Source organism: Atopomonas sediminilitoris (assembly GCF_022601735.1).
GTDB lineage: Bacteria > Pseudomonadota > Gammaproteobacteria > Pseudomonadales > Pseudomonadaceae > Atopomonas > Atopomonas sediminilitoris.
The window spans coordinates 1-445,304 of sequence record NZ_JAKUMM010000003.1 but is presented as its reverse complement, the minus strand read 5'-3'; the positions used below and the strand labels follow the sequence as shown (position 1 = coordinate 445,304).

411 protein-coding genes, 4 tRNA genes and 1 pseudogene are annotated in these 445,304 nt (G+C 56.9%); 239 read left to right on the top strand and 177 right to left on the bottom strand.

The window, feature by feature from the left end:
- The 7 genes from MKI83_RS06685 to lysS all read left to right on the top strand — a co-directional run.
- The coding region (locus MKI83_RS06685; RefSeq protein WP_241584244.1) for a hypothetical protein at positions 1-206 on the top strand (206 nt) is incomplete at its 5' end.
- On the top strand, positions 172-1,176 hold the full coding sequence (locus MKI83_RS06680) for a class 1 fructose-bisphosphatase (RefSeq protein WP_241584242.1): 1,005 nt from the start codon (positions 172-174) through the stop codon (positions 1,174-1,176). The genes MKI83_RS06685 and MKI83_RS06680, both read left to right, overlap by 35 nt.
- Before the next feature lie 79 nt (positions 1,177-1,255).
- Entirely contained in the window at positions 1,256-1,798 is a 543-nt protein-coding gene (locus MKI83_RS06675) for a YaeQ family protein (protein ID WP_241584240.1), read from the top strand.
- Positions 1,798-3,504, top strand: a complete 1,707-nt coding sequence (recJ, locus tag MKI83_RS06670; protein ID WP_241584237.1) for a single-stranded-DNA-specific exonuclease RecJ — start codon at positions 1,798-1,800, stop codon at positions 3,502-3,504. The genes MKI83_RS06675 and recJ overlap by 1 nt, the downstream gene beginning before the upstream one ends.
- 53 nt (positions 3,505-3,557) lie before the next feature.
- Positions 3,558-4,337 carry a hypothetical protein gene (locus MKI83_RS06665; RefSeq protein WP_241584235.1) on the top strand — a complete coding sequence of 260 codons (780 nt, stop codon included), beginning with the start codon at positions 3,558-3,560 and terminating at the stop codon, positions 4,335-4,337.
- A 93-nt stretch (positions 4,338-4,430) separates the two neighbouring features.
- Positions 4,431-5,526 (top strand): peptide chain release factor 2 gene (prfB, locus tag MKI83_RS06660; RefSeq protein WP_241584233.1). Its coding sequence is split into 2 segments (ribosomal slippage): positions 4,431-4,502 and positions 4,504-5,526, totalling 1,095 coding nucleotides; the frame shifts between segments, so codons are not numbered across the junction.
- 37 nt (positions 5,527-5,563) lie between these two features.
- Entirely contained in the window at positions 5,564-7,063 is a 1,500-nt protein-coding gene (gene lysS / locus MKI83_RS06655; RefSeq protein WP_241584230.1) for a lysine--tRNA ligase, read from the top strand.
- A 60-nt stretch (positions 7,064-7,123) separates the two neighbouring features.
- Here the strand turns inward: lysS and folE are convergent, their stop codons facing one another.
- The 3 genes from folE to MKI83_RS06640 all read right to left on the bottom strand — a co-directional run bounded on the left by folE (position 7,124) and on the right by MKI83_RS06640 (position 8,679).
- Positions 7,124-7,669, bottom strand: a complete 546-nt coding sequence (folE, locus tag MKI83_RS06650) for a GTP cyclohydrolase I FolE (protein WP_241584226.1) — start codon at positions 7,667-7,669, stop codon at positions 7,124-7,126.
- 104 nt (positions 7,670-7,773) lie between these two features.
- Positions 7,774-8,343 carry a Smr/MutS family protein gene (locus tag MKI83_RS06645; protein ID WP_241584224.1) on the bottom strand — a complete coding sequence of 190 codons (570 nt, stop codon included), beginning with the start codon at positions 8,341-8,343 and terminating at the stop codon, positions 7,774-7,776.
- Between the two features lie 42 nt (positions 8,344-8,385).
- On the bottom strand, positions 8,386-8,679 hold the full coding sequence (locus MKI83_RS06640; protein ID WP_241584223.1) for a hypothetical protein: 294 nt from the start codon (positions 8,677-8,679) through the stop codon (positions 8,386-8,388).
- Positions 8,680-8,847: 168 nt separating this feature from the next.
- Here MKI83_RS06640 and MKI83_RS06635 point away from each other — a divergent pair, with 168 nt between their 5' ends.
- Entirely contained in the window at positions 8,848-9,510 is a 663-nt protein-coding gene (locus MKI83_RS06635; protein ID WP_241584221.1) for an O-methyltransferase, read from the top strand.
- Here the strand turns inward: MKI83_RS06635 and MKI83_RS06630 are convergent.
- From MKI83_RS06630 to MKI83_RS06620, 3 genes are read right to left on the bottom strand one after another with little or no spacing between them, the layout of a single operon-like run.
- A complete protein-coding gene (locus MKI83_RS06630) occupies positions 9,507-11,981 on the bottom strand; it encodes a two-component system response regulator (protein ID WP_241584220.1) in 2,475 nt (824 codons plus the stop codon). The two genes, MKI83_RS06635 and MKI83_RS06630, sit on opposite strands and share 4 nt — an antisense overlap.
- Before the next feature lie 8 nt (positions 11,982-11,989).
- Entirely contained in the window at positions 11,990-12,415 is a 426-nt protein-coding gene (locus MKI83_RS06625) for a response regulator (RefSeq protein ID WP_241584218.1), read from the bottom strand.
- Entirely contained in the window at positions 12,381-15,623 is a 3,243-nt protein-coding gene (locus MKI83_RS06620; RefSeq protein WP_241584216.1) for a transporter substrate-binding domain-containing protein, read from the bottom strand. The genes MKI83_RS06625 and MKI83_RS06620 overlap by 35 nt, the downstream gene beginning before the upstream one ends.
- A gap of 166 nt (positions 15,624-15,789) precedes the next feature.
- Between MKI83_RS06620 and MKI83_RS06615 the strand changes: the two genes are divergently transcribed.
- The 21 genes from MKI83_RS06615 to pelG all read left to right on the top strand — a co-directional run bounded on the left by MKI83_RS06615 (position 15,790) and on the right by pelG (position 44,420).
- Entirely contained in the window at positions 15,790-16,677 is an 888-nt protein-coding gene (locus MKI83_RS06615) for an NAD(+) kinase (RefSeq protein WP_241584213.1), read from the top strand.
- A 5-nt stretch (positions 16,678-16,682) separates the two neighbouring features.
- Positions 16,683-17,660, top strand: coding sequence for a metallophosphoesterase (locus tag MKI83_RS06610; RefSeq protein WP_241584284.1), 978 nt, complete (start codon positions 16,683-16,685; stop codon positions 17,658-17,660).
- Positions 17,657-18,538 (top strand): rhomboid family intramembrane serine protease, encoded by an 882-nt coding sequence (locus MKI83_RS06605; RefSeq protein ID WP_241584212.1) that lies wholly within the window; start codon positions 17,657-17,659, stop codon positions 18,536-18,538. The genes MKI83_RS06610 and MKI83_RS06605 overlap by 4 nt, the downstream gene beginning before the upstream one ends.
- A gap of 16 nt (positions 18,539-18,554) precedes the next feature.
- Entirely contained in the window at positions 18,555-18,827 is a 273-nt protein-coding gene (locus MKI83_RS06600; protein WP_241584209.1) for a YeaC family protein, read from the top strand.
- The gene (locus tag MKI83_RS06595) at positions 18,827-19,660 is read left to right on the top strand and encodes a DUF2797 domain-containing protein (protein WP_241584207.1); all 834 of its coding nucleotides are present in this window, start codon (positions 18,827-18,829) and stop codon (positions 19,658-19,660) included. Before MKI83_RS06600 ends, MKI83_RS06595 begins: the two co-directional genes overlap by 1 nt.
- Before the next feature lie 42 nt (positions 19,661-19,702).
- Positions 19,703-22,360, top strand: a complete 2,658-nt coding sequence (pepN, locus tag MKI83_RS06590) for an aminopeptidase N (protein ID WP_241584204.1) — start codon at positions 19,703-19,705, stop codon at positions 22,358-22,360.
- A 115-nt stretch (positions 22,361-22,475) separates the two neighbouring features.
- On the top strand, positions 22,476-22,775 hold the full coding sequence (locus MKI83_RS06585) for a hypothetical protein (protein WP_241584202.1): 300 nt from the start codon (positions 22,476-22,478) through the stop codon (positions 22,773-22,775).
- 124 nt (positions 22,776-22,899) lie between these two features.
- Positions 22,900-24,882 (top strand): DUF1302 domain-containing protein, encoded by a 1,983-nt coding sequence (locus MKI83_RS06580; protein WP_241584200.1) that lies wholly within the window; start codon positions 22,900-22,902, stop codon positions 24,880-24,882.
- 62 nt (positions 24,883-24,944) lie between these two features.
- A complete protein-coding gene (locus MKI83_RS06575) occupies positions 24,945-26,315 on the top strand; it encodes a DUF1329 domain-containing protein (RefSeq protein ID WP_241584199.1) in 1,371 nt (456 codons plus the stop codon).
- A 184-nt stretch (positions 26,316-26,499) separates the two neighbouring features.
- On the top strand, positions 26,500-27,561 hold the full coding sequence (locus tag MKI83_RS06570; RefSeq protein WP_241584197.1) for a WD40/YVTN/BNR-like repeat-containing protein: 1,062 nt from the start codon (positions 26,500-26,502) through the stop codon (positions 27,559-27,561).
- Positions 27,562-27,582: 21 nt separating this feature from the next.
- The gene (locus tag MKI83_RS06565; protein WP_241584195.1) at positions 27,583-29,934 is read left to right on the top strand and encodes an efflux RND transporter permease subunit; all 2,352 of its coding nucleotides are present in this window, start codon (positions 27,583-27,585) and stop codon (positions 29,932-29,934) included.
- A 185-nt stretch (positions 29,935-30,119) separates the two neighbouring features.
- Positions 30,120-30,632 carry a CinA family protein gene (locus tag MKI83_RS06560; RefSeq protein ID WP_241584192.1) on the top strand — a complete coding sequence of 171 codons (513 nt, stop codon included), beginning with the start codon at positions 30,120-30,122 and terminating at the stop codon, positions 30,630-30,632.
- 87 nt (positions 30,633-30,719) lie between these two features.
- Positions 30,720-31,757 (top strand): recombinase RecA, encoded by a 1,038-nt coding sequence (gene recA / locus MKI83_RS06555; RefSeq protein WP_241584189.1) that lies wholly within the window; start codon positions 30,720-30,722, stop codon positions 31,755-31,757.
- A gap of 35 nt (positions 31,758-31,792) precedes the next feature.
- Complete coding sequence (locus tag MKI83_RS06550; RefSeq protein WP_241584187.1) at positions 31,793-32,227, top strand: regulatory protein RecX; 435 nt, start codon at positions 31,793-31,795, stop codon at positions 32,225-32,227.
- 80 nt (positions 32,228-32,307) lie between these two features.
- On the top strand, positions 32,308-35,052 hold the full coding sequence (locus MKI83_RS06545; protein WP_241584185.1) for an endo alpha-1,4 polygalactosaminidase: 2,745 nt from the start codon (positions 32,308-32,310) through the stop codon (positions 35,050-35,052).
- Positions 35,030-38,650, top strand: a complete 3,621-nt coding sequence (locus MKI83_RS06540) for a tetratricopeptide repeat protein (protein WP_241584182.1) — start codon at positions 35,030-35,032, stop codon at positions 38,648-38,650. The genes MKI83_RS06545 and MKI83_RS06540 overlap by 23 nt, the downstream gene beginning before the upstream one ends.
- Positions 38,651-38,685: 35 nt before the next feature.
- Positions 38,686-39,204: a penicillin-binding protein activator LpoB gene (locus MKI83_RS06535; RefSeq protein ID WP_241584180.1), complete on the top strand. Its 519-nt coding sequence runs from the start codon at positions 38,686-38,688 to the stop codon at positions 39,202-39,204.
- 6 nt (positions 39,205-39,210) lie between these two features.
- Complete coding sequence (locus tag MKI83_RS06530; RefSeq protein ID WP_241584178.1) at positions 39,211-40,566, top strand: PelD GGDEF domain-containing protein; 1,356 nt, start codon at positions 39,211-39,213, stop codon at positions 40,564-40,566.
- Positions 40,541-41,533, top strand: a complete 993-nt coding sequence (locus MKI83_RS06525) for a tetratricopeptide repeat protein (protein WP_241584176.1) — start codon at positions 40,541-40,543, stop codon at positions 41,531-41,533. The genes MKI83_RS06530 and MKI83_RS06525 overlap by 26 nt, the downstream gene beginning before the upstream one ends.
- Positions 41,527-43,050, top strand: coding sequence for a GT4 family glycosyltransferase PelF (gene pelF / locus MKI83_RS06520; RefSeq protein ID WP_241584174.1), 1,524 nt, complete (start codon positions 41,527-41,529; stop codon positions 43,048-43,050). Before MKI83_RS06525 ends, pelF begins: the two co-directional genes overlap by 7 nt.
- On the top strand, positions 43,050-44,420 hold the full coding sequence (gene pelG / locus MKI83_RS06515; RefSeq protein ID WP_241584171.1) for an exopolysaccharide Pel transporter PelG: 1,371 nt from the start codon (positions 43,050-43,052) through the stop codon (positions 44,418-44,420). Before pelF ends, pelG begins: the two co-directional genes overlap by 1 nt.
- A 55-nt stretch (positions 44,421-44,475) precedes the next feature.
- On the opposite strand, the gene MKI83_RS06510 is transcribed toward pelG, so the two are convergent.
- Positions 44,476-44,967, bottom strand: coding sequence for a SprT family zinc-dependent metalloprotease (locus MKI83_RS06510; RefSeq protein WP_241584281.1), 492 nt, complete (start codon positions 44,965-44,967; stop codon positions 44,476-44,478).
- Between the two features lie 136 nt (positions 44,968-45,103).
- Here MKI83_RS06510 and MKI83_RS06505 point away from each other — a divergent pair, with 136 nt between their 5' ends.
- From MKI83_RS06505 to MKI83_RS06475, 7 genes are all read left to right on the top strand, one after another.
- Positions 45,104-46,582, top strand: coding sequence for a flavin-containing monooxygenase (locus MKI83_RS06505; protein ID WP_241584168.1), 1,479 nt, complete (start codon positions 45,104-45,106; stop codon positions 46,580-46,582).
- The gene (locus tag MKI83_RS06500; RefSeq protein WP_241584166.1) at positions 46,563-47,516 is read left to right on the top strand and encodes an alpha/beta hydrolase; all 954 of its coding nucleotides are present in this window, start codon (positions 46,563-46,565) and stop codon (positions 47,514-47,516) included. Before MKI83_RS06505 ends, MKI83_RS06500 begins: the two co-directional genes overlap by 20 nt.
- A gap of 60 nt (positions 47,517-47,576) precedes the next feature.
- Complete coding sequence (locus MKI83_RS06495) at positions 47,577-48,320, top strand: type 1 glutamine amidotransferase (RefSeq protein ID WP_241584164.1); 744 nt, start codon at positions 47,577-47,579, stop codon at positions 48,318-48,320.
- A gap of 274 nt (positions 48,321-48,594) precedes the next feature.
- Positions 48,595-49,485, top strand: a complete 891-nt coding sequence (locus MKI83_RS06490) for an esterase/lipase family protein (RefSeq protein WP_241584162.1) — start codon at positions 48,595-48,597, stop codon at positions 49,483-49,485.
- 142 nt (positions 49,486-49,627) lie between these two features.
- Positions 49,628-50,557 (top strand): lipase family alpha/beta hydrolase, encoded by a 930-nt coding sequence (locus MKI83_RS06485; RefSeq protein ID WP_241584160.1) that lies wholly within the window; start codon positions 49,628-49,630, stop codon positions 50,555-50,557.
- Between the two features lie 91 nt (positions 50,558-50,648).
- Positions 50,649-51,740 carry a lipase secretion chaperone gene (locus MKI83_RS06480; protein WP_241584158.1) on the top strand — a complete coding sequence of 364 codons (1,092 nt, stop codon included), beginning with the start codon at positions 50,649-50,651 and terminating at the stop codon, positions 51,738-51,740.
- Positions 51,741-51,764: 24 nt separating this feature from the next.
- The gene (locus MKI83_RS06475; RefSeq protein WP_241584156.1) at positions 51,765-53,552 is read left to right on the top strand and encodes a hybrid sensor histidine kinase/response regulator; all 1,788 of its coding nucleotides are present in this window, start codon (positions 51,765-51,767) and stop codon (positions 53,550-53,552) included.
- Between the two features lie 12 nt (positions 53,553-53,564).
- Here MKI83_RS06475 and MKI83_RS06470 read toward each other — a convergent pair whose 3' ends face one another.
- From MKI83_RS06470 to MKI83_RS06460, 3 genes are all read right to left on the bottom strand, one after another.
- Positions 53,565-54,185: a response regulator gene (locus tag MKI83_RS06470; protein ID WP_241584155.1), complete on the bottom strand. Its 621-nt coding sequence runs from the start codon at positions 54,183-54,185 to the stop codon at positions 53,565-53,567.
- Between the two features lie 112 nt (positions 54,186-54,297).
- Entirely contained in the window at positions 54,298-54,774 is a 477-nt protein-coding gene (locus MKI83_RS06465; RefSeq protein ID WP_241584153.1) for a hypothetical protein, read from the bottom strand.
- 442 nt (positions 54,775-55,216) lie between these two features.
- Positions 55,217-56,065: a sulfurtransferase gene (locus MKI83_RS06460; RefSeq protein WP_241584151.1), complete on the bottom strand. Its 849-nt coding sequence runs from the start codon at positions 56,063-56,065 to the stop codon at positions 55,217-55,219.
- Between the two features lie 97 nt (positions 56,066-56,162).
- Here MKI83_RS06460 and MKI83_RS06455 point away from each other — a divergent pair, with 97 nt between their 5' ends.
- Positions 56,163-56,900, top strand: coding sequence for a lysophospholipid acyltransferase family protein (locus tag MKI83_RS06455; RefSeq protein WP_241584149.1), 738 nt, complete (start codon positions 56,163-56,165; stop codon positions 56,898-56,900).
- Positions 56,901-56,923: 23 nt separating this feature from the next.
- Here the strand turns inward: MKI83_RS06455 and MKI83_RS06450 are convergent, their stop codons facing one another.
- Positions 56,924-57,985 (bottom strand): SMP-30/gluconolactonase/LRE family protein, encoded by a 1,062-nt coding sequence (locus MKI83_RS06450; protein WP_370867360.1) that lies wholly within the window; start codon positions 57,983-57,985, stop codon positions 56,924-56,926.
- A gap of 212 nt (positions 57,986-58,197) precedes the next feature.
- On the opposite strand from MKI83_RS06450, the gene rnd reads away from it, so the two are divergent.
- Both rnd and MKI83_RS06440 read left to right on the top strand, forming a co-directional pair.
- Positions 58,198-59,328, top strand: a complete 1,131-nt coding sequence (gene rnd / locus MKI83_RS06445) for a ribonuclease D (RefSeq protein ID WP_241584147.1) — start codon at positions 58,198-58,200, stop codon at positions 59,326-59,328.
- Positions 59,325-59,624: a YcgL domain-containing protein gene (locus MKI83_RS06440; protein WP_241584146.1), complete on the top strand. Its 300-nt coding sequence runs from the start codon at positions 59,325-59,327 to the stop codon at positions 59,622-59,624. Before rnd ends, MKI83_RS06440 begins: the two co-directional genes overlap by 4 nt.
- Before the next feature lie 88 nt (positions 59,625-59,712).
- On the opposite strand, the gene MKI83_RS06435 is transcribed toward MKI83_RS06440, so the two are convergent.
- A complete protein-coding gene (locus MKI83_RS06435; protein ID WP_241584144.1) occupies positions 59,713-61,821 on the bottom strand; it encodes a TonB-dependent copper receptor in 2,109 nt (702 codons plus the stop codon).
- Between the two features lie 151 nt (positions 61,822-61,972).
- Here MKI83_RS06435 and MKI83_RS06430 point away from each other — a divergent pair, with 151 nt between their 5' ends.
- Both MKI83_RS06430 and MKI83_RS06425 read left to right on the top strand, forming a co-directional pair.
- Positions 61,973-62,422 (top strand): YcgN family cysteine cluster protein, encoded by a 450-nt coding sequence (locus tag MKI83_RS06430; RefSeq protein WP_241584142.1) that lies wholly within the window; start codon positions 61,973-61,975, stop codon positions 62,420-62,422.
- Positions 62,423-62,431: 9 nt separating this feature from the next.
- A complete protein-coding gene (locus tag MKI83_RS06425; protein WP_241584141.1) occupies positions 62,432-62,692 on the top strand; it encodes a SemiSWEET transporter in 261 nt (86 codons plus the stop codon).
- A 33-nt stretch (positions 62,693-62,725) separates the two neighbouring features.
- Here the strand turns inward: MKI83_RS06425 and MKI83_RS06420 are convergent, their stop codons facing one another.
- Positions 62,726-63,064: a YajD family HNH nuclease gene (locus tag MKI83_RS06420; protein ID WP_241584138.1), complete on the bottom strand. Its 339-nt coding sequence runs from the start codon at positions 63,062-63,064 to the stop codon at positions 62,726-62,728.
- Positions 63,061-65,121, bottom strand: a complete 2,061-nt coding sequence (locus MKI83_RS06415; RefSeq protein ID WP_241584136.1) for a S9 family peptidase — start codon at positions 65,119-65,121, stop codon at positions 63,061-63,063. Before MKI83_RS06415 ends, MKI83_RS06420 begins: the two co-directional genes overlap by 4 nt.
- Before the next feature lie 61 nt (positions 65,122-65,182).
- Between MKI83_RS06415 and MKI83_RS06410 the strand changes: the two genes are divergently transcribed.
- Positions 65,183-65,755, top strand: coding sequence for an MFS transporter (locus tag MKI83_RS06410; protein WP_241584134.1), 573 nt, complete (start codon positions 65,183-65,185; stop codon positions 65,753-65,755).
- A gap of 50 nt (positions 65,756-65,805) precedes the next feature.
- On the opposite strand, the gene cadR is transcribed toward MKI83_RS06410, so the two are convergent.
- Positions 65,806-66,243: a Cd(II)/Pb(II)-responsive transcriptional regulator gene (cadR, locus tag MKI83_RS06405; RefSeq protein WP_241584127.1), complete on the bottom strand. Its 438-nt coding sequence runs from the start codon at positions 66,241-66,243 to the stop codon at positions 65,806-65,808.
- A 146-nt stretch (positions 66,244-66,389) separates the two neighbouring features.
- Here cadR and MKI83_RS06400 point away from each other — a divergent pair, with 146 nt between their 5' ends.
- Positions 66,390-67,010, top strand: coding sequence for a cation efflux transmembrane domain-containing protein (locus MKI83_RS06400; protein ID WP_241584126.1), 621 nt, complete (start codon positions 66,390-66,392; stop codon positions 67,008-67,010).
- A gap of 21 nt (positions 67,011-67,031) precedes the next feature.
- On the opposite strand, the gene MKI83_RS06395 is transcribed toward MKI83_RS06400, so the two are convergent.
- Positions 67,032-68,096 (bottom strand): GGDEF domain-containing protein, encoded by a 1,065-nt coding sequence (locus MKI83_RS06395; RefSeq protein WP_241584125.1) that lies wholly within the window; start codon positions 68,094-68,096, stop codon positions 67,032-67,034.
- Positions 68,089-69,099, bottom strand: a complete 1,011-nt coding sequence (locus MKI83_RS06390) for a patatin-like phospholipase family protein (protein ID WP_241584124.1) — start codon at positions 69,097-69,099, stop codon at positions 68,089-68,091. Before MKI83_RS06390 ends, MKI83_RS06395 begins: the two co-directional genes overlap by 8 nt.
- A gap of 116 nt (positions 69,100-69,215) precedes the next feature.
- On the opposite strand from MKI83_RS06390, the gene selD reads away from it, so the two are divergent.
- Genes selD through MKI83_RS06375 form a run of 3 tightly spaced genes read left to right on the top strand, consistent with a single transcriptional unit; the run spans position 69,216 to position 71,633 of the window.
- A complete protein-coding gene (selD, locus tag MKI83_RS06385; protein WP_241584123.1) occupies positions 69,216-70,256 on the top strand; it encodes a selenide, water dikinase SelD in 1,041 nt (346 codons plus the stop codon).
- Positions 70,256-71,356, top strand: coding sequence for a tRNA 2-selenouridine(34) synthase MnmH (mnmH, locus tag MKI83_RS06380; protein ID WP_241584122.1), 1,101 nt, complete (start codon positions 70,256-70,258; stop codon positions 71,354-71,356). Before selD ends, mnmH begins: the two co-directional genes overlap by 1 nt.
- 4 nt (positions 71,357-71,360) lie before the next feature.
- Positions 71,361-71,633, top strand: coding sequence for a hypothetical protein (locus MKI83_RS06375; RefSeq protein WP_241584121.1), 273 nt, complete (start codon positions 71,361-71,363; stop codon positions 71,631-71,633).
- A gap of 98 nt (positions 71,634-71,731) precedes the next feature.
- Here the strand turns inward: MKI83_RS06375 and MKI83_RS06370 are convergent, their stop codons facing one another.
- The gene (locus tag MKI83_RS06370) at positions 71,732-73,210 is read right to left on the bottom strand and encodes an MltF family protein (RefSeq protein ID WP_241584120.1); all 1,479 of its coding nucleotides are present in this window, start codon (positions 73,208-73,210) and stop codon (positions 71,732-71,734) included.
- An 84-nt stretch (positions 73,211-73,294) separates the two neighbouring features.
- Between MKI83_RS06370 and MKI83_RS06365 the strand changes: the two genes are divergently transcribed.
- The 5 genes from MKI83_RS06365 to MKI83_RS06345 all read left to right on the top strand — a co-directional run bounded on the left by MKI83_RS06365 (position 73,295) and on the right by MKI83_RS06345 (position 77,297).
- Positions 73,295-74,053 (top strand): SDR family oxidoreductase, encoded by a 759-nt coding sequence (locus MKI83_RS06365; protein WP_241584119.1) that lies wholly within the window; start codon positions 73,295-73,297, stop codon positions 74,051-74,053.
- Between the two features lie 215 nt (positions 74,054-74,268).
- Positions 74,269-74,826, top strand: coding sequence for a hypothetical protein (locus MKI83_RS06360; protein WP_241584118.1), 558 nt, complete (start codon positions 74,269-74,271; stop codon positions 74,824-74,826).
- Between the two features lie 8 nt (positions 74,827-74,834).
- Complete coding sequence (locus MKI83_RS06355; protein WP_241584117.1) at positions 74,835-76,127, top strand: flavohemoglobin expression-modulating QEGLA motif protein; 1,293 nt, start codon at positions 74,835-74,837, stop codon at positions 76,125-76,127.
- A gap of 64 nt (positions 76,128-76,191) precedes the next feature.
- Positions 76,192-76,944: a TIGR00266 family protein gene (locus MKI83_RS06350; protein WP_241584115.1), complete on the top strand. Its 753-nt coding sequence runs from the start codon at positions 76,192-76,194 to the stop codon at positions 76,942-76,944.
- Positions 76,945-76,958: 14 nt separating this feature from the next.
- Positions 76,959-77,297 carry a PA3694 family proteiin gene (locus MKI83_RS06345; RefSeq protein ID WP_241584113.1) on the top strand — a complete coding sequence of 113 codons (339 nt, stop codon included), beginning with the start codon at positions 76,959-76,961 and terminating at the stop codon, positions 77,295-77,297.
- A gap of 52 nt (positions 77,298-77,349) precedes the next feature.
- Here the strand turns inward: MKI83_RS06345 and MKI83_RS06340 are convergent, their stop codons facing one another.
- Positions 77,350-77,694, bottom strand: a complete 345-nt coding sequence (locus tag MKI83_RS06340) for a pilin assembly protein (RefSeq protein ID WP_241584111.1) — start codon at positions 77,692-77,694, stop codon at positions 77,350-77,352.
- A gap of 194 nt (positions 77,695-77,888) precedes the next feature.
- Between MKI83_RS06340 and ppc the strand changes: the two genes are divergently transcribed.
- The 4 genes from ppc (at position 77,889) to MKI83_RS06320 (ending at position 82,563) form a co-directional block, all read left to right on the top strand.
- Positions 77,889-80,525: a phosphoenolpyruvate carboxylase gene (ppc, locus tag MKI83_RS06335; protein WP_241584109.1), complete on the top strand. Its 2,637-nt coding sequence runs from the start codon at positions 77,889-77,891 to the stop codon at positions 80,523-80,525.
- 221 nt (positions 80,526-80,746) lie between these two features.
- Complete coding sequence (adk, locus tag MKI83_RS06330; RefSeq protein ID WP_241584107.1) at positions 80,747-81,394, top strand: adenylate kinase; 648 nt, start codon at positions 80,747-80,749, stop codon at positions 81,392-81,394.
- Positions 81,395-81,481: 87 nt separating this feature from the next.
- The gene (gene tsaB / locus MKI83_RS06325; protein WP_241584106.1) at positions 81,482-82,162 is read left to right on the top strand and encodes a tRNA (adenosine(37)-N6)-threonylcarbamoyltransferase complex dimerization subunit type 1 TsaB; all 681 of its coding nucleotides are present in this window, start codon (positions 81,482-81,484) and stop codon (positions 82,160-82,162) included.
- Positions 82,163-82,233: 71 nt separating this feature from the next.
- Positions 82,234-82,563: a hypothetical protein gene (locus tag MKI83_RS06320; RefSeq protein ID WP_241584104.1), complete on the top strand. Its 330-nt coding sequence runs from the start codon at positions 82,234-82,236 to the stop codon at positions 82,561-82,563.
- Between the two features lie 13 nt (positions 82,564-82,576).
- Here the strand turns inward: MKI83_RS06320 and MKI83_RS06315 are convergent, their stop codons facing one another.
- Positions 82,577-83,356 carry an SPM autocatalytic domain-containing protein gene (locus MKI83_RS06315; protein WP_241584102.1) on the bottom strand — a complete coding sequence of 260 codons (780 nt, stop codon included), beginning with the start codon at positions 83,354-83,356 and terminating at the stop codon, positions 82,577-82,579.
- Positions 83,357-83,452: 96 nt separating this feature from the next.
- Here MKI83_RS06315 and MKI83_RS06310 point away from each other — a divergent pair, with 96 nt between their 5' ends.
- Both MKI83_RS06310 and MKI83_RS06305 read left to right on the top strand, forming a co-directional pair.
- The gene (locus MKI83_RS06310) at positions 83,453-84,253 is read left to right on the top strand and encodes a class I SAM-dependent methyltransferase (RefSeq protein ID WP_241584100.1); all 801 of its coding nucleotides are present in this window, start codon (positions 83,453-83,455) and stop codon (positions 84,251-84,253) included.
- Between the two features lie 80 nt (positions 84,254-84,333).
- Positions 84,334-85,401, top strand: a complete 1,068-nt coding sequence (locus tag MKI83_RS06305) for a GGDEF domain-containing protein (RefSeq protein WP_241584098.1) — start codon at positions 84,334-84,336, stop codon at positions 85,399-85,401.
- 14 nt (positions 85,402-85,415) lie between these two features.
- Here MKI83_RS06305 and MKI83_RS06300 read toward each other — a convergent pair whose 3' ends face one another.
- Together MKI83_RS06300 and argF are read right to left on the bottom strand one after the other, a co-directional pair.
- Positions 85,416-86,522 carry an ABC transporter ATP-binding protein gene (locus tag MKI83_RS06300; RefSeq protein WP_241584095.1) on the bottom strand — a complete coding sequence of 369 codons (1,107 nt, stop codon included), beginning with the start codon at positions 86,520-86,522 and terminating at the stop codon, positions 85,416-85,418.
- Entirely contained in the window at positions 86,519-87,436 is a 918-nt protein-coding gene (gene argF, locus MKI83_RS06295; RefSeq protein ID WP_241584093.1) for an ornithine carbamoyltransferase, read from the bottom strand. The genes MKI83_RS06300 and argF overlap by 4 nt, the downstream gene beginning before the upstream one ends.
- Positions 87,437-87,699: 263 nt before the next feature.
- Here argF and MKI83_RS06290 point away from each other — a divergent pair, with 263 nt between their 5' ends.
- The gene (locus tag MKI83_RS06290; protein WP_241584092.1) at positions 87,700-89,790 is read left to right on the top strand and encodes a molybdopterin oxidoreductase family protein; all 2,091 of its coding nucleotides are present in this window, start codon (positions 87,700-87,702) and stop codon (positions 89,788-89,790) included.
- A gap of 184 nt (positions 89,791-89,974) precedes the next feature.
- Here the strand turns inward: MKI83_RS06290 and MKI83_RS06285 are convergent, their stop codons facing one another.
- From MKI83_RS06285 to dapA, 7 genes are all read right to left on the bottom strand, one after another.
- The gene (locus MKI83_RS06285) at positions 89,975-90,403 is read right to left on the bottom strand and encodes a hypothetical protein (RefSeq protein ID WP_241584090.1); all 429 of its coding nucleotides are present in this window, start codon (positions 90,401-90,403) and stop codon (positions 89,975-89,977) included.
- A 77-nt stretch (positions 90,404-90,480) separates the two neighbouring features.
- Positions 90,481-90,744 carry a hypothetical protein gene (locus MKI83_RS06280; RefSeq protein WP_241584088.1) on the bottom strand — a complete coding sequence of 88 codons (264 nt, stop codon included), beginning with the start codon at positions 90,742-90,744 and terminating at the stop codon, positions 90,481-90,483.
- 50 nt (positions 90,745-90,794) lie between these two features.
- Positions 90,795-91,337 (bottom strand): hypothetical protein, encoded by a 543-nt coding sequence (locus tag MKI83_RS06275; protein WP_241584086.1) that lies wholly within the window; start codon positions 91,335-91,337, stop codon positions 90,795-90,797.
- A 496-nt stretch (positions 91,338-91,833) separates the two neighbouring features.
- Positions 91,834-91,923, bottom strand: a tRNA-Ser gene (locus MKI83_RS06270).
- 68 nt (positions 91,924-91,991) lie between these two features.
- Positions 91,992-92,702 carry a phosphoribosylaminoimidazolesuccinocarboxamide synthase gene (purC, locus tag MKI83_RS06265; RefSeq protein WP_241584084.1) on the bottom strand — a complete coding sequence of 237 codons (711 nt, stop codon included), beginning with the start codon at positions 92,700-92,702 and terminating at the stop codon, positions 91,992-91,994.
- 105 nt (positions 92,703-92,807) lie between these two features.
- A complete protein-coding gene (gene bamC, locus MKI83_RS06260) occupies positions 92,808-93,896 on the bottom strand; it encodes an NlpB/DapX family lipoprotein (RefSeq protein WP_241584082.1) in 1,089 nt (362 codons plus the stop codon).
- 22 nt (positions 93,897-93,918) lie between these two features.
- Complete coding sequence (dapA, locus tag MKI83_RS06255; protein WP_241584081.1) at positions 93,919-94,800, bottom strand: 4-hydroxy-tetrahydrodipicolinate synthase; 882 nt, start codon at positions 94,798-94,800, stop codon at positions 93,919-93,921.
- Positions 94,801-94,958: 158 nt separating this feature from the next.
- On the opposite strand from dapA, the gene MKI83_RS06250 reads away from it, so the two are divergent.
- The 4 genes from MKI83_RS06250 to efp are packed head-to-tail and all read left to right on the top strand — an operon-like array spanning position 94,959 to position 97,755.
- Positions 94,959-95,516, top strand: a complete 558-nt coding sequence (locus MKI83_RS06250) for a glycine cleavage system transcriptional repressor (RefSeq protein WP_241584079.1) — start codon at positions 94,959-94,961, stop codon at positions 95,514-95,516.
- Between the two features lie 17 nt (positions 95,517-95,533).
- On the top strand, positions 95,534-96,007 hold the full coding sequence (locus MKI83_RS06245; RefSeq protein WP_241584077.1) for a peroxiredoxin: 474 nt from the start codon (positions 95,534-95,536) through the stop codon (positions 96,005-96,007).
- Positions 96,007-97,149 (top strand): elongation factor P maturation arginine rhamnosyltransferase EarP, encoded by a 1,143-nt coding sequence (earP, locus tag MKI83_RS06240; protein ID WP_241584075.1) that lies wholly within the window; start codon positions 96,007-96,009, stop codon positions 97,147-97,149. The genes MKI83_RS06245 and earP overlap by 1 nt, the downstream gene beginning before the upstream one ends.
- A gap of 39 nt (positions 97,150-97,188) precedes the next feature.
- Entirely contained in the window at positions 97,189-97,755 is a 567-nt protein-coding gene (gene efp / locus MKI83_RS06235) for an elongation factor P (RefSeq protein WP_241584073.1), read from the top strand.
- A gap of 128 nt (positions 97,756-97,883) precedes the next feature.
- Here efp and glpD read toward each other — a convergent pair whose 3' ends face one another.
- The gene (gene glpD / locus MKI83_RS06230; protein ID WP_241584071.1) at positions 97,884-99,413 is read right to left on the bottom strand and encodes a glycerol-3-phosphate dehydrogenase; all 1,530 of its coding nucleotides are present in this window, start codon (positions 99,411-99,413) and stop codon (positions 97,884-97,886) included.
- Between the two features lie 339 nt (positions 99,414-99,752).
- Positions 99,753-100,508, bottom strand: coding sequence for a DeoR/GlpR family DNA-binding transcription regulator (locus tag MKI83_RS06225; protein WP_241584070.1), 756 nt, complete (start codon positions 100,506-100,508; stop codon positions 99,753-99,755).
- An 83-nt stretch (positions 100,509-100,591) separates the two neighbouring features.
- Here MKI83_RS06225 and ybaK point away from each other — a divergent pair, with 83 nt between their 5' ends.
- Positions 100,592-101,062: a Cys-tRNA(Pro) deacylase gene (ybaK, locus tag MKI83_RS06220; RefSeq protein ID WP_241584069.1), complete on the top strand. Its 471-nt coding sequence runs from the start codon at positions 100,592-100,594 to the stop codon at positions 101,060-101,062.
- Positions 101,063-101,116: 54 nt separating this feature from the next.
- A complete protein-coding gene (gene glpK / locus MKI83_RS06215) occupies positions 101,117-102,604 on the top strand; it encodes a glycerol kinase GlpK (protein ID WP_241584068.1) in 1,488 nt (495 codons plus the stop codon).
- Positions 102,605-102,719: 115 nt separating this feature from the next.
- On the opposite strand, the gene MKI83_RS06210 is transcribed toward glpK, so the two are convergent.
- Together MKI83_RS06210 and MKI83_RS06205 are read right to left on the bottom strand one after the other, a co-directional pair.
- Complete coding sequence (locus MKI83_RS06210) at positions 102,720-103,568, bottom strand: type IV pili methyl-accepting chemotaxis transducer N-terminal domain-containing protein (RefSeq protein WP_241584067.1); 849 nt, start codon at positions 103,566-103,568, stop codon at positions 102,720-102,722.
- Between the two features lie 91 nt (positions 103,569-103,659).
- A complete protein-coding gene (locus MKI83_RS06205; protein WP_241584066.1) occupies positions 103,660-104,898 on the bottom strand; it encodes an alginate export family protein in 1,239 nt (412 codons plus the stop codon).
- 305 nt (positions 104,899-105,203) lie between these two features.
- On the opposite strand from MKI83_RS06205, the gene MKI83_RS06200 reads away from it, so the two are divergent.
- The gene (locus tag MKI83_RS06200; RefSeq protein WP_241584065.1) at positions 105,204-106,007 is read left to right on the top strand and encodes a PhzF family phenazine biosynthesis protein; all 804 of its coding nucleotides are present in this window, start codon (positions 105,204-105,206) and stop codon (positions 106,005-106,007) included.
- A gap of 56 nt (positions 106,008-106,063) precedes the next feature.
- Here the strand turns inward: MKI83_RS06200 and MKI83_RS06195 are convergent, their stop codons facing one another.
- Both MKI83_RS06195 and plsB read right to left on the bottom strand, forming a co-directional pair.
- Positions 106,064-106,768, bottom strand: coding sequence for a DUF4197 domain-containing protein (locus MKI83_RS06195; protein ID WP_370867359.1), 705 nt, complete (start codon positions 106,766-106,768; stop codon positions 106,064-106,066).
- 53 nt (positions 106,769-106,821) lie between these two features.
- Positions 106,822-109,305, bottom strand: a complete 2,484-nt coding sequence (gene plsB, locus MKI83_RS06190) for a glycerol-3-phosphate 1-O-acyltransferase PlsB (RefSeq protein WP_241584064.1) — start codon at positions 109,303-109,305, stop codon at positions 106,822-106,824.
- 274 nt (positions 109,306-109,579) lie between these two features.
- On the opposite strand from plsB, the gene MKI83_RS06185 reads away from it, so the two are divergent.
- The 5 genes from MKI83_RS06185 (at position 109,580) to MKI83_RS06165 (ending at position 114,625) form a co-directional block, all read left to right on the top strand.
- Positions 109,580-110,503, top strand: a complete 924-nt coding sequence (locus tag MKI83_RS06185) for an ABC transporter ATP-binding protein (RefSeq protein WP_241584062.1) — start codon at positions 109,580-109,582, stop codon at positions 110,501-110,503.
- Positions 110,500-111,234 carry an ABC transporter permease subunit gene (locus MKI83_RS06180; RefSeq protein WP_241584060.1) on the top strand — a complete coding sequence of 245 codons (735 nt, stop codon included), beginning with the start codon at positions 110,500-110,502 and terminating at the stop codon, positions 111,232-111,234. Before MKI83_RS06185 ends, MKI83_RS06180 begins: the two co-directional genes overlap by 4 nt.
- Before the next feature lie 12 nt (positions 111,235-111,246).
- Positions 111,247-113,082: a GldG family protein gene (locus MKI83_RS06175; protein WP_241584058.1), complete on the top strand. Its 1,836-nt coding sequence runs from the start codon at positions 111,247-111,249 to the stop codon at positions 113,080-113,082.
- 10 nt (positions 113,083-113,092) lie between these two features.
- Positions 113,093-114,082, top strand: a complete 990-nt coding sequence (locus MKI83_RS06170; RefSeq protein ID WP_241584056.1) for a DUF4340 domain-containing protein — start codon at positions 113,093-113,095, stop codon at positions 114,080-114,082.
- 333 nt (positions 114,083-114,415) lie between these two features.
- The gene (locus MKI83_RS06165; protein WP_241584054.1) at positions 114,416-114,625 is read left to right on the top strand and encodes a cold-shock protein; all 210 of its coding nucleotides are present in this window, start codon (positions 114,416-114,418) and stop codon (positions 114,623-114,625) included.
- A gap of 69 nt (positions 114,626-114,694) precedes the next feature.
- Here the strand turns inward: MKI83_RS06165 and MKI83_RS06160 are convergent, their stop codons facing one another.
- Genes MKI83_RS06160 through dapE form a run of 3 tightly spaced genes read right to left on the bottom strand, consistent with a single transcriptional unit; the run spans position 114,695 to position 117,032 of the window.
- Positions 114,695-115,066, bottom strand: coding sequence for a hypothetical protein (locus tag MKI83_RS06160; protein ID WP_241584052.1), 372 nt, complete (start codon positions 115,064-115,066; stop codon positions 114,695-114,697).
- Positions 115,067-115,071: 5 nt separating this feature from the next.
- Positions 115,072-115,884, bottom strand: coding sequence for a putative RNA methyltransferase (locus MKI83_RS06155; RefSeq protein ID WP_241584050.1), 813 nt, complete (start codon positions 115,882-115,884; stop codon positions 115,072-115,074).
- Positions 115,884-117,032 (bottom strand): succinyl-diaminopimelate desuccinylase, encoded by a 1,149-nt coding sequence (gene dapE, locus MKI83_RS06150; RefSeq protein WP_241584049.1) that lies wholly within the window; start codon positions 117,030-117,032, stop codon positions 115,884-115,886. The genes MKI83_RS06155 and dapE overlap by 1 nt, the downstream gene beginning before the upstream one ends.
- Before the next feature lie 101 nt (positions 117,033-117,133).
- On the opposite strand from dapE, the gene tcdA reads away from it, so the two are divergent.
- A complete protein-coding gene (gene tcdA, locus MKI83_RS06145) occupies positions 117,134-117,970 on the top strand; it encodes a tRNA cyclic N6-threonylcarbamoyladenosine(37) synthase TcdA (protein ID WP_241584048.1) in 837 nt (278 codons plus the stop codon).
- Positions 117,971-118,149: 179 nt separating this feature from the next.
- Entirely contained in the window at positions 118,150-118,359 is a 210-nt protein-coding gene (locus tag MKI83_RS06140) for a cold-shock protein (protein ID WP_241584047.1), read from the top strand.
- Positions 118,360-118,449: 90 nt separating this feature from the next.
- Here the strand turns inward: MKI83_RS06140 and MKI83_RS06135 are convergent, their stop codons facing one another.
- The 17 genes from MKI83_RS06135 to MKI83_RS06055 form a co-directional block, all read right to left on the bottom strand.
- Entirely contained in the window at positions 118,450-119,649 is a 1,200-nt protein-coding gene (locus tag MKI83_RS06135) for a CaiB/BaiF CoA transferase family protein (RefSeq protein WP_241584046.1), read from the bottom strand.
- 8 nt (positions 119,650-119,657) lie between these two features.
- A complete protein-coding gene (locus tag MKI83_RS06130; RefSeq protein ID WP_241584045.1) occupies positions 119,658-119,954 on the bottom strand; it encodes a DUF2845 domain-containing protein in 297 nt (98 codons plus the stop codon).
- Positions 119,951-122,812 carry a DUF748 domain-containing protein gene (locus MKI83_RS06125; RefSeq protein ID WP_241584044.1) on the bottom strand — a complete coding sequence of 954 codons (2,862 nt, stop codon included), beginning with the start codon at positions 122,810-122,812 and terminating at the stop codon, positions 119,951-119,953. Before MKI83_RS06125 ends, MKI83_RS06130 begins: the two co-directional genes overlap by 4 nt.
- The gene (locus MKI83_RS06120; protein ID WP_241584043.1) at positions 122,809-125,499 is read right to left on the bottom strand and encodes a DUF2339 domain-containing protein; all 2,691 of its coding nucleotides are present in this window, start codon (positions 125,497-125,499) and stop codon (positions 122,809-122,811) included. The genes MKI83_RS06125 and MKI83_RS06120 overlap by 4 nt, the downstream gene beginning before the upstream one ends.
- A gap of 118 nt (positions 125,500-125,617) precedes the next feature.
- Entirely contained in the window at positions 125,618-126,796 is a 1,179-nt protein-coding gene (locus MKI83_RS06115) for an acetyl-CoA C-acetyltransferase (protein WP_241584042.1), read from the bottom strand.
- Positions 126,797-126,874: 78 nt separating this feature from the next.
- Positions 126,875-128,809 (bottom strand): acetate--CoA ligase, encoded by a 1,935-nt coding sequence (gene acs / locus MKI83_RS06110; RefSeq protein WP_241584040.1) that lies wholly within the window; start codon positions 128,807-128,809, stop codon positions 126,875-126,877.
- A 155-nt stretch (positions 128,810-128,964) separates the two neighbouring features.
- Positions 128,965-130,620 (bottom strand): glucose-6-phosphate isomerase, encoded by a 1,656-nt coding sequence (gene pgi / locus MKI83_RS06105; protein ID WP_241584038.1) that lies wholly within the window; start codon positions 130,618-130,620, stop codon positions 128,965-128,967.
- Positions 130,621-130,753: 133 nt separating this feature from the next.
- On the bottom strand, positions 130,754-131,602 hold the full coding sequence (gene panC, locus MKI83_RS06100; RefSeq protein WP_241584037.1) for a pantoate--beta-alanine ligase: 849 nt from the start codon (positions 131,600-131,602) through the stop codon (positions 130,754-130,756).
- Positions 131,599-132,399 (bottom strand): 3-methyl-2-oxobutanoate hydroxymethyltransferase, encoded by an 801-nt coding sequence (panB, locus tag MKI83_RS06095; RefSeq protein ID WP_241584036.1) that lies wholly within the window; start codon positions 132,397-132,399, stop codon positions 131,599-131,601. Before panB ends, panC begins: the two co-directional genes overlap by 4 nt.
- Before the next feature lie 116 nt (positions 132,400-132,515).
- Positions 132,516-132,998, bottom strand: coding sequence for a 2-amino-4-hydroxy-6-hydroxymethyldihydropteridine diphosphokinase (folK, locus tag MKI83_RS06090; RefSeq protein ID WP_241584035.1), 483 nt, complete (start codon positions 132,996-132,998; stop codon positions 132,516-132,518).
- Positions 132,998-134,365, bottom strand: a complete 1,368-nt coding sequence (pcnB, locus tag MKI83_RS06085) for a polynucleotide adenylyltransferase PcnB (protein ID WP_241584034.1) — start codon at positions 134,363-134,365, stop codon at positions 132,998-133,000. Before pcnB ends, folK begins: the two co-directional genes overlap by 1 nt.
- A 675-nt stretch (positions 134,366-135,040) precedes the next feature.
- Positions 135,041-135,616, bottom strand: a complete 576-nt coding sequence (locus MKI83_RS06080) for an ANTAR domain-containing response regulator (RefSeq protein WP_241584033.1) — start codon at positions 135,614-135,616, stop codon at positions 135,041-135,043.
- A gap of 96 nt (positions 135,617-135,712) precedes the next feature.
- Entirely contained in the window at positions 135,713-136,948 is a 1,236-nt protein-coding gene (locus MKI83_RS06075) for a CmpA/NrtA family ABC transporter substrate-binding protein (RefSeq protein WP_241584032.1), read from the bottom strand.
- 160 nt (positions 136,949-137,108) lie between these two features.
- Positions 137,109-137,999: a protease HtpX gene (htpX, locus tag MKI83_RS06070; protein WP_241584031.1), complete on the bottom strand. Its 891-nt coding sequence runs from the start codon at positions 137,997-137,999 to the stop codon at positions 137,109-137,111.
- 87 nt (positions 138,000-138,086) lie between these two features.
- On the bottom strand, positions 138,087-138,539 hold the full coding sequence (locus tag MKI83_RS06065; RefSeq protein ID WP_241584029.1) for a hypothetical protein: 453 nt from the start codon (positions 138,537-138,539) through the stop codon (positions 138,087-138,089).
- Between the two features lie 3 nt (positions 138,540-138,542).
- Positions 138,543-139,289 (bottom strand): SDR family NAD(P)-dependent oxidoreductase, encoded by a 747-nt coding sequence (locus MKI83_RS06060; protein ID WP_241584027.1) that lies wholly within the window; start codon positions 139,287-139,289, stop codon positions 138,543-138,545.
- A gap of 14 nt (positions 139,290-139,303) precedes the next feature.
- Complete coding sequence (locus tag MKI83_RS06055) at positions 139,304-140,518, bottom strand: pyridoxal phosphate-dependent aminotransferase (protein WP_241584025.1); 1,215 nt, start codon at positions 140,516-140,518, stop codon at positions 139,304-139,306.
- Positions 140,519-140,664: 146 nt separating this feature from the next.
- On the opposite strand from MKI83_RS06055, the gene msrB reads away from it, so the two are divergent.
- The 3 genes from msrB to MKI83_RS06040 all read left to right on the top strand — a co-directional run bounded on the left by msrB (position 140,665) and on the right by MKI83_RS06040 (position 142,133).
- A complete protein-coding gene (msrB, locus tag MKI83_RS06050) occupies positions 140,665-141,066 on the top strand; it encodes a peptide-methionine (R)-S-oxide reductase MsrB (RefSeq protein ID WP_241584023.1) in 402 nt (133 codons plus the stop codon).
- Between the two features lie 126 nt (positions 141,067-141,192).
- Positions 141,193-141,678 (top strand): glutathione peroxidase, encoded by a 486-nt coding sequence (locus tag MKI83_RS06045; protein WP_241584022.1) that lies wholly within the window; start codon positions 141,193-141,195, stop codon positions 141,676-141,678.
- A 53-nt stretch (positions 141,679-141,731) separates the two neighbouring features.
- Positions 141,732-142,133, top strand: coding sequence for a MarR family winged helix-turn-helix transcriptional regulator (locus MKI83_RS06040; RefSeq protein ID WP_241584272.1), 402 nt, complete (start codon positions 141,732-141,734; stop codon positions 142,131-142,133).
- Positions 142,134-142,225: 92 nt separating this feature from the next.
- Here the strand turns inward: MKI83_RS06040 and MKI83_RS06035 are convergent, their stop codons facing one another.
- Complete coding sequence (locus tag MKI83_RS06035) at positions 142,226-144,535, bottom strand: hybrid sensor histidine kinase/response regulator (RefSeq protein ID WP_241584021.1); 2,310 nt, start codon at positions 144,533-144,535, stop codon at positions 142,226-142,228.
- A gap of 371 nt (positions 144,536-144,906) precedes the next feature.
- Between MKI83_RS06035 and MKI83_RS06030 the strand changes: the two genes are divergently transcribed.
- Positions 144,907-145,338, top strand: a complete 432-nt coding sequence (locus MKI83_RS06030) for a hypothetical protein (RefSeq protein ID WP_241584020.1) — start codon at positions 144,907-144,909, stop codon at positions 145,336-145,338.
- A gap of 22 nt (positions 145,339-145,360) precedes the next feature.
- Here the strand turns inward: MKI83_RS06030 and MKI83_RS06025 are convergent, their stop codons facing one another.
- Positions 145,361-146,380 carry a DUF2804 domain-containing protein gene (locus tag MKI83_RS06025; protein WP_241584019.1) on the bottom strand — a complete coding sequence of 340 codons (1,020 nt, stop codon included), beginning with the start codon at positions 146,378-146,380 and terminating at the stop codon, positions 145,361-145,363.
- A 145-nt stretch (positions 146,381-146,525) separates the two neighbouring features.
- Here MKI83_RS06025 and MKI83_RS06020 point away from each other — a divergent pair, with 145 nt between their 5' ends.
- The 6 genes from MKI83_RS06020 to MKI83_RS05995 all read left to right on the top strand — a co-directional run bounded on the left by MKI83_RS06020 (position 146,526) and on the right by MKI83_RS05995 (position 150,540).
- Positions 146,526-147,023: a DUF2059 domain-containing protein gene (locus tag MKI83_RS06020; protein ID WP_241584018.1), complete on the top strand. Its 498-nt coding sequence runs from the start codon at positions 146,526-146,528 to the stop codon at positions 147,021-147,023.
- Complete coding sequence (locus MKI83_RS06015) at positions 147,020-147,325, top strand: BolA family protein (RefSeq protein WP_241584017.1); 306 nt, start codon at positions 147,020-147,022, stop codon at positions 147,323-147,325. Before MKI83_RS06020 ends, MKI83_RS06015 begins: the two co-directional genes overlap by 4 nt.
- A 3-nt stretch (positions 147,326-147,328) precedes the next feature.
- Positions 147,329-147,955: a DsbA family protein gene (locus MKI83_RS06010; RefSeq protein WP_241584015.1), complete on the top strand. Its 627-nt coding sequence runs from the start codon at positions 147,329-147,331 to the stop codon at positions 147,953-147,955.
- The gene (locus MKI83_RS06005; protein ID WP_241584014.1) at positions 147,952-149,745 is read left to right on the top strand and encodes an ABC transporter ATP-binding protein; all 1,794 of its coding nucleotides are present in this window, start codon (positions 147,952-147,954) and stop codon (positions 149,743-149,745) included. The genes MKI83_RS06010 and MKI83_RS06005 overlap by 4 nt, the downstream gene beginning before the upstream one ends.
- An 11-nt stretch (positions 149,746-149,756) precedes the next feature.
- Positions 149,757-150,074 (top strand): DUF6122 family protein, encoded by a 318-nt coding sequence (locus tag MKI83_RS06000; protein WP_241584013.1) that lies wholly within the window; start codon positions 149,757-149,759, stop codon positions 150,072-150,074.
- 130 nt (positions 150,075-150,204) lie between these two features.
- The gene (locus MKI83_RS05995) at positions 150,205-150,540 is read left to right on the top strand and encodes a tryptophan synthase subunit beta (protein WP_241584012.1); all 336 of its coding nucleotides are present in this window, start codon (positions 150,205-150,207) and stop codon (positions 150,538-150,540) included.
- On the opposite strand, the gene MKI83_RS05990 is transcribed toward MKI83_RS05995, so the two are convergent.
- Genes MKI83_RS05990 through MKI83_RS05980 form a run of 3 tightly spaced genes read right to left on the bottom strand, consistent with a single transcriptional unit; the run spans position 150,537 to position 155,458 of the window.
- Complete coding sequence (locus MKI83_RS05990) at positions 150,537-151,889, bottom strand: HlyD family type I secretion periplasmic adaptor subunit (protein ID WP_241584011.1); 1,353 nt, start codon at positions 151,887-151,889, stop codon at positions 150,537-150,539. The two genes, MKI83_RS05995 and MKI83_RS05990, sit on opposite strands and share 4 nt — an antisense overlap.
- A complete protein-coding gene (locus tag MKI83_RS05985; protein ID WP_241584010.1) occupies positions 151,889-154,084 on the bottom strand; it encodes a type I secretion system permease/ATPase in 2,196 nt (731 codons plus the stop codon). Before MKI83_RS05985 ends, MKI83_RS05990 begins: the two co-directional genes overlap by 1 nt.
- A gap of 15 nt (positions 154,085-154,099) precedes the next feature.
- Positions 154,100-155,458, bottom strand: coding sequence for a TolC family outer membrane protein (locus MKI83_RS05980; protein WP_241584009.1), 1,359 nt, complete (start codon positions 155,456-155,458; stop codon positions 154,100-154,102).
- Between the two features lie 497 nt (positions 155,459-155,955).
- On the opposite strand from MKI83_RS05980, the gene MKI83_RS05975 reads away from it, so the two are divergent.
- The gene (locus MKI83_RS05975) at positions 155,956-168,408 is read left to right on the top strand and encodes a retention module-containing protein (RefSeq protein WP_241584008.1); all 12,453 of its coding nucleotides are present in this window, start codon (positions 155,956-155,958) and stop codon (positions 168,406-168,408) included.
- A 110-nt stretch (positions 168,409-168,518) separates the two neighbouring features.
- Positions 168,519-169,430: a 1,4-dihydroxy-2-naphthoate octaprenyltransferase gene (gene menA, locus MKI83_RS05970; protein ID WP_241584006.1), complete on the top strand. Its 912-nt coding sequence runs from the start codon at positions 168,519-168,521 to the stop codon at positions 169,428-169,430.
- Here menA and MKI83_RS05965 read toward each other — a convergent pair.
- From MKI83_RS05965 to MKI83_RS05950, 4 genes are all read right to left on the bottom strand, one after another.
- On the bottom strand, positions 169,427-171,376 hold the full coding sequence (locus MKI83_RS05965) for a bifunctional diguanylate cyclase/phosphodiesterase (protein ID WP_241584004.1): 1,950 nt from the start codon (positions 171,374-171,376) through the stop codon (positions 169,427-169,429). The two genes, menA and MKI83_RS05965, sit on opposite strands and share 4 nt — an antisense overlap.
- Before the next feature lie 14 nt (positions 171,377-171,390).
- On the bottom strand, positions 171,391-172,101 hold the full coding sequence (locus MKI83_RS05960; RefSeq protein WP_370867358.1) for a transglutaminase-like cysteine peptidase: 711 nt from the start codon (positions 172,099-172,101) through the stop codon (positions 171,391-171,393).
- 114 nt (positions 172,102-172,215) lie between these two features.
- Entirely contained in the window at positions 172,216-172,614 is a 399-nt protein-coding gene (locus MKI83_RS05955; RefSeq protein ID WP_241584002.1) for a YbaN family protein, read from the bottom strand.
- A gap of 11 nt (positions 172,615-172,625) precedes the next feature.
- Positions 172,626-173,210, bottom strand: a complete 585-nt coding sequence (locus MKI83_RS05950; protein ID WP_241584000.1) for a UPF0149 family protein — start codon at positions 173,208-173,210, stop codon at positions 172,626-172,628.
- Between the two features lie 127 nt (positions 173,211-173,337).
- Between MKI83_RS05950 and recQ the strand changes: the two genes are divergently transcribed.
- The 4 genes from recQ to MKI83_RS05930 all read left to right on the top strand — a co-directional run bounded on the left by recQ (position 173,338) and on the right by MKI83_RS05930 (position 179,031).
- A complete protein-coding gene (gene recQ / locus MKI83_RS05945) occupies positions 173,338-175,467 on the top strand; it encodes a DNA helicase RecQ (RefSeq protein ID WP_241583998.1) in 2,130 nt (709 codons plus the stop codon).
- Between the two features lie 102 nt (positions 175,468-175,569).
- Entirely contained in the window at positions 175,570-176,763 is a 1,194-nt protein-coding gene (locus MKI83_RS05940) for a GGDEF domain-containing protein (protein WP_241583996.1), read from the top strand.
- A 3-nt stretch (positions 176,764-176,766) separates the two neighbouring features.
- Positions 176,767-177,930, top strand: coding sequence for a GGDEF domain-containing protein (locus MKI83_RS05935; RefSeq protein ID WP_241583994.1), 1,164 nt, complete (start codon positions 176,767-176,769; stop codon positions 177,928-177,930).
- An 84-nt stretch (positions 177,931-178,014) separates the two neighbouring features.
- Positions 178,015-179,031 carry a DUF2804 domain-containing protein gene (locus MKI83_RS05930; RefSeq protein ID WP_241583992.1) on the top strand — a complete coding sequence of 339 codons (1,017 nt, stop codon included), beginning with the start codon at positions 178,015-178,017 and terminating at the stop codon, positions 179,029-179,031.
- Between the two features lie 58 nt (positions 179,032-179,089).
- On the opposite strand, the gene MKI83_RS05925 is transcribed toward MKI83_RS05930, so the two are convergent.
- Complete coding sequence (locus MKI83_RS05925; RefSeq protein WP_241583990.1) at positions 179,090-181,270, bottom strand: patatin-like phospholipase family protein; 2,181 nt, start codon at positions 181,268-181,270, stop codon at positions 179,090-179,092.
- 112 nt (positions 181,271-181,382) lie between these two features.
- On the opposite strand from MKI83_RS05925, the gene MKI83_RS05920 reads away from it, so the two are divergent.
- Positions 181,383-181,661 carry an Rdx family protein gene (locus tag MKI83_RS05920; RefSeq protein WP_241583989.1) on the top strand — a complete coding sequence of 93 codons (279 nt, stop codon included), beginning with the start codon at positions 181,383-181,385 and terminating at the stop codon, positions 181,659-181,661.
- Positions 181,662-181,674: 13 nt separating this feature from the next.
- On the opposite strand, the gene MKI83_RS05915 is transcribed toward MKI83_RS05920, so the two are convergent.
- Positions 181,675-182,517, bottom strand: coding sequence for a DMT family transporter (locus tag MKI83_RS05915; protein WP_241584266.1), 843 nt, complete (start codon positions 182,515-182,517; stop codon positions 181,675-181,677).
- A 133-nt stretch (positions 182,518-182,650) separates the two neighbouring features.
- Here MKI83_RS05915 and MKI83_RS05910 point away from each other — a divergent pair, with 133 nt between their 5' ends.
- Entirely contained in the window at positions 182,651-183,469 is an 819-nt protein-coding gene (locus tag MKI83_RS05910) for a UDP-2,3-diacylglucosamine diphosphatase (protein WP_241583988.1), read from the top strand.
- A 17-nt stretch (positions 183,470-183,486) separates the two neighbouring features.
- Here MKI83_RS05910 and MKI83_RS05905 read toward each other — a convergent pair whose 3' ends face one another.
- The 3 genes from MKI83_RS05905 to MKI83_RS05895 form a co-directional block, all read right to left on the bottom strand.
- On the bottom strand, positions 183,487-184,878 hold the full coding sequence (locus MKI83_RS05905; protein ID WP_241583987.1) for an adenylate/guanylate cyclase domain-containing protein: 1,392 nt from the start codon (positions 184,876-184,878) through the stop codon (positions 183,487-183,489).
- A 114-nt stretch (positions 184,879-184,992) separates the two neighbouring features.
- Entirely contained in the window at positions 184,993-188,673 is a 3,681-nt protein-coding gene (locus MKI83_RS05900; protein WP_241583986.1) for an EAL domain-containing protein, read from the bottom strand.
- A gap of 69 nt (positions 188,674-188,742) precedes the next feature.
- On the bottom strand, positions 188,743-189,642 hold the full coding sequence (locus tag MKI83_RS05895) for a LysR family transcriptional regulator (protein ID WP_241584264.1): 900 nt from the start codon (positions 189,640-189,642) through the stop codon (positions 188,743-188,745).
- Positions 189,643-189,847: 205 nt separating this feature from the next.
- Here MKI83_RS05895 and leuC point away from each other — a divergent pair, with 205 nt between their 5' ends.
- From leuC to MKI83_RS05810, 17 genes are all read left to right on the top strand, one after another.
- Positions 189,848-191,272: a 3-isopropylmalate dehydratase large subunit gene (gene leuC / locus MKI83_RS05890; protein ID WP_241583985.1), complete on the top strand. Its 1,425-nt coding sequence runs from the start codon at positions 189,848-189,850 to the stop codon at positions 191,270-191,272.
- A 10-nt stretch (positions 191,273-191,282) separates the two neighbouring features.
- Positions 191,283-191,930 carry a 3-isopropylmalate dehydratase small subunit gene (gene leuD / locus MKI83_RS05885; RefSeq protein WP_241583984.1) on the top strand — a complete coding sequence of 216 codons (648 nt, stop codon included), beginning with the start codon at positions 191,283-191,285 and terminating at the stop codon, positions 191,928-191,930.
- Positions 191,931-192,009: 79 nt separating this feature from the next.
- The gene (gene leuB / locus MKI83_RS05880) at positions 192,010-193,092 is read left to right on the top strand and encodes a 3-isopropylmalate dehydrogenase (RefSeq protein ID WP_241583983.1); all 1,083 of its coding nucleotides are present in this window, start codon (positions 192,010-192,012) and stop codon (positions 193,090-193,092) included.
- Positions 193,093-193,146: 54 nt separating this feature from the next.
- Positions 193,147-194,259 (top strand): aspartate-semialdehyde dehydrogenase, encoded by a 1,113-nt coding sequence (gene asd / locus MKI83_RS05875; RefSeq protein WP_241583981.1) that lies wholly within the window; start codon positions 193,147-193,149, stop codon positions 194,257-194,259.
- A gap of 63 nt (positions 194,260-194,322) precedes the next feature.
- Complete coding sequence (locus MKI83_RS05870) at positions 194,323-195,315, top strand: Asd/ArgC dimerization domain-containing protein (RefSeq protein ID WP_241583980.1); 993 nt, start codon at positions 194,323-194,325, stop codon at positions 195,313-195,315.
- 156 nt (positions 195,316-195,471) lie between these two features.
- Positions 195,472-198,474 (top strand): motility hub landmark protein FimV, encoded by a 3,003-nt coding sequence (locus MKI83_RS05865; protein ID WP_241583979.1) that lies wholly within the window; start codon positions 195,472-195,474, stop codon positions 198,472-198,474.
- 119 nt (positions 198,475-198,593) lie between these two features.
- Positions 198,594-199,460 (top strand): tRNA pseudouridine(38-40) synthase TruA, encoded by an 867-nt coding sequence (gene truA / locus MKI83_RS05860; RefSeq protein ID WP_241583978.1) that lies wholly within the window; start codon positions 198,594-198,596, stop codon positions 199,458-199,460.
- Between the two features lie 71 nt (positions 199,461-199,531).
- Positions 199,532-200,170: a phosphoribosylanthranilate isomerase gene (locus MKI83_RS05855; protein WP_241583977.1), complete on the top strand. Its 639-nt coding sequence runs from the start codon at positions 199,532-199,534 to the stop codon at positions 200,168-200,170.
- 164 nt (positions 200,171-200,334) lie between these two features.
- Complete coding sequence (accD, locus tag MKI83_RS05850) at positions 200,335-201,204, top strand: acetyl-CoA carboxylase, carboxyltransferase subunit beta (RefSeq protein ID WP_241583976.1); 870 nt, start codon at positions 200,335-200,337, stop codon at positions 201,202-201,204.
- Positions 201,204-202,514 (top strand): bifunctional tetrahydrofolate synthase/dihydrofolate synthase, encoded by a 1,311-nt coding sequence (folC, locus tag MKI83_RS05845; protein WP_241583975.1) that lies wholly within the window; start codon positions 201,204-201,206, stop codon positions 202,512-202,514. The genes accD and folC overlap by 1 nt, the downstream gene beginning before the upstream one ends.
- Positions 202,515-202,517: 3 nt before the next feature.
- Positions 202,518-203,102 carry an SPOR domain-containing protein gene (locus MKI83_RS05840; RefSeq protein ID WP_241583974.1) on the top strand — a complete coding sequence of 195 codons (585 nt, stop codon included), beginning with the start codon at positions 202,518-202,520 and terminating at the stop codon, positions 203,100-203,102.
- 76 nt (positions 203,103-203,178) lie between these two features.
- Positions 203,179-203,700 (top strand): CvpA family protein, encoded by a 522-nt coding sequence (locus MKI83_RS05835; protein WP_241583972.1) that lies wholly within the window; start codon positions 203,179-203,181, stop codon positions 203,698-203,700.
- A 114-nt stretch (positions 203,701-203,814) separates the two neighbouring features.
- Positions 203,815-205,323: an amidophosphoribosyltransferase gene (gene purF, locus MKI83_RS05830; RefSeq protein ID WP_241583971.1), complete on the top strand. Its 1,509-nt coding sequence runs from the start codon at positions 203,815-203,817 to the stop codon at positions 205,321-205,323.
- A gap of 9 nt (positions 205,324-205,332) precedes the next feature.
- Positions 205,333-206,544 carry an O-succinylhomoserine sulfhydrylase gene (locus MKI83_RS05825; RefSeq protein ID WP_241583970.1) on the top strand — a complete coding sequence of 404 codons (1,212 nt, stop codon included), beginning with the start codon at positions 205,333-205,335 and terminating at the stop codon, positions 206,542-206,544.
- Positions 206,545-206,716: 172 nt separating this feature from the next.
- Positions 206,717-209,359 carry a winged helix-turn-helix domain-containing protein gene (locus tag MKI83_RS05820; RefSeq protein WP_241583969.1) on the top strand — a complete coding sequence of 881 codons (2,643 nt, stop codon included), beginning with the start codon at positions 206,717-206,719 and terminating at the stop codon, positions 209,357-209,359.
- Positions 209,360-209,547: 188 nt separating this feature from the next.
- Positions 209,548-212,292, top strand: a complete 2,745-nt coding sequence (locus MKI83_RS05815; protein WP_241583968.1) for a peroxidase family protein — start codon at positions 209,548-209,550, stop codon at positions 212,290-212,292.
- Between the two features lie 100 nt (positions 212,293-212,392).
- Positions 212,393-215,275: an HD domain-containing phosphohydrolase gene (locus MKI83_RS05810; RefSeq protein WP_241583967.1), complete on the top strand. Its 2,883-nt coding sequence runs from the start codon at positions 212,393-212,395 to the stop codon at positions 215,273-215,275.
- 19 nt (positions 215,276-215,294) lie between these two features.
- Here the strand turns inward: MKI83_RS05810 and MKI83_RS05805 are convergent, their stop codons facing one another.
- Genes MKI83_RS05805 through MKI83_RS05795 form a run of 3 tightly spaced genes read right to left on the bottom strand, consistent with a single transcriptional unit; the run spans position 215,295 to position 218,338 of the window.
- On the bottom strand, positions 215,295-215,708 hold the full coding sequence (locus tag MKI83_RS05805; protein ID WP_241583966.1) for an MAPEG family protein: 414 nt from the start codon (positions 215,706-215,708) through the stop codon (positions 215,295-215,297).
- A 24-nt stretch (positions 215,709-215,732) separates the two neighbouring features.
- The gene (gene gspD, locus MKI83_RS05800; protein WP_241583965.1) at positions 215,733-217,700 is read right to left on the bottom strand and encodes a type II secretion system secretin GspD; all 1,968 of its coding nucleotides are present in this window, start codon (positions 217,698-217,700) and stop codon (positions 215,733-215,735) included.
- Positions 217,697-218,338 (bottom strand): type II secretion system protein N, encoded by a 642-nt coding sequence (locus tag MKI83_RS05795; RefSeq protein ID WP_241583964.1) that lies wholly within the window; start codon positions 218,336-218,338, stop codon positions 217,697-217,699. Before MKI83_RS05795 ends, gspD begins: the two co-directional genes overlap by 4 nt.
- 226 nt (positions 218,339-218,564) lie before the next feature.
- On the opposite strand from MKI83_RS05795, the gene gspE reads away from it, so the two are divergent.
- The 10 genes from gspE to grxD all read left to right on the top strand — a co-directional run bounded on the left by gspE (position 218,565) and on the right by grxD (position 226,418).
- Positions 218,565-220,064, top strand: coding sequence for a type II secretion system ATPase GspE (gene gspE, locus MKI83_RS05790; RefSeq protein ID WP_241583963.1), 1,500 nt, complete (start codon positions 218,565-218,567; stop codon positions 220,062-220,064).
- Between the two features lie 6 nt (positions 220,065-220,070).
- Positions 220,071-221,285, top strand: coding sequence for a GspF family T2SS innner membrane protein variant XcpS (xcpS, locus tag MKI83_RS05785; protein ID WP_241583962.1), 1,215 nt, complete (start codon positions 220,071-220,073; stop codon positions 221,283-221,285).
- 3 nt (positions 221,286-221,288) lie between these two features.
- Complete coding sequence (gene gspG / locus MKI83_RS05780; RefSeq protein WP_241583961.1) at positions 221,289-221,714, top strand: type II secretion system major pseudopilin GspG; 426 nt, start codon at positions 221,289-221,291, stop codon at positions 221,712-221,714.
- A gap of 15 nt (positions 221,715-221,729) precedes the next feature.
- Positions 221,730-222,242, top strand: a complete 513-nt coding sequence (gspH, locus tag MKI83_RS05775) for a type II secretion system minor pseudopilin GspH (protein WP_241583960.1) — start codon at positions 221,730-221,732, stop codon at positions 222,240-222,242.
- Positions 222,239-222,622, top strand: a complete 384-nt coding sequence (gene gspI, locus MKI83_RS05770; protein WP_241583959.1) for a type II secretion system minor pseudopilin GspI — start codon at positions 222,239-222,241, stop codon at positions 222,620-222,622. Before gspH ends, gspI begins: the two co-directional genes overlap by 4 nt.
- Positions 222,622-223,332 carry a type II secretion system minor pseudopilin GspJ gene (gene gspJ, locus MKI83_RS05765; protein ID WP_241583957.1) on the top strand — a complete coding sequence of 237 codons (711 nt, stop codon included), beginning with the start codon at positions 222,622-222,624 and terminating at the stop codon, positions 223,330-223,332. The genes gspI and gspJ overlap by 1 nt, the downstream gene beginning before the upstream one ends.
- Positions 223,329-224,300, top strand: coding sequence for a type II secretion system minor pseudopilin GspK (gene gspK, locus MKI83_RS05760; RefSeq protein ID WP_241583956.1), 972 nt, complete (start codon positions 223,329-223,331; stop codon positions 224,298-224,300). The genes gspJ and gspK overlap by 4 nt, the downstream gene beginning before the upstream one ends.
- Positions 224,301-224,303: 3 nt before the next feature.
- Positions 224,304-225,467, top strand: coding sequence for a type II secretion system protein GspL (gspL, locus tag MKI83_RS05755; protein ID WP_241583955.1), 1,164 nt, complete (start codon positions 224,304-224,306; stop codon positions 225,465-225,467).
- Positions 225,464-225,958, top strand: a complete 495-nt coding sequence (locus MKI83_RS05750) for a type II secretion system protein M (protein WP_241583954.1) — start codon at positions 225,464-225,466, stop codon at positions 225,956-225,958. The genes gspL and MKI83_RS05750 overlap by 4 nt, the downstream gene beginning before the upstream one ends.
- A gap of 139 nt (positions 225,959-226,097) precedes the next feature.
- Complete coding sequence (gene grxD, locus MKI83_RS05745) at positions 226,098-226,418, top strand: Grx4 family monothiol glutaredoxin (RefSeq protein WP_241583953.1); 321 nt, start codon at positions 226,098-226,100, stop codon at positions 226,416-226,418.
- Between the two features lie 59 nt (positions 226,419-226,477).
- On the opposite strand, the gene nhaA is transcribed toward grxD, so the two are convergent.
- Positions 226,478-227,662, bottom strand: a complete 1,185-nt coding sequence (gene nhaA, locus MKI83_RS05740) for a Na+/H+ antiporter NhaA (RefSeq protein ID WP_241583952.1) — start codon at positions 227,660-227,662, stop codon at positions 226,478-226,480.
- Positions 227,663-227,845: 183 nt separating this feature from the next.
- On the opposite strand from nhaA, the gene MKI83_RS05735 reads away from it, so the two are divergent.
- Complete coding sequence (locus MKI83_RS05735) at positions 227,846-228,958, top strand: PLP-dependent cysteine synthase family protein (RefSeq protein ID WP_241583951.1); 1,113 nt, start codon at positions 227,846-227,848, stop codon at positions 228,956-228,958.
- Here MKI83_RS05735 and MKI83_RS05730 read toward each other — a convergent pair.
- The 5 genes from MKI83_RS05730 to MKI83_RS05710 all read right to left on the bottom strand — a co-directional run bounded on the left by MKI83_RS05730 (position 228,933) and on the right by MKI83_RS05710 (position 233,459).
- A complete protein-coding gene (locus MKI83_RS05730; RefSeq protein ID WP_241583950.1) occupies positions 228,933-230,243 on the bottom strand; it encodes a Na+/H+ antiporter NhaC family protein in 1,311 nt (436 codons plus the stop codon). The two genes, MKI83_RS05735 and MKI83_RS05730, sit on opposite strands and share 26 nt — an antisense overlap.
- A gap of 229 nt (positions 230,244-230,472) precedes the next feature.
- Positions 230,473-231,477, bottom strand: a complete 1,005-nt coding sequence (gene gap, locus MKI83_RS05725; RefSeq protein ID WP_241583948.1) for a type I glyceraldehyde-3-phosphate dehydrogenase — start codon at positions 231,475-231,477, stop codon at positions 230,473-230,475.
- Between the two features lie 198 nt (positions 231,478-231,675).
- Positions 231,676-232,398: a COG3650 family protein gene (locus MKI83_RS05720; protein WP_241583946.1), complete on the bottom strand. Its 723-nt coding sequence runs from the start codon at positions 232,396-232,398 to the stop codon at positions 231,676-231,678.
- 75 nt (positions 232,399-232,473) lie between these two features.
- Positions 232,474-232,992 (bottom strand): ATP-dependent zinc protease family protein, encoded by a 519-nt coding sequence (locus MKI83_RS05715; RefSeq protein WP_241583944.1) that lies wholly within the window; start codon positions 232,990-232,992, stop codon positions 232,474-232,476.
- A 32-nt stretch (positions 232,993-233,024) separates the two neighbouring features.
- The gene (locus tag MKI83_RS05710) at positions 233,025-233,459 is read right to left on the bottom strand and encodes a LexA family protein (protein WP_241583942.1); all 435 of its coding nucleotides are present in this window, start codon (positions 233,457-233,459) and stop codon (positions 233,025-233,027) included.
- 180 nt (positions 233,460-233,639) lie between these two features.
- Here MKI83_RS05710 and MKI83_RS05705 point away from each other — a divergent pair, with 180 nt between their 5' ends.
- The 3 genes from MKI83_RS05705 to MKI83_RS05695 are packed head-to-tail and all read left to right on the top strand — an operon-like array spanning position 233,640 to position 237,244.
- A complete protein-coding gene (locus tag MKI83_RS05705; RefSeq protein ID WP_241583941.1) occupies positions 233,640-234,341 on the top strand; it encodes a paraquat-inducible protein A in 702 nt (233 codons plus the stop codon).
- The gene (locus MKI83_RS05700; RefSeq protein WP_241583940.1) at positions 234,325-234,957 is read left to right on the top strand and encodes a paraquat-inducible protein A; all 633 of its coding nucleotides are present in this window, start codon (positions 234,325-234,327) and stop codon (positions 234,955-234,957) included. The genes MKI83_RS05705 and MKI83_RS05700 overlap by 17 nt, the downstream gene beginning before the upstream one ends.
- Positions 234,950-237,244, top strand: coding sequence for a PqiB family protein (locus MKI83_RS05695; RefSeq protein ID WP_241583939.1), 2,295 nt, complete (start codon positions 234,950-234,952; stop codon positions 237,242-237,244). Before MKI83_RS05700 ends, MKI83_RS05695 begins: the two co-directional genes overlap by 8 nt.
- A 310-nt stretch (positions 237,245-237,554) precedes the next feature.
- On the opposite strand, the gene MKI83_RS05690 is transcribed toward MKI83_RS05695, so the two are convergent.
- The gene (locus MKI83_RS05690) at positions 237,555-237,986 is read right to left on the bottom strand and encodes a hypothetical protein (RefSeq protein WP_241583938.1); all 432 of its coding nucleotides are present in this window, start codon (positions 237,984-237,986) and stop codon (positions 237,555-237,557) included.
- Between the two features lie 280 nt (positions 237,987-238,266).
- Here MKI83_RS05690 and arfB point away from each other — a divergent pair, with 280 nt between their 5' ends.
- On the top strand, positions 238,267-238,680 hold the full coding sequence (gene arfB, locus MKI83_RS05685) for an alternative ribosome rescue aminoacyl-tRNA hydrolase ArfB (protein ID WP_241583937.1): 414 nt from the start codon (positions 238,267-238,269) through the stop codon (positions 238,678-238,680).
- A gap of 59 nt (positions 238,681-238,739) precedes the next feature.
- On the opposite strand, the gene MKI83_RS05680 is transcribed toward arfB, so the two are convergent.
- The 4 genes from MKI83_RS05680 to MKI83_RS05665 are packed head-to-tail and all read right to left on the bottom strand — an operon-like array spanning position 238,740 to position 242,986.
- Entirely contained in the window at positions 238,740-239,873 is a 1,134-nt protein-coding gene (locus tag MKI83_RS05680; RefSeq protein WP_241583936.1) for an ABC transporter ATP-binding protein, read from the bottom strand.
- A gap of 11 nt (positions 239,874-239,884) precedes the next feature.
- Positions 239,885-240,769: a carbohydrate ABC transporter permease gene (locus tag MKI83_RS05675; RefSeq protein WP_241583935.1), complete on the bottom strand. Its 885-nt coding sequence runs from the start codon at positions 240,767-240,769 to the stop codon at positions 239,885-239,887.
- Positions 240,762-241,679 (bottom strand): carbohydrate ABC transporter permease, encoded by a 918-nt coding sequence (locus MKI83_RS05670; protein WP_241583932.1) that lies wholly within the window; start codon positions 241,677-241,679, stop codon positions 240,762-240,764. Before MKI83_RS05670 ends, MKI83_RS05675 begins: the two co-directional genes overlap by 8 nt.
- Before the next feature lie 53 nt (positions 241,680-241,732).
- A complete protein-coding gene (locus MKI83_RS05665; RefSeq protein ID WP_370867364.1) occupies positions 241,733-242,986 on the bottom strand; it encodes an ABC transporter substrate-binding protein in 1,254 nt (417 codons plus the stop codon).
- A 284-nt stretch (positions 242,987-243,270) separates the two neighbouring features.
- Here MKI83_RS05665 and MKI83_RS05660 point away from each other — a divergent pair, with 284 nt between their 5' ends.
- On the top strand, positions 243,271-243,606 hold the full coding sequence (locus MKI83_RS05660; protein ID WP_241583929.1) for a hypothetical protein: 336 nt from the start codon (positions 243,271-243,273) through the stop codon (positions 243,604-243,606).
- A gap of 113 nt (positions 243,607-243,719) precedes the next feature.
- Here the strand turns inward: MKI83_RS05660 and MKI83_RS05655 are convergent, their stop codons facing one another.
- The 4 genes from MKI83_RS05655 to upp form a co-directional block, all read right to left on the bottom strand.
- Complete coding sequence (locus tag MKI83_RS05655; RefSeq protein ID WP_241583928.1) at positions 243,720-245,156, bottom strand: ATP-binding protein; 1,437 nt, start codon at positions 245,154-245,156, stop codon at positions 243,720-243,722.
- Entirely contained in the window at positions 245,143-245,859 is a 717-nt protein-coding gene (locus MKI83_RS05650) for a response regulator (RefSeq protein ID WP_241583927.1), read from the bottom strand. Before MKI83_RS05650 ends, MKI83_RS05655 begins: the two co-directional genes overlap by 14 nt.
- A gap of 99 nt (positions 245,860-245,958) precedes the next feature.
- Positions 245,959-247,224 carry a uracil-xanthine permease family protein gene (locus tag MKI83_RS05645; RefSeq protein WP_241583926.1) on the bottom strand — a complete coding sequence of 422 codons (1,266 nt, stop codon included), beginning with the start codon at positions 247,222-247,224 and terminating at the stop codon, positions 245,959-245,961.
- Positions 247,221-247,865: a uracil phosphoribosyltransferase gene (upp, locus tag MKI83_RS05640; protein WP_241583925.1), complete on the bottom strand. Its 645-nt coding sequence runs from the start codon at positions 247,863-247,865 to the stop codon at positions 247,221-247,223. Before upp ends, MKI83_RS05645 begins: the two co-directional genes overlap by 4 nt.
- A 187-nt stretch (positions 247,866-248,052) precedes the next feature.
- On the opposite strand from upp, the gene MKI83_RS05635 reads away from it, so the two are divergent.
- From MKI83_RS05635 to MKI83_RS05625, 3 genes are all read left to right on the top strand, one after another.
- Positions 248,053-248,610 carry a hypoxanthine-guanine phosphoribosyltransferase gene (locus MKI83_RS05635; RefSeq protein ID WP_241583924.1) on the top strand — a complete coding sequence of 186 codons (558 nt, stop codon included), beginning with the start codon at positions 248,053-248,055 and terminating at the stop codon, positions 248,608-248,610.
- A 40-nt stretch (positions 248,611-248,650) separates the two neighbouring features.
- Complete coding sequence (locus MKI83_RS05630; protein ID WP_241583923.1) at positions 248,651-249,130, top strand: hypothetical protein; 480 nt, start codon at positions 248,651-248,653, stop codon at positions 249,128-249,130.
- 94 nt (positions 249,131-249,224) lie between these two features.
- The gene (locus MKI83_RS05625; RefSeq protein WP_241583921.1) at positions 249,225-249,515 is read left to right on the top strand and encodes a PA4642 family protein; all 291 of its coding nucleotides are present in this window, start codon (positions 249,225-249,227) and stop codon (positions 249,513-249,515) included.
- Positions 249,516-249,574: 59 nt separating this feature from the next.
- Here MKI83_RS05625 and bfr read toward each other — a convergent pair whose 3' ends face one another.
- Positions 249,575-250,045, bottom strand: a complete 471-nt coding sequence (gene bfr / locus MKI83_RS05620; RefSeq protein ID WP_241583919.1) for a bacterioferritin — start codon at positions 250,043-250,045, stop codon at positions 249,575-249,577.
- Between the two features lie 280 nt (positions 250,046-250,325).
- Between bfr and MKI83_RS05615 the strand changes: the two genes are divergently transcribed.
- A complete protein-coding gene (locus MKI83_RS05615) occupies positions 250,326-251,069 on the top strand; it encodes a tRNA-uridine aminocarboxypropyltransferase (protein ID WP_370867357.1) in 744 nt (247 codons plus the stop codon).
- On the opposite strand, the gene MKI83_RS05610 is transcribed toward MKI83_RS05615, so the two are convergent.
- The gene (locus MKI83_RS05610; protein WP_241583917.1) at positions 251,035-251,952 is read right to left on the bottom strand and encodes a DMT family transporter; all 918 of its coding nucleotides are present in this window, start codon (positions 251,950-251,952) and stop codon (positions 251,035-251,037) included. The genes MKI83_RS05615 and MKI83_RS05610 overlap by 35 nt on opposite strands.
- Positions 251,953-252,068: 116 nt before the next feature.
- Between MKI83_RS05610 and erdR the strand changes: the two genes are divergently transcribed.
- Positions 252,069-252,716: a response regulator transcription factor ErdR gene (gene erdR / locus MKI83_RS05605; RefSeq protein WP_241583916.1), complete on the top strand. Its 648-nt coding sequence runs from the start codon at positions 252,069-252,071 to the stop codon at positions 252,714-252,716.
- 20 nt (positions 252,717-252,736) lie between these two features.
- Here erdR and MKI83_RS05600 read toward each other — a convergent pair whose 3' ends face one another.
- Together MKI83_RS05600 and yejK are read right to left on the bottom strand one after the other, a co-directional pair.
- Positions 252,737-253,606 (bottom strand): DUF4344 domain-containing metallopeptidase, encoded by an 870-nt coding sequence (locus tag MKI83_RS05600; RefSeq protein WP_241583915.1) that lies wholly within the window; start codon positions 253,604-253,606, stop codon positions 252,737-252,739.
- 63 nt (positions 253,607-253,669) lie between these two features.
- Positions 253,670-254,671: a nucleoid-associated protein YejK gene (gene yejK / locus MKI83_RS05595; RefSeq protein ID WP_241583914.1), complete on the bottom strand. Its 1,002-nt coding sequence runs from the start codon at positions 254,669-254,671 to the stop codon at positions 253,670-253,672.
- Positions 254,672-254,800: 129 nt separating this feature from the next.
- Here yejK and MKI83_RS05590 point away from each other — a divergent pair, with 129 nt between their 5' ends.
- The gene (locus tag MKI83_RS05590; RefSeq protein ID WP_241583913.1) at positions 254,801-256,429 is read left to right on the top strand and encodes a GGDEF domain-containing protein; all 1,629 of its coding nucleotides are present in this window, start codon (positions 254,801-254,803) and stop codon (positions 256,427-256,429) included.
- Positions 256,430-256,446: 17 nt separating this feature from the next.
- Here MKI83_RS05590 and nhaD (MKI83_RS05585) read toward each other — a convergent pair whose 3' ends face one another.
- From nhaD (MKI83_RS05585) to MKI83_RS05560, 6 genes are all read right to left on the bottom strand, one after another.
- Positions 256,447-257,817: a sodium:proton antiporter NhaD gene (gene nhaD / locus MKI83_RS05585; RefSeq protein WP_241583912.1), complete on the bottom strand. Its 1,371-nt coding sequence runs from the start codon at positions 257,815-257,817 to the stop codon at positions 256,447-256,449.
- Between the two features lie 116 nt (positions 257,818-257,933).
- Entirely contained in the window at positions 257,934-258,401 is a 468-nt protein-coding gene (locus MKI83_RS05580) for an Rv1443c family protein (RefSeq protein WP_241583911.1), read from the bottom strand.
- A gap of 86 nt (positions 258,402-258,487) precedes the next feature.
- On the bottom strand, positions 258,488-261,319 hold the full coding sequence (locus tag MKI83_RS05575; protein ID WP_241583910.1) for a valine--tRNA ligase: 2,832 nt from the start codon (positions 261,317-261,319) through the stop codon (positions 258,488-258,490).
- A gap of 114 nt (positions 261,320-261,433) precedes the next feature.
- Positions 261,434-262,060 (bottom strand): DNA polymerase III subunit chi, encoded by a 627-nt coding sequence (locus tag MKI83_RS05570; protein WP_241583909.1) that lies wholly within the window; start codon positions 262,058-262,060, stop codon positions 261,434-261,436.
- A 9-nt stretch (positions 262,061-262,069) separates the two neighbouring features.
- Positions 262,070-262,489 carry a DNA polymerase III subunit chi gene (locus MKI83_RS05565; RefSeq protein ID WP_241583908.1) on the bottom strand — a complete coding sequence of 140 codons (420 nt, stop codon included), beginning with the start codon at positions 262,487-262,489 and terminating at the stop codon, positions 262,070-262,072.
- A complete protein-coding gene (locus MKI83_RS05560) occupies positions 262,486-263,988 on the bottom strand; it encodes a leucyl aminopeptidase (protein ID WP_241583907.1) in 1,503 nt (500 codons plus the stop codon). The genes MKI83_RS05565 and MKI83_RS05560 overlap by 4 nt, the downstream gene beginning before the upstream one ends.
- A 146-nt stretch (positions 263,989-264,134) precedes the next feature.
- On the opposite strand from MKI83_RS05560, the gene lptF reads away from it, so the two are divergent.
- Together lptF and lptG are read left to right on the top strand one after the other, a co-directional pair.
- Positions 264,135-265,241 carry an LPS export ABC transporter permease LptF gene (gene lptF, locus MKI83_RS05555; protein WP_241583906.1) on the top strand — a complete coding sequence of 369 codons (1,107 nt, stop codon included), beginning with the start codon at positions 264,135-264,137 and terminating at the stop codon, positions 265,239-265,241.
- Positions 265,234-266,298, top strand: coding sequence for an LPS export ABC transporter permease LptG (gene lptG, locus MKI83_RS05550; RefSeq protein WP_241583905.1), 1,065 nt, complete (start codon positions 265,234-265,236; stop codon positions 266,296-266,298). The genes lptF and lptG overlap by 8 nt, the downstream gene beginning before the upstream one ends.
- Before the next feature lie 63 nt (positions 266,299-266,361).
- On the opposite strand, the gene MKI83_RS05545 is transcribed toward lptG, so the two are convergent.
- The 11 genes from MKI83_RS05545 to MKI83_RS05495 all read right to left on the bottom strand — a co-directional run bounded on the left by MKI83_RS05545 (position 266,362) and on the right by MKI83_RS05495 (position 274,606).
- The gene (locus MKI83_RS05545) at positions 266,362-266,859 is read right to left on the bottom strand and encodes an RDD family protein (protein WP_241583904.1); all 498 of its coding nucleotides are present in this window, start codon (positions 266,857-266,859) and stop codon (positions 266,362-266,364) included.
- Positions 266,860-268,403: 1,544 nt separating this feature from the next.
- The gene (locus MKI83_RS05540; protein ID WP_241583903.1) at positions 268,404-269,846 is read right to left on the bottom strand and encodes a DUF3987 domain-containing protein; all 1,443 of its coding nucleotides are present in this window, start codon (positions 269,844-269,846) and stop codon (positions 268,404-268,406) included.
- Positions 269,843-270,739 carry a toprim domain-containing protein gene (locus tag MKI83_RS05535; RefSeq protein ID WP_241583902.1) on the bottom strand — a complete coding sequence of 299 codons (897 nt, stop codon included), beginning with the start codon at positions 270,737-270,739 and terminating at the stop codon, positions 269,843-269,845. Before MKI83_RS05535 ends, MKI83_RS05540 begins: the two co-directional genes overlap by 4 nt.
- Positions 270,736-270,921, bottom strand: a complete 186-nt coding sequence (locus tag MKI83_RS05530) for a hypothetical protein (protein WP_241583901.1) — start codon at positions 270,919-270,921, stop codon at positions 270,736-270,738. The genes MKI83_RS05535 and MKI83_RS05530 overlap by 4 nt, the downstream gene beginning before the upstream one ends.
- Positions 270,922-270,923: 2 nt before the next feature.
- Complete coding sequence (locus MKI83_RS05525; protein WP_241583900.1) at positions 270,924-271,202, bottom strand: hypothetical protein; 279 nt, start codon at positions 271,200-271,202, stop codon at positions 270,924-270,926.
- The gene (locus MKI83_RS05520) at positions 271,199-271,357 is read right to left on the bottom strand and encodes a hypothetical protein (RefSeq protein ID WP_241583899.1); all 159 of its coding nucleotides are present in this window, start codon (positions 271,355-271,357) and stop codon (positions 271,199-271,201) included. The genes MKI83_RS05525 and MKI83_RS05520 overlap by 4 nt, the downstream gene beginning before the upstream one ends.
- A gap of 278 nt (positions 271,358-271,635) precedes the next feature.
- Entirely contained in the window at positions 271,636-271,992 is a 357-nt protein-coding gene (locus MKI83_RS05515; RefSeq protein WP_241583898.1) for a hypothetical protein, read from the bottom strand.
- On the bottom strand, positions 271,993-272,220 hold the full coding sequence (locus MKI83_RS05510; RefSeq protein ID WP_241583897.1) for a helix-turn-helix transcriptional regulator: 228 nt from the start codon (positions 272,218-272,220) through the stop codon (positions 271,993-271,995).
- Between the two features lie 92 nt (positions 272,221-272,312).
- A complete protein-coding gene (locus tag MKI83_RS05505) occupies positions 272,313-272,930 on the bottom strand; it encodes a hypothetical protein (protein ID WP_241583895.1) in 618 nt (205 codons plus the stop codon).
- A gap of 105 nt (positions 272,931-273,035) precedes the next feature.
- Entirely contained in the window at positions 273,036-274,358 is a 1,323-nt protein-coding gene (locus MKI83_RS05500) for a tyrosine-type recombinase/integrase (RefSeq protein ID WP_241583893.1), read from the bottom strand.
- 161 nt (positions 274,359-274,519) lie between these two features.
- Positions 274,520-274,606, bottom strand: a tRNA-Leu gene (locus MKI83_RS05495).
- Positions 274,607-274,766: 160 nt separating this feature from the next.
- Between MKI83_RS05495 and queA the strand changes: the two genes are divergently transcribed.
- From queA to MKI83_RS05465, 6 genes are all read left to right on the top strand, one after another.
- Complete coding sequence (gene queA / locus MKI83_RS05490; RefSeq protein ID WP_241583892.1) at positions 274,767-275,831, top strand: tRNA preQ1(34) S-adenosylmethionine ribosyltransferase-isomerase QueA; 1,065 nt, start codon at positions 274,767-274,769, stop codon at positions 275,829-275,831.
- A gap of 5 nt (positions 275,832-275,836) precedes the next feature.
- Positions 275,837-276,955, top strand: a complete 1,119-nt coding sequence (gene tgt, locus MKI83_RS05485) for a tRNA guanosine(34) transglycosylase Tgt (RefSeq protein ID WP_241584260.1) — start codon at positions 275,837-275,839, stop codon at positions 276,953-276,955.
- 43 nt (positions 276,956-276,998) lie between these two features.
- Positions 276,999-277,337: a preprotein translocase subunit YajC gene (yajC, locus tag MKI83_RS05480; RefSeq protein ID WP_241583891.1), complete on the top strand. Its 339-nt coding sequence runs from the start codon at positions 276,999-277,001 to the stop codon at positions 277,335-277,337.
- Positions 277,338-277,433: 96 nt separating this feature from the next.
- A complete protein-coding gene (secD, locus tag MKI83_RS05475) occupies positions 277,434-279,296 on the top strand; it encodes a protein translocase subunit SecD (protein ID WP_241583890.1) in 1,863 nt (620 codons plus the stop codon).
- A gap of 10 nt (positions 279,297-279,306) precedes the next feature.
- Complete coding sequence (secF, locus tag MKI83_RS05470; protein ID WP_241583889.1) at positions 279,307-280,218, top strand: protein translocase subunit SecF; 912 nt, start codon at positions 279,307-279,309, stop codon at positions 280,216-280,218.
- A 57-nt stretch (positions 280,219-280,275) separates the two neighbouring features.
- Entirely contained in the window at positions 280,276-280,563 is a 288-nt protein-coding gene (locus MKI83_RS05465) for an antibiotic biosynthesis monooxygenase family protein (RefSeq protein ID WP_241583888.1), read from the top strand.
- Between the two features lie 17 nt (positions 280,564-280,580).
- Here the strand turns inward: MKI83_RS05465 and MKI83_RS05460 are convergent, their stop codons facing one another.
- The 4 genes from MKI83_RS05460 to MKI83_RS05445 all read right to left on the bottom strand — a co-directional run bounded on the left by MKI83_RS05460 (position 280,581) and on the right by MKI83_RS05445 (position 285,640).
- Positions 280,581-281,672, bottom strand: a complete 1,092-nt coding sequence (locus MKI83_RS05460) for a DUF1513 domain-containing protein (protein WP_241583887.1) — start codon at positions 281,670-281,672, stop codon at positions 280,581-280,583.
- Positions 281,672-282,721, bottom strand: coding sequence for an imelysin family protein (locus MKI83_RS05455; RefSeq protein WP_241583886.1), 1,050 nt, complete (start codon positions 282,719-282,721; stop codon positions 281,672-281,674). Before MKI83_RS05455 ends, MKI83_RS05460 begins: the two co-directional genes overlap by 1 nt.
- Positions 282,722-282,749: 28 nt before the next feature.
- The gene (locus MKI83_RS05450; RefSeq protein ID WP_370867363.1) at positions 282,750-284,123 is read right to left on the bottom strand and encodes a di-heme oxidoreductase family protein; all 1,374 of its coding nucleotides are present in this window, start codon (positions 284,121-284,123) and stop codon (positions 282,750-282,752) included.
- 176 nt (positions 284,124-284,299) lie between these two features.
- A complete protein-coding gene (locus tag MKI83_RS05445; RefSeq protein WP_241583885.1) occupies positions 284,300-285,640 on the bottom strand; it encodes an imelysin family protein in 1,341 nt (446 codons plus the stop codon).
- 155 nt (positions 285,641-285,795) lie between these two features.
- Between MKI83_RS05445 and MKI83_RS05440 the strand changes: the two genes are divergently transcribed.
- Both MKI83_RS05440 and MKI83_RS05435 read left to right on the top strand, forming a co-directional pair.
- Positions 285,796-286,368 (top strand): LemA family protein, encoded by a 573-nt coding sequence (locus MKI83_RS05440; protein WP_241583883.1) that lies wholly within the window; start codon positions 285,796-285,798, stop codon positions 286,366-286,368.
- Positions 286,369-286,374: 6 nt separating this feature from the next.
- Positions 286,375-287,280: a GIDE domain-containing protein gene (locus tag MKI83_RS05435; RefSeq protein ID WP_241583882.1), complete on the top strand. Its 906-nt coding sequence runs from the start codon at positions 286,375-286,377 to the stop codon at positions 287,278-287,280.
- Positions 287,281-287,561: 281 nt separating this feature from the next.
- On the opposite strand, the gene MKI83_RS05430 is transcribed toward MKI83_RS05435, so the two are convergent.
- The 3 genes from MKI83_RS05430 to MKI83_RS05420 all read right to left on the bottom strand — a co-directional run bounded on the left by MKI83_RS05430 (position 287,562) and on the right by MKI83_RS05420 (position 291,147).
- Positions 287,562-289,625, bottom strand: coding sequence for a putative bifunctional diguanylate cyclase/phosphodiesterase (locus tag MKI83_RS05430; protein WP_241583881.1), 2,064 nt, complete (start codon positions 289,623-289,625; stop codon positions 287,562-287,564).
- A 154-nt stretch (positions 289,626-289,779) separates the two neighbouring features.
- On the bottom strand, positions 289,780-290,361 hold the full coding sequence (gene sodB / locus MKI83_RS05425) for a superoxide dismutase [Fe] (protein WP_241583880.1): 582 nt from the start codon (positions 290,359-290,361) through the stop codon (positions 289,780-289,782).
- Between the two features lie 168 nt (positions 290,362-290,529).
- On the bottom strand, positions 290,530-291,147 hold the full coding sequence (locus MKI83_RS05420) for a LysE/ArgO family amino acid transporter (RefSeq protein WP_241583879.1): 618 nt from the start codon (positions 291,145-291,147) through the stop codon (positions 290,530-290,532).
- A gap of 106 nt (positions 291,148-291,253) precedes the next feature.
- Between MKI83_RS05420 and MKI83_RS05415 the strand changes: the two genes are divergently transcribed.
- Both MKI83_RS05415 and MKI83_RS05410 read left to right on the top strand, forming a co-directional pair.
- Positions 291,254-292,153 carry a LysR family transcriptional regulator ArgP gene (locus tag MKI83_RS05415; protein ID WP_241583878.1) on the top strand — a complete coding sequence of 300 codons (900 nt, stop codon included), beginning with the start codon at positions 291,254-291,256 and terminating at the stop codon, positions 292,151-292,153.
- A 117-nt stretch (positions 292,154-292,270) separates the two neighbouring features.
- Positions 292,271-293,260, top strand: a complete 990-nt coding sequence (locus MKI83_RS05410) for an NAD-dependent epimerase/dehydratase family protein (RefSeq protein ID WP_241583877.1) — start codon at positions 292,271-292,273, stop codon at positions 293,258-293,260.
- Here the strand turns inward: MKI83_RS05410 and MKI83_RS05405 are convergent.
- Positions 293,251-293,601: a hypothetical protein gene (locus MKI83_RS05405; RefSeq protein ID WP_241583876.1), complete on the bottom strand. Its 351-nt coding sequence runs from the start codon at positions 293,599-293,601 to the stop codon at positions 293,251-293,253. The two genes, MKI83_RS05410 and MKI83_RS05405, sit on opposite strands and share 10 nt — an antisense overlap.
- Positions 293,602-293,937: 336 nt before the next feature.
- On the opposite strand from MKI83_RS05405, the gene MKI83_RS05400 reads away from it, so the two are divergent.
- Complete coding sequence (locus MKI83_RS05400) at positions 293,938-294,771, top strand: ATPase (protein WP_241583875.1); 834 nt, start codon at positions 293,938-293,940, stop codon at positions 294,769-294,771.
- Positions 294,772-294,847: 76 nt separating this feature from the next.
- Here the strand turns inward: MKI83_RS05400 and MKI83_RS05395 are convergent, their stop codons facing one another.
- Together MKI83_RS05395 and MKI83_RS05390 are read right to left on the bottom strand one after the other, a co-directional pair.
- On the bottom strand, positions 294,848-295,027 hold the full coding sequence (locus MKI83_RS05395; protein ID WP_370867354.1) for a rubredoxin: 180 nt from the start codon (positions 295,025-295,027) through the stop codon (positions 294,848-294,850).
- A complete protein-coding gene (locus MKI83_RS05390) occupies positions 295,024-296,220 on the bottom strand; it encodes an alkane 1-monooxygenase (protein WP_241583873.1) in 1,197 nt (398 codons plus the stop codon). The genes MKI83_RS05395 and MKI83_RS05390 overlap by 4 nt, the downstream gene beginning before the upstream one ends.
- A gap of 127 nt (positions 296,221-296,347) precedes the next feature.
- Here MKI83_RS05390 and MKI83_RS05385 point away from each other — a divergent pair, with 127 nt between their 5' ends.
- On the top strand, positions 296,348-297,370 hold the full coding sequence (locus MKI83_RS05385; protein ID WP_241583871.1) for an AraC family transcriptional regulator: 1,023 nt from the start codon (positions 296,348-296,350) through the stop codon (positions 297,368-297,370).
- Here the strand turns inward: MKI83_RS05385 and MKI83_RS05380 are convergent.
- Both MKI83_RS05380 and MKI83_RS05375 read right to left on the bottom strand, forming a co-directional pair.
- A complete protein-coding gene (locus MKI83_RS05380; protein ID WP_241583869.1) occupies positions 297,303-298,163 on the bottom strand; it encodes a lysophospholipid acyltransferase family protein in 861 nt (286 codons plus the stop codon). The two genes, MKI83_RS05385 and MKI83_RS05380, sit on opposite strands and share 68 nt — an antisense overlap.
- Positions 298,163-298,921, bottom strand: coding sequence for a GNAT family N-acetyltransferase (locus tag MKI83_RS05375; RefSeq protein ID WP_241583867.1), 759 nt, complete (start codon positions 298,919-298,921; stop codon positions 298,163-298,165). Before MKI83_RS05375 ends, MKI83_RS05380 begins: the two co-directional genes overlap by 1 nt.
- A 122-nt stretch (positions 298,922-299,043) precedes the next feature.
- On the opposite strand from MKI83_RS05375, the gene MKI83_RS05370 reads away from it, so the two are divergent.
- From MKI83_RS05370 to MKI83_RS05345, 6 genes are all read left to right on the top strand, one after another.
- Entirely contained in the window at positions 299,044-299,940 is an 897-nt protein-coding gene (locus MKI83_RS05370) for an acyl-CoA dehydrogenase family protein (protein WP_241583866.1), read from the top strand.
- 101 nt (positions 299,941-300,041) lie between these two features.
- Positions 300,042-301,139 (top strand): serine hydrolase domain-containing protein, encoded by a 1,098-nt coding sequence (locus MKI83_RS05365; RefSeq protein ID WP_241583865.1) that lies wholly within the window; start codon positions 300,042-300,044, stop codon positions 301,137-301,139.
- Positions 301,140-301,149: 10 nt separating this feature from the next.
- Entirely contained in the window at positions 301,150-301,473 is a 324-nt protein-coding gene (locus MKI83_RS05360) for an amidase (protein ID WP_241583864.1), read from the top strand.
- Between the two features lie 25 nt (positions 301,474-301,498).
- Positions 301,499-302,074 (top strand): YceI family protein, encoded by a 576-nt coding sequence (locus MKI83_RS05355; protein WP_241583863.1) that lies wholly within the window; start codon positions 301,499-301,501, stop codon positions 302,072-302,074.
- Between the two features lies 1 nt (position 302,075).
- Entirely contained in the window at positions 302,076-303,227 is a 1,152-nt protein-coding gene (locus MKI83_RS05350; protein ID WP_245399665.1) for a phospholipase D-like domain-containing protein, read from the top strand.
- 91 nt (positions 303,228-303,318) lie between these two features.
- Positions 303,319-303,924 carry a DUF2846 domain-containing protein gene (locus tag MKI83_RS05345; RefSeq protein WP_241583862.1) on the top strand — a complete coding sequence of 202 codons (606 nt, stop codon included), beginning with the start codon at positions 303,319-303,321 and terminating at the stop codon, positions 303,922-303,924.
- Positions 303,925-303,998: 74 nt separating this feature from the next.
- Here the strand turns inward: MKI83_RS05345 and MKI83_RS05340 are convergent, their stop codons facing one another.
- A complete protein-coding gene (locus tag MKI83_RS05340; RefSeq protein ID WP_241583861.1) occupies positions 303,999-305,522 on the bottom strand; it encodes a fumarate hydratase in 1,524 nt (507 codons plus the stop codon).
- A gap of 226 nt (positions 305,523-305,748) precedes the next feature.
- Between MKI83_RS05340 and MKI83_RS05335 the strand changes: the two genes are divergently transcribed.
- The 3 genes from MKI83_RS05335 to MKI83_RS05325 all read left to right on the top strand — a co-directional run bounded on the left by MKI83_RS05335 (position 305,749) and on the right by MKI83_RS05325 (position 308,646).
- Entirely contained in the window at positions 305,749-306,885 is a 1,137-nt protein-coding gene (locus MKI83_RS05335) for a GGDEF domain-containing protein (RefSeq protein WP_370867353.1), read from the top strand.
- Positions 306,872-307,810: a 2Fe-2S iron-sulfur cluster-binding protein gene (locus tag MKI83_RS05330; protein WP_241583858.1), complete on the top strand. Its 939-nt coding sequence runs from the start codon at positions 306,872-306,874 to the stop codon at positions 307,808-307,810. Before MKI83_RS05335 ends, MKI83_RS05330 begins: the two co-directional genes overlap by 14 nt.
- 62 nt (positions 307,811-307,872) lie before the next feature.
- Entirely contained in the window at positions 307,873-308,646 is a 774-nt protein-coding gene (locus MKI83_RS05325) for an enoyl-CoA hydratase (protein WP_241583856.1), read from the top strand.
- Here the strand turns inward: MKI83_RS05325 and MKI83_RS05320 are convergent.
- Both MKI83_RS05320 and MKI83_RS05315 read right to left on the bottom strand, forming a co-directional pair.
- Entirely contained in the window at positions 308,643-309,575 is a 933-nt protein-coding gene (locus MKI83_RS05320) for a universal stress protein (protein ID WP_241583854.1), read from the bottom strand. The two genes, MKI83_RS05325 and MKI83_RS05320, sit on opposite strands and share 4 nt — an antisense overlap.
- A gap of 81 nt (positions 309,576-309,656) precedes the next feature.
- Complete coding sequence (locus tag MKI83_RS05315) at positions 309,657-310,451, bottom strand: tetratricopeptide repeat protein (RefSeq protein WP_241583852.1); 795 nt, start codon at positions 310,449-310,451, stop codon at positions 309,657-309,659.
- 114 nt (positions 310,452-310,565) lie between these two features.
- Here MKI83_RS05315 and MKI83_RS05310 point away from each other — a divergent pair, with 114 nt between their 5' ends.
- The 3 genes from MKI83_RS05310 (at position 310,566) to MKI83_RS05300 (ending at position 311,822) form a co-directional block, all read left to right on the top strand.
- Positions 310,566-310,949: a tetratricopeptide repeat protein gene (locus MKI83_RS05310; RefSeq protein WP_241583851.1), complete on the top strand. Its 384-nt coding sequence runs from the start codon at positions 310,566-310,568 to the stop codon at positions 310,947-310,949.
- On the top strand, positions 310,950-311,396 hold the full coding sequence (locus tag MKI83_RS05305; protein WP_241583850.1) for a DUF4124 domain-containing protein: 447 nt from the start codon (positions 310,950-310,952) through the stop codon (positions 311,394-311,396).
- A 63-nt stretch (positions 311,397-311,459) separates the two neighbouring features.
- Positions 311,460-311,822 (top strand): PilZ domain-containing protein, encoded by a 363-nt coding sequence (locus MKI83_RS05300; protein WP_241583849.1) that lies wholly within the window; start codon positions 311,460-311,462, stop codon positions 311,820-311,822.
- 50 nt (positions 311,823-311,872) lie between these two features.
- Here the strand turns inward: MKI83_RS05300 and MKI83_RS05295 are convergent, their stop codons facing one another.
- From MKI83_RS05295 to MKI83_RS05270, 6 genes are read right to left on the bottom strand one after another with little or no spacing between them, the layout of a single operon-like run.
- Positions 311,873-313,204 (bottom strand): DUF58 domain-containing protein, encoded by a 1,332-nt coding sequence (locus MKI83_RS05295; RefSeq protein WP_241583848.1) that lies wholly within the window; start codon positions 313,202-313,204, stop codon positions 311,873-311,875.
- On the bottom strand, positions 313,201-314,199 hold the full coding sequence (locus MKI83_RS05290; RefSeq protein ID WP_241583847.1) for an AAA family ATPase: 999 nt from the start codon (positions 314,197-314,199) through the stop codon (positions 313,201-313,203). The genes MKI83_RS05295 and MKI83_RS05290 overlap by 4 nt, the downstream gene beginning before the upstream one ends.
- Positions 314,196-315,542, bottom strand: a complete 1,347-nt coding sequence (locus tag MKI83_RS05285; protein WP_241583846.1) for a DUF4350 domain-containing protein — start codon at positions 315,540-315,542, stop codon at positions 314,196-314,198. Before MKI83_RS05285 ends, MKI83_RS05290 begins: the two co-directional genes overlap by 4 nt.
- Positions 315,539-317,131 carry a DUF4129 domain-containing protein gene (locus tag MKI83_RS05280; RefSeq protein WP_241583845.1) on the bottom strand — a complete coding sequence of 531 codons (1,593 nt, stop codon included), beginning with the start codon at positions 317,129-317,131 and terminating at the stop codon, positions 315,539-315,541. Before MKI83_RS05280 ends, MKI83_RS05285 begins: the two co-directional genes overlap by 4 nt.
- Positions 317,118-318,092, bottom strand: coding sequence for a stage II sporulation protein M (locus MKI83_RS05275; RefSeq protein WP_241583844.1), 975 nt, complete (start codon positions 318,090-318,092; stop codon positions 317,118-317,120). The genes MKI83_RS05280 and MKI83_RS05275 overlap by 14 nt, the downstream gene beginning before the upstream one ends.
- Complete coding sequence (locus MKI83_RS05270; RefSeq protein ID WP_241583843.1) at positions 318,089-318,784, bottom strand: RDD family protein; 696 nt, start codon at positions 318,782-318,784, stop codon at positions 318,089-318,091. Before MKI83_RS05270 ends, MKI83_RS05275 begins: the two co-directional genes overlap by 4 nt.
- Before the next feature lie 174 nt (positions 318,785-318,958).
- On the opposite strand from MKI83_RS05270, the gene sbcB reads away from it, so the two are divergent.
- Positions 318,959-320,383: an exodeoxyribonuclease I gene (gene sbcB / locus MKI83_RS05265; protein ID WP_241583842.1), complete on the top strand. Its 1,425-nt coding sequence runs from the start codon at positions 318,959-318,961 to the stop codon at positions 320,381-320,383.
- Between the two features lie 119 nt (positions 320,384-320,502).
- On the opposite strand, the gene MKI83_RS05260 is transcribed toward sbcB, so the two are convergent.
- A complete protein-coding gene (locus MKI83_RS05260) occupies positions 320,503-320,871 on the bottom strand; it encodes a histone-like nucleoid-structuring protein, MvaT/MvaU family (RefSeq protein ID WP_241583841.1) in 369 nt (122 codons plus the stop codon).
- A 229-nt stretch (positions 320,872-321,100) separates the two neighbouring features.
- Here MKI83_RS05260 and purU point away from each other — a divergent pair, with 229 nt between their 5' ends.
- Both purU and MKI83_RS05250 read left to right on the top strand, forming a co-directional pair.
- Positions 321,101-321,952 carry a formyltetrahydrofolate deformylase gene (purU, locus tag MKI83_RS05255; RefSeq protein WP_241583840.1) on the top strand — a complete coding sequence of 284 codons (852 nt, stop codon included), beginning with the start codon at positions 321,101-321,103 and terminating at the stop codon, positions 321,950-321,952.
- A 68-nt stretch (positions 321,953-322,020) separates the two neighbouring features.
- Positions 322,021-322,470: a CBS domain-containing protein gene (locus tag MKI83_RS05250; RefSeq protein ID WP_241583839.1), complete on the top strand. Its 450-nt coding sequence runs from the start codon at positions 322,021-322,023 to the stop codon at positions 322,468-322,470.
- A gap of 156 nt (positions 322,471-322,626) precedes the next feature.
- On the opposite strand, the gene MKI83_RS05240 is transcribed toward MKI83_RS05250, so the two are convergent.
- On the bottom strand, positions 322,627-323,316 hold the full coding sequence (locus MKI83_RS05240) for a hypothetical protein (RefSeq protein ID WP_241583837.1): 690 nt from the start codon (positions 323,314-323,316) through the stop codon (positions 322,627-322,629).
- 172 nt (positions 323,317-323,488) lie between these two features.
- On the opposite strand from MKI83_RS05240, the gene MKI83_RS05235 reads away from it, so the two are divergent.
- A complete protein-coding gene (locus MKI83_RS05235) occupies positions 323,489-324,973 on the top strand; it encodes a helicase HerA-like domain-containing protein (RefSeq protein ID WP_241583836.1) in 1,485 nt (494 codons plus the stop codon).
- 4 nt (positions 324,974-324,977) lie between these two features.
- Here the strand turns inward: MKI83_RS05235 and MKI83_RS05230 are convergent, their stop codons facing one another.
- The 4 genes from MKI83_RS05230 to MKI83_RS05215 are packed head-to-tail and all read right to left on the bottom strand — an operon-like array spanning position 324,978 to position 332,850.
- The gene (locus MKI83_RS05230; protein ID WP_241583835.1) at positions 324,978-329,711 is read right to left on the bottom strand and encodes an EAL domain-containing protein; all 4,734 of its coding nucleotides are present in this window, start codon (positions 329,709-329,711) and stop codon (positions 324,978-324,980) included.
- A complete protein-coding gene (locus MKI83_RS05225) occupies positions 329,712-330,263 on the bottom strand; it encodes a response regulator (protein ID WP_241583834.1) in 552 nt (183 codons plus the stop codon).
- Complete coding sequence (nosR, locus tag MKI83_RS05220; protein ID WP_241583833.1) at positions 330,260-331,609, bottom strand: response regulator c-di-GMP phosphodiesterase, NosR family; 1,350 nt, start codon at positions 331,607-331,609, stop codon at positions 330,260-330,262. Before nosR ends, MKI83_RS05225 begins: the two co-directional genes overlap by 4 nt.
- Positions 331,606-332,850 carry an ATP-binding protein gene (locus MKI83_RS05215; protein ID WP_241583832.1) on the bottom strand — a complete coding sequence of 415 codons (1,245 nt, stop codon included), beginning with the start codon at positions 332,848-332,850 and terminating at the stop codon, positions 331,606-331,608. The genes nosR and MKI83_RS05215 overlap by 4 nt, the downstream gene beginning before the upstream one ends.
- Positions 332,851-332,926: 76 nt before the next feature.
- Between MKI83_RS05215 and MKI83_RS05210 the strand changes: the two genes are divergently transcribed.
- Positions 332,927-333,604 (top strand): DUF6901 family protein, encoded by a 678-nt coding sequence (locus tag MKI83_RS05210; protein ID WP_241583831.1) that lies wholly within the window; start codon positions 332,927-332,929, stop codon positions 333,602-333,604.
- Between the two features lie 65 nt (positions 333,605-333,669).
- Here MKI83_RS05210 and rimO read toward each other — a convergent pair whose 3' ends face one another.
- Positions 333,670-335,004, bottom strand: a complete 1,335-nt coding sequence (rimO, locus tag MKI83_RS05205; RefSeq protein WP_241583830.1) for a 30S ribosomal protein S12 methylthiotransferase RimO — start codon at positions 335,002-335,004, stop codon at positions 333,670-333,672.
- 13 nt (positions 335,005-335,017) lie between these two features.
- Between rimO and MKI83_RS05200 the strand changes: the two genes are divergently transcribed.
- A complete protein-coding gene (locus MKI83_RS05200; RefSeq protein WP_241583829.1) occupies positions 335,018-336,634 on the top strand; it encodes a recombinase family protein in 1,617 nt (538 codons plus the stop codon).
- Positions 336,635-336,666: 32 nt separating this feature from the next.
- Here the strand turns inward: MKI83_RS05200 and MKI83_RS05195 are convergent, their stop codons facing one another.
- From MKI83_RS05195 to MKI83_RS05155, 9 genes are all read right to left on the bottom strand, one after another.
- On the bottom strand, positions 336,667-336,936 hold the full coding sequence (locus MKI83_RS05195) for a hypothetical protein (RefSeq protein ID WP_241583828.1): 270 nt from the start codon (positions 336,934-336,936) through the stop codon (positions 336,667-336,669).
- A gap of 37 nt (positions 336,937-336,973) precedes the next feature.
- The gene (locus MKI83_RS05190; protein ID WP_241583827.1) at positions 336,974-337,180 is read right to left on the bottom strand and encodes a hypothetical protein; all 207 of its coding nucleotides are present in this window, start codon (positions 337,178-337,180) and stop codon (positions 336,974-336,976) included.
- Positions 337,177-337,629: a hypothetical protein gene (locus MKI83_RS05185; RefSeq protein ID WP_241583826.1), complete on the bottom strand. Its 453-nt coding sequence runs from the start codon at positions 337,627-337,629 to the stop codon at positions 337,177-337,179. The genes MKI83_RS05190 and MKI83_RS05185 overlap by 4 nt, the downstream gene beginning before the upstream one ends.
- A 25-nt stretch (positions 337,630-337,654) precedes the next feature.
- Positions 337,655-337,906: a pyocin activator PrtN family protein gene (locus MKI83_RS05180; protein ID WP_241583825.1), complete on the bottom strand. Its 252-nt coding sequence runs from the start codon at positions 337,904-337,906 to the stop codon at positions 337,655-337,657.
- Entirely contained in the window at positions 337,903-338,175 is a 273-nt protein-coding gene (locus MKI83_RS05175) for a phage antirepressor KilAC domain-containing protein (RefSeq protein ID WP_241583824.1), read from the bottom strand. Before MKI83_RS05175 ends, MKI83_RS05180 begins: the two co-directional genes overlap by 4 nt.
- Positions 338,176-338,185: 10 nt before the next feature.
- On the bottom strand, positions 338,186-338,749 hold the full coding sequence (locus MKI83_RS05170) for a deoxynucleotide monophosphate kinase family protein (protein WP_241583823.1): 564 nt from the start codon (positions 338,747-338,749) through the stop codon (positions 338,186-338,188).
- A 302-nt stretch (positions 338,750-339,051) separates the two neighbouring features.
- Positions 339,052-339,684, bottom strand: a complete 633-nt coding sequence (locus tag MKI83_RS05165; protein WP_241583822.1) for a BRCT domain-containing protein — start codon at positions 339,682-339,684, stop codon at positions 339,052-339,054.
- Entirely contained in the window at positions 339,638-340,081 is a 444-nt protein-coding gene (locus MKI83_RS05160) for a hypothetical protein (protein WP_241583821.1), read from the bottom strand. The genes MKI83_RS05165 and MKI83_RS05160 overlap by 47 nt, the downstream gene beginning before the upstream one ends.
- Positions 340,081-340,764 carry an XRE family transcriptional regulator gene (locus MKI83_RS05155; protein WP_241583820.1) on the bottom strand — a complete coding sequence of 228 codons (684 nt, stop codon included), beginning with the start codon at positions 340,762-340,764 and terminating at the stop codon, positions 340,081-340,083. Before MKI83_RS05155 ends, MKI83_RS05160 begins: the two co-directional genes overlap by 1 nt.
- 102 nt (positions 340,765-340,866) lie before the next feature.
- Between MKI83_RS05155 and MKI83_RS05150 the strand changes: the two genes are divergently transcribed.
- From MKI83_RS05150 to MKI83_RS05045, 22 genes and pseudogenes are all read left to right on the top strand, one after another.
- The gene (locus tag MKI83_RS05150; RefSeq protein ID WP_241583819.1) at positions 340,867-341,094 is read left to right on the top strand and encodes a helix-turn-helix transcriptional regulator; all 228 of its coding nucleotides are present in this window, start codon (positions 340,867-340,869) and stop codon (positions 341,092-341,094) included.
- A 266-nt stretch (positions 341,095-341,360) separates the two neighbouring features.
- On the top strand, positions 341,361-341,837 hold the full coding sequence (locus MKI83_RS05145) for a hypothetical protein (protein WP_241583818.1): 477 nt from the start codon (positions 341,361-341,363) through the stop codon (positions 341,835-341,837).
- A complete protein-coding gene (locus MKI83_RS05140) occupies positions 341,830-342,036 on the top strand; it encodes a TraR/DksA C4-type zinc finger protein (protein ID WP_241583817.1) in 207 nt (68 codons plus the stop codon). The genes MKI83_RS05145 and MKI83_RS05140 overlap by 8 nt, the downstream gene beginning before the upstream one ends.
- Positions 342,029-343,066: a PriCT-2 domain-containing protein gene (locus MKI83_RS05135; RefSeq protein WP_241583816.1), complete on the top strand. Its 1,038-nt coding sequence runs from the start codon at positions 342,029-342,031 to the stop codon at positions 343,064-343,066. The genes MKI83_RS05140 and MKI83_RS05135 overlap by 8 nt, the downstream gene beginning before the upstream one ends.
- A gap of 86 nt (positions 343,067-343,152) precedes the next feature.
- Positions 343,153-344,748 (top strand): annotated as a pseudogene (locus MKI83_RS05130) (DUF5906 domain-containing protein); the annotation flags it as partial.
- Between the two features lie 331 nt (positions 344,749-345,079).
- Positions 345,080-345,550 carry a hypothetical protein gene (locus tag MKI83_RS05125; protein ID WP_241583815.1) on the top strand — a complete coding sequence of 157 codons (471 nt, stop codon included), beginning with the start codon at positions 345,080-345,082 and terminating at the stop codon, positions 345,548-345,550.
- 188 nt (positions 345,551-345,738) lie between these two features.
- Entirely contained in the window at positions 345,739-346,953 is a 1,215-nt protein-coding gene (locus MKI83_RS05120) for a DNA cytosine methyltransferase (protein ID WP_272493013.1), read from the top strand.
- Entirely contained in the window at positions 346,950-347,600 is a 651-nt protein-coding gene (locus MKI83_RS05115) for an Eco29kI family restriction endonuclease (protein WP_241583813.1), read from the top strand. Before MKI83_RS05120 ends, MKI83_RS05115 begins: the two co-directional genes overlap by 4 nt.
- Before the next feature lie 444 nt (positions 347,601-348,044).
- Entirely contained in the window at positions 348,045-348,371 is a 327-nt protein-coding gene (locus tag MKI83_RS05110; protein WP_241583812.1) for a phage holin family protein, read from the top strand.
- A complete protein-coding gene (locus MKI83_RS05105) occupies positions 348,364-349,104 on the top strand; it encodes a hypothetical protein (RefSeq protein ID WP_241583811.1) in 741 nt (246 codons plus the stop codon). Before MKI83_RS05110 ends, MKI83_RS05105 begins: the two co-directional genes overlap by 8 nt.
- Positions 349,105-349,208: 104 nt before the next feature.
- Complete coding sequence (locus tag MKI83_RS05100; protein WP_241583810.1) at positions 349,209-349,736, top strand: terminase small subunit; 528 nt, start codon at positions 349,209-349,211, stop codon at positions 349,734-349,736.
- Positions 349,663-351,669, top strand: a complete 2,007-nt coding sequence (locus tag MKI83_RS05095; RefSeq protein ID WP_370867351.1) for a phage terminase large subunit family protein — start codon at positions 349,663-349,665, stop codon at positions 351,667-351,669. The genes MKI83_RS05100 and MKI83_RS05095 overlap by 74 nt, the downstream gene beginning before the upstream one ends.
- An 8-nt stretch (positions 351,670-351,677) precedes the next feature.
- On the top strand, positions 351,678-351,893 hold the full coding sequence (locus MKI83_RS05090) for a hypothetical protein (protein ID WP_241583809.1): 216 nt from the start codon (positions 351,678-351,680) through the stop codon (positions 351,891-351,893).
- 2 nt (positions 351,894-351,895) lie between these two features.
- Complete coding sequence (locus MKI83_RS05085) at positions 351,896-353,521, top strand: phage portal protein (protein ID WP_241583808.1); 1,626 nt, start codon at positions 351,896-351,898, stop codon at positions 353,519-353,521.
- Positions 353,522-353,524: 3 nt separating this feature from the next.
- Entirely contained in the window at positions 353,525-354,736 is a 1,212-nt protein-coding gene (locus MKI83_RS05080) for a S49 family peptidase (RefSeq protein WP_241583806.1), read from the top strand.
- A 12-nt stretch (positions 354,737-354,748) separates the two neighbouring features.
- Positions 354,749-355,099 (top strand): head decoration protein, encoded by a 351-nt coding sequence (locus tag MKI83_RS05075; protein WP_241583805.1) that lies wholly within the window; start codon positions 354,749-354,751, stop codon positions 355,097-355,099.
- A 12-nt stretch (positions 355,100-355,111) separates the two neighbouring features.
- The gene (locus MKI83_RS05070) at positions 355,112-356,143 is read left to right on the top strand and encodes a major capsid protein (protein ID WP_241583803.1); all 1,032 of its coding nucleotides are present in this window, start codon (positions 355,112-355,114) and stop codon (positions 356,141-356,143) included.
- 1 nt (position 356,144) lies between these two features.
- Positions 356,145-356,336, top strand: a complete 192-nt coding sequence (locus MKI83_RS05065) for a hypothetical protein (RefSeq protein ID WP_241583801.1) — start codon at positions 356,145-356,147, stop codon at positions 356,334-356,336.
- Complete coding sequence (locus tag MKI83_RS05060; protein ID WP_241583799.1) at positions 356,336-356,656, top strand: hypothetical protein; 321 nt, start codon at positions 356,336-356,338, stop codon at positions 356,654-356,656. Before MKI83_RS05065 ends, MKI83_RS05060 begins: the two co-directional genes overlap by 1 nt.
- Positions 356,653-357,117 carry a hypothetical protein gene (locus MKI83_RS05055; RefSeq protein WP_241583797.1) on the top strand — a complete coding sequence of 155 codons (465 nt, stop codon included), beginning with the start codon at positions 356,653-356,655 and terminating at the stop codon, positions 357,115-357,117. Before MKI83_RS05060 ends, MKI83_RS05055 begins: the two co-directional genes overlap by 4 nt.
- A gap of 2 nt (positions 357,118-357,119) precedes the next feature.
- Complete coding sequence (locus MKI83_RS05050) at positions 357,120-357,296, top strand: DUF7210 family protein (RefSeq protein WP_241583796.1); 177 nt, start codon at positions 357,120-357,122, stop codon at positions 357,294-357,296.
- On the top strand, positions 357,289-358,026 hold the full coding sequence (locus MKI83_RS05045) for a phage tail tube protein (RefSeq protein WP_241583795.1): 738 nt from the start codon (positions 357,289-357,291) through the stop codon (positions 358,024-358,026). The genes MKI83_RS05050 and MKI83_RS05045 overlap by 8 nt, the downstream gene beginning before the upstream one ends.
- Positions 358,027-358,045: 19 nt before the next feature.
- Here the strand turns inward: MKI83_RS05045 and MKI83_RS05040 are convergent, their stop codons facing one another.
- On the bottom strand, positions 358,046-358,747 hold the full coding sequence (locus tag MKI83_RS05040) for a BRCT domain-containing protein (RefSeq protein WP_241583794.1): 702 nt from the start codon (positions 358,745-358,747) through the stop codon (positions 358,046-358,048).
- A 144-nt stretch (positions 358,748-358,891) separates the two neighbouring features.
- Here MKI83_RS05040 and MKI83_RS05035 point away from each other — a divergent pair, with 144 nt between their 5' ends.
- The 12 genes from MKI83_RS05035 (at position 358,892) to MKI83_RS04980 (ending at position 370,405) form a co-directional block, all read left to right on the top strand.
- Positions 358,892-359,185 carry a phage tail assembly protein gene (locus tag MKI83_RS05035; protein WP_241583793.1) on the top strand — a complete coding sequence of 98 codons (294 nt, stop codon included), beginning with the start codon at positions 358,892-358,894 and terminating at the stop codon, positions 359,183-359,185.
- A gap of 101 nt (positions 359,186-359,286) precedes the next feature.
- Entirely contained in the window at positions 359,287-361,830 is a 2,544-nt protein-coding gene (locus MKI83_RS05030; protein WP_241583792.1) for a tape measure protein, read from the top strand.
- Positions 361,827-362,330: a hypothetical protein gene (locus MKI83_RS05025; RefSeq protein WP_241583791.1), complete on the top strand. Its 504-nt coding sequence runs from the start codon at positions 361,827-361,829 to the stop codon at positions 362,328-362,330. The genes MKI83_RS05030 and MKI83_RS05025 overlap by 4 nt, the downstream gene beginning before the upstream one ends.
- Positions 362,327-364,006, top strand: a complete 1,680-nt coding sequence (locus MKI83_RS05020; protein ID WP_241583790.1) for a hypothetical protein — start codon at positions 362,327-362,329, stop codon at positions 364,004-364,006. Before MKI83_RS05025 ends, MKI83_RS05020 begins: the two co-directional genes overlap by 4 nt.
- On the top strand, positions 364,003-364,329 hold the full coding sequence (locus MKI83_RS05015) for a hypothetical protein (protein ID WP_241583789.1): 327 nt from the start codon (positions 364,003-364,005) through the stop codon (positions 364,327-364,329). Before MKI83_RS05020 ends, MKI83_RS05015 begins: the two co-directional genes overlap by 4 nt.
- A complete protein-coding gene (locus MKI83_RS05010; RefSeq protein ID WP_241583787.1) occupies positions 364,307-365,713 on the top strand; it encodes a hypothetical protein in 1,407 nt (468 codons plus the stop codon). Before MKI83_RS05015 ends, MKI83_RS05010 begins: the two co-directional genes overlap by 23 nt.
- A 14-nt stretch (positions 365,714-365,727) precedes the next feature.
- Positions 365,728-367,248, top strand: a complete 1,521-nt coding sequence (locus MKI83_RS05005) for a hypothetical protein (RefSeq protein ID WP_241583785.1) — start codon at positions 365,728-365,730, stop codon at positions 367,246-367,248.
- Between the two features lie 16 nt (positions 367,249-367,264).
- Positions 367,265-367,750, top strand: coding sequence for a hypothetical protein (locus MKI83_RS05000; RefSeq protein WP_241583783.1), 486 nt, complete (start codon positions 367,265-367,267; stop codon positions 367,748-367,750).
- Positions 367,729-368,223, top strand: coding sequence for a DUF2514 family protein (locus tag MKI83_RS04995; protein WP_241583781.1), 495 nt, complete (start codon positions 367,729-367,731; stop codon positions 368,221-368,223). The genes MKI83_RS05000 and MKI83_RS04995 overlap by 22 nt, the downstream gene beginning before the upstream one ends.
- A 173-nt stretch (positions 368,224-368,396) precedes the next feature.
- Positions 368,397-369,200 carry a DNA adenine methylase gene (locus MKI83_RS04990; RefSeq protein WP_241583779.1) on the top strand — a complete coding sequence of 268 codons (804 nt, stop codon included), beginning with the start codon at positions 368,397-368,399 and terminating at the stop codon, positions 369,198-369,200.
- 340 nt (positions 369,201-369,540) lie between these two features.
- Entirely contained in the window at positions 369,541-369,687 is a 147-nt protein-coding gene (locus MKI83_RS04985) for a hypothetical protein (protein ID WP_241583777.1), read from the top strand.
- A 46-nt stretch (positions 369,688-369,733) separates the two neighbouring features.
- A complete protein-coding gene (locus tag MKI83_RS04980; RefSeq protein WP_241583776.1) occupies positions 369,734-370,405 on the top strand; it encodes a helix-turn-helix domain-containing protein in 672 nt (223 codons plus the stop codon).
- 516 nt (positions 370,406-370,921) lie between these two features.
- On the opposite strand, the gene MKI83_RS04975 is transcribed toward MKI83_RS04980, so the two are convergent.
- Entirely contained in the window at positions 370,922-373,519 is a 2,598-nt protein-coding gene (locus tag MKI83_RS04975) for an AAA family ATPase (protein ID WP_241583775.1), read from the bottom strand.
- 464 nt (positions 373,520-373,983) lie between these two features.
- Positions 373,984-374,916: a 23S rRNA (adenine(1618)-N(6))-methyltransferase RlmF gene (rlmF, locus tag MKI83_RS04970; protein WP_241583774.1), complete on the bottom strand. Its 933-nt coding sequence runs from the start codon at positions 374,914-374,916 to the stop codon at positions 373,984-373,986.
- Between the two features lie 10 nt (positions 374,917-374,926).
- On the opposite strand from rlmF, the gene MKI83_RS04965 reads away from it, so the two are divergent.
- The gene (locus MKI83_RS04965; protein ID WP_241583773.1) at positions 374,927-375,091 is read left to right on the top strand and encodes a hypothetical protein; all 165 of its coding nucleotides are present in this window, start codon (positions 374,927-374,929) and stop codon (positions 375,089-375,091) included.
- Here the strand turns inward: MKI83_RS04965 and MKI83_RS04960 are convergent.
- From MKI83_RS04960 to MKI83_RS04920, 9 genes are all read right to left on the bottom strand, one after another.
- Complete coding sequence (locus tag MKI83_RS04960; RefSeq protein WP_241583772.1) at positions 375,088-375,873, bottom strand: 4'-phosphopantetheinyl transferase family protein; 786 nt, start codon at positions 375,871-375,873, stop codon at positions 375,088-375,090. The two genes, MKI83_RS04965 and MKI83_RS04960, sit on opposite strands and share 4 nt — an antisense overlap.
- Before the next feature lie 41 nt (positions 375,874-375,914).
- Positions 375,915-377,099 carry an NnrS family protein gene (locus MKI83_RS04955; protein WP_241583771.1) on the bottom strand — a complete coding sequence of 395 codons (1,185 nt, stop codon included), beginning with the start codon at positions 377,097-377,099 and terminating at the stop codon, positions 375,915-375,917.
- Between the two features lie 172 nt (positions 377,100-377,271).
- Positions 377,272-377,345 (bottom strand) — tRNA-Gly (locus tag MKI83_RS04950).
- A 124-nt stretch (positions 377,346-377,469) separates the two neighbouring features.
- On the bottom strand, positions 377,470-378,126 hold the full coding sequence (locus tag MKI83_RS04945) for a potassium channel family protein (RefSeq protein WP_241583770.1): 657 nt from the start codon (positions 378,124-378,126) through the stop codon (positions 377,470-377,472).
- Between the two features lie 57 nt (positions 378,127-378,183).
- Positions 378,184-379,086, bottom strand: a complete 903-nt coding sequence (mmsB, locus tag MKI83_RS04940; protein ID WP_241583769.1) for a 3-hydroxyisobutyrate dehydrogenase — start codon at positions 379,084-379,086, stop codon at positions 378,184-378,186.
- A gap of 50 nt (positions 379,087-379,136) precedes the next feature.
- Positions 379,137-380,246, bottom strand: coding sequence for an enoyl-CoA hydratase/isomerase DspII (gene dspII, locus MKI83_RS04935; protein WP_241583768.1), 1,110 nt, complete (start codon positions 380,244-380,246; stop codon positions 379,137-379,139).
- Between the two features lie 9 nt (positions 380,247-380,255).
- A complete protein-coding gene (locus MKI83_RS04930; RefSeq protein WP_241583767.1) occupies positions 380,256-381,074 on the bottom strand; it encodes an enoyl-CoA hydratase in 819 nt (272 codons plus the stop codon).
- A 15-nt stretch (positions 381,075-381,089) separates the two neighbouring features.
- Positions 381,090-382,253: an acyl-CoA dehydrogenase family protein gene (locus tag MKI83_RS04925; protein WP_241583766.1), complete on the bottom strand. Its 1,164-nt coding sequence runs from the start codon at positions 382,251-382,253 to the stop codon at positions 381,090-381,092.
- A 129-nt stretch (positions 382,254-382,382) separates the two neighbouring features.
- Entirely contained in the window at positions 382,383-383,876 is a 1,494-nt protein-coding gene (locus MKI83_RS04920; protein ID WP_241583765.1) for a CoA-acylating methylmalonate-semialdehyde dehydrogenase, read from the bottom strand.
- Positions 383,877-383,987: 111 nt separating this feature from the next.
- Here MKI83_RS04920 and MKI83_RS04915 point away from each other — a divergent pair, with 111 nt between their 5' ends.
- Positions 383,988-384,869, top strand: a complete 882-nt coding sequence (locus MKI83_RS04915) for an AraC family transcriptional regulator (protein WP_241583764.1) — start codon at positions 383,988-383,990, stop codon at positions 384,867-384,869.
- Here the strand turns inward: MKI83_RS04915 and MKI83_RS04910 are convergent.
- The gene (locus MKI83_RS04910; protein ID WP_241583763.1) at positions 384,866-385,759 is read right to left on the bottom strand and encodes an HDOD domain-containing protein; all 894 of its coding nucleotides are present in this window, start codon (positions 385,757-385,759) and stop codon (positions 384,866-384,868) included. The genes MKI83_RS04915 and MKI83_RS04910 overlap by 4 nt on opposite strands.
- Before the next feature lie 89 nt (positions 385,760-385,848).
- Between MKI83_RS04910 and ung the strand changes: the two genes are divergently transcribed.
- Positions 385,849-386,535, top strand: coding sequence for a uracil-DNA glycosylase (gene ung, locus MKI83_RS04905; RefSeq protein WP_241584253.1), 687 nt, complete (start codon positions 385,849-385,851; stop codon positions 386,533-386,535).
- On the opposite strand, the gene MKI83_RS04900 is transcribed toward ung, so the two are convergent.
- From MKI83_RS04900 to ygfZ, 3 genes are read right to left on the bottom strand one after another with little or no spacing between them, the layout of a single operon-like run.
- Positions 386,513-387,295: a substrate-binding periplasmic protein gene (locus tag MKI83_RS04900; RefSeq protein ID WP_241583758.1), complete on the bottom strand. Its 783-nt coding sequence runs from the start codon at positions 387,293-387,295 to the stop codon at positions 386,513-386,515. The genes ung and MKI83_RS04900 overlap by 23 nt on opposite strands.
- 2 nt (positions 387,296-387,297) lie before the next feature.
- Positions 387,298-388,134 carry an HDOD domain-containing protein gene (locus tag MKI83_RS04895; RefSeq protein ID WP_241583757.1) on the bottom strand — a complete coding sequence of 279 codons (837 nt, stop codon included), beginning with the start codon at positions 388,132-388,134 and terminating at the stop codon, positions 387,298-387,300.
- 51 nt (positions 388,135-388,185) lie between these two features.
- On the bottom strand, positions 388,186-389,124 hold the full coding sequence (gene ygfZ / locus MKI83_RS04890) for a CAF17-like 4Fe-4S cluster assembly/insertion protein YgfZ (protein ID WP_241583756.1): 939 nt from the start codon (positions 389,122-389,124) through the stop codon (positions 388,186-388,188).
- Positions 389,125-389,298: 174 nt separating this feature from the next.
- On the opposite strand from ygfZ, the gene MKI83_RS04885 reads away from it, so the two are divergent.
- Both MKI83_RS04885 and MKI83_RS04880 read left to right on the top strand, forming a co-directional pair.
- Complete coding sequence (locus MKI83_RS04885) at positions 389,299-389,553, top strand: FAD assembly factor SdhE (protein WP_241583754.1); 255 nt, start codon at positions 389,299-389,301, stop codon at positions 389,551-389,553.
- Positions 389,554-389,575: 22 nt separating this feature from the next.
- Positions 389,576-389,995, top strand: coding sequence for a protein YgfX (locus MKI83_RS04880; protein WP_241583752.1), 420 nt, complete (start codon positions 389,576-389,578; stop codon positions 389,993-389,995).
- Here MKI83_RS04880 and nadB read toward each other — a convergent pair.
- Entirely contained in the window at positions 389,955-391,574 is a 1,620-nt protein-coding gene (gene nadB, locus MKI83_RS04875) for an L-aspartate oxidase (RefSeq protein WP_241583749.1), read from the bottom strand. The genes MKI83_RS04880 and nadB overlap by 41 nt on opposite strands.
- 260 nt (positions 391,575-391,834) lie before the next feature.
- Here nadB and rpoE point away from each other — a divergent pair, with 260 nt between their 5' ends.
- The 12 genes from rpoE (at position 391,835) to pdxJ (ending at position 402,239) form a co-directional block, all read left to right on the top strand.
- The gene (rpoE, locus tag MKI83_RS04870) at positions 391,835-392,416 is read left to right on the top strand and encodes an RNA polymerase sigma factor RpoE (protein ID WP_241583747.1); all 582 of its coding nucleotides are present in this window, start codon (positions 391,835-391,837) and stop codon (positions 392,414-392,416) included.
- A gap of 29 nt (positions 392,417-392,445) precedes the next feature.
- The gene (locus MKI83_RS04865) at positions 392,446-393,036 is read left to right on the top strand and encodes a sigma-E factor negative regulatory protein (RefSeq protein ID WP_241583746.1); all 591 of its coding nucleotides are present in this window, start codon (positions 392,446-392,448) and stop codon (positions 393,034-393,036) included.
- Between the two features lie 45 nt (positions 393,037-393,081).
- A complete protein-coding gene (locus MKI83_RS04860) occupies positions 393,082-394,017 on the top strand; it encodes a MucB/RseB C-terminal domain-containing protein (protein WP_241583745.1) in 936 nt (311 codons plus the stop codon).
- Positions 394,010-394,459 (top strand): SoxR reducing system RseC family protein, encoded by a 450-nt coding sequence (locus tag MKI83_RS04855; RefSeq protein ID WP_241583744.1) that lies wholly within the window; start codon positions 394,010-394,012, stop codon positions 394,457-394,459. Before MKI83_RS04860 ends, MKI83_RS04855 begins: the two co-directional genes overlap by 8 nt.
- Positions 394,460-394,601: 142 nt before the next feature.
- A complete protein-coding gene (locus MKI83_RS04850; protein ID WP_241584250.1) occupies positions 394,602-396,005 on the top strand; it encodes a DegQ family serine endoprotease in 1,404 nt (467 codons plus the stop codon).
- A 140-nt stretch (positions 396,006-396,145) separates the two neighbouring features.
- Positions 396,146-397,945 (top strand): translation elongation factor 4, encoded by a 1,800-nt coding sequence (gene lepA, locus MKI83_RS04845; protein WP_241583743.1) that lies wholly within the window; start codon positions 396,146-396,148, stop codon positions 397,943-397,945.
- Between the two features lie 8 nt (positions 397,946-397,953).
- Positions 397,954-398,799, top strand: coding sequence for a signal peptidase I (gene lepB / locus MKI83_RS04840; RefSeq protein ID WP_241584248.1), 846 nt, complete (start codon positions 397,954-397,956; stop codon positions 398,797-398,799).
- Between the two features lie 26 nt (positions 398,800-398,825).
- A complete protein-coding gene (locus tag MKI83_RS04835; RefSeq protein WP_241583742.1) occupies positions 398,826-399,206 on the top strand; it encodes a DUF4845 domain-containing protein in 381 nt (126 codons plus the stop codon).
- Positions 399,203-399,895 carry a ribonuclease III gene (gene rnc, locus MKI83_RS04830; RefSeq protein WP_241583741.1) on the top strand — a complete coding sequence of 231 codons (693 nt, stop codon included), beginning with the start codon at positions 399,203-399,205 and terminating at the stop codon, positions 399,893-399,895. Before MKI83_RS04835 ends, rnc begins: the two co-directional genes overlap by 4 nt.
- Before the next feature lie 7 nt (positions 399,896-399,902).
- Complete coding sequence (gene era / locus MKI83_RS04825) at positions 399,903-400,805, top strand: GTPase Era (RefSeq protein ID WP_241583740.1); 903 nt, start codon at positions 399,903-399,905, stop codon at positions 400,803-400,805.
- Positions 400,806-400,808: 3 nt separating this feature from the next.
- A complete protein-coding gene (gene recO, locus MKI83_RS04820; protein ID WP_241583739.1) occupies positions 400,809-401,489 on the top strand; it encodes a DNA repair protein RecO in 681 nt (226 codons plus the stop codon).
- 9 nt (positions 401,490-401,498) lie between these two features.
- Positions 401,499-402,239: a pyridoxine 5'-phosphate synthase gene (gene pdxJ / locus MKI83_RS04815; RefSeq protein WP_241583738.1), complete on the top strand. Its 741-nt coding sequence runs from the start codon at positions 401,499-401,501 to the stop codon at positions 402,237-402,239.
- A 50-nt stretch (positions 402,240-402,289) separates the two neighbouring features.
- On the opposite strand, the gene cmoB is transcribed toward pdxJ, so the two are convergent.
- The 3 genes from cmoB to MKI83_RS04800 all read right to left on the bottom strand — a co-directional run bounded on the left by cmoB (position 402,290) and on the right by MKI83_RS04800 (position 404,693).
- On the bottom strand, positions 402,290-403,249 hold the full coding sequence (cmoB, locus tag MKI83_RS04810) for a tRNA 5-methoxyuridine(34)/uridine 5-oxyacetic acid(34) synthase CmoB (protein WP_241583737.1): 960 nt from the start codon (positions 403,247-403,249) through the stop codon (positions 402,290-402,292).
- The gene (cmoA, locus tag MKI83_RS04805) at positions 403,246-403,986 is read right to left on the bottom strand and encodes a carboxy-S-adenosyl-L-methionine synthase CmoA (protein ID WP_241583736.1); all 741 of its coding nucleotides are present in this window, start codon (positions 403,984-403,986) and stop codon (positions 403,246-403,248) included. The genes cmoB and cmoA overlap by 4 nt, the downstream gene beginning before the upstream one ends.
- Positions 403,987-404,123: 137 nt before the next feature.
- The gene (locus MKI83_RS04800) at positions 404,124-404,693 is read right to left on the bottom strand and encodes a hypothetical protein (RefSeq protein WP_241583735.1); all 570 of its coding nucleotides are present in this window, start codon (positions 404,691-404,693) and stop codon (positions 404,124-404,126) included.
- A 256-nt stretch (positions 404,694-404,949) separates the two neighbouring features.
- On the opposite strand from MKI83_RS04800, the gene MKI83_RS04795 reads away from it, so the two are divergent.
- Positions 404,950-405,711 (top strand): helix-turn-helix domain-containing protein, encoded by a 762-nt coding sequence (locus tag MKI83_RS04795; RefSeq protein ID WP_241583734.1) that lies wholly within the window; start codon positions 404,950-404,952, stop codon positions 405,709-405,711.
- Positions 405,712-405,746: 35 nt separating this feature from the next.
- On the opposite strand, the gene MKI83_RS04790 is transcribed toward MKI83_RS04795, so the two are convergent.
- Positions 405,747-406,673: a LysR family transcriptional regulator gene (locus MKI83_RS04790; protein ID WP_241583733.1), complete on the bottom strand. Its 927-nt coding sequence runs from the start codon at positions 406,671-406,673 to the stop codon at positions 405,747-405,749.
- A gap of 101 nt (positions 406,674-406,774) precedes the next feature.
- Here MKI83_RS04790 and fpr point away from each other — a divergent pair, with 101 nt between their 5' ends.
- On the top strand, positions 406,775-407,551 hold the full coding sequence (gene fpr / locus MKI83_RS04785; RefSeq protein ID WP_241583732.1) for a ferredoxin-NADP reductase: 777 nt from the start codon (positions 406,775-406,777) through the stop codon (positions 407,549-407,551).
- Between the two features lie 128 nt (positions 407,552-407,679).
- On the opposite strand, the gene MKI83_RS04780 is transcribed toward fpr, so the two are convergent.
- Positions 407,680-409,026: an OprD family porin gene (locus MKI83_RS04780; protein ID WP_241583731.1), complete on the bottom strand. Its 1,347-nt coding sequence runs from the start codon at positions 409,024-409,026 to the stop codon at positions 407,680-407,682.
- 370 nt (positions 409,027-409,396) lie between these two features.
- On the opposite strand from MKI83_RS04780, the gene MKI83_RS04775 reads away from it, so the two are divergent.
- Together MKI83_RS04775 and MKI83_RS04770 are read left to right on the top strand one after the other, a co-directional pair.
- On the top strand, positions 409,397-409,831 hold the full coding sequence (locus MKI83_RS04775) for an HIT family protein (protein WP_241583730.1): 435 nt from the start codon (positions 409,397-409,399) through the stop codon (positions 409,829-409,831).
- Complete coding sequence (locus MKI83_RS04770) at positions 409,828-410,040, top strand: SlyX family protein (protein WP_241583729.1); 213 nt, start codon at positions 409,828-409,830, stop codon at positions 410,038-410,040. Before MKI83_RS04775 ends, MKI83_RS04770 begins: the two co-directional genes overlap by 4 nt.
- 67 nt (positions 410,041-410,107) lie before the next feature.
- Here the strand turns inward: MKI83_RS04770 and MKI83_RS16910 are convergent, their stop codons facing one another.
- The 3 genes from MKI83_RS16910 to MKI83_RS04755 form a co-directional block, all read right to left on the bottom strand.
- Positions 410,108-410,701: a cold-shock protein gene (locus MKI83_RS16910; RefSeq protein WP_272493011.1), complete on the bottom strand. Its 594-nt coding sequence runs from the start codon at positions 410,699-410,701 to the stop codon at positions 410,108-410,110.
- A gap of 94 nt (positions 410,702-410,795) precedes the next feature.
- Positions 410,796-411,866 carry a GGDEF domain-containing protein gene (locus tag MKI83_RS04760; protein ID WP_241583728.1) on the bottom strand — a complete coding sequence of 357 codons (1,071 nt, stop codon included), beginning with the start codon at positions 411,864-411,866 and terminating at the stop codon, positions 410,796-410,798.
- Positions 411,867-411,944: 78 nt separating this feature from the next.
- Complete coding sequence (locus MKI83_RS04755) at positions 411,945-413,063, bottom strand: HD domain-containing phosphohydrolase (RefSeq protein WP_241583726.1); 1,119 nt, start codon at positions 413,061-413,063, stop codon at positions 411,945-411,947.
- Positions 413,064-413,436: 373 nt separating this feature from the next.
- Between MKI83_RS04755 and aspS the strand changes: the two genes are divergently transcribed.
- Both aspS and MKI83_RS04745 read left to right on the top strand, forming a co-directional pair.
- Complete coding sequence (gene aspS, locus MKI83_RS04750) at positions 413,437-415,212, top strand: aspartate--tRNA ligase (RefSeq protein WP_241583724.1); 1,776 nt, start codon at positions 413,437-413,439, stop codon at positions 415,210-415,212.
- Positions 415,213-415,300: 88 nt separating this feature from the next.
- The gene (locus MKI83_RS04745; RefSeq protein WP_241583723.1) at positions 415,301-416,047 is read left to right on the top strand and encodes a YebC/PmpR family DNA-binding transcriptional regulator; all 747 of its coding nucleotides are present in this window, start codon (positions 415,301-415,303) and stop codon (positions 416,045-416,047) included.
- Between the two features lie 82 nt (positions 416,048-416,129).
- Here MKI83_RS04745 and MKI83_RS04740 read toward each other — a convergent pair whose 3' ends face one another.
- Together MKI83_RS04740 and MKI83_RS04735 are read right to left on the bottom strand one after the other, a co-directional pair.
- Positions 416,130-416,444, bottom strand: coding sequence for an SCP2 sterol-binding domain-containing protein (locus MKI83_RS04740; RefSeq protein WP_241583721.1), 315 nt, complete (start codon positions 416,442-416,444; stop codon positions 416,130-416,132).
- 61 nt (positions 416,445-416,505) lie between these two features.
- Positions 416,506-417,216 carry a histidine phosphatase family protein gene (locus MKI83_RS04735; RefSeq protein ID WP_241583719.1) on the bottom strand — a complete coding sequence of 237 codons (711 nt, stop codon included), beginning with the start codon at positions 417,214-417,216 and terminating at the stop codon, positions 416,506-416,508.
- Between the two features lie 211 nt (positions 417,217-417,427).
- On the opposite strand from MKI83_RS04735, the gene sohB reads away from it, so the two are divergent.
- Both sohB and MKI83_RS04725 read left to right on the top strand, forming a co-directional pair.
- On the top strand, positions 417,428-418,462 hold the full coding sequence (gene sohB, locus MKI83_RS04730) for a protease SohB (protein WP_241583718.1): 1,035 nt from the start codon (positions 417,428-417,430) through the stop codon (positions 418,460-418,462).
- Between the two features lie 10 nt (positions 418,463-418,472).
- On the top strand, positions 418,473-419,462 hold the full coding sequence (locus tag MKI83_RS04725) for a YhdH/YhfP family quinone oxidoreductase (protein WP_241583717.1): 990 nt from the start codon (positions 418,473-418,475) through the stop codon (positions 419,460-419,462).
- 100 nt (positions 419,463-419,562) lie between these two features.
- On the opposite strand, the gene MKI83_RS04720 is transcribed toward MKI83_RS04725, so the two are convergent.
- On the bottom strand, positions 419,563-420,300 hold the full coding sequence (locus tag MKI83_RS04720) for a phosphoadenylyl-sulfate reductase (RefSeq protein WP_241583716.1): 738 nt from the start codon (positions 420,298-420,300) through the stop codon (positions 419,563-419,565).
- A 232-nt stretch (positions 420,301-420,532) separates the two neighbouring features.
- Here MKI83_RS04720 and thrH point away from each other — a divergent pair, with 232 nt between their 5' ends.
- Positions 420,533-421,150: a bifunctional phosphoserine phosphatase/homoserine phosphotransferase ThrH gene (gene thrH / locus MKI83_RS04715; RefSeq protein WP_241583715.1), complete on the top strand. Its 618-nt coding sequence runs from the start codon at positions 420,533-420,535 to the stop codon at positions 421,148-421,150.
- 74 nt (positions 421,151-421,224) lie between these two features.
- On the opposite strand, the gene pabB is transcribed toward thrH, so the two are convergent.
- Positions 421,225-422,562 (bottom strand): aminodeoxychorismate synthase component I, encoded by a 1,338-nt coding sequence (gene pabB, locus MKI83_RS04710; protein ID WP_241583714.1) that lies wholly within the window; start codon positions 422,560-422,562, stop codon positions 421,225-421,227.
- Between the two features lie 140 nt (positions 422,563-422,702).
- On the opposite strand from pabB, the gene MKI83_RS04705 reads away from it, so the two are divergent.
- From MKI83_RS04705 to MKI83_RS04675, 7 genes are all read left to right on the top strand, one after another.
- The gene (locus MKI83_RS04705; protein ID WP_241583713.1) at positions 422,703-425,423 is read left to right on the top strand and encodes a winged helix-turn-helix domain-containing protein; all 2,721 of its coding nucleotides are present in this window, start codon (positions 422,703-422,705) and stop codon (positions 425,421-425,423) included.
- Positions 425,424-425,454: 31 nt separating this feature from the next.
- On the top strand, positions 425,455-428,148 hold the full coding sequence (locus MKI83_RS04700; protein ID WP_241583711.1) for a winged helix-turn-helix domain-containing protein: 2,694 nt from the start codon (positions 425,455-425,457) through the stop codon (positions 428,146-428,148).
- Positions 428,149-428,361: 213 nt separating this feature from the next.
- Positions 428,362-428,793 (top strand): DUF6160 family protein, encoded by a 432-nt coding sequence (locus tag MKI83_RS04695; protein ID WP_241583709.1) that lies wholly within the window; start codon positions 428,362-428,364, stop codon positions 428,791-428,793.
- 68 nt (positions 428,794-428,861) lie between these two features.
- On the top strand, positions 428,862-429,620 hold the full coding sequence (locus MKI83_RS04690) for a C39 family peptidase (RefSeq protein ID WP_241583707.1): 759 nt from the start codon (positions 428,862-428,864) through the stop codon (positions 429,618-429,620).
- Between the two features lie 38 nt (positions 429,621-429,658).
- The gene (locus MKI83_RS04685) at positions 429,659-430,663 is read left to right on the top strand and encodes a transporter (protein ID WP_241583705.1); all 1,005 of its coding nucleotides are present in this window, start codon (positions 429,659-429,661) and stop codon (positions 430,661-430,663) included.
- Positions 430,664-430,671: 8 nt separating this feature from the next.
- Positions 430,672-432,264 carry an outer membrane protein transport protein gene (locus MKI83_RS04680; protein ID WP_370867350.1) on the top strand — a complete coding sequence of 531 codons (1,593 nt, stop codon included), beginning with the start codon at positions 430,672-430,674 and terminating at the stop codon, positions 432,262-432,264.
- A 7-nt stretch (positions 432,265-432,271) separates the two neighbouring features.
- Positions 432,272-433,435: a MalM family protein gene (locus MKI83_RS04675; protein WP_241583704.1), complete on the top strand. Its 1,164-nt coding sequence runs from the start codon at positions 432,272-432,274 to the stop codon at positions 433,433-433,435.
- Positions 433,436-433,524: 89 nt separating this feature from the next.
- On the opposite strand, the gene MKI83_RS04670 is transcribed toward MKI83_RS04675, so the two are convergent.
- Positions 433,525-434,124, bottom strand: coding sequence for a Yip1 family protein (locus MKI83_RS04670; protein WP_241583703.1), 600 nt, complete (start codon positions 434,122-434,124; stop codon positions 433,525-433,527).
- Between the two features lie 155 nt (positions 434,125-434,279).
- Positions 434,280-434,873 (bottom strand): DNA-J related domain-containing protein, encoded by a 594-nt coding sequence (locus MKI83_RS04665; protein WP_241583702.1) that lies wholly within the window; start codon positions 434,871-434,873, stop codon positions 434,280-434,282.
- Positions 434,874-434,978: 105 nt separating this feature from the next.
- Between MKI83_RS04665 and MKI83_RS04660 the strand changes: the two genes are divergently transcribed.
- From MKI83_RS04660 to MKI83_RS04635, 6 genes are all read left to right on the top strand, one after another.
- The gene (locus MKI83_RS04660) at positions 434,979-435,785 is read left to right on the top strand and encodes a DUF547 domain-containing protein (protein WP_241583701.1); all 807 of its coding nucleotides are present in this window, start codon (positions 434,979-434,981) and stop codon (positions 435,783-435,785) included.
- A gap of 74 nt (positions 435,786-435,859) precedes the next feature.
- Complete coding sequence (ttcA, locus tag MKI83_RS04655; RefSeq protein WP_241583700.1) at positions 435,860-436,684, top strand: tRNA 2-thiocytidine(32) synthetase TtcA; 825 nt, start codon at positions 435,860-435,862, stop codon at positions 436,682-436,684.
- A gap of 42 nt (positions 436,685-436,726) precedes the next feature.
- Positions 436,727-437,398, top strand: a complete 672-nt coding sequence (locus tag MKI83_RS04650; protein WP_241583699.1) for a DNA-3-methyladenine glycosylase I — start codon at positions 436,727-436,729, stop codon at positions 437,396-437,398.
- A 10-nt stretch (positions 437,399-437,408) separates the two neighbouring features.
- Positions 437,409-438,176, top strand: a complete 768-nt coding sequence (locus tag MKI83_RS04645; protein ID WP_241583698.1) for an NAD-dependent protein deacylase — start codon at positions 437,409-437,411, stop codon at positions 438,174-438,176.
- A gap of 71 nt (positions 438,177-438,247) precedes the next feature.
- Positions 438,248-438,817 carry a C40 family peptidase gene (locus MKI83_RS04640; protein ID WP_241583696.1) on the top strand — a complete coding sequence of 190 codons (570 nt, stop codon included), beginning with the start codon at positions 438,248-438,250 and terminating at the stop codon, positions 438,815-438,817.
- A gap of 125 nt (positions 438,818-438,942) precedes the next feature.
- Positions 438,943-439,443 (top strand): C40 family peptidase, encoded by a 501-nt coding sequence (locus MKI83_RS04635; RefSeq protein ID WP_241583695.1) that lies wholly within the window; start codon positions 438,943-438,945, stop codon positions 439,441-439,443.
- Between the two features lie 62 nt (positions 439,444-439,505).
- On the opposite strand, the gene nhaD (MKI83_RS04630) is transcribed toward MKI83_RS04635, so the two are convergent.
- Positions 439,506-440,795 carry a sodium:proton antiporter NhaD gene (gene nhaD, locus MKI83_RS04630; protein WP_241583694.1) on the bottom strand — a complete coding sequence of 430 codons (1,290 nt, stop codon included), beginning with the start codon at positions 440,793-440,795 and terminating at the stop codon, positions 439,506-439,508.
- Between the two features lie 191 nt (positions 440,796-440,986).
- Here nhaD (MKI83_RS04630) and prmB point away from each other — a divergent pair, with 191 nt between their 5' ends.
- From prmB to MKI83_RS04605, 5 genes are all read left to right on the top strand, one after another.
- On the top strand, positions 440,987-441,901 hold the full coding sequence (gene prmB, locus MKI83_RS04625; protein WP_241583693.1) for a 50S ribosomal protein L3 N(5)-glutamine methyltransferase: 915 nt from the start codon (positions 440,987-440,989) through the stop codon (positions 441,899-441,901).
- A gap of 105 nt (positions 441,902-442,006) precedes the next feature.
- Positions 442,007-443,098 (top strand): chorismate synthase, encoded by a 1,092-nt coding sequence (gene aroC / locus MKI83_RS04620; protein WP_241583692.1) that lies wholly within the window; start codon positions 442,007-442,009, stop codon positions 443,096-443,098.
- Between the two features lie 90 nt (positions 443,099-443,188).
- Positions 443,189-444,358: an MFS transporter gene (locus MKI83_RS04615; RefSeq protein ID WP_241583691.1), complete on the top strand. Its 1,170-nt coding sequence runs from the start codon at positions 443,189-443,191 to the stop codon at positions 444,356-444,358.
- Positions 444,355-444,894, top strand: coding sequence for a cupin domain-containing protein (locus MKI83_RS04610; RefSeq protein ID WP_241583690.1), 540 nt, complete (start codon positions 444,355-444,357; stop codon positions 444,892-444,894). Before MKI83_RS04615 ends, MKI83_RS04610 begins: the two co-directional genes overlap by 4 nt.
- A 105-nt stretch (positions 444,895-444,999) precedes the next feature.
- Positions 445,000-445,090 (top strand) — tRNA-Ser (locus MKI83_RS04605).
- Positions 445,091-445,304: the final 214 nt, after the last annotated feature.

Genomic DNA, 445,304 nt, shown 5'->3' with positions numbered 1-445,304 from the left:
CTCCCCATGTGAGAGTAGGTCATCGTCAAGCACCTATCCCAAAACCCCTGAGCCAATGGCTCGGGGGTTTTGCTTTGCAGCAAAGAAAACCCAAACAAGGCCTAAATGCGTTAAGGCGGCAGGCTGTGTTTCGCGGTAAAATTGCCGGCGAATTTATCTGGAGTCTTTTCCATGTCACGTATCACCCTGAGCCGTTACTTGATTGAGCAAACACGCAACCAAGAAACGCCAGCCGATTTGCGCTTTCTTATTGAAGTGGTTGCGCGGGCCTGTAAGGCGATCAGTCATGCCGTATCAAAAGGCGCACTGGGTGGTGTTTTAGGCAATGCAGGCACCGACAATGTGCAGGGTGAAGCGCAAAAGAAACTCGATGTGATTTCCAACGAGATTTTGTTGGAAGCAAACGAGTGGGGCGGCCATTTAGCTGCGATGGCCTCTGAAGAGATGGAAGATGCTTATCAGATTCCCGGTGAGTTCCCCAAAGGCAAGTATCTGCTGTTGTTTGATCCGCTAGATGGCTCTTCCAACATTGATGTAAACGTTTCAGTGGGGACCATCTTCTCGGTGCTGCGCTGCCCTGAAGGCGTCACGCTGCCGTGTGAAAAAGCATTTTTACAGCCGGGTGTTGAGCAAGTGGCTGCGGGCTATGCGATCTACGGGCCGCAGACCATGTTGATGCTGACCTTAGGCCATGGGGTTAAAGGTTTCACATTGGATCGCGAAGTCGGCTCTTTTGTGTTGACCCACGATAATGTCCATGTGCCAGAGACGACCCAAGAGTTCGCGATCAATGCGTCTAACCAGCGCCACTGGGAAGAACCTGTACAGCGTTATGTGAGCGAGATGCTGGCGGGCGAAACAGGCCCGCTGGAAAAAAATTACAACATGCGTTGGATTGCCTCTATGGTCGCGGATGTTCATCGCATTCTGACCCGTGGCGGTATCTTCATGTACCCGCGTGATGCTCGCGAGCCAGAGAAGCCCGGCAAATTGCGCTTGATGTATGAAGCGAACCCGATGTCTTTCATTATTGAGCAGGCTGGCGGTGCCGCCACCAATGGTGTGCAGCGGATCATGGAGTTACAACCCTCATCACTGCACGAGCGTGTTGCGGTGTTCTTGGGTTCGAAAGAAGAAGTGGAGCGCGCCACGCGCTATCACCGCGAAGCTCAATAAAAATTTCGCATGTTTAACAAGGGCCGTTTAGCGGCCCTTGTTGTTTGCTGCCGCTGATGCGCAGCCTAAGGAGAACTCCATGGCTTTGCAGGCCACAACATATAAAGCCGAACTCAATATCAGCGACATGGACCGTGGCGTTTATGCCACGCTGCGCATGACAGTGGCTCGTCACCCTTCGGAAACAGAAGAGCGTTTGGCCGTTCGGTTATTGGCCTATGCCCTGTGGTACGACGAGGCTTTGGCTTTTGGTCGCGGCTTATCTGATGTGGATGAGCCAGCGCTATGGAGCAAGCATTTGGATGGTCGCGTGGCCCACTGGATAGAGGTTGGCCAGCCTGATGCTGATCGCCTGACCTGGTGTAGTCGCCGTTCAGAGCGTGTGAGCTTGATGACGTACGGCAACATTAAGCAGTGGACGCCCAAAGTTGTCGGCAATATTGGCGGGCTAAACAATGTGGATATTGTTGCCTTGCCGCAAGAGCCACTGGCTGAGCTCAGCACTGGTTTGCCGCGTACGATCAGTTGGGGCGTGATGATCAGCGATGGGGTGTTGTTTGTTTCCGATGAGCGCGGACAAATCGAGCTACCGATGGAGTGGCTTAAAGGCGAACACCGCTAATGCTGATTGAGGCCCGCTCAGTACCCGCGCAAGTGCCCATGCTGGCGGATACGCCGCTGTTGTCGCGCATCTATGCCGCCCGTGGCGTGACGAACGCGACTGAGCTAGCTCGTGGATTAAAGAGCCTGCTGCCGTGGCAAGGCTTGAAGGGCATGCCGCAAGCACTGCCTTTATTAGCGCAAGCGCTTGCCGAACAGTGGTCGATCTTAGTCGTGGGGGACTTCGATGCCGATGGCGCCACTGCCAGCGCGGTCGCGCTGTTGGGGCTGCGGATGTTGGGTGCCCAGCGGGTGGATTACTTGGTGCCCAACCGCTTTGAGTACGGTTACGGCTTAACCCCTGAAATCGTCGCGGTGGCGGCCAAGCGTAAGCCACAGTTGTTGCTCACCGTAGATAACGGCATTTCGAGTGTTGAAGGGGTTGCCGCCGCCAAAGCACTGGGCATGCGCGTACTGATTACCGATCACCATCTGCCTGGTGCGACTCTGCCGGATGCTGACGCCATCGTGAACCCTAATCAGCCGGGTTGTGACTTTGCTAGCAAGGCCTTGGCTGGGGTTGGGGTGATGTTTTATGTGCTGCTGGGCTTACGGGCGCACTTGCGTGAACAAGGCGCTTTTGCTGAGCGACCTGAGCCTAACTTGGCAGAGCTACTCGACTTAGTCGCCTTAGGTAGCGTGGCGGATGTGGTGCCACTGGATGCCAATAACCGCATCTTGGTTTATCAGGGATTGGCGCGTATTCGCGCGGGTCATTGCCGTCCCGGTATTCGCGCCTTGCTGGAGGTGGCCAGTAAGTTTGTTGAGCGCGTGAGCTCGACTGACTTGGGCTTCATCTTAGGGCCACGCTTGAATGCCGCTGGGCGCTTGGATGATATGGCCTATGGCATTGAGTGTTTGCTCTGTGATGACGCCGAGCAGGCTCGTGAGATGGCGGTGGAGCTGGATCAGCTCAATAACGATCGCAAACAGATTGAGCAGGGCATGCAGCGCGAAGCTTTGGCTCAGTTGAAGCAACTGGACGAGGCGAATCTACCGTTTGGCTTGTGTGTGTATGAGCCTGATTGGCATCAAGGTGTGATCGGGATTCTCGCCTCGCGTCTTAAGGAGCGTTATCACCGCCCGACTATCGCCTTTGCCGATGCCGGCGACGGCCTGCTTAAGGGTTCGGCGCGTTCTATTGCCGGTCTGCACGTGCGTGATGCCTTGGATGCGGTGGCGGCGCGTAACCCTGCATTGATCAGTAAGTTTGGTGGCCACGCCATGGCGGCGGGCTTGTCGTTGCCGTCGGAGCACTTCGCCGCGTTTGCGGCGGCGTTTGATGCCGAGGTGCGGCGTCAGTTATCCGCAGAAGATTTAACCGGGCGGATACTCAGTGATGGAGTGTTGTCTGCTGATGAAATGGTGATGCCGGTAGCACAGTCTTTGCGTGCGGCAGGGCCGTGGGGGCAAGCCTTCCCTGAGCCGGTGTTTCATGGCGTGTTCAAATTGCTCGATCAACGCTTATTAAAAGACAAACACCTCAAGCTGCAATTGCAGAGTGAGTGCGGGCGTGTGCAGGTGGATGGCATCGCCTTTAATGTCGAACGCTCAGAATGGCCGAATCCAACACGGCAGTGGGCACGCTTGGTGTATAAGCTTGAAGTGAATGAGTTTCGCGGTCGCGAGTCAGTTCAGTTGCTTATCACCCATCTTGAGGCGTGTTGAGTCTTTCGCTGACGGCTCTACACTGCGCCGTTTCCTCAAGGAGTGATGTGTCTATGGCTAACAACAGTAAGCGTGTTTTCGTGGCTGCGTTTGTGGTGCTGATGTCTTGCATGAGCGGCGCGTACGCTGCGCTAACGCCTGAACAAACACAGCAACAAAATGCGCAAGTCGTGGCGCTTTCGGCGGCCACGCAGGTGTTTGTTCATCGTGGTGAAGGGCGCGAGCAGGCGAAAGTCGCTCAGGCTGACACCGATTTGCAGCAGCTGCGCAGCAACTTGCAGGGCTTGCCCGCAGCGCATGCGGCGCCGGCGCAACAAGCCTTGAGCGCGTATGAGCAGCAAGTGCGTGATGCGTTGGCCTATGACCCCAGCTCGCCAGACTTGCCGTGGGACTTCAATCTGAATTTCAGCAACGCATTGGCCGCCTTATTACAGGGGTTACAGCAGAGCGGTGCGGTGGTGCAGCAGAATCCAGCGTTATCGCCTGAGCAAGCTCTGTTGTGGGATTTGCCAACACGCTTTCAGTATTTGGCGGCGCGCTACACGGCCAGAGCCTACGTCGGTGACTTGGAACCCTTGAGTGAAGACACGGCGAGCTTCTTGGCGCAGGACTTGGACCAGCAAACCAAAGCCTTGGACCAAGATTTAACGGCTTTAGCCAATGCCTTAGCTGCCCGTCCTGAGGCCACGCAACGTGTGCGTGATATGCAAATGCGCTGGCGTTTTATCCATGGCCGTTTGCTTAATTATGACGAAGACATGGCGCCATTAATGGTTGAGCGCAGTTGCGCCGAAATTGTCAGTCAACTGCAGGCCTTGCAACAAAGCCTGTAAGCGGTAAACGGTGCGTTTGGCATTCGTCAGCGCACCGTTTCTTGAGGTAACATAAGTGCCTTTTTTGTTCACCGCTTTTAAGAGGCGCCGTCCGTGGAAATCAATCCCATCCAGAACGCCATCAAAGACCTGAAGGATCGTACCGAGACCATCAGGGGGTATCTTTGACTACGATCACAAGCGTGATCGTCTGACCGAGGTCGAGCGCGAGCTAGAAGATCCGGAAATCTGGAATAACCCCGAAAACGCTCAGAATCTAGGGCGTGAACGCGCTCAGCTGGCTTTGATTATTGAAACGCTGGACGAGTTGCTCGGCGGTTTAGCCGACTGCACCGACTTGCTGGAAATGGCTGCCGAAGAAGAAGACGAAGCCGCTGTCGCTGACGTCGAGACTGAAGTTAATCGTCTGCGCGTGTCCCTTGAGAAGCTCGAGTTCCGCCGTATGTTCAGCGGCGAGATGGACCCGAACAACTGCTATCTCGATATTCAGTCAGGCTCCGGCGGTACCGAGGCGCAAGATTGGGCCAACATTTTGCTGCGTATGTACCTGCGCTGGGCCGCGCAACACGGCTTCGATACGGAAATCGTTGAACTCTCAGAAGGTGAAGTGGCGGGTATCAAGAGCGCCACCGTGCACGTGCGTGGTGAATACGCCTTTGGCTGGTTGCGTACCGAGATCGGTGTGCATCGCTTGGTGCGTAAAAGCCCATTTGACTCGGGTAATCGCCGGCATACGTCCTTTTCTGCGGTGTTTGCCTCGCCTGAAATCGACGACAACATCGATATCGACATCAATCCGGCTGACCTGCGCACGGACACTTACCGCTCCTCCGGTGCCGGTGGTCAGCACGTTAACACCACCGATTCGGCTGTGCGTATTACCCACGTACCCACCGGCGTGGTGGCGTCGTGCCAGACTGAGCGTTCGCAGCACCAAAACCGTGATCGTGCTATGAAGATGCTGCGCGCCAAGTTGTACGAGCTGGAAATGCAAAAGCGCAGCGCTGCCGCGCAAGCCTTGGAAGACACCAAGTCGGACATCGGCTGGGGCCACCAAATTCGTTCGTACGTACTGGACGCCTCACGGATTAAAGACCTGCGCACAGGCATCGAAACCAGTAACTGCGATGCAGTGCTGGACGGCGACCTCGACCAATTTATTGAAGCTAGCCTCAAGCAAGGCCTATAAGCCTGTTTGCCGCCCGTTTTACAGTGGAATCAATGACATGAGCGATCAACACCTCGACCCTAGCGAATTGCAGCACGAAGAAAACAAGCTGATTGCCCAGCGTAAAGAAAAGCTCGCCGCCGTGCGGGCGCAGGGCAATGCCTTCCCCAATGATTTTCGTCGTGACAGCTACTGCGCCGATCTGCAGAAAACCTATGCGCAGCACAGTAAAGAAGCGCTAGAGGCAGCGGCTATTCCGGTTAAGGTGGCTGGGCGTTTGGTGCTCAATCGTGGCGCCTTCATGGTGATTCAAGACATGAGCGGGCGCATTCAGGTGTACGTCAACCGCAAAACCTTGCCGGCCGAAACGCTGGAAGCGGTGAAAACGTGGGACTTGGGCGACATCATCGCCGCTGAAGGCACCTTGGCGCGCTCGGGTAAGGGTGATCTGTACGTCGAAATGACCAACGTACGCTTGCTGACCAAATCGCTGCGGCCGTTGCCGGACAAGTTCCACGGCCTGACCGATACCGAACAGCGCTATCGTCAGCGTTATGTTGACCTGATCATGAACGAAGAAGTACGCGATACCTTCCGCGTTCGTTCGCAAGTGATCGCGCACATTCGCCGCTTCTTGGCCGAGCGTGGCTTCTTGGAAGTGGAAACGCCGATGCTGCAAGCCATTCCGGGCGGCGCGGCGGCAAAGCCGTTTGAAACGCACCACAATGCGCTTGATATGGACATGTTCCTGCGGATTGCGCCGGAGCTGTACCTCAAGCGCTTGGTGGTGGGCGGCTTTGAGAAGGTGTTCGAGATCAACCGCAACTTCCGTAACGAAGGCGTGTCAACGCGGCACAATCCAGAATTCACCATGTTGGAGTTCTATCAGGCTTACGCCGACTACGAAGACAACATGGACCTGACCGAAGCGCTATTCCGCGAGTTGGCGCAAGCCGTACTGGGCAGCACCGATGTGCCTTACGGCGACAAGGTGTTCCATTTTGGTGAGCCGTTTGTGCGCTTGTCCGTGTTCGACTCGATTCTCAAGTACAACCCAGAGATCAGCGCTGCTGACCTGAATGACCTTGAAGCCGCGCGCGTACTGGCGAAAAAAGCCGGCGCCAAACTGCTGGGTCATGAAGGGTTGGGCAAGCTGCAAGTGATGATTTTTGAAGAGTTGGTCGAGCATAAGCTGGAACAACCGACCTTCATCACCGAATACCCGTTTGAAGTGTCGCCGCTGGCCCGTCGCAACGACGACAACCCGAATGTCACCGACCGCTTCGAGCTGTTCATTGGTGGCCGTGAAATCGCCAACGCTTATTCGGAGTTGAACGACGCCGAAGACCAAGCCGAACGCTTCCTGGCGCAAGTGGCTGATAAAGACGCCGGCGATGACGAGGCCATGCACTTTGACGCTGACTTTGTTCGCGCCTTGGAATACGGCATGCCACCCACCGCCGGAGAAGGGATCGGCATTGATCGTTTGGTGATGCTGCTGACCAACTCGCCGTCGATCCGTGATGTGATTTTGTTCCCGCACATGCGGCCGGAATAACCTTCCGCGCACAAAAAAGGCCTGTGGCGAAAGCGACAGGCCTTTTTTGTTGCAGATGCTTTACTGAATCAGGCTTAAAAACTCGCTGCGGGTGGCGGCGTTATCGCGCAATTCGCCGAGCATCACGGAGCTGACCATCGAGGAGTTTTGCTTTTCGACGCCGCGCATCATCATGCACATGTGCTGAGCTTCGATCACCACGCCGACCCCCAAAGCGCCGGTCACTTGTTGAATGCCTTCGGCGATTTGGCGGGTGAGGTTTTCTTGAATTTGCAGGCGGCGGCCGAACATGTCGACGATGCGGGCGACTTTAGACAGCCCCAGCACCTTGCCATTGGGCAAGTAACCGACATGCACCTTGCCGATAAAGGGCAGCAGGTGGTGTTCGCACAGTGAGTACAGCTCGATGTTTTTTACCAGCACCAGCTCGCTGTTGTCCGAGCTGAACAGGGCGCTGCCCACCACTTCTTCCAGCGTTTGCTCATAACCGCGACACAAATACTGCATGGCTTTGGCGGCACGTTTGGGCGTATCAAGCAGGCCTTCGCGCTGTGGATCTTCGCCAAGCAGACTCAGAATGGCGGTGTAATGTTGGTCCAGTGACATAAGCAATCTTCTATGGCTAAGGCTTAAAACAGCGGCAGAGTAGGCGGCGAAGCGAGCAGTGGCAAGGCGCACGGCGCCAAATAAGGCGGCAGGTGAGACACGGTCTAGTCGTCGCGGCCTTCCATCATGTGGCGCTTAAGCAGTACGTACAAGGCGCCAGTGCCGCCATGTTTGGGCTGGCAAGACACAAAGCCGAGTACCAACGGGTGTTGGCGTAGCCACGTATTAACGTGGCTTTTGAGCATGGGTTTGCGCCCATCCATTCGCGCCGCTTTGCCGTGCGTCACACGGACGCAGCGTACTTCCAGCTTGCTGGCTTCGGCGAAAAAGTCCCACAGGGTTTCGCGGGCTTTTTCCACGCTCATGCCGTGCAGGTCAATGCTGCCCTCAAAGGGGATTTGCCCACTTTTAAGACGCTTGAGTTGGCTGTCTTGTACGCCATCACGCGCCCAATACAGCTCGTCTTCGGCACCGACATCAATAATGAATAAGTCGGATAGGCCGTCGACGCGCGTTTGCTGGCTACGCTGGGTCGCACTGGCTTGGCGAACTTTCAGGGTGGCTAGGTCGCTGGCGGCTTTGCCGACATCGGCGCGGTCGTGGCTGATGCGCTTAACGCCTTTGACCGATTGACGGAAAAGGTCGAAATCGTCGCTGTTGTCTGTGTCGTGCATGGTGGCCTCCGGCGGCTATTGTAACCAGCCAGTGGGCTTGGGTCAGCGGCGTAAATGCTTAGCCAACACCAGAGCAGGGCAATCGCGCAGCTTTTTTACTGCCATGCGCTGCAACCAATAGCCGAGTAGTAATGGCGTTAGACTGAAGGCCGATAGCGAGCCAGCAGGCGCCAGCGGCTCAGCGAGGCTTGGCGGATTGAGCAGCCACAGGGCGTCGATGGCTAATAAACAAACACTGGCGATCATCAAACAATGGCCGAGGGCTTGCAGAATACGCCACGGCCAGCGCCGAGGTGGGCGAAAGTCGAGGCGTTTAAGGGCAGTTGAGGTGGACATGGGTATTGCCAGCGCATAAGGCAATCCCTGCGTGATGAGCCGAGCCTGCCTGGCCACGGACGGAAATCGTTGTCTACTGTGTTAAGACTGCGATAAACGTGAGTGGGTGTCTGTGACTTGCGCGTCAGTTTTGGACGCGACTTGGGCGCAGCGAACAAGGAGAAGACCATGAGTAACCGTACCCTGAACTTGGATGACAGCCTGTATCACTACCTGTGCGCGGTTTCCCTGCGTGAAACCCCGTGGCAGCGCCAGTTACGCGATGAAACGGCGTCTTTGACCATGGCGCGGATGCAGATTGCTCCCGAACAGGGGCAGTTCATGGCGCTGTTACTCAAGCTGATCGGCGCTAAGCGGGTGATCGAAGTGGGCACCTTCACCGGCTACAGCGCGCTGTGTATGGCCGAGGCGGTGGGGCCAGACGGTTATTTGTTGTGTTGCGATGTGTCGGCCAAGTGGACCGCGGTGGCGCAGCGTTACTGGCAAGCCGCTGGGCTGCGCGAGCGCATTGAGCTGTGTCTGGCACCGGCCGAAGAGACCTTGATGGCACGGCTGAAAGCCGGCGAGGCGGGCCAGTACGACGCCATGTTTATCGACGCGGATAAGACCTCTTACGCCGAATATGTTGAGCTTGGCTTAAGCCTTGTTCGCCCCGGCGGGGTGATCATGCTGGATAACACGTTGTGGAGTGGCCGTGTGCTCGAGGCTGACAGTGCCGATGCCGACACACGCGCCTTGCAGTCGCTGAATAAAGCGCTGCATGCTGATGCCCGTATCGACCTGTCACTGCTGCCGGTGGGCGACGGTTTAACCTTGTGCCGTAAGCGTTAAACCTTAAGTGGCTGTAAAAAACGTTGGGCAAACTGCTCGGCGGGGATGGGGGGGCTTAACCAATACCCCTGAAACAGCTGGGCGCCCAAGTCGAGCAGTTGTCGCGCTTGGCTTTCGTTCTCAACCCCCTCGGCCAGGACGTGCAGATCAAGGCTGCGTGCCATGGCGATAATGGCGCGCACAATGCTGGCGTCGCGCGGGCTGTCCTGCAGTTGGGTGATAAAGCTGCGGTCGATTTTCAGCTTATCGAGCGGTAAGCGGCTTAAGTAAGCGAGGGACGAGTAGCCGGTGCCGAAGTCGTCTACAGCAATGCGTACGCCTAAGTCGCGCAGTCCTTGTAAGACGGTCAAGGTTTGTTCGCTGTGCTCAAGCAACCCCGATTCGGTGACTTCTAACTCCAAGTAGTGCGCGGCTAAACCTGTGCTTTGTAGGGTGTATTGCACGTGTTCAAGAATCGGGGCCAAACGTAGCTGGCAGGTCGATAAGTTGACCGCCATCGTGGTCAAGCTAAAACCTTGATCTAACCAAGCGCGGGTTTGGCGGCAGGCGGTGTCGAGCACCCACTGACCGACTTCGGTGATCAGGCCGCTCTCTTCCAATACGGGGATGAAGTCGCTCGGGCCTAGGGCCTCTCCTTGTGCGGGTTGCCAGCGCAGCAAGGCTTCGGCGCCGATGACATGGTTGTCCCCGAGTTGCGCGAGAGGTTGGTAGTGCAGGTGGAATTCATCGTTGGCCAGTGCGCGGCGTAAGCGATTCTCCAGCTCTAGGCGTTTGCGCGCGTGTTGCGTATCGCGCTCGTGGTAGAAGCAAATGTGCTGCTGGCCCTGCTGTTTGGCCTTGTGCATGGCGGCGTCGGCTTGAATGAGTAGTTCTTCGGCGCTGCTTATCTCGCTGTGGCTGAGGCTGACACCAATGCACGCGTGGATGTATTGCGAGCCACTGCCTAACTCAAACGGTGCATGGCAGCAGGCCAGCAAAGCATTGGCGCGCTGAGCCGCATGCTCGGTACTGCTGTTGGGCACTAGCAATAAAAACTCATCGGAGCCTAAGCGCGCCAAGGTTTCGCTGTCGGTGATGATGCGGGAAAAACGCTGCGCCATAAGGCGCAACAATTGATCGCCACTGGCTTGGCCTAGGCTGTCATTGATGCGGCTGAAGTTGTTCAAGTCTAAGTGCAGAATGGCGATGGTGCTGTTGTGTTGATCAAGCTTAAACAGTTGCTCAAGCCGACTAACCAATAGCAGTCGATTGGCTAAGCCGGTCAATTGGTCGTGATGACTTAAGTACTGCAGTTGCGATTCGGCTTGGTGCAACTGACTGAGATCGGTATAAACAGCCACGTAGTGGCGCGGCAGGCCGTGGGTGTCGTTAATGCGGCTGAGGCTGAGGCGCATTAAATGCACTTCACCTTGCTTGTTCTTATTCCAGATCTCGCCCTCCCAGAAGCCTTGATCCATCAGTCCATACCACATGTTTTGATAGAACTCTGGGCCATGCAGGCCAGAGCGAAAAACGTTTGCCACTTGGCCGATGAGCTCGTGTTCTTGATAGCCCGTTACGCGACACAGTGCTGGATTGACGCTGATGATCCGGCGGCGTAAATCCGCAATCAGTATGCCGTTGTGGCTGCTTCTGAAAACGGCAGCCTGTAAATGAAGTGTTTGCTCGGCTTCAATGTGGGCGATTTGTTTTTGCTCAAAAAGGTGTTCGCGTTGAGCTTTCTCTAATATTGCGGGCAGTTCAAATAAGTATGCGGCATGCTTTACTACGTAATCGCTGACGCCGATTCGTAGGGCTTGTGCGGCGACTTCTTCGGTGCCTTGGCCGGTGATCAGAATGATGGGCAGGTGGTTCAGGTTTTGTTGATGCAGGCGTTGGATCAGCTCGATGGCATTGTCGCCCGGCAGGCGGTAGTCAATCAGCAGGACATCTGGGGCAGGGTCTTGGCTTAGGCGTTGTTCGCAGTCGGGTGCGTTGCGGCAAATCTCTAACTCTATGTGCGGCGCATGGCGGCGTAGGTGGCGATAAGTGAGGTCGATGTCATGCGCGTCATGCTCGACGTACAGCACATTTAAACCCCGCTGAAACACCGAGGCTTCCCCTTGTCGGCGCTCACAGGCTTGCTCCAGCAGTTCGGGTAAGCGTTCTAGGTAGTTGCCGCGCTTGGCGATGTAGTCGTCGGCGCCGGCTTTAAGGGCGCGTACGGCGGATTCTTCATCACCTTGGCCGGTGAGCATTACGATGGTTTGATTGGAGGCTTGCGCACGGCTTTCCAGCAGTAAGTCCAAGCCGCTGCCATCGGGCAAATGCAGGTCGAGCAATAACACATCACTGCGCTGGCAGCGCTGGTCGCTGCGTGCTGCGCTTAAGCTGTGGCCAATGTGCACGTGCCATTCAGGGCGCGCGCGCTGAATAAAGCGGCGCATTAAGTCGCCATCGGTGGGTGAGTCTTCCAGCAGGTATAGGTGCATGCGGTTGCTCACTGGATAAGTTGGTTGCGCTGACCCCAAAAACTGCTGAGTTCAGCAATCATTTGGCTGAACTCAATAAAGTTAATGGGCTTGACCAAATAGGCACTGGCGCCAGATTGATAGGCCTGGCTGATGTCGTGGTGTTCTTGGGATGAGCTTAGAACAACCACCGGCGTATGGGTGGTGAGAGGGTTTTTGCGCAGCTCTTCTAATAGCTCTAGACCGTTTTCGCCGCACAGATTGATATCGAGCAGAATCAGCGCCGGCAACGTTTTGTTGCTTTGCCACGTATTGAACTGCTGGCGCGCTTGCTCGCAGTTGCGGGCAATGTGCAGCGGATTAGCGATGTTCTGCCGAGCAAATGCGCGCTGGGTTAAGTCGATATCCAGCGGATTGTCTTCAATCAGCAAGATGCTGCGGTTGATCGCGGTCATAGCGCGGAATCCTCACATAAAAACTGCTGCCCAAGCCGGGTTTGCTGTCAGCCCATACCTGCGCATTAAGGCGTTGGGCGGCTTTGCGGACGATGGCCAAGCCGATGCCGGTGCCTGGGTATTCTGTTTGGCTGTGTAAGCGCTGAAAAATATCGAAAATGCGCGTTTGGTACTTCATCTCAAACCCTACGCCGTTGTCGTGAACGCGCAAGGTGCAATATTGACTATCCAGCCGGGCGCTGACTTCAATCACGGGGGGGAGTTCCGGATGCCGGAACTTGATCGCGTTGTCGATCAGGTTGCCCAAGATTTGCTGTAAGCAGCGGGCGTCGCTTTGCAGTGTGATGTCATGCAGCTGCAATGACACTTCGGCGTTGAGCTCATCGAGCTGCTGGCGGTGCAAGTCAATGATGGTTTGGCACAGGTGCTCAAGGTGGACCGGTTCGCTTTGCAGTGCCTGTCGTTCGGTGCGCGAATAGTCCAAGAGATTATCGATCAGCGTGGCCATTTGGCCGGCGCTCTGACTGATGGTAATGAGGAAGTGCTGGCCTTCGGGATTCAGGGATGCGTTGTGATCTTCCAGCAGCAGCTGGCTATAACCCTGAATGGCGCGCAGCGGGGCTTTTAAGTCGTGCGACACCGAGTAGCTGAAGCTGCGAAGCTCTTGGTTGACCTGCTCTAACTCGGCGGTGCGTTGCGCCACGCGGTTTTCGAGGGTGGTGTTGAGTAGGCGGATCTTTTCTTCGGCTTTTTTAAGCTCAGAAATCTCGCGGGAAATACCGAACACGCCGCGCACTTGGCCATCCACAATCAGCGGTCCTTTGGTGGTTAAAAAGGCGCGCCGGCCGTTGGCCGTTTGTACTTGTTCCTCGTAGGTGCAAGCGTGCTGCAACTGCATGAAGCGCTGATCGTCTTCGCGGTATTGCTCAGCTAAGTCAGCGGGAAATAGATCACTGTCGAGTTTGCCGATCAGTTGTTCAGGGCTTAAGTTGACCAGCTCGCACAGGGCGCGGTTGGCAACTAAATAGTGGCCTTGCTCGTCTTTGACGAAGATGCAGTCAATCGAGCCTTCGATCAGTGCGTCCATCTGTTGGTGAAGACGGTTGTACTCGGCTTGTTGACAGCGCATTTCATGTAGGTCGTGCAAGGTGGCGACCACTTTCGTGTGGGCGTTTTGCCCTTCGCGTTCAGCACAGACCCCAACCCAGTGGGACTGGTTATTAATCAATAAACGGTACTCGCCGTCCATCTCATGGCCATTGAGGCAGGCTTGCCAGTCCAGCTCAAAGCGGCGGCGGTCTTCGGGATGCAGGTGTTCGCACAGGCGTTCGAAGGTCAGTGGGTTGGCGTGCGGCCAATTTAAGATGCGCGCGGCTTCTTCTGAAATATCCAGCGCGGGGTTGTCGGTCTGCCATACCCAGCTCCCCACGCCGGCTACAGTTTGGGCGCGGCGTAGCAAGCGTTCATTGTTACGCAGCGCTTGTTGCGCCAACTCGCGCTGTTCGACTTCAAGGATCATCAGCTCAAGGGTTTTTTCCCGCCCTTCGAGGAGCATTTGTTGCGCTTCGCGTTGCTGGGCTAGCTTGGTTTTTAGCCGGTAGTTCCATGTCACGATCAGGGTATAGCCCAGTGCCGCGAGTAAGAAGGCGGCAAGCGCCCAGCTCAATACTCGGTTGGGGTCGAGGCCGTATTGGGTAGGCGGCATCAGCCAGGTATTGCGCAGGCTTACGTGGTCGCTCTCGCTGGTGTTGCGCAGCATCAGGTCAATCAAGGCTTGTTGTTGTGGCCAATCGCTACGCACTAGCATGCGTAGACGTAAGTCGTTGGGCAGTGTTGCGGTGACTTTGAGCTGCTCGTAGCGCGCTTGTTGCAGCAGTGGCAGGGCAATGGCAGCGGGTAACACGGCAAGGTCGCTGTCGTTGTCGAGCAGGCTGTCGAGCACGCCTTGAGCATTGTTGTGCGCAACGGTGCTGCTCTGGCTGTTGCTGGCCAGCCATAAACTGGTAAAACTCTCGCGGATAACGGCGATGCGCTGGTTGTCCAGTTGGCCAGCGCCTGCCGGATTGGGGCGGGTGGCGATCACCAGGAGTGGTGAGCTTAAGTAATCTTGACTGCTGCGAAGGTCTTCTGGGGTGCTTTGTTTATACCAAGCGCTGATCAGGTCGATGCTGCCGCTGCGTAGCATGGCCAGCAGGGCTTCTTGGCTGTCGGCCTCATGGAACTCAAAGGTTTGCCCAGTGAATTGCTTGAGCTTACCGAGGTAGGCGCTGGCGAGACCGCCGTGCTGCCGATCGCTGGAGAAGGTTTCGTACGGCGCTGAGCCGCTAAGCACGCCAACGCGAACGGTTGGGTGTTGGTCGAGCCACTGTTGTTGGGCGGCGCTAATCCCGGCGGGAATTTGCGCCAGTTGCTCGTAGTTAACTGGCAGCCACTTATCCAGCAGCGCCTGCATTTGCTTGCGGTCGAGGCTGGCTAAGGTGCGGTCCATCAGCTGCGCCAGTACGGGCCAGTCTTTGCGAATGGCTAGGCGTTGTCCGTTGTGTTGCATGTCGAAGCCGGCATTGACTTCAAGGTTGCTCAAGCCGTGTTGGTGAATCAGGTGGTTGCTGACGCCGAGCACACCCACAAAGGCGTCGACTTTGCCGGTAGAAACAGCGGTGAGGCCCTGCAACATGGTGTCAACCATTAGGGGCTTAACCTTGGGGTAGCGCGCCATGACCTCTGCGCTGGCGTTGTAACCCGTGACCAGTGCGATGGAGGTTTGCTCGAATTCGCTGGCGCTATCAATGCGCGGATGCTCGATGCGGGTCACGGTGACAAGCGGGCTTTTGATATAGATGCGGGTGAAGTTGAGGTACGCCTCGCGCTCGGGGCGTAAAGCGGTGGTGGTGATGAGGTCGAGTTCGCGCCGTTGTGCGGCTTGCAAAATCTCCGGCCAGCTAAGGTTGGGCACGACCTCAAAGATCAGGCCGGTACGCTCACTCACCAGCGCCATGATGTCAGCTGATAGGCCGCGGTACTGGCCGTCGTTATCAATAAAAGCATACGGCGCGTAGGCGGGGTCTACACCAATGCGGATCACCGGATGCTGGCGCACAAACGCTTGCTCTTCGGCGCTCAGCACCAGGCTGGCTGCCATGCTGGGGCCGCTTAGGCTAAGCGCAAAAATAGCAATCAGCAGTACAAGGTGATGGCGCAAAGGTGACATGGCGTCCTTTTCCGTTAGGCGGTCATTCGCCGCCTTTGCACAGGGGCTATGTAAGGCGGCTATTAACAGTGTGGCTGGTTTTTCAATTTTTGCTGCCTGTGCTGGTTTGCCCCATGCGTGGTGCCTGACGGATAATTCCCGCCTCATTCAGCGACGGAAGCGCCCCATGGAGCAGTTTCGTAACATCGGCATCATCGGCCGCCTTGGCAGTTCTCAAGTGATTGAAACGGTGCGTCGGCTGCGCAAGTTCTTGGGCGGCCGTGGTTTGGCGGTGATTCTGGATGAGCCTATCGCTGAGTTGTTACCGGGGCATGGCTTGCAGGTGTGCTCAAAAAAAATGATGGGCGAAATTTGCGATCTGGTGATTGTGGTCGGTGGCGACGGCAGTCTGCTGGGGGCGGCGCGAGCGTTGGCGCGTTACAAGGTGCCGGTGTTGGGGGTTAATCGCGGCAGCTTAGGCTTTCTGACCGATATCCGCCCTGATGAGCTGGAGCAAAAGGTCGCCGAAGTGCTGGATGGGCAGTACACCGTCGAGAGCCGTTTTTTGCTGGAGTGCGTGGTGCGTCGCGGTGAAACCCCGATCGCGCAGGCGGATGCCTTGAACGACATCATCCTGCATCCGGGTAAGTCGACGCGCATGATCGAATTTGAAATGTTTATCGATGGCCAGTTTGTGTGCAGCCAAAAAGCCGATGGTTTGATCGTCGCGACGCCTACGGGCTCGACCGCCTACGCCTTGTCGGCAGGTGGGCCGATCATGCACCCCAAGCTTGACGCGATCGTGGTGGTGCCAATGTACCCGCACACCTTGTCCAGCCGCCCGATGGTGGTGGATGGCAACAGCGAGCTGAAAGTCGTGGTGTCGCAGGATATGAACATCTATCCGCAGGTCTCTTGCGACGGGCAAAACCATGTCACCTGTGCGCCGGGTGACACCCTGACGATTTATAAAAAATCGCAAAAACTGCGCTTGATCCACCCGCTTGACCATAACTTTTATGAAGTGTGCCGTACCAAATTAGGTTGGGGCAGCCGTTTGGGAGGGCATGACTAGTGCGTATTGCGCCGGCCAGTGAGCTGCTGGGGTATGACCTGATTGGGGATATCCACGGTTGCGCACGCACGCTAGAAAGACTGCTGAGTCAATTAGGCTACGGTCTGCAAGATGGCGTATGGCAACACCCCACAAGACGGGCGATTTTTCTCGGTGATTTGCTAGATCGCGGCCCGCGTATTCGTGAAGTAGTGCGCTTGGTGCGCGGCATGGTCGATGCCGGTTTCGCCTTGTGCATCATGGGTAACCATGAATACAACGCCTTGGGTTGGTACACCCATGCCTTGCCGGGCTCTGGTCGGCAGTTTGTGCGGGAGCACAATGCGCGCCACGAGCGGATTATTCGTGAAACGCTCGATCAGTACGCGGACTACCCGCAAGAGTGGGCCGATGACTTGGCGTGGTTACAGAAGCTGCCGTTGTTTATCGATGGCGGCAATTTTCGTGTAGTGCACGCTTGCTGGGACGCGACGTTGATTGAGCCGCTGCGCCAGCTGTACCCGGACGGGCGCATCGATGAGCACTTTTTGCAGGCTTCGTGCGAACGCGCCAGCTTTGCCCGACAAACCTTAGATCGACTGTTGCGTGGCACCGACATGGCCTTGCCGCACGGTATGACCTTGACCGGCAGCGATGGCTTTACCCGCGCCTTTTTCCGCACCAAATTCTGGGAAGAAAACCCGCAAACCTACGGCGATATTGTGTTTCAGCCCGATGGCTTGCCTGACGATGTCGCCCAGTTGCCGCTTAGCGCCCAGCAGCGCGCGGGCCTGCTGACGTACGGGGCTACTGAGCCGCCGTTGTTTGTCGGGCACTACTGGCAAAGCGGCAAGCCCGCGCCGATCCGCCCGAACTTGGCGTGTTTGGATTACAGCGCGGTCAAATACGGCCAGCTGGTGGCCTACCGTTTCGACGGCGAACGGCATTTGCACCGCGATAAGTTCGTCGCGATTGCCGTGCCGCGTCCTGAGGATGCCGCGTGAAGCCTGTAATCGCCCTGCGTTGCCCGCTAGATGAAGACCTGTCCGTCTTTGTCGCCCAATTACAGCGTGCCGGCGTGCCGTGTCGGGTGGCTGAAGAGTCGGGCGAGCAAGTGTTGTGGGTGCCGCCAGCGATTGCCGAAGGCGTGCAGCAGCTGTATCAGCAAGGCCCCGCTGCGTGGGCTGCGGTAGCAGCGCAAGTCAGCGCTCCCGGGTCACACTCGCCGAGTGAACAAGCGCCGGCATTGCTGCAGCGCCTGCGCGTGTGCTGGCTCAGCGCGACAGTGCTGGCGCTGTCATGCGTGGTGGCGTTGGTCAGCGGGCTTGGCCAGCGCTTAGAGGTAGTGGCTTGGCTTAGCCTGCAAGCCTTTAGTGTGCACGGTGAGTATTTGCAGGTACAAAGCTTGGCCGACACCTTGGCCAGCGGGCAGTGGTGGCGCGTGGTTACGCCAGCGCTGCTGCATTTCAGCGTGCTGCATATCGTGTTCAACAGTTTGTGGCTGTGGGAGCTAGGGCAGCGCATTGAGCTGCGCCAAGGGCGGCTTTTGTATGGGCTCTTGTTGCTGATCACGGCGCTGGCGGCCAACCTTGCCCAGTATGCGTTCAACGCGTCGCCCCTGTTTGGTGGGTTGTCGGGTGTGGTCTATGGCCTGCTGGGCTTTTGTTGGCTGTATCAGTGGCGCTTGCCGTGCGCGCACTATGCGTTACCTAAAGCCTTGGTCGGCTTGATGCTTGGCTGGTTGCTGGTGTGTGCCAGCGGCGTGTTGGAGCAGTTTGATCTGTACGTTGCCAATGCCGCGCATGTGGGTGGCTTATTGGCTGGCTGCGCGCTGGGCTTGCTTGTGGCTGAGTGGGATAAACGCCGTTTGGCGTCACATTAATGAGGTAGAAGGTCGTATGTCGTCGTTTCATGAGTTGCTGCAAAGCATCACGCCTGAGATTTATCAAAGTCTGAAAACCGCCGTAGAAATTGGCAAATGGGCCGATGGGCGCAAGCTCAGCGTTGAGCAAAAAGAGCTGTGCTTACAAGCCATGATCGCTTGGGAGAAAGACCACCTGCCGGAAGATCAGCACACCGGTTACATGGAGCAAGCGTGCAAGTCGCAAGGCAAACATGAGCACGAGCATGCCGAGCCGATTAAAATTCTTGGCTCGGATACCCTGCACTGATGGCCACACAAGCCCAAGGTGCGCTGCGCAAAATGGCCGTCACCTTGGATGAGCGCGGTGCGGCGCAGTATCAGCTATGTCTTGATGAGGCGCGGATCGCGCTGAACCCGCTGCTCGGTCAGCCGATTGCCTTGAGCTTTCAGCAGCAAATCCACTGCACTCATTGCGGCCGCTTGACCAAAAAAAGCTTCAGCCAAGGCTATTGTTATCCCTGCTTTAAAAAGCTGGCCCAGTGCGACACCTGCATCATGAGCCCCGAGCGCTGTCACTACGATGCCGGCACCTGCCGCGAGCCCAGTTGGGGCGAGCAGTTCTGCATGACCGAGCACGTGGTGTACTTGGCCAACTCCACCGGCTTTAAGGTCGGCATTACCCGTGGCACGCAAATGCCCACGCGCTGGCTCGATCAAGGTGCGCGGCAAGCGTTGCCGATGTTGCGGGTGAGCACTCGCCAGCAATCAGGCTTAGTGGAAGACGCCATTCGTGCCCATGTCACCGATCGCACCAACTGGCGCGCCTTACTAAAAGGCGACACCCCGTTACTGGATTTGCCCGCTGAGCGCGATCGCCTGCTGGCCTTGTGCCAAGATCAGCTCCACACGCTGCAAGCGCGCTTTGGTTTGCAGGCTATTCAGCCAGTGACAGATCTAGCCCCGCTTGAGATTAACTACCCCGTTAGCGCTTACCCCACCAAGGTGGTCAGCCTAGACTTGGATAAAACCCCCGAGATCAGTGGCACCTTACTGGGCATCAAAGGCCAGTATTTGATCCTCGATAGTGGGGTGATCAATGTGCGCAAATACACCGCTTACCAAGTGGCGTTTAGCGCTTGACCGTATTCGCTCGGCCCGCGTCGAGCACAAGGAGTTTGTTGCATGCGCACTGAAACGCCCGTGGCTGTCCAGCTCAAGGACTACCAAGCCCCTGACTACTTTATCGAGCGCACGCTGCTTGATTTCGACCTGTACGACGACCACAGCACCGTGCGGGCTGAACTCACCATTGCGCGCAACACCGACAAAGGCAGCGACTTGCCGCCGTTGCGGCTCGACGGCCAGCAGCTAGAACTTGTCAGCATCACCTTAGATGGCCAAGCCCTAGCGGCCGACGCCTATCAGCTGACCGACAGTCACCTGATTTTGCAGCCGCTTAGCGCAAATTTTGTCGTGCACACTGAAGTGCGCATCCACCCCGAAAACAACACCGCGTTGGAGGGGTTGTACCGCTCCGGCAAGATGTTCTGCACCCAGTGTGAGGCCGAAGGCTTCCGCAAAATCACCTACTACCTCGACCGCCCCGATGTGATGAGCGCCTTCACCACCACCGTGCGCGCCGACAAGCAGCGCTTCCCGGTGCTGCTGTCCAACGGCAACCCGCTGGCGCAAGGCGAAGAGGGCACGCGGCACTGGGCAACCTGGGAAGACCCGTTCAAAAAGCCGGCGTATTTGTTTGCCTTAGTGGCCGGTGATCTGTGGTGCGTGGAAGACAGCTTCACCACCATGAGTGGGCGTGACGTGGCGCTGCGTATTTATGTCGAGCCTGAGAACCTCGGCAAAGTGCAGCACGCCATGGATAGCTTGAAGAAGTCGATGCGTTGGGACGAAGAGGTCTACGGCCGCGAATACGATCTGGATATCTTCATGATCGTCGCCGTGAGTGACTTCAACATGGGCGCGATGGAAAACAAAGGGCTCAATATCTTTAACTCCAGCTGCGTACTGGCCAGCCCCGACACTGCCACCGATGCCGCGCACCAGCGGGTTGAGGCGGTCGTGGCGCACGAGTACTTCCACAACTGGTCCGGCAACCGCGTAACGTGTCGCGACTGGTTCCAGTTGTCGCTCAAAGAAGGCTTTACCGTATTTCGTGATGCCGAGTTCAGTGCCGACATGAACTCGCGCACGGTCAAGCGTATCGAAGACGTAGCCTTCTTGCGCACCAACCAGTTTGCTGAAGACGCCGGCCCCATGGCGCACCCGATTCGGCCCGATGCCTATATCGAGATCTCCAACTTCTACACCTTAACCGTGTACGAGAAAGGTGCCGAAGTGGTGCGCATGCTGCGCACCTTGCTGGGCGAGGCTAACTTCCGTAAGGGTTCGGACCTGTACTTTGCGCGTCACGACGGCCAAGCCGTCACCTGCGATGACTTTGTGCAAGCCATGCAAGACGCCAGCGGGACCGATCTAGGCCAATTCAAGCGTTGGTACAGTCAGGCCGGCACGCCGCGCTTGACGGTCAGCAGCTACTTTGACAAAGCCGCCGGCGAATACACCCTGACATTCCAGCAAAGCTGCCCGGCCACCCCCGGTCAGAGCGACAAACTGCCGTTCGTGATTCCGGTCGAGTTAGCGCTGCTGGCCGCTGACGGCAGCCATTTGCCGCTGCAGTTAAAAGAAGAAGACAACGCGCAAGGCTGCGAGCGCGTACTGGCCGTGACCGAAGCCGAACAGCAGTTCACCTTTGTCGGTATCGCGAACGAGCCGTTACCTTCGTTGCTGCGCAGCTTCTCGGCGCCGGTCAAACTGCGCTACGACTACTCGCGTGAGCAACTGCTGGCGCTTATGCGTTACGACAGCGACGGCTTTAATCGCTGGGAAGCCGGTCAGCAACTGCAGTTAGAAATCCTCAATCAGTTAATTGCTGATGTTCAGGCCGGTCGCGAACTGCGCGGCGATGTGCAACTGGCCGAAGTGTTCGCCGGCTTGCTGGCCGATACGTCACTCGATGCCGCCATGCTGGCAGAAATGCTCACCTTGCCCAGCGAAGCCTTGTTGGCTGAGCTGGCCGACGTCGCGGATGTGCACGCTATTCATCAGGCGCGCGAGTTTTTGCGTCAGTCGCTGGCGCAGGCACTGCATCAGCCTATGTGGCAGCGTTACCAAGCCTTGCGCGCAGTGCATAGCGAGCAGGCGTACGCCGCCAGTGCCGAGCAAATTGCCGGCCGCAGCCTGCAAGGCAAGCTGCTGGCCTACTTAATGCTCAGCGAGCACGGTGATGTTCGCAGTGCGTGCGTGGCTCAATTTGAGCAAGCCAATAACATGACCGAGCGTTTGCAGGCGCTGGCTTGCTTGGTTAACTCACCGTTTGTGGCAGAAAAACAGCAGGCCTTAGCCAGCTTCGCCGCCGCCTACGCGGATGATGCCCTGGTGATGGATCAGTGGTTCAGTGTGCAAGCGGGCAGCAGCTGTCCCGGCACCTTGGCGCAGGTGCAAGCGCTGATGCAGCACCCCGCGTTTAGCCTGAAAAACCCCAACAAAGTGCGGGCCTTGGTTGGTGTGTTCTGTGCGCAAAATGCCGTGCAGTTTCATGCCGAAGACGGCGCTGGTTACCGCTTCTTGGCTGATCAAGTCATCACCCTAAATGCACTCAACCCGCAAATCGCCTCACGCTTGCTCACACCGCTCACCCGTTGGCGCAAGTACGCGCCCGACCGCCAAGCGCAAATGCGCAACGAGCTGGAGCGCATTGTTGCCAGCGGCGAGCTGTCAGCCGATGTGTATGAGGTGGTCAGCAAAAGCCTCGCCAGCTAACAGGTGCTGGTTAACTCAGTGTCTCCCGATGAGATGCACGGTTTTGTAGGTTAACTACAAAGGCTGAGTGACTCGCCAAGTGGCGGCGCGTCATAGCAGGTGGTGGAAAAACAATGTGTTACGCAAGCCTTCTGCGGTAACACATGTTGTTACCTTTGGTGATAAGCCCTGGGCTATTTATACGCTCAGGGCTTTTTTGTACCTGTCAGTATGGTTTTTTGCTGTTTCGGTGGCGAGCCAAGCTGTCAAGGGCTGCTCTGGCGCGGCTAGAAACTTTTTAAACAAATGTTTCAAAAAAAACGCGAAAACGAAAAAGAATCATCGGTCACAAAGTGACGCTACTGTGCTTGCGCTGGGTGGCTGGCGAATGCGCTTCGGTTTTTTGGTGCTGGCACTGAAATTGCTTTCTATCTGACCGTCCTGCTGAAAGCGCGCCGTAGAGCGCGTGGACGCAATAACAAGACTGCTCACAGTCAAGAGACATTTTCTTGGGCCCAGTGCCTGACTTATTCAGATCAATCCACGGAGTTAATGACGCAATGGAAATCTTCGCTCGCTCACCACTGCGCTTCGCCCCGGCCAAGGCCGGCTACGCGCTGGCAGGCCTCCTGCCGCTGATGGTCGCCGCTCAGGCCCAAGCCGTTGAATTCAGCTTTGCCGATGACGAAGTCACTGGCTCTATCGATACCACCGTTTCCTACGGCACCCTGTGGCGTGTACAGGGTCAAGATCGTTCAAATAACGATATCAACGTCAATGATGGCAATCGCAATTTTGATACTGGTCTAGTGTCGCAAGTATTCAAAATCACCTCCGATGCCGAAGTGCGTTACGGTGACTACGGCGCGTTTGTGCGTGGTACGGCGTTCTATGACACAGAAATTATGGACAGTCGCAGTGACTATTACACCGCTCCCGGTGCGCCGTCTCAGCCGAGCCAGAGCTACCCGAACGACAACCGCTTCACCAGCGAAACCCGCGATAAGGCAGGCCACAACGCCGAAATCCTCGATGCCTACGTGTATGGCTACTGGGATGTGTTCGACATGCCGTTGTCGGCGCGCTTGGGTAAGCAAGTGTTTAACTGGGGTGAGGGTGTTTTCTACCGCGGTGGTGTAAACACCACTAACCCTGTGGATGCGGCTAAGTTCCGCCTGCCGGGTGCGGAAATCAAAGAAGTGCTGATTCCGCTGGAGGCCTTCCAGTTTAACTTAGGCCTCACCGACAACCTGTCGATGGAAGCCTTCTATCAGTGGAACTGGAAAGAAACCGCCATTGACCCAGTCGGTACGTTTTTCTCTGAAACCGACCTGTTTGCCGATGGTGGTAATACTGCATACTACAACTATGCGGGTACTTCTTTGGCTGCTGCTATTCCCACCTACTCGGCATTGAGCAATCCGTTGGCTCCACAGAATGCAACTTTGCGAGCGGCAGGTTTATATGGCGATGGTGCTAATTTTGTTTATTCAGATAACACTACAATCAAAGTTGCAGATGTTACGTCTGACCTGAATGCTAAAGATGATGGCCAGTTTGGTTTTGCTTTCCGTTATATCGCTGAAGAGCTTAACTCTACGGAGTTTGGTGCCTACTTTGTGAATTACCACTCAAAAGAACCATCGATCTATGCAGATCTTAATGGTTATCAAGGCGTGGATTTGGCAGTTGCTGCGTCAGTTCTGGGTGGTGTAAATGCTACAGGCTTGGCGAATGCTGGCGGCTTGGCAACGGTTGATGCTCTCGGGCATATGCAAGCTAAGCGCGAATTTGCCGAAGATATCCGTATGTACGGTATGAGCTTTAATACCACTGTTGGTGATACTTCGGTGTTTGGTGAGTTGGCTTACCGTCCTAACTTGCCCGTTGGTATCTCCGCTACCAACGATTTGTTGGGTGATTTGACTGCGCAAGCAGCCAAGCTGGTTAATACCAATGCCGCACTGGCAGGTTTCGGTCTTTATGGTCCGATTCAAATTGCTGGCAATAGCATTACCCTTAACGACTCGGTCAGCAACTACACACGTGTAGAGGCATTCAATAGCTCCCTTGGCGCTATTCACAACTTCGGTCCGGTAATGAGCTTCGATTCCTTCTTCGGTGTTGCCGAGTTGGCTTCTGAGCACTTGCGTGGCGACAGTCTGCAGTACACCGCCAACGATGGTTCGACTCGCTACTACGCAGGTCGTCCGAACGGTGCCTATCGTTCTGGCTACGACCGTGACGACCAAGTCAACAAGAACGCCTACGGCTACACCTTGCTGGTTAACGGTACTTGGAACGACGTCTACGCGGGCGTAAACCTGTCTCCGTTCGCTGTTTACAAGAACGACTTCGAAGGTAACTCGCACCAGACCGGCAATTTCATCGAAGGTCGCGAGGCTTACACCTTGGGTATGCGTGCTAGCTACCTGAACGCCCTCGAAGCCGAATTGGCTTACACAGAGTTTTTCGGTGGTGGTCAAAACAACGCCAGTCGTGATCGCGACAACATCGGTCTGAACGTTAAGTACTCCTTCTAATAACCATAAAAAGCCGAGCGCCGGGTGGCGCTCGGCGCATGCATCCTCACGGAGACGATTACATGTTGAAGAAACGCTCCCTGATCAGCGCTGCTATCGCGCTGACCCTAGCGTCCTCGGGTGCTCTGGCTGCAGTGTCGGCGCAGGAAGCCGCCAAGCTGGGCGATACCCTGACCCCGTTCGGCGCTGAAAAAGCCGGCAACGCGGCAGGCACTATCCCTGCGTGGACTGGTGGTCTGACCCAGGCGCCTGCTGGCTACAAAGGTTCGGGCCAGCACCATCCGGACCCGTTCGCCGCTGACAAGCCGCTGTTCACCATCACCAAAGCCAATCTGGATCAGTACAAAGCTAACTTGACCGCCGGTCAGATCGCCTTGTTCAATGCTTATCCGCAAACCTTCCAGATGCCTGTGTATGAGTCACGCCGCTCCGGCTCCGCGCCGCAGTGGGTGTACGACAACACCATCAAGAACGCCACCAGCGCTAAGTTGTTGGACGGCGGTAACGGTTTCTCTGATGCCTACGGCGGCATCCCGTTTGCTATCCCGCAAAACGGTGTAGAAGCCCTGTGGAACCACATCACGCGTTACCGCGGTACTTACATTGTGCGCCGCGCCTCAGAAGTGGCTGTGCAGCGTAATGGCTCGTACAGTTTGGTGACGTCGCAGCAAGAAGCGCTGTTCCGTTATTACAACAAGAACGGCAGCTACGCAGACCTGAACAACCTGTTGTTCTACTACCTGTCCTTCACCAAAACGCCTGCGCGCTTGGCCGGTGGTGCAGTACTGGTTCACGAAATGCTCGACCAAGTGAAAGATCCGCGCCAAGCGTGGGGCTATAACTCTGGTCAACGTCGCGTGCGTCGCGCGCCTAACTTGGCGTATGACACCCCCATCGCAGCAGCCGATGGCCTGCGTACCGCCGATGACACCGATATGTACAACGGCGCACCTGATCGCTACGACTGGAAACTGGTAGGCAAGAAGGAAATCTACATTCCTTACAACAACTACCGCGTATCTAGCCCTAGCGTGAAGTACGACGATCTGCTGCAAGTGGGTCACCTGAACCCGCAGCACACCCGTTACGAACTGCACCGCGTATGGGAAGTGGAAGGCACTCTGAAGAAGGGCGCCCGTCACATCTACTCCAAGCGTAACCTGTTCCTCGACGAGGATAGCTGGGGCGCTGCTGTGGTAGACCAGTACGATGGTCGTGGTGAGCTGTGGCGTGTATCGCTGGCTTACATGAAGAACTTCTATGAGCTGCCCACTACTTGGACTGCTCTGGATGTGTTCCACGACTTGCAAGCTCGTCGTTACCACGTACAAAACTTGGATAACGAAGAATCTTCCACCATCGACTTTAGCCAAGCGGTGCCAGACGATTCTTACTTCAAGCCGTCTGCTCTGCGTCGTCGCGGTACTCGTTAATCGTGATGCACAAAAAGCCGCTGTCGTCTGACAGCGGCTTTTTGTTTTTTACTGATGCAGAACCGAACAGTCAGTAATGCGTAACAAAAGATTACCGGCATTGGATTGTCGGGCGTGACCAAGCTGGCTAGGATAGTCATTCTTTTAGGCTTAGCCGTTTACCATAAGAACAAGGGGGAGCTGTATGTTTGAGCCCAATGCACGGCGCTCGACAGCCTGCGATGCCGCAGCGCATCGTTTGTCTCTGCGCATGCCTGCGCTGCTGAAGCCGTTAGCCTTAAGCCTGTCGCTTGGCTTGGTGTCTGCTCAGGCGGTCGCCGCTGATAAAATTAAAACGTATGACTCAATCGCCTCCAGCCGTGCTGTAGAAAGCCTCTTGGTGGATGTTTCCGCAGCAGGCGGTAATTTGGTTGCCGTCGGCGAGCGTGGTCATGTCTTGATCTCGCGCGACAAAGGCCAAAGCTGGAAGCAGGTAGTAGTGCCAACGCGTCAGCTGTTGACCTCCCTGTTTTTTGTTGATGAAAAGAACGGCTGGGCCGTGGGCCATGACGCCGTGATCCTTGCCACCACCGATGGTGGCGCTACTTGGGTTAAGCAGTTCGAAGAGCCCGAGCGCGAAGCTCCTTTGTTAGATATCTGGTTCCGTGATAGCCAAGTCGGTTATGCCGTCGGTGCTTATGGCGCTTTGCTGACCACCAGCAATGGCGGTAAGACATGGCAGGATGTCAGCGATCGTCTGGATAACGAAGACGGTTATCACCTCAATGCCATCGGTGAAGTTAAAGGCTCTGGCCTGCTGGCCGTTGGTGAGTTGGGCAATATGTTCCGCTCGCTGGATTACGGCATGACCTGGGAAATCGTTGAAAGTCCCTATGAAGGGTCTTTGTTCGGCGTGCTTAGCGGCTCAGCCGTTGGCGAGGCCGTGGTCTATGGTCTGCGTGGGCATATCTTTTACACCGCAGATTTCGGCACGACTTGGACTGAAGTGCAGGCCAAAAATGAAGATGGCGTGATTGAGTACGGTTTGTCCGACGGTGCTCGTTTGGCCGATGGTTCGCTGTTGATTGTTGGTCACGGTGGCACTGTGCTGCGCAGCCGCGATGGCGGTAAGAGCTTCAGTGTGTTCAATCGCCCTGATCGTATTTCTCTCGCAGGTGTGGCACCAGCGGCCGATGGTCAGCTGGTTCTGGTTGGTCAAGGTGGCGTCCACATGACCGACGGTACAGGCGCAAGCCTGGAAGACTAACGACACGCCAGGAGTTTATGGATGAGTAAGCATTACAACGAAGGCGCATCGTTCCTTGAGCGCTTGGTCTTTAATAACCGCCCTGCAGTGATTCTGTTGTGTGTGGTGATTTCAGCGTTTTTGTTTTTTCAGGCGGCTAACGTTAAGCCGCAAACCAGTTTTGAAAAAATGATTCCGCTGCAGCATTCGTTCATTCAGAACATGCTGGAACATCGCAACGACTTAGCCAACTTAGGTAACTCAATTCGTATTTCGGTTGAGGCCAAAGACGGCGATATCTTCACCAAAGAATATATGGAAACCCTGCGTCTGATTAACGACGAAGTCTTCTATATCGGCGGTGTAGATCGCTCCGGCTTAAAGTCGCTGTGGAGCCCCAGCGTACGCTGGACCGAAGTGACCGAGGAAGGCTTCGCCGGTGGCGAAGTGATCCCGCAGACCTACGACGGCTCTGCAGAGTCGCTCGATGAGTTGCGTAATAACGTACTCAAGTCAGGCCAGATTGGTCGTTTGGTAGCGAACAACTTTAAATCCAGCATCATCGATGTGCCACTTCTGGAGTCATATCCGAATCCAGAGAATCAAGGCGAGTTGCTGAACTTGGACTATCAAAAGTTCTCGCATGAGATCGAAGAGAAAGTCCGCGATAAGTTCCAAGCGCAGAACCCTAACGTCAAAGTGCATGTGATTGGTTTCGCCAAGAAAGTGGGCGACTTGATCGACGGCATCATGCAGGTGGTGATGTTCTTCGGTTTGGCCTTCGGTATCACCTTGGTGATGCTGTACTTCTTCACCCACTGTATTCGCAGCACCTTGGCGGTGTTGCTGACGACAACCATTGCTGTGGTCTGGCAGTTGGGCTTATTGCATACCTTCGGCTTTGGCTTGGACCCGTACTCAATTCTGGTGCCGTTCCTAGTATTCGCTATCGGTATTTCGCATGGCGTACAGAAGATCAACGGTATTGCACTGGAGGCTGGTAAAGCAGAAAACGCGTTAGTTGCTGCACGCTTAACCTTCCGTCAATTGTTTATGCCGGGTTTGATTGCGCTGCTGTCTGATGCGGTCGGCTTCGTTACTTTGCTGTTGATTGATATCGGCGTTATCCGTGAGTTGGCCATCGGTGCCTCCATGGGTGTGGCGGTGATTATTCTGACCAACTTGATTCTCTTGCCGGTGACGATTTCCTACATCGGTGTGAGCCAGAAGTCAGTTAAGCGCAGCCGCGAGCAAGCTAACAAAGAAAGCCGCATGTGGCGCACTATTTCTAATTTTGCCCACCCTGTAGTGGCTCCCATTTCGGTAACCGTAGCGCTGGTCGCTGTTGTGGGTGGTCTGTGGTACGGCCAAAACTTGAAGATCGGTGACTTGGATCCGGGCGCGCCTGAGCTGCACCCTGACTCGCGTTACAACCTCGATAACGACTTCATTATCAGCAACTACTCAACCAGCTCGGATGTGTTGGTGGTGATGGTCAAGACGGGGCCGGAAGGCTGCTCGACCTACGACACCCAGTATGCAATCGATCAGCTGATGTGGAAGCTCGATAACACCGAAGGTGTTCAGTCCACTATTTCGCTGGTGACTGTCGCTAAGCAAGTGATCAAGGGGATGAACGAGGGCAACCTGAAATGGGAAAGCCTGTCGCGTAACCAGGACATCTTGAATAATGCCATCAGCCGCGGGACTGAACTGTACAACGGCGACTGCTCGTTGGCTCCGGTGCTGGTGTTCCTGAATGATCACAAGGCTGACACCCTGATTCGCGCTGTGGATGCGGTTGAAGAGTTCTCTGCTGAGTACAGCACGGAAGACCGTCAGTTCTTGCTGGCCGCAGGTAACGCGGGTATTGAAGCAGCGACCAACGAAGTGATTGACGCTTCTGAGGAAACCATGTTGATGGCGGTCTACGCGGCCGTGAGCTTCATGTGCTTGCTGACTTTCCGCTCAATCGCGGCGACTCTGTGCGTCATCTTGCCGCTGGTATTAACTTCAATCCTCGGTAACGCGTTGATGGCGTACTTGGGCATTGGCGTTAAGGTGGCAACTCTGCCAGTGATTGCGCTCGGTGTGGGTATCGGTGTGGACTACGGTATTTACATCTACAGCCGCTTAGAAACCTTCTTGCGCAAGGGTTTGACCCTGCAGGATGCTTACTACGAAACCTTGCGCAGCACCGGTAAAGCGGTACTGTTCACAGGCTTGTGCTTGGCGATTGCGGTAGCGACTTGGATCTTCTCTGCGATTAAGTTCCAGGCCGACATGGGCTTGATGCTGACCTTCATGTTCCTGTGGAACATGGTAGGCGCAATTTGGTTGCTGCCAGCCTTGGCACGCTTCCTGATCAAGCCTGAAAAGCTGCGCCAGAGTTAAGCATTGTTAAGACAAAAAGCCGGCCTTGTGCCGGCTTTTTGCTTTTTAGCTAGGTGGTTTTGCTACTGTCGATGCGGTGCTGTAGTTGCCTTAATCAATTGGTCTGCTAGCAAGTGTGCGGTTGGTTGCGCGATAGACGCCCAATAGCAATGATGTTGGCTAAAGCAAAGCAAGGTGAAACCTAGATGGTCAGTGAATGGGATGAAATAACGGCTCTGGCAGCGCAATTGGGCGAGGTGCTAGTCCGTAATGGCCAAACGGTGACGACAGCAGAGTCATGTACTGGGGGTGGAGTCGCCGAAGCCATTACGCGCATCGCAGGCAGCTCGGCTTGGTTTCAGGCGGGCTTTGTCACTTATTCCAATGCACAAAAAACAACAATGTTAGATGTGCCTGCCTCACTCATTGATCAATATGGCGCAGTCAGTGAGCCGGTTGTGGAGGCAATGGCGGCCGGGGCTAACAAAGCGGTAGGGGCGGACTGGGCCGTGGCAGTGAGCGGCGTAGCAGGCCCAGGAGGTGGAAGTGCCAATAAGCCAGTTGGTACGGTGTGGATGGCGTGGAGCGGTCCGCAAACCAGCAAAACGCAGTGCTGCCACTTCATGGGCGATCGTCATGCGATAAGGCAGCAAGCGGTCAAATGTGCATTGGCGCAGCTTATTCAATTGGCACAGCAGGAAAATTCATCACTGGGGTAGGCGATCGATTTGCATTGTGGAATAATGCTGTCTACATATACAGTACTTAGCCGCGACGGCGAGCCAAACAGAGACTGAGGAAACATAATGGACGACAACAAAAAGCGCGCACTCTCGGCAGCACTTAGCCAAATCGAACGTCAATTCGGTAAAGGGGCCGTCATGCGCATGGGCGACCATGAGCGTCAGTCGATTCCTGCGGTTTCAACCGGTTCTTTGGGGCTAGATATTGCCCTTGGCATCGGCGGCTTGCCAAAAGGGCGAATCGTTGAGATTTATGGTCCAGAGTCTTCAGGTAAAACAACGCTAACACTGTCGGTCATTGCCCAAGCGCAAAAGCAGGGCGCTACTTGTGCGTTCGTCGATGCTGAGCATGCATTGGATCCTGAGTATGCGGAAAAGCTGGGCGTAAACGTTGACGACCTGCTGGTCTCGCAGCCCGATACCGGCGAACAAGCGCTAGAAATTACCGATATGCTGGTTCGGTCCAACGCGGTTGACGTCATTATCGTCGACTCGGTCGCGGCTTTGGTGCCAAAGGCCGAAATCGAAGGGGAAATGGGGGATCAGCATGTTGGTTTGCAAGCGCGCCTGATGAGCCAAGCGCTACGTAAGATCACCGGCAATATTAAAAATGCCAACTGCTTGGTCATTTTCATTAACCAGATCCGCATGAAAATCGGCGTTATGTTCGGTAGCCCAGAGACAACTACCGGCGGTAATGCACTTAAGTTCTACTCGTCAGTGCGTCTAGATATTCGCCGCACCGGCGCTGTAAAAGAAGGTGACGAGGTAACCGGCAGTGAAACGCGCGTGAAGGTTGTGAAAAACAAGGTTGCGCCACCGTTTCGTCAGGCCGAGTTTCAGATTATGTACGGTAAGGGCATCAATCTCGGCGGTGAAATCATTGATCTTGGTGTACAGATCGGTGCCGTTGAGAAGTCGGGCGCTTGGTACAGTTATCAAGGCAGCAAAATTGGTCAAGGCAAGGCTAATGCCTGTAAGTATCTAGAAGATAATCCAGAAATCTCCGCTGCGATTGAAAAGCAAGTGCGTGATCAGTTGCTGGGCAAGCCTGGCAAAGTAGTCGATGTTGATGAGCCAGCGGCTGAGGCTGAGCTCTGATTAAGTCGCAAGCCACCATAAGTGAGGCGGGGCAGGTGCGCCGTCTCGCAATGGATTTATTAGCACGCCGAGAGTACGGCAGAGTTGAATTGCAACGAAAGCTCCAGCGGCGCGGTGTCCAAGATACTGCGCTGCTTGTGCGTGTGCTTGATGCGCTAGAGCAGGACGGGTTGCTCGATCAGCAGCGCTTCTTAGAAATGTACATTCGAGCACGAGTTAATGCGGGTTTTGGTCCGCTTCGCATTGCCGCAGAGTTAATGCAAAAGGGTGTACCGCGTGGCGAGGTGGATGTTTCGTTACAAGTATTTTCTGCTGAGTGGCGAAGTGCTATTGTCCAGGCTCGAAACAAGAAGTTCGGGTCCTCTTGCGTAAGTGGTCGTGATGAGTTGGCTCGGCAGTTCCGGTTTCTTGCTTACCGGGGTTTTCCTAGTGATTTAATCCAGCAGATACTCTTTTCATCTGCTGACTAGCTTAGGACCTTCTTGAAGCTTACTGTGTGATACATAGCTACCTTCGTGAGCTGTGAGTAATTACTGATAAGTGGATTAGAGTGCGTCTATTTTTTCTATTGCTGAGTTTTTTATTCGCCATCGCTGCGCAGGCTAGCCCCAGTGTGGCTTTTTTTTATGGCCCGACCCCACCGTATGAAGAGCTGACTCAGTTTGACTGGGTAGTGCTGCAGCCCAATCACGCCTCGCAAGAAGGACTTGCCCAGCTTCGTGAGCAGGGCTCCAAGCCTATTGGATACATTTCAGTCGGCGAAATCGCTAGCGTTGATCCCGCGGCTGAAAAGCTCTCTCAAGTCTTTTTGAATGTTAATGCGACATGGAATAGTCATGTCGTAGATCTCACACATCCACTGTGGCGTGAGCATGTGTTGTCACAAGCTAAAAACTTGGCTAAGCAGGGTTTCCAGGGATTGTTTTTCGATACGTTGGACAGCTTCAACTTGCTGCCAGTCGATGAGAGAGAAGCTCAGCTGCAAGGCCTTGCGTCATTGCTTCGTGACTTAAAAGGGCAAAATCCAGAGTTGGTATTGATCTTTAACCGCGGTTTTGAAGTTTTATCGGCGCTTGGATATTTGCCAGATGCTGTGGCAGTTGAATCGCTCTATGCCGGTTGGGATGCCGGTGTAAGTGAGTATCGCCCAGTTAATGAAAGTGATCGAGAGTGGTTGCGTCAGCAGCTTGAGCCTCTTAGGGAAAAATCGGTACCAGTGATTGCGCTCGAATACTTGCCGGTCACAGCAACTAGCGCTCGTACCGAACTGGCTAAAAAGTTAAAAAATGAGGGCTATATCTCTTGGATTAGCACGCCGCACTTAGACTCCTTAGGACGTGGTGAGGTTGAGGTCGTCCCGCGACGGATTGCAGTCGTCTATGACGAGCGTGAAGGTGTTCTAGCTTACAACCAAGCGCACACATTGTTAGGTGGGTTGCTGGAGTACCTGGGGTATCGTGTTGATTATTTGGAAGTAAGTTCTGATCTGAACTCTGCGCCGCTGCGTGGGATATACGCAGGCGTCGTCTTGTGGATGACAAATGGTACTCCAGTAAATGCTACTCAGTTCCAAGCTTGGCTCGTGCAACGTATTAAAGAGAAGGTCCCATTGGCTATTCTAGGCGGAATGCCAATTGAGAGTGCCGAGCTGCTAAATTCTTTAGGGTTGAAGGTGTATGAGCGAGCTGTGCAGAAGCCGCTGAACATAAAATTTATTGACAATGCTGCATTCGGGTTTGAAGGCCCTTTGAAGCTGCATGGCCGTGGTCTGCAGTTATTCACGTCTACCGGGACTAACCAGCCACTGCTTACCCTAAGTGCTGCTGATGGTGAGCAGTTTATGCAGGCAGGAGTTGGCACTTGGGGTGGTTTCGCGTTGCAACCGTATGTTTTGGAGCAAGGTGGAGAGCATAAACAACGCTGGACATTGAATCCTTTTGGATTTTTAAGTCAAGCTCTGCGCCTAGAGCATATGCCTGTTGCTGATTTCACCACGGAAAATGGTCGGCGTATAGCGACAGTACACCTTGATGGAGATGGTTTTTTGTCTCGCGCTGAAGTGCCTGGTAGCCCTTATGCGGGGCAATATGTGCTTGATCAATTTATCAAGGGTTATCCAGGGCTCTTACAAAGTGTATCGATTATTGAGGGTGAAATTGGCCCCAAGGGACAATTTCCTCATTTGGCTCGTGAGCTAGAGCCAATAGCAAGAGAGATTTTCTTGCAAAAAACAGTTGAAGTGGCTAGTCACTCATTTAGTCACCCATTTTATTGGCGGCCAGAAGTAGCAAGTAAACGAGAAAAATTTCAAGCAAGTTATGGGTATCATATGCCGATACCTGGCTATAAGCTGGATTACTCTCGAGAGATATTGGGATCTGTAGATTATATTAACAAGCAATTAACCAGCAGCGCTAAACCGGTAAAGGTTATGTTTTGGACCGGAGATGCGCTGCCGAATGAAGAAACGCTTCGGTTAACCTATGCGGCAGGTTTGAGTAATGTTAATGGTGCTGTGACCAAGCTGACTAAAGCTTATCCCTCGTTAACGGGGCTCTATCCAATGATTAGGCCGGTTAATGGTGTGCTGCAGTTTTATGCGCCGATAATGAATGAAAATGTCTACACCAACTTGTGGACTGGGCCATACTATGGTTTTCGTGAGCTCATTGAGACATTTGAACTTACCAATAATCCGCGCCGCTTAAGGCCGCTAAGCCTTTATTATCATTTCTATGCTGGTACAGAATTGGCCTCGATTCGGGTGATGCATGAGCTGTACCGCTACATTGAAGACCAGCGGCCCATCTCGCTGTGGATGAGCGATTATTTGCAGCGTATGGAAGGCTTTTACCGGATGTCACTGTCTAAGACCCTTGATGGTGCTTATCGGTTTAAAAATCTTCGCGGGCTTAGAACCGTGAGGGTTAATCCTGCATTAGGGTGGCCAGATATGGTTCGTTCGAAAAATGTGGCTGGCGCCTACGAAGATGCTTCAGGCCGCTATGTGCATTTAAGTTCTGACTCGGCAACCTTGTTTATGCGAGGGGCGCAGTCCTCGGAAGTGAGCTTGCTTCAGGCCAATATCCCGCTGACTCAGTGGCAGCGAGTTAGCAAAAACTCAATCAGAATCGGTTTTTCCGGCGAGTTTCCTTTGGTATTTAGCATCAAATCTGCGGCGGCTTGTACTCTAGAGGCAGCTGGCCAGCGTTATATCGGGCAGCGAGTCGGGTCTAGTACTGCCTTTAGCCTGCCTGTGACTAGAGTGCACGATGCCAAGCTCAACTGTCACTGAGCGTCCACGGCTTTTTAGTCTGGGCGGGCTTTTGCTGGTCAGCGTGGTTGTGCTGGTTGCATTGCTCTTTGCATTTCCCCGTCAAGATGTTTTACAGCCGCATGATGGCGATACGGTCGACGGCGTTTCATTGATGTATGCCGAGCTGATGCTGCGCAGCTCGCCTGACCCTTTGTTACGCGTGCAGTTGATCGAGCAGCTGCTGGTGATTGATGACCTTGTGCGTGCCCGCGAGCACTTATTGCAACTGCCAAGTAAAGACCCAGCCACTGCATATTTATGGCTTGAGTTAGCGGTAAAAGAAGTGATGGCTGAGCCTGAGAAATTGGACTTAAGCCTTAAGCGTCAGCTTCTCAATCAGATGCAGGCGTTATTGCCGTCGACCTTGTCGACACGACATCAAGAAAAGTTGGCGTCGCTTGCTTTGGCTATAGGATTTCCTGGCGTGGCAGCGCAGTTATATGAGCAGCTTGCAGAAGGTGATTCGTTACAACGTCGTCATTGGTTGACGCAGGCAGCACGCTGGTTTCGTGCAAGTGGCGATGAGGCTGCCGCGGCTGAGATATATCAACGTTTGTTAAGCCATAGTGACGATGCCGGTGAACGCCAAGCTTATCGTTTAGATGTGTTTCTAAGTTTGGTTGCCGCTGGGAAAGGCCCGAAAGCGCTGCGTTGGCTAGACACTGAGCTTGTCAATTTGATGGCAAATGAGCTCGATATAGAGTTATTGCAGGCGGGTTTGCGTGAGGCACAAGCCAATAGTGATTTTGCTCGCGCGCGGCTTTATCTACAACGCTGGCATGCGCTGCAACCGGATGATGAGCAATGGTTAGCGCGTGCTTTTGCACTCAATTTGGCGGCAGGCTTCATCAATGATGCATGGTCACTCGGCCTGCAGTTAATGCAGCAGCAAGAAGTGGTCGATGAGCCATTATTAAGGCAGATGGCTCAATTGGGGGAGTGGGTTGGCAAACCTTATGAAGCCTTGCCCCTGTGGATCGACTTGGCAAAGCGGTCAGGTCAAGCAGCCGATTACGATCATGCCTGGCGTTTAGCAGCGGCTACATTTTCTTATGATGTGGCCAGTGACTTGTTGATCGAACTGGCTCGTTTGCAGCGTTTAAATGATGAAGAGTTAAGTGCACTTGTATTCGTCAACGAAGAGCGTGGTGAGCCAGAGGTGGCTCATATTTGGTTGCAAGGGTATCTCTTGCGTTACCCACAAGAGCGTACTGCTTGGCTCAAGCTGATCCAGCTGAATGAAAACATGCAGCAGTTATCATTAGAGGCCGTTGCTTTTAGTGATATGAGCCGACACGTTGCGTTAACTGTGCACGAGTATTGGCGTTGGGCTGATTTACATTGGCGAATGTTTGATGCTGAGCAGGCCTGGGCAGTTTTGCTCAAGCTCGATTCGCAACCTAATTTATTGTCACTCGCCGATGATGGTTTTAGAAAACAATACTGGCTGCTGCGCGCGGAATTAGCTTGGGTTCTTGAATACGATGATGCTGCTGAGTCGGCTTTTGAGCAGTTACTGGCATTAAATGGAAAGTTGACGCGTGATCATGAGGAGCGCTTGCTTGAGTTGTACCGCGTGCGAAATCCTAAAAAAGCGTTGGCCTTGGCGCTCAAAGCTTGGCGCGAACGTGGCGATTTAAGGCTGCTGCTGGTTGCGTTGCAGCTGGCAGAGCAGCTTGCTGATTGGGTTTTGTTGGCGGAGCTGGTTGAAGAAATTCACGAAAAAAATATCGCGGATAGTTTTGCTGGGGAGCCTCTGTTTTGGATGATCCAAGGTCGCTTGGCTGAGCAGACGGGTGACCTTTCGCGTGCTCAGGCTTTGTACTTGAGCATGGTTTCGCGCTTTCCGGGGAATCCGTTAGTACAAGAGCGTTATTTGTGGTTTTTGCTGGATAATCAGTTGCGCGACTCTTTGCCCAGTTTGCTAAGAAAATGGCAGAACAGTGCGCGCACAGAACAGCGTCTGTGGCTGCCATTTGCTGCTGGCTATAGCTTGATTGGTCAATATCGAGACTCGCTGAACTGGTATCAATTACATATACAATCGCGCCCAGATGACCTGTTAGGTTTGTCTGCTTATGCAGATACTTTAGAACTCGCGGGTTGGTCTGATAGTGCGTGGCGTATTCGGCAGCACTTAATGGCTAAGTGGAAGGTCTATCGCCTGCAGGTCGATGAGCTTTTGCCTGAAGAATTTAATACCTATTTACGCTTAGTTAATAGCTTGCTCGGCCCTGCTGCTTCGCGAAGGGTTGCTGAAATTGAGGCACAGCAGGGTCAGCGCTATCAAGGCATGTTATTGGCGTATTGGTTTGAACAGTGGCTTGATCAGCTCTCTAGGCTTAATGAGGCAGGGCAGCTTGAGCCTTGGTTGCAGTGGGCCGAGCAGCGCAACATAAAGCAACCTAGCTTTATTCGCCTGCAATCGGCTTTACGCCGCAAGAACAAAGCCCAACTCTGGGCGTTATTGCAGGGCAATGAGCTACGTGACGATGAGAAAGCAGAAATTGCGCTGCAGTTAGGTTATGACATGCGGGCAGTGGCGCTCGCCTCAAGTGCTTTGAGTGATGAGGGGCCAGCCAGTCGCCAAGCTACTTTGCGCTCTCAGGCTCAGGCTGTATTAGATCGTCATCCGCAGGGTGTTCAAGTTGCGTTTGGTGAGCGTGACTTTGGCGGCCTCACGCTGGATGGCCCGCGATTAACCATCGCACGTGGTCAAGGCGAAGGGTATTGGCGTCTAGATCAGCAAAGCGGTAGCTATCACGGCGATGCTTTGGACTCTGCACAGATGGGTAACGAGCAGCACTGGCGAGGCTTCTATGAGTACCCTTTGAAGGACGGTCATTGGTTGGCCGGGTTCGATAGTAGCTGGCGGGCTGACAGTGATAGAGCAGGGCTTTTTGCTGAGCGGCAGTGGCGGTATGCCGAGGAAGACCAAGTTACGCTGGGTGTGAATTGGCGGGTTACCACCGACGAGACCGGTCTGCTCTACGCCCTCGGTTATAAAGAGGGGCTCTTTGCCAACGGGTCGATTAATGTCTCTGCGCGTGATCAGTTAAGTTGGCGTGGTGCTTACAATCAGTTTTATTTGCGTGACGGTGACAAGCTAGGGCATGGCTGGCAAGGTGGCGCTGAGTGGGCGCACACCGTGCTGTATAAAGAGCCGCATTGGATTCTTCGCACCGGCCTATCTTGGCAAGAAAACCAACGTCAGGATCAACTTCCCGATGATCTTTTGGCCGCTAATGGTGGTGTGTTGCGTTTAGACGAGCCGACACCCGCGGATCTTCTACCCGCTCGTTTTGGAGAGATCTATGTCGGTAGCTTGTTTAAACGGGGCATCCCCGGACACCTTAATCGCTACATGCCGCAGTTTACTTGGCTGGTCGATACCCAAGTTGGCTACCAATGGCCTGAGCGCTCAATCGCTTACAACGTCAATGTGGGGCTGGGGGTCGAAGTGTTAGGTGATGATGAATTGGCGCTGATGTATGGCTATAGCTCGGCACCAAGTGGTGGTGGCGGCGAGGCCGGCGGGCAGTGGCAGTTAACTTACAGTACTCGGTTTGGGCGTTAGCTCTGACTTTGCAGTGTTTCTTGAGGAGAGTTTCGATGGGCATGATGCGTTTTATTACTCTGGCAAGCCTGCTTTTTGTCTCGGCATGCTCAATACATAGTCAGCATGATGCGCCGACGTTAAGTCGCGAAGGGCGCTGGGCTTTGTTGCCTGTTGTTAACTACGCGCAAGCGCCGCTAGCCGGTGAGCGCGCCGAGCAAATACTGCTCAGCATTTTGGCCAGTGAAGGGCTAACCCCAACGCGATATCCGCTGACAACCAGTGCCGATGAGTTACCGCAGCTGGATGACCGTGCGCGCCTGCAGACAGCCCAGCAGTGGGCGAGTAAACAGTCGTTCACCTACGCCATTACCGGTAGCGTTGATGAGTGGCAATACAAAAATGGCTTAGATGGTGAACCTGCTGTGGGTATTACCTTGCAAGTGATTGAACCTGCGACTGGGCGAGTGTTGTGGAGTACCAGCGCAGCCAGAGCAGGCTGGTCGCGGGAGTCTTTGGCCGGCGCTGCGCAAAAAGTGATCACTGATTTAGTCGATGAATTACCGCTGGACTAATCACTAATGCAAGATTATTTGCGCATTGCGCCCCGTCAAATCGGTAATGCCGCCTGGGTTGAAACCCTGGCTTTGACGGTGATCGTGGTTGCTTTGGGTTATTGGTCTGAGCCAACCGATCCGTTGCATGCGTTTACTGGTTTTCCGTGGTCATTGTTTGCGCCGGTTTTGTTAGGTCTGCGCTATGGCTTTGTCCAAGGGCTGATTAGTGCGCTGATGTTGCTGGCGGTGCTGCTTGGGATGCACCGTTTTGAATTAGGTGCTTACGCCAACGTGCCGGCGGCGTATGTGGTGGGGTTGTTTGCCTGTGCAATGTTGGTCGGAGAGTTCCGTGACTTGTGGGATCGGCGCCTTGAAGGGCTTCAGCGGGCCAACGAATATCGTCAGTTAAGGCTCGATGAGTTCACTCGTGCGCATCATATTTTGCGTATTTCACATGATCGGCTTGAGCAGAAAATTGCCGGCAATGACCAGAGCTTGCGTAGTGCGTTGCTTGCCATGCGCCAACGATTGAATGAAGTACAGGGTCAAGATGGTTTGTCTGCAATGGCCGAAAGCATGCTCGATGTTTTGGCGCACTATGGACCTTTGCGTGTCGCCGCGTTATATCGCGTTAGCGAAATGCAATTGGTGGATCAGCCCTTGGCTTCATTAGGGGAGCTGAGTGCTGCGGATTTGCGCCAAGACCCCATGGTGGGCTTGATGTTAGAGCGCCGAGAGCTGATTAGCATTCGGCCGGATATGATCGATGCGGGGAGTCGTTTAGAGCACAGCACACTCTTGGCGTGCTTACCTTTGATCGATACCAATGGTGAGTTGCATGCAATGGTCGCCATTGAAAACATGCCGTTCTTTGCTTTTCATGAACGTAACCTTAATTTGCTCGCAATCTTAGGTGGTCACTTAGCGGATATTTTGAGCAGCCGTGAGCAAGAGGCGCTGCATATTGATGTGGCTGCGGCACGCTTTAATCGTTATTTGTCGCGCTCTATCACCGATGCGCGCCAATATGAAGTGCCCGCTACGTTAGTTGCATTCGAAATGCTAGACCCTGCATGGTTTGCGGCTTTACAGCAACTGATGCAATCGACACAGCGGGGGCTCGATGTCTTGCGGACTTGCACCAATACAAAACAATCACAAGTAGTGTTGGCGTTATTACCGCTCACCGCAGAGGATGGCGCAGAAGGTTACCTGCAACGCATTCGCTTAAGTGTTCAAGAGCAATTTGGACGAACGCCAGAAGAAGTGGGATTGGCCTTGCATCGCATTGCAATCACTAGCCGTGTTCGTCAGTCGTCAATTGAAAGATTCTTATTAAGCGAGTGTGCATTAGATGAGCACGAAGTGGCTATTCATTAATGCATTTTGGCTAGAGTCAGCCAGTTGGCTGAGCTTGTCGCCCGGATTGGAGCTTTGGCAGGCGTTTACGGCTTTTCTATTCAGCCACGGGCTCGCCTCTTTATGTTTGAGCATTGGTCTTTGGCAAGTGTTGCCTAAGCACTACAAGCAGCCTTTGCCTTGGAGCCCACTGTTTATTTTTTCTTTGGCGTTTTTTATCCCAGCTATTGGAGTCATAGGCGTTTCGCTGGCGGTTTTTCCGGCACTGTATTTCCCACGGAAAAAACTGGCGCAAATTTGGGCGGCGACGCCGATACCCGAATTACCCTTTCGGCCGTCAGCGCCTGATGCTAAACAAGGCTTCAGTGCTGGCGGTTTGCACGATGTATTGCGTCACGCGATCAACCCGAATAAGCGCCTTTCCGCAATTTTGTCGACGCGGCGTATGTCCAGCCGTGATGCGATCCCTATTTTGAAACTGGCACTTAAAGATCCAGTGGATGATGTGCGCTTGCTTGCTTATTCGATGCTGGACTCGCAAGAAACTGCGATCAATTTAAAAATTAAAACGACTCTCGGGTTGCTGGAGACCTCTGGCGAAAAGCAAATTCCCTCGTTGCAAGCCAGCTTGGGGCAGCATTATTGGGAGCTGGCTTATCTCGGGCTGGCTCAAGGCAGTGTGTTAGACCATGTGCTGGCCAGCGCACGTCAGCACGTGGAGCGGGCTATCGAGTTGCGTCATGAGGCGAGTGATCAGTTTTTGTTGGGGCGAATTAATCTGCTTCAGGGACGACTTGAAGAGGCTCGCGATGCTTTTTCTCGCGCTTCCGAGGAAGGGTTTGAGCCCGCTCAGTTAGCGCCATACTTGGCAGAAACGGCCTTTATGCAGCGCAACTTTGCCGGCATTGCTAGCGCCCTTAAGCTTATTCCCGAGGAGGAACGCCACCGCCTTCCATTCTCGCCCTTAACCCGGTATTGGCAATGTTAATTAAGCCTTTGAACGATGAACCTGTTGCAGATGTGTGTTTGCTTCTCGAGGGAACTTATCCGTATGTGCGTGGTGGCGTTTCCAGTTGGGTTCATCAGATCATCAACGGATTACCTGAGGTAACTTTTGCTGTCATTTTCTTAGGTGGCAGCCCGCGCTTTTACGAAAAACAGCAGTACCAAATGCCCACCAATGTTGTGCATTTCGAATGTCACTTTTTGGAAACCTCATGGGAGCAAGGCGAGGCTCAAGCAAGGCCCGGTAATCGCAAGGCTATGGAGAAAGTGCGCGAATTACACACGCATTTCCATACCCCAGATAAACAGATTCCCGATGAGCTGGCCGGTGAGGTAATGCGCATGTTGGGCGAGGGCGACGGCCTGTCGCGCGACGACTTTTTATACAGCCGCGCATCGTGGGATGCGATCACGGATGGTTATGAGAAGTACTGCACGGACCCTTCGTTTGTTAATTATTTTTGGACCTTGCGCTCTATGCATGCGCCCGTGTTTCTGTTGGCAGAAGTGGCGCGCAATGCGCCGCCGTGCCGTCTTATTCACTCGGTTTCAACCGGTTATGCAGGGATGTTAGGGGCTTTTTTACAGCGTCGCTGGCACCGGCCGTTTTTTGTCAGTGAGCATGGTATTTACACCAAAGAGCGCAAGATTGATTTGGCGCAGGCGAGCTGGATTGCCGATAACCCGGATGAGACGGGTGAGGGGCTGAATGCGGATGTAGGATACATTCGGCGGATGTGGATTAGCTTTTTTGAGCAGTTAGGCAGGCTCACGTACAACGCGGCCGACCCGATTGTTTCCTTGTATGGCGGTAATCGTGAGCGGCAAATCAGTGACGGTGCGCTAGAGCAGCGCTGTCGTGTGATTCCCAACGGTATCAGTTTGAATGCGTATGCCGATGCCTTGGGTAAACGCCCCGAGGGTATTCCTAAGGTTGTGGGGTTAATTGGTCGCGTAGTGCCGATTAAGGACATTAAAACCTTCATTCGCGCGATGCGTGGCGTGATCACCACCATGCCCGAGGCGGAAGGCTGGATTGTTGGGCCGGACGAGGAAGACCCAGCCTATGCCGCTGAATGCCGGAGCTTGGTGGCCAGTTTAGGCTTGGTGGATAAGGTTAAATTTCTCGGCTTTCAGAAGATTCCAGAAATCATGCCGCAGCTTGGGGTGATGGTGCTGACGTCAATCTCTGAGGCGCAACCTTTGGTGATTCTAGAGGCATATGCCGCCGGCGTGCCCTGCGTGGCAACCGATGTGGGCTCGTGCCGCGAGCTGATCGAAGGCGGCCCTGAGGATGACCGTAAGCTAGGCAGCGCCGGCGAAGCCGTAGCCATTGCAGACCCACAAGCCAGTGCCCGCGCGATTCTTGCTCTCTTAGGTGATCAAGAGCGCTGGAAGCAAGCACAAGCCGCGGGCTTGGCGCGGGTCACGACGTTTTACACCGAAGAGCTGATGTTTCAACGCTATCGTGATCTTTACCAACAGGCCAAGGAGGCCTAATGGCTGGCATTGGCTTTGAGCTGCGAAAAATATTATCGCGCGACTCGTACACCGCCACGCTGAAAGCGTATTTATATGCAGGCCTGATCAGCTCGGGGCCATGGGTGTTGTCCATTATCAGCGTCATGCTGATCGGCATATTAAGTCTTGGTGTGGTGGTGCCGGAGCTACTGATTCGGCAGTTTTTGGTCAGTGTTACTTATTTAATGGCTTTTTCACTGGTGCTGACCGGTGGGCTGCAGCTGTTTTTTACGCGATTTATTTCTGATCGTCTGTTCGAAAATAATGCCGAGATGATTTTGCCTAATCTATTGGGCGTGTTGACGTTAGTGACCTTGGTCTCTGGCATCAGCGGCGCACTGTTGATGGGTTTTTTATTTAATGAGCCTTTTGTTTACCGTGTGTTGATGGTGGCCAACTTCGTTGTGCTGTGCAACTTGTGGTTGGTGATTATCTTCTTGTCCGGCATGAAGGCCTATAACCGTATTTTGTTGGTGATGGCGCTGGGTTATGCGCTGATGGTTTTTTGTGCCTTATTGCTGCGGCCCTACAAGGTGAATGGCTTGATGCTGGCACTGCTGGTGGGGCACTCAAGCTTGTTGTTCATGTACCTGTACGACATTCTTCGTGAATATCCGGCCAAAACGCTGGTGGCCTTTGATTTTTGTAAGCGCAGGCTGGTGTTCCCGAGCTTGCTGTTTACTGGGTTTGCTTATAACGCGGGTGTGTGGGTTGATAAGTTTTTATTTTGGTACAACCCGGTTACCTCTGATGCGGTGATTGGCCCGCTGCGTACGTCATTGCTGTATGACTTGCCTATTTTTCTGGCCTATTTGTCGGTTATTCCAGGTATGGCTGTTTTTCTTGTGCGCATTGAAACGGATTTTGCGGAAACTTATGAAAAACTCTATTCCGCTATACGTGGCGGTGAAACGTTAAAGCATATTTTCTTTTTGAAAGACCAAATGGTGCTGGCGATTCGGCAGGGCATTTTTGAGATTTTTAAAGTGCAGGGGATTACGGTCGTTCTGTTGTTTTTGTGGGCGCCGAGTTTGCTTGAGTTTCTTGGGATCTCGAAGCATTACTTGCCTTTGTTTTATGTGGATCTTATTGGTGTCAGTATTCAAGTCTTGTTCATGGCGTTGTTGAACGTATTTTTCTATTTGGATAAGCGCGACTTGGTGGCGCAGCTTACAGGCCTGTTCTTAGTGCTTAACGCGCTATTGACCTTGTTGAGTCAGTACTTGGGGCCTAGCTGGTTTGGCTATGGCTTCTGTGTCTCGCTTTTTGTCGTGGTGATGCTGGGCTTGTATCAGCTCACCAAAACGCTTGAGAACTTAGAGTACGAAACCTTCATGCTCGGCCGCTAATCGCTCTTGCTGTGCGCAGGGGTTCTCTTAAGCGACCTACGCCGTGCCTCTATGTTTACTGTTGTCGTGTCTCACCACTAAAAATCAGCTTCTGCTTGCAGCGCCGGCATAAGTAGCCGGCGCCGCGGCGTACACGTTGGTGTCGTTGTCCAGTAAAAGGCATAGGTTCTGCGCAGCCGCATTGGTACAGGTAGTGCGTGCGCGGAGTGCGGGTGATCGCATAGTGGTGACAGCGCGTTGCAGGCCGTTTAAACACCTCACGCATGATGCTTTGCCACTCGGGCCCATGCGGTTGTATGCGTAAGCCATACAGTTGGTGGGCAATCATGTGTGCCACTTCATGCGCGACGGTTTGCGCTAAAAAATCGTGCTGATTGGCTTGGTACAACACCCAGTTAAAACGCAGTTTATTCTCGGTAAGGTGCGCCACGCCGGCTTTTTGCCCGCGTAGTTTGATGCTGATTTCTGGGCGAGCAAAGCGGCGTTGAAAGTGCTGCTCTGCGCGTTGGTAACAAGCTTCGACGTGTTGTTTTAGAGCTTCTGGCATGGCGGCGCTGTTGTATTCATTGGCAAAGCCGACGGCCTGACTTGGCAGAAGTCGACGAGTCATTGGCTATATTTTCCTTTGGCGTATACAAGTGTATACGTTAGTCTCTGTCCATCTTACCGTGATGGAGTGGGTCATGACGTCAACTTCTTCGCTGCCAAGTCAGGTTGATGTGCTGATTATCGGTGCAGGCTTTGGCGGTATCGGCTTAGGTGTTCGCTTGTTGCAAACAGGTCGTACTGATTTTGCGATTGTCGAGAAAGCAGCCGAGGTTGGTGGTTGCTGGCGGGATAACACCTATCCCGGGGCGGCGTGTGATGTGCCCTCGCACCTGTATTCTTTTTCCTTTGCGCCGAATACCGCGTGGAGTCGTCGCTACGCGCCGCAAGCTGAAATACATGCCTATATCAAAGCCTGTGTAACGCGCTTTTCTTTGAGCTCGCATATCCATACCGGCTGTGAGGTGGCATCGGCTATTTACGATGAGGGCAAGCAGCGTTGGCAGGTGGTGATGCTAGACGGCAGCACCGTCTCTGCGCGGGTGTTGGTGAGCGCGTGTGGCCAGCTTAATCGACCGGCGTGGCCGACCATTACTGGCGCGGAGCACTTTGCTGGTGTGGCGTTTCATTCCGCGCAGTGGCGGCATGATGTTGATTTGCGCGGTAAGCGCGTTGCGGTGATTGGTGCAGGGGCGAGTGCCATCCAATTTGTGCCGCAGCTTGTGCAGCAGGCAGCCCATGTGACGGTATTTCAGCGCACGGCGCCCTATGTGATTGCCAAACCTGATATCGCCTACACGCAAGCTCAGCAGCAGCGTTGGCAGCGGTGGCCGTGGTGGCAGCGCTTATCACGCAAGGTGCAGTACTTGGCCCACGAATCGCGGGCGCTGGCCTTTGTGAAGTGGCCATGGCTGATGAAATTCATGCGTTTTCAGTTTACTCAGCATCTACAGCGCCAGGTGGCTGATGCAGATTTGCGGGCCAAGCTAACACCGGACTACCCCTTAGGCTGTAAGCGGATTTTAATCTCCAATGATTACTACCCGGCTTTAACGCGCAGTAATGCCGCGTTGGAAACCTTGCCGATTAGTCAGATCACCCCGCACGGCGTACAAACGGCTGACGGCCGCGAGCATGTGGCGGATGTGTTGATCTACGGTACAGGTTTTGCCGCGACGGAATTTCTTGCGCCGATGCAGATCCGTGGCCGTGCTGGGCTGGAGTTAACTCAGGCTTGGCGTGGTGGCGCGGAGGCATTTAAAGGCCTGACGGTGGCGGGTTTTCCTAACTTTTTCTTGCTCTATGGTCCTAATACCAATCTTGGGCATAGCTCCATCATTTATATGCTGGAGAGTCAGTTCAACTATGTGCTTAGCGCGTTGGAGCAAATGCAGCGTCTAGGGATTAGCACGCTGGAGGTCAAAGCGGCTCCGCAGGCGCAGTTTAATCAAGCTTTGACCGCGGCCTTGCAAGGCACCGTGTGGGCGCAAGGTTGCAGCAGTTGGTACATCAACGAATCCGGTAAGCAGACCAATAACTGGCCCGGTTTTACCTTTAGTTATCGCCGACAAACACGTCGTTTGGAGCTGAATGATTATGAATGCACCTTTGCTTGAGTTGCCGGCGGTCGATCAATTACCTCGGTCGCAGCGGCTGTTGCGCGCGGGCTTTCGTGGTCTGTTGACGCTGGCGTTTCGCAGTGTGATTCGTCCGCCTATGCCGGTGGCATGGCAGCGCTTTTGGCTGCGCGCATTAACCTTAACCTCGCAGGTGCCGCGTAGCGTTTCGATACGTGCAACAACGCTTGGCGGGGTGCCGGCCGAGCAGCTGTCTTTAGCGCAGACTAATCCTTGTGCCGTGCTGTATTTGCACGGTGGTGCTTTTTGTATTGGTTCCGCGCGCACCCATCGCAGTATCACGGCTAACTTGGCCCGCTTAAGTGGTGCCACGGTGTACGCCTTGGATTACCGCTTAGCTCCAGAACATCCATACCCGGCCGGCTTGGACGACGCAGTAGCGGCCTACCAAGCCTTGTTGGCGCAGGGGTTTAAGCCTGAACAGTTGGCCATTGCTGGTGATTCGGCGGGCGGCAACTTGGCCTTGACGTGTGCGCTGCGTTTGCAACGACAGGGCTTGCCCCAGCCAGCTGCGTTGCTGACCTTGTCGCCGCTGACGGATGCCTCGCGCCAGCAGTTACATCAACCGCCGGCCGGTGACCCCTTGCTCAATGTGCGTTGGGTTGCGCAAGCCAGCGCCGATTATTGTGCGCCAGCGCAGCTGAATGATCCTTTGGTGTCGCCGGTATTTGCGGGGGCCGAGCAGTTGGCGGCTTTACCGCCGGTCATGATTCAAGTGGGGGAGGATGAAATTCTCCTCAACGATAGCTTACGCATGCATCAAGCTTTGCTCGCCGCAGGTAATGAGGTGGTGCTGGAGCGCTACGCGGATTATTGGCATGTGTTTCAAGCGCAAGCCGGTGTACTGCTCGCCGCGGATATCGCCCTGCAGCGCTTGGCCAATTTTCTCAAGCAGCATTGGCGCGACGCCTGACCTGTACAAGTCGCCCTGAGCTCTGGCAGCCTGAAGGAGGTTAGGTTGCGGAGGTTTACGATGGGCAAGGCTGAGCAGTATGCGCCGGTTGATGTGGTCATTCTGACGCATGTTGAGTTTTGTTCGCCCGGGCACTTAGAGGCGGTGCTGCAGCGCGAGGGAGTTAGTTTCCGCATTGTGCGCGTTCATCTTGGCGAACTGGCGCACCTAGACTTTAGCGAACCCAAAGCGGTAGCGGTGATGGGCGGGCCGATGAGCGTGAATGATCCGTTGCCGTGGTTGGCCGATGAAGTGGCTGCGCTGCAGTTTTGGATCGAGCGCGGCACGCCAATCATTGGCCACTGTTTGGGTGGTCAGCTACTCGCGCAAGCACTGGGTGCTGCGGTACAGCGCATGCCGCACACGGAGATTGGTTGGCATCCAGTGACACGTCACCCACATGCTCAAAACAGTCCTTGGCTGGCCCATGTGGCGGATGAGTTTGTGGTTTACCAATGGCACAGCGACACCTTCGATATCCCCGCCGGCGCCACGCCGTTGATGGCCAGCGCACATTGCGCCAATCAAGGCTTTGCCTACGGTGAGCATGTGCTGGCGTTGCAGGGGCATCCGGAAATGACCGAATCCTTGTTTGCCCGCTGGACGCGCGATTGGGCTGATTTGATCGATCCCTCGCAGCCCTCCCAGCAAAGCGTCGAGCAACAGCATCACGGGCTAGCGAGCAAATTGGCCGCGCTGAATCATGTGGCTGAGGGGTTTTATCAGCGCTGGTTGGCGTTGGCTTTTGCGCGTTGCTCGGCCTAGTGCGCGTTAACTAAACGCGGCTCTTGGCATGGTTGTCACTTTGCGTAGCAGTTGTGTTGCCTCGTGCGCGGCGCAAATTGTGCGTTTGTTCGTTAAAAAATGTTTTTCACCCATCCGGGCGATAGGTTGCTTGCAGTAAGCGTTCTATGTTGGTCGTGGGTGCCTTGAGCCAAGAGTGTCTTAAGGCCTGCCGTACCCACAACAAAAACAAGAACATTGGAGGCAACCTCATATGCGACATCTGTTGGCCGCGGGTCTTACCGCAATGACACTCATGGCAGCACCTTTGGTGCAAGCCGGTACCTACACTCAAACCAAATACCCAATCGTGCTGGTGCACGGGGTGACCGGTTTTGATTCGGTAGGTGGGCTGATTGGTTATTTCCATACGGTGCCTTGGAATCTTGAGCGTGATGGCGCTCGCGTCCATGTGGCCAGTGTTTCAGCGCTGAATGATAGCGAGCAGCGCGGTGCGGTATTGGCGCAGCAAATCGTGTCTTGGGCGCAAGCCGGTGGCGGTAAAGTCAACCTGATCGGTCACAGCCAAGGCTCGCCGACATCGCGTGTAGCAGCGTCGCTGCGGCCTGATTTGGTGGCTTCGGTCACCTCAGTCAACGGTGTTAACAAAGGCTCGCGCGTGGCGGATGTGATTCGTGGCGCGGTGCCAGCAGGCAGCTGGATCGAAGGCGGCGCGGCGGCGATCGCCAATGCTGTGGGCGGCTTCATTAACGTGCTTTCAGGTGCCCAGCATCAGCAAAGCGGTTTGGCAGCGCTGAAAACCCTGACCAGTTCGGGCACCGCAGCGCTGAACAGCCGTCACCCTTGGGGCGTGAATAGCAGCAGCTACTGCGCGAAGTCGAGCGAAGTGCAAAACGTGCGCGGCCATAGCATTCGCTATTACTCATGGACTGGCGATAACAGCGGCACCAACATCCTCGACGTGAGCGATCCGTTCCTCAATATCACCGGCCTAGTGTTCTGGGGTAAGGAGAAGAGCGATGGTTTGGTGGGCGTGTGTTCGACTTACTTGGGACAAGTGCTGGGTGACAGCTATCACCTTAACCATGCCGATGCGGTGAACCATTTGCTGGGGCTGCGTGGCTGGACTGATCCGGTGAGCTTGTACCGTCAACACGCTAACCGTTTGAAGGGTAAGGGCCTGTAAACGGTTGGGCCAACCTTTGTTGGGTGAGGGGCGGGCATCCCCCGTCCGGGTGATGTGGTGCTGACTGGGGCTGCCTAGACTCGGGGCAGGCTTTAGGCAGTGCCGCACACCCCTATAATCACAACAATGGGAAGCCTCACACATGCGTTTACTCACCTGCGTTACCTTGGTCTTAACCGGCCTGCTGAGCCTGAGCACCGCTCAGGCCGGCACCTATACCCAAACTAAGTATCCGATTGTGCTGGTGCATGGCATCGCCGGCTTTGACTCCATCGGTGGCTTGGTTAATTACTTCTATACCGTGCCGTGGAACCTCGAGCGTGATGGGGCTCGCGTGCATGTCGCCAGCGTGGCGTCATTCAATAACAGCTATCAGCGTGGCGCTGAACTGGCCAAGCAGATCGCGCCGTGGGCGCAGGCTGGTGGCGGTAAGGTCAATATCATCGGTCATAGCCAAGGCTCGCCTACGGCGCGGATTGCCATGGCGCTGCGGCCGGAATTGGTCGCCTCAATCACCTCGGTGGATGGGGTTAACCATGGCTCGAAAGTGGCCGACGTGGTGCTAGGTATTGCGCCTGCCGGTAGCTTGTCGCAAAGCGCGATGAATGCCTTGGTCAGCGCGGTGGGCAAAATCATCAATGGTTTGTCTGGGGCCGATCATCCGCAAAGCTTTACCGAGTCCTTGCGCAGTTTGTCCAGCCCTGAGAGCGCCGCGATCAACGCGCGTCATCCTTGGGGCGTGGGCAACTACGCGCAGTGCGGCACGGGGTCAGAGGTGGAATCGGTGCTGGGGCATTCGGTGCAATTCTTTTCATGGACAGGGCGCTCGCGCTTTACCAATCCGTTTGATCCGTTGGACTATTTCTTTGCCACGGCTGGCAGTGTGTTCGGTCGCGAGTCGAGCGATGCCATGGTCGGGACGTGCTCCACGAAGCTCGGCAAGGTGATCGGCACGGATTACGCGATGAATCATGGGGATGCCATCAACCACTTGTTAGGTTTGCGTGGCTGGACCAGTCCCGTCAGCTTGTATCGCCAACATGCTAATCGCTTAAAAAGTCGAGGGTTATAAACGTCCCTCGTCTACTCACGGCGCAGACAGTTGATGGTCTGCGCCGTGGTTTTTTAACTAAGGCTTTTTCTCAGGAGAGTGAACAGAGCTTATGAGTACCCCAACAGTACAGCGCGCATTGTGGTTCGGTGGTTTGGCCGTGGCGGCGATCACGGTCGCCGGCATGCTGTATTGGCAATGGCCAGAAGCTTCTAAGCCATTGGCAGTGCACACGCCTGCGCCACTCGCGCCGCTAGACAAGCCGTCAGCGCCGCAAGCGATTGCCCCTGAACGTAAGCAAATGACGGCCACCCCCGCCCAACAAGGCCCGTTAGTGGCCGGTATGGCGGATACCGAAGTGGACGGTGAGCTGTTGCTGGACGCCAATGGCAATCTGCAAATGCAGTTGGGTGTGCGCGATTACATTGATTATTTTCTCAGTGCAGCGGACGAGGCCGGCATCGATGCCGCCGTCGCTGCCATGATGGCTGACGCCAAACAACGCCTGCAGGAGCCCGCGCTCAGCCAGTTTGTGAATGTGCTCGGCGATTATTTGGCCTACAAAGAAGCCAGCATTGCCTTGCTCAGTCAGCCGTTGACGGCGGCGCAGCAAAACAACCCGCAAGACCAGTTGGGGGCGTTAAAACAGGGCCTGCAAGCGCTAGATAACTTGCGCCGTGAACATTTTAGCCCTGCCGCAGTGGAAGGGTTTTTCGGTGCTGAGGAAGCGTACTCGCGGTACACCTTAGGCGTGATGGCGCTGCAGCAGCGCGAGGACTTGTCTGACGCCGATAAGCAGCTGCGTGAAGAGGCCTTGCGCGCCGCCTTACCTGCGGCCATGCAGGCCAGTCAGAGCAAACAAATGCAAGCCTTGGCCGTTGAGGAACAAGCTCGCAGCTTGATGGCGAGCAAGACGGATGAAGGCCAAGTGCGCGCGTTTTTAAGCCAGCATTATGAGCCCAAGGTGGTTGAGGCTATGCTGCAAGAGCAGCGCGCCGAACAAGCGTGGGATGGTCAGTATCAGCAGTATCGCCAAGAGCTGGCACGGTTGCGCGCGGCGGGTATGGCCGAGCAAGATCAAGTTCAGGCTCAGCAGAAGTTACGCCAACAGTGGTTTTCAGAAGAGCAGTGGCACAAGGTTGAAACCTATGATGCATTCAATGATCCCACCGACGAGCCGGACGCGTCTTCGCCCGCCTCATAACATCTCTGCGCCGCAGGTCGCGCCGTGTTAACGCAAGGGGCGTTGGCCCTGCAAGAACGGGCTTTGTTGGCACAGCAGCAGCGCGGCCACATTGCCCTGCGTTTTCAGGGCGCCTTAGAGTCCGCGTTTGATCACTACCACCTGACCCGCGTGCGTCGCCAGCTACCTTGGGTGGCCGGCAGCGCGGTGGTGTTTGTGCTGGCGTACGCCTTGCTCGATTTCTTCATGACGCCTTTGGGCTGGATGACCTTGCCGCTGCGCATCGCGGCTTTTGTCGGCCTTCTACTGTGCTATCCGCTAATGATCAGCGAGCGGGTGGGGACGGCATGGTCGTGGGCCGCCTATGGTGCGGCTTATCTGATCTCCGGTTTATCGATCATCGCCGTGATCTATCTCAACATCAGTCAGGGGGTGAATCTGCCCTACGACGGTATGTTTTTGCTGTTCTGCTACGGCTACTTTTTGCTCGGTATGCCGTGGCGTTTGACCGTGAGCTTGTCTTGGTTGCAGCTGGCGGTTTTCCTTATCTTGGGCCGATTCTTTGACGTGCCGGCCGATGTCTTGGCTTACCAAGGTTTGTTTTTGGGCTGCGTTAATTTGATCGGCAGTTTTGGTAGCTACTTGTTGGAGCACAGCTTGCGCAGCAGTTGGTTAAACCTGCGCTTGTTGGAGTTAGCCCGCGAGCAGGCAGAAACCGAAAACGCGCGCAAACTGCGCTTGTTAGCCGCCGCTAGCCATGACTTGCGTCAGCCGCTGAATGCCATGGGCTTGTACGCCGAACATTTAAGCGAGCTGCACCCAGATGCCACCACGCAAAAAATCAGTCAGCGTCTGCGCGAGTCGGTCGGCCAGTTGGGGCGCATGCTGCAATCACTGCTGGATTTCACGCGGCTCACCTTGCCGGGGCAGCTGAGCGTGCAGCGCGCCGCACTTGAAGTGCGGCCCTTTCTCGCACGCTTGCTGCATGAACACCAAGACGAAGCCGGCAGTACGGTGCTGCGCCTTGATTGCCCTGAAAACCTGTGGGTGCTGACGGACGCGGCGTTGTTCGAGCGGCTGCTACGTAACTTGCTGAGCAACGCCTTGCGTCACGCCGATGCCCGTTTGCTGTTGTTGTCTGCGCACGTGGCGGCGGAAGATCAAATTGAAATACGCGTGCGTGATGATGGCCGCGGGCTTAGCGTTGATGAGCAAGCGCAAGTGTTTGAGGAGTTCCGCCAACTCAATAATCCCGGACGTTTAGCCGAGCGTGGGTTGGGCTTGGGGCTGGCCATCGTGCAGCAATTGGCGCAGTTATTGGCTCATCCGTTACAACTTGACTCGGCGCCCGGCAGTGGCAGCTGTTTTCGTTTGTGGTTGCCAGCACTGGCCGCACCCGCGCACGAGGTGGCCGTGGCGCAGACGCCTAGCGGCCTGCAAGGCTGTGTCTTGCTGATTGAGGATGATGAGGCAGGGCGTGAGGCGCTGGTGGGTTTATTGTCGCGTTGGGGGTGTCAGGTGCTCCCATGCACGGACTTAATCAGCGCGCAGCAGGCTTTGCAAAATCATCCGGTGGACATGCTGCTAAGCGACTTTCGTTTGGGCTTGGCGCTGGATGGCTTGCAAGTGTTGGAGCAGTTGCGCGAACAAGTGGGGCAAATGCTACCGGCCTTGTTGATTACCGCCGAGGTAACGCCCGCGCTGTCTGAGCGTGCCGCCCATGCTCATGTGGCCTTGTTGGCCAAGCCGGTGATGCCGGCGCGTTTGCGCCAAGCGATTGCGCGCGGTTTGCACGCGCGCCAAGGCATGACGACGCCATCCCTGGAGGTGTAAAGCGAGAGAGGTTTAAAGCCAGCCGCGATCGCGAGCCGCATTCACGCAGGCGGTGCGGTTGTGTACGTCTAGCAGTTGGAACAAGGCCTTGAGATGGGTCTTGATGGTGTCTTCAGAGATATTCAGCTGGCGACTGATCAGCTTATTCGGCATGCCTTCGGCCAACAGTTGCAGGATTTCTAATTGTCGCGGAGTAGGGCCGTTACTGGCCGGCAGCGGCTTTGGCGTGGGTAAGCTTTCGCCCAGCAATAGGCGGGTGATTTGCTCACGCAGTACCGCGCCGTCAGCGCTCTTAGAGATAAAACCCAGTGCGCCGGCTTTGAGCGCTTGTTGCATGTCTAACCCTGAGTCGCTGGCGCTGAGCATAGCGACAGGGCTGGCGATTGACTGCGCCTGCAAGCTGCGCAGCAAGCTCAAGCCCGACTCGTCTGGCAGGTTCACATCTAACAGCACTAAGTCGTAATCATGCTGCGCCAGTTTTTCGCGCGCCTGTTGCGCGCTGGTGACGGTGTCAATCAGGGTGTTTGCTGTCAGCTCGCGCAGGGCAAAGGCTAAGCCGTCGAGGTAAATCCTGTGATCATCCACCAGCAGTAGCGAAAGCTCCGCCGGCAGCGCGGTATGCACTGAGGTCATAGTGAGGTACTTATTTCTTGTTGTTGTAGTGCCTCCAGTGTAACGGCTACACCGGTTCAGGTCAGCCGCTTTACGACAACAAGTCTGACATGGGGCCTTGCTCTAGAGCTGTTTAGGCCGCGTGGTCGGTTAACGGCAGGCCGGCCATGGCGCGCATGAACTGACGAGGTTCGCCCTCGGGGGCAAACACCTTGCGCCAAGTATTGGCCAAGCTGATTAAGTCGGCATTGAGTGACGGCACGCGCGCGGCAAATACCACATGCATCCACGCGATGGCACAGGCATAGCGCAAGTTCACGCACAGTTCTAAATCGGGGTTTTCTAAAAAGGCGTGCTGGCTGGCGAGGCCGCGAATGCGGCTGGCTAGATCAGGGTCGTGGGCGAGAAACTCATCCCACAGTTTGCGATGCTGCTCGCTGGACACTTGCCACAAGCCAAAACACTGAAAGCGCCCCGGATGCTCGCCGAGGTGCGATAAACAGGCGGCCGAGCCTAACAGCAAGGCCTCGGCGCTGCTGGAGCACACGTCGAGGTATTTTAAGGTGGGGCGAATGACTTCACGTAACAGGACTTCAGCAGAAACTCCCATAGCTCCTCCAAGAGCGCCGGCGGGGTCAGTGTGCTGGCAGCATGTTTTTATCGTGCCCCGCCGGGAGCGTGGTTACACGCTCAAATTAACGTTAAGTCATACAATGTGATTGTAACAGGCTGTTTTTAAATTGATTTTTCCTTTTGGTTTATTTCTATATAGCCAAACTGAATATCATTAAAGGTGTGCTGAGCTAATTGGCGAACACACTAAGCACTAGGCGCACGGAGCGCCGCCAGCGAGAGACGCCGCCTAGTGGGCGAGGTTGCGCGCACGGCAGAACACCGCGATTGGGCGGTGCTGCGATTGGATAGTGCTGTGATTGGGCGGTGCCGTGATTAGATAGTGCCGTGATTGGATAGTGCTGTGACTGGATAGTGCCGTAATAAGACGGGTGTCGCCTTAGGCCCAATCACAGTAGAGCATCCGCGCGGGCAGCCGTTTAGTCACCGCGCGCCACTGGCCGCTGTGAGTCGCAAATCCACTCGCTCCAAGAACCGGCGTATAAGCGCGGTAGCGCAAGGCCAGCCAAGGCAAAGGCGGCAATGTTGTGGCAGGCGGTGACACCTGAGCCGCAGTAGCAGACGCAGGCCGACGTATCACCGGCTAAGGGCTCTAGGCGCTGGCGCAAGGTGGCGGCGGGTAACCAATAACCGTCGCTGTCGAGGTTGTCGGTAAAGGGGAGGCACTGCGCATGCGGGATGTGCCCGGCCACGGGGTCGAGCGGTTCGACATCGCCGCGAAAGCGCGGTAATGCACGGGCGTCTAGCAAGGTAGGGCGTTGTTCGCTATGCAGTGCCTGCTGCAGCGTATCAGCGCTGACTAACCAATCCTTGTGTGCGTGGCCGATAAATTGACCGCGTCCTTGTTCGGGCAGCGCGTGACTCAGGGCAAGCCCTGCCTTTTGCCATGCGGCAAGGCCGCCGTTAAGTAGATACAGCTGGGTTTTGCCTTGCCAAGCCAGCAACCACCATAAACGACTGGCAAAGGCGCCGTTGCCATCGTCATACAGTACGACATGGCTATCAGTCTCAAGGTTTAAGCGTTGAAACAGGGCGTCAAGCTGGGCTTGGGTGGGGAGCGGGTGGCGTCCGGTTTTTCCGGCGATAACAGGGCTAGAAAGGTCACGATCCAAGTGGGCGTAATGGCTGCCGGGGATGTGGCCTTGTTGATAGGCTTGGGCGCCGCGCTCTGGGGCTTCTAAGCTGAAGCGGCAATCGACAATGACCCACTGTGGATCATCCAAGTGGCTAACCAACTGGGCGGCGCTTAGCAGTTGCAGCAAAGGCATCGGTGCAATTCCTGTGTCGTGGGCGGCGTAGGGAACATCCTAATCCCATTGTGGGTCTGAGGGGCAGGCCTGTGGCGAGTGTTCAAGGAGCGCAGTAATGGTGCGAAGTGCCGGTTGGTGGATGCGGCAGTGGGTCAAGTTGGCCACAGTGGGGTACACCTTGTGGTGTTGCGCGCGGGTGATTGTGCTGAGTTGGTTTGGGCCGGTTAGTCAGCGTACCGCTGACAGCGCCATGCACGGTTGGGCCGAGGTGGTGATCAAGTTGGTGGGTATCCGCTGGCAGCGCTTTGGTGAGGTGCCCAACTTCAACGATGGCCGCCGTTACATGCTGATGTGCAATCACTCCAGTCATTACGATATTCCCATGACCTTGGTGGCCGTGCCCGGTTCAGTGCGCATGCTGGCCAAGCAAGAGCTGTACAAAATTCCCTTTTTTGGTCGCGCTATTCGCGCCTGCAATAACCCCGCGTTGGACCGCGACAATCGTCAGCAGGCCAAGCGTGATCTGGATAAAGCCAAGGCGTTGATGGAGCAGGGCATCGTGCTGTGGATGGCGCCGGAGGGCACGCGCTCCCCGAATGGGCAGTTGCAGCCGCTTAAACGTGGCGGCTTTATGCTTGCCGCGCAAACCGAGGCCATTGTGGTGCCGGTGGTGATTAAGGGCGTGCACAAAGTACTGCCGGCGGGCAGCCATGCGCTGAACTTAGGTCAAGAAGTCGAAGTGCATATTGGCCAGCCGCTGGATAGCCGCGATTACCCCGGACGGGCTTATCGTGAGCTGATGGGGCAGGTCGAGCAGCAAATGCAGGCGTTACTGGCCGACAACGCGAATTAACACTCGCGCTGCCGGCGAACCGATTAGGGCTTGGGCAGCTTGCCGATGCGGTCGTTATCGAGACTGCCGAAATACAGGTAGTCGCCGACTGGCTTAACCGAGGTGATCATGCGCAGGTGCGTGCCGGAGGTATCGTGCAGGCTGTGAATGATCTCGCCTTGCTCGTTGAGGGCGATGGCTAAACCGTATTTTTGCGCCTTAGGCCAAAAGGCGCGCGGCAGCTTGGCCAGTTGTTCTTTAAGCCAGGGATGCTGATGCAAAAAGTCGGCATCGGCTTTGCGTGGTGTCGGTAACGCAACCCAGAAGGTGCCAGCACGGTCGCCTTGCAGGTTATCCGGCATGCCCGGCAGGTTGTCGATAAACACCTCGCTCTCGCCGGCACGTTCACCCTTTAGCCAATAGCGGGTGATGCGGTAGCGGTAGGTTTCGTTGACCAGCACAAAGTCTTCGTTTTGCGATAAGGCCACACCGTTGGCGAAGTACAGGCCGTCGAGCAAGACGCTGGTGCTGTTTGTTGCAGGATCGAACATCAACAGACGGCCATGCGGACGGGCTTCGAGCAAGTCCAGTAGGTAGTCTGGCTGGTTGAATTTGCTCGAGGCATCGGAAAAGTAAATCTTGCCGTCGCTGGCGATATCTAGATCGTCGGTGAACGCAAAGGCGAGGCCGTCGGCCTCTTGGCTGAGCACGCTGATCTCACCTTGCGGACTGATTTTCAGTAAGCCCTTCCACGCGTCCGCCACGATTAGGTGGCCGTCTGCGGCAAAGTCCATGCCCAATGGGCGGCCTCCGGTGTTGACCCAATCGGTTGCTTGGCCTTGGTCGTCCAAACGGATGATGCGGCCATCTTCGAGTCCTGCATAAACGCGGCCTTGGCTATCGACAGCGGTGTCTTCGGGGCCGTGTATTTGCCCCAGCGCTAAGAGCTCAGCTTTCATCAGGGTGTCGTTGGGTTCCATCACGCCTGTCATCGCTGGCGCCACGGGGGCTTGCCAGTAGGCCGCGTTGATGGGAGAGGGAGTCAGCGTGAGGTAGCCGGCGGGAATTAAAAGCAGCAAACCGAGGTAAGCAAGCGCGCGCAGCATAGGGGCATCCTTGAGGTTTAAGCGGTATTGAATTGTTGTTATAGCGCGGGCTCAAGGTTAAGCAGCCATCGCGCTGCGGGCAAGTCTTGTGCCGCGCAGTCTGTATAATCGCCGCTTTTTGCGTGCGCGTAGGGCTTGGATAGACAATGCTTAGCACACGCGGCGTTGCCATTTAGGCGGTTGCGCTGACTGACAACCTCAAGGAGAACACCGTGGCGACCACGGATATTCGCTGGATCACCGACGATCAAGCTTTAAACGCAGCGTGCGCGCATTGGCACACACTGCCGGTGCTGGCGCTGGACACTGAATTTATGCGCACCGAAACCTTTTACCCCGAGGCTGGGCTGATTCAGCTGAGCGATGGTAAAACGGTTTGGCTGCTTGACCCGTTACCGATCAGCGCCTGGCAGCCGTTTGCGGCGTGGCTAGAAAGCGCCGACACCCTGAAAGTGCTGCATTCGTGCAGTGAAGACTTAGAAGTCTTAATGCGCCTGTGCAATGCCCTGCCAGAGCCTTTATTTGATACGCAATTAGCCGCAGCATTTTTAGGCTTAGGCCACTCCATGGGCTATGCCCGCTTAGTGCACGGTGTGCTGGGGCTCGAGCTGCCCAAAGGGGAAACCCGTTCGGACTGGTTGCAGCGCCCGCTAAGCCCGACGCAAATCAGCTATGCCGCCGAAGATACCCTGCATTTATTTGAACTGTACGAGGCCCTAGAACAACAGCTGTCCGCGCAAAAGCGCGCGTGGTTGATGAGCGATGGCGCGGATTTGTTGGCCAATGCCCGCGAGCACAAAGACCCGCGTGTGGCTTATCAAGACGCCAAATTGGCGTGGAAGCTGCGCCCGCAGCAATTAGCGGTACTGCGTGAGCTGTGTCATTGGCGCGAAACCGAAGCCCGCCGGCGGAATCAGGCGCGTAATCGCTTGCTGCGCGAGCGCTCGCTGTGGCCGTTGGCGCGTTTTCAGCCGGACAACTTGGTGGCCTTGGCACGGGTAGAAGATATGCATCCGCGCACCGTGCGCCAGGATGGCGAAACCCTGCTCAAAATTATTGCAGATGCTCAAGCGCTGCCGCAGGAACAGTGGCCGCCAAGCTTGGAAGCGCCGATGGGGCCGGAGGTGACTGGGTTGTTAAAACGCTTGCGCGCCATTGGCAAAGCCGAGGCGGAGGCCCAAGGCATGGCGCCTGAAATCATGCTGCGTAAAAGGGCGGTAGAAGGCCTGTTGCGCAGTGGTTATAAAACCGGTCATTACACGTTGCCCGCTGACTTTGGCGGCTGGCGTAAAGAGTTACTTGGCGAGCGCTTGCTGGCCGAGCTTGAAGGTGAAGTGGTATGAGTGAAAAACGCATTATTTCGATTTATAAATCGCGCAAAAAGAACGAGATGTACCTCTACGTGGACAAGCGCGGCGGCCTCGAGAAAGTGCCGGAGGCGTTGCTCAAAGCCTTTGGCGGCACGCAACACGTGCTCGATATGCTGCTGACGCCGGAGCGCAAGTTGGCGCGTGAAGACAGCACGGTGGTGCTGGATAACATCGCCAAGCAGGGCTTTCACCTACAAATGCCGCCTGCTGAAGACGAGTACATCGAACACCTGCCCGAAGAGCTGCTGCGGATGAACGATCCGCTGTAAGGCGGTGACTGGTTGTGTAACAACACGCGCCGCAGTCAGCGGCGCGGTTGTTGGTTTGTCGTATCGCGTTAGCGCGTTTTGCGCTGCTTTAGAACTGCCACTGGGTTTTTAACCACACGCTACGGCCTGGCTCGTTGACGCGCACCGCTTGCGGATTAAACGGGTCCACATTGGCGCGACTGACGTGATAGGCATAGGTGCGGTCGAACAGGTTGTCGACACCGGTGGCGACGGTGAGGTCTTTGCTCAAGGCATAGCTGGCGCTCAGGTCAAGGGTGATCCAGCCCGAGCTTTCACCGGCATCTTGTGCGCTGCCGGTTTGCGTGTCGTCGTCGACGCGCGTCTGCCGTGCCGCAAAACGACTGACCGCCTGAAGCGTGAGCGCTGCCTGCTGCCAGCTAGCACCAACATTGCCCTCCAGTGGCGCGATTTGCGCCAGCGGGCGATCGGTGTCGAGATTGCGCCCGTAGGTGTAAGCCAAACCGGCGTCGAGCTTCCACGCGCCGAGTTGTTGCCACACGCTGCCCTCAACGCCGGTCAGCATCGCGTCGACATTGCGGTATATGGTCAGGCTGGTGTTGTTGACCAGAACGCCGTCTTGCCCGCGCGCGCGGTCGCGCAAAATGTAATCGCTGACACGGTCGTAAAACGCGCTCACGCGATAACCGCTGCGGCCGCTATTGTCGAGTCCGAGTTCAAACTGGTTGTGGCGTTCAGATTTCAGGTTGGGGTTGCCGACCCAGCTTTCCATGCCGTTCATCACCATGCCGGGCATCGCACTGTTGGGTAGGCGCGTGATGTACAGCTCGGTGGCATCCGGCTGGCGCACGGTTGAGCTTAGGTTGCCGTACACGCGGTGGGCGTCGAGCTGTTGCTCCAAACGCAAGAAGCCGCCGAGGTCCCACGTGCTGCTGCGCTTGCTGTCATCGCCGTATACCGCACGGTAGACGTTATCCGGTGTGCGATCCGCCATGCCGATACGCAGGGCACGGTCGCCATCATGGGCGCTGGCGCTAAAGTGCTCAGCGCGCAAGCCGGCTTTAAATGTGCGTTGCTGGGCTAGGCGCTGCTCCCACTCGGCAAACAGGCCAGTTTGCTCAAGCTCGGCGTCGGGCCATGTCAGGTATTGCAAGGTGCTCGGGTCGCTGGGCGTCATCGCGGTCATGCCGCTGAACGAGTCGGCCTGCTTGCGGGTGTTTTCGTGGTCAAGGCCTAAGGTCAGCTTGCCGCGTTCAAGGTGGCTGATGCCGGATAAGCGCCCGCCCCAGACATCAGCACTGGAGGTGGTGAGCATCTTCATGCTGGCGGGTGTGCGCAGTGAGTAGTTGTCCATCGCATGATTGGCGCGGCTTTGATACAGCTCGCCGTTGACCTGATGGAACCAGCCTTGATGCAACTGCACGCTGCCGCGTAAGCGCAGAATGTCGGCGTCCGCTTGCGGTGCATCCATACCGGCGCCTGCGTACTTGATGTCTTCGCCGCGCACGGCCTCGCCACTGAGTTCAAGCCATATATCTTCGTTGGGGGTTAAGCCCAAGGCGGCATAGCCGGTGGTGTAATCGGCGGCCGAGCGCACGCGGTTGCCGTCGCCGTCGTGATAGTCGCCTAGCTCATCATGGCTGCCTTGTAGACGCAGATAGCCTTGTTGGCCGCCGGCGGCTAAGTCTGCCCAAGTCTGCTTGTTGACGCCGTTGTTGCTGTAGCTGGCGCCGAGCTTGCCCTGTACGTCGGCTTGGTTAAAGTGCGGCCGGCTGCGCTCATAGAGCAGTTGCGCGCCACTGGCACCGCTGTAGGCTACGCTGCTGCCGCCGTCGATGACGGTCAGTTGGTCATACAAATTGGGGCTGGCGTAGCTGGTGGCCGGGTCCATGCGATTGGGGCAGGCGTTTTGCACGCTGCTGCCGTCTAAGCGGGTGCTTAGGCGTTGCTGGCTTTGGCCGCGCACGACGGGGTCTAAGCCATGCCCGCCCATGCGGCTAAACGACACCTCAGGGCGGCTGCGCAGCCAGGCGGCGGCGTCGCTGATCGGTGCTGCGGCTTTGGCGCTTGGGCGTGCGTTGCTGGGGCTGGCTTTGTATTGAATGACCAGGGGGGCGCTGCCGTCGACGGTGCGGGTCTGCTCATCTTGGGCGTGTGCGCTTAGCCACGGTGAGGTAGCCAGCAGGCAGGCGCTGACGAGTGCTTTGCGTCGGAACATTTTTTAATCCCATTAGTTATAACCTTATCCATTTTCGATAAACCTTGCCCTAGGGGAATGTGACCGGTTGTCGCATGCACGCGGAGTGGGCAGTTGGCGAGTGGGCTGCGCGCCGGTAGACTGCCGCGTTTTCTAGCCGTGGGTGGATGTGATGGCAGCCAAGGTCGAACCTTTCTGGAAACGTAAACCGCTCGCCCAGCTGGATCAGGATGAGTGGGAGTCCTTGTGTGACGGCTGCGGCTTGTGCTGCCTGCAAAAGCTGGAAGACGAAGAAGACGGTGGCGTGTACTACACCCGCATCGCCTGCAAGTTGTTGGATACCACCAGTTGCCGCTGCACCGACTACGCCAATCGCCGTGCCCACGTGCCGGACTGCATCCAGCTGACTGCCGCCGAGGCCGATCAATTCAAGTGGCTACCGCCAACCTGCGCCTATCGCTTGGTGGCTGAAGGTAAAGACTTGCTGCCATGGCATCATCTGATCTGCGGCGATCCAGAAGCGGTGCACGGGGCGCGCATTTCGCAAAGCGGGCGTATGCTCAGCGAAACCCAAGTGGCTGAAGACGACTGGGAAGACTATCTGATTTTTCGCGCAGGCTAAGGACGCAGCATGGCTTTGGAATGGATTGGCTACCTTGCCGCGGTGCTGACCACCGCGGCGTTCTTACCGCAAACCGTATTGACCATCCGCACGCGTGATACCCAAGGCTTGTCGTTGGGGATGTACAGCTTGTTCACCACGGGCGTGGCCTGTTGGCTGGTGTATGGCGTTGTGCGCGGCGACTGGGCGCTGATCTTGGCCAACGGCATTACCTTGCTGCTGGCGGCGACCATCTTGTCACTCAAACTATTGAGCTTGCGCCGCGCTTAAATCAGCGCACCTTGGGCGCAGAACAAACGGCGCTTACTCACCTTTACCCATCAACTTGGCTAAGTCAGCAAAGGCCTTGTGCGTGGTTTTCGCCGCGCCGCCTTTGCCGGCATCACTGGTTGCGTAGTGGGCATCGACTTGGCGCTGGTGCTCGTTGTCGTGACAGAACAAACACAATAACTCCCAGTTAGAGCCGTCTTCTGGGTTGTTGTCGTGGTTGTGGTCGCGGTGATGCACGGTCAACTCACGCAAGCGCTTACCGATAAATTCACGTCCGCAACGCCCACAAATGTGTGGGTACATTTTTAGCGCTTTTTCGCGGTAGCCACTTTCGCGGGCTTGATAGCTGTGTGAGTGCGGGTTGTTGCTCATGCGCTGGGCTCCTGCGCGGGGGTGGGCTCAAGCTTTAGGGTATGCAGGATAAACGCATATTCCAAGGCCACTTCTTTGAGGGCCTGATAGCGCCCGCTTTGCCCGCCGTGACCGGCGCCAAAGTCGGTCTTCAGGTACAGCGGCGCGTCACCTTGTTGGGCGACGCGCAGTTTGGCCAGCCATTTGGCGGCCTCCCAGTACTGCACGCGGGTGTCGTGGTAGCCGGCGGTAATCCATAAGGCCGGGTAAGGCTGTGGGTGGACGTTTTCATAGGGCGCATAGCTGGCTAAGCGGGCGGCTACCTCGCCCTCGGCAGGGTTGCCCCATTCTTCGTATTCGGTCACGGTCAGCGGCAGCTCAGGCCGGCGCATGGTGTTGAGCACATCGACGAAGGGGACATCGGCAATCGCTGCGGCAAACAGCTCGGGCCGTTGGTTGATCACGTTGCCAATCAGCAGGCCGCCGGCGCTGCCACCGGCGATCACCAGCTGCTGAGGCTGGGTGAGTTGTTGGCGGATCAAGTGTTCGGCGCAGGCAATAAAGTCACTAAAGCTATTGGCTTTATGCGCGAGCTTGCCCGCGCGATACCAAGCTTCACCGCCTTCGCCACCGCCACGGACATGCGCCACGGCAAAGACAAACCCACGCTCTAACAGACTTAAGCGCGCATGCGAGAACCAAGGGTCGAGGCATTCGCCGTAGGCGCCGTAACCGTACAAATACAGTGGCGCAGGTGCTTGGAGCGTGTCTGGCTTGGCGATCAAGCTGATGGGGATGCGCGTGCCGTCTGCGGCGGTGGCCCACTCGCGCCATACGCGGTAGTCCTCTGGGGCAAAGCCGCCTTCGACCGGCGTTTGCTTGAGTACGCTTTGCTCATCGGTGCGCAAGTCTAAGGCGCGTACTTGTGCCGGGCGGTTGAGCGACTGGTAATGCAGGCGTGCGACTGGGCTGTGGTACTCCAGCACATCCAACACATCCAGCGTGCCTAAGGCATCGGGCAGCTCGACACGCACGGGCGCGTGCGCAGGACGGTGGACTTCCAATAGCGTCAGCGCCGCTACACGCAAGCTCAGAATGGCCGCCTGTTGCGTCAGGGTGAAGCCTTCGAGCATGACCTCGGGATTGTGTGCGATCACGCACTGCCACGGCTGCGACGCGCTGCGGGTGCTGTCGCTGACATACAGCGCGAAGTTGATGCCCGCTTGGTTGCTGCGGATCACCCAACCGGCTTGCCCGCACCAGTGGCCGTGATCGGCGTAGTACTCGTGCTCAGCCTGCCGCGGGGCGAGGCATTGCCATGTCGCCTGCGGCGTGTGTGCGGGCAGATGCCAGCATTCGCTACTGGTTTTGCTGGCGGCAGTGAGGATTAGAAAGGTCTCGTCGCTACTGCGTGCAAGGTTGAGGAAAAAACGCTCGTCGGCTTCGTGGTGTACGCAGTGATGTGTGCCGTCGGCGTCGATACGCTGCAAAAAGGCCGGGCGATGGCTGGCATCCAAGCGCAGGGCAAACAGCGTCTGGTTGTCCGCCGCCCAAGCCAAGCTGCCGTCGGCATCGGCTAGCTCGATTTCGCGAGTGGTGTTAGCGCTTAAGTCGCGCACAAACAGGCGGTACACCTCATCGCCTTGGCAGTCGAGGCTATAAGCCAGCTGCTGGTGGTCGGGGCTGATTTGGTAATCGCCGAGGGTTAAATAACCGTCCTCACCCAGCTCATCGGCCAATTGATTAAGGTCGAGCAGCAAGGTCTGGCTGTGGCTGTCGACCTCAAGGCTGTCGCCTTGGCGCAGGCAACGATACAAGCGCGGGTGTTCGTCGCCGGCGCGGGTGCGTTGGTAGTAAAGGTAGTTGCCGCGTGGGATGGGCAGCGACAAATCGGTTTCGCGAATACGCCCGCGAATTTCCTCAAACAGTTGCTGTTGCAGGGCTTCGGTGCCGCTGAGGGCATGCTGCCAATAGGCGTTTTCAGCGTTGAGGTAGGCCAAAACGGCGGGGGTGTCGCGCTCTTCCAGCCAAGCGTACGGATCAGCGGTATTGGCGCGGTGGGCGATCGGGGCGAGCATCGACGACTCCAGCAATAAAAGCGGCTATCATAGGCGGCCCTGCATCTGCTGACCACGCCGCATGATTGATCCTGAACTCGACTATTTACTCGCTTGGAGCGCCTACGGCCTTGCTGCTTTTGTCGGCCTGATGGTGTGGTTCAAAATGACCGCATGGATTAGCTGGCGCTACGTGCGTGAGCCGCTGCGTTTGTTGGTTGCGGTGCTGCTATTTGTGCCGTCGCAAGTCACGGTGGATGCGATCTATGCGCCCTCGATTGCGATGCTGGCGCTGGATCTGCTGTTTAAGAGCAATGCCAACCTGTGGGTGGCGGTGGCCGATTTGTCGATGTTTGGCGGAATCGCCTTTGTCGTCTATTTCGTCTTGGCTTTGATACGGTTTGTTTGGGAGCTTGTGCGTGGCAAGCCCGAATCCAAAGTGGCTAAAGCAGCGAAAGCCCCGAAAGCCGGCAAAAAAGCCAAAACCAAAGCCACCATGCATGAGCCAACGGCGCAGTCCGCGAGTAAAAAGACTAACAGCCCGTTTAAAGCCAAGCCTTCGCGGGCGCGATATGCCAACGACCCACTGCTGGATGAAGCCATCCGCATTGATAGCAATGGCGAGCGCCGTTTGCGCATGGAGCCGAAGCTCTAACCTCGCGCGTGTTCGAAAAAAAACCACCCTCGCGGTGGTTTTTTATTGCCTCAATGACTGCCCGGAACGTGGCTGCTAGCAGGCTGCTTTTGACTGGTGTCTTCGGCCAGTTCTTGCAAGATCGCGCAGTCGGCGCTGCGCCCCGCCTGCGGACACTGTGCGCGCAGGTGCAGCAGGTCGCGCTGCAAGTGTTGTAACAGCGCGATGCGCTCGGCGATGTGCTCAAGGTGTTGATCGATCACCTGATTAACGCTGCTGCAGGTTTGCTCGGGCGCGCTGCGGCTGGCGAGCAAGGTGCGGATTTCCTCGTGGGTCATATCCAGTGCACGGCAATTGCGGATAAAGCGCAGCTGCTCGATATGTTGCGCTGGGTACTGGCGATAGTTGCCGGCGCTGCGTGGCGCTTGCGGCAATAAGCCGGCCTTTTCGTAATAACGAATGGTTTCTACGCTGCAGCCGGTTTGCTGGGCGAGTTCGCCTATCTTCATCAGTAAGCCTCGGTGAAATGAACGGTAGTTAGGGCTTGACCCTGTAGTGGCTTCAGGCTTTGAAATAGATGGGCATTGTTAATCAAGCTCGGTGAATGCCTCAAGGGAGGCCTTTGCTGAATCAAGGTCTGTTTAGGAGTAATGCGATGTCCGCGCAATGTTGTTGTGCCCCGTCAGAGGCGAAAACGCAGGCGTTTCGCCGTGCGTTATGGATTGCTTTGGCGGTTAACTTGGCCATGTTTTTGGTTGAAATCGTCGGCGGGGTGGCGGCGGGTTCGTTGGCGCTGCTGGCCGATGCGTTAGATTTTTTGGGCGATAGCGCCAACTATGCGATTTCGCTCTTGGTGTTGGGCCTGTTGCCAGTGTGGCACGCCCGTGCGGCGATGATTAAGGGGGTGAGCATGGCGGCTTTCGGGGTGTTTGTGCTCGCGCTGGCGCTGTGGCGGGTGTGGAACGGCACGCCGCCAGAACCCATCACTATGGGCGTGGTGGGGGCCATGGCGCTGGTGGCTAACGTGCTGGTGGCGTGGCTGTTGTATGCCTTTCGTGAAGGCAACGCCAACATGCGCTCGGTGTGGCTGTGTTCGCGCAACGATGCACTGGGCAATATCGCGGTGATGGTGGCGGCGTTGGGAGTGTTTGGCACCGGCAGTCATCTGCCCGATGTGCTGGTGGCCCTAGTGATGGCCTCGCTGGCCTTGACCGCCAGTGTGCAGGTAATCGCCCAAGCGCGGCGTGAGCTGCACGAAATCGCCGCCAGCGCCTGATGTGGGGCGAACGAGTCAGGGCTACTGACGGTGTTTACTGGCTTTGCGCTGTTGCTTGTTGCGGTACAGCGCTTGGTCGGCCGCTTGCAGCAAGTCTTGGGCGCTGGCTTGCGGCATTTGATCGCTGGCCGCAGCGCCGACGCTAATGGCAATCGGCAAATTGAGCTGCTCGCGTTGTAGCGGGTTGAGCACCAATTGTTGTTGCAGGCGCGCCGCCAGTTGCGTGGCGCTTTCTTGCGTTTCGTGCGGCAGTAGCACCACAAACTCATCACCGGCAAAGCGAAACAGCAAATCGCTTTGCCGCAGCGCTACTTCGAGCTGGCGCGCGAGATGAATCAGCAGCTTGTCGCCGGTGGCATGGCCGTGCTGATCGTTCACCTGCTTAAAATCATCACAGTCGATAAACAGCACCGCCATGGGCTGGGCGTGGCGTTGTTGCAGGCTGAGCAGGCGCGGCAAGGTTTCATCCAGCTCGCGGCGATTGCGCAGGCCCGTCAGTGCATCGCGGGTGGCATAAAAGGCCAGCTGTTGACGGACCAAACCGTTACTCAGATAGAGCGAGCTTTTCACCCCCAGTTGATCGAGGAAAAAGGTGTCTTGATTGGGATTAAACCGTGCGGCATCGGCACTGGCTTGCAGCAATGCGCCGCAGCGTTTGCCTTCAATGGTCAAAGGGATGATCGCCATTGAGCGCGGCTTTTGCTGGCGGTACTCACTGGGTAGCAAGCTGTGATACAGGCCAAGATCTTGGTTGAGCAAGCGTGCGCCTTCGCGCTGCGGCAGCCACTGGCTGAGTTGCTCGGCATTTTGCAGGGTTAGGCGTTGGCGCAGCAGGGTGGAGCGTTGAAAGCTTTTGAGTAGCGGCACCAAGGCCGGGGTTTTCTCCAGCACAAACCACACCATGGGCACATCAAACAGCTGCTGAATCAGTTGCAGTAGCCGCTCGCAAATATCTTCCGAGGCTTGGCTGGAGAGCAGCTGTACCTCAAGACGAAACAGTTTGCGCATGATCGCTTCATTGGCGCGTGCGTTGGCCAGCAGGGTGTCTAACAGTTCGGCGGGTATCGGGGTGGGAGCGTCAGCCATGCTGCTTCTCAAAATCATCCAAGCGGTCGCGCGCAATTTGCCGGCCAAGGGCAATCAACTCTGGGCCTTTATCAAAATCATAGAAGCGACACACCCGCTTGGGGATATTTATTAACAAATCAGGCGGGTAGCCGGCGATTTTGTACTGCGTGAGTGCCCCTTGCATGGTTTCAAAGCAGTGGTTGACCACCTCCAACAGGTTGCCGGGGGCGACCTGGCGGGTTTCGGCGGCAGTGTTGGCAGATACCGCTTTGCCGCTGCTGGCGGCGTGCTCGCTACTGACGGCCTCGTTAAAGGGCAGCTCGGCGCGTAGGTCGGCAATCAGGCTTTCCATGTCGCTGTGCCCATTGCGCTCGGCCCAACGTTGCCCAAGATCGCCCAAGCGGCCTAGCAGCTTGTTCATTTTGTGCTTCAGCGGTGCTGGGCGCTCGATATGCGGCAGCGGGTAGCGCTGATGATTGTTGCCGGCGAGGTTGACCGCAATCACCACGTCGCAATGGCTAGACACCACCGGCACGATAGGCAGCGGGTTGAGCAGGCCGCCATCGACCAACAAGCGATTGCCCTGCAATACCGGTGTTAGCAAGCTGGGGATGGCCGCCGAGGCGCGCATGGCTTTATGCAGGCAGCCTTCTTGAAACCACACCTCTTGCTGCGCGGTAAGGTCGGTAGCGACCGCGGTGAAGGGGATCGGCAAGTCTTCGATGTTGATCTCACCCAACATCTGCTGGATCAAACCAAACACCTTGCGCCCCTGCATGGCGCCAAGGCCTAAGTTGACGTCCATCAAGCGCAGCACTTGGAAGGTGTCCAGCGTGTTAATCCACGCTTTGTACTCGGCCAGTTTGCCGGCGGCATAGACACCGCCGACGATCGCGCCGATAGAGCAGCCGGCCACGCACTGAATGTCATAACCCCGCGCTTCTAACTCTTCGATCACGCCAATGTGTGCGTGCCCGCGCGCGCCGCCTGACCCTAATACCAAGGCTACTGTTGGCTTCATCGGGAATCCTTTTGCCTATTTGCGCTAAGCCTAAGGCATTGCCGGGGCATCTTGCCACGCTTGCGGCGCGGGGCTTTGTTACAATCGCCGGCCTTGTCATTAGCTTGAGAACCGCCATGAGCGAGCCGATTCGTCTGACCCAATACAGCCACGGCGCCGGTTGCGGCTGCAAGATTTCGCCCAAAGTGTTGGATGTCATCTTGTCAGGCAGCGGCGCGCAGCACCTCGACCCCAAGCTGTGGGTGGGCAATTCCTCGCGGGATGATGCCGCGGTGTATGCGCTGGATGAGACGCGCGGCGTGGTGTCGACCACCGACTTCTTTATGCCGATCGTTGATGACCCGTTTGATTTCGGACGCATCGCCGCCACCAATGCCATCAGTGATATTTACGCCATGGGCGGCACGCCCTTGATGGCGATTGCGATTTTGGGCTGGCCGGTCAACGTGCTGCCGCCAGAGGTGGCGCGTGAAGTGATCGCCGGTGGGCGACAAGCCTGTGAGGATGCCGGTATTCCTCTGGCCGGTGGTCACTCCATTGATGCGCCCGAACCGATCTTTGGCTTAGCCGTGACGGGGGTGGTGGATAAAACCGAACTCAAGCGCAACGACACGGCCAGCGCCGGTTGTCGTTTGTACCTGACCAAGCCGCTGGGCATAGGCATCCTCACCACGGCGGAGAAAAAGGGCAAGTTGCGTGCAGAGGACGTAGGGCACGCTCGCGATTGGATGTGCACGCTGAACAAACCCGGTGCGGTGTTCGCCAAATTGGCCGGCGTTAAGGCGATGACCGATGTCACCGGCTTTGGTTTGCTTGGCCATCTGGTGGAAATGGCCGAAGGCGCGGGGCTAACCGCCGAGCTTAACTACGCCGCAGTGCCGTACTTGCCAAGCGTGCCGTATTACCTTGAACAAGGTTGTGTACCGGGCGGCACGCTGCGTAACTACGACAGTTACGGTCACAAAGTGGGTGCGATCAGCGCGGCGCAGCAGCAATTATTGTGCGATCCGCAAACCAGCGGCGGGTTGTTGGTGGCCGTTAGCGAAGAAGGCGAGACGGCGTTTCTCCGTGTGGCCGCCGAGCTTGGCTTGAACTTAACGCCCATCGGCCAGATGCGCGCCCGCACAGCCGGCGAAGCTTGGGTTGAGGTGCTGTGATGCGCGCGAATACGCAAGATTTTCGCCAGTTGTTTTTGCACGATGTGCCAATGATGGATACCCGCGCGCCGGTAGAGTTCAGCAAAGGGGCGTTTCCACGCGCGCTGAACTTGCCGTTGATGAGTGATATCGAGCGGCAAAAAGTGGGCACCTGCTACAAACAATATGGCCAGCAGGCGGCGATTGAATTGGGGCACCGCTTAGTCAGCGGCGTCAGCAAAGACGAGCGCATGCAGCAATGGTTGGCTTTTGCTCAAGCGAATCCTGAGGGGTATTTGTACTGTTTTCGTGGCGGCTTACGCTCGCAAACCGTGCAGCAATGGCTGCGGGATGCGGGGGTGAACTACCCGCGTGTGATCGGCGGCTACAAGGCCATGCGCACCTTTTTATTGGAAACCACCGAAAGCGCGGTGCGCGAGTGCCAGTTCACTGTGGTGGGCGGCTTAACCGGCACTGGCAAAACCGAAGTGATTGCGGCGCTGGGTAATAGCCTTGATTTAGAAGGCCATGCCCACCACCGTGGCTCGAGCTTTGGCAAGCACGCCACACCACAGCCGGCGCAAATCGACTTTGAAAATAGCTTGGCCATCGATGTGCTGAAAAAGCGCGCCGCCGGTGTGCAGCACTTTGTCTTGGAAGACGAGGGCCGTATTGTCGGCAGTTGCTCTTTGCCGCTGTCGCTGCACACGGCGATGAAGGACTACCCCTTGGTATGGCTTGAAGACAGCCTGGCAAACCGCATCGAACGTATTCTTAAAGATTATGTGGTCGACATGGCTGCCGAGTTCGTGGCTCTGCACGGTGATCCAGAATTGGCCTTCAACGCATTTCGTGAACGCCTAAGCGATAGTTTGCAGCGAATTGTGAAACGCTTAGGCGGCGAGCGCTTCCAACGCTTTAACACCATCATGCAACAGGCCTTAGACGAACAGGGCCAAAGCGGCGTTGTGGACACCCATCGTGGTTGGATCAGTGGCTTGCTCACCGAGTACTACGACCCGATGTATGCCTATCAACGCGAGGCGAAAAGCGCGCGGGTAGTGTTTGCCGGCGAACAGGCCGAAGTGATCGACTATTTGCGTAGCAATACAGCGGAGTAAACCTATGTACAAAGCCATGATGATCAGCGTGCTGGTATTAGCCGGTTGCGCCGCGAATTCGGCAGGGCGCTCAAGCTGCGCCGCTGAGCTAGACAGCGCCTGGCGCGAACTCGACTTGGCCAAAGCCGAAGGCTTTGCCGGCACGGTGAGCTACTCCAAAGCGCTGGCGCTACTGACGGGGGCCAAAACCCAGCAGCAATTCGAAGCGTATAAAGGCTGCATCAGTAAGGCGCAAAAAGCCCGCTACTACATTCGCGAATCGCGGGCTGGGCGTTAAGAGACGATGATTTAATGGCCGCACAACGCCATTGTTGCGTTGTGCGGCCATTGTGTTGCTCGTTTGCCGACTAAATCAGCGCCGCTTTAGCACTGAGGCTATTGCGCTTTTAGCTCTTCACGCAGCTCGCGTCGCGTACCGGTGCTTTCTACGGCGAGGGTATAGGCGATGTAGTAAGCATAAATGTTGGCCACGTAGTTCACCGTTTCGCGGCCAACTTTTTCGGCAACTACCCGCTCAACATTGTTATGCCACACATTCGGGTCTAGACCGCGTTTTGCGGCTAGCTTGCGTAGCCGTTGAATACGGTTGGGGCCTGCGTTATAGCCAGCAAAACTGAATAAGTGCCGGTTTAATGAGTCAATCGCAGGGTCATTGAAGTACTGCTCAGCAATATGGCGCACATATTTCACCCCGGCATGAATATTGGCCTCCAGATTGCGAATATCACCCACGCCCATGGCTTTGCCGGTGCTGGGTAATAACTGCATGATGCCAATCGCGCCTGCGTGGCTGCGGGCCGACTGATTGAGGCGCGACTCTTGATAGGCCTGCGCCATCATCAATAAGTAATCCGCATCGTATTGGCTGCTGTACTGACGAAAGAGCTCAATGGTGCGGTCGAAGCGTTGGCGTGCTTCTTGGCTTTGGGTGTTATTGATGTAGCCGGTCCTTTTTAGATATTTGATGATGCGCCAATTGCGGTCTTTGTTTTTTCGCGTTTGCGTGGCGACAAAGGCATTGATCTCGGCCTGCAAAAGCGGGCTGTTTTGGCGCAGCATCCAGGCAATTTGCCCATCTTCACGCAGGCGAACGTCCGTCCGTACGTTGAGCTTCGGCAGGACTTTCTGCCACAGATCAGCCTTGTGCTGATCAACCACTAAGTTATCCACCAAGCCACTGGCGGCCAGCTGCATCAGGTCCTCATCTTCTAGCGCATTGGGGGCAAGCTTTAACTGGACGGAGTCAAGGCCCTGCTCCTCGAAGCGTTGGTTGAGCAGCAGCAGGCTGTCGTAATAGCTACTGGTTTGGCGTACATACACGGTTTGACCGGCCAGCTGCTCTAGCTGGGTGATGGGCTTGGCGTTCGGGCCTTGAACTAAGACTTCGGCAATGTTGCTAACGAAGGGGTCAGCAAAGTCGGCTTTCTCTAAGCGGCGGTCGGTAATGGTTAAGTTGGCGCTGGCGATATCGCCACGGCCCTCGATAAGCGCAGGTATTAAATCGTCACGATGCACGGGGATATAGATGAACTTGATGGGGAGCCGGCCTGTGCGGTGCTTCTTGTTCAGCTGTTCAGCGAACGCCTGCATGGTTTCGTAGGCTAGACCCAGCTGTTGGCCTTTATCGATAAAGTAAAAGGTGCGGCTGTACACCACCAGGACACGAATCTGCCGGCGCGCAAGCATTTCAGGGAAGTCGCCCAGCAACGTTTCATCGGGCGTATCTAGGGCCAGCGTGTTGCTCCCGGTGTCGTCGGCTTTGGCCGGCGGCATTAGCACAAGGAGTACGAGGGCAACCAAGCTTGTGAATAACCAACGATAATGACGCCTAAGATCGGTATAGGTGTTTTGCATGGCGGCTCGTCCGTTTGATCAATAGTACTGTTGTTTGTTGTTGGCCCTGCTTAGGCTGAACTTTTATTGCTCGGGAGTAAACGCATGTCAGCACAGTTTGAAGGGCGCGTGGCGCTGGTTACCGGCGGCGCCAATGGTATTGGTCGCGCCACTGCGTTGGCATTTGCCGAGCACGGTGCCAGTGTTGTGGTCAGCGATGTGGATAGCGCAGGCGGTGAACAAACCGTGGCGCTGATTCGTGGTCAGGGCGGCAAGGCCGAGTTTGTGGCCTGCGATGTGACGCAAAGCGAGCAGGTTGCCAGTCTGCATCAGGCCGTGCTGGATCATTACGGACAGCTGGACTTCGCCTTCAACAACGCCGGCATTGAGATCGAAAAAGGCAAGCTCGAGTTCGGCAGCGAAAGCGAATATGACGCCATCATGGGCGTTAACGTAAAAGGTGTGTGGCTGTGTCTGCGCGCGCAATTGCCGCTGATGAGCGAGCGCGGTGGGGTGATTATCAATACGGCCTCCGTCGCCGGTTTAGGCGCCGCACCGAAGATGAGCATTTACAGCGCCAGTAAGCATGCGGTGATTGGCTTAACCAAATCGGCGGCGATTGAATACGCCAAGAAGAAAATCCGCGTTAACGCGATTTGTCCGGCGGTGATCGATACCGACATGTTCCGCCGTGCCTACGAGAGCGATCCGAAGAAAGCTGAGTTTGCCGCCGCTATGCACCCGGTGGGTCGCGTGGGGCAAGTGGAAGAAGTCGCCTCGGCGGTGATTTATCTGTGCAGCGACACGGCCGCCTTTACCACCGGCGTGGCCTTGCCAATCGATGGCGGTGCGACCTCGATTTAATAGCAATACCTTTTGAGTCAAAGCCCGCCAGGTTAAGCCTGTTTGCGGGCTTTTTTCTGCAAGTTTCTGGCTTTCCTTATTCCTTAACGGCATAGTCGTAGCGTGCTAATCAGCACATTACGGGTTGTTGTTTGACTGGCAAAGTAAGCGCCGCGTGCCATGCTTAGAGATAGCGTCAGGCGCGGTCTGGCGGTCTTCACCACAAGGAGAGTTGCATGAAACCCTGGCGTTTACTGATTCTCGGCATGGCCTTGGCACTGCAGGGGTGCCTTGTGAGCTTCCAAGAACCACTGCCGCAAGCCGAGCGGGCTCCCGTGCATTTGTTGGGTGTGTGGACGCGAGTGGATGACTGGGGCGACAAGCTGTTTCTTGATTTGCGTCGCGTCGGTAATAACCAGTATCGCGCACTCGCCTATGTAGGCTCACCGAAAAACACACAAACGCGCGAGCAATACAATTTCATCGTTAGCCACCGTGGTAGCCGTTGGTATTTATCCGCCGGCTTGCCTAAAACGTTGGGCGGTAATTTTGTGTTGGCGGGTTTTGAGCTGAATAAAAAAGACGAGTTGGTGATCTTTAATCTGGATGTCGATCGCCTTCTGCAAGAATTGGAAATGGGCAATTTGTCGGGCGAGCTGGTGGAAACACCGCACGGTGACGGGGCCCTGATTACCGCTGAGTGGGACAAGGTATTTGCCTACCTCGATGACCCCGCCAACGCCGATGTATTTATCGAAGTGGCGCGCTATGAGCGCGTCAGTAGCGCCGAGTAGGAGTCAGCGTGGCTAAGAAAAAACTAACGGACTACCAACAAACCGTTCGCGACTTGTCTGATCGGATCGTCGACGCGCAGTCACCTATTCGCGTGCTAGATGCGATTAAGTGGGATGAAAGCGTCAAGGCCGATTTCTTCAAGCACAAGGCCAAAGAACTGCCAAAAGTCGATAAGGCCTATTACACCGGCACCGCGCTGTCGTTCGATAGCGACGATAAAAAGCTTGAGTTTCAGGGGATTGAACGCGATATCACCCGCCAGTTGGGCCAGTTCAACCCCGTCGGGCAGATCATGCGGCGTATGTGTCGTGAGTACCGCATGGTGATCCGTATGCTTGAGGCGCGCGGCACGCCGGATATGGGCTTGATCTCGCAAGAGTTATACGGCTCAGCTTCGGATGCATTCCATGCCGGCGACCCGACCTTGTCGGACTTGGGCATGATGCTGTCAGACGCCTTGCAGAACATTTCAGACCGCAGCGATTTGATCGAGGAGCCTAAAGAACTCAACGCCAAGCAAGCGGTAAAAATGCTGCAAGAACGCTTGAATAAGAGCTTCGGTGAAACCGAGGGCACCATTCGCGTGTTTGAATCTGACGGTATCTTGGCCGACGCTGCAGCCGGCGCCGATTACATCAAGATTCGCAGTGATGCGATGTTTAACGAGCGCGACATTCGAGTGCTTGAGGTGCACGAAGGCTTGGTGCACGTTGGCACCACGCTCAACGGGCAAAGTCAGCCGATTTGTACCTTCTTGGCTAAGGGGCCACCATCCTCAACCATCACCCAAGAAGGTTTGGCGATTTTGATGGAGGTGTTCTCGTTTGCCTCGTACCCCTCGCGTTTGCGCAAGCTGACCAACCGCACACGCGCCATCCATATGGCCGAAGAGGGTGGCAACTTCCTCGATATTTACCGCTTCTATCTCGAAGAGGGCTATAACGAGGACGACTCCTTCACCAACGCCAGTCGCGTGTTCAGGGGCTCGACCCCCAATGGCCAGCCGTTCACCAAAGACTTGTCGTACACCAAGGGTTTTATCATGGTGTACAACTACATTCAGTTTGCCGTGCGTAAGGGCAAGCTCGACCGTATCCCGCTGCTGTTCTGCGGTAAAACCACCCTTGAAGACATGCGTACTTTAGGGCAGTTGGTGGAAGAGGGTATGGTCGTGCCACCTAAGGTGTTGCCGCCGCAGATGCGCGATCTCAACGCCTTGTCGGCGTGGATGTGTTTTTCCAACTTCCTCAATCACTTGAGTTTGGATCGCATCGAAGCTGACTACGCCAATATTCTGTAATTGTTTGTCGCTAAAAACCCGCGCAGGTTAAGCCTGTGCGGGTTTTTTCACGAAGGAGGTATTGATGCCAGCGCATCGTTTGGATTACCAGATTCACGGCGCGTCGCTCCAAGCGCTTGAGGTGCAACTAGATCCGGATGAGGCGGTGATCGCCGAGGCGGGCTCGATGATCTTCATGCAGGAGGATATTCGCTTCGATACCCGCCTTGGCGACGGTAGCGAATCGGGCGTGCTGGGCAAGTTGTGGGGGGTGGGCAAGCGCTTGTTCACCGGCGAATCGCTGTTTCTGACCCACTTCAGTAATGAGGGCAAACACAAGCGCAGCGTGGGGTTTGCTGCGCCTTATCCGGGTTCAATTGAAGCGATTGCTCTGCCGGATGTGGGCGGTGCGCTGATCTGCCAGAAAGACAGTTTTCTCGCCGCCGCTTACGGTACCTCGGTGGGGATCAGCTTTAGTAAGCGCTTGGGCGCGGGGTTGTTTGGCGGTGAGGGCTTTATTTTGCAGAAGCTCGAAGGCGATGGTTTGGCCTTTATTCACGCCGGTGGCACGTTGATTCGCCGAGAGTTAAACGATGAAACCTTGCGCTTAGACACCGGCTGTTTGGTTGCCTTTAGCGCTGGTCTGGATTACAGCATTGCGCTCAGTGGCGGCTTGAAAAGCTTGCTGTTTGGTGGCGAAGGCTTACTCTTGGCCACCTTAAAAGGCACCGGCACGGTGTGGATTCAAAGTTTGCCGTTTGCCCGTCTTGCCGACCGCCTTGCGGTGGCGATGGCAGGGCGTGGGCCGCAAGGCGAGACGCGCGCGGGTGGCGATTGATTGGAGTGTGACTGATGAGTGTAGAAAACCCTTTGCCGTACATTTTGACTGCCATCGGCAGTGTGGTGGTGTCTGTGGTGGCGTTGAGTCATTACGGCTATTTGCATGAGGCCAAACCCGAAGATGCCCTGTTGTTGGCCGAGTACACCATGCTGAAAACCGTCGAAGGGGAGGATTACTCAGTCAGCCTGAAGCCTGCCGAACAGGTGGCGCAGTGTATCGATGGCGTGATGGTGTTATTTGATACCAAGCAGCCAGGCTTAAGCGGTGTGCTGGTGGATGACCGTAAGCGCGCCGTACGCTGCGCCATGGGCAGCGCCGCGAGTGGCCAGCCGCCAGCACCGGCGCAGTAATGCGGCAGCTCGCCGCTTAAAGCCTTCATAACCCCGCCGCGCAGGGCAAGTCTCAGTGCGGCGGCGCTTTATTGGCTGCAATCATCTCGGCCAAATGCTTGCGCGATAAGGCTAAGTAGCGCGGTGTTTGGCCGATATCTTCATACAGCGGGTCGCCTAATTCGTCTGTGGCGACCACCTTGCTGCCCTGTACATAGGGAAAGCTGCCTTCAAGCTCATCCAGTGCGGCGCTGACTAAGTCACCCAGTAGGTCTTGCAGCTGCCGCTTGGGGTACATCTCCCCCAAAGCAGCCAAGCGTGCCGCGTCTTCTAACGTTAGCGGGATAGCATATTCGCGACGGGTGAGGCGCCCTTTGTCGTGCGCCTCCCATTGCTCGACCAGTTCGCGAATTTTCATCGGGGATCTCCTTGCTTTGCCAAGCGTTATCGAGGGTTATTTGTGCTGGCTCAACACACGGTGCCGCGCGGGCCGCTACTGTTTAGCCTAGTCTGCTGTGGTGAGTGAGCAGCGCTAATGTCGCAGCCTTGTAAGCCCGCGTCGCCCGCTGCAAGCTAATGTTGTGTTTGCCCAGTCATGCAAAGGAAGCCGTCATGTTTGAGATAGATGCCCATCTTCGCGATAACGTTCGTCAGCTTGGCGAGTTGCTTGGCGAGGTGATCAGCAGTCACCTTGGCGAAGACATGTTGGCGCGTATTGAGCGGATTCGCTTGGGCGCTAAGTCGGCGCGCCAAGGCTCCAATGAAGGGGCCAAAGTGCTGCAGCAAGCGCTGGCCGAGCTGGATGACGAGCAAGTGGTGCAAGTGGCGCGTGCGTTTAATCAGTTTCTTAATCTGGCCAATATTTCCGAGCAATACCAACGCATGCGCCGCCTGCAAGACGGCGAACCCAGTCGCTTTGAAGATCGCGTGCTGAGCGAGTTGCTGGCGCGCTTGCAAGCTGAAGGGCATCAAGGTGCTGATTTGGCGCGGCAGTTAGCCGCGCTGGAGGTGGAGTTGGTGTTAACCGCGCACCCCACTGAAGTCAGTCGCCGGACTTTAATCCAAAAATACGATGCGATTTCTGCGCAGCTGGCCTGGCGTGATCACAGTGATTTAACCGTCGCCGAACAAGCGCGTTGCCGCACCCGCTTGGCACGGTTGATTGCCAGCGCTTGGCATACTGATGAAATCCGCCATGCCCGACCAACGCCGGTGGATGAGGCTAAGTGGGGCTTTGCCGTGATCGAAAACTCGCTGTGGCAAGCAATCCCCAACTATTTGCGCAAGGTTGATCATGCGCTGCAGTCCGCCACAGGCGAGCGCTTACCTTTGTTGGCTTCACCGGTGCGGTTTGCCTCATGGATGGGCGGTGACCGGGATGGTAATCCTAATGTCACCGCCAGCGTGACGCGTGAGGTGCTGATGCTGGCCCGCTGGATGGCCGCTGACTTGTATCTGCGTGATGTGGACGATTTGGCCGCCGAGTTATCAATGGTTGCCGCCACGCCGGCATTGCTGGTGCAAGCCGGCGACAGCCGCGAGCCGTATCGTGCCGTGCTTAAGCAATTGCGTGAGCGCTTGCGCGTTACTCGGCAGTGGGCACATGACGCCCTCAGTGGCGATGTCGAACCGCCTGCACCCGTGCTGCACGATAACGCCGAGCTGATTGCGCCCTTGCAGTTGTGCTACGACTCGCTGCACGCCAGTGGCTTGGGCTTGATTGCCGACGGCGCGCTGACTGACACCTTGCGCCGTGCGGCAACCTTTGGCCTGTTTTTGGCGCGCTTAGATTTGCGTCAAGAATCAACGCGCCATACCCAAGCCTTGAGTGAAATTACCCAAGCGTTAGGCCTGGGTGACTACAGCCAGTGGCGCGAAGCGAAACGGCAATCTTTCTTGCTTAAAGAGCTGGAAAACCCACGGCCACTGGTACCGCTCAATTTTGCCGCCAGTGCCGACACCGCCGAGGTGCTAGCGACCTGCAAGGTGGCCGCGCAAGCACCACAAGGGGCGCTGGGTTCCTACGTGATTTCTATGGCCGGCGCGCCCTCGGATGTGTTGGCGGTTTTGCTGCTGCTCAAAGAAGCAGGTCTGCAGCGGCCTATGCGCGTGGTGCCCTTGTTCGAAACCTTGGATGACTTGGAGTTTGCCGGCAAGTGCATCAATACCTTGCTCGGGCTTGAAGGCTACCGACATTATTTGGCCGGCCCGCAAGAGGTGATGATTGGCTATTCGGACTCCTCCAAAGATGCGGGCACCTTGGCCGCGACATGGGCGCAGTACCGTGCGCAAGAGCGCTTGGTGCAAGTGTGCCGCAACCATGAAGTCGAGCTGATTTTGTTCCACGGCCGTGGCGGTACCGTGGGGCGCGGCGGTGGTCCGGCGCACGCGGCGATTTTGTCGCAGCCGCCGGGTTCGGTGGCGGGGCGCTTCCGGGTCACCGAGCAGGGCGAGATGATTCGTTTCAAGTTCGGCTTGCCCGAATTGGCGGTACAGAGCTTAGAAATGTATGTCGCGGCGGTATTGGAGGCGACCTTGGCGCCGCCGCAACAACCCAAGGCCGCTTGGCGTAAGTTGATGGATAACTTGGCCGAGCAAGGGGTAGCCGGCTATCGCGAGGTGGTGCGCGGTACGCCAACGTTTGTTGAGTACTTCCGCCAGGCCACGCCTGAACAAGAGCTGGGTCGCCTGCCGCTGGGCAGTCGACCGGCCAAGCGCCGTGCCGGAGGGATTGAGTCGCTGCGCGCCATTCCGTGGATATTTGCTTGGACGCAAACGCGCCTGATGCTGCCGTCGTGGCTAGGCTGGGAGTCAGCCTTGGAGCAAGCCTTGGTCGATGGTCACGGTAAAACCTTGCAGGCGATGCGCGCGCAATGGCCGTTTTTCCGCACGCGTATCGACATGCTGGAAATGGTTTTGGCCAAGGCAGACGCCTCGATTGCCCGTTTGTACGACGAACGGCTGGTAGCCGACGAGCACAAAGCTTTGGGAGAATCCCTGCGCCAACGCCTAGCCAGAATGCAGCAAGTGATATTGACGCTGACGGGGCAAAGCGAGCTGTTAGAGGGTGCGCCTGATATTCGTGCCGCGCTGAGTGTGCGCGATAGCTACCTCGATCCGCTGCACTTATTGCAAGCCGAGCTGCTGGCACGCTCGCGCGAGCAAGCGGGCGAGCTGGATAGCCCCGTAGAGCGTGCGCTGCTGGTGACTGTCGCGGGTATTGCCGCGGGGTTGCGTAATACCGGCTAAAGCTGACTGACTTGCTGGGTTGTTTTGCATTTGTGACTAAGACAAGATGCTTGGTCACAAATGCCGTATTTTGGGGCTCGCCTGCCCAATGCTTGTGCAGAACGGGGCTGCTGTGTATCTTGTCCGGCCTTTTTGCGTTTTGTGACTGCGTACCGAATTTCTGGGAGCCTGCCTTGTGCCGGCGGGCTCCTTAGTCTTTAGCACACTTGAGGAGCACACCCATGCGCGTAATCTTGCTGGGAGCACCGGGCGCCGGTAAAGGTACCCAAGCCCGTTTTATCACCGAGAAGTTCGGTATTCCGCAGATCTCCACCGGCGATATGCTGCGTGCCGCTGTTAAAGCGGGTAGCCCATTGGGCTTGCAGGTTAAAGACATCATGGCCTCTGGCGGGTTGGTTTCGGATGATTTGATCATCGCCTTAATCAAAGACCGCCTGACCCAAGCTGACTGCGCTCAAGGCTGCTTGTTTGATGGCTTCCCGCGCACTATTCCGCAAGCCGAAGCGCTGAAAGAAGCCGGCGTGGCCATTGATCACGTATTGGAAATTGCCGTTGCCGACGAAGAAATCGTCCAGCGCATCTCCGGTCGTCGTGTGCACGAAGCCTCTGGCCGTGTTTATCACGTCACCTACAATCCGCCGAAAGTGGAAGGTAAAGATGACGAAACTGGCGAAGATTTGCTGCAACGTCCGGATGACAGTGAAGAAACCGTGCGCAAGCGTTTGACCGTGTACCACGAACAAACCAAGCCACTGGTCGACTTTTACGCGCAACAAGAAGCGGCCAACGGCACGCCGAAGTGCTCAAAAGTAGAAGGTGTCGGCTCGGTTGAAGCGATCACTGCCAAGGTACTTGCCGCGCTGAGTTAAGCGACGCGGGATGTATCATGCAACGGCTCGCTTGGCGGGCCGTTGTTGTTTTACCGTTCACCGTTTATTGCCCTATAGAGACCTGCTATGACGACCGTGTTGGCCTTGGATACTGCAACAGAAGCCTGCTCTGTGGCGTTGTGGCATCAAGGGCAAAGCCTCAGTAATTACGCTGTGATTCCGCGTTTGCATGCGCAAGAGTTGCTGCCGATGATCAAGGCGCTGCTGGCTGAAGCGCAGCTGCCGATGAGCGCGATTGATGCGCTGGCTTTTGGCCGCGGCCCCGGAGCTTTTACGGGGGTGCGTATTGCCACGGGCATGGTGCAGGGCTTGGCGTTAGCGTTGGATCGGCCGGTGTTGGCTGTGTCGAATTTGGCCATGCTGGCGCAGCGCGCCTGGCGTGAGCAGGGGGCGCAACAAGTCGCCACCGCCATTGATGCACGCATGGATGAAGTCTACTGGGGCTGTTATCAGCTGCAGGATGAGGTCATGCAGCTGGTCGGTAGCGAAGCGGTTTTGGCGCCGGAGTCGGTGGCTTTGCCTGAACGCTGGCGTGAGGCTGAGTGTTTTGGTGCCGGCACGGGCTGGGGCTATGCCGAGCGATTAGCGGTTAAGCCGTCTGCCTGTGATGCCGCCTTATTGCCGCATGCTGAAGATTTACTGCGTTTAGCTTTGCACGGTTGGGCTAATGGCGAGGCGGTGGATGCCGCAGACGCGCAGCCGGTGTACCTGCGCGACAAGGTCGCGACCCCCAAAAAACAACCTTAGGCGACTGGCGGTATTTGTCAGTCGGCATGCTTCTAGCTAGATTGCTAAAGCAGTGTGGATTTATTGACGCTATGAGAATTGACGGTTTTGCTTCGGCGTATGGCCAGCCACGTCCTGCTCCGCGCAGTGGGCAGGGCACCGGTGCGTCCGAACAAGAGCGGGCGTTACCCTTACCACCGCCTTCGGCGCCCACTCAGCAGGGCGACGCAGAGCAATTAAAGCGCCGCGTTGAGGCCCTGTCGCAAGCGGACGCTAAATTGCCGGCTACCCTGCGTGATGCCACCTTGCAGCGTCCGATTAGTAACCGCGCGCAGCAAGCCTTGGCCAGTTACAGCACTACCGAGCAATACGCTAACGACAGCGACGCCACCAGCCTAGCAGGGCTGGACTTGTACGCTTAAGGCGCAGGCGTTATTAGCCTTGGGTGGCCAGTAACACATCCGCGGCTTGCCCACGTCGCCCGTCCTGCCAAGTGAATTCGCCCAACTGCGCAAGCCGATCGTAGGTGTTGATGGCTTGTGTGCTGGCGCTGAAACCTAGGCTAATGGAACGAATCCCTTGCTCGGCTAAGCCGCTGATGCGTTGACGGCCTTGCTCGTCAAACTGCACCAACAGCAGATTGCTGTAGACACGGTCATTGGCGTCTATTTGTCCGTCGGCGTTGTCATCGTATTTGGCCAGTTCGGCAAAGCCATGCGCCGCGCCATTTTGGTCGCCAAACAACTCGCGACCATTGTCGATGCGGCCATTGTTGTTGCGGTCCAGCGCCAATAGCGCATCGTCAGCGTTGCTTAAGCTGACGGCTTCGCTGTGGCCATCCGCGTCTAAGTCAAAACGCACCGCTTGCGCCAAGCCACGGGTGCTAAAGCCGTTGCCGGCGAGATCCAGTACGAGCGGGTCTTTAACTTTGGGTTCGGCGTTAACGCTTAGGTTAAGTTCGCTGCTGCGTTGCGCTTCTAGGGCACTCAAGGTGCGCGCTTGTGCCGCTTGCCAGTCGATGTCAGACAAAGGCTCGGCAGGCTGCGCGCCACGCTCTGTCAGTGGCTCGGTGGTGGCAGAGCTGGCAGAGGTTGGCGCTGGCGTTGGCGTGTCCTCAATGTTTAAGGTGCGCTTGAGGATTTGAAAGTGCAGCGACTGTTGCTTGCTGGCTTGCAAGCTGTGTTCAAGGTCATTGCTGTGGGTCACGCTATGCATTGTTGCTCCCGATGCGACAGGGCGTAGCGCCTCTGGCAAAATGCCGCATCTTTGTTGCTGTCGGCCGTTATGGCCAAGTGTTGAGTACCGTTGGTCATGTCAGAACCTCAAATACACGTGCGCTTGGCGGTGCAGGCTGAGTCCGCGGCGTTTACTACGCAGGCTTCATCGCTGGCGCAGCAGTTGAATTTGCCGCAGGTGGCGGCAGACAGTGCCGCTGACGAGTGGGACCTGCTGCTGCAGGTCGGCTCGTTTGGCTTGCGCCTGCAAGAGCTTGGCAAAGGCGCACCGGGGCCGGTGTGGGTGGACTTTGCTGGCGGGGCCAACGCACATCGGCGTCAGTTTGGTGGCGGTGCAGGGCAGATGGTCGCCAAGGCGGTGGGGGTTAAAGGCGGCGTGCGACCTACGGTGTTGGACGCTACAGCAGGGCTTGGTCGGGATGCTTTTGTGTTGGCCAGTCTTGGTTGCGTGGTGACGCTGATTGAGCGTGTGCCGTTGGTGGCCGCTTTATTGGCCGACGGCTTAGCACGCGCCACAGCAGACCCTGATGCGGCGCCCATTGTGCGCAACATGAGCTTGTTGCACGGTGATGCGATTGCCTTGATGCGGGATTGGCAAGGCGAGGCGCCACAAGTGATCCACCTTGATCCGATGTTTCCGCATCGGGATAAGAGCGCGTTGGTGAAAAAAGAAATGCGCTTGTTCCGCCCGCTGGTTGGCGATGACGATGATGCGCACGATCTGCTGGCGGCGGCCTTGGCCTTGGCCACGCACCGTGTGGTGGTTAAGCGGCCACGCAAGGCGCCTGCTGTGGCTGGTATTGCGCCTGCACAAGTGCTGGCAGGGCAAAGCAGCCGATACGATATTTACCCACTCAAAAGCTTGAGCAAGTTGTAGCGTGCTGAGCGATCGTGCTCGACCGCGCAGCGGTTAAGGTTTAAACGACTATGCTGCAAAGGTGTCCTCAAGGAGTCTGCATGCTGACACCTTTTCAAGCTCAGCGTCTGCGTTTGCAGCGCATCTTGTTGGCCAGTGCCGGGTTGGCATTCTTCGTTGCGCTCACGTGGCTGGCTTATGCGTTTGATCATTTAAGCTTTTCGCTGGCCGGCATGTTAGGACTCACAGGCTTTGTTGCACTGAGTTGCTTGAGTTTTATTGTCTTGGTGCGCACTCAGATTAACCTACGCTTCGCCGACCCCAGCATGACCCAAGCGCAAATGCTCTTGGCCATTGTCACGATGCTGATGACGGCGGCTTTTGCGGATGACTTTCATTTTTTACTCTTGGCCGCATCCTCGATGGTCTTGCTGTTTGGTGTGTTCAAGCTCGATGGTCGCGGCTTTATTCAGCTCGGCTCGGTGTTGTTAGCCGGTTTTGCCTTACTCAGTGGTTGGCGTTTGGTTGAGTTGGAAGGTGACGCGCTGAGTGCCGAGATAGAGCAGGGCATCGCCTTTGTCATGCTGGTGATTTGGTTAACCTTGATGGGGTCTGAGATCAGCCGTGTGCGCCATGGTCTGCAAACACAAGTGCGTGAGTTAACCCACGCGCTCAACTTGGCGCAGCAGCAAGTCATAACCGATGATCTGACGGGCTTGTATAACCGCCGCCAAGCTCATCGTTATTTAGATCAGCAACAAGCCATGATGGCGCGCGGTGGCCATGGAATTGTTCTGGCGCTGCTGGATATTCAACAGCTAAGCCGCGTTAACGCAGAGTACGGCAGTGAGGTGGGTGACCAAGTGCTGATGACCTTGGCCAAACTGCTGCGAGGCGTACTGCGCGACGTGGATTTTGTCGCGCGTCTAGGTGGTGATGAGTTTCTGATGGTGCTCAATTACACCGATCGCAATGGCGCAGAGGTGGTCGCCGAGCGCTTGGCTGCCAAAATTGCGGCCTATTGCTTCACCGGTTTGCAAGTGCAGGTGCGTGTGCGCATTGGTCTTGCCCAAGCGCAGCGGGGCGAAACATGGGAAGAAACCTTAAAACGCAGCGGTGATGCCTTGCAGGTAGCCCGTGACAAGCAGGTGCCGGTCGCTTACGCCTGACACCAGCGATGAGCCTAGAGCAGCCCTTCGTTAAGCTTGTTACTTTCGCTGAGGCTGACCTTAGCGGCCACGCTGCCACTGGCGGTAAACACCACGAGGTGATCGGCGGCTACGCGAATGCCCACTTCGCTCCCCAGAGGGTGGTCGGCATGGCTGGGGAACAGCGACTCCAGCTGGGTGCCGGTGGGCAGCTGTAGGCGATACAAGGTGGCCGCGCCTAAAAACGTCTTACCGGTAATGCGTGCTTTAAGCGGGCTGTCGACATCGGGGATCAAGTCATCGGGGCGTAGCAGAACGTCTACCGCGCTGCCGCTGGGCCAGGTATAGGCACGATTGCCGCGAATAACACCGAGTTCGGTTTGCACTGTATCGGGGCTCAGTAATTGGCCGCGAATAAAATAGCCTTGGCCGATAAAGCTGGCGACAAACGGTGTGCAGGGTTCGTGATACAGGTTAAAGGGGGTATCCCACTGCTCAAGGTGGCCGTGATTGAACACGCCGACTTGGTCGCTCACCGAGAAGGCTTCTTCTTGATCGTGGGTGACCAAGATGGCGCTGGTGCCACGCAGCTTGAGAATCTCACGCACCTCGCGACTGAGCCGTCGCCGCAACTCGCCATCGAGGTTAGAGAAGGGCTCATCCATCAGCAGTAGCTGTGGTTGCGGGGCCAATGCCCGGGCCAGCGCTACGCGTTGCTGCTGGCCGCCTGATAGTTCATGCGGAAAGCGTTTGGCGACTGAGGTTAAGTGCACCAGCTCCAGCAGTTCGTCGGTGATTTTGCGGGCATCACTGTGCTCGCGAACACCAAAGGCCACGTTGTCGGCCACGTTTAAATGCGGAAACAAAGCATAGTCTTGAAACACCATGCCGATGCGGCGTTTCTCTGGGGCTAGGGTGAAGCCGGGCTTCGACAGTACTTGCTCGCCGAGCAGGATCTTGCCGGCGCTGATCGTTTCAAAGCCTGCAATCGCCCGTAAGGTGGTGGTCTTGCCGCAGCCGGAGGGGCCGAGCAGGCAGCCAATTTCGCCTTGATTAAGGTGCAGACTCAGGCCGCGAACAACGGCTTGCTTAGCGTAGCCGCAAGACAGTGCTTGCAAGCTCAAAAGGGGCGCGCCACTCATGCGGGGTAGGCGTGTTCGACCAGCATTTCCAGCAACGCTTTTTGCGCGTGCAGGCGGTTTTCCGCTTGGTCCCACACCACAGCGCGAGGGTCGTCCATCATTTCTACGCTGACTTCTTCACCGCGATGCGCCGGCAAACAATGCATAAACAGCGCACTGCTATCGGCTGCATCCATCATCTTGGGGCTTACTTGGAAGCCTTTAAATTTGGCGATGCGCGCTTCGGCTTCATCTTCCTGGCCCATTGAGGCCCACACATCGGTGCTGACAAGGTGTGCGCCTTCTACCGCTTCACGCGGGTCATGAGTAATGGTGACGCGGCCCTTGGCTTGCTGCAGGTAAAACGCATTGGGCTCAAAGCCCTCAGGGCAGGCGACGCGCAATTGGAAGTCGAACTGCTCAGCGGCTTGGGCGAAGGTGTTGCACATGTTGTTGCCATCGCCAACCCAAGCCACGGTTTTGCCTTGAATGCTGCCGCGGTGCTCGTGAAAGGTCTGCATGTCAGCCAGCAGCTGGCAGGGGTGCAGGTCGTCAGACAAGCCATTAATCACCGGCACTTGGCTGTGCGCGGCAAAGTTCTTCAGCGTGGCATGCGCGAAGGTGCGAATCATCACAGCATCGAGCATGCGCGAAATCACCCGCGCGCTGTCGGGTAAGGGTTCACCGCGGCCCAACTGCGTGTCGCGCGGCGATAAGAAAATCGCTTGGCCGCCCAGTTGAATCATCCCAGCCTCAAAGGACAGGCGGGTACGGGTTGAGGACTTCTCAAAAATCATCCCCAGCACACGGTTTTTCAGCGGCTCATACAGCACCCCGCGCTGGCGTAGCTCTTTCAACTCGCTGGCGCGGCGAATCAGGCTGCGCAGCTCATCGGGAGTCATGTCCATTAGGGAAAGAAAATGCCGTACGTTCATCACATCACTACCTAACCAGCGACGAGGGCGGACTGAGGGCAGTCGGCCCAAGCGGCGCTTGGGTTCGTTGGGGGAAAAGACCGATGGTATAAGCAAACCTAAAGTCCCTGCAAATCAGCGTGTTATTGCCACGGTTAATGCAGCGCCATCGCCGGCAGTCGGTTTGCTTGGCGGGGCTAAGGCGAACACCTAGAGTGGGGGCATAAGAAGTAAGGCCATAAAAAGGCTTTATCGCCCAATAAGCACAATAAGAGGCAGCCCTGATGACTCAGCGTCAAACACACTTTCGTGCATGCAACCTGTGCGAGGCGATTTGTGGCCTCGCGATTGAAACCGATGGCGAGCAGATCGTCAGTATTCGTGGTGATAAACAAGACCCGTTCAGTCGCGGGCATATCTGCCCTAAAGCGGTAGCCTTGCAGGATTTGCAGGAAGACCCCGATCGTTTGCGTCAGCCGCTGCGCAAGGTGGATGGTCAGTGGCAGAGCATCAGTTGGGACGAGGCCTTTGCTTACGCGGCCGAGCGTTTACACAGTATTGCCAGCGTGCATGGCGGAAACAGTGTCGCGGTGTATGCCGGCAATCCCAGCGTGCACAACTACGGCCTGATGACCCACGCCAGCTACTTCTACAAGCAACTACAAACGCGCAGCCGCTATTCGGCGACCTCGGTTGACCAATTGCCTCATCACTTAGTCAGCCACCTGATGTACGGCCACCAAATGCTGATTCCGGTGCCGGATATTGATCGTTGCGACTTTATGCTGGTGCTGGGCGGCAACCCGTTGGCCTCCAATGGCAGCATCATGACGGTGCCCGATGTGGAGAAGCGCCTTAAAGCGGTGAAGTCGCGCGGTCGCCTAGTGGTGGTGGACCCGCGCCGCAGTGAAACCGCCGAGTTAGCCGATCAACATGTGTTTATTCGTCCCGGTGAAGATGCCGCCTTTTTGCTGGTGTTTTTGCGCACCTTGCTCGATGAGTCGTTAACCACGCCCAGCGCCGTGCCATTTGCTGAGTTGTCCGCTGTTAAAGCGGCGTTGGCCCCGTTTGATCTGGCCGCGCAGGCGCAGCGTTGTGGCGTGGCTCTAGACACGATTCAGACGCTGGCGCGCGAGTTTGCCGCGACGCCGCGTGCGGCATGCTATGGCCGCATGGGGGTGTCCACTCAGGTGTTTGGCAGCCTCAGTCAATGGCTGATCCAGTTGATTAACTTGGTGGCCGGTAAGCTCGATGCCGAAGGTGGCATGATGTTTAGCGAGCCTGCGATGGACTTACTGCACAGCATGAGCCCCGGCAACTTTGCCCGTTGGCACAGCCGTGTGTCGCAGCTGCCGGAGTTCGCCGGTGAGTTGCCAGTGGCGGCGCTGGCTGAAGAAATGCTCACGCCGGGGGAGGGGCAGATTCGGGCGCTGATTACTCAAGCGGGCAATCCTGTGCTCTCTACCCCCAATGGCCGCCAGTTAGATCGTGCGCTGGAAGGCTTAGAGTTCATGCTCAGCATCGACTTTTATCTCAACGAAACCACGCGCCATGCCGACTTGATCCTGCCGCCCACCTCGGCGCTCGAGCATGATCACTACGACATGAGCTTTAACATGCTCGCGGTGCGTAACGTCACCCGTTACAACGCGCCGGTCTTTGCCAAGCCGGCCGGCAGTCTACATGACTGGGAAATCTTCATGGGGCTGGCCAAGGCTTACGCTGAACGCGCAGGTCACAAAGCGCCGACCGCGATTGAGCCGGCGCAGATGGTCGATATGGCGATCCGCATGGGTGCCTATGGTGATAAGAGCTCGCACAAACTGACGTTAAAGGCATTGCAAGAGCAGCCGCACGGCATTGACCTTGGCCCGCTCAAGCCTTGTCTGGCGGCGCGCTTACAAACGAGCAATAAGCAGGTAGAAACCGCGCCAGCGTTACTGCTGCAAGAGTTGCAGCGCTTTGCGCACAGCAAAGCACCTGAGGGCTTGTTGCTGATTGGTCGCCGGCATGTGCGCAGCAATAACTCGTGGATGCACAACTACCACCGCTTGATCAAAGGTAAACCGCGCCACCAGCTGCTGATGCACCCTGACGACCTCGCCCCACGTGGCCTGGTCGATGGTCAGCGCGTACGTGTCAGCACGCGTGTAGGCGCTGTCGATGTGGTGGTGCAGGCCAGCGATGAAGTCATGCCCGGCGTGGTCAGCTTGCCCCACGGTTTTGGCCATCAACGCGAGGGCGTCCGCATGAGCAAAGCCAGCGAACTCGTGGGCGTGAGCGCCAATGACCTCACCGATGAACAGTTAATCGATCGCCTCTCCGGCAATACCGCACTTAACGGCGTGCCGGTAGAAGTGCAGGCGTGTGCCTAGGGATTAACGCGGACTCTTTGCGGCTAGAAGCCTCTGAAGCTTAAGCGCTTCAGAGGCTTCAATAGGCGGCGATGGCAACTGCCAGGTGAATACCATCTCCATATACTCTTAGCGATCCAGTCCATGGCAAACTGCTTGTTGTATGTGACCAGCCCGTAGCAGTCCCTTGTTACGCGATGTTAGATCAAACTAACTTTGTTCCCAAGCGGTAGTCATTTGGTGACAACCTTTTTTGATTATGAAACCGGTTCTTATATTCTGTCACATTCCATTGCCATGCTTCTTGTAAAGAATAGTTCTTGTCGTACAGTAGCCAGATTAAAATATCCCAATCGTAGTTTTTTGCCTTTGGTACAAGCGTAACTTTGCTACCGGGTTTGCCGCTTGGTCTGTTGGCTTTAATTTGGTAGCGGATGTTGTTGAAGGTAAAGTCTTGGCCTTTAGATACTGCAGTTTGATTTTGCATGTATTCTGAATATTCAGTTTCTGACATTCCAATAATTATCGCAGCATCAAACTCTGATATTGCTGTTGTGATTTGCGGCGCCACACCAAATTTTTCTTGCCACTCTAGGGCAACTCTAGTCAGTTTGTTTCTCAACGTGTCACTCATTTCCTACGCCTCACGATTAAGCGAAGGGACGGGCTTTAGGTCGTCGCAGCGAACGAAGTGAGCAGCTTGTATGTGTTTTAACTCCATTTGCCTTTGCCGTCTTCTGGGCCAATTAGCGAGTTGATGCCATCAGCCAAAATTGTTTTTTTTGCCTCTATAAGCGCGGCGGAATCATTTTGGAATGTGTCGTCCCAAACTGTTGAGTTGTTGAATTCATCGACCACTTCGAGAACCCATGCAGTTTCACCTTCAAGGCGGTAAATTTCGACGCTAACAGTCCGGCCACCGCTCGAAATTCGTTGTGATAATGGTGAGGTCTCTAGTGTCGGTTCATCGTTCATATTGATTTCTGCGATTGTTGACGATTGACAATTTTAAATACCCATAGCGATCAAGGTGAAGGGCGCGAGCCGCTTTGCGGCGAAGCATCCTTCTCGATCAAAGTGTTAGCCGCGAATTTTTCGGTAGGCTTGATGAACTCACGAACGGTCACAAGTGTTCTTTTGACAAGAAAGGCTTTTGCGGAAAGATAAAAGAACCGTAAGGCAAAACCGGCGAACAGGATTGCTATAAGGAATGCGATTAGGTCTGCACTCGAAGGGGTGGCAACGACATCGTAGGCTCTGACTGGAAACATGATGGAGAAATAGAGGTTCACTAAGGCGATGCCAAACAGTTTGCCGGGGCTATCGCAAGCCAGAGATCCATCAGCGCAGTTAACACAGCCCAAGAAACTGTCAGAGCTCCAATTGTTCGGTATTTCTAGAAGTGCGATCACTGTCATACCTTGCTCGACTTTCGGGCTTCCGGGAACGGTGACATCGAAATGTCGTTTGCGATTTGACTCGAACCCGAAACTGGTCTGAGTGAGGAGGCCTGTGCCGCTCGGTGCGGCAGGAAGCAAGCGCTCAAAGGTCGTCTTCTGGAGCAGCATAGCGAGTTGCGCCTAAGCTAACAGGCCGCTAAAAGCGCAGCTTTTGGCGGTCCAGCGAACGAAGTGAGCGGCGTTGAGCGCATTGTTAGGATGTGAATTTGTACAGGCCACACCCAAACGAAAAGGCGATTCACACCGAAGCGGACGATGCCCTAAGTAGTTATTCGCGACTCGATTCATGCTGTCAAAACCGTTCATTGCTTAGCGCAAATAATCCGCCGGCGAACCTGCAGACGGCACCGCGTGGTCAGAACAAAATACCAAAGTTAACGGTAAAGCAACGCGCAGAAAAGTGGCGTGTAGCTGCGTTGTGGCTGAGTGCTATATGACCACGACTCAATCTGTAGCTCTAAGGGGCATCAAGAGCGACTCTATGTCGCGTACATTCGTTACGTCAATGCAGGGGGATTCTCCCATGATTACGCCAAATTAGCCTGTGCAAAGAAAAAGGGCCTAGTAGTGGTTTCTACTAAGCCCTTGATCTTTAAGCTAAATATGGCGGAGAGATAGGGATTTGAACCCTAGGTACGGTTTCCCGTACAACGGATTTCGAATCCGTCCCGTTCGGCCACTCCGGCACCTCTCCGTGGGCGCGCATCATAACAGCTCTGGCGGGGTGTGACACCCTGCCAGGCTGATGATTTTAAAGCTTTTTTACAGCACTACGCCGATGCGCTTGGCGACTTCTTCGTAGGACTCGATAACATCGCCAAGGCCTTGGCGGAAGCGGTCTTTATCCATCTTCTTGCGGGTTTCTTTGTCCCACAGACGGCAGCCGTCGGGTGAGAACTCATCGCCGAGGACGATGTCGCCGTGGAATACGCCAAATTCGAGCTTGAAGTCGACCAGTAGCAGGCCGGCGGCGTCGAACAGCTGGCTCAATACTTGGTTGACCTTTAACGACAGCTCTTTCATGCGCGCCAATTGCTCTGGGGTAGCCCAGCCGAAGGCTTGCACGTGCGATTCGTTGATGAAGGGGTCGCCTAGAGCGTCGTCTTTGAGGAATAGCTCGAAGGTTGAGGGCTTCAGCTCAAGGCCTTCTTCCAAGCCTAGACGGCGCACCAAGGAGCCCGCGGCGAAGTTACGTACCACGCACTCAACGGGGATCATTTTCAGCTTTTTGACCAAGCACTCGTTGTCAGAGAGCAGGGCGTCGAACTGGGTCGGTACGCCGGCTTCTTCAAGCTTTTGCATGATGAAAGCGTTGAATTTGTTGTTAACCATGCCCTTGCGGTCTAGCTGTTCGACTTTTTTGCCGTCAAAAGCAGAGGTGTCGTTACGGAACAGCAATACCAAGCGGTCGGCATCATCGGTGGTGTACACGGACTTGGCTTTGCCGCGGTACAGCTCGTCACGTTTTTCCATGGGGGGTCTCCACAGGGCGGTTAATGGGCAAGGGCCAGACGCTGATAGTCTAGCCCTTGCTTTTACTGGTTAAAGTGGCGCGCGACCTGTGGCGCGCCACGGGGTTTAATACAGGTATTCTTGGATGCGTTGCAGCACTTCACGCGAGACGTCGACCGGCGCGGCGGTTTCGATGCTCTTTTCCAGGTTGATCTGGATTCGCTCGCCGTACTGCGTCAAGCGCAGTTGGTAGCGCTCGCCTGGGGTGTTCTCGTCGTATTTTTCATCGGAGGAGAACATGCCGCTGAACCAGCCTTTTTTCTCTTCGGCTTTCTTGCGGGAGCCTTCGGCAATGTTGATGTAGTAAATGCCTTGCGTGCGGTTGAGGTCGTCGACGCGGATGTCGGCTTCTTCCAAGGCACGACCAACGCTGGACCACGCGCGGTTGAAGTCGCTATCAAGGTTCAGCAAAGGCATGCCGTTGCCGTCTTCGCTGTAGTTGACGCGACCAGGGCTGTCGAAGAATTGACCGCTAGGCTGCTGATTGCCGGCCAACAGCGACACGGAGCCGCCGCGCTCTTCATTGCGCGCCAGGGCTAGCATCAGCTCATCTAGCAGGGCGCCTTCAAGGCTGGCGCTGCTGGGAGCTGCGGTGACGTGGATTTCGCTGGTGTTGCGCTGCACGCCGGGCTCAATGCGCACGGCAAGGTGCTGGGTCGGCGAGAGGTTTTGTACGCGGCTTTGCAGGCGGCTTTGCAGTGCGCTGTTCAGCTGGCTTAGTTCAACCCAGCTGGCGTCAAGCTCGCCGGTTTGTGGGCGTTCGCGGGTTAGGTTGAAGCCGTTGTCATCAAAGAATTGACGTGTGGCGGGCCACAGCTCGCTCGGCAAGCGTTGGGCAATCACCCAGCGGCGCTCGCCTTGCTTTTGCAGGCTGAACTCACTGCTGTTTTCTTTGATGCGCATGGCGGTGGGGCGCGGTACTTCGTATTCGCCGGGCTTGGTGGTCGGCAGCGAGACGTTGCTGGGGATGGCCAGCAGCGGATCGAGCGGGCGTGTTTCTTGGCCGGCCGGTACTTGCATCGGTGCGACCACGCGGTCTTTTAGGTAGTCATCGCTACGATCGCGGAAATAGCCTTTCTCACCGTAGATCCAGCCGCAGCCGGAAGCGCCGGCGATGGCAAGGGTGAGTACTGACAGCTTGGCAAGGTGTTTCATTGATTCCCCCAAATCCTTTTTATTAGGCGATGACGCCGGTTTGACGCAGCGCTTGGCGCACCGGTTCTTGGCAGCGCGGGCTGAGCCAGGTCAGCGGCAAACGAATCCCTTCCTGAATCAAGCCCATTTCGTGCAGTGCGAACTTGGCTGGGATCGGATTGGCTTCGATAAATAGATTTTTATGCAGCGGCATCATTTGATCGTTGAGTGCGCGGGCCTTATCGGCATCGCCGGCTAATGCCGCGGCGCACATTTCGCTCATCAAACGCGGTGTGATGTTGGCGGTGACGGAAATATTGCCTTTGCCACCCATCAGGATCAGCTCGACCGCGGTTGGATCATCGCCAGAGTAGACGGCGAAATCTTTGGGCAGGCGCTCGAGCATTTCTTTGCCGCGCTCCAGATTGCCGGTGGCATCTTTGATGGCGACGATATTGCTGATCTTGGCCAGGCGCTCGACGGTCTCAGGCAGCATGTCGCAGGCGGTGCGGCCTGGCACGTTGTAGAGAATCTGCGGAATGGCGACCGCTTCGGCGATGGCGCGGTGGTGCAGGTACAAGCCCTCTTGCGTGGGCTTGTTGTAATACGGGGTGACCAAGAGGGCGGCGTCTGCGCCAACTTCTTTGGCCGCTTGGGTCCACTCGATGGCCTCACGGGTGCAGTTGGCACCGGTGCCGGCGATCACGGGGATGCGTCCAGCCACTTGCTGCACGATGCGGCGAATCACATCGATGTGCTCGCTGTCGAAGTCCAGCGTGGCGGATTCGCCTGTGGTGCCAACAGCGACGATGGCGTTGGTGCCTTCCTGCAGGTGGAAGTCCACCAGTTTGTGCAGGGCGTCCAAATCCAGACGACCTTGTGCATCCATGGGTGTGACCAGCGCCACCATACTGCCGCAAATCATGCGAACCACTCCTGCGGGGTGTATAAACGAAAGGCGTAATGGTACTGGCCAACAAAGGCTGCCGACAAGCGCGGACTGGGCGTGGTGTGTTTCCTAGGCCTATGCTTTTGGGTACCCTTGCCCACCGTTTTTCGATGTCTTGAGCGAATCTGCCCCCTATGAGCCAAGAAACACCCCGCGAGCAACAGCTGTTAATCACCGTCCTAGGGGATGATCCTCGCAGCATGGCCAGCGAATTGTGCCGCTTATGTTTAGAGGCGCGCTGCTCGATTAGCGCCTCGCGCTTGAGCCGCCATTCGCAAGCCGGTGCCTTGGTGGTGCAGGCCTCCGGCAGCTGGGATGCCTTGGCGCGCCTTGAGGGCAGCCTCGCGCCGCTGGGTAAGCGTTTGGGTTGGCAGGTCAGTGTGTTACGCACGCCGGTCAATAGCCCGCGCAGCACAGGCTTGCCCTATGTGGTGTACGCCAATGCGGCGTACCGCGCCGATATCCTCAATGAGTTGTGCCAGTTTTTTGCGGTGCACAACATTGAGCTGGAAGCGATGACCTGCGACACCTACCAAGCGCCGCACAGTGCCACCTTGCTGATGACGGCCACGCTGACGGTGAACTTGCCGCAAGGCATTCAGATCAGCTGGCTGCGTGAGCAATTTTTGGATTTTGCTGATTCGCTTAACTTGGATGCGATTATCGAGCCGTGGCGCCCGACCCACGGTTAAACCGTTAAGGAGGCCACATGAGCGTAACACTCGACCACGTTGTTCCTGCTTTTACCGCTGAAGCGACCAGTGCGCAGTCCGTGGATAGCGCCGCGCTGCACGGTAAGCAGGTAGTGATTTATTTTTATCCCAAAGACAACACCCCAGGCTGCACCACGCAAGGCCAAGACTTTCGTGACCACAGTGAGGCTTTTGCTGCGGCCAATACGCTGATTTTTGGCGTGTCGAAAGACAGCTTGCGTACGCATGAGAATTTTAAAGCCAAGCATACTTTTCCTTTCGAGTTGATCAGTGACCCTGAAGAAACGCTGTGCCGCGTGTTTGATGTGATCAAGCTGAAAAAACTGTACGGCCGTGAATACGAAGGCATTGAGCGCAGCACCTTTTTGCTCGATGCCAAGGGCGTACTGCGCCATGAGTGGCGCAAAGTCAAAGTCAAAGGCCATGTCGAAGAGGTGTTAGCGGCCGCACAGGCGCTTGCACAAGCGTGATGAGTGCGCCGGCCAGCGCGCGCTGGGATATTTTTTGCGCGGTGGTGGATAACTACGGCGATATCGGCGTGACGTGGCGTTTGGCGCGTCAGTTAGTGGTGGAGCATGGGCAGCAGGTGCGCTTGTGGGTCGATGATTTGGCCGCGTTGGCGCACCTGTTGCCTGCGGCCGATGCTTCGCTGGCGGTGCAGTCGCTTGGTGGGGTGCTGGTCTGTCGTTGGGATGCGCAGGTCGAGCAAGTGCAGCCGGCTGATGTGGTGATTGAGGCTTTCGCCTGCAATCTACCCGAGAGCTATTGCGCCACTATGCGGCAAGCTGCGACGACACAAGGGCAGCGTGCGCCACTGTGGCTAAATCTGGAATACCTCAGTGCCGAGGCGTGGGTAGCCGACTGCCACGGCTTGGCATCGCCGCAGCAGGGCTTATCTAAGTATTTTTTCTTTCCAGGCTTCACACCGGCTACTGGCGGCCTGTTGCGCGAGGCCAGTGTGTTGCCCGAGCAAGCGGCTTTCGAGCGGCAGGCGTTTTTACAAACGCTGGGCGTGCCTTGGTGTGCAGACGCTTGTTACGTGTCTTTATTTGCTTATGCCGGTGCGCCGTTGGCGTCATTGCTGCAAGCGTGGCAAGTCTCACCGCAAGCGGTGGTCGCGTTGCTGCCGGCCGGTCGCTTGTTGGCGCCGGCCGCACAGGCGCTCGGCTTGGCGAGTTTGTCTGTCGGGGATGTTGTGCAGCGCGGTGCGCTGACGTTGGTGGTGCTGCCGTTTTTGCCGCAGGACAGCTACGACCAGCTGCTGTGGAGTTGTGATTTCAACGCGGTGCGAGGCGAGGACTCTTTTGTGCGAGCGCAATGGGCTCCAGCGCCGTTGCTGTGGCACATCTACCCGCAAGAAGAAGACGCGCACCTCGACAAATTAGAGGCTTTTTTGGCCTGGTATCTTGAGTCGGCGGATGTAAACACGCGGGCATGCTTGCTGGCCGCTCATCGCCAATGGAATGCCCATGCCGATATGCGTGATAATTGGCCTGAGCTGCTTAAGTGCTTGCCGGCATTGAAAAAAAACCACTTGGCGTGGCGCGAGCGGTTGCTTGCGCAAGAGGATCTTGCGTTAAAGTTGGTGCAATTTTACGCCGCTTGGTTATAGTGCCCGGCTTTCCACCTTTTTATTGATCGGAAACACCGTATGAAAACCGCACAAGAGTTCCGTGCTGGCCAAGTGGCCTTGATCGATGGCAGCCCATGGGTAATCCAGAAGGCTGAATTTAACAAGTCTGGCCGTAACTCGGCTGTTGTTAAAATGAAACTGAAGAGCCTGCTCGATGGCCGCGCCACTGAGACGGTCTACAAGGCTGACGACAAGCTGGAGCCGGTAATCCTTGAGCGTAAGGACGTGACCTACTCCTACTTTGCTGATCCGATGTTTGTATTCATGGATCCTGAGTTCAACCAGTACGAAGTCGAAAAAGAAGACTTGGGTGACGTGGCGAACTTTATCGAAGACGGCATGCAAGACGTCTGCGAAGCCGTGTTCTACAACGATGCGGTGATCTCCATCGAGCTGCCGACCACCATCGTGCGTAAAGTGGCTTATACCGAGCCGGCTGCGCGTGGCGATACTTCTGGCAAGGTGATGAAGCTGGCTAAGCTGTCTAGCGGCTTCGAGCTGCAGGTTGCTGCGTTCATCGAGAACGACGAGTTGATCGAAATCGACACCCGCACCAACGAGTACAAGGGTCGCGCCAAGGGCTAAAGTCCTCGCGTCGCTATCCACTGAACCCCGACCTTGTGTCGGGGTTTGTGTTTTTAGCAGGTTTAAAAATAAAAAAATCCCGCCGGTGGTAAGCCGGCGGGAGCAGAAAGAGCCTGACGAGTGACCAATCAGGCCGCGTTGGAGTGGGTATTGGCTTGTTCCAAGTAATGCACCAGTGCCAGTTGCTGCGGGCGTGTCATGGATAGACCCAGCTTGGTGCGTCGCCACAGGATGTCTTCAGCGCTGACGGCCCATTCGGCCTGGCGCAAGTAGTCCACTTCGCGGGTGTACAGCCCCGCACCGATGTGCTGCCCCAAATCGTCGAGGCTGTTGGCGCCGTCGAGCCATTGCCAAGCCCGACTGCCGTAGGTGGTTGCCCAGCGGTGGGCAAGGCTGGGTGTCAGCCACGGGAAGCGCTGTTGCAGTTGCTGGCTGAGGGCTTCGGCGTTGCTCATGTCTTCGCCGCCGGGTAGCGGGGCGTCGGCGGTCCAGTCGCTGCGCTGATGGGGGAAGAAGCGTTGCAGCTGGCTCATGGCGCTTTCCGCCAAACGCCGGTAAGTGGTGAGCTTGCCGCCAAACACCGATAGCAGCGGGGCTTCACCGGGATTGGCTTGCAATGACAAGGTGTAGTCGCGGGTGATGGCTGACGGCTCGTCTGATTCGTCGTCACACAGTGGCCGCACGCCGGCAAAGGTTGTTAGCACATCTTCGCGTGACAGCTGTTGTTTGAAGTGCGCGTTGGTGATCTGCAGCAAGTAGCTGATTTCATCTTCACTGATAGCCACTTCAGCAGGGTTGCCACGGTATTCCACATCGGTGGTGCCGATCATGCTGAAGCGATCAAGATAAGGAATAACGAAGACAATGCGCTGGTCTTCGTTCTGCATGATGTAGGCCTTCTCGGTGCCTTCAAGGCGCGGCACGATGATGTGGCTGCCCTTGATCAGGCGGATGCCGTACGGCGAGCGCTGTTGCAAATCTTCGCCAATAAAGCGCGCTACCCAAGGGCCGGCGGCGTTGACCAAGGCGCGGGCAAAAACACGTTGGCTTTGGCCGTTTTCACTATTGAGCGTGGCTTTCCACAGGCCTTTCTCACGCTTGGCGCCGGTGCAGCGAGTACGGGTGCGAATATCGGCGCCCAGTTCGCGTGCTTGCATGGCGTTGAGGACGACCAAGCGGGCGTCATCGACCCAGCAGTCGGAGTATTCAAACGCCCGGGTCATCTCAGGCTTAAGCGGGTTGTCACTGTTTAAGCGCAAGCCATTGGAGCCGCCCAGTTGTTTGCGCTTGCCCAGATGGTCGTACAGGAACAAGCCTGCACGAATCATCCACGCCGGCCTTAGATGCGGGCGGTGCGGCAGGATAAAGCGCATTGGCTTGACGATGTGGGGGGCTTTGGCGAGCAGCACTTCACGCTCGGCCAACGCTTCGCGTACTAAGCGAAACTCGTAGTGCTCCAAGTAACGCAGACCGCCGTGGATCAGCTTGCTGCTGGCCGAGGAGGTGTGTTGTGCCAGGTCATGTTGTTCGCACAACAGAACCTTCAAGCCTCGGCCGGCGGCATCGGCAGCAATCCCGACACCATTGATGCCGCCGCCAACAACCAACAGGTCATAGATAGGGGTTTCATCGCTAGGGAGTGGGGCTTGATTGGCCATGCTGGGCTCGTCCTGGCTATTTATAATAAAAAGGTGAGGTTGTTTTCGTTTGCGAAAATATACTAGCGCAAAAGATACAAAAAAGAACACCTGTTGTGACTTTTCTTTGCTTTGGGCGATAAGTGGTGGCATTTGATGCGTGAGGCGAGCGGCGGAGCGCTGAAGGCGTAGTGCTGCTAGAGGCGAACACAAAGTGGGAAAGCGGCGGAGAAGGGTTGGGAAAGTTGCGAGCAAGGTGCGAGCAAGCTGCGAGAAAGCTACGGGCGACTGGCTGAAGAGAGGCTGAAGAGAGGCGCGCGCTCAGCGATCTGAGCGTGCGCGCCGCCGCTGATGTGGCGGTTAAACCAAGTGCAGGGGGATTTTGTGCTGCTTGAGCAGTTGGCTGATGGTTTTGCTGGGTTGGGCGTCGGTGTACAAGGCATCAACAATGTTCAGCGCACCAAGACGCACCACGGCGTTGCGGCCAAACTTGCTGGAGTCGGCGGCGAGTAAGACCTGCCGCGCGTTATCAATAATGGCTTGCGATACGCGCACTTCTTGGTAGTCAAAGTCCAGCAGGCTGCCATCATCATCAATGCCGCTAATGCCGACCAGGGCAAAGTCAGCTCGAAACTGACGGATAAAATCTTCGGTGGGCTGACCGACGACACCGCCGTCAGCGCGCACGGTGCCCCCTGCGACAAGTACCTCAAAGTCACTGTTGCCGCTTAACAGGCTGGCGACATGCAGGTTGTTGGTGATCACTTTCAGCCCTTTGTGATTGAGCAGGGCGCGGGCGATGGCTTCGGTGGTGGTGCCGATATTGATAAACAACGAGGCATGATTAGGGATTTCGGCGGCAATGGCTTCGGCAATGCGGCGCTTTTCTTCCCGCATTTGTGTGGCGCGCATGGCGTAAGCGGTGTTTTGCGTGCTCGAGTCGCTGGCTGCGCCGCCGTGAAAGCGCCGCAGCAGGCCTTTTTCCGCCAGTTGGTTAATGTCGCGGCGAATGGTTTGCGGAGTCACAGCAAAGGCTTGCACCAGCTCGTCGATACTGACGTAGCCGCGATCACGAACTTGTTCAAGAATGTCGCGTTGGCGTGGGGCGAGGTGCATAGGGTCTCCGCATCAGGTCTTGCCCAGGGGCGGGCGGGTCAGTAAGCTGCCTGCGATTTTCGCAAACGAACATGGGGGCGTCCATGACACCGGCCCTAAAGCTACTTGAGAAACAGCGTATTGCCCACCGGGCTCTGCCGTATGCGCATGATCCTAATGCGCCCTCTTACGGATTAGAAGCGGCGCAAAAACTTAATCTACCGGTTGAGCAGGTGTTTAAGACCTTGCTCGCCGAAGCCGATGGTGAGCTGTTAGTGGCGGTGGTGCCGGTTAGCGGGAGCTTGGACTTAAAAGCCTTGGCTCACGCGGCCGGTGCAAAAAAAGTCCAAATGGCCAATCCGCAGCAGGCAGAGAAGGTAACCGGTTATCGTGTTGGTGGCATCAGTCCATTGGGGCAGAAAAAACGTCTGCGCACCTTCATCGATAGCAGCGCGCAAGCCATGACGCAGATGTACGTCAGCGCAGGCAAGCGTGGGCTTGATGTGGAGCTAGCCCCACAAGCGTTACAGCAGTTATGCCAAGCAAGCTGGGCGGCGATTGGCCGCAACGATTAATCTTAGCTGTGTATACGCCAGCCAAAACAACAACAAACTTCACCGGAGAGCGGTATGGGTCATTATCTGTTAGCCATCGATCAGGGCACGACATCCAGTCGCGCCATTGTGTTCAGTCCACAAGGTTTGCCAGTGGCGCGGGCACAACAAGAGTTCAAGCAGTACTTCCCGCAAGACGGTTGGGTTGAGCACGATGGCGAAGATATTTGGCTAACTACTCTCAAAGTGTGTCGCGAGGCCATCGCTAGCGCCGGCATTGCCGCCAGCGATGTGGCCGCGATTGGCATCACCAACCAGCGTGAAACCACCGTGGTGTGGGATGCCGCCAACGGCAAGCTGATTCATCCGGCGATTGTTTGGCAAGACCGCCGCACGGCCGATTACTGCGCTGAGCTGAAAGCCGCCGGTCATGAAGCGGCGGTGAGCGATAAGACTGGCCTGTTGATCGACCCATATTTTTCCGCCACCAAGCTGCGCTGGATTCTGAATAACGTGCCGGGTGCGCGAACGCGTGCCGAGCAAGGCGAGCTGCGCTTTGGCACCATCGACAGCTTCCTGCTGTGGCGTTTAACCGGCGGTAAATCGCACAAGACCGACGCCACCAATGCTTCACGCACCTTGCTGTTCAACATCCACCAGCAGTGCTGGGATGAGGATTTGCTCAAATTGTTTGAGATCCCTGCCAGCTTGCTGCCGCAGGTAGAAGATTGCGCGGCGGATTTTGGGGTCTGCCAAGCGGACATGCTCGGTGCCGAGATTCCGGTGTTGGGTATGGCTGGCGATCAGCAAGCTGCATTGCTGGGGCAAGCTTGTTTTGCCCCGGGCATGGTTAAAAGCACCTACGGCACCGGCTGCTTTATGGTGATGAATACCGGCGCTGAGCCGATTCGCTCGCAAAATCGCCTGTTGACCACCGTGGGGTATCGCCTAAACGGGCAAGTGACCTACGCCGTGGAAGGCAGCATTTTTGTCGCCGGTGCGGCGGTGCAGTGGCTGCGCGATGGCATTCAGCTGATCAGTCATGCGCGTGATACCGAAGCCTTGGCTGAGGCCACCGGTGAAGGTTGTGGTGTGTATTTGGTGCCGGCCTTCACCGGCTTAGGAGCACCGTATTGGGACCCGAAAGCGCGTGGCGCCATTTTTGGTCTGACCCGTGATACCGGCATCAAAGAGATTGTCACCGCAGGCTTACAGTCGGTGTGCTACCAAACCCGCGATTTGCTGGAGGCGATGAACGCCGATGGCGGCACCGCCCCCAGCGCCTTGCGCGTGGATGGCGGTATGGTGGAGAACAACTGGGTCATGCAATTCTTGACCGATATTTTGGGCGTGACGGTACAGCGGCCGACGGTGACAGAAACCACCGCGTTGGGGGTGGCGTACTTGGCCGGTTTGCAGGCCGGCATTTACCAGAGCCTTGAGCAAATCAGTACGCAATGGCACTGCCAGCGCAGCTTTACCCCACAACTGGCAGACTCCCGCCGCGATACCTTGTACGCCGGCTGGCAAGATGCGGTACGTCGTGTGCGTAGCGACCATTAACCGCTAGCCCATAGCCCGCAACCCATAGCCGGCAGCCTATAGACAACAACAGGTAGTCAGCAACAGATAGCCAGCGCCCAAGAGCCCGCTTTTATGCGGGCTCTTGGCAAGGGGCTTAGGTCCCGCTGGCCATTGCGTGTTCATACAGGCCAGTGATCTCATGCATTTTCTTTAGCAGCTGCTCGCTGGTGGTAAAAATCACCACGGGCACGTAGCGCTGCTCGTCTGAAAGGCGAAAGCCGGCTTGAGAGAAGCGCCACTGCATGGCGACTTTGTGCAGCTTTGCGTTGATTTGCGGGGTGTTTTCATGGGCCGCTTGCAGTTGGCTCAGGGCCTTATCGAATTCGCTCACCGCTTGTTGAAACTGCACGCGCAGTGGGTCGTCATTCAGTCGCCAGCTGAGGGCCAGATACAGCTTGGCAATGCGTTGGCTCAGCATGCGTTGGCGGCCCGATATATTGATCAGCACGGCGCTGTGACTGTTGGCGTGCTGTTCGATCAGACCGACCACGTGTTCGCACGCACTTAACAATTCATCACTGCGCCCGAGCAAGCTGAGCGCGTGTTTTTTGCTCGGGGTTTGTAAGGCCTGCTCACGGTACGGATGCCAAATGGTGCGCACTTGGTTAAGCGCGTGCTGTATCTCTGCGCTGGGGGCGTAGCTATCGAGCTGCTCAAGATTGCTGTCGAACAGTGCGAGCGCATCGTCGAGTTGCGTTTGCGCCACCTCAGGGCGAACGTCTTGGCCCAGCATCAAATAGGCTTTGGCAATGCGCTGGCTCAGCATGCGCTGCAAACCAGAGACGTTGACCGCCTCGGCATCATTAAGCTGTGCCTGTGCGCTCGGTGAACACAGTAACAGCGGGCACATTAAGCCAACGCCCAGTAGCCAATGGCAGAGGGTGGCCATTGGGTGTGTGCGGCGAGTGGGGCTGGGACTGGAGCTGGGGCTGGGACAGTTCATGGCGGCTCCTTGCCAGACAAGCTAATCGGTCAGGTTGTTTGTCCAAGGGCTGCCCTGCACCGCTTCAGACAGTGCAGGGCAGGGTTGGCGCTTAGAGGGTGTATTGCAGTTGTAGCCACAGCTTTTGCGTGTCTACGCCAAAATCATCGGCATCGTAGTGGGCGTACTTCACCAAGGCGCTCATGCCTTTGACCCAAGGCACTGCGTGGCCGTAGGCAATATCGAACTCTTCACCGTAATGGCTAGAGCCCGTCTCGGCACGAAAGTCGTGGTACCACGCCTGCAGGTTGCCACCCAATAGCGGCATGCTGCCGCCAAAGTAAGCGTCTTTAACCCCGGCTTGCGGTGTGGCTAAGAACACGTCTGCCCAGCCTTGAAACATATGTTTGGTTGCCAGCGGGGTTTGAAACGCGCCTTGGCTGCTGTCCTTGTCCCCTTCGAGTACTTCGTAACCGCCTTTGAGGGTGAGATTGTTCAACGCCTTAAAGCTGTAAGCCCCTTCGAGCAGGTAATAGTCGGCGTCGATATCTTTGGGGTTGCCGGCGTATTCGCTTTGGCTGGCGTATTCGGCGGTATAGCTGAAGTCAGCCAGCGTGCCGGTTAGGCGCAAGCCGCTGGTGGCGCTGGATTGCGTTTTGTTGGCCAGATTGTCTAGCCCTAACAGGTAACGGTAACCGGTGACCGTTAACGCGGGGGCGACCACGTATTGCGCGTTGATCAAGTGACTGTGGCCTTCAATATTGGCGGGGTTGCCGACAAAACCATGTTGGCCGTCGGGGCCAAAAATGGTGTTGACCTGATCGATGTAGCCGTAGGTTAGGGTGAGTCCGTCGATGGGCTTAATCTGCGCCAGGGCGCCGTCATAGGTTTGCTCGTTTTGCCGCCAAGCCACACCGCCGACAAAGCGTTGATTGTCGAGATTGATCCGCTGACGGCCTGCCGCTGCATAACCCTGCGCAAAGTCATAACGCACTAAGGCCTGATTGATTTCGCTGCCATCAGGGTCGGCGACCACGGAATACTGGCCTTGCTGGTTGCGGGTGTCGTTGTAGCTTTGATCGCCAATGCGGCTAACGTTGTCTGCTTCGACCAAGGTTGACAGGCCGTACCATTGCCCCGATTGCAGCGTGATGCGGGTGCGTAAGGTTTGCGCGTTGGCATTGTTCAGGGCGTTATCTTGGTCGACGTGTTCATAGCGGTAGCGTGCGTCGAGGCCAACTTTACCTTCGCTCCAGAGCTGACTCAGGCTCTGGGCGTGGGCATTGGCGCTGAGCGCCGCACTTAAAGCAGAGAGGGTAAAAACAGCAGTCGCGAGTGTGCGATGTGACATGGCGTGTCTCCTTGCGGATGGTTATAAAACCGTGGCCTGCGCACCGAGCCTCAAGGGCTCGTGCAGACGAAAAAGGTGGCAGACACGCCGTTGTGCTGACCGTGCTGTGGGTTTTGCAGAGGCTGTGCCAATGTGGCGTTTTGCCCCGTTTTTTGCGGGTTTTAGCGTTAGATCGGCAGGTATTGGTGATTGTTCGTGAGTGACTGTGCGCCTGTTTTGCGCGTGGTCTGTAACTGTGCGTTAACTTTTGGTGCAGTTAAGGTGGTTGGGCGCAGGCTAGCGCTTAGTACTTTAAGGAGAACAACGTGGCACTGAATTTTTATCAAGTGGATGCTTTTACTGATCAGCCGTTTGCCGGCAACCCGGCGATGGTTTATCGCCTCAGTCACTGGTTGCCAGACGCGCAGATGCAGGCCATTGCGGCCGAGCACAACTTGGCGGAAACCGTGTTCGTTGGCCCTGACAGTAGCGGCGACTCGCCAAGCGGCCTGCGCATACGCTGGTTCACCCCTGCGATTGAGGTCGACCTGTGCGGGCATGCCACGTTGGCGGCGGCCAAGATATTAAGCGACGTCTACGGGCTTGAATTGCCGCTGCACTTTGCCAGCCTGTCGGGTGAGCTGCGGGTGCAGCGCGACGGACAAGGGCGCTTGCAACTGGACTTCCCCGTGCAGCCTTGTGCACCGTTGGCGGTGAGCGCTGAGATGCGCCAAGCGCTGGGTGTCCCCGTGTTAGAGGCGGTGGCGGGGCTTAATCTGCTGCTGCGCGTAGAAAGCGAAGCCGCGTTAAGGGCCTGCACGCCTGATTTGCGGGCGATTAAGCAATGGCCCTATCAAGGCGTGATCGTGACGGCAGAAGGTAAAGCGTGTGACTTTGTCTCGCGCTACTTTGCCCCGCAAGCGGGGATTGATGAAGACCCCGTCACCGGTTCGGCGCATTGTGCGCTGATGCCGTTTTGGGTGGAACGCTTAGGTAAAACCACGCTGACAGCGCAGCAGCTGTCGCGCCGTGGCGGCGATTTATGCTGTGAGCTGGTCAATGGTCGCGTGCTGATTGCCGGTGAGGCGCAGATTGTCGCCAAGGGTGAGCTGCTGGTGACACTGGCTTAACGCAGGCGCTTAGGCGTAAAAGCGGGGAGCTGGCGGATGCGGGCTCCCCGTGAGGCTTACAGCAGTTCGAAGACTTTTTTCGCCAAGCTGCCTGCGGCTTCGGCAGGGTTTTGACGAATCTTTTGCTCTTCGGCGCCGATCAGGGTGAACAAACCATCCAGCGCTTGTTCGGTGACATAGCTTTCTAAGTTAGCGCTTTGGGCGTCAATCACGCCAAAGCTGGCCGCTTGACCGGCAAAGGTGTTGTATTGCTGGGCGAGGCCGACTTGATCCGTGGCTTGCTTAACAATGGGCAAAAAGCGGCTGCGCAGTTGCTCGCGGCTAGAGCGGTTGAGGTATTCAGTGCCGGCGGTGTTGCCGCCGGTGAGAATGCCCTTGGCGTCGCTAACGCTCATGTTTTTTACCGCATCAATCAGTAATTGACGGGCTTGCGGTACGGCGGCCTCGGCAGCACGGTTCATGCTCAGCTCCAAGGCCGATACTTCGCTGCCCATGCCGAAGGTTTTCATCATCTTGGCGGCCTTGCCTAAATCGCTCGGCAGCTCGATGCGCACCTCAGGGTTGCCCATAAAGCCATCGGTTTTGCCGAGGCTGTCCACGGCCATTTCTGCGCCTTGGGTCAGTGCCGAGCGCAGTGCGCTGGTAGCGTCGCCTTGGCTGAGGTCACTCAGGCTTAAGGCCATCACCGAAACGCTGAAACTGGCAGCCGCCAGCAGGGTGGTTAGGCGCGGTAACCAGCGGGTGGGGAGTGACAGTGACATGGCGATCTCCTTGCAAAAGTGAAAGGCCGTTAGCGGCCGTCCTTCGAGTGTAGTCAAGCCGCAGGGGCCGCTGCGTGCGCTTGTTTGTTGGCTACTTGGCGAATCGATAAGCGCAGCTCCGCCGGCAGCACCCGTTTGGCGGCGCTTTCCACGGTGAGGCTGAGCTCATCATGGAAGGCCAACAAGCCATCGTCACCGGCGCGCACTACGCCTTGGGCGATCAGCGTGGCGATAAAGTGGCGGAACAATGACTTATCAAAAAACTCCGGCGCATTCAGGCCATGCAAGATAGATAAGCGCTGTGCCATCACGGTACACAGGGTTTCTAGCCCGGCAGCATCGAGGGTGTTTTGCCCGTGATTAACCAGTAAGGCAATGGCCATGTAGAAGCGCTGCAACGTCTGGCTGATGGCGCGAGACAACAGGTTGAGCAAGACATACTCGCGGCTACTGGCTTCTGGCGCTTGCAGCTGTTGGTCTTGCTGCAGGATCAGGCCTTGCTCGATTAAGGCGTCGAGCCATTGATCGATCACCGCATCCAGCTCATCCAATGACCAGCGAATAAATAGCTCGGCCTGCAAGAAGGGGTACAGCGCGCGCGTTAGGCGCTGAACTTCGGCGCGGCTGATGCTTTGCCCGCTTTGGAAAAAACTGGCCAGCAGCGCCGGCAAGGCGAGGGCATGCAGGATGTTGTTGCGGTAGTAGGTCAGCTGCACGGCGTTTTGCTCGTCGAGCAACAAGATATCGCCGAGCGCATCTTTTTGCCGCTCGATCAAATCCAGCCCCTCAACGTGGCTGATCAGCGCTTGGCCATCACCGGCTGGCAGGCTGGTGTGCGCCGAGTAACTCTGGCGGCGCAGCAGTCCTAAGTACAGATCCAGCAGCTGGCACAGCGAGGTTTCATCCAGCGCATGACGTGGCGTGGAGAGCAGCGCCAAGGCGACTAAGTTGACCGGATTGATCGCCGCTGCCGCGTTGATGCGCTGGGCAATGGTGCTGCCCAGTTGGTTGGTGGCGCTGTTTAGCCAGTCAGGGCGGAATTGTTCGCCATGGTCCTCATCGCGCCAACCTGGGCGCTGTTGGTCAAGGAACTCGCCCAAGTGAATCGGCTGGCCAAAGTTGACCGAAACACGGCCAAAGCGCTGCTTGAGCGCGCCGAGCACGCGGAAAATATCGAACACCGATTCTTTTTTCTTGCTCGCGCCGCGCAGCTCGCCCAAGTAGGTGCGGCCCTCCAGTACGCGTTCATAGCCGATGTACACCGGCACAAACACAATTGGCTTGCGTGATGAGCGCAAAAAGCTGCGCAGGGTAATGGCTAGCATGCCGGGGCGTGGCAGCAAGGTGCGGCCGGTGCGCGAGCGGCCACCTTCGACAAAGAACTCCACCGGGAAGCCGCGGCCGTACAGGGTGTGCAGGTATTCGTTGAAGATGGCGGTGTACAGGCGGTTGTCTTTAAAGCTGCGGCGCATAAAGAACGCCCCGCCGCGGCGCAGCAAGCTGCCGACCACCGGCATATTGAGGTTGATGCCGGCGGCAATGTGCGGTGGATTGAGGCCGCGGGTAAACAGCAAGTACGACAACAGCAGGTAATCGATGTGGCTGCGGTGGCAGGGCACGTAAATGATTTCGCTGCCTTGCGCGACTTGTTGCACTTCATCGAGGTTGTGTACGTCGATGCCGTCGTAAATCTTGTTCCAGAACCACTTCAGCACCACTTCTAAGAAGCGGATGGCGATGTAGGAGTAATCCGAAGCCACCTCGTTGGCGTAGCTGAGGGCGCGCTTTTCGGCTTTTTCGACGCTGATTTTTTCGCGGCTGGCTTCCTCGTTAATCACCTGACGGACCAGCGGTGAGTACAGCAGCCCCTTCACCAAGTTGCGACGGTGCGACAAGTCAGGGCCGATCACCGAGGTTTTGATGTTGTGAAAGTGCACGCGCAGCAGACGATGGGCCATGCGCACAGTGCGCTCGCGGTCTTTTTCGTGGGCGAGTAATTCGCTCACCCGCAGCGGGGTAGAGAACTGCACGCGGGTTTTACGGCCGAGAATAAAGATCGCCAACAGCTTGCGTAAGCGGCCGGTCACCGCCCAGCTGTCGGCAAAGATGAGTTTCCACGCGCTGGATTCGCTGCGTGGTGATTGCCCCCAAAATACGGTGACGGGGACGATTTGTGCGTCGCTGACCTGACCTTGCGCCACCGCATCGATCACGCGCTGCAGGCGCGGCGGCATATTGGGTTTGCGCTTGCGGCCAAACCAGCCAGGGCCTTGATCCAGCGTGAAGTAGCTGTGCGGCTCGCTGTCTTTGCCCAATGCCAGCGGCAAGATCGGCCGGGGTAGCTCGGCTTTGGCGCATTCAGCATCCATGACCGCTAAATCCGCCACTGCGGTCTGCTGCAGGACATAAATGATGGGCAGCGTGGGGTCGAGTTTTAAATCAAAGGCGCTTTGGTGGATGGTTTCTGAACGAACCCAAAGAAATAACCAGCGGCGTAAAGCACCAAAGGCAAGGCGGCGAAAGGGGGTACGGGTCATGGGAGTACAAATACCTGACGTCGGGGCTGCACAGCAGCCAGATAAAAGCGGACTTGTCGCTTGAGTGCGCGTAGTGTGCCGTAACTTGGGTGTGGCGGCAAAATCCGCTTACATTTTTGCTTTTGCCGCTAAGCGCCTGAAATTACAGGGCTTGGCGCAACTTTTTAGCGCCTTAACGGTCTTGAATTGCCGGTGCGGTGTTCCTTAGAGTACCGCAGCACAGATCCGACAGACGTGTTGTCCAGTCGGGCGCTCCATTGGGAAGTGGAAGGTCATGATAGAAATTCAACAACTGACAAAACGCTTTGCCGCGCACACCGCCGTAGATGCCTTGTCTTTCAAGGTTGCCGCCGGTGAAGTGCTCGGTTTTCTCGGGCCCAACGGGGCCGGTAAATCCACCACCATGAAGATGCTGACGGGCTTTTTAACCCCAAGCTCAGGCACCGCCAGTATTTGTGGTCACGATATTCAGCGCGACACCTTGGCCGCGCAGCGCCTGATTGGCTATCTGCCAGAAGGCGCGCCTTGCTATGGCGATATGACCGTCACGGGCTTTTTAAGCTTTATTGCCGAAGTGCGTGGTTTAAAGGGCGCCCTCAAGCGCCAAGCCGTGCAAACAGCGGTTGAGAAAGTGCAGTTAGAGGCGGTGTTAGAGCAGCGCATCGAGACCCTGTCGAAAGGCTTTAAACGCCGCGTGGGCTTGGCGCAGGCCATTTTGCACGACCCTAAAGTGCTGATTCTGGATGAGCCCACCGATGGCTTAGACCCGAATCAAAAGCATCAAGTGCGCAAGCTGATTCAAAGCTTGGCCAAAGACAAAATCGTTATTGTCTCCACCCATATCCTTGAAGAAGTCAGCGCGGTGTGTACCCGTGCGCTGATCATCGCCCAAGGTCGCGTGGTGGCAGATGGCACGCCGTACGAGCTGGAGCGTCAGTCCAAGTATCACCAAGCGGTGAGTTTGGTGCTGGAAAAACCCGTGGACAGCGCCGCACTCAACGCGCTACCCGGTGTAGCCGGGGTGGAAGTGAGTGCCGATGGCTTGCAATTAAGTGTGTTGGCTAAGGCCGATGCCGTGATTTTTCCCGCAGTGAATGCCTTGCTCGCCGAGCAACAGTGGCCGGTAGCGGAAATTAATGTGGAACGTGGACGCTTGGATGAAGTGTTCCGCCGTCTGACCGTGGGGGATGCGGCATGATGGGCTTGTCAGTAGTGTTTAAACGCGAGTTGGCGAGCTACTTCGCCACGCCTTTGGCGTACGTGTTTTTGGTGATCTTCTTAGTGTTGGCTGGGGTGTTCACCTTTTATCTGGGTGGTTTTTTTGAACGTGGCCAAGCGGATTTGCAGCCGTTCTTTAACTTTCACCCGTGGCTGTATTTGTTTTTGATTCCGGCCATTGGCATGCGTTTATGGTCGGAGGAGCGCAAAAGCGGCACCATCGAGCTGTTGATGACCTTGCCGATCAGCCGCAGCGCCAGTGTGCTGGGCAAGTTTCTAGCCGCGTGGGTGTTTGCCGGTTTGGCATTGTTGCTGACCTTCCCGATGGTGATCACCGTGAATTACCTCGGCGACCCCGATAACGGCGCAATTGTGACCGGCTACTTGGGCAGCTGGCTGCTGGCCGGCGGTTATTTGGCGATTGCTTCGTGCATGTCGGCACTGACCCGCAACCAAGTGATCGCCTTTATCTTGGCGGTGAGCACGTGCTTCTTGTTCGTGGTGAGCGGCTTTCCATTGGTGCTGGATGCCTTTAATGGCTGGGCGCCGCAGGGCTTGCTGGATGCGGTGGCATCCCTGTCGTTCCTGATCCGTTTTCAGGCTATCAGTCAGGGGGTGATCGATCTGCGCGATCTGCTGTATTTCCTCTCCCTGATCGCCGTGTGGCTAGCTGCGACGGCGGTCGTGGTTGATCTGAAGAAAGCTGACTAAGGAGCCTGCGCCATGAAGCGAGTGATTTTTTCCGGCACGGGCCTGTTGTTGTTGGCCATTGCCTTTGTTGTGTTTAACAGCTTTTCGAGCCTCACCCTAAGCGGTGCTCGGCTAGATTTGACCGAACAAAAACTGTTCACCATTTCCGACGGTACCCGCGAGATTCTGGCGAGCCTCGATGAGCCGGTGAATCTGCATTTTTTCTACTCCAACAAGGCGGCTAAAGACTTAGTGTCGCTGCGCAATTACGCCAGCCGCGTCGAAGAGCTGTTGCGCGCCTATGAACGCGCCGCCGATGGCAAGTTGCGCTTAAGCGTGGTGGACCCAGAACCGTTCTCCGAGGCGGAAGACAAGGCGGCGTCCTTTGGCCTGCAAGGCGTGCCGCTGAATGCCAACGGTGACACCTTGTACTTTGGTCTGGCCGGCACCAACGCGCTGGATGACGTGCAAACCATTCCGTTTTTCCCGCTCGATCAAGAAGAGTTTTTGGAATACCAACTCAGTCAGTTAATTCAGGGTCTGGCCAAGCCAGAAAAACCCTCGGTGGGGCTGATTTCGAGCCTGCCGGTTAACGGCGGTTACGACATGATGAGCCGCCAGCCCACGCAGCCGTGGATGGTGTTGGAAGAAATGCGTCAGCTGTTTGAGATTAAAAGCCTCAAGGCCGGCGTTGATCAGATTCCGCAAGAGATCGGCGTGTTGCTGTTGATTCATCCCAAGCAATTGCCCGATGCAACCTTGTACGCAATCGATCAATTTGTTCTGCGCGGCGGCAAGTTGCTGGTGTTTGTTGACCCGTTCGCCGAGGGTGAGCAAGCCAATGACTTCACCGATGCGATGAGTAACGACAAGGCCTCGGACTTAGCCGCGCTGTTTAAGGCGTGGGGTGTGGCTTATGACTCAAGCAAGGTGCTGGCTGACGCCCGTTACGCCATGAGCGTGAACTTAGGCCAAGGTCAGCAGCCGGTGCGTCATGTGGGCTGGGTGAACCTCGACAGTGACAGCTTAGATGCGGACGACGTGGTCAGTGCCGGCTTAGATAATTTGGCCTTTGCGACCTCAGGCTTTGTCGGTGCCGCTGAAGGTGCCACCACGCAGCTGACGCCTTTGGTGCAAAGCTCTGACATGGCGATGCCGATGGCCAGCAATCGTTTTGCCGTGCTGCGTAACCCTGAAGAGCTATTTCGCGAGATGGAACCCACGGGCGAGCGTTATGCGCTGGCGGCTCGGGTGACTGGGCCGGCTAAAACCGCCTTCCCTGAGGGGATCGAAGGGCAAAAAGATGGCTTAAAGCAGGCGGATAACATCAACCTGATCGTGGTAGCCGACACGGACATGCTCAGCGACCGCATGTGGGTGCAGGTGCAAGAGTTCTTCGGTCAGCGCGTACCGCAGCCGTTTGCCTCTAACGCCAACTTCGTGATCAATGCGCTGGACAACTTGTCGGGCAGTGAGGCGCTGATCAGCGTGCGTTCGCGGGGTCGCTTTAGTCGTCCGTTCACGGTGGTCGAGAGCTTGCAGCGTCAGGCTGAAACCCGTCTGCAAGACAAAGAGCAGGTATTGCAGCAGCGCTTGAGCGAAACCGAGCAGAAGCTCGCTTCGCTGCAACAAAGCGATGACCCGAGCAAGGTGTTTGAGCTATCGCCGGAGCAACAAGCGACGGTGCAGCAGTTCCTCAATGAAAAAATCCAGCTGCGCAAAGAGCTGCGCGAGGTGCGTTTTCAGTTGAATGCTGAAATCGAACAGTTAGCCGGCACCTTGAAGTTCATCAACATTGGCTTAATTCCGTTGATTTTGACGGTGTTGGTGTTGCTGGCCTTGTTGCTGCGCCGCCGTCGTCACGCTTAAGGAGGGCACGATGGGACATCGAAACCTGTGGTTTTTACTGGCAGCAACGGCGTTGATGTTGTTGGCGATTTTTTCCCTGCGCCAAGAAGACAACGCCAATAGTGGCAGTGAGGTGCTGTTTTCAGACCTTAAGTTGCGCGCGCCAAGTCTGAATCGCATCACCGTTAACCGTGGTGAAGCACCGAAAATTGAGCTGCGTTTGCGTCAGGGGCAGTGGCTCATGACCAGCGAGAATGGCTATCCGGCCGATACCTTGCCGGTCACTGAATTGCTGCGCAATTTGGGCGAAGCCAAGCGCATTGAAGCGAAAACCAGCAATCCTGAGTATCACGCACGCTTGGGCTTGGCCGATCCGGACAGCGCCGAGGGCGCAGCGACTTTGTTGACGTTGAAGTTCATCAAGGGCGCGGCACTCAAGCTGTTGGTCGGTAATGCCGGTCAAAGCGGTGGTCAGTTAGTGCGCTTGCCGGGCGACAAGCAAGTGTGGCTGTTGGATAAGCCGTTGTTGTTGCCCAGCAGTGACATGGACTGGCTGAACAATGAAATCCTCAGCATGCCGCTGCAGGCGATCAAGTCGCTGCACATCGAGCACGCTAAGGGTGAATCGGTGACGGTGGCTCGTGATAACGCGCAGCAAATTAACTTTCGTGTTGCCGAGCTGGGCGAGGCCTCGTTGAATCATGCGGCGGTTAACAGCATGGTCAATGTCTTCACTGTGCTGGGCTTTGCCGAAGTGGCGCCTGCTGAGCAACTCACTTTTGCCAGTAAGCCCTTGCTGCAATTCACCCTCGACAGTTTTGTTGGCGATCAAGTGCAAGGGGCGATTTACGCGCAAGGCGAGTCGCATTGGTTGCGTTTAAGCAAGCGTGCGCCCGCGGCCGAAGGCTCGACGCTTAAATTGACCGCGCCTGAGGGCTGGTTGTTCCGTTTGCAGCCTTACCAAGCACAAGCGTTGAACAAAACGGCTGAGCAGCTCAAGCAAGCTCCCGTTACGCAATAACCGTTGCGACTAAAACGCCAAGTCGGCCACGCCGCTTGGCGTTTTTTTATGTGTGTTGGCCGCTGATGCGGTCTTGCGAGGCGTCTTTTTGGCCAAGCGATGCAAGAAATAGGCTGACTTTTCTAACAAATGGGCAAAAACACTTTTCAGTCATCTTCGCGTGGGTATACTCGGGACAGGCCGCGTTAGGAACACCTTTGCCTATCCCGCCTCCCAAGTCATCTGACCGGGAAGCCAATAAGCATAATAAAAAGCGTGTTTTCTGTTGGTCCCACCCTGTTGAGTTTGGTGCTCAAGCAGGACATCACATTGAAAGACTTGGAGAGAGTGGTAATGGCTGATCGTGAGATCGGAACCGTCAAATGGTTCAACGATACTAAAGGCTTTGGTTTTATTTCCCGTGCTGCCGGTCCGGACGTTTTCGTTCACTTCCGTGCTATTCGCGGCGAAGGTCACCGTAGCCTGGTAGAAGGGCAAAAGGTGGAGTTCACTGTGGCTCAGGGTCAGAAAGGCCTGCAAGCTGAAGACGTTGCTGCGCTCTAAGTCTTCTGCATAAAAAGACCCGCACCAATGAGTGCGGGTTTTTTTTGCTGCGCAAAAAGCTGGCTTAGCTTAGATGCGCCACACAATGGGGTTAACGCTGCCGTCTTTGACCTCTAACCAGTCATCGGCAGTGGCTTCGCCATCGGCCTCTTGCCAGCTGCCTGGTACGCAGCGCACGGCGATACCCAGTGCGTGATGGGCGGCTTGTGCGCAGGTGATATCGTCAGGCCATGGCGTGGCATCGCTTTGTAGCCATAGGCTGTGCCAGCGGCCAACGGCTTTCTCGGTCCATACCGCAGGGATACGGTCAGCCAGTAGGAATTGTCGCGTTTGACCTTTGTGCTGCACCTCACCGCTGCTGCCAATGGCTTGGCTTAGCCAAGCATGTACCGCGTCGAAGTCGGCTTCTTTGATGTAAATCTCGATGTCCGGCTGGCTCATGCTGCTCACTCTGACAGGCGTTGCACAATATCGTAGCGCGCAGCGACTTGCACCACGAGGGTTTGCTCGATCACCGCTTGGCGTTTTTCTTCGCTGGCGCGCCAGCCGTGTGGGGTCATGGCGAGCAAGTCGGCGCGATCAGCTGGGTTTTCTAGGGTGAAGTTAAAGCTCACGGTGCCGGTGTCCACGACATCCCAGTTATTGGGCAAGTTGGTCAAGTGCTTGGCGTCGTCGTAGGGGCGCACTTGGTCGTAGATTTTTTCGCGCAATTCCATCAGGTGTGCGCTGGCCGGGCCTAAGCGTAACAAGTGACCGCCGGGCTTTAACAGGCGCGCGGCCTCTGGGTAGTCCAGTGGGCTGAACACGCTCAGCAGCACGTCACAACTGGCGCTGGGCATGGGCACACGCGCCATGCTCGCCACCATCCAAGTCAGATCTGGGGCTAAACGGCAGGCACGCTTTACCGCATCGCGCGAGATATCCAAGGCATGACCGTCACTGCTGGGCAGTGCTTGAGCGACTTCGGCGGTGTAGTAACCCTCGCCGCAGCCGATGTCCAACCACGTGGCGGGGGCTAATTGCTGTGCGCGTTCAACTAAGCCTGCGGCCAGTGGGGCGTAATGCCCTGCAGCCAAGAAGCGCCGCCGCGCCTCGACCATTTGCGGGTTGTCGCCGGGGGCGCGGCTGTTTTTGTGCTGCACCGGCAGCAGGTTGTAATAGCCTTGGCGGGCGCGGTCAAAGCGATGGCCGTGAGTGCAGGCCAAACCTTGTTCGCTGAGCGCGAGCGCTTGCTGGCAAAGAGGGCAGGTTAGCTGCATCAGGCGAGCAACTTGACGAGGGTTTGATAGTAAATTTCCGTCAGCTGGTCGAGGTCGCTGGCGAGAACTCGCTCGTTCACTTGGTGAATGGTGGCGTTGAGCGGGCCGACTTCGACGACTTGGGTGCCGAGGGTGGCGATAAAGCGCCCATCTGAGGTGCCGCCAGAGGTCGATGGTGTGGTCTCGCGGCCTGTCACGGCCAGAATGCTGTGGCTGACGGCGGCCAATAATTCACCGGGCTCGGTGAGGAAGGGCAGGCCGGAGAGGTTCCAGTCGATATGCCAGTCCAAATCGTGCTTATCCAGCACGGCTTGCATGCGCTGCTGCAGGCTTTCGACGCTGGACTCAGTACAGAAGCGGAAATTAAACAAACAGTCCAGCTCGCCCGGGATCACATTGGTGGCACCCGTGCCGCTGTTGATGTTGGAGATTTGAAAGCTGGTCGGCGGGAAGAAGTCGTTGCCTTGATCCCATTCAATACCGGCCAGCTCGGCTAAGGCCGCCGCGGCTAAGTGAATAGGGTTTTTGGCTAGATGCGGATAGGCCACGTGACCTTGCACACCGCGCACGGTGAGCTTGCCGTTGAGCGAGCCGCGACGACCGTTTTTGACGATATCGCCTAGCTTGGTGGTGCTCGATGGCTCGCCAACAATGCACCAGTCCAGTCGTTCTTTGCGTGCGCCTAGGCGCTCAACCACCGCGCGGGTGCCGTGCAGAGCAGGGCCTTCTTCATCGCTGGTGATTAAAAATGCGATGGCGCCTTTATGCTGGGGGTGATCGGCGACGAAGCGCTCGACCGCGATGATCATCGACGCCAGGCTGCCTTTCATGTCGGCCGCGCCACGTCCGCAAAGCATGCCTTGATCATCAATCAAGGGTTCAAACGGCGGGTATTGCCACGCGCCGAGTGGGCCGGTGGGAACGACGTCGGTATGGCCGGCAAAACACAGCACTGGGCCATCTTCACCACGGCCGCTGCGTTTAGCCCAAAAGTTGTCGACCTCTTCTATACGCATGGGCTCTAAGGCGAAGCCGCAGGCTTGCAGGCGCTGCATCATCAAGTCTTGGCAGCCGATATCTTCTGGTGTCACCGAGGCGCGGCGAATCAGGTCAAAGGCAAGTTCCAAGGTGGGTGAAAGGGCAGTCATGCAAACTCCAAGGCAATACGACGGGTTGGGCGGGGCGAATACTAACAGATTGCCTATAATGCGCGGCCAAGTCTGGTACGGCGCAGAGTCGTGGAGGTGGTATGACGCAAGATGATCCGCGGTTCGGCGGCATAGCCCGCTTATATGGCCAAGAAGGGTTAGCACGCTTGCAGGCCAGCCATGTGGCTGTGGTGGGCATTGGCGGTGTCGGTAGCTGGGCGGCAGAGGCGTTAGCGCGCTCCGGGGTTGGCGTGATCAGTGTGTTTGATCTGGACGATATTTGTGTCACCAATACCAATCGGCAGATACATACGCTGGCCGGCACGGTCGGTGAGATGAAGGTCGATGCCATGGCAGCGCGCATTCAGGCGATTAACCCAGCCTGCGTGGTGCACGCGGTGGCGGACTTTGTCACGCGCGATAGCTTGGCTCAACATCTGCACGATGACTTGGATTTTGTGATTGATTGCATCGACAGCGTGCAGTCTAAGGTGGCGCTGATTAACTGGTGCAAGCGGCGCAAGATTCCCGTGATCACGACCGGCGGCGCCGGCGGGCAGGTTGATCCGACGCAAATCCAAGTGGCTGATCTGAACAAGACGTTTAATGACCCGCTAGCCGCTAAAGTGCGCTCCTTGCTGCGGCGCGATCATCAGTACTCACGCAACACGGCGCGTAATTGGGGGGTGCCGTGCGTGTTCTCCAGTGAGCAGCTGCGCTACCCCAAGCCGGATGGGTCGGTCTGCCAGCAGAAAACCTTTGTTGGTGAAGGTGTGCGCTTGGACTGCGCCGGCGGCTTTGGTGCGGTGACGATGGTGACGGCCACGTTTGGTTTTGTTGCCGTCGCCAAAGTGGTGGACAAGTTGGTGGCTGGCAAAGCCTTGCGACCGAGCTTGCGCCAGACGATCAAGCTGCCTGAAGCCCCCGGAAATATTTGAAGTGATGAGAGGGTCTATTTCTTTTTCGATGTATGTGTATAATCGGCCAGCTGCTATGCAAGTGTCGCTTCGTTCCAACTTGATGTACTGATTCAGTTCTTTCATCTCCTCGGCGCGGTTTACAAGCGCAGCTTAACCCTCTGCCATCTGGCAGTTTTATATTTTCTTAGGAGATTAAAATGTCTGAAGTTCAAAAAGGTACTGTTAAGTGGTTCAACGACGAGAAAGGTTACGGTTTCATTACTCCTGAAAACGGTCCTGACCTGTTCGTACACTTCCGTTCGATCGAAAGCGATGGCTTCAAGAGCCTGGCTGAAGGTCAAGCTGTATCTTTCGTAGCTGTGCAAGGCCAGAAAGGCATGCAAGCTGACAAGGTTAAAGTACTGTAATTTTTTACGGTCTTAAGCTTTGAAAAAAGCCCCGACGTGTCGGGGCTTTTTTGTGCCTGTTAGTTTTTCGCGAGCGCTTGGAGCCGGTGGTCAAATGGCGCCGTCTGTTTTTAGCTGAGCAATTTGTTCGGTGCTGTAGCCGAGCTTTTGCAAAATCGATTGATTGTCTGCGCCTAGAGCCGGCCCCACATGCTCGCTACTGCCGGGTGTGGCCGAGAGTTTGGGGATGATGCCGGGCATTTTGAAGCTTTTGCCGTCCGGTAGTTGGCCGTCAATAAACATGTTACGGGCCAAGAACTGCGGGTCTTTGATCATGTCTTCGATGCTGTAAATCGCGCTGGCGGGGACTTCGGCGGCTTCGAGTGTGGCCAAGACATCGGCTTGGCTATTACGCGCGACCCAGTCATCAATCAGGCCATATAACTCGGCGCGCCGTGCGTCGCGGCCGGCGTTATCGGCCAAGCTGGGATCGTTGGCGAGGTCATCGCGGCCCATGGCACGGGCAAAGCGTTGAAAGATGGCATCGCCATTGGCGCTGATTTGTACGTGCTTACCGTCGGCGCTGGTGTGCACCGAGGAGGGCGTAATGCCGGGCATGATGTTGCCGGTGCGTTCGCGAATAAAGCCGAACACGTCGAACTCCGGCACCATGGACTCCATCATACCAAACACCGCTTCATACAAGGCCACGTCGACCACCTGGCCGACGCCTGCGTTAACTTCGCGGTGACGCAGCGCCATCAACGCCCCACAAACGCCCCACAGTGCGGCGATTGAGTCGCCGATGGAAATGCCGGTGCGCACCGGCGGGCGATCATCGAAGCCGGTGATGTAGCGCAGCCCACCCAAGGATTCGCCCACCGCGCCAAAGCCTGGCTGATCTTTCATGGGGCCGGTTTGGCCGAAACCGCTCATGCGTAGCATGACGAGCTTAGGGTTGAGCGCGTGTAACGCGTCCCAGCCAAAGCCGAGCTTTTCCAGCACGCCGGGGCGAAAGTTCTCTACCAGCAAATCTGCATCGGCCAACAGCTCACGCAAAATGCGTTTACCGTCAGGGTGTTTCAGGTTAAGCGTCAGCGATTGTTTGTTGCGTGCCTGTACAAACCACCACAGTGAGGTGCCTTCATAGAGCTTGCGCCATTTACGCAGCGGGTCCCCGCCGTCGGGTGACTCGACCTTGATCACTTCGGCGCCAAATTCGCCGAGGATACGGGTCGCAAAGGGGCCGGCGATTAAACTGCCCAGTTCAATCACCTTGATCCCCGCAAGGGGTTTGGCGGTGTCGCTCATGACAATCCTTATTGTTTGCGGCGTGATTCGATGCGGCTAAGGCGCGTGCCTTCGAAGGTGAGGATGTAATACACGCCGCTGCGTGGGCCGTAGACCCATTCTTCAATTTTAAATTCGCGGCGTTGGTCGTAGGTTAAGGTGTAACCGACGATGTCGCGTTGACGCGGTTCGCCGCAGCGCTCCAGCACTTCAAAGGCTAAATCGCCTTCATTCACTAGCTTGCTGCCGCAGCGCATGGCGTGGGCACTTTGGCTAAAGGCCAAGGCAGCAAGGGTTAGGCTGATCAGTAAGCTAAAGCGTTTCATTGCACCTCCAGATGCAGGGGAGACGTGACGCTGTTGTTTTCGCCTGCCGCGACCACGCGGGCGTCGAGCAGAAACAGGCGCTCTGGGGCGAGCTGCTGTTTTTCGACGAGAAAATCTTTGATCGCGCTGCTGCGGGCTTGTGCAAGTTTGCGCAGTAACACTTCGCTGTTTTGCCAAAAAGCAATTAAGGCTTGTTCTGCCTGTTGCGCTTGTGCGGCTTGATCCTGTTGAGCCCAGTCAGCTGGCGGATGGCCAATGCGTTCGCGATAGATACTGCTGAGCAGCGCGGGGCGGAAGTCGTCCGGCACGGTGACCGCCAGCCGACTGTCGGGCACGTCTTCGCCACGGCGCTGCAGGATGCGGTAATAACCGCGTTTTAGTTCGCGCTCTAGGCGTTTTTGCGCCTCTGGAAGGCTATCGGGATCGCGTGCGGCTACACCTTCGATTTCCAATCGCAGCACGGGTTTTTGTTGCAGGGCTTCGGCTAACTGGCTGAGACTTTTCTGCGCGCTGGCATTCAGCTCGGCCGAGCCTGCGCTAAAGCTGACTTCGCCTAGGTTGACGTCTTCGCCTGGGATTAATCCGCCAAGCAGCTTGAATGGGCTGGCGGCCGCTTTGGCGATCAAGTTGCCGATGGCTTTAAACACCAAAGGCGCCACGCGAAACTCGGGATCATTTAAATCGCCGGTCAGCGGAATATCCAAATCGATATTGCCGTCGGTATCGGTCATCAAGGCTAAGCCTAGGCGAACCGGTAGTTTGACGGCGTCGGGGCTATCAACCTGTTCGCCGAGTTGCAGTTTCTCTAGCAAGATTTTGTTGCTGGCTTGCAGGCGGCCATTCTCAATTTTGTAGCCCAAGTCCAAACTCATGCGCCCTTTGCGAATGCTGTAGCCGGCAAATTTGCCGGAGTAGGGGGTGAGCGTGGTGAGTTCGACTTTGTTAAAGCTCAGCAGCATATCCAGCTTATTGAGGGGGTCGAACGGAGTCAGGTTGCCGCGGACCACTACCGGGGCATAACGGTCGACCTTGCCTTTGATGTCGATCTTGGCGGGGGCTGGGTTGGTGCTGTTAATGCCACTGATTTGGCCATTAAGTTGCTCAATGCCAGCGTCAAACTCAGGGGTTAAGGAGAAGTCGGCAAAGTTGGCGCTGCCGTCTTCTACGCGGATGCTCTGCAGGTTGATAGCCAAGGGGTTGGGGTTTTCTGGTGCAGGCTTGGTGGCCGCTTGCGGCACCAGCAACTGACTCACATTGGTGCTGCGATCTTCATTGACGATAAAACGTGCGAAGGGCTTACGCAGCACCACTTCGGCGATGTTGAGGTGCTGGTTAAGCGCAAAGTCGATACCGTTAACATCGACCGCTTGCCAGCGCACTAAGTCGCGACCTTTAAGGGCGTCAAGGGTGTGCAATTGCTCAATCGTTAAGCGTCCGGTGGCGTTTAGCGCGAGTGCCTGCTCTTGTTTGGCGCTGACTTTGAAGTCGCCACCTAGCCAACCGCTGCGCAGCTCCACGCGTACAAAGGGTTCAAGGTAGTGTTGCAGCTGGCGCAAATCCAAGCGCTCGGCTTGTGCGCTGAGCTCAACCTGTAACGGCATGGGCTGCAGGCTGCCGTTAACGCTGAGTTGACCTTGTTTGCCAAGCCCTGTGCTCAAGGTAATGGGTAGGGGCGCGGGTTTGCTGCTGTGGTAATCCTTCAGGGTTAATTGCAGCGGGCCGACGCTATGTTGCACTGCTTCGTTGGGGACTTCATCACGCAGCGCCAAGCGGTAATCGCTCAAGGTCAGCTGTTGCAGGCTGATCTGCCACGGCTCGCTGGTCGTTTGCGCGTCGGCTGCATCAGTGGCGCCGCTGTCTTGTGTGATTAAGCTTTGCCAGTCAAGACGGCCGTCTTTGAAGCGCTTGGCGTTGATGCTGAGCCCTTGGCTGTTGATCTGGCCGAGATTAACGCGACGCTGTTGCAGGTCAAACGCTGCCCCTTTAATGCTGAGGCTGGCCAGTTGAGCGTGGGTGTCGGCCTGTTTAGGGATGTTGACCGCTAGTTTGCTGAGTTGGCCATCAAGATTGCTCAGGCTCAGCGCGAGGGTGTGCTGTAAATCCACCGTGTAGTCGGCGGCAATGTCGAGGGTGCCGGCGCTTAAGGCTAAAGCCAAATTGCCTTGTGCATAAGGCCACCACACAGGCAAAGGAATATTGCTCAGGCTCAGGCGGCCGCGACTTTGCAGCGGCAGGATGCTGATTTGCCCCTGCCAAGCAAGGGTGGCGCCATTTGGCCCCGTGCCGTTGAGTTGCAGCTCGGCTTGTTCGTCGGGGAGGGTGCTGAGGTTGTGCAGCTCGATATTCAGCGGTGTCAGATTGAAGGCCACCTCAGGCTGTGGGCGCTGATCGCGGTAACTGACGCGTTCGCCCTGCAGGTGCAAATGCTTAATGCGCAGCGGGAACGGTTCGCTGCTTGCCTCATCACTGCTGGCCGGTAGATTCAGCGCTTGCAGCAGGTTGAAATGGCCTTGTTGGTCGAACTCGGCGTGATGGCGAATCCCGCGCAGCTGCACGTTATCCAAGGCCAGCGCCCCGGCCCACAGGCTGCTCCAGCTGACATCGACCTTTAATTGGCTAAAGCCGGTGAGCGGGTCTTGCTTAGGGCCAAGCCACAGCTCTTTGATTTCCAGCTCAAGGGTGAAGGGGTTAAAGCCCACGCGCTCTAGACTGCTGGGCACCTTAACCCACTGAGCCAGTTGGGCTTTGCCAAGGTGCAATACGGCCGCTGGAATCACTAAGAAACCGAGTAAACACCAAAAGGCGAGGCCATACAGCGGCCAGCGAATCCAGCGTGGGGTTAAGGCGGTGGTCTTCATGCTGCTTCCTTGTGCCTTGTATTGCTTGCGTCATCTGCCGGTGGCAGGGGTGCAATGTAGCCGATCACTAGCAACAATGCGCCGACGGCGATAAAACTAATGATGCGTGCTAGCGTGCCGCTTTGGCCTAGATCGACCGCAAATAATTTAAGCACGGCAGCCCCCAATAAGGCTGCGCCGGCAAACCAATAGACGCGTGAGGTGCGCCAGCGTGACAGGCTCATGCTGGCCGCGCCGCACAGTGTCCACAGAATCGCTAACAAGGTTTGCAATGAGTCGCTGGCCCATAGCGCGCCAATCTGCCACGGCAGATCCCAAATCAGTGCGGCGCTGCGTACGGCGCTGAGATTGAGCAGCACAAAGCCTGCGAGCAATGCCAGGCGGTTGGCGTCTTGGCCGAATCGACTGCGTGCCAGATGCCACAACACACCCAGCGCAACCAACTGGCTGATATCGAGCAAGTTAAGCAGCGGGGTGAGGCTGATATGCATGCCCTGCGGGTCACTCGGGCATAGCAGTAACCACAGGATGATGCTGATGAGTGCACTGATGCTGGGTAGCTGCCGTTGATAAGCGGGTTGGCCGGCTGCCCACGTTGCGCGAGGCAGTGCCATGCTCAAGGCGCTGAACAGGATGAGCTGGATGCCGAGCCGCTCGCTTAGCGCAAGGTTAAGTAGCTCCATGCGCTGATCAACACACAGCGCGAGCAATAGCATCAGCCAGACGCCGTTAAGAGTATGCCGGAGCGCCAGTGTGCGGCTGCTGAGCTCGGCTTGGGGTGTCTGTGAGAACACCACGACACTGTGCAGCACAGCGGCGCTGGCCCACAGCAAAAAGCCATATCCGCCCAGTAACGACGCCTGAGCGCTGTAGCCGACGACCAACAGGGCTAGCAGTACGCTGGCCGCGTTGTGTGTATGACCGAGCATTGGCCAGCGCAGCAGCCATTCTGCGCCACGCGCCAACAACACGCTGGCGATGATCACGCACAGCATGAGTTGCCAGCGAACAAGGTCGTGATACAGGGCTTCGATGTGCCATGCCCAGCTTGCCAGCCAAGCCGCCAGCCCCAGTGCCAGCAAGATCGGCTGCAGTTGACGCCATGCCAGTCGGCCCAGTTGTAAGCCGTGCGCGTGGCGCTGCAACCACAGCGCGCAGCAGATCAAGGCTGCGCTCAGAATTAGCGCGCAATAAAACTGGCTATTACCCCAGTCAGCGGCCTGTGAGGGCATCTCCGCTAGGCTCAGCCACGCGCCCAGTTGCAGCAGCAAACTCATCACAATCGACCAGTGTCTTTGCTGCAAAAGGGCAAAGCGCAGCAGCAAGGCGCCTTCTAGGGCCCAGCTGATGGCGGTCCAGTCGCCGGGCAAGGCCAGCGGAATGCTCATGCTGAGCAACACCAAGGCAATTCCTAACAATGCTTCTTTGAGCAGTGTCGGGGCGCGTTGGCGTAGGAGTACAAACAAGCCTGCGTAGAGCAGGCCGCTGAGCAAACAGCTGACGGCCAGCCAGCTTTGTTGATCCCACAGCAAGAGGTATTGCAGGCCGGTGAAGGCCAGTGGTGTGCCAAATAACAAGCTGTTGTCGAGCCAAGGCTTGTGCTGGCTTTGCAGCGGAAAGCGCACGCTGATCATCAGGTACAAGGCAAAGAACAGCAGCAAGAAGGGCTCGGTGCTGGCCAGCAACGCCGGTTGATATTGGTTAACCCCCCACAGCACGCCGATAACAAAGGTGAAGGCAAAGCCGAGCAGGTTGAGTTCGCGCCAGTGTTTGTGCCACGCAATAAATGCCAGCGCCAGATTGAGCAGCGCGTAGTAGGCGAACAAGTGCACGTGACTGCCTTGACCGGTGCTGGCCAGAATTGGCGCTAAAAAACCACCCGCGAGGGCGAAACTGGCCAAGCCACGCGCATCTTGGCGCAGGGCTAATGCCGCGCTGAGTGCTGCCAGTAAGGTGAGCAAGATGAAGGCGCTGCTGGCCTCTAAGATCGGGTAAAGACGAAAAGCGGCAAAGACTGTCATGTACAGCAAGCCCAGTGCGCCGCCTTGTAAAAGCAGGGCGTACAGGCGTTGTTGCTGACGCAAATACCAGCCCAAACCCAGCAAGGCGAGGCCTGCGGCGGCAACGCCGCTTAAGCGCCCAGTGATGGACAGCTGCACATGTTCGCTGGCATAGCGCAGTAAAAAGCCAACGCCGAAAAACAACACCACCAGACCGACTTTAACCGCCGGGTTGCCGCCGATAAGCCACTGCCAAGCGACGAGTAAACCGCGTTCAATCCAGTCGCTAGATTCGTCTGTGCTGGTGCGCGCTGCTGGGGCTGGTTGAGCGTTCGGGGCTGTGGCGCGAGGGCGGGGCGCGGGCTGGGTGCTTGTCTGGGGGGCGGCTTGGGCGCTTAACTCCTCCGGTAGGCTCCAGTCGAGGTTATCTTCGGGGGCTTGCGGAGCAGCGGCCGCTGGCGCCGGGCGCTCAGTGGTAGACGAGGTAGGCGTGGCAGAAGACGCGCTTGTTAGGGTGTGGATTTGCTCGCGTAGCTCCTGCAGCGCGTGTTCCTGCTGAAACTGTCGGCCCAGCACATAGCCCAGCAGAGCCAATACCGGCGTGGCGACGAGGGCCGCGCTGGAAAATGCGCTCAACAACAGACCGAATAACGTCAGCAGTCCGGCCAACAGCAGTGGATTACGCATGCATCATCCTTAAGTCATGGCAGGGCAGATAGAACCGATAGAACAGATAGAACAACGGCGGCTAACCCTGAGTTTAGCCGCCGTGTTTAGGCTACCAAGAGGCGCTTGGCCTATCAGTTTAGCGCGCCAAGGTTAACGCGACGCCTTGGCCGCCACCGATACACAAGGTGGCGAGGGCTTTTTTCGCGTCGCGGCGCTGCATTTCGTGCAGCAACGTCACCAAGATACGGCAACCGCTGGCACCGATGGGGTGGCCGATGGCGATGGCGCCGCCATTAACGTTGACCTTGTTGGTATCCCAGCCCATTTCTTGGTTAACGCTGATAGCTTGCGCGGCAAAGGCTTCGTTGGCTTCGATCAGATCGAGGTCATCAATGCTCCAACCGGCCTTGGCCAGTGCGCGCTGGCTGGCACACACGGGGCCAATACCCATGATGGCCGGGTCGACGCCGGCGTTGGCGTAGCTAGCAATCTTGGCCAGTACCGGCAGGCCGAGTTCGGCGGCTTTGCTGGCGCTCATCAGCAACACGGCCGCGGCGCCGTCGTTGAGGGTAGAGGCGTTGCCGGCGGTGACGCTGCCGTCCTTTTTAAACGCAGGGCGCAGCTTGGCTAGACTGTCGGCCGTGGTGCCGGGGCGGATTTGCTCGTCTTGATTAAACAGCACGGGCTCGCCTTTGCGCTGCGGAATGCTCACCGCGGCAATTTCATCAGCAAAGCGGCCGGCTTGCTGCGCAGCTTCGGCTTTTTGCTGTGAGGCAGCGGCGAAAGCGTCTTGCGCCTCGCGGCTAATGGCGTACTTGGCCACCAGATTTTCTGCGGTGATGCCCATGTGGTAATCGTTAAACGCATCCCACAAGCCATCTTTAATCATGCTGTCGGTGAGCTCCGCATGGCCCATGCGCAAACCGGTGCGGGCTTTGGGCAGCACGTAGGGCGACAGGCTCATGTTTTCTTGGCCGCCGGCAATGATGATCTCGGCATCGCCGCAACGAATGGCTTGTGCGCCCAGATGCAGGGCTTTAAGGCCCGAGCCGCAGACTTTGTTGATGGTCATGGCGGGCACCGTGTGCGGCAAGCCGGCGGCAATCACCGCTTGGCGCGCGGGGTTTTGGCCGCTGCCAGCGGTGAGCACTTGGCCCAGCAACACTTCATCAATGCTCTCGGCGGCAACGCCGGTGTCTGCGAGTAATTTGCGGATCACCACGGCACCCAGCTCATGGGCGGGAATGGCGGACAAGCTGCCCTGAAAACTGCCGACGGCGGTGCGGCAGGCGGCGACGATGACGACCTCTTGCATGATGGGTGTTCTCTAAAGACCAAAGAAAAGGGCCCTAAGGATAAGGGCCCAGACAGCGACCGGCCAGTCTGTGAGGTGTTAGCGGTTGTGGCGCTGCTCAATCAGGCTGTTCACCACGCCTTCATCGGCGAGCGTTGAGGTGTCACCTAGGTTATCCAGCTCATTGCAGGCAATTTTGCGCAGGATGCGGCGCATGATTTTGCCGGAGCGAGTTTTCGGCAACGCGGGCGCCCACTGCAGTAAGTCGGGTTTAGCGAAACTACCGATTTCTTTGCTGACAAACTGACGTAGCTCGTCTTCTAGTTCGGCACTGGCGCTGACACCGGCCATGGGCGTGATGTAGGCGTAGATGCCTTGGCCTTTGACATCGTGTGGATAACCGACCACGGCGGCCTCGGCGATGGCATCGTGCAGCACCAACGCGCTCTCGACCTCGGCGGTGCCGATGCGATGGCCTGAGACATTCAGCACATCATCGACACGGCCGGTGATCCAAAAGTCGCCGTCCTCATCGCGGCGCGCGCCGTCGCCGGTAAAGTAGTAGCCGGGATAGGCGCTGAAGTACGTGTCGATCAAGCGTTGATGATCACCGTACACGCTGCGGATTTGGCTCGGCCAACTGGCTTTAATCGCCAGTACACCTGCGCCTGCGCCTTCGATCTCTTGCCCTTGGTCATCCAATAACACCGGCTGCACGCCAAAGAAGGGGCGGGTAGCGGAACCGGGTTTGAGTTCGGTGACGCCCGCTAGCGGGGTGATCATGATGCTGCCAGTTTCGGTCTGCCACCAGGTATCGACAATCGGGCAACGGCTATCGCCGACCACGTGGTAGTACCACTCCCATGCTTCTGGATTGATCGGTTCGCCCACCGAGCCTAACAAACGCAGGCTAGTACGTTGAGTTCGTTTGACGGGGCCTTCACCGTCGCGCATTAAGGCGCGGATAGCCGTGGGTGCGGTGTAAAAGATGTTGACCTGATGCTTATCGATGACCTGCCAAAACCGCGAAGTGTCGGGGTAGTTGGGCACGCCCTCAAACATCAAGCTGGTGGCACCATTGGCCAATGGGCCGTAGACGATATAGCTGTGGCCGGTGATCCAGCCGACGTCGGCGGTGCACCAATAGACTTCACCGTCTTTGTAATCAAACACGTATTTAAAGCTGAGACTGGCCCCCAGGAGATAGCCTGCGGTGGTGTGTAGCACGCCTTTGGGTTTGCCGGTCGAGCCTGAGGTGTAGAGGATAAACAGCGGGTCTTCGCTGTCCATCGGTTCGGCAGGGCAGTCGAGCGGCATGGCGCGTACCGCTTCGTGGTACCAAATGTCGCGCCCGTCTTGCCAGTTGATCTCACCTTCGGTGCGCTGCACCACCACTGTGGTGTGCACATTGGGGCAGGCGGTGAGTGCTTGGTCGACATTGTTTTTTAGCGGGATGCGCTTGGCGCCGCGTAGGCCTTCATCGGCGGTGATCACGCAGGTGCAATCGCTATCGAGAATCCGGTCGCGCAGCGCATCGGGTGAGAAACCACCAAACACCACCGAGTGAATCGCGCCGATGCGTGCGCAGGCGAGCATGGCGTAGCTGGCCTCGGGGATCATCGGCATATAGATACACACGCGATCACCTTTGCCTACGCCCCGCGCTTTGAGCGCATTGGCTAAGCGGCAGACTTTTTGGTGCAGTTGGCGATAGGTGATGTGCGCTGATTCGTGTGGGTCATCGCCTTCCCAGATGATGGCGACTTGATCGGCACGCGTGGCGAGGTGGCGATCAATGCAGTTGTGAGTAACGTTGAGCTTGCCACCAATAAACCATGCCGCTTGGCCTTGATGAAAATCACTTTCGCTGAGCGTATGCCAAGGCGCTAACCAGTCCAGCGTGGCGGCTTGCTCGCGCCAGAAGCTATCTGGATCCTGAATCGAGCGTTGATACAGCGCGTGGTACTGCTCGTGGTTAAGCAGCGCTTGGGCGCGGGTGGCGTCGCTGACAGGATGACGTTCGATGGCAAACATGGTGAGCACTCCCTGTTGTTGTTATGGGGGGATTAGCCGTCTGAGCATAACCAAGCATTTGCTTGGTTAGAAGGGTGCTGGCGTTAAAAGTCTTGGCTTGAGCGTAGTGCCCATACAGCAAAACGCCCTGGGGTGAGCAGGGCGTTGGCTGGGGCTTAACCGCGATGACGACCGCGGAAGTAGTCGATCAGACCCTGAGTGGACGCGTCTTCAGCACGACTGTCATCACTGCCGGTGAGGCGTTGGTAGACGTGCTTGCCGAGCTCTTTACCCAGCTCAACGCCCCATTGGTCGAAGGGGTTGATGTCCCAAATGACGCTTTGCACAAACACCTTGTGTTCATACAGCGCCACCAGTGCGCCAAGGCGTCGGGGTGATACGCGTTCCATCACCAGTGTGTTGGACGGGCGGTTGCCAGGGATAACCTTGTGCGGTGCGAGCGCTTCTATGCTGGCGTCATCCAGTCCTTGGCCGGCGAGCTCGGCGCGCGCTTCGTCGAGCGATTTGCCGCGCATCAACGCTTGGCTCTGTGACAAGCAGTTGGCGTACAGCCACTGGTGATGGTCGGCCAGCGGGTTATGACTGCTAACCGGCACAATGAAGTCGGCCGGAATCAGCGGGCTGCCTTGGTGCAATAACTGGTGATAAGCGTGTTGGCCGTTACAGCCCACGCCGCCCCAAATCACGGGGCCGGTATTACTGGCCGTAGGCTGGCCGCCACGGCGAACGGTTTTGCCGTTGGACTCCATGTCCAACTGTTGCAGGTGGCGGGTGAAATTCCGCAGGTGGTGGTCGTAAGGCAGGATGGCGTGGCTTTGCGCATTCCAGAAGTTGATGTACCAAACACCTAACAAGCCCATGATCACCGGCATGTTCTCGGCCAGTGGGGCGCTGGCGAAGTGTTGATCCATGCAATACGCGCCGGAGAGCAGCTCTTTAAAGTTGGACATGCCGATGCTCAGCGCGATGGGCAAGCCGATGGCCGACCACAACGAATAGCGCCCGCCAACCCAATCCCACATGGGGAAGATGTTTTCTTCGGCAATACCAAACTCAAGCGCCGCCTGGGTGTTGCTTGAGACGGCAATAAAGTGGCGGTGCAGCAGCTTAGCGTCGCCACCTTTGGCGAAATACCAATCCCGCGCGGCTTGCGCGTTCTTCAGTGTTTCTAAAGTGCCAAAGGACTTGGACGAAACGATAAATAACGTGGTGGCGGCATTTAAGCGGCTGCTGACTTCGCGAAACTCGCTGCCGTCGATATTGGCGAGGTAGTGGCAGCGGACGCCGTGCTGAGCAAAGGGGAGCAGCGCTTCAGACACCAATTGCGGGCCGAGAAAAGAGCCGCCAATGCCGATATTCACCACGTCGGTGATCGGTGCTTCGCTATAGCCACGCCATAGGCCGTTGTGAATTTTACTGACCAGTTCACTCATGCGATGCAACACCGCATGTACGTGCGGCACGATATCGTCGCCGTCGAGGATTAGCTTGTCGCCTAAGGGGCGACGTAAAGCGGTATGCAGGGCGGGGCGACCTTCGGAGTTATTCAGTGGCGCGCCTGATAGCAATGCATGGATAGCGTCGGGCAGCTGGCAAGCCTCCGCCAGTGCGACCAATTTGCTTAAGGTGTTAGCGGTTAACAGGTTTTTCGAGTAATCGAGAAATAAACCGCAGGCGCTTAACGAGAAATGCTCAAAGCGTTGCAGATCATCAGTGAAGGCTTGGCGCAGAGAGAAGTTGGCCAAGGCTTGGCGTTCTTCAACGAGGGATTGCCATGCGGGTGATTCGAGGGCGTAAGGTGCTGCGGGCATAGCTCAAAAGTCTCCATGACACGGCAGAGCAAAATAAAGACGCCTCGAATAATCATGCGCAAGGGGACGGAGGCTGTCGAACGAGGGCTAAGCATACAAAAAAGCCCGACAGTGCGGGCTTTTTGTTGTTGTTTTACAAGTTGACCGGCAGGTTATCCAGTAAGCGCGGTTTGCCAAGGTAGGCGGCGGCTAAAATAATCAGCTCTTGGTCGCCGGGGTTGGCAGGCTTTAGGCTTTCGGCGTGGCGAATTTCGAGGTAATCCACTTTAAAGCCGCTGCGCGTCAGGCGCGCTTTGGCGTTTTTGATCAAGCGGGCAAAGTCTTGCTCGCCGGCGCGTAGCGCCTCACCCATTTCTTGCAGGGTGGCCTGCAAGCGTGGGGCGATGTCGCGCTCTGCAGCGCTTAGATAGCCGTTGCGCGAAGACAGCGCTAAACCATCTTCCGCGCGTACCGTCGGTGCGCCAAGAATTTGCACGGGCAAGTTCAAGTCGCGGGCTAACTTGCGGATAACGGCCAGTTGCTGGAAGTCTTTCTCGCCAAAGATGGCTAGGTCAGGCTGCACCATGTTGAACAGCTTGGTCACAACGGTGGCTACGCCACTGAAATGCCCAGGACGACTGGCGCCACACAAGCCTTCAGAGACGCCACTGACCTGCACTTGTGTCTGTAAGGCCATGCCGTCGGGGTACATTTCTTCGACGGTGGGAGCAAACAGCAGGTGGCAGCCGGCTTCGTGAAGTTTTTCCTGATCGTCAAGCAAGGTGCGCGGATAGCTGTCGAGGTCTTCGTTGGCGCCAAATTGCAGCGGATTGACGAAGATGCTGGCCACCACAAACTCGGCACGCTGGCCGGCGGTTTCGACCAGTGACACATGGCCTGCATGCAAATTGCCCATGGTGGGCACAAACGCAATGCGCTTGCCTTCACCGCGCGCGCGGTTCACGGCGGCACGCAGCTCGCGTAGGGTTTTAACGGTAATCATGCGGAGAAGCCGTGTTCAGGGCCGGGGAAGCTGCCGTCTTTTACCGCGCGAACGTAAGCTGCGATAGCGTCGGTAATGCTGTTTTGTCCGAGCAAAAAGTTTTTTACAAACTTGGGTGAGCGTCCCGATAGGGATAAGCCCAGCAGATCATGCATGACCAGCACTTGCGCATCGGTAGAGCCACCGGCGCCAATGCCAATTACGGGAATTTTTACCGATTGGGTGATTTCTGCGGCTAACTCGCTGGGTACGCACTCCAGCAGCAGGCAGGCGGCGCCTGCTTGCTCTAAGGCGATAGCGTCAGCGCGCAATTGACGGGCTTGATGCTCTTGTCGGCCTTGCACTTTATAGCCGCCCAGTACGTTGACCGTTTGCGGGGTGAGGCCTAAATGCGCGCACACCGGTACGCCACGCTCGGTAAGACGAGTGACCGTGTCGCACAGCCAGTGCCCCCCTTCGAGTTTGACCATATGTGCGCCTGCTTGCATCAGCTGGCCTGAACTAGCGAGGGCTTGTTCTACGGTGGCGTAGGCCATAAAAGGCAGATCAGTCATGATCAGCGCGCCACGGTTGCCGCGTTTAACGCAGCGTGTGTGGTAGGTCATGTCATCCACGCTGACGGGTAAGGTGCTGTCGTGACCTTGCAGCACCATGCCCAGCGAATCGCCGACCAAAATCACTTCAATGCCGGCTTCGCAAGCCGCATCCGTGAAGGTGGCGTCGTAACTGGTGACAACGGCGAATTTTTCACCACTCTGCTTGAGTTTTTGCAGTGTGGTCAGGGTGACTTCAGGCATATCTCTTCCCTAGGCAACCGGGCAGGCCGGGGCAAAGGGTGACTATAGTCCTGATGCCTGCCCGGCAAGTCAATCGGCGAGTGTTACGAATTGGTGCGCATGGTAACACTGCGCATTCAGTCTAGGCGTTCCAAGCCGGCAAACGGGCACGCGGCGAGCAAGGTTTGCAAGCGGGTCTGGTTGGGCAAAATCAGCTCTGGTGCCAAATCGGCCAGCGGATACAACACGAAGGCGCGAGCGTGCATGTGATAGTGCGGTACCTGCAGGCGTGGATGATCAATCTGCTGCTGATCGTAAAGCAAAATATCCAGATCGAGCGTGCGCGGTCCCCAGCGTTGATCTTTGCGCTCGCGCCCTTGTTCAAGCTCGATGCGTTGTAAGACGTCGAGCAATTCAAGAGGTGCAAGGGTGGTCGCTAACTCGGCTACAGCATTGAGATAGCGGGGTTGATCCGCTGGGCCGAGTGGGTCGCTGGCATACAGTGGTGAGCAGCGTACTTGGCTGATGCCGTCAGTCGCGGTGAGCGCGCTTAATGCGTTGTGTAATTGCTGACGGGGCTCGGCGAGATTACTGCCAAGGCCGATGAATACACGAGCCATTACGCTTGCGCTTTAGGCTTGCGCGGCCCGCGACGACGGCCGCCACGGCGACGTTTGTTGGCGTCACCTTGGGAGCTGTTGCTGAGGTCGCGAATCATCTCGCGGCGCTGGCTGTCGCTGGCGTCTTGATAGTCGGTCCACCATGCGCCCAATTGCTCGGTGGGCTCTCCCGCGTGTTCGCGCAGCAATAAAAAGTCGTAGCTGGCGCGAAAGCGTGGGTTTTCCAACAAGGTGTCAGCGCGTTTGCCGGCGCGACGGGGTAGGCGTTCTTGCAGCTCCCAAATATCGCGCATCGGGAAGCTAAAACGTTTAGGAATAGCAGTGCGTTGGCATTGCTGCTGGGTGATTTCTTGCGCTGCCTGCTGCAAGGCTTGTAGGGCAGGAGCGCCTTTGCCTTGTAACTCTGCATCGCGCTTGCGCACCGCAGGCCACAGTAAGGCGGCAAACAAGAACGCTGGCGTCACCGGTTTGCCTTGGGCAATGCGCTCATCGGTGTTGGCCAAGGCTTGGCGAATCAGCGGTAAAGCGGTTGCGTCATGAGCCAGAGCTTTGGCCGTTTGCGGGAACAGTGGCGCAAACAGGTTATAGCTCTGCATTAACTCAAAGGTTTTAAGGGCATAGCCGCCCATAAACAGCTTGAGGACTTCATCAAACAAACGCGCCGAGGGGATGTCGTCCAGCAAGCGCGCCAGCGCCTTAATCGGTGTGGCGGTGTGGCGTTCAATCTCGAAATCTAGTTTGGCCGCAAAGCGCACCGCACGCAGCATGCGCACCGGGTCTTCTTGGTAGCGTTGTTCGGGGTTGCCAATTAGGCGCACTAGGCGGTTATGGATGTCGTGCAGGCCGCGGGCGTGATCCAGAATGCGCTCGCCTTCTATATCGAAGTACAGCGCATTGATGGTGAAGTCACGGCGGATGGCGTCTTGATCAAGACTGCCGTACACGTTGTCGCGCAGCAGGCGGCCGCTGGCGGCGGTTTGTGAGCGTGCGCTGTTGTCTTCGTCGTCATGGCTGGCGCGGAAGGTGGCTACCTCGATCACGTCGCGGCCAAAGACGACGTGCACAAGCTTAAAGCGGCGGCCAATCAAGCGTGCATTGCGAAACACGCCGCGTGCTTGTTCAGGCGTAGCGCTGGTGGCAACGTCAAAATCTTTGGGCTCAATGCCGAGCAATAAGTCGCGCACGCAGCCGCCCACAGGATAAGCCTCGAAGCCAGCCTTACGTAGGCGCTCGACCACTGTGATGGCATTGCGAGAAATTTGCTGTAAACGCACCGGATGTTGGCGTGGGCCGAAGAACTCCGGGTGTTGGCGATGGCTTTGACGACCAAAGCGCACAGGGATTTTTTTCAGCAGCTTTTTAAGCATGGAAACGCTGATCCAGCCAGTAGAAGAACGATAGGGGAGGTGCCATGAATCGGCGACACATAAAGGCCGGATGGTGCATGAAGCGGGGGATTAAGTCAAAGCAACAGGGGAGAACGAGCTCCCCATGCCATGAAGGTGTGTGCTTTATGATTATTTTTCTTATGGGCATTTGTTGTTATTTTTACCCAGCGCCGCATTGCTGCGGGGTGATGCCAAAAGGGCGATCACGAACATAAACGGATTGCTTTGGAAGCTAGGGAGGACGCATGTCCTGTCTGTCGGTCGACTGCTTAAGGCAGTTTTTATTGTTTTCGACAGTCGATCGACTCCGCGATCGCAATTTCTCCAAAAAAATCAGCTTACGTGGCTTCCTCTGTTGTTTTTGTTGTTTGAGGTAGGCGCAATATCGTTTTTGTTATTGGGCAAGCTTTTTATTGTTGTTGTGCCAGAGATAAAGCAGATGCCGTGCCAGTTTTTATAAAGTCTGTTAAATCAATGTGTTGGCGGTTTTGTGTGGTGCTGCTGGTCGGGGTTGGGTAGGTGTTTCGTTACCTATGCTCCCGAATATTTGTTACGAAATATGATTGGGTAACAGCTTGATGGGTGGTTACCAACGACAACGCGGCTTTATATCGCCGCGTTGTCGTTGCAAGTCTGAGAGTAGCTGAGGCCGGCTTACTGCAGCATCTTGTCCATTGCGATGATTTGCTCCGCAACCTGAATCAGCTTTTGTTGTTTGCTCATCGCTTGACGGCGCATCAGAGTGTAGGCGTCGTCTTCGTTGCAGTCTTTCATGCGCATAAGAATGCCTTTGGCCTGCTCGATGCGTTTGCGCTCGTCCAGTTGTTGTTCGCGGGCCAGCAGTTGTTGGCGCAAAGCTTGGTCGCTTTCGAAGCGAGCGATGGCGACATCGAGAATCGGCTTGATGCGTTGGGCATTGATGCCTTCGACAATATAAGCGCTGACGCCGGACTGGATCGCTTGGCGCATGGTGCGCGGGTCTTGGTCGTCGGTGAACATGACGATGGGGCGCGGCTGGTCGCGGCTTAGCAGGCAGACTTGCTCCATCACGTCGCGGGTGGGGGAGTCAGTGTCAAACAGCACGACATCGGGACGCAGTTGTTCGACGCGTTGCGGTAAGTCTAGCGCCGAGACACTTTCGTCGATCACGTCAAAGCCGGCTTCCTCTAGCGCTACTTTGAGGCGGCCGACTTTTTTCGGGGTGTCGTTGATCAGCATGATGCGCAGCATGGTTTCAAATTCCCAATAAAAGCGAACAGGCCGGCGTACAGCGGGCGCTGGGGGAGTATGGAGCCATGAAGTAGAAGGCAGTGCAAGGGTGTTGCATCAGTGTGCCTCGATGCCAATGGCGAAGCTTTGGGCGTAGTGTTCAGGGTTTTGCCCATCCCATATCTGACCGTCGCACAGGGTTGATTGACGTTGCGCGCTGTGGGGCAGTGATAGACCTACTTGTGTGGCGACCTGCTGGAATAAATCGAGGCGTTGCACGTCGCTGACGATCTGCTGGTAATCCGGTGTTGCGGTCAGTAGGCCCCAGCGGCGGAATTGACTGAGAAACCAGCTGGCATCGGACAAATAAGGCACGTTGACGTGACCGTCGGCAAAAAAGCGCAGCGCGTGGGCGTCTTGCCAAGCATGTCCTTGTCCGTCTTCGTAGCGGCCAAGAAAGCGCGGGGTGATCGCGCTGGTTGATGCGCCAACATAATCTTGCCCGCTGATCAGCGCGGCGGTGTCTTCACGATTGTCTTGGTTGAGCTCAATAAAGCGGCTGGCTTCCAGCACCGCTCGCATCAGGGCGCGGGTGGTGTTGGGGTATGCGGCGACAAATTCGGCGCGCGCGCTGAGTACTTTTTCAGGGTGATCGGGCCATATTTGTTGGCTGGTGATCAGGGTGAACCCTGCTTGCTCTGCAATGGCATGAGCGCCCCACGGTTCCCCGGCACAGAAACCGTCGATGTCGCCGCGGGCGAGGTAGTCCACCATTTGCGCCGGTGGAATCACCACCGACTCAACATCCCGTCGGGGGTCGATGCCTAGGCTGCCTAAGTAGAAGTTGAGCCACAGGGCATGCGTGCCGGTGGGGAAGGTTTGTGCCAGGCGTAGTGGAGGGTGCTGGCGAATATACGCAGCCAAGCTCGCGCCATCATGCACGCCGGCGTCTAACAGCCGCTTAGACAGAGTAATCGCTTGCCCGTTGTGGTTGAGATTCATCAAAACTGCCATCGGGGTGGCACTGCCGCCGCTAAGGCCAAGGTGCATGGCGTAAACCAGTCCGTAGAGGTTTTGTGCGGCGTCTAGTTCGCCGGTGGCCAGTTTGTCACGCAGTGTTGACCAAGAGGGTTGGCGGTGTAGTTCAAGAGTCAGGCCTTGGGCTTGGGCAAAACCTTGAGTGGCAGCGACGATCAGCGGTGCGCTGTCGGTCAGCGCCATGAAGCCTAGATTGACCAGTGGGATCTCCGGCGCATCACTGCCGGCAACCCAGGCAGTCTGGCTTTGCACTGTTTTGGTGCTTTGGTTGTTCTCGCTGGCGGACGTTGATGCAGTGGTGTCGTCATCATGCATGGTGGGGTCCCTTGTACAGCCGGCAGAGCCTGACTGTGGCTGACAGTGATTAAAGCGTTAATCGGAGTTTGCAAGGGGTGTGCCACGCATGGGGGGGCGGATTTTCGCTGGTCTAAAACGACACAAGGCAGCCGAAGCTGCCTTGTGTTTTAACACGCGATTAGCGTACGCGGCGTTGCAGTGCTTCGATGCGCTGCTCCAGCGGCGGGTGGGTCATCAGTAGGCCTGCCAAGCCGTTTTTTAACCCGCCATTGATGCCAAAGGCGGTCAGGTTATCGGGCATGTCCACCGCGATGCCTGATTCCACTTGCAGGCGGCGCAGGGCGCCAATCATGGCTTGGGTGCCAGCTAGGTCGGCGCCGGCTTCGTCGGCGCGGAATTCACGTTGACGCGAGAACCACATCACGACGATGGACGCCAGAATGCCTAGAACCAGCTCGGCGACGATGGTGGCGACGTAGTAGGCAATGCCGACGCCTTCTTCGTTTTTAAAGATCACCTTGTCAACAAAGTTGCCGAAGATGCGCGCGAAGAACATGACGAAGGTGTTCACCACGCCCTGAATCAAACTCAGGGTCACCATGTCGCCGTTGGCAACGTGGCCAATCTCGTGTGCCAGTACGGCGCGCACTTCATCAGGGGAGAAGCGCTCCAGCAAACCTTGGCTGACGGCAACAAGTGCGTCGTTCTTATTCCAGCCAGTAGCAAAGGCGTTGGCCGCTTGGGCTGGGAAGATACCCACCTCAGGCATCTTGATGCCGGCTTCGCGTGCGAGGCTTGCCACGGTGTCGAGCAGCCATTGCTCGCTGCGGGTTTGTGGGCGATCAATGATTTGTGTGCCGGTTGAGCGCTTGGCCATCCACTTAGAGATGAACAGCGACACGAACGAGCCACCAAAACCAAATACAGCACAGAACACCAGTAACGCTTTGAGGTTAAGGTCCACGCCATTGGCGGCCATGATGCCGTCAAAGCCCAGCAGGCTTAGGGTGACGCTGGCAACCAACAAGATGGCTAAGTTGGTAACGAGGAACAACACAATGCGCATCATGGCGCTTATCTCCTAGAAATGGCTCGGGTAGTCATACTGTTGGGGGGCGAGGCGTATTTTTCCAGCGCCAAGCTGTGAACAAATGTTTCAGGCTTGTGTGCTGAGGACTTGTGCGCTGGGGGTTTCAAACAAAAGGCGCGCCAGGCGTGAGATTTTTTCGCTGTGGCCTTGCTGTAACGCGTCATTGAGCTGATGCGCTAAGGTGCCTTTGATGCGGCGCACGCTAGGCGGTAGATCGGGTTGCTCAATGGCATGTGGGACTTGTCGGGACAGGCGTAAGAAGGCTTTTTCCGTCAGCACCACTTGCTCCAGTGCTTCGTAGCGGATGGTGGCGCTAAAGCGGAGATAGCCTTCTTCGCTCAGCCAGACCATGGCGCCTAAGCAGTTCAGGTGACGCTTGCTGGGTAAGCCAAATTCATCGGGCTCTTCGCGGCCAATTAAGTCTTCAACATACAAGGCCATTTTGCGCGGAAAGGTGCCGTACAGCTGTAACAAGGCAGCGGCGCAATCGCGGTAAAAGTCGTCGATGTTTAAGTCCATGGCTTATCCCAATTTGGCCAATAAGGACGTCGGTAAAAAAGGCCCTAGTCGGCCCAGTAAGGCCCACGGCCAGCTGGGTACATAGGCTTGTTGGCGCTTTTTGATGATGTGGCCGGCGATCAACTGGGCGCCACGTTCGACGTCAATTAAAAATGGGCGTTGCGCGGCGTCTTGGTTGAGCGGGGTGTCAATAAAGCCTGGCAGTAAGGTGGTGGTGCGAATGGCGGTGCTTTTTAACTCAGCATCGAGGCTGCGCATGTAGCTCACCAGGCCAGCCTTGCTGGCGGAGTAGGCGCAGGTGGCCGGTAAATCGAGCTTGCCGGCCACTGATGCCACGGCCACCAGATGCCCGTGACCTTGCTGGCGGAATAGTGCGCAGGCGGCATCTAAACAGGCGATGGCGCCGAGCAGGTTGGTTTCTAGGGTGCGCTGAGCTTTGTCGAAGTGACCGCGGCCGGCGCGCCCCGAGAGGGCGATGCCGGCGTTGGCGATCAAGCCATCTAAACCGCCGAGGGCTTCGCTGGCTTGTTGAACAGCCTGCTGACAAGCGGCGTAGTCGCAGACATCCAGCGGCAGCACGCTAAAGCGCTGGGCCGGGAAGCGTGCGCTAAGCTCGCTGGCCAAGAGCTTTAAGCTGTCTTCACGTCGTGCCGCCAGCGCCAGATCAAAGCCTGCGGCCGCCAGCTCGCGAGCCAGTGCTTGGCCAATGCCGGAGCTGGCACCGGTGAGTAAATAACGACGTGCTGACATAGCCACTCCTTGGTTTATTCCTGCTTATAACCGCGCACAAAGTTGCCGATTCGACGAATTGCCGCATCCAGATCGTCCACGCGCGGCAGGGTGACCACGCGGAAATGGTCGGTCCATGGCCAGTTAAAGGCGGTGCCTTGCACGATCAGCAGCTTTTCTGACAGCAACAGATCGAGGACGAACTTCTCGTCGTTGTGAATCGGGCAGATCTTGGGGTCAATCTTGGGGAAGGCATACAGCGCGCCCATGGGTTTGACGCAGCTGATGCCGGGAATGTCGTTGAGCAACTGGTAGGCGCGGTCGCGTTGCTCCAGCAAGCGGCCGCCGGGCAATACCATGTCGTTGATGCTTTGGTAGCCGCCGAGTGCCGTTTGAATCGCGTGTTGGCTTGGCACGTTGGCACACAAGCGCATCGAGGCCAGCATTTCCAGACCTTCGATATAGCTGGTGGCACGGTGCTTGGGGCCTGACAGAATCAGCCAGCCGGAGCGGAAACCAGCGACGCGATAGCTTTTCGACAAGCCGTTAAACGTTAGGCACAGCACGTCCGGTGCTAGCGAGGCTGTGGAGATGTGCACGGCATCGTCGTAGAGGATTTTGTCGTAGATCTCGTCCGAGAACAGGATCAGGTTGTGCTGGCGGGCGATTTCCACCAACCCTTCCAACACTTCCTTGGGGTAAACCGCACCCGTGGGGTTGTTGGGGTTGATCAGCACCAAGGCCTTGGTGTTGCTGGTGATCTTGCTGCGGATATCATCAAGATCGGGGTACCACAAGGCTTGCTCGTCGCACAGGTAGTGCACGGGCTTGCCGCCGGAAAGGCTCACCGCCGCCGTCCACAGGGGATAATCCGGGGCCGGGATTAGGACTTCGTCGCCATTGTTCAGGAGTGCTTGCATCGACATGACGATCAGTTCTGATGCGCCGTTGCCGAGGTAAATGTCCTCAATGCCAACGCCGTCGATGCCTTTTTGCTGGCAGTACTGCATCACCGCTTTACGCGCGCTGAATAAGCCCTTGGAGTCGCAATAACCCTGTGCGGTGGGTAGATTGCGAATCACATCCTGAAGGATTTCTTCGGGGGCTTCGAAGCCGAATGGCGCGGGGTTGCCGATATTCAGCTTGAGGATGCGATGGCCTTCCTCCTCCAGACGCTTAGCGTGCTTGAGTACTGGGCCACGAATGTCGTAACAGACGTTGGCGAGCTTATTCGACTTGCTGACCTGCATGATGGGTTCCTGAGCGGTGCGCAGAGTGCGGCTTGGCAGACGCAAGGCTTGCTGCCAGACTGCAATGAACCCCGCATCATACGTGGGGGCAATGGTAGGGAAAAGGTACAGATCGCGCTTTTTCCCAGCGAGGAGTGTTAAAGCCAATGGTCGATAAGCTGGATAAGAGCAATGAGGCTTGGCAGGCAGAGCTAGACGAGCAGCGTTTTGCTGTATGCCGCTTAAAAGCCACGGAGCGGCCGTTTACCGGCGCGTACTGCGACACCAAAACACCCGGGGTGTACCAATGCTTTTGCTGTGCGCACCCTTTGTTTGATTCGCAGAGTAAGTTTGATTCGGGCTGCGGCTGGCCAAGCTTTTTCGCGCCGATCAATGAGCAGGCTTTGGCCACGGCCGAAGACTTGTCCCATGGCATGCAGCGTGTCGAAGTGCTGTGCGCGCGCTGCGACGCTCATCTAGGGCATGTTTTTCCCGACGGCCCAGCACCGACAGGCTTGCGGTATTGCATTAATTCGGTCTGTTTGCAGCTGATTCCGCGCGACGCTTAACAAACACGCTTGTGGTCGGCGGGCAGGGTCTTGGTCGTTACTGTGTAAAATTAGATTGTATGCAATTTAATTGCTCGCTATCTTGTTGCTCGTTGCTGGTCACTAACCCATTTTAAGGAGTCACTCATGAGCCAAGCATTGTTGGATATCCCCTGTACCACCATCAAAGGCGAGCAAACGCCGCTGAAAGATTTCTCAGCCAAGGCGTATTTGGTGGTTAACACGGCCAGTAAGTGTGGTTTCACGCCGCAGTACAAAGGCCTAGAGGCGCTGTGGGAAAAGTACAAAGACCAAGGCTTGGTGGTGCTGGGCTTTCCATGTAATCAGTTCGGCAAGCAAGAGCCGGGTGATGAAGGGCAAATCAGCGAGTTTTGTGAGCTGAATTTTGGCGTGACCTTTCCGCTGTTCAAAAAAGTCGACGTCAATGGCCCAGAGGCGCATCCACTGTTTGTGGCCTTAAAGAAGCAAGCGCCGGGCTTGTTGGGTAGCCAAGGCGTGAAGTGGAATTTCACCAAGTTCTTGGTCAGTGGCGATGGCACTGCGGTGAAGCGTTTTGCTCCAGTGGCTAAGCCAGAAGATTTAGAAGGCGAAATTGAGGCTCTGCTTAAGTGAAACAGGTCGACGAACAGGAAGCGCTGCTGCAGTTGGATAACCAGCTGTGCTTCATGTTGTACGCCTGTTCGCGGGCGGTGACCAAAGCCTATCGCCCTAAGCTTGAAACGCTGGGCCTGACCTACCCGCAGTACTTGGTCATGCTGGTGCTGTGGGAGTGGCAGCGCCAGCCGCCTGAGCAGGCGAGCGTCAAAGCCTTGGGCGAGCGCTTGTTGTTGGACTCCGGCACTTTGACGCCGCTGTTAAAACGTTTAGAGCAACTGGGATTGGTCGAGCGTCGGCGCGCTGTGCACGATGAGCGCGAGCGCGTGCTGGCCTTGACCGAAGCCGGCATGCAGCTTAAGCAGCAAGCTGCCAGCGTGCCGCAAACCTTGCTGTGTGAAAGCGGTGTACCGGCTGAGGAAATTAGCCGTTTACGTCAAGAACTCGCGCAGTTGCTCGCACGCGTGTGTTGACAGGGCTCGCCGGCGCGACGATCTCGATGCTTGAATGGTTGGGGTCTTAGCGCTAGCGCAGCTGACCAGTGACTGCTGTTGTGGCGTTGCCGTTACAGGCCGCTGGCTTGGGTGCGTGCTTGTAGCCAGTAGTGAATGATCTTCTGCAAGTCTTCGCGCTGGAAGGGCTTGGACAGATAGTCATTCATGCCGGCGTCTTTACACTTCTGCCGGTCCTCGGCCAGTGCGTTGGCGGTAAGCGCAATCACGGGTAAATCATTCCAGCGGCCATCGGCGCGCAGTCGTCGAGTGGCTTCGTAGCCATCCAGTACCGGCATGTTGCAATCCATCAGCACTAAATCCACGCGCTCTTGCGGTAGCCGCTCGAGCGCTTGCTGGCCATCTTGGGCCAGCGCCACGGTACAACCTAGGCTAGCCAGCATGCCTTTGGCGACCAGCTGGTTGACGGGGTTGTCTTCTACCAGCAAGACATGTGCGCCTAAACGATTACTGGGCAGGCTTTGCGCGCGCGGAAGCTCGCTTTGCTGGCCGAGTAGCGAGGCAATGGTGTTGCCTAGAGGGTGGCGGGCGACGGGCTGGTGTAATTGTTGGAATGGCTGTAGCGCTTGTGCTTGTTCGTTGCTTAAAAAAGCATGGTAGGGGCTGATATACAGCAGCGGCACGTCCGGAAAACGCTGGCGCAAGCGCGGCAATTCAGCCGCCTGATTACAGATCAATAGGTCGCAGCGGCTGGCCTCGGCGTTGACCAGTGATAAGCCCCAGCGCAGAAGGTAATCGCGCAGTACACGGCTGGTGAGGTTGGTGTCGTTGAGCACCAAGGCCACGTGGCCGTGCAGCTCAAAGGCGGGCTCTGCGGCACTTAAAGGCGTCAGCGGTAGGCGGACATGGAAGACGCTGCCGCGTCCTTCATGCGAGGTCACGGTCATTTCGCCTTGCATGGCATCACACAGTCGACGGGTCAGGGCAAGGCCAAGCCCCGTGCCGCCAAATTCACGGGTGATGCCTTGGCTGGCTTGGGTGAAGGGCTGAAAGATGCGGTTGAGTGCCGCCTCGTTCATGCCGATTCCGGTGTCTTTGACGGTTAACAGTAAGGCTTGCTCTTGCCAGTCGAGCTTGGCTTTGACGCTGCCTTCGCGAGTGAACTTCAAGGCGTTGCTGAGCAAGTTGCTGATGATTTGCCTAACCCGTGTTGGGTCGCCGCGTAGCGATTGCGGCACGCTTGGGCTAACGGCCACGCACAGTTCTACGTTTTGTCCTGCGTTTTGAGCCAGCAGCTGAGCGGTGTCTTCCAGCAGTTGAGCGGGGTTGAAGGCAATGCTTTCCAGCTCAAGGCGGCCGGCTTCGTATTTAGATAGATCAAGAATGTCGTTCAGTAGCTCTAACAGCACCTTGCCGGAGTTTTGCGCGATACCCAGTTGTTGGCGTTGTTCGCTGGGGATGGGCCCGTCGAGCGCTAAGGTCAGTAGGCCCAGCATGCCATTTAATGGGGTGCGAATCTCATGGCTCATGCTGGCGAGAAAGTCGCTGCGTGCTTGCGCCATGGCCAGCGCTTGTTGACGTGCTTGCTCGAGTTCTTGGTTGGAGGTACTCAGCTGCAGGTTGGCCGCTTTGAGCTCGGTGGTGCGCGCAGCGACGATGTTTTCCAGTTCGTTGAGGTATTGGCGCAGGCGGTCTTCGGCGTCGCGGCGCTGGCCGACTTCAACGTCGATACTGCGCAGGTGTTCATTGGTGACGTTGATCAGCGCGCCGATTTCGTCACGCTCATGCCCATGTGGGCAGCGGATGGGCTCACGGTTGAGGGTGTCGCCGTCTCGTCGGCTCATGCTTTCAATGATGCTGACCAAAGGCTTGGTTAGCATCACGTAAAACAGCACCAACAAGATCAATGAGAGCCCAAGGCTGCGCACGAAACCGGTGACTAAGGTAATCCCTGCGCGTTGTAAGAAGTCATTACCAAAGGCAAAGGTGTCCACCACCACGCGCAAACGGCCAAGGGTTTCATCGGGTAAGTGCTCGACACTCAGAGGTTTTTCAAACACCCGCGCTTGGCCGTACAGCGCATCGCTGATACGCCGCCATTGGCTTTCTTGCATGGGGCGGCTGGCTTGACCAAGGGCAGTGCCGTTGTTGTCGATAATCTCTGCGTGGATGATGCCGGGGGAGCGCAGCAGGCCGCGCACGAGCTCTTGCGCGAGCTCTGCGTCGATGTTGTAGGCCACGCGTGCGGCGGGTTGGTAGCTGGTTTCCAGCAGGGCGTTGATCTTGTCATCAATCGCCGCGTCCTCGTTGCTGTAATCCAGCACTACTTGGATCAAGCTGAGTAGGGTGCCCAGCAAGAAGCCCACCAAGACGGTGAGGCTGGCTTGCTTGAATGAAAGACGGTCGGTGAACTTGATCTGCATCCGTGTTCAGTCGGTCCAAAAGGGTAAAAGGGGTGTGCCGGCTCAGACGTTAAAAATAGTTTAGGCGACAGTGGGTTAATCCACCTGTTTGGCGAGATGATTTGTTGTGTGTTTAGCGGGAAGAATAGCGGCAAGCGCTCAAGAACGGTAGTTTTGGGGCGTTTACTGTGTTTGTGGTCGTAGGCGTTAGCGTACAATGCGGTGTTTGCCAGTGCGTGGTGATATGGCTGTGTGCTGGTTGCTGACTGAGTTTTAGGTTGGGCTGTGCCGCACAGCTTGAAGGTTGCAGCCTTGGCGTGCGCTGGCTTGCGTGGTAGAAGGCGATGACAAAGGTAGAGGCGGCAACGATTGCCTTCCACAGGGAGTAAGTTTTGCACGGCGAATCAATTGTTTACGGCAGCATACGCGACTGGCCAGAGGGCAGTAGCGAGGCGCGCCTGCTGCGCCAGCAGCATAACGTGCAGGTGTTGCAAACATTGGATGGTGAAGCCGGCTGGCCGTTTTTTGCGCGCAGCATGTTTGGTGTAGGGCAGGCGCAAGGTGATGCGTTGTACCAAACACAGGTGATCAGCTTTGGCGCCAGTTATCAGGCCGTCGAGTACGAGTGGTCACTGTGGGTGCAAAAATTTGAGGGTTTGCTGCGCCAGCTGTACTGGGCTAATGCGATCGTGCACTTGGAAACCGAGCTGAACGGCCGACACACCTTTCGCTGGGAGTCTGATGAGGGCTTCCATACACCCGAAGATAGTTCGTTAAATTTGCGTTGCGAATGGGAGCATGAAGGCGCGATGCGCTTTCGCTAAGTCTTTACGCAGCCAAACAGCCTCACCAGCGCGCGGCATTTTTGCCAATCCAGCCCATCAAGCTATCCACCTTTACGCGTTGTCCTTCATTGCCAATCAGCATGCCGTCAAAGCGGCCATAGGCGAGGTGGCGGTGCATTTTCAGAAAGCCGACGTTTTCTTCGCTGCGTTGCTCTTGCAGACGAGTAAAGTGCAACTGAATACGCCCCGCATCATCGCGCAGGTGCCAGTAACCGGGGCGCTGGCTGTCTTGCTCAAAGTGGATGTCGGCATCGATTTTATTCAGCACGCTACCAATCCACAGGGCGTTTTCACTCAATCCGCTGCCTTCGGTCCAGCCTTGGCCAAAGTTGCCGGCAATGCCGCCGGGGCCGGCAAATGCCGCGCGAATCCATTGGCTGTGGTAGGGCCAGATGCCACGGCCAAAATCGAGCGCGACGAAGCTATCTTGAGCTTGCGCATGAAAGTGTTGGCTGCCAAGGCTGAGTTCGCCATGGACGGGCAAACCGATTTTGCGACTGGCGCAGTGAAAATGCATAGGGCCCAGCGGAGCAACCAAGTTGATGGACTCTAAGTGGCGGGGATGCTCAACCACGAAGCGCCCACTCAAGGGGCTGTCGACCAAATCCGTAGAGCGCACGATCAGCTCAAGCTGTTCCGGGCTTTCATTGGCTTCTAGGTAAAAGTCGGCGTGCTTAAAGACGATGGACTCATGCGGCGTGTCTGGTAGGTGGATGTCCTGCGCTAAAAAGCGTCGCACGGTGCGAATGACCTGGCGGCCGTTGTGCAGGTCAATAAAGTGCAGATTGGCGTAGCCGGTGTAATCCAAGTCGGCGATGGTGATGGCCAGCATCCAGTCTGGGGTTAATAGCCGCCAATCATTCCAGCGTTTACGTCGGAATAAACGTTTCGGTAGGGCGCAGTGAGTCGTGGGGTGACGACTCCAGCCAATGGCGGCGGGGTTTAAGCGGCCGTTGGCTAAGCACAGTGGCACTGCTTGTGAGCGTTCAACGCTGCTCGGCGCTGAAGTGAAGCTGTTCATGGCACATTCCGTGTGTAGTGGCCGCACGAGGTTACATCCTGTTAGGGTCTTGGCAAGTTTAGCGCAAGCTGGCGTTCTAGTGACGCTTGTTGCTGCACTGGGGCTCAGGGCGCAAAATGCTCGCCTTTTCTTGGGAGATTACACAATGCGCCATCTGCAAGCCTGTCTACTGTTTCTTACTTTAAGCATGGGTGCCATGGCCCAAGCGGCCAGCTCACATGAACAGCAGGCTGAGACGTTTTTAAAGTTGGTTAAGGCCGACCGCTTAGTGGTGCCGGTGTACGCGCAAGTGCAGCAAATGTTTGTGCAAGGTTTTGCGCAAAATGGCGGCACTGAAGCCGATGCGGCGGTGCTTGAGCATTTTCAGGCACGCGCTAATGGCGAACTCGATAAGTACGTTGCTTGGCCGCAAATCAAGCCGGCGCTGGTCGCGCTGTATACCCAATCCTTCAGTGAGGCGGAACTCAAAGAGTTGATTGCGTTCTATCAGTCGCCGCTAGGGGTTAAGGTGCTTAATCAGATGCCGGCCTTAACCCAGCAGTCTGCCGAGTTGACCCAGGCGCGGATTGAAAAAGCCGTGCCGGCCATCAATGCGATGATGGATGAGATGAGTGCCAAGCTAAAAGCCAAGGATAAGTCGTGAATAAACAACACAGCCTAGAGCAAGCGCTAAACGCATTGCAGCCGCAACACCTTGAGGTGTTGGATGAAAGCCACATGCACAGCCGTGGCCAAGAAACCCATTACAAGGCGGTGATTGTCAGTGAGCAGTTCAATGGCTTAAACCGTGTTAAACGCCATCAGCAGGTGTACGCGGTTTTGGGCGACTTGATGCAGCAAGTGCACGCTTTGGCGCTGCATACCTATACCGCCGATGAGTGGCAGCAGCAGAGTGCCGCGCCTGACTCCCCGCGCTGCCAGGGCGGCAGCAAGCACGACCATTAACGTATGGCCCGCCTAATCTATGTCATGGACCCCATGTGCTCATGGTGCTGGGGGTTTTCACCGGTGGCGGCGCGTTTGGCTGAGCAAGCCGCTGCCAGTGGCGTGTCGAGCGAGTGGCGCGTTGGTGGTTTACGCCGCGGTGGCGCCGCGCTAGATCCTGCTAAGCGAGCTTATATCTTGGAGCACTGGCAAGCGGTGGCGCAGACCAGCGGCCAGCCGTTTCGCCGCGAAGAGGCCATGCCCAGCGGCTTTGTCTACGATACGGAGCCGGCTTGTCGCGCGCTGGTGGCGGTGCGTCAGTTAGCGCCTGAATTAGTGCCTGCCGCAGCGCATAACATCCAGCAGGCTTTTTACGCGCAAGGCCAAGACGTGACGCGTGCCAACGTGTTGGCGGCTTGTGTGGAAGCGGCCGGTGTGCCAGCGATTGAGTTTGTCGACGTGTTTGACAGCACAACGTGCCGAGCTGCCACCGAAGCCGATTTTGCGTGGGTCGAGCGTTTAGGTATTTCAGGCTTTCCAACGGTTTTGCTGGAACACAACGATCAGCTAGCGCTGCTAACCAATGGTTATCGAGCCTTTGATGAGCTGAGCCCGTTGTTAGCGCGCTGGTTGCAGCAGCTTGCGACATGAGTGATGCGATAACCACACAGATTCGCTGGGCAGATATCCGCGCGTTAGCGTTCAAACACCGTAAGGCATTGATCAAGGCTCACCTGTTGGCGCTGTTGGTCACCCTGTGCAGCGTGCCGTTGCCGCTGTTGTTGCCCTTGCTGGTGGATGAGGTGCTGTTGCAGCAAGGTCGCAGTGCCTTGGATGTGCTGGATCATGTTCTGCCCGCCGAGGCCCAAGTGGCGGCCGGTTACATTGGCGCCATGCTGCTGATTACGCTGCTTTTGCGCGCGCTTAACTTGTTATTCAGCGTGCTGCAGGCGCGCCTGTTTGCGCGCTTAGCCAAAGATGTGGTGTACCGCCTGCGCTTGCGTTTGCTGGCGCGCCTTGAGCGCATTGCACTGGCAGAGTACGAAACACTCGGCGGCGGCACCGTCAGCAGTCACCTGGTGACCGATCTGGCGACGCTCGATACCTTTATCGGGCAAAGCATTAGTCGGTTTTTGGTTTCGTTGCTGATGATCATCGGCACGGCGGGCATCTTATTGTGGATGCACTGGCAGCTGGCGTTGCTGATTTTGTGTTTTAACCCCTTGGTGATTCTGCTCACGGTCAAATTGGGTAAGCAGGTCAAAGAGTTAAAGCGCCGCGAAAACGAAGGTACCTCACACTTTACCCAAGCGCTGACCGAAACCCTTGAAGCCATTCAAGAGGTGCGTGCGGGCAATCGCCAAGCCACCTTCATGGGACGCTTGCGTGAACGCGCGCGCGAAGTACGTGATTTTGCCGTGGCGGCAGAATGGAAAAGCGACGCGGCAGGGCGCGCCAGCGGGGTGATCTTCCAGCTGGGTATTGATGTGTTCCGCGCCGCGGCGATGTTGACGGTGCTGCTGTCGGATTTATCCATCGGGCAGATGCTCGCGGTGTTCAGTTATTTGTGGTTCATGATTGGCCCCGTGGAGCAGTTGCTCAGCATTCAATATGCGTATTACGCCGCCGATGCCGCGCGTGGTCGTTTGAATGACTTGCTCGCCCGCGCCGACGAGCCGGATTACCCCGCGTTGCATAACCCCTTTGCTGCGCCAGGTGGCGTGAGTGTGGAGGTCGCAGGGCTAAGCTTTGCCTATCAACAAGACCCTGTGTTGCAAGATTTAAACCTCAGCATTGCGCCGGGGGAAAAGGTGGCGCTGGTGGGTGCCAGCGGCGGGGGCAAAAGTACGCTCGTGCAATTGCTGCTGGGCTTGTACACCCCGCAATCGGGGCAAATTGCTTATGGTGGCGTGCCGCTTGAGCAGATTGGCTTGCCTTGCGTGCGCGAGCACGTGGCGGTGGTGTTGCAGCATCCGGCGTTGTTTAACGACACCCTGCGCGCCAACTTAACCTTAGGGCGTGAGCGCAGCGATGAGGCGTGTTGGCAAGCGCTGGAAATGGCGCAGCTAGCCCCTACCGTACGCGCGATGGCGCAAGGTTTGGACAGTGTGGTGGGGCGCCAAGGGGTGCGTTTATCGGGCGGACAACGCCAGCGCTTGGCGGTAGCACGGATGATTTTGGCCAATCCGCGCATCGTGATTTTAGATGAGGCGACCTCAGCGCTGGATGCCGCGACTGAGCATGCCCTGCACCAAGCCTTGCGGCCTTTCTTGCAGGGACGCACGACCTTGATCGTGGCTCATCGCTTGTCAGCGGTGAAGCAAGCTGATCGCGTCTTGGTGTTTGACGGCGGCCGCATTGCCGAACAAGGCGGGCATCGCGAATTGCTGGCTGGTGATGGGCTCTACGCGCGCTTATACGGGCAATTACAACGCTTATGAGTGTGGCGGCGATGCTTCACTTGGTTTTGCATGTTCTGGTGCCGGCGGCATTGGCACGCTGGGTGTGGGCCAAGCAATTTTGGCCGGCGTTGTGGGTAATGTTGGCGACCATGCTGGTGGATTTGGATCACCTATTGGCTGACCCCATCTTTGCCCCTGATCGCTGCAGTTTGGGCTTTCATCCCTTGCACAGCAGCCCTTGGCTTTGGCTCTACCCACTGTTGTTACTGCTGCCAAAGCCTTTGTGGCTGCGTTGGTGTGGCGCGGGCTTGATCATTCATATGCTGCTCGATGGCAGCGACTGCTGGCGCATGCTGCAAGGCTGGTAGCCATCTGGCTGGCATGTTGTGCGCAATGCGCAGGCATTTGCAGCTATGGTTAAAGGCGTACCTGTTTGAGGGGCTTGCCCTGAATCGGTGACAGGTGCGTTGGCCAAGGATCGTCAGGCAGGAGCTTGCCATGCTGTTTATTCAACGCGATGCCCAACAACAGATTTGCCACGTGAGCGCTAGCCCAAGCTACGCCGAGCAAGAGTGCTTGCCAGAAGATGACCCGCAAGTGCTGGCTTGGCTGCGCGATAACGCCAAACACAGTCTGCGTTTGCTGCAAGATTCCGATTTGGATCTGGTGCGGGTGTTGGAAGATGTGGTCGATGTGCTGATCAACAAAGGCCATATTCGCTACACCGACTTGCCTGAAGCCGCCCGCAACAAACTCAGCGAGCGGGCCAAAAACCGCGCCACCGTCAATGGCTTGAATCGTTTGCTGAGTGATGACGATGGCGGACTGATTTAGCGCTCGCGCATGGCTTCCGAGCGCGCTTTAAGCACAGGTTTTAACAGGTAATCCAGCACGCTTTTTTCGCCGGTGATGATGTCAACGCTGGCGACCATGCCGGGAATAATCAACAGCGGGTTGTCTTCGCGGCCTAAGTGATTGCGTTCGGTGCGTAGGCGAATCAGATAGAAACTGTTGCCTTCTTGGTCGGTGATGGTATCGGCGCTGATGTGTTCAAGGTGAGCTTTGAGCCCGCCGTAAATGGTGTAGTCGTAGGCGGTAAACTTCACCATCGCATTTTGCCCCGGGTGCAGAAAGGCGATGTCTTGCGGGCGGATTTGCGCCTCGACCAGCAGCTTGTCATCCAGCGGCACGATTTCGAGCAAATCGCTGCCGGGCTGCACCACGCCGCCAATGGTGTTGACCAGTAACTGCTTAACAATGCCGCGCACTGGCGAGGTCACCGTGGTGCGGCTAACGCGGTCGTCAATGGCGCTCATGCTGGCGGTGGTTTTCGACAGCTCAGTGCGGGCTTCATTCAGCTCACGCAGGGCGTCGGTGCGAAAGCTTAGGCGGCTGTCCTCAATCCGTCGTTCAATTTCTTCAATCGCAGATTGAGCGCGCGGAATCGCCAAGCGTGCAGCATCAAGCTGGCCTTGGCTGTCGACTAGGCTGCGGCGCAGGCGCAGGATTTCCACTTCACTCATGGCTCCGCTTTTTACCAGTGGCGCTGACATGTTCAGCTCGCGTTGCAGCAGGCCAACGCTGGAGCGGTACTGCTTACTTTTGGCCTCAAATTCGGCCAGCTCTTGTTGCTTTTGGCGTTTTTGCTCCTCAAGGATGCGCACCTCACCTTGTAAGCGTGCTTGGCGAGATTGATACAGCGCCAGTTCGTCGGCGGCAATCCGTGGGAACGCGTCAAACTCATCGGTAAACGTCAAATCAACACCGTTCACTTCGGCCCGCAAGCGGGTCACGGTGGCGAGCAGCGCCATGCGGTCGCCTTCGGTTTCATATTGATTGGATACGTAGCGAGTGGCATCCAGACGCAATAGGGTTTGCCCCGCGTCGACCACTTGGCCTTCGCGGACAAAAATCTCCGCCACGATACCGCCTTCAAGGTTTTGGATTTTTTGGATCTTGCTGGAGGGTATAGCCTTGCCTTCACCCCGAGTGATCTCTTCCAGCTTGGCAAAGTAGGCCCAGCTGATGCCGCCGATCAGCAGGGCGAGCAAAGTCCACAGCAGTAAACGGGCGGCGATGGGGGCTTGCTCCTCCAGCGCGACATCGACCTCATTGGCGTAGGCTTGTTCCTCCGGCGCACTGAACAGCCGGCTTAAGCGACCAAAGCCTAAAGACAGGGCCATCAGTGCTCACCACTGCGCTTGTGGATCGGGTTGATTTTGCCGCTCTTGAGCGCTTCGATGACCAATTCTTTGGGGCCGTCGGCCACGATATGGCCGTTGTCCATCACCACCAGTCGATCAACCAAGCTCAGCAGCGAGGTGCGGTGGGTGATCAACACCATGGTTTTGTTGTGCACGATGGGCAGCAGGCGCTGGCGCAGATGCTCTTCGCTGGTGTTGTCCATCGAGCTGGTGGGTTCATCCAGGATCAACAGCTTGGGGTCGAGCAGCAGGGAGCGGGCGATGGCCACGGCTTGGCGTTGACCGCCGCTGAGTAGCGCGCCGCGCTCGCCAACAGCGCGATTAAAGCCTTCGGGGTGCTGGCGGGCAAAGTCGCTGACGCCGCACAGGTCGGCAACTTCCAGCATGCGCGCGTCGCTGACATAGCGGGCGCCAAAGGTCAGGTTGTCGCGCAAGCTTCCGGAGAACAGCTGCACGTCTTGCGCAACGTAGCCTAAGTGGTGGCGTAAGTCGGCGATGTCGAGCTGGCGGATGTCGATGTTGTCGAGCAGTACCGCACCTTTGTCCGGCTGATAAAAACCAACCAACAAGCGCCCGAGGGTGCTTTTACCTGAGCCGCTGCGGCCGATGATGCCGACGCGCTCGCCAGGTTTGAGGTGCAGTTGAATGTTTTGCAGTGAAGGGTGTTGCTGGCCGGGGTACGTGAAGTCGAGGTGTTGTGCTTCTAGTTCGCCTTTTAAGGCGATGCCTTCCAGCGGGCGCTGATTGGCTTGGCGCTCTTGTGGTAGCTGCATCAAGGTGTCGGTGTAGTCTTTGGTCACGCGGGCTTGTTGGTAGCGCGAGAAGATCCCGGCGATTTGCCCCAGCGGTGCAAGCACGCGGCTGTTGAGCATGTAGCAGGCAACCAGCGCACCGACGCTCATGTTGCCGTCGATGATCTGATACACCCCGGCAATGATGATGCTGATGCCTGCCAGTTGCTGGGTAAACAGGGTGCTGTTGATGGCTAGGGTGGCAAGAAAGTGGCTGCGTAAATCCAGTTTGGCCAGCGTGCCGAGGGTTTGCTCCCACTGATGCTGGCGCTCACTCTCGCCGCCGAGGGTCTTGAGGGCATCCAGCGCGCTTAAGGTTTCAATCAGCAGCGCTTGGCGTTCGGCACCTAAGGTAAGGCTGCGCTTGACCACGTCTTTGAGCTGTAAGTGAATGATGATGCCGATCAGGATGGTCAGCGGGAACGCCAGTAACGGCACCCAGACCAAGGTGCCGCCCAACAAGAAAATTACGCCGAGCATCAAAAACACGAAGGGTAGATCGATCAGGCTGGCGAGGGTCAGCGAGGTTAGAAAATCGCGCAGGCCTTGAAAGTCATGAATGTGCTGGGCAAACGCGCCGACCGAGGCGGGCCGCGCTTTCAGTGCCATGCCGGTGATGCGCTCAAAGATGCTGGCTGAGAGCACGAGGTCGGTTTTTTTACCGGCCAAGTCAAGAAAGTAACCGCGCAAAATGCGCAGCAATAACTCAAAACCACACGCTAGCCCTAAGCCCAGTGCCAGTACCCATAAGGTTGATAACGCTTGGTTGGGCACTACGCGATCGTAAACCTGCATCACAAACAGCGGCACGGTGAGGCCCAGCAGGTTGACCAGCAAACTGGCGAGCAGGGCATCGACGTACAGGCCGCGTGACAGCTTGAGCGCGTCTTGTAGCCAAGCTTCGACCCTTGGCAGTAGCGCCATCCGCTCGGGGGCGTGCTCGTGAACGGGGCGAATGAACACCGCTTGGCCGCTGTAGGCTTTGTGCAGTTGTTCGCGGGTCACCGTTTGCTCGCCGCCGTCGGCTTCGGCCGGCAAAATGCGCGCATGCTCTTGGTCGATCCACTCCAGCAGCACGCAACAACTGCCACTGTTAAACATCAAGATCACGGGCAGGTTGATGTCGTTGATGTGCGTGAGTTTGCGCTCAAGCACCCGCACCTTTAAGTGGGCGCGGTCGGCAGCGCGGGGGAGTAGCTCTAAGGTTAGGCGCTGCTCGGGGAGCGGCAGGCCGGCGGTGAGGCTTGCTCTGCTGGCTGGCCGCTCGTAATGGCGGCACAGCAGCAGCAGTGCATCAAGCAGAGGGTTGTCATGCGCATGCCGCTGATCCTTTTTCTGCGGTTCGGCGGCGCCTGCTGAAGCGGTGTGCGCTTGATAAGCCATAAGGTGCTGAGTCCGTTAGCGAATCTCCGGAAGGCTGGCTTGGCTTTTTACATCGGTCAGCGAGGTGGCCTCGGCTGGCAGCACGATTTGTCGTGATTTCAGCAGCTCACCGGTGGTGCTGAGCAGTCGATGTTGCGCAAACCGCTCATCAAATTGTAGTTCGGTGTAGCGGCGACGCGCGGTAAATAGCTCGTTTTCGCTATCGAGCAGATCCAGCAAGGTACGCTGGCCGACGCTGAACTGTTGCTGATAGGCCGAGCGAACTTTGTCACTGGACTGGGCGTAATCCTTGGCTTGGGGGAGCTGTTGGCGCACGTTGTTGAGGGCGTTCCAGGTCAGCCCCAGTTCTTCATTGATCAGGCGCAGGGCGTTGTTGCGCACTTCCATGGCTTCATTCATTTGATACGCGGTGGACTGCTTGCGCGCCTTATCGCGTCCGCCGTTGTAGAGGTTGTAATTCATCAGCACTTGCGCGCGCCATTCGTTGTTGTGGCCTTCAATGCCGTCAAAGTTATCGCCGGTGCCTTGCGCCAGTTCTAAGTCAAAGCGCGGATAGAAGGGGGATTTGGCGGCCTCATATTGCTTCTCGGTGGCGTCCACATCGGCTTGGGCTGACTTTAAATACGGGTTGTTCATTTGTGCCCGCTTGCGTGCATCGGTCAGCGTGCTGGGTACTGTGGCGGCAAGCTCTGTGGGGGCCTCAAGCAGGTCAGGCATCTTGCCGATCACGCTAACGAAATTGGTCTCGGCGTCAGCCAAGTTGACTTGCTCGGTGTAGAGGTTGTTCTGCGCCAAGGCTAAACGTGCCTCGGACTGATCACGGTCGGCGGTGCTGCCAACGCCGCGTTCAGAGCGCAAGCTGATTTGATCGTGGATGCGTTGGTGGCTGCGCAGGTTTTCCTCTGCCCAGCTGACTTGCTGGCGGCGTTTCATCACGTCGAGGTACACCTCCACCGCGCGCAGGCCGATGGACTGCGCTAAGCCCTGCATTAAGTAAGCCCGTGAGTTGACGGTGGCTTCATTGCGGCCGACTTCATTTTTGGTGGCAAAGCCATCAAACAGCATCTGCCGTAAACGCAGTTCGGCGCTGCTGCGGGTGTAGGTAACCCCGTGATCACCGGTGGCACGCACGCCGGGGCTGTCAGTGTTTTCACGGCCGTAAGCGCCAATTAAGTCGATAACGGGGTAGTAGCCGCCTTTGGCGACATTGAGCTCTTCATCGGCGCTGAGGCGGCTTTGCTGAGCGGCGCGCACCTCTGGGTGGTAATCAATGGCTGACTGAATGGCTTCGGTCAGACTCATGGCTTGGCTTGTAGAACTACTGAGGGCTAAGACCAGTGCCCCGCTGAGCAGTGAAAGGGCTGGCGTGCGCATGGTGATTTCTCCGTATTTAGTCCTTTAATGCCGCCAATCGGTTGACGTTTTCTTGTCGGTGGGTCGGTTGCGGCTTGTAACTACCTATTCAAGTTCAACTTTTACTGGCTCTTTAGAACGATTGGCTACAAAGCATATGAGCAATGGTTCTTATGTGAATCGTGATATGGCGCACACTATTTAGTCTGTAATGCCCGTTTTTGCTGCAATTTGCTTTGCGCAGCACGGGGTTACTGAGGTGGAGAGCGTTACCGATGACTTGATGTCAAATTTCCAGCGATATCATGCTGATATTGAACGCAAGGCACGCTAACGAACTCCCTAATGAACAGGGTCGGGAGGTTATGGTGCGTAGGATTTGCCGCCGTTACATCGAATAAGGTGGTGAAAGACGTCAGTGGTAACTCGACGTAGAGCATCTGTCCCTCCCAGAGAAATGCAGTGTCGTAGGCCTTCAAAGGCAGGCGGCTGTGAGCATGCGGATGGAGGGTTAGGAAATGGCCACGCAAGTTGGTGTCGTCAGCCAAGTAATCGGCGAAGTCTACGTACAGGCCAGCGATGGATCGCGTCGTCTTCTCAGTGAAGGCGATCGGGTTTATCTCAATGAACAAATCATCACCGCTGACTCTGGAGCGGTGCGGGTTGCCTTGTCTAACGGTGGCGAAGCCACGTTAGGGCGCGGTGACAGCGTTACCTTAGATAGCGGCTTGCTGAACTTGGCCCGAGGCGGCGGTGAGTCAACCGCGCCAGCGGCTACCCCCACAGATAGCGCCGCCGTGCAAAGCGATGTTGAGGCCTTACAAGCGGCCATCGCCGCCGGCGCCGACCCGACCGCCTTGGCTGAAGCCACTGCCGCAGGCCCAACCGCCGCTGGTGCACCGGGTGCGCCGGGTGGTGCTGGGAGCGGGCATAGCTTTGTATTGTTGGATGCCACAGGTGATCGTGTTGATCCGCAGATTGGCTACCCAACAGGCCCCATTGGCTTTGCCATCGATACGCTTGATGCAGACCCTGACCCAGATAACAGCATCCCTAGCGTTTCAACGCCGGATCTTAATCTTGATGGCGATGTGGTGGATGAGTCCGCGCTGAGCAATGGCACAGGTGGAGGCACCCTGACCACCTCCGGGGCGTTTGTGATCGATACCGGCCGTGAAACGCTGGCCCTGTTGGAAGTGCAAGACGCGGGCGGTAATTGGGTTGCCATCACCGCGCCCGGCACAGTGGTTAACGGTGTGTATGGCGAGCTGTCGGTTAACCCTGACGGCAGCTGGATCTACACCCTCACCAGCAACAGTATTTTGCACAGCGATAACAGCACCACCGATGGTGATGGTGATCGTGGGGCGGCTGACCAAGTGTTTGACCCGTTCCAAGTGCGGGTCACCGATGGCAGCGGCGATGTGTCGCCAGAAGCCACGCTAACGATTGCGGTGAACGACGACGGCCCACTGCCGGTTGAGAATGAAGAAGGCGGCATTAACGAAGCGGTGTTTGAAGATGCCCTGATGCAGCCGGGCGCGCCGCACGAAGGAAACGATGATGCCTTCCAGCAGGCCAGCGTGTCAGGCTCTGCCGGTGCGCTGTTTAGCTTGGTTAACTTTGGGGCTGACGGCCCCGGAAGCTTCAGCCTGCTCACCGATGTGAGCGAGTTGGAGTCGCAGGGCCTGACTTCGGCAGGGCAAGCGCTGAGTTACAGCGTGGTGGGCGATACCTTAACGGCCTCCGTTAGCGGTACCGATGCCGGCAGTTATGACGTGTTCAGCCTGACCGTGGGTGCTGATGGCAGCTACAGCTTTACCTTGCTCGGCCCGTTAGATCACCCCACACAAGACGGCAATGACGGCGAATGGCTGCCGGGTTTTGGCATCGACTTCTCCAGCATCCTCAATGCCACCGATGGTGATGGCGATAGCCTGCCGGATGGATTCTTGGCGGGCAGCTTTACCATCAACGTACAAGATGACGTGCCCACCTTAGCTGGCGGCGAAGAGCAAGGCCCCAGCGATGATCAGCAGTTCAGTGATCTTGATTCGGTGACCCTGCGTCCGCAGGTTTCGGGTGTGGTGCATGAAGATGCTCTGAGCTCGAGCAGCCCCATGACCGCGCCGTTTGAAGGCAATAACGAAGACAGCGATGGCCTGGGCGAAGATCTCGACCCTGCGCAAACGGTGACCGCTGTCGGTACGGCTGGCGCATTGCATGTGCTGGTGAACTTCGGCGCTGATGGCCCCGGTGACTTCAGCCTCAGTCAAAACGTGCAAAGCCTGCTGGCGCAAACGCTTAGCTCCGGTGGCCAAGCGTTGAGCTACCGCTTTGATGGCGACACCTTGGTGGGCTATGTCGGCGCGGAACAGGGCGATGACGCGCTCGATAGCGTGCGGTTGTTGGTGGCCGAGCCTGCAGGCTATGACGTGTTCACCCTGAGCGTGGGCGCTGACGGCAGCTACACCTTTACCTTGCTTGCCCAGCTTGATCACCCACAAGCCAATGGCGATGACAGTGAGCAGCTACCGGTATACGGCATTGATTTCTCCGGGCTGTTACAAGCCACCGACGGTGACGGTGACCCGCTGCTGGGCGGTTTCCCCGCCGGCAGTTTCAGCATTCAAGTTGAAGATGATGTGCCAGTGGTCGGGCTTAACCCCGAGGCTGCACAGCCAGATCTGACGGTGGATGAAAGCCCGCTGCCCAGTGCCGGTGACGGCGTGGCCAGCCAAACCCTGAGCGCGGACTTTGTGCAAGGGCTGTTCACTAGCCCAAGCTTCGGTGCTGACGGCCCCGCCGCTGACTCAGAAGAGCGAGGCGCGGTGCGTTATTCCCTCAACTTGACGGGTGAGGATGTCGAATCCGGCCTGTACGCCATTGATCCAAATGATCATTCGACCAGTGATGTTGATGGGGATGGCTACGGTCAAGGTGAGGCCATCGTGCTGAATCAGTCTGCAAACACCATCACTGGTTCGGCAGGCGAGGTGAATTACTTCAGTATTGCGATTGACCCCAACAGTGGCGAAGTTACCTTCACGCTGCTGAACAATATTTGGCACGCCAACAGCAGTGATCCCGATGATGTGCAAGCACTGGTGCTGAGTGATCCAAGCGTCTTGCAGTTGGTACAAACCGCCACCGACGGCGATGGTGACAGCGCCAGTGTCGCAGTGACGTTAGGCAATGGCGTGTTTAAGTTTGAAGACGACGGCCCGCTGCCAGTTGAGAATGAAGAAGGCGGCATTAACGAAGCGGTGTTTGAAGATGCCCTGATGCAGCCGGGCGCGCCGCACGAAGGAAACGATGATGCCTTCCAGCAGGCCAGCGTGTCAGGCTCTGCCGGTGCGCTGTTTAGCTTGGTTAACTTTGGGGCTGACGGCCCCGGAAGCTTCAGCCTGCTCACCGATGTGAGCGAGTTGGAGTCGCAGGGCCTGACTTCGGCAGGGCAAGCGCTGAGTTACAGCGTGGTGGGCGATACCTTAACGGCCTCCGTTAGCGGTACCGATGCCGGCAGTTATGACGTGTTCAGCCTGACCGTGGGTGCTGATGGCAGCTACAGCTTTACCTTGCTCGGCCCGTTAGATCACCCCACACAAGACGGCAATGACGGCGAATGGCTGCCGGGTTTTGGCATCGACTTCTCCAGCATCCTCAATGCCACCGATGGTGATGGCGATAGCCTGCCGGATGGATTCTTGGCGGGCAGCTTTACCATCAACGTACAAGATGACGTGCCCACCTTAGCTGGCGGCGAAGAGCAAGGCCCCAGCGATGATCAGCAGTTCAGTGATCTTGATTCGGTGACCCTGCGTCCGCAGGTTTCGGGTGTGGTGCATGAAGATGCTCTGAGCTCGAGCAGCCCCATGACCGCGCCGTTTGAAGGCAATAACGAAGACAGCGATGGCCTGGGCGAAGATCTCGACCCTGCGCAAACGGTGACCGCTGTCGGTACGGCTGGCGCATTGCATGTGCTGGTGAACTTCGGCGCTGATGGCCCCGGTGACTTCAGCCTCAGTCAAAACGTGCAAAGCCTGCTGGCGCAAACGCTTAGCTCCGGTGGCCAAGCGTTGAGCTACCGCTTTGATGGCGACACCTTGGTGGGCTATGTCGGCGCGGAACAGGGCGATGACGCGCTCGATAGCGTGCGGTTGTTGGTGGCCGAGCCTGCAGGCTATGACGTGTTCACCCTGAGCGTGGGCGCTGACGGCAGCTACACCTTTACCTTGCTTGCCCAGCTTGATCACCCACAAGCCAATGGCGATGACAGTGAGCAGCTACCGGTATACGGCATTGATTTCTCCGGGCTGTTACAAGCCACCGACGGTGACGGTGACCCGCTGCTGGGCGGTTTCCCCGCCGGCAGTTTCAGCATTCAAGTTGAAGATGATGTGCCAGTGGTCGGGCTTAACCCCGAGGCTGCACAGCCAGATCTGACGGTGGATGAAAGCCCGCTGCCCAGTGCCGGTGACGGCGTGGCCAGCCAAACCCTGAGCGCGGACTTTGTGCAAGGGCTGTTCACTAGCCCAAGCTTCGGTGCTGACGGCCCCGCCGCTGACTCAGAAGAGCGAGGCGCGGTGCGTTATTCCCTCAACTTGACGGGTGAGGATGTCGAATCCGGCCTGTACGCCATTGATCCAAATGATCATTCGACCAGTGATGTTGATGGGGATGGCTACGGTCAAGGTGAGGCCATCGTGCTGAATCAGTCTGCAAACACCATCACTGGTTCGGCAGGCGAGGTGAATTACTTCAGTATTGCGATTGACCCCAACAGTGGCGAAGTTACCTTCACGCTGCTGAACAATATTTGGCACGCCAACAGCAGTGATCCCGATGATGTGCAAGCACTGGTGCTGAGTGATCCAAGCGTCTTGCAGTTGGTACAAACCGCCACCGACGGCGATGGTGACAGCGATAGTGTCGCAGTGACGTTAGGCAATGGCGTGTTTAAGTTTGAAGACGACGGCCCGCATGCCAATTTGTTCCTCAAGCCTTTCGGGCTGGGGAGCACCACCCATGATGAGTCGGCTGGGGCGCAGAACATCCTCACCTCATTTTTCCGTCCACAAGATTGGGATAACGACACCTTTGGTGCGTTACCTGCCTTCGCTGATGTGGCTAATCCCGGCACGGATCTGGACCCCGCCGGATTTGCTTATAACGTGTTCCCTGTCGTGCTAAGCATTGGCTCCAGTTTTGGGGCTGACAACGAAGGGGCCATGCGTGAGCTGACCCTGCAAATTGATGCCGGTAATGGCACGGACTCTGGTCTTAAAACCACAGCGGGCGACAGCATTAATTTGTTTGTCGAGGGAGACCTGCTTGTTGGTCGCGTCAGTGGTGGCGACTACGACGGTGAGGCGGCGTTTGCCGTGGCTATTGGCCAAAATGGCCACCTGAGCATGGTGCAGTACATTTCTCTGCAGCACCCCAATACCAGCAGCCACGATGAGCCCGTGAGCTTGTCGGGTAAGGTCAGTGCGCTGCTGACCATTACCGACGGTGATGGCGATGTCGATACCGCTAGCGTGCAGATTGGTCACGCGATTCGCTTTGAAGACGATGGCCCCACCGCCGACATTGCGCTGACCCAAGAAGGCGGTGCGGTGACCCATGATGAAACCTTCTGGGTGCAACGCAGTGATGACGATGTGTTTCGTCCATTGCCGGAGTTTGCCGGTGTGGTTAATGCCGGTAGCGATATCGTGTTTTCGCGTTTTGCCAAAAGTGCCGCCGCGCTGGTGACCAGTGCTGGTAGCAGTTATGGCGCAGACGATGAGGGTGCCACCACTGTGCTGAGTTTGAGCATTGTCGGTGGTGATGGTGTTGATTCGGGGCTTAAAACCACCGCCGGTGACAGCATCAAACTGTACGCCGAAGGTGATCTGATTGTCGGTCGCGTCGACGGTGGCAATTACGATGGGCAAGCCGCATTTGCGGTGGCGATCAGTGAAAGCGGCCACATCAGCATGGCGCAGTACATTTCACTGCATCATCCAGACACCACCCGTGATGACGAGCCTGTCAGCCTAGCGGGCAAGCTTAACGCCGTGGTTACTGTGACCGATGGCGATGACGATACCGCCACCGATAGCGTGGCGATTGGCCAAGCAGTGCGCTTTGAAGACGACGGCCCCAGTGCTTACATCCACAAAACCGGCCATAGCGTTAACATCGATGAGAGCGCCGGCTTACAAGGCGATGACGTGGCTAATCTGGCCAGCGTGTTTGCCAGTGTGACTAATGTATCCAGCGATATGCTGGCCTACGCGCAGGAAAACTCGCCGGTGGTGCATGCGCACGTCAGCACGGGCGAAGATGAAGAGGGCGCTAGCTGGAGCTACGGCCTTAAGGTGGTGGGCGATGGCTCGACCACGCTGCAAACCACTGATGGCGATGCCATCAAGCTGACAGAAGAAGGCGGCTTAGTCGTGGGCCGCACCGCCAGCGGTGAGGCGGTGTTTGCCGTGCATATTGATGACAATGGCAAGCTCAGCGTGGCTCAGTACGAGTCTCTCAAACACCCCAACCCCAATAACCATGATGAAGAGGTCAATTTGGGGCAGTGGCTGCAAGCCACCGTAACCGTCACCGATGGTGATGGCGATAAAACAACGGATACCGTCACCATCGGTCATCAGGTGCGTTTTGATGACGATGGCCCGTCTGCCGGCAATACCTATGCGGCTGATGAGCTCGATGATGAAGGGCTCAGTGGCGGCATCAGTGGCGGCGACGGCGATGTGGCCGGCCAAGCCACGACCGTGAGCGGCACTCTGAACTTTGCCGCCGGTGCTGATGGCCTCAAGTCGATTGAGTTGTCAGGCCCAACCCAGTTAGGGCAAGAAACCGTCACCTCGCTGTGGGATAGCGGCAGCAATACGCTGACCATTAGCTCGGCGGCGCGCGGCACCATCATGACCGTAGCGCTCACTAACCCGGCCACCGGCGCCTACTTAGTCACCTTGGTTAAGCCAGTGCTGCATGACGAAGGTAATGCCGAAAATGATGCTCATGTTCATGTTGGCTATAAAGTCACCGATGGGGATGACGACCATGCGCACGGCACCCTGCACATCAATGTGGATGACGACACCCCCACCGTCAGCGCCAGTGATTTGGATAGCAACGCGTATGTAACTTACTTAGGCACCAATGCGGGCTTCCACAACAGCTATGGCTACTACATCAAGGCGGCAGATGGCACACCCCTAGAGGGCAAGATCCTGTGGGCTGATGTCAAAGACCAAAGCGCGGGTGATACCGCAAGCTTAAATGGCCTTGATCCAAACGAAGTGGGCTTCTTCATCATCCCCGATGGTGGCCGCAATCATGGCAGCTTGGCGAATGACACAGCGGTGACGTTCCAGTTCGTCGCGGGCAAGTGGCAAGCGGTGGCTGGTGGTGTGCCTTTGGTCGGTGAGGACGGCGCACATGTGCTGTTTAGTGACGCCAACCTCAACCCTGGCGGCTCACACCTGCAAGACACCGCCGCCCCGGGCAATCAGAACTGGGAGGATTTAACCAACCGCTCTGATTACGACTTTAACGATGTCTCCACCAATGTGACCTGGGGCCTGCCATTGCAGGTGGATGAAACCTATTTCGACGTTGATGCCAGCGCTGACTTCAGCGGTGCGTTTACCGTGCAGTCCGGTGCCGATGGCCTGCGAAGCATGAGCTACAGCCTAGCGGTAGCGGCGGCTGGAACCGACTCTGGCTTGGTGGATACCGCCAGCGGTGAGTCGATCTACCTGTATATGGATGGCAATGACATCGTCGGTCGCGTCGGCAGCGGCGGTACGGCTGATGCTGGCGGTGCGGTTGCTTGGCGTGTCAGTGTTGATAGTTCAGGCAGCGTGACGCTAGATCAGATAAGCGCCATCGTGCACCCCACTGGTGATCCGGACGAGCTGACTACTTTGGCCAGCGGCCTGATCAAGTTAGGCGGCACTGCGGTAGATAACGACGGCGACGGCGATACAGCATGGCTGGATTTGGGCGCCGCGCTGGGCTTTAAAGATGATGGCCCAACGGTTACCAGTAATGGGGTCGTGCGGCTGGATGATGATGCCCTCGGCGGTAACCCGGGCGGCACTGGCGATGGCCCTGATGGGGTTAATACCACCGGCACGTTAAACCACGACTTTGGTGAAGACGGTGCTGGCAGCCTGCAATGGCTGGATAGCGGTGCACCGGCAGGGTTTACCTATGAGGTGGCCGGCAATGACTTGCTGGTTAAACAGGGCGGTGAAACCGTCCTGACCTTGAGCCTAAACCCCAGCACAGGGGAGTACAGCGTCACGCAAAATGCGGCGATAGACCACCGTGCCGGCGGCAATGAAAACGATCAAAGCTTTAATGTCAGTTACCTAGTGACCGACAAAGACGGCGATCAAATCAATGGCCGTTTAAGCATCAATGTTGATGACGACACCCCTGTGGCCAAAGATAACCATGCCTGCATGGATGAGACCCACCTAGGCCCGGTTAGCCTGACCTTAGTGTTGGATACTTCGGGCAGCATGCAGTGGGCAATCAGCGACGGTAATGGCGGCACCACCTCGCGTTTAGCCATCGCTCAGGATGCTTTGACGAATCTGATCAATAGCTATGTCGGCCTGGGTGTGGACCTGCACATCCGCGTGATCGACTTTGATGGCAACGCCGAACTGTTGATTGAAACCAGCAACCCTGCCGATGCCATCACGGCCATTGGGGATGTGCTGCTAAATGGCGGCTCGACTCGCTACGAGCCGCCGCTGAACATGGCGCAAACCGAGTTGCAGGGTGATTTGCTCAACCCTGCGCTGGCGGGTTATCAGCACAAGGTCTACTTCCTCTCGGATGGTCAGCCCAACAGCGGTGCCGAGGCGCCTGCAGGCTGGCAAGCCTTTGTCGATAGCCAAGGCATTGATGTGGTGGCCGTGGGTGTCGAGATCAGCGGTGGCACGGCTGAACTAGATAAAGTCGGCAACAGTGGCGACACCACCTTGTTGGTTAATGACGCGCTTGATCTGTCAGCAGAGTTGCAAAGTACTTTGCCGCAACCGGTGACCGGCAATCTGCTCACGGATGCACCCGCCGATATGCCCGGTGCCGATGCACCGCTAACACTGGTGCAATTGAGCTACGACCAAGACCCCAGCGCGGCCGTGGATATGGTCACCGTGGCCATTACGCAGGGTGATTGGGTCACACTGACCACGCCTTTGGGCGGCACCTTGCGTGTCCACAGCGATGGCTCGTACCAATACATGGCGCCCAGTGATGTACCGGCCAATACCGAGGAGGTGTTCACCTATCGGGTAGTCGATAGCGATGGCGATAGCTCGGAAGCTGAGTTGCACTTGTGTGTCGATAATGTCGACCGCCCAGTGTATGTGCGTGGCTTGGATGCCGACGGTGCAGAGCACAGCGTGAATGAAAACGACCTGCCGCTAGGCTCGGATAACAGCAAAGAGTCCACCGAAGTGAGCGGTCAGTTTGCAGTCTCTGCGCCTGATGGCTTACAGCACTTGGCCATTAATGGTGTCGATGTTGTGGTGGCCGGCGTGGTGGTTGCCGTGTTGCCGAGCATCCCCAGTGCGCAAGGCGCCCTGAGCATCACCGCGGTCGATCTGTCGACCGGTATTGTTAGCTACACCTACGCGCTGCAAAGCGCTGGTGATCATCCGGCAGGCAACGGCACTAATAGCCAGCTTGAGCAGTTCACCGTCACCGCGACGGATAGCGATGGTGACAGTGACTCTGCGGTACTGGATATCAACATCATCGATGATGTGCCTACCGCACGTAACAACAGCGCATCCATGGCTGCCGATGACGATACCCAAAGCGGTAACGTGCTGAACAACGACACCCAAGGGGCCGACCAGCCTGCCAGCGTCGCCTTTACTAGCACCACCGGCACGTATGGCAGCTTGACCAGTACCGATGCCGGTGGCGGCTGGACGTACGATCTCAACAACGCCTCAGCGGCGGTGCAGATGCTGGGTGAAGGTGAAAGCCTGCAAGAACACTTTGACTACACCCTGACTGATCACGATGGCGATAGCGATACGGCAACCTTGAGTATCACCGTTCATGGGGTGGATGATCCGGTTGAGTTTTTTGACCTTACGCCCAAGGCCAATGGTGGCGATACCGTGGTGGATGAGGCCGACTTGCCCACAGGCTCCAACGCGGTAGGTGGCTTAGAAAGCAACACCGGCGACTTCCGTATTGCCGCCCCAGACGGCATTGCCAAACTGACGGTAGAAGGCACCGATATCAGCTTGGCGGCCCTGCAAAATAGCGGCAGCACACCGATTCAGATCATCACCGATTTGGGTAATCACCTCACCATCACCGGCTACTTGGGTGATGCGCAAGGGGGTACCGTGAGCTATCGCTACGACCTGCTGGATAACGAAACACACAGCGCAGGGGCAGGTCGCAACAGTCTGTATGACGACATCGACCTGACACTCACCGATGACGATGCGCTTAATCCGGATAGCCAGTCGGCTACCTTGAGTGTGCGAATTATCGATGACATCCCCGAGCCGCAGGACGTCAAGCACACCGTCAGTGAGCCGAGTGCGCTCAACACAAACCTGCTGGTGGTGCTGGATATGTCCGGCAGTATGGATAACGACCCCAATGTGGCTGTGTTTAGTTCACGCCTAGCCGTGGCCAAAGCGGCTATTAACCAGTTGGTTGATGCCTACGATGGCTTGGGCGATGTGATGGTGCGTTTGGTGACCTTCAACAGCGGCGCAGACTCAACACCTAGCAACTCGGCAGAAGCTTGGCTGAGCGCCAGTGATGCCAAAGCCCTTATCACCGCGTTTGCCGATAACGCAGGCAGTGGTTTGACTAACTACGATGCGGCCTTGTTGACCGCGCAATCAGCGTTTGCCGCACCCGGTAAGATCGCCGGTGCGCAGAACGTGGCTTACTTCTTGTCAGACGGCAAGCCCACGTCGTCGAGCACTTGGCCCGGCGTGGCGGGCTCTGGCGGCAACGGTATTAACGGTGCTGAAGAGACTGCATGGGAGACCTTCTTAACTGATAACGACATTAAGTCTTACGCCCTAGGCATGGGCAATGGTGCGACACAGAGCAATCTGGATCCGGTGGCGTTTAATGGTATCAACGGTTCAGAGATGAACGGCCTGGTGGTGACTGACCTAGCTCAGCTCGCCAGTACCTTGACCGGCACCGTGTCCAGCAGTGTGCTTGACGGTAACCTGTTTACCGATGGCGTACTGCCTAACGGCTTTGGTGCCGATGGCCCTGCGGCGCTGCCGGTGGTTTCGGTCGAGCATAACGGTGTGCTCTACAACACCAGCTCGCCAGCCTACGACGCCGGCACCACAACCCTTACCGTGGCCACTGCCGCAGGCGGCATGTTTACGGTTAACTTCACTACCGGTGCTTATAGCTACAGCGCGCCGAGCAATGTCGATAGCCTGACTGACGAAACCTTTACCTACACCGTGATGGATGCCGACGGCGATACGGCTTCGGCCGATTGGGTAGTGTGCGTGAAGGATGCTGTGCCGATTGCCTATGACAACAAGGCCTATGTCGAGCAGTCAGGTACGTCTACCTCGGGTGATTTCGAACTGGGTTTGGCCGGTTGGCAAACCATCGGCCACGTTCAGGACAACGGCTATAACAGCAGCTTGGTTATTTCTGGCACGCGGTCGGCGCTAATTCGTACCGACGGTGACGAGGTCAGTGCGGCTGATGTGGCTACCTTCCTAGGCGTCGATGTGGCTGCACTCAGTGCCGCGCTAAACAGCTATAACAGTCACAGCAGTGATGTGGTTGTTGAGGGTGCTGCAATTAAAACGCAGATACACGCCCAAGGTGGTGATGAGCTGAGCTTTAAATGGAATTTTGTCACCAGTGAAGGGCGCAGCCAGGCTGAGGATGACGCAGGGTTTGTGCTGATCAGTAATGGCTCGCAGCAGATTATCCATGTGCTCAGCTCTGCAGATGACAATCTCAATGGTGCCAGCGGTACCGGCTACAGTCGCCAAAATGGCGTGCAGACCCACAGCATTACGCTGCCCTCGGGTTGGGTGGCTGGCTTAATCACAGTGGCCTTCGCGGCGTTGGATGACCTAACGTCGAGTGGTGGTAGTGACTCCAAAAGCGCTTTGACCATTGATGATGTCAGCCTTAACGGTCAGATCATTGGCCCCAATATGGTCAGCGGCAATGTGCTGTTGGATGCCAACAATGACCCGCTAAGTCTTGATCCTTACGGTGCCACCGACCAGCTGTTGGATGGTGCACGTCTGTACAAGGTCGCTCACGGCAGTCATGGCGAGGAGCTCATGGATGCCGATGGCGTAAGCTTCACCACCGACCTTGGTGCTCTGTTTAGCTTGGGTGCTGACGGCGCTTGGAGCTACACCGCGCCCAGTGGCGTCACGGGCATTGCCCAAGAGGTATTTACCTACACCGTGATCGATCAAAACGGCGATATGGACAGCGCGACCTTAACGGTGGCTATTGCCGAGAATGGTGCTCTTATGCCGCAAACGCTGGTTGGCTCCAGTGGTATCGATTCCCTCATCGGCGACGCTAATGATGATTTGCTCATTGGTGCTGGCGGTGACGACACCCTAACCGGCGGAGCCGGTGGAGATAGCTTTATCTGGCAAGCGGGTGATACCGGTACAACGCTGGTCACTGATTTTAGTGCGGCACAAGGCGATGCCTTGGACTTCGCCGACTTCCTCGTCGGTGAGACAACAGGCACCTTGGATAGCTACCTCAACTTCACCTTTGGGGTTAATACCGTGGTGCACGCCAGCAGCACCGGTGACTTAGCCGGCAATGAGGATCAGACCGTGACACTGCAAAACGTCGATCTGTCTTCGCTGTATGCCAGTAATGACATCAACACCGTACTGCAAGGCATGCTGGATGACGGCACGCTGCGGGTTGATACTGTGTAAGCGGATCAAGGCTCACGCGCCGCCTTCGGGCGGCGTTTTTTTGGGCTTCGATTGGGCTGGGTCAATGCAAAGCGCTGCGCTTGGCGGCAGATTGTGCGTAGGGAGGGGCTATGCACAAACGGGTAACACCACTTAACGCTTGGTTACAGGCGGCGCGCTTACGCACATTGCCGTTGGCGCTGGCGTGCGTGTTGTTGGGCGCTGGCTTGGCGTGGGGGCAGGGGTACTTCAACGCGGCGCTGGCGGTTTTAACCTTGACGACCACCCTGTTGCTGCAAGTGTTGGCGAACTTGGCCAATGACTACGGTGACACCTTGCACGGTGCGGATAACGCTTTGCGGGTGGGCCCGCTGCGGGCGGTACAGCAAGGCTGGTTGACGCCTAAGGGCATGGCTTTGGGCATCGTGCTTTGCGCTTTGCTCACATTACTCAGTGGTGCAGGCTTGTTGCTGATGGCTTGGCCGCGCGTGCTGCAAGGCGGCTTAGCGTTATGGGTGTTGGCGGGGGTGTCCGCACCTGTGCTGGCCTTGGGCTACACCTTGGGGCCAAAGCCCTATGGCTACGTCGGTTTGGGGGATGTGGCGGTCTTCGTCTGTTTTGGCTTACTGGGCACCCTAGGTGCGTTTGCCCTACAAACGCCGGTTGAACAGCCGTGGCCGTGGCCTGCGGCAGCCGCGTTGGGGTGTTTGTGTGTTGGCGTGTTGAACCTGAATAACCTGCGCGATATCGACAGTGATCGACAAGCCGGTAAGCGTACTGTGGTGGTGCAATGCGGCGAGACGGCCGCAAAGCGTTATCAAGTGGGGCTTATTGTCGCGGCGCAGGCTTTGTGGCTGTTGCAAGTGGGCCTGCTGGGCAGCGCTTGGGCCTTGTTGGTGTTTTTGCCGCTGCCGATTTTGCTGAAACAGTTGCTGCGCGTACAACACTTGCACGGCGCGGCGTTGAACGCCGAGCTGCCCCACTTGGCACGCCTAACGCTGAGCCAAGTGGGGCTGTTGGTCACTGGGGTGGCGCTTGCTTAAGGGGCGTCAGGTTGTGGTTTGCCAAAGTAGCGACCGGTAGCGCCTTGAATGTTGAGCTGCCGCAGAACGGCCAGCTCGCCTTGGGTTTCGACCATTTCGGCAATCAAGGTCAAATCAATGCTGCGGGCGGCGCGCTGCATGGCCTCAAGAAACAGGTGACGATCCGGTTCTTGGTCAATGCCATGTATGTAGCTGCCATCGATTTTGAGGTAAGCCAAGCCCATGTGGGTGAGGTTGCCGATCAAACTAAAGCGCCCGCCAAAGTGCTGAATGCCCAACCCTACGCCCAAGCGGCGCAGTTGCCGAGCCAGTTGCACCAGCATGTCGGTAGGCGGTAGATGGCGCTCGTCCATCTCTAAGATTAAGCGGTTACGGGCCTCGGGGTGCTGCGCCAAGGTGGCCAGCAATTGTCGGCGTGCGGGCTCTTGCTGGGCGGTGGCGGGGGATAAGCTCATCGCCAGTTGGCCCGCGTGTAGGCTAAGGTGCTGCAACACTTTTTCCAGTACTTGCCGGTCGAGCTCAGCGCCTAGGCCTAAACGTTCTATCCACGGCAAAAAACGTCCGGCGTTGAGTGGTTCGCTGTCGCCGTGATCATCCAATCTGGCGAGCACTTTCTCGTGCAGTACTTGGCTGGTGTCGGCGCAGCTGACCACCGGCTGGAAGAACAGCTGGATCAGCTCATGTTGCAGTGCCTTTTCAAGGCGCGTGCGCCAATACGCTTGGCCGCGGTCACTGCTCAGGCTTTGCTCGCCGATCAACGCCCATGGTTGATCGCTGCGGCTTTGCGCCAGTTGCAGGGCTTGGTCGCTGCGCTGTAACACCGTGGCAGGTGTTTCACCGGGCTGCATGGCGGCTAGGCCGAGCCACGCAACGGGTGTGCAGTCGGACAAACCCTGTTCGCGCAGCACTTCGAGTAATCCGCTGAGTTTGGCTGCCAGTTGCTCGGCGTCGTCGCCGGCTAAACCGGGTGCCAATAACGCCAACTCGCCGGCACGGCTGCGCGCGCATTGCCAGCCAGGGTGATCTTGCCCTTTGCCGTGTTCTAAGAGGATGTTGGCCAAGGTCTGGATCAACTGGTCCACCGGCTTACCACCGAGGCGCTGATTGAGGCCGGCTAAGTCATTTAAATGCAGGAGCACAAGAAAGCCCCCCGCTTTGTGCTCGTCAGGGTTGAGCAGGGCATTGAGCTGCATATCAAACCAGCGGCGGTTGCTCAGGCCGGTGAGCTCGTCTTGGTAGGCTTGGCGGCGTAAGGCTTCGCTGCGTGCGGCTTCTTCTTCAAACAAGCTTTTGAGCTTGCTGACCATCAGGTTCATGGCCTGCACCACGCGCTGCAACTCAGGCGGGCTGGGCAGTTGTGGCGCGACTAAGTACTCGCGGCGAGTGATGGCGCGCGCTTGTTTGACCATGTAATCCAGCGGGCGTAATTGCAGGCGCAGCAGCCAGCCGCCGATTAAAGCGCTGAGCAGCGCGCACAAGCTCAACCAGCCCAAGCTGCCGAGAGCGCTATGCCAGAGTTTATTCAGGGCAAATTGCGGGTGGCTGACCACATGGATGGTGGCGGCTTGCTCCCAGCCGCGCATCAACAGGGCGTCACCGCCTTGGGGCTTGAGGTCGACCAATTGCACAAACCAGTCCGGCGCTTGAATGCGGCTGTCACTGAGGTCGCGGCTGACCAACACCGCGTTGTCGGGCAGGCTGCGGATTTCGATTTGCGCAAAGTAGCCGCTGTCGAAGATGGCGTTGACCATCACCTCGAGCATCGCGGGGTCATCCACGTGCGGGGTGAGGGATAAGCCCAGCGCTGTGGCGGCGTCTTGCGCGTGTGAGCGTAGTTGCTCGACTTGCTGGTCGCGCGAGTTTTCCAGCCCAACGATAAAACTGCCGCTAAAAGCCACCAACAGAAATACACAGATGGCCAAGAACAGTTGTTTAAGCAGTGACATGCTTCCTCCTACCCCTATTCGGGGGGAAATCCTTCGCGTTGCATCTTGTCTTGCAAGTCTTGCCAGCGCGCGAGTTTCTTACTGTCGCCGGTACGCCGTCCGCCAGCTGGGCCAGGCAGCCAAACGCCTTCGGCGTTAAAGGCATACACCGGCAATAAATCGCGGCGGGCGGAGGCGGGGCGAATACTGGGAATCAGGTTGTCGAGCACTAAGGGCTCGCGTGCGCCGTCGGCGTAATAGGTCAGCACCATGTGCGCTTGATTTAGCTCTAAGGCTTTTACGTAGGTGATGCGCAGACGTTCGCTGGGCACGCCGAGTTGGCGCAAGGTGAAGTATTTGGCCAGCGAATAGTCTTCACAGTCGGCTTCACCGCGCAGCAGACTTTCCACGGGGCTGGCCCAGTAATCGACTTGGCCCCAAATTTGGCTGTCGTTAGCAAACAGCAGGTAGTCGTTAAAGAAGCGATTGACGGCGTCGAGTTTGGCGTCTTCGCTGAGCGCTTGGCTGCGCTCAATAAAGCTTTGCCAGGCTTCTAAACGGCGCAGGCCGGCGGCGCTGTGGTTGGGGTATAGGCTTTGCGCTTGGCGCAAGATCAGGCTGAAATCCCATGGCGCGCTGGCGGGCTTAGCCACTAATAAGGCGGCTGCCAATAGCCAAGCCGCCAGCGTGGCGGGTAAGTGCCAACTGAGCGGTCGCAAGCGCATCGACAGGGCAATGCCTGGCATGGGCGATCCAAGCGTGATGAACGAATACCCCAGAGTGTAGAGGTTTTGTGCGGGTTTTCCTGTTCAAGCAGCGGCTAAGCTAGGCCGGCGATACAGCGCGAACAGTGGCGGTGGTTAGCGGTCGCGGGTTTTCTGTTTGAGCACAAAGTAACTGCCGCACAGCCCGCCCAGCAGCATAAATAGCCACAGACTTGGACGTGGCACCAGCAAGGCTGACAGCGCAATGCAGCCCCAAATCAGCGTCAGTGCGTAAATTTTGGCTTTGCGCGGCATGCCGCTGCCATCGAGATAGTCGCGCACCCAAGGGCCAAGCTGTGGGTGTTGTACTAGCCAGCGATACACGCGCTCGGAGCTGCGCACAAAGCAGGCGGCGGCCAGCAATAAAAATGGGGTGGTGGGTAAGCCGGGCAGGGCGATGCCGATGACGCCTAGCACCACGCACAACCAGCCACAGGCAAACAGCACCCCGCGCAACCAAGGTTGCTGAAATTCGCGGGGGCTGTGCGGGGGCATGTTAGCGGCGCTTAGTGGCGCGGCTTGAGCAGGGCGGGTTTTTCTTCGGGCGCTTGGGTGAGCAAGAACAAGGTGGTCAGAACCTCAGGAATCTGTCCGACCATGTCGTCGACCAAGTCATCGTCATCGACGATTTCGGCAAACTCTTCCTGCTCATCAAACAAGCCCGAGCCGACCATGATGGGGAGCAACAGCTCGCTGACTTCTTCCTCGGCTTGTTCAAACCACGCTTCTTCGCGCAGGAACACGCCTTCCATAAAGCCGATGCACCAGCCGCGCAGATCGCTTTCGTCGGGCTCTTCACCCAAGTCGAGGTCGCAGGGCAATTCCATGTCTTCATCGCTGGCCAGTTGGCGAGTGATTTGCTGCTTGAGGTTGCGCAACGCCTCTTCAATATCGTTTTTCTGCTGCGCATCTTGGTAATGCGGATCTTCAGCAAACAAGGCGTTTAGCCACTCTTGCTCGGGTACTTCGTCGCTCGAAATCGCCAAGGCAGTTAGAAAGCCGTGGGTGGCCATAAAATCTAGCGCTTCTTCGTGCAAATCGTCGGCATCGAGGAAGGCTTGCAGGCGGGCCTGCTGGTCGGCAAATGACATGGGAGCGTGCTCATCAAGAGGGAATCGAGTCGATTGTAGACGAGAGGCCGCCTGTGCCCAAGCGGCTGACATATAATGCCCGCCGATTCTGTCTACGGGCAGCCAGTCAGCAGCACGGGGGAAGGGCATGCGCCAAGCAGCCCAAGCATTACTCAAGCAGATTTTTGGCTACGATGCGTTTCGTGGCCGCCAAGCCGAAATTATTGAGCAAGTCGCCGAGGGCGGCGACGCCTTGGTGCTCATGCCCACTGGCGGCGGCAAGTCATTGTGCTTTCAAATTCCTGGTTTGCTGCGCGACGGTTTGTGTGTGGTGGTGTCGCCGCTGATTGCCTTGATGGAAGATCAGGTCGCGACCCTGGATGAGCTCGGTGTAGCAGCGGCGGCGCTGAATTCGCTGCAAAGTGCCGATGAGCAGCGCGAGATCGCGCAGCGCGTGCGTACAGGCGAGCTGAAAATGCTCTACCTGGCCCCCGAGCGACTGGTGCAGCCGCGCATGCTGGCGTTTTTAGAAACTCTACCGCTGGCTTTGTTCGCCATTGATGAGGCGCATTGCGTCTCGCAGTGGGGGCACGATTTTCGCCCCGAATATCTGCAATTGGGCCGGTTGGCCGAGTTGTTTCCGCAGGTGCCGCGCATCGCCCTGACTGCCACGGCAGATCAGCGCACGCGTGATGAGATTCGCCAGCGCCTGCACTTGCAGCACGCGGCGGAGTTCGTCGCCAGTTTCGATCGCCCGAATATTTTTTACCGCATCGTGCCCAAAGATCAGCCACGTAAGCAGTTGCTGGGCTTTTTGGCTGAGCGCAAAGGCGATGCGGGCATTGTGTATTGCCTATCGCGCAAAAAAGTTGAGGAAGTCGCGGCCTACTTGAGCGAGCAAGGTTATCCCGCCTTGCCCTACCACGCCGGGCTGGCTAACGAGCTGCGCTCCTATCATCAAAAGCGCTTTCTCAACGAAGAAGGCTTGATCATGGTCGCCACCATTGCCTTCGGTATGGGCATCGATAAGCCCAATGTGCGCTTTGTGGCGCATTTGGATTTGCCCAAGTCGCTGGAAGCCTATTACCAAGAAACCGGCCGTGCCGGTCGTGACGGGCTGCCCTCGGATGCGTGGATGGCTTACGGCCTGCAAGACATGCTGTTTTTAAAGCAGATGCTGCAAAACGGTGAGGGTGACGAGCGGCACAAGCGTATTGAGCGTCATAAGCTCGATGCCATGCTGGCCTTGTGTGAAGAAACCCGCTGCCGTCGCCAAGCCCTGTTGGAGTACTTTGGCGAGCACCTCGCAGAGCCTTGTGGGCATTGCGATATTTGTATCGATGGCGTGCAAACCTGGGACGCCACCGAGTCGGCGCGCTTGGCGCTGTCGTGTATCTATCGCAGTGGTCAGCGTTATGGCGTTGGCCAGCAAGTGGATATCTTGCTCGGCAAACAAACCGACAAGGTGCAAAGCCTTGGGCATCAGCACTTGTCGGTGTTTGGTCAAGGTCAGCAGCACAGCGAGCAAGAGTGGCGCACCATCTTTCGTCAGCTGGTGGCGCGCGGCTTGGCCGATGTCGATTTGGATGCCTACGGTGGTCTGCGTTTAACCGAGGCTTGTCGGCCGTTGCTACGGGGGGAGGCCACGCTGCAATTGCGCCGTGAGCAGCATCAGCCGGCACGTAGCGCGGCGCGCGGTAGCGCCGCCCGCGATTTGGTTCGCAGTGATGAGCGGGATCTGTGGGAGGCGCTGCGCACTTTGCGTAAGCAGCTCGCACAGGAGCACAGCGTGCCGCCGTATGTGATCTTCCCTGACGCTACCTTGCTCGATATGTTGCGCCAACAGCCCACCAGCTTGAGCCAAATGGCCCAGGTTAGCGGCGTTGGGGCTCGCAAGTTAGAACGCTACGGCGAGGCCTTTTTGGCCGTCTTGCAAGGGAGTGCGCCGGTGTCGGCCGCGCGCCCTGAGGATTTGCGCCATGAACTGGCTAGCTTGGCTCGCGCCGGTATGACGCCCACACAAATGGCCGCACAACTGAGTTTGAGCGAGAAGAGTGTGTACGCTTATCTGGCCGAGCTGATCAGTGCAGGGCATTTGTCACTAGAGGAAGCCCTTGATTTGCCCGACGACGTGCTGGGCGAAGTGCAAGATGCTTTCTTAGATACCGACGGCGATTTGCCAGGCGTGGCGCAAGTGCGCGAGCGCTTAACGCGCAAAGTGCCTGACGGCGTGCTGCATTGCGTACGCAGTGCGTTGGCGGCGGAGCTGCTGGATTAACGCAACGCGCGTTGCTGATAAAAAACAGACGGTTAACGCGGAAAAATTGGCGCCAAACGCTGCTTTGTGCTGAATTTATACAAGCCCACAGCAGGAATGGCGATGCTAACGCGCTATCACGAATTACTGAGTGACATCCCCGACAACCCGTTTGCACAGCAACTGCAAGCGGGCTTTCCCTTGCTGCGCTTTCAACCTCGCTTAGAAAAACTCTACTGCCAATATTTAGCCGTCGCCGCAATTCGTCAGCGGCGCATTGCGATTTTGCTCGCGCTGGTGATCTGGGGCATGTTTGTGCTCTCAGATTTTTGGCGCTTACGTTCTGTGCTGGTGATGGAGGTCTGGCCGCAAGAGTTGTATTGGCTGCTGTATGGTCGTTGGATCGTGTTTGCAGGCTTGGCATCTTGTGTGCCGGTGTTGTTACTGCCGCGCTGGGAGCGCTTCTCGTTGGCGCTAACGCCAGCGGTGATCATCGGCGGGGCGTGGTCGGTGGTGGTGATCAATCTCCTTTATGGTGAGTTGGGCTTTAGCTACTCGCTCAGCGGCTTGATCTTGATGGTGATTGCGATCTTTTTCCCCTTGGGGATGACCTTTCATCGTTCCTTGCTGATGGCTTTTGTCTTGGTCGTAGGCGCCCATGTGCTGGGAGTGCTGGTGGCGGGTAAGGCGTTTTTACCGTCTTTTCAGGTCAACAGCTTCTATTTGATTCTCGCGGTTTTGGTCTGCGCTTGTGGGCGATACCTGCAAGATCACACCCAGCGCGAGCAGTTTCTCAATCGGCACCTGCTGAATTATCTCGCCGAGCGCGACAGCTTGACCGGCTTGCATAATCGTCGCAGCTTAGAGTTCATGGCGCGTGAGTGGCTGCAGCAGGTGAGTGGTCAGTCGATAGCGGTGGGCTTTTGTTTGTTCGATGTCGATCACTTCAAGGCGTATAACGACAGTTGTGGCCACGAAGCCGGCGACCAAGTCCTGAAGTTGGTGGCGCAAGCCTTAAATGACGGCACCCGCCGCCCACAAGATATTGCTGCACGTATCGGCGGTGAAGAATTTGCCGTGATCGTGCACGACACCAACAAGAACGAGTTATTTAATCTGGCCGAGCAGTTGCGAGTTCGCGTCGAGGCGTTGTCGCTGCGCCATCCAGGCTTGCCCGGCAAGCAGGTGGTGACATTAAGTGCTGGGGTGGCTGTCAGCAGCCGCGATGATAATTTCACCAGTCTTTATCAACGTGCCGATGCCGCCTTGTACGCGGCTAAGCACGCTGGCCGTAACCGTGTGGAGCAAAGCGAATAAACGATGGAAATTGTTAGCCGCCGCCAAACGCATGATGACTCGGCCTATGCGCGACAAAAGACCCAAGGTTTTCGTCGCTTACGCTTTGAGCCCAAGCTTGAGGACGAGTTTCGTGAGCAGCAGGGTTACAGCAACTTAGGTTTGCTGCGCATCAGTATTGTGTTTGGTGTGGCGCTTTGGCTGCTGTTTTGTGTGGTCGATATTTTAATTGCGCCCAGTGACTTACTCGGTCTGTTTATGGCGGTGCGGGCGGTGGTGTTGGTGCCGTTGCTGTTGTTTGCTGCGTTGTTGTGGCGTGGCATGCCGCTGTATTTGATCTCCCCGTTGACCATGTTGTGCATCGTGGTGGTGGGCTTGGGCGCCGCAGCGGTGGTGGGCCTGGGGCACAGCCGTGATCTGAGCTTTCCCTATGAAGGCTTACTGTTGGTTTCCATGGCAGGGTTCTTTTTGGTCGGCCTGCGCCTTGCTGAAGCCGTACTGTGCGCCGTCATGATCTTGCTGGGTTTTATTGCCATTGAGCTGTGGGCAGGCGTGCCACGTTTGCAGCTGCTCACCAATGCGCTGTTCTTGCTGTGCGGCAACCTGATCGGTGCGGTGGGCGGTTACATGCTGGAGTTCAAAACCCGCGAGCAGTTTTTAACCGTACGGCTTAATCGCGAGTTGGCTGAGCAAGACGGTTTAACCGGATTGAGTAATCGCCGTAGTTTTGATCAGCACCTGAGCACCTTATGGCAGCAGGCGGAGCGCGATGAGCGCGGTTTGAGCGTTTTGCTGTGCGATGTTGATCACTTTAAGGCGTTTAATGATCACTACGGTCATGCCGCCGGCGATCTGGCGTTGCAGCGTATCGCTGAAGTACTCCAGAGCACCGCAAGAAGACCGTTGGATATGGCCGCGCGTGTCGGTGGCGAAGAGTTTGCCGTGTTGCTCTACGACAGCGAACCCGCTGACGCCCAGCGCCACGCGCTGCAACTGGTGGAGCAGGTGCGACATTTGGCGATTTCTCATGCGGCGTCTTCTACGCGTGCCGTGGTGACCTTGTCGGTGGGCGTGGCCAGTCGCCTGCACGATCATCCGCAAGAGAATGAACAAGCGTTGTTAGCGCAAGCCGATCGGGCCTTGTATCGGGCCAAAGAGGGTGGCCGCGATCAGGTTCAGCGGATTTGACCGTAAGCGCAAAGCCCTGGCCGCTTCGGCCAAGTTGAACCGCTGTTGCCTGTGGTAGGTTGCTGAAAAGAACAGGGCCTTACCATGACCACACCGCTGATTACCGCAGGGCGCCCCGCATTTGGGCTGCTGCCGACGCCACCGAGTCGGGTTAACTTCTTAGATTACGATTACCGCTCTCCCATGGGTAAGCCGCGCGCCGCGTGGCGTAAAAAGTGGGCTTTCCATCAATTCCAGTACTTTGGCGTGATCAGCGAGACGCTTATCGGCGGTTGTGCTTTGGCAGATTTGCGCTGGGCGACGGTCGGCTTTTTTTACCTGTATCACCCACAAACCGGCCAGCAAATTGAAAAGCGCATCAAGCTGCCACTGGGCATGGCCAGTCGCTTTTCTAAGGTGCCCGATAACGGCGTGTGTGAAATCGCCGTCGGCGGTGTGCGCATGCGCTTAGAAAACAGCGCCGAAGGGCGGCGTAAGCGCCTGCTGGTCGAGCTGGCCGACGGTACCCGCATGGATGCCTGGTTTTCTGAGCAGGATGCTGATTTCGAGCCGATGTGCATCTGCACGCGCGCTGCCGTCAATGGCTGGGTCTATGCGCAAAAGGTCGCGGGTGTGCGCTGTGAAGGGCAGGTCAGCTCACCCTTGGGCGATTTTGATCTGGCGGCTATCGGGGCTTATGCCCACCACGATTGGTCGGCCGGATTTATGCGCCGTGAAACGTGGTGGAACTGGGCCTGTACTTCGGGCGTGGCTGACGGCGTGGCGGTGGGTTTTAACCTCTCCTGTGGCGTCAATGAAACCAGCGTCACGGAAAACTGTTATTGGCTAGACGGCAAGCTGCACAAAGTGGACGGCTGCTTTTTTGATTTTGACCAAGACCAGCCGCTTAAACCGTGGCGCGTGTTTTCGCAGGATGGCCAAGTAGAGCTGACCTTTACCCCAGAAGGGCTACATGGCGAACAGATGAATGCCTTAATCGTGGCCAGCCGGTTTAAACAAATCTTTGGCCGATTCGAGGGCGTGTTGCGTCCAGCGGGGCAAGCACCGGTGACGCTGACGAATTTTTGGGGCTTTGTCGAAGACCAATACGCCAAGTGGTAGCGCTGGGGTTGATGAGCCACACGGGGGGATCACCCGCCCGTGTGGCGTGAATTACGACTTAGAAGGGGCGGCCGAGCGACATGTACAGCGCACGCTCGTCTTCGTCATTCGCGCCAAGGCCGAGTACTAGCGGGCCAAAGGGTGTGACATAGCCCATAAAGACACTGCCGGCTTGGATATAGCCAGAGTCCCCTAACTGTCCGTTGTACCAAGCGCGACCCACTTCTAAAGAACCGCCGAAATACAGCGGAAAATCCAGCGGTAAGAAACTGCGCTCGCTCATGCGGCGATACACCACCGCGCGCGCCAAGCTGATGTTTTGGGCGCTAAGGGCATCCGGTTGGTAGCCGGACAACTCCGTCAGGCCGCCGAGTTGGAAGTTTGATTGCGCGGCTGGGCGATCATCCAGTGCGCGGCCGTACTTGCCGCCGAGCAATAACGTGCTGCGCTCGCTTAAGGCAAAGGGCACGTTGGTGCTGATTAGCCACTGCCGGTAGCGTTCGTCAGCGCCAAGGCTTGGGTCATATTGGCGTATGTGCAGGGCCAGCTCTTGCCCGCTGGTGGGGAAGTCCACTTGGTCCACGCTGTCGTACGAGTAACGCAGGTCATAAAAACCCTGCTCAAAGTCGAAGTTGGGAAAATCATCGCGCCCCACGCGCACGCGCGCATCGCCCCATTCTTGACCCACGCCAAAGCGTATCTCACCGTTATTGCCGATTTGCCGGCCCAGATTGATGCCCGTGGCGTAGGTGCTGACCTTGTACTCGGCGATAGGCTCAAGGTCGTCGAGGATGTCGATGTTTTGCCGCTCAAGGTGCAGGTAAGGCGCGACAAAATAGCGTGAGCCGTAATCCAGCGGTTGATACAGCTCGCTGTACAGCTCTTGTTCGTCGCCCAAGCGCACACGGGTTAGCCACTCACCACCGAGCTCATTAATGCCGTTGATCCGAAAGCTTGCGCCAATGGTGTAGCTGCTGCCGCCATTAAAATCATCGGCCAAGCTGATGCCGGGGTTGAGGTAGTTAATGCCGCTACGGCGTGCATGTGCTTCCAGGACTAGCTCGTTGCCTTGCGGGGTGTTGTCGACCCGGTATTGCAGGCGGTCAAAGTATTCGAGGCCGTATAAGGTCGCCAGATCGCTTTGTAGATGCGCCAAGTTCAGCGGCTCACCGAGTGGCTGACGAAGATGCTGGCGGATCACTTGGTCGCTGATCGCTGAATTGTTTTCGATGCGAATGCTGTCGATGCGCGGGCGGCGTTCGTTGCGCGTGATCACAGGTAACGCCTCACCGTGGGCGAAGCGCGAGGCTAACGTATGGCTTGCAGCCTGCGCGGCCAAATAGCCGGCGCGCATGGCAAAGCGTGCTTGGCTGAAGTCGACGGAGGCCATGCCGTTAAGCTCGGGCACCAGCAGCAAGTCCCTCTCGCTATGTAAGGTGGCAATTTGCGCCTGAGCGTTTTTGCGTGTCATCAAGGTGATGGACTGATTCATCACGTCGAGCACGGTATCAAGCTCGGCGGCACTGGCCAGCGGGGTGCCGATGTCGACCGCGATGACTTGATCGACATCCATGGCGCGGGCTACATCGATGGGCACGTTATTGACCATGCCGCCGTCTACGAGCAGTTGGCCGTTAAGCTGCAGCGGACTAAAAGCGGCGGGAATCGACATGCTGGCGCGTATGGCGATCGCCAGATTGCCGTGGTCGAACACCACCATGTCGCCGCTGGCAATATTGGTGGCCACCGCGCGGAAGGGGATGGGCAGGCGGTCAAATGACTGGTTGTTCGGTATGTGCAGCAGCAAGCTCTGCAGGACAAGGTCAAGGTTTTGTCCTTGGATCACCCCTAGCGGCAGGCCCAAGGTGCCATCGGCACGAAACGGAAAGCGCAGCTTGCTGAGAAAGTCGCGATCGTCTTGTTTGCGCCGGTACGGCACGCTGCGGCGCGGCGGTTGGTCTGAGAGAACCTCGCCCCAGTTGAGTTCGATGGCAAGCGTTTCTAGCTCATCAGCACTGTAGCCGGCAGCATAGAGACCGCCCACCACGGCACCCATGCTGGTGCCGGCAATCGCGTGAATGCGCACGCCTTGTTCTTCGAGGGCTTTAAGCACACCGATATGCGCCAAGCCCCGTGCCGCGCCACCCGATAGCACCAAGCCCACGCGGTGTTCGCGCGCTTGCGCGGGCAACACGCTGAGTGCAGTGAGAAAAATTAACAAAATGACACGGCACAACATGGATAATCCTCAAAAAACGGGGGCTGCGCGCAGCCAATTCTCTTGGCCCTGCCAGCGGCGGCCATTATAGAGAGCTGCGCCGCGCTTGTCGGGTCTGTATTGGGAGCGCTGTATGAGCGATAAACCGTGTGTGCGGATTACTTACTGTTGTCAGTGTCAGTGGTTGCTGCGCTCGGCTTGGCTGGCGCAAGAGCTGCTCAGCACCTTTGCCGATGACTTGGGTGAGGTGGCGCTGGTGCCGGCGCGGGGCGGCGTCTTCACCATCACCTGTAATGAGCAGTTGATTTGGGAGCGTAAGGCCGACGGTGGCTTCCCAGAGGCTAAGGTACTCAAACAACGCGTGCGCGATGTCATCGCCCCAGAGCGTGATCTGGGGCACAACGAGCGTTAAATAGCCTGGCTGCTCAGTGAGCCGGTGTGCGCTGGCTACTTAGCGTAATCGCCAGCAAGATCAGTCCTGCGCCGGCGAGCATGCTCAGGCTGGGCACTTCGCTGAATAGCCACCAAGCAAACACAATGGCGTACACCGGTTCTAGGGCGAAAATCAGGGCGGCGTCGCGAGCTTTCAGCACCCGCACGCTGGCCACCAACATACTGTGCGGAAAGGCGGTGCACAGCAAACCTAGGGCGATCATGCACAGCCAGCCTTGGCGGCTGACTTGATCAAGCTCGGGCACGGCCCAAGCGGCAAGTAGCAGCACGATAAACAGGTTTTGCCACCACGCTGCTTGAATAGGGCTTAGTTGTGCCGGGGTTTTGCGGTTGCACAGGCTTAACAAGGCAAAGGTCAGCCCAGAGAAAACGCCCCATAACAGACCGACGGTGCTATCCGCTTGCAGAGAAAAGTCCGGCGTGACTAACAACAGCCCTGCGCTCACCAGCAACAGCACCCACCACTCGCGCGGCACGATGCGCTCACGAAACAGCACGCTTTCCAGCAATAAGGTGAAGGCTGGAAAGCTGGCAAAGCCCAAGGTGGCTAAGCCAACGCCTGCGACCTCGACAGCCTGAAAGAAGCTCAGCCAGTGCAGGCCCAGTAACGCGCCGCACAACAGCGGTATAGCAAGGTGACGCCAATGCGTCGGCCACGGGTTGCGTGTCAAAGGCAGCAAGCTCAGTAAGGCAACCAAGGCGCGACCAAACACAATCAGCACAGGGCCGACTAAGGCCAGTTTGCCGAAGATGCCCGCTAATCCGAAGGTGATGGCCCCAATATGTAAGCCGATCAGGGCTTGTCGGCGAGTCAGTTGCAGCATCGAAAGGGGCTCGTTGGGCGAGGTTTTAGTGAGACTGGCTGCGACTGTCACGCAAGGGTCGCGCAATGGTCATGTGGGGGTCATCTGCCGGCCTAAGTATGGCAAAAAACAGCGGAGAGCCACCATGACCAGTGCCGAACAGTTTCCTGCACAGGGCAAGCAACGGGTTAAAACGCTATGGATATCGGATGTGCACTTGGGGACGCGTGGGTGCAAGGCCGAGTATCTGGCTAACTTTCTGAAAACCTATCAGCCGGATCGCCTGTATTTGGTCGGCGATATCATCGATGGCTGGAAGTTGCGCAGCGGCGTGTACTGGCCGCAGGCACATACCAACGTCATTCGACGCATTCTGACCTTAAGCAAGCGCGGCACTGAGGTGGTGTACATCACCGGCAATCATGACGAGTTTCTGCGCCGCTACGGGGCGTTGATGCTGGGTAACATTCAACTGTTAGATGAGTGTGAGCACATCACGGCGGATGGGCGCAAATTGCTGGTGGTGCATGGCGATCAATTCGATGTGATCACCCGCTATCACCGCTGGTTGGCGTTCTTGGGCGACTCGGCGTACGAGTTTACGTTGGTGCTCAATCGTTGGCTTAATCACTGGCGCGAGCGCTGGGGCTACGGCTACTGGTCGTTGTCGGCCTACCTAAAGCACAAGGTCAAAGGCGCGGTGAACTTTATCAGCGACTTTGAGCAAGCGATTGCCCACGAGTGTGCCAAGCGCGGTTTTGATGGGGTGGTGTGCGGTCACATTCATCACGCTGAAATACGCAGCATTGATGGCGTGGAGTACCACAATTGCGGTGACTGGGTGGAGTCTTGCAGTGCGCTGATCGAACACTGGGACGGTCACATCGAGCTGTTTAAGCTGCAAGCCGCGCAGCAGCATGTTGGTGCCGCAGCAATTAAAACGCCTGCGCCGGTGACGCGTTAAGCCGCTTGTTGTGCGGCTTAGACAATCACCTTGTCACGCAGTTTTTCGGCGGCTTGGCGCAGGGCTTCCATGACTTTGGCTTTGTCGTAGTTTTGGATGCTGGTCATGTCCAAATACATCGAGAAGCCCGGCAGCTCATGCTCCACATAGCTGGAGCTGGCGCCGAGATCGCGGCGGAAATCCACCACTTGGTAGATTTGCACTGGCCGTGAAAAGCCTTTGACGTTGATCTGGCCTTTATCGCGGCACATGACCACGTCTTTGATCATTGAATAGGTTTCGTGCGAGACCAAAATCTCGCCGGAGTCGGCGTTGCTTTCTAGGCGGCTGGCCAAATTCACTTCGCGGCCAATGATGGTGTAATCCATCCGGCTTTCGGCACCAAAGTTACCCACGGTGCAGTAACCGGTGTTGATGCCCATGCGGATTTCCAACGGCTTGGTGATGCCTTGGGCGCGCCATTGTTGACGCAGCACTTTCATGTGTTTGCGCATGGCGATGGCCATAGAAACTGCGGCAACGGCATCTTTCTTCGCGCCTTGGGTGCTGGGGTCGCCAAAAAACACCATCACCGCATCGCCGATAAACTTATCGATAGTGCCGCCGTACTTGAGGGCGATCTTCGACATGTCGTTGAGGTAGTTGTTGAGCAAGTCGGTGAGGGCTTCGGCCTCCATTTCTTCAGACAGCTCGGTGAAGCCTTTAATGTCGGAGAAAAAGACTGTTAGCTTTTTGCGTTGGGTTTCCAGCTTGGCGCTCTTTTTGCCGGAGAAGATCGACTCCCACACTTGTGGCGACAGGTATTTGGCCAAGCTATTGGCTTGGCGGGCCGCTTTTTCTTGTTCGCGCTTCATTTCTTCGCGCACTTGAGTCAAGCGCTCGCTTTGCTGATGCACAAAATTGGCGGTGATGCTGACGTAAATAATGGTGCCGGTGGCACTGACCACGGCGACCACAATGGGGGTGGCCGGCAAAATGTTCAGTGGCGTGAGCAGGGTGGCGACTAGGCCGCCGCACACAAACACCAGCAGGGCTAAGCCTAAGTAACGTAAGCCGCCGGAAACCAGCGAGCTGAACGACAGCATCATCAACAACATAAACAGCGGCATTACCGACAAGCCAAAGAAAATAGCCGCGCCGCCGGCATGGAAGGCATCCAGAAACAGCAAGATTTGTTCGCGCTGCTCGGTATGGCTGTAACGAAAACGCAGTGAGGCGTGGTGGGCAATGTGCGGGTAGATCAGCGCGTAAGGCACCATCCACAACAAGTCATAGCTGAAGTACAGCGCATACATGCCCGAAGCGAGAGTCGCCGCTGCAGCGAGGTAGGCCAAAATGCGTGAATAGTACTCGCGCGTTTGCAGGGTGGTTGCTGTTACAGCAGGGCGCGCACTTGAGGCTGCACTCATGGAGCGATGATTCCTTGTTACAACACAGACAGAAAGATGCACAACATACAGGCAAAAATCGCGCCTGACACCTTGCGTGGCGTATTCGCCGGCCTAGCGGAGGCCCTTGGCCGATTAATGGCGTGGCTCACGTTGCCGCAGGGGGTGGTGTTGGCTTAACCAGGCGCCAAAGTCTGCCTCGCTCAGTGGGCGGCTGTACAGATAGCCCTGCGCGCGCTGGCAAGCATTGTCCAGCAGGAAACTCTGCTGCGCGTCCATCTCCACGCCTTCGGCAATCAGCTGTAAGTTAAGGCTGTGTCCCATGGCGATGATGGCTTGAATAATGCCGGCGTCGTTGGCGTCTTGGGTGCAGTCGCGCACGAAGGATTGATCGATCTTTAACACGTCTACCGGCATGCGCTTGAGGTAGGTGAGCGATGAGTAGCCGGTGCCAAAGTCGTCGATGGCAAAGCCTACGCCGTGACGCTTGAGCTGCTGCATTTTGGCCACGGTGTCGTCGAAATCGCTGATGACGATGCCTTCGGTGATTTCTAGCTTTAACAGGCGGCCATCAATGCCGCTGGTGGCCAGCGCGTATTCAACGTTTTCGACAAATTGCGCTTGGCGAAATTGCCGAGGGCTAATGTTGACCGCCAGGGTGAATTTCTCGGGATCAACAAGGTTGTTGGCCAATAAGCGGGCTAAACATTGGCAGGCTTCGAGGACTACCCAGTTGCCGACGTCGATGATCAAGCCGGTTTCTTCGAGTATTTCGATAAAGTCAGCCGGTGATTGAGCGCCGCGCTCAGGGTGCTGCCAGCGCAGCAAGGCTTCGGCGCCGGTGACCGCCAGGCTGGGCAAGGTCACTTGTGGTTGATAGTGCAGTTGAAATTGCCCGGTGCTTAAAGCGCTGCGCAGCTCGTTATGCAGTTGCAGGCGCTTGTTGGCTGCTTGTTGCAGACTGCGTTTAAAGATTTGTGCGGTGTTGCGCCCAGCGCCTTTGGCTTTGTACAGCGCAAGGTCTGCGTGCATCAGCAGGCTGTCGGCCGTTTTGCCGTGATCTGGGATGAGGGCAATGCCAATGCTGGGGGTGATCTGCAGGTTGTGGCCTTGCACATTCATGGGTTCAGCAATGACGCGGCGAATTTTTTCGGCAATTTGTGTCACATGTTGGCGTACTTCTTCACGGCTGCCGTCTAAGCCGAACAGCAACACCACGAACTCATCACCGCCTAAGCGGGCAATGGTGTCTTCACCGCGCACGTGTTGACTCAGGCGCAAGGCGACTTCTTTTAGTACGTCATCACCACAGGCGTGGCCTAGCGAGTCGTTGATGTTTTTGAAGTGGTCTAAATCCATAAACAACAGCGCGCCAAAAAGTTTTTGCCGCTCAAGGATGAGTAGCTGTTGTTGTAAGCGATCGAGCAAGAGTGCGCGGTTGGGCAGGTTGGTTAACGCATCGTGATAGGCCAAATGCTGGATGCGTTCTTCGGCTTTTTTCTGCCGGCTGATGTCGCGGGCGGTGAGTAACAGGCAGTGCTTGTTTTCCAGCTCAATCGGTATGACCGAGACCAGCACTTGCAAGAGGCTGCCATCGCAATGGCGGCCGTGCATTTCAAAGCCCTGTACTTGGCCATCGCGGCGCAGTAGCTCGATCATTTGCCCGCGTTCTTCGGGGTAGGCCCAGATATTGACGTCGAAAGCGGTGCGCCCGATGACTTGCGCGGAGGTTAAGCCGGTTAAGCGGGTAAAGCCTTCGTTAACTTCGATATAACGGCCGGTGTCGATCTCGGTGATGGTGATGGCGTCTGGGCTGGAGTGGAACGCGAGCGAGAACTTGGTGCGCTCAGCGCGTAATGCTTGCTCAGCCTGGTGTATGTGAGAAATGTCATGAAAGTTGGTGAGGATGCACGTATCGCCGTCGATATTGAGAAAGCGCGACGACACTTCGTAGTGCAGGGTATGGCCGTCGTAATGGCGAAATTCGCACGGGTGATTTTGTAGTGAACCGTGCGCGCGTAGATCGTCAAAGGCGCGCTCGTGCGCTTGTGGGTCGCGCCAAAACTCGATTTGCGGCACGGTGCTGTTCAGTAGCTGCGTGCGCTCGTAACCGAATGTCTCGCAGAAGCTTTGGTTGACGTCGATGAACCGGCGGTCACTCACGCGCGTCAGTGAGACGGGCACGGGCGAGCCTTGAAACAAACTGGCGAAGCGCTCTTCCGAGGCTTTTAAGCGCTGTTGATTGAGGGTGCTTTGGGTGATGTCACGCATCACGCCAATCAGCTGCTTGGGTGCGCCGTCAGCGGTGCGATCCAGTTCGGCGGTGCTTTCTAAGTAGTGACACTCGCCGTTGCTAAAGATGACCCTAAAGCTGACTTGGTAATGGTTGACCCGGCCTTTAAACAGCTTATCGAAGGCCTCGGTAATCAGGTTGCGATCGGCGGGGTGAATAACCTGCAGGTACTCATCGAGGCGGCCTTGATATTCCGTCTGCGCAAACCCGTGCAGAGCGCAGGTTTGTGCGTTGGCGCGAATGATGCCTTGGGCAATGTCACACTCCCACGTGCCCAATTTGGCTGCCTGTAAGGCTAGGTTGAGTTGCTCGCGGCTGTGCTCAAGGGCTTGCTGCTGCTGGTTAAGCTTGGTGACGTCGAGAATGCTTAAACAAAGGCAGTCTTTGCCTTGTAGTTGTAAGCGATCCCCGTTGAGTAAGTAATCGCCGATACTGCCGTCGCGGTGGCGAAAGCGGACGGGGTAATCGCGTAGGCGCTGCTCGCGCAGCAGGTGGTCGATGACCTTCTGCCGATCATCAGGGTGCGGCCACAGTCCTAGCTCAAACGAGGTATGGCCTTTGGCTTCATGTGAGCTGTAGCCCAAGCGGCGGATAAAGTTAACGTTGACCTCAAGAAAGCGGCCTGTGGTGAACTCGCTGATCGAGCAGGCGTTGGGTGAGCCATGAAAGGCGCTAATAAACTTTTTTTCGCTGTTTTTGAGCGCGGCTTGGGTTTCGTGTAGATGGGTTAAATCCAAGAAGCTGACAAAAACCTGCTGCGACTCCATGAGCTCAAGGGTTTGCGCATGCAGTAAGCCGTGAATGGCTTGGCCGCTTTGGTTATTTAACGCGACTTCTTCACTGATGATGGCTTGGTTGTTGAGGCGCAGCAGTAGCTCGTCCGGCAGCCAGTTCAGTTGTTCAATGGGGCTGCCGAGGGCTTGCTCTAACGGCCAATCAAACAGCTCGGCAAAGCGCTGGTTAGCTTGCACGATATGGCGGCTGTGCCGATCAAACACCAGCAAGGCTTCTGGGCTTGCATTAAATAGCGCGGCAATGCGTTGTTCGGCGCTGTCTAAACGGTGTTGTTTGAGTTGCCGTTGGCTGATGTCGCGCACTAAACCAATCATTTGCGCGTGGCCGAGCTGGTCTAGCTCCAGATGGCCGCTGAATTCAATCCAGCGCGGCAGGCTGTTTTGCTCAGTGCACAGGCGATGGCGCAAACGGTGCAGGCCGGTCAGCGTGCTGCTCCAGCGCGTGAGCGTTTGCTCGACAGTGTCACGGTCGTCGGGGTGCACCAGTTGTAAATAGCTCGGCACATCTCGCGGCAGGGCATAAGGCTCGATGCCCAGCAGTTGGTGCACGCCGTCAGACCAAAAGATTTGCTGGTCGTGCATGTCCCAGTGCCACAGGCCGATATTTTGCGTGCTTAAGGCGCGCATCAGCTGCGCGTAATCAAACGGCTGCGCAACTGCCAGCGGGGTGGCAGATATCGTGGGTAGCTTGGGTAAGTTCGGAAACTTAGGGGGCCGGGGTGCGGGCATGCGCTGCTCAGTAAGCTTGGGTAATGACGCTATCGTCCATGAAGGGTAAAAACTGAAGATGATTTGACGTTAGTCGCTGTGGGTTGAGTCTGGCAAGCCGTTTCCATGCTGTTGTAAACATTCAATAAAGGCTTTTGCTGCGTTAGACAGTGTGCGCTCGCGGTGGCAAATAAAGCCCAGCTCACGTGCCAGCTGCGTGTTGCGTACGGCCAGTGCGCAAACCTGATCGTCCAGCAAGCTGCTTGGCAGCACACTCCACGCCAGCCCGATTGACACCAACATCTTGATGGTTTCTAAATAATTGGTGCTCATGGCGATGTGCGGCTGTAAGCCATAACGCTGAAATAGCTCGCGGGTGATCTGGTGGGTAAAGGTGTTGCCGGCGGGGAAGACCGCTGGATGCTCGGCCACATCTTTGAGCGTCGGGTTGCTGATGCGCGTGAGGGGGTGGTCAAGACCGGCAAAAAACGCCAGCGGATCGTGCCAGATGCGTTCGCTGTGGATGTTGTCGCGCGGTTGTGGCGCCAGGGTGATGACGCCCAGCTCGACTTGGCCTTGCAGCACGTCGGTGTAAGCGACTTCTGAGTCCACAAAGCGAATATCCAACGCCACCTCGGGGTGCTCACGCGTGAACTGCCGTAACACCGGTGGCAAGCGATGCAGGCCAATGTGATGGCTGGTGGCGAGGCTCAAACGCCCGCTGATGGTGCCGCTGAGGTTGGCCAGTGCACGGCGGCTGTCTGCGAGTTCGGCCAGTATGCGGTAAGCCCGTGGCAACAAAGCGCGGCCGGCTTCGGTCAAGCTAATGTCACGACCTAGGCGATCGAACAGGCGGACGGCTAATTGCTGCTCCAAGTTAGCCAAGCGTTTGCTCACCGCCGGCTGGGTAAGAAATAAACGCTCGGCAGCGGCGGAAAAGCTGCCGGTTTCTGCGATGGCGATAAAAGCATTGAGGTTGGCTAAATCCATCGACAAGCGCGCTCCAGCGGCTTAGAGAGTTGGGTGCAAGGCGAGACTTTAGTATTCCATGATGGAATGATCAAAATAAAAAATATGAATTTGTTTTATTGGATGTTGCCTCGTAGCATTCTCTACAGCGCCACAAGCGCCGAAGGAGCTACCGCTATTGCGCGAAGCCTCCGCCACTATAAAGACTGATGAGGAAACCAACCCCATGGCCGGCAAGACCCTCTACGACAAGCTCTGGGATATGCACGAGGTTAAGCGACGCGATGACGGCTCGTCCTTGATCTATATCGATCGGCAAATCCTCCACGAAGTGACCTCGCCACAAGCATTTGAAGGTCTGCGTTTGGCAGGGCGTAAGCCGTGGCGTATCGACGCCAATATTGCAACGCCTGACCATAACGTGCCGACCACGAAGGCGGAGCGTCAGGGTGGTTTAGAAGCCATCGTCGATGAAGTGTCGCGCCTGCAAGTGCAGACGCTGGATGAGAACTGCGACGATTTCGGCATTTTAGAATTCAAAATGAATGATGCCCGCCAAGGCATTGTGCATGTGGTTGGCCCCGAGCAGGGCGCAACGTTGCCGGGCATGACGGTTGTCTGCGGCGATTCGCACACCTCGACCCACGGCGCTTTTGGCGCGCTGGCGCACGGTATTGGTACCTCCGAGGTCGAGCATGTGCTGGCGACGCAGTGCTTGGTCGCGAAAAAAATGAAAAACCTCAAGGTCGCTGTTGAAGGCACCTTGCCGGCAGGCGTGACCGCCAAAGACATCGTGCTGGCCATTATTGGCAAGATCGGCACTGCCGGTGGCAATGGCCACGCGCTGGAATTTGCCGGTAGCGCCATTCGGGCTTTGTCGATGGAAGGCCGCATGACCCTGTGCAACATGGCGATTGAAGCCGGTGCGCGCGTGGGCTTGGTGGCCGTGGATGAAAAAACGGTTGCCTACGTTGACGGGCGCCCCTTTGCGCCTAAGGGTGGCGATTGGTTGCAGGCCGTGGCGCAGTGGCAGGACTTGGTTTCCGACGATGATGCGCAGTTCGATAAGGTTGTTGAACTTAAAGCCGAGGACATCAAGCCGCAGGTCAGCTGGGGCACCTCGCCTGAAATGGTCTTGGCGGTCGACGCCAACGTGCCGGACCCCGCCAAAGAGGCTGATCCGGTCAAGCGTGGCTCCATCGAGCGCGCGCTGAAGTACATGGGTTTGAGTGCTAATCAGCCGATTACCACGATCAAGCTGGACCGCGTATTTATTGGCTCGTGCACTAACTCGCGTATCGAGGATTTGCGCGCAGCTGCCGAGGTGGCTAAGGGTCGCAAAGTGGCGGCGACGGTTAAGCAAGCACTGGTGGTGCCTGGCTCTGGCTTGGTTAAGGCGCAGGCTGAGGCGGAAGGTTTGGATAAAGTATTTGTCGAGGCAGGCTTTGAGTGGCGCGAGCCCGGCTGCTCGATGTGCTTGGCCATGAACCCCGATCGTTTAGAGAGCGGCGAGCACTGCGCGTCTACCTCCAACCGTAACTTCGAAGGCCGCCAAGGCGCCGGTGGGCGTACCCATTTGGTCAGCCCGGCGATGGCTGCGGCGGCTGCGGTGAGTGGTCACTTTGTTGATGTACGTGAATTGCTGAATTAAGGAGCCGAGCATGAAACCTTTTGTCCGTCATACCGGCTTGGTCTGCCCGTTGGATCGTGCCAACGTCGATACCGACCAGATCATTCCTAAGCAGTTCTTGAAGTCGATCAAGCGCAGCGGATTTGGTCCGAACCTGTTCGATGAGTGGCGTTATTTGGATGTGGGGCAGCCAAATCAAGATTGTTCACAGCGCCCGCTGAATACAGAGTTCGTCCTTAATTTTCCGCGTTATCAGGGTGCCAGTGTGTTGCTGGCGCGTGAAAACTTCGGCTGCGGCTCCTCGCGTGAGCATGCGCCGTGGGCGCTGGAAGAGTACGGCTTTCGTGTGGTGATCGCGCCAAGTTTTGCTGACATCTTCTTCAATAACAGCTTTAAAAATGGCCTGTTGCCGATCGTGCTGCAAGAAGCAGAGGTCGATCAGTTGTTCCAACAATGCGAAGCCAGTGAAGGCAATCAGTTAACGGTCGATCTTGAGGCGCAAACCGTGACCTGTGCCGATGGCAGCGTGTTTGGTTTTGAAGTGGATGCCTTTCGTAAGCACTGCTTGCTCAATGGCTTGGACGATATCGGCCTGACTTTGCAGGACGCCGAGGCGATCAAAGATTTTGAGCTTAAGCATCAGCAAACAAGCCCTTGGCTGTTTGGTGCCATTAAGTAATGTTCTGCGCGGCCGCTGCGTGTGGCCGCGTTCGTTTTTATGAGCGCTGTGCGCGCTCCCGCGACAACAGAGATAGACAATGAGCAAACAGATTCTGATTCTGCCCGGTGACGGTATCGGCCCAGAAATCATGGCCGAGGCGGTCAAGGTATTGAACTTGGCGAATGACAAGTTTCAGCTGGATTTTGAACTGATCCACGACGTGATTGGTGGTGCGGCGATCGATCAGCACGGCGTACCGCTGGCCGACGAAACATTGGCCAAAGCACAAGCGGCCGACGCAGTGCTGCTAGGTGCCGTGGGCGGCCCCAAGTGGGACAAAATCGAGCGCGATATTCGTCCAGAACGTGGCTTGCTGAAGATTCGTGCGCAGCTCGGGTTGTTCGGTAATTTGCGCCCAGCGATTCTCTACCCGCAGCTGGCCGAAGCCTCAAGCCTTAAGCCTGAAGTGGTGGCGGGTCTGGATATCCTGATCGTGCGCGAATTGACCGGCGGCATTTACTTCGGTCAGCCGCGCGAGCAACGTGTGCTCGAGAATGGCGAGCGCCAAGCCTATGACACCTTGCCTTACAGCGAGAGCGAGATCCGCCGTATTGCGCGTGTTGGTTTCGATATGGCGATGGTGCGTAACAAAAAGCTGTGCTCGGTGGATAAGGCTAATGTATTGGCTTCTAGCCAGTTGTGGCGCGAAGTGGTTGAAGAAGTAGCTAAGGATTATCCGGACGTCGAGCTCAGCCACATGTACGTCGATAACGCGGCCATGCAGCTGGTGCGCGCCCCGAAGCAGTTTGACGTGATGGTCACCGACAACATGTTCGGCGATATTTTGTCCGATGAGGCGTCGATGTTGACTGGCTCAATCGGTATGCTGCCGTCGGCTTCGCTGGATGCCAACAACAAGGGTATGTACGAGCCTTGCCACGGCAGCGCGCCGGATATCGCAGGGCAGGGAATTGCCAATCCGTTGGCTACCATCTTGTCGGTATCAATGATGCTGCGTTACACCTTCAACCAAGCGTCGGCGGCGGATGCCATCGAGCAAGCGGTGAGTAAGGTGTTGGATCAAGGCCTGCGTACCGGCGATATTTTCTCGTCCGATTGCACTAAGGTCGGTACGGCCGCCATGGGTGATGCAGTAGTCGCCGCGTTGGCAAGCCTGTAGTCTTAAGCGTTTTCTGGCCGGCGGCAGTCGGCCTTCTTTGTAAGGTGTAGTGACATGAAACGAGTTGGTCTTATCGGTTGGCGTGGCATGGTGGGTTCCGTGCTCATGCAACGCATGCTTGAAGAGAAAGACTTCGATCTGATCGAGCCAGTGTTTTTCTCAACCTCCAACGCCGGTGGCGAGGCCCCTGCGGTGGGTAAAAGCGTGGCAGCGCTGAAAGATGCCTTTAACCTCGATGAGCTAAAAGCCATGGAGGTGATCGTTACCTGTCAGGGCGGCGACTACACCAATGAGATTTACCCCAAGCTGCGTGAAGCAGGTTGGAAAGGTTACTGGATTGATGCGGCTTCCGCGCTGCGCATGGAAGACAATGCCGTGATCGTGTTGGATCCGGTCAACCGTAAGGTGATCGATCAGGCGCTGGTTGATGGCGTAAAAGACTTTGTCGGCGGTAACTGCACCGTCAGCCTGATGTTGATGGCCTTGGGTGGTCTGTTTGAAACCGGCATGGTCGAGTGGATGAGCGCCATGACGTATCAGGCGGCCTCGGGTGCTGGCGCGCAAAACATGCGCGAGCTGATCAAGCAGATGGGCGCCGTACACAACGCTGTGGCTGACGATTTGGCCAATCCAGCCAGCGCGATTTTGGATATTGACCGCAAGGTGGCTGAAGCTCTTCGTGGTGAGAGCTTCCCGGTTGATAACTTTGGAGTGCCACTGGCCGGCAGCTTGATCCCGTGGATTGATAAAGAACTGCCCAATGGACAAAGCCGCGAAGAATGGAAAGGCCAGGCCGAAACCAACAAGATTCTCGGCCTGCGTAAGCAGCCGATCATGATTGATGGTCTGTGCGTGCGTATTGGTGCGATGCGCTGCCATAGTCAGGCGCTGACCATTAAGCTGAATAAAGATGTGCCCATGGCCGATATCGAAGGCCTGATTAGCCAGCACAACCCTTGGGTGAAGCTGGTGCCTAATAATCGCGATATCAGTATGCGTGAGCTGACGCCGGCAGCCGTCACCGGTAAGTTGGATGTTCCGGTCGGACGTCTGCGCAAGTTGAATATGGGCTCGCAATATCTAGGGGCGTTCACCGTAGGTGATCAGCTGTTGTGGGGTGCCGCTGAACCGCTGCGCCGCATGTTGCGCATTCTGCTGGAGCATTGAGTGCGCTTGAGTTAACGGCGAAGGCTGGGTAGATTCCCGGCCTTTGTTGTTTTGGGGTAAATGATGGCGAACAAAATTGCCTTAGTTGGCGCAACCAGTTTGGTCGGCGAAGCCGTGCTTGAAGCGCTGCAAGCACAGCAGATTGCTTTTGAACAATTGATCACGCTGGATGACGGGGTGGATGAAACCTCGGTGGCGCGCTACGGCGAGCGCAATTTGCGTGTGCGAGATTTGGTCGCGGCCAACTTGGCCGATGTGGCGCTGGTGCTGTTGGCTGCCGAACAAGCTTTGGCGCCGGCCTTGATGCAGATTCTTAGCGAAGCCAATTTACCCGTGCTGGACTTAACCGGCTGCTGGGACGGCGAATACAGTGCACAAGGTGTGGTCGATGTGGCGGCACGCGGCGCCGGTGTGTATCGCCAGCAACACAGTGTTACCAACCTGCTGCTGCCGGTATTGTCACCGCTGGTTGCTGCCTATGGCTGCACCCAGTTGCATGTGCATGCGTTGCTGGCTGTGTCTGAAGTAGGGCAAGCCGGTGTGCGTGAGTTGGCTGCGCAAACCACCAGCCTACTCAATGCGCGTGGTGCCGATCCCAAGCGTTTGGGCAAACAGTTGGCGTTTAATGTTCATCCGGGCTTTGCCGGTTTGAGTGCGAATCAGCCGTTGGCGCTAGAAAGCAGCGTGCGCAATGAGTTACGCGCTCAGCCTCAACTGGCCAATGTGCCGCTGAGTGTGCGCTTAATGTTGGCACCGGTATTTTTTGGGCACGGCATTAATGTGTTGCTGCAGTCAGAGCAAGTGCTTGATATTGAAGAAGTAAAAGCCCTGTTGCAGCAGCAGGCTGGGGTGCTTGTCGTCGATGAGAATGAAGACGGCTGGCCCACGGCAGTCACTGAGTCCGCCGGCCAAGACGATTTATTCGTTGGGCGTATTGAGGGTGTTTCAGGAAGTGATAGACACCTCAATTTTTGGATTGTCTCGGATAATGTTAGGCGTGGTGTGGCATATGACGCTGTGCAACAGACTTTGACTTTGATAAAACACCTTCTATAAAAGATACTTACTTCGTAATGTGAAGAAGTATTCTAGGTTTGGAGGCGCTCCAACCTTGGGAGCGGTCGGTTTTTTGCGCACATGACCCTGCTGCATTAACCGCGTGGTTAAAAGCATTACACGCCAAGAAAAGTAGAAAAAATAAGGGATCACGTTATGGCTCGGCTTCGTAAACTGGCAATGGCAGTCGCTGCGGCAACCGCTCTATCGTCTGGGATGGCGCACGCATTAGGGCTGGGTGAAATCACCCTGAAGTCTGCATTGAACCAACCGCTTGAGGCTGAGATTGCTTTGGTTGAGGTGAAAGACCTAAACCAGAGTGAAATCATTCCCAATTTGGGGTCGGCAGAGGATTTCTCCAAAGCTGGCGTTGATCGCGCGTATTTCCTGACCGGGCTAAAATTCACGCCTGTGATCAATGCCAATGGCAAAAGCGTGATCCGCGTTACCTCGCCACAGCCGGTACGCGAACCCTATTTGAATTTCTTGATGGAAGTGCTGTGGCCGAATGGCCGCCTTCTGCGCGAGTACACGGTTCTCCTTGATCCGCCGCTGTATACGCCCACACCAACCATTACGACCAGTGCGCCTGTCGCCTCAGCACCCGTTGTGCGCAGTGCGCCGCAACCGGTTGTGCGTGCGCCGCAGCCTGCCCCTGCCGCAGCAGCGCCCGCACCGGCAGCTCGTCCTGCGCCAGTTAGCGCAGCGCCGGTTGCCAGTGCCGGTAAGCTGGAAGGTGAGTACACCTCCAGCAAAAATGACACCTTGTGGGAAATCGCTCTGCGCGCTCGTCCGGCAGGTGCCAGCGTTCATCAAACCATGCTGGCCATTTACGATCTCAACAATGGCGCGTTTATCGATGGCAACATCAACCGCCTGAAAAACGGCCAAGTGTTGCGTCTGCCGAGCGCAGAGCAAGCTAAAGCGCGTACCAGTGATGAGGCTGTGGCCTTGGTTGCTGAGCACAACAAAGCGTGGAAAGAAGGCCGCTCTGTCGCTGCCAGCAGTGCCCGTCAGCTGGACGCAACGCGTCGTGACACTGCCGGAGCTGCGCCCGCCACCAGCGCACCCAGCGATCGTCTGAGCTTGGTGTCTGGCCAAGAAGGCAAAGCCAAAGGGTCTGACAAAGCTAACGCAGCCGGTAATGACGCGCTGCAAAACAAGTTGGCTGTCACCCAAGAGAGTTTGGATTCTAGCCGCCGCGAAAATACTGAACTCAAAAGTCGCGTGACTGACCTTGATTCGCAGCTAGAAAAATTACAGCGCCTGCTCAAGCTTAAAAATGAACAGCTGGCCAAGATGCAGGCTGAGTTAGCCAAGCAAGGCGCTGCTCCAGTTGCGCCTGCAGTTCCCGCTGATGCTACTGCACCGGTTGAAGCGGCTAAGCCTGCTGATGCACCAGTGCAAGCGGTGCCGGCTGATGCCGCTAAGGCGGATCAGCCAGTCGATTACAACTATACCGAAGAGCCTGCGGCGGATAAGCCAGCAGAGCCTGCTGTAACGCCACCGGTTGCAGAACCGGTGCAGCCAGCACCAGTGACACCTGTTGTCGAAGCTCCCAAGCCGGCCCCTAAGCCGGCTAAACCCGTTCAAGAGCCTGTGGCTCCCGTCGCACCGGTTGTGACGGAAGAGCCGAGCTTTGTTGATGACCTGCTGGCCGACCCCATGATGTTGGGGGCTGCTGGTGGTGCCGGCCTATTGGTGCTGCTGCTTGGTTTGATGGCGGTGTCGCGCCGCAATGCAATCAAAGAAGCTGAACTGCAAGAAGCCAATGGCTTAGCGGGTGACGACGAAGGCTTTGATCTGGACGGCGACTTGGACTTGGGTCAAGACGCTGAGCTGGATGCTGATGCCATGCCTGAAGCCGCTGACGGCAAAGGCGACGTGCTTCACGAAGTGGATATGCTGATGGCTTATGGCCGTTTCAGCCAGGCTGCCGAGCAGTTGAACCAAGCCATTGACCAAGAGCCAGAGCGTAGTGATTTGCGCTTGAAGTTGATGGAAGTGGCAGGCGAGATGGGCGATGCCGACAATTTCGCCCGTCAAGAAAATGAATTGAACGACATTGGTGGCGTTCAGCCGCAAGTAGACCAACTCAAAGCCAAGTACGCCGCTTTATTGGGCGCGACAGCCGGCGCAGCAGCGTTGGCTGACGATAACTTCAGCTTGGATGACTTATCGCTGGATGATGTTGCTGAGCCTACAGCCGAAGCTGCCGATGATGGTTTTGATCTGAGCTTGGATGATCTGGAAAGTGAGCTGGAGTCGGATCTGGCCGGCGCGGGTGACGGTTTAGATGATCTGTCTTTGGATGATGACTTCAGTCTTGATGCCCTGAATGAGCCGGCTGCAGAGAGCGCTGCCAGCAGTGATGATGGTTTTGATCTGAGCTTGGACGACTTGGCTGAGCCAGAAACCGCTGTAGCTGATCTGGATGACGCGTTTGATCTGTCGCTGGACGAAGAGCCTAAAGCGGCGGTTACCACCGAAGCAGCCGATGACTTAGCTGCTTTGGATGATGACTTTAGCTTTACCCTAGATGATGAGCCCGCCGAGCCAGCCCCTGCGGTAGCTGATGATGCTTTTGACTTGTCACTAGATGATGCTCCTGCTGAAACCAGCGCGGATGATGAGTTGGCAGAGTTCGCTTTAAGCCTTGAAGATGAAGCGCCGGCACTGGCCGATGATGGCCTGTCGTTGGACGAGTTGTCGTTGGATGCGGACAGTACTGACTTAGGCAGCGACTTCGACTTGTCGCTGGATGATGATGCTCCTGCGTTGAGCTTGGATGACGCGGGTGATGATTTCGCTGCACAGCTGGATGAAGTCAGTAAGGATTTGGATGATCTGTCTGATGATTTAACCGCATTGGATGACGGCGCTGCGCTGGATGCATTGGATGATCTGGTCGAGTCCGCACCAGCCGCTAAGCAAGACGCCGTGGTTGCTGAAGTCGCCACCGCTGCTGCAACCGCAGACGATGATGATTTCGACTTCTTGGCCGGCACCGACGAAACCGCTACCAAGCTAGACTTGGCACGTGCCTATATCGATATGGGCGACAACGAAGGTGCCCGCGATATCTTGAGTGAGGTGATTAACGAAGGTAACGACAGTCAGCAGCAAGAAGCTAAAGAGCTTATGGAAAAGCTTAGCTAAGCGCTACTGGAGTGATGCAAGGGCAGCCCTCGGGCTGCCCTTTTTGTTGCGTGGGCCGAGCGCAACAGAGTCTGTATGATGTCGCCCGCTATGTTTTTTGATTTGTTGAAGGTGATTTTGTGTTTACCCCTGCAATCGATGAAGTTGCCCCTGAAGGTTTGTTTCGCATTGCCCTTGGGGTTGAGTACAAAGGCAGTCGCTATCGCGGCTGGCAACGTCAGGAGCCGGGCGTGCTAACCGTGCAAGAGTCGTTAGAGCAGGCTTTGGCTAAGGTGGCTGCGGGGCCTGTCAACTTGATGTGTGCTGGACGCACCGATGCCGGGGTGCATGGCACCGCCCAAGTGGTGCATTTTGATACGCCGGCTGACAGGCCATTAAAAGCCTGGGTGATGGGCGCCAACACCAATCTGCCAAAAGACATCAGCGTGACATGGGCTAAGGTGATGCCGGCGGATTTTCATGCGCGGTTTTCCGCTGCCGCACGCCGCTATCGCTATGTGATTTACAACGACCCGATACGGCCAGCGCATTTGCCAGAAGAAGTGACGTGGAACTACCGTCCCTTAGACGTGGAGCGCATGCAGCAAGCCGCACAAACCTTGCTGGGTAAACACGATTTCAGCTCGTTTCGGGCGATGCAATGCCAAGCCAAATCGCCGATTAAGATTGTTCATCACATTGAAGTGCTGCGTTCCGGCAGTTTGATCGTGCTGGATATCTGCGCCAGTGCTTTTTTGCATCATATGGTGCGCAATATTGCCGGCGTATTGATGACCATTGGCGCCGGTGAGCGTGACGTAGGGTGGGTAAAGCAGGTGCTTGATGCGCGCAACCGTCGTGAGGGCGGGGTGACGGCTTATCCATACGGTCTGTACCTGGTGGACGTGACGTATCCGGCACGTTTTGAGGTGCCAGAGCGTTATTTAGGTCCGCACTTTATCAGTGGGCTCAATGATCAGCTGCCGCCGCGCTTTCGTTGCGATTAAGTCAGCGGCTGGCATAAGGTGTGTCTGGTTATGCGTGACTTGCGTGAACTTTGTGAATATCGGTTGAGATCATGATGCCAACACGGGTGAAAATGTGCGGTATTACCCGCCTAGAAGACGCCTTGGCGGCAGTCCAAGCAGGGGCTGATGCTTTGGGTTTTGTGTTCTATCGTCCCAGTCCGCGCTATATCGCACCAGAACAGGCGCGGGCAATCCTGCGTGAACTACCGCCCTTTGTGACCACGGTGGGGCTGTTTGTTGATGCGCCGCGTTGCGAAGTGCTTGAGATTCTTGAGCTGCTGCCGTTGGATGTTTTGCAATTTCACGGCGATGAGGTGGCAGGCTATTGCCAAAGTTTTGACCGGCCCTATTTAAAAGCTTTGCGGGTGCGTAGCGCCGCGCAAGCGCTGGCGCAAGCTGAGCAGCACCCGGCCGCACAAGGTGTGCTGTTGGATGCTTACGTCGAAGGGGTGCCGGGTGGCACAGGACAGGCTTTTGACTGGTCGCAAGTGCCTGCGCTTGAACAGCCGCTTATTTTGGCGGGAGGCTTGAATGCTGACAATGTGGCAGCGGCGATTGCGCAAGTTCGCCCTTATGCAGTGGATGTCAGTGGGGGCATTGAGGCGGCGAAAGGCATCAAAGATGCCGATAAAATGCAGCAATTCATGGCGCAAGTTCGTTTGGCTGGGCGCTTGCTACAGGCTGGGTAAGCTCGGGTGTGACGAGCCGCTTAGCGCTGCCGTCAGTAAGCCAGTGAGGACGCGTACGGTCCGCTTACTTTTCGCACTGCAATACTAGAGTGCAACAATCTGATGCTAAGGGAGTGCCAGAGGGCTTCGGCCCCTGAGTCTCGATTGAATAAGAGAGAACCATTATGAGCAATTGGCTGGTAGACAAACTGATTCCTTCGATCATGCGGTCGGAGTCAGAGAAAAGTTCGGTGCCGGAAGGCTTGTGGCACAAATGCCCATCCTGCGACGCAGTGCTGTACCGGCCAGAACTTGAGGCCAATCTTGACGTATGCCCCAAGTGCTCGCACCACATGCGGATTGGCGCTCGTAAGCGCTTGGCGATGTTTTTGGATGACGGTAGCGGTGTGGAGTTGGCCGCTGATCTGGAACCAACGGATCGCCTTAAATTCCGTGACACTAAAAAATACAAAGACCGTTTAGCCAGTGCGCAAAAAAGTACCGGTGAAAAAGATGCATTGATTGCGATGCAAGGCACGCTCAAGGGCATGCCCGTGTCGGCCTGTGCCTTTGAGTTTAACTTCTTGGGTGGCTCGATGGGCGCCATTGTGGGTGAGCGCTTTGTGCAAGCTGCCAATGTGGCGCTGGAGAAGCGTATTCCGTTTATTTGCTTCTCAGCCTCTGGTGGCGCGCGCATGCAAGAGGCGTTGATTTCGCTGATGCAGATGGCGAAAACCTCGGCGGTGTTGGCGCGCTTGCGCGAAGAGGGTATCCCGTACATTTCCGTTCTGACGGACCCTGTGTACGGCGGTGTGTCGGCCAGTTTGGCTATGTTGGGCGATGTTATTGTCGCCGAGCCGCGCACGTTGGTCGGCTTTGCCGGGCCGCGCGTGATTGAGCAAACGGTGCGTGAGAAGTTGCCAGAAGGTTTCCAGCGCAGTGAGTTTTTGCTGGAGCACGGGCAGATCGACATGATTATTGAGCGCGGCGAGATGCGCGACCGCCTAGCCAGCATGTTGGCCATCATGACGCAGCAAAAGGCACCGGCTGCTTAATGGCTTTAACCGCGAACAGCAGCCTCAATGCTTGGCTGAGTTATCTCGAGCAGCTCCATCCCTCCAGCATCGACATGGGCTTGGAGCGTTTGCAGCAGGTGGCACAGCGCTTGGCGCTGGGGCGGCCTGCTAAGCAAGTCGTCACCGTCACCGGCACTAACGGTAAGGGCTCAACGTGTGCGTTTTTGGCAGAGCTACTGCGCGCTGAAGGATTGCGCGTTGGCGTGTACACCTCGCCGCACCTGCTGCGCTACAACGAACGAGTGCGGGTTGCGGGTGAGCTAGCCAGCGACTCTGCGTTGTGTGCCGCGTTTGCGCAGATCGAGGCCGCCCGTGGTGATATTTCGCTGACCTATTTTGAATTTGGCACCTTGGCCGCGTTGCTGTTGTTTCAAGCCGCGCAGTTGGATGTGGCGGTGTTGGAAGTTGGCCTAGGTGGTCGTCTTGATGCCGTCAATCTGGTGGATGCGGATGTCGCCGTCATCACCAGCATTGGTGTGGATCATGCCGAGTGGCTGGGTGATAGTCGTGACTCGGTGGCCGCTGAAAAAGCCGGCATCTTGCGCGCGCAACGACCGGCGGTGTGCGGTGATCGTTTACCACCGCAATCCCTCCAAAACAAAGCCGCTGAGTTGAGTGCTCCACTGTGGGTGCGTGATCAAGCCTTCTACGTGGCTTGGACGGAGCAAGTGCAAGGGCCCGTATGGCATTGGCAGGGGCGCTCGGCTCAGGGTGAACTGTTAGAGCTGCATGACTTGCCGCCCTTGACGTTGCCGGAAGATAACGCCGCAGTGGCGTTGCAAGCATTTGCCTTGCTGGGATTCTCGCTGGATCAAGCGCGAGTTGCCTCAGCGCTTCAAGCTGCGCATGTTACGGGCCGGCTGCAAGTGATTAGTTTGCCGCCGCCGTATGCCGGTCGCGAGCTGTTGCTTGATGTGGGCCACAACCCACACGCCATGCAGTTTATTGCTGAGCGGCTCGCGCGTCGTCCTTTAACAGGGCAGCGGCATCTGGTGTTTGGCTTGCTGGCGGATAAAGATTTAGACGGTGTGCTGGCGGCGCTGACGCCCTTGTCAGGCTCATGGGCGGTGGCGGATCTGCCCTGTGTGCGCAGTCGTGCGGCACAAGATATCGCTCAGGCTTTGACGTTGCAGGGGGTGACGGCATCGGTGCATGCGGATGTCGCCAGCGCGTTGCACGCACAATTGGCTAAGTCAGAGGCTGGCGATCAAATTCTGCTGTTGGGTTCCTTTTATACCGTGACAGAGGCGATACTCTGGCTGCGCCAGCAAGGCGTGGACGTGGAGTAAGGCATGGCATTGGAACAAGGCTTAAAACAACGCATCGTCGGCGCCGTCGTGCTCCTCGGTTTGGCGGTTATTTTTGTGCCCATGTTGCTGTCGCGGCAGGATGATGTGCGCGAAGTGCGTGTTGAAGTGCCTCCCATGCCAAAGCCTGCGTTGCTGCCGGATATGACCCCCGAGCCTGTGCAAGAGCTGTCAGCCTTGACGGCCTCGCAGCCAGAGTATGCCGAACAGCCGGTGCTGGATCAGTTGCCTGAGCCTGAAGCCGAGCCTCAAACTCAAGCAGAACCCACCCCCACGCCGATGGCTGAATCTGCCAAAGCCGAGCCGCCAGCGGTAGCCGCACCCTTAGACAGCAATGGTTTGCCTGAAGGTTGGTCGGTGCAATTGGCCAGTCTCTCCAACAAAGCCAGTGCGGAGCAGTTGGTAAAAGACCTGCGCGCTAAAGGCTATAACGGCTATTACCGCACCCATGAGCAAATGCATCGCGTGTTTGTTGGGCCGGTGTTGGATAAGGGCGAAGCCAGTAAACTGCGCGAGCAATTGCAGCGCCAGCGTGGCTTGAATGGCTTTGTGGTGCGATTTGCACCGTAAAACCCGATGTGTGCTGGTTTAGCCGCGCGCTAAGCTTTGCTAGAATCCGCCGCCTCATACACCAGTGGGTAGTGACGTGACCTTTACGTGGGTCGATTGGGCCATTATCGCCATCATCACCGTTTCCAGTCTGATCAGCCTGAAGCGCGGTTTTGTTAAAGAAGCACTGTCGCTGCTGACTTGGATTCTGGCTGGCGTGGTCGCATGGATGTTCGGCGGCGCCTTGTCACACTACTTTGCTCCCTATATCGATACCCCGTCGGCGCAAGTGATTGCTGCCTGCGTGACCTTATTTGTGGTGACGCTGCTGCTCGGCGGCTTGGTGAATTTTTTGATCGGCGAGCTGATCCGCGTCACCGGTTTATCGGGCACCGACCGTGTGCTGGGGATGGTATTCGGCGCGGCCCGCGGTGCTCTGCTGGTTGTGGTGTTGGTAGGGCTGCTGAGTTTAGCGCCGGTGCAACAAGATAGCTGGTGGCAAGAGTCTGACTTGCTGCCGCATTTTTTGCGTGTTGCCGATCAATGGAAGGGCTGGGTACTGCAATTGGCGAGTCAATGGCTAAGCCAAGCCAATGTGCCAACGCTTCCGATGAACTGATTTTGCCTGTACCGCTTAGGCGGTAACGGCTACTGCGCGGCTACGGCGGCGTAAGATTAAACACGGCGCTGCGGCGTCAAATGCGTGATTTCGCCAAGTTAAGAGGTATAGGCAATGTGTGGCATCGTCGGCATCGTGGGCAAGGCCAACGTCAATCAGGCGTTGTACGACGCGCTTACCGTATTGCAACACCGTGGCCAGGATGCCGCCGGTATCGTAACCAGTCATGAAGGGCGTCTGTTCTTGCGCAAAGACAACGGCTTGGTCCGCGATGTCTTTCAACAGCGCCACATGCAGCGCCTCGAAGGGCGTATGGGCATTGGCCATGTGCGTTACCCCACGGCCGGTAGCTCAAGCTCAGCCGAAGCGCAGCCGTTCTACGTTAACTCGCCCTACGGCATTACTTTGGCGCATAACGGCAACTTGACCAACGTTGAGCAGTTATCGCGCGAGATTTACGAATCTGACCTGCGCCACGTCAACACCAACTCAGACTCTGAAGTGTTGCTCAACGTGTTCGCCCACGAACTTGCCAGTCGCGGCAAGCTGCGCCCAACTGAAGAAGACGTGTTTGCTGCTGTGGCCAGCGTGCATCAGCGTTGCATCGGTGGTTATGCGGTGGTGGCGATGGTTACCGGTTACGGCATTGTTGGCTTCCGTGATCCGCACGGCATTCGTCCGATTGTGTTCGGTCAGCGCCATACCGATGAAGGCGGCGTTGAATACATGATCGCGTCAGAAAGCGTGGCCTTGGATGTGTTGGGGTTCACCCTGATTCGTGATCTGGAGCCCGGCGAAGCGGTGTTTATCACCGAAGATGGCCGCCTGTTCACCCGCCAGTGTGCGCAAAATCCAAGCTACGCGCCGTGTATTTTCGAGCACGTGTATCTGGCGCGTCCTGACTCCATCATGGATGGCGTCTCGGTGTACAAAGCGCGTATGCGCATGGGGCAGAAACTCGCGGAGAAAATCCAGCGCGAGTGGCCTGAGCACGATATCGACGTGGTCATCCCAATCCCAGATACCAGCCGGACCTCAGCCTTGGAAATGGCGCACCATTTGGGGGTTAAGTTCCGCGAAGGTTTCGTTAAAAACCGCTATATCGGCCGCACTTTCATCATGCCGGGGCAGAAAGAGCGCAAGAAGTCGGTGCGCCAAAAGCTCAACGCAATTGATCTGGAGTTTCGCGGCAAGAACGTGATGCTGGTGGATGACTCCATCGTGCGCGGCACCACCTGCAAGCAAATCATTCAAATGGCCCGCGAAGCCGGTGCCAAGAACGTGTATTTCTGCTCGGCGGCCCCCGCAGTGCGTTATCCCAACGTGTATGGCATCGATATGCCCAGCGCACATGAGCTGATCGCGCATGGTCGTAACACCGCTGAAATCGCGCAACTGATTGGTGCCGATCGCCTGATTTATCAAGATCTCGATGACTTGATCGAGGCCGTGGGCGAAAAGAGCAGCAAGTTGCAGCAGTTCGATTGTGCGGTCTTTGATGGCAAGTACGTCACCGGTGACGTCAATGATGTCTATCTGCAGCGTATCGAAGCGGCTCGTAACGATGCTGCCAAGGGCATCAAGAAGATTGCCGATACGGTGATCGATCTGCACAACGATTAAGGAGTAGCCATGAGCCAGGACTGGACCCCAGGTTACCTTGATAGCGACTTAGCGGGCGTAGAGGCGGACACCTTCGCCGTGCGTGGCGGCCAGCGCCGTAGCCCCGAAGGTGAGCACGGCGAGGCGCTGTACCTGACCTCAAGCTACGTGTTTGGTTCGGCCGCCGAAGCGGCCGCTACCTTCAGCGGCGAGCGCAGCGGCAACGTCTACTCGCGCTATACCAATCCGACCGTGCGCACCTTTGAGGAGCGCTTGGCCGCGCTAGAGGGCGCCGAGCAGGCCGTGGCAACGGCCTCGGGCATGTCCGCCATTCTGGCCACCATGATGAGCCTGTGCAAAGGTGGCGATCATGTGTTGGTGTCGCAAAGCGTGTTTGGCTCAACCATTGGTTTGTTCGACAAATACCTCAAGCCGTTTGGTCTTGAGGTCGATTACGTGCCGCTGGCAGATGTCGAAGCATGGCGCGCGGCCATCAAGCCCAACACCCGCATGCTGTTTGTTGAGTCGCCGTCTAATCCGCTGTCTGAGTTGGCTGATATCGCCGCCTTGGCTGAGATGGCGCACGCCGCTGGCGCTATGTTGGCGGTGGATAACTGCTTCTGTACCCCCATCTTGCAGCAGCCATTAAAGCTTGGCGCCGACATCGTGATTCACTCGGCGACTAAGTTTATTGATGGTCAGGGTCGCTGCTTGGGTGGGGCCGTGTGCGGTCGAAGCGAGCAGATGAAAGAGCTGGTGGGCTTTTTACGCACCTGTGGCCCGACCATGAGTCCGTTTAATGCGTGGGTGTTTCTCAAGGGTTTAGAAACCCTGCGCCTGCGCATGCAAGCCCACTGCGCCAGTGCGCAAACCTTGGCACAGTGGCTCAGCCAGCAGCCGCAAGTAACGCAGGTGCATTACTCAGGCTTGCCGAGCCATCCACAGCATGCGTTGGCTAAACAGCAAATGAGCGGCTTTGGCGCAGTGCTGGGCTTTGAAGTGGCAGGCGGTAAAGAAGCCGCTTGGCGCGTGATTGATGCGACGCGGATTTTCTCCATCACCGCTAACTTGGGCGATGCCAAAAGCACCATCACCCATCCGGCGACCACCACCCATGGTCGCTTGACGCCCGAAGTGCGCGCTGCTGCAGGCCTTGGCGATGGGCTGATTCGCTTGGCGATTGGCTTGGAAGATGTCCGCGATCTACAGGCCGACTTAGCGCGTGGTTTAGCCAGCCTTTAACCGTGACTGATCGCACTTGAAAGCCCGGTTCGCCGGGCTTTTTTCTGCGCCAACCAAAGTAGGGCAAGGGTCTAGGTCAGCTAAAAGTGTGATGCGCTGCGGTTGTTGGCTGGCGTTGGGCCAGTACACTAGGGCGATTACAACAAAAATAATAACGAGCGAGATTGCCCCTATGAAGAGCCCCCTTCCTAGCGGCGCTATGTTGGCGGGTGTGTGCCGCACCCATCTTCTAGCACGCCTGCAACAGGCGGCGGATAAGCCGTTGCTGATCGTTTTAGCGCCGCCCGGTGCGGGCAAATCGACCTTACTTGAGCAGTGGATGCGGCAAGCGTGGTGCAAGCCGCGTGTGCTGATCACTGTTCAGGCACACGACAATCAGCCGGTGTGGTTTTTCCGCCGTTTGCTCATCGCTATTCGCCGGCAGATGAGTGACTTCGATGCCTCTTGGTTTGATCCGATTGGTGCGCAGCTGCAAGGCTCACCGGTGGCTGCCGCCGCAGCCTTAGCGCAAGCATTAGAGCGCTTGCCGCAGGGGCTGTGCTTGGTCTTTGATGATTTTCAGCATATTGATGATCCGCAGATTTTGGCCGTGCTGCGGGCTTTGCTACAGCTGTCGCCACAAGCTTTGCAGGTGTGTATCGCCAGTCGACAGGCGCCGGATTTACCGCTTGCTAGTTTGCAGCTGAACGACCGTGTGTGCTGTCTAGAAGCCCACGACCTCGCCCTAACCGCCGCAGAAACCCAGGCATTGAGCACCTGCTTGGGCGGTGAAGCATTACCCCCAGAGCAGTTGACCGCCGTGCATGACATGACCGAAGGCTGGGTCGCTGGGGTGAAGATGGCGCTACTGAGTTACGCGCGCTTTGGTTTGCCGGCTTTAGCGCGCTTCAGTGGTACCCAGCCGCAAATTGTTGATTATTTCGGTGAGGTGGTGCTGCGCCAATTGCCAGCGGGTATGCGTGATTTTTTCCTCGGCAGTGCGCTGCTTGAGGTGTTCGACGGCCCCTTGTGTGATGCGGTGTTGCAACGCGAGCACTCCACGCGTTTGCTTGAGGACTTGGCCGCGCAACAATTGTTTATGCAGCCGGTAGAGGGGCGACCAGGCTGGTATCGCTACCATCCCTTGCTACAGGCTTTTCTCAGCACGCGTCTGCAGGTCGAACAGCCGCAGCGAGTGCCCTTGCTGCACCGGCGTGCGGCGCACTATTTCGCGCAGCAAAGCAACGCACCGTATCGCGACGACGAGCGTGCTTTGGTGCACGCGCAGCAGCTCAGTGAACCTCGCTTGCAACAGCAGCTCTTGGTGACGGTCGGGGAGCAGTGGCTTAAGGCCGGCTATTTTTCGCGCTTGTTGAAGTGGCTGCTGGCCTTGGATGAGGCGTGCTTGCTTGAGCAGCCTGTGTTGCTGGGTTACGCCGTGGAGGCGCTCACCTTGAGTCGCTGTTTTCATCAGGCGGATTATTACCTGCAACTGGCAGAACAACACGGCTTAGCGCAAGGCGCTCGCGGCGCTTATTGGTTGCTGCTGCGTTTGCTGCATAGCACCTTTCAGGATGACGCGGCGAGCACCTTGCCCCAGTTGGCGCAAGGCTTACGGGCGCCGCAGGTGCCTATGGTGTTGCGCGCGCAAGCGCAAACCTTGTTGGCCTATCACGATCTGATGGCCGCTGATTTAGCCTCGGCGATTCGTCACGCCAGCCAAGCACAAAGCGTGTTGGCGCATAGCGGGCATCGTTTCTTGCAGAGCTATGCGGACTTGATCGTGGTATTGAGCCGCCGCCATGCCGGGCAAAGTTTGCAGGCACGCAATCAGGTGTATGCCGACTTTGCGGCCACGCCGCGAGACTGTCCGGCGTGGTTGAATCGTGCCACCGCTATGTTGGTGACTCTGTACGAGCAAAATCAGCTGATTGAAGCGCAGCAGCTAGGCGATGACCTGTTGGGCGAAGTCAGCGCCTCTTCGGCCAGCGAAGCGATTGTGACCGTGTATGTCACCTTGTCGCGGGTCTTGCACAGCCGTGGCTTGGCTGAGCGTGGAGAGCGCCTGCTGGATAACTTAACCCGCGTGTTAGAGCTGGGGCATTACCCGCGCCTGTTCGCTCACGTGGCGCAAGAGGCGCTGCGTCAAGCGCTGCTCAGCGGTTCGCGCAGCGTTTTGGAAGGCGTAGCGCGGCGCTTTCAGTTGCCGCAGCGGCTGGCGGCCGGTGAGTGGGAAAAGACCCGCCCCTACAGTGAAGGCTGGGAGCGCAGTGGCATGGCGGCGGTTTACTGGTTGCTCGGTAGCGGTCAAACCGCACAGGCGGTGCGTTTGTTGCGCGTGCTGGCGCAAGCGCTCAAAGCCAGTCAGATGCGGGTGCGTGCTTTAGTGGTGCAGATCAATCTGCTGTGTTTAAACACAGAAAACGCGAGCCTTGTTGAACAAGGACAAACCCTACAGCGTCTGATTGCCGAGCACGGCATCGCCTGTTTTAGTCGCTGTGTGCTGGATGAAGCCCCCAGTGCGAGCACGCTATTGCAACAGTTGGTTAGCGCCGGCGCATTGCCGGTGCCGCAAAAGTACCGCGAACACTACGCGGCCTTGATAGGCGAGTCGGGTTCGGGGGCAATCAATAGCCCTTTGCCGCTGTGTGCAGGGTTAACCGAAAAAGAGCGCGAAATTGTGCGCGCCACGCTGGCGGGCTTGTCGAATGCCCAGGTCAGTGAGCAAGCCGGTATTGCCGTATCGACCACCAAATGGCACTTAAAAAACATCTACGCCAAATTGGGGGTCAGTACGCGCGCTGAGTTGATTGTTAACTTGCAAAGTCGCGCTTAACGTTTTTAGCCTGCTTGTTGGGTGTGCGCTGCGGCACACTTTCGTCGTGTTATGTGCGCTATTTGCTGGTTGCCCCTCCGCAAGGGTGGGGGCAGGTAGGGGCACTCTCCTTAGTCTTGCTGGCTGCGCTTGGGCATCCCCCCGACCGAGCGCTCACCATAACGACAATAAGCGTAGGAGAGAGAGTGATGACGCCATGGGTAACTTGGCCGGCGTTGACCAAGCTAGGCACGCTCGGTGTGATGGCTGGTCTGATTGTACTGGCCGTTGAGCGACAGGAACTGTTTGAGAACAACCTGTTTGATCTAGAAAACTACGGCCCTTATAACGCCGATATTGAGTGCGACGAGCGCAGCCTCACCGCTCGTACCGAAGACGGCACCTGTAACATCCTCAGCAACCCTGCCGAGGGCTCGGTTTATCGCCGCTTTGGTCGCAACGTTGACCCCGCCGTGGGGCAGGGTGAAACCAGCACGCTGTTATCACCCAACCCGCGTGAAGTCAGTAACCTGGTCATGGCGCGCGAAGAGTTTAAGCCGGCGCCGAGTCTGAACTTTATTGCCGCAGCATGGATTCAGTTCATGGTGCACGACTGGTTTGACCACGGCCCCAACGCCGATGCCGACCCGATTCAAGTGCCGTTGCCAGCCGGTGACGCGTTAGGTTCTGGTTCGCTAACGGTCAAACGCACCCAGCCCGACCCAACCCGTAGCGGTGCTGATGCCGGCAAGCCCAATACCTTCCGTAACCACAACACGCATTGGTGGGATGGCTCGCAGATCTACGGCAGCAACAAAGACGCCAGCGATGCGATCCGCACCTTTGAGGGTGGCCTGCTGAAGATTAATCCAGACGGCACGCTGCCGGCCGAGTTGCTGTCGGGAAAGCCCATCACCGGTTTTAACAACAACTGGTGGGTTGGCCTGAGCATGCTGCACCAGCTGTTCACCAAAGAGCACAACAGCATTGCCAGCATGTTGGCGCAAAAGTATCCGGGCAAATCAGATCAGTGGCTGTACGACAAAGCACGTCTGATTAACGCGGCCCTCATGGCCAAGATCCACACCGTGGAATGGACTCCTGCGGTGATCGCGAACCCTGTTACCGAGCGTGCCATGTACGCCAACTGGTGGGGTTTGCTGGGCCAAGGTGGTCCGCGTGATGACTACCAAAATGAAGTACGCAAGCTGCGTGAGGATCTCGCTAAGTCTGACTCGTTTGTGAAAGCGATTTTGGGCTTTGACCCTAACGTGGCCGACGGTGTGGGTAACGGGGCGTTGGATCATGCCCTCAGCGGCATTGTGGGCTCAACCGCGCCGAACAACTACGGTGTGCCGTTCACCCTGACCGAAGAGTTTGTCGCCGTATACCGCATGCACCCGCTGATGCGTGACAACGTCGAGGTGTACAACATCGGCAGTAACGAGCCGAGCGACGTGGTGGCCTTACAAAACACCCGTGACCGCGACGCCGAAAGCATGCTGCGCAGCCAAGGTGCCGAGCGCTTGTGGTACTCCTTCGGTATCACCAATCCAGGTTCGTTGACGCTGAATAACTACCCCAGCTTCTTGCGTAACTTGTCGGTGCCGCTGGTAGGTAACTTGGATATTGCCACCATCGATGTGCTGCGTGACCGTGAGCGTGGCGTGCCGCGTTACAACGAGTTTCGTCGTCAGATTGGCCTGAAGCCGATCACCAAGTTTGAAGACCTGACCACGGAAGCCGTTACCCTGAACAAGCTCAAGCAGCTGTACGGTAACGACATCGAAAAGATCGATACCTTGGTGGGGATGTTGGCCGAAACCGTGCGTCCTGAGGGCTTTGCCTTCGGCGAGACTGCGTTTCAGATCTTTATCATGAATGCTTCACGTCGCCTGATGGCCGACCGCTTCTACACCAAAGACTACACCCCCGCGGTGTATACCCAAGAAGGTTACGACTGGGTGGAAAACACCACCATGGTGGACGTGCTCAAGCGTCATAACCCTAATCTTGTGGCCAGCTTGGTGGGGGCCGATAACGCCTTCAAACCTTGGGGTCTGCGCATTCCTGGCGACTACGAGCAGTGGAACGGCGCCGCTAAACAAGAGCACTTGTGGGTTAACGGTGCCTTGCGCACGCAATACAAGGCTGACGAAGTCCCGGCCCTTAAGCCGGTGGATATCGGCGGTTTGATCAGCTCAGTGCTGTGGACCAAGGTGAAAGAGCGGACCGACGTTGCGCCGGTCGGCCACCAAAAGCCGATCCACCCGCACGGGGCGATGGCCAAGGTCAAGTTCACTGCCACGGCGGGGCATCCGTTTACCGGCTTGTTCCAAGGGGCCGAGCATGGCTTGTTGCGGCTATCGGTGACCGGTGATCCGGCGGATCGTGGTTTTGCACCCGGTTTGGCGTGGAAGGCCTTTGTCGATGGCAAACCGTCTGAAAACGTCTCGGCGCTCTACACCTTGTCGGGGCAGGGCAGCGACTACAATTTCTTTAGCAATGAGCTGTCGCAATACGTCGTGCCTGAAGCGAACGACACCTTGGGTACTACGGTGTTGTTCTCGCTGGTCAGCAGCAAGCCGACTTTGCTGAGCTTGGCGGATATGTCCGAGGTAACAGCCAACGGTACAGTGGTTACTCAGCCCAAAGCGCCGACGCAGATTTATTTCGTCCCGCGTAGCGATGTGAAGAGCCGCTTTAGCAGCACGGCGCATGATTTCCGTGCGGACTTGTTGCAGCTGCAGACGGGCACCGTGTTGTACGACGTGTACGCCACCTCGCAGTCGATCAAAACCTCGATCTTCCCCTCGTTGAGTCGTCGTTACGCCGCTGAGCGCCGTAATAGCGCGGTAAAGGTGGGTGAGATGAGCTTAAGCTCGGCCTTTAACATCTCCGCCTTTGGCGATAGCGGAGTGTTCTTCAAGCACCAGCGCAACGAAGACAAGTAAGTTTATCTCGCACTTTAGCCGGCCCTTGTGGCCGGCTTTTTTCGTGTGTAAGCGCAGATTTACCTATAGTGCAGAACACGGACGCATCGGAGTGCATGGCATGTTTAAACGGCGAATCCCGCTGTATATCCACATCGCCTATTTGTTTGTCGGGCTGTTGTTGGTGTTTGCGCTGGTCAGTACGGGGTTTCATTACTGGCAAACCCAACGCTTGTTGGCGGATCAAGCACAGCAGCGCTACACCGATATTGCGAGCTATACCCAGGCTGAGTTGCGGGTGCTGTATAAGCCGAGCTTGGCCAGCATTAACCTGTTAAGCCATTCGCCGTTGATGGCCGCCGAGTCTTTAGAGCAGCGACTGACCTACTTGCCAATCTTGCAGACGGCGCTACAAACCCAAGGCGAGCTGGCATCGGTTTACGTGGGTTATCACAACGGCGATTTTATTTTGTTGCGCCGCTGGCAAGACTTGCCGCTGTTCAAGCGCAAATTCAGTCAAGCGCCGGCGGGTACGGTTTGGGTGGTGCAAAGCCAAATGCACAGCAGTCCCGTGCCGGGGCAGTTCTTGTACTTTGATCAGCAACTGCGTGAACTAGCCCGCGAGCCGCGCCCTGATTATCAGTTTGATCCGCGCACACGGCGCTGGTTTCAGCAGGCGCAAAACCGTGGTCAGTTGTACCGCTCTAACCCCTATGCGTTTTTTACCACTGGCGAAGTGGGTTTTACCCTCGCCATGCCGATGAACAACGGCAAGGCCGTGGTGGCGGCGGACACCACTTTGCAGCAACTGCAGCACGTGTTGGCCAGCAAGACCATTACCAGCAACTCGCAATTGGCACTGCTCAGTGCCGCGGGTGAAGTCTTGGCGTGGCACGCCCCTAACCAGACGGTGGATTCGTTGCTAGGTGAACTGCCACCTATGGACAAGCTCACGTTGGAGCCCTTGCAACGAGCGTATGCGTTGCCAGGCGAAGGGTTGCAGGTAAAGCAAGTCTCACTGGCTGGCGAAGGCTGGCATGTGGCGCGTATCCCGATACCGAGCGATGCAGGCAGCGGCTTGACCTTGTTATTGGCCTCGCCAGAAAACGAATTAATGGCGCAGGCTGTGGCGCAGCGCAACCAAGCCTTGTTGATTAGTGGCTTGATGCTGTTGCTCGGTGTCGCTTTGGCGCTGGCGTTGGCGCAGCTAGCGGCTAGACCGCTGCGCGCGTTAGCGGTGGAGGCGGCCAAAATCGAGCGCTTTGATTTTGCCAGTGTGCTTAAGGTCGACTCCAACATTGCCGAAGTGCATGACCTAGCGAATGCCATGAGCAAAATGAAAGCGACGATTCATCGCTTTTTACAGTTGTCGTTGGCCTTATCCAGTGAAACCCATTTTGAGCGCCTATTGGCGCAAGTGCTTAAGGATATGCAAGAGGTTTGCAATGCCGAAGGCGCTTTGATTTATCTCTACGATGATCAGCAAGCGGCCCTGACACTGCGGCAGGTGCGTTGGCATGGCGCTGAGTTGGGCTTGGCCAGCGAGCAGGTGGTGCCCTTGGCGGACGCAACTCATAGCTTGATTCAAACATTTAATCAAAACAGCCCTGCGTTATTGGATGCGCGCGTCTTAAACCAAGACTTCGCAGCGCTGCCGGCGCAAAGCCACGGATTAACACTGTGGTCCTTACCGCTGTACAACCCCAAGCACGAGCTGATTGGCGTGCTGGCGCTGCTGATTGATCAATCCAGAAATCCACTAAATGACGCGCTGATGGCTTTTGCGCGCAGCTTGTCGAATGTGGCGGCGGTGGCACTCAATGGTCAGCGTTTGTTGAACGAACAAAAGCACTTGTTAGAAGCCTTTATTCAACTGTTGGCCGGCGCCATTGACGCCAAAAGCCCCTACACCGGGGGCCACTGCCAGCGCGTGCCTGAGCTCACCAAGATGCTGGCTAAGGCCGCGTGCGAGCAAAACCAAGGGCCGTTGCAGGGCTTCAACCTCGACGATGAAGGTTGGGAGGCGTTGCATATCGCCGGTTGGTTGCATGACTGCGGCAAAATCACCACGCCGGAGTATGTGGTGGATAAAGCCACCAAACTTGAGACCTTGTACGACCGTATTCATGAAGTGCGCATGCGCTTTGAAGTGCTCAAGCGCGACGCGCAAATCAGCTACTGGCAACAGCGCGCGGCGGATGTTGCTGAGCCAACAGCGTTGGCGCAATTAGACGCTACGTTGCAGCAACTGGATGATGATTTTGCCTTTGTGGCGCGCTGCAACAATGGTGATGTGCCGATGAGCGACGAAGATCTGACGCGATTACAAGCGTTGGCCGAGCGTCGTTGGCAGCGCACCTTGTCAGACCGTTTGGGCGTTGGGCATGAGGAGCTAGCGCGCATGCAGCAAACCCCTGAGCCTGCCTTGCCTTGTGCCGAACCCTTGTTGGCTGACAAGCCCGAGCACGCCATCGAACGACCAGCATCGCGCGACTTTGGCCAAGGCTTTAGCATGCAGACCCCAACGCTGCTGTATCAACGTGGCGAACTCAGCAATTTAAGCGTGCCGCGCGGCACCTTAACCCATGAGGAGCGCTACAAAATCAATGAACACATCATTCAAACCATCCTCATGTTGGAAAAACTACCGTTTCCACGGCATTTGCGCGAAGTGCCGGAGATCGCAGGCGGTCACCATGAAAAGATGAATGGCCAAGGTTATCCCCGTGGCTTACGGCGTGAAGACATGAGCTGGCAGGCGCGGATGATGGCAGTGGCCGATATTTTTGAGGCGCTCACCGCGATTGATCGGCCTTACAAAGAGGGCAAAAAGCTTTCGCAAGCCTTAAAGATCATGAGCTTTATGCAGCGCGATGAGCACATTGATGGCGATGTGTTTGCGCTGTTTTTACGCTCAGGCGTGTACTTGCAGTACGCGCAGCGCTATATGCCGCCTGAGCTGATCGATGAGGTATGCATTGAAGACTATTTGCCTTCAACTTAGCCGTGTAAGTGGGGCGGGGTTACAGCAGTGTGACCCCCAGTTGCCCCGCTAAGAGCAACAACAAGGCAATGCCGAGGGCAAAGCAGTTACGCCGATGCGGCACATAGTTGCTGCCGACATGCACCCACGCATGGACATAGCGGCTGGCAACGTAAGCGCAGCCAACGAGCAGGGTAAAGCCATTGGCGGCGCCGAGTTGATGCAGGGCCAGTACCAGCACGTAAAACAGCACTGGGCTGGCAAATTGGTTGTTGATGCAGTTATTCACTTGGCGCACGGGGTCTGGCCAAGCCGCTTCATCCAGCGGCGCGCGCTGTTCGTCTACAAGGCCAGCGGCGCGCGCAGCCTTTTTGCGTTTTAACAGCAGCGGGTACAAGCCCAGTGTCAGTAGTGCTTGGGCTAACAGCGGCAACATCACCATGGAACTGCTCATACGTTAACGCCTCAGTGGGGGAGTTTATGGCGCTGTTCTTAAGTCCAGCGTTGCAGGGCCATTGTTGCGGCCATCAAACAGTTGATTGGGCGTGCGCGGCAAAATGCTCGGCTGCGCGCTGTTGCTGTTTTGGTTGATGATTTGGATATCGCTGTACTTCTTGCCCGATAGCGCTGCTAGGCCGGCGGCATCGCGGACTAAACTGGGGCGTAAAAACACCATCAAGTTGCGTTTGATGTGTTGCTCGCGGGTAGAGCGGAAGAGCCGACCCAGCCATGGGATATCGCCCAGCAGCGGCACCTTAGAGTCGGACGTGACCACATCGTCTTGAATCAAGCCGCCGAGCACAATCACTTGACCGTCTTCGGCCAAAATCGTGGTTTTAATCGAGCGCTTGTTGGTGACTAAATCCACCGCTTGCGAGCTGAGCGAGGTGCTGGGGGCGATGGATGAGATTTCTTGTTCCACTTCAAGGCGCAAGGTTTGGCCTTCGTTCAGGTGTGGCGTGACCTTAAGATTGACGCCGATATCTTTGCGCTCAATCGTGGTAAATGGATTGCTCGAGCCAGCCGCGTCGGTGGTGTATGAGCCGGTCTGAAACGGCACGTTTTGTCCGACTAAGATTTCGGCCTTTTGGTTATCCAGGGTCAAAATGCTCGGCGTCGACAGCAGGTTGCTCTTGCTGTTGGCTGATAGCGCGGTGATCAGCGCGCCAAAGCTGTCAGTGCCCACGCCAATGATGGCGCCGTCGGGCAAGCTGAAGTTATCCGGGATTTTGTCGTTGGCAATCGCTGAGATCACGGTGCCGACGGAAATGCCGGTATTGCCGAAATTAACGCCCGCGACGCCGCCGGTATCACCGCGCGCATCAATCGCCCACTGCACCCCTAAAGCATCGGTGATGTCGCCGGCCACTTCGACAATCGCCGCTTCCACCAACACTTGCGCCCGTGGAATATCCAGCTGGCGCACGATGTCTTCGACGGTAGCAACCAAATCAGGGTCGGCCAGCACGATCAGGGCATTGAGGCTTTCGTCGGCACGAATCAACAGTTTTTGCTGCGTGCCGCCCTCGGTAGAGCCTTGTTTCAGTTGTTCGGTGATGTCGCCCAAGGTTTCTGCCAGAGCTTTGGCGTCGTTATGGCGCAAGCGAATCACGCGGGTGTTGGCCGACCGCGCGCTGGGGGTGTCTAGTGAGCGGGCGAGTGCCGCAAGCTTGGCGCGGGCTTGGTCTGGACCGAGCAGAATCAAACGGTTGGTGCGGCTGTCAGCAATCACCTGCACGTTGCTGGTGCCTTTGGCTTGGCCGCGGTTAAGCGAGTTATTCAACACTTCGGCAGCATCCATCACCCACGCATGCTGCAGGGTGATCACGCTGTAATCGCGGGCGTTGCTTTGGTCAACTTCGCGAATCAGCTGCTCAATGCGTGCGATGTTGGCGCGGCGGTCGCTGATGATGATGGCATTGGCCGAGACCACCGCAGCTAAATGTCCGTACTGCGGCACCAGCGGGCGAATAATCGGAATCAGTTCGGCGGCGGCATTGTGCTGCACTTGGATGAGGCGCGTTTCTAAGTTATCGGGTGCGGGGCGACCTTGATTGCCTTCGGCTTTAGCTTCATTGCTGGGCACCACACGCGCTTGTTCACCCTGCGTGATCACGGTAAAGCCGTGGGTGTTCATCACCGATAAAAATAGCTGATAGACCTCGCTGAGGGTCAGTGGCGTCGAGGAGATAACCGAGACTTGGCCTTTGACCCGTGGATCAATCACAAAGGTTTCGCCGGTGATGCTCGCCACTTGCTCGACAAACTCGCGGATGTCGGCGTCTTTCATGGTGATCGTCCAGCGTTCTTCGCCGCTGGCTTGGCGTTGGCTATGAATGCCACTGTTATTGGTGGCGGCCACGCTGACGGCTACAGGGGCTAGAGCGAGGCTGACGGCCAGCGCGAGGGACGTTAGCAGCGGGCGAAGGGCAACGGGCTGGCTCATGGGCTGGGTTCGGTCTCAGAAGGTGAGTTATCAGAAGAGATGCCGGCGGCGCTCATTTCTTGGCGCAGGCTTTCCATGCGTTCACGCAGCAATTGATAGTTTTCGTCTTGCAATTGTTCGAGGTCGTTGACCACTTCGGCTTGCTCGTACACCGAGCCTGCGGGCATGGCATCGGCGCTACTGCGTAAACGACTGGCGGGGTAGTACAGACTTTCGCGGGCGGCGCCGCGGCCGAGTACCACGTGATCGGGATGCACTTCGAGCAAGCGCACGCCGGCGCTGATCTCGCTGTCGATCACGTAGCGCTGCGCTTTGCGCTGTTGGTCACGAATAATCGCTGCCGAACGGCTGCTGTCGGGGTGGACAAAGCTGGCCTCGAGGGTCAGCTGCAAATTGGTTTCCGGGGCGCTGCTGGCGATCACCGGCGCATCGCCAAACAGTTCGCTCAGCTCGACCGAGGCGGGTTGGTCGTTGTCATGGCTGGCGCTGCTTAATTGCGGCGCGCTAACGGGCGCCCGCAGAGTTTTCATCAGCGCAATGGCTTGCCAGGTTAACGACAGGCTCAACAGCACCACCAGCGTAATCGCTACTAGGGTTGGGGCATGTTGTTTAAGGCGGGCGAGGTGGTCGCTCGTCAAGGGATAACTCCGTGGGTCGTGGCGCGTGGCCATCATTCTTATTATTGGGTTGCCAACCAGGGCAGGGCTGCATCATAACAAGACTATCGCAGCGCGCTATAGCGCAGTGCCACACATTTGGGAGGTGGTCACTGCGGTGCAAATATGCTCTAGTGCGCGGTAACAGACTGGTTCTGACACGATAATAAGCGGCGCAAAAGCGCCCTAAGAAGATTGCACCTTGCCTATGAATGCTATCGCACCCGCCGCAGCCAGCTTGGCCGCTACCCGTTTGCCCTACGCCTTCGCGCGCCGTCATGGCGTGTTGCTGTGCACTGACCAAGGGCGGTTACAGATTTGCCACAAAGCGGGCATCAGTTTAAGCGTGTTGGCTGAAGTCCAACGTTTGGTTGGGCAGGCACTGCCGTGGCAACTGCTCGATCCCAGCGCGTTTGATCAACAGTTAGCCGCGGTGTACCAACAAGACACCTCCGGCGCCATGCAAGTGGCTGAGGGCTTAGGTGCTGACCTCGACTTGGCCAGCCTTGCCGAGCAAGTGCAGCAAACCGAAGACCTGCTAGAGCAGGAAGACGACGCGCCGATCATTCGCCTGATCAATGCCATTCTGAGCGAGGCCATCAAAGAAAACGCCTCGGATATCCATATCGAAACCTTTGAGAAACGCCTCGTGGTGCGCTTTCGCATCGACGGCATTCTGCGTGAGGTATTGCAGCCGCGCCGCGAGTTGGCGACCTTGCTGGTCTCGCGGATCAAGGTGATGGCGCGTTTGGATATCGCCGAGAAGCGTGTGCCGCAGGATGGTCGCATCTCGCTGCGCTTGGCCGGCCGTGAGGTGGATATCCGCGTGTCGACCTTGCCGTCCAACCACGGTGAGCGCGTGGTGCTGCGTTTGTTGGATAAGCAGGCCGGACGCCTGAGCCTGCCGCACTTGGGGATGAGCGCCCGCGACCGTGCGTTGATGCAAGATATTCTCGCCAAACCGCACGGCATTATTCTGGTCACCGGCCCCACCGGCTCGGGTAAAACCACGACCTTGTACGCCAGTTTGGTCACCTTGAATGACCACACCCGTAACATCCTCACCGTTGAGGATCCCATCGAATATCACCTCGAAGGCATCGGCCAGACACAGGTTAACGGTAAGGTCGATATGACCTTTGCCCGTGGGCTGCGCGCCATTTTGCGGCAAGACCCGGATGTGGTGATGGTGGGTGAGATTCGCGATAAAGAAACCGCCGAAATCGCTGTGCAAGCCTCGCTGACCGGTCACTTGGTGCTGTCGACTTTGCACACCAACAGCGCCATCGGTGCGGTGACGCGTTTGGTGGATATGGGCGTGGAGCCGTTTCTGCTGTCGTCATCGTTGCTTGGCGTGTTGGCTCAGCGCTTGGTGCGCGTGCTGTGCCCGAGCTGCAAACAAGCTTATCAAGCGGATGCGGCCGAGTGCGCGGTGCTTAATGTGCCAGCCAGCACCCCGCCGACCTTGTACCGCGCTTGTGGGTGCGATGACTGCCGCCAGCTGGGTTATCGCGGGCGCACCGGCATTTACGAGCTGGTGGTGCTGGACGACACCTTGCGCACGCAAGTCCACGCCAACGCCAGCGAGCAAGACATGCTGCGCCACGCCCGCACCTTGGGCCCGAGCATTCGTGAGGATGGTCGGCGCAAAGTTTTGGAAGGGGCCACCACGCTGGAAGAAGTGCTGCGTGTGACGCGCGAGGAGTAAGCGTTAATGGCTGCCTTTGAATACCTCGCCCTGGATAACGCGGGCCGCCAGCGCAAAGGCGTGCTGGAGGCCGATAGCGCCCGCCAAGCGCGGCAACAATTGCGCGAGCAAAAACTGTCACCACTAGATGTGCAGCCGGCGCGCAGCAAGTCGCAGCCGGGCACGCCGCGTGTAGGTTTTGTCCGTGGTCTATCAGCGCGTGATTTGGCGCTGCTGACGCGACAGTTGGCCACGCTGGTGCAAGCCGCGTTACCGATCGAAGAAGCGCTGCGCGCCGCGGCGGCGCAGTCCACCACGGCCAAAGTGAAAAGTATGCTGCTGGCGGTGCGTGGCCGCGTGCTAGAAGGGCACAGCTTGGCCGCAAGCTTAAAAGAATTTCCCAGCGCCTTTCCCGACTTGTATCGCGCCACGGTGGCTGCCGGTGAACATTCGGGGCATTTGGGCTTGGTGCTCGAACAATTGGCCGACTACACCGAGCAGCGTTACCAGTCGCGCCAGCGTATTCAGCTGGCGCTGATGTATCCGGTGATTTTGATGGTGGCCTCCTTAGGTATCGTCGGCTTTTTGCTCGGTTACGTGGTGCCGGATGTGGTTAAGGTGTTCGTCAACACCGGGCAAACGTTACCGGCGTTAACGCAAGGGCTGATCGCCAGCAGCGAGTTTGTTAAAGGTTGGGGCTGGTTGGTGGTACTGCTGAGCATCGCAGGCTTGATTGGCTTACGTCAGCTGCTTAAACAGCCGGCGCTGCGCTTAACGTGGGATCAGGCCTTGCTCAGCCTGCCGCTGATTGGCCGCTTGTCACGTGCGACGCACACCGCACGCTTTGCCTCCACCTTGGCGATTTTGAGCCGCAGCGGGGTGCCCTTGGTGGATGGCTTAGGCATTGCGGCGGCGGTGATCGGCAATATGGCGATTCGTGGCCGCGTCGAGCAAGCCGCACAAAAGGTGCGTGAAGGCTCCAGTCTTACGCGCGCTCTGGAGGCCACCGGTGATTTCCCGCCGATGCTGTTACATATGCTGGCCAGCGGTGAGCGCTCTGGCGAGTTAGATAACATGTTGGCGCGCGCCGCCCGCACCCAAGAAAACGACTTGGCCGCCCAAATTGGCCTGCTGGTCGGCCTATTTGAGCCGTTCATGCTGGTGTTTATGGGCGCGGTGGTGCTGGTGATTGTGCTGGCAATTCTGTTACCGATTCTTTCGCTTAACCAACTGGTGGGGTAGTGCATGCAACGTAAGCAAGGCGGTTTTACGCTGATTGAAATCATGGTCGTGGTGGTGATTCTGGGTATTCTGGCCGCGCTGGTGGTGCCACAGGTGATGAGCCGCCCTGATCAGGCCAAGGTGACGGTGGCTAAAAACGACATCAAAGCCATCTCCGCCGCGTTGGACATGTACAAGCTGGACAACCACAGCTATCCCAGTACGCAGCAGGGGATCGAGGCGCTGGTGAACAAGCCTTCCGGTAACCCAGCAGCGAAAAACTGGAATAAAGACGGCTACCTGAAAAAACTGCCGGTTGATCCTTGGGGCAATGCCTACCTGTACCTGCAGCCGGGCAGCAAAGGCGCTTTTGATCTGTATTCGCAAGGGGCTGACGGTAAAGAAGGCGGCAGCGACCTTGATGCCGATATCGGCAGCTGGGATATCTAAACCATCATGCGGCCAATGCGCGGCTTCACTCTGATCGAGCTGTTGGTGGTGCTGGTCATCATCGGCACGCTGGTCAGCTTGGTGAGCTTTTCCAGTGGCTTGGTCAGCCCCGAGCGGCAATACGCACGGGAAGCCGAGCGCAGCCAGCAATTGCTGCAACTGCTGCTGGATGAGGCATTGTTGGCCGGGGTCGATTATGGCGTGCAGGTTGAGGCCAATCGCTTGTCACTCTGGCAGTGGCAGGCCGATGAGCAGCGTTGGCAGCCGGTGCCGCAGTTCGCTCCGTTAGTCTTGGCCGAGCCGTTGCGCTTTAGTCTGGAGCTGCAAGGTGAGCCGTGGGCGTTAGCCAGCCCCAGCGAAGAGGAACAAGATGCCCCCAGCACCGCCGCGCCATTGCCGCAACTGTTGTTTTTGGCCAGCGGTGAGTTCAGCCCATTTCGCCTGAGCGTGGCGGTGCCCAAGCAAGCGAACCGTTGGTTGATTGCCGGCGATGGGTTTAATTTGGCCGCGCTGGAGCAACTGCAGTGAACGCCCGCGGGTTTACCCTGCTGGAGGTGCTTGTGGCGTTGGCGATCTTTGCGACCTTGGCCGCAGTAATTCTGGTTGCCAGTGGCCGCAGCGTAAACAACGCCATGCGCTTAGAGGACAAAACCTTAGCCAGTTGGATAGCGGATAACCGGCTGCAAGAGCTGCAATGGCAAGGCACGGTGCAGTCTGGGCGCGAGCAAACCGAGCTCGATTACGCCGGTCGCCGCTGGCAGCGCTTAGAGCTGATCGAAACTACCACCGAGCCCGGCATGTTGCGCGTGACGGTATGGGTGGCGCCACGGCCTGATCAGCCGGATAACAGCCCGCTTGAAGAGCGCGCCGTGCTCAGCTTGGTAGGTTTTGTCGGAGCCGGCAGTTGATGCGAGTTCGTCAGCAGCTTGGCTTTACCTTGCTGGAGGTGATGATTGCGATAAGCATCTTTGCCTTGGTCGGCTTGGCCACCTACCGCATGCTCGACACGGTGCTGCAAAGCGATCAGCGCATCAAAGTCCAAGAGCTGCGCCTGCGTGAGTTGGTGCGCGCGTTGGAGGTCTTCGAACGCGACATTCTGCAATTGCGCCCGCGCCCGATTCGCAGCGCGTACGGTGATGAGCTGCCGGCGCTGAGCTTGCAAGGCGACAGCAATCAGCAAATTTTAGAGTTCACCCGCGCCGGTTGGAGTAATCCGCTGGCGCACGCACGTAGCCAGCTACAACGGGTGCGATGGCAGTATCAAAATGATCAGCTCACCCGGCAATATTGGCAGGTGCTCGATCAAGCACAGGACTCGCTCGCCCAGCCACAAAGTGTGCTGAGCCAACAGCAAGGTTGGCAGCTGCAAGTGATGGACGAGCAAGGGCAGTGGCACAGCCAATGGCCCTTGGCCGATACCCGCAGCAGTGGCGGTGCCGAAGCCGAACCGAAACTGCCCAAGGCGTTGCGCCTGACCTTGCAGCATCCGCATTACGGCGAGTTACTGCGCCAGTGGCGCTTACCCGATGGCCCACCGCAAACCGAGCCGGGGCAGGCGGCTAATCAAGATTCCAGTCAAAACGCGGATCAGACGCCATCCAGCGAGGCCACGCAGTGAAGCGGGCACAACAGGGCGTGGCTTTGATTACGGTGCTGCTGATCGTGGCGCTGGTCACTGTGGTGAGCGCGGCGATGATCAGCCGGCAGCAGCTGACCATTCGCGCGGTTGGTGTGCCGATCACGCAGCGTCAAGCGCTGCATTACGCCTTGGGTGGCGAGCGCTTGGCGCAAGCGTTATTGCAGCGTGATGCGCTGGCTGGCAATCCAGCGCAGCCATTGGATCACCTGCAAGAGGCGTGGGCCAAACCTTTGCCGGCGTATCCGGTGGACGGCGGTGAAATCCAAGTACGCATCGAAGATGTGTCGGGGCGTTTCAATCTCAATAGCTTGCTGCGCGATAAGCAGGTCGATCAAAACGCCGTGCAACGCCTGCAGCGCCTGTTGCTGCGCTTAGACATCCGTGCGCCTTATGCGCAGCGCTTGGCCGATTGGCTGGATGCCGATCAAGAGGTTTCAGGCGAACAGGGCGCTGAAGATGGCGCCTATTTATTGCAGCAACCGCCGTACCGAGCCGGCAATCGCCTGTTGGCCGACGCCAGCGAGATGCGCCTGCTGCTCGGCATGAGCGATGAAGACTGGCGCAAGTTAGCCCCGTGGGTCAGCGCATTACCGGCGCAGGCACCGCTGAATATCAATACTGCCAGCGCGTTGCTGCTAAGCACCTTGGCCGATCCGCTCACGCCTGACAGCGCCAAGGTGTTGGTCGCCGCGCGGGGCGCCCAAGGTTATCCCGATGTGGCTGGTTTTTTGAGTCAGTCAGCACTGGCTGGCATGGGCGTAGCGGCGCAAGGTTTAAGTGTTGGTAGCCATTTTTTTACCGTGACCACCTTAGTGCGTTTGGGTGATGCTCAGCGCGTGGTGCAATCGACGTTGCAGCGTGACGCGCAAGGTAAGGTGCATGTGCTCGGGCGCGATTTTAGTCAGCGCTGGCCGCAAGTCAGCAAGCCAGTGAAGAAGGAGCAATAAGCCATGTGGCAGTTGAGTCTAGGCCCGCAGGCGGCCCAAGGCCTGGCATTGAGTGCGCTGGATGACCTGCGATGGTGGGATGAGCAGGGCCATGCTGGGCGCGGTGACTGGGATGAGTGGCAAGCGCTATTGGCCGAGCAGCCAAGCCCTGTGGCGCTACAGGTGTTAATCCCCGTTGAGTCGGTCACGGTGCTCACGGTTGAGCTGCCGACCCGCAAACAGCGTTGGTTGCAGCAGGCGCTGGCCTATGCGGTTGAAGAACAACTGGCCGAAGATGTTGACGCCTTGCACCTCGCCATTGGTCGCGAGGAGCAGGGCAAAACGCGGGTGTTGGCGCTGCGTAAGACGCGCTTGGAGGGCTGGTTAGCTGAGCTGGCGGCGTTGAATGCGCAAGTCAGCAGTGTGCAGGTCGATGCGGATCAATTGGCTAGTCAATTGGTCGGTCAAGCCGAGCAGGCGGCGTGGTGTTTGTGGCAGGGGCGTGGTCTTTGGTACAGCGCCGACGGGCAATGTCTGGCGGTTACCCGCGAAACCTTGCACAGCCTATTGGCGCAACATGATGCGCAAGGTTGGCGCCTACAAGGTGAGGCGCATGCAGACTGGCCGAGTGCGACCGAACTGCAGCGTCCGCAAGCGAGCGCCGTGGCCATCGAGTTGGCGCAGGGGGATTACGCGCCGCCAACCGATCGCACGCCGGCCAAGCGTTGGCTGCCTGTGGCGGCACTGCTGGGCTTGGCTGTGCTGCTGCAGTGGTCGTTTAATCTGGGGCAAGGTCTGTATCTACAGCAGCAGGCCGATGCGTTGGCTGAACAAAGCCGCGCGCAATATCAAACACTGTTTCCGCAAGATCGCCGCATCGTCAATTTAGAGGCGCAATTTCGTGAGCACTTGCGTCAAGAACAAGCGCCAACAGGCGCGGGTTTTATCGGCCAGCTGCAACAGGTGGCCGGCGGCTTGCTCAGCCAAGGGACGAACGTGCGGGTGTTACAAGTGGATTATCGACGCAGTGCCGATAGCTTGAGTCTAGAGGTTGAAGCCAGCGATTTTGCAGCGCTAGAAGCACTACGCCGGCAGCTGCAAGAACAGGGGCTGGATGCGCAGGTGGGCTCGGCCTCGCGTGAAGGTGACAACGTGGTCGCTCGGGTCCAAATTGGAGGTGAGGCATGACGAGCAACTGGCAAGCATTGCCTTTGGGGCAGCGGTGGTTAGCGCTGCCATCGCGGGACCGTTTCGCGTTGTTGCTGTTGGCGGGTTTTGTGCTGATGGTGCTGTTGTATGTGCTGGCTTGGCTGCCGGTGCAGCGCCACGCACAGCAGGCGGGCGAAGACTTTCAACGCCAGCGCAGCTTAAATGCTTTGATCATGCACAATGCACCGGCGGTGACTGGGCGGCCGGTGGCTCAGCAAGCGCTGCAAGCCGAGCAACTGCAAGGATTGCTGACCGCCTCGGCGCAGGCGCAGGGTATTCGCCTGCAGCGACTCGATGTGCAGCAACCGGGTTGGATTGAGCTGCAAGTCGAGCGCTTAGCGGTAACGACGCTGTTTGCGTGGCTGGCTGAATTAGAAGCCCGCGGCGTGGTCATCGAAGAGGTTGGGCTCACCCGTGTGGAGCCGGGCATAGCGGATGTGCGCTTGGCGTTGTCGGCGGGCGGTTTCTAGCCTTGCGTTTGACGCCGGTCAGTAGTTGACTGAATTACTGCGTTAAAGCGCGGCGAGACGTGGGTTTTTTCGTTACAATCGCCGCCAACGTGATTGCGCTCGCTGATTCAACAGCAGCCAGGTTTAGCCGAGGTGAAGTGTGGACATTATCGATACCATCAAAGAACAAATCGCTAACAACACCATCCTGTTGTACATGAAGGGCTCACCCAATGCCCCGCAGTGTGGTTTCTCTGCGCGTGCCTCGCAGGCCGTGATGGCGTGTGGCGAAAAATTCGCGTACGTCGACATCCTGCAAAATCCGGACATTCGCACCAACCTGCCGAAGTATGCGAACTGGCCAACCTTCCCGCAGTTGTGGGTAAAAGGTGAGCTGGTCGGTGGCAGCGATATCGTGCTGGAAATGTTTGAAAACGGCGAGTTGCAAACCCTGATCAAGCAGGCGGTTAGCGAAGCCTGATTGCTTAGCCGGCAATAAAAAACCCGAGACTCAGTCTCGGGTTTTTTATTGCGCGTTATTTATGGCTGCTCTTTCGCCGGGCTTGATTTGGCCATTAACCAATAGCCAATCACGGCCGAGAAGAAGGAGCCAACCAAAATACCCAGCCGGTCGAGGCCTGCATGCGGGTTGACGCCCGGTTCAAAGGCCAGCGAGCCGATGAATAAGCTCATGGTGAAACCAATACCGCACAACACCGAGACCGCCAGTATTTGCGTCCAATTGCTGGCGGCGGGCATGTCTGCCATGCGCGTTTTAATCGTGAGCCAGCTAAAGCCAAACACACCGACGGTTTTACCGATCAGCAAGCCGGCGGCGATCCCCAGTGGCACCGGGTCAAGCAAGCTGGCGAAGGTCAGCCCTTGCAGGGAGACACCGGCGTTGGCAAACGCGAAGATCGGCATGATGGCAAAGGCAATCCAAGGATGCAGCGCATGCTCGGCCAGCAGCAATGGCGAAGGGCTGCCATCGGTGGTGCGTAGCGGGATGATAAAGGCCATGGCGACGCCTGCGAGCGTGGCGTGAACGCCGCTCTTGAGGACGCTCACCCACAAGAACAAACCGATGATCAAGTATGGGCCAAGCTTGTTCACGCCCATGCGGTTCATCAGCACCATGGTGCTTAAGAAGATGCCAGCAAATACCAGTGAGGTGTTGGACAGATCCGCCGAGTAAAACAGGGCGATCACAACAATGGCGCCCAAGTCGTCGATGATGGCCAAGGTCATTAAAAACAGTTTCAGGGTGACCGGCACGCGGGAGCCCAAGAGCCCCAAAATACCTAAGGCAAAGGCAATGTCGGTGGCCATGGGGATCGCCCAGCCTTTAAGGGCTTCGGCTTCGTGATGGTTGAACCACCAAAAAACGGCTGCCGGCACCAGCATGCCGCCGATTGCGGCCATGCCAGGCAAAACAACTTGTGAGGGGCGTGATAGGTGGCCTTCGAGCAGTTCGCGTTTAACTTCTAAACCGATCAGCAAGAAGAACAGTGCCATCAGGCCGTCGTTAATCCACAGCAGTAAGGGCTTGTCGATGGCCAGTGCGCCGACTTTGACCGCCACCGGCACTTCAAGAAAGTAGTCGTAGAGGAAAGATAAGGGCGAGTTATTAATCACCAGCGCCAGTATCGCGGCAAGGATCAGCAGGATGCCGCCGGCCGATTCCAGTTCGACAAACCGCTTGAGGCGATGCCTGATGCGTACCATAAATGGAGCTCCTTCAGGGTGACCACGACCTTCTGGCGGGCCGCATGAATGACGTCACAATAATTTATGAGGGACGCGGGTGGAGTACAAACCGCAACTGTGTGGGGATGTTTCACACCGCTGTGCCTAGCGCAGGTGAGTATACCCGACTAATTTTAAAGGAGTTTTTTAAGGATTAAGTTTATGCCAGCGCAGCGCCAGTGGGTGAGTCAGTCGGTTGCCATTATTGAGGCGGATTTTAATCGCAGCGCCGACACGCATTTGATACCGCTTGATCTGGCAGGGTTCGCCGGTATCGATGTGTATTTCAAAGACGAGTCCAGCCACCCGACGGGTAGCTTGAAGCACCGTTTGGCGCGTTCGTTGTTTTTGTACGCCTTGTGTAACGGTAAGTTGCGCCAAGGTGCGCCAGTAATTGAAGCGTCGAGCGGCTCTACGGCGGTGTCGGAGGCGTATTTTGCTCGCTTGCTCGGCCTGCCGTTTATTGCGGTGATGCCGGCCACGACGTCGCAGGCGAAAATCGCGCAAATCACTTTCTACGGTGGTCAGTGTCACTTGGTGGATGATCCCAAAGCGATTTACAGCGAGTCCGCCCGCTTGGCGCGTGAGCAAGGCGGCTACTTTATGGATCAATTCACCTTTGCCGAACGTGCTACCGATTGGCGCGCCAATAACAACATTGCGGAATCGATTTTTCAGCAGATGAGCCGCGAGCGTTACCCCATCCCGACATGGATTGTGGCGAGCCCGGGCACGGGCGGCACTTTGGCCACCATCGGCCGTTACGTGCGTTATCAGCGTCATGACAGCCAAGTGCTGGCGGTTGATCCGGAGCACTCGGTGTTTTACCAGAACTACCTCACCGGGGATGCACAGCTGACGTTGGCGCGTGGTTCGGGGATTGAGGGAATAGGTCGGCCACAAGTGGAGGCTTCGTTTGTGCCGCAGGTGTTGGACGCCATGCTCAAGGTGCCGGACGCTTGGTCGCTGGCGGCGATGCACTATTTGGCGCAGCGGCTAGGGCGCAGGGTCGGTGCCTCGAGCGGCACCAACTTGCTCGGCGTGTTGCTGGCGGCCGAACAAATGCACGCGGCAGGGCAGCAAGGCTCGATCGTGACGTTGTTGTGTGACAGTGGTGAGCGTTATGCCAGCACTTATTACGACGATGCTTGGTTGGCGGCGCAAGGTTATGACTTGCCCGCGCTGATCGTGCAGATTGCCGCAACTGCCGAGCAAGGCGCGGCATTACCCGCGCCGGTGGTCGAACACTTTAGCCGCGCGGGCGCCCAAGGATGATGGAGACAACCGCGACCGCGGCCAATAGCCAGCAGTAGTACACCGAACTCACCAAAGCTAACGGCGAGACGCCAGCCAGCGAGCCGGCCAGCAGTATTTGTGCGCCCCAAGGAATCACGCCTTGCACCACGCAAGAAAAGATATCCAGCAAGCTGGCGCTGCGCTTGGGGTCGACGTTGTCTTTTTGCGCGATGTTCTTCGCGACTTCACCGCTGAGGATGATCGCCACGGTGTTATTGGCGACAAACAAGTTGGCTAGGCTGACCACGGCGGCAATCGCAAACTCACCCGCGCGACGTTGGCCGATGGCGAGCAGGGTGGTGAGCTTGGCAATGCCTTGGCTGAGCCAAGCCAAACCGCCTTGCGTCTTCATGAGTGCGGATAGGCCGCCGATCAGCATCGATAGCAACATGATTTCCAGCATGCCTGCAAAGCCTGCGTAAATATCGTTGCCGAACTTCAGCACGCCGTAGTCAGGTGCCAGCAATAGCCCGCTAATGCCTGACAGGACAATGCCGGCCAGTAACACCAAAATCACATTTAAGCCGCTAATCGCCAGTGCCAAGACCGCCACATAAGGCAGTACTAGCCACACATTAGCGCTTTCGCGCGGCTCGCTCTGCGCGCCAGTGCCAAGCCAAGCCAGTAACAGCAAGGTGGCGATTGCCGCCGGTAGTGCGATCCGCAGGTTGAGCATGAACTTGTCGCGCATGCCGACGTTTTGTGAGCGCGTGGCGGCGATGGTGGTGTCGGAGATGATCGATAAGTTATCGCCAAACATCGCCCCGCCAATCACTGCGCCCATGGTTAAAGGCATATCAAGCCCGGTGGCTTGGGCGAAGCCTGCAGCCACCGGAGCTAGCGCACCAATGGTGCCCATTGAAGTGCCCATGGCGGTGGCCAAAAAAGCCGCCACGATAAACAGGCCGGGCAGGATGAGTTGTTCGGGGAGCAGGCTTAAGCCCAAGCTGACGGTGGCATCTACACCGCCAATGGCCTTGGTCACGGCGGCAAACGCACCGGCTAATAAAAACACCAAGCACATCAAAATAATGGTGGAGTCGCCAATGCCGGCAATAAAAGTATCCAGCTTGCGATTAAGGCTCTCGCGGCCTAAGCACAGCGCTACCAAGAGTGCGACTAAGGCTGCGACCGGTGCTTTTAACTGGTAAAAAGCGAAGTCAGTGCCGATATGGCTGTGGTACAGGCCACTGCCTAAAAATAGAGCGAGAAATACCAGCAAAGGCAATAGCGCCCAAGCACTGGCACGTGGTGTGCTGTTCATGCAATCTCCCGGATCACGGTCGAAGAGGGTGGGCGGCGTGATGATCGCCGCTGCGTGAGCCCGATGATCGGGCTCGTATCAAGGCCGGGCGGGTGGCTGGCCTTAAAAAGCCGGCGATTGTACCGGCTGTTTAAGAGCCAAATTAGATGCTTTTAAGTTAATAAGCTGCTCTTTGGTTATAAGCTGCGGTTAATCAGGTGTGGTTTTAAAGTGTTGTTGTAAGGCTGGGTTACACCGTCTGCCAGTGCTGCACCACATCCAACATGCGATGGGCAAAGCCCCATTCGTTGTCGTACCAAGCCATTAGCTTAATCAAGTGCCCCTGTACGCGGGTTTGACCGCTGTCGAGGGTGGCGGAATGCGGATTGCCGTTGAAGTCTACCGACACCAGTGGCAAATCATTCACCGCTAATACACCGTGTGGCATGGCGGCGGCCGCTTGGCTAAAGCCGTGATGGAGGGCTTCTTTGTCGAGCGGTGTGCGAACTTGGGCGACCAAATCGACCAGAGACACGTTAGGCGTGGGGACGCGCACGGCTAAGCCATCGAGCTTGCCGTTAAGGTGCGGCAGCACTAGGCCAACGGCTTTGGCCGCTCCGGTTTTACTGGGGATCATCGACAGCGCCGCTGCGCGAGCGCGATACAAGTCACTGTGGGTCTTGTCCAACAGGTTTTGATCATTGGTGTAGGCATGCACGGTGGTGATTAAGCCGCTTTCAATGCCGCACAACTGGTCGAGCACGTGCGCTACCGGGGCTAAACAATTGGTGGTGCACGAGGCGTTGGAAACAACCTGCATGGCGCCGGTTAAGGCTTGGTGGTTAACGCCGTAGACCAAGGTCAGATCGGCATCGTCCATCGGGTGCGAAGCGAGCACGCGCTTAGCACCGGCGAGCAAGTGCGCGGCCGCTTGCTGGCGCTGCTTAAACTTGCCGCTGCACTCCAAGACCAGATCAACGCCCAGTGCTTGCCAAGGCAGCTTGCTGGGGTCTTTTTCCGCCAGCAGCGTGATGTGTTGTTGGCCAATACGCCAGTGCCCGTCGTGTTCGCTGAGTTCTGCGTGCAGCGGGCCAAAGGTTGAGTCATAGCGGGTCAGATGCGCGAGGGTCTGTGCATCGCCAAGATCATTAATGGCGACCAGTTCGAGGTCTTGATACTGCGGGTTTTGGCTGATGATGCGTAGCAGTGCGCGGCCGATGCGGCCGTAGCCGTTGATAGCAACTTTGATGGTCATAGACGTCTCCTGTCCGTAGGCATAACCCAGACTGGCACGCGGTGCAGCGAATCATCTTGATGCAGAGCATGCAGGTTGATTACAGCATAGCGGGTGGAGGCAGAGGGTTGGTGGCGAGGAAGACAGCAGGTGCCTTGAGCCGCGTTGCGCGCTGCAAGGCACCAAAGCACCAAAGCACCAAAGCACCAAGGTACGAGGTTAGTCGGCGCTGAGCGGTTTGCTTGGCTGAGATTCCGCTGTCTGCAGTGCGCCAGGGTAGGCGCAGCCACGAAAAACTTTATCGCCGATGCTTAAGCGGGCCTGCCAGTTGCTGAACGCGCCGGTCATGCTGTCGCGGCATTCACCGGGTTGCAGGTTCAGCTCAATGCGTTGCCCGTTGGCCTCGCTGCTGTAACTGTGCTGCCCGTTAGGCACGGCCTCGACGATGTAGGGCAGCGCCATGGGCGGGAAGTCGGCGCGCTCTAGCTGCATGCCTTGGCGACCAATGCGCACGCTCCAGCCCGGCTCGTTGCCGTGCGCGCGCCAAAGACTGGCTGCGAAGTTGAGATCAACGCATTGCAAGCCTTCGGCATTGACGCGATGCACTTGCTGCACCTCAAACAAACCGTCGCTGCGCATGCCGCTGCCTTGCTTGGGCTTACCTTTGAGCTCGCCGCTGAGGTCGGCAAACACTTGCATGCCACTGCCGGGGGCGAGATTCCAGAACGCTTGCTCGAGTTGTTGGCTGTGGTCTTCCAGCCAAAAGGTGCGGCCTTCATTGCAAGGCACAAAGGTGTGTTGTTGGTTAGTCCACGTCAGCATGCCTTGAAGTCGTGCAGTGTTGTCCTGTGGTGGTGTGCTGGGTGTATCAAACACAGAGCAGCCACCGAGCAAGCTGGTCAGCGCGCACAGGCTAACAAATGAGCGGACGGTAAAAAGCATGCGGTAATCCTTTGACGTTGTGGCGAGCAAGGCGAATCAGCAGTAATGGCGAGTGGCAGATGGCCTATCCGCGGATTAGTCGTTATCGCTGGGTGCTTGGCAGCGTGGTTTTTTAGCTAAGTGATGGCCCTTTGGGTCGATTAAAACGGCAAAAGTTTCCAAACCTTCGCGCCCAATCAATAAAGGGTTCACAAAGCGGCTGCGATCTACCAAGTTGACCGGGATTTCTTGCAGTTGATCGCCGATGCAGATGGGCATCAGGATCACTGGGCGGCGGCTGTAGCTTTTCTTGTGCTCGTCAGTCAGGTCGTCGCTACGGCGCTTGATACGGCTATGTTTTTCAATCGGTCGCTCAATCAACCAGCTTTTTTTGCCGTCGCCGGTACGAAAGCGCACCCAGTCTTCATCGTCACGCTCAAATTTCTCAATCTCGGTTGCATGCAGGCTGGCCGTTAGGGCGCCAGTGTCCAGCTTGGTCTGCAGGCTTAAGTTGAGCTCAGGCAACAGCGCGCGCTCTTGATAACCCCAAACACGGGGCTCGGCTTGGGCGCCCAAACTACAAAACATAACGGCGAGTACAGCGAAACGGCGCATAGGGGGTCCATCGGGCAGGCACAAAGGGGGCGTCAGCGTAGCGAATGTATGGCATGACATACCACCCCCCAAATGCTGACGTCGTTATCACCGGCAATGGCGATGGGGGGGTAGTCGGGGTGATGGGACTGCAAATAATGCAGGCCATCGAGCACGATAAGCTCTTTGACCAAGGCTTCGTCATTGATCGCGGCCACCACAATGTCGCCGGGTTTGGCGATCAAGCTGCGGTCTACTACGAGCAAATCGCCACTTAAAATGCCGGCGCCTTGCATGGATTCTCCCACCACGGTGACGACAAAACAGTGCTCCTCACGGCGAATCAATAACTCATTAAAGTCGATACGACTGTCGCTAAAATCTTCGGCGGCGCTGGGGTAACCGGCAGGGACGCGGCTAACATACAGCGGCAGGCTCATTTGCAGGTCAGAATGGGCGCGGGCATGGAAGCGGGCAGCAGTAGGCATGACGGCAGGCTCAATAACTGTTTTTATATACAGTATTTGTTTGTTGGCCAAGCGTCAATCTGTCACCGTGCTGTGGCAGGGTTGGAGATTAATCCCCGCAATGGATGACTTTGGTTAGAATGGCAACCACTTTGCTGTCATCCAACGCTGCGCGTTGTTAGTCAGGATCACACTATCGATATGACACACACCATGGAGACACCACCGGCCGGTGAGTTGGACTTGGCTAAGCTGTCGCTTGAGCAACTGTTGATTTGCCACGAGTGTGATTTATTGATGGCCAAACCGCATTTGCAAGATGGTGAAAAAGCAGAATGCCCGCGCTGTGGTTATGAGGTAGATAGACACCAGCCGCATATGGTGCAGCGCAGTTTGGCGTTGGTTTTGGCCGCTTTAATTTTTTATCTGCCAGCTAACTTTATGCCCATTATGAGCCTCGGGCTGCTGGGGCAAAAGAATGATGACACTATTTGGAGTGCGGTTAAGGCGTTGTATCTCAGTGATATGGCGGTGATTGCTTTGATCGTATTTCTGTCCAGTATGCTGATTCCCCTGATTAAGTTATTGACTCAGCTTTGGGTGCTGTTGATTTTACAGTTAAACGGTTCGGCCCGTTTTGGTTTGTGGTTGTACCGCACTTATCACCACATGCGTGAGTGGGGCATGCTTGAAGTGTATATGTTTGGCGTGCTGGTCAGTATCGTTAAGATGATTGACTTGGGTGATTTAAGTCTTGGGTTAGGCTTGGCTTGTTTTGTGGGTTTATTGGTCAGCCAGATTTGGCTGGAAGCGACCATGAATGATCACCAAGTGTGGGAAATGCTTGAAGAGCAGCGCAACCGTCAAGCCGTCGACGAGGTGATTGATGAAGCGTGCGCTTGATGCCGGCTTTATCTTGTGTATGGAGTGCCACGCGGTCAACCGCATGGATCCAACGCAATCTGAGGCTGGCCAAACCTGCGTGCGTTGTCACGCAGCGGTCTATCCGCGTAGCCCCAACAGTTTGATGCGCACGTGGGCTTTATTGTTAACCGCAGCCATGCTGTTTATTCCCGCCAATATGCTACCGATTATGGTGGTGAGTTCGTTTGGTAAGGATTCGGGTGACACGATTTTATCCGGCGTCATTGCGCTGATTCATTACGACATGGTGCCGATTGCTTTGGTGGTCTTTATCGCTAGTATTTTGGTGCCTACGTTTAAATTGGTAGGAATGGGGTTGTTGCTGTATTCCATTCAGCGCCATCAGCCGTTGTCGGCACGGCAGCGCGGCTATATGTTTCGTTTTATTGAATGGATTGGCCGTTGGTCGATGCTGGATATCTTTGTCATCGCCATTTTGGTGTCTTTGGTAAGTTTTGGCAGCATTGCACAAATAACCGCAGGGCCTGGCGCCATTGCCTTTGCCTTGGTGGTAATTACCACCATGTTGGCGGCTACGACGTTTGATCCACGTTTGATTTGGGATAACACCGAGTCTGAGGAAGACCATGACTGATAACCTCCCCGTACCGCATAAACGCAAAGCGTCGACTTGGTCGGCGATTTGGGTGCTCCCGCTGATTGCGCTGGGCATTGGGTTGTGGCTGGCGTGGCGTGCCTACAGCACCGCGGGCATCAACGTGATGATCGATTTTTCCACCGGGGATGGTATTCAGGTTGGCAAAACTGAGCTGATCTACAAAGGCATGGCGCTGGGTAAGGTCAAAGACCTGCGCTTGGATAAAAAACACAAAGGCGTGCGCGCAACCTTAGAGGTGGCACGTGAGGCCGAAGGCTTTTTACGCAGCAACACTCGGTTTTGGCTGGTTAAGCCGCGAGTGTCGTTGGCTGGTGTGACCGGCTTAGAGACTTTAGTGAGCGGTAATTACATCACCCTTGAGCCGGGTGAAGGCGAGTTTGAGGATAAGTTTGCTGCCTTGCTTGAGCCGCCACCGCTGTCCGATGCATTGCCAGGCCTGCATCTAACCGTGCGCACGCCACGCCTAGGCTCGTTAGAGCAAGGTGCGCCGATTTACTACAAGCAAATCCAAGTAGGCCAAGTCAAAGATTATGAGCTGGATCAGGATGAGCAAAACATTCTGGTTGGCTTGGTTATTAAGCCTGAATACGCCCACTTAGTGCGGCAGCACACGCGCTTTTGGAATGCCAGCGGACTAGAGATTGAGGCCGGCTTAAGTGGGGTAAAAATTAATACCGAGTCGCTGGTCAGCGTGCTGGCAGGCGGTATTGCCTTCGCCACGCCGGATCACCGCAAAGACAGTCCGCCAGTCGATGCGGAAAAGGTCTTCCCTCTGTATGAGAACTTTGAAGCGGCGCAGTCGGGTATTCGCATCAAGCTGCATGTGACCGAGTTTGCGGGTCTGGAACCCGGTGAAACGCCAGTGCGTTGGCAAGGCGTGCAGGTGGGCTACGTCAAAAAGGTTGCTGTGGATGCTGATTTGCAAGGGGCCATGGTTGAGCTGAACATGGACCCGCGCACGGAAGACTACATGGTGGAAGGCACCCAGTTCTGGATGGTGCGACCGTCAATTTCGCTGACCGGTATTTCAGGGCTTGAGGCCCTGTTTAAGGGCAACTATTTCGTCGTTCGTCCCGGCAATAAAGGCGATACACCTCAGCGTGAATTTGAAGCATTGCGTAAGCCACCACCTCTGGATGTGCGCACGCCGGGCCTGCATGTCATTGTGACCACCGATAAAGTCGGCTCATTGTCGGCGGGTAGCCCGATTTTGTATCGCCAGTTACAGGTCGGTACCGTGAACAGTGTGCAGTTAGGGCCAAAGCAGCAGAAGGTGGTGGTTGGGCTGCATATCGAGCCGGAATACGTGGGGTTAATTAATAAGTCGACGCGTTTTTGGAACGCCAGTGGCGTGACGCTCAAGGGCGGCTTAAGCGGCATCGAGGTGAAAGCGGAGTCCTTACAAAGTCTGTTAGCCGGCGGTATTGCCTTTGAAACGCCAGACAAGGGTTCTGCGGTAGGTAACGGTGCACGTTTTAATTTGTATGAGTCGCAGGAGCAGGCTTTAGCCGAAGGTGTTTTGATTGAACTGACTGCTGAGCGGGGTGAGAACTTAAGTGTCGGCATGCCGCTGCGCTACTTAGGCTTTGATGTGGGGCAGATTGAAAACATCGAGCTGGCCAGTGACTTAAAAAGCTTGAAGTTGACTGGTCGCATCACCGAATCGCCCGCTCAGTTTGCCCGAGCTGGAGCCCAATACTGGCTGGTGAGCCCCAAGTTAGGCCTAGTGCGCACTGCGCACTTAGAAACCTTGGTCGGTGGGACTTACATCGAAGTCAGTCCGCCGGCTAAGGCCACAGGTCGCCAGTTGGCGTTTAACTTGTTGATGGATGCGCCGGGTGTGACGGAGCGTGAGCGCGGTTTGCGCATCACCGTCAGCACGCCGCGCCGCGCCTCGATCAAAGAAGGAGTCTCGGTGACCTATCGTGAGGTGGCGGTGGGTAAGGTGACGGGGGTGCACTTGGCCCCTAATGCCGACCGCGTGTTGCTCGAGTTGTTGATTGAGCCGCGTTACGCCTCGTTAGTCACCCGTGGCAGTAAGTTTTGGAACGTCAGTGGTATCGGCGTGGATTTCAGCTTGTTCAAAGGCACTAAAATCCGCGCCGAATCGTTGGAGAGCTTGGTTGAGGGCGGGATCGCTTTTGCCACCCCAGAGGGTGCCGCGCAAAAAGGCCAAGCCCGTGACGGCGAAGTGTTCATTCTCCACGATGAGTACAAAGATGAATGGCTGAAATGGCAGCCACGTATTGCTATTAAGCGTTAGTTCGCGCAAAGCGCAGCTCGTCAATCTCACGCCATCGCTTAGAGTGGCGTGGGTTTGCTGCTAATAAACAAAGCACGGTTATGGCTCCTGTGTTTTTTTCTGCAAGGTTTGTTGACTATATAAAGATGATGTTGCAGAGGTTATGTGGCAGCGCCTGATAAGCTAAGTAGGCTTTTGTAAAGCAGCGGCAGTGCTGGTGTGATGCGGCGTGAAGGGGCTGGCGCGTTAGATTAGCAGTGTGGGCGTAGAGCGCGGACGCAGTGAAAATAACTTGCTGCTTAAGGTGAGCTTAAGCAGCAAGTGGGCGTTATTAGCGAATGCTGCTAATGGTGCCTTTGTTGCCAATTACTTTCACGCTGACAGTTTTGTACAGCATGTAGTCTTGTACGCTGACTTCGTAACGCGGGGCTACGATCAGGTCTGCATTGGCTGATTTAACGGCTTTGTAGGCAGCCGCCGCTTTAGCCGCAGCAACTGGATCTAGGCCCAAAGCAAAACCGCCTTCGCCACCGCCGTAAGTTACGCCGTCAGCAAACTGGCTATCGCCACCAAGCTTGAACACGCCAAACAGAATGTTGACCGAAGACTCGCCCTGAATAGACTCGCCCACAGCAACATCAGCTTTGAGGTTTGTTTTAACTTGGCTGTTCAGCGGTGCGCTGGGTTGGCTGTAGTTCTGGCTGGCACAGCCAGTAAGTAGAACAAGGCTAGAAAGCGCGGCAGCGTATACAACAGATTTCATGCAAGACTCCTTTGCATTTATAAACGATCCTTTTGCTCTAAGAGTGAGCAAGGTTGCCTGATCAGGCGGTGCGAAGTCTAACAATGGTTTTTATATTGAAACAATACGTAAAGTTGAAAATGTGCTGAATGGCAGTATTAAATCGGTTTGATATTTTTGCGCTTGCATTGGTTTGTTTTTGTTGTAATGACAAAAATACTGCGCAGGGTTTTGCGCAGTATTCGTAAAGTGGGCATAATTCGTGGCCTGAATTAATCGTTATTTAAATAAGGTTATTGCTTTGTTAGAGATCTCCAACAGTGTGCATCTTGCGGCTGATGAAATTGAGCTCACGGCGATCCGTGCTCAGGGCAGTGGTGGGCAAAACGTCAACAAGGTGTCGTCGGCGATACATTTGCGGTTCGATATCAAAGCCTCGTCGCTGCCTGCGTTTTATCAAGAGCGCTTGCTGGCGTTGGCCGATCAGCGCATCAGCAAAGACGGCGTGATTGTGCTCAAGGCGCAGTCGCATCGTACCCAAGAGTTGAATCGTTTGGATGCGCTTGAGCGTTTGGTCGCGCTGATTCGTAGCGCCACCGTGGTGGAGAAAAAGCGCCGCCCCACCAAGGCCACGCGCGGCTCACAAAAACGCCGGATGGACAGTAAAACCCTGCGCGGTAAAACCAAGGCGCTGCGTGGCCGCGTGCCGGTGTGATGGGGTGTCGCGCGCCCTATCTGAGCCGATAGAGCGCGCTGGCTGGGCGGATGGCTGGCTTAGGCAATCCGTTGCTGGGGGCTGGCGCGTAGACGCTCGCCACTGCTTGGCTCAAAGAACAGCGCTTGGCTGGCATCGAGCATCAGGGCCAGGCTGTGACCGGCTTGTGGATTGGCTTGCGGCGCAATCCGTGCGGTGACTTCGCGCTGATTGATGCGCAGTAAGGTCAGGGTGTCGGGGCCGGTGGGCTCGGTCATTTCCACCATGAACTGACCTTGGAAGGTGTCTGCTTGGCTTAAGCGATGCGGCTGCACTTCGGTGATCGCTTCGGGGCGCAGCCCCAGAATCAGCTCCTGACCGACGGTTGCTGGCAAGTCCGCGCGCAAGGGCACGTTTAAGCGTTGACCACCGCTATCGCTCAGTTGCACGAACAGACCTTGGTCGTTGCGCTCAACGGTGACGGGAATAAAGTTCATCGCCGGCGAGCCAATAAAACTGGCGACAAACAAGTTGTTGGGCGATTGGTAAATCTCCTGCGGGGTGCCTAGTTGCTGGATCACACCATCTTTCATCACCGCGATGCGGTCAGCCAACGTCATGGCCTCGATCTGATCGTGAGTGACATACACGATGGTGGTGCCTAGGCGTTGATGCAGTTTTTTGACTTCGGTGCGCATCTCCACACGCAGCTTGGCGTCGAGGTTGGAGAGCGGTTCGTCAAATAAATACACCTTGGGTCTGCGCGCCAAAGCGCGGCCCATGGCGACGCGTTGTTGTTGGCCGCCAGAAAGCTGCGCCGGTTTGCGGCTCAGCAGGTGATCGATTTGCAGCATTTTGGCGACGCGCTGCACTTCGGTTTCGATGTCGCTCTTGGGCCATTTGCGAATTTGCAGACCAAAGGCGATGTTGTCGTACACGCTCATGTTGGGATACAGCGCGTACGACTGAAACACCATGGCGATGTCGCGCGCTGCCGGCGGGGCGTGGGTGATGTCGTGGTCATTGAGCAGGATTTGTCCGCTGGAAACCTCTTCCAAGCCGGCAATCATGTTCATGAGGGTGGATTTGCCGCAGCCGGATGGGCCAACCAAGATCAAAAATTCGCCGGAGCGAATCTCCAGATTGATGTTTTCCAGCGTGGTGGCGCCTTTGTGGTATTGCTTGCCTACGTTACAGATCGACAGTGAAGTCATAACCAATCCTCTTAACCTTTGATGGCGCCGGCGGTTAGGCCGCGCACGAAATACTTACCCGCGACGAAATACACCAACAGCGTGGGCAGGGCGGCGAGCACCGCCGCCGCCATATCGACGTTGTATTCCTTGGCGCCGGTGGTGGTGTTGACCAGGTTGTTTAAGGCGACGGTCATGGGCTGGTTGTCGCCAGCAGAGAACACCACGCCAAACAAGAAATCGTTCCAAATGGCGGTGAACTGCCAGATCACCGTGACCATGATGATCGGCCGTGATAGCGGCAGCACGATGCGCCAGAAGATGGTGAAAAAGCCGGCGCCGTCTAAGCGGGCTGCTTTGATGATCTCGCCGGGCAGGGCTTGGTAGTAGTTGCGGAAAAACAAGGTGGTAAAGCACAACCCGTAAATCACATGCACCAGCACAAGACCTGCGGTGGTGTTGGCAATGCCCAGCCAGCCCAAGGTTTGCGCCATGGGCAGCAAGATCACTTGGAAGGGGATAAAACAGCCAAACAGCAACAGGCCGAACAGTAGTTCCGAGCCTTTAAAGCGCCACATCGACAGCACGTAGCCATTGAGCGCGCCCAGCAGGGTGCTGATTGCCACCGCCGGCAACACCATGACGCTGGAGTTAATAAAGTAACCGCTGATGCCGTTGCAGCTAACGCCGGTGCAGGCGCTACTCCAAGCCTTGAGCCAACCGTCGAGCACCCACACATCGGGCAGGCTCAACAAGTTGCCGGTGCGAATGTCCGCTGTGGTTTTGAAGCTGGTCAGCAGCACCACCCACAGCGGCATCAAGTACAGCGCGGCCATGGCGATTAAGCTGGCATAAATGAATAGGCGGCCCAGCGTGACCGTTGGCAGCTTGGCGTGATGGAGGGCTGGATTACGCATGGCGTTTACCTCGCAGCTCTGAGTACAAGTACGGCACTAAAATCGCCAGTACGCCGGCCAGCATCATCATCGCGGAGGCGGCGCCCAAACCAATTTGGCCGCGGGTAAAGGCATGTGCATACATAAACAAGGCGGGTAGGTCGGTGCTGTAGCCGGGGCCGCCGGCGGTCAGCGCGGTGACCAAGTCGAAGCTTTTAATCGCAATGTGCGACAACACCATAATGGCGCTAAAAAACACCGGTCGCAGACACGGCAGCACGATGCGCAGATAGATGCGCGGCTTACTGGCGCCATCTAGCTGAGCGGCTTTGATGATGGAGGCGTCAATCCCACGCAAACCGGCCAAAAACATCGCCATCACAAAGCCTGAGGACTGCCAAACGGCGGCGATGATCAGGGTGTAAATGGCTTTGTCGGGGTTGGTTAGCCAGTCAAACGTGAAGCTGGACCAACCTAGGTCATGGGCCAGTTTTTCAAGGCCCAAGCTGGGGTTAAGGATCCACTTCCACGCGGTGCCGGTGACGATAAATGAGATCGCCATCGGGTACAGGTAAATCGTGCGCAGCGCGCCTTCGGCACGAATCTGCTGGTCAAGCAGGATCGCGATAAAGACACCGAGCAACAGGCTGATGCCGATAAACAGCACGCCAAACAGGGCAAGGTTTTTACAGGCCACCAGCCAACGGTCGTTTTCTAGCAGGCGCAGGTATTGCCCGGCTCCGGTGAACTCATAATTGGGCAGAAAGCTGGAGGAGGTGAACGAGATATAGCCCGTCCAAGCCATATAGCCATAGATGCAGACCAAGGCCAGCAGCAGAGAGGGCGCCAACACCAGTTTGGGTAAGGCACGCTCGAGCGACAGACTCCAGCGCCACGGGCGCGAAGCTGTTTGGGGGTGAGCAAGTAGCATGGGGGAGTCCTCGACCGGCCCAGCGCTGGGCTGAGCCGGCGTTACTGCAGGTGTTATTGAGCGGAGCGTACCGCGCGGGCCATCAGGTCAGCGGTGGCAACGGGGTCGGCGTTCTTGTCGTTAAAGAACTTGGTCAGCACATCGTACAGCGCGCCCTGCACCTGACTGGTGGTGGCTAAACCGTGCGACCAGCTGGGCACCAACTTGCCCTCGGCGTTGGCGCTTTTGAAGGTCGCCATGCTGTCTTGCGCGCAGCTGTCGAACTTACTCATGTCGCTGTCTAGGCGTGCGGGGATTGAGCCTTTGTTGAGGTTAAACACCTCTTGGAACTCAGGCGTCAGAATGGTCGAGGCCAGTGCGCGTTGTGCGGTCTGATCGTCATCACTGTTGAGCTTGAAGAAGGCGAAGCTGTCGATGTTGAAGGTGAAACTACCGGCAGTGCCCGGCGTGGCTACGCAGAGAATATCTTTACCTGGGACCATGCCGGCGGCGGTGATTTCGCCTTTAGCCCAGTCGCCCATGATCTGCATGCCGGCTTCACCGCGCAGCAACATGCCGGTGGCCAAGTTCCAATCGCGGCCGGCGCTGTTTTTGTCGATGAATTGGCGCACTTGAGCAAAGCGGGTGAGCGCTTCGACCATTTTGGGGCCTTTCAGGGTGGCGCTGTCGTGCATCACAAAGGCTTTGCGGTAGTCGTCGATGCCCAGCACTTCTAGGGCAATGGCTTCAAACACGGTGGCGTCTTGCCAAGGCTGACCACCGTGAGCCAGTGGGATGATGCCGGCGGCTTGCAGCTTCTCAGCGGCGGCAACGAACTCGGTCCAGTTGGTGGGAACGCTGGCGCCGGCTTTGGCCAAGGCTTTAGGGTTGATCCACAGCCAGTTAACACGGTGCACGTTGACCGGCACTGCTACGTAGTGACCTTGATACTTCATCACTTGGGTGATGACGCCGGGCAGCAGGGTATCCCACTGTTCTGCAGCGGCCACGCTGTCGAGATTGGTTAAAAAGCCGAGCTTGGCCCACTCCTGAATATCTAAGCCTTTGATTTGCGCGGCCGCAGGTGGGGTGCCGGCCACGGCGCGGGTTTTTAGTACGGTCATCGCGCTTTCGCCGCCGCCGCCGGCCACGGCAAAGTCTTTCCAGCTGTGGCCACGGGCTTTGAGCATGTCGGCCAGCACGGCCGCGGATTTGGCTTCGCCACCGGCAGTCCACCAGTGCAGCACTTCAACTTCGCCGGCGTGTGCGGGGTTGGCCAGTGACAAGCCCAGCACGCAGGCTGAGGCTAAACGCAAAGCGGTATTCAGGCGGGTCTTTGGCATTGGGTTAGTCCTTGCTGTTGTTTTTGTTGTAAGCCGCAATCAAGTGCGGGCAGCAAGCAGTCTACGGGGCTGGGCGTAGGCTTTGGGTAACAAAGCGCTATGGCTTTGTATCGCGGTGGATACATGCCGGTTAGTCAGCTAACAGACGCGGTGAGCCCTTTAGTCAGCAATGAGCGGCCCACGAAATAGCACCTGTTTTAAACAGGTGGTTTAGACTGCTTGGCTAACGTTGTTTGCCTTACACCTTCTATTTGCTCAGGGGTACTGCCATGCCTAAGAAACGCTTTGTGTTATCCGCCTTTGTTGCTGCGGCGCTGTGCGCCGGTGGTGTGAATGCAGGCGATGGCCCATGGGCCACACGCTATGAGGGTGGGCCGTTAACGCTGGCCGACGCGCGCAGGGATTACGGTGATCGCCGCGAAAATGGCGTCGATCATCGAGAAAATCGGCGGGATCATCGCGAGGATGTACGTGATGCACACTTTATTGGTGGGCCACTTGATCGCGTAGAAAATCGTCATGATCGCCGTGAAAACGCCCGAGATGGTCAGGAGAATGTGCGTGATCAGCGCGAGAATGTGCGCGACCGTCGTACGCTGCGGTAGTCGCTAACGCTGCGCCCGCTAGCCCGGTCTTTGCCGGGCTTTGTTTTTTTGCGGCGCTATCGCTGGATGGGCGTTGCAGGCATTGATCCAGAGGCTCGTGCTTGGGTTAATCCTCAGCGCGGTAACTCAATCTGGATCAACAAGCCGCCGCCTGAGTAATTCGACAAGCTCAGCGTGCCGCCGTGGGCGTGGATGATTTGCCGAGCGATGCCCAAGCCCAAACCATCGCCGGGTTTGCTGCGACTAGCGGGTAGGCGGAAATAAGGCTCAAACACTTGATCACGGTAGGTTTGTGGAATGCCGGGGCCTTCGTCGCGTAGCGATAGATGCAGGCCGGTTTGCCCTTCTAATAAGGTGATGTGTACGCACTCGCCGTATTTGATGCCGTTGTCGATCAGGTTGGTGAGGCAGCGTTTAAGGGCAAACGGTTTGCCCGGATACACACCTTGGGCCAAACAGCGCAGGGTTAAGCGCGAAGGGTCTGGCAGTTCGCTTTGAATGCTTTTGAGTAAGCCTGAAAGATCAACGGCTTCGGTGTTTTCGTGAATGTCAGTGTCTTTCATGCATTGCAGCGCGCCTTTGACCAGCAGCTCGAGCTCGTCGAGGTTGCGTAGCAGGGCCTCCCGCTGGGCTTCTTCTTCGATCAATTCGACGCGCAGGCGCAGGCGGGTGATGGGCGTTTTTAAGTCGTGCGAGATGCTAGAAAAGGTTTGCGCGCGGTCTTTAACGTAGCGCTGTACTTGCCGCTGCATGGCATTGAGCGCTCGCGCGGCTTCTTGAATCTCACGCGGGCCGTCTTCGCTGAGTGGCGGTTGTTCTATCTCTTGGCCTAGCTTGCGGGCGTGGCGTGCCAGCTGCTTGAGTGGGCGGGTGAGTGAGCGGGCTAAGGCAATGCTGGTGAGCAGCAACAGCAGGGTCATCAAGGCCAGTAACCAGCGTTCGCGCGCGGGTAAGTAGGCCGTTTCTAGTGGCCAGAGAGGCATCGGCATGGCCGCGGCCAGGTACAGCCATTCATCGTCTTTCAGGCGGATTTGCGTGACCAAGATGGGTGGGTCTAGCGGCTCGAGTGTCAGCGAGTATTCCACCCACGAGGGCGGCAAGTCGCGCAGGCGGGTGTCTGGATTGAGAATGCGCAAGCCGTCTTGACTGGTGAAGTTGACGTGGATTTGCGGTTCGCTGCCCAGTTGCTCGCGCAAGGTATTGAGCACGGTGCTTTGCACCAACTGACGGCGCTCGAAATCGGCCAAGTCATCCATGGCCAGAAACTGGCGATTGAGCGAGACAAAAAACCGCGTGCCGCCCATGCTGCGTAACTGGTTGAGCGTTAGGTGGCGGTATTCGCTGGGCAGCGCAGTAAAAAAGCGGGCGGTGCTGGCTAGGCTTAACGCCAGCGATTGAGTGCCTTCGCGCAGGAGACGCTCGTCACGGCTGGCGGCTTGCTCGCGCCACACCAGCACCAAAAACACTTCAGCCAACAAAATACTGCCCAACAGCACCAAGGCCATGCGGCCGAATAAACTGCGGGGCAGATAGCGATCAAGCACTGGCATGGACATCGCAAGCCAGCAAATAACCTTTGTTGCGTAAGGTGCGAATCACTTGGCCGCCGCCTTCGCTACCGCCGAGGCGTTGGCGTAAGCGGCTGACTTGAATGTCGACGCTGCGGTCATACGGGGTGCAGTCACGGCCATGCAGCGCTTGGCTGATGTCATCGCGGCTGAGCACTTGGTTGGCTTTGCTGAGCAGCAGGTGCAGTAAGGCAAACTCGGCGCCGGAAAGATTCAGTTGTTCGCCATCGCGATGGCTTAAATGGTGGCTGACCAGATCCAGCGTCCAGTCGCCAAAGCGTAGTTGCCGCTGGGCGACGCCCAGCGCACCTTGGCTGCGGCGCAGCAGGGCCCGTATGCGGGCCAATAGTTCACGCGGGCTAAAGGGCTTGCCAAGGTAATCGTCGGCGCCCAACTCAAGGCCAATCACGCGGTCGGCTTCATCGGCACTGGCGGTGAGCATGATGATGGGCACGGCGCATTGTTCGCGCACTTTGCGGCACAGGCTAAAGCCGTCTTCACCGGGCAGCATGACATCCAAAATCAACAGCCCCACGCCACCGCGACGTAAGGTGGGCAGCAAGTTGACGCCGTCGGCCAAGGTGGTCACGCGATAACCGCCGCGTTGCAGGTGTTCGCCCAGCAGTTCGCGGATTTCTTCGTCATCATCGACCACCAAGATATGCACAGCTTGAGCAGTATCCATGGGGTGTCTTGTTATTGTTGTTGAGGGTTTAGTCTGGCGAGCCTTGGCGCTGGGCTCAAGGCTCGCTCTGTAACAGGAATGCTACAAGGTGGGGCGGTGTTAGTGGTCTTTGGGGTAGTCGTGGGCGTCCCAGCCTTGGCTGCCGGGCAGCGCCAAGTTGAGCAAGATGGCGGCGATGGCGCACAGGCTGATGCCTTTGAGCGTCCACTCGCCGACACCAAACACCATGCCGCCGATACCAAACACTAAGGTGACCGAGACGATGACCAAGTTGCGTGGCTCGGACAAGTCGACTTGATGGCGGATAAGGGTGTTCATGCCCACGCCGGCAATGGTGCCAAACAGTAAGCACAAGATACCGCCCATGACCGGCACTGGAATGGTTTGCAGCAGCACGCCAAATTTGCCGATGAACGCCAGCACGATGGCGATCCCCGCCGCCCACAGCATGATTTTCGGGTTGAAGTTGCGCGTGAGCATTACCGCCCCCGTCACTTCTGAATAGGTGGTGTTGGGCGGGCCGCCCAGCAGGGCCGCGGCGGAGGTGGCGATGCCATCCCCGAGCAAGGTGCGGTGTAAGCCAGGCTTTTGCAGGTAGTTGCGGCCGGTGACATTGCCGATGGCCAGTACATCGCCCACGTGCTCAATGGCCGGGGCAATCGCCACGGGCAGCATGAAGAGAATGGCGCCCCAGTGCAGCTCTGGCGCGACAAAGTTAGGCATGGCCAGCCACGGCGCAGTCGCCGCCGCAGAGGTATCCCAAACACCCAGTACGGCCGAGAGCACAAGGCCCACCACCACGCCGCAGAGAATCGGGATCAAGCGCAGGATGCCTTTGGCCGCGACCGCGACCAGCAGCGTGGTCAGTAGGGCAGGCATGGAGATCAGCAGCGCGGTTTCGTACGGAATCAGCTGAGCGCTGGCGTCGCCGGTTTTGCCCATGGCCATGTTGACGGCGATAGGCGCCAGCGCCAAACCGATCACCATGATCACTGGCGCAATCACCACCGGGGGTAACAGGCGATCGAGAAAGCCGGTGCCACGCAGCCGCACAGCGGCAGACAGCAGGATGTACACCATGCCCGCTGCGAGCAAACCGCCGAGCGTGGCAGGCAGGCCGAAATCGGCTTTGGCGGCGATGATCGGGGCGATAAAGGCAAAGGACGAGGCCAAGAAAATAGGCACCTGCCCGCCGGTAATCACGTAGAACAAGAGTGTGCCTAAGCCTGCGGTAAACAGCGCGACGTTAGGGTCCATGCCGGTAATGAGCGGCATCAGCACCAGTGCGCCAAAGGCCACAAACAGCATTTGTGCGCCCGACAGGGCCTGCTTCCACAGTGGGTCGTGGGGCAATTCGTGGCTCATGCGCTGACATCCTTCTGCTGCGTGCCAAAGATGCGGTCACCGGCATCGCCTAAGCCCGGCAGGATGTAGCCATGCTCGTTGAGGCATTGGTCGATTGAGGCGGTGAACAGCTTGACGTCGGGGTGCGCCGCTTCAACTTTGGCGATGCCTTCGGGAGCGGCGACCAGAACCAGCGCGCGAATCTCTTTACAGCCGGCTTTCTTGAGCAGGTCTAAGGTGGCGATCATCGAGCCGCCGGTGGCCAGCATGGGGTCAATCACCAGTGCCATGCGCTGATCTAGCTCGCCGACCAGTTTCTCTAGGTAGGTATGCGCTTCTAAGGTTTCTTCGTTGCGGGCCAGACCCACCACGCTCACTTTGGCGCCCGGCAGCAGGCTTAAAACGCCATCCAACATGCCAAGACCGGCGCGCAAAATCGGTACCACGGTGACTTTTTTGCCGGCAATACGCTCAGCCTGAATCGGGCCGCACCAGCCTTCTACGGTGTAAGGCTCAAGGGGTAAATCTTGCGTGGCCTCATAGGTCAGCAGGGTGCCGACTTCTTGGGCTAATTCGCGGAAACTTTTGGTGGATAAGTCGCCGCGGCGCATCAGGCCAAGTTTGTGGCGAACCAGAGGGTGGCGAATTTCGTGCACAGGCATGAGAACTCCAAAGCCGAGGGCAGGTGGGGCAAGAGATAAACGGGCAAAGGCTAGCCGATTGGTGCGTCAGATGACACCTATAGTGCGACATCCTGTTGCCAAATCGCTTGCTGTGCTGGCGAACTGTCGTTAGCCTTGCCGGTTTTTTCCAGCCCTGTCTGCCTGCTAGCCTGAAAAGGAGCGCACTATGTCTGCCGATCTCGCCCACATCCGTCAAGTGATGGAAGAAGCCGATTGTTTGTTCGATGAAGCCACCGTGGAGGCGGCCATCAGCCAGATGGCGGCCAAGATCAATGCCGAAATGGCGGATCGTAATCCGGTGGTGTTTTGCGTGATGAACGGTGGCCTGATTATTTCCGGCAAGTTGGTGGCACAGCTGAATTTCCCGCTGGAGTTGTCGTACTTGCACGCCACGCGTTACCGCAACGAAACCACCGGCGGCGAACTGTTCTGGAAGGCCAAGCCTGAGATTTCGTTCATTGACCGCGAAGTGCTGATCATCGACGACATCCTTGATGAAGGGCACACCTTGTCGGCCATTATCGAGTTTTGTAAGCACGCCGGTGCCAGCGCGGTGCACACTGCGGTGTTGGTCGATAAGTTGCACGATCGCAAAGCCAGCCCAAATCTTAAGGCCGATTACGTGGGCTTGCAGTGCGAAGACCGTTACATCTTCGGTTACGGCATGGATTACAAAGGTTACTGGCGCAACGCGGCTGGTATTTTTGCCCTTAAAGGCCATTGATGAATCCGCGGCAGTGCGCGGGCTTTACCGGAGAGAGGCCATGTTGAAGCTGATCACAGGTTTGCTATGCAGTGCGGCACTGGGATCTGCTTGGGCGCAAGCGGCGCCGATGCATGGCCAGTTTTTACCGGCGGATAAAGACAGCCTGCGCACCGAGGTGCCGATTGAGCAGCAACTGCTGCAAGTGACGCACTACAGCATCACCACGGCGGTGCAGCGGCCTTCTGATATGCAGCCGATTCCGGTGGTCAGCCAAACGCAGTTGTTGCTTAAAGGCCAGCCGCTTAATGCTAAGGCCAGTATTGTTGCGGTACGAGTTAGCTTTGATGGCGAGGGCAAAAGCTTGAAAAAGCCCAGCTTCGATAGTGACTCGCGCACGCTCAGCTTGCAGTACCCAGCGGCACAGTACGCCGTGCTCTTAGACTTGCTGCGGCATGAACGGGTGTACGTGCAGTTTTTGCGTTACCCCAACGGCCATGTGTGGGCCGATGTGCATACCGGTACAGTCAAAGCACGTTAAGCAGCTTTTAAGACCGTGCTTGGCAAGCGTTGAGCCGCCGTTGCCTGCGGGCTACACTGCGCGCCCTGATTTTACTCATCATTGCGGAGGCCACATGGCTAAAGAGAAGCGCCAGATCATCGGTGAGCCGATGACCGACGACCAAGTTAAAGTGTTCTTGGATGTAGCGGCTCCCGCCGATGGCACCCCACGTGATCTGCACGTGCTGGTTAGCGCCTACCGTGGTTTGCGTGAAGACGACTTTGTGCGCTTTCTTGGCTACTTCAAAGCCGCCGGCCTGAACTTGAATGCCACCGATAGCCAAGGTCGCGACTTTGTTGCCTTGATTGCCGATCAGCGCTTGTCAGAGCCTTACGTTGAGGCGATTAACGCCGCTCGGGCGTAATGCTGGTGGCAGCAATAAAAAACCCAGCCGCGCGGCTGGGTTTTTTATTGCTCAGTAACTTATTCGTCCATCTGCGATTGCAGGTAGTTTTCTAGGCCGACTTTTTCGATCAGGCCGAGCTGGGTTTCCAGCCAGTCAACGTGCTCTTCCTCAGACTCGAGGATGTCTTCAAGCAGTTCGCGGCTAATGTAGTCGCCGATGCTTTCGCAGTAAGCAATTGCGTCGCGCAGATCAGGAATGGCCTGCAGCTCAAGCTTAAGATCGCTCTCGAGCATTTCCTTGGTGTTTTCGCCGATCATCAGCTTGCCAAGGTCTTGCAGGTTGGGCAGGCCTTCGAGGAACAGAATGCGCTTAACCAAGACATCGGCGTGTTTCATTTCGTCGATGGACTCGTGGTACTCGTGCTCGCCCAGGCGCTTCAGGCCCCAGTCTTCGTACATGCGCGCATGCAAAAAATATTGGTTAATCGCCACCAGCTCGTTGGCCAGAATCTTATTCAGGTGCTGGATGACTTTCTTGTCGCCTTTCATGTTGTCGTCCTGTCTCGGGGAGTGGGCTGGAGGGTTAGTCTGGTCTTGCGAACTGGGGCTGTCAAACGCTAAGCCTCTGATTTTATTGGTTTAGTGGTAATGAAAAACGTCTGCGCGTGAGATGCATTCCTATTCCTTGTCGGGCCTGAAATAAACGCTTGAGCGCTCAATGACTTAGCGCAGCGGGGAGGTTGTACAAGCTGTGGTGAGCGGCGTGACTAAAGGTGTGGTGCTGCGCGCGCTGCATTACAATGCACGCCCCTTTTTCTAGGTGATTACCGTGCATGCTGTCGAGCGTTTACGCCAACAACTGATTGCTCAGTCGACCAAGCCGTTTCTGGCGCGTGGCTACCGGCTCAAGCGCTGCGCGGAGTGTTTGCTGGCCGAGCGCTTTTGTTTGTGTCCGTGGCGGCCACAGGTGGCCAGCGACGCGGCGTTTTGTTTGTTGATGCACGCCGATGAGCCGCTTAAACCGACCAATACTGGGCGTTTAATGGCTGAGCTGTGGCCTGAGCAAACGCAGGCATTCGTTTGGTCACGCACCGAAGAAAATCCACCACTGCTAGCGCTGTTGGCCGATCCCCAGTGGCAGCCGTATGTGGTGTTTCCGGCCGAGTTTGCTCCGCAGGCAGAGATTGTGGAGCACTTGGCGCAGTATCAAGGGGCGCAAGCAGCGAGTCGCAAGCCTTTGTTTATCTTGCTCGATGCGACGTGGCCGCAGGCGCGCAAAATCTTCCGCAAAAGCCCTTATCTGCAGGGCTTGCCGATTTTGAGCTTGAACCCAGATAAGCCGTCCGCTTACCGGCTGCGGCGCAGTAACCGTGAAGAGCACCTGTGCACTGCTGAGGTCGCCGTTTTGTGTTTAGAACAGGCCGGTGAGCAGCCTGCGGCTGAAGCGCTGGCTGCCTATTTTGAGATTTTCTCTAGTCGCTACTTGGCGGCGCGTTTAAACCTCACCGTGGATGAGTCCGCGCCGCCGTATCAGGTGCTTAAACGCTTTCTGCCAGCGGCTGACGGCGCTTAAACAATAACGGTAATAGCTGCGCCGCCAGCATGCCGGCAAACATCAGGCCGCAGCCGATAAAGCCACGCAGGCTGAGCACTTCGTCCATCATTACCCAGCCCGCTAGCGCTGCGAACACGGCTTCTAACGACAGGATAATCGCCGCGTGTGCTGGCGGCGCATCACGCTGGGCAATCAGCTGCAAGGTAAAGCCCACCGCTACAGCCAGCGCGCCGCCATACACGATGGCGGGTAAGGCCTGCACAATGTTGTGCCATACCCAGGGCTCCAGCACGAGGGCTAGCAGGCTACTGAGCACGGCGCAGGTGGCAAATTGCAGGTAGGCAATAAAAATAGGGTCATGGCGGCTGGCTAACCGGCCCACCATCAAGACATGTACGCCCCACACCACGGCCCCGGCGAGTTGCAGCCAGTCACCGGAGGCAACGGTGAAATTGTCACCGACACTCAGCAGGTACATGCCGATCACCGCCAACGAGGCGCCAAACCACGTGCCGGCGCCGGTCTTCTGCCCGATGAACAAGCCCAATAACGGCACCATGATCACGTACAGACCCGTAATGAAGCCTGAGTTGGTCACGGTGGTGAACATCAAGCCAACTTGCTGCAGGTTGATGCCAATGGTCAGAACCACACCCAGCACCACGCCGCCGAGCACTGCTGGGCGATTGATAGGGCTGCCGGCGTTGGCGCGCTGGGCGCGGCGCACGCTAAACCAATACACCACAGGCACCAACAAAATAGCGGCTAAAGTGAAACGCAGGCCGGTATACAGGAAGGGGCCGATGGCATCCATGCCGATTTTTTGTGCGACGAAAGTCGTACCCCAGATCAGCGCGGTGACCAGCATTAAAAGGTCGGCGCGCAAGGAATGACGGGCCATTGCGGCGTTTCTCCATGAGTTAAACGCGGAGTCTGCCGCAAGCGGCCGTGCTTGACCAGTTTTGTCGATCTCGGCAACCTTGGGCCAGGGCCGATACAACAACACAGGAAAAAAGCATGGCCGCCTTAAATATCTTGATCGCTGATGACCACCCTTTATTTCGTAGCGCCTTGCAGCAAGCCCTAAGCCGTGGCTTGGAGGAAGAGGCGGTCTTGGCGGAAGCCGAAAGCATTGCCCAGTTGGAGGAGCGCTTAAATGAGCGCAGCGATTGGGATCTGGTTTTATTGGATTTAAACATGCCCGGCGCGCGCGGTTTTTCAGGCTTGGTGTTGCTGCGAGGGCAGTACCCACACCTGCCCGTGGTGATGATTTCCGCGCAAGAAGAAGCCGCCGTGGTGCAGCGCTCGCGTGAGTTTGGCGCCAGTGGCTTTATCCCCAAATCCAGTTCGCTCGAACTCATACAGCAAGCGGTGCGTGCAGTGCTGGACGGTGACGTGTACTGGCCAGAAATCGATCACGACGGCCCAGCCTTGAGTGCCGAAGCTCGCGCCGCTAGCGAAGGCTTGGCCAGTTTGACGCCGCAGCAGTTTCGCGTGCTGTCGATGGTGTGCGAGGGCTTGCTGAATAAACAGATCGCTTACGAGCTGAATGTGTCAGAGGCCACGATCAAGGCCCATGTCACGGCGATTTTTCGCAAGCTCAATGTGCGCACACGCACTCAAGCGGCGCTGTTGTTGCAGCAGTTAGAGCAAGTCGAAGGCTGAATCTGAGCTGAGCTGGCCGATTAAGGGCTTTTGTGCGCGGCTAAACGCTGCTGTTCGCGCAGCTTGCGCAGCTCAGGCATTAAGTTGGCGTAGTGTGAGACTAGTTCCCAGCACAGGGTCATTTCCCCCGTGTTGCGGTCGTACCACGCATCGGGCGCGCCGCAGTTGCGCACGCCAAGGGTGAGTGGTCTGGGTAGGCGGAACATCTGGCTGGCGTTGTGGGTCACGTCTTCCAAAATGCGGCTGTTTTTAACTCGCAAGAGCAGCTCAGGGCCGCGTTCAATGTTCAGCTGTGGCGGTTCGTAAATCACGTTGATGCTTTGTCCGCCTGCGTCGCTTTGGTTGCGCGCCAAGGTTTGCATCAGCCAGTCCACGGCGTGGCGCACTTGGGCGTACTCCTGGTCGCAATACAGGGCGCGCTCAATGGGTAAGCCGGTGACGTCCAACACCCACTCAAGGCGATCTGGGTCGCTGCCGTAGATCAAGCAACTGAGGTTAAAAAAGCGCTGTTGGTCGAGTGCGTGACTGTCCCAGACGGCGTCATCGTGGCCTTGTGCTTGGTTGTGTTGCCATTGCAGACGCCAATAATCGGCTACATCCAGTAGCTTGCTGTACAGGGTGCGGTCGCTTTCTTCATCTTGCAGTAACAGCAGTCCGTAAAAGCCCAGTTGGTCGGCGGCGTCTTCTTCGCGCCCCAGCACCGGTAAGTGCAGCTCATGGATGAGCAGGTGCCCCATCTCATGCATCAAGGTGAACTCGGCGTTGGCGGTGATAAAACGTACTTCGTCGGCTTCTAGCACACCTGAGGGCGGGGCCGGTGTGGCGGCGTTGGCAGTCAGTGCTAGCAGTGCCGTTAGGATTGTCGTTAGCCAACGCAGCGCGCGCACCATGCACAAGACTCCTCTGACTGGCTGAGGCGATAGTGCCTCAACCAAGCTTAGTCGATCGGCGTGTTAGCGGCGCTTTAGCTGGTCGCGCAGCTGAGTGGGGATGCCGCGAATGATCAGGCGATCACCGCTTTCGTCAAATTCAATCATCTCGCCTAATAGATGCGCCTCAAAGCTGATGGAGAGGCCCTGAGCGCGGCCGGTAAAGCGGCGAAATTGCTGCAGTGTGCGTTTATCTGCGGGAATCTCCGGCGCTAAGCCGTAATCTTTATTGCGGATGTAGTCGTAGAACGCCTTGGGCTGCTCTTCATTGAGTAAGCCAGACAGCTCATCCAGCGCCACGGCTTGACCTTGGCGGCTTTGGCTTTGTGCGTAGTCGACCAAGGTTTGGGTTTTTTCGCGGGCGCTGTCGTTATCCAGTGCTTCTTCTTCCACAAAATCACTGAAGGCTTTGAGCAGCGTGCGTGTCTCTTCGGGGGCGTCGACGCCTTCTTGGCAGCCGATAAAGTCACGAAAGTAATCCGAGACTTTTTTGCCGTTACGGCCACGAATAAACGAGATGTATTGCTTGGACTTTTTGTTTTGCTGCCATTCCGACAGGTTTATCCGCGCCGCAAGGTGCAACTGGCCTAAGTCCAGATGCCGAGCGCTGGCGACTTCTAGCTGCTCGGTGACGGTGACACCATCGCTGTGATGCAGCAGCGCGATGACTAAGTAATCACTCATCCCTTGCTTGTAGTGGGCAAAGAGCACGTGGCCGCCAACGGCGAGGTTGGACTCTTCCATCAGGGTTTTAAGCTGTTCGCAGGCTTTAGCGCTGAAGGCGGCAAAGGTGCTTTCTTGCCCGAGATAACTCGTTAACCAACCGCTGAAAGGGTAGGCACCGGATTCCTCATGAAAATAGCCCCAAGCTTTGTTGGGCTTGGCGTTGTAGCTGTCGTTCAAGTCAGCTAATAGGTTTTCCAGCGCTTGTGATGCGCTGAGCTCGCCTTCGCGCAGGTGCAGTTGCGCGGGCTGGCCGTCGGGCTTTTTATCAATACGGTGAACAGTGCAGTGCAAAATCGGCATGGCGAGTCTGTGTGCTTAACAAAAGTGATGCACAGTGTACTCAAGGCAGGCAGGGCGAGGCGACTGCGATGACAAGCAAAGCGCGAGATGCCAACTAGACTGAGGGTGATACACAGCGGGGTGGTAGGTTTGCAAAGCTTTGCGGCGCGCGGTTTACACAGTGGCGTAGTGGGGGTGCTCGGGCTGTTATTGGCTTTGGTGCCGTTGCTGGCTGCGGCCGATGATACGGTTAAGTTGCGCCTGCGCTGGGTGCCGCAGTTTCAGTTTGCCGGCTATTACATGGCGCTGGAAAAGGGCTTTTACCGTGAGGCAGGCTTGGATGTGCAGATCATTCCGTCGGCCCCTGAGCTGTCAGGCCCGATTGATTATGTGCTCACCGGTCAGGCTGAGTTTGGCATTGCCAACTCAGGCTTAGTGCGCGAGCGTGCGGCCGGTAAACCCGTGGTCGCGTTGGCGGCGATTGGCCAACACGCACCCGCGGTTTGGTTGGTGCGTGGGGATTCCGGCATCCAAAGTTTGCATGACCTGGTCGGCAAGCGGCTGATGTCGATCCCGAGCGGTCTTTCAGAAAGCATCGAGCTGTTTGCCCCCTTTGTGCTTGAGGGGATTGACCTCGATAAACTCACGCTGCTGCCCACCAGTTACGACCTGAAGAGCTTGGTTAACGGTGAAACCGATGCGCTCAACGCCTACATCACCAATGAGCCGTTTGTGTTGCTCAAGCAGAACGTCGACTTTCGCGTGATTCGTCCGCGCAGCTATGGCGTGGATTTTTACAGCGATATTTTATTCACCACCGAGGCCTATGTAGCCCAGCATCCTGAACGGGTGAAAGCCTTCCGTGAAGCCAGCTTAAAAGGTTGGCGATATGCCTTAACGCACGTGGATGAAAGCATCGATGTGCTGCTGGATAAATACGTCACCGATCGTTCGCGTGAGCACTTGCAGTTTGAGGCAGATAGCCTTCGAGAGTTGATTGACCCGGATGTGATTGCCGTCGGGCATATGAATCCGGGGCGCTGGCAGCATATTGCCCAGCTGCATCAAAAGATGGGTTTGATTAAAGGGCCGCTGGATTGGCAGCGCTTTTTGTACCAGCCCGAGGCTGCGGGCGCTAAGCCGGTCGATTACCGTCTCTTATTGAGTGTCTTGGCGCTGGCTTTGCTCGCGGGGGTTATCGCTTTTTGGTATCGCCACTTAAATGCGCGCTTACGCCATGAAATCATTGAGCGCACTAAGATGGAGCAACAGCTGCGCCAGCTGGCGACCACTGATTGGCTGTCAGGCTTAAATAATCGCGGTCATTTTTTTGCTCGTGCGTCTGACGAGTTTGAGCGGGCTAACCGTTATATCCGCCCCTTGGGCCTAATGCTGCTGGATATTGACTGGTTTAAACAGGTCAATGATCGCTACGGCCATCAGGTGGGGGATGCGGCGATTCAGGCGATTGGCGAGGTGTTTAACGTGGTGTTGCGCCACAGTGACATCGCTGGGCGTGTCGGCGGGGAGGAGTTTGCTGTGCTTTTGCCCGAAACCGAGCCTGAAGTGGCGGCGCAAGTGGCTGAGCGGATACGTGAGGCGGTGGCGCAGTGTGAAATTACCACGTCGCAGGCAGAGCCGTGTCGCATAACCATCAGCATTGGCTTAACCGCTTTTGCCAGTAGCGATGATGTGTTTGATCAGATGTACAGCCGGGCCGACAAAGCCCTGTATGCGGCTAAGGCCAATGGGCGCGATCAAATCCAGTTAAGTCTTTGATCGCGCCCGCGGTTTGTTTACAGCGCTTTCATCAGCATGAACACGGCAGCGCCAGCGGCGTAACCGATAAAGGCCAGCCAAGCGATTTTCTTCAGATACCAGATGAAGTTGATCTTCTCCAGGCCCATGGCAGCCACACCGGCGGCTGAGCCGATGATCAGACAGCTACCGCCCGTACCGGCGCAGTACGCCAAGAACTCCCAAAACACGCCGTCGACCACGAAAGAGGACAACCACGGATCGCTGGCCGCACCGGCCGCCGCGTGCGCGCCCACTAGCGGGTACATCTTCATCGAACCGGCTACCAACGGTACGTTATCGACCATCGACGACAGCAAACCAATCGCCAAGTTAATAGCGTAAATGTTGCCGAGGTTTTCGCGCAGTACCGTGGCCATTTGCGTGAGGTGGCCTGCGGTGGACAGGCTGGAAACCGCCAGCAGAATGCCTAAGAAGAACAGGACGCTGGTGGTGTCGATTTTGCGCAGAACGCCCACTACCGACAGCGGGTGCTTGTCTTCATCGTTCTTGCCGCGATGAATCACCTCGGTGACCACCCACAACACGCCCAAGCCCAGCAAGATGCCCATGTACGGCGGCAGGTGGGTGACGGTTTTGAACACCGGCACAAACAGCAGCGCGCCAATACCTAGACCGAAGATCAGGTTGCGCTCGAAGTTGCTGGTCGGATCACGGCGCTCCTCATCGCTTACGGTGACTTGTGGGCGCTCGACTTCACCTTTGAAGGTGAACGTCAGCAGCAGCAAAGGGACTAACAGGCAGACCAAGCTGGGGAGGAGCAGGCTGAGCACAATGCCGCTGGCGGTGATTTGCCCGCCGATCCACAGCATGGTGGTGGTGACGTCGCCAATTGGTGACCAAGCGCCGCCGGCGTTGGCTGCGATGACGACGATACCGGCGAAGAACCAGCGCTCGTGTTGATCAGCCACCAGCTTACGCAGCAGCGAGACCATGACGATAGTCGTGGTCAGGTTGTCCAGTGCCGCAGAGAGGAAGAAGGTGATCAGCGCCACTAACCACAGCAACTTCACCCGGTTGCGCGTGGTGATACGCTGGGTGATGACCTTAAAGCCTTCGTGGGCGTCGATCAGTTCGACGATGGTCATGGCGCCCATCAAGAAGAACAGAATCTCAGAGATTTCCCCCAGATGGTGGCGCAGCTCGGTCACCACGCGCGCGGTGGCGTCATCGCTGGCGTGGGCGGCGCCTTCGACGTAAGGCAGCAACGTTTCGGCGCCAAGCACCAAAACAGTCCACGTCAGCACCGCTGTGAGCAGTGCTGAGGCAGCTTTGTCGATTTTTAGAGGGTGTTCGAAGGCGATACACAGGTAGCCAAACACGAACATCAGGGCCATCAGTGCGTACATAGTCTGGATTTCCGCTGGTTGAGTGGGTAAGAGAGGTCGCCATTAAGGCAAACTTCAGGCCAAGCGCAGTCTGCCCGAAGTGAAGGCGACATAACTAGATACAAATCAATAAGCCGTCACTCGGTGACAAGGCTTGAGTGTGCGCGTTGGCTTAACACTCGATGACGGTGCTTAAACAGGGCGTTGACCAGCCAGCGCGTGCGAATGCTGGCAAAGGGGTAGGGCAGCACTTGTACTTCGTCAGTGAGCAAAGTACCGCCAGCGTTAGCTTTGATACGGCGCTCGTGGCGCCAAAAGCGTACGCCGGTCATTGGTGACTCTTCGATAAAGCCAATGCCTTCGGTGACTTGTTTTAGCGTGACTTGTGAACGGCCAATGGGCAGCAGGCCGAATAGCCAAATCCAGCTAGTAAACAGGGGTTGCTCAGGGTTGATGTCCACATTGGCCAGCGACTCAACCTCGGCCGGGGCTGAGAGGTGCAGCCAAGGCAAAAACTCTTGGCGCAGGGTGTCGGCGTGGCTGATCCACTGCCAGACGGTTTCGGGGCTGGCATCTAATTGCGTGGCAAATCGTAGCGTCAGCATGGTCTTCCGGTCCTTTGGTTGCGTTGATGACGGTAAACAGTTGCCCAAAACAACAAGGGCCCGCCAGTGGCGAGCCCTTGAGGGTATTACAGGTTGGCGATGCGTGCCTGCTGATCAACCAGTTGGTTGAGTGCTTGCTCGGCCTCGCTGAGTTTGGCGCGTTCTTTGTCGATCACCTCGGGCGGCGCTTTATCGACAAAGCCGGCGTTGCCGAGCTTGCCGCTGATGCGCTTGACCTCGCCTTGCAGACGCTGGATTTCTTTACCCAGGCGCGCTAACTCGGCGTCTTTGTCGATCAGGCCTGCCATGGGCACCAATACCTGCATCTCGCCGACCAGCGCTGTGGCGGACATTGGCGCTTCATCGCCTGCGGCCAGCACAGTGATGGTTTCAAGCTTGGCGAGCTTTTTCAGCATCGGCGCAAATTCGTTTAAGCGGCGTTGGTCTTCGGCGCTGGCGCGGGCCAGCAGAATATCAATCCGCTTGCTGAGGGAGATTTTCATCTCGCCACGAATCTGCCGCACGCCCAGCATCAAGGTTTTAACCCAAGCGATGTCGGCTTCGGCGGCTGCGTCGATACGCTCTTCGGCGGCGACGGGCCACGGTTGCAGCATCAGGGTGTCACCGGTTTTTCCAGCTTGGGTTTTAATCCGCTGCCAGATTTCTTCAGTGATGAAGGGCATAAACGGGTGCGCCAAGCGCAAGGCCGTTTCCAGAACGCGAATCAAGGTGCGGCGCGTGCCGCGTAGACGTTCGGCGGGCGTGTTTTCGTCCCAGAATACGGGCTTAACCAGCTCGAGATACCAGGCGCAGTATTCGTCCCAAATAAACTCGTACAGCGCTTGCGCGGCCAAGTCGAAGCGGAACGCATCCAGCTGACGGGTGACTTCTTGTTCGGTGCGTTGCAGTGCCGAGATGATCCAGCGATCCACAGCGGACAACTCCGCCGGCGCATCGCTCAGGCCGCAATCTTGGCCGTCGGTGTTTTCGGTAACGAAGTTTGCCGCCTGCCAGAGTTTGTTGCAGAAATTGCGGAAGCCTTCGACGCGGCCCATATCAAACTTAATGTCGCGGCCGGTGGAGGCCAGCGAGCAGAAGGTAAAGCGCAGCGCATCGGTGCCGTAGCTGTTGATGCCTTCTGGGAACTCGGCCTTGGTCTGCTTAGCGATCTTTTCTGCCAGTTTGGGCTGCATCATGCCGCTGGTGCGTTTTTCCAGCAGGGTATCCAGCTCAATGCCGTCAATGATGTCCAGCGGGTCTAGCACGTTGCCCTTGGACTTAGACATCTTCTGGCCTTGGCCGTCGCGCACCAAGCCGTGTACGTACACGGTTTTGAACGGTACCTGTTCGGTCAGGTGCAGGCTCATCATGATCATCCGGGCGACCCAGAAGAAGATGATGTCAAAACCGGTGACCAACACGTCGGTGGGGTGGAAGGTCTTCAGAAATTCGGTTTGTTGTGGCCAGCCTAAGGTGGAGAAAGTCCATAGCCCAGAGCTGAACCAGGTGTCGAGCACGTCGTCATCTTGGCGCAGTGGCGCGTCGCCCAGATTGTGCTTGGCGCGCACTTCGGCTTCGTCGCGACCGACATAGACCTTGCCGGACTCGTCGTACCACGCCGGAATGCGGTGGCCCCACCACAGTTGGCGGCTGATGCACCAGTCTTGGATGTCGCGCATCCAGCTGAAGTACATGTTCTCGTACTGCTTGGGGACAAATTCAATCTGGCCGCTTTCAACCGCTGCGATGGCTTTTTCCGCCAAAGGCTTGGTCGATACGTACCATTGATCGGTCAACCACGGCTCAATCACAGTGCCGGAGCGGTCGCCTTTGGGGACTTTCAGGGCGTGCGGCTCGATGGCTTCCAGCAGGCCGGCGCTGTCAAAGGCGGCGACAATTTGCTTGCGCGCCTCAAAGCGCTCAAGCCCGGCGAAGGCTGTGGGCAAGCTGGCGTCGAAGGCTTCATTAACGCTGCCGTCAAGGTTGAATACTTGCGCTTTGCTCAGGACCACGGCGTCTTGGTCGAAGATGTTGATCAGCGGCAGGTTATGACGCTTGCCGACTTCGTAGTCATTAAAGTCATGCGCGGGGGTGATCTTGACGCAGCCGGTGCCGAACTCAGGGTCACAGTAGTCGTCGGCCACGATGGGGATGCGCCGGCCGACCAAGGGCAGCTCAACGAACTGGCCGATCAACGCCTTGTAGCGCGGATCTTCGGGGTGCACTGCCACGGCGCTGTCACCGAGCATGGTTTCCGGGCGGGTGGTAGCAACGATCAGGTAATCCTTGCCTTCGGCGGTTTTGGCGCCGTCGGTTAGCGGATAACGCAGGTTCCACAGCGAGCCTTTCTCGTCGTGGTTTTCCACTTCAAGGTCAGAAATGGCGGTGTGTAACTTGGTGTCCCAATTGACCAAGCGCTTGCCGCGGTAGATCAGACCGTCTTCGTGCAGGCGCACAAAGGCTTCTTTCACCGCTTCGGATAGCCCTTCATCCATGGTGAAACGCTCACGCGACCAATCCACGGAGCTGCCCAGGCGACGAATTTGCCGCGTGATGGTGCCGCCGGATTGCTCTTTCCATTCCCACACTTTGTCGAGGAACTTATCGCGGCCAAGGTCGTGGCGGCTCACGCCTTGCGCCGCCAGTTGGCGCTCAACCACCATTTGCGTGGCGATGCCGGCGTGGTCGGTGCCCGGTTGCCACAAGGTGTTGCGGCCTTGCATGCGACGAAAGCGAATCAGCGCATCCATGATCGCGTTATTGAAGCCGTGCCCCATGTGCAAGCTGCCGGTGACGTTTGGCGGCGGAATCATGATGGTGTACGGCTGCCCTGAGCCTTGCGGGGCGAAATAGTTGTTTTGCTCCCAGGTCTGGTACCAGGAAGTTTCGATGGCGTGCGGCTGGTAAGTCTTGTCCATGGGCAGGCTGATCGGTCCGAAAGTGTGAAAGCCGGTCAGTATAACGGCAGAACGCGATAAGTCAGAAGCCGCTCGCGGCCAGCGGTGCTCGATAATCTGCTGGCGGGGCTGGGTTTACGATTTGCGCGGCGGCAATAAGCGCGATAGACGTGCCTCAAGGCGCTGCTTGAGTTCGGCCTCGATGCGCGGCACGTAGTCGTCGATCAGCTCTTGCAGGATGAGCTGCGCGGCGGCCCGCAGCTCGTTATCCAGGCGCAGTTGGCTGGCGCTGAAGGTGGTCGGCGTGTCGTGCTCGTCGCTGGGCGGCTGGATATGGCCCTGCCGTAGCGATTCGGCCAGCGCCTCTTTGATGCTGTTGGGTCGCTGGTTGATGGCCTGAGCGGCGCGGATGGCGGGGTCGAGATTCTCTGCGGGCGGCTTGCCGGTTGCTGAGTGCGTGGCCTGCGGTGGCGCTGGCTGCGACGTGGCTGGTGGCGTGAGCGTTTGTTTGGGCGGCTGTGTGAGCGCTGCGCTGGCGGCAGGCTTAGGGGGCAAGCTTGGAGCCGCTTTCACCGTGTTGGAAGCAGGTCGTTGCGGCACGACTTCGTCCAGCAGCGGGATTTCTAGCTGATCCTCGTCGAGGTCGTCATCGAGTGAGTCGGTCAGCAACGGCGGTTCGCTACTGGGTTCATCCAACAGGTCGCGGATGGATTCCAGATCATCGAGCAGGCGATGGGGCGAATGGGGTGGGGTGCGATGCATGACGGCGGCTTACAAGTTATGACTGTGCAAATCATAGCCTTGTTGACGGTAATGCCGATAGTTTTCCCGACCGCTGCGCAGCACATCAGGCTCTTGGTTAAGCAATTCCATCACGCGTGAAAACTGCGCGATAAAAGCAGGAATGCCCGCCGCAAGGTTGATCAACACATCCGCCGCAGGCGCGTGTTCAGCGCAGCCTAAGCTAATCGGCGCGGGGTAAGGCGCTTCGCTGCTGTGGGCAAGAAACGCTTCGTCGCGAAAGTCCCACAGCAGGTTATCCAGTTGCGCGAGTTGATCTGGGTTATGACAGTGCAAGTGCACGCGCTGGCCGGCGCGGTAAGCTTTGGCGGCAATCTGACAGGCGAGGATCAGGCGTGCCTGCGCCTGATCACTGTTCTGAATGTAAAAGTCGATACGTGGCTGGCTCACGCCTTGGCCTCGGCTGCGCGATCGAGCAGGTATTGCGTCAGCATCGGAACGGGGCGGCCAGTCGCGCCTTTGTCTTTGCCGCCGCTGACCCACGCGGTACCGGCGATATCCAGGTGCGCCCAGTGGTAGTTCTTGGCAAAGCGCGACAAGAAACAACCCGCCGTGATGGTGCCGGCTTTGGGGCCGCCGATGTTGGCGATGTCGGCAAACGGGCTGTCCAGCTGCTCTTGGTATTCGTCATACAACGGCAGCTGCCAGGCGCGGTCATCGGCGCTTTCACCGGCTTTGAGAATCTGCTTGATCAGCGGCTCGTGGTTGCCCATCAGGCCCGAGACATTGCTGCCTAAGGCCACAATGCACGCGCCAGTGAGGGTGGCGATGTCGATCACCGCACGCGGTTTAAAGCGCTCGGCGTAGGTCAGTGTGTCGCACAGCACCAAGCGGCCTTCGGCATCAGTGTTGAGGATTTCTACCGTTTGCCCGCTCATACTAGTGACGATATCGCCGGGGCGCGTGGCGTGTCCGCTGGGCATGTTCTCGGCGCAGGCGAGCAGGCCCACGACGTTGATGGGCAAGTCCAGCTCAACCAAGGCGCGAAAGGTGCCTAGTACGGTAGCGGCGCCGCACATGTCGTACTTCATTTCATCCATGCCGGCACCGGGCTTAAGGCTGATGCCGCCGGTATCAAAGGTGATGCCTTTGCCAACGAGCGCGTAAGGCGCTTCATCTTTCGCGCCGCCTTGGTAATGCATGATCACCAGGCGAGGAGGTTGCGCGCTGCCTTGGGCCACCGCCATGAAGGCGCCCATGCCGAGCTTGAGCAGGTCTTTCTCGGTGAGTACTTCAATACTGAGCTTTTTGTGTGCTTTGCCCAGCGCCTGAGCTTGCTCGGCGATAAAGCTTGGATGGCATAGGTTGCCGGGCAAGTTGCCTAGGTCGCGGGTAAAAGCTGCACCATCGGCAATGGCTTGTGCGTGCTGCGCGCCGCGCGTGATCTCGGCAAGGTCTGCCTTGCTGCTGGCCAAGAGCGTGCATTGCTTGAGTGCGATGGCGTCGGCTTTTTGCGACTTAAAGCGGTCAAACACATACACGCCTTGCAGCAAGGTTTCGCTGATCAGGCGTGCTTTGCCGTAGTGGTCACGGCCTTTGACGCTTTGCTCGCTCAGTGCGAACACCGCATCTTTACCGCCTAAGCTCTTCAGCGTAGTGAGTGCGCTGGCGGTGATTTTGCGCAGCGTGCGTTCGCTCAAGGTTTTATCTTTGCCGGTGCCGACCAACAGCAAGCGCTCGGCGCTGATGCCTGCTAAGCCGGGTACTAGTAGGGTTTGTCCGGCCTTGCCGGCTAAGTCGCCACGCTTAAGTAGCTTGCTTAGGGCGCCGTCACAGGCGGTGTCGAGGGTTTTGCCTAAGGTGTCCAGCTTGCCGCCTTCGGCAATGCCGATGACCAAGCAGGCGGTTTTAACTTTGCACGCGTCGGCGTGTTTGGCATTGATTAGCATGGCTTTCCCCAAGACAAAAAGATGGCTTTACCGGATAATGCCGGCATTTTTCAACGTCGCTGGGCAGGTATCGCCCAAGTGCGCTCGGCTGCAATGTTGGGTATTTGAGCGCAGCGGCCATGGACTGACAACCCCGGGGGTTGAGTGTGATTGTTTTTCGTTACTTAGCGCGTGAAGTGTTATTGACCCTCAGTGCGGTGACCGCCGTGCTGTTGGTGATCATCATGAGCGGACGTTTTATCAAGTATTTGGCACAAGCCGCGCAGGGGGCGTTAGACCCCAGTGTGCTGTTGTTGCTAATGGCTTACCGCATGCCCGGCTTCTTGCAGTTGATTCTGCCGCTGGGGCTGTTCTTGGGTATTTTGCTGGCCTACGGGCGTTTGTACCTTGAGTCAGAAATGACCGTACTCACCGCTACCGGCATGAGCCAGCAAAAGCTGTTGAGCTACACGCTGTGGCCGGCAGCTGTGATTGCACTGCTGGTGGCATGGCTGAGCTTGTCGGTGACCCCGCAGGGGGTGCAGCAAGTTGAGCAGCTGTTGGCGGCGCAAAAAAATCTCACTGAGTTCGACACCTTGCAGGCGGGTCGTTTTCAGGCGATGAAAAATGGCGAGCGCGTGACCTACACCAATGCCCTCAGCGATGACCGTACCGAGTTAGGCGGCGTGTTTATCTCGGAGCGTCGTGCCAGCGCAGGCAGCGATAACGGCCCCTCCTTGCTGGTGGCTGAGAGTGGGCGACAAGAAATTCATCCCGATGGCAGTCGTTACTTGATTCTGGAAAACGGCTATCGCTATGACGGCCACCCTGGGCGTGCCGATTATCGCGTCATTCAATACGACACCTACGGCGTGTTGCTGCCTAAGCCCGAACTGGCGCAAGAGCTGTCGGAGCGTGAGGCGATGTCGACCGAGGCGTTGCGCAGCAGCACTAACTTGCGTGAGCAGGCTGAACTGCAATGGCGGCTGGCGATGCCCGTCTTGGTGCTGATTATTACGGTGTTGGCGGTACCGCTGGCCAAGGTTAACCCGCGTCAGGGGCGTTACTTAAAACTGTTGCCGGCGGCGTTGCTGTACATGACGTACCTAGGCTTGTTGATTGCTGTGCGCGGTTGGATGGAGAAGGGCAAGGTGCCAATGGAATATGGCCTTTGGTTGGTGCATGGGGTGTTCTTGCTGATTGGTTTGTTGTTGCTGTTTTGGGAGCCTCTGCGCTTGAAGTTGCGCCCCTACAAGGAGTTGCGCCATGCATAAGCTCGACCGTTATATCGGTACCACAGTGTTTTTCGCCATTTTGGCGGTGTTAGGCATCATTACCGCGCTGGCGTTGCTGTTTGCTTTTATTGATGAGCTTAACGACCTTGCGGGCGCTTATGGCACCGTGGAAGCGTTGCGCTATGTGGCGCTGACTGCGCCGCGACGGATGTACGAAATGCTGCCGATGGCCTCCATGATTGGTTGCTTGATCGGGTTAGGTGCCTTGGCCAGTCACAGTGAATTAACGGTCATGCGAGCCGCTGGGGTCTCGGTGGGGCGCATTGTGTGGGCGGTGATGAAGCCTATGCTGGTGCTGATGCTGGCGGGGTTGTTGGTGGGTGAGTACGTCGCACCGCACACCGAGAGCTTGGCGCAAGGTACGCGCTCACTGGCGCAGGGTTTGGGCGAGGCGCAAACCTCTAAGCGCGGGGTGTGGCATCGTGAGGGACAGGAATACATCCACATCAATGCCGTGCAACCTAATGGCAAGTTGTTTGGTATCACACGTTATCGCTTCGATGCGCAGCGCAACCTTGAGGCCAGTAGCTTTGCTAAGCGCGCTATCCATCAGCCCGATGGCTATTGGTTATTAGAAGAGGTGCGTGAGACGCGCTTCTTGGGTGAATCCACGGAGCTCATCACCCGTGACCAAGAGCGCTGGCAAGTTGAGCTGACACCAGAGTTGCTGACAACCGTCAGTGCCCAGCCGGATGCGCTGTCAATCACCGGTCTGTGGTCCTACATTGGCTATCTAGACGAGCAAGACCTCAATAACGGCGGCTATAAGTTGGCGTTCTGGACTAAGGTGCTGCAGCCGCTAGTTACCGCGGCGCTGGTCATGTTGGCGATTTCGTTTGTGTTTGGCCCGCTGCGCTCGGTCACGCTGGGGCAGCGCGTGTTTACCGGTGTGGTGGTGGGGTTTGTGTTTCGCATCGCCCAAGATCTGCTCGGGCCGTCCAGCCTAGTGTTCGGCTTTCCACCCTTGTTGGCGGTGCTGTTGCCGGCACTGTTGTGCGCACTGCTCGGTGTTTTGCTGATGCGGCGGGCGGGCTAGCGGCTAGATAGCGGTGAAATAAAAAGGGCGACTTGCGAGTCGCCCTTTTTATTGTCGTCTGTTTTAGCGGCCGTTCTTCTTCGGCAGGCGTACCACGATGCTTTCTGAGTAGCTGTCGTGCCATGTGAGCTTATCTTTGCTCCACAGCATCCACCAAAAGCCAAGCCCCAAACACAGCCACGAGGGGATGGCGACTAAAAAGCGCAGCAGCGCCTGCATCAAACTGATGGCGCTACCATCGTGGTTTTGTACGCGCAAATTCCATGCTTGCATGCCTAAGGTTTGCCCGTTGTGAGTCCAGAACTTAGCAAAAAAGCTGAACAGGGCGACAAACACGAGGGTGGCCAGTAAAGGGTCTTTATCCAGTGCACCGGCTTGCGCCATGACCAGCAGTTGTTCGCCGCCATAAATCGCGCGCAATACGCCCTGCTGGTAAATCAGCGTCACCACCATGGCGATCGCCATGCACAGCAGAAAATCATATAGCGCAGCGGCTAAGCGACGAATCAGTGTGGCGCGTGGAAAGTCGCCTTGCAGGGGGAATGTGCGGGGGGTTGGCATGCGAGACTCCAGCGTTGGCGCTGGGCGCAATCGGGGTGCCCGAGGGCCGAGTGAAACAACCAAAAAAACTAGGAGATGGTGCCGGGGTCGGACTCGAATAATCCCCTGTAAGCCCCGTATTTCCTAGCTTTTAGATTTCAAAAAGGCGGTTTGTATTACTGTTTGTGTTACCTCAGCTTGGCGCTGCAAAGGCCAAGAAAGGAAAGCGCAGGCATTCTATCGGCGTGCGCAGTTGACGGCAACCACCTTTCAACTTGGCCCGTCGGTGAAGGTATCACGGCGATCTGGCGGGGTAGGGGGTGGGTTAATCCTCCAGCTTGGCGAGTCTGTCGAACGGCAGGGGGAGCCTGATTTTCACACCCGCAAAATCAGTGTTCTAGGTTGAACGGTGCGTGCACGTTTCGTGCTGCGTTGGTCACGCTTGGTTCGCCACGGCTATCGGCGAGCGCTGGCAGGTCAAAACTTGGATTTTGCGGAAACGGGAAAACGGTTCCCCCTGTCGTTCGGAAGCCTAAGCAGCTTTGGCTTTTTGCCTCCCCCCTCCCTGTGTGGCTTCGTTGGTGGCGTGTTTGGGTCGTGGCCCTGCATGGCTGCCGACTAAAGCTTGCGCCTCGTGTGCGGCCTTGTGCGCGGTCGTGCTCGATGCGCGCCGATACTCCCCAGCAGTACAGCTAACAACACAACAACAACGGGCCAGCGGGCGGGCCGTATGTAGTGCGTTGTCGGGCCTCGAATTACCCGCTTGGGTGGTGGGGTCTGGGAGTACCTTTTGCGACCAGCGCCAAGCCGCCACGCTCAACGGTCGTTCAACGGTCGTTCAACGGTCGTTCAACGGTCGTTCAACGGATGTTCAACGGTTCGAGGTCATGCCGTGACCTGTCACGCCTTGGCGATCTGCTAACGGTTGGTTAGTGGTAACGCTTGAGTAACGCCAGCAGCGTTACCGGCACTCTGTGCTGTAAATGGCACACTGTGCCGTTTTCGACACTAAGCACGCCTCCCCAGCTTTGGGGATACCACACCGGCAGACGCTTGGCTGTCTGCTTGTCCAGTGGTTTGGCGTTGCTTCATAGACCCTTGCGATCAATGCAAGAAAGCGGCGAAGGGCGCACCGGCCTTAGGCTTAGCTCGATTGTGATTAGTGAATGTGCGGCTGCGTACTTGAATGCGTACCCGCTCAATGCGTACCCGCTCGCCTCACCGTCGAGCATCAGCGCCAGCCCTTGCGCATAGGGGGGGAAACTTTCGGCACCGGTGGAAACTAAAACCCCGCGCAGTGGCGGGGCGGCGGTGTTGTCGCTGTGGACGGCTTGCGGTGTTTGCGGTTTCTGCGGTGTAAGTCTTTAAAGGCCGCATGGTTAAAGGGTTTCGTGTGTTTGTATTGGTTTGCGGTGGGTTGCGGTGTGTTGCGGTGCGCAGGCAAGAAAGAAGCCCCAGACCGCAACAGACCGCACCGCACCGCACTTAGACCAAAACGATTTGGGGTGGCTTGTTTGCTGGCTCGGCAGTTAGGCGCACCGCAAAGACCGCAAAGACCGCAAACGCTACCAGTTGGCCTTGAATACTTTGCCTTCAATGGTCAGCCAGTGGTGAAGGCAAAGCACCTCAAGTGCTTGGTTACGGGCATTGGCATGGCGGCGCAGAAAGCTAGGGCCGTCTTTGTTCAGCCTTAGGCGGTCGAACTCCCGCCACTCTTTGGCCTTGAGCCAGTCCAATAGGCGCTGGGCTTGCTCCAGTTCTTTCGGTGGCCTTACGTCCTCGATGTACTGCGCCCACTGCTCGACGGAATAGCGCACCACGGCGCAAGCGCTGCGCATATCCTCGGGCGTGATTTGGCCGTGCTTGTTGATGAAAGCAAAGACGGTGGCAAGGCGGCGGGCGTGCTCACCGGCTCGGCCAGCGAAGGGGCGCAAGCCTTCTAGCTTGCCTTGGCGCTCTTGCTCGCGCTCCATCTCGTTAAAGAAGGCCGACCAAACCGCCTTGGCATCGCCGCTTAGGTCGATCACTAGGGCGTCAATCCCGCCACTAGGCCCAGCGCATCGCGGGTGCGTTTGGCGTTCCTCCAGCAGTGTCCACCACGTTTGCAGGCGTGGGTCATGCTCGGGTTTGTTCAGCTCGCGCTCAGGGGTAATAAACCGAGTCCCGGCAATGCTCTTGCAGTAGGCCAGCAGGAAGCGCGGCAGAAAGCCTTGCCCGATCAAGATAGGGTCAGCCAGTGCGGCGCAAACGGTTACGTCTTGGGCCAATAGCGACACACTAAAGGCGCGATCAAACGCCACGCCCGAGCCGTCTAAGTTGCTCTTGGCGCGGTCACGCTCAACCCGTCCGTTATCGAACAGCTTTGCCAGTCCTCCCAGAATGGCGGCGCGGTTATCGCCTTTCATGCTGTGGCCGCCTAGCATCTGGCCGCCTTCGTCGGTATCCCAACTGGCGACCAGTCCACCGGCTAGAAAGTGGCTCGTTACGCTTTCAAAGCTACAGTCTGAAAACTGCGTGCGCGGGTCTAGTGGTGGCGGGTTTTCCTGCTCCCAGTCTTTGGCGTGGCGTGGCTCTTGGGCGGCGCGATCTGCTAGCCAGTCTTTCATGGCGTGGCCGTGGTTGATGCGTTCGGCCTTCTCTTTGGCGTCGATGGGCTTAAAGGCCATGCGGCGGCAGGTGCTCTTGCGGTCGCCACTCTCAGCCAGCGCCAGCAGATACATACCGCACGGCATCCCGCCGCCCTCAGCGCGTGGGGCATTGATGCGGCCTTGTGCCACGGTGACGGCGGCGGCCAGCACAGTCATAGCGGCCAGTTCTGGCGGTGCTTGAACGTGCCACGCCACGGCCTCGGCTGCGTCCCTCACCACGGGCGGCAGGTCAGCCACGGGAAAAGGCAAGTGCGCTTGCTGCTCGAACAATGGCACCGGCTCTGGCTTAACGCTGGCGGTGGGCAGTGGCATCACTTCGCCGCTGTGGGCCAGCTTCTCGGGCTTGATGTAGTCAGTCATTGGCGGGCCTCCAGCATGAATTGGCGCAGGTCGTTAAAGTCGCTCAGGTGTTCGGGTGCGCCTTGCGGCCAGTCCGGTTTGATAGCGCCCACGCCAAGCGCTCGGGCGGCTTCGTTGCCAGCAGTAATGCCGGGGTTGCCGGTGGTCTTGCGGTCGTCATCGCAGGCGATCACCAGCACGGCGGCAGGGTGGCGGCGTTGTACCTCAAGCCCTACGGCCAGCAGGTTGCCCGCATTCATGGCGGCGACCACGGCGCAGCCGGTGGACTCGTGCAGGGTTGCGCCCGTGGCCCAGCCTTCGCAGACGTAAACGGTCTGGCCGTCCTCGATGGTGCCAAAGTAAGCGCCAGCGCCTTTAACCCGCCCGCCTGTGTTGAACAGTTTGAAGCCTTGGCGGTTGATGGTCTGGATGTTCACAAGGCAGCCAGCCACTAGCAGCGGCACTAGCAGCAGGTCGCCACGTTGGCGCAGGTGGTGCGGCTCGCAGCCCTTGGCGACTAGGTAGGGGTGGGCCGCATCAGCAGGGCGGGCCAGCTCCCAAAGCTCACCGGCGCGCATCGCGGCTGCGTGTTGGCGGCGTGCGGTTTCGGCATCCCTAATGCGCTTGGCCTCGGCTGCGGCTTTTCTTAGTTCGGTGCGGTGGATGGGGTCGGTTGATGCGCCAGCGGCCCATACCTCAGTTTGACCCGTGCGCCAGCTTCCAAAGCAGCCACGGGGGCGGCCATCCATGTGCAGGACGTACCAGCAATTACGCGCCCCGGCTTTGTCGCCCTCGCCACGAAAGCGGCGTATTTGGCCGTCTGGCACGGGGTAGGGTGCGCGCTGGCCGTGGACATCTTGCAGGGCTTGCCAGAAGGCGCTTTGCACTTCGTTGGTGGTGTAGTGGGCCATCATTGGTTTACCTCCAGACGTCGGGCGGCGTTCATGGCTGCCATGTAGCGGGCGACCTTAAGCGCAGCCGGTGCGGTGCCGGTTAGTGATGCCTTGGCGTGTTCGCGCCAGATGGCGGCCATGCTGGCTTTCGTCAGGCAAGCCGAACCCGTAGCCGCCAAGGGGCAGCTTTGAAAAGTCAGCATGGTTAAACCTCCAGCGCGTTAAGCGTGGTGCGTAGTTCTTCGGCTTGGCTGCTTGTGTAGTTGGCTAAGTCCTCGGCCAAATACTGGGCAAGCCCTACTAGGTCAGTAATGCGAATTAGCCGCGCCTCAATAGCGCTTGGGCCGTGGTCGATGGTGGTCAGGATTGCGCCCATCAGTGCGGCCAAGCGCTGGCTTTGATAGTGGGCGTATTCCACTTGCTCGATGGCGTCATCAGCCGCGCCCATTAGGGCGGTTAGGCTCACTAGTTTGGGGTCAGTCATGCGCTGGCCTCCATGCTGTCGAGCTGGCGAGCGCGTGCCATTGCGGCGTTATAGCGCGCAAGGCGAACGGCTAGGGATGAATCAGCACGCAAGGCGGCTAAGGCTAGAGCACGCCAAGCGCTGGCGTGTTGTGATGGTTTACGGGTGGTGTGCATGGGTAAAGCTCCAAGTTGGGAGCCATCACCGGCAGCGGCCAAGCTGTTTAGGGTGACGGCTGTACGCGGGTTGGCCGACCGGGAACTTGGCACCCGGCACACCCGAAGGTGTCCCACGCACAGCCGCCATAACTCGAAACGACAGGCACAAAAAAAGCGCCTGCTTTCGGGTGGTGGGCGCTTGTGCGCCAAGTTGCTCGACCGGCCAAGGTCGGCCCTAGATTTGGCTAGGACGGGGCTAGAGTAGCCACGCCCCATCGCCAGTGCAAGCGGCTTGGTCATTGTGTGGCCTCCAGCTTGGCGGCCTTGGTTTCACGCTGGCGGGCCTTAGCGTCGAAGTGCTCCAGCAGCTTAGCGGCCTTGGCCATGTGCTCAGGCTCCAGCCAGTAAAGCATCACCTCAGAATCGCCCCACTTGGCCTTTAGCGGCACAAGGCGGCGGGCAATGGTTAGGCCGTGGCGATTGCCAAGGACGCTAACCGTAGTGTTTAGCGCATGGTCGCCAATTTGCTCACCGTCGAATTTGTCCATTGGGGCGATCATCAGGCGGGCCAGTACACGGGCAATCGCGCTGCGGTTACTGCTATAGTTCGCCTTGGCTGCTTTCTCTATGTTGGGGTTGGTGGCCTTTTTCATTTATGCGGCCTCCCCACGTTGCGCCATCTTGGCAGCCAGATAGGCGGCTACTTCGGCGCGTACGAAATAGGCGCGACTAGTAGAGTCGCCAAAGCGTACCGGCTTGGGGAATTGCTTATCACGGGCGCGCAGCTTGTTGAGGCCGCTAACGCTCAGGCTAAGGGTTTGTGCTGTGGTCTCATTGGTCAGCAGGTCGGGCAGGTCTTTAAGGTTGGCTTGTGTGGGCATGGTTGGCCTCCGTAGTGATTACGGGGGCCAAGATAGGAAAGCGCGGGCTATTTGTGCCCTATTAGGGTCAGGCACAACCCTAATAAGTCCTATTAGGGTTGGTTTTCTTTGGCGTGCTCGCTAGCCATCTTAAAGAACTTAACGGTCGTGGCAGTGCTTGGAGCCTCAAGCCCTAAGTTGGCCGCTAGTGCTGAGAATGTCGCCTCCGCCTTGTGTGGCTGGCTAAGGTCAATGTCAGCGGCGGCGGCTAGGACGCTGATTATTTTTGCCACGCTTGCGCGCTCTCTGGGTTCTAGCGGTTTTTCTGCGGGCGGTGCTTCGGCGGTGGTAGTAAGGCTTTCAATAAAGTCTTTGATTTCGAAAGGCTTAAACGATGGGGCAATATCAGAGACTTGTACGCACTGTTCTTCTCCGTCATGGTTGAAGTCGGTAATTGTTAAGTAATCGAGTAAATCAGAGTCTTTGTGTTTGCTTCCCCATGAAAAACTAACAATCCTCACCATAGTTTTGTTTGTACTGACAAGGGCAACCCTAGGCGCTGGGTAGCCAGTAAAATCCAAGTCTTCTATTGCTACATAGGCATGAAATTTTCCAGAGGCGCAAAGTCCGTAGAAGGTTTCATAGCTAAGGCTGCTACCAGTTCCGTTTGCTATCCACTTGAGGGCTTGATCGACGCTTAGCCACTCCAGTAGCTCTAAAAAATCACTCATGCTTAACGCTCTCCCAAACGTGCCCACTGGTTGAATAAGTCGGCATGGTCAGGCGGGTGGGATGTTCCGCTTTTCGCTCCGTCGAGCTAGGCCATGCCAAAAGGGTTAGCGCTTGCGCTCCATCGTCGTGACGTTCTCGCCCTGCTCTTGCGGGGTGGCGAAGTCGTGCGGGGTTATGTAGCCGGGGCGTATGGCGTCGAGGTAGTCAGCCCACCACTGGGTCATTAAGCGGCGTTCTTGGATGAACTCGGCTTTATGGGTGTAAGCGGCGCGCACGTTGTTGCGCTCTTGGTGGCCCATCTGGCGCTCTACGGCGTCAACCGACCACAAGCCAGACTCAATCAGCGAGCTACACGCGATAGTGCGGAAGCCATGCCCGCAAACCTCGGTCTTGGTGTCGTAACCCATGCGGCGTAGGGCTAAGTTTGTGGCGTTCTCGCTCACTGGCGCGGGGTTGTGGTTTAGTCGAAAGATCACCTCGCCGCGCCCTGTGACGGCGTGTAGCTGCTCGAATATCGCCAGCGCTTGGCTGCTCAGCGGTACTAGGTGCGGCGTTTTCATCTTTGCGCCACGTTCTGAGTGCTTAACGCCAGCCAGCGGTACGCGCTCGCCGGGGATAAGCCATTCAGCGCGGGCGAAGTCGATCTCAGACCAGCGTGCAAAGCGCATCTCACTAGAGCGCACGAAAGTCAGCATGGTTAGGCGAATCATTGCCTTGGTGACTGGGTGGGCCTTGTCGGTCTCGATGCGCTCCAGCAGCTCGGGCACACGCTCAAGTGGTAGGGCTGGGCGGTTCTCGGTCTTGGTAGTTGGTAGCGCCTTGGCTAGAGCCTCGGCTGGGTTGTCTTGCCTTAGCTGTGCTTGCTGGGCGTGGGCGAATATGCCACGGCAATAAGCGCGCATTCTGGCGGCGACATCGGCAAAGCCCTTGGCGTGAATTGCTTTTAGGGTGCGCAGTAGCTCGGGCACGCTTATGGCTGTTATTGGTCGGTCGCCAAGGCTTGGGAATAGGTGAAGCTCAAACGTTCGCATGACTCTAGCGGCGTGGGCTGGCTTCCATTGGCTTAGTTGGTTGGTGTGCCATTCAGCGGCCACGGACTTAAATGTGCTGGCGGCTTCTTGCTGGGCTGCTCGCTTGCGTTCCTTGGCGTGGTCTTTGGGGTCGATGCTTTGGGCCAGCAGGCCGCGGCATTCATCGCGCCACGTTCGGGCGGTTGCTAGGCCGGTGGCTGGGTAGGGTGGGGCGGCGTACTTAAAGACGGCCCGTTTGCCGGTGGCTGGCGATTTATAACGGAAGTACCACGCCTTAACGCCTGTGGTTTGGATTAGCAGTTCTAGGCCGTCACCATCGCGCAGGGTGTAGCGCTCGGCTTTGGGCTTGGCGTTCCTTATCTGAGTATCTGTAAGCGGTGGTGTACGGTTTCCCATGGAAAAGCCCCGTATTTGTGTTACCTCGTGTGTTACCTCAAGTGTGGGCTGCAAGGGTTTAGAAAGGCAAGCGCGGGAATGCAAAAATGCTCCGCAGAGGCTCTAGCTTGAGGCTTTGCGGGTATCTAAGGAAAGGCTGGGAAAGTGCAGGAAAACATCAATGGTGCCCGGGGTCGGACTCGAACCGACACGTTGTTACCAACGGGGGATTTTGAATCCCCTGCGTCTACCAATTTCGCCACCCGGGCATTTGCAAGTGTCTGATTGCGTTAGCGAATCAGTTTGCTTGGGAGGCAATGGCGGCGAAGTATAGGGACGCTTTTGCACTTGGTCAATCACTTGGCATGACGAATTTTCACCTTTCCGGTAAGCTTGCCGCCTTTTTTCGCATTGCTGCTGTAAAACCTTATGCGCGTTAGTGATTTTCGATTTGATTTGCCGGCGGATTTAATCGCCCATTATCCCTTGGCGGAACGCCGCGGTAGTCGCCTGCTGGTGCTTGAGGGCGCCAGCGGCGCGTTGGCCCATCGCCAGTTTGCTGATGTGCTGGAATACCTGCGCCCCGGGGATTTGATGGTGTTTAACAACACCCGCGTCATCCCGGCGCGGGTGTTTGGGCGCAAAGCCAGCGGGGGCAAGGTCGAGGTATTAGTGGAACGCGTCACGGGTGAGCGCACCGTGCTGGCGCATGTGCGTGCCAGTAAGTCGCCCAAGCCCGGTAGTCAGCTGCTGTTGGGTGAAGAGGGTGCCGAGCAGCACACGGTGGACATGCTTGGTCGTCAGGGCGAGTTGTTTGAGCTGTCTTTTGTTGAGCCAGTGTTGCCGTTGCTGGAGCGCATTGGCCATATGCCGCTGCCGCCTTACATCGAACGCGCGGACGAGTCGGCCGACCGCGAGCGTTATCAAACCGTGTACGCCGATCGTGCTGGGGCTGTCGCAGCGCCCACGGCGGGTTTGCACTTTGATCAGGCGCTACTGGCTGCGTTGGCTGACAAGGGCGTGGACACAGCCTTTGTCACCCTGCACGTGGGCGCGGGCACTTTCCAGCCGGTGCGGGTGGAGAACATTGAAGACCATCACATGCACAGCGAGTGGTTGGAAGTGGGTGATGAGGTCGTGGCCAAGGTGGCTGCCTGCCGCGCTCGTGGTGGGCGCGTGATTGCGGTCGGCACGACCTCGGTGCGCTCGCTTGAGACGGCCGCGCAAAGCGGCGAATTAAAACCTTACTCAGGCGACACACAAATCTTTATCTATCCCGGCAAGTCGTTTCATGTGGTGGATGCGCTGGTAACCAACTTTCATCTGCCCGAATCGACCCTGTTGATGTTGGTGAGCGCCTTTGCCGGCTACCCAGAAACAATGGCGGCCTACCGCACGGCGGTGGCCGAGCGTTACCGTTTCTTTAGCTATGGCGACGCCATGTTTATCACCCGTAATCCGGCGCCGCGTGGCCCGCAGGATGAGCGTTCATGAGTTTTATGCAATTTGATTTACTGGCCACCGATGGCAAAGCCCGTCGCGGTCGTTTGAACTTTCCCCGGGGTGTAGTGGAAACGCCGGCGTTTATGCCAGTCGGGACTTACGGCACGGTCAAAGGGATGTTGCCGCGCGATATCGAGGCGATCGGTGCGCACATCATTTTGGGTAACACCTTTCACCTGTGGCTGCGTCCCGGTACCGAGGTGATCCGCGAGCACGGTGATTTGCACGACTTTACCCAGTGGCATGGCCCCATCCTCACCGACTCTGGCGGCTTTCAGGTGTTTAGTCTTGGCGCGATGCGCAAAATTAAGGAAGAGGGCGTCACTTTCGCCTCGCCGGTAGACGGCAGCAAAGTTTTCATGTCGCCTGAAGTGTCGATGCAGGTGCAGCGCGAGCTGGGCTCTGACATCGTGATGATTTTTGATGAGTGCACCCCGTACCCCGCCACTCATGAGCAAGCGCAGCGCTCCATGGAGTTGTCGCTGCGTTGGGCCAAGCGCTCTAAAGATGCCCACGGCGACAACCCGTCGGCGCTGTTCGGCATTGTGCAGGGCGGCATGTATGAAGATTTGCGTATGCGCTCGCTAGAGGGCTTGGAGCAGATTGGCTTTGACGGCTACGCCATCGGCGGCTTGTCGGTCGGTGAGCCGAAAGACGAAATGATCAAGGTGTTGGACTTCATGCCGGCGGCGCTGCCAGCGGATAAGCCGCGCTACTTGATGGGGGTGGGTAAGCCAGAGGACATCGTCGAGGCGGTGCGTCGTGGCGTGGACATGTTCGACTGCGTGATGCCGACCCGTAATGCGCGTAACGGCCACCTGTTCACCGATACCGGTGTGGTAAAAATCCGTAATGCCGTGCACCGTCACGACACCGGCCCGTTGGATCCGGCGTGCGATTGCTACACCTGCAAAAACTTCACCCGTGGCTACCTCTATCACTTGGATAAGTGCGGTGAAATGCTCGGCAGTATGCTCAATACCATCCACAATCTGCGCCATTATCAACGCTTGATGGCTGGTTTGCGCGAGGCCATTCAACAGGGTAGATTGTCGGCCTTTGTCGAAGACTTCTACGCCAAGCGCGGCCTGCCTGTGCCGCCTCTAGGCGAATAACAATACGATTGCATTGCTTTATCTACCTTAGGAGTTACCCCAGATGAGTTTTATCCCCGCTGCTTACGCTGAAACCGCCGCAGCCGCTCCCGCCGCCGGCCCAGCAGGCACTGGCATGGAGTGGATTTTCCTGATTGGTTTCGTGGTTATCTTTTACCTGATGGTATGGCGCCCACAAGCTAAGCGCGCCAAAGAGCACAAGAACCTACTGGCCAGCCTGAACAAGGGTGATGAAGTGGTCACCAGCGGCGGCATCGTCGGCAAAGTAGTGAAAGTGGTTGAAGAGTTCGTGGTGGTTGAGATTGCTGACAACGTCGAGCTGAAGTTCCAAAAAGGTGCGGTAGTCGCTGTTCTGCCTAAAGGCACCTTGAAAGCCATCTAAGGCAACACCATATCCGGGTTAAACGGGGCGCTAGAGCGCCCCGTGTCGTATGCAAGCGCAGTGACCGCTGTGACGGATTACAAAAGAAGGCCAGACATGTTGAACAAATTCCCTTTGTGGAAATACCTGATGATCTTGGCGGTGATGGCCGTCGGGGTGATCTATTCCTTGCCCAACCTCTACCCGGATGATCCGGCGGTACAGATTACCGGTGCTAAAACCAGCACCGTGCTGTCGCAAGCCGAGCTGGACAAAGCGCTGAAGGCGCTGGCCAGCAATAACATTGACGTGAAGGCCAGCAAGCTGGGCGAGAAGAACGCCCTGTTGCGCTTAAACGACATGGCCGATCAGTTGCCGGCCAAAGAAGCGATTCGCCGCGTATTAGGCGATGACTTCGTGGTGGCACTGAACTTGGCACCCACCACGCCTAAGTGGTTGCTGGATTTAAGCGCTACGCCGATGAAGCTCGGTCTGGACTTGTCCGGTGGTGTGCACTTCCTCTTGGAAGTGGATATGGATAAAGCGGTCAGCGCGCGCTTGAAGATTTCCGAAGGCGAAATTAAAAGCATGCTGCGCAAAGAGAAACTGCGTTATCGCAGTCTGCCGCCGCAAGACAATGCATTTCAGCTGGGTTTTCGTAGCGAAGCAGAGCTGGAGAAAGCTCGCAGCTTGATTGCCACGCAATTTGGCTTGGATTTTGACCTGACCACCAGCACGCGTGACCAGCTAGAAGTCCTGCGCGTGGCGATGAGTCAAAGCAAGTACCAAGAAATTCGTGAATACGCGATCAAACAAAACCTTACCACCGTACGCAACCGCGTTAACGAGTTGGGTGTGTCCGAGCCGCTGGTGCAGCGTCAGGGTGCTAACCGCATCGTGGTAGAGCTACCGGGCGTGCAAGACACCGCCGAAGCCAAGCGTATCTTGGGTAAAACGGCCAACCTTGAATTCCGCCTGCAGGCTGATGCGGAGGCTAGCAAAGCCAGCACCGAGACCTTTGAGCGCCGTGATGGTGGCCTACCGGCCAGCCTTGAGCGCTCGGTGATTCTCACCGGTGACCAAGTAACCGATGCTCAAGCGAGCTTTGATGAGAATGGCCGCCCGCAAGTGAATATCCGCTTGGACGGCCGCGGTGGTGACATGATGAATCGCGCCACGCGTAATAACGTTGGCCGAAGCATGGCGGTGCTGTTTATCGAGCAGCAGCCACTGACCCGCTACGTCAAAGAGCAGGTCAATGGTGTCGAGAAAGAAGTCGCCATCACCAGCTTTAAAGAAGAGAAAAAGATCATCTCGCTGGCCACGATTCAGTCGCCACTGGGTTCTAGCTTCCGCATCACGGGCCTCGATGGCCCCGGTGAGTCTTCCGAATTAGCTCTGTTGCTGCGTGCCGGTGGTTTGGCTGCGCCCATGCACTTTGCTGAAGAACGCACCATCGGCCCAAGCCTTGGCGCGGAAAACATCGCCCTCGGTGTCGAGGCGGCTAAGTGGGGCTTGTTGTTCGTCGCCATCTTCATGGTTGCGCTGTACCGCTTCTTCGGCATCTTGGCCAGTATTGCGTTGGGCTTCAATATGTTGATGCTGGTGGCCTTTATGTCCATCTTCAACGCGACCCTGACGCTGCCGGGTATCGCCGGTATCGTGCTGACCATGGGTATGGCGGTGGATGCCAACGTGCTGATCTTCTCGCGTATTCGTGAAGAGATTGCCAATGGCATGAGTATCCAGCGCGCGATTCACGAAGGCTTTGACCGTGCTACCTCGGCGATTGTCGACGGTAACCTGACGACGTTGTTGGTCGGCATCATCCTGTTCGCCATGGGTAGCGGCCCCATCAAGGGCTTCGCCGTCACCTTGTCGATCGGTATTCTCACCTCCATGTTCACTGCGATCGTGGTTACCCGCGCGATGGTCAACCTGCTGTTTGGTGGCCGCGATATCAAGAAGCTGTGGATTTGAGGGTCTGACCATGCAAAAGCGCATTATTAACTTTATGGGCCTTCGCAACATTGCGATTGCCTTTACCTTCATCTTTAGCCTTGTGGCCTTGGGCAGCTTGGCGGTGAAAGGGCTTAACTTTGGTCTCGACTTCACCGGCGGCACTCTGATCGAACTGCAATACGATCAAGCGGCTGACTTGGATGCAGTGCGTAACCAGCTTAAAGCCGCCGGTTACGGCGACGCCGTGGTGCAGAACTTTGGCGCCACCACCGACGTGGTGGTGCGTATTCAAAGTGACGCTGCCGATTTGGGCAATAAAGTGGCCAGCGCACTGCGTGAAGCCGACAGCAGCAACAATGTCACCGTGCAAAAGGTCGAGTTCGTAGGCCCGCAAGTGGGTGAAGAGCTGCGCGACCAAGGCGGTATCGGCATGCTGCTGGCCATGTTCGGCGTGATGTTGTACGTGGTGTTTCGCTTCCAGTGGAAGTTTGCCATTGGCTCGCTGATTACTCTGCTGCACGACGTCATCATCGTTATCGGTATCTTTGCCTTCTTTGGCTGGACCTTTGACCTGACGGTGCTGGCGGCGATTTTGGCGATCATCGGTTATTCGCTGAACGACACCATCGTGGTGTATGACCGCGTGCGTGAAAACATGCGCCTGCTGCGTAAGGCTGACTTGATCGAAAACATCAACATCTCCACCACGCAAACCTTGTTGCGTACCACCGCGACCTCGCTCTCGACCTTGCTGGCCGTATTGGCGCTGTTGTTCTTCGGTGGTGAGAACCTGTGGGGCTTCGCCATGGCGCTGACCATCGGTGTGGTGGTGGGCACGTACTCGTCGGTGTATATCTCGAGTGTGTTCTTGATCTGGACTAACTTGACCCGCGAGGATCTGATCCCGCCGCAGGTCGAAGAGGTCGACGAGACACCTTAACGTTACCTACAAACACCCCAGCCCAGGCTGGGGTGTTTGCTTTCAGGGAGAAGGGTTATGTTCGTTGTCATTTTTCGCGCCACGCTAAAAAACCTAGATGCGCAGTACAGCAGCATGGCAGCGCGCATGCGCGAGTTGGCGCTCAACGAGTTTGGTTGCTTGGCCTTTGATGCGCTGTGTGAGGGCGACCAAGAGATGGCATTGTCGTACTGGCCTGACGAGGCCAGCATCCATGCGTGGAAAGCGCACCCAGAGCACCAGGCCGCGCAGCGCTTAGGGCGTGAGCGCTGGTACAGCGACTATCGTGTGCAGGTGGCTAAGGTTGAGCGGGATTACACGGCTTAAGAGCTTGTACGGTGCGATTAGCTTAAGCGCCAGTGATTGTCCCAGCCGCCAGCCGGCAGGGTGAGGGCGCTTATACGTGGCGTGGCCCCTTGCAGGTCAATCAGGCGGCAGCGTGACTGGCCTGACGACACAACAAAGCCTTGTTCAACGGCGGCAATGCCGGCGCAGTCAGGCAGGGCTTGATCAAGCACCAGCTCGCCGCTGTCTAGCTGCCAGGCTTGCACACGGTTGCCGCGTGGCAGCGTCACGGCGAGCACGCGTTGTTGTTCATGGATGGCCAAGCTGGCGGTGTACTGCTGCATGCCTTGACGCTGCGCTGCTAGCACCGGGAAGGGCTTTAGCGGTTGATTGGGGCGCTTGATGGCCAATAAATCGACCCTGTCTTCAATTGGCCCCATATATTGCTGCCCGCACACCAAGGTGTCATCAGCGGCAACGGCCATGTGTCGCAGGCTGTTTTTCGGCTCGGCTAGGGTTTCTTGGCTTACCAAGCGGCCGTCTGCTGAGAGCAGTACCAAGCTGGCCTGCATGTGCCCAAGGTTCATTGCTTGGCGGCTGTCGGCCTCGGTGCGGATTCCCCCGTTGGCGATGGCGAGCAGCCCAGAAGTTGGCAACCATAACAGTTGATGCGGGCCAATGCCGTGGGTTGATAGCTCGGCTTCTTTGCTCAGCGTTGTGTCGCTTAACCGGTACACGCCGATTACGCCACGGCCGGGGTCGCGAGTGTCGTTTTCGCTGGCGTAGATCCAGTGGCCGTCTTGGCTCAGTACCGCATGCCCGTAATAGTGCCGATCAGCACTGGCGCGCTGGGTATGCAGCAAATGGCCGTTGGCGCTAAAACGATACAGTGCCGTGCCGGGGCGGCGGGCAATAAACAGCGCGCCACCGTCGGGTAACGGCAAAATATCGTGGCAGCGCTGGGTGATTTGGCGTTCAAACACCGGCTCGCCATTGAGGCGCCAAGCGCAAGCAAAATGCTGGCCCTGCGCATTGCTGCGCGCTGAGAACAAGGTGGCTGCCGGCGTGCCATTTTGATTAATCAGCCAGTGGCCGATTGTCGTCGCGCTCAGCCCGGCAATGCCGGCGGCGAGGAATTGGCGGCGATTCATCAATCACCGTCGTGAGCGTTAAAGCCCATCTGCACATTGAGCGCGCGGGCTAAGTCTTGCTCATACAGGCGGTGCAAATCGACCAGCTCAGCGTAGGCCTTATTCAGCAGGCCACGGCCGCTTTCTTGTGGCAACAAGGCTTGCAGCGGTTGTTTGAGCTTGGCAAAGGCTTGCTCGGTGCGCAGGTGTTGTTGGTCGATCAGCGCCTGCACGGCCTGACCTTGCGCCAAGTTACGCAGGCCAAGGGTGTGCTCATTGCCCCACAGCGTGCGCAGCGTATGCAGGCCGGCGCGCAGGCTTTGCAGGCTAGCGTCGGCGCGCCAGGCTTCGGCTTGATAAGGCTGCACGATGTCGCGAGTGAGTTTGCCCACAGGGACGGCTAACTTCTTCTTCATCAGCTCAAGTCCACTGACTTGACTGCGTAGCAGTTCGGCGGTGCTTTCTTGTTCGTCAGCAAAGCGTGCGTTTGGGCTTTTGCTCAGCAGAGCGCTGAAGCCAGTGTCGCCAGCCCATTCGTTGCTCACAGTGCGAGCTAGGGTCGCTTGATGCTGGCCAATGGCGCTTAAAAGGCCGCAATAGCGGGTTTTTTGACTGTTTTCGGTCAGATCAATCGTGGCGTCAAACAGCAAGTATTCGGCGGCGCTAAGTCCTTGTAAGACGACGCTGGCCTGTTCTAAGTGGGCTTGTTCAAGCTTGGGTTGGGCTTGCAGTAGCGCGTTGACTTGCCGTGCGACTAGATTTTTTTTGTCCGGCCAAAACTGTACCTGCCAAGCGCGGTTGTGCTCGGCAATGGGGCCTATTTGCGCAGGTTGCAGGGCGGACCAGTGTTCAAAGGTGGTGCGCCATTGTGTTTGTAGGCTGTCTAGGGGTTGTTTGTCGGCACAAAACTGTTGGCTGGCTTTGGCCAGTTGCTCGCTGCTCTCGGCCCACGCTTGGTAGCTGCTTTCTAGTTCGCTGACTAAGGCTTGATTGATGTCGGCGTGACTTGGCGTTGGCTCGCAGCCTGTGAGGGCGAGGGTGGTGCTCAGCGCCAAGGTGGATAGCATCATGCAGGAGATAGTATTCAACAGACGGTGCTCACAAAGAGTTAACAAAGTGCACTAAGTGCTGGCGTTGTTCGTGGGGCAGCGCAATGACGGCATCACGCGCTGGCTGTGCTTCGCCACCATGCCAGAGAATCGCCTCCAGCACCGAGCGTGCACGGCCATCGTGCAGCAGGCTGACTTGCCCACTGACCGCCGCAGTATGGCCTAGGCCCCACAACGGTGGGGTGCGCCATTGCCGGCCGCTGGCGATAAATTCGCCGCGATTATCCGCCAGCTCAGGGCCCATGTCATGTAGCAGTAAGTCGCTGTAGGGCCAGATGGTTTGGTTGCTAAGCTCGGGTTCGGCGGCGTTTTCGGCCGTGGTGAAACTGGGCGTGTGGCAGGCCGTGCAGCCGACTTGCTGGAACAGGGCTTTGCCCATCAGCACGGGTTCAGTGTTCGCCAGTGGTCTCTTGGGCACCGCAAGGTGACGGGTATAAAACAGCACTTGGCGCAGAATATTATCGCTGACCTCAGGGTCACCGCCGTGCGGCGCTCGCTGGCAGTCAGGCTGTGCGGCGGTGCAGTCATCTTGCTCAAATAGGTGGCTGGTTAAGCCAAGGTCGCCAGCAAAGGCGGCAGCGTTTTGTTGGTTGAGACTCGGTTGGCCGGCTTTCCAGCCAAAGCGGCCAAGGCGGGTGCGTTGCTGCGCTACATCCCACACTTGATTAGCGACACCACGAATGCCGTCTTGGTTGTGATCTTCGGGATCAGCATTCGTCAAGATGGCCGCTTCGGGAATGGCTTCCAGTAAGCCTAGGCCGATCATTGGTGGGGCTACGCGCAGCGAAAACTGCGTGTGCGGGTGCAAGGGGCCATAGTTCAGTTCGCTCAACTGCAGTGCGGGTCGGCGGAGGGTCACGGATTGCCCGCCGTTTAAGTGCACTTGTTGCTCGTGCCAGGTGAGGCTGACAAGCGCCTCGCGGGCGGAGCCTGGGTTGGCCATGTCTTGCAATTGCTTGCCGTAAGTTGGCTCGGGCACATTACCCTGTTGCAGCAGTCGTGCGTCATCGCCCGCATTGGCCGGAATCGACAGCCGTACCAGCAAGGATACTGCCTGTGTGCTGCCCTGATCGGGAGCGTGCCCTCGACCATCGCGAATATGGCAGTTTTGGCAGGCGTTGGTGTTGAACAATGGCCCAAGCCCATCGCGGGCGGTGGTGCTGGCCGGTGCGCTGACCCAGGGATTACGGAAGAAGCTGTTGCCGACGGCAAAGTCCACGCGCCTTGACGGGGCAAGGTTCGCTGACGGCAGTGAAAACGCTTGTCGGCCGCTGGCAGTCACACTGGCACTGCCTGCGGGCAAGTCTTCGCCGGTTTGAAAGTCGGCAGTGGGTGTGTCGCACGCACTGACGAGGCCAGCAATAACGACTAAAACAGCATGACGAAACACAGCAAGTACTCAGTACGACGGCATAACGCCGCTAAAGCGGGGCGGTAGCGTCGCATGTCCGTATGCGGCGGTGCCTATTGGATTGGGATAACGTGGTTCAATGGCCGGTAACGCACAGGGGCGTCACGCGGCCATTGAGTGAGGCCAGCTTAGAACTGGTGGTCAGCGGTGTCTGGGTTCAGTTCAGTAATGCCAATGGCCGCCGCCGCTGCTTCAATGCCACTGGTTTGTGCGACCAAGGCTTGAATAGATTCGGTGACAATCGCATTACCTTGGTCGTTACCCGCAGCGATCAGTTGATCGAAGTGTGTGCCGTTATTGGCGCTATCAACCAGCTTCTGCAGTGCGGTCTCGGTGTTCGCCAGTTCGTTTTGCAGCTTTTGGTCGGCCTCAGCGTTGCTTGCTTTGACCAGCTCGCTCAGGCTGGCGCCTTTAACGCTGCTGCCATCGATGCGCTGGTATTCACCCAGATAGACGTTACGAATGCCTTTGGCGTTAAAGAAATGCGAGTTGTGCGTGTTATCGCTAAAGCAGTCGTGCTCGTCTTCGGTGGAGTTGGCTTCCAGTGCGACCTTCATTCGCTCGCCTGCGAGTTCACCCAGTGACAGGCTGCCCATGCCGAACAGCATCTTGCGCAGGCCTTGCTCTGGCGTTTCGCCGAGCAGTGTGGCGCGGTAGTTGTCGGCTTGGCCTTGCTGCCATTGGCCGACCATGTATTCAAGGTCGCTCACCAGTAGCGCTGTGACGGTTTTCAGGTACTCGGCACGACGTGCGCAGTGTTGGTTGCTGCAGTTTTCGTCTTGAGCAAAGTCGGTGGCGGGGCGTTCGCCTGCACCGGGATTGCTGCCGTTTAAGTCTTGGCCCCAGAGCAGAAATTCAATGGCGTGGTAGCCGGTGGCTACGTTGGCTTCTGAGCCGCCTAGCTCGTTCAGCTCGGCCAGTAGTTCAGGGGTGAGCTTAGCCAGATCAAGCGTTTGATCGCCCAAACTCAGTTGCGGGTTGGCGATGATGTTGGCGCTGGCGCCTGGATTGCCGAGGGCGTGCTGGTATTCGCTGGCGACGTAGTCGATCAGGCCTTCATCCAGTGGCCAGGCATTGAGCTGACCTTCCCAGTCGTCGACCACCGCATTGCCAAAGCGGAAGACTTCGCTTTGCATATAGGGCTTGCGGGCGGCAATCCAAGCACTGCGTGCGGCATCAAGATTGGCTTGCGTGGGCTCTGCGAGCAGGGCGTCAATGCTTGCTTGCAAGGTTTTGGCGCTGGTTAAGGCATCCTCAAACACCGCGAGGGCCATGTCGGCATAGTGGCTGACCACTGCGCTGGCGGCTTGGCTATCAAACGTGTTGGCGGTTTTAGCGGTTTCAGTGCTTGTAGAGACCGCTGGAGTAGTCGCTTCGGTGCTGGGTTTTGCGGCGTCTTCTTGACCGCAACCGGCAAGGGCGATGCTAAGTGCGAGCAGTGAGGCGCTAGCCAAACGGGTGCTGTACATGAGGAAAATCCCTAGGTCTTTATAGAAAGTTAAAGTTAAGCAGTAAATATAATGCGAAAAATTCGCATTAAGATAAAGCCCTGATTGTGCTTCATGCCCTGCGCATCGTGGAAAACTGTCGATACAATGACGCTAATCAAACAAGGAGTGCGTTCATGTCCAGCACAAGTGTCGTGATTTTGGTGGTACTGGTTTTGGCCGTTGGCTATGGCGTGGTGCTTTATAACGGCTTGGTTAATCTCAAGCACGGGGTGAGCAAAGCGTGGTCGAATATCGATGTGTTGCTCAAACAACGTCACGATGAGCTGCCCAAACTGGTCGAAACCTGCAAGCAGTACATGAGCCATGAGCGCACTACCCTAGAGCAAGTGATTGCCGCACGCAGTGCCGTGGCGCAAGCCCGTGAACAGGGCGATGTGCCGGCGCTGGGCAAAGCTGAAAGCGGCCTGCGCATGGGCTTGGGCAACTTGTTTGCCTTGGCTGAAAACTACCCTGAGCTCAAAGCGAATGAGAGCTTTCGTCATCTGTCTGAGCGCATCACCGGTTTGGAAAACGGTATTGCTGATCGACGCGAGCTGTACAACGACGCGGTCAATCGCAATAACGTGCGCATTGAGCAGTTTCCGGATGTGCTGATTGCACGTTGGTTTGCGTTCAAAGCCGCGGACTTACTGCAATTCAGCGACGCGGAAAAAGCCGATGTCGATGTGGCCAAGTTGTTTGGTTAAGCACTGATGCAAGACACATGGTTTTTCTTGGCGCTGTCTGGTTTTGGCCTGTTCGGTGGGGGTTATTGGTTTTTTCGTCAGCTGGCGCGGGCGCGATTACTGGAAGACACCCCGACGTCCAAAGTCCGCTCGGCCGCGCAAGGTTTTGTTGAGCTGTATGGCGTACTCAAAGGCGAAGCTGAGGCGATGCAGGAAGGCCCGCTCACTGGGACACCCTGTCTGTGGTGGCGTTTCAAAATTGAGGAACGCACCGGTAGCGGGGATAAGAAGTCCTGGCGCACGTTAGAGAGTGGCGTCAGTGAGGCGGGGCTTTTGCTCGATGATGGCACCGGTACCTGTTTGATAGACCCGCGTGGGGCTGAAGTGCGCCCGGCCAACAAACGCGTGTGGAAAGGGAGTGAACGGCATCCGCGCCAACGTGTGAGCACTGGTCTGATCGGTAGCGTGCTGGGTGGTGTTTTTGGTAAAGAATACCGTTATACCGAGGAACGCTTACACGCTGGTGAGCCCTTGTATGCTTTGGGGCACTTCACCTCACACGGCGCGGCGCGTGAAGGGTTTAACGCCGCGCTTGAAGTGGGTGCGGTGGTGCGGGAGTGGAAGCAAGACTATCAAGCGCTGCTGCAGCGTTTTGACTATGACCGCAATGGTCAGTTGGATGAACAAGAGTGGCAGCGTGTGCGGCAAGAGGCGGGCTGGGAGGCCGATAAGCGCTTTAAAACTCGTCTGAATCAGGGCGATCAGCACCGTCTGAGCGATTCCAAGTCTTTGCCGTTTGTGCTCTCTAGCGCGGGTGAAGATGAACTCGCCCAACACTATCGATGGCATGCGGTAGGTGGTTTGCTGGCTGCTTTAGCAGGTACCGGCGGGCTTATTTGGCTGAGCCTGAAGAACGGCTGGTTGCTGTCTTAGTCCGTGGGCTACGGCATTATGCGGTGAACCAGCGTCACGGGTACTAGAGCGATCAAGCAGAGCAGTGCCACACAGTTTTTTTCGTTTGGGGCAGCCGAGCTGCGCAATCAAACCTAGTGCGCCACATAAACTGGTGGGATACGCCAGAATTAACATGAGGGTAAGGCGCTGAGTGGGCTCTTTAAGCGCGTCTGCTCGGTAATAACCCAAGCATGGCCGAAGCAGGAAGCAGCACCGCAGCGCTTAGCCGCACAAGCGCAGGCACAGGTCGCGATGTTTACTTATTCGCTGCCACGGGCTGCCTGGGTCAGGCGCTGGGTTTGTTTGAGGTACAAGGTCAGCTCTTTGGCGGGCAGAGGCTTGCTGTACAGGTAGCCTTGGCCTTCATTACAGCCGTGCTCGATGATGTAGGCCTCTTGCTCAAGGGTTTCCACCCCTTCGGCGATCACTTGCATGTTTAAGCTCTTAGCCAGCTGAATAATGGCGCGCACGATGGTGGCGTCTTCCTCGTCCTCTAGCAGATCTTGCACAAAGCTCTTATCAATTTTGATCTTGTCCAGTGGCAGGCTGCGTAGGTAGCTCAGCGACGAGTAACCGGTACCAAAGTCATCAATGGCGATCAAGGCGCCGGAGCGGCGCAGGCTGTGCAAATGGCGGGCGGCGGCGGTGATGTCTTCCATCAGGCCGGTTTCGGTGACTTCTAGCTCCAAGCTCTTGCCGGGTAGGCGATGACGCTGCATAAGGTTGTTAACCAAGCGCGGTAGTTCGCTGTGGTGCAGTTGCACCGCCGACAAGTTAACGGCCATGCGTAGGTCGGTGAAGCCTTGGTCGTGCCATTCGCGTAATTGTTGACACGCTTGGTCGAGCACCCACTCACCAATGCTGATGATGCTGCCGTTTTGTTCGGCCAGCGGAATAAATTGATCCGGTGGAATAAAGCCGCGCTCGGGATGAATCCAGCGCAGTAGCGCCTCGACACCAATGATTTGGTGGTTGCGATAGTCAACTTGGGGCTGATAAACCATGTGCAGTTGCCCGCGTGGCAAGGCTTCGCGCAGTTCTTGATCCAGTTCGCGGCGTTGGCGCATTTCGCTGTCGAGGCTGGCGATGTAGAACTGGTAGCGATTGCGCGAGCGTGTTTTGGCTAGCGTCATGGTTTGTTCGGCTTTTTGCAGCAGCTTTTCAGCACTGTCGCCGTCATCTGGGAATAGGGTGATGCCGATGGTGGCGCGCAGGCGCACTTCAATTTGCATCAGCACGAAGGGACGGTCGAGGTCGTCTAACACTTGCTGTGCTAAAGCAGCGGCCTGATAGGGCTGGTCAATGTCAGTCAGCACTAGGGCGAATTGGTCGCCACCTAAGCGCGCTAGTCCGCCTAGGCCTTCGCTGCTGGCGCGCAGGCGTTCGGCCAAGGCAATCAGCAGGGCATCACCGGTTTGGTAGCCGTGGGTTTCGTTGATGCCTTTGAAATCGTCGAGCCCCACGCAGAGTACGGCAATCCCTTTATGGTGCTTGTTGGCATCCTCTAACAGGCGCTGCAGTTGTTGTTGCAGCATCAGGCGGTTAGGCAGGCCGGTCAGGAAATCATACTGCGATAAGCGCAGTAGGCTGTCTTCGGCTTCGCGGCGCAGGTTGGAGTTGCGTTCAATGGAGGTCAGCAGCTGGTTGGCGGTGGTGATCCACTGGCCGAGTTCGTTGCTCTCATGGCCGCGGAGCATGGGCAGTTGGCGCTGGCCTGGGCGATCTGGGTTGATGTCGGCCAAGTGTTCGATAATTTTCGCCAAAGGCTTGGTGAGCATCCAGTGATAAATCAAGAACAAAATCAGCGCCATGGCCATGGCGCGCAGGATGCCGGAAATGAAAATAATGACCGAGTTGGACACCAACAGCTCACCATAACCGCTGGTATCTAAGGTGATCGCTAGATCACCGTAATACTCACGGTAAGGAGCTTGGCCATAGAGTTTGACTGAATAAGGCTGTTGGCGGCCCAAGATAGGGTCAGTGAGCCAGCGGGTAGAGCGTTCTTGTAAGGCGCGGCGCTTTTCTGCCAGAGGGGATTCGCCTGGGTTGCCGATCTCCGCTTCTTGTACTGCCTCATGTTGGAACAGGCCTTCGACAACTTGGCGGGCCATCTCATGGTCGAGGCTATAAACGGCTTGCGTTGAGGGGTCACGTACCATGGCCAAAATCCGTTCGGCATCATGATCAATGCTTTGTCGGGTCTGGTAGGCGCTGTACACGATCTGCGCGCAACTGAGCACGATTCCCACAATCAGGGCGGCCAGCAATACGGCGCGAAGCAGTTTGAGTGACAGGCTGTTGGCTGAAGTGGTCTGTGGCAAGTCCGAACCCACGCGTCTTGGTTTCACAACAGTATTGGCGGCAATCCCCTATGCGTCAAAGGTTTAGCCGTAAGAAATGACGATTATTTGAAAATAAAAACCCCGCGGCAGAAAGCTCGCGGGGTTTAGCGCTAAAGCCCGAGCTAGAGCAGGCTTAGGCGGCTAGGTTCTTCGCAACGAAGTCCCAGTTGACCAGGTTCCAGAATGCTTCAACGTACTTCGGACGAGCATTGCGGTAGTCAACGTAGTAGGCGTGCTCCCAAACGTCGCAGGTCAGCAGCGGGGTGTCGCCGGAGGTCAGCGGGCAGCCAGCACCAATGGTACTTGCCAGTGCCAGTGAGCCGTCGGCTTTTTTCACCAGCCACGCCCAGCCAGAACCGAAGGTGCCGATAGCGGTTTTGGTGAACTCTTCTTTGAACTTGTCGAACGAGCCAAAGGCTTTGTCGATGGCTGCTGCTAATTCGCCAGTCGGTTGACCGCCAGCGTTGGGTGCCAAGCAGTTCCAGTAGAAGGTGTGGTTCCAGACTTGGGCTGCGTTGTTGAAAACGCCGCCAGAAGAGGTTTTCACGATTTCTTCTAGGCTCTTGCCTTCGAATTCGCTACCGGGAACCAGATTGTTCAGGTTTACCACGTAGGCGTTGTGATGCTTGCCGTAGTGGAAATCCAGTGTTTCCGCAGAGATGTGCGGCTCAAGGGCATTCTTTTCGTAGGGCAGCGGCGGCAGTTCGAAAGCCATGGTTTATCTCCATTTTCTTTATCGATCAGGCCTGCACCGTTACGGGTGCAGGTGCCGGCTTCACGGGGCCGGGCGGGTGTAATGCGAGTGGCACAACGGCTCAATGATAGCAGAGCTGAGGGTGTGCTATCCACGCAGGAACTGTAGGGGCTTGTCGTGAGAATGGCTCTAGGACGGTACGTCGAGCCCTTGGCCAAACGCGAGGTTATAAGCAATGACCAGCATCAGCAGGGCAATGCCACTGTCGAGCAAACGCCACGTCAGGGGGCGCGCTAACCAAGGTGCGAGCCATGCGGCGCCAAGAGCTAAGCCAATAAACCACAGGGCCGAAGCCGATGCGGCGCCTGCGGCATAGGCCGCCGGGTGTGCTTGTTGGCTGCCGAGTGAGCCAATCAAGAACAGCGTGTCGAGGTAAAAGTGGGGGTTGAGCAGCGTCACGGCGAGGGTTGTGAGCACCACAGCGCCATGGCTAAGCGCTTGTTGGCCTTGTTGCAGCAGTGCTTGTGGGCGTAGCGCGCGTTGAGCAGCAAAGCCTGCATAGGCCAAAAGAAACACCACGCCGCCCCAGCGAACCGCTTGCAAGATCGCTGGGTGGCTCGCGAGCAATGCGGCTAAACCAAAAACCCCCAGCACAATCATCAAAGCATCGCAGAGGATGCACAGCAGCGCCGCGCTTAAGTGGTACTCACGCTTGAGGCTTTGTCCAAGAACAAAAGCGTTCTGGGTGCCGATGGCGATGATTAAGCCGGCGGCGATGCCAAGACCGTTCCAGTAACTCTGCCACATAACTAGCTCTTGATCTGGGAGGAGAGTGATTAGGCTAAGAAAGCTGCCTTTATTAGTAAAAGCAATGTTATTAATGGCTCATTAGAATGGCTAATGAGGGTGGCGCATGATCGATTACAAATTGCTGGAAGCGTTAGTCGCGGTGGTTACCCAAGCGGGCTTCGAACGCGCGGCGTTGCAGCTGCATATCTCGCAGTCAGCGGTATCGCAACGTATTCGTTTGCTTGAGGCGCGCGTCGGTCAAGCGGTGTTGGTGCGCAGTTTGCCGCCGCAGCCAACGCCATTAGGGCGGCAACTGTTAAATCACATGCAGCAAGTACAAGTGCTGCAGCAGCAGTTGGCGGCGCAGGTGCCGTTACTCGGTGAGGCAGGGCCCGCGCGTTTGCGCGTGGCGATTAATGCTGACAGCTTGGCAACGTGGTGGCCTTTGGCGTTGGCGCAAGTGTGGGAAAACCATGCGGTGCTGTTTGAACATGTGTTGGTTGATCAGGCGGTCGGGCTTGAACGTATGCGTGCTGGCGAAGTGGCCGCCTGTATTTGTGCGCACGACAAGCCTGTGGCCGGTGCGCGCAGCGAGTACTTGGGCAGCATGCTGTACCGTGCGGTGTGTAGCCCGCGTTTTGCACAGCATTATTTGCCGCAGCGCTATCAACAGCAGCGGTTGCTGGCGGATGAACTCGTGGCTGCCCCGGCTATTGTGTTTGGCCCTGATGATCGCTTGCAGCATCGGTTTTTGGCTGAGCAGGGCATTGAAGGTAGCTTTCAGCACCATGTCTGCCCTTCATCAGAAGGCTTTGTGGGCTTGGCTAAGGCCGGGCTGGGTTATGGCTTGATTCCGTTGTTGCAGATTGAGCAAGCCTTAGCTGCGGGTGAGTTGTTGGATGTGTCGCCGGGTTGGCAGTTGGCGGTGCCCTTGTATTGGCACCATTGGCGTCAAGACAGCCCTTTGATCAGCGCCTTGGGCGTGGCGTTACGCGCAACCGCTGCGCGCTGCTTGTCGGCCTAATGTCTGCTTAAGTCAATGCTCTGGCTTTAAGAGTCACCGTGTTATGTGGCGGCCTTTGCTAGTGTTGGGCCGTTGTGCTGTGGCGAGTGTTTAGTCGTTATCGAATAAGGATCAACAATGCATATTTTAGTGACCGGCGCCGGCGGTTTTATTGGCGGGCGTTTTGCGCTGTTTGCTTTACAGCAAGGCTTGCAGGTGCGCGTCAACGCGCGTCGCGCTGACAGCGTGGCCGCTTTGTTGGCGCGCGGGGCTGAGTTATGTGAAGGCGATTTAGCCGATCCGCAAGTCGCACGAGTGGCTTGTCGTGGGGTGGATGCTGTGGTGCATTGCGCCGGTGCGGTGGGCGTGTGGGGCCCGCGTGAGCGATTTGTGGCGGGCAATATCACGTTGACCGAGCAGGTCGTCGATGCCTGCTTAAAAGAGAACGTATCGCGCTTGGTGCACCTGTCTTCACCATCGATTTATTTCGGTGGCGCTAACCGCGTGGGGATTACCGAGGAGGATATCCCCACGCGGTTTGCTGATTACTACGGCGAAACCAAATATCAGGCCGAGCAGGCGGTGTTTGCCGCCGCAGAGTTTGGCCTAGAAGTGTTGGCACTGCGGCCAAGATTCGTCACCGGTGCCGGCGACACCAGTATCTTCCCGCGTCTTATTAACATGCAGCAAAAGGGTCGCCTGCGGGTGGTCGGTGATGGGCTCAATCGAGTTGATTTCACCAGCATTGGTAACTTGTGCGATGCCTTGTTCAGCGCCCTGCAGGTGGGTGGAGCCGCGTTAGGCAAGGCCTACAACATCAGCAATGGTCAGCCGGTGCCGTTTTGGGATGTGGTCAATTACGTTCTGCGTCGTATGGAGTTAGGCGCCGTGCGTGGCCGTTTGCCGTATTCCTTGGCTTGGAGTGTGGCAGCGCTGAATGAGGGCGTCTGCCACCTGCTCCCCAATAAGCCCGAACCCAGCCTGTTTCGCTTAGGGATCGATGTCATGGCCAAAGACTTTTCGCTGGATATTAGCCGCGCGCAAACGCTGCTGGATTACCGCGCTGAGTGCAGCCTATGGGATGCGCTCGACGAGTTCTGCGACGACTGGCAAGCGGCTCACGCGTAAACTTTCTGCCCACGGTAAATCCGCACGCTGGCATTGCTGGCATTGATGACGGGTGGCGCGGCTTCAGCGGGTGGGTTCTCAAGTTGGCTGACGGTCGCGCCGCGGTATTGCTGGGCGCCTGGCGTGGGCACCTTGCTCGCTGCGCTGGGTAATGCAAGGCCTGACAGGCTACTCAAGGTTTTAGCCAAGCTTTGCGTGGTGTTATCGCGCGATTGGCTGGCGAGCGTCAACATTTGTGCGATGGCATCGCTTTGGCTTAGGCGAATATCGCAGCCCTGCTCAGCGCGAATGCGGCGTCGCAAGGTTTGCATGCAGTCGATCAGAGGTTTGGTCATTTCCATGGCGAGCATCCTTCTATATGCCTTAACAAACGCAGAGTTTTTTCTCGCGCAGCAAAGGTTGTGCCGTTATTGCCAATCGCTAGCGTGGCGGGCTTGCATGCTCTAGTGCGGGCTTTGTGGCGTGGTTTGATCGATCAGTGCGTGCTAGGGATTGGGGCGGATTTTCAGGGTGTTGCACCGTGATGGCGCGCCCAGCCTTGGTGTGGCAAGACTGGCGGCGCTCCCGGTGCCTGAGGCAACTCGCTATACTGCGCGGCTTTATAACCTTGCAACCAAAACGTCGATTTAATGCCACTCATTATGTTGAGGGCGTTCAGGCGTTGAAGTGGAATCCCAATGCGTAACGATGCTGATGATGAGTTAACCCAGTTGCCAAGTTTGCGTGCGACCGATGACGAGCCGGCCGCGCTGCGTGAGCAGCCCGCAGCCAAGGTGACAAGCGATACGTTAGGCATGGCTAGCTCGATGCGTGGCAATGCAGATAAGCCTGCGTCCACCGCGCCTATTTGGGTGTTGGTGGCGGTGCTGGCGGTAGTGCTGACTGGGTTAGGTTGGTGGAGTTTTCAGCAGATTGTGCTGTTGCAGCGTCAGCTGGTGGCCACCCAAGAAAGCTTTGCCCGTATCAGTGAAGAAGCGGCGGGGCGCTTGCAAGAGGTCAGCGGCAAGGTGGTGGCGACGGAGTCGAGCGTGACCAGCGAAAGCGAAGCGGTGAAGCTGCGGGTCAAGCAGCTCGAAACCCAATTGGCTAACGTGCAACGCCAGCAGCAAGTATTGAGTGAACAGCAAAAGCAGACCGCACAGCAGAGCGGTCACCTGCAAGACACACTGAAACAGCAGCAAAGCGAACAAGCCACGGTGCAAACAGCGCTGGCGAATGTCAGCAAAGAGCAGACAGCCCAATCGGCAAGCTTGCAAAAATTGCTCGCCCTAGAACCTGCCTTGGCAGCGTTGCAAACAGAAGTGCAGCGTGTGGCTAAAGCCAGTCAGAACAATGCACAGCTGCAACAAGTGCAAGATGATCTGCTGATTTTGCGCAGCGAGCTAGAAACCCGCACGGCGCAGAATGAGTCACAAGCATCGTTGGATGCTTTCCGTCAGCAAGTCACGGCCAATATCACCACGCTGCAAACGCAGCTGCGTTATTTGCAGCAGCAGCTACCGCCGCAATAACAATGGTTGCCCCCATCAACACACAACGCAGGCCAAGCCTGCGTTGTGTGTTGATGGGGGGGCTAAAGACGGGTGTCTATGACGGCTGTTCGGAGAGTTCAATAAAGTCAGCCTTCTCGCGCACGGCGCAATCTGGGCAGGTAAAACTCTCGGGGAGATCAGCCCAGAGGGTGCCAGCAGCATAGCCTTCGTGGGGTTCACCCCGCTGCTCGTCGTAGACATAGCCGCAGTCAGGGCACTGGTAGCCACGCATCATGCACACACCTCGCCAGCTGCAGGTTGTTGCTCCAAGTGATACTGGCGGATTAAGCGTGCGCGCTTGGCCGGCTCAAAGTTAATACGGCGGGTGTCGCCATTAACTAAGCGGATCAAGCGCGGGTTCATCACCGCGAACCACAGCGGCGGCAGGTAGGCGAGCAAGTACATGCCGAAATAACCGTTGGGTAGACGTGGCAGATCTGGGAAATCACGCAGCGACTGATAGCGACGAGTCGGGTGGGCGTGATGATCCGAGTGGCGTTGCAGATGAAACAACGCCCAGTTGGAGAACAAATGGTTGCTGTTCCACGAGTGGTGCGGCTGGCAATGCTCATAACGGCCGTCAGCGCGTTGCTGGCGGAGCAGGCCATAGTGCTCAATGTAATTAGCAGAAGTCAGCTGATAGGCGCCCCAAAAGGCGGTTAACAGTAAGAAGGGCAGCAGGGTCATGCCGAAGATGGCTAGCAAGGTGCCGTACAGCACGGCGCTGATCAGAGCCGGTTGCAGGATTTCGTTATCTAGACTCCAGACCGAACGCCCGCAGCGTTCTAGGCGGTCGGCCTCTAAATCCCAAGCGCGGAAGAAACCGCCGGGGATTTCACGGAACATAAAGCGGTAGATGCTTTCACCCATGCGCGAAGACGCTGGATCTGCGGGAGTGGCAACGTCTTTGTGATGACCGCGATTGTGCTCGGTAAAAAAGTGGCCATAAAAACCAAGCGACAAGGTGATCTTGGCCAGCCAGCGCTCGAGATTGCTTTTCTTATGCCCCAACTCATGGCCTAAGTTGAGACCAAACCCGCAGGTGCCGCCGGCACTGATCACTACTGCCAGCACGCCATGCCATGGCAAGTCATGGCTGCCAACAAAGGCCACGTTGACGATAAAGCTCAGCCATAAAATGGGCACCAGCGCGTAGGTGATGTAGCGGTAGTAGGAGTCGGTCTCAAGCGCCGGTACCGCGTCTTCTGGGGGATTGCTCAAGTCTTCACCCATCAGCGCATCCAAGAGCGGAATGGCAACGTAAGAAAACACCGGCGCAATCCACAGCCATAACAAGCTCGGGCTATGCCAAACGTACAGAGCTGGACCGACTAAGGCCAAGCAAGGGACAAGTAAGGAAAACAGCCACAGGTAGCGTTTACGGTCGCGGTAAGTGGTGCCGTGATTCAGGGGATGGGCATGCAACATAGGGACTCCTTGTCGGGCCTTCTTGTGAGGTGTGAACTCAGCATGCGCGCATAAATTGTCCGACAATAGGCTTGGCGTGGGCAAGATATCGTCATATTGTGACAGCTTGTTTTGGCAGAGATGACGTATGCATACCCCGCAAGCCTGGTTACAACCGGCCCTGCACCCGGTCTACGCACGCTTATTGTGTGCTGAGTTACGCCGTAGACAGTTCAGCCAAGCGCAGATATTGCAGGGCACACGCTTGGAATGGACGCGTTTGCACACCGAGTCGCAACAGCTGAGTTACGAGCAAATGCGCCGTTTGGTGATGCGGGCTCTGGCGCTCACTCAATGCCCATGGCTTGGCGTGTTGGTAGGGCAACAAACGCCAGCGTCGGCCCACGGCGCCTTAGGCTACGCGGCCGCATCCAGTGCGACCTTGGGCGAGGCGCTGTTGTTGATGCAGCGTTATTCGGCGTTGCGCATTGGCTTTGCCCGCTTTGACTTCAATGCTCGGGTGCCGGGCGAGCTATTTCTTATTGAAACCCTCGCCCTAGGCAGTTTGCGCGAGTATTTGCTCGGGCAGTTGGTCAGCGGGTTTTTACGCTTTTTAGAAGGCTTGATCGGGCAGCCGCTGCGCGATCACATTGTGTTGCGTTGGCCTTTTGCTGAGCCAGCCAACAGCGAGCCCTACCGTGCCTTGGCTGTACACACGGAATTTGCCGCCGAGACCTTGTCGGCACAGTTGCCGGTGGGCCTGTTGCAGCAACCCTGTATGGGCGCCGATGCCAGTACCTTGCAGCTGGCGTTACGCCAGTGTGAGCATCAGCGCCAACGTTTAGAGCAAGGCGGTAGTTTGTCGGAGCGGGTGCGTTTGCGTTTGCTGCGCTGCGACGGCAGCTACCCGACCTTAGAAGACATGGCCAACCGTGAGCACATGTCAGCGCGCATCTTGATTCGCCACCTGCACGAAGAACACGTCACGTATCAGCAATTGTTGGATGAGGTGCGCGCAGAATTGGCTTGTTGGCTGCTCGGGCAACGCGAGCTCAGTGTGCAGCGCATTGCCGAGCAGCTGGGGTATCAGGATGCATCCAACTTTAGCCGTTGCTTCCGCCGTTGGCTGGGACAAACCCCGCGTGACTATCAGCAGTCACTGCCGCAGTAGCGCCGGCATAACAGACGATATTGTCGCGCGCGGGGCCATGCTCCACCGCGTGTTGCACCCGTGCTTGTAAGCGCTTGCCCAGTTCACGGCGGCTTTCCTCGTCAGCGGGCCTTTCTAGAGCTAACAGTTGCAGCTGCACCTCGGTGCACGGGGCTTGCAGCAAGCGCCACAAGTGCGTGTGCAGGGCGTCGTCACCAATGAAGGGGGCTAAGTCGTCGCGCGCGCCATCACGGCGGTAACGCACTGCCGCCAACTGAATCGGGCTGTTGTTGCCATCGCGGCAACTTAATAAGCGCGAATGAAAGGTGCGCACGCTACGCCCATCCGTGGTGGTGCCTTCAGGGAAGACTAAAACGGACTGCCCTAGGCTTAGTCGCTCGCCGATCACCTGCGTGAGCGCTTGGGCGTCACCGCTGCCGCGTTGAATAAACAACGTGCCGGCTTGCTCGGCGAGCCAGCCAATGATGGGCCAGTGGCGCACTTCTGCTTTGGATAAAAACGTCAGCGGGGTGCAGCTGCCAAGCACCGCGATATCAAGCCACGACACATGATTGCTCAACCACAGCGCTGGTACATGACTGGGCAGGCCGTGGCGCTGAATCCGCAGGGGCAGGCACGCACACAAACCGCGTAACCAAAACTGTGTAAGGCCTTGGCGCTGAGCCAGCGATAACGGCTGGCGCAACCCTTGGCTTAGGCTGACTAAGGTAGCCAGCAGCAGTCCGACCACGGTCCACGCCAGCAAGCGCGGCACGCGCCATGCCAACCGCAGATAACCCATCAGCGCATCCATCACACAGCCGCCTTAAAGTGGCGTGCGTAACGTGGGCACAAATCTTCGCGTTTGAGCAGGATAAATACGTCGGCGACTTGGAAGTCTTCATCCCAAGCCGGCTCGCCGCAAATCTTTGCGCCTAAGCGTAAGTACGCTTTGAGCAGGGCAGGCACTTCGGCGGTGACGTTATCGCCCAGATTGAGGTGCGGCAGCTCGCGGCGCGGTTCGGCACGCAGGTGCTCGTGGCATAGGTAGCGGCTGCGGATTCGTTGCATCACTGCATGCGCTTGCACGCCGCCATCCCGCATGGGAATGCTGGCGCAGCCCATCAGGTAACGGTAGTTGCCGCTGTTAAGGATCTCCGCCAAGCCGGCCCATAGCACGGCGATGGTGGCGCCGTTACGGTACTCGCTGGCGACACAGGTGCGGCCTAACTCTAGAATCGGGCCGTCCAGCTGGCTTAAGCCCTGCAAGTTGAATTCTTGCTCACTGTAGAAATGGCCTAAGGTTTGCGCCGCACGGGAATCCAACAAACGCGTGGTGGCGACCAAGGCGCCGCTGGCCTGATCGCGCACGCCGATGTGGCGGCAGGCCGGATCAAAGCGGTCGCTATCTAAACCGGCTTCGGCGCCGCTTAATTTGGCTTGATACTCTTCGCTGAACACGCGGTAGCGCAGTGCTTGCGCCTCTTGCAGTTGCGCCTGGGTTAGTAGTTCCACACACTGCAAACGGCGCGCGGGGTTACTGGCTGTGGCGGCATACGAGGTTGCTGACATGGCGGTACTCTCCTGAACGAGCGCCGTTGAAACGGCTTATGGTTTATGCACTTCGAACGCTAGAAGCACGGCGTGTCAGCCCTGTGACTAGGCTGTGATCATTGTGTGACAAGGGGGATACGATGGATTGGGCAAGCTGGCTGCAAAACCGCGGCATAGTCTCAGCAGATCAAGGGCTTGGCGTGTGCTACGAGCAACTGCTGGCGCAGTTACCGAGCCATTCGCCGTTGGCTTTGGCCTTGTTGGGCGGCAAAACGGCGGCTACCCCAGGGTTGGCTTTTCTCACGGGTTACCAAGCGGCCTTGCGCGCCTTGTGTCCGGCGGCGCCGCAGGGGCTAGGCGCTTTGTGTGTGACAGAAAACAAAAGTGTGCGCCCCAACGACATGGCCTGCCGCTGGGATGGTCAGCAGCTCAATGGGCGTAAAGACTTTGTGACCGCCGCCGATGCCGCGCAGTGGGTTTTGGTCGCCGCGCGCTGTGAAGCCCCCGAGCAGCCGGCGCAAATTCGCCTGCTGGAGCTGGATTGCGATCAAAGCGGGGTGCAGGTCGAGCTGTTGCCGGCGCTGGCGATGATGCCGGACATCGGTCATGCACGGATTCACTTTGCCGCAGCACGCGCGCGTGTGTTGCCTGGCGATGGCTGGGATGAGTACGTCAAACCGTTTCGCAGTATTGAAGATTTATACGTGCTGACCGCCACCGTGGCCTGGCTGTTTGGTGTGTTGCAGCGGGCCGAGTGTGACGAGCCTTTGCGCCTGCAGCTGCTTAACCTGCTCAGCGCCTGTGCAGAGCTAACTCGGCATGATGCACGGCAGGCCGATACACACTATTTGCTGGCGGGCGCGTTTAGCCAGTTCAGCGCCCTGCGCGGGCCGATAGCTCAGTGCATGGCCGCGCTGGATAACCCTGCGGCCGCTCTGTGGACGCGTGACCAAGCGTTGTTGTCGTTTGCGCAAAAAGCTCGCGATACCCGGCTGGAAAAGGCGCGCCAGAGCCTTGGTCTTGATCGCGTGCAGTAATTCGTGCAGCGCGAGAAGGGTTTTCTTTACGGTAATGATTGCCCTATGGCTCTCGTGCTACCTTCTGCTCGCTTGCGTTTAGACAATAAGAAGGACATCGCATGAGAGCCCTGTTGCACTGCACCCTACTGTTGGCCAGCTTGGTCACCAGTGCTGTATCCGCCGAAGAGCGCTGGCCCGTGCCCGAGTGGGTCGTGGCGTTGCCGGTGGCCGCCGAACGTGTTCAAGCATTACAGGCGTATGCCTTCCCTGAGCGCGATGATGCAGCCCGCACCGGGGTGCGCACCGATGCGTTACTGGTGATCAAAGACGGCGAAATCGTTTACGAGCGCTACGCGGGTGAAAACAGCGCGCAAACCCCGCATTTGTTGTGGTCAGTGAGCAAAAGCGTTTGGGCGACTGTGCTCGGCGTGGCGCAGCAGCAAGGCGTGTTGAGCTTGGATCAGTCGGTGTCGGAGCATTACCCGCCGCTCAAGGCGCATCCGCAGATTACCTATCGTCATTTGTTGCACTGGGCCTCGGGCTTGGACTGGGCCGAGGACTACGAATACGCACCGCTGAAATCCTCTGTCGTCGCCATGCTGTATACCCGTGGTCGCCAAGACATGGCCGCTTTCACCGCTGCGCATCCGCAGGGGGTTAAGCCGGGCATACGCCACAGCTACTCCAGCGGTGACAGTAATCTGCTCGGTGCTGCGCTGAAGCAGCCCTTGGCTGAGCGTTACGCCGATTACCCGTGGGAGGCTTTGTTTAACCCCTTGGGCATGCGCCATGTCAGTTTTGAGGCTGACGCCAGCGGTACGTATGTGGCTTCGTCTTACGCCTATATGACCGCGCGTGACTTGGCGCGCTTAGGCTTGCTGATGCAGCGCGATGGTCGCTGGCAAGATCAACAGTTGCTGGCGCCTGAGTGGGTTAAGTTCAATCGCACCTTGTTTGAACATGCCACGCAAACGCAACCCGCTGAAGCGTTGCCCGGTGGGCATTGGTGGTTGAATGCTGAGTTACAGGGCCAACGTGCTTGGCCGGATGCGCCAACGGATGCCTTTGCTGGGCTTGGGCATTGGGGGCAATCCCTGACGGTTTTACCGAGTGATGGTTTGATTGTGGTGCGCTATGCCGATGATCGTGACGGCAGCTACCAGCACAACACCTTGTTACGTCACGTACGGGCAGCTTTTGCTGCCGCAAAGCCTTAAGGAGGCCGATATGTTGAAGCTATTGGCTAAAGGTTTTGGCCTGTTTTTGCTGGTTGTGGTGTTGCTGGGCAGTGTTTGGGGCTGGCAAAACCGTCAGCACTTGGCAGCGTTTCCCGATATTTTGCCGGCCTACACGGCCAAAGAGTATTGCTCGTGCCGGTTTACGGCAGGTTATAGCGCGGACTATTGCGCAGGCTTTACACGGCAATGGTTGCCGCTTAAGCGCCTGTCGGTGGATGAGACAAACCGTCACGTGACGGCCGAAGGCATGGGCCGTACCCACACGGCACGCTGGTTGGGCGAGCGCCAAGGTTGTCAGCTGCAAACCCCGTAACCGTTAGCTTAAGCAGGATAAGAAGATGCCACGCTTTTTCATGCTCTTGTTGCTACTGGGCTTAACGACTGCGGCTCAAGCGCGCTGGTACTTAGACAGCGAGTCCTCACGCATTAGCTTTGTTGCCAGCCATGCCGGTCAGGTTGCCGATGTCAGCCGTTTTCTGAAGTTGCACGGTGTGGTTGAAGAGGCCGGTGCGGCCACGGTGCGTGTTGAGTTAGAAACCGTGAGCACTAACGTGCCGCAGCGCGACGCTGAGCTGCGCCGGCGGGTGTTCCAGATAGCCCAGTATCCCGAGGCGACGATCACTGCAGCGTTAGACACCAGCCATTTCATGGCCTTGGCGGACGGCGCGCAACAAGAGGTGCGCCTGCCGCTGACCCTCAAATTAGGCGGCCAGCAGGTGGTGCTAAACAGCGAGCTATTAGTAACGCGCTTGGACGCTTTTCGCTTTCAGGTGGTGACGCTGGCTCCGGTCGTGTTGTCGATGGATGACTTGGACTTGGCCGCTACCTTAAAGCCTTTGGCTGAACTGGGCGGGGTCGACCGCATCAATGCAGCGGTGCCGGTGACTGCGGTGCTGATCTTTACTCGGCGCTGATATGCCCATCGATGCCCCTTTGCTGCCTTGGCGCAACGATAATCAGTTTGAGTTGTTGATCGATGGGCCGTGCTTTATGCCGCGCATTTTGTCGGTGCTACAAGGCGCACAGCGCAGCATCGATATCTGTTTGTATCTGCTGGAAGACGGCCTGTGCGCCAGTGCATTGCTGAATGTGTTGTGTCATCAAGCTGAGCACGGTGTTCGCGTGCGCTTGCAGTTGGATGCCTTGGGCAGTCGCCGTTTAGGGCAAACGTGGCGCGAGCGCTTGCTCGCGGCCGGTGTGCAATTGCGCTGGTTTAATCCGCTGCGCTGGCGGCGTGGGCTCAATAATGTGCAGCGGGATCACCGTAAATTACTCCTGATTGATCAAAGCACCGGTTTTGTCGGCGGCATGGGGGCCACCGATGAGTTTTGGACGCCAGAACCGTGGCCGCGTCAGTGGCATGAGGTCATGGTGCAGATCACCGGGCCTGTGCTGGTTGATTGGCAACGCTTGTTTGATGAACATTGGGATGAGACGCCGGGGCTGTCCTGGCGCGCCTTGCGCCGTGCGCGTCGGCCATGGTGGCCTGCTGCCGGTGCCGGCATGGGGCGCGTTGCCTTTGCCGGTTATGAGCGCCAAGGCGATATCCTGCATAGCCTGTTGCAGCGACTGAAATTGGCTCAGCAACAGATCTGTATTGCGACACCGTACTTCTTACCCACCTGGTCGGTACGTCGGCAGCTGATCAAGGCGGCTAAGCGCGGGGTAGCGGTGCGCTTGTTGCTTACGAGCGCGCATACCGATCATCCGCCCGTGCGCTACGCTGGGCAGCGTTACTACCGCCGTTTGCTCAAGGCCGGTGTGCAGATTTATGAGTACCAGCCGCGGTTTTTGCACCTCAAAGCCGTGTGGGTAGATGACTGGGTCAGCATTGGTTCGTGCAATTTCGATTACTGGGGCCTGCTGTTTAATCTCGACGCCAACCTTGAGAGCCTTGATCCAGCGCTGGTGCGGCAAGTCAGTGACATGCTGCAAGCCGATTGTGAGCAAAGCCATGACGTGCAGCTGGACGCTTGGTTGGCGCGCTCGCGCACGGATCGACTGAAACAGTGGTTGTGGGGCTTGCCCGATCGCTTGTTGGTCAATCTATTAGACCGCCGACATTAACCGCCGATCTTTAGGCTGGCCTTTGGATGGGTGAGCAGCGCGCTAGCGCCAAGGTACGCTGTAGCGATAACCACAAAAACGAGGAAGCAGTATGCGCCGTTGGGCTGTTATCTGCGCATTCAGCGTGCTGGTCGGCTGTACAACGCCCGGTGCTTATTTCACCCCTGTGCAAGGCAAAAGCTATGCGCCCGAACCTGCCGTCGACAGCGAGCGGGTGCTGCTGGTGTTGTATCGCCCGCAAAGCCAATGGGCTGACCAAGAGCTAGAAGCGCCCGGACTGTTCGTTAATAACCAGTTGGTGGCAGCGCTACCCAGTAACGGCTATCTGGCGTTAGAGCTGGATTTGGCCGTGCATCGCGTGGAAATGCGGCGCCCTTTAGGCGGCACGTATTGGACGCTGTTGGCTGAGGGCCCGTTTGACTTCAATCGCATCGCCAGTTTTGAGCTGAATCCCGAAGTGGGCGAGGTGTATTACCTGCGCTACGACGAGCTCAACCCACCGCCGAAAGTGAGCAAGGCCGGTGCCTTTGGTGAAGGGCCGTTGCAGTTGGTGGATGCCGATTTGGCGTTGGAAGAGTTGCCGGCCACCAAACAAATTCAAGCGCGCCAGCGCGTGGCCGCCAGTGATGACTTAAGCCGTGAGCAAGAGGGCTTCTGGCGCAGCGTAGGCCGTGCGCTGGATAAGATCGGTATTTAATCGCGCACGAACGATACGCTTAAAAACCATCACGCCCGGCATGCCGGGCGTGATGGTTTGGGGGTTGGCGAAGCTTACTTAAGCTCAACCGCCAAGCTTTCGGCGATCTTCTTCTGCCACAGCGCAGGGCCGGTGTTATGCACCGATTCGCCGTTGACATCGACGGCCACCGTCACCGGCATGTCTTTGAGTTCGAACTCGTAGATCGCTTCCATGCCCAGTTCGGGGAAGGCTAGCACTTCGGACTTCTTGATCGCTTGCGCTACCAAGTACGCCGCGCCGCCGACGGCCATCAGGTACACCGCTTGGTTGTCCTTGATCGCTTCGATGGCAATCGGGCCGCGCTCGGATTTACCGATCATGCCCAAGAGGCCAGTGCTTTCCAGAATCTGGCGAGTGAACTTGTCCATCCGCGTTGCGGTGGTCGGGCCGGCGGGGCCAACCACTTCGTCGCGCACCGGATCAACTGGGCCAACGTAATAGATAAAGCGGCCTTTGAGATCGACCGGCAGCTCTTCGCCTTTGTTCAACATGTCGACCATGCGCTTGTGCGCGGCGTCGCGGCCGGTCAGCATCTTGCCGGACAGCAGCAGGGTTTCGCCCGGCTTCCAGCTCTTCACGTCTTCGCGGGTGACGGTGTCGAGGTTGACGCGGCGCACGCTGTCGCCGATTTCCCAGACTACATCTGGGTAAGCGCTCAGGTCTGGCGCTTGCAACTCGGCGGGGCCGCTGCCATCCAAGGTGAAGTGCGCGTGACGCGTTGCCGCGCAGTTGGGGATCATGCACACCGGCAAGCTGGCGGCGTGGGTTGGGTAATCTTTGATCTTGATGTCCAGTACGGTGGTCAAGCCGCCCAAACCCTGTGCGCCGATACCCAGCTGGTTGACCTTCTCGAACAGCTCCAGACGCAGCTCTTCAACACGGTTTTGCGCGCCGCGAGCTTGCAGTTCGTGAATGTCGATCGGGTCCATCAGTGATTCTTTGGCTAGCACGGCGGCTTTCTCGGCGGTGCCACCGATGCCAATGCCGAGCATGCCTGGCGGGCACCAGCCGGCGCCCATGGTTGGGACAGTTTTCAGCACCCAGTCGACGATCGAGTCAGACGGGTTGAGCATGGCCATCTTGGACTTGTTTTCCGAGCCGCCGCCTTTGGCCGCGACGTGGAATTCGATCTCGCTGCCGGGCACGATCTGGTAGTGAATCACCGCCGGCGTGTTGTCTTTGGTGTTTTTCCGCGCACCGGCAGGATCAGCCAGAATCGAGGCGCGCAGCACGTTGTCGGGGTGGGTGTAGGCGCGGCGCACGCCTTCGTTGATCATGTCCTCAAGGCCCATGGTGGCGCCTTCGTAGCGCACATCCATACCGACTTTAACGAACACAGTGACGATGCCGGTGTCTTGGCACAGTGGACGGTGGCCGGTGGCACACATGCGCGAGTTGATCAAAATTTGCGCCATGGCGTCCTTGGCCGCTTGCGAGGCTTCGCGCTCGTAGGCCTCGTTCATGGCCTGAATAAAATCTACCGGATGGTAGTAAGAGATGAACTGCAGGGCGTCGGCGACGCTCTGGATCAAATCGTCTTGCTTAATGGCGGCCATGCTTGGCGTGCTCCTCGTCAGGCAGCCCGAAACGGGCAGGGGGGCTAAAGGGGCGCTTGGCAACCTGCGGCGCAGGTCGGAGCGCTCTAGGGCGCCTCATTATAGCCCCAGCCAGCGGTATGGCCTACCGTGCATTGCTTAGCCAATGGTTTGACGCTGGTAGGCTGGCGTTAGTGCGGGTAAAGTTTGGCAAACGTGCGGTAATCCGTATTGGGGGAAGGAACCCATGAGCGCAGAGCGACGGGGTGGGAAGATGCAGGTATCGCAAGCCTTGCGCATGCGTCGCTTTGCTATGGCTGCGGGCAGCTATGTGCTGGTGATGCTCATCGTATGGGCCGCGTACTTCACAGGGCATTATCGTGGCGGCATTCAGGTGCTGTCGTGGAGCACGATCGCGGCATTGGGCTCGCAGTTACTGTTGTATGTGGCCTTTCTTCAGCGTTGGAATCTACGTTGTGCCGAGCCGAGCTTAACTTTGCCGCAAGTGTTGTTGGGCTTGGCTTGGCAAACCTTCTTTATCAGCCAGCTAGACGAGTCGCGCGGCTCGATGCTGGTGATCTATATCTTGATTTTGCTGTTTGGCGCTTTCGAGCTAGCGCCACGGGTATTTGCGGCCTGTTGCGCGCTGGCCTTTATCGGTTTTGCGGGCGTGCAGTTGACGGTGATGTGGGGCGAAGGGCAGAACGCGGCGATTGGTTTGTCGCTGGATTTATTAGTCTTCGCGGCCGTGTTGGGCTGGCTGATTTTTTTCGCCTCGTACGTGCAGCGTTTGCGTGCCCGTATGCGGATGCGTCGTGCGGCGTTGCAAGCGCATCAAGATACGCTGCGCGGCATGATGCGCCAGTTGCAAGACATAGCCGCCACCGACGAGCTGACCGGCTTATGCAATCGCCGACACTTTATGCGCGTGGCGCAAAGTGAGCTAAAGGCTCTGCCTGCGCGCGAGCGGCTAGGGGTGGCGCTGATCGATTTAGATCACTTCAAACGCATCAACGACCAGTTCGGCCACGATGCCGGTGACCGTGTGTTGCAAACCTTTGCTGCGGTTGCCGGCGCTTGTTTGCGCGAGGACGACTTGCTGGCGCGTTACGGGGGCGAGGAATTTGTTCTGCTGATGCGCCACGGCACGCAAGATCATTTAGACGCCTGCTGCGAGCGCTTGCGTGAGGCCTTTGCTCAGGCAGAACCCTTGGGCGTGAGCTGCACTCATCTGAGCTTGTCGGCCGGGATGACCTTGTTGTTTGCCGATGAAACGATTGAGCAAGCTTTAAAGCGCGCCGATTTGGCGTTGTACGACGCCAAAGGCAATGGCCGCAACCGCTGCGCCGCGCGTTGGCGTGAGGGTGAGCATGTCGACTCTTGAGGTTGGCGAGCGCGTATTGACGGCTACCGACGGCGAGCTGTTGCTCGACGTGTTGTTAGCACAGGGTGTGCCCGTCGCGCACAGCTGTCGCGCCGGCAGTTGCCACGCCTGTTTGCTGCAATGCCAAGCTGGCAGTGTGGCTGATCCTGCGCCTGAGCTATTAAGCGCTGTGCAATACCAAGCCGGCTGGCGTTTGGCGTGTCAGTGTCGGGTGCACGGTGATGCGCGCTTAGCGCTGTTTGACCCGCAGCACGATGCGATTCCGGCCGAGGTTACCGCCTTGCAGTGGCGTGGTGAGGTGTTGTGCCTGCAATTGCACCCCGCACGCGGGGTGCGTTATCAAGCCGGGCAGCATATTCAGCTGTACGTGGCTGGGGTTGCGCGACCTTACTCCTTCGCCGCGCCGCCTGATGGCCAAGGGCGCTTGTGGCTGCACATTAATTGCGCCAAGCCAGGGGCGATGAGTTCGGCGCTGCACTCCGTGACGCTTGGGCAAACCGTGCATGTGGGTTTGGTGCATGGCGGGGCGTTGGGCTATCTGCCGGAGCTGGCGGATAAACCCTTATGGCTGATCAGTGCCGGCACCGGTTTGGCGCCGTTGTATGCGGTGCTACAAGCGGCACATCGCGCGCAGCATGGCGCGCCTATTCATTTGTGGCAGGTCTCGCCAGCGGGTGAGTGTTATTGGCAAACCGAGCTGGACGCTTTGGCGCAGCAGTGGTCGAACTTTACTTGGCAATCGCTGGCACGGCCTGATTGGCCTGCGACTTTGGCCGATATGCGCCTTGAGTCGCGGCAAGTGCACGCCCTAGTCTGCGGTTCAGACAATTTTATTCAGGCGGTCAGCCGTCGTCTGTTTTTAGCCGGTCTGCCGCGCCGCCAGTTGCATGTGGAAGCCTTCCTGACGCGTTCGCTCAGCGAGTAGCTCGGTTGCGCCGGCTCGGCAGTCACCCAGAGAGTCGCCCAAGGAGTCACAGGGGAGCCGTTATGAGCCAGCCGATCCTAATAACGCACGAGCAGGGCGTACTGACGCTCAGCTTCAACCGTGCCGAGAAAAAGAACGCCCTGACCGCTGATATGTACCGCCTGCTTGGGCAAGCCTTACGTGAGGCCGATGCCGATAGCGCCGTACGCGCGGTGTTGCTGCAAGGTGATGCGCACTGCTTTACCAGCGGCAATGACGTGCAAGACTTTCTCCAAGCGCCGCCCAACGGCCCCGACGCGCCCGTATTCTTGTTTATGCAAGCGTTGCTGGAGTGCCGTAAGCCTGTGGTCGCAGCGGTTAATGGCTCTGCGGTGGGGATTGGCACGACGTTATTGCTGCACTGCGATCTGGTGTTTGTCGGGCCTGAGGCTAAATTGCGCATGCCCTTTGTGAATTTGGGCCTGTGTCCTGAGTACGGCTCCAGTCTTTTGGTGCCGCTGCGCTTAGGCCATGCCAAGGCAGCTCAGTTATTGCTGTTGGGCGAAGCATTCGATGCCGAACAAACGGTAGCCTTGGGGTTTGCCAATGCCTGCCTGTCCTCGGGCGAGGCCTGCTTGGCGCATGCGCGTGAGCAAGCGCTGCGCTTCACGCAACTGGCGCCGCAGGCGGTCATGCAGACTAAGGCGCTGATGCGCGCGCCCTACCTTGAGCAGTTAAAACAAGTGATTGCCGAGGAGGGCGAGCTGTTTGTTAAGCGCTTGCGCAGCCCCGAGGCCATGGAGGCGCTCAGTGCCTTTATGCAGCACCGCGCCCCGGATTTCTCCCGCTTTGCTTAGTGGGCGTTGGGCGCCTTGAAATGATCAGGCTTGAGAATCAATAGCTCGCAATCGACTTTATCCAGTACGCGTTCGGCGGTGTGCCCCAGGAGTGCTGTATCGAGCTGCCCGCGTGCGACCGCGCCCATAATCAACAGGTCGATGTGTTGCTGGCTGACAAAATCCGGCAGCACGTCTTCGGCGTAGCCTTCAATCAAGTGCGTTTGCGGTAATGGCACGGGGCGCTGAGCGATGACCTTTTCAAAGGCTTCACGATGCTGCAGGTGGCAGCGGCGCACATAGCTGTCATAGTCGCTGACCATTTCCACATCAAACACCAAGCTGCGTGGCAGTGGTGCGAAGGCGTGCAGGTAGTGCTCTTCTAGAGCTAGGTGCTGATTGAGATGGCTTGCCCAATGCAAGATCTTGCGGTCTAGCCCGGCGTAATCTTCTTGCTGATGCAGTGGATCGACTGCGGCTAACAGGCGTTTGCCTGCCCAAGGGCGGTCACGCACTAACCACAGTGGTACGGGGCAGCGGCGAATCAGTTGCCAGTCGTTACCGGCAAACAGCCAGCGTTTGATCGCGCCAGTTTTGTGCGTGGCTTTAAACAACATGTCGCAAGGCTGCTCGGCAAGGTGCTCGAGCAAGGTGCTAACCCAATCGCGACCCCATAGACACAGGCAGTGCACGGTGACGCCGAGCTTGATCGCTTCGCCGGCTAAGCCTTGTAGTTCATGGGTGCGTTGTTGCAAGTACGACTCGCGCAGCTTGTGCAGGTCTTGCAGGTCAAACAGGTGGCTGCTGTCGAGTTCGCTGCGGTAGGCGATGGCCAGTAGGGTTAGCTGCGCACCATCGGCCAGCGCGAGTTGTGTCGCGCGTGCAATGGCCGGGTGAGCTTGTTGAATGTGCGCTGGATCAACCAGCACCATGACACGGCGAACGCTCATGACTACCTCCGGCGGTGGGGCTTAGTTCCACCTTACGCGGATGTCAGTCATGAGTATTGATCTTAATCACACGGCCGCCGTTTAAGGTTGCTGGTTGAGGGCGCGATCAATATGGCGGCTGGCTTTGCTGGCGAGCGGGCTGTCGGGGTATTGCACCAGTAAGCGCCGTAAATAGCCGATGCCCTTGTCGCGGTTACGGCGAGGGTTGTCGGCCGCGAGCTGCATCAGGCCCAGCTGAAACAATGCGTTTTGTTTGAGCGAGGCTTGTACTGCGGGGTCGGCCAGAGCCAGCAAAAACAGCTCCTCGGCTTCATCAACGCGGTCTTTCAAAATGGCGCGGCGCGATAACAGCGTCAGGTCTGGGTCGAGGCTGGCGCGGTTGAGATCAAGGTCTTGTTTAGGCTTCCAGCGCGCTAACAACTCGCGTGAGGTCTTCTGCACAGGGCTTTCAGCGCGCTGGCGAATCATCAAAATCCGTGCCTCGGTGCGCTCGGCAGCGCGACTGGCGGGGAACTCGTTGAGCAGCTTGTAAAATACATTCAGCGCATGCTGATCATCGCGCTCGTCGTTATAGCGGCTCATATAAATCAGCCCGACTTGGTACAAAGCAATGGCGCGCACTTCGGTGCTGTATTGCGTGTTGTAGTAGCCGCTCATGAACAATTCTTCAGCTTTGGCACTCTTGTTGTCGCGGATGGCTTTGGCGGAATAGGTGAACAAGTCGCCTTCATCTTCTAAGGCGGCGGCCATCTTATTGCTCTTGAGTTCCTTCCACTTTTCCACTTCGTGGGTGGTGACTTGGGCAATAAATAACGGGGTAGTGGGTGCGCAGGCGGTGAGTAACACACAAATAAGCAACAGGGGGGTGTAACGCATAGCGAACTCCTTAACGCTGAAAACTTTACCTTGCCGCGACTGGAGAAACTCGCACGCTCGCCGATAATGGGCCTATAACGGGGCTGGCGTGCCGGCATCAATGGAGGATAGATAATGCGGATTTTGAGCCTGATTGCCACTGCGCTTTTGGTTAGTGGCTGTATGCGCTGGTCGCTGGATCGTTACTTGGATTCGGCCTACGAGGCTTATGAGCTGAGTAATTGCGCTGAAGTACGACTGTTGTTATCCAAGGCTGAACGCGAGTCGCGCTCGCGGCCGTACATGCAGCCTGAAATCTCGTTATTGCGTGGCCAATGCCTTGAGCGTGAAGGCCTGTATGCCGACGCCCGCGAGACATATCAATACATCATCAGCCGCTATCCCGTGAGCGAATATGCCTATCGCGCCAAAGCAAGGTTACAGACGCTAGACCAGTTGGGTTACGGCACGACCGTGCGTACAATGCCGACACCTGTAAGTAAGCCTGAGATGAAATAAATGCCAAGGATGTGCGCCGCCCTGATGGGCTTGTTGTTGTGTTCACCGCTGCTGGTTCAAGCAGAAATTTATCGCTGGGTTGATGCCGAGGGGCGCGTGCATTTTGGCGAGCGGCCGCAGGGCAGTGGCGCGCAAACGGTGCACGTTAAGCCGCAGGTGATTGAAAGCGATGAGCACACGCGCGAGAGCCAGCAGCGTATGCAACAGATATTGAATGCCCGTGACGGCGAACGTGCCGATCAACAGGCTAACCAGCAGCAACAGCAAGCCGAACGCGCGCAGATGCAAGCCAAGTGCGATAACTTGCGCGGCGAGTTGGATAATGTGAAACGCGGTGGCGCGTTTTATCGTTACAACGATCAAGGCGAGCGCGAGTACTACAAAGACAGCGAAGTGGATGCCGCTCGTCAGCGAATGGAAGAAAACTACGCCCGTTATTGCCAGTAGGCCTTTGCCAAGCTGGCCGATAGCCACAATACTGACATCATCCTAACTTTCGATAAGGTCAGTATGTCGCGCGAGCAAAGGCACATCCAACGCCAGCAATTGCCCTATTACTTGAAGGTGTTTAATCGCATTACCGACAAGCCAATGGGTTATTTGGGCAACGTTTCCAGTGATGGCTTGATGTTGATCAGCCAGTTGCCACTGCTCACGGGCGTTGAATACCAACTGCGGCTTAAATTGCCGGGCTGCAATGGCAAGTTGTGCACGCTGGATCTTCAGGCGCATTGCCATTGGTCGCGCGAAGAGGCTACGCCCGGCTATTACGACTCGGGGTTCTCTGTGGCTAAAGCGCCGGCTGAGTTTGCCCAGTTGGAAGGTTTGCTGCGTAGCTACTTTAGTTTTCGTGGCCTGCCGGAGTCGGCCTAATCCGCACGCGGTGCTGGTCTGACGAGCGTGCGCTGGCTTTCTGCACTGGCTTACAAAGCCCCAGCGCGCTTCATGGCTAGATATTCGCTGATCAATTGTGGGCCGAGTACCTGAGGCCGCACGTCCAGTAGATTGATGTTCTGGTGGCGTAATCGTGTGTGCAGTAGTTCGCGAGATTGGCGATAACTGACCGCGCCGCAATAGTCCAAACTCGCTTCGTATGTTTCTAAGTGACTGTGCAGGCTGTCATCCAAGGCGGCTTCGCGCAGGCTGGTGACCAATACGCGATGCTGACGACTCAGCCGGCGCAGCGCGGGCAGGAGTTCATCATCACTTTCGTCCCGCAAATTACTCAGCACAATCACTAACGCGCGGCGTTTTTGCCGTTTTAGCAGCGCTTCACAGGCGGCGATATAGTCGGCCGGTTGCAGTGAGCTGTGTAAGTCGTACACCGCATTCATGATTTGCATCAGTTGCGGGTGGCCTTTGGCGGCGGGAATAAACGTTGTTTGGTCGCTGGCAAAGGTTTGCACACCGACGGCGTCACCTTGGCGCAACGCGACGTGGGTCAATAGCAGCAGGGCGTTAAGGGCGTGATCAAAGTGGCTGAAATCGCCGTCTTGGCTGCGCATGCGCCGGCCGCAATCGAGTAAAAAGATAATCTGCTGGTCGCGCTCATCTTGGTATTCGCGGGCAATCAAACTGCGTTTGCGGGCGGTGGCTTTCCAATCGATTTGGCGCACGGTGTCGCTTTCGCGGTATTCGCGCAGCTGATGAAAGTCCAAGCCTAGGCCGCGGCGTTGTCGCTGGCGCACGCCCAACTGGCCAAGCCACAAATCTTGAGAAGTCAGCTCGGCATTAAACACACGGGCAAAGTCTGGGTAGACCTTGCTGTGGCCCGGCACCGGTAATAGGCATTTGAGCTGCCAAAAACCCAGCAAGCTAGGGAGGCGCAGTTCGCACAGGCTAAACCCACAGGCACCACGGCGAATGGGGGTGACGGTGTACTGCGCTTGAGAATAGCGACCGGGCTCAAGTGGCACCGTGAGCGGTAAATCGTCACTGCTTAACAGATCGGGCAGATGGTCGAACAGCTCGACGGTGATCGCGCGCGGGGAGTCGTGATGAATCGTCAGCTGCAGGCTGCTGGCTCGCCCCAAAGGCAGCTGTCCCGGTAAATCGCGACTGATGCGCGGGTTTGGCTGGCGCAGGCTCAGCCATGCGTCACTGGCAACCACCAGCAAAGCGGCAACGCACAAGGCCAGTAATAAGCTATTGAGCAGCGGCGGCCAGGCAATGCCCAGCAGTGGCAAGCTGCTGGTGAGCACGCTTAAAGCCAGTAACGCGGCGCATAGGGCGATTAGGCGAGCGGTGGGTCTCATAGACGCGGGGCATCCACCTGTTCGAGCAGTTGGGCGATGACGTGTTCAAGGTTTTGACCGGCGATTTCCAGCTCTGCCGACAAGCGTACCCGGTGGCGCAATACCGCTGCCGCACAGGCTTTGATGTCATCTGGGGTGACGAATTCGCCGCCACGCAACATGGCATGGGCGCGACCGCAGCGCACCAACGCAATCGAGGCACGTGGCCCTGCGCCAAGCAATAAACCGGGCCAGGTGCGGGTGGCGCGTGCCAAGCGTACGGCGTAGTCGAGCACTTGTTCATCGACTGGCAATTCGCTGGTTATTTTTTGCAGGATTTGCACATCTTTGGGCTGCAGCAAAGTGCGCAGCTGGCTGACTTCCAAGGCGTCAGCTTGGGCCGAGCGGGTCACTTGGCGCACCAAGTTGACTTCGTCGGCGGCCTCCGGGTAGTCGATCGCGAGTTTTAGCATAAAGCGGTCGAGCTCCGCTTCGGGGAGCGGATAAGTGCCCTCTTGCTCGATGGGGTTTTGCGTGGCCAAAACCATGAACGGTTGCGGCACTGGCAGGGCTTCGCCTTCCAGAGTCACTTGGCGCTCTTGCATGACCTCAAGGAGAGCCGCTTGGGTTTTGGCTGGCGCACGGTTGATTTCATCGGCCAGCAGTAGGTGAGTAAATACTGGGCCTTTACGCAGGTGGAAGGCTTCGGATTTGAGGTCGTACACGGCATGGCCGGTGACGTCGCTGGGCATCAAGTCAGGGGTGAACTGAATGCGCGAGAAGTCACCGCCAAACACACGGGCTAAGGCGCGGACCAGCAAGGTTTTGCCTAAGCCGGGTACGCCTTCAATCAGCACGTGACCGCCAGCCAGTAGGGCGCAGAGCACGTCATCGACAACAGCTTGTTGGCCGATCAGGGCTTTGTTGATTTCACCGCGTACGGCTTGCAGCAACTGGTGGGCTTTTTGCCGTGGTGTTGCGGCGGGCTTGGCGGTGGGCTTGGCGGTTTCGCTCATAGTCGGTTCCTCAGGCGCTGCAGGCGCTGGGTTTGCAAAATAAAGGTGCGCACGCGCAGTTGTTTTTCGGTGGGCAGTGCCAGCGCCAAGCGCACGTCTTCAGCGCTGAGTTGGGTCAGTTGTGACAGTTGTTGGCACTGCTGGGCGTGGGCGGTGTGTTCAAGGTTGGGCAGGTGCAGGCTGGCGCGTTGCATCACATCTTGTTTGAGTAAGCGCAGCAAGCCGCGTAAGCCGCTTTGACGACGTAAAAAGTCAGCGCTGGCGGCCAGATGCTCTCGCAGCTCGCGGCGCTGCTCACGCGCCAAGATACGCTTAGGCCCGCTGCGCAGCAGATGCTGCCAGATCAGCAGTGCGCTGAGCATGGCCGTCAATAGCAAGGTGAGCGGGTAGTGCTTAAGCAGCAGGCTGAACAAGCTGGGCCAGTCGGCATCTTGGGTTAGCCATACTTGCGAGTCTTGGCTGAGATACCACAGGAACCAAGCATTATCGAGCTTGCCAATTTGCCGGTTGGTCCAGATATCTGCGTCTGACACAACGGTCAGCAAGCCATCGCCGAGCGGCAGTTGCAGCAGATGAATGCCGTCGGCGCTGCTCGCCCAAGCAGGGGCAAGATTTTGGCTGTCGGTCAGCACGCGCCACTCTTGGAAGTCGATATAAGCCGGATGTTCTTCGTTTTCTAAGTACAGCTTGGTGAGATCGGCAAACGGCTCTTGCGGGCTTTTATTGTCTTCGGCGAGTTGCTCTAGCGTGGTGTCATCGTCTTTTTCTAGGTGATCGCCAGCATCGCTTTGCTGGGCGGTTGCACTGATCGTCGCGGGGTTGCTTACGGTCGATACATCGGTCGGCGCTGGCTCGACGTCGGCCTTAATGGCGTCGTCTTGGCGGTTGTTCTTTGGCTCTTTTTCATCGTCATCGTCATCGTCATCGCGGGCAAAAGTGAGCTGTATGCCGAGCGGATCCAGCAGCAGATCGCCGCAGGTTTTTTTGTCTTTATTACAGAACTGTTCGGCTTGCACCACCAAGTGCCCGCCGTGTTTGACCCAGGCAGCTAAGTCCGCCGCTTGTCGTGGGCTCATGTGCCGGCGTGGTGCCAGATACAGCCAGGTTTTGCCAAGGTTGTCGCGCTGTTTCAGCAGTTTTTCAGGGCTTTCTGGTTTGGTCAGCTCAATGCCTTGATTGCGCAGAAAGTGTTCGGCGGCCAAGTAAGGGTTGCGCCGCGCTTCGCTGCTGAAACCATCGTCGACAGTTTTTTCCACTAAGTGCATTTTGCTGCTGGCGAACCAGAGCAGACCGCAGGCGGCCAAGAGCACAAGCAATAGAATCAGGCGCTGTTGTCGGCTCATGCGTGAGCCTCGCGCGGGGTGGCACTGCTAGCGCCGGCTTGGCGTGCTTCGAGGGTGCGCCAAGCTTGGCAAAGCTGTTGGATAACGCGATCTGCCGGTAGACGATGGCCGTAGGCAAGGTTAATCCAGTGCTGGGTTACGTGTTGGCTATAGCGGTACAGGGCAGGCAATTGTTGCTGATCGAGCAGGCCCAGTACTTCGTTTTCGGTATGTGAGCTTTTAATCGGCACTTGGTGTTGATCCAGCAAGTGCACCAGTAAGCCACGGTAGAGCAAGCTCAGCGCTTGGCGTGGGTCGCTGTTCCAGAGGGCTAGTGCGCTGCCGGCAATGTCAGCGGGCAGGCTTTGGCTGTCTAACTCAAGACCAAATAAGGTGCTCGGGCGTTGTCGTTGCGGACGCTGGATGTTTTGCAAGCGGCCAACAAACTCGCCCAGCCAGCGACGGTAATGCCAGAGCAACCAGCCGAGCAGGGTCAAGACGAGCAGCCACAGCACGACTTCGGCGACATAGGCGATACCGCTGGTGTGCTTCCAGCTTTCGATAAGGTATTTAAGCCACCAAGGGGTGCCGCGCTCTTCTTTGCTTTTGGGTTTGGGCTGGTCTTCGCCCCATTTCAGTTCGTGTTCGATGCGTTTATTGCTAAAGGGCTTGTCGGCAAGAATGCTCTGGATGCTGGTTTGCGCCGCTGGGCTGGTCAGCGTTTGGCTTAGTAGTCGCTCGGCTTTGGGCGTGCTGTTGAGGGAAGGGGGTAAGCACAGGGCGGCGGCCTGGCTGGATGGGCTGTAGCTCAAAGGCAGCAGCAGCGCGAAGACCATTAACGCCAGCGGAGCTGCCCGCTGCAGACGCTCGGTCAAGCGCCGGAAGCTAAGTTCGGTATCCCACGCTTCAAGCTCCGTGCGGCGGTTAAGGTACAGAGTAAAGCCGCAAGCGACGTAGATAGGCTCCCACACCACCAGTACTAGGGCATACACCCAGTTGCTTAGGTGGTCGAGCCAGTGAGCTTCGCTCTCATCGTCCAGCCAGTCGCCAAAGCGCCAGTCCCAGTTGGCGTAAACCTCAGGCGGCAACAGCATAAACAGTAGGCCAAACAAACCAATCAGCAGCACCGCCTCAAGGTGAAAGCCGACAAGGGTCAGTGCACTGGCGGGTTGGCTGTTGCGCAAGCTCAAGACTTGTAAACGCTGCTTGCGTGGTAGGCCGTTGAGGCCTTCAAGCTGGGTGACGGGCAGATCAAACGAACGGCTGGGGCTAAAGCGCCGCCAGGTTAGGCTGGCAAACCATTGCGCTTTGAGTTGCTGTGGTAGCTCACGCAAGCTTTGTTTGAGCGTGGGTTTAGCGTTGAACAAGGCGCGCGAGACGATCAACAGCGGCAAACGGTCATAAAGCGGTTTACACCACCAAAAGATCAAACCGGCGATGCCGGGGTAGTCATACAGCACGATCGACAGCAGCCCAAGCCATGCGCTCAATAGAATCGCCATGCTACCGAGTAATAGGCCTGCGTGTTGGCGGGCGAAGTGGATGCCGAGGTCGGCCGCTTCCCACGGGTTGCGCGGGCGAATCACCACTTGGGCGTTATTGAGTTGCATGCGTGCGCCCCATCCAGCCCAAATAAGCGCCCACCCACAGCCACATCACTGCACCGACCATTAGCTTGGTGCTGAAGGCTAAGTTCATGGATGACCAGAACGCCTCAATAAAGGCGGCGATCAACAAAAACAGAATGACCCCGTAGACCAGACTCATGCTTTGCTGCGCGGCTTGTTGTAAGGCTTGTAAGCGCGATAAAGCGCCGGGCGCGATGAGGGCCCAGCCAAGCTTAAGCCCGGCGGCGCCGGCCAGGGTGATGGCGGTCAGCTCAAACGCGCCGTGGGCGATGACGAAGCCGAAAAAGGTTTCGACATAACCCAATTGGCTGAGATAGCCCGCGACCCCGCCAATCACTAAGCCGTTAAACAACAGTAAAAATAAACTGCCGATACCCAATAACAGGCCGGTGGCAAAGGTGCGAAAACCAATGCCAATGTTGTTGCTGATGTAGTGGCCAAACATCACCCAGTTGCTGTCACTTTCACGCAGTGCGCCTTCACCAAAGCGGCGAGCGCTGGGGTCGTACATTTGTTCCATGCCGCGGACTTGTTCGGCATCCATCAGGCTATAAATCAATTCCGGGAAGAAGAAGATAAGGGTGCCAACCAACAGCGCGGGGCCATAAAAAAACGCGCTGGCAATCCCGACGGCGCGCCACTCCCGTCGAACGGCGCGGGGGAATTCAGCCAGTAAAAAGCCAATAACTCGGCTCAGAGTGCGGCTGCGATGACGGTACAACTGCTGATGGCCGCGACTGACCAGTTGGCCGAGGCGCTCAACCAAGGCGTTACTGTAGGCCCGGCTTTGCGCTAGGGCTTTGTCTTGGCACAGCGCGCGGTAGCGTTTGGGAAAGTCGTCAAGATTGCGCGTGTGCTTGCTGCGTGCTTCGAGTTGCTCTAGATGTTGCTCGAATTGCTGCCAGTCAGCGCGACGCAGGGCTTCAAATTGCTGCTGTTTCATTGCGGGCCCCTTAGGTAGCTGGCCATGCCAAGCAGCTGCGTTTGTGCTTGTGCGCGCGGAATTTGCAGGCTGTTGCACAGCAGCTCAGCCAACTCTTGGCGACGCTCTTCACTGAGCTGCTGGTGACGCTCGGCATAGTCCAGAATGGCCAGCTGCTCCTCTAGATCCAACGCAACGGGCGGCTGCTGCGGCGCGACGCTGATATGCGTCGTGTTGATTAAGGCGCGCTCTTGATAGGTTACAAGGGTATTGGCTGCGAGATCACCCAAGCGTTGAAAGCGGGCGTTGCTGAGCATGCTGATAAAGCCGGCGCAATAAACCAGCGGCAGCATATCAACGGTGCGCAGCAGGTTACGAATCAAAGACGCCGACCAGCCGATCGGCGTCCCGTCGGCATGTACCACACGAAGCCCCAAGTAATGCTTGCCCGGTGTGCGGCCTTGCCACAGCACTTCAAACAGCACGGGATACCACCAGCTGAGCAAGAAAAACAAAATGCTCCACAAGCCCATGCCAAGGCGGCCAAAAAAGATCAGCACGATGGAGAACGCCAGCATGACTAAGCCGCGAATGCACAGGTCGATAAGGTAGGCGAGTGCGCGTGGAATCGGGCCGGCCGGCTGCAATAGCAGGTCAATGCCTTCGGGCGTTTCCAGTGGGTAGCGGGTGTCCAGTACGGCAGGTAGGGTCATTGGCAAGTGTGGCTCAGGCCTTATTCTTCTGTGGGCTATCCGTGCTCAAGACGCCGATGCTAGAGAGACTTGGCGACTGCCGCAAGCCTAAATCGCTGTACACTCTGGGCAGTTCACAAGCTGGTGCCTGTTAAATCAAGCGGGCGAGTAATCATCGATAGCGCTGGAGGCTGCATGGCCGCTTCAATGTTTTGGTATGACTTTGAAAGCACAGGGATTAGCCCCGGTGCCGATCGTCCATTACAAGTGGCGGGCGTACGCACCGATGAGGACCTCAACGAGATTGAACCGCCCATTAATCTTTATTGTCAGCTGCCCGAAGATTGCTTGCCGCATCCGCAGGCTTGTTTAGTGACGGGTATTACGCCACAGACGTTGGCTGATAAAGGGATTGCAGAAGCGCAGTTTATTGCGCAATTGCATGCTCAGGTCAGTCGTCCAGAAACCTGCGTGGTGGGTTTTAATAACCTGCGTTTTGACGATGAAATGCTGCGCTATACCTACTGGCGCAATTTTTATGACCCCTATGCCCGAGAGTGGCAAGGTAATAACAGTCGTTGGGATGTGCTGGATATGTTGCGCTGTGCGTATGCGTTGCGCCCAGAGGGCATCGTTTGGCCCGAACAGGATGGGCAAGTGAGTTTGCGCTTGGAATTACTGACCGCTGCCAACGGGATTAATCACGGTGAAGCGCATGAGGCGTTAGCCGATGTCCGTGCCACGATTGCCGTGGCGCGTTTGGTCAAGCAAGCACAGCCAAAATTGTATGACTATTTATTTGGCTTGCGCCGCAAACAAAAAGCGCTTGAGCAATTGCAGTTGTTCAAACCGGTGGTGCATGTGTCAGGGCGGTTCTCTGCGGCACGTCATTACTTGGCGGTGGTGCTGCCTATTGCCCGACACCCCAGTAATAGCAATGCTTGGGTGGTGGTTGATTTACAGAGTGATATCAGTCCATTACTGCAATTATCTGCTGAAGCGATTAAACAGCGGCTCTACACCCGTCGCGTAGATTTGGCTGAGGGTGAGCTGCCTATTCCGCTTAAATTGGTGCATATCAATCGTTGCCCTGTGCTGGCGCCGATGAGTGTGCTGCGTGAGCAAGACATTGCGCGGCTAAATTTGGATATGGACCATATACACGCGCAAGCACACCAATTACAGCAGGCTGCCGGAGCAATACTGGCTGACAAAATGGCTGGCATTTATGCGGGCGACGATGAATTTAATGCTCGCGATCCTGAGCAGGCGTTGTATCAAGGTTTTTTGGGCAATCGTGATCGTGGTTTAAGCCAGCAGGTGCGTGAGGCAGACGCGCAGCGCTTAGCGAATCGGCACTGGCCCTTTGATGACGAGCGTTTGTCGGCGATGTTACCGCGTTATAAAGCACGTAATTATCCCGAGGCTTTGACGCCAGAAGAGCGCGCAGCGTGGCAGGCAAGGGTGGCGAGCTTTATACATGGATCCGCAGAGCAGTCGGGGGCTCTAGAGGCATTTCGTGCAGGTTGGGCTCAAGCCAATGTGAGCCCCGCACAGCAATCGCTTAAGGAGGCATGGCTCGCCTATGCTCAAGCGCAGGCGGATAAGTACTTGGTTTAAGGCGCTGTTTAAGACCACAGATTAAAGCAGGTTATTGGCATTTAATTGAGCTGAGCGATTGCCGTCGATAGGCATGAAAAAGCCGGCACTAGGCCGGCTTTTAAGCGTGTAGTGGGCGATTAACCCAAAACAGTGCTCCAGCTTTCTACAACGTCGCCGCCGTATTGAGCTTTCCATGCTTTTAGTACTTTGTGGTTGCCACCTTTGGTTTCAATCACTTCACCGGTGTGCGGGTTCTTGTACTGCTTGGATTTACGGCTGCGCTTGCTGCCGGAGGCTTTGGCGCGGCTACCGCTGGCAGAGCCTTTCGGGTCAAGGATTTCCAACACATCGCCCAGCGATTTGTTGTATTCGCCCATCAGGCCACGCAGTTTTTCTTCGAATTCAATTTCTTTTTTCAGCTGGCTGTCATTTTCAAGCGCGCGCAACGCATCTTGCAGTTCTTGAGCGGCACGCTTCTTTTCACGGTATTGGCTTAGCAGAGACATGAGATTTCCTGTGTTTCTGGTGTAAGGGTGGTGGGTTAATTCTATGCGTTAAATTGACAAAGTAAATAACCGTCATGAGTTATTTAATACCATCTTTTGCATTGTTGCAGTTTTTCTTTGCTTGGCGCGTAACGTGTGGCTGCCGTCGGCAAGCGCATCGCGTTAGAATGCCGGCAATTAGTGGCAGGCTTAGGTGGTCTGCTACCGCTGTTTTGAGTGAGGATTAATTATGCGTACTTATCGCCTAGTAACGGCTTGCCCAGATCGGGTTGGCATTGTGGCGAAAATCAGTGGTTTTTTGGCGACTTATAACGGTTGGATTACAGAAGCCAGTCATCACTCGGATCAAGTCAGTGGTTGGTTCTTTATGCGTTATGAGTTGCGGGCCGACTCATTACCCTTTGATCTGGATGGTTTTCGTCAGGCATTTGCGCCGATTGCACGTGAGTTTGAGATGCAGTGGCACGTGGCGGACTCCGAGGTTAAAAAGCGTGTGGTGTTAATGGCCTCACGGGAATCGCACTGTTTGGCTGACTTGTTGCACCGCTGGCACAGCCGTGAATTAGATTGTGAGATACCCTGTGTGATCGCTAATCACGATGATTTGCGCGGCATGGTGGAGTGGCATGGCATTCCCTATCACCATGTTCCGGTTGATCCACAAGATAAGCAGCCCGCCTTTGCTGAGGTAGAGCGTTTGATCGAGCAGTATCAGGCGGACGCCTTAGTGCTGGCGCGCTACATGCAGATCCTGCCGCCTTCGCTGTGCGAGCGCTTACGGCACAAGGTGATCAATATCCATCACAGCTTTTTGCCTTCCTTTGTCGGCGCGAAGCCCTACCACCAAGCCTATCAGCGTGGCGTTAAATTGATCGGCGCGACGTGCCACTATGTAACAGAAGAGCTGGATGCAGGTCCTATTATTGAACAGGACTTGATTCGCGTCAGTCACCGCGACAGCGTTGAAGATATGGTTAGACGCGGGAAAGATGGCGAAAAAATGGTGTTAGCGCGCGGCTTGCGCTATCACTTAGAAGACAGGGTGCTGGTGCACGGCAACAAAACGGTCGTGTTCGATTAAGTTTTGCCGGTGTCCAATCCACCATTGCTAGGCTGATTGTGAAACATTGGCCATTGGAGGGTAGAAGCATGCTTAAGTCGATAAAAGTGCGTGACTATATGACTAGCAATTTGATCACGGTGAAGCCTGAAACAGAGCTTTTTGCCGCGATTGAAGTGTTCCTCAAGCACCGTATTTCTGGCACGCCAGTGGTGGATGAACAAGGTCACCTGCTGGGCATGCTGTCAGAGGGTGATTGCTTGCGCGGCATTTTGTCTGGCGCTTACTACGAAGAGGTGGGCGGCAATGTGGCCGCGTACATGACGCGCGAGCTAGAAGTTATCAGCCCCGAAGCCGACATTATTGAAGCGGCCGAGCTGTTTACGCGTAATCGTCGTCGTCGCTTGCCGGTGGTGGAGCACGGTCAGCTTGTCGGGCAGATTAGTCGTTGTGATGTGTTGCGCGCGGTCAAAGAGTTTGCTCAGCATGACAACCAGGGCAAGTTCATGCGCCCTGAAGAATATACCGAGCTGCACTGAGTATGAGTGCGGGTGAGGCGCTAACGCGAGGCGCTGCCGGTATGCCGGCTACTTTGGGCGAGGGCTGCACGCGGCGTTTTGACCCTGATGCATTGAACGAGCAGAGCGGCACCGAGTTTTCAGGTGCCGCTGAGCTGTGGCAGGCGCTGACTGGGGTTACTGCGACAAGTCCCGCTGAATCTTATCCACCACCCGCGTTACCACAAACACCACCGAACGCGCGTTAAGGTCGCCGACTGGCTTTTTGATGTAAGACCACTGCTTGTTAACGTCTTTGAGTTTGGCTTGCATGGCGGCATCTTGAGCAAAGATGCCTTGCAGGGCTTTGAACTCGACATCCATTTCATCCACAAACACATTGAGCGGTGGCAGTGATTTGCTGAGCTCTGTTTGGTAACCATCGCCACTGGCAGAAGTGGCGCGGGCTACGTACTGGCCTGTGAGCAGTTCTAACTGCGCCTGCCAGCGTTGTAAGCGCGCGGCGGGTGATAACGCAGTAGGGGCGAGCTCGGCGTCGCCCAGCGCAGCGCGATATTCCTGTAAGGCCTTATCGAAATCGATCACGGTATACAGATCAATAAAACCGGCGTCTGGGTCGATGGTTTGCGCGTATTGCTGCATCTTTTGCCAAGCGGCCTGCGCTGCGGCGGGCAGATTGCTGGGGATGCGGTTCACCCGCGTCAGCATATTTTGATAGGCCGTTTGGTCACCCTCTTGATAGCCAACCAAGATTACTTGGTTGCGGGCTTCGTAGCCTTCGCGCAGGGTGTTCCAAGGGTATTCGTTGGCTTGAGCCAAAAACGAGCTAAACATCAGACTAGCTGCAAGCAACAAGCGTGAAAGCATGTTGATCTCCCGTGATTGTATTTGTAATGGGCGACGCCAAGCATACCTTTTGTTGTGCTTGGCGGCAGTAGCTAACGCGGGGAAAAGCGTAATTTTTAACGGTGATTTTGCGCTATTGTCATGGGGTTTCGGCAAAGCCACGATCGTGTCATCCAGTGAATAGGTAGGGATTATGAGTGCAGAGCAGCTATATCTTGGGCAAACGCTAGACCGAGAAGTGATTGGCCAAGCATGGCGGCTATGTAATCGACACGGTTTAGTGGCGGGTGCGACGGGCACTGGCAAAACCGTGACGTTGCAACGCCTAGCGCAGAGCTTTAGTGAAGCGGGCGTCAGTGTGTTTGCCGCCGATATTAAGGGTGATCTCTCCGGCTTAGGGCAGCCAGCTGCCCCTAAAGGTAAGGTGGCTGAGCGCATCGCCAGCATGCCGTGGCTGCAGTTTGCTCCACAGGCTGCGCCATTAACCTTGTGGGATGTGCACGGTGAGCAAGGTTTACCACTGCGCACCACACTCAGTGAAATGGGGCCGTTGTTGTTGGGTAACTTGCTTGAGCTGACCGATAGTCAACAAGCCGCCCTGTATGCGGCGTTCAAAGTGGCTGACAGCGAAGGCCTGCTACTGCTGGATTTGAAGGACTTAAAGTCTTTACTGAATTGGCTGCGCGAGAACCCAGATGCGTTGGGTGATGATCGCGCTTTGCTGGCGCCCGTCAGTGTGCAAGCGCTACTGCGTAAGTTGGCGATTTTAGAACAGCAAGGTGCTGAGGCCTTGTTTGGTGAGCCGGCACTGGCGCTAGAAGATATTTTGCGCCCTGACAGCAGCGGCCAAGGCATGGTGCATTTGCTCGATGCCACGCGTTTGGTACACGAAGCACCGCGCGTCTACGCCAGTTTTTTATTGTGGTTATTGGCTGAGCTGTTTGAACAGCTACCCGAGCGTGGCGATGCCGATAAGCCGGTATTGGCGTTGTTTTTTGATGAGGCGCACCTGTTGTTCAAAGACACCCCCAAAGCCTTGCAAGAGCGCTTGGAGCAAGTGGTGCGGCTGATTCGCTCCAAGGGTGTTTGCGTGTTTTTTGTCACCCAATCACCGGCTGATTTGCCCGATGCCATTTTGGCGCAGTTAGGTTTGCGTGTGCAGCATGGTTTACGCGCCTTTACTGTGCGTGAGCAAAAGGCTTTGCGTGCGGTGGCGGAAGGGTTTCGTGCCAATCCTGCGTTTGACAGCCAAGCCGTGCTGACCGAGCTGGGTATTGGTGAGGCGCTGGTTGGCACCTTAGAAGACAAAGGCACTCCGGCGATGGTGCAGCGGGTGCTGATTGCCCCGCCTGCGTCGCAAATCGGCCCATTAACCGCAACTGAGCGTCAGCAAGTGATTCAGAGCAGCGCTTTGCAGGCGCGTTACGCCAAGGCGTTTGATCGTGAGTCGGCGTATGAGTTGTTGTTGGCGCGGGCCAAACAAGCCAACGATGAAAGCACCTCAAAGCCTGCCGCGACGGCCAGTAAGGAGGACGGCAGTGGCTTAGGCGCTGTGGCCGGTGGCGTATTGGGCGCGTTAGCCAGTCAGGTGGTTAAAAGTACCGTGCGACAACTGGCTAATCGCTTAGGCCGCGAGCTGGTGCGCGGCTTGTTGGGCTCGCTGAAAGGTCGTCGCTAGTTAACTAGGAGTGCGTCGACAGCGCAGACTGTAGACGCATGGTGGTGCGCAGTTGCAAGTCGTACTGCTGGAAGGCTTGGCGAATCACTTCGCGCAGGGCTTCATCCTCCCATGGCTTAACCAAGTACTTGTAGATAGCGCCTTGGTTAATCGCCTCGGTCACGCTGGATAAGTCGGTGTAGCCAGACAGCACCATGCGAATGGTGTGCGGGTGAATGTCTTTGACCTTGCGTAAAAACTCGGTACCACTCATGCCTGGCATGCGCTGGTCAGAGATGATCACGTGGACGTTGTTGCGCGCCAGTAATTCAAAACCTTCCTGTGCGCTGTTAGCCGTGAGAATTTGATAGCCATCGCGCCGCAGCAAGCGGGTGAGCGAGCGCAGAATGTTGGGCTCGTCATCCACCAGCAGTAAGGTGTTGACCTTTTCTTGCGCTTGTTCGGGCAGGCTGACGCCTTGGCGATTTTGTTGCAGGTATTCAATGAGCTTGTCTTCAGGCAGAGGTTTGCTGAAGAAGAAGCCTTGGAACTCATCACACTGGCTTTTTAGCAGGAAGTTAAATTGGCCTTCTTCTTCGACCCCTTCGGCAATCACGTTCATGGATAAGTGATGCGCCATGGCAATGATCGCTTGCGTGATGGCGGCGTCATGGCTGCTATGGATAATTTCATGCACAAACGATTTATCAATCTTGACCTTATGCAGCGGCAATATTTTCAGGTAACTGAGGCTGGAAAAGCCGGTGCCAAAGTCATCAATGGCCATGCGCACGCCTTGCTTGTGCAAGTGTTTGAGGATGGCCACGCTGTTTTCGGTGTCCTGCATCAAGATCGATTCGGTGATTTCCAGCTCCAGCCGATTAGCAGGTAAGCCTGTCTCCTTGAGGACACTTTCGACCAGCTCGGCAAACGGTTGGCGGCGTAACTGTGCGGGGGACAAGTTCACGGCCACTGGGCAGTCGCATAAATTGCGCTTGAGTAAGGTTTGGTTGAATGTGCACGCGGTGCGTAAGGCCCACTCGCCGATTTGCACAATTTGGCCGCTGCTTTCGGCCAACGGAATGAAGTCGTTGGGGGGCACCATGCCCAGCTCTGGATGATTCCAGCGGATGAGCGCTTCAAGGCCGCTAATGCGGCCGGTGCGGCCATCAATTTGCGGCTGGTAGTGCAGGGTGAATTGATCATTTTCTAGCGCTTTGCGCAGCTCACTGCGCAGGGTAAGACGGGCGCTGACGCTTTCGTCCAAGTCTTGGGTGTAAATATCATAGGTATTACGGCCATTTTGTTTGGCGCGGTACATGGCCATGTCCGCTTGTTGTAGCAGCTGCAAGGGTTGATCGAGCTTGCCATCGACGGTGAAACTGATGCCGATACTGCACGTTACGTGCATGGTCAGGTCGTGATGCAGGATGGGCAGGTCAACGCTAGCGATAATGCGTTCGGCAATCTGAATGGCTTGTTGCTCGTTATCCAGTTCGGGCAACAGAATGACGTATTCGTCACCGCCCATGCGCGCCAGCGTGTCTTCATTGCGGACTTCACAGCGTAGACGCTCGGCAATTTCCATCAGCACTTCATCGCCGACGGCGTGGCCAAAGGTGTCGTTGATGGGTTTGAACTCATCCAGGTCGATAAACAGCACGGCCATCAAGCCTTGCCGGCGCTGCGCACGGTGCACCGCTTGGGTGAGGCGATCTTCCAACAATGCGCGATTGGGCAGGGCGGTTAAGCGGTCGTGGCTGGCGTGAAAGGCCAATTCTTTTTCGTAATGCTTTTGCTCGGTGACATCGGTTTGCACGCCGACAAAGTGGGTGAGTACGCCTTTGTCGTCGCGTACTGGTTCGATTTGCAGGTCGTTCCAGAATAGCTCGCCGTCTTTTCGCCGGTTTTCGATAACCACATGGATACTCTCGCCGGCCTTAATCGCGGCGCTGAGTTGATCGACTTGTTTACTGCGCTGCACGTTTTTTTGCAGAAAGTTGCAGTTACGGCCGAGGATTTCTTCACTTTCATAGCCGGTGATGCGGGTAAAGGCGCTGTTGACGTACACCACGGGCTGGTCGGGCAGTCGGGCGTCACTGATGACAATACCGTTGGAGCAAGCCTCCAGCGCCCGTTGGCTGAGCTTGAGGTGGTGCTCGGCGTTTTTCGCCAAGGTGATATTGCGCACGATGTTGAACACGCCGGCACAAGCACCATCGACGTGAATGGGCAGTTGCGTGGCATCCACCATCCAAGGGTTGTGCTTGGCATCCAGCCATTCGATCTCGCGGTGTTGTGGTTCACCGCTGAGCACGCGCTGGTATTGCGCCTGCATGGTGGTTTTGTCATCCAGGGCGACAAACTCATCCAGCAAATGGCCTGGCAAGCGTTCGCGTGGGATTTGCATCAGCACGCTGGCGGCCGAGTTGGCGGCCAGAACGCGACCGTGTAAGTCGCTGGAGAACACGGCGTCAGGGTGGTTGTCGAACAAAGAGCGGTAATACTGCTCGTTCATTTGCAGCTGGTGCTTTTGCCGGTCACGTTCGAGGGTGATCGTGGCCAGATTGGCGGCAAGCGTCCAGCGTTCGGCAAAGGGCGCTTCAAGGCTGGAGGCGACTTCGACCAACAAGGTCATGATGCCGAGCACTTCATGCCGTGAGTTGATGAGCGGTATACACAAGCTGTCGCGCAGGCCGCATTGGCGTAACAGCTGTTGCCACTGTGGGCTGGCTTGGCGACTGTGGTGCGAGCGGCAGCGCTGCAGGGTGAGCAGCAAAGGGGCTTCGCATTCGTCGGCAGTCTGATCAAGTTTGAGCTGCTGCGCGCTTTTTTCAGGCAGACGCGCTTGCGCAATGGGGGTCAGTTCGTCATTGCTGTCGATCTTATGGAACACCGCATAGGTGCTGGGTACATGCTCGTTGATCAGGTCAATCAGCATATGCAGGATATGGGCCGCGGGCTTGTCGCTGCTGATTTCGCTGAGAATTTCGCGCTGCTGGGTCTGGAAGTCCTCGGCGGCTTGCAGGCTTTGAATGTCACGCCCGACCACAAAGAAGCTGTGTTCTTGATGCGACCAGCGTACCGACCACAGGGTGGGGATGGCGCGGCCGCTGTTGTGCAACAGGCGTAGGCGCAAATCCAACAGTGAATGCCCTTGGCGGACGGTATTGAGCGCGCCATTAAAGCTAGCGCGGTCTTCTGGCCAGACCATTTCATGGAAGTTAAGCCCTTGCAGTTTGTCGGCTTGGCGACCTGATAAGCGCTCAATCGCTGGGCTGATCCAACGGATTAATAAGTTTTCATCCAGCGCGCAAAGCACATCAAGGCTTTGCTCCATCATCTGCTGATTGGTTTGGCGCAGGTGTTCACTTTCGATCAGGCTATTGGCTAGCTCGCGCTGCTGCTCTTGAAGCTTTTGCGTGCGCAAGGCGCTCAGGTGCATCAGGTTTAAGGCCAAGCCACTGAGGGTGGCCACTAAGGTGGTGAAGATCAGCAGCAAATGGCCACTCAGTGCTTGGCTCACCTTTTTGCTGCGTGGTTGTAAGGCTAGACGCCAGTCTAACGAGGAGGACAATTTTAGTGTGTGGCTGGGGAGCTTAGCGTCGTTGGGGGATGCGCTATTGCTGAAAAGTAGGTAACGGCCGGCGTAGATTTCGAGTTGGTTTGTTTTGCCTTGCGCTGCTAATTGGTTGTCAAACCAGCGCGGTAAATCAATCAGGTTGATCAGGTATTGCTGCGTTGTCGGCAAGTAAAAGCCGATCGCCTGCACCCAGCCCTGACTGCCTTTGACGGCATGGCTTGCGCTGACGGTGTTGCTATTACGCAGTGCGCGTAACCAGCCATTGAAATCATTCATGGGTAGCTGGTTAAGCAGTGACTCTTTTGCCCGCGTAGGGGCTTGGTAGTGCAGCAGTGGCTCACCAAAAGAGCCGAGCAAAAAACTGGCTTGAAGCTCGGGTAAATTACTTTGCAGGCTTTGGTTAGTGGCTTGCCAGGCTTGATTGTCAGACTTGGGATAGTCTTGCCAATGCAGGGCTTGAATTTCGATGAGGCGCATACTGCCGCGTAGCGCCTGTTCAAGTGTTTGCTCGATGTCTTTGCTGCGATCTTGCCACTGTTGCTGCAATAGTTGGTGGCTATGTGAAAACTGGGCGGCCCACAGCATCGTGCCACCTAAGGTCAATGCCAGAATGGCGGCAGTCCATTGAAATGAATTTTTGCCTTCGGCAAGCCCAACACGGGCCATGATGGCCAATCCAGAAAGCGCTAAGAGGATGAGGCCTAGGGTGGCGGTTGAGATGTTGATGTTGCTGTCGATTAGCAGTTTGTCGCGGATGAGGCCCAGGCTCAGTAGAACAAGACTAATCGCCATGCTGAGCAGGCCAAGGCACAGTCGCAGTTTGTTCAGTGACTCATAGCGCGCTAAAAAACGATCCACACTGAGTAAGGCCAAGCTAAGCAGCAAGCCACTGGCGGTACTTAGCCAGAGTTGACTGCTTTGCAGCCACCACCATGGCAATACGGTGGCTGCCAGCAACCAAGCGCCACGTTGCTGCACTTGGTGATGCGGCCAGTTGCACAGCGCCAGTAAGCTGATTGCAGTCGCCGTCGCAGGGCTAAGAATGGCAGGTGTTTGCTGGGCAAAGGCGATGATCAGCCATGCGGCGACCGCTAAGCCTAAACAGGTATACGCCAGTGCATGCAGGTAAGCCTGCGCCACCATAGGCCAGTGAATTTTGCCTAGGCGGGCAAACATTTAGGTAAACCCGTGATGGTCGATGGTTTCCCACTCATCGAGGACGATCGCGCCGTCTTCGTTGCGCATGACCTCAAATAAGGCGGGGTGCTGCTCGCGCAACTGTTCTTGGGCTTGGCGTTGGCGCAGGAGCAAGTCGTGTTGCAGTTGCAGTTGCTCGACCATGCGCTTTTGCTCGCGGCGCAGGGTGAGTAGCTCTAAGGCGGTGTCTAATGCGGTCAGCAGCTCGTAGTCATCCCAAGGCTTGCTGAGAAAGCGGAAAATTTCCGCTTGATTGATGGCTTTGATCAGGGCCTCGCGGTCGCCGTGACCGGTGAGCAGTAGACGCATGGCTTCGGGTTGTCGTTGGCGAACAAACTGCAACAGCGTAATGCCGTCGATATTGGGCATGCGGTAGTCGCTGAGGACTAAATCAAAGGCCTGCTGAGTCATCAGTTCTAGGGCTTTTTCTGGGCGTTCGCAGGTGGTGATTTGCCAGGGCCTTTTGTGCAGCACGCGGGTCAGGGCGCTGAGAATGTTGGGCTCGTCATCGACGATAAGCAGCTTGATCATGACGTGGCCTCGCGCGGGGCGGCTTCGCTGATTTTTACAAATAAGGTATAGCGCGCTTTTTCTGAGCCTTCATAGGCGCAGAGTTTTTCAATCAAGGGTTGTGACAGTAATTTGCCTTTGTTTAACAGCAAGATACCGCTGGCCGCGTAAAGGTTGTGGGCCAGCTCCATGCCCGGTTTGACTTGGGCGGTGGTCATGGCGCGCAGGTTGGGATTGAGCTCCAGCAGGTCGGGCGCTTCGCGCTCAAGGTAGGGCACGATGCGTTCGATCCAGCCCGGGTCGTACCAGCGGTTGGCGTATTTGCGTAAAAAGACCAAGGCCTCATCGCGGCTCAGTACGCGCTCCATCAATAGGCCGCATTGCAGCTCAACGAAATCGACAATGATTTTAAGAATGCGCGCCATGTGGGGGATGGCGTCATGGGTGAGGCCGCCGGGAAAGCCGCTGCCGTCCCAGCGTTCTTGATGCAGGCCGATGAGCTTGGTGGCCTCTTGAATGGGCTCCAGTGCCATCAGCAGCGACTCGCCTTGTGCTGGGTATTTTTGATAGGCCGGCCGCTCGGTTTTTAGCATCACCTCAGCGGATTTATGGATCTGTGTGTCGTTCCAGCCCACTTTGCCGACGTTGTACAGTGCTGCGGCCATGACCAGTTGCTCGCGATCCAGCTCGCTCAGTTTGAAGGCCTCGGCAATATGTCGGGCCAAGGCAATGATGGCTTTGTTGGTTTGTTTGGTCAGGGGGTAACGTTGGGTGAGCAGGGTGGAGAACACTTCAACGCAGGTTTCATAACTGCGTTTAAGCTCGATATAGGCCAAGTCGAGCATGTCGGCGGTTTGCTCCAGCTCAGAGGTGCGTGCTTTAACCCGTGCTTCTAGCTGGTTGTTGAGCTTTTGTAGTTCTAGGTTTTGTTGTTCGGTGAGTTTTTCTAGGCGCTGCCGCTCGCGATCGGCGGTTTGAAATTGTAGCCATTGGCGCACGGTTTCTTTGAGGTCGTCATCATCCCAAGGCTTGGAAATATAGCGATGAATGCGACCGGCATTGATCGCTTTGACGGTGGTGTTTAAGTCGGCAAAGCCGGTGAGCAGGATGCGGATGGTTTTGGGCCATTTCTCCCACACCTTGGCCAGTAAGGTGGCGCCATCCATGCCGGGCATGCGCGCATCGCTGATGATGAGTTCAACGGGGTTTTGCTCAAGAATCTCCAAGGCTGCCTCAGCGCTTTCGGCGGTAAGGACTTCAAAGTTCTCGTGCCGCAGTAAGCGGCGCAGGCTATTGAGAATGCCTACTTCATCGTCCACTAGCAGCACCCGAGGGGTGACTGCCTCCATGAGGGCGGTTTCACTCATGCCGGGTTCTCCTGCTCGGCAACCTCGGCCTGTTTAATCGGCAACCACACGCGAAACCGCGTCCCCACGCCGGGTGTGCTGTCGACTTCAATATGACCGTGGTGTTTTTCAATAATGGTGTATGACAGCGATAGCCCAAGCCCTGTGCCTTTGCCAATCGGCTTGGTGGTAAAGAAGGGGTCAAAGATGCGTGAGAGATGCTGTGGCTGAATGCCTTTGCCAGTGTCTTGGACTTCAAACCAGGCTTGCTCGCCCTCAATGCCGGCGCGTAAGTGAATGGTGCCGAACTCCTCAATGGCATGGGCTGCGTTGACCAGCAGATTCATCGCGACTTGATTGACTTGCGAGGCGATGCAGTCGATCGGTGGTAAGTCTTGGAACTCTTTCACCACCTCGGCTTTGTATTTGATTTCGTTGTGCACCACGTTAAGGGTGGTTTCCAGGCCACGGATTAAATCAGCCGGCTGGAACGCTTCTTCGTCGATGTGGGAGAAGTCTTTAAGCGATTGAATAATCTTTTTGACCCGCTGCAAGCCGTCTTCGGATTCATCCAGCAGTGAGGTCACGTCATCACGGATGTACTCGTAATCCAGCTCATCCATCAGGTTTTTAAGCGCATCAGGCTGGCTACTGCCGGCGGCGTTATCGATGATTTGCAGTAGGTTTTTGACGTAGTCGGTCAGGGTGCGCAGGTTGGAATAGACAAAACCGATGGGGTTGTTGATTTCATGGGCAACCCCTGCGGCCAACTGACCAATGCCGGCCATTTTTTCCGACTGCACCAATTGTTTATGAATTTGCTCGAGCTTGTTACTCAGTTGCGATTGCTCATTGTGCTTGCCGGCTAAGGCGCGTAGCGCTTCTTGCAGGTACACATCGGCGTTATAGCCAAGCTCACTGTTGTACAAGACTAAACACAGGTGCGGCTGGTTGTGTTGATCTTGCAGTGGGTAGAGTAAGGCGCTGTTGAGCAGGGTGTCTGGATTGCCCCAAGTGCTCATTTGGCGCTTGTTTTGCTGTAGCGCGGCGTCGACTTTGTTTTTTAGGCTGTCTAGCTCCAAGTCCGGCAGCAGTGTGCTTAAAGCGTGCTGCAGAATCTCATCGGCTTGTTTGCCGCTTTGTTCGAGCAGGTATTGGTTGGCGTATTGGATCTTGTAATCGGGGGTGAACAGCACGAGGCCCACATCCAAGTGGTCCATGGCACTGGCCAGCAAGCCTTCTTGGGCAGTGGTGGCATTCATTCGGCGTACTCGTTTGGGTTCTGCTAAAACGAGTCTAGAACAGCGATGATTATCTGCCTGCGTAAAGTGAGGAAAAATGAATAGCGACGAAGTGTTTTATCGCTTTGACTTTGCAGGCGGTCGGCGTGTGGCGTTGAAAGTGGCGCCGGAACTTACTTTAAGCGAGCCGCCACCTGAGTGGACGCGCCTCAGCTTTGCCAAGTGTCGCAATTGCCCACTGAACAATGCCGAGGTTGAACACTGCCCGTATGCGCTGCGTTTGATTGAGCCGTTGCGCTTGCTCGGAGGCGATGATTCGTTCACTGAGGTCACGGTGAAAGTGCTGCATCACGGCCGTGGCATGGTGGTCAATACGACGTTGCAGCGGGCGCTGGGCTCGTTGATGGGCCTGTTAGGCGGCTATAGCGGCTGTCCGCACACAGCACCCTTAAAGCCGATGGCGTTTTTCCATCTGCCGTTGGCCAGTCTTGAAGAAACCTTGTTTCGGGCCGCCGGCAGTGTGCTGTTGGGGCAGTACTTGCGCGGGCGTAAGGGGCTTGCGGCGCAACACGATTTAACCCTGCTGATTGATACCATGCATGCTTTGCGGGAGGTCAATCGTGGTTTGGCCGAACGTTTACGCGGCGCAGCGAGTCACGACGCGCCGGCCAACGCGCTGGTGTTGTTGGCGGTGCAGGCGGCAGAAATGGAATACTCGCTGGATACCTTTGATACCGCGTTGGCGCCGTTTTTTAGCAGTTACTTTAAGCCTTGAGCTCGGCGCAAAAACAACAAAGCGGTGCCTTGCAATGGCACCGCTTTGATTATGCCGCGCCTGATTTAAACCAGCTCAGCCCACAAGTCGTACTCGTTGGCATCGGTCACGCGCACGCGCACGATTTGCCCTGGGGTTAAATCAAAGCTGTCGATATACACCGCGCCATCGATTTCTGGGGCGTCTGCGGCGCTGCGGCCGACGGCACCTTCTTCGTCGATTTCATCGATCAGCACGTCCAGCTCACGACCAATTTTCAGCTGCAGGCGAGCGGCGGAGATTGCCTGCTGATGCGCCATAAAGCGCTCCCAGCGTGCTTGCTTGATCTCATCGGGGACTGGTTCAAGGCCAAGGTCGTTGGCCGGTGCGCCGTCGACAGGCGAGTACTGGAAGCAGCCAACGCGGTCGAGCTGTGCCTCGCTCAGCCAGTCAAGCAGGTACTGGAAGTCTTCTTCGGTTTCACCGGGGAAGCCAACGATAAAGGTCGAGCGGATGGTCAGCTCGGGGCAGATTTCGCGCCACTTCTTGATGCGCGCCAGCGTTTTGTCTTCAAAGGCAGGACGCTTCATCGCCTTAAGCACTTTGGGGCTGGCGTGCTGGAACGGGATATCCAGGTATGGCAGCAGCTTGCCAGCAGCCATCAGCGGAATCACGTCATCCACATTGGGGTAGGGGTAGACGTAGTGCAGGCGTACCCACACACCCATGCTGGACAGTGCTTGGCACAGCTCCAGCATGCGGGTTTTGACCGGCTGGCCATCCCAGAAATCGGTTTTGTACTTGAGGTCGACACCATAGGCGCTGGTGTCTTGGCTGATCACCAGTAACTCTTTAACGCCCGATTTAACCAAGCGCTGTGCTTCGGATAACACATCACCCACTGGCCGGCTGACCAACTTGCCGCGCATCGACGGAATAATGCAGAAACTGCAACTGTGGTTGCAGCCTTCAGAAATCTTCAAATAAGCATAGTGGCGCGGTGTCAGCTTAATACCCTGCGGCGGCACCAGATCAATCAGCGGATTGTGCTCGGTGGAAGGCGGTACCACTTCGTGCACGGCGTTAACCACTTGCTCGTATTGCTGCGGGCCGGTGACGGCCAGCACGCTGGGGTGCACGTCGCGGATGGTGTTTTCTTCCACGCCCATGCAGCCGGTGACAATCACTTTGCCGTTTTCGGCAATGGCTTCACCAATGGCATCCAGTGACTCGGCTTTGGCGCTGTCGATAAAGCCGCAGGTGTTAACCACCACCACGTCGGCACCTTCGTAGGTGGGGACGACTTCATAGCCTTCCATACGCAGCTGCGTGAGGATGCGCTCGGAATCGACTAATGCCTTTGGGCACCCGAGCGATATAAACCCTATACTTGGAGCTTTCTTAATATTCTTTGTAGTCATGACCGGATCACGGATGAAAAATATAGGCGCGCGAGTATACAGCTATCTGCGCTTCTCCGACCCTCGGCAGGCGACTGGTAGTAGTGCCGACCGTCAGTTGCAGTATGCCCAGCGTTGGGCGGCTGAGCGCGGGCTTATGTTGGACGAGTCTTTGTCGCTGCGTGATGAAGGCTTGTCGGCGTACCACCAACAGCATGTCAAACAAGGGGCTTTGGGGGCGTTTTTACGGGCGGTTGATGATGGGCGCATTCCTGATGGTTCGGTGCTAATTGTTGAGGGACTAGACCGGTTGAGTCGAGCTGAGCCGATTCAAGCGCAGGCCCAGTTGGCACAGATAATCAATGCTGGCATCACCGTGGTCACTGCCAGTGATGGGCGTGAGTACAACCGCGCAGGCCTAAAGGCTCAGCCCATGGATTTGGTTTACAGCTTGCTGGTGATGATTCGCGCGCATGAGGAGTCGGATACCAAGAGCAAGCGGGTTAAGGCCAGCATTCGTCGTTTGTGCGAGGGGTGGGTCGCCGGCACCTATCGCGGCCTTGTGCGCAACGGCAAAGATCCTGCTTGGGTCAGCTGGACGGGGCGCGAGTGGGAGCTTGTACCTGATCGGGTTGCGGCTGTGCGGCGTGCGCTTGAGTTGTATCAGCAGGGTTATGGTGCGGGGCGCGCCGCTAAGCTGATGTATCAAGAAGGTTATGAGTTAACTGATTGGGGAATTGCTGGGCAGCAGATTTATCGGCTGATCAAGTTGCCAGCGTTGCGTGGTGCAAAGCGTATCTCAGTGGATGGCGAAGACTACTTACTTGAAGGGTATTACCCGGCATTGCTTACTGAAACTGAGTACGACGAGTTGCAGTACCTAGCCAGCCAGCGGCATCGGCGGCGGGGCGCTGGTGTCATTCCCGGTATTATCACCGGAGTTGGGCTTACCTATTGCGGCTACTGCGGTACGGCTTTGGTTGCGCAAAACATTATGGGGCGTGCTAAGGCTGACGGTAGCCTTGCGGATGGTCACCGACGCTTGCAGTGCACGGCTTACAGCAAGCAAGGCGGATGCACCGCAGGAGGTAGTTGTAGCGTTGTGCCTGTTGAGCGGGCGCTGCTTAATTATTGCGGCGATCAAATTAACCTGCAGCGGCTTTATGAGTCGCCAGACGATGGCCGAGCGGCGCGTGAGCGGCTGGCAGTTTTGCGGCGTGAAGCGGCTGAACTTGAGCGTCAGTTAGGCAAGATTACCGATGCGCTGTTGGCGGATGAGAGTGGCGCAGCCCCTTTGGCGTTTGTGCGCCGTGCGCGGGAGTTAGAGCAGCAGCTTGGCGAAGCGCAGCAGCGCGCACAGCAGGCTGAGCGAGAACTAACTAGCCGTGCCTCGCAGGCTGAACCTGCGCGCGCTGCGCGCTGGCAAGCGTTGGCTGAACAAGTAGAAGCCGGAGACTATGCCGCGCGGGAGCAAGTCCGGCAGCTGGTGATGGATACCTTTGAGCGCATTGTTGTGTACATGCGTGGCATTGGTGCTGAGGGGCGGCAAAGCAAGAATATTGATGTCATGTTAGTGCCCAAAGCCGGTAGGCCGCTTCTGTTGCGCATAAATCGGCGCAGCGGTGATTGGCGAGCCAGTGAGGGCAGCTGACAATACAAAGCCGACCTAGCGGTCGGCTTGTGTTAGGCGGCTTTGGCCGGCTTACTTTGTCCCGGTGGGCTGCTGTGTATCACCAAGTGGCCTTGGCCGATCCAGAAGTTTTTTTGCACGGCGATGCACACGTTCCATGCCTCTTTGGCCACGGCGGGGCCTGCCTCGATCACGCTGCCGTCGGCGTCAATGATGGCCAGTCGCGCGGGCTTGCCGTCAGCTGTGGTTACTTGGTAGCCGGTGTTTACGTTAGCACTGATGCGTGCGTGCTCTAGAGTGTCAGTTTCTGGGATGCCGATCATAGGGGGCGCCCTCCTTGATTGTCCGTTGTTTGCTTGCTCATGCGGCCTCCGCCACGCAGCCCAGCTGCGCCAGTTGTGTATCGATGTCGTAAACCTGCTGCATAAGATTGGCCATGGTGTCTTCGCCGCGGGGTGCGGTGTCGGCATTCCAGTGTTGGCTTGCGCGGCGCAGGCGTTTGAGACTGTCCATGTGGTGTCGGCGGGTGGCCAGCAAGGCTTGGGTGCTTAGGGCGGGCTTATTCATGCGGCGGCCTCCAGCTCGGTGGTTGGCTCGGTTGCTGGGGTGATGCGCTCGGCCAGGCGCTGGCAGATTTTGACCAGCGTGCGGGTTTCAGCGGCGCGCTGGTGCGAATTGAAACCCTCATAGGTGCCGGCCAAGGTGCTGAGTTCACGACTGATGTGGCGCAGGGTGTCAGCATCGCGTTCGTCATACGGCTGCATGAGGCTGGCTAGTTTTTCGCGTGCTTGTGCGAGCTGGCTTTTGAGCTGTTCGATTTCATTGCGTTGGCTACGCCACCGAACTTGATGCAGGACGTGGGCTTGGTTGATGCCGTCGTCTAGGCCCTTGGCATAACTTGGGTTGTGGGATTGTTTGCGCCCTTGGCGTTGGCCCAGCCAATAGCAGGTAGCCGGCCAAGCGATAAACCAGAAGATGAGTACCAGTAGCGCGAAAGTTTGCGTCGTAGTGAGCATGTGCTGTGTTCCCCGTTGGGTGGCGTTATGCCGCTTGGTCGGTGGTATCGGGTTTGGCTTGGTCGAGCAGTTCGGCCAAGTCGTGTAGGTAAACCATCAATGGAGCCTTGCGGCTTTCGTGCAGGCGCACGGTGCGCAGGGCGATGCGACCTTGGCGCACTTCGGTTAAAAAGTGCCTTTCGCTGGTGATGTGTGGGAAGTAGTCGCGCATCACTTCGCTGAGCGGCAGGCAGTCGCGCTGGTACTGGTCGCGCAGGCGCTGAAGGGTGTTGCTCATGCGGCATCCTTTTGGCTGACGCTGACGCCCAGTTGGTCGGCCAGCCAGCGCAGCCCGCGTTCGGTCACCATCACCACGCCGTAATGGGCGTAGGCATTGATGGCGGGGTTCCAGCGGCTGCGGCAGTCAGTGAACAAGTGGCCGGCCTCGCGGTAGCGGCTGGTGAGCTCGCCTGCGTGGTTAAGAATGCCCAGCACGCGCAGGCGTTGGCGCAGCTTGCGCGGGCCTACGTTGAGCAGTGCGGCGGCTTGATCGAGGGTGCGGTTCATGGTGCTGGCCTTACGCTGCGTGGCGACGAGTGAGGTCGGCCACGGCGCGGTTGAGCTGGTCGTACAGCGCTGGCAGGTCGGCGTCGTTGCTGATGACGTAGTCGCCTTTGTGGTGCCAGATGCCGCCTTCACTGCTGTGTTGGTTGATGGGGTGAATGCCGCAGCGGCTGATATGGAAGATCACGCCGCCTTTGCTGCGCACCCAGTCGGCCTCGTTTTCGAAGCGCACATCGCTGATCACCACGCCTTGCATGTCTTGATGATGCTCGGCTAGCCGTTGGAGGTTTTGCTCGGCCAGTAATAGCCAAAGCTGAGGGTGGATTAGCTCGCGGCCCCACTCGGTGCCGAGCAGTTGCATCAGCTCGCGCGGGGACTTGCCCAGCCAGGGCAGGGGCTGCTCTTTCTGCGGGCCTTCTAGTTGCGTTGTGGTGAGACTGAACATCTCGGCCAGTGCGTGTTTGAGTGGCATGGCAAAGGCGTAGCTAATAAGGCTCAGCTGGGCGACCAAGTAGCGGGCGACGGTGTCCTTGCCTACCCGAGCGTGGCCTGCAAGGCCGATAAGAAGTTGGCTCATGCTGCGCCTCCCCAGGGGCCGAAGTCTTCAAAGGCCGGTAAGGTGGGCTGCTTGAGTTGAGGGCGGTGGCTTTGCTGTCCGGCGGTGACGTACTGGCAGCCTGCGTCACGCGCCAGGCGGCGCACTTCGAAGACGTGGCTAGCGTTAAGGGCTGGGTGCGAGTGCACCTGGCAGGGGGGTGTGTGCTGTGTCGTATTCATGTCGCGTACTCCAGAGGTCAGAGATGGGTACGCGACAAATAAAACGTAACGTGATTAATAAGTCAACACATAAAAGCACGATAGGTGTTGTTTTTTTGTGGATCAGCTAAAGATGGTCTGCTGCCAATGGTCTTCGCTGATGATGGCGATTGCATTGCCGGCTTCGCGTAGCTCTACGGCTTTTTTGATTTTGTTGCCGTAGCTGCTGTGTAGCCACTGTTCGTTGCCGATGCTGCCAACGACGAGGTAGTTGGTTTTTTTGGAGATGCCAGAGCCAATCAGGCCTCCGCGTTCCCTAACCAGAGCTTCGCAGGCGGCGCGTGGGCCATAGGCCATGACGCCGGTAAAAACAAAGGTGTGGCAGTCCAGCGCGAGAGGCGGGGCGGGATGGTTGAGGGGGAGTGTGCTGGGTGCTTGGTGGGGGTGGTCGGGGCTTTTGCTGGTGCCGGTGAGCTGCTTGAGCATGTCGAGCAGTTCGGCTGATTCGTCAGCGTCCAGAAGTTGGTCGCTAAGCATGTGGGTTAGGCGGCGATAAAGGATGTTGATCACAGGATCGTCGGCATGGGCTAAGTTCGACTCTATCCAGTTTTTGAGGAACTCGGCCTCTTGCTGGTTGATGGTGCCGTCTGCTGCCATGCCAGCGGCGAGGCCGAGCAAGGTGTCTGCGGCACGCCGGTCGATGCGCGCTTTATGAAAAAAGCGGCTGTTCTCGAACTCCTGATGCAGGTCGACCATCGTCCTCTCCTTCGGTGGGTTCTTCCGTGGTTTGATCGAGTAGCTTGTTGATGTCGCTGGTGAAGGTAATGCGCATGCCGGTTCTGCTGCAGGTGAGCGTCACTTCATGGCTGGTATCAATGTTGAGGTCTTCGCCGCGCAGGCCCTGCCATTGTGCGAGGTATTGCAGGCTGCCGGGCTTGTCGAGTTTTTTGAGGGCGCGGCTAACGCCGCCTTTCCAGCCTAAGACGGGGAGCTCATCGCGCAAGGCTGCGGCAGCTAGCTCTGGCGTGCTTTCGGCCAGTTGCCGCCCGACTTCCCAGCATTTGATGAGGCCTTCGTCTTCGGCTTGCCAGGTGCTTTGCCAGTCGCTTTCGGCGCGGCAAGGCGCGCTAATTGGGCGGGTAATGAGTGGCATTACAGGGCGCCTCCGTGCCAAACAACGCGGCCAATGATTTGCAAGGCGGTTATTTCGTCGTTGCTAACTGGCTGGTCGGGATAGGCGCGCTTGTCGGTGTTGTCGCTGCGAATAATCCAGCCGCCGGTTAGGGACTGGATAAGGCGCTTGATGATCAGCTCGCCGTCAGGCTTGCGCAGTAGGAATATGCGCCCGTCGCGGGGCTGGCTTTGGCTGTCGTCAACAAGCACAACGTCAGCGTCGCAGATGGTGGGCTCCATGCTGTGGCCTTGAACGTAGATTACATGCAGGTTTTGTTCGCGCAGGTGCATGCGTGTCAGCCATGCGCGTTTAAACACTAGCCCGCCTTTAACCTCGATGTGGTCATTTAGGTGGCCGTTGCCTGCTGCGCCGTGGGCTGAGTACTGGGGTATTAGTGCGTAGTCTTGGACGCTTGGGTTGACGCTTATCTCGGCCTGCTCGGAAAGCGCTTGCGCCGTTTGAGGGTCTACCAAGTCGGAAACGCTAATGCCGAGGGCGTTAGCGATGAGTTGTATGTCAGGGAGGCTTGGTTCGCGGAAGTCGCGTTCGTAATTGCCGATGCGGGCTTGTCCGCCGGCCCAGCCGCAAAGGTCGGCCAAGGCCAGTTGAGAAAGGCCTTTGGCTCTTCTGTAGTGGTTAATGCGTTGGCCGAGTGTGTTCATGGTTTGAAGATACCACGCGCCGTTTATTTTTTAGGCCACTAAACGTGTTGCAAATTACACGTTACGTGCTACTTTGTTGGCTCTGTTTTCAGGAGCTGCGTAATGAACCGTATTGCTGATCTGCGGGGGGCTGCCAAAATTCCACAAGTTGCGCTAGCCGTCGCGCTTGGCTGGTCACAGGGCCGCTTGAGCAACTATGAGGCCGAGCGTAGAACCCCAAGCCTAGTTGATAGCCGAGCCATTACGGCTGCGCTTAACCGTTTGGGCGTCATTTGTGATTTGGATGATGTTTTCCCAATTGAAGAGTCACTGCTGCAAAGGGCAGCTTAAATGTGCTGAGGCGGGTCTCTGACCACCTGCCTTGGTACTGCGCGACATGCTTTAGCGGAAGACTCTGACCTTTCGCTAGATTTGTAGGGTGCCGGGCGGGTCTCTGACCTCCCACCCGGCAAGGTCGGTAACCGGTTACCAGCCAGTTACCTCAACCATCGAGCCGCCAGCCCACAGCACGTAAACGGGCGGTCTCGACTGCTGTAGGCCAATAGTAGGGCATCTGCTTTGCTGCGCCTACGGTAGTGATGGGGGTTTTACTACCGATGAGCAATCAACACGATTGTGATGATCTACCTCTAACACAGGCCGTGGATGCCGACTGCCGCGAGTTTCGCGGGGGGCATGTGGCGGTGTGCGCCATTTTGGGTGAGCCTTACGGGCCTTACCAAAAGCGAATCTCTACCTCTTACCCTGACCACCACTTGCGCTTGGATGACTTTGAGCGGGTAGCTGAGTTGGTGCAGGGGCCGCGTGTGCGCGCGTGGTTTGAGCGGGTGTATGGGGTGACGTGCTACGGCACCGAGCCGGTAGCGGCCACCCGCGATGCCATGCTTGCGCTGAGCCACTACTTGCAGGCTGAGGCGGGCTTTGTGGCCAGCTTGGCCGAGGGCGCCGCCGATGGCCGCTGGGAGGCCAAAGAGGTGGCCGACCTTGAGCGCCACGGCATGAAACTGGTGCGCAAGCTGCTCGGCATCATGGCCGGCGCCCGCGCTGCGATGGAGGGCCCCGGTCATGGATGAGCGCATGCTTGAGTTGACCATGGCCCATGCCGAGGAAGCCCAGCAACGGCGCATTGCCGCGCGGGTGCAATACCAAGGCGAGAGTGCGCAGGTGTGCGAAGCCTGCGATGAGCCAATCCCCCAAAAGCGCCGTGAGGCGGTACCGGGCTGCACGTTGTGCGTGCATTGCGCTGGGCTGCGGGAGCGGCGGTATGGTTGATTATCCAACGTTGATGCTGAGTGATTTGCCTTTGTTGCTGCGGTTTATTCCGGCGGGCGATCGGGAGACTTGGTTGCAGGTGGGCATGGGGGTTAAGGCTGAGTTTGGTGATGCGGCCTTTGCTGAGTGGGATAGCTGGAGCGCCAGTGGGGAGGGCTATAAAGCGGCAGATGCCAAAACGGTGTGGCGCAGCTTTAAGCGCGGCGGCATTGGTATTGGCACGGTGATTAAGCTGGCCAGCGACAACGGCTGGCAGCCCGATAAGCGCGAGCTGAGCGCCGAAGACAAACACCGCTTTGCCAAAGAGCAAGAGACGCGACGCCGTGCGCGTGAGGTCGAGGTGGCCGCTGATGAGGCGCGTACCGCGCGCATGCAAGCGGCAGTTGCGGCGGCGTGCCAGCAGCTGTGGGCGCGCCATGTGCAGCCGACAGGGCAGAGCGGCTATTTGGCCAAGAAGGGTGTGCCGGCCGTGGGTGTTGGTTTTATGGCCTGCACGGTGGTGCTGGAGATTGACGACTCAGCCGAGCGTTGCCAGCTGTGGGCCGGTAGCGAGGCGAAGCGCTATTTGGATGCGTTGCCCAAGCCACGGCCTGATCACTTGTCGATGATGGTCTTGCGCCGTGGCGATGTGTTGATTCCGCTGCGCGATGAGGCGGGGCAGGTGTGGAGCGTGCAGGCCATTAACAGCACGGGGCGCAAGCTGTTCCCCAAATATGGCCGCAAGAGCGGCTGTTTTCATCTGTTGGGTGAGTCGGTTGGTGCGGTACCGGTGGTGGGGTTGGCTGAGGGGTATGCCACGGCGGCGAGCTGCCAAGTGGCCAGCGGTTGGTCGATGGTGATGGCGGTGGATTCTGGCAACTTGCCCGCCGTAGCCGCTGCCGTACGGCGACTGTGCCCGCATGCGCGGTTGGTGGTTTGTGGTGACGATGACCCAACGGTGAAGGGCAACCCTGGCAGAGTGAAGGCCGAGGCGGCTGCTGAATTGGTGGGCGGTGTGGCGGTGTTCCCCGTGTTTAAGGAGGCCGCATGAGTGTTAAAGACTGGAACGATTTACACGTTGAGCAGGGCGTTGATGCGGTGCGCGCGCAGTTGTTAGCGGCTTTGGCGCGCCCAGCGGGTAACGATGCTGCTGGGGGTGAGCTTCCCCGCGCCCCAACGGCTGAGGCGGCTGCTACTCAGGCGGGGGGCGGGGAGGGTTTGACCCTGCTGCACGCCAAACGGCGGTTTGCCTTGATTGAGCCGACCACCAGCGTATGGGACCAAGACAAGCGCCACCAGTTGAAGAAAACCGCGTTTGAGGCGTTGGTGGGTAAGCCACTGGCGGCTGAGTGGTATGCGCTGGGTGATAAACGCTTGGTGCCGAAAGAGCAGGTGGCCGAGTTTGAGGCGGCCAAGAAGCTGGCCCGCAAGAAAGAGACCGCCACCGATCTGCCGCCGCTTGAGCGTTATGTGTACATCGATGGCACGAAAGAGGCGTGGGACAAAACCAAAAAGCGCCGACTGCCCGAGGGGGCGCTGAAGATGGCGCTGGGTGATGGGTATGGCTTGTGGGTGAACAGCCCGCAGCGCCGAGTGGTGGATGTGGATCACATCGTTTTTGACCCGACGATGACCAAAGACCCTGCCACGTATATCAATACGTTTGAGGGATTACCGCTGGAGCCGGTGCGCGATGATGATGCCTGCGCCAATCTGCGCTGGCTGATTGGTTTTTTGTGTAACGGTGATGCCAAGGCCACGCAGTGGCTAACGCGTTGGCTGGCCTATCCGCTGCAGCATACCGGCGCAAAGATGGACACGGCGGTGCTGATGCACTCGATCATGGAGGGCTCGGGCAAGAGCCTGTTGTTTTCGGTGGTGATGGGGCAGCTGTATGGCCAGTACGCGGCTACGGTGGGGCAGACTCAGCTCGAGGGTAACTTTAACGCTTGGCAGAGCGGCAAGCTGTGGGCGGTGTTTGAAGAGGTGGTCAGTCGTGACCAGCGCTACAACCAAGTGGGCAAGATCAAGCAGTTGATCACCGGTACTACGGTGCGTATCGAGAGTAAGTTTGTGAATGGCTGGGAGGAATCCAGTCATATGAATGCGGTGTTTTTGTCGAACGAGATTATGCCGTGGCCGATCAGCGAGACCGACCGGCGCTTTTTGGTGATGTGGCCGGAGGAGGCGCTAGCCCCCGAACAGCAGCAGGCCATTAAGTATGAGCTGGATAACGGCGCAGTGGCGGCGCTGTATGCGTGGTTGTTGGCGGTGGATTTGGGTGAGTTTGATCCGCAGACCAAGCCGCCTGTTACGCCTGCCCGTGAGCGGCTGGTGGCGCTGAGTCGGGCTGCGTGGCAAACCTTTTTGCATCTATGGCGTATCGATGAGCTGGGCAAGGGCTTGTGGGGTATGTGCCTATCCACAGATTTATATGCCCTGTTTTTGGAGTGGTGTGCGCGCAATAAAGAGCACGTGATGAGCCAGACCAAGTTCAGCCTGTTTATCAGTACCAGTGTGGAGAAGCTGCGGCCGACGCCTTGGCGCGATGGTGATCTCAAGCGGACTCGACGCTTTGGCGCGTTTTTTGTGCCGCCGGATAAGGCGGCCTTCCTGCCACCATCGGTGACTGCCGATGCGCTGGGCGCGCATGTTGGCCAGTGGCGCGAGCGGGCTAGGGCTGCTGGTTGGGATGTTGACGGCTGGGAACACGTCAGTGGGGGCAGCGTATGAGGCGGCGCGACGGTGTGTTGGGTGTGTTGGGTTGTGTTGGGTTGGGTTTTGCGAGCCAACACAGCACGAAGCCTTCAACGGCGGGGGTTCTGGCGGTCTGTGTTGGGTGTGTTGGGTTTACGCGCGCGCGCGGGCGTGATGTGCGCAGCAGTCTTAAGGCTAGGTGTAGCGGTTTTTATTCTTACGCGAGGGATCAAAAAGCCAACACACCCAACACACCCAACACAGGCAGAGGTAATGCTTTGTTTTTATTAGATTTTAAGTGTGTTGGGTGTGTGTTGGGTTGGGCTGTTTTGTGTTGGCTTGGGTTTTGCCGCTGGGGGAGGGTGTGATGATTGAGCACGTGGAGCAGTTGATGCTGCATTGGGGTGAGCAATGTCGCCGTCGTGGTGTGGCTGGGGGCTGTGGCAGCCCGCTGGCAGGGCTGATTGAATGGCATGGTGCGCCGCCGCGCATGGGCTATGGCTCGGTGGCGTTGGTGGGCGGTGGCGGTGTTGATTTAGCCTCGGCCGAGGTGGATGCGGTGCTGGCTGAGTTGGTGCGCGAAGGCGAGCGGCAAGATGCTGACTTGGCGAAGGCTTGGCGGCTGGCAGGCCGATCTGGCCGCGCGCCGTTTTGCTTGCCGACGCAGTTGGTGAAGTTGGCCCGCGCCCGTTACCTGGTAGACCCTGTGTTGACGGTGGAGCAGCAGATGCGCCGGAGCATGATCACCAGCCGCCGCACCTACGACCGCCGCGTGCATGAGCTGCACGAGCAAGTACAGATGCGGCTAAAGGCACGAGCAAGGCGCCGTGTGGCGTGAGTGGGTGGCGTTTTGGGTTGCGTAACGACTGAGCATTCAGGCGCATTAGCGTTCGCCGGTTTGATGGTGTCTCGGCGTACACTGTTATTGGGCGTTGTTGCGGTATTGGCGTGCGAGCAGTGAGTGCGTTGGCGCTAAATTTTTGATAACATTCTGTATATTATTACAGTATTTTTGAGGGCGATCCTATGAGATCAGTGGAGCTATTCGCGGGTGCGGGTGGCCTAGCCATGGGATGTGAGATCGCGGGGTTTGAGCACCTCGCGGTGGTAGAGTGGGACAGATGGGCTTGTGACACGGTGAGGGAGAACCAGCGACGCGGTTATCCTTTGCTAGCGAGCTGGAATCTTCACGAAGGGGATGTCCGCACATTCGATTGGGGCTCGGTTCCTCAGGGTATAGAGCTTTTGGCTGGCGGGCCCCCTTGCCAGCCGTTCTCAATTGGTGGCAAGCACAAGGCTCAGGCCGACAAGCGGGACATGTTTCCTGCGACGGTCGAGGTGATCCGACGACTCAAGCCGAAGGCTTTCATCGTGGAGAACGTTAAGGGACTCACTCGCGCGACCTTTGCCAATTATTTTCACTACATTCAGCTCCAGCTTGAGTTTCCCGAGTTGCCGCCAATCGGCGACGAGGACTGGAGCGGACACCTCAAGCGTCTGCAGGAAGAGAAAACTTCAGGAAGAAACAAGGGGACGGGGCTGACATATAATGTCGTGCCGACCTTAGTGAACGCCGCTAACTATGGAGTGCCGCAGAAGCGCGAGCGAGTCTTCCTTGTTGGATTTCGTGACGATCTTGGGGTTGAGTGGTCATTCCCGGAGCCTACGCACAGTTATGACGCCTTGCTGCACGACCAGTGGATCACTGGCGTCTATTGGCGGCGCCATGGGTTGCGAACACCTGATTTGCCACTCCGGCTTGCTGGCCGCGTGGCGAAGCTTAGGCAGATGAAGACGCCGTTGACGACACTCCCTTGGCGTACGGTTAGGGATGCTATCCAAGGCTTGCCGGCTCCAGAGTCGCGCGGCGCTTCTAAGATACCCAATCATCTCTTCCAGCCAGGCGCGAAATCCTATCCAGGGCACACCGGCAGCCCCTTGGATTTACCCGCCAAGACCCTCAAAGCTGGGGATCATGGTGTGCCGGGCGGGGAAAATATGCTGGTTCGGGATGACGGCAGTGTCCGTTACTTTACTGTGCGCGAGAGCGCGCGCATTCAAACGTTCCCTGATGGTTACAGGTTCCACGGTAGCTGGACTGAGACTATGCGTCAGCTAGGGAACGCGGTGCCGGTGTTGTTAGCGCAACGCGTCGCATCGAGCGTGGCTGAAAAGCTGGCTATGGCAGAGTTGGGCAAATTTAAGAAAGCAAACACAGGTAAGAGAAGGGCGACCGCGTGACAGGGAAGGTGATTCCGTTCAATCCTCTGGATAAAAAGAATTTGGGCGCCAGTGTCGCCGAAGCGTTGCTGACAAAAGAAGTTCACTCTCTGGGAGACTTGCCAGTGTTTGAGGGGGCGGGTATCTACGCCATCTACTACACAGGTGATTTCGCTCCTTACGCGCAGGTCTCTCGGCTCAACGGCGACGGGAAGTTCATGCTGCCCATCTATGTTGGCAAGGCTGTTCCCCCTGGGGCGCGCATGGGAGCGAGTCTGGAGCTCGCGGCGAGCAAGGCGCTGCATAAGCGCCTTAAAGAACACGCCGAAAGCATCAAGGCCGCCGATAATCTAGACATTAAGGACTTCCATTGTCGTTTCCTAGTGGTGGATGACATCTGGATCCCGCTTGGGGAGTCACTGATCATCGCCCGCTTTACGCCGGTGTGGAATTCTCTCATTGATGGCTTTGGCAACCACAATCCCGGCAAGGGCCGACACGCGGGTATGCGTCCTCGATGGGACGTTCTGCACCCTGGGCGCGAGTGGGCTATGCGCTTGGCGGAGCGTCCAGAAACTAAGGCGCAGATAGCCCAAGATGCCGAGACTTATCTTCGGGTCTTGCCGGCTTGCATTTCTGGGCAGTTCATCGAAGCAGTGGACGAGTAGGTCGATGTGCGTGGGCGCCAGTTAGTTATTGATTATTGAAAGTACCGGCTGGGCATCGAAACTGAGCTAAGAACGCAGGATGAACTGGAGGCCTGCAAGCCATGAGGCCTGCCGGTTCGCTTCAGTGCAAATAGCGAGGCCAGCCTGTGTAGTTGCCTCAGCCAGCGTGACCGTTCATCGGGCGTGGTGACAGGATAACGCAGGATTCGCGCATATAACGCAGGATAACGCAGGATTCGACCACCTTCGTTTTTGGGGTCTTGCTGGTGTGGCGTTCGGGCAGTACAACGTCACTACGGTTTGAGAGGTGCGCCTAACGGCCACCCACTTACGCCGGCAGCCAGAATGCTGTGTCTGGCGACTCCGACCGGCTGCCCTGTCCGGTCTTTTAAAAGCCCCGCCGTCCCCCCACGTGCGGGGCTTTTTCTTTTACTGAGGTTTGCCATGCCGGTTGAAGATAAGGCGCTGACTGATCTGCCAATGTGGGTGCTGCTGTTGGTGGCTATCGCAGGGCTGGTCGGCGAGATGCGTCAGGCTGATCTGGCTGGTGTGACGATGGGGGGGATTATCAAACGTGTAGCGCTGCGTTTTGGCAGCAGTGCGTTGTTTGGCATGGCGACGATGATGCTGGCCTTGGCTGTGTGGGGTAACACTTTGGTGGCCGGGGCGTTGGGTATTGTGGTGGGTCTGTTGGGGGCTGATGTGGCCGGCGCGTTGTATGAGCGCTGGTTGGCGAAGCGGGCCGGTGTTTGTGAGGTTGGCCGTGATTGATATTCGCGTGGCAGGCCTGAAGCAAAAGCCCGCGGTGCTGGATGTGTTGAGTGGTGAGCGTATCGATCAAGCGGTGGCCAACGCACTGAACTACACGGCCTATGATCTGCGCGAGCGTTTGAGGAATGAGATGCGTGCGGTGTTTGATCGGCCCACGCTGTATACGCTCAATAGCTTGCGGGTAGAGAAGGCTACTCCCCAGAGTTTATCCGCAAGGATATTGATACCTGGCGAGGCTAGCGATACGAAGCAGGCACCAACGCGATGGCTTGCACCGCAGGTGTACGCTGGGGATCGTACAGACAAACGAAGCGAGTACCATCTCCGGCAGCGGTCCATTTTGCCACCCGGAAAATTTATGGTGCCAGGGAAAGGCGTAAAGCTTGACCGGCACGGAAACCTACCAAAAGGTACTTTGACTCAAATACTGTCGGGCATCCGGGCTTATTCCGATTTAGGTTATGAAGCAAATGCGAGCCGAAGTAAGCGCAGCCAAGCCAAGGGCAATGCTCGGCGCTTCTTCGTTCTGCGCGAGGGCGGCCAAGCAATCGGCGTTGCTGAGCGGGTGCGATGGGGTAAAGGCAGCCGCAACGATATCCGTATGGTGCTGGCTTTCGTGAAGAAGCCCAGCTATGCGCAGCGGCTCGACTTCTTCGATATCGCCCAAGCCTTCGTCGAGCAAGCGCTGCCGGAAAGGTTAGAGCGCGCGATCGCCCGTGCACTGGCTGTCTAACAACGGGTCCTCCCTAGGCCCCCTGGGCTACACGGGTAATTCGAGCCTTGTTTTGTTTCTAGCTGTGATGCGGCTAGGGATGTCCGTCTTTATAGGTGTGTTGCATGGGCAAGCTGGTTTCTAAGGCTGAGCTGTCTGAATGGGTAGGCCGTGATGAACGCACCCTCAGTCGCTGGCAGAACAGCGGCATGCCGGTGCAAGCCGTTGGCTTGGGACGTGGCAACGAAAACCAGTACGACAGCGAAGCGGTGCTCAACTGGCTGATCGAGCAAGCCGCGCTGAACGGCAAAAAAGAAAGCGTGCGTGATCGGCTTGACCGTATCAAAGGCGACCGCGAAGAACTGGCTCTGGCTCGCGACCTACAAGAGGTTGTGATTGCCGAGGATCTGCTTGAGCGCTTTGAAGCGGCGATAACGGCGGCCAAGGTAGAGCTGCTTAACACCTACCCGCAAAACCTAGCGATTGAGTTATCGGCCCGCTATGGCGTGGATGTGGATGACCAGCTGATCCGCGAACCCATCGAGAAAATTCTGAGTGAGCTAGCCCACTATGACCCGGATGACGAAACCCCGTCAGACGGGGATTACCAGCAGCCCGATGATGCTGCACAAGCTGAAGACGACTGCGACTGAAGGCATTCGCCGCGTCATGCGCAAGTGGGCGCCGCCGCCGCGCCTGAGCATTATCGAATGGGCTGAGCGTTACCGCTGGCTGGCCCCGGAAGAAGCGGCGCGTCCTGGCAAGTACCGCTTCGACGTCACCCCGCATCTGATATGGCCGGGTGGCCCGCTTGAAGCCTTGGATGATCCCGCCGTACAAGAGGTCGTCGGTCAGAAGTCGGCTCAAGTGGCGTGGACGTCGGGGGTGATGGGCAACGCCCTCGGTAAGTGGATCGATCTCGACCCGTCGCCCATTCTGGTGCTGTTCCCCAAGGCCGAAGCCGCCAAGCAATACGTGGCCGAAAAGTTTGAACCCATGGTGGAAGCCACCCCACGGCTGAGAAAAAAGATCGACCTGCGCAGCCGCAAATTGCAGCAGCGACAAGACTTCAAAAAGTTTCCCGGTGGCTTTTTGAAACTGGTTGGCTCCAACAGCCCCGCCAGTGTGAAATCCACCCCGGTACCGCGCGTGGCGGTGGAAGAACCAGACGACTGTAACCTCAACCTGCGTGGGCAAGGCGATAGCATCAAGCTGGCCAAAGAGCGCCTCAAAACCTTTCGTCACGCCAAGATCATCATTGGCGGCACCCCGACCATCAAAGGGCTGTCGGCAATCGAGGCGGAGCTTGAGTTATCGGACAAGCGCATTGGCCTCGTGCCGTGCCACGACTGCGGGCAAGAGCACGCCCTCAGTTTCGACAACCTGCATTGCGACCAAGACCCGCGTTACCAGCATAAGGTTTACGGCAACCACCGGCCCGAGACAGCCTATTACGCCTGCCCGCACTGCGGGGCAATTTGGGATGACAACCAAAAAAACGCCAACCTAAAACATGGCCGCTGGCAAGCCACCGCCGAGTTTCGTGGCATCGCCGGTTATATCCTCAATGAGCTGTACGCCACCTTTTGGGGCTCGCGCTTTCAGGTGCTGATCGAGAAGCGCCTGCAGGCCGAGTACCAGGCTGAGCAGGGCAACCTTGGGCCGATGATTGCCTATGTGAACAGCTCCAAAGGCGAAAGTTACGAATACCTAAGCGACGCGCCCAAAACCGCCGAATTAGAAGCGCGCGCCGAAGCCTACGGTGAAATGACCGCCCCCAAGGGGGCGCTGCTGATCACCGCGGGCATCGACGTGCAGCACGACCGCCTAGCGGTGGTCATTGTGGGTTGGGGGCGTGGCGAAGAATCGTGGCGCCTCTACTGGGGCGAATTACCCGGCCACCCGCTGGACAAGACAGACCCCGTTTGGCAGGCGCTGGACGCGTTGCTGGCCACGCCGATAGCCAGTCAACACGGCGGCCAGTTGGCCATCTCAGCCGCCAGCATCGATTGCTCCGACGGCACCTCCAGCGATGCCGTGTACAGCTACGTGCGCGACCGCCAGCGGTTTGGCGTGATGGCCGTAAAAGGCGCCTCCATCGATAGCCGCGACAAAGAGATCTACGCCAAACCGCCGCAATCGATCGATGCCAATCAAAGCAACACCAAGGCGGCTCGATACGGCCTGCGAGTACACATTGCCGGTACCCACAAAGCCAAAACCCTGATTGACGCGCGCCTGCGTTTAAAGGGCTGCGGAGCAGGGCGCATGCACTGGTACGCCGAGATTCGTGGTGATTACTACGAACAACTGACCAACGAAGTACTGGCCCCACACCCGCGCAACCCCAGCAAGATGATTTGGCAGAAGAAAGCCGGCCGCCATAACGAAGCGCTGGATTGCGAGGTATACGCCTTGCACGCCGCGCGCAGCTTGAAAACGCACCTGCTGCGCGATCCCGAATGGGATCACCTTGAGCAACAGCTCATGCAGCCCACCTTGTTTAACACCGAACTGCCGGTGGCCACGCAACCTCGCCGCGCGCAAAAGCGTGGTCGTGGCGTGCGCAGTCACGCAGGCCACTGAGAGCCAACATGACAGACGCCGAACAACGTCTCGCCGAAGTGCGGGCGGGGATCAAGGCCATCCTCGAAAAAGGCCAGCGAGTACGCAAAGGCGACCGCGAAATGCAGCGCGCCGAACTGGCCAGCCTGCGCGTGCTGGAGGCCGAGATCAGCAAAGAAGTGGGGCGTGAACAAGCCGCACAAGCCGGCCGTGGGCGTAACCGTGTGATCTACCCGAGGCTGTAAACATGGGCTTATTCCAAAAAACAGCCGAGCAACGGTTGCTGCAAGAAGCGCTCAAAATCGCCAAAGCCACCGCGCAACCCAACGGCACCAAAGCGCAGGGCGGCGGTGGCGGAGTAGAAACCCGTTGGCGCGGAGCCTCGCGCTTGCTGCGCAGCATGGTCAGCTGGGTGCCCGGTCTGGGTAGCCCGCAGCGCGACCTCAACACCAGCGAACGCAACATGCTGGTGGCGCGCTCGCGCGATGCCATGCGCAACCACTTGTTGGCCCGTGCCGCTATTGGCCGGCTACGCACCAATGTGGTTGGTACTGGTCTGGTGTGTCGCAGCCAAGTCGACGCCGATGCGTTGGGCGTTAGCGCCCAACAGGCCGAGCAATTAAATGGCGCGCTTGACCGGATTTGGTCGCTCTACGCTGACAACCCGCGTGAGTGTGATGCCGAAGCCTCACTCAACCACTATCAGCTACAAGCCTTGGTGTTGGTGTCGGCCATGGTCGGCGGTGATGTGTTCATCGCCACCCCTGACCAGGAGCGCCCCGGCTGCTTGTTCAGCACGCGGCTGCAGCTGATTGAAACCGATCGCGTCAGTAACCCCAACGGTGGGCTTGATACGGCTAACTTGGTGGACGGGATTGAGTTCGACGCCTTGGGCGCGCCAGTGCGCTACCACGTCAGCACCGACTACCCCGGCGAGTTCCGTCGTGGCCACACGCTGCGCTGGGAGCCACTGCCCGTGTTTGGCCGCGAAACCGGCCGGCGCCGCATCATGCACGTGATGGCCGACAAAGAGCGCCCCGGGCAAAAGCGCGGCGCGCCGTACTTAGCCCCCGTGCTTGAGCCGCTGCAAAAGTTAGAGCGTTACAGCAGCGCCGAACTGATGGCCGCCGTGTTGTCCGCGTTCTTCACCGTGTTCATCGAGAAAACCGACGCCTTTGACGACGGCAAGATGACCTTGGCCGCGCTCGGGCAAGGCGAGTCGTCGCGCAGCACCGATGACGCCGCCGGCGACGACAGCATCCAGCTGGGCGAGGGCGCCATCATCGACCTCGGCAAAGGCGAAAAAGCCGCGGTGGCCAACCCCGCGCGGCCTAATGCGCAGTTCGACCCGTTCTTTATGGCGGTGGTTAAAGAGATCGGTGCCGCGCTGGAGCTGCCGTTGGAAGAACTGCTGCTGCACTACAACAGCAGCTACTCCGCCGCTCGTGCCGCCATGCTGCAAGCGTGGCGTTATTACAGCCTGCGCCGCTGGTGGTTGACCTGTGATTTTTGTCAGCCCAGCCGCGAGCTGATTATCGATGAGGCCGTGGCACGGGGGCTGATAGATCTACCCGGCTACGCCGACCCGGCCAAACGCCGCGCTTACTGCCAAGCCCTGTGGATTGGCCCCGCACGCGGTGCCATTGATGAACTCAAAGAGGCCAAGGCCGCGCGTGAACGCATCGACATTGGCGTCAGCAACGAAACCCTAGAAACCGCTGCCATGACCGGCGAGCCATGGCAGCAGGTGTATCGCCAGCGCGTGCGCGAAGTGCAACAGCGGCGTGCCGATGGCTTGCAGCGCACGGACACACCGCCGGCTGTGCCCGCCAGCGCTAACAATCCCGACAGCCCCGACAGCGAACAGGAGTAACCCATGCCCCGTGCCTTTGACTTGGCCGCTAGCCGGCCATGGCTGATGCTGCCCGATGCACTGGCAACATTGATGAGCATTGCCGATCGGCAGGGCGACCCCGCCGCGTTGGAAGCGCATCTCGGCCGCCCGCTGGATAACGCCCGCAGCGTCACCCTGCGCGATGGCGTAGCGGTGATCCCGATCACCGGCCCCATCATGCGTTACGCCAATGTGTTCACCCGCATCAGCGGTGCGACCAGCACCCAAGAATTAGCCACCGATCTGCAAGCCGCCCTGGATAACCCGCAAGTGCGGGCCATCGTGCTCAATGTTGATAGCCCCGGCGGCGAGGCCACCGGCATTAATGAGCTCAGCGACATGATCTATGCCGCACGCAGCCAAAAGCCCATCAAGGCTTACGGCGGCGGCACGGTGGCCAGTGCCGCTTATTGGCTGGCCAGCGCCGCCGATGAGCTGGTGATTGATGACACCGCCTTAGTCGGCAGCATCGGCGTGGTCACGGAGGTGCTAGTGCGCGACGCCCGCGAAGGCGAGCAGCGCTACACCATCACCAGCAGCAACGCCCCCAACAAGCGGCCCGACCTTACAACCGAAGCGGGCCGCGCTGTGATCGGTAAAACCATCGACGCCCTCAGCGACGTGTTCGTGGCCAAGGTCGCGCGCAACTTGGCCGTCGATCCACAAGATGTCCCCGCACAGGGCGACCACGGTGGTTTGCGCGTTGGCGCCGCCGCTGTTGAGGCGGGGCTTGCGCACCGGCTCGGATCGCTGGAAACCCTGATCGCAGAACTGGCCAAACCGGCCGCAACCATGAGGAAACTCAGCATGACCACGGTGAGCACCACGGCGGAACTGCAGGCGGCATTGGCTGCCGGCACTGACCCGCAAACCATCCACATTGCCGCGCCGACGATCGATACCGACAGCCTCAAAGCCGAGGCTATCAGTGTCGAGCGTGAACGCATCAAAGGCATTCACGCGCTGGCCGCCAAAGGCTTTGAGAGCGAGATCGCCGCCGCCATCGACAACGGCAACAGCATCGAGGCCACCGCCCTGACGCTGTTCAAAGCTGCGCAAGATCGCGGCATCAGCTTGGCCGGCATCAAGGCCGACGCCACCGGCACCAACCCAGCCACCCCCTCGCACGACGAGCAGGCGGCAGAACATCAACAGGCTGTCAGCGCGATTGTCGCTGGTGCCCGCCGCCGCTAACAGGAGCCCGTCATGAGCAATCCAACCCGTACAACGTACACACCGGCCACCTTGCTGGCCGGTGATTTCCCCGTGGTCAAAGACGGCGTCACCATCGCCGCTGGGCAAATCCTCACTGCCGGTGCGGTGCTGGGCAAAGTCACCGCTTCTGGCGAGTACAAACTGTCGGCCAGCGCCGCCGGTGATGGCTCGCAAACCCCGGAGGTGATTCTCGATGAAGCAGTCGATACCACCAGCAGCGCCAAACCCGCCCCCGTGATGCTCACCGGCGAAGTGTTTGGTAGCGCCTTAATCCTCGGCGCTGGCCACACCTTGGCCACCGTCAAAACAGCCTTGCGACCTCTGTCGCTGTTCGTTCGCTAAAGGAGCATTCCCATGCCAGATATTTTTGATACGCGCACTATGCTCGCAGCGGTCGAGCAGATGCCCACCGCCCGCCGTTTTTTGCTGCAGACCTTCTTCAATGGCGGCACTCCACGCACCTTTGCCAGCAAGTCGGTGGATATCGACATCATCAAAGGCAAGCGCAAGATGGCGCCCTTTGTGCACCCGCGCCTACCGGGCAGCGTCACGCTGCGTGAAGGCATGCGCACCGACACCTATGTGCCGCCGTATGTGCAGCCCAAGATGGAAACCAACGCCGAGATGATTCTCAAGCGTGCCGCCGGGGATAACCCCTATGCCGTGCGCACCCCGCTGGAGCGGGCCGGCTTGCAGCTGGGTAAAGACCTCGCTGATCTGGACAGCCAAATCACTCGCCGCGAAGAGTGGATGTGCGCGCAAGCGCTGACCACCGGCCAAGTGCGCGTGGTGGGTGAGGGCGTGGATGACACCATCGACTTTCTGATGGCCGCTGATCATAAGATCACCCTCACCACTAACCAGTGGCATACCGCCGATGGCGACCCGATCGGTAACCTACGGGCATGGAAGCGCAAGATTGCCAAAGACTCAGGCCGCACCGCCAACACCGCGGCGCTCAGTGGCGAGGCGCTGGATGCCTTTCAAAGCAACGAGCGGGTGATGAAGCAGCTCAACACCCGGCGCGTGGATCTGGGCTTGATCAAGCCCGAAACGCTGCCCGAGGGTGTCACCTACTTGGGTTACCTCAATGACCCCGGCGTGGACCTGTACGGCTACGACGAATGGTATGTCGACGATGCCGATACCGAGCAACCGATGATCCCCGCAGGCGGGCTAATCTTGGGCGCCACCACCACGCAAAACGCCATGTTGTACGGCGCTATTCAAGACTTAGAGGCGATCGAAAGTGGGTTGGTTGAAGCCGCGCGCTTCCCCAAGTCGTGGGTCACCCCAGAACCCAGCGCACGCTGGCTCAAGGTCATGGCCGCACCGCTGGCCGGCTTGCTGGAACCCGACGCCTTTGTGTACGCCAAGGTGGTGTGACATGGCCAAGAAAACCTATCGCGTCATTGACGGCGCCCTGCAGGAGGGGCGCCTCACTTACGTCAAAGGGCAGGAGTACTCTCCGCCCAACAAAGACATCGAGGACGAACTGCTCGCCGCCGGCAAAATTGCCCCGCTGGGCAACCGTGCCGCCGCGCAAGACAGCCAGCCACCCGCGCAGGACGACGACTGATGGCCAGCTTTGCTGAGGCGTTAGCAGATCTTGATCTGGCCATCGAGCACAGCCTCAGCGACCAGCTCGGCAGCTTTCAGCCTCGGCAAGGCGCTGTGGTACCGAGCTTGCGTTTGCAGGTGGACGTTAACTTGCAATTCGAGGGGGCTGATGGCGTGTTTCAAACACAGGCCGTGGGCATCACGCTGCGCAAAGCCAGTGTCGGTACCGTGCGCCGAGGTGACCTGTTCACCTTGGCCAACGGTCAACAACTGCAGGTCGATCAGTCGGTCAGTGATGACGGTTATTGGCTCACGCTGGCCTGCATGGAGGCTCCATGAACCCCATCACTGCTGTGCGCGAAGCGCTGTTAGCGCGACTGCGCACGATCAACCAAAGCGCGGGCTACTTCACTAACGCAGGCGGCGTGGTGAGCACGGGTTGGTTTGAGGAGGTGGTTGCTGCCAGCGATAAACCGTCGACGCCCTTCATTGTGCTGCAACCGCACGCCAGCGAAGAGTCACCCAGCGCCGCTGCCGACACCCTGCGGGTGCCGTTGGCGTTTCGGGTGATTGGTGCTGTGCAAACGCCGGTGGCCGATTACCAGAACGCGCTGGATGAGCTGACTTGCGATCTGGTGCGCTGTTTGTTTCCAGCGCACGGCTCCCGCAGTCAATGGGCTGCTGCTGATATGGGCCGGCTCAGTGTGGGCAGCCCACAGCAATTCCCGCCCGGCGACGGGCTTAGCTACAGCACGGTCGCCATTTCGCTCACCACCAGCGCATTGCTGCACGAGGTTTAACCATGTCCAAGCAAAAAGCACCGCTGCAAAGCGGTGAGGTGTCGTGCGCGCTTAAAAAGCCGCACACCCACGCCGGCCAGCACTACCAAGCCGGTCAAACCATCATTGTCACCCTTGCCGAGGCAGCTTGGTTAGCCGCCAACGGCATCACCGAACAACAGGAGCAACACCATGGCTGATCAACGCGGCGCTTGGGTGGGTTCCGGCAAGATTTATCTGGCCGATTTAGACACCCCCGAAAAGCTAGTCTTTATCAAAAACTGCTCCAAGCTGGAGTATCAAATTGAAGCGGAAGAAAACACGCAGGCGGATCACACCACCCCAGGTGGTGGTACCGATGCCAGCTATAGCCGCATCAAAGCGGTGAACATTAGCTACACCGCACACCACCTCAACAAGGCCAACCTTGCTCGTGCGTTGTACGGTAGCGCCACAGATGTTGCCGCAGGCACTGTCACGGCAGAAGCGCACACCGCTTACAAGGGCGCGCTGGTTAAGTTTGCTTATCCGCAGCCAAGCGCAGTCACGCTGACTGATAGCACGGGAGCCACCACCTACGTGGCGGATACCGACTACCAAGTCACTGCCGCTGGTGTGGTGATCTTGGAGGGTGGCGCGATCGCTGACGCCACGGCAGTCAAGGCGAACTACAGCTACCCGCCCCACGCCAATATTCAAGCCTTGATCAACAGCGGTAAGAATTACCGCATGGTGTTTGAGGGGCTGAACGAAGCGCGAAGCGGCAAGCCGCAGATCATTGAGATTTATAAGATCAGCCACAGCCCAGCCGGCCTTAGCGTGATCGGAGATGACTTTGCCAGCTTGGAGTTCACCGGCAAGGCCCTCAAAGACAGCACCAAAACCGGCGCCGGCGTTAGCCAGTACCTGTTTATTCAGGATGTGGATTAAGCCATTGCATTTGTGCTGCTCAATCGTGTGTGCTTTGGGATAGCACAGAGGCGGTAAGCTGATTCCAGTCGCTTTCGCGGAGAATTTTCAATTGGCCTCGCCGTGAACGGATGTTGATAGCGGCCTCAATCTTGCTGGATACAATACGGTTGTTGATGTGTGTGTTCGCCACGAAGAGGTAGTCCAAATCGTAGACTGCCTCGACGGGCACACCGCTCAGCTTCCGAACAGTATCCCAACAAGACCGCCGTGAGCCGGATACGAAGCTACCAGTAAACTGTACGAAGCGGCCTTGTAGAGCATCATGGTCGGTGAGGTTGTCGAAAAGCTCAGCGTAAATGTCCCCCAAGAATGGGTTTGGTTCCTCGAACAAATCTCGTAGCTCATCACCTAAATGGCCGTAGTCGTCATCAAGAAATCCCGCAGTGCAAAGACGCAGAAAAGCCTCTTCATTGTCCGGCGTCCAGTCCCCGCGCTGTAGGCGGAGGGTTGCATTCAGCAACGTGGTATTAGGTAGATAAGGGCGAAGCTCTACAAGGGCCGGTAGCTCAAGGGCCAATCGGTTAACACCTTCAGTAGTAATAAAGCCTTCACCGCACACAGCTTGCACGAGTTCATTTATGTGCTTTTGAGGGTGATCATGTGGGTCGTATTCGTCATTTTCTGGGCGGCTTTTTCGCAGCGCCCAAATTTCAGTCTTGTCCTGTTTCGGTGATGGCATTACGGGTCCCTCCTGCGTTTCAAGTACCTAAGCAGTCCTGTTATTGCGGTCAGACTTATGGGTAAGCAATGGAATAGAGTCAGTACACGTTTTATATCTTCTTTAAACCCGCTTCGGCGGGTTTTTGCGTTTCTGGAGTCCCTTATGAGTGATTTAGTCAGCGCCAAAGTCATTACCGTGGCTGAGCGCGAGGTAGTGGTGCGCGAGTTAAAAGTGGCCGATGTGCGCCAGATGCTGGCCTGCGTGAGTGACGATGCGGTGGATAGCTTGTTGTTTGAAGACCTGCGCCTAAGCGACTTTCCGCGCATGACCAGTCTCACCCTAGAAGACGTTGAGCAGCTGCGCCCCAGCCAGTTGCAGTACGTGTTGGGGGCCTGTCGGGAAATGAACCCTGATTTTTTCGAGATGCTCGGCAGAGCCAAGGCGGCGACGGTTTAGCTGCTTTGGAATCTGCCCTGTGCGCGGTGATTCAGCTGGGTCACCGCGATGCCTTGAATTATCCATGGCGCTTGTTTTTGCGAGCACTAAAGGCGTGACCCATGAAAGACGTTGAGTTTCAGGTTAAGGCCAACACCGACAGCGCCACCAAAAACGTGGCCGGCCTGCGGGAAGAGTACCGAGGGCTGATCAAAGACCTCAGCCAGCCCATCCGCAACATCGGCAGCTACCAAGCGCTGGAGCAGGGCCTGACGCAAACCGGCACGGCAGTGGTTAAGGTAAAGGCCGAGCTGCGCGATCTGCAGGGGGCCTTACTGCGGGTGGAGCAGCCGACCGCCGCCATGAAGGCGCGCTATAAGGAACTCAGTCAAGAACTCGCACGCCTGCAGCGCTTAGAGTCGCAGCAAGTGCGTGATCTGGGCCGCCTGCGTGGTGAGCTCACCGGTGCGGGTGTCGATACCCGCAACCTTGCTCGCGAACAAGCCCGCCTAAAAACCGAGCTAGAAGGCGTGGCCACGGCCGGCAGGCGTGATGAGGCGGTGCGCGGCATCAAACAGCGCAACGCCGAGCTGGCCAAAGCGGCGCAGCAGCAACGGGCTTTTGCGCTAGCGAGCGCCAAAGACAACTTAGGCGTGGGGCGCATGCGCGCTGCCAAGTTAGAAATAGCCGCCCTGCGTAAGCAGTATGAACTGCTGCGCACCACTGGTGGCTTAAGCAGCCAAGAGCTGTCCGTGGCAGCGGGCACGTTAAAGCAACGTATCGCTGAACTGCGCCGTGAAATGAAAGGCGCAGCGGCGGCTGGCGGCAACGGCGGCGGTTTTGGTGTGGCGGGGCTAGGTCGCGCCGGTGCGGTGGGCGCGGGTGTTGCGGCGCTGGGTGTTGGTGCAACGCAGGTCGCCGGCGGTGCCGATGCCGTGGGGCGGCTGGATGCGCGCTTGCGGCTGGCCACCAAAAGCCAAGAAGAATTCAACATCGCTCAGTCAGAGCTGGACCGCATCGCCGATGCTACCCAAGGCGATATCACGGCACTGGCTGAGCTGTACGGCAAGCTGAATCGCCCGCTGAATGACGTGGGCTTTGGCCAGCAAGAAACCCTAAACACCGTTGAGGCCGTTGCCTTATCGCTCAAGATTGGTGGCGCAAGCGCCGCAGAAGCCGATGGCGCGGTGCGCCAGTTCGCCCAAGGTATGGCCAGCGGCACCCTGCGCGGCGATGAGTTCAACTCGGTCATCGAGCAGTCAGACCGCCTTGCCGGTGCGTTGGCAGACTCGCTCGGGGTGACGGTAGGCGAGTTGCGGCAGATGGCCACCGACGGTCAGCTCACCAGCGAAAGCATTGTGCAGGCCCTGCAGCAGCAGCTGCCCAAGTTGCGTGAAGAGATGAGCGGCTTTGCGCCAGAGATTGGCGCTGGCTTCGACCGTATTTTTAGCGAGTTAAAGCTAAAAGCCGGCCGCGCCGCGCGCGATTCGGGCATCTCGGGCTTTGCAGGCTTTGTGCTGAATAATTGGGCGAAGAGCATCAACGGCGGCAGCGATCAGGTCACAGCGGGGTTTGATGCCACCCTGCGCAACTTGCAGACCAATGCCCGCAGCGTGCAGCAAGCCATGCTGGCCGACCAGCGAGCTTGGGTGGGGGAAATGAAAACCCTCAATAAAGACCTAGCCGAAAGCGCCAAAGCCGAGCTTAAAAACTTGGTCAAGGCGGAGCAGGATGCCCAGCGCGATCTGGACAACGCCAAGCAAGCGCAGCTCGATACCGAGAAGCGCTACAAAGATGCGCTGATCAAGCTCAAAGCCGGCCCGCAAGGTGAGGCCAGTTTCAGCCAAGCCACTGCGCTAAAAGCCGGTGCACGGCAGGCATTGCAAAACGGCGATATCGACACCGCCAAAGCAAAGGCCCAAGAGGCACTGAGCACCTTGCAAGCATTGGCCGAAGCAGGGCAGAGCACTTACGGGTTTACCGGCATCATTCAAGAGTTGGCCAGCATCGAAAAGGCTGCCGATAAGCAAAACGCCGACACCGCCGAACAAAAGAAAAACGACCTCAGCACGCAGATTGAGCAGATCAAGCAGCAGCTAGCGAGCATTGAAAAAGCCAAGATCAGCGTGCAGATGGATGACGACGCTGCTGCTGCGGCCATTGCCAGCGCCAAACAATTGGCCGCTGCCTTAGCCAAAGAGCTTGTGGTGCCGGTGCGGCCAACGGTGGCAGCGACCAACGCAGCGCCGACCAACAGCAGTGCAACAACGCCAGAGTTTTACAGCGGCGGCTACACCGGCCCCGGCAGCAAGTACCAGTTCGCAGGCTTTGTGCATGCCGATGAGCACGTACAGCCCAAAGAGGTGGTGCGCGAGCCGGGAGCGCTGAGCTTTTTAGAGCGCATTCGCCGTAACGGTTTCCGTAACACCCTGCGCGATGTGCTATCGGGCAAGGGCTATGCCATGGGCGGGCTAGTGACGCCCAACCGTATGAGCGTGGCCTTGCCGTCGTTGCCAGCGGCAACGCCGGCAGGCCCAACCGGCCAGCCGGTCATTCTCGACCTTGGCAGCCTCGGCCAGTACCAAGGCAGCATGCCTAGCGATTCGCTGGACGCGCTGCAAAAGCAGTTCCGCATTCAAGCCATTAAATCCGGGAGACCGCGATGACCCCGCTAATCATCAACGGCATCGAGCTGCCTATTCATACCGGCATCGATTCGCAGCGATATGAGACTGTGGGTGGCAGCACCACGCTCCGCATGCACTCAGGTCGGGCTATCAAGCAGACTCATTATCGCAAGTTGTCCATAAGCATCAGCGGTAGCGGCTGGATGCCGGCTGGCTTGGCGGGTCTGGATACCGGCGTGCCGGTGGATGTGTGGTGCTTTCAGCCGCGCTCGATTTTAACCACAGCCCTGACGGTGACCGTCACCACTGACGTGCGCCCCGATGTGGCGCCGTGGGTGTTGGCTTATGTGCGCGGCGAGTGGGTGCCAGTGGCCAGTGTTACGGCGGGCCGCGTGGTCACCATTACCCAGCGCCCAGACGCCACCCAATACGCCGTGTACTGGCTGCCGCGCCTGAGTGTGTTGCTCGATGACATTCCAGAAGACTTAGACGCCACCACAGGCACCTATACCTGGCAGATCACCGGGCAAGAAGTATGATCAACCAAGGCTTAATCAACGCGCAGAGCATCAACGCTACTGCGCCGCTGGGTGGCGCGGAGCTGATTTACGTGCCGAGCGGTTATAGCTGGGGCTTGAGCGTGTTGCTTGACGGGCAAGACGTAACGCATCGCATCACGGGTGAAGTGAGTGCTGACGCCGATGAAGGCTCTGCCCGCGTGTGCCAGATCTCGCTATTGCCCGAAGCCGGCCCTGTGAATGCGGCCAGCCTGCTGGGCAAGTCGCTGCTGATTTACCACCTGCAAGACGGTGCCGAGGCGCTGCCGTTTCGTGGCGCTGTGGCTGAGCCGGTATTCAACCGCCAAAGCGGCCTGATTCAGATCACCGGCAGCGACAACCTGCAGCAGCACTGCGAAGCGCAAGATATCGCCACGCTGGATAGCCGCATTGGTGGCTACTGGTCAGAAGACGTTTACGGCAAAATCGAATCGCACTGGGACTACGCCCAAGATCGCCTGCAAAGCGTGCCGGCCAGCCTAGAGCTAGACACTGCCGGCAATCTGCGCTTGGTGCCATGGGCCGCAACCGCCCCGCGCTGGCGGGTTGAGGACGTGCTCGATGGCAGCATGGGCGTGCGCCTTGCCAGCATGGGCGAGCTGATCAACAAGGTGGTGATTGACGCCGAGTATCGCTATTCGCGCCTGCGCCACCGTGAGTACACTATTCAGTGGGAGCACCCCGCAGGCTCGTTTTGCGTGTGGCGCCTAGACAGCACCGAGCTGCCCACCCTCAGCATGGTGGAGGATGTGCTCAGCAATGCCGGCTGGCGCTTCTTAAGCCTGCAAAAAACCGAACTGCCGCCCACGCACCCCAACCCATGCGCCGATGGCATACCGTGGATTAACAACTTCACCGCCGACCCGCTGCTGCTGAGTTTTACCGGCGTGGTGAGCAACCGAGCAGCTCAGCCGATTGCCGAGCAATACCAACTCACCGTCACCGCCGAAGGCAGTGTGAGCCAATACGGCGAGCTGCTACGGCGCGAGCGCTACAGCGGCGAAACCGAGTTTGAGGCGCGCACGTTTGAAGATGCCGATAACCAGGCACGCCCAACAGGCACCGTGCAAGATGCCCTTGGCGATTGGGTGAGCGATAAAGACAGCAGCGCACAGCGCACCGCCTTGGTGGAAACAGCACTGCATGCAGCGCGCACGGCCATCATCAAAAGCCATCGCCTGAGTGAGGTGAGCTTTTCGCTGCCAACCACCGCGCGCTCTTTCGATCTAACCGACTCCCTTGAGCTGGATGCGGCCGGCGTAAAAGTTACCAGCAAAATCCGGCGCCTCCAGTGGCGCTGGAACATTGATACCGGCGAAGCCACGACAATCGTGTCACTTGCCGTTAGCCAAGGCGCCACCGGCACGGCAGACGCGCTAACCCCGCCGGCCAAGCCAGAGCCAACCCCCGGCACGCCACCGGCGCCGTCGATCATCTTGCCAACCCAGCTGGGTGGCAAGGCTACAAGCCCCGTGTATGACGAAGCGCTGGATGGCTTCGCCGGCAACTACAGCAGCGTGGTAGCGAACGAGCATCCGCGCCGCTTTGCTGTGACAACGCCCGACTTTGCCGAAGCGCACCGCGATCAATTTGATGTGCCGGTGTCATCCGCTTATGCGGTGAGCGCCGCCAATGACCGGCTAGAGGTGACGGTATGACCGACCAGCGTTTTGTTGCCGACCTTAACAGCCTAGAAAGCCGCCGCCGTAGCAGTGGGCAGCTTGCCGAGTTAGCGCGCCGTGGCCAGCTTAAAGGCCAGCGCCGCGTGGCTGAGTACAAAGCGCCGGCCAGCGGTGGTGGGGGCATATCCAGCCCACTGACCGAAACAAGCGCCGCCGCGCGCACCCACTGGCCAGAGCAAACGCTCACCAGCAGCGACGGGCTGTTTACCTTCGCAATTAAGCCGGTGAAGAAAGTCACCCTGCGCGATGCCGACAACGCCGAAGTGGAAATGATCTATGCTCAGCCGCCCACTGCTTGACCCGCAAGGGCTACCGCTTGAAAAGGTGGCGATCTGGGGTGACCCGTTCCACGGCAAAATCCAACAAGCCAGCGACGGTAGCGTAAAGCTAGAACTGCCCAACGGCGCGCAAAAGCCTTACCCCTTGCCGACCATGCCGCACCTGACGCACCGCTTAAAAGTGCCCAACGTCGCGCCGATCAATCGCACGCCCGAAGAGCTGACAGCAGACCAAGTGCAGGGCATGGAATGGCGCGCCGAGGTTGTCTTATGTGGGCGCAATTTCCAGACGTACCAGAAAGAGCTTGGCGGCTGGATTTACTGCGCGCCTGATGGTTCTCGCTGGATAGTGCGCTTTAACCCGCGCCTACGCACCGCCAGCGCGAGCCGCTTTGGCGAGATGGGCGCACCGGCCGACGAGCGCAGCGTGACGATTGACTGGCCAGCGGACGAAGGGCAAAGCACGCCGGCCATATCGGGGCTGTATTACTTGGGCGCGCGCGATGTGCAGTCCGTCAGCAGTGACGGGCGGCAAGCCATCGTGATGCTGCACATTGTCGAAGGCTCCCCTATGTCAAGCGTGCGTGAGCTGCCGATTGGGTTCTTGCGCGCCACCGTCACCGGCGGCATAAGCCAGCCGTTTGTAATCACCCTCACCGTGGAAGTCACCCGCGCCGAGCAGCTTGGTAGCGTGGTGTTCGATAAAGGCATAGTCACCACACCGCAAATGCCCGACAAGGATGCAACAGGCTTTGGCGATGATAAAAACACGCTGACGGGGCGTGTGCTGGGGCTGTGGTTTGACCGCACAGACACGCTAGTACGGTGCACGCTCGACCTTGTCGATAAGCGGATGACCCATTTTGTAGACAATCTCGCTAATGAATCTTGGTATGAGGATAGCTACACCGCCACGCTACGAGTGCGCGGCGAGGCGGTGGCGTCAATTTACAAATCCCAGAGGCGTTCGTACATACAGCCAGCAAATGGTTATTCAACCCAGACCGTCACCGATAACCTCGACAACCTGTACTCGACGTCGAGCACTAGTCCGGGTGCAAGGGGGCGGAGTGAGGCCGAAGTACCCACGCAGACCCCGCTAAAACCTGAGCAAATGTTGCTCCAACCGTACAACTGGCTGACCTACTACCACGCCGGCAATAACGTGGTACTGCTGAGTTCGACCATTAGTGGTTGGGGCGATTGGGAGGGGGTCGCCTATGTCCGCAAAGGCGCGGCCACACCAGCGCAAAACCCTATCGCCTTAGCGCCTTCGGTCTATCAAGGGCAGCCACCAACCACGGCAAAAGAGCAGCTTTTTGGGCCGCAGCCACTTTATTACAGCTTCAACCCCGTCACCGATGAGCTGGCGGGGCCGTCCGCAACCCTTGTTGGCTGGGCCTAGTCCGAGGAAACCCCATGCAGAAATATCTAAACAACTGGCAGTCCGTGCTGACCGCCGGCATTAGTGCGGCTGACGTTTCGGTGCCGATCAACAGCGCCGACGCCGCCAAGCTAAGCCTAAGCGGCGCCGATTATTACGTGGCCACGCTAGAGCAGGGCGGCACGCTGGAGGTGGTCAAGATCACCGCCGTGTCGGGCGCAACTCTCACCATTGAGCGCGGCCAAGAAGGCACCACCGTCAGCGCATGGGCAACCGGCGCCGCATTAGAAATGCGCCTCACCGCCGCAGCGCTAAGCCGGCATGAACAAGCCAGCAGCACAGACTGGGGGCAGATCGGCGGCATGCTATCGAATCAGGCTGACCTGCAAAGTGCTCTCGCCGCAAGGCAGCCAACCGAGTCAGGCAAGGGGCTAAGCAGTAACGACTACACCGACAGCGAAAAAAACAAACTCGCAAGCGTGGCAACAGGGGCGACGGCTAACGCGGACACCGACAGCCTAAACGAAGGCGCGAGCAACCTTTATCACACGGCAGCGCGGGTGCGCGACACCGTGCTGGCCGGCCTAAGCACGGCCACCAATGCCGCAATCACTGCCGCTGACAGCGTGTTGACTGCGCTGGGCAAGCTACAGGCTCAGATAGCTGGTAAAGAGGCCACGCTAACCGCCGGTGCCAACATCATCATCGACCGCAGTAACCCTAATGCGCCGGTGATCAGTGCGGCGGCGAGTGGTGGTGGGGGCAGCGGCGAGGGCATTACAAAAGCCAATTTCTTACAAAAGTTTTTTGCCCATGAAATCGCCGTCACGCCCGAGGATGTAAACCGCTTCAAAGACGTGGGCATTGCGGTGTCGCAGGCGTCGTTCGGTAATTACACGCCCGCACGTACTTGTTCAACAGGGTATTCCGATGGTGGCTCTGTGGTGAGTTACAGCGCGGCGACGGCCACGGCTTACGGCTTCATCCCCGGCGCGAACGCGGCCAGTTTTGCCGCTGTGGCAGGGGGCTCTATTTTGGAAGGCAGCTACGCCGCCGAGAATGACTTTATTAAGTTCGCCCTAAGCAACGTGGCACAGGTTGAGTACGAGTACATCATTAAGTGCAACGCCAGCCCAGACACGAGCAACCCTTACTACGTAGCTATGGGGGGCGGTTTGACCGCTTCTAAAACAATTAAGCCCGGCGATAACGGCGGCGGCTTTGCCGTAACGCTGGCCGATAACGAGAACGCGGGACAGTTTCGGTTCGTCTACCGCAGCGAAGCAGGTGTGCCCACCTATGTGGATTTAACCGGCGGCATCACCGCCAACCAGAAAAAGAAAATACGCATCAGCCTAACCCGTGCCGGTACGTCAGGCCCGTGGACGGCCAATATCTACATTGACGACATACTGATGACCACCGTGGTCGATCTGGGCTTTATTTACAGCGCAACCTACATCGCGCCCGGCGCACGGTTTTTCCGCACGGCCGCCAACAGCAATACCGTGGTGTTCTACATAAAGTCAGCCCGCGCCGCCGTACTACTTAAATAACTCTCTAGGAATCCCCATGACCCTGCCCGACATACGGGCGCAGGCACTAAGCCCTGCGCTCGCGTTATTGCCTTCGCGTATGGAAAGCCCGCAGGCCGAAGTGATGCTGCTCGCCATAGGCTTGCAAGAGTCGCGCTTTATCCACCGCCGCCAGATTGGCGGGCCGGCCAAGTCGTTTTGGCAGTTTGAGCTTAACGGCGTGCGCGCAGTGCTTAAGCACAGCGTGGTGGGCGACATTGCCAAACAGTGCGTTGGCGTTTGCCGCGTAGAACCAGACCCGCTCAGCGTACACAACGCCATCGAGTATGACGATGTGCTGGCGGCCTGCATGGCGCGCCTACTGCTGTATGCCGACCCGTTACGCCTGCCTGCTTTGGGTGATGTGTGGGGCGCGTGGGACTTGTACCTGCGCACATGGCGCCCCGGCAAACCGCATCGCGGCACATGGGATGCTCTTTATGCGCAAGCGCTGGAGGCCGTATGCCCACCCAAAGCCGCCTAATCGCCGTGGCCGTTGTGCTGGCCTTGGCCTTTGCTGCCGGCTGGCTGGTCAATGGCTGGCGCTGGCAGGCCAAGCTATCCGCGCTTGAGCTGACCCACGCCGAACAATACGCCAGCGCGCAGGCTCAAGCCCGCAGTGAAGAACAACGCCGTCAAACCGCCGTGGAGGGCATACGCCGTGATGCGCAACGCCATATCGATCAAAGTCAAACTGATGCTGCTACCGCTGGCGCTGCTGCTAACGGCCTGCGCGCAGCACTCGACACCGCCAAGCATCGAGCCGCCAGCTGTGCCAGCGCTACCACTGGAAGCCCGACAGGGCCAGACCAAGCCACTGTGCTCGCCGACCTGCTTGCAGAACTGGAGCAAGAAGGTAGAGCAATGGCGGCAGAAGCTGACCGACGCGGAATAGCAGGGCGGACGTGTGAGCAGTACGCCGCCGCCACCCAGCAACAAAAACGCCCCGACCGATAGGCAGGGGCGTATCGCAAAACACCGACTAAAAGGGCGAGGCCAGCGGTGCAGCAACACCACTGACCACGCCGAACTCGCAGACCATACCTGCAAGCCCAGCCAAGGCCCTTACCTCGTGCACGAAGCGGGGTAATCCTATAGCTGTTTATCCATCCAGTACAAGGCTTGCAATTATGACATCACCGATCATCCCTTGGATGGGCGGCAAGCGCCGTCTTGCCGATCGATTAATTCCGCTATTCCCACCGCACGAATGCTACGTCGAGGTTTTTGCCGGTGGCGCTGCGCTGTTCTTTCTGCGCCCGCAGCCCGCGCCCGTTGAAGTGCTTAATGACATCAACGGCGATTTGGTCAGCCTCTACCGCGTGGTGCAGAACCATGTCGAAGAGTTGGTGCGGCAATTTAAATGGGCGCTTTCCAGTCGCCAGTTGTTTGAGTGGCAGAAAATCACCCGCCCCGAAACCCTCACCGATATCCAGCGCGCCGCGCGTTTCTTCTACCTGCAGCACCACGCCTTTGGCGGCAAAGTGTCGGGGCAAAACTTTGGTACCGCTACCACGGGGCCGGCGCCTAACATTATGCGCATCGAAGAAAACCTCTCAGCCGCTTGGCAGCGCCTTGCCGGCGTGTATGTCGAAAACCTGCCATGGCTGGAATGTGCCGAACGCTACGACCGGCCACATACCTTTTTGTACATGGACCCACCGTACTGGCAGACCGAAGGCTACGGCGTTGATTTTCCGTTTGCTGAGTACACCCGCATGGCTGACTTCATGCGCCGCTGCAAAGGCAAAGTGATGGTCAGCATCAATGACCATCCCGACATCCGGGCAGCGTTTGACGGCTTTCATATGCAACGCATTGATATCCGCTACAGCAACACTAACCAGCGCCAAGGCACTGCCGAAGTGACGGGCGAACTGGTGATCATGAACTGGCAGCCCGCTGAGCTGGGCGGGCTGTTTGCAGGGCTTTAAGGCACAAGCTATGCCCGGCCAGAACGATGGGGCCATCAAAGCCATCCCTGATCGCCTAGCTAGTCAAGCTGACAGGGAGCCCTATTTGGATTGTTTGTAGCAATGAAAATGCCCCGATGGCCCACCGGCAGGGAGAGCTAGCGAAAAGCCTACGCATGACAGCCAATACTGCGTAATTGCCTCACCTCTGGCCTGTATCAAGAGCGGGTTTTGGCTTGCGCAAAACCCTACGATGTTGAAATATCACTAATTATCACGGTTCATCACTAAACGATCAGTGGTGGTGTTTTTTCCAACTGATAGATTGAGCTCTCTACTCACAGAGGTAAGGAGCATCAACATGACCAAACAGAGCAATGACAAGGCAAACGCCCACAATCGTAACTCTGGCACCAATGGCACCAACAAGACCTGGGATAAAAACCACGGCCATACTGGCTGGCAAAAGAACCCTGAGCACCCAATGAATCAGGGGAAAAAGTCTTAACGTGTTAGGGGAGCTTTGCTCCCCTTATTATCTGAGCAGGAGAGACATGGAACATCAGTCTGATACAAACACAGGGAAAAATGCTAAGAAAAAGCCTTTCAAGCTGACGCGACAGTTGATTCGTCTAGCCCTAAATGACGGCTGGACACAGAGAGAAATTGCAGAAAAATGTCGAGTTCAACAATCTATCGTCAGTGCTTGGAGCAAGGGGGGCAAGTACGCGACTGAAGCGCAGTTAATGCCTCTGCTTGAGGTCTATGGCCATAAGTTACGAAGAAATACATTTCGTATGTATTGGTCGTTCGACTTGACCACGCAGGCAAAGACATTCTTTCGGGTAGAAGGAAAAATCATTCTTTCCGAGGTTATGTTTAAGTTGAGTGATTTTGCTGGGAAGTCGAAAAAAAAATCACCAACCATGAAGCTAATTGTCCACCACCAGGGGGTGGATAAATTCAGGGTTGTAATTCAGAGAAGATTAGAGCTTGAACCCCCATCACAGTATGCTTTGGAGAGCGACCAGGATGCACTTTGGTCTGCCGAAATATTAGATCAGAAAAGTAGTGCTGAACTCATTAGCTTTTTAGATAAGCTCTCTACAGAATTAAATAGCGAAAGCCCTCTCGTAGGTCTTTCGTTGCCGTTTTTGCTACGGCAGGCATTGATGAATCATGGATTCTCAGTGGGCGGTGTTGTTGAGTACCCAGCTGTCTGGTAGTTTGATCAAACCCCAAACGGAACAAGGGCACCTTAAGCCCTTACGGCGGCATATCCGCGTTGATCTGTATACCTTTAGGGGTTAGCCCCGTGAAAAGCCATCCGCTTCCACGGCGCGATTCAGGTCGTTTTTGGAAGGTTGATTGCGGCCTTTGCAGGCTAGGCGAAAGGGGAACTGATTAGCCGAAACGCCATCATCCTAGAGGGTATGGGGTGGGACGAGCCCCAAGCCGCCAGTCTCTGGCCGCTTGGGGTTTTTAGACCTATTAAGAGCTTATAAACTAATTGCATAGCACTGAGTGTGCGAGTGCTCACTGGCTGTGTTGTGCCCGTCTGGACCAGTCCCTAAGCATCTTGCTGCTAGGGATTGTCTCGATGGTAAGCGGAAAAGTTGCGAGCGGAAGATAAGGGCTAGAGCAGGGCAATCGCCTCGGCTACCGAGCGGTTCATAACTTGATCTCGCCATAACAGTATGTGAGCCGTCACTATAGGCACAGCGCACCTATTTGCAAATTCCCTACACAATGCGCCCCTTGAACTCATCCATCCACGATACAAGCTCCAATACATCCTGCTCGAAAACGTCGAGCTCAACTGGAACTTGAGGCAGTTCGTCTGCCTGCGAGTGTTCATACACCGAGTATGTGGTCATCAACCGGTCAATGTAGTCACAGTCGGCAGTCGTAACCTTAGCGACCCCTCTCAACTTCCCTTTGGTCATGACGTCCCTTCTGAATCGGGCAACGACATCATGCAGGAGGATGAACTCGACCGTTCGCTCAAGAATGATCCGAAAATCGCTACAGGCACTCTTCACTGCAAGGTCATATCCATCCGCATCGGCTTGCGCCTGAAGCTTCTTAAGCTGCGGAACGACCTGATCTCTAATTGCATTGATAGCTTTGTCGGGCTTGGCATCCCGCAAGTTGTGCTGCGCCAAAATCCCCGCAATTTTATTCAGCCGCCGAAGAGATAGCACTGTGTTGTTGATCTTCGGGTTATCCGGCTTCTCCGCATGCTTTTTGAGCGCAGATTCGACCAATGCAATCAGCGACAGGCGGTGCGTGAAGATAATGACCTGCCTGGTCTTCGCCAGCTCAATTAGCCTAGCCACAACCCGCTCTTCGAAATCCTGATCTAAGGAGGAAATCGGGTCATCGAAGATGAAAGGAGCTAGCTGGTTAGAACCGGTGGTATCTGCCAGAAATGCGGCTAACGCGACGATTCGCAATTCACCCTCGCTAAGTACGACCTCAGGCGAGTGATTTCCCCTAGCCCCGACAAGGGTGAGTCCAAACGTGATTACACCCTTTCCTTGAGCCTTGCTTTGTGGGGCCACCGGCAACCGACTACCACCAAGTGCTTTCAATTCCGCAACAAAGCGAGCCTGGTAGCCAGCATCAAGTTCAGTCTTTGCAAGCTCATTGCGTTTGGTCGTCAGAGCATTGGTTGCGGTCAACCGTGCAGCTTTATCCAGCAGCTCCACTGAGGCCAGCCGCTGACGCTCCGCAAGGATGGCTGGCTTGTTCTCGGATAACCATTGTAACGCCTTGAGCTGCTTAACCCGAGTTTCGAGCTCTTGTCGCCTCCCATCTTGCTGCAGCTGGGTGAGGCTGACCTCCTCTGCAAGCAGGTCGACGGCGCGCTTTTCCAAGGCGTTATCAATAGCTTCCCAGTCGAATTTCAATAGGTCGGCTGCAGCAGCACATTCAACAAACTGAGCACGCCTGCTTTTCAGCGCCTCATGCCAGCTACGAGCAACCGGTTCGTCGAACTGCAGCTGAGTCAACCTCGTGATCCAATCTTCAATGGACGGCAACTGGACTATCTTCGCTACAAGAGCTGCATTAGCGCTTTCTGCCGTTTTTGCCGCAGTCTCGAGGCCGGCAGTGACGAATGATTCGAAACTCTTGAGCCGTGATGCGGCATCTGCCGTAAGCACCTGTTGGCATAGCACGCAATGCGCGCCATCCGCTGTCACTGGGAACTCGTGGCCGTGGTAAGCATTAGCAACTGAATAGTTGCGCGCCTGCTCCCACATCAGCATCCAGGCAGCCTCACCGACCCCTTGAAGAGGTGCATTGGCGAAGGCCTTTTGCGCGACGTCATTGGCTGCCTTCCTGGCTACCTCTGCATCATTCTTCGACTTGAATAGCGCAGCAGCTTTCTCGTCCGATAGGCCCTCTTTCAGAGTGCGCATCGCCTGCTTGATGCTTTCGGTTGCAACTTTGTCTTTTCCAATGGCAACAAGTCTGCCCGTAATATCCTTTTCCGCCAGCAAGCCTTCAGCCTTGATTCGCTCTTCGTCTAGCTCTTTAGGGAATTGGCAATACGCTTCAATTTTCTCCGCGGATACCGAAGCCTTCAAAGAAGTCAGCCAGCTTTTTTCCGCAGTATTTTCCAAATCCACAGGAAACTGTGGAAGAGAGCTGACAAGCTTTTCCTTCTCAGATGTCAGCTCTGCAGAAACCTTGTCCGAAATCTGAATGAGTAGAGTGATGAACCGCATGCTGCTGGGCTCATAGCTCGACTCTGTTTTCCCCATATATTGAGACGCAGCCTTTGAGTCAAATACCTGCGCCTGCTTAAGCTGAGGATGAGGTTCGGTATTAGGCTGCCAGTTAATATCTCGGGGAATACCATCGACAGTGATTCGGCATTGCGCACTACATGCGTGCTGCTCATCGCTGAAGACGTTTGGACGAATTTCATCCTTTGAACGCGATCCGCATAGTTGCTTAAGCAACCGGGCATAACCACTCTTCCCTGAGCCATTTTGGCCGTAAATCACGGTCAAGCTACCCGCTCCGAACTGAAGAGACGCGCCCGGCTTAATCGCATTGACACCAAAGACTTGGCTAACCTCTTCAACTCTAACGACCGGCCTTATGGTCGCAGCAGAGAATGATCCTGGAGCTACGCTAGCGAATCTGAGATCCTGCTGCTTAGCAGCCTCTAGCTTGCAGAGGAGCACTAGCTCGGCAAGCTCCTCCTCATTCGGCGGCCGCTTCTGTTCGATGAGCCTCTTTGCTGCTGTCTGTAACCAACGACCTCGCTCGCTCAGCCACTTTTCGAAGTCGTCTACGTAAACCTTTCCGTTAGCCAGATTCGACATCCCTGATCTCCATACTATGGGGCAGAAAGAGTCATACCACGACTACGTGCCGTCACTCTAGTGTTGGATTCTGTTGGTTGCTCAAATACGGCGCAGATTCTGGCTAATTCCCTAGGACCTTATCGAGTGAGCCAAATAGCTTAGGTGAATGGGGTTTTGGGTTGCCTTTTTCGTACTGAGAGAAAAGTAAAAGCGGCGTGCTTGGATTGTTACTTCTAGATCCTAGTTAATACGGTCTAACTAGAGGATGCTGCTGCAGTATTTTGTATATTTTGAGGATTGTTAGGGCAGCCGAGGCTGACAAAGCCAACTTTAGGGGTGGTTGCGGACATCAAACAAACCTCATCAGACGCTTTGAATGGGCGTCGTTGATCAAAAAGTGCGCAATTCTAGCGGCGCTGATTCAGATTATCCAGCGCTTAGCGCTTGAGTGCGCGCGTGTCTTGGCGTTCGGTTGTGGCGTTTTATGACTGCCAGCGCTGCTCGCGCCACTGTTGTCGCTGCGCGTCGTTGTGGAAGCTCCACGCGACAAAGCGGCTTTGTTTTTGGCCTTGCGCCATGTCGGTGGTGATCACCTTGTGGGCGCCCAATTGTTCGAGTTGCTTGTACACCGCCGGCAGGTTGCCGCTTTTGGAGACCAAACTGCTGAACCACAGCACTTGCGTGGCGCAGTCAGCGCTTTCTCGCAGCATGCGCTTAAGAAATGAAGCCTCGCCGCCGGTGCACCAGAGCTCGTTGCTTTGTCCGCCGAAGTTCAGTGCCGGCAGTTTGCGCTTGGGGTCGCGTTGGCCGAGGTTTTGCCATTTGCGCCGACTGCCGCTGGCGGCCTCGTCGGCACTGGCGTGAAACGGCGGGTTGCACAAGGTGAGGTCAAAGTAATCATCGGGCTGCAGTAGCTCGCTGAAAATTTTCCCGCGCTGCTGTTGTTGGCGCAATTCGATGGCTTGGTTAAAGCCTGCATTGGCGTTGATGATCTGCTGGGCCGAGGCCAGCGCCACGGGGTCGATATCGGAGCCGACAAAGTGCCAGCCGTAATCACTGTGCCCGAGCAGTGGGTAAATGCAGTTGGCGCCGGTGCCAATGTCTAACACCTTGATGGGCAAGCCGCGCGGTATCGTTTGCTGGTTTTCTAAGGCGAGCAAATCGGCCAAACCGTGCACATAGTCGGCACGGCCGGGTACGGGCGGGCACAGGTAACCTTCGGGAATATCCCAGTGCGCGATGCCGTAGAGTTGCTTGAGTAACGCGCGGTTGAACACGCGCACCGCTGCCGGGTTGGCAAAGTCGAGGCTTTGCTTACCGTAGGGATTGAGAATGACAAACGGCTCAAGCTCGGGGCAGCTTTGCAGTAGCGCGACAAAATCGTAGCGCCCTTGATGACGGTTACGCGGGTGCAACAGATTGGCTTTGGCCGAAGACTCCGTGCTGGGCTTTGGCTGCTTAGCGGGCTTGCTGCTGGGTTTGGCCTGGCGAGGCTTTGAAGTGGGGCGCTGGGTGTTTGGCATGGGCGAGGCTGGGCAATTCGATGATCAACAGTGGTGGGCATTGTCCCACAATGGCTCAGATCGTTAGCTTGTTTCTGTATGAGCTAGGGCGATGAGCCCGAGCACGCTGTTTGTCTGCCATTGCCAGTGCGCGGTCACACGGCTGCCTATTGGCCATGCTGGGCTTAGCTCACGGTTGAGGGTCAGCTGGGCTTGGCCCTTGGAACTAGTGGCCTCGGCGCTGAGCACGACGTGGGCGTCGTGGAAATAAAAACGCGTTTGAGTGAGTGGGTAGAGCGTCTTAAACAGCGCCTCTTTTAAGCAAAATGCCAGCGTGACATGCGCCGCTTGCGCGCTTTGCGGCAGGGCTTGCCAAGCGCTTAACTCTTCATCGGTCAGGATCTCACCGGCTAAACGCTGTGCTCGCGCGGCACTTAAGCACACTTCGATATCGACCCCGATCCCTTGCCAGTGAAGGCTGTCTGCGACGATAGCAACGGCTTGGCTGTGGCTGTGGCTGATGCTGCCGATTTGCCCGGCCGGCCACTGCGGCGCACGGTCAGCGCCGATGCTGGGTACTTGCTCAGCAAACTTTAGTTTTTTCTGCGCTTGCAACACGCACCAGCGCCCGGCCAAGTACTCGCATTGGCGCTTAATGGCTGCGTTTGTTAGGTGTGCTGGCAGCGTGAGTGGAAGGGGGAGGCGATGCGCTTGGTTAGCAGACGAATCTGCTGCTAACGCTGGGGCTAAGTCCGTGGGGCTAAAGCGACAGGCCTGCAAGGCGATGCCGGTGTGCGCTAGTTCAGTCGGCCACTGCCAGCGCCAGTCTGCGCAAAACAACGGGTTAGGATTGGGCTGTGGCGCTGTCACTGGCGCACCTCAATACGATGGTGCGCCAGAGCTTATCAGAGTTAGCCCGGATGGCCGTCCACACGGGTTTGGCAGAGCATTGGCGCGTAATGCCACAAAAACAGACCGAAGGCGCTGGCCCAGCACAAGCCAGCCAGCCATAAACCGTCTTGGTAGACGACGAGCGTCAGCAGTACGCGACTCAGCGCGGCGGCGTTGAGCAACATGAACGCCAGATTCATCGCCGCAGGGGGCTGCAGCGGGCGACCGGTATGGCCCAAGCTGACGCGCGCCAGCATGGCCAAAATCATGCCCGCCATCGCGCCGATGGCCAGTGCATGGGTCGCTTGGCTAAAGGTATCAATCACGCCTAAATGCCACAGCGCAAAGCCTACGCAGGCGATGATTAGCCACAGGTAAGACGCATGCAGCGACCACAGCAATGGCACCTTGACCACGTCTTTATCTAGCCAGCGATAAAAACGGCAAGCGTGGCCCGCGCCTAAGGCGATAAACAAGGCAGCCATCCAAACGCTGGCGCTGAGTGCGAGGCCGCTGACATGCAGCAAGGCCATGGCAATGCTGCCACCCAGCAAGGCGCCATCGAGCTTGGGCTGTGCCGGTACTTGCTGCAAGCGACCAAGGCCGCGCTGGGTAAAGAAGGGGATAACCCGGCCGCCGATCAACGTCATCATGGCGACCACCAGCCACAGTCCGCCGAGTACGCCTTGGCGTTGAACTGGCTCGGCGTGATTGAGCACGGCGTTCAGGGTGACCCCGTCGACCAAAGCCAACAGCCCTAAAACCAGCACGATGGGGTAGTTGCGGGTTTGTTTAACCTTATACAGAGTGCGGCCCATCACCACGGCCACGGCGACAAGAAACAGCACGTTACTTAACCACAGCAACCAGCCGGCCTCGGCAAACCAGCTCAAGCGGCCTAACAGCCACAGCAGCGCGAGCGCGGCGAGTGGGCGACCGCTAAGCCCCGGTTGACCGGTCCAGCTTTGTACCGCGGTGAGTAAAAAGCCGGCAATGATGGCCCCCGCAAAGCCAAACAATAATTCATGGCGGTGCCACGCCAGCCAGCCGCCCAGAGGCGCTTGGCTAAAGCCGCCGCTCAAGGCAATCAGCCACACGGGGATAGCCAGTAGTGCCAATACGGCACCGCCCAAAAAGAATGGGCGAAAACCCAAGCGCAAAAGAGGCGGAATGGCCATGGCGCTGCGTTTGTCGAGAATCTGCATGGCAGGCTCCTACTAAGTTCTTCGCTAGTCTGCGCGTTTTGCCGCGTAACAACATGATTGGTATCAAAAAATGGCTGATCAGTGGCGGCGTCAGGTTTAAGCGGCAGGCAAGCGATGACGCAGTACAAAGGCTATGTGCTGAGACTGAAAGGAGATAGGTGCTTGAGGGGGATGGAGCGGGTGATGGGAATCGAACCCACGCTAGCAGCTTGGGAAGCTGCAGTTCTGCCATTGAACTACACCCGCGTATAACGCGATGGCCTTGTGCGGTGATTGCCACCATTCAAGGCGCAGCCATTTAACCAGATGCCTGCCGGCAAATGAAGCCAGCAGGCGCAATTAAGTGGTTTTTTCTTAGCTGATCAACAGGTTAGGGCATGCCATGGCCGGGCGGATTGGGCTCGCTGAGCATGTTGATGCCGCGTGCCACACCTAGCGCAATAAACATCACCCCAATAACCCCTTCGGCACTGGCCAATAAGCGCGCCCATGGGGTCATCGGCAGCAGGTCGCCGTAACCGACGGTGGTGAGTGTGACTAGCGAGAAATACATCATGTCGTGCAGATGCGGCAGGGTATCCGGTTGGCTGCTGATCAAGTAAGCGTCTTGGTCGAGCGCCTGCACAATGGCGTGTCCCATGGCAAAGCCCATGGCGATCATCAAATAAACCGCAATCAAGCCAAACAGTAAGTCAGCGCTGACCGGACGAAAACGCACCATGTGCACAAACAGGCCGCCGGTTAAGGCGCTAAACACGCCCAGCAGTAATAGCGCTTTGATCAGTTCGAGTGATTCGTCTAAGTGCAGCAAGTTAAACAGGTAGTTACTCAGTAACAGCGGCAGCAGTAGCCACAAGTACAGCTTGCGGTTGTGCAGGGCATGTAGGGCGCTGAGGCTGAACAAGGTCAGTGCCGTCATGTTGAGGTAGGGGATCTTGTGCGGGAACAGCAACAGGCTGGTCATCACCACACAGTTTAAAAACAGCAGGGTAAAACGTTTGCTATTGGCCCAGTACACCAGCGGCATGCCCACACTCCTTAGTTGCTGTTGGCAGTGTGGGCAATTGCGCGCTGTTGAACAAGATTAAGGGCGCGTAAACAACTGCTGCACCGCCGAGAAATCCAGCTTGCCCTTGCCTTGCAGCAGCAGCTGGCGATACAGCGCTAAGGCCAAGCTGCCCATCGGCGTGCTGGCCGCGACGCTTTGTGCGGCTTGCTGGGCAAGGCCTAAGTCTTTGCTCATAAGCTCGGCCATAAAGCCACCGCTGTAGCCTTTGCTGGCGGGTACGTTGTCCATCACGCCGGGCCAAGGATTGTATTTTTCTAGGCTCCAATTGCCGCCCGAGCTCTGGCGCATGATTTCACTCAGCACGCCAGCATCCAGCCCATTGGCCACGCCTAAGGCCAGTGCTTCGGCGGTGCCGAGCATGTGCACGGCCAGCAATTGGTTGTTGCACACCTTGGCCACTTGCCCTGCGCCGTCGGGGCCGGCGTGGTAAATGTTTTTACCCATGCACTCAAGAATCGGTCGCGCTTGTTTGAGCGCTTCGACACTGCCGCCGACCATAAAGGTCAAGGTGCCGCCCGCCGCGCCTGCGGTGCCGCCGGAGACCGGTGCGTCGAGCATCGTAATGCCGCGCTCGTGGGCCGCGCTGTGCACTTTGCGTGCGCTGTCGGGGGCGATGGTCGAGCATTCCAGTACCAAGGTATTGGCTGGCAGTTGGCTGAGCAGGCCGCCATCGCCCAAATACAAGCCTTCAACATGCTGGCTGGCCGGCAGCATCGAAATCACGACTTCGGCGCCTTGTATAGCTTCGGCGGCGCTGTTGGCGGCGAGGCCGCCGGCGGCGAGGCCGCCGGCGGCGCTGAGTTGCTGCAAGCTGGTGGCGACTAAGTCAAAGCCGCGCACCGTATGGCCGGCTTTGAGCAGGTTGAGTGCCATGGGCAGGCCCATGTTGCCGAGGCCGATAAATGCAATGCTGGTCATGTTGGGTCCTTGTCTCAATGCAGGGCGGTGAGTGAGGCAACGCTCACGGGTTACGGCGTTAGGTCATGCAAGGGATGCGTTCCCTGCCAAGCGGCAGCAAAGTGCGCCTCAATCACCGCCTGTGGAATGTCGGCGATGTTGGGCCAATGCCATGCCGGTTGCTGATCTTTGTCGATCAAGCGGGCGCGTACCCCTTCGGCAAATTCGGGATGACGGCAACAGTTGAGCGCCATGGCGTATTCCATGCGAAACACCCCGCCGAGTGATAAATGCCGTGCGCGGCGGATTTGCTCCCACACCAGCGCCGCCGTAAGCGGGCAGCCGCCGCGCAGGGTTTTGCTGGCGCGTGCCAGCAGGGCGTCACTGTGGTCGTGCAGGTCGCTGATGGCTTGCCACGCCGCGCTGGCGTCGGCGACATCCAACCATTGGTTGATCTGCGCTTGTCGTGGCAGCCATTGCGGGTCTGGGCGCTGGGCTTGTGCTTCGTGTTCCAACGCTTGCAGCAGGCTCAGTAATTGCTCTTGGCTGCGTTCTTGCCAATTGATTTGCACTAAGCCGGCGAGCAAGGCTTCTTGTTGTTCATCCAGCAAGAAACGATCGGCCAAGCCCAAACCGAGTGCATCGCTGGCGTTGACGTGCGCGGCGGTCAAGGCCAAGAACAGCCCCAATTGGCCGGGCAGGCGGGTTAAGAACCAACTGCCGCCCACATCCGGAAATAAGCCAATGCTGATTTCTGGCATGGCCAAACGCGTGCTGGGGGTGACGATGCGCACGCCGGCGCCTTGCATCAAGCCCATGCCGCCGCCCATCACATAACCGTGTGCCCAGCAAATAAAGGGCTTGGGGTAGGTGTGGATGGCGTGGTCGAGGCGATATTCGTCGGCGAAGAAGCGCTCGGCCAGCGGTGGCGCTTCGCCGGGGTGTTGGTGGCATGCTTTGACCAGATCGACTACATCGCCGCCAGCGCAAAAGGCTTTGCTACCCGCACCGCGTAAGACCACGGCGCTGATATGCGCGGCGTCCGCCCAGGCATTCAGTTGCTTGGCCAGCGCTTCGATCATTGGCAGCGACAGCGCGTTAAGGCTTTTTTCGCTGTTGAGTGTGGCAATGCCGATGCTAAAGCCGTGCAGGCTTGGGCGCTCTTCAAACTGTACGTGCATAGCCACCTCTTATTGATTGCGCCATTGCGCGGGGCGCTTGTCTAAGAATGCATTGACGCCTTCGCGGGTGTCGTCGGCATCAAACAGATCGACAAAACGCTCGCGCTCTTCGGGCAGCCAGGTGTTGGGCGCACGCTCGCGGGCACCTTGGATCAGCGGCTTGATGGTGCGCACGGCCACGGGGCTTTGCAGCGCCACTTTGCTGGCCAAGAGCAAGGCGCGGTGCTTGCCTTCGCCGCTGTCGACCACTTCTTCGACTAAGCCAATGCGCGCGGCGGTGTTGGCGTCGACACGTTCACCGCACAAAATCATGCGCTTAGCCCAGCCTTCGCCGACCAGCCAGCTCAAATGTTGGGTGCCGCCGGCGCAGGGCAGCAGACCCACTGTGGCTTCTGGCAGGGCGAGCTGGGCGTGGCGTTCGGCAATGCGAATGTCGCAGGCCAACGCGCACTCTAGGCCGCCGCCCATGGCGTAGCCGTTGATGGCGGCAATCGATACCCCGCGAAAGTCGCGCAGGGCCTCAAAGGCCTCGCCAAAGCGGCGGGCCATTTCACGGGCGCGGGCTTTGTCGCCATCGGCAAACAGTTTTAGGTCGGCGCCGGCGGAGAAAAACTTCTCGCCTTGGCCGGTGATCACCAAGGCGTAAATGTCGTCGTCGCGGTTTAGGTGCTCGACGATCATTTTTAAGCCGATCAGCGAATCGCGATCCCAAGTATTGGCTGCTGGATTGTTGATGGTGATCAGCGCGGTGTGGCCGCACTTTTCCAGCATCAGTTTGTGGGTGAGATCAAACGGGCCGCTTTTGTAGGGTTCTAAGGCTGTGCTCATAGGGTTCTCCTTGGGTTACAGCAGGCCGTCGAGCATGCCGCCTTGCTCGAGCAGACGCCGCGCGATGATCACGCGCATGATTTCGTTGGTGCCTTCCAGAATCTGATGCACGCGGCTATCGCGTACCCAGCGCTCCAGTGGGTAGTCATTGAGATAACCATAGCCGCCATGCACCTGCAGGGCCTCATTGCACACGTTAAAGCAACGGTCGGTGGCCAAGCGCTTGGCCATGGCGCAGAACAAGCTGGCTTCAGGATGGCTGCGATCGAGCTTGTCAGCGCCTAAGCGCACCATCTGCCGGCTGGCGGTCAGGTCGGTGAGCATGTCGGCGAGCTTAAATTGCAGCGCTTGGAAGCTGGCCAAGGTTTTACCGAACTGCTGACGTTCTTCGACGTAGCGCAGGCTTTGCTCCAGCGCTGCTTGTGCCGCCCCTAGCGAGCAACTGGCGATATTCAGGCGGCCACCGTCGAGGCCTTTCATGGCGTAGGTAAAGCCTTGGCCTTCTGGTCCGATCCGCTGGCCGGCGGGAATGCGTACGTTGTCGAAGGTGATGGTGCGCGTCGGCTGGGCTTTCCAGCCCATCTTCAGCTCATTGCGGCCGTATTCGATGCCGGCGGTGTCTGCTGGCACCAAGAAGCAGGACACGCCTTTAGCGCCGTGGTCGCCGGTGCGCGCCATCACGATCAGCACATCGGTGCTGCCGGCGCCTGAGATAAAGCACTTGCTGCCGTTGAGCACGTATTCGTCGCCCTCGCGTGTGGCGCGGGTGCGCAAGTTGGCCGCATCGGAGCCAGCATCGGGCTCGGTTAAGCAGTACGAGGCCAGCAGCTCACCGCTGACTAAGCGCGGTAGCCAGGCGTTTTTTAACGCCGCATCGGCAAAGCTGGCGAGCATCCAGCTGGCCATGTTGTGGATGGTGATAAACGCGGTGGTGGCCACGCAACCGGCGGCCAGCTGCTCAAAGATCAAGCTGGTGGACAGGCGCGACAGGCCCAAGCCGCCATCGTCTTCTGGGATATACAGCGCCAGATAGCCTTGCTCGGCGGCGCGCTTGATGACATCCACCGGAAAGTGGCTGTCGCGGTCCCAGTCGGCGGTAAAGGGCGTGAGTGCCTCGGCGGCAAAGCGGCGGGCGCTGTCGACTAATAAACGTTGTTCTTCGCTGAGTTCAAAATCCATGCTGTGCTCACTCTTCAAAGGCGGGCAGTGCGGCGCAAGGGCGGTTGGCGCTGACGCCGAATCAGCGGGTGTGCGATTCGGCGTGCGGCTACCGCCAGCCCTGCGGGGTTTAGCGCAATGCCGTGGCGATCATTTCAGTTGAATGGTCATGTTGGGCCCGCTGACGGGGGCATCATCAAACCAGCGCGTGGTCACGGTTTTGGTTTCGGTATAAAAGCGAATCGCCTGTTTGCCGTAGGCGTGCAGGTCGCCGTAGAAGCTGCCTTTCCAGCCGGTAAACGAGAAGAACGGTAGTGGCACCGGAATCGGTACGTTGATCCCCACTTGGCCGACTTCAACGGCGTGTTGATAGTGGCGCGCGGCGCCGCCGGAGCGGGTGAAGATGCTGGTGCCGTTGCCGTAGGGGCTGTTGTTAACCAGCGCAATGGCGTCGTCGAGGGTGTCGACCTCCATGCACACCAGCACTGGGCCGAAGATTTCTTCGCGGTACAGGCTCATCTTGGTGGTCACGCCGCGAAATAACGTCGGGCCGACCCAGTTGCCGTCAGGGTAGCCGGCCACCGTGCAGTCACTGCCGTCGAGCAAGCACTCGGCACCTTCGGCTTTGCCTTCAGCAATCAGGCGCAGCACACGTTGCTTGGCCTGCGGGTTGATGACGGGGCCAAAGGCGGCCGCGGGGTCATTCCAGTAGCCGGGTTGGATGCTTTGCATTTGCTCGGCTAGTTCTGGGATCCACTGCTTTGATTCGCCGACAAATACAGCCACGCTGATGGCCATGCAGCGCTGCCCGGCCGCGCCGCAGCTGGCGCCAACTAAGTTGCTGAGGACCTGATCTTTCGGCGCGTCGGGCATGATCACCATGTGGTTTTTTGCCCCGGCGAAGGCCTGTACACGCTTTAAATGCTGGGTGCCGGTGCGATACACGTGTTGCCCCACCGGTACCGAGCCAACAAAAGAAATCGCGCGAATGTCCGGGTGGGTCAGCAGCGCATCGACCGGCTCGCGCGCGCCGTGCAGCACCTGCAACAAGCCGGCTGGCGCGCCGGCCTCGATAAATAACTCGGCCAGACGGTTAACCGTCATCGGGTCTTGTTCGGAAGGTTTGAGCACAAAGCTGTTGCCGCAGGCGATGGCCAGCGGAAACATCCACAGCGGGATCATCGCCGGAAAGTTAAACGGGGTGATGCCGGCGCATACGCCAAGGGGCTGAATCCAGCTGGCGGTATCAATCTCGCGGGCGACGTTTTCGACCGTTTCACCCATCATCAAGCTGCCGATATTGCAGGCTTGTTCGACCACTTCAATGCCGCGCCAGACATCGCCTTTGGCATCCGCAAAGTTCTTGCCGGTTTCGGCGGCGAGAATCTCGGCGATTTCGTCGTGGTGTTCTTTGAGCAAGTGTTGGTAACGCAGCATCAAGCGCGCACGGTCGGAAACCGGTACTTCACGCCAGCTTTCTTGCGCGGCTTTGGCGCTGGCGATGGCGTCTTCGATGTCTTCCGCCGTGGCGCGGGGGGCTAAACACAGCACTTGCTGGGTCGCTGGGTCGAGCACTTCGATCACGTCATGCTGGGCGCAGTCGCGCCAACTGCCAGCGATCAGTTGCGGAATAATCTTGGCCATTGCACTTGCCTCATGTTGTTTTGAGCTTTTGTAGCATGGCTAAAACCGGCTGTGGATTGACGATATTGCCCAGTAGATGGACTATCTTGCTTTTGCTGGGTGGGCAGCCTGATGACCAAAGCGGTGATGACCTCGAGTTGGCCCTTGCCCGAACAAGGGGTGCGTTTAGTCATTGCGCCGCGCTTGCGCCGTGCTTTGGAGCGCCACCCGTTGGGGGCTGGGTGTTACCCGCAAGCGTTGGGTTATTACCCTAAGGCACACGGGCATCACATGCGCCGCCAGCAACATGAAGATCATTTGCTGATTTATTGCCGCGCCGGCCAAGGCTGGCTCCGCGTAGGCGAGCAGCGCTGGGAGGTGCGCGGTGGCGATTTGTTGCTGCTGCCCGCCGGCACCGCACATGAATATGCCGCCGATGCACAGCGGCCGTGGACCTTGTACTGGGTGCACTTTGCCGGCACGCACAGCGATGACTTTATTGATTTGCTGGGGGCTAAGCCTTGGCGGCGCGTTGGCGTGTTGCCGCGCTTGCTGGCGGAGTTTGAAGCCTTGCTCGGTTTGCAGCGCCAAGGCTTAAGCCTGCCGCATTACCTGCATGCGGCGCATCAATTGCAAAGCATGCTGAGTTACTTGGCGGTGTTGCCGGCGCAAGTCACGCTGAAGTCGGGGCGGCGTTTGGATGTTGAAGCGGTGCAAAGTTATATGCGCCAGCACCTGCCGGATCAGCTCAACCTTGAGCAGCTGGCCGGGCACTTTAAGTTGTCGCGTTTTCACTTTGCGCGGGTGTACCGCGATTTAACCGGGCATAGCCCCATGCAAGACTTTATCCAGCTAAAAATGGCGCAAGCATGCCGCTTATTGGATGAGGGCGAGTTGAGCGTGCGGCAAGTGGCGGAGCAGCTCGGTTATGACGACAGCTATTATTTTTCCCGCCTGTTCAAACAAGTGGTGGGGATCGCGCCCAGTCATTACCGAGCGCTGCACCAAGGCTAAAGGACGCTTTCGCGCTCATGCAGTAGCGGCGGCAGTGCTGGCCCTTGCAGCGAGCTAAGCAGGGCGTTGACCTGCTCTAGATGCTGCTCAAGCCAATCTTCCGCGCGTTTAGGTTGCGGGCTGCGCCACGGTAGCTTTTGGAATGCGGGTAGAAGGTGCAGGTTGGGTAAGGCAAAGGCTTCTCCGTGCGCGCTGGCCAGCAAGCGACTGGCGACAATCACCAAGCCCGGCAAGCCGATGGCTCCTTCCGGGTCGTAAGACCAATGTTGCCGTTGTCGCACCACGTTACGCAGCGATTCGGGCATCTCCCAGTGAATGGTCAGCATCACGCCGACTTCGGCGGAGTGGTTGTTACACAAGCTTTCAAGCTCGGCAGCGCCTAAGTTGGGGATGTGTGCCGTTTCGCGAATGATCAGCAAGCTGCCGATGTCTTCCAGCAAAGCGGCAAGCAGTAGCTCATCATTGATGAAGCCGTAACACTGCTGACCTAACACGCAGGCGATGGCGGCGCGTTGAATGGCGTGCTGCCAACGGCGCTTCAGCGCTTGCTGAATATGCGGGTTGGTGCTGATGAACAGATGGCGCAATGCAAAGGCGGTCACCAACTGGTTGAGTGCGCGCTCGCCAGTTTGGGTGATGATTTGCTTGAGCGACGGCGCGCGGCCACGGTTGCCGTACAGGGGGCTTTCGCTGATCTTGAGTAAGTAACTGGCCAGCGCTGGGTCGCTTTCGATCAACGGCTGTAGTTCGCGCATGCTCCAGTCCGGTTGATTGAGCAAGCGGCGGATTTTTAGCGATACCTCGGGCAGTTCGGGCAATTTTGCCTCACCTGAACTGATACGCCGGCAAATCTGCAATGCCGGATGGCCGTTAAACAGCGGGTCTTGCATACAGCGTCCTTTGCTTGATTGACACGCTTAGCCCTGTTTCTTAGGGTGCCACGGCCAAATTTACGGATATCGGAGTCACAGTGACTGATTTGATCGCCCCAGCCGCAGGCCTTGAGGCCAGTTGGAAGGTTCATCTGCAGGATGAGTTTAGTCAGCCTTACATGATGGCGCTAAGCCAGTTTCTACGTGAGCAGCGTGACATCGGCAAGGTGATTTATCCATCAGCCGATAAGCTGTTTCATGCCCTTAACAGTACGCCGCTGTCGGCAGTCAAGGTGGTGATTCTTGGGCAAGACCCGTATCACGGCCCTGATCAGGCGCACGGCTTGTGTTTTTCCGTACCGCGCGGGGTGGCGGCGCCGCCTTCGTTAAAGAATATTTTTAAGGAATTAGCGCGTGATTTGGCCATTCCCTTGCCCGCGCATGGCTGTCTGCAAGGTTGGGCCGAGCAGGGCGTGTTATTGCTTAATACTTCGCTGAGTGTGGAGCATGGGCAGGCTGGCTCGCACGCGGATAAGGGCTGGCAGCGTTTTACCGACCGGATTATCGCCTTGGTCAATGAGCAGTGTGCCGGCGTGGTGTTTGTGTTGTGGGGCGCGCATGCCCAGGGTAAGCAAAAGCTGATCGATACCGGCAAGCATCACGTGTTGCAGTCAGTGCATCCATCGCCTTTGTCGGCTTACCGAGGCTTTCTGGGCTGTGGTCACTTCAGTGCGGTGAATCGCTTACTAATCGAACAAGGCAAACCAGCGATTAATTGGCAACTGCCGGTGTAGTTTGCTCGCGCGGCGGTAGTTCGTGGCTCTGCAAATAGCGCTGCATGCGGCCGTCTTGCCACAGCACTTTAAGACCTTGGTTGAACTGCTCAAGTCGTTGTTGATTGCCTATGACTTTGCGCGACAGCAGCAGGTGCAAGGTGTGCGAGCGCAGTGCTTTAGGATGCTTGATCAGACGTGCCCGCTCCTCTGGTGAGAAGTGCTCATTGAGCAAGGACTCTGCAACGGTTGGGTTGATGGGGAAGACATCAATTTTACCGTTGAGTAAATAGCGCAGGTTTTGCGTGTCGCTATTGGCAGGGTGTAGCGATAAGAGATTGGCCTTGACCGCTTGCTGCATGGCTTCGCCGTAGTTGTAGCTAGTGGTCACGCCAATGCGCAGGCCTTTGAGGTCTTCGAGGGTTTGCCAGTCGAAGCCACGGTCTTTGAGACTGTAAAAAAACTGCCCCGAACGCATGATCGGCGCACTGTAGTAAAAGTCAGCGGCCCATTCGGTTTTGTAAGACCACACGGCGGTGCCATCGCTTTGTCCGTCACGAGCGAGATCAAAAGCTCGTTGCCAGTCATAAAAGCCCCAATCCACGTGAATCTGTTGGCTGGCGTAGGCCTCATCAATAATGCGAGAGGCGCTGCCATTAAACGGCAGCATGGCGCCGATGTAAGGTTGCCATTCGCCGGTGCTGATGATGATGCTGGGTTGGGCAAAACTGCCTGTGCTGTATAGAAGCAGCCAACACAGGCAGTACGCTGCTCGGCGCATGCTTATTGCAGCATGCTCATGGCCGCTTCCATGGCTTCGTTGAGGTCTTCGTCGGCCTTCATGTCGACTTCAGGGTCGAGGCCTAGCTTGGCAAACGAGGGGATCTTCGACCAATCCAGCGTGGTGTAAGGGTGGTCGCTGCCCAAGTAGCTTTGCAGGGTGGCCACTTGCACGATATCGACATAGTCGGCTTTGGCCGAGTCGCGGCTAAAGTTGAGGTAGTTCATCGGCACCATGGCAATAGGCTCGGGAAAATCCCACGTGCGCAGAATTTTTTCGCCAATGATGGGGTGAATTTTCTCGATTACATGGTTAAGGCTGATGGAGTCGGCCAGTAGCTCACTGTGCTCTTCGGCAAAGGTCAAAATAGGCAAAACACCAATCTGGTGGACAAGCCCTGCCAGCGTGGCTTGGTCTGGCATCAAGCGGGTGTAGTGGCGGCACAGAACATGCGCGATGCCGGCGATTTCGGTACTGCGTGACCAGACTTCGCGCATTTTTCGGTCGACCACATCGCTGGTGGCCTGAAACATTTGCTCCATGGCCAAACCCGTGGCGAGGTTACAGGTGTAGTTGATGCCCAAGCGGCCGACGGCGGCGCTTAAATCGGTGATTTCTTTGCTGGCACGCAGCAGCGGGCTATTCACCACTTTAATCAAGCGCGCGGTCAGGGCTGCGTCATTGCTGAGTACCGAGGCCATGCCGCGAATGTCGATATCCGGATCTTCCGCCGCCTCACGCACCTTGAGTGCCACTTCAGGCAGGGTGGGTAACACCAGTTCGTCGTTATCAATCGCCTTGATTAAAGCGTGTTGAACTTGTTCGGCCAGGTTGCTCATGGGGTGTCCTTAAATCGGCTGGGCGAGTGTGTTCTCCCAGTCTAGTGTCAATTAGCGCGTTATGTCGCGCTCGTGATCGCTACTGTACGGCAGGGTAAGCAGACTTAATGCCGGCCCTTGCAAGCTGCCCAGCGTGAGTTGGTTGTCGGCCACGGCGTCGTCTTGCACCACGGCCAGCAGTTCTTGATGCTCGCCGTTGTGCGCCGCACTAACGACCTCGCCAACGCTGGCGCTGTGCGTCGGTGAGAAAATCATCATGCCGGCGCTGATGGGGCTATCGGCCGTACATTGCAAGCGTTGCAGGTGACGTTTCATGCGCCCAAGGTATTGCATGCGGGCGACGATCTCTTGGCCGGTATAGCAGCCTTTTTTAAAGCTGACGCCGCCAAGGCTCTGCAAGTTGAGCATCTGCGGAATCAACAAATCTTGGGTGGCGGCACAGACTTCACCCAGTCCCGCTTGGATGTTGGCCAGCTCCCATGTGTTGAGTTCAACGCTGTGATGCTCGGCCAGTTGCTGCTCAATCACATGCTCGGCCTTGCCTTGATGCAGGCACAACAGCGCGCGGCCATCGTGCAGGCGGATGATGAGGCCTTGCTCCAGCGCCACGCAGCTGCCGGCGCTTTCAGTGAGCTGGCAAGCGGCTAGAAAGGGCGAGTCGGCGCTCAAGCCAATAATCGACCAAGCCGCGTGCTCATCCTGCAGGGCAACTTTGGAAAACACCGCGTATTTGGCTAAATCGGCGCGCAAAGGCTCGATCAGCGCTTGCGGCATGATCAGCAAGACGTCATCGCCTTCGCGAGCCACCGTAAAGCTTGCCAGCATGCGGCCTTTAAGGTTGCAGCGTGCACCAAGACTGGCTTGTGCGGGTGATAAGTAGTTGAGGTTGCAGGTCAGCTGGCCTTGTAAAAACTTACTGGCGTCTGGACCGCGGACAGCCAATACACCGTGGGTGGAGAGACGATGAAGGTAAGGGGTAACAGCAGGCATGCAGTGCATCCTAGGCAATTGAAGCAGGCGCTCATCATAGAGCGCTGATGAAGAAAATTCAGCGCCCATGGCCAGATATTGCACATCAACGGCTTTAATCATGGATTAGCGCAGCAGCAACAAGCTGTGCTCGGTATAATCGCCGCCACTCTGATGCTGAGCTGTGTGTGGAATATGACTGACAGTACTGAATTGAACCGTTTGTTTTGGCATAGCCGTCGCGGCATGTTGGAACTGGATGTACTCCTCGTGCCCTTCGTGCGGGAAGTGTATCCGTCGCTGAGCGAAGAAGATCAGGCGCGCTATCGCAAGCTGCTGAGCTGCGAAGATCAGGACATGTTTGGTTGGTTTATGCAGCGTGGCGAGCCAGAAGACGCTGATTTGCGCCATATCGTGCGCATGATTCTGGATCGTGTTCAGCCGGATTGATCCTTATGTGTGGCGTTGGCGAATGCCCTTATGGCAGCGCCGCGCCTATCTGGCTTTATTTGCGGTAACACTGGCTTTGTTGCTGTACGTGCCTTGGCCTTGGTACTGGCGCGCGGCGGGTGTGTTGTTGTGTGTGGCGCACGCGGCCTGGTGTTTGCCGCCGATGTTTAGCCCGGCTAAGCAGCGTTGGCAGAGTGTGCGGCACGATGCACAGGGATGGGCGGTGTGTGATGCCCAAGGTCAATGGCAGCCGCTGACGTTAATCGCCGGCACCCGCGTGTGGCGGCGTCTAGTGGTGTTGCGCTTTACATTGGCGGGCGAGCGCTGGCCGCATAGCCTTTGCTTAACCCCTGACATGCTAGCGCCGGCATGTCACCGGCGCCTGCGGGTGCGCCTGCGCTTTAGTGGTCGTGGGCAAGATACTGCGGCGGATACAGAATAGTGTCTTGGCTGTGCGCTGCTTGAGCTGGGTAATCCAGCGTGTAGTGCAAGCCGCGGCTTTCTTTTCGTTGCATGGCGCATTGAATAATCAGTTCAGCCACTTGCGCTAAGTTGCGTAGCTCAATCAGGTCACGACTGACTTTGTAGTTGCTGTAGAACTCATCAATTTCAGCCAAGAGCATGTCAACGCGATGCTGTGCGCGTTGCAGGCGCTTGCTGGTGCGAACAATGCCGACGTAGTCCCACATCGAGCGGCGCAGCTCGTCCCAGTTGTGCGCAATGATCACGTCCTCGTCCGAGTCGGTCACTTGGCTGGCATCCCAGAACGGCAGTTCAACCTGCTCAGGTGCGCTCGGTAGTAGACGCACGATGTCCGCTGCGGCAGCGCGGGCGTAGACAAAGCACTCCAGCAGCGAGTTACTGGCCATGCGATTGGCCCCGTGCAGGCCGGTGAAGCTGGTCTCGCCCAAGGCATATAAGCCGGGAACATCGGTATGACCGCAGTTATCGACCATCACGCCGCCGCAGGTGTAATGCGCGGCGGGCACGACGGGGATAGGTTCGCGGGTGATGTCGATGCCAAAACTTAGGCAGCGCTCATAAATTGTCGGGAAGTGGCTTTGAATAAAGTCTGCCGGCTTGTGGCTGATGTCTAAGTACACGCAGTCAAGGCCAAGGCGCTTCATTTCATGGTCGATGGCGCGCGCCACAATGTCGCGCGGTGCGAGTTCGGCACGTTCATCGTGGCGCTGCATAAAGCGCTCGCCATTGGCGAGTTTCAATACGCCTCCTTCGCCACGCACCGCTTCGGTAATCAGAAAGCTTTTGGCTTTAGGGTGGTACAGGCAAGTGGGGTGAAACTGGTTGAACTCTAAGTTGGCCACGCGACAGCCGGCGCGCCACGCCATGGCGATGCCATCGCCAGAGGCGCCGTCGGGGTTGCTGGTGTAAAGATAGGCTTTGCTGGCGCCGCCGGTGGCCAGTACCACGGCACTGGCGCAGTAGGTGTCTACCTTGCCGGTTTGCCGGTCGAGGATATATGCGCCAAGGCAGCGGTTGCCGGCCATGCCGAGTTTGTTTTCGGTGATCAGATCGACCGCGACTTTGTGTTCGAGCAGGTGGATGTTGCTGCGCTCTTGGGCGCGCATCAGCAAGGTGCGAAAGATTGCCGCGCCGGTGGCGTCAGCCGCGTGAATAATCCGCCGATGACTATGGCCGCCCTCACGGGTGAGGTGGAAGTCATGAAAGCCACTGTGCACATTTTCATCGCGGGTGAAGGGCACGCCTTGCTGGATCAGCCACTCGATGGCCTCGCGGCTGTTGCTCACGGTAAAGCGCACGGCGTCTTCTTGGCATAAGCCGTCGCCGGCAATCAGGGTGTCTTGCACGTGTGCATCAACGCTGTCGCGTTCATCGAGTACCGCCGCGACACCGCCTTGCGCCCAATACGTGGAGCCATTGGCCAACTCGCCTTTGCTCAGCACGGCAACTGATAAGTGCTCGGGCAGGGTCAGGGCTAGGGTTAGACCGGCGGCACCGCTGCCAATAACCAGAACATCGTAGGCGTATTGTTGACTCATGCGTCTCTCCGCTGCGCAAGGGGGCAGTATACGGCGTGTGGCTGCGCGAGGGCAGGGCGTAGACACGTTGCTGAGAAATGTTTGCATCGCAGCGCTGCGGCGTCACAATACGCGGCATAACTGCGCGGCCGATTTACGGTGCGATGATTGAGCAATTTCAATGACCTGCGAACTTTTTCTAAAACCTTGGGTCTATCAGTGCAAGGTTAATGATCTGAGGCGAGTGGTGACGGGCCAGCGCTGCGATTTTTGGGGGCGCTGTGCAAAAAGCCGGTGATGATCAGGCGTTAGTTGAACGCGTGCAAAAAGGTGATAAGCGCGCCTTTGACCTGTTGGTCTTGCGTTATCAGCATCGTATTTTGTCTTTGGTTCAGCGTTTTGTGCGCGATCCGCATGAGGCGCAAGATGTCGCCCAAGAGGCTTTTATTAAGGCCTACAAGGCGTTAGCCAATTTTCGCGGTGACAGTGCTTTTTATACGTGGCTGTACCGCATTGCGATTAACACGGCGAAGAACTACTTAGTCGCCAAGGGCCGTCGGCCACCGGATGCTGATGTCAGCGCCGAGGATGCCGAGTTTTATGATGGCGACCATGCCCTCAAGGACATGGAGTCACCCGAACGCAACCTGTTGCGCGATGAAATCGAGCAAACAGTGCACAAGGTGATTCGCCAGCTGCCCGAGGATTTGCGTACGGCGTTAACCCTGCGTGAGTTTGAAGGTTTGAGTTATGAGGACATTGCCAGTGTCATGCAGTGTCCGGTTGGTACGGTGCGATCGCGTATTTTTCGTGCGCGAGAAGCCATTGATAAAGCCTTGCAGCCTTTGCTGCACGAAGGTTGAAGACAGCAGCTCCATAACGAGGAAATTTCATGAGTCGTGATGCCCTGCATGAATCACTTTCTGCATTGATGGACGGTGAAGCCAGCGAGCTTGAAATCCGTCGCTTGATGCGTGATGGCGCGGACGACGCGTCACTGCGCGAGCGTTGGCAGCATTGGCATGTGGCACGCTCGGCGATGCACGATGAGCTGCAATGGCCCAAGCTCGATTTGGCGGCCCGCGTCAGTGCCGCGTTACAAGATGAGCCGGCTCCGCGTGTTGAGAACGCTTGGTATAACCGCCTGCCAGCACGCTTAGCGGTGGCGGCATCGGTGACCTTGGCCGTGTTGGGTGGGTTGCAGTTTGCTCAGTTAGGCCAGCCAGAAGGTGTGCCGCAGTTGGCGCAGCAAGAGGTGCCTACCTTGACCGTGCCGGGGCAATCGCTACCAGGGCCTGCGGTGTTGGCAGGCTATCAGCCAGTATCGGCAGAGTCGCCTAAGCAAGCGCAAAGTGCACTTGATAACCGTTGGCACCAAGAGCGTATGCCTTTGTACCTGCGGCAGCATCTGCAACAAAGTTCTGCTGCACAAGGCCATGCGCAATTGCCTTTGGCGCGCGCGGCCAGCTTTGAAGGGCGCTGATTGAGCACTATGTGGCGGTCGTTTGCATTATTGGCGGGAGCCGTATTGAGCAGTGCGTTTGCTGCTATGGCACCGGCGGCATGGGCTGAAGAAGGCGTGCAAGCTTGGCTGCTGCGGATGCAGCAGGCGCAGCAAGCAGTGCCGTATCAAGGTGTCTTCGTCTACGAGCGAGAAAGTAATTACGCCACTTACCGCGTTTGGCAGGGCGAGCGTGATGGTCATGTGGTTCAGCGCATTCAAGATCAAGAAGGCGACCCTCATGAGTTGTTGCAGCAGGATGGCCGCCTGATATGCAACTCCCGTGGTCAGCATGTCAGTCTGTTGCCACGTTTGCCGGCGGAGGAACACGTAGCGCGATTGGTCGAAAGCTATGAGTTGCGCATGGTTGGGCGCTCGCGGGTGGCGGGGCGTGTTTCAACGGTGCTGGCGTTGATTCCACGAGACAAGTACCGCTATGGGCACGAATGGCATGTGGATGCGCAAACGGGCGTACTTCTCAAGGCCGTGATGATTAACGACGACGGCCAGTTGTTGGAGCGCTTGCAGTTTTCTCATTTCTCTACCGAAGCCCCTGCAGAACCTGCGCTTATCCCGCAAGGCCCCTGTGAAACGATGGCAGCAGCAGAGCCGGTCGTGACGCCTGTGCTTGCCCCTATGCCGCAGTGGTTGCCACCAGGTTTTATTGAGGTGCGCCGCCAGCAAGTGCCTAACGTGCGCGCTGAGCTGGCCGTCAGTAGTGTGCTGTTTAGTGATGGCTTAAGCAGTTTTTCTGTGTACAGCGAACCGATGGGGCAGCAGTTAGCTGCTGATGCGCGCAGCCAGCTAGGGCCAACCGTGGCGGTGGCGCATCGCGTGCAAAGCGAGCAAGGCGATGTGATGGTGACCGTGGTAGGTGAAGTGCCGTTAGTGGCCGCCGAGCGGGTGGCACTGTCAATGCGAGTGCACGATCACGCGACGGCTTCTGAGGTAACGCATGATTGAGGAACAAGGCCGCGTAGTCGCCGTTGAGGCGGGTGCTGTGTGGGTGCAAACCATTCGCCAAAGTACTTGCCAAAGCTGTTCTGCTAAAGCGGGTTGCGGCCAAGGAATCATGCAGCGCTTAGGCGTGGGTCAGCAGCATGGCTATGTGCGTTGTTTGGTTGAAGACCAAACGGTGCGCGTGGGTGATGCGGTGTTGATCGGTGTGCCGGAAGATGCCGTGGTGAAGTCGTCCTTGATGGTGTATCTGCTGCCTTTGCTGGCGCTGTTGGCTGGGGCTGTTGGCGCTGCGCCTTGGGGTGAAGGGCTTAGTGTGTTGGCTGCTGTGCTGGCGTTTGCTGCCAGTTTGTTGCTGGTGCGCTGGTACGATCGGCGTCATGCGAGCGATCCCGCTTTGCAGCCAGTGATCATGCGTCAGCTAGTGGCGGCCTCTGTGGCCGAATAGGTCATTTACGGAATTCCGAGTAATACAAAGCCACTTTAAGTGCGCTGTGCAGTCTGTCTGCAATTAAGTCTGTTTGTTGTGCATTGAATGTGTCATTGGTTGTGTAAGGAGAAGCGGTGTGAGCGTAGCGTTTAAAACTCTCGTGGCAAGTGCAGCAGTGGCCTTAAGCCTGAGCTTTGCCCAGTTGGCCAGTGCCAGCTTGCCGGACTTCACTGAATTGGTTGAGGAAACCTCGCCTGCGGTGGTGAATATCAGCACGCGGCAAACCAAAGCGCCGGGTAATCCAGCGGCGATGGTACCTGGGATGCCTGATTTAGAAGGGCTGCCGCCAATTTTTCGTGAGTTTTTTGAGCGCAGCATCCCGCAAATGCCCCGCCAGCAACCCCGCCAGCGTGATCGTGAGGCGCAGTCGTTAGGTTCGGGCTTCATTATTTCGGCCGATGGTTATGTGCTCACCAATAATCATGTGATTGACGGAGCTGATGAAATCATCGTGCGCTTGTCTGATCGCAGTGAGTTAGAAGCTAAGTTGATCGGTACCGATCCGCGCACTGACGTCGCCTTGCTCAAGGTTCAAGGCAGCGACTTGCCTTACGTGAAACTGGGTAAGTCGTCAGCATTAAAGGTAGGTGAATGGGTAGTGGCGATTGGTTCACCCTTTGGCTTTGACCACTCGGTGACCGCCGGTATCGTGAGCGCCAAGGGGCGGAGCTTGCCGAATGAGAACTATGTGCCCTTCATTCAAACCGATGTGGCGATCAATCCCGGTAACTCTGGTGGGCCGTTATTTAATTTAGACGGTGAAGTGGTGGGGATTAACTCGCAGATCTTTACCCGCTCGGGCGGCTTCATGGGGCTATCGTTCGCTATTCCTATGGATGTCGCCATGGAAGTGGCTGACCAGCTCAAAGCGCAAGGCAAAGTGAGTCGCGGTTGGTTGGGGGTGATCATTCAAGAAGTGAACAAGGATTTGGCCGAGTCTTTTGGCTTGGATAAGCCAGCCGGTGCGCTGATCGCGCAGGTGATGCCGGATGGTCCGGCGGCGAAGGGCGGCTTAAAAGATGGCGACATCATCCTGAGCTTTAACGGTAAAGAAATCGTTATGTCGGGTGACTTGCCGCATGCGGTTGGGCGGGTAAAGCCTGGAAGCAAGGCGCAAGTGCAAATCGTACGCCAAGGCAAGCGTCAAACATTAAGTGTGGCGGTGGGCTCGCTGCCTGAAGAAGGTGAGGCGGTGGTCGCACAAGGCGGCACGCCAGAAAAACGCAGCAATCGCCTCGGTGTGGCTGTGAGTGATCTGACGGCGGAGCAGAAGTCGTCGCTGGATATTAAAAGCGGTGTGGTCATCGGCGAAGTGCTCGATGGGCCTGCTGCCTTTATTGGCCTGCGCCCCGGCGATGTCATCACGCACCTGAACAACAGCTCAATCGATAGCGTAAAAACCTTTGCTGACGTGGTGGATGAGCTGCCGAAGAATCGCTCAGTCTCAATGCGGGTGATTCGCCAAGGTCGTGCCAGCTTTATTACCTTTAAGCTCGCTGAGTAAGCATTACGCGTGCGTTACACAAGGCAGCTTCGGCTGCCTTGTGTTGTTTATGAGCCAGCTGTTTCTGCTGACAAGGGTTTGGGGTAGACTTGCCGGCTATTTTCCTGGGCTTGCCCCGCGTCGTATCGAGACTATTTGTCGTGAGTGATCTGAGTCATATCCGTAACTTCTCCATCATTGCCCACATCGACCACGGTAAGTCGACCTTGGCCGACCGTTTTATTCAGATGTGCGGAGGGTTGAGTGAGCGTGAAATGGAAGCGCAGGTTCTCGACTCAATGGATCTGGAGCGTGAGCGCGGCATCACCATCAAAGCGCACAGCGTGACGTTGGATTACCAAGCCAAAGACGGCAAGGTCTATCAGCTCAACTTTATTGATACCCCAGGCCATGTCGACTTCACCTATGAAGTCAGTCGCTCGCTGGCTGCCTGTGAAGGAGCTTTGTTGGTGGTGGATGCCGGCCAAGGCGTAGAAGCTCAGTCGGTTGCTAACTGCTACACCGCCATCGAGCAGGGGCTGGAAGTGTTGCCGATCCTGAATAAGATGGATTTGCCACAAGCCGAGCCTGAGCGGGTTAAAGTTGAGATCGAAGAGATCATCGGCATTGACGCCACTGATGCCGTGCCGTGTTCGGCCAAAAGCGGCATGGGTGTTGAGGATGTCTTAGAGCACCTCGTGCAAAAAATTCCTGCGCCAGAAGGGAATATTGACGCACCGTTGCAGGCCCTGATTATCGATTCTTGGTTTGATAACTACTTGGGTGTGGTGTCCTTGGTGCGCGTCAAGCATGGCCGCATTAAAAAGGGCGACAAGCTGTTGGTGAAGTCGACCGGTAAAGTTCACCAAGTCGACAGCGTGGGCGTATTTACCCCTAAGCACACCGAAACCGCCGACCTGAAAGCCGGTGAAGTAGGCTTTGTGATTGCCGGTATTAAAGAGATCCTTGGCGCTCCCGTGGGCGACACGCTGACGCACAGCAGCACCCCTGATGTCAGTATTCTGCCTGGGTTTAAAAAGATTAAACCGCAGGTGTATGCCGGTTTATTTCCGATCAGCTCGGAAGACTTTGAAGCCTTCCGTGAGGCGCTGCAAAAACTGACGCTGAACGACTCTTCCCTGCAGTACGAGCCTGAGAGCTCTGAGGCGCTGGGCTTTGGCTTCCGTTGTGGTTTCCTTGGCATGCTGCACATGGAGATCATTCAGGAGCGCTTGGAGCGTGAGTACGACCTCGACTTGATCACCACGGCACCGACCGTGGTGTTTGAAGTTGAGATGAAAAACAAAGAAGTACTGTACGTCGACAACCCATCGCGCCTGCCTGATATGGCCTCGGTGCAAGAGATGCGTGAGCCAATCTGTAAAGCCACCATCTTAGTGCCGCAAGATCACTTAGGTAGCGTGATTACGCTGTGCGTTGAAAAGCGCGGCATGCAGCGTGATATGCAGTTCCTCGGCACGCAAGTACAAGTCATCTATGATTTGCCGATGAACGAAGTGGTGCTCGACTTCTTCGATCGCTTGAAGTCAGCCAGTCGCGGTTTTGCTTCGCTGGATTACAGTTTTGACCGTTTCGAAGCGGCCAACTTGGTGCGCTTGGATATTTTGATTAACGGTGAGAAGGTCGACGCATTAGCCTTGATCGTGCACAAAGATAATGTGCAGTACAAAGGGCGTCGCTTGGTCGAGAAGATGCAAGAGTTGATCCCGCGACAGATGTTCGATGTGGCAATTCAAGCAGCGGTAGGCGGGCAGATTGTGGCACGCTCCACCGTTAAAGCCCTGCGTAAAAACGTATTGGCAAAGTGTTACGGTGGTGACGTGTCGCGTAAACGTAAACTGCTGGAAAAACAAAAAGCCGGTAAAAAGCGTATGAAGCAAGTGGGCCGCGTGGAAATTCCACAAGACGCCTTCCTTGCGGTACTGAAGGTAGATAGCTAGTGGCGGATATTAACTTCCCGTTATTGCTGGTCATATTGGTTGCGGTAACCGGTGTGCTGGCGTTAATTGATCTGCTGTTTTTTTCGCCAGGGCGTAATGCGGCCATTGCATCGTATCAAGCCAGCCAAGCGGTGCCGGATCCGGCGGTGATTGAGCGCTTGGCGCGTGAGCCGAAATTGCTTGAATATGGCAAGTCGTTCTTTCCCGTACTGGCGATAGTGCTGGTGTTGCGCTCGTTTTTAGTCGAGCCGTTTCAAATTCCATCCGGCTCGATGAAGCCCACATTAGAAGTGGGCGACTTCATTTTGGTGAATAAATTTGCCTATGGCATTCGTCTGCCGGTGTTAGATACCAAAGTGATCAGTGTGAATGATCCGCAGCGCGGTGATGTCATGGTGTTTCGCTATCCCAGTAATCCTAATATCAACTACATCAAACGGGTGGTTGGTTTGCCGGGCGATGCAGTGGCTTATCGTAATAAACAAATTTTTATTAACGGTGAAGCGATTGCACAAGCCTATGTGGCTGAGGTGCCGGGCAGTTTAGGGCGCACCTTGCTGTTTGAAGAGCAGCTAGGTGATGTGAAACATCAGATCTACAAAGAATCGCGCCTGCAACAGCAAGGTTTTCGCTCTGAATGGACAGTGCCTGCAGGGCACTATTTCATGATGGGCGATAATCGCGATAACTCTAACGATAGTCGCTTCTGGCAAGACCCTAACATCGAGCAATCGCTGTGGGGGATGGTGCCGGATCGCAATATTGTGGGTAAGGCCTTTGCTATCTGGATGAGTTGGCCGGATCCCAAGTTTGCTAATTTGCCCAGCTTTGGCCGAGTGGGTGTGGTTCAGTGAAATTTAAAGTGTCGAGCGGGGTGCGTATGCAGCAGCGTAAACATCAAAAAGGCATGTCAGTGATGAGCTGGCTGCTAGTTCTGGCTTTGGCGGCTTTTTTGGCCAGCGCGGCGTTTAAGGTAATTCCACATTATCTGGACTTTATGGCGCTGGAAAAAATGGTTATGGCCATTGAGTCGCCACAAGGTCAGGGTATTACCAGTCCCGGTGATGTGTACGGGCATGTCGGTAAAGGGATGCAGGTCAATAGCATCCGTGATCTTGACTTAGAAAAGGCTATGGCGGTCGAGCAAGAAGGCAACGACTTTAAAATCAAATTCGATTATGAACGTCGTGAACCCCTGATTAAAAACATTGATCTGGTGGTTAAGTTCCAAAAAGAATTTCGCGTGCGTGCTCCCCAGTGAATCCTAATCTTGACCGACTTGAGCGCCGTTTAGGCTATAGCTTTGTCGATAAAGGCCTTATGCAATTAGCGCTGACGCACCGCAGTTTTGCGGGGCGTAATAACGAGCGGTTAGAGTTCTTAGGCGATGCGATTTTGAATTTTGTTGTTGGCGAAGAGTTGTTCAAGCACTTCCCGCAAGCCAAAGAAGGCCAACTCTCGCGTTTACGCGCACGCTTAGTCAAAGGCGCGACGCTGGCTATTCTAGGTAAAGAGTTCGATTTGGGTGAGTTTTTGCGCCTAGGCTCGGGCGAGTTAAAAAGCGGCGGCTTTCGCCGTGAGTCGATTTTGGCGGACGCTGTCGAGGCGCTGATCGGTGCGATCTATTTGGATACCGGCATGGAGCCCGCACGTGAGCGCACTTTGGCGTGGTTGTCTCCGTTCTTTGCTGAGCTCACGTTAGTCGATACCCATAAAGACCCAAAAACGCGCTTGCAAGAGTTTCTCCAGTCGCGTGGTGAAGAGTTGCCACGCTATACCGTGACTGCCGAAGAAGGCGAGCCGCATTGCCGAGTGTTTTTTGTCGAATGCCAAGTGGCATTGCTCGAGCACTCGACCCACGGCGAAGGCAATAGCCGTCGTCATGCTGAACAACAAGCTGCTGCGGCAGCATTGACGGCCTTGGGTGTCGCTGACACGCAGGCGTCCTGAGGTAACGATGTCTGATTCCACCAGCCGTTGCGGCTATGTAGCTATTGTCGGTCGCCCTAATGTGGGTAAATCCACGCTGCTCAACCATATCTTGGGGCAGAAGCTCGCGATTACCTCGCGCAAGCCGCAAACCACACGGCACAACATGCTCGGTATTAAGACCGAAGGCGATGTGCAGGCGATCTATGTGGATACGCCAGGCCTGCACAAAGATAACGAGAAAGCCCTCAATCGCTTTATGAACAAGAGCGCGTCCAGCGCGCTGCGCGATGTGGATGTCGTGGTGTTTGTCGTTGACCGTCTGCGTTGGACCGATGAAGACCAGATGGTGCTGGATAAGGTCATCCACGTCCGTTGTCCGGTGATCTTGGCCGTGAACAAGGTTGATAAGTTAGACGATAAGCAAACCCTGTTACCGCATTTAGAGTGGTTAACGGCGCAGCTGCCGGAGGCGCAAATCATTCCGATTTCTGCCCAGCAAGGTCATAACCTTGAGCGGTTAGAGCAATTGGTCGGCGAGCACCTGCCCGAAAGCGTGCATTTCTTCCCTGAAGATCAAATTACCGATCGTAGTTCGCGCTTTTTGGCGGCTGAGCTGGTGCGTGAGAAAGTCATGCGGCAACTGGGCGCTGAAGTGCCATACCAAGTGGCCGTCGAGATCGAGGAGTTCAAGCTCGAAGGTCGCTTGCTCACCGTGCATGCCCGCATCATGGTTGAGCGTGACGGACAAAAGCGCATCATCATTGGCGAAAAAGGCGAGCGGATTAAACGCATCGGCACCGAAGCACGCTTGGATATGGAAAAACTCTTCGAGCGCAAAGTCATGCTTAACCTGTGGGTTAAGGTGAAAGGCGGCTGGTCCGACGATGAGCGCGCTCTGCGTTCATTGGGTTATAGCGACGATTTGTAAGTCATGAGCGGGTTGACGGCCGCTTATGTGTTGCACGCCAAGCCCTATCGGGAAACCAGTGCCATTGTCGATCTGTTCACCCCAGACGGCCGCTCGCGCGCAGTCCTGCGCGGCGCGCGTGGCTCTAAAGGCTCGGCGGCACGGCCGTTTCAACCCTTAGAGATCGAGCTGGCAGGTCGCAGCGAGCTGAAAACCCTGCGCCGTGCCGAGAGCACAGCGCCGGCGCATTGGCTGCAGGGCGATTATTTATTCAGCGGGCTGTACCTTAATGAGCTGCTAGTGCGCTTGCTGCCGCTAGAGGAGCCGCATCCGCCGTTGTTCGCCGACTATCAGCTAACTTTAAGCGCCTTGGCTTGCTCGCAATCCTTGGAGCCTTTGCTGCGCGGTTTTGAATGGCGTCTGCTGGATGAGCTGGGCTATGGTTTCTCTCTGGACTGCGATGCCGCTGGCCATGCACTTGAGCCAAGCGCTTTTTACCGTTTCAACCAAGATCATGGCCTGGAATTAGCCTGCGAAGTTTTTGCCCCGGGCTTGCTGCTTGGCCGTGATTTACAGGCGTTAAGCCGCGCAGAGTGGCACACCCCTGGTGTACTAACCACGGCCAAACGTTTGATGCGCCAAGCCTTGGCGCCGCATCTAGGCTCGCGGCCTTTATTAAGCCGAGAGCTGTTCCGAACTCGTTAAGGAGTCACTATGAGCCAACCTCATCGCGTGTTATTGGGCGTTAACATTGATCACGTGGCGACGCTGCGCCAAGCGCGTGGCACGCGTTACCCTGATCCTGTTAAGGCTGCGTTAGATGCTGAAGAAGCCGGTGCCGACGGTATCACCTTGCACTTGCGCGAAGATCGTCGCCATATCCAAGAGCGGGATGTGTTGGTGATGCGTGAAACACTGCAAACACGGATGAATCTCGAGCTAGCTGTCACCGAAGAAATGCTCGCTTTTGCTGAACGGGTGCGCCCCGAACACGTGTGCTTGGTGCCCGAGCGCCGTGAAGAAGTGACGACCGAAGGCGGGCTGGATATTGTTGGCCAAGAAGCGCGTATCCAAGCGGCGGTGGCGCGGCTTAAGGCGGTTGGCAGTGAGGTGTCGTTATTTATCGATGCTGATCCCGCGCAGATCGCTGCCAGTCACCGTGTCGGTGCGCCGGCCATTGAACTGCACACCGGCGCCTATGCTGATGCCACCACCGTTGAGGCGCAAGGGACTGAGCTGGCGCGTATTGCCGCCGGTGTGGCGCAGGGTGTTGAGTTGGGCTTGGTGGTCAATGCCGGCCACGGCTTGCATTATCACAACGTAGAGCCGGTGGCGCGCATTGCCGGCATCAATGAGCTCAATATCGGCCACGCGATTGTGGCGCATGCGGTGTTTGTGGGCTTTAAGCAGGCGGTCGTAGAAATGCGCGAGCTAATCGCACAGGCCACTGCTTAAGTTTTAAGGCGCGAGGCCTTGCTGCTAGCTAAGTCAGCAAGGCCTCGGCTTTAGGGTTTGCGTGCAATCAGTGTGGCGCGCAGCGGTGCCGGGTAGCCTTCGCAGGTTTTAGTGCGGTCATGCGGATCCAAGAAATCCGGCAGCGACTGAAAGCTCATCCATTCGGTACTGCGCTGCTCATCGGCACTGGTGGGCGTGATGTCGACCGTGCGTACATCGCTGAACCCGGCGCGCCGTAGCCAGAGTTCTAGCGCACGCGCGGAAGGCAAAAACCACACGTTACGCATCTGTGCGTAGCGATCTTCCGGCACCAGCACCTGTTGTTCGTCGCCCGGCACAATCAAGGTTTCCAGTACCAAGGTGCCCCCGGGTAACAGGGTGTCTTTCAGCTGGATCAGGTGGTCAATGGGTGAGCGGCGGTGATAGAGCACGCCCATAGAGAATGTGGTGTCGAAGCCTTCCAGCTTTTCCGGAAGCTCCTCCAGCGTGAGGGGGAGTTGCCATGCAGGCAGCTCAGGCAAGTACTTTTGCACTGCTGCAAACTGGCACAGAAACAGCCAATTGGGGTCAACACCAATCACACTGCGCGCCCCAGCACCTAGCATGCGCCAGAGGTAGTAGCCATTTCCTGAGCCGACATCCAGTACGCGCTTGCCGTTAAGGTCGAGGTGCTTGGCCACGCGCTGCCATTTCCAGTCTGAGCGCCACTCGGTATCGACATGCACGTCGAACAGGTGAAACGGGCCTTTGCGCCACGGCTTGAGCCCCAGTAAGGCTTGCTCCAGTTGCACGCGGACGTCGCTATCCACGTCAGCGCTTAAAGTTAGGCTCTCGCGCAGTTCTATCTGGCTTGGCGTGAGCGCAGGCAGGGCGTTAAGTGCTGCACTCCAGCGGGCGAGATCGCCATGACCTTTATCGAGTTTGGCCTCTAGCTGCGCGGGCAACGTGTCTAGCCAGGCTTTAAGTGGCGTTTGTGCGAGGTGCGCGTATAAGCGCTCGAGCTGAATCATGGTTGGGCAATCAACGAGGCAAAGTTCAGGCATTGAAACCACACCGTCACGCGGCTAAAGCCTGCGCTCAGCAGTCGTTCGCGGTGTTCTTCTAAGGTGTCCGGCACCATCACACGTTCAAGAGCATTGCGTTTTTGCGCAATCTCTAACTCGCTGTAGCCATTGGCGCGTTTAAAGGCAACGTGCAGTTCGGTTAGCAGTGCTTGGTCGTTTTCATCGGCAAAATGCAGTTTCTCTGAGAGCAGCAGTGCACCGCCTGGCACCAGTGCCTGACGGATTCGCTTGAGCAAGCTCAAGCGCTGATCGGGCTGAATAAACTGCAAGGTGAAATTCAGCGCCACCACCGAGGTGGGGCTGAACGCCAGTTGGGTGATATCCGCCTCGATGACCTGCACTGGTAGCAACTCTTGGAACAAGCTGTCTTGCTGGCTCAGGTATTGCTGGCAGCGTTCAACCATAGCGGGTGAATTATCGACGGCGATCACTCGGCAGCCGTCTTGGCGCACGTGGCGGCGTAGCGCTTGACTGGTAGCGCCGAGCGAGCAACCCAAGTCGTACAGCGCCGTATTAGGTTGGGTGAACTGATTGGCCAGCACGCCTAAGTTTTCCACGATGGTAGGGTAGCCTGGCACCGAGCGCTTGATCATGTCAGGGAAGACCTTGACCACATCCTCGTTAAACACAAAGTCGCGCATGGGGTGATTGGCTTGGCTAAAAAGCCGGTCTGACTCGCTCACGGGGCTCTCGGGCTAGTGCTGATAAAGGCCGCGCATTTTAGCCTAGGTGAACAGGTAGCCCAAGCGGCCTATCGACCGCAGGGCTTGTTTATGTTGACTTCAGGACTGATCGCCTAGGCTGGGCACGCTGAAGTGCGTTAGAGCTGGTCGCTAATAAAGTCACCGGCATCTTGCAGTGGGCCTAGCGGGTGTTTTTTAGATTCGTAACGGCGGATATTAGGCTCGCCGTTACTGACCTTGTGCACCAGCACGTCATCGACCATCACAAAGACCGCGCTAAAGCTCCAGCCGTTGATTTGACGTTTTTTGCGAAAGTTGAACACGTCAGCCCAAAAGCTACCTACACGCTCTTTTTCTACGCGGCCAAAGCTAAATGAAAAACCACTGCAGCGATCCTTGGCTTCTAGGCAGGCCAGCATGCCATCGGGTAGGTATTCGATGGGCACGTTGGGTTGGATAAACATCAAGCGCAAGTCAATGAACGACAGCATGCGGCCATTGCCTTGGCTCAGAGGGTCAAAGCCCAGCTTGATCAAATCGCGGCGGCGGCTTTGTTGCACTTTGGCCATATCAAAACGCTGCACTGCGTCACTGTAGGTATCGAAGGGCGACAGCTGTTCTTCGCGAGAGCTAGGTAGCCAACTGCTGCAACTGGCGACCAACATCAAACTGAGTATCAACGTGGGCCATCGATAGTGCTGGGGCATAGTGATTCCTTAGTCGCCATCGCGCGGTAAACGCTCACCTGTACTAATGGATATAGACTGTTTTGCGCGGTGATGACGGCATGCGAGCTTTATTTGCCGAGCAAATCACCTAACTGCTCGCCGTGTTGTTGGTCGGGTGATGTTGCTTAAAGGGCGAAGCGGTGTGTTCTGGGGGCGACATTGGCGCGCTGTTGGTCGGCTTAACGCGTGACCTTGCTGGTAGGGATCGCTACAGTGGGCAAAAAAAGAGCTCCGTATGTTTACTGCCCGATTACTGCCGTTACCGCACGAAACTGATCAGCATGCGCATAGCCATCACCAGCTGGTGTTGGCCATACACGGTCGCGCTGAGTTTGAGTTGGCGGGGCGGGGCGGCTGTGTCAGTGAACAAGGCGCGTGTGTGGTGCCCGGCGGTGTGCGGCATGTGTTTGCTGGTCAGGGCGAGAACCGTATGCTGATCTTGGATCAGTCAGCTGACTCGGCTGAGCACAATGAGGCTTCGGATGCCGACCGAACCATGCTGGAGCAATTGTTTGCCGAGCCTACTTTTGCGCCGCTTGATCCCGCGTTCAGTCAATTAAAAAGCTATGCCGCCAGCGAATTGCAACGCTACGGGCACGACCGGCATTTGGCGCGTGCCTTAGGTGGCATGCTGCTACGAGCGTTGCATGTGCGTTTGTTTGGCGAGGCGCAACGCCAAGAGCGCGCTTCGCGGGTGGATATGCTGCATTTACAGCGCTATGTGAAGCGTCACCTGCGTCGGCGTATCAGTGTGGCGGAGTTGGCTGAAGAGGCGCACGTTAGCGCGGCACATTTTCATGCGCTATTTAAACAAGCCTCGGGGCTAACGCCGTACCAGTTTGTCTTGCAGCAGCGCCTGAGCGAGGCGCAGAGTTTGTTGCAGCACAGTGGCTTGTCTTTGTTGCAGATCGCTGAGGCGTGCGGCTTTGCCAATCAGGCGGCCTTAAGTACAGCGATGCGCCGCTATTTGGGTTTGTCCCCTAAGCATTTGCGTTAAATCAGTTAAGCCAAAACGGTTAAGCCAGCGTTTTCTTAAGCAATGCTGGGTAGCGGGATATCACTACTGCTGCTCAGGCCTTGGGTCATGGCTAAACACAGAGCTTGAAACTCACGCATGCCGGCGGTTTGGTATTTTTGTTTATGCCAGATGAAATAGAACTGACGCTGCAAGTTCAGTGCTGGCGTGCTCAGCGGCACTAAGCTGCCACGTCGAAAGGCATCCCGCAGAGCTAAGCGTGAAATGCAGCCAATGCCGAGGCCAGACTCCACTGCACGTTTGATGGCTTCGGTGTGTTCTAGCTCCAGTCGTACATGGAGTTGCTGGCGGTGCGGTCGCAGCGCAGCTTCAAAGGCGCGGCGGGTACCGGAGCCGGCTTCGCGCATGATCCATTCTTGGGCGGCGAGTTGGGCCATATCCACTTGCTTGGCTTTGGCCAGTGGATGACTGGGCGCACAAAAAACACACAGCTCATCTTCAATCCATGGCGTGACATGAATGTCGCGCTCACTGCATTCACCTTCGATCAGGCCAATATCCAATTCAAAGTGGCGTACTTGGTCGATGATATGTGCCGTGTTGTGCACATGCAGTTGCGCGTGCGCTTGCGGGTGGCGCTGCAAAAAAGCGCCAATTAACAAAGTCGCCAAATAGTTGCCGATCGTTAAAGTGGCGCCAACGCGTAGCTCACCAAAGCCGGCTTGCCCGCGCAGCAGGGCCTCAAACTCATCGGCCTGATCGAGCAGGGCAGCGGCTTTGGGCAGCATTTCTTCGCCCAGACTGCTGAGCTTTAGGCGTTTGCCTTGGCGATCAAATAGCTGGCAATCGAACTGTTTTTCCAGCTCCGCCAAGGCGCCGCTGGCTGCCGACTGCGACATCGCCAGTGTTTCAGCCGCACGTGACACGCTGCCGTGTTGCCCAGTGGCTACAAAGACTTGAATTTGACGCAAGCTAAATCGCATATCGGTAATGCCGTTAAAGCTAATCAGATAATACTGTTTAACAGATAAGTGGTTGGCTTTCTAGAATGGCCGCACATCCACCGCTGTTTGAGGAGCTTGCTGTGAGTAATCTGGCTATTGAGCGCATTTTGAGCGTGCATCATTGGAATGACACGCTGTTCAGCTTTAAAACCACCCGTGACCCCGGTTTGCGCTTCGAAAACGGTCAGTTTGTGATGATTGGTCTGCAGGTGAATGGCCGCCCCTTGATGCGCGCGTACAGTATTGCCAGCCCTAACCATGAAGACCACTTAGAGTTTTTTAGCATCAAGGTGCAAGACGGGCCGCTAACCTCGCGCTTGCAGCACCTTAAGGATGGCGATGAGCTGATCATCAGTCGCAAACCCACGGGCACCTTGGTGTTGGATGACTTACTGCCGGGCAAGCATCTGTATTTGCTCAGTACGGGTACCGGCTTGGCGCCGTTTATTAGCGTGATTCAAGACCCTGAAACCTACGAGCGCTTTGAAAAGGTCATTTTGGTACACGGCGTGCGTCAGGTGAATGAGCTGGCCTACGCAGAGTTCATTAACGAGCATCTACCCAACAATGAATACTTTGGCGAGCACGTGCGCGAAAAGCTGATTTATTACCCTACGGTCACGCGGGAGAAGTTTGCCAACAACGGCCGGCTGACCGACCTAATGCGCTCAGGCAAGTTGTTTAACGATATCGGCTTGCCGCCCCTGAACCCTGCCACAGATCGCGCCATGATTTGCGGTAGCCCCAGCATGCTGAATGAAACCAGTGCGATGCTGGAGGAGTTTGGCTTAAAAATTTCGCCCCGCATGGGCGAGCCGGCAGACTATGTGATTGAGCGGGCCTTTGTAGAGAAATAAGCAGAGGCTGTGAGGCACAACAAAAAAGCTGCTCAAGAGCGGCTTTTTGTTGTGTGGTGTTTATCTCGGATAAAAGAAAACCCCGGCAAGCCGGGGTTTTCTTAATCAATCGATTACCTAAACTGAGATTACAGAATGCTCAGTGGGTACTCGACGATCAGGCGAACATCATTTACGTCATCGTCTACGCCAGTGTTGGCGCGATAAACGGCACTACGTAAACGGAAGGAAAGGTCTTTTGCCGCGCCTTCCTGTAGTACGTATTTGGTCTCAAAGTCCCATTCGTGCTCTTTGGCGCTGTCGGTGGTGGTTACGCCGTCGTCGTCGCGAACAGTGATGTCCTTGCCGGTGACGTAGCGAGTCATGAAGCTCAGGCCTGGAATGCCAAAAGTGGCCATGTTCAGGTCGTAGCGAGCTTGGTAAGAGCGTTCGTCTTCATAGTTAAAGTCAGAGTATTGAACAGAGTTGGCAACATAAATTGCGCCGCCGCCGTCTACGCCGTAAGTGTGGCCTGTGTCACCGCTAGACTGCTGGTAGCCTACAGTGAACTTGTGCGCACCGATGGTGTATGAAGGGGCGATACTCCAGATCTTGTTATCAACTTTGCCGGCGTATTTCTTGCCGTCATCTACCGTACGGTAGAAGTTAAAGTCGATACCAAAGGCTTGGTCATTACCCAAATCTTGACCATAGTTCAGGTTCAAGTAACGCTTGGTGTAGAAATCTTCTACATCGGAGACGAAAACGGCACCGCTGAAGTTGTCAGTGAAGCTGTAGTTGGCGCCAGCGATATTTGCAGAGCGAAGAGTCTGGCTTTTTTGGGTTTTGGTATCACGACCAGTGGCAGTTTGACTGCTTAGTGCGGTGAAGCGACCGGCGGTTAAGGTCAGGCCAGAGATCTCATCACTGGTCAGCAGGCTGCCGGTGGCAACTTCTGGAAGGATGCGGCTGTCATCGGTGGAGAACACAGGAGTGTCGACCATCATGTTGCCGTGCTTCAAGACAGTGTCAGAAATACGGAATTTAATGGCGCCGCCAATTTCAGACTGAGTATCTTCTGGCTGGCCGTCAGCGTTATTTGAGAACAAACCATTGCCAGTGCGGCCAGTGCCGCTGTCCAGCTTGATGCTGCTCAGGCTGTGTGCGTCAAAGCCAACGCCAACGGTGCCTTGGGTGAAGCCTGACTCGAACAGTACGCGGACACCTACACCAGTTTCTTCGCGGTAACCCTTCTTATAACGATCAGTATCGTTGGTAGCGTTGCCGTCGCCATCGCTATCTACGGAGTTATCAGTGTCAACGCCAATGTTGCCAGCACCGTTACGGAAATCACGGTTCATGTACAGCGCGCGGGTGAACAGATTCAGGCTGCTGTCTTCGACGAAGCCCTTGGAATCGGCCTGGTTGGCCATGGCTACCGAGCTGGTTGCTGCTGCAACGGCAACGGCGATAGCGCTCCACTTGATCATTTGCATTGTGGTTGCTCCTTAAAGGTTTTGGAGTTATGTCATCCCTTCGCAAATAGGGATGATTATTTCTTCTTGTGTCGGCGCGTAACTTATAGCACGACAAAACGCTTGGCGATAGTTCTGTGGCTAGCACAAAGGATATGTCGCTTATGTGTAACTACGGCGTCGATCATTTGAAACTACGGGGTGTCTTAAATGACTGGACTACCCATGATTATGAGAGCAGCAATGCCCGTGCCAGTCTCAATCGGCCGATTCTATAAGGGTTTAAGCCCTTGTTTGGCGATGTGTTGCACAAAACTGGTGCGCCTTGCAGGCGTTGTGCTCGGCTATGCTTCTTATATGATGCGCGACATTCTGTGATGTGAGGTGTGCCATGTTTGAATTGGATCAACGCTTAGCGGCGGACTGTTTGCGGGTGGGCGACTTCCCCTTATCCCGCTTGCTATTAATGAATGACGCGCAGTATCCGTGGTTCATCCTTGTGCCGCGCCGTGAGGGTGTGAGCGAGGTGTTTCAGCTGGACGCTGCTGACCAATCTGCTTTGTGGCAAGAAGCGGCAGGGCTGGCCGAAGTGCTGAAAGATATCTTCAGTGCCGACAAAATGAACATTGCCACCTTGGGCAATATGGTGCCGCAGCTGCATGTGCATGTGATTGTGCGGCGCAAGTCCGATGCGGCATGGCCGGCGCCGGTATGGGGCAAGCATCCCGCCATGGCTTATACGGCAGAGCAAATTCTAGCGGTGCGTGAGAAGCTGCGTTTGGTCTTGAATCGGCAAAACTTCACCTTTGCTGAGGATGAGGTATGAGCGAGGAGTTAACGCAGCGTGTGGCAGAGTTGGAAATGCGCTTGGCGTTTCAGGATGACACCATTGAGGCGCTAAATGACGCCTTGACCGCACAGCAGGCGACGATCACTAAGCTAGAGCACAGTGTGGCGCTGTTGGCGCAGCGCCAAAAAGAGTTGGCTACGCAGATGCCGGCCGATGCGGTGGATGCCCCGCCACCTCATTATTAAGTGTGTTTCTGACATAAAAATGCCCGCAACAGTGCGGGCATTTTTATTGCTATGGACTAAGGCAGTCTTAGCGACCGAAGATTTCGACGTCTTCGGCTTGCAAGCCTTTTTCGCGGTTGGCGACGAAGAATTCAACGCTTTGGCCTTCCACTAAAATGCGGTGGCCGTCGCCGCGAATGGCGCGGAAGTGCACAAACACGTCGTCGCCGTTCTCGCGGCTGATAAAGCCAAAGCCCTTGGAGGTGTTGAACCACTTAACGGTGCCGCGCTCGCGACCATCTTGCGGCTGGGTGCGTGGCATGCTGTTGCCAGTGTTGGTCGAGGCGGTGCTGCCGCTACCGATTAAGCCCAGTATGGCGGCCAGTAACGTGGCGCTCAGGGCCAGGGCGGCAGCGGGAATGCTCTCGTTAATGGGGCCAAGCGGTGCAAGCACAGTGGCGGCTTGTAAAATCACGGCCAGCACTAGCAAGGCGCTGACTAAGTACTGAACGAACGATGGCGCTTGTTGGCCTTTAAACAGTGGGGCGAGCAATAAGTGGGTAAGACCGAGCGATGCCAAGAGCAAGGCGTCACCGGCGATGTTGCCACGAGTGGCTGCTAAGACGAATAACAACAGCGCTGCAGCGCCGCTAACAACGTGAAGAATTTTTAGGCTTTTCAAGGGACTAATACCTTAAACAAACAGAATGAAATGATATGGGTACGGTGCGCGAATGCGCCGCCGTATTTAACCGCAAAGCGGCGGTTGGCTCAAATCACTTGCTGCGGGTTTTAGTCAAATTATCGGTTTTAGCGCCGACGCTGTTGCGGCCACTGCGCTTGGCGCGATAGAGGTCTTCGTCAGCGCGGTGGATCAGGCTGTCGAGTGTGTCGCCGGGTTGGGCTAGGGCAACACCAAAGGAGGCGGTGATGTTGTCGAGGGTCTTATCCGTATTGCGGACTTTGACGCGCAGGCTTTGCAGCTTGGCACGCAGGGCTTCGGCCAGTGCGCGGGCTTCATCGAGCTTGCCGCACGGATTGAGGATGACGGCAAACTCTTCGCCGCCATAGCGTGCACACAGCGCGTGACTGGGGGTTTGTTCGCGCAGCATTTGCGCCACAGTTTGCAGGACGCGATCGCCCAGTACGTGGCCGTATTGGTCGTTGAACGCTTTAAAGTGATCAAGATCGAGCATGATCAGTGCTGCGTTGGGGTGCTGCTCGGCCAGTGCTTGCTCAAGGAAACGGTTGAACGAGAAACGGTTAAAAACTTGGGTGAGGGCGTCGAGGCTGGCCGCCATTTGGGTCTTTTTCAGCTGGTTGCGCAGGTATTGCACTTCTGCCTGTGCGGCTTGCAGGCGATAGAGGAATTTTTCCTGCTGCTCTTGCATGGCGTAGGTGCTGTCGAGCAGCTCTTCGAGCACGCTGGGCAGCTCGTCCATCACGGGCTCGTGCAGGACTTCTAAACCGTGCTTTAGGCTCTTTTCGTAGTTTTTGCCGCCGTCGAGTGAGCGAGTTACCTCGCTCTCAAGGGTGTCGACAACATCAATCACTTGCTGTTGGCCGCTACGCGCTTGTTCGAGTTCGCCATTAATGATGTATTCGCGGTACAGCTTGATCGCAGCTTCTGGGGGGAAGACCGCAAAGTTATTGACGATGCGGTCTAGGCGCTGCTTGAGTTCAGCATTGTTGCCTTGCGCATAGCTGTACCAGAGGGCGTAGTGAATCGGGTTGGGCGGGATGTCGTGCCTAACCATGTTGGGTACAGCTTGCTTGAGCAAGTTGGCAGCTTCCCGAGTTTCTTCGGGGAACACATCCATCAAGTTCCTTGATTTCGACTTAGGCATCCGTGGGCTCTAGGCAGGCACTCATACAGTGGGAGTCTAATAAAAGCCTCGCCCATGCGCCACGACAGTTTGCATGGCTTAGGCGCGGGCGAGCTCGGGTTGGTGCTTGAGCGTTAGGTTAAATACCTCAACCCAGCGTTGGCTGAACTGGCGACCTGCTTGGCTGTTGATCTCCAAGATCGCTCGAATAACCGGTCGCTTGCTGAGGCTTTGATGGGCGCGCTCATGGGTGCGGGCTTCGAAGGTATCGACGATGTCGATGATTTGCGCGCCTGCCGGAATGTCGTGTTCGTGCAGGTGTTTAGGATAGCCGCTGCCATCAGCGTGCTCGTGGTGGCAGAGGATTATGTCGGCGGCTTCCTGCCAGCGCGGCATGCGTCGAAGCAGTTCGTGGGTTTGTCGAGGGTGGCACTGAATCATCTTGCGCTCCTCGCTACTGAAGTTGCCATCTTTGTGTAGCAGCTCAATCGGTAGAAAGGCCATGCCGAAATCATGCAGCAGCACTGCAGCAGCCAGTTGCTCAGCGGGGATGGGTGTGCCGGCGTAGTGATTCATGGCTAGGCAGAGGTTGAGCTGGCGGCGGCAGCGTCCGGCCCAGAAGTGCGAGCGTTCTTCGGCGCTTTCCATCATGGCGAAGAAAAAATGCAAGTCTGGGTCATTATCGAGCCCGTATTGGATTAACGGGCTGTCGGTGTTGTGGGCGATGGCTTCTGCTTCGGCTTGGCTCGGAAGACGCGTTTGCGGATCAAGCGCCACGAGCATGTCGCGCCGGTCGCTTTTGCTGGTTTGCGCGGTGGCAAGGTCACGAAATTTTTGGCATAGCGCGGCAAAGGCGCCTTCGCTGATGCCGATATCTTGGCCTTGTAGGCCCGCGGTGATCATGTTGCGCAGGCGGTCTAGGCCGATGAGCAGCACATCGCCCAGCATGCTGTCGAATTGCATGTCACCGGCGCGTAGCGGTTCTAGCAATTCTTCAATGGCTTGCGGTAGTGGGACTAGCTTGTGCAGGCCGACATAGTCCAGATTGCCTTTTACCGTGTGCACGGCGCGGAATAAGCGGCGTAGCAGTTCCGTGTCTTGTGGCTGGTGCTCGAGCTCTAGCAACAAGGTTTCACACAGAATGAACTGCTCTGAACACTCGTGACGAAACTCATCAAGCAGATCGACTTCAAGGTCTTCTGGGCGTGCAACGTGCATGGCTGCCTCATGAAAGGGTGGCTCGCGTTGAGTATAGAAAGTGTCGGCCAGCGTGTTGGTAAATTGAGCGTGCTGTGGTGTTGATGGGCTGCGCGCGACGGTGGAATCGGTCTATAATTCGCCGCTTTTGTGGCGCGGAAGTCGTCGCAATGATGTGGTTGTTGAGGCTTAAGGTATTGATTGCGTCGCCAACAACCCTGTCAGCCAGATTAATTGTCTTTGCCGAGTTGGCCCTAGTGCACAGCTTTGGCGAAGACTTAAAGAATCACGTTTGCAGCCGGCGCGCCGTGCGTGGCAGAAGTTAAGGCGATTCGCCTTGCTGCGCTGCAAGCCTGCCTTTTAACCCTCGCGAGAGAGCAAGAGACTTATCCTTATGATGCGTAGCCACTATTGCGGCCAACTGAACGAAAGCCTCGACGGCCAAGAAATTACCCTGTGCGGTTGGGTTCATCGTCGTCGTGACCACGGCGGGGTGATTTTCCTCGATATCCGTGATCGTGAAGGCTTGGCCCAAGTGGTGTTCGATCCCGATCGTGAAGCGACTTTTGCCAAAGCTGACCGCGTGCGCAGTGAATATGTGGTGAAAATCACCGGCAAGGTGCGCATGCGTCCTGAGGGCGCGCGCAACGCCAACATGGCCTCCGGCGCGATTGAAGTGCTGGGCTATGAGCTTGAAGTGCTGAACGAAGCCGAGACCCCGCCATTCCCGTTGAATGAGTTCAGCGATGTGGGCGAAGAAACGCGTCTGCGCTATCGCTTTATCGACCTGCGTCGTCCAGAAATGGCTGAAAAGCTCAAGTTGCGCTCGCGCATTACCTCGAGCATCCGTCGTTACTTGGATGAAAACGGTTTCCTTGACGTTGAAACGCCGATTCTGACCCGTGCCACTCCAGAAGGCGCGCGCGATTACTTGGTGCCGAGCCGTACTCACGCCGGTAGCTTCTTCGCCTTGCCGCAGTCGCCACAGCTGTTTAAGCAGTTGTTGATGGTGTCGGGCTTTGACCGTTACTACCAGATCGCAAAGTGCTTCCGCGATGAAGATTTGCGCGCGGATCGTCAGCCTGAATTTACCCAGATCGACATCGAAACCAGCTTCCTTGATGAAGCGGACATCATGGGCTTGACCGAAACCATGATCCGCAACCTGTTTAAAGAAGTGTTGGACGTCGAGTTTGGCGAGTTCCCGCACATGCCCTTTGCGGAGGCCATGTTGCGCTACGGTTCGGATAAGCCAGATCTGCGCATCCCGTTGGAATTGGTCGATGTGGCCGATCAGCTCAAAGACGTTGAGTTTAAAGTCTTCAGCGGCCCGGCGAATGATCCTAAGTGCCGTGTTGCCGCCTTGCGTGTGCCGGGCGCTGGCAGCATGCCGCGTAAGCAAATCGACGATTACACCAAGTACGTAGGCAACTACGGTGCTAAGGGCTTGGCTTACATCAAGGTCAACGAGCGTGCTAAAGGCGTTGAAGGCCTGCAGTCGCCGATCGTGAAGAACATCCCAGAAGCCAATTTGAACGTGATTTTGGATCGCGTTGGTGCGGTAGACGGCGACATCGTGTTCTTCGGTGCGGATAAGTTCAAAGTGGTGTGCGATGCCTTGGGCGCCCTGCGTATCAAGCTTGGCCATGACCTGAACTTGCTGACGTGCGAGTGGGCACCGATGTGGGTAGTGGACTTCCCCATGTTTGAAGAAAACGATGACGGCTCGCTGTCGGCGTTGCACCACCCGTTTACTGCGCCCAGCTGTTCAGCGGCTGAGTTGGCCGCTAATCCGGCCACCGCCTTGTCGCGCGCTTACGACATGGTGCTAAACGGCACTGAGTTGGGTGGCGGCTCGATTCGTATTCACGACAAAGCTATGCAGCAAGCGGTATTCCGTGTGCTGGGCATCAGCGAAGACGAGCAGCAAGAGAAGTTTGGCTTCTTGCTGGATGCCCTTAAGTTTGGCGCGCCGCCACACGGTGGTTTGGCTTTCGGTCTTGACCGTTTGGTGATGTTGATGACCGGTGCTAGCTCGATTCGTGAAGTAATTGCCTTCCCGAAAACCCAGAGTGCGGCGTGTGTCATGACCCAAGCTCCGGGCTTGGTGGACAACAAAGCGCTACGCGAGCTGCATATTCGTCTGCGCGAACAGCCCAAGGCTGAGTAATGAAGCAAGAAGCCTGGGAGACCAGGCTTCTTCATTTTAGGTGGCGGTTTTACCCTGCTTTTTGAGTCACAGATAACCGGAGTGCGCTATGGCCGGACATTCAAAATGGGCCAACATTAAACACCGCAAAGGGCGCCAAGACGCCAAGCGCGGCAAGATATTCACCAAGCTGATTCGTGAGTTGACCGTTTCAGCGAAAAGTGGCGGCAACCCAGCCGACAACCCGCGGTTACGTTTGGCCGTGGATAAGGCGCTGACTGCCAACATGACGCGCGACACGATTGACCGTGCCATCGCGCGCGGTGCCGGCACTAACGAAGTCGATAACATGGTCGAGCTGAGTTACGAAGGTTACGCGCCGAGCGGTGTGGCGTTAATCGTCGAGGCCATGACCGATAACCGTAACCGTACCGCCGCCGAAGTGCGTCATGCGTTTAGTAAGTGTGGCGGTAACTTAGGTACCGACGGTTCGGTGGCTTACATGTTTGATCGCAAAGGGCAGATCAGCTTTGCCGCTGGCGTAAATGAAGACGCATTAATGGAAGCCGCGCTTGAGGCCGGTGCCGATGATGTTGAAATGGGCGATGACGGTTCGGCATTAGTCAGCACGAGCTTTGCAGATTTTCATGCGGTCAATGAGGCGCTAGAGGCTGCCGGTTTTAAGGGTGAAGAGGCAGACATTGCCATGATCCCTTCGATCAGTGCGCCGGTGACGGATCTAGACACCGCGCAGAAAGTCCTCAAGTTGATCGATATGCTGGAAGACTTGGACGACGTGCAGAACGTCTACCACAACGCTGAAATCCCCGACGAGCTCATGGAGCAGTTGGATTAAACAGCGGCCAATAAAAACGCCCCGCACATGTCGGGGCGTTTTTTTGTGCATCACATAACGCCAAAGCGTTAGTGAGCAAGCCTTACACTGGGAACAGTTCGCCCAGCTTCATGGCCAGCATCATGTCGCCTTCAGCGCGCAGCTTGCCGCCCATGAAAGCCTGCATGCCGTCGGTTTCGCCGGTCATGATGCCAACCATGGTTTCGCTGTCCATGATCAGGGTGACGTTGGACTCAGCCGCGTCGCCTTGATGGATTTGGCAAGCGCCGTCTTTAACAACCACGTAGTGGTTGTCGCCGTCTTCAATGTTGAATTGGAAGGTCAGGTCCAGGCCGGCAGCGGCGCTGGCGTTAAACTTGGACTGCATTTGAGCGACGATGTCAGCAACACTAGTCATGGTTCTATCCTTTATTTGCAGGTTGTACCGGCAGCTTAACGGTGCTGCCTTGTAAACCGCCTCATCGGTAGGTGATGAGGTCGGGGTTCTTCAACAGTTCCAAATGAGTGTGACCATTGAAGGAAGCCAAAGTCAGCCGTTGGTCGCGAAAGCGTAGACGGTTGACCGAGGTATTCACAATTTGCCAGTTCAAGTCGAAGGCGTGATTGGCCGGAATGCCGGTTATCAAATGTAATGCCGCCGTAATGGTGCCGCCGGAGGTGAACACGGCGATATTTTGCCCTTTTTCGCTCTTGGCCAGCAGGCGCTGTAAGCCTTGCTCAACGCGTGACAAAAAATCCTGCCAGCGCTCAAACCCTTCGCGTGGTTGTTGGTCATTCAGCCACATCGTAATGACGGCGACAAATAAACGCTGAAAGGCGGCGCGTTGCTTGCCCGCGTTTTGCAAAATGCTCAGCGCATCGGGCTCGGTTTTTAACAGTTCAGGCAGATAAGCGCGAAACACTTGATCGGCATCGAACTCATCAAAAGCGCTATCGCACTCTAAATCGGGTGTGGCTAAGCCATGCTCAGCTTGCCGGCCTAGTGCCGCCGTGGCGGTGTGTTGCTGGCGTTGCAGTTGGCCGCTGATGGCGCGGTCAAAGGTAAGGTTAAGGTGGCTTAAATGCTCGCCAAGGTGCTCGGCTTGCTGCACGCCCAGTGGGGACAGTACGTCATAGTTCGCTGCCCCGAAGGAGGCTTGGCCATGACGAATAAGATAAATGCTGCCCACCCAATAAACCTGCCTGCTGACTAAATAAGTTAGGCGAGGGTATCGACCCGCCGTCAAGCCTGTCAATGGAAAAACATACGCTTGTTTGAATCGCGATAGATGCCTATTCAGCCCGCTGAGTACGCGCTCGGTGAGATGGTGCTGGAGCTCAATGGCGGGCATCGGTATGCTCGGGCGGTTTGCTCAAACAGGATCAATCAAGGGGAGTTCAGTGGAGCATTTGATCGAATACGGCAGTTTTCTCGCCAAGACCATTACCGTGGTGATCGCCATTGTGGTGGTGCTGTCGATGGCGGCCGCCATGCGCATGAAAGGCCGCGAGCAGCAGGGCAGTCTGCAAGTGAGCAAGCTCAATGAGTTTTATGACGAGTTGCGCGAAGACATGGAAGAGCAAGTGCTCGACAAAGCCACGCTAAAAGCGCAGCGCAAAGCCGAAGCCAAAGCGGAAAAGGCGCGGGCCAAAGCGGCGAAGAAGGGCGAAGACACCCCGAAGCCCAGAGCCTATGTGTTGGATTTCGACGGTGATATCAAAGCGTCTGCCGTAGAACAATTGCGCCATGAAGTCAGTGCGTTGCTAACGCTGGCACGGCCCGAAGATGAAATTGTACTGCGCTTAGAAAGCCCAGGCGGCATGGTGCACGGTTATGGTTTGGCGGCCTCGCAGTTGGCGCGTATTCGCAGTGCTGGGGTGCCGTTGACTGTCTGTGTCGATAAGGTGGCGGCCAGTGGCGGTTACATGATGGCCTGTTTAGGTCAGCGCATTTTGGCTGCGCCCTTTGCCGTGATTGGTAGCATCGGTGTGGTGGCGCAGGTGCCGAACCTGCATCGTCTGCTCAAGAAGCACGACATCGATTACGACGTTTTCACCGCCGGTGAGTTCAAGCGCACGGTAACGGTGCTGGGTGAGAATACCGAAAAGGGCCGTGAAAAATTCCAGCAAGATTTGGATGAAACCCACGAGCAATTCAAAAGCTTTGTTGCCCAGTATCGCCCCGATTTGAAGATTGATCAGGTGGCCACGGGTGAGGTGTGGTTAGGCCAGGCGGCGCTGACGCGTCAGCTGATTGATGAAGTGATGACCAGCGACGAATACCTGACCCGCCGTGCCCGTGAGGCAGAGCTGTTCCATGTGCGTTTTGTCGAGAAAAAGAGTTTGCAAGAGCGCTTTGGTCTAGGTGCCGCCACGGCCGTTGAGCGCTTTATGCTTAACTGGTCTTCACGTCTGCAACAGCGTTATTGGTCATAAGGAGTTCAGGATGAGTGCATTTAAAGCCCTGTGGGTGAGCGAGAGCAGCGATGGCAGCTTCGCCATGCAAGTGGCTGAGCGCGATAGCGACAGCCTGCCCGAGGGCGATGTGCTGGTTCAGGTGAGCTATTCATCGCTCAACTATAAAGATGCGCTATCGGCCACCGGCAATCGTGGTGTAACCCGCCAGTATCCGCATACGCCAGGCATTGATGCAGCAGGGATTGTGGTGTCGTCTTCGGTGCCTGAGTTCAGCGTTGGGGATGAGGTCATCGCCACCGGCTACGATCTTGGCATGAACACCAGTGGCGGCTTTGCACAGCTGATTCGGGTGCCGGCGGCATGGCTGATTAAGCGCCCACAAGGCTTGAGCTTGCGTGAGTCGATGCTGTTAGGCACCGCAGGGCTCACGGCGGCATTGTGTGTCGATAAGTTGGAAAAGGCCGGCTTAGAGCCTGGGCATGGCCCTGTGCTGGTCACCGGTGCGACGGGTGGGGTGGGCAGTGTCGCGGTCAAGTTGCTGTCGCAATTGGGTTACGAGGTGGTCGCGGCGACGGGTAAAGAAGCCCAGCACGATATGTTGCTCAGCTTGGGCGCCAGTAGTGTGATTAGCCGTGCTGAACTGGCGGCGAACGCGCAAAAGCCAATCCTCAAAGAGCAATGGGCTGGCGCGGTAGATACGGTTGGCGGCGATTTGCTGTTCAACGTGGTTAAGTCGCTTAAGTACGGCGCCAGTGTGGCCTGCTGTGGCTTGACCGCTGGGGTTAACTTTAACGCTAACGTGCTGCCGTTTATTTTGCGTGGGGTGAACTTGCTCGGCGTGGATTCGGTCGAGCTGCCGTTAGTGGTTAAGGCCTCGATGTGGGACAAGCTGTCGCTGCAGTGGAAGCTCAAGCTGTCAGGCTTGGCTAACGAAGTCAGCTTGGATCAGCTGCCCGAGGCGATTGAACAGATGTTGGCGGGCCAAATGAGTGGGCGCACGTTGGTAAAGCTGGACTAAGCGTTTAGCGCGACTCGCCACTTAGCGGTCAAAATACTAAGGGCGCCTCTACAGACGGTAGGGGCGCCCTTAGTGTTATTCGGGGCTATATCCCCGTGTGTTAAGCCTTGGAAATAATATTGCCGGCGTGCAGGCCACACTCTTTGTGCGTGGCTTCTTCCCACCACCAGCGGCCTTCGCGTTCGTGCTGGTTTGGCAGTACGGCGCGCGTGCAGGGCTCGCAGCCAATGCTGATGAAACCGCGTTCATGCAGGCTGTTATAGGGCAGCTCGAGCATGCGGATGTAACCCCACACTTCTTCGCTGGTCATGCTGGCCAGCGGGTTGAACTTATACAAAGGCCGGTCGGGGCTACCAAAGGTGTTGTCTAGCTCAACCACCGCCACTTGGCTGCGCGTGCCGGGGCTTTGATCTTTGCGCTGGCCGGTGGCCCATGCTTTTACTGTGGCCAGTTTGCGCTTGAGCGGGGCTATTTTGCGGATACCGCAGCACTCTTGATGGCCGTCTTGATAGAAGCTGAACAGGCCTTTGCGCTTGACCAGCTCTTGCAGGGCCTCGGCGTCTGGCGACAGGACCTCCAGTTCGATCTGGTAGTGGCTGCGGACTTTTTCTAGAAACTGATAGGTTTCGGGATGCAGACGGCCGGTGTCGAGGGTGAAGACTTTGACCTGTGGGTTGATCTTCCATGCCATGTCCAGCAGGACGACGTCTTCGGCGCCCGAAAACGACAGCCACAGTTGGTCATCAAATAGCTCTAGCGCACGCTTAATAATGGTCTGTGCGGACTGGCCGGCCAGCTCAGCACTGAGCGCGTCGATATCGGGTAAGGTCTGCGACATGGGAGTCCTTGTTTCAGGCTAATTAGAATAGTGGCGCGATATTAGCAAAGCTTGCTTATGCCTTGAATTAAGCATTTCCACTAACAATGGATCTGTTAGTTATAAGCGGCGCTGCCGCTGGGTCAGCCGTGGTCAGCTAATTGCGCCGCTGCGTGCAACTGGTTAGAGTGGCCGCCGACTTTTATTTGCATTGTCGCTGCGTTGGCGCAGCATCCGTCGAGAGGGGATTACCGTGGAAATTGCATGCCTAGACCTTGAAGGGGTACTGGTGCCAGAGATCTGGATTGCCTTTGCCGAGAAGACCGGTATCGAGTCGCTCAAGGCCACCACGCGTGATATTACTGATTACGACGTGCTGATGAAGCAGCGTCTGCGCATTTTGGATGAGCACGGGCTTAAGCTTGCCGATATCCAAGAAGTGATCGCCACCTTAAAGCCCTTGGAAGGTGCGGTGGAGTTTGTGGATTGGTTGCGTGAGCGCTTTCAAGTGGTGATTCTGTCGGACACTTTTTACGAGTTTTCGCAGCCGTTGATGCGTCAATTGGGCTTCCCGACGTTGCTGTGCCACCGCCTGATCACCGATGAAACCGATCGTGTGGTGGATTATCAGCTGCGCCAAAAAGACCCTAAGCGTCAGTCCGTATTGGCGTTTAAGAGCCTGTACTACCGCGTTATTGCCGCCGGTGACTCGTACAACGACACCACGATGCTCAGCGAAGCGCACGCGGGTATCTTGTTCCATGCGCCGGACAATGTGATTGCCGAGTTCCCGCAGTTCCCGGCGGTACACACCTATGAAGACCTCAAGCGTGAGTTCATCAAAGCGTCTAACCGCCCGCTCACCCTGTAACGGGAACATGAGTTAAAACGGCGAGCCTAGTGCTCGCCGTTTTTGTTGGTGCGCTTTGAGCGGCTGCGCGCTATTTAGCCTTGCGCGAGTGACTGCTCCAAAGTGTGTAGCAGGACGCGGATCTTGGTCAGTGACTCGTTGTATTCGGCCTCGGGCACTGAATCCGCCACAATGCCGCCGCCACCCCAGCAATACAGCTGGCCCTGATGGGCGACTAGGCTGCGAATCGCGATGGAGCTATCCATCCGGCCATTCACATCAAGGTACAGCAGCGAGCCGCAGTAGAAGCTGCGACGGCTGGGCTCCAGCTCATCAATGATCTGCATGGCGCGAATCTTTGGCGCCCCAGTGATCGAGCCGCCGGGAAAGCTCGCGGCGAGCAGGTCCAACGCATTTTTGGGCTGGGCGAGCGTGCCGGTGACGGCGCTGACTAAGTGATGCACGTTGGGATAGCTTTCTAGCGTAAATAACTCCGGCACTTTGACGCTGCCAAGGGCGCAGCTGCGACTCAGATCATTGCGCAGCAGGTCGACAATCATCAGGTTCTCGGCACGGTCCTTGAGGCTGCTTTGCAGATCGCGGGCGTGAGCTTGGTCTTCTGTTGTGTTCGCTCCCCGGGGGCGGGTGCCTTTGATGGGGCGGGTTTCGACCTGTCCATCGCTGACGCGTAAAAAGCGTTCGGGCGATAAGCTCAGCAGCTGGAAACTGTCAAAGTGCGCATAACCGGCAAACGGGGTAGGGCACACTGCACGTAACAGTTGATACGCTTGCCAGGCGCTACCGCTAAAGGGCGCGCTAAAGCGCTGGGCAAAGTTCACCTGATAACAGTCGCCAGCCTGAATGTAGGCTTGTATGCGTTGTATTTGGGCGAGGTATTGCTCGCGAGTGATTTGCCCAGCAAAGGGCGCCAAGAGCTTAAACGCAGTGTGGCTCGGTTCTTTTTGTAGCTGGGCTAATACTTGTTGGCGACGCTCGGCTGGAGCCTTGGGATGAATCAGCAGCACACTTTGTTGTCGCTGGTGATCGCTCATGATGGCCCAGTCGTACAGCCCAAAACAGGCGTCGGGCATGTCGATGTCGCAGGCGGCTTGCTCGCCAATGCGCTCAAGGCGCCGGCCAAAATCGTAATTACAGTAGCCCATCAGGCCGCCAGCAAACGGCCAGTCTGCGCACTCGGCTGCGCCAAAGTTGGCCAGTTCGCGCCGCAGACGCGTCAAAAAGGTCAACCCGGCTTCGTGCGGCTCGGCTTTTAATAGCTGCTGTGGCCAAGCGCTCATCAGGTCGAAACGCGCGCGCTCGGCTTGTGGCTGACCGCCATCCAGTAGTATGGCCCCCGACTCATGGGCGAAAGCGGCAAAGCGTGTGCCGGGGTCGGCCACGTAAGGTAGGGAATACAGAGCGCAAGCAGGCATGCTGAAAAGACTGACTAAACCAGATGCCGATTGTAGAGCCTGCGCTAAGCGGATCACAGTGTTACAGCTGGTTTCCCTTGGCTCGCGGCTGAATTAGTATCAGGAACGCACTTGGCTAGCAGCCAACGACGAAAAGCATAATGAATAAGAAGGGACACACTTTGGCCTCTGAAAACTATACCGCCGGCAGTTTGCTGCGTTCGCGCTTAACGCCACCTGTGGTGAAGGCTGAATACATGCGCCGCCCGCGTTTGGTCGCTGCGTTAGAGCAGCACCCGGATGCGCGCGTATTGTTGTTGGCGGCCCCCACCGGTTTTGGCAAAAGCTCCGCCTTGGCGGCTATTGCCGCCTTCAAGCAAGAGCAGGGCAGTGCGATTGCTTGGTTTGCTCTCGAAAACGAAGACGACGACGCGCCGACCTTTTGGCAGATGTTGATTGAGGCCGTGCGCCAAACCCTGCCTGATTTTGGCCACAGTGCATTACCGTTTTTGGATAACACCATCAGCGTGCCGATCGCCGCGCTGGTCGAGAGTCTCATTCTTGAGCTGCATCAGCTGAGCACGCCGCTGTTGCTGGTGGTGGATGACCTGCACCTGTTGCGTGACAAGGCTACCCTCGAAGGCTTGGCGCGCTTGGTACAGCATGCCCCGGCTGGCTTTCAGTTGGCGATTGGGAGCCGAGAGCTGCCGCCGATGCCGTTGGCGACATGGCGAGCGCGCCACTGGATGATTGAAATTGGTCAAGATGACTTGCGCTTATCGCCCTTGGAAACGCGTGAATACCTTGTGCGTCAGGGCGGGGAGTTAAATGACAAGCTGCTCAACCAGTTAGCTGAGAAAACCGAAGGTTGGATGGTGGGAGTCCACCTGGCAGGTCTATGGCTAGGTAGCGAGCACGCCAAGGGTCGTGAAATAACCACCCTGCCTGAGCGCGGCAGGATGGCCGACTACCTCTTGGCGAGCGTATTTGAGCAGCTGCCAGAGGATTTGCAGCAAGCGGTGTTGGCGCTCAGTGTGGCTACTCAAATCAATGGTGATTTGGCCAATACGCTCACGGGCCGTTCGGATGGCCAAGCCTTGCTCGAAGAGTTGGAGGCGAAGCAATTATTTTTGGTGCCGCTGGATCGCGAGCGGCAGTGGTATCGCTTTCATCACCTCTTTGCCGACTTTGCGCGCAAGCGGTTGTTGGCCAAAGACGCGCAGTTTTTTCGGCAACTGCATTTCAATGCCAGTCTGTGGTTCACCAATCACCACATGCAGAACTTGGCCATTGAGCACGCCTGCCATGCCGACGATCCTGAGTTGCTGGCCGCGTTAGTGAATGCCTGTGGTTTAGAGTTGATCAATCGTGGGCAATTAAACTTGCTCTATCGTTGGCGCTTAAAAGTACCCAATGAAATTGCGCAAAACTTCCCCATCCTAGTGCTCGCGGATGTCTGGGACCAAGCCACCAATATGGCGCTGCCGGAAGCTAATCGCCTGCTCGATCAGCTATTAAAGCGCTGGGGGGATGGCCAGGAGCAGCCTTGGAGTGAAGAGTTTTTGGGTGTGCAGGCCGTGCGTGGCGTGATTGCGCTGCAAAAAGACGACCTGATGGCCACGATTAATTTGGCGCGACAAGTGGCCAAACAGATGGGTCGCAGCAATATCTTCTTAGAGGCGGCGATTGTGTTGTGCGGCGGTTTTGCCGCCTGCATGTTGGGCTGGATCGAGCAGGGTCAGCGTTTGTTGCAATTAGCCCAGCAGCAAGTGCCGCTGCTTAAAGGCAACTTTTTGGCCATGCAGATGGGCAATCTGCATATGTTTCTGGAGCTGGAGCGCGGCCGTTTGGCGCAGGCGCAGCATCAAGCCGAACAGTTGCGTAGTCAGTACACGCCGTGGTTTGGCGCCGAGTCCAAAGCACTGGCCTTGTCGGTCATCAGCCAAGGCTTGGTCGCGTATGAGCAGCTCCAGCTTGATGGGCTCAACAACCGACTGTGTTGGGCGTTGAGCAATGTGGACGTGATCAACCCGATTGATCTGTATGCCCGTGGCAGCTTGTGTGTGGCGCGCATGCAGCGCTTGGCTGGCAAAGATAAAGACGCGCTGCAAACGCTCACGCAAATGCAAAGTACGGCGAGCCGTGGTCAAGCATGGCGGTTTTACAGTTTGGCGTTGGCCGAAGAAGTAGCCTTGTTGTTAAACGACAGCAGCGCTGATGGCGTGCGCAAGGCCGAGCAGCGCTTTAAAGCATCCGATTGGCAAAAGATGGCTGAGCGCTACAAAGATGCTCCGTTTAATCCGGTGCTCTGGGCGCAAGGCCTGACACAGTTGCGCATCCACCAAGCGCGCGGGCATTTCAGTGAGGCTCTGCATGAAATTACCCGCTTGCGTGGTCTGTTGTTGCCAGGTTGGCATGGGCTGCAACGCTTGCGTTTGGATTTGCTCGCGGCGGTGAGTTACGAAGCCTTGGGCTATCGTGATCGTGCGCACAACTTGTTGGTACAGACCTTAGTGCAGAGCGAAAAAGAAGGCTTGCGCAGTATCTTTATTGAAGAAGGCCGAGCTGTGCACAGCATGCTAAAGGATCTGGAAAGCAGTGAGCGGCAACCGGCGCTGCAAACGTTTATTCGCGGCTTGTTAGGCTTCTGGGTTGATGAAGACGAACAAGTCAGCGCCGAGGACGTGCAAGAAATGCTCACCGAGCGTGAGCGTGAGGTCGTGGTACTGGCCGCACAAGGGATGTCGAACGAGCAAATTGGCCAACAACTGGCGTTGGCGCTGGGTACCGTTAAGTGGCACCTGCACAACATTTACGAAAAACTGCATGTGCGCAATCGCACCCAAGCGATTCGGCGAGCACGCGAATTGAGTCTACTCTGAACATGGTAGTTCCCACATGAATGCGGCTTTCATGACAGCACCTGTCTTGCGCACCAAGTTATTTCCACCGTCAGTACCGGCGCAGCTGTTAACGCGTGACTCTTTGTTGGAGCGCTTGTGGCAGCATCGCGAGCGCTCTTTGCTGGTGCTCAGCGCGCCGGCGGGGTTTGGTAAAAGCACGATACTCACGCAGTTTCGTCAGCGCTTGCGTGAGGATGGCGCGAAGGTGGTGTGGCTTAGCTGTGAGGAGGCGGACAGTGAGCCGCAACGCTTATTGCAGTATTTGGCCGCAGCCATCGCCCAAGAGGCGCCCGAGCAAATGCAAGGGCTGCAGGCGATGCTCAACACCGATGTGTCGCTGCCTGCAGAAGCGTTAATCGATGCCTTTGTCGCCGAGCTGCGCCGCCTGCCAGGGCAGTGGTATTTGTTTTTGGATGACTTTCATCGCGTGCGCCACCCAGGGTTGGCAGCTGGCAGTCGGCATTTTATGGCGGCACTGCCGGCGCACATTCATCTGGTGACGTCGACGCGCCGCCAGCCACGCTTTGTGGTTAATGAGCCTGCACTGGCGAGCCGTTTCTTTTGGCTGAACGGCGATGATTTGCGCTTAACCGCTGACGAGACACGGCATTTTCTCTGCCAATTACGCGGTTTGAACTTAACCGATGAGCAAATTAGCCGCCTGCACCGACGCACGGAAGGTTGGCTCACTGCATTGCATTTGCTGGCACTGGCGCTACAGCGACACCCCAATCCTGCCAACTTCATCGATGCCCTGTCGGGGACTGAACGCAATATCGCTGATTATTTGGCTGAAGACGTGTTGGCTCAGCTAGACCAGCCAATGCAGCACTTTTTAGAACAGACATCGGCGTTGGATGAGTTCTGCGCCGAGCTGTGCGACAGCCTATTAGGGCGTGAGGATAGCCAAGAGCGAATTGCCTTTTTACAACATGCGCAGTTGTTCATTATTCCGCTCGATGAGCAGGGTAAGTGGTTCCGTTATCACCACCTGTTTTCTGAATTTCTGCGTGCCCGCCTGCAGCGCCAAGGCGGTACGGCGGATCAATGCATCCGCGCCTCACGCTGGTTTGATAGTCAGCAGATGGGTGACAAGGCGGTGATGTATGCCTTGCGCGCGCGTGACTACCCCTTGGCGGCGTCTTTGCTTGAGCGCGAGGGTGCGGCTTTGGTGGCCGGCAGTCGCGTGTATGGCGTCCTCGCGTTGTTAGAGGGTTTGCCGCCTGAAGTGATCCGCGAATATCCCGTTTTTCAAATCTTCTATGCCTGGCAAAAAGCCTTTGAAGGTGGTCATGCTGAGGCCGAAGGCTTGATCGACGAGGTCTCTGGTCGGCTTATGCAAGGGCTGGCTCGCGGTTCGCGGCCTGCCGCAGAGTTGCTGGTAGCGGCGCAGATGCTTAAAGGCTTGGTGTTGCTCTATCAAGATAAGTTGCATGCCTGCGTTGAAGTCAGTCGCAACTGGCTGGGCAAGGTGCCCAGCGGCGAGCACGTGTTTCGCAGCAGCATGTTCAGTGTGCAGGCCGGCGCACATGCCTTGTTGGGTGAGTATTCCGAGGCGGCTGTGTGTATTGAGCATGCTCGCGCCTCGCTTGAGCATGTCGATAGCGAATACCTGCACAGTTGGACAAGCCTGATTGAAGCCTTAGTGCTGAAAGAACAAGGGCAGTTGGAGCCTGCGCGCCGGCAATGTGAAGGGGCGCGCGCCCGTATCCATCAGGTGTTTGGTCGTCATAGTCGCGTGGGCGGGCCTTTGGCGCTGGCGCATGGCGATATCTTGTATGAGCAAGACCGCCATGCCGCGATTTTGGCTGAATTGCCCAGTGCGACAACCTGGCGAGATTTGGCCACGCCCATGGAACTGATTAGCCGTGGACAGCTGGTCATGATCCGCGCGCGCTTTTATGCCGGCGAGTCATCACAGGCCTTGCAAGAGTTGGATGAATGGCTACAGGTGATCGGTCAGCCTGGCTATGAGCGCTTACAAGTGTTGGCGTTGGCGATCAAAGTGCAGTTCTTGCTGTGGCTGCGCAAGCCATCAGAGGCAGGGCATAGCGCAGTGTTGTTAGAGCGCTTGTGTGAGCGTATCGAGAAGAAACAATTGGGTGATGCCGAGTGTGCGCTGCTACTAACGCGCAGTCGTGTGGCCTTAAGTGAGAAAAATCCCGATCTAGTCATGGCTGATTTAGAACGCATGACCAGTCATCTCGAACATCAGCCGTATCAGGTTGATCGCTACTTGCGTGCGCTGTTGTTACTTTCTGTGGCGACTTGGCAGAAAGGTAACGCAGACAAAGCGCTGCGTGGACTAGAGACAGTGCTGGCTAAGGCGTGGGAACAAGGCTATCGCCGCCTCTTTGTCGACGATGCCATGCTGTTGCTGCCGTGTTGGCAGGACTTGTTACAGCAAGGTGCTGAGGTGCTTTCTCACTGGCCGCTAGTGCCAGAAATGCTCCGTGAACAGTGTTTGCGACTGTCGATTGATCCTGCTTTTCTTCAAGAAGATCAATGGGTTAGCCATCGTGAGCGAGAGATTTTGCGCTTGGTGGCGGCGGGCATGTCAAACCGTGATATTGCGACAACGGTGCACCTGTCAGAAGCGACCATTAAGTGGCACCTGCATAACCTGTTTGGCAAGTTAGGGGTGCGCAGTCGCACACAAGCCGTTTTAAAGGGTAAAGAGCTGGGGCTGGTCAGTGAGGCGTGAGCCTCGTTTGTTTTGACTAGCCCTTGGATGGGATGAAGGAGGGGAGTGCAGCGAGTACTTTGATCCTGCACTTCGGCGCTCACAGTGGCCGTCGAGGGCCACGCACTCGCCAGGATGGCGAAATCAATTGAGCGTGCTGTGATCACCCCGCAGGAAGCCTGGTGAGAACACTACGGGGACAACCCACCTCAACATCTTCTGGAGAATAACAACATGACCCTCAAGAAACTGGCTCTGGCAACTGCTCTGTTTACCGCACCTTTCTTCGCCCAAGCCGAACTGCAAAGCATGGATGATGCAACCCTTTCTAGCGTAACCGGTCAGGCTGGTATCAGCATTTCCGGTAACTTCAGCGGTACTGTTGGTGCTGTGGTTTACACCGACACCGATTGCGTTGATTGCTCCGTGCGCATGGAAAACGTATCGATCACTGGTTTGAATATTCTGGACACTGCTCCTGTCACTGTTGACGTGATCGACGGCGGCGCAGTGGGCAAGCAGATTGCTATTGGCCTGCCAGCAATGAGCGGTGGCATGACTATCGGTGCAGTGAAAGTGGGTGACACCACTGCGGCTAGCATTGGTTCGGTTGGTGTTGAAAACATCAACTTCTCTGGCTCTACCATCAAGGTATGGGGCCACTAATCGCGTAAGCGGTTAATCGAGGGCCTTATCAGCCTGGCTGGTAGGGCCCTTTTACTAGGAGGCGCAGCGTGATTGAGTTGTTAGTTGGCGGTGTGATCACCCTCTTAGGCTTTCAAGAAACAGTAGAAACCAAACCGCAACCGCAAGGAGCGGTGGTGGTGAACAGTCAAACCATGGCGATGCCGCAGCGCGAGCGGGTGACGCTGGAGCCTATGTCGCAGCTGCAGTTTCGCAATGTGATTCGCCAAGCGTATGACTACAGCTGTGGATCAGCCGCGCTGACCACGCTACTGGATTACTACCTAGGGATGAACCTTGAAGAACGGCAGGTGATGGATGGCCTGTTGCGCTACGGCGAGGTTGACAAAATTGTCGAGCGTCGAGGGTTTTCGCTGTTAGATATGAAGCGTTTTGTTGGCGCCTTGGGCTATAAAAGCGGTGGTTTCAAAGCGGGTTTTGATGATTTATCCGGCCTTGAACACCCGGCGATTGTGCCCATTCATTACGCAGGTTTTAAGCATTTTGTCGTGGTGCGTGAGGTGTTTAACGACCATGTGTTTGTGGCAGATCCTGCGCTTGGCAACATCAGCTTTACTGCCGCACGTTTTCAAGAAGTGTGGGATGAAAATATTTTGTTCATCGTTTTCCCAAATGAAGCGCCGTTAAACAGTGCGATGGCATTAAGTGATAAGGATTTGCGGATTTTGGATGACCGCACGGTGAACTGGCTGGCTTTTCGCGAGTTCCCGCAAATCACCAAGTTTATGGAGAACGAAGCTACCGAGCTTGGCTCTGGTGGTGACAAGCATTACATCCGCCGCAAATAAGACGGCGTATAACGATAAGAAGTGGTTCGGGGGTTGGTATGACACAGCGCGTTATCGCTGGTGCATTGGCACTGGCCTGTTTGGTGGCGCCCTACGCGTTTGCTGAACAAGCAAGTCAAGAACAGGCGCGGGAAGCGCTGGCCAAAAAATCGGACGATGCTGACACCGAAAAAGCTTTGGAAGAAGTCTTTCAGGCTGCCGAGAAAAGCTACACCTTGCTGAAAAAAGGCGAACGCACTTTAACGTTTGCTGCGGACTATTCGTTGGTGCGCGATACCTTAGTGGAAACCTTGCGCCAGAACGGCAATGTCTTCAGCGTGGTGGGTCGTAGTGAGGCGCAACATACGTTCACCAACTCCTTTACCTTTGATTACGGTGTCTGGGACAACCTCACCTTCAGTGTGCGTTTGCCGCTGGTGGCTAAGTACGACACGGAGCGTGATTTAAGTCGTTACAGCGTGGGCGATGTTTCCACCAGTGTTCGTTGGCAGCCGTGGGAAGCCGTGCGTGGTAAACCCGTGTACACCTTGTATGGCTCGCTCAGCCTGCCGACGGGTGATAGTCCCTACGACATTAATCCAGATAATGACCTTTCTACGGGCTCTGGCTTTTACAGCTTGGGCTTTGGTTTGAACGCCAGTTACATCATCGATCCGGTCGTGCTGTTCGGCTCGGTGGGATATGCCTACAACATGAAGGTCAGCGATGTGGATCAGGTTCGTGGCGGCCGCTTGCTGCAGGATGTTGACCCTGGTGACACCTTGTCGATGAGTGCGGGTTTTGCGTACTCCTTGTCGTACGACGTTTCCCTCAGTGCGTCGTACCAGATGTCGCACTCGCTGAAGACCGAATACACCTTTGCTGACGGCTCACTGGAGGGCACTGAATCCACCAGCGCGCTGATGAACTTCGCCCTCGGTGTGCGCACCGACCCTGACACTATTGTCAACGTGAATGCTGGCTTCGGCATGACGGAAGATTCGCCTGATGTGCTGCTCGGTATTTCTATGCCGCTGGACATCAAAGGCTTGAAGTCAGAGTAGGGGGCAGCATGCAGGCTTATATAGCCCGTCTGCTGACGGGATTGGGGATGTTTTGCCTTGTCGCTGGTAGCGCGCAAGCACAGTTGGCACAAAATTTAACCATTGGTAATCCCAAGGCAATGGCGCTGGGTAATGCGATTACCGCTGACTCCAGCGGGATCGATGCGGTGCATTACAACCCAGCCGCACTGACCAAGCTCAAAGGTCGGCAGACCCAAATGAAGCTGCTAACGGGCGTAATGGATATTCGCGCGAAGTTTGATGCCCCCGCAGGCTATGGCAGTAACTTCTTTGGTTATAGCGATGATGATGTGGCGGGTAAAAGCAGTCGTACCACCACGCCGGCTATGTACTTGCCAGGCTTTGGCGGTATCACCGAGATGCCTGTTTTAGCCGCGCCCTTGGCGGGCATGTCGATCAACCCACCCGGCTCAAAATTTACCTTCGCGACCAATATGTACGCCCCTCAGGCGCTCGGTTTTTCGCGTGACGATGATGATGACCCCGCGCGTTATCAGGGGCGTAAAGTCGCGATTCAGCGGATTACCTATTTGTCACCGTCGGTGGCCTATCAAATGAACGATGAGTTGTCATTTGGTTTGTCAGTGGGTTTTTCACATCAGGCCATGGCGCTCAATCAGGACTTCCGCGCGCCCGGCACGTTGACGGGGGTGACCCAATTATTTGGAGAGATTTTTAAATCGGGAATCTGTGCCACGCCGATCGTGATCTTAGTCAACTTCTGTGGTGCAGAGCTTGGGCCGTTCACCAACTTGGCCAACTTGGATATTGATTTACAACAAAAGCTGGCGCCCTCTTGGAACGTGGGTGTGTTGTGGGAGCCTACGGACTGGTTTGCTTGGGGCGCAACGTATCAAAGTGAGTCGCGTATGCACTTGCAGGGTAAATATACGGTTGATTACTCCAGCAATTGGCAGAGCTTCTGGAGTACCTTCAATTCCGCATTGCTTCCGCAGTTTGTACCGATTTTCCCTAACGGCAATGTGGATGAAGAACGTGGTTCGGCATCGCTGGATTTAACCTATCCCGATCATTTCTCAACCGGCATAAAATTTAAACCGCACGATCAGTGGCAGATTAACTTCGACCTTAAGTGGACCGATTACGCGGACTGGAATGAATTCACCATTGAGTTCGATCGTGAGCTCGATATGCTGCGTATTGCGAAAGTTTTTTCGCCCAATGCAGCTACCAGCAACAGCATTACGCTCGATCGGGGTTATGAGTCGGTTTGGAGTTGGGCGCTGGGGGTGCAGTATGATGTCAATGAGCGCCTTTCCTTGCGTGCCGGCTATGAGCCGCGCCCCTCTTCAATTCCCGGTAACAAAGCGGATGTGTTGGCGCCTGTCGGTGATGCCACTCTGTATGGCTTGGGTCTAGGTTATCGCTGGGATAAAGATACCTATATTGACCTTGGCTTTAACTACTTTGTGAGTGAGCAAGATATCCCTGCAGGTACCAGCTGTAACGTTAACTGCGCAAGCCTAGATAGCTTGGTATATAACCCCTACGCTGACCTTAACGTGAAAACCAAAACCACAGCCTACATAATGGCCGTCACCTATCGCACGACGTTCTGAGGTAGTGATGCGCCGTTTGTTTGTGTCTCTCAGCTTGTTGCTGGCTTTACTGCCTGTTAGCGCTAACGCTGGTAAGTACCTGACCTGGATTGATCCGCACGGGCGCTTGCACAACACGTTTGTGGGTAAAGAGTTTACTAGGCAACAAGAAGTTGCCCGCCAGCAGGTCGCTGAGCAAGACCGTTTAAGACTCAGTGGTGATGGTGGCGTGGGGGGCTTGCACCCTCTGCAAGGCGCTGAAAGTAAGCGTCGCTACTTTACGTGGGTAGACCAAGGCGGGCGCTTGCAAAGTAGCTTCTACGCCAATCAAGTCGGTCAAGGCGGGAATCCGCGTGATTATGTCTTGCCCTCGGGGGAGCGCGCCTCTGACTACATGGACGCCAATGTGCTGGAAGGGCGCGGCTTTGTGCGCAGTGAGAACGGTAACCCGTATTACACCTGGGTCGACGATCAAGGGCGCACGCATAACTCGCCGATCAGCATTGAAGAGCGCGCAGCGATGTTTGCCAAGCCCAGTGGGGTTAGCAAAATCGACTTCAACGAAGGGCGCGAGGTTGATTTGTCCGGCAGCAAGCAACAATTGCCGGGTTTAGATGGCGCGCCAAATGAAGCGCTGCGTCGCCTCTTGGCCAATGATGAGCAAGCGCAAGGTCTAATGCGCGACATGCAAAGCCGCTGCTGTTTGCAATTAACCGATGATGATTTTATCGAGTTGTCGGTTGAAGAGCCGCGCTATGAAGAAATGAATGATTTTTCACCTAGCCTAGCGCTGCCAACGGGTAAGACCAGCTATGCGGCATTCCGCTTGCCACGCTCGCAGCGTACCTATGGTTTACGAGTACGCAGTTTTGCTAATAAAACAGTGGTCTATCCGAGCCTGTTGTTTTTAAACGAAGGTAAGGTGCCTACCCGTTTAGTCAGTGATGCGGTGTACCAACTGAATCCGGAAACTTGGTACCGCTATGCGTTTCTTGAGGGTACCGTGGCGATTCGGCCTGAGCGTGGCGAGCGTTACGTGCTGCTGATTACCACCAGCGATGACTTGGCGCAGGCAACGCTGGATAACAAGCCGTTTAAGCGACCACTGCAGGCGTTGCAGGTCGATGGCGATGGGCTACAGCAGCACGCGCACGCCAAAGAGGGCGCGTTTGAGTTGGCGATTGTGCGTTGAGTATTGCCTAAGGCTTGGGCGTAAGTTTTCTCAGTTCTAAAACAACAAGGCAGCCCATTGAGGCTGCCTTGTTGTTACTGGGCGGAAGGCTAGCTGGTGTAGACCGGGCCAACGCCAAACCCCCACAGAATGACTGAGGCGGCAATCATGGCAACCAGTACCACAAGACCTACAGCCAACACGGAGCTGGAGAACAAGAAGCCTTCGTCTTTCGGTATGCGCATGAAGGTCGGAATACCGACATACAGTAAGTACACCGTGTAGCAGATGGCGGCGGTGCCGACCAACATGCCGAGCCACAAGCTGGGGTACAGCGCCGAGAGGCCGGCAATAAACAGCGGGGTGGCGGTGTAGGCTGCGAACACGATACAGCGCGCCAAGCTCGGGCTGCTGTCGTAGGTGCGCGCCATCCAATGAATAAACGCTCCCATGACAGCCACACCGGCCAGCATGGCCAAGTAAGACAGGACGGTCATCTGTATTGCACTGCTTTGCGTGAGCTTGACGGCATCCCCCGTGCCAAAGCTCCAGCCCACTTCGGTGGTGCCAAAATAAGCTGATATCACAGGGATTGCGGCCAAAATCAGCACATGGGTGAAGTACATGTGGCTGATGGTTTCTTTTTCGCCGCGGATTTCCTGCCATTCCTGATCGGGATGAGTAAAGAGCCCCCAAACATGGTGGATCATAGCCTTACCTCCTCTTTCTTATAATGGCCGTCTTGGCGACGTGCTAGCGAGGCGTGGACAGCGCTCGCTAGTGCACCACCAACCTATACGGCCTTGAGTTCAGTATAGGCAGAGGGTGAAGGTCAGAAAGGTGAGGGTTAGAGCAATTAGAAGTTTCAGGCTTGCCCATAATAACGCTCGAGTATTTCAAAAGCATGATTGATCGACTGCATTCGCGTCTGGCTGCCACCACGATCGGGATGGTGCAGACTGACCAACTGCCGATAACGCTGCTTGATACGCTGAGGGGTGATGGGCTCATCGAGTTCAAACAGCTCAATCGCAGCGAGCTTTTCCTCACCGCCTTGCATGCGCGTCCAAAAGCTGGTGAGCAAGCGTTCAACATCGCGCTCGTCGGTCTCTCTTAATTGCTGCTCGTCCAGATAATAAGCGCGCAGAGGATCGTGTTCGCTTACGGCTTGGCTGCCTGCTTGGTAGGGCATTAAGCAGATATTAAGCGGGTCAATATGCAGATAGGCGCGTTCGGCTTGCCATAGCTGATCACGCAGTCGGTACAGCGCGTTGAATAATAGGAAATGACTACGAAACAGCACCAGCTTGTCGCTCAAGGCGAGATTGGGTAGGTGACTGCTGTGCGCTTTGCGTAGCGCGTGTAGCAGGGCGTATTCGGGTAGCCCATCCGGCTGCTGTTGCAAAAGATGCAGGCATTGTTGGTCGAGTGAGGCGCTTTGTGGGAATTCATTCATCATGGGTCGAGCCTAGCATGTAACCTTGCCGCAGTTGTGTGGTCTGTTTGTAGCTTGTGGTGCGGTTATTAGTTGTGCGAGTTAATGGTTTAGATAAGGTGCCAGTGAATGAAACAGATAAGCGCTTGGGTGGGAGTTGTGCTGTTAAGCGCCTTGGCTTGGGGGGCGCAAGCGGCGCCAGCAAGCGAGCCCTGGCCGATGTGGCAGGCTAGTCAGGAACAAGCTTCGCTACGCGTCGATCACAGTCTTTGGCAGGACGTATTAAACCGCTACCTCGATGATCAACATGCCAGCGGTATTAACCGCTTCGCCTATGGCCAAGTCCATCCGCAGGATGTTCGTCAGCTAGATGCTTACATCCGGGCGTTGACGGCTATCGATCCACGGCAGTTGTCGCGTGCCGAGCAAAAGGCTTATTGGATCAACCTGTATAACGCGGTGACGGTACAGCTCATGCTCAAAGCGTGGCCGGTAAGCAGTATTCGCAAACTCGGCGCTTGGTATGCGTTGGGGCCTTGGGATGATGAAGTCGTTGTGGTCGCAGGGCAGGGCTTAACCCTGAACGACATAGAGCATCGTATTTTGCGGCCCATTTGGCAGGATGCGCGCATTCACTATGCGGTTAATTGTGCCAGTCTCGGTTGTCCCAACTTAGCCAGCCAAGCGTTTACTGCAGAAAACACCGAGCGTTTATTGGAGCAAGCCGCGCGTGAGTTTATTAATCATCCGCGTGGGGTGCAGTGGCAGCAAGGTCGCTGGCAGTTGTCTTCTATTTATGACTGGTACAGCGTCGATTTTCCTGACTTGGCTGCACACTTAGCTCAATACGCTGATGCTTCGTTGCAGGCGTTGCTCAAGCAGCATCCACTCAGCGATGTGCGTTATGACTACGAATGGGCCGTTAATGCGCCTTAGCCGATGGCGTGACTAGGGTTGGCGAGTGTTTGTGCGTAGAATGAGCGCCCATTTTCATGCTGTGGACGTCGGTTATGGGTACTCTGTCGGTCAATCAAAATAAGCTGCAAAAGCGCCTGCGCCGCCTAGTCGGTGAGGCCATCACCGACTACAACATGATCGAAGACGGCGATAAGGTCATGGTGTGCTTGTCGGGCGGTAAAGACAGTTACACCTTGCTGGATGTCTTGCTGTATCTGCAAAAAGTGGCGCCGATTCGTTTTGAAATCGTGGCCGTGAACATGGATCAAAAGCAGCCGGGTTTTCCTGAGCAGGTATTGCCAGAGTATTTGGCAAGCTTAGGTGTGGCGTACCACATCATCGAGAAAGATACCTACTCGGTGGTGAAGGAAAAAATTCCTGAAGGCAAAACCACCTGCTCGCTGTGTTCACGCTTACGCCGCGGCACCTTGTACACCTACGCCGATGAAATTGGCGCAACCAAAATGGCGCTCGGTCATCACCGCGATGACATGGTGGAAACCTTCTTCCTCAACCTGTTCTACGGTGGCACGTTAAAAAGCATGCCGCCTAAATTGTTGTCGGATGATGGTCGCAACGTGGTGATTCGTCCGCTGGCGTATTGCAGCGAGAAGGACATTGAAGCCTACGCGGAGCTTCGTGAGTTCCCGATTATTCCGTGCAATTTGTGTGGCTCGCAGGAAAACCTGCAGCGCCAAGTCGTCAAAGAGATGCTGCACGAGTGGGAGCGCAAAACCCCAGGCCGCACCGAAATCATGTTCCGCGCGCTGCAAAACGTAGCGCCTTCGCAGTTGGCAGATCGCAACTTGTTTGACTTCAACAGCTTACGCATTGATGACAACGCCACCCCGCGCTTTGTGGATGTAATGAACTTATAAGCGCCGCCGCAAGGCTTAATGACTGAGCGATAAGGAATCCCGATGCGCGACTATCAGTGGCTGTATGAGTACTGCCTGAATCGCTTTGGCTCACAGGCCAAGCTTGAGGGGCAATTGCCCCAGCCGGTCAGTGACGACGCGTTGCGCGCGCTGAGTGATGATCGTTATTTATCACTGATTGGCCTGCGCATTTTTCGTGCGGGGTTAAAGCACAGCTTGGTGGATGCCAAATGGCCGGCTTTTGAAGAGGTTTTTTGGGGATTCGACCCGCAAAAGCTGGTGCTGATAAGTGCCGAACACATTGAGCGCCTGATGCAAGACAAACGCTTGATACGTCATCTCGGCAAGCTCAAGAGCGTGCCGCGCAATGCCCAGTTTGTGCTGGATATTGCCCAAGAGCACGGCAGTTTTGGTGCATGGATTGCGGCATGGCCCACGGACGATATCACCGGGCTTTGGACGCAGTTAGCTAAGCGCGGCACTCAGTTAGGCGGCTTGTCCGCGCCGCGTTTGTTACGCATGTTAGGCAAGGACACCTTTGTGCCGACTAACGATGTGGTAGCGGCACTCAGTGCCCAAGGCATCGTGGATAAGGTGCCGAGTTCTTTACGCGACAAAGCCGCCGTACAGGAGGCTTTCAATACCTGGCAGGCGCAAAGCGGTCGCCCGCTGTGCCAGTTGTCGTGGATGCTGGCGCACACCGTTAATCATTGAGGTTCGCAGCATGGATTATGCCCAGCAGGTACAAACGCTTGCCCAAGCGCTGCAGCAAGCTGAACGCATCTTGCTCATCACCGGCGCGGGGTTATCGGCGGATTCGGGCTTGCCGACGTATCGAGGGATGGGCGGCTTATACAATGGCCACACTGATGAAGGCATGCCGATCGAGCAAGCGCTGAGCGGCACTATGCTGCGACAACGCCCGGAGCTGTGCTGGAAATACCTCGCCCAGTTGGGGCAGGCTGTTCTCGCTGCTGCACCCAATGCAGGTCACCATGCGATTGCTGCGCTGCAGCAGCGTAAAGGGCAATGCTGGGTTCTGACGCAAAATATTGATGGCTATCATCGTCAAGCCGGTAGCCCTGCGGCACGCTTAATCGAAATCCACGGTCAATTGGCACCGCTGTTCTGCCAGTCGTGCGGCAAAGTCAGTGAGAATTTGGAGGCGTGCCTTGCGCAGCCCTTACCGCCTTGCTGTGACACTTGCGGCGGCGTGTTGCGCCCACCCGTGGTGCTGTTTGAGGAGATGCTCGTCGATGACGATATTGGCCGCTTGTATCGCGAAGTCGCAAAAGGTTTTGAGGTGGTGGTGTTGATTGGCACCAGCGCGAGCTTCCCCTACATCTTGGAGCCCGCCTTACGCTGTCAGCAGGCGGGCGGGCTTGTTGTAGAGATTAACCCGCAGCGCAGCGCGTTATCTGAGCGTGTTGATATTGCTATCGCTGCACCAGCCAGCAGTACCTTGCAGGATTTGCTAACAAGTTTTAGCTAGAAATGAGCGGCAGACGCTTGTGCTGGCGGCGTGTTTTTTGCAAAGTCGCACTTTTTTCAGGGGCTAGCGCCATGTTCATGACGCGGATAACACTCAATGCAGCACTGCTGACTTCGCTAATGGCGTTAGCCGGTTGTGCGACGCAACAGCCCGTGCACGAGCCGGTGGTGGTTGTGCAAAAGATGGCCCCAGAGCCTGAGCCTGAAGTGGTTGAGCAGAGCTCGCCGCAAGAAGATGCCTTGGCGCAGGCGCTAGACCAGCTTGGCGCGCGTTATCGTTACGGTGGTGCCTCACCGCAAGCGGGTTTTGACTGCAGTGGTCTGGTTCACTATGCGTTCCAAAATACCCTGTCAGTGGACTTGCCGCGCTCGTCGCGCGCCATGAGTCGTATGGATCAACCTACCGTCAAGCGCGCTGATTTGCAGCCGGGCGATCTGATTTTCTTCAAAATTGGCGGCCAAGTGAGCCATGTCGGCATGTATGTCGGTGACGACCAGTTTTTACACGCCAATCGTTCCGGCGGAAAAGTGCGGATTGATAACCTGAGCGACCGTTACTGGCAAAACCATTTCTTCTTAGCCAAGCGTGTTGAGGTCGAGGTCGAGGCCGCCGATGCGACGGCGAGCTTGTCGCTGGATTAGCCTGTTGCTGGGTCGAGAGTGAGTGTTTGAAGCTGCGCTACTGGTTTTACTTCATCGGCTAACTACTTGAATTTCTGAGTATTGCGCGCCAAGCTGGCTATCAATAAAGCCGAGTAGGGGTGGGCATGCTTAAGTTATCGCTTCGTTTGAGTGTCATCGCTGCGTTGGCTGCCTTGTTGGCGGCCTGTTCCTCGACGCCGCCTTCACCGCCGGTAGCCGTGGCTCCTTCCTTGCCTGCGCCTAGCGCTAGTGCCGCACAAGACGTGCTGTTTAATGCCATGGCACAAGTCGGCACGCCTTATCGTTATGGCGGCTCCTCGCCACAAAGTGGTTTTGACTGTAGCGGCTTGATTCAGTACGTGTATCGAGGCACGGCCAATGTGCATTTGCCTCGCACAACCTTGGAAATGAGTCAGCTCAACAAGCCGGCGGTCAGCCGAGGCGAGCTAGCGGCAGGCGATTTGCTGTTCTTCAATATCAGTGGCCGCATCAGTCATGCCGGTATTTACGTGGGCGAGGGGCGCTTTGTGCATGCGCCCAGCTCCGGTGGGTATGTACGCTTAGATCGCTTGGCAGATCGTTATTGGACTAAGCACTACGCTGGCGCCAAGCGCATCATTTATTGATGGTTTGCCACAACAAAAAGCCCAGCGTCGACGCTGGGCTTTTTGTTGTGTTGGCTTGCTGATCAGTACAAGCCAAACAGCTTGAACTGCAACCACCAGACGCCTAGTGAGCCTAAGAAGTTAACCAAAATAGCGGGCAAAAACTTTAAGTGCACGCCAAAGGTATAGCTCTTGTCCAAAGCCATGGCCATGATGCCGGCGGCTGAACCGACCACAGTGAGCGAACCGCCAATGCCCACCATCAAGGCGTTGAGCGCCCATTGGTCTAGACCGAGTTGGGGGTTGGACATCAAGGCCGCCGCTTCAACCGGTACGTTATCCATAATGCCGGAAATGACGCCAAGAATGACGTTCACCAGTGTGGGGTCAAACAGCTCAAATAGCTTGGAAATGTAAGACAGCCAGCCGACATGGTTAAGGCACGAGACCGCGGTGATGATGCCGATAAAGAACAGTAGGGCGTTCCACTCCACTTTTTGCAGTTGATCCTGCCACGGCAATTCGATGCCGCGATGGCTCAATACCCACGCCCACAGGGCGACAAAGCCTAAGCCAATGCCGGTGGCAAATTCGATGTCCACGTGTAGCGTCACGTTGGCGGTGACGGCAAACACGATGGCGCTCAGACCGACCACGGCAATGCTGGCGCCGCCTGGCTTGAGTGCCGAGTCATCGCCTTCGATTTCGCGAATCAGCTGATGGCCCTTAAGTGGGCGCATGTAGAAAAACTCAAGGGTCAAGGCGAATAGCAGCCAGCCGATGAGCGCCGACGGAATCAATAGCAGCAGCCCCGCGAGGCTGATCTTACCGGCCAGTACCACCATCAGTGAGGTCGAGGTGCCGAGGAACCACACCCCGGTATTGGAGGCCACCACGATGTTGCACAGCGACACGTGGGTGTAACGCTCGTTAATTGAGATGTTCTTGATCGACTTACCGAAGATCATCGCCGTGGTGAAGTTGTTGATGAAAGGCGACATCAGTGCGGATAACGCACCGGTGGCCCAAAACATCCCACGTGCGCCCAAGCCTTTTTTCAGCAAAAAGCCGTTGAGTGCAGTGAACACGTTACGTTCGTTGAGCAACTCAACAATCATCCACATGAAGGCCATGAAGGCGATCAGGCCAAAGAGCTCGGTTTTGATGTGTTCTTGAGCTTCGGCAAACAGGTGAAAGCCGTTGGGGTCGTTAAACAGGTAGTGCAAGCCGATGACAACTAAGCCAGACATCATGAACATCGCCGGCTTGAATTTATCCATTTCAAGCTGGGCTTCGAACATGATCAAAGCCATACCAATAAGAAAGATCACCAGCACAGCGATGCCAGTGAACGACAAGGGTTCTATAAGCATGATGGGAGGACTCGGAAAGGCGGAAGGGAAGGGTTAGAAAGTGGTGACTCATTATTGTGCAAACAAATGTTTCTGAATACGGGGTGTGCACCGTTTTTGCGCCTTTATTTGTAGCGTTTGCGCCACATTTAGCTGCACGAAGCACGGCTTTTTTTCGGTAAGATGCTCCTTTTTTCGCTTTCGAGGTCACCATGTCTGCCAGTCGCTTGCTTACCCTGCGCGATCACATTCGTTACGCGGTAACGCAATTTCATCAAAGCGATGTGTTTTTTGGCCATGGCAGCGACAACGCGTGGGATGAAGCCCGCCAGTTAGTGCTGGGGGCGCTGCATTTGCCGTGGCAAATCAGTGACAGCTATTTAGATTGCCGCTTAGAAGAAGACGAAGCGGCAACGCTGCGTGAGTTGTTCCGCCAGCGCATTGAGCAGCGCGTTCCCGCGGCTTATTTACTCAATGAAGCCTGGTTCTGCGGTTTGTCGTTTTATGTCGATGACCGTGTGCTGGTACCGCGCTCGCCGATTGCTGAGCAAATTGAACAGGGCTTTGCGCCATGGCTCGACGAGGCGCCCCTGCGAGTGCTGGATTTGTGCACCGGCTCAGGTTGCATCGGCATCGCCTGTGCTGAGGTGTTCCCCGAGGCTGAGGTGGTGTTGGCTGATCTGTCGTTTGATGCCTTGGAAATCGCCAATATCAATATCGAACGCCATCAAATGGAATCGCGCGTTTATAGCGTGCAAGGCGATTTGTTTGATGGGCTGCCGGGACAGACCTTCGACCTGATCGTCAGCAATCCACCTTACGTGGATGCCGAAGACTTGGCCGACATGCCGGCTGAATACCACCACGAGCCAGCCATGGGTTTGGGCGCGGGTGATGATGGTTTGCTGCTGGTGCGGCGAATCTTGGCAGAAGCGGCCACGCACTTGAATCCGCATGGCGTACTGGTGGTGGAAGTGGGTAACTCGCAAGTGCATGTCGAGGCCACGTACCCCGAAGTCGATTTCACCTGGCTGGAGTTTCGCCAAGGTGGTCACGGCGTGTTCTTGCTCACCGAGCGCCAGTGCCGTGAGCATCAGGCGCTGTTTCAAAGCCGCGTTAACGGCTGACAGCAGGCCTTTTTAACCCAAGGCGCTGCATCCGTTATACTGCGCGCCCCACGCCTGCCGCGTTCGCTGCGGCAGGCCACCAACTAAGCGTCGTGGAGTCTGGGCATGTCCGGCAATACTTTTGGCAAACTGTTTTCCGTCACCAGTGCGGGTGAAAGCCATGGCCCCGCGCTGGTGGCCGTCGTCGATGGTTGCCCGCCGGGGATTGCGTTAAGTGCAGAAGATTTGCAGCGTGACTTGGATCGCCGCAAACCCGGCACCAGCCGCCACACCACGCAACGCCAAGAAGCGGATGAAGTCGAAATTCTCGCTGGCGTGTTCGAAGGTAAAACCACCGGCTGCGCGATCGGCTTGCTGATCCGCAATACCGATCAGAAATCCAAAGACTACTCGGCGATTAGCGAGCTGTTCCGTCCGGCGCATGCCGACTACACCTATCACCACAAGTACGGTATTCGCGACTACCGTGGCGGTGGTCGCAGCTCCGCGCGTGAAACTGCGATGCGAGTGGCCGCCGGTGCGATTGCGAAAAAAGTCTTGGCCGCGCAGGGCATTGTCGTGCGTGGTTACATGAGCCAACTCGGCCCGATTGAGATCCCCTTTAAAACGTGGGATAGCGTAGAGCAGAACGCATTTTTCAGCCCAGACCCAGACAAAGTGCCGGAGCTGGAGCACTACATGGACCAGCTGCGCCGTGATCAAGACTCCGTCGGCGCTAAGATCACCGTCGTCGCCGAAGGCGTGATGCCAGGCTTGGGCGAGCCAATATTTGATCGACTGGATGCTGAGCTCGCCCACGCGCTGATGAGCATTAACGCAGTCAAAGGTGTCGAGATTGGCGCAGGCTTTGCCAGTGTGGCGCAGCGCGGCACCGAGCACCGTGATGAACTTACGCCAGAAGGCTTCTTGAGCAATAACGCCGGCGGCATTTTAGGTGGGATTTCATCCGGTCAACCGATTGTGGCGCACATTGCCCTTAAGCCGACATCCAGTATCACCACGCCCGGCCGCTCGATTGATATTCACGGTAATCCCGTTGAGGTGATCACCAAAGGGCGTCACGATCCTTGTGTGGGTATTCGTGCCACGCCCATTGCCGAGGCCATGATGGCGATTGTGTTGCTCGATCACCTGCTGCGCCACCGTGGGCAAAACGCCGATGTGTCGGTGAGCACACCCGCACTGGGCCAGTTGTGATGTGCGTGCCGGTCACTCAGCAGTGATCGGCACATTAGTTGACACATTAGTTGACACATTAGTCGGCGCATTGAGAGGGCACTAAGGCGCATGTCATCTGCAGTGCCTTATTGGCGACTGTCTAATTTTTATTTCTGGTACTTCAGCCTATTGGGTGCCAGTGCGCCGTTTTGGCCGTTATTTCTCGAAAAGCTTGGTCTAAGCCCCGCACGCATTGGCGAGCTGATCGCCATCCCGATGCTGATGCGCGTGCTGGCACCTAATTTATGGGCGGCTTTGGCGGATAGTCGCGGCACACGTTTAGGCATCTTGCGCTTAGGCAGCGTATGCACCTTAGTGTTTTTTGCCGGTGTCTTTATTGATCAAAGCTTTTGGGTGCTGGCCTTAGTGATGGCGCTGCACAGCTTCTTTTGGCACGCCATTTTGCCGCAAGCCGAGGTCATCACCCTGCATCATCTCGGTACGCGCACCGATCATTACAGCAAAGTACGGTTGTGGGGTTCGGTGGGCTTCATTGCCGTCGTGGTCGGGTTTGGCTGGTTGTTCGAGCGTTTGCCCGTCTTATACCTGCCACACCTGATGGCGTTGATCATGCTGATGATCATCCTCGCCGGATTTTTCTTGCCAGCTTTGCAGGTCGGTGAGGTCAGTACCCCGTTGGCCCGCGGCACCCTACGCGGGCTGCTTAAGCAGCCGACGATGTTGGCGTTTTTTGCCGGTTGCTTATTAATGTTGGCCAGCCATGGCCCGTACTACACCTTTTTTAGTGTCTACCTGCAGGGCCTAGGCTACAGCCGAGTGGCCATTGGTTTGCTGTGGGCACTGGGCGTACTGGCGGAGATCATCGTCTTTTTGTTGATGGCGCGGGTGATACCCAAGCTGGGTTTGCGCTGGGTGCTGGTCGGTTCGCTGATGCTGGCGACGCTGCGCTGGGTGATGATTGCCCTGTGGGCTGATAACCTGTGGCTCTTGTTGCTGGCGCAGTGCCTACACGCGGCCACCTTTGGTGCGTTTCATGCGGCGGCCGTGGCTTTTATTCAGCAACATTTCCCGCCGCAACGCCAAAGTACAGGTCAGGCCCTCTACAGCACCTTAGGAGGTGCCGGTGGTGCGCTGGGGGCCTTGCTCAGCGGTTACGCGTGGGGCAGTTTAGGCGCCAGCCAAACCTATATGGGCGCCGCCGCGCTGGCCCTGCTCGGTGCTTGGTTGGCTTGGCGCTGGCTGCACCCTCAATCGATTACCTGCAAGGAAAGCCCATGAGCTTGCTCTACGTCTACCACGCCCAACACCCTGAGCAACCCTACAAAGTGCTGACCCATCACGATGATATTGTCAGCACCTTGCAGCGCGCAGGCTTAACGCTGACTAGGCGCAGCGTGCCCGCCGGTCTCAAAGCTGGGCAGCCGCTGGAGTCGCTTCAGCAGGCTTTGCAGCAGCCCTTGCGTGAGTGGCAGGCGGATTACCCAGCCTGTGATGCCCTGGAAATGTTTAGCTTGGCTGCTTGCCCCGGCGAAGAGTCAGTCGCCAAACTGCCCCATGCCGAGCGTGTAACCAGCAAGACCTGCGTCTATGCCGTACTGCAAGGGCGGGCGCTGTTGACCTGCGCCAGCGACGACGATGTATTAGCCATTGAGCTTGAGCGTGGCGATTGGCTGCAGTTGCCAGCCGACTGCACCCACTGGTTGGATGCCGGCGAACAACCTGAGCTGGTTGCTTTGCAACTGAACACCTCGCAAGCGCCTTTGAATTACAGTGATACCCATGACTTACTGCGTTTCGCAGGCTTACACGACTAACCACGTTTGCGCGATAAGCCAATGAATCGCTAGGGAAAAAGTTTGCCAAGGGCAGGGGCTTCGGTTACATTAGCGCGCCTCGACGGGGCTGCCCCTGCGAGATCCGGTGAGATGTCCGAGCGGTTGAAGGAGCACGCCTGGAAAGTGTGTGTACGTTAATAGCGTACCGAGGGTTCGAATCCCTCTCTCACCGCCATTTTAGTCAAAGAAGCCCCGCACTAGCGGGGCTTCTTGTTTCTGCTCGAGCCTGTTCCCCTATTTTTTCCCCGCTGCGTATGGCCCTGTCTCTATGCTGGCTGCTGAGCTTAGCCGTACCACCTGAGGCGAGTTTGGAAAAAGGGGACAGATTTATTTTTGCTGGTTGGTTGCTGGACTAAGCTGAAGGCCTCAATGGAAGGAGGTGTTTATGC

Excerpts from the sequence above, each read along its gene's own strand:
- MKI83_RS06680 (WP_241584242.1), top strand. The coding sequence starts at position 172 with ATGTCACGTATCACCCTGAGCCGTTACTTGATTGAGCAAACACGCAAC.
- MKI83_RS06675 (WP_241584240.1), top strand. The coding sequence starts at position 1,256 with ATGGCTTTGCAGGCCACAACATATAAAGCCGAACTCAATATCAGCGAC.
- recJ (WP_241584237.1), top strand. The coding sequence starts at position 1,798 with ATGCTGATTGAGGCCCGCTCAGTACCCGCGCAAGTGCCCATGCTGGCG.
- MKI83_RS06665 (WP_241584235.1), top strand. The coding sequence starts at position 3,558 with ATGGCTAACAACAGTAAGCGTGTTTTCGTGGCTGCGTTTGTGGTGCTG.
- lysS (WP_241584230.1), top strand. The coding sequence starts at position 5,564 with ATGAGCGATCAACACCTCGACCCTAGCGAATTGCAGCACGAAGAAAAC.
- folE (WP_241584226.1), bottom strand. The coding sequence starts at position 7,669 with ATGTCACTGGACCAACATTACACCGCCATTCTGAGTCTGCTTGGCGAA.
- MKI83_RS06645 (WP_241584224.1), bottom strand. The coding sequence starts at position 8,343 with ATGCACGACACAGACAACAGCGACGATTTCGACCTTTTCCGTCAATCG.
- MKI83_RS06640 (WP_241584223.1), bottom strand. The coding sequence starts at position 8,679 with ATGTCCACCTCAACTGCCCTTAAACGCCTCGACTTTCGCCCACCTCGG.
- MKI83_RS06635 (WP_241584221.1), top strand. The coding sequence starts at position 8,848 with ATGAGTAACCGTACCCTGAACTTGGATGACAGCCTGTATCACTACCTG.
- MKI83_RS06630 (WP_241584220.1), bottom strand. The coding sequence starts at position 11,981 with ATGCACCTATACCTGCTGGAAGACTCACCCACCGATGGCGACTTAATG.
- MKI83_RS06625 (WP_241584218.1), bottom strand. The coding sequence starts at position 12,415 with ATGACCGCGATCAACCGCAGCATCTTGCTGATTGAAGACAATCCGCTG.
- MKI83_RS06620 (WP_241584216.1), bottom strand. The coding sequence starts at position 15,623 with ATGTCACCTTTGCGCCATCACCTTGTACTGCTGATTGCTATTTTTGCG.
- MKI83_RS06615 (WP_241584213.1), top strand. The coding sequence starts at position 15,790 with ATGGAGCAGTTTCGTAACATCGGCATCATCGGCCGCCTTGGCAGTTCT.
- MKI83_RS06600 (WP_241584209.1), top strand. The coding sequence starts at position 18,555 with ATGTCGTCGTTTCATGAGTTGCTGCAAAGCATCACGCCTGAGATTTAT.
- MKI83_RS06595 (WP_241584207.1), top strand. The coding sequence starts at position 18,827 with ATGGCCACACAAGCCCAAGGTGCGCTGCGCAAAATGGCCGTCACCTTG.
- pepN (WP_241584204.1), top strand. The coding sequence starts at position 19,703 with ATGCGCACTGAAACGCCCGTGGCTGTCCAGCTCAAGGACTACCAAGCC.
- MKI83_RS06580 (WP_241584200.1), top strand. The coding sequence starts at position 22,900 with ATGGAAATCTTCGCTCGCTCACCACTGCGCTTCGCCCCGGCCAAGGCC.
- MKI83_RS06575 (WP_241584199.1), top strand. The coding sequence starts at position 24,945 with ATGTTGAAGAAACGCTCCCTGATCAGCGCTGCTATCGCGCTGACCCTA.
- MKI83_RS06570 (WP_241584197.1), top strand. The coding sequence starts at position 26,500 with ATGTTTGAGCCCAATGCACGGCGCTCGACAGCCTGCGATGCCGCAGCG.
- MKI83_RS06565 (WP_241584195.1), top strand. The coding sequence starts at position 27,583 with ATGAGTAAGCATTACAACGAAGGCGCATCGTTCCTTGAGCGCTTGGTC.
- MKI83_RS06560 (WP_241584192.1), top strand. The coding sequence starts at position 30,120 with ATGGTCAGTGAATGGGATGAAATAACGGCTCTGGCAGCGCAATTGGGC.
- recA (WP_241584189.1), top strand. The coding sequence starts at position 30,720 with ATGGACGACAACAAAAAGCGCGCACTCTCGGCAGCACTTAGCCAAATC.
- MKI83_RS06540 (WP_241584182.1), top strand. The coding sequence starts at position 35,030 with ATGCCAAGCTCAACTGTCACTGAGCGTCCACGGCTTTTTAGTCTGGGC.
- MKI83_RS06535 (WP_241584180.1), top strand. The coding sequence starts at position 38,686 with ATGGGCATGATGCGTTTTATTACTCTGGCAAGCCTGCTTTTTGTCTCG.
- MKI83_RS06530 (WP_241584178.1), top strand. The coding sequence starts at position 39,211 with ATGCAAGATTATTTGCGCATTGCGCCCCGTCAAATCGGTAATGCCGCC.
- MKI83_RS06525 (WP_241584176.1), top strand. The coding sequence starts at position 40,541 with ATGAGCACGAAGTGGCTATTCATTAATGCATTTTGGCTAGAGTCAGCC.
- pelF (WP_241584174.1), top strand. The coding sequence starts at position 41,527 with ATGTTAATTAAGCCTTTGAACGATGAACCTGTTGCAGATGTGTGTTTG.
- pelG (WP_241584171.1), top strand. The coding sequence starts at position 43,050 with ATGGCTGGCATTGGCTTTGAGCTGCGAAAAATATTATCGCGCGACTCG.
- MKI83_RS06510 (WP_241584281.1), bottom strand. The coding sequence starts at position 44,967 with ATGCCAGAAGCTCTAAAACAACACGTCGAAGCTTGTTACCAACGCGCA.
- MKI83_RS06505 (WP_241584168.1), top strand. The coding sequence starts at position 45,104 with ATGACGTCAACTTCTTCGCTGCCAAGTCAGGTTGATGTGCTGATTATC.
- MKI83_RS06500 (WP_241584166.1), top strand. The coding sequence starts at position 46,563 with ATGAATGCACCTTTGCTTGAGTTGCCGGCGGTCGATCAATTACCTCGG.
- MKI83_RS06495 (WP_241584164.1), top strand. The coding sequence starts at position 47,577 with ATGGGCAAGGCTGAGCAGTATGCGCCGGTTGATGTGGTCATTCTGACG.
- MKI83_RS06490 (WP_241584162.1), top strand. The coding sequence starts at position 48,595 with ATGGCAGCACCTTTGGTGCAAGCCGGTACCTACACTCAAACCAAATAC.
- MKI83_RS06485 (WP_241584160.1), top strand. The coding sequence starts at position 49,628 with ATGCGTTTACTCACCTGCGTTACCTTGGTCTTAACCGGCCTGCTGAGC.
- MKI83_RS06480 (WP_241584158.1), top strand. The coding sequence starts at position 50,649 with ATGAGTACCCCAACAGTACAGCGCGCATTGTGGTTCGGTGGTTTGGCC.
- MKI83_RS06470 (WP_241584155.1), bottom strand. The coding sequence starts at position 54,185 with ATGACCTCAGTGCATACCGCGCTGCCGGCGGAGCTTTCGCTACTGCTG.
- MKI83_RS06465 (WP_241584153.1), bottom strand. The coding sequence starts at position 54,774 with ATGGGAGTTTCTGCTGAAGTCCTGTTACGTGAAGTCATTCGCCCCACC.
- MKI83_RS06460 (WP_241584151.1), bottom strand. The coding sequence starts at position 56,065 with ATGCCTTTGCTGCAACTGCTAAGCGCCGCCCAGTTGGTTAGCCACTTG.
- MKI83_RS06455 (WP_241584149.1), top strand. The coding sequence starts at position 56,163 with ATGGTGCGAAGTGCCGGTTGGTGGATGCGGCAGTGGGTCAAGTTGGCC.
- MKI83_RS06450 (WP_370867360.1), bottom strand. The coding sequence starts at position 57,985 with ATGCTGCGCGCGCTTGCTTACCTCGGTTTGCTGCTTTTAATTCCCGCC.
- MKI83_RS06440 (WP_241584146.1), top strand. The coding sequence starts at position 59,325 with ATGAGTGAAAAACGCATTATTTCGATTTATAAATCGCGCAAAAAGAAC.
- MKI83_RS06435 (WP_241584144.1), bottom strand. The coding sequence starts at position 61,821 with ATGTTCCGACGCAAAGCACTCGTCAGCGCCTGCCTGCTGGCTACCTCA.
- MKI83_RS06430 (WP_241584142.1), top strand. The coding sequence starts at position 61,973 with ATGGCAGCCAAGGTCGAACCTTTCTGGAAACGTAAACCGCTCGCCCAG.
- MKI83_RS06425 (WP_241584141.1), top strand. The coding sequence starts at position 62,432 with ATGGCTTTGGAATGGATTGGCTACCTTGCCGCGGTGCTGACCACCGCG.
- MKI83_RS06420 (WP_241584138.1), bottom strand. The coding sequence starts at position 63,064 with ATGAGCAACAACCCGCACTCACACAGCTATCAAGCCCGCGAAAGTGGC.
- MKI83_RS06415 (WP_241584136.1), bottom strand. The coding sequence starts at position 65,121 with ATGCTCGCCCCGATCGCCCACCGCGCCAATACCGCTGATCCGTACGCT.
- MKI83_RS06410 (WP_241584134.1), top strand. The coding sequence starts at position 65,183 with ATGATTGATCCTGAACTCGACTATTTACTCGCTTGGAGCGCCTACGGC.
- cadR (WP_241584127.1), bottom strand. The coding sequence starts at position 66,243 with ATGAAGATAGGCGAACTCGCCCAGCAAACCGGCTGCAGCGTAGAAACC.
- MKI83_RS06400 (WP_241584126.1), top strand. The coding sequence starts at position 66,390 with ATGTCCGCGCAATGTTGTTGTGCCCCGTCAGAGGCGAAAACGCAGGCG.
- MKI83_RS06395 (WP_241584125.1), bottom strand. The coding sequence starts at position 68,096 with ATGGCTGACGCTCCCACCCCGATACCCGCCGAACTGTTAGACACCCTG.
- MKI83_RS06390 (WP_241584124.1), bottom strand. The coding sequence starts at position 69,099 with ATGAAGCCAACAGTAGCCTTGGTATTAGGGTCAGGCGGCGCGCGCGGG.
- selD (WP_241584123.1), top strand. The coding sequence starts at position 69,216 with ATGAGCGAGCCGATTCGTCTGACCCAATACAGCCACGGCGCCGGTTGC.
- mnmH (WP_241584122.1), top strand. The coding sequence starts at position 70,256 with ATGCGCGCGAATACGCAAGATTTTCGCCAGTTGTTTTTGCACGATGTG.
- MKI83_RS06375 (WP_241584121.1), top strand. The coding sequence starts at position 71,361 with ATGTACAAAGCCATGATGATCAGCGTGCTGGTATTAGCCGGTTGCGCC.
- MKI83_RS06370 (WP_241584120.1), bottom strand. The coding sequence starts at position 73,210 with ATGCAAAACACCTATACCGATCTTAGGCGTCATTATCGTTGGTTATTC.
- MKI83_RS06365 (WP_241584119.1), top strand. The coding sequence starts at position 73,295 with ATGTCAGCACAGTTTGAAGGGCGCGTGGCGCTGGTTACCGGCGGCGCC.
- MKI83_RS06360 (WP_241584118.1), top strand. The coding sequence starts at position 74,269 with ATGAAACCCTGGCGTTTACTGATTCTCGGCATGGCCTTGGCACTGCAG.
- MKI83_RS06350 (WP_241584115.1), top strand. The coding sequence starts at position 76,192 with ATGCCAGCGCATCGTTTGGATTACCAGATTCACGGCGCGTCGCTCCAA.
- MKI83_RS06345 (WP_241584113.1), top strand. The coding sequence starts at position 76,959 with ATGAGTGTAGAAAACCCTTTGCCGTACATTTTGACTGCCATCGGCAGT.
- MKI83_RS06340 (WP_241584111.1), bottom strand. The coding sequence starts at position 77,694 with ATGAAAATTCGCGAACTGGTCGAGCAATGGGAGGCGCACGACAAAGGG.
- ppc (WP_241584109.1), top strand. The coding sequence starts at position 77,889 with ATGTTTGAGATAGATGCCCATCTTCGCGATAACGTTCGTCAGCTTGGC.
- adk (WP_241584107.1), top strand. The coding sequence starts at position 80,747 with ATGCGCGTAATCTTGCTGGGAGCACCGGGCGCCGGTAAAGGTACCCAA.
- tsaB (WP_241584106.1), top strand. The coding sequence starts at position 81,482 with ATGACGACCGTGTTGGCCTTGGATACTGCAACAGAAGCCTGCTCTGTG.
- MKI83_RS06320 (WP_241584104.1), top strand. The coding sequence starts at position 82,234 with ATGAGAATTGACGGTTTTGCTTCGGCGTATGGCCAGCCACGTCCTGCT.
- MKI83_RS06315 (WP_241584102.1), bottom strand. The coding sequence starts at position 83,356 with ATGCATAGCGTGACCCACAGCAATGACCTTGAACACAGCTTGCAAGCC.
- MKI83_RS06310 (WP_241584100.1), top strand. The coding sequence starts at position 83,453 with ATGTCAGAACCTCAAATACACGTGCGCTTGGCGGTGCAGGCTGAGTCC.
- MKI83_RS06305 (WP_241584098.1), top strand. The coding sequence starts at position 84,334 with ATGCTGACACCTTTTCAAGCTCAGCGTCTGCGTTTGCAGCGCATCTTG.
- MKI83_RS06300 (WP_241584095.1), bottom strand. The coding sequence starts at position 86,522 with ATGAGTGGCGCGCCCCTTTTGAGCTTGCAAGCACTGTCTTGCGGCTAC.
- argF (WP_241584093.1), bottom strand. The coding sequence starts at position 87,436 with ATGAACGTACGGCATTTTCTTTCCCTAATGGACATGACTCCCGATGAG.
- MKI83_RS06290 (WP_241584092.1), top strand. The coding sequence starts at position 87,700 with ATGACTCAGCGTCAAACACACTTTCGTGCATGCAACCTGTGCGAGGCG.
- MKI83_RS06285 (WP_241584090.1), bottom strand. The coding sequence starts at position 90,403 with ATGAGTGACACGTTGAGAAACAAACTGACTAGAGTTGCCCTAGAGTGG.
- MKI83_RS06280 (WP_241584088.1), bottom strand. The coding sequence starts at position 90,744 with ATGAACGATGAACCGACACTAGAGACCTCACCATTATCACAACGAATT.
- MKI83_RS06275 (WP_241584086.1), bottom strand. The coding sequence starts at position 91,337 with ATGCTGCTCCAGAAGACGACCTTTGAGCGCTTGCTTCCTGCCGCACCG.
- purC (WP_241584084.1), bottom strand. The coding sequence starts at position 92,702 with ATGGAAAAACGTGACGAGCTGTACCGCGGCAAAGCCAAGTCCGTGTAC.
- bamC (WP_241584082.1), bottom strand. The coding sequence starts at position 93,896 with ATGAAACACCTTGCCAAGCTGTCAGTACTCACCCTTGCCATCGCCGGC.
- dapA (WP_241584081.1), bottom strand. The coding sequence starts at position 94,800 with ATGATTTGCGGCAGTATGGTGGCGCTGGTCACACCCATGGATGCACAA.
- MKI83_RS06250 (WP_241584079.1), top strand. The coding sequence starts at position 94,959 with ATGAGCCAAGAAACACCCCGCGAGCAACAGCTGTTAATCACCGTCCTA.
- MKI83_RS06245 (WP_241584077.1), top strand. The coding sequence starts at position 95,534 with ATGAGCGTAACACTCGACCACGTTGTTCCTGCTTTTACCGCTGAAGCG.
- earP (WP_241584075.1), top strand. The coding sequence starts at position 96,007 with ATGAGTGCGCCGGCCAGCGCGCGCTGGGATATTTTTTGCGCGGTGGTG.
- efp (WP_241584073.1), top strand. The coding sequence starts at position 97,189 with ATGAAAACCGCACAAGAGTTCCGTGCTGGCCAAGTGGCCTTGATCGAT.
- glpD (WP_241584071.1), bottom strand. The coding sequence starts at position 99,413 with ATGGCCAATCAAGCCCCACTCCCTAGCGATGAAACCCCTATCTATGAC.
- MKI83_RS06225 (WP_241584070.1), bottom strand. The coding sequence starts at position 100,508 with ATGCACCTCGCCCCACGCCAACGCGACATTCTTGAACAAGTTCGTGAT.
- ybaK (WP_241584069.1), top strand. The coding sequence starts at position 100,592 with ATGACACCGGCCCTAAAGCTACTTGAGAAACAGCGTATTGCCCACCGG.
- glpK (WP_241584068.1), top strand. The coding sequence starts at position 101,117 with ATGGGTCATTATCTGTTAGCCATCGATCAGGGCACGACATCCAGTCGC.
- MKI83_RS06210 (WP_241584067.1), bottom strand. The coding sequence starts at position 103,568 with ATGAACTGTCCCAGCCCCAGCTCCAGTCCCAGCCCCACTCGCCGCACA.
- MKI83_RS06205 (WP_241584066.1), bottom strand. The coding sequence starts at position 104,898 with ATGTCACATCGCACACTCGCGACTGCTGTTTTTACCCTCTCTGCTTTA.
- MKI83_RS06195 (WP_370867359.1), bottom strand. The coding sequence starts at position 106,768 with ATGTCACTGTCACTCCCCACCCGCTGGTTACCGCGCCTAACCACCCTG.
- plsB (WP_241584064.1), bottom strand. The coding sequence starts at position 109,305 with ATGACCCGTACCCCCTTTCGCCGCCTTGCCTTTGGTGCTTTACGCCGC.
- MKI83_RS06185 (WP_241584062.1), top strand. The coding sequence starts at position 109,580 with ATGATAGAAATTCAACAACTGACAAAACGCTTTGCCGCGCACACCGCC.
- MKI83_RS06180 (WP_241584060.1), top strand. The coding sequence starts at position 110,500 with ATGATGGGCTTGTCAGTAGTGTTTAAACGCGAGTTGGCGAGCTACTTC.
- MKI83_RS06175 (WP_241584058.1), top strand. The coding sequence starts at position 111,247 with ATGAAGCGAGTGATTTTTTCCGGCACGGGCCTGTTGTTGTTGGCCATT.
- MKI83_RS06170 (WP_241584056.1), top strand. The coding sequence starts at position 113,093 with ATGGGACATCGAAACCTGTGGTTTTTACTGGCAGCAACGGCGTTGATG.
- MKI83_RS06165 (WP_241584054.1), top strand. The coding sequence starts at position 114,416 with ATGGCTGATCGTGAGATCGGAACCGTCAAATGGTTCAACGATACTAAA.
- MKI83_RS06160 (WP_241584052.1), bottom strand. The coding sequence starts at position 115,066 with ATGAGCCAGCCGGACATCGAGATTTACATCAAAGAAGCCGACTTCGAC.
- MKI83_RS06155 (WP_241584050.1), bottom strand. The coding sequence starts at position 115,884 with ATGCAGCTAACCTGCCCTCTTTGCCAGCAAGCGCTCGCGCTCAGCGAA.
- dapE (WP_241584049.1), bottom strand. The coding sequence starts at position 117,032 with ATGACTGCCCTTTCACCCACCTTGGAACTTGCCTTTGACCTGATTCGC.
- tcdA (WP_241584048.1), top strand. The coding sequence starts at position 117,134 with ATGACGCAAGATGATCCGCGGTTCGGCGGCATAGCCCGCTTATATGGC.
- MKI83_RS06140 (WP_241584047.1), top strand. The coding sequence starts at position 118,150 with ATGTCTGAAGTTCAAAAAGGTACTGTTAAGTGGTTCAACGACGAGAAA.
- MKI83_RS06135 (WP_241584046.1), bottom strand. The coding sequence starts at position 119,649 with ATGAGCGACACCGCCAAACCCCTTGCGGGGATCAAGGTGATTGAACTG.
- MKI83_RS06130 (WP_241584045.1), bottom strand. The coding sequence starts at position 119,954 with ATGAAACGCTTTAGCTTACTGATCAGCCTAACCCTTGCTGCCTTGGCC.
- MKI83_RS06125 (WP_241584044.1), bottom strand. The coding sequence starts at position 122,812 with ATGAAGACCACCGCCTTAACCCCACGCTGGATTCGCTGGCCGCTGTAT.
- MKI83_RS06120 (WP_241584043.1), bottom strand. The coding sequence starts at position 125,499 with ATGCGTAATCCACTGCTGTTGGCCGGACTGCTGACGTTATTCGGTCTG.
- MKI83_RS06115 (WP_241584042.1), bottom strand. The coding sequence starts at position 126,796 with ATGCAAGAGGTCGTCATCGTCGCCGCCTGCCGCACCGCCGTCGGCAGT.
- acs (WP_241584040.1), bottom strand. The coding sequence starts at position 128,809 with ATGTTTGCCATCGAACGTCATCCTGTCAGCGACGCCACCCGCGCCCAA.
- pgi (WP_241584038.1), bottom strand. The coding sequence starts at position 130,620 with ATGCCCGCAGCACCTTACGCCCTCGAATCACCCGCATGGCAATCCCTC.
- panC (WP_241584037.1), bottom strand. The coding sequence starts at position 131,602 with ATGATTACCGTTAAAACCCTACGCGAGCTGCGTGCCGCCGTGAACCGC.
- panB (WP_241584036.1), bottom strand. The coding sequence starts at position 132,399 with ATGCCTGAAGTCACCCTGACCACACTGCAAAAACTCAAGCAGAGTGGT.
- folK (WP_241584035.1), bottom strand. The coding sequence starts at position 132,998 with ATGGCTCGTGTATTCATCGGCCTTGGCAGTAATCTCGCCGAGCCCCGT.
- pcnB (WP_241584034.1), bottom strand. The coding sequence starts at position 134,365 with ATGCTTAAAAAGCTGCTGAAAAAAATCCCTGTGCGCTTTGGTCGTCAA.
- MKI83_RS06080 (WP_241584033.1), bottom strand. The coding sequence starts at position 135,616 with ATGCTGCGCATCATGCTGATCAACGACACCCCGAAAAAAGTCGGCCGC.
- MKI83_RS06075 (WP_241584032.1), bottom strand. The coding sequence starts at position 136,948 with ATGCATGATGACGACACCACTGCATCAACGTCCGCCAGCGAGAACAAC.
- htpX (WP_241584031.1), bottom strand. The coding sequence starts at position 137,999 with ATGATGCGCATTGTGTTGTTCCTCGTTACCAACTTAGCCATCTTGTTG.
- MKI83_RS06065 (WP_241584029.1), bottom strand. The coding sequence starts at position 138,539 with ATGGACTTAAACATCGACGACTTTTACCGCGATTGCGCCGCTGCCTTG.
- MKI83_RS06060 (WP_241584027.1), bottom strand. The coding sequence starts at position 139,289 with ATGTCAGCACGTCGTTATTTACTCACCGGTGCCAGCTCCGGCATTGGC.
- MKI83_RS06055 (WP_241584025.1), bottom strand. The coding sequence starts at position 140,518 with ATGCAGGTCAGCAAGTCGAATAAGCTCGCCAACGTCTGTTACGACATT.
- msrB (WP_241584023.1), top strand. The coding sequence starts at position 140,665 with ATGGTCGATAAGCTGGATAAGAGCAATGAGGCTTGGCAGGCAGAGCTA.
- MKI83_RS06045 (WP_241584022.1), top strand. The coding sequence starts at position 141,193 with ATGAGCCAAGCATTGTTGGATATCCCCTGTACCACCATCAAAGGCGAG.
- MKI83_RS06040 (WP_241584272.1), top strand. The coding sequence starts at position 141,732 with ATGTTGTACGCCTGTTCGCGGGCGGTGACCAAAGCCTATCGCCCTAAG.
- MKI83_RS06035 (WP_241584021.1), bottom strand. The coding sequence starts at position 144,535 with ATGCAGATCAAGTTCACCGACCGTCTTTCATTCAAGCAAGCCAGCCTC.
- MKI83_RS06025 (WP_241584019.1), bottom strand. The coding sequence starts at position 146,380 with ATGAACAGCTTCACTTCAGCGCCGAGCAGCGTTGAACGCTCACAAGCA.
- MKI83_RS06020 (WP_241584018.1), top strand. The coding sequence starts at position 146,526 with ATGCGCCATCTGCAAGCCTGTCTACTGTTTCTTACTTTAAGCATGGGT.
- MKI83_RS06010 (WP_241584015.1), top strand. The coding sequence starts at position 147,329 with ATGGCCCGCCTAATCTATGTCATGGACCCCATGTGCTCATGGTGCTGG.
- MKI83_RS06005 (WP_241584014.1), top strand. The coding sequence starts at position 147,952 with ATGAGTGATGCGATAACCACACAGATTCGCTGGGCAGATATCCGCGCG.
- MKI83_RS06000 (WP_241584013.1), top strand. The coding sequence starts at position 149,757 with ATGCTTCACTTGGTTTTGCATGTTCTGGTGCCGGCGGCATTGGCACGC.
- MKI83_RS05995 (WP_241584012.1), top strand. The coding sequence starts at position 150,205 with ATGCTGTTTATTCAACGCGATGCCCAACAACAGATTTGCCACGTGAGC.
- MKI83_RS05990 (WP_241584011.1), bottom strand. The coding sequence starts at position 151,889 with ATGGCCCTGTCTTTAGGCTTTGGTCGCTTAAGCCGGCTGTTCAGTGCG.
- MKI83_RS05985 (WP_241584010.1), bottom strand. The coding sequence starts at position 154,084 with ATGGCTTATCAAGCGCACACCGCTTCAGCAGGCGCCGCCGAACCGCAG.
- MKI83_RS05980 (WP_241584009.1), bottom strand. The coding sequence starts at position 155,458 with ATGCGCACGCCAGCCCTTTCACTGCTCAGCGGGGCACTGGTCTTAGCC.
- MKI83_RS05975 (WP_241584008.1), top strand. The coding sequence starts at position 155,956 with ATGGCCACGCAAGTTGGTGTCGTCAGCCAAGTAATCGGCGAAGTCTAC.
- menA (WP_241584006.1), top strand. The coding sequence starts at position 168,519 with ATGCACAAACGGGTAACACCACTTAACGCTTGGTTACAGGCGGCGCGC.
- MKI83_RS05965 (WP_241584004.1), bottom strand. The coding sequence starts at position 171,376 with ATGTCACTGCTTAAACAACTGTTCTTGGCCATCTGTGTATTTCTGTTG.
- MKI83_RS05960 (WP_370867358.1), bottom strand. The coding sequence starts at position 172,101 with ATGCCAGGCATTGCCCTGTCGATGCGCTTGCGACCGCTCAGTTGGCAC.
- MKI83_RS05955 (WP_241584002.1), bottom strand. The coding sequence starts at position 172,614 with ATGCCCCCGCACAGCCCCCGCGAATTTCAGCAACCTTGGTTGCGCGGG.
- MKI83_RS05950 (WP_241584000.1), bottom strand. The coding sequence starts at position 173,210 with ATGTCATTTGCCGACCAGCAGGCCCGCCTGCAAGCCTTCCTCGATGCC.
- recQ (WP_241583998.1), top strand. The coding sequence starts at position 173,338 with ATGCGCCAAGCAGCCCAAGCATTACTCAAGCAGATTTTTGGCTACGAT.
- MKI83_RS05940 (WP_241583996.1), top strand. The coding sequence starts at position 175,570 with ATGCTAACGCGCTATCACGAATTACTGAGTGACATCCCCGACAACCCG.
- MKI83_RS05935 (WP_241583994.1), top strand. The coding sequence starts at position 176,767 with ATGGAAATTGTTAGCCGCCGCCAAACGCATGATGACTCGGCCTATGCG.
- MKI83_RS05930 (WP_241583992.1), top strand. The coding sequence starts at position 178,015 with ATGACCACACCGCTGATTACCGCAGGGCGCCCCGCATTTGGGCTGCTG.
- MKI83_RS05925 (WP_241583990.1), bottom strand. The coding sequence starts at position 181,270 with ATGTTGTGCCGTGTCATTTTGTTAATTTTTCTCACTGCACTCAGCGTG.
- MKI83_RS05920 (WP_241583989.1), top strand. The coding sequence starts at position 181,383 with ATGAGCGATAAACCGTGTGTGCGGATTACTTACTGTTGTCAGTGTCAG.
- MKI83_RS05910 (WP_241583988.1), top strand. The coding sequence starts at position 182,651 with ATGACCAGTGCCGAACAGTTTCCTGCACAGGGCAAGCAACGGGTTAAA.
- MKI83_RS05905 (WP_241583987.1), bottom strand. The coding sequence starts at position 184,878 with ATGAGTGCAGCCTCAAGTGCGCGCCCTGCTGTAACAGCAACCACCCTG.
- MKI83_RS05900 (WP_241583986.1), bottom strand. The coding sequence starts at position 188,673 with ATGCCCGCACCCCGGCCCCCTAAGTTTCCGAACTTACCCAAGCTACCC.
- MKI83_RS05895 (WP_241584264.1), bottom strand. The coding sequence starts at position 189,642 with ATGGATTTAGCCAACCTCAATGCTTTTATCGCCATCGCAGAAACCGGC.
- leuC (WP_241583985.1), top strand. The coding sequence starts at position 189,848 with ATGGCCGGCAAGACCCTCTACGACAAGCTCTGGGATATGCACGAGGTT.
- leuD (WP_241583984.1), top strand. The coding sequence starts at position 191,283 with ATGAAACCTTTTGTCCGTCATACCGGCTTGGTCTGCCCGTTGGATCGT.
- leuB (WP_241583983.1), top strand. The coding sequence starts at position 192,010 with ATGAGCAAACAGATTCTGATTCTGCCCGGTGACGGTATCGGCCCAGAA.
- asd (WP_241583981.1), top strand. The coding sequence starts at position 193,147 with ATGAAACGAGTTGGTCTTATCGGTTGGCGTGGCATGGTGGGTTCCGTG.
- MKI83_RS05870 (WP_241583980.1), top strand. The coding sequence starts at position 194,323 with ATGGCGAACAAAATTGCCTTAGTTGGCGCAACCAGTTTGGTCGGCGAA.
- MKI83_RS05865 (WP_241583979.1), top strand. The coding sequence starts at position 195,472 with ATGGCTCGGCTTCGTAAACTGGCAATGGCAGTCGCTGCGGCAACCGCT.
- MKI83_RS05855 (WP_241583977.1), top strand. The coding sequence starts at position 199,532 with ATGATGCCAACACGGGTGAAAATGTGCGGTATTACCCGCCTAGAAGAC.
- accD (WP_241583976.1), top strand. The coding sequence starts at position 200,335 with ATGAGCAATTGGCTGGTAGACAAACTGATTCCTTCGATCATGCGGTCG.
- folC (WP_241583975.1), top strand. The coding sequence starts at position 201,204 with ATGGCTTTAACCGCGAACAGCAGCCTCAATGCTTGGCTGAGTTATCTC.
- MKI83_RS05840 (WP_241583974.1), top strand. The coding sequence starts at position 202,518 with ATGGCATTGGAACAAGGCTTAAAACAACGCATCGTCGGCGCCGTCGTG.
- purF (WP_241583971.1), top strand. The coding sequence starts at position 203,815 with ATGTGTGGCATCGTCGGCATCGTGGGCAAGGCCAACGTCAATCAGGCG.
- MKI83_RS05825 (WP_241583970.1), top strand. The coding sequence starts at position 205,333 with ATGAGCCAGGACTGGACCCCAGGTTACCTTGATAGCGACTTAGCGGGC.
- MKI83_RS05820 (WP_241583969.1), top strand. The coding sequence starts at position 206,717 with ATGAAGAGCCCCCTTCCTAGCGGCGCTATGTTGGCGGGTGTGTGCCGC.
- MKI83_RS05815 (WP_241583968.1), top strand. The coding sequence starts at position 209,548 with ATGACGCCATGGGTAACTTGGCCGGCGTTGACCAAGCTAGGCACGCTC.
- MKI83_RS05810 (WP_241583967.1), top strand. The coding sequence starts at position 212,393 with ATGTTTAAACGGCGAATCCCGCTGTATATCCACATCGCCTATTTGTTT.
- MKI83_RS05805 (WP_241583966.1), bottom strand. The coding sequence starts at position 215,708 with ATGAGCAGTTCCATGGTGATGTTGCCGCTGTTAGCCCAAGCACTACTG.
- gspD (WP_241583965.1), bottom strand. The coding sequence starts at position 217,700 with ATGAGCCAGCCCGTTGCCCTTCGCCCGCTGCTAACGTCCCTCGCGCTG.
- gspE (WP_241583963.1), top strand. The coding sequence starts at position 218,565 with ATGAATGCTATCGCACCCGCCGCAGCCAGCTTGGCCGCTACCCGTTTG.
- xcpS (WP_241583962.1), top strand. The coding sequence starts at position 220,071 with ATGGCTGCCTTTGAATACCTCGCCCTGGATAACGCGGGCCGCCAGCGC.
- gspG (WP_241583961.1), top strand. The coding sequence starts at position 221,289 with ATGCAACGTAAGCAAGGCGGTTTTACGCTGATTGAAATCATGGTCGTG.
- gspH (WP_241583960.1), top strand. The coding sequence starts at position 221,730 with ATGCGCGGCTTCACTCTGATCGAGCTGTTGGTGGTGCTGGTCATCATC.
- gspJ (WP_241583957.1), top strand. The coding sequence starts at position 222,622 with ATGCGAGTTCGTCAGCAGCTTGGCTTTACCTTGCTGGAGGTGATGATT.
- gspL (WP_241583955.1), top strand. The coding sequence starts at position 224,304 with ATGTGGCAGTTGAGTCTAGGCCCGCAGGCGGCCCAAGGCCTGGCATTG.
- MKI83_RS05750 (WP_241583954.1), top strand. The coding sequence starts at position 225,464 with ATGACGAGCAACTGGCAAGCATTGCCTTTGGGGCAGCGGTGGTTAGCG.
- nhaA (WP_241583952.1), bottom strand. The coding sequence starts at position 227,662 with ATGGTACGCATCAGGCATCGCCTCAAGCGGTTTGTCGAACTGGAATCG.
- MKI83_RS05735 (WP_241583951.1), top strand. The coding sequence starts at position 227,846 with ATGCCAGCGCAGCGCCAGTGGGTGAGTCAGTCGGTTGCCATTATTGAG.
- MKI83_RS05730 (WP_241583950.1), bottom strand. The coding sequence starts at position 230,243 with ATGAACAGCACACCACGTGCCAGTGCTTGGGCGCTATTGCCTTTGCTG.
- gap (WP_241583948.1), bottom strand. The coding sequence starts at position 231,477 with ATGACCATCAAAGTTGCTATCAACGGCTACGGCCGCATCGGCCGCGCA.
- MKI83_RS05720 (WP_241583946.1), bottom strand. The coding sequence starts at position 232,398 with ATGCTTTTTACCGTCCGCTCATTTGTTAGCCTGTGCGCGCTGACCAGC.
- MKI83_RS05715 (WP_241583944.1), bottom strand. The coding sequence starts at position 232,992 with ATGCGCCGTTTCGCTGTACTCGCCGTTATGTTTTGTAGTTTGGGCGCC.
- MKI83_RS05710 (WP_241583942.1), bottom strand. The coding sequence starts at position 233,459 with ATGCCTACTGCTGCCCGCTTCCATGCCCGCGCCCATTCTGACCTGCAA.
- MKI83_RS05705 (WP_241583941.1), top strand. The coding sequence starts at position 233,640 with ATGACACACACCATGGAGACACCACCGGCCGGTGAGTTGGACTTGGCT.
- MKI83_RS05700 (WP_241583940.1), top strand. The coding sequence starts at position 234,325 with ATGAAGCGTGCGCTTGATGCCGGCTTTATCTTGTGTATGGAGTGCCAC.
- MKI83_RS05695 (WP_241583939.1), top strand. The coding sequence starts at position 234,950 with ATGACTGATAACCTCCCCGTACCGCATAAACGCAAAGCGTCGACTTGG.
- MKI83_RS05690 (WP_241583938.1), bottom strand. The coding sequence starts at position 237,986 with ATGAAATCTGTTGTATACGCTGCCGCGCTTTCTAGCCTTGTTCTACTT.
- MKI83_RS05680 (WP_241583936.1), bottom strand. The coding sequence starts at position 239,873 with ATGACTTCACTGTCGATCTGTAACGTAGGCAAGCAATACCACAAAGGC.
- MKI83_RS05675 (WP_241583935.1), bottom strand. The coding sequence starts at position 240,769 with ATGCGTAATCCAGCCCTCCATCACGCCAAGCTGCCAACGGTCACGCTG.
- MKI83_RS05670 (WP_241583932.1), bottom strand. The coding sequence starts at position 241,679 with ATGCTACTTGCTCACCCCCAAACAGCTTCGCGCCCGTGGCGCTGGAGT.
- MKI83_RS05660 (WP_241583929.1), top strand. The coding sequence starts at position 243,271 with ATGCCTAAGAAACGCTTTGTGTTATCCGCCTTTGTTGCTGCGGCGCTG.
- MKI83_RS05655 (WP_241583928.1), bottom strand. The coding sequence starts at position 245,156 with ATGCCAGTGCTTGATCGCTATCTGCCCCGCAGTTTATTCGGCCGCATG.
- MKI83_RS05650 (WP_241583927.1), bottom strand. The coding sequence starts at position 245,859 with ATGGATACTGCTCAAGCTGTGCATATCTTGGTGGTCGATGATGACGAA.
- MKI83_RS05645 (WP_241583926.1), bottom strand. The coding sequence starts at position 247,224 with ATGAGCCACGAATTGCCCCACGACCCACTGTGGAAGCAGGCCCTGTCG.
- upp (WP_241583925.1), bottom strand. The coding sequence starts at position 247,865 with ATGCCTGTGCACGAAATTCGCCACCCTCTGGTTCGCCACAAACTTGGC.
- MKI83_RS05635 (WP_241583924.1), top strand. The coding sequence starts at position 248,053 with ATGTCTGCCGATCTCGCCCACATCCGTCAAGTGATGGAAGAAGCCGAT.
- MKI83_RS05630 (WP_241583923.1), top strand. The coding sequence starts at position 248,651 with ATGTTGAAGCTGATCACAGGTTTGCTATGCAGTGCGGCACTGGGATCT.
- MKI83_RS05625 (WP_241583921.1), top strand. The coding sequence starts at position 249,225 with ATGGCTAAAGAGAAGCGCCAGATCATCGGTGAGCCGATGACCGACGAC.
- bfr (WP_241583919.1), bottom strand. The coding sequence starts at position 250,045 with ATGAAAGGCGACAAGAAAGTCATCCAGCACCTGAATAAGATTCTGGCC.
- MKI83_RS05610 (WP_241583917.1), bottom strand. The coding sequence starts at position 251,952 with ATGGCCCGTCATTCCTTGCGCGCCGACCTTTTAATGCTGGTCACCGCG.
- erdR (WP_241583916.1), top strand. The coding sequence starts at position 252,069 with ATGGCCGCCTTAAATATCTTGATCGCTGATGACCACCCTTTATTTCGT.
- MKI83_RS05600 (WP_241583915.1), bottom strand. The coding sequence starts at position 253,606 with ATGGTGCGCGCGCTGCGTTGGCTAACGACAATCCTAACGGCACTGCTA.
- yejK (WP_241583914.1), bottom strand. The coding sequence starts at position 254,671 with ATGCCGATTTTGCACTGCACTGTTCACCGTATTGATAAAAAGCCCGAC.
- nhaD (WP_241583912.1), bottom strand. The coding sequence starts at position 257,817 with ATGTACGCACTGATGGCCCTGATGTTCGTGTTTGGCTACCTGTGTATC.
- MKI83_RS05580 (WP_241583911.1), bottom strand. The coding sequence starts at position 258,401 with ATGCTGACGCTACGATTTGCCACGCAATTAGATGCCAGCCCCGAAACC.
- MKI83_RS05575 (WP_241583910.1), bottom strand. The coding sequence starts at position 261,319 with ATGGACAAGACTTACCAGCCGCACGCCATCGAAACTTCCTGGTACCAG.
- MKI83_RS05570 (WP_241583909.1), bottom strand. The coding sequence starts at position 262,060 with ATGCATCGCACCCCACCCCATTCGCCCCATCGCCTGCTCGATGATCTG.
- MKI83_RS05560 (WP_241583907.1), bottom strand. The coding sequence starts at position 263,988 with ATGCTAATCAATGCCAAACACGCCGACGCGTGCAAAGTTAAAACCGCC.
- lptG (WP_241583905.1), top strand. The coding sequence starts at position 265,234 with ATGCATAAGCTCGACCGTTATATCGGTACCACAGTGTTTTTCGCCATT.
- MKI83_RS05545 (WP_241583904.1), bottom strand. The coding sequence starts at position 266,859 with ATGCCAACCCCCCGCACATTCCCCCTGCAAGGCGACTTTCCACGCGCC.
- MKI83_RS05540 (WP_241583903.1), bottom strand. The coding sequence starts at position 269,846 with ATGACTGACTACATCAAGCCCGAGAAGCTGGCCCACAGCGGCGAAGTG.
- MKI83_RS05535 (WP_241583902.1), bottom strand. The coding sequence starts at position 270,739 with ATGATGGCCCACTACACCACCAACGAAGTGCAAAGCGCCTTCTGGCAA.
- MKI83_RS05530 (WP_241583901.1), bottom strand. The coding sequence starts at position 270,921 with ATGCTGACTTTTCAAAGCTGCCCCTTGGCGGCTACGGGTTCGGCTTGC.
- MKI83_RS05525 (WP_241583900.1), bottom strand. The coding sequence starts at position 271,202 with ATGACTGACCCCAAACTAGTGAGCCTAACCGCCCTAATGGGCGCGGCT.
- MKI83_RS05520 (WP_241583899.1), bottom strand. The coding sequence starts at position 271,357 with ATGCACACCACCCGTAAACCATCACAACACGCCAGCGCTTGGCGTGCT.
- MKI83_RS05515 (WP_241583898.1), bottom strand. The coding sequence starts at position 271,992 with ATGAAAAAGGCCACCAACCCCAACATAGAGAAAGCAGCCAAGGCGAAC.
- MKI83_RS05510 (WP_241583897.1), bottom strand. The coding sequence starts at position 272,220 with ATGCCCACACAAGCCAACCTTAAAGACCTGCCCGACCTGCTGACCAAT.
- MKI83_RS05505 (WP_241583895.1), bottom strand. The coding sequence starts at position 272,930 with ATGAGTGATTTTTTAGAGCTACTGGAGTGGCTAAGCGTCGATCAAGCC.
- MKI83_RS05500 (WP_241583893.1), bottom strand. The coding sequence starts at position 274,358 with ATGGGAAACCGTACACCACCGCTTACAGATACTCAGATAAGGAACGCC.
- queA (WP_241583892.1), top strand. The coding sequence starts at position 274,767 with ATGCGCGTTAGTGATTTTCGATTTGATTTGCCGGCGGATTTAATCGCC.
- tgt (WP_241584260.1), top strand. The coding sequence starts at position 275,837 with ATGCAATTTGATTTACTGGCCACCGATGGCAAAGCCCGTCGCGGTCGT.
- yajC (WP_241583891.1), top strand. The coding sequence starts at position 276,999 with ATGAGTTTTATCCCCGCTGCTTACGCTGAAACCGCCGCAGCCGCTCCC.
- secD (WP_241583890.1), top strand. The coding sequence starts at position 277,434 with ATGTTGAACAAATTCCCTTTGTGGAAATACCTGATGATCTTGGCGGTG.
- secF (WP_241583889.1), top strand. The coding sequence starts at position 279,307 with ATGCAAAAGCGCATTATTAACTTTATGGGCCTTCGCAACATTGCGATT.
- MKI83_RS05465 (WP_241583888.1), top strand. The coding sequence starts at position 280,276 with ATGTTCGTTGTCATTTTTCGCGCCACGCTAAAAAACCTAGATGCGCAG.
- MKI83_RS05460 (WP_241583887.1), bottom strand. The coding sequence starts at position 281,672 with ATGAATCGCCGCCAATTCCTCGCCGCCGGCATTGCCGGGCTGAGCGCG.
- MKI83_RS05455 (WP_241583886.1), bottom strand. The coding sequence starts at position 282,721 with ATGATGCTATCCACCTTGGCGCTGAGCACCACCCTCGCCCTCACAGGC.
- MKI83_RS05445 (WP_241583885.1), bottom strand. The coding sequence starts at position 285,640 with ATGTACAGCACCCGTTTGGCTAGCGCCTCACTGCTCGCACTTAGCATC.
- MKI83_RS05440 (WP_241583883.1), top strand. The coding sequence starts at position 285,796 with ATGTCCAGCACAAGTGTCGTGATTTTGGTGGTACTGGTTTTGGCCGTT.
- MKI83_RS05435 (WP_241583882.1), top strand. The coding sequence starts at position 286,375 with ATGCAAGACACATGGTTTTTCTTGGCGCTGTCTGGTTTTGGCCTGTTC.
- sodB (WP_241583880.1), bottom strand. The coding sequence starts at position 290,361 with ATGGCTTTCGAACTGCCGCCGCTGCCCTACGAAAAGAATGCCCTTGAG.
- MKI83_RS05420 (WP_241583879.1), bottom strand. The coding sequence starts at position 291,147 with ATGTGGCAGAGTTACTGGAACGGTCTTGGCATCGCCGCCGGCTTAATC.
- MKI83_RS05415 (WP_241583878.1), top strand. The coding sequence starts at position 291,254 with ATGATCGATTACAAATTGCTGGAAGCGTTAGTCGCGGTGGTTACCCAA.
- MKI83_RS05410 (WP_241583877.1), top strand. The coding sequence starts at position 292,271 with ATGCATATTTTAGTGACCGGCGCCGGCGGTTTTATTGGCGGGCGTTTT.
- MKI83_RS05405 (WP_241583876.1), bottom strand. The coding sequence starts at position 293,601 with ATGGAAATGACCAAACCTCTGATCGACTGCATGCAAACCTTGCGACGC.
- MKI83_RS05400 (WP_241583875.1), top strand. The coding sequence starts at position 293,938 with ATGCGTAACGATGCTGATGATGAGTTAACCCAGTTGCCAAGTTTGCGT.
- MKI83_RS05395 (WP_370867354.1), bottom strand. The coding sequence starts at position 295,027 with ATGATGCGTGGCTACCAGTGCCCTGACTGCGGCTATGTCTACGACGAG.
- MKI83_RS05390 (WP_241583873.1), bottom strand. The coding sequence starts at position 296,220 with ATGTTGCATGCCCATCCCCTGAATCACGGCACCACTTACCGCGACCGT.
- MKI83_RS05385 (WP_241583871.1), top strand. The coding sequence starts at position 296,348 with ATGCATACCCCGCAAGCCTGGTTACAACCGGCCCTGCACCCGGTCTAC.
- MKI83_RS05380 (WP_241583869.1), bottom strand. The coding sequence starts at position 298,163 with ATGGATGCGCTGATGGGTTATCTGCGGTTGGCATGGCGCGTGCCGCGC.
- MKI83_RS05375 (WP_241583867.1), bottom strand. The coding sequence starts at position 298,921 with ATGTCAGCAACCTCGTATGCCGCCACAGCCAGTAACCCCGCGCGCCGT.
- MKI83_RS05370 (WP_241583866.1), top strand. The coding sequence starts at position 299,044 with ATGGATTGGGCAAGCTGGCTGCAAAACCGCGGCATAGTCTCAGCAGAT.
- MKI83_RS05365 (WP_241583865.1), top strand. The coding sequence starts at position 300,042 with ATGAGAGCCCTGTTGCACTGCACCCTACTGTTGGCCAGCTTGGTCACC.
- MKI83_RS05360 (WP_241583864.1), top strand. The coding sequence starts at position 301,150 with ATGTTGAAGCTATTGGCTAAAGGTTTTGGCCTGTTTTTGCTGGTTGTG.
- MKI83_RS05355 (WP_241583863.1), top strand. The coding sequence starts at position 301,499 with ATGCCACGCTTTTTCATGCTCTTGTTGCTACTGGGCTTAACGACTGCG.
- MKI83_RS05350 (WP_245399665.1), top strand. The coding sequence starts at position 302,076 with ATGCCCATCGATGCCCCTTTGCTGCCTTGGCGCAACGATAATCAGTTT.
- MKI83_RS05345 (WP_241583862.1), top strand. The coding sequence starts at position 303,319 with ATGCGCCGTTGGGCTGTTATCTGCGCATTCAGCGTGCTGGTCGGCTGT.
- MKI83_RS05340 (WP_241583861.1), bottom strand. The coding sequence starts at position 305,522 with ATGGCCGCCATTAAGCAAGACGATTTGATCCAGAGCGTCGCCGACGCC.
- MKI83_RS05335 (WP_370867353.1), top strand. The coding sequence starts at position 305,749 with ATGAGCGCAGAGCGACGGGGTGGGAAGATGCAGGTATCGCAAGCCTTG.
- MKI83_RS05330 (WP_241583858.1), top strand. The coding sequence starts at position 306,872 with ATGTCGACTCTTGAGGTTGGCGAGCGCGTATTGACGGCTACCGACGGC.
- MKI83_RS05325 (WP_241583856.1), top strand. The coding sequence starts at position 307,873 with ATGAGCCAGCCGATCCTAATAACGCACGAGCAGGGCGTACTGACGCTC.
- MKI83_RS05320 (WP_241583854.1), bottom strand. The coding sequence starts at position 309,575 with ATGAGCGTTCGCCGTGTCATGGTGCTGGTTGATCCAGCGCACATTCAA.
- MKI83_RS05315 (WP_241583852.1), bottom strand. The coding sequence starts at position 310,451 with ATGCGTTACACCCCCCTGTTGCTTATTTGTGTGTTACTCACCGCCTGC.
- MKI83_RS05310 (WP_241583851.1), top strand. The coding sequence starts at position 310,566 with ATGCGGATTTTGAGCCTGATTGCCACTGCGCTTTTGGTTAGTGGCTGT.
- MKI83_RS05305 (WP_241583850.1), top strand. The coding sequence starts at position 310,950 with ATGCCAAGGATGTGCGCCGCCCTGATGGGCTTGTTGTTGTGTTCACCG.
- MKI83_RS05300 (WP_241583849.1), top strand. The coding sequence starts at position 311,460 with ATGTCGCGCGAGCAAAGGCACATCCAACGCCAGCAATTGCCCTATTAC.
- MKI83_RS05295 (WP_241583848.1), bottom strand. The coding sequence starts at position 313,204 with ATGAGACCCACCGCTCGCCTAATCGCCCTATGCGCCGCGTTACTGGCT.
- MKI83_RS05290 (WP_241583847.1), bottom strand. The coding sequence starts at position 314,199 with ATGAGCGAAACCGCCAAGCCCACCGCCAAGCCCGCCGCAACACCACGG.
- MKI83_RS05285 (WP_241583846.1), bottom strand. The coding sequence starts at position 315,542 with ATGAGCCGACAACAGCGCCTGATTCTATTGCTTGTGCTCTTGGCCGCC.
- MKI83_RS05280 (WP_241583845.1), bottom strand. The coding sequence starts at position 317,131 with ATGCAACTCAATAACGCCCAAGTGGTGATTCGCCCGCGCAACCCGTGG.
- MKI83_RS05275 (WP_241583844.1), bottom strand. The coding sequence starts at position 318,092 with ATGAAACAGCAGCAATTTGAAGCCCTGCGTCGCGCTGACTGGCAGCAA.
- MKI83_RS05270 (WP_241583843.1), bottom strand. The coding sequence starts at position 318,784 with ATGACCCTACCTGCCGTACTGGACACCCGCTACCCACTGGAAACGCCC.
- sbcB (WP_241583842.1), top strand. The coding sequence starts at position 318,959 with ATGGCCGCTTCAATGTTTTGGTATGACTTTGAAAGCACAGGGATTAGC.
- MKI83_RS05260 (WP_241583841.1), bottom strand. The coding sequence starts at position 320,871 with ATGTCTCTGCTAAGCCAATACCGTGAAAAGAAGCGTGCCGCTCAAGAA.
- purU (WP_241583840.1), top strand. The coding sequence starts at position 321,101 with ATGCGTACTTATCGCCTAGTAACGGCTTGCCCAGATCGGGTTGGCATT.
- MKI83_RS05250 (WP_241583839.1), top strand. The coding sequence starts at position 322,021 with ATGCTTAAGTCGATAAAAGTGCGTGACTATATGACTAGCAATTTGATC.
- MKI83_RS05240 (WP_241583837.1), bottom strand. The coding sequence starts at position 323,316 with ATGCTTTCACGCTTGTTGCTTGCAGCTAGTCTGATGTTTAGCTCGTTT.
- MKI83_RS05235 (WP_241583836.1), top strand. The coding sequence starts at position 323,489 with ATGAGTGCAGAGCAGCTATATCTTGGGCAAACGCTAGACCGAGAAGTG.
- MKI83_RS05230 (WP_241583835.1), bottom strand. The coding sequence starts at position 329,711 with ATGTTTGCCCGCCTAGGCAAAATTCACTGGCCTATGGTGGCGCAGGCT.
- MKI83_RS05225 (WP_241583834.1), bottom strand. The coding sequence starts at position 330,263 with ATGATCAAGCTGCTTATCGTCGATGACGAGCCCAACATTCTCAGCGCC.
- nosR (WP_241583833.1), bottom strand. The coding sequence starts at position 331,609 with ATGAGTGAAACCGCCCTCATGGAGGCAGTCACCCCTCGGGTGCTGCTA.
- MKI83_RS05215 (WP_241583832.1), bottom strand. The coding sequence starts at position 332,850 with ATGAATGCCACCACTGCCCAAGAAGGCTTGCTGGCCAGTGCCATGGAC.
- MKI83_RS05210 (WP_241583831.1), top strand. The coding sequence starts at position 332,927 with ATGAATAGCGACGAAGTGTTTTATCGCTTTGACTTTGCAGGCGGTCGG.
- rimO (WP_241583830.1), bottom strand. The coding sequence starts at position 335,004 with ATGACTACAAAGAATATTAAGAAAGCTCCAAGTATAGGGTTTATATCG.
- MKI83_RS05200 (WP_241583829.1), top strand. The coding sequence starts at position 335,018 with ATGAAAAATATAGGCGCGCGAGTATACAGCTATCTGCGCTTCTCCGAC.
- MKI83_RS05195 (WP_241583828.1), bottom strand. The coding sequence starts at position 336,936 with ATGATCGGCATCCCAGAAACTGACACTCTAGAGCACGCACGCATCAGT.
- MKI83_RS05190 (WP_241583827.1), bottom strand. The coding sequence starts at position 337,180 with ATGAATAAGCCCGCCCTAAGCACCCAAGCCTTGCTGGCCACCCGCCGA.
- MKI83_RS05185 (WP_241583826.1), bottom strand. The coding sequence starts at position 337,629 with ATGCTCACTACGACGCAAACTTTCGCGCTACTGGTACTCATCTTCTGG.
- MKI83_RS05180 (WP_241583825.1), bottom strand. The coding sequence starts at position 337,906 with ATGAGCAACACCCTTCAGCGCCTGCGCGACCAGTACCAGCGCGACTGC.
- MKI83_RS05175 (WP_241583824.1), bottom strand. The coding sequence starts at position 338,175 with ATGAACCGCACCCTCGATCAAGCCGCCGCACTGCTCAACGTAGGCCCG.
- MKI83_RS05170 (WP_241583823.1), bottom strand. The coding sequence starts at position 338,749 with ATGAGCCAACTTCTTATCGGCCTTGCAGGCCACGCTCGGGTAGGCAAG.
- MKI83_RS05165 (WP_241583822.1), bottom strand. The coding sequence starts at position 339,684 with ATGGTCGACCTGCATCAGGAGTTCGAGAACAGCCGCTTTTTTCATAAA.
- MKI83_RS05160 (WP_241583821.1), bottom strand. The coding sequence starts at position 340,081 with ATGCCACTCATTACCCGCCCAATTAGCGCGCCTTGCCGCGCCGAAAGC.
- MKI83_RS05155 (WP_241583820.1), bottom strand. The coding sequence starts at position 340,764 with ATGAACACACTCGGCCAACGCATTAACCACTACAGAAGAGCCAAAGGC.
- MKI83_RS05150 (WP_241583819.1), top strand. The coding sequence starts at position 340,867 with ATGAACCGTATTGCTGATCTGCGGGGGGCTGCCAAAATTCCACAAGTT.
- MKI83_RS05145 (WP_241583818.1), top strand. The coding sequence starts at position 341,361 with ATGAGCAATCAACACGATTGTGATGATCTACCTCTAACACAGGCCGTG.
- MKI83_RS05140 (WP_241583817.1), top strand. The coding sequence starts at position 341,830 with ATGGATGAGCGCATGCTTGAGTTGACCATGGCCCATGCCGAGGAAGCC.
- MKI83_RS05135 (WP_241583816.1), top strand. The coding sequence starts at position 342,029 with ATGGTTGATTATCCAACGTTGATGCTGAGTGATTTGCCTTTGTTGCTG.
- MKI83_RS05125 (WP_241583815.1), top strand. The coding sequence starts at position 345,080 with ATGATTGAGCACGTGGAGCAGTTGATGCTGCATTGGGGTGAGCAATGT.
- MKI83_RS05120 (WP_272493013.1), top strand. The coding sequence starts at position 345,739 with ATGAGATCAGTGGAGCTATTCGCGGGTGCGGGTGGCCTAGCCATGGGA.
- MKI83_RS05110 (WP_241583812.1), top strand. The coding sequence starts at position 348,045 with ATGCCGGTTGAAGATAAGGCGCTGACTGATCTGCCAATGTGGGTGCTG.
- MKI83_RS05100 (WP_241583810.1), top strand. The coding sequence starts at position 349,209 with ATGGGCAAGCTGGTTTCTAAGGCTGAGCTGTCTGAATGGGTAGGCCGT.
- MKI83_RS05095 (WP_370867351.1), top strand. The coding sequence starts at position 349,663 with ATGACGAAACCCCGTCAGACGGGGATTACCAGCAGCCCGATGATGCTG.
- MKI83_RS05090 (WP_241583809.1), top strand. The coding sequence starts at position 351,678 with ATGACAGACGCCGAACAACGTCTCGCCGAAGTGCGGGCGGGGATCAAG.
- MKI83_RS05085 (WP_241583808.1), top strand. The coding sequence starts at position 351,896 with ATGGGCTTATTCCAAAAAACAGCCGAGCAACGGTTGCTGCAAGAAGCG.
- MKI83_RS05080 (WP_241583806.1), top strand. The coding sequence starts at position 353,525 with ATGCCCCGTGCCTTTGACTTGGCCGCTAGCCGGCCATGGCTGATGCTG.
- MKI83_RS05075 (WP_241583805.1), top strand. The coding sequence starts at position 354,749 with ATGAGCAATCCAACCCGTACAACGTACACACCGGCCACCTTGCTGGCC.
- MKI83_RS05070 (WP_241583803.1), top strand. The coding sequence starts at position 355,112 with ATGCCAGATATTTTTGATACGCGCACTATGCTCGCAGCGGTCGAGCAG.
- MKI83_RS05065 (WP_241583801.1), top strand. The coding sequence starts at position 356,145 with ATGGCCAAGAAAACCTATCGCGTCATTGACGGCGCCCTGCAGGAGGGG.
- MKI83_RS05060 (WP_241583799.1), top strand. The coding sequence starts at position 356,336 with ATGGCCAGCTTTGCTGAGGCGTTAGCAGATCTTGATCTGGCCATCGAG.
- MKI83_RS05055 (WP_241583797.1), top strand. The coding sequence starts at position 356,653 with ATGAACCCCATCACTGCTGTGCGCGAAGCGCTGTTAGCGCGACTGCGC.
- MKI83_RS05050 (WP_241583796.1), top strand. The coding sequence starts at position 357,120 with ATGTCCAAGCAAAAAGCACCGCTGCAAAGCGGTGAGGTGTCGTGCGCG.
- MKI83_RS05045 (WP_241583795.1), top strand. The coding sequence starts at position 357,289 with ATGGCTGATCAACGCGGCGCTTGGGTGGGTTCCGGCAAGATTTATCTG.
- MKI83_RS05040 (WP_241583794.1), bottom strand. The coding sequence starts at position 358,747 with ATGCCATCACCGAAACAGGACAAGACTGAAATTTGGGCGCTGCGAAAA.
- MKI83_RS05035 (WP_241583793.1), top strand. The coding sequence starts at position 358,892 with ATGAGTGATTTAGTCAGCGCCAAAGTCATTACCGTGGCTGAGCGCGAG.
- MKI83_RS05030 (WP_241583792.1), top strand. The coding sequence starts at position 359,287 with ATGAAAGACGTTGAGTTTCAGGTTAAGGCCAACACCGACAGCGCCACC.
- MKI83_RS05025 (WP_241583791.1), top strand. The coding sequence starts at position 361,827 with ATGACCCCGCTAATCATCAACGGCATCGAGCTGCCTATTCATACCGGC.
- MKI83_RS05020 (WP_241583790.1), top strand. The coding sequence starts at position 362,327 with ATGATCAACCAAGGCTTAATCAACGCGCAGAGCATCAACGCTACTGCG.
- MKI83_RS05015 (WP_241583789.1), top strand. The coding sequence starts at position 364,003 with ATGACCGACCAGCGTTTTGTTGCCGACCTTAACAGCCTAGAAAGCCGC.
- MKI83_RS05010 (WP_241583787.1), top strand. The coding sequence starts at position 364,307 with ATGCTCAGCCGCCCACTGCTTGACCCGCAAGGGCTACCGCTTGAAAAG.
- MKI83_RS05005 (WP_241583785.1), top strand. The coding sequence starts at position 365,728 with ATGCAGAAATATCTAAACAACTGGCAGTCCGTGCTGACCGCCGGCATT.
- MKI83_RS05000 (WP_241583783.1), top strand. The coding sequence starts at position 367,265 with ATGACCCTGCCCGACATACGGGCGCAGGCACTAAGCCCTGCGCTCGCG.
- MKI83_RS04995 (WP_241583781.1), top strand. The coding sequence starts at position 367,729 with ATGCCCACCCAAAGCCGCCTAATCGCCGTGGCCGTTGTGCTGGCCTTG.
- MKI83_RS04990 (WP_241583779.1), top strand. The coding sequence starts at position 368,397 with ATGACATCACCGATCATCCCTTGGATGGGCGGCAAGCGCCGTCTTGCC.
- MKI83_RS04985 (WP_241583777.1), top strand. The coding sequence starts at position 369,541 with ATGACCAAACAGAGCAATGACAAGGCAAACGCCCACAATCGTAACTCT.
- MKI83_RS04980 (WP_241583776.1), top strand. The coding sequence starts at position 369,734 with ATGGAACATCAGTCTGATACAAACACAGGGAAAAATGCTAAGAAAAAG.
- MKI83_RS04975 (WP_241583775.1), bottom strand. The coding sequence starts at position 373,519 with ATGTCGAATCTGGCTAACGGAAAGGTTTACGTAGACGACTTCGAAAAG.
- MKI83_RS04955 (WP_241583771.1), bottom strand. The coding sequence starts at position 377,099 with ATGCAGATTCTCGACAAACGCAGCGCCATGGCCATTCCGCCTCTTTTG.
- MKI83_RS04945 (WP_241583770.1), bottom strand. The coding sequence starts at position 378,126 with ATGCCGCTGGTGTACTGGGCCAATAGCAAACGTTTTACCCTGCTGTTT.
- mmsB (WP_241583769.1), bottom strand. The coding sequence starts at position 379,086 with ATGACCAGCATTGCATTTATCGGCCTCGGCAACATGGGCCTGCCCATG.
- dspII (WP_241583768.1), bottom strand. The coding sequence starts at position 380,246 with ATGCACGTACAGTTTGAAGAGCGCCCAAGCCTGCACGGCTTTAGCATC.
- MKI83_RS04930 (WP_241583767.1), bottom strand. The coding sequence starts at position 381,074 with ATGAGCACAGCCTTAGAACCCTACAAAAGCGGCCCGTTTGATCTCACC.
- MKI83_RS04925 (WP_241583766.1), bottom strand. The coding sequence starts at position 382,253 with ATGGATTTTGAACTCAGCGAAGAACAACGTTTATTAGTCGACAGCGCC.
- MKI83_RS04920 (WP_241583765.1), bottom strand. The coding sequence starts at position 383,876 with ATGGCCAAGATTATTCCGCAACTGATCGCTGGCAGTTGGCGCGACTGC.
- MKI83_RS04915 (WP_241583764.1), top strand. The coding sequence starts at position 383,988 with ATGACCAAAGCGGTGATGACCTCGAGTTGGCCCTTGCCCGAACAAGGG.
- MKI83_RS04910 (WP_241583763.1), bottom strand. The coding sequence starts at position 385,759 with ATGCAAGACCCGCTGTTTAACGGCCATCCGGCATTGCAGATTTGCCGG.
- MKI83_RS04900 (WP_241583758.1), bottom strand. The coding sequence starts at position 387,295 with ATGCGCCGAGCAGCGTACTGCCTGTGTTGGCTGCTTCTATACAGCACA.
- MKI83_RS04895 (WP_241583757.1), bottom strand. The coding sequence starts at position 388,134 with ATGAGCAACCTGGCCGAACAAGTTCAACACGCTTTAATCAAGGCGATT.
- ygfZ (WP_241583756.1), bottom strand. The coding sequence starts at position 389,124 with ATGCCTGCTGTTACCCCTTACCTTCATCGTCTCTCCACCCACGGTGTA.
- MKI83_RS04885 (WP_241583754.1), top strand. The coding sequence starts at position 389,299 with ATGACTGACAGTACTGAATTGAACCGTTTGTTTTGGCATAGCCGTCGC.
- MKI83_RS04880 (WP_241583752.1), top strand. The coding sequence starts at position 389,576 with ATGCCCTTATGGCAGCGCCGCGCCTATCTGGCTTTATTTGCGGTAACA.
- nadB (WP_241583749.1), bottom strand. The coding sequence starts at position 391,574 with ATGAGTCAACAATACGCCTACGATGTTCTGGTTATTGGCAGCGGTGCC.
- MKI83_RS04865 (WP_241583746.1), top strand. The coding sequence starts at position 392,446 with ATGAGTCGTGATGCCCTGCATGAATCACTTTCTGCATTGATGGACGGT.
- MKI83_RS04855 (WP_241583744.1), top strand. The coding sequence starts at position 394,010 with ATGATTGAGGAACAAGGCCGCGTAGTCGCCGTTGAGGCGGGTGCTGTG.
- MKI83_RS04835 (WP_241583742.1), top strand. The coding sequence starts at position 398,826 with ATGCAGCAGCGTAAACATCAAAAAGGCATGTCAGTGATGAGCTGGCTG.
- era (WP_241583740.1), top strand. The coding sequence starts at position 399,903 with ATGTCTGATTCCACCAGCCGTTGCGGCTATGTAGCTATTGTCGGTCGC.
- recO (WP_241583739.1), top strand. The coding sequence starts at position 400,809 with ATGAGCGGGTTGACGGCCGCTTATGTGTTGCACGCCAAGCCCTATCGG.
- pdxJ (WP_241583738.1), top strand. The coding sequence starts at position 401,499 with ATGAGCCAACCTCATCGCGTGTTATTGGGCGTTAACATTGATCACGTG.
- cmoB (WP_241583737.1), bottom strand. The coding sequence starts at position 403,249 with ATGATTCAGCTCGAGCGCTTATACGCGCACCTCGCACAAACGCCACTT.
- MKI83_RS04800 (WP_241583735.1), bottom strand. The coding sequence starts at position 404,693 with ATGCCCCAGCACTATCGATGGCCCACGTTGATACTCAGTTTGATGTTG.
- MKI83_RS04795 (WP_241583734.1), top strand. The coding sequence starts at position 404,950 with ATGTTTACTGCCCGATTACTGCCGTTACCGCACGAAACTGATCAGCAT.
- MKI83_RS04790 (WP_241583733.1), bottom strand. The coding sequence starts at position 406,673 with ATGCGATTTAGCTTGCGTCAAATTCAAGTCTTTGTAGCCACTGGGCAA.
- MKI83_RS04780 (WP_241583731.1), bottom strand. The coding sequence starts at position 409,026 with ATGCAAATGATCAAGTGGAGCGCTATCGCCGTTGCCGTTGCAGCAGCA.
- MKI83_RS04775 (WP_241583730.1), top strand. The coding sequence starts at position 409,397 with ATGTTTGAATTGGATCAACGCTTAGCGGCGGACTGTTTGCGGGTGGGC.
- MKI83_RS04770 (WP_241583729.1), top strand. The coding sequence starts at position 409,828 with ATGAGCGAGGAGTTAACGCAGCGTGTGGCAGAGTTGGAAATGCGCTTG.
- MKI83_RS04760 (WP_241583728.1), bottom strand. The coding sequence starts at position 411,866 with ATGCCTAAGTCGAAATCAAGGAACTTGATGGATGTGTTCCCCGAAGAA.
- MKI83_RS04755 (WP_241583726.1), bottom strand. The coding sequence starts at position 413,063 with ATGCACGTTGCACGCCCAGAAGACCTTGAAGTCGATCTGCTTGATGAG.
- aspS (WP_241583724.1), top strand. The coding sequence starts at position 413,437 with ATGATGCGTAGCCACTATTGCGGCCAACTGAACGAAAGCCTCGACGGC.
- MKI83_RS04745 (WP_241583723.1), top strand. The coding sequence starts at position 415,301 with ATGGCCGGACATTCAAAATGGGCCAACATTAAACACCGCAAAGGGCGC.
- MKI83_RS04740 (WP_241583721.1), bottom strand. The coding sequence starts at position 416,444 with ATGACTAGTGTTGCTGACATCGTCGCTCAAATGCAGTCCAAGTTTAAC.
- MKI83_RS04725 (WP_241583717.1), top strand. The coding sequence starts at position 418,473 with ATGAGTGCATTTAAAGCCCTGTGGGTGAGCGAGAGCAGCGATGGCAGC.
- MKI83_RS04720 (WP_241583716.1), bottom strand. The coding sequence starts at position 420,300 with ATGTCGCAGACCTTACCCGATATCGACGCGCTCAGTGCTGAGCTGGCC.
- pabB (WP_241583714.1), bottom strand. The coding sequence starts at position 422,562 with ATGCCTGCTTGCGCTCTGTATTCCCTACCTTACGTGGCCGACCCCGGC.
- MKI83_RS04705 (WP_241583713.1), top strand. The coding sequence starts at position 422,703 with ATGAATAAGAAGGGACACACTTTGGCCTCTGAAAACTATACCGCCGGC.
- MKI83_RS04700 (WP_241583711.1), top strand. The coding sequence starts at position 425,455 with ATGACAGCACCTGTCTTGCGCACCAAGTTATTTCCACCGTCAGTACCG.
- MKI83_RS04695 (WP_241583709.1), top strand. The coding sequence starts at position 428,362 with ATGACCCTCAAGAAACTGGCTCTGGCAACTGCTCTGTTTACCGCACCT.
- MKI83_RS04685 (WP_241583705.1), top strand. The coding sequence starts at position 429,659 with ATGACACAGCGCGTTATCGCTGGTGCATTGGCACTGGCCTGTTTGGTG.
- MKI83_RS04680 (WP_370867350.1), top strand. The coding sequence starts at position 430,672 with ATGCAGGCTTATATAGCCCGTCTGCTGACGGGATTGGGGATGTTTTGC.
- MKI83_RS04675 (WP_241583704.1), top strand. The coding sequence starts at position 432,272 with ATGCGCCGTTTGTTTGTGTCTCTCAGCTTGTTGCTGGCTTTACTGCCT.
- MKI83_RS04670 (WP_241583703.1), bottom strand. The coding sequence starts at position 434,124 with ATGATCCACCATGTTTGGGGGCTCTTTACTCATCCCGATCAGGAATGG.
- MKI83_RS04665 (WP_241583702.1), bottom strand. The coding sequence starts at position 434,873 with ATGATGAATGAATTCCCACAAAGCGCCTCACTCGACCAACAATGCCTG.
- MKI83_RS04660 (WP_241583701.1), top strand. The coding sequence starts at position 434,979 with ATGAAACAGATAAGCGCTTGGGTGGGAGTTGTGCTGTTAAGCGCCTTG.
- ttcA (WP_241583700.1), top strand. The coding sequence starts at position 435,860 with ATGGGTACTCTGTCGGTCAATCAAAATAAGCTGCAAAAGCGCCTGCGC.
- MKI83_RS04650 (WP_241583699.1), top strand. The coding sequence starts at position 436,727 with ATGCGCGACTATCAGTGGCTGTATGAGTACTGCCTGAATCGCTTTGGC.
- MKI83_RS04645 (WP_241583698.1), top strand. The coding sequence starts at position 437,409 with ATGGATTATGCCCAGCAGGTACAAACGCTTGCCCAAGCGCTGCAGCAA.
- MKI83_RS04640 (WP_241583696.1), top strand. The coding sequence starts at position 438,248 with ATGTTCATGACGCGGATAACACTCAATGCAGCACTGCTGACTTCGCTA.
- MKI83_RS04635 (WP_241583695.1), top strand. The coding sequence starts at position 438,943 with ATGCTTAAGTTATCGCTTCGTTTGAGTGTCATCGCTGCGTTGGCTGCC.
- nhaD (WP_241583694.1), bottom strand. The coding sequence starts at position 440,795 with ATGCTTATAGAACCCTTGTCGTTCACTGGCATCGCTGTGCTGGTGATC.
- prmB (WP_241583693.1), top strand. The coding sequence starts at position 440,987 with ATGTCTGCCAGTCGCTTGCTTACCCTGCGCGATCACATTCGTTACGCG.
- aroC (WP_241583692.1), top strand. The coding sequence starts at position 442,007 with ATGTCCGGCAATACTTTTGGCAAACTGTTTTCCGTCACCAGTGCGGGT.
- MKI83_RS04615 (WP_241583691.1), top strand. The coding sequence starts at position 443,189 with ATGTCATCTGCAGTGCCTTATTGGCGACTGTCTAATTTTTATTTCTGG.
- MKI83_RS04610 (WP_241583690.1), top strand. The coding sequence starts at position 444,355 with ATGAGCTTGCTCTACGTCTACCACGCCCAACACCCTGAGCAACCCTAC.